This is a genomic window from Bordetella genomosp. 11 (assembly GCF_002261215.1).
Taxonomy (GTDB): Bacteria; Pseudomonadota; Gammaproteobacteria; order Burkholderiales; family Burkholderiaceae_B; genus Bordetella_C.
The window spans coordinates 1992565-2453937 of sequence record NZ_NEVS01000004.1 but is presented as its reverse complement, the minus strand read 5'-3'; the positions used below and the strand labels follow the sequence as shown (position 1 = coordinate 2453937).

General features: G+C 65.2%; 408 protein-coding genes, 5 tRNA genes and 6 pseudogenes (2 of these 419 cut by a window edge). 229 read left to right on the top strand and 190 right to left on the bottom strand.

Annotated features, from left to right (window positions below):
* A protein-coding gene (locus tag CAL28_RS18655) for an efflux transporter outer membrane subunit (RefSeq protein ID WP_094842759.1) crosses the window boundary here: on the bottom strand, positions 1–1008 show its 5' portion. The gene continues 432 nt to the left of window position 1, outside the view; 1008 of the gene's 1440 nt are visible here — the first part of the coding sequence; the start codon lies at positions 1006–1008; its stop codon lies beyond the left edge, outside the window.
* Positions 1009–1140: 132 nt separating this feature from the next.
* Complete coding sequence (locus tag CAL28_RS18650) at positions 1141–1641, bottom strand: MarR family winged helix-turn-helix transcriptional regulator (RefSeq protein WP_094842758.1); 501 nt, start codon at positions 1639–1641, stop codon at positions 1141–1143.
* Positions 1642–1794: 153 nt separating this feature from the next.
* Between CAL28_RS18650 and CAL28_RS18645 the strand changes: the two genes are divergently transcribed.
* The 3 genes from CAL28_RS18645 (at position 1795) to CAL28_RS18635 (ending at position 4191) form a co-directional block, all read left to right on the top strand.
* On the top strand, positions 1795–2742 hold the full coding sequence (locus CAL28_RS18645) for a DMT family transporter (protein ID WP_094842757.1): 948 nt from the start codon (positions 1795–1797) through the stop codon (positions 2740–2742).
* Positions 2743–2818: 76 nt separating this feature from the next.
* Positions 2819–3811 carry a quinone oxidoreductase family protein gene (locus CAL28_RS18640; protein WP_094842756.1) on the top strand — a complete coding sequence of 331 codons (993 nt, stop codon included), beginning with the start codon at positions 2819–2821 and terminating at the stop codon, positions 3809–3811.
* Between the two features lie 164 nt (positions 3812–3975).
* Positions 3976–4191 carry a YgdI/YgdR family lipoprotein gene (locus tag CAL28_RS18635; RefSeq protein WP_094842755.1) on the top strand — a complete coding sequence of 72 codons (216 nt, stop codon included), beginning with the start codon at positions 3976–3978 and terminating at the stop codon, positions 4189–4191.
* Between the two features lie 94 nt (positions 4192–4285).
* Here CAL28_RS18635 and CAL28_RS18630 read toward each other — a convergent pair whose 3' ends face one another.
* On the bottom strand, positions 4286–5314 hold the full coding sequence (locus tag CAL28_RS18630) for a class 1 fructose-bisphosphatase (RefSeq protein WP_094842754.1): 1029 nt from the start codon (positions 5312–5314) through the stop codon (positions 4286–4288).
* 24 nt (positions 5315–5338) lie between these two features.
* Positions 5339–8041 carry an aminopeptidase N gene (gene pepN / locus CAL28_RS18625; protein ID WP_094842753.1) on the bottom strand — a complete coding sequence of 901 codons (2703 nt, stop codon included), beginning with the start codon at positions 8039–8041 and terminating at the stop codon, positions 5339–5341.
* Between the two features lie 169 nt (positions 8042–8210).
* Between pepN and CAL28_RS18620 the strand changes: the two genes are divergently transcribed.
* Positions 8211–8846, top strand: coding sequence for a DUF4136 domain-containing protein (locus CAL28_RS18620; protein WP_254926168.1), 636 nt, complete (start codon positions 8211–8213; stop codon positions 8844–8846).
* Between the two features lie 130 nt (positions 8847–8976).
* On the opposite strand, the gene CAL28_RS18615 is transcribed toward CAL28_RS18620, so the two are convergent.
* Positions 8977–9345 (bottom strand): H-NS histone family protein, encoded by a 369-nt coding sequence (locus CAL28_RS18615; RefSeq protein ID WP_094842751.1) that lies wholly within the window; start codon positions 9343–9345, stop codon positions 8977–8979.
* A gap of 117 nt (positions 9346–9462) precedes the next feature.
* On the opposite strand from CAL28_RS18615, the gene CAL28_RS18610 reads away from it, so the two are divergent.
* From CAL28_RS18610 to glcF, 7 genes are all read left to right on the top strand, one after another.
* Positions 9463–10290, top strand: coding sequence for a carbon-nitrogen hydrolase family protein (locus tag CAL28_RS18610; protein ID WP_094842750.1), 828 nt, complete (start codon positions 9463–9465; stop codon positions 10288–10290).
* A gap of 19 nt (positions 10291–10309) precedes the next feature.
* The gene (gene tldD / locus CAL28_RS18605; protein ID WP_094842749.1) at positions 10310–11770 is read left to right on the top strand and encodes a metalloprotease TldD; all 1461 of its coding nucleotides are present in this window, start codon (positions 10310–10312) and stop codon (positions 11768–11770) included.
* A 394-nt stretch (positions 11771–12164) separates the two neighbouring features.
* Positions 12165–13235: a 3-deoxy-7-phosphoheptulonate synthase AroG gene (gene aroG, locus CAL28_RS18600; RefSeq protein WP_094842748.1), complete on the top strand. Its 1071-nt coding sequence runs from the start codon at positions 12165–12167 to the stop codon at positions 13233–13235.
* A gap of 79 nt (positions 13236–13314) precedes the next feature.
* Positions 13315–14724 (top strand): FAD-binding oxidoreductase, encoded by a 1410-nt coding sequence (locus CAL28_RS18595; protein WP_094842747.1) that lies wholly within the window; start codon positions 13315–13317, stop codon positions 14722–14724.
* Between the two features lie 76 nt (positions 14725–14800).
* Positions 14801–16303, top strand: a complete 1503-nt coding sequence (locus CAL28_RS18590) for an FAD-linked oxidase C-terminal domain-containing protein (RefSeq protein ID WP_094842746.1) — start codon at positions 14801–14803, stop codon at positions 16301–16303.
* Positions 16304–16319: 16 nt separating this feature from the next.
* The gene (glcE, locus tag CAL28_RS18585) at positions 16320–17429 is read left to right on the top strand and encodes a glycolate oxidase subunit GlcE (protein WP_094842745.1); all 1110 of its coding nucleotides are present in this window, start codon (positions 16320–16322) and stop codon (positions 17427–17429) included.
* Between the two features lie 7 nt (positions 17430–17436).
* Positions 17437–18669 carry a glycolate oxidase subunit GlcF gene (gene glcF / locus CAL28_RS18580; protein WP_094842744.1) on the top strand — a complete coding sequence of 411 codons (1233 nt, stop codon included), beginning with the start codon at positions 17437–17439 and terminating at the stop codon, positions 18667–18669.
* Here the strand turns inward: glcF and CAL28_RS18575 are convergent.
* The 3 genes from CAL28_RS18575 to CAL28_RS18565 are packed head-to-tail and all read right to left on the bottom strand — an operon-like array spanning position 18666 to position 21538.
* Positions 18666–20105, bottom strand: a complete 1440-nt coding sequence (locus tag CAL28_RS18575) for an NAD(P)(+) transhydrogenase (Re/Si-specific) subunit beta (RefSeq protein WP_094842743.1) — start codon at positions 20103–20105, stop codon at positions 18666–18668. The two genes, glcF and CAL28_RS18575, sit on opposite strands and share 4 nt — an antisense overlap.
* Positions 20102–20419, bottom strand: coding sequence for an NAD(P) transhydrogenase subunit alpha (locus tag CAL28_RS18570; RefSeq protein ID WP_094842742.1), 318 nt, complete (start codon positions 20417–20419; stop codon positions 20102–20104). The genes CAL28_RS18575 and CAL28_RS18570 overlap by 4 nt, the downstream gene beginning before the upstream one ends.
* A complete protein-coding gene (locus CAL28_RS18565; RefSeq protein ID WP_094842741.1) occupies positions 20420–21538 on the bottom strand; it encodes a Re/Si-specific NAD(P)(+) transhydrogenase subunit alpha in 1119 nt (372 codons plus the stop codon). It abuts the gene before it with no gap.
* 188 nt (positions 21539–21726) lie between these two features.
* On the opposite strand from CAL28_RS18565, the gene mnmA reads away from it, so the two are divergent.
* The gene (gene mnmA, locus CAL28_RS18560) at positions 21727–22848 is read left to right on the top strand and encodes a tRNA 2-thiouridine(34) synthase MnmA (protein WP_094842740.1); all 1122 of its coding nucleotides are present in this window, start codon (positions 21727–21729) and stop codon (positions 22846–22848) included.
* Between the two features lie 21 nt (positions 22849–22869).
* Positions 22870–23685, top strand: coding sequence for a sulfite exporter TauE/SafE family protein (locus CAL28_RS18555; protein ID WP_094842739.1), 816 nt, complete (start codon positions 22870–22872; stop codon positions 23683–23685).
* A gap of 15 nt (positions 23686–23700) precedes the next feature.
* Here CAL28_RS18555 and CAL28_RS18550 read toward each other — a convergent pair whose 3' ends face one another.
* Positions 23701–24315, bottom strand: coding sequence for a glutathione S-transferase (locus CAL28_RS18550; RefSeq protein ID WP_094842738.1), 615 nt, complete (start codon positions 24313–24315; stop codon positions 23701–23703).
* A 170-nt stretch (positions 24316–24485) separates the two neighbouring features.
* Between CAL28_RS18550 and purB the strand changes: the two genes are divergently transcribed.
* From purB to CAL28_RS18535, 3 genes are all read left to right on the top strand, one after another.
* The gene (gene purB / locus CAL28_RS18545) at positions 24486–25862 is read left to right on the top strand and encodes an adenylosuccinate lyase (protein ID WP_094842737.1); all 1377 of its coding nucleotides are present in this window, start codon (positions 24486–24488) and stop codon (positions 25860–25862) included.
* 252 nt (positions 25863–26114) lie between these two features.
* Complete coding sequence (locus CAL28_RS18540) at positions 26115–26345, top strand: hypothetical protein (RefSeq protein WP_094842736.1); 231 nt, start codon at positions 26115–26117, stop codon at positions 26343–26345.
* Between the two features lie 66 nt (positions 26346–26411).
* A complete protein-coding gene (locus CAL28_RS18535) occupies positions 26412–26732 on the top strand; it encodes a hypothetical protein (protein WP_254926167.1) in 321 nt (106 codons plus the stop codon).
* Between the two features lie 22 nt (positions 26733–26754).
* On the opposite strand, the gene CAL28_RS18530 is transcribed toward CAL28_RS18535, so the two are convergent.
* The gene (locus CAL28_RS18530) at positions 26755–27093 is read right to left on the bottom strand and encodes a hypothetical protein (RefSeq protein ID WP_094842735.1); all 339 of its coding nucleotides are present in this window, start codon (positions 27091–27093) and stop codon (positions 26755–26757) included.
* Between the two features lie 380 nt (positions 27094–27473).
* On the opposite strand from CAL28_RS18530, the gene CAL28_RS18525 reads away from it, so the two are divergent.
* Positions 27474–27677: a cold-shock protein gene (locus CAL28_RS18525; protein ID WP_094842734.1), complete on the top strand. Its 204-nt coding sequence runs from the start codon at positions 27474–27476 to the stop codon at positions 27675–27677.
* Positions 27678–27787: 110 nt separating this feature from the next.
* Here the strand turns inward: CAL28_RS18525 and CAL28_RS18520 are convergent, their stop codons facing one another.
* A complete protein-coding gene (locus CAL28_RS18520; RefSeq protein ID WP_094842733.1) occupies positions 27788–28315 on the bottom strand; it encodes a VirK family protein in 528 nt (175 codons plus the stop codon).
* A gap of 165 nt (positions 28316–28480) precedes the next feature.
* Here CAL28_RS18520 and CAL28_RS18515 point away from each other — a divergent pair, with 165 nt between their 5' ends.
* Positions 28481–28885 (top strand): DUF3597 domain-containing protein, encoded by a 405-nt coding sequence (locus CAL28_RS18515; RefSeq protein ID WP_094842732.1) that lies wholly within the window; start codon positions 28481–28483, stop codon positions 28883–28885.
* Positions 28886–29007: 122 nt separating this feature from the next.
* Here CAL28_RS18515 and CAL28_RS18510 read toward each other — a convergent pair whose 3' ends face one another.
* The 4 genes from CAL28_RS18510 to egtD all read right to left on the bottom strand — a co-directional run bounded on the left by CAL28_RS18510 (position 29008) and on the right by egtD (position 32286).
* The gene (locus CAL28_RS18510; protein WP_254926166.1) at positions 29008–29322 is read right to left on the bottom strand and encodes a TM2 domain-containing protein; all 315 of its coding nucleotides are present in this window, start codon (positions 29320–29322) and stop codon (positions 29008–29010) included.
* A gap of 277 nt (positions 29323–29599) precedes the next feature.
* A tRNA-Met gene (locus tag CAL28_RS18505) sits at positions 29600–29676 on the bottom strand.
* Between the two features lie 258 nt (positions 29677–29934).
* On the bottom strand, positions 29935–31233 hold the full coding sequence (gene egtB / locus CAL28_RS18500) for an ergothioneine biosynthesis protein EgtB (RefSeq protein ID WP_094842730.1): 1299 nt from the start codon (positions 31231–31233) through the stop codon (positions 29935–29937).
* 36 nt (positions 31234–31269) lie between these two features.
* Complete coding sequence (gene egtD / locus CAL28_RS18495; RefSeq protein WP_094842729.1) at positions 31270–32286, bottom strand: L-histidine N(alpha)-methyltransferase; 1017 nt, start codon at positions 32284–32286, stop codon at positions 31270–31272.
* Positions 32287–32507: 221 nt separating this feature from the next.
* Here egtD and CAL28_RS18490 point away from each other — a divergent pair, with 221 nt between their 5' ends.
* The 4 genes from CAL28_RS18490 to CAL28_RS18475 all read left to right on the top strand — a co-directional run bounded on the left by CAL28_RS18490 (position 32508) and on the right by CAL28_RS18475 (position 35285).
* Positions 32508–32846 carry a DUF883 family protein gene (locus CAL28_RS18490; protein WP_094842728.1) on the top strand — a complete coding sequence of 113 codons (339 nt, stop codon included), beginning with the start codon at positions 32508–32510 and terminating at the stop codon, positions 32844–32846.
* A gap of 36 nt (positions 32847–32882) precedes the next feature.
* Positions 32883–33407, top strand: a complete 525-nt coding sequence (locus tag CAL28_RS18485; RefSeq protein WP_094842727.1) for a hypothetical protein — start codon at positions 32883–32885, stop codon at positions 33405–33407.
* A 16-nt stretch (positions 33408–33423) separates the two neighbouring features.
* Positions 33424–33735, top strand: a complete 312-nt coding sequence (locus CAL28_RS18480) for a hypothetical protein (RefSeq protein WP_094842726.1) — start codon at positions 33424–33426, stop codon at positions 33733–33735.
* An 89-nt stretch (positions 33736–33824) separates the two neighbouring features.
* Complete coding sequence (locus CAL28_RS18475) at positions 33825–35285, top strand: phospholipase D-like domain-containing protein (protein ID WP_094842725.1); 1461 nt, start codon at positions 33825–33827, stop codon at positions 35283–35285.
* 63 nt (positions 35286–35348) lie between these two features.
* On the opposite strand, the gene CAL28_RS30055 is transcribed toward CAL28_RS18475, so the two are convergent.
* Complete coding sequence (locus CAL28_RS30055) at positions 35349–36158, bottom strand: hypothetical protein (RefSeq protein WP_254926165.1); 810 nt, start codon at positions 36156–36158, stop codon at positions 35349–35351.
* A gap of 122 nt (positions 36159–36280) precedes the next feature.
* Positions 36281–37759, bottom strand: coding sequence for an RNA polymerase factor sigma-54 (locus tag CAL28_RS18460; protein ID WP_440588397.1), 1479 nt, complete (start codon positions 37757–37759; stop codon positions 36281–36283).
* 285 nt (positions 37760–38044) lie between these two features.
* Here CAL28_RS18460 and CAL28_RS18455 point away from each other — a divergent pair, with 285 nt between their 5' ends.
* A complete protein-coding gene (locus CAL28_RS18455; RefSeq protein WP_094842722.1) occupies positions 38045–38497 on the top strand; it encodes a PRC-barrel domain-containing protein in 453 nt (150 codons plus the stop codon).
* A 19-nt stretch (positions 38498–38516) separates the two neighbouring features.
* On the opposite strand, the gene CAL28_RS18450 is transcribed toward CAL28_RS18455, so the two are convergent.
* On the bottom strand, positions 38517–39533 hold the full coding sequence (locus CAL28_RS18450) for a sigma-54 interaction domain-containing protein (RefSeq protein WP_094844707.1): 1017 nt from the start codon (positions 39531–39533) through the stop codon (positions 38517–38519).
* A gap of 335 nt (positions 39534–39868) precedes the next feature.
* Here CAL28_RS18450 and CAL28_RS18445 point away from each other — a divergent pair, with 335 nt between their 5' ends.
* Positions 39869–41260: a sigma-54-dependent transcriptional regulator gene (locus CAL28_RS18445; protein WP_094842721.1), complete on the top strand. Its 1392-nt coding sequence runs from the start codon at positions 39869–39871 to the stop codon at positions 41258–41260.
* Positions 41261–41263: 3 nt separating this feature from the next.
* Here the strand turns inward: CAL28_RS18445 and CAL28_RS18440 are convergent, their stop codons facing one another.
* The 5 genes from CAL28_RS18440 to CAL28_RS18420 all read right to left on the bottom strand — a co-directional run bounded on the left by CAL28_RS18440 (position 41264) and on the right by CAL28_RS18420 (position 47184).
* Positions 41264–41542, bottom strand: coding sequence for a hypothetical protein (locus CAL28_RS18440; protein WP_094842720.1), 279 nt, complete (start codon positions 41540–41542; stop codon positions 41264–41266).
* Between the two features lie 90 nt (positions 41543–41632).
* Positions 41633–43294 carry an FMN-binding glutamate synthase family protein gene (locus CAL28_RS18435; RefSeq protein WP_094842719.1) on the bottom strand — a complete coding sequence of 554 codons (1662 nt, stop codon included), beginning with the start codon at positions 43292–43294 and terminating at the stop codon, positions 41633–41635.
* Positions 43295–43556: 262 nt separating this feature from the next.
* Positions 43557–44783 carry a YeeE/YedE family protein gene (locus CAL28_RS18430; protein WP_094842718.1) on the bottom strand — a complete coding sequence of 409 codons (1227 nt, stop codon included), beginning with the start codon at positions 44781–44783 and terminating at the stop codon, positions 43557–43559.
* 118 nt (positions 44784–44901) lie between these two features.
* Entirely contained in the window at positions 44902–46179 is a 1278-nt protein-coding gene (locus CAL28_RS18425; RefSeq protein WP_094842717.1) for an arsenic transporter, read from the bottom strand.
* Between the two features lie 60 nt (positions 46180–46239).
* Positions 46240–47184, bottom strand: a complete 945-nt coding sequence (locus CAL28_RS18420) for an AEC family transporter (RefSeq protein WP_094842716.1) — start codon at positions 47182–47184, stop codon at positions 46240–46242.
* Positions 47185–47324: 140 nt separating this feature from the next.
* Here CAL28_RS18420 and CAL28_RS18415 point away from each other — a divergent pair, with 140 nt between their 5' ends.
* Positions 47325–47762, top strand: coding sequence for a GNAT family N-acetyltransferase (locus CAL28_RS18415; RefSeq protein ID WP_094842715.1), 438 nt, complete (start codon positions 47325–47327; stop codon positions 47760–47762).
* Positions 47763–47863: 101 nt separating this feature from the next.
* On the opposite strand, the gene CAL28_RS18410 is transcribed toward CAL28_RS18415, so the two are convergent.
* Positions 47864–47948, bottom strand: a tRNA-Leu gene (locus tag CAL28_RS18410).
* Positions 47949–48301: 353 nt separating this feature from the next.
* Positions 48302–48386 (bottom strand) — tRNA-Leu (locus CAL28_RS18400).
* 178 nt (positions 48387–48564) lie between these two features.
* Between CAL28_RS18400 and rnr the strand changes: the two genes are divergently transcribed.
* From rnr to CAL28_RS18370, 6 genes are all read left to right on the top strand, one after another.
* Positions 48565–50979 (top strand): ribonuclease R, encoded by a 2415-nt coding sequence (rnr, locus tag CAL28_RS18395; RefSeq protein ID WP_440588442.1) that lies wholly within the window; start codon positions 48565–48567, stop codon positions 50977–50979.
* Between the two features lie 48 nt (positions 50980–51027).
* A complete protein-coding gene (rlmB, locus tag CAL28_RS18390; protein ID WP_094842712.1) occupies positions 51028–51765 on the top strand; it encodes a 23S rRNA (guanosine(2251)-2'-O)-methyltransferase RlmB in 738 nt (245 codons plus the stop codon).
* Positions 51766–51803: 38 nt separating this feature from the next.
* Positions 51804–53048, top strand: a complete 1245-nt coding sequence (locus tag CAL28_RS18385; protein WP_094842711.1) for a cystathionine gamma-synthase family protein — start codon at positions 51804–51806, stop codon at positions 53046–53048.
* A gap of 16 nt (positions 53049–53064) precedes the next feature.
* Positions 53065–53745, top strand: coding sequence for a Fe2+-dependent dioxygenase (locus CAL28_RS18380; RefSeq protein ID WP_094842710.1), 681 nt, complete (start codon positions 53065–53067; stop codon positions 53743–53745).
* A 304-nt stretch (positions 53746–54049) separates the two neighbouring features.
* Positions 54050–54322 carry an HU family DNA-binding protein gene (locus tag CAL28_RS18375; RefSeq protein WP_066637942.1) on the top strand — a complete coding sequence of 91 codons (273 nt, stop codon included), beginning with the start codon at positions 54050–54052 and terminating at the stop codon, positions 54320–54322.
* 161 nt (positions 54323–54483) lie between these two features.
* Positions 54484–54559, top strand: a tRNA-Val gene (locus CAL28_RS18370).
* Positions 54560–54663: 104 nt separating this feature from the next.
* On the opposite strand, the gene CAL28_RS18365 is transcribed toward CAL28_RS18370, so the two are convergent.
* Entirely contained in the window at positions 54664–54855 is a 192-nt protein-coding gene (locus tag CAL28_RS18365; RefSeq protein ID WP_094842709.1) for a DUF3606 domain-containing protein, read from the bottom strand.
* A gap of 405 nt (positions 54856–55260) precedes the next feature.
* On the opposite strand from CAL28_RS18365, the gene CAL28_RS18360 reads away from it, so the two are divergent.
* From CAL28_RS18360 to CAL28_RS18335, 6 genes are all read left to right on the top strand, one after another.
* Positions 55261–56076: an energy transducer TonB gene (locus CAL28_RS18360; protein ID WP_094842708.1), complete on the top strand. Its 816-nt coding sequence runs from the start codon at positions 55261–55263 to the stop codon at positions 56074–56076.
* A gap of 1 nt (position 56077) precedes the next feature.
* Entirely contained in the window at positions 56078–56962 is an 885-nt protein-coding gene (locus tag CAL28_RS18355; RefSeq protein ID WP_094842707.1) for a MotA/TolQ/ExbB proton channel family protein, read from the top strand.
* The gene (locus CAL28_RS18350) at positions 56963–57436 is read left to right on the top strand and encodes an ExbD/TolR family protein (RefSeq protein WP_094842706.1); all 474 of its coding nucleotides are present in this window, start codon (positions 56963–56965) and stop codon (positions 57434–57436) included.
* Between the two features lie 71 nt (positions 57437–57507).
* Entirely contained in the window at positions 57508–58179 is a 672-nt protein-coding gene (locus CAL28_RS18345; RefSeq protein ID WP_094842705.1) for a response regulator transcription factor, read from the top strand.
* Between the two features lie 184 nt (positions 58180–58363).
* Positions 58364–59389: a sensor histidine kinase gene (locus CAL28_RS18340; RefSeq protein WP_254926298.1), complete on the top strand. Its 1026-nt coding sequence runs from the start codon at positions 58364–58366 to the stop codon at positions 59387–59389.
* Positions 59386–61299, top strand: a complete 1914-nt coding sequence (locus CAL28_RS18335; protein ID WP_094842703.1) for a potassium transporter Kup — start codon at positions 59386–59388, stop codon at positions 61297–61299. Before CAL28_RS18340 ends, CAL28_RS18335 begins: the two co-directional genes overlap by 4 nt.
* Before the next feature lie 94 nt (positions 61300–61393).
* On the opposite strand, the gene argG is transcribed toward CAL28_RS18335, so the two are convergent.
* The 3 genes from argG to CAL28_RS18320 all read right to left on the bottom strand — a co-directional run bounded on the left by argG (position 61394) and on the right by CAL28_RS18320 (position 65661).
* On the bottom strand, positions 61394–62728 hold the full coding sequence (argG, locus tag CAL28_RS18330; RefSeq protein WP_094842702.1) for an argininosuccinate synthase: 1335 nt from the start codon (positions 62726–62728) through the stop codon (positions 61394–61396).
* Positions 62729–62812: 84 nt separating this feature from the next.
* On the bottom strand, positions 62813–64126 hold the full coding sequence (locus CAL28_RS18325) for an MFS transporter (protein ID WP_094842701.1): 1314 nt from the start codon (positions 64124–64126) through the stop codon (positions 62813–62815).
* Positions 64127–64182: 56 nt separating this feature from the next.
* Positions 64183–65661, bottom strand: coding sequence for an amidase (locus CAL28_RS18320; RefSeq protein WP_440588396.1), 1479 nt, complete (start codon positions 65659–65661; stop codon positions 64183–64185).
* Positions 65662–65902: 241 nt separating this feature from the next.
* Here CAL28_RS18320 and CAL28_RS18315 point away from each other — a divergent pair, with 241 nt between their 5' ends.
* The gene (locus tag CAL28_RS18315) at positions 65903–66511 is read left to right on the top strand and encodes a DUF4286 family protein (RefSeq protein WP_094842699.1); all 609 of its coding nucleotides are present in this window, start codon (positions 65903–65905) and stop codon (positions 66509–66511) included.
* A gap of 81 nt (positions 66512–66592) precedes the next feature.
* Here the strand turns inward: CAL28_RS18315 and argF are convergent, their stop codons facing one another.
* Complete coding sequence (gene argF / locus CAL28_RS18310; protein WP_094842698.1) at positions 66593–67534, bottom strand: ornithine carbamoyltransferase; 942 nt, start codon at positions 67532–67534, stop codon at positions 66593–66595.
* Positions 67535–67751: 217 nt separating this feature from the next.
* Between argF and CAL28_RS18305 the strand changes: the two genes are divergently transcribed.
* Positions 67752–68102, top strand: coding sequence for a DUF3579 domain-containing protein (locus CAL28_RS18305; RefSeq protein ID WP_254926296.1), 351 nt, complete (start codon positions 67752–67754; stop codon positions 68100–68102).
* 23 nt (positions 68103–68125) lie between these two features.
* Here CAL28_RS18305 and CAL28_RS18300 read toward each other — a convergent pair whose 3' ends face one another.
* Positions 68126–69085, bottom strand: a complete 960-nt coding sequence (locus tag CAL28_RS18300; RefSeq protein ID WP_094842696.1) for a 2-hydroxyacid dehydrogenase — start codon at positions 69083–69085, stop codon at positions 68126–68128.
* 45 nt (positions 69086–69130) lie between these two features.
* Entirely contained in the window at positions 69131–70102 is a 972-nt protein-coding gene (locus CAL28_RS18295) for a Bug family tripartite tricarboxylate transporter substrate binding protein (RefSeq protein ID WP_094842695.1), read from the bottom strand.
* Between the two features lie 240 nt (positions 70103–70342).
* Here CAL28_RS18295 and CAL28_RS18290 point away from each other — a divergent pair, with 240 nt between their 5' ends.
* From CAL28_RS18290 to garL, 5 genes are all read left to right on the top strand, one after another.
* Entirely contained in the window at positions 70343–71272 is a 930-nt protein-coding gene (locus CAL28_RS18290; protein WP_094842694.1) for a dihydrodipicolinate synthase family protein, read from the top strand.
* A 58-nt stretch (positions 71273–71330) separates the two neighbouring features.
* Entirely contained in the window at positions 71331–72104 is a 774-nt protein-coding gene (locus CAL28_RS18285; RefSeq protein ID WP_440588395.1) for a FadR/GntR family transcriptional regulator, read from the top strand.
* A 48-nt stretch (positions 72105–72152) separates the two neighbouring features.
* Entirely contained in the window at positions 72153–73271 is a 1119-nt protein-coding gene (locus CAL28_RS18280; protein WP_254926164.1) for an Ldh family oxidoreductase, read from the top strand.
* Between the two features lie 10 nt (positions 73272–73281).
* Positions 73282–74277, top strand: a complete 996-nt coding sequence (locus CAL28_RS18275; RefSeq protein ID WP_094842692.1) for a Bug family tripartite tricarboxylate transporter substrate binding protein — start codon at positions 73282–73284, stop codon at positions 74275–74277.
* A gap of 117 nt (positions 74278–74394) precedes the next feature.
* Entirely contained in the window at positions 74395–75159 is a 765-nt protein-coding gene (gene garL, locus CAL28_RS18270) for a 2-dehydro-3-deoxyglucarate aldolase (RefSeq protein WP_440588394.1), read from the top strand.
* 273 nt (positions 75160–75432) lie between these two features.
* On the opposite strand, the gene rpsT is transcribed toward garL, so the two are convergent.
* The 10 genes from rpsT to CAL28_RS18220 form a co-directional block, all read right to left on the bottom strand.
* Complete coding sequence (gene rpsT, locus CAL28_RS18265; RefSeq protein WP_066352075.1) at positions 75433–75696, bottom strand: 30S ribosomal protein S20; 264 nt, start codon at positions 75694–75696, stop codon at positions 75433–75435.
* A gap of 75 nt (positions 75697–75771) precedes the next feature.
* Positions 75772–76809 (bottom strand): FecR family protein, encoded by a 1038-nt coding sequence (locus tag CAL28_RS18260; RefSeq protein ID WP_094842690.1) that lies wholly within the window; start codon positions 76807–76809, stop codon positions 75772–75774.
* A gap of 221 nt (positions 76810–77030) precedes the next feature.
* Positions 77031–78608 (bottom strand): murein biosynthesis integral membrane protein MurJ, encoded by a 1578-nt coding sequence (gene murJ / locus CAL28_RS18255; protein WP_094842689.1) that lies wholly within the window; start codon positions 78606–78608, stop codon positions 77031–77033.
* A 37-nt stretch (positions 78609–78645) separates the two neighbouring features.
* A complete protein-coding gene (locus CAL28_RS18250; protein ID WP_094842688.1) occupies positions 78646–79404 on the bottom strand; it encodes a 3-hydroxyacyl-CoA dehydrogenase in 759 nt (252 codons plus the stop codon).
* Positions 79405–79429: 25 nt separating this feature from the next.
* Positions 79430–80083, bottom strand: coding sequence for an adenylate kinase (adk, locus tag CAL28_RS18245; RefSeq protein WP_094842687.1), 654 nt, complete (start codon positions 80081–80083; stop codon positions 79430–79432).
* 93 nt (positions 80084–80176) lie between these two features.
* A complete protein-coding gene (gene kdsB / locus CAL28_RS18240) occupies positions 80177–80941 on the bottom strand; it encodes a 3-deoxy-manno-octulosonate cytidylyltransferase (RefSeq protein WP_094842686.1) in 765 nt (254 codons plus the stop codon).
* Between the two features lie 8 nt (positions 80942–80949).
* A complete protein-coding gene (locus tag CAL28_RS18235) occupies positions 80950–81138 on the bottom strand; it encodes a Trm112 family protein (protein ID WP_094842685.1) in 189 nt (62 codons plus the stop codon).
* Positions 81139–81176: 38 nt separating this feature from the next.
* Positions 81177–82202, bottom strand: coding sequence for a tetraacyldisaccharide 4'-kinase (lpxK, locus tag CAL28_RS18230; RefSeq protein WP_094842684.1), 1026 nt, complete (start codon positions 82200–82202; stop codon positions 81177–81179).
* 8 nt (positions 82203–82210) lie between these two features.
* Complete coding sequence (locus CAL28_RS18225; RefSeq protein WP_094842683.1) at positions 82211–82621, bottom strand: ExbD/TolR family protein; 411 nt, start codon at positions 82619–82621, stop codon at positions 82211–82213.
* On the bottom strand, positions 82618–83289 hold the full coding sequence (locus CAL28_RS18220) for a MotA/TolQ/ExbB proton channel family protein (RefSeq protein WP_094842682.1): 672 nt from the start codon (positions 83287–83289) through the stop codon (positions 82618–82620). Before CAL28_RS18220 ends, CAL28_RS18225 begins: the two co-directional genes overlap by 4 nt.
* Positions 83290–83633: 344 nt before the next feature.
* Between CAL28_RS18220 and xseA the strand changes: the two genes are divergently transcribed.
* The 4 genes from xseA (at position 83634) to pcaF (ending at position 88550) form a co-directional block, all read left to right on the top strand.
* Positions 83634–85007, top strand: a complete 1374-nt coding sequence (xseA, locus tag CAL28_RS18215; RefSeq protein WP_094842681.1) for an exodeoxyribonuclease VII large subunit — start codon at positions 83634–83636, stop codon at positions 85005–85007.
* Between the two features lie 92 nt (positions 85008–85099).
* Positions 85100–85678 (top strand): superoxide dismutase [Fe], encoded by a 579-nt coding sequence (gene sodB, locus CAL28_RS18210; RefSeq protein ID WP_094842680.1) that lies wholly within the window; start codon positions 85100–85102, stop codon positions 85676–85678.
* A 153-nt stretch (positions 85679–85831) separates the two neighbouring features.
* Positions 85832–87250 carry a chloride channel protein gene (locus CAL28_RS18205; RefSeq protein WP_094842679.1) on the top strand — a complete coding sequence of 473 codons (1419 nt, stop codon included), beginning with the start codon at positions 85832–85834 and terminating at the stop codon, positions 87248–87250.
* A gap of 94 nt (positions 87251–87344) precedes the next feature.
* Entirely contained in the window at positions 87345–88550 is a 1206-nt protein-coding gene (pcaF, locus tag CAL28_RS18200; RefSeq protein WP_094842678.1) for a 3-oxoadipyl-CoA thiolase, read from the top strand.
* Positions 88551–88686: 136 nt separating this feature from the next.
* On the opposite strand, the gene CAL28_RS18195 is transcribed toward pcaF, so the two are convergent.
* Positions 88687–89193 (bottom strand): DUF192 domain-containing protein, encoded by a 507-nt coding sequence (locus CAL28_RS18195; protein WP_094842677.1) that lies wholly within the window; start codon positions 89191–89193, stop codon positions 88687–88689.
* Positions 89194–89288: 95 nt separating this feature from the next.
* Positions 89289–89534 carry a cold-shock protein gene (locus tag CAL28_RS18190; RefSeq protein ID WP_006220277.1) on the bottom strand — a complete coding sequence of 82 codons (246 nt, stop codon included), beginning with the start codon at positions 89532–89534 and terminating at the stop codon, positions 89289–89291.
* A 223-nt stretch (positions 89535–89757) separates the two neighbouring features.
* Here CAL28_RS18190 and clpS point away from each other — a divergent pair, with 223 nt between their 5' ends.
* The 14 genes and pseudogenes from clpS (at position 89758) to CAL28_RS18125 (ending at position 112821) form a co-directional block, all read left to right on the top strand.
* The gene (clpS, locus tag CAL28_RS18185) at positions 89758–90072 is read left to right on the top strand and encodes an ATP-dependent Clp protease adapter ClpS (RefSeq protein WP_094842676.1); all 315 of its coding nucleotides are present in this window, start codon (positions 89758–89760) and stop codon (positions 90070–90072) included.
* A gap of 128 nt (positions 90073–90200) precedes the next feature.
* Positions 90201–95371: pseudogene (locus tag CAL28_RS18180) on the top strand (alpha-2-macroglobulin family protein).
* Between the two features lie 2 nt (positions 95372–95373).
* Positions 95374–97626 carry a penicillin-binding protein 1C gene (gene pbpC / locus CAL28_RS18175; protein ID WP_440588441.1) on the top strand — a complete coding sequence of 751 codons (2253 nt, stop codon included), beginning with the start codon at positions 95374–95376 and terminating at the stop codon, positions 97624–97626.
* A 55-nt stretch (positions 97627–97681) separates the two neighbouring features.
* Positions 97682–99985, top strand: a complete 2304-nt coding sequence (clpA, locus tag CAL28_RS18170) for an ATP-dependent Clp protease ATP-binding subunit ClpA (protein ID WP_176464035.1) — start codon at positions 97682–97684, stop codon at positions 99983–99985.
* Positions 99985–101331, top strand: coding sequence for a paraquat-inducible protein A (locus CAL28_RS18165; protein WP_094842673.1), 1347 nt, complete (start codon positions 99985–99987; stop codon positions 101329–101331). The genes clpA and CAL28_RS18165 overlap by 1 nt, the downstream gene beginning before the upstream one ends.
* A 12-nt stretch (positions 101332–101343) precedes the next feature.
* A complete protein-coding gene (locus tag CAL28_RS18160) occupies positions 101344–103041 on the top strand; it encodes a PqiB family protein (protein ID WP_094842672.1) in 1698 nt (565 codons plus the stop codon).
* Positions 103038–103700: a PqiC family protein gene (locus tag CAL28_RS18155; protein WP_094842671.1), complete on the top strand. Its 663-nt coding sequence runs from the start codon at positions 103038–103040 to the stop codon at positions 103698–103700. Before CAL28_RS18160 ends, CAL28_RS18155 begins: the two co-directional genes overlap by 4 nt.
* Before the next feature lie 174 nt (positions 103701–103874).
* Positions 103875–107379: pseudogene (gene putA, locus CAL28_RS18150) on the top strand (trifunctional transcriptional regulator/proline dehydrogenase/L-glutamate gamma-semialdehyde dehydrogenase); the annotation flags it as partial.
* Positions 107380–107453: 74 nt separating this feature from the next.
* A pseudogene (locus CAL28_RS30315) lies at positions 107454–107687 on the top strand (hypothetical protein); the annotation flags it as partial.
* 348 nt (positions 107688–108035) lie between these two features.
* On the top strand, positions 108036–109190 hold the full coding sequence (locus CAL28_RS18145; RefSeq protein ID WP_094842669.1) for a branched-chain amino acid ABC transporter substrate-binding protein: 1155 nt from the start codon (positions 108036–108038) through the stop codon (positions 109188–109190).
* A 103-nt stretch (positions 109191–109293) separates the two neighbouring features.
* The gene (locus CAL28_RS18140; protein WP_094842668.1) at positions 109294–110223 is read left to right on the top strand and encodes a branched-chain amino acid ABC transporter permease; all 930 of its coding nucleotides are present in this window, start codon (positions 109294–109296) and stop codon (positions 110221–110223) included.
* Entirely contained in the window at positions 110220–111311 is a 1092-nt protein-coding gene (locus tag CAL28_RS18135; RefSeq protein WP_254926162.1) for an ABC transporter permease subunit, read from the top strand. The genes CAL28_RS18140 and CAL28_RS18135 overlap by 4 nt, the downstream gene beginning before the upstream one ends.
* The gene (locus CAL28_RS18130) at positions 111308–112093 is read left to right on the top strand and encodes an ABC transporter ATP-binding protein (RefSeq protein WP_094842667.1); all 786 of its coding nucleotides are present in this window, start codon (positions 111308–111310) and stop codon (positions 112091–112093) included. Before CAL28_RS18135 ends, CAL28_RS18130 begins: the two co-directional genes overlap by 4 nt.
* A complete protein-coding gene (locus tag CAL28_RS18125; protein WP_094842666.1) occupies positions 112090–112821 on the top strand; it encodes an ABC transporter ATP-binding protein in 732 nt (243 codons plus the stop codon). Before CAL28_RS18130 ends, CAL28_RS18125 begins: the two co-directional genes overlap by 4 nt.
* A gap of 56 nt (positions 112822–112877) precedes the next feature.
* On the opposite strand, the gene CAL28_RS18120 is transcribed toward CAL28_RS18125, so the two are convergent.
* Together CAL28_RS18120 and CAL28_RS18115 are read right to left on the bottom strand one after the other, a co-directional pair.
* Entirely contained in the window at positions 112878–114170 is a 1293-nt protein-coding gene (locus CAL28_RS18120; protein WP_094842665.1) for an Nramp family divalent metal transporter, read from the bottom strand.
* A gap of 236 nt (positions 114171–114406) precedes the next feature.
* The gene (locus tag CAL28_RS18115) at positions 114407–114832 is read right to left on the bottom strand and encodes an OsmC family protein (RefSeq protein WP_094842664.1); all 426 of its coding nucleotides are present in this window, start codon (positions 114830–114832) and stop codon (positions 114407–114409) included.
* 161 nt (positions 114833–114993) lie between these two features.
* Between CAL28_RS18115 and CAL28_RS18110 the strand changes: the two genes are divergently transcribed.
* A complete protein-coding gene (locus tag CAL28_RS18110) occupies positions 114994–116106 on the top strand; it encodes an NADH:flavin oxidoreductase/NADH oxidase (protein ID WP_094842663.1) in 1113 nt (370 codons plus the stop codon).
* Between the two features lie 70 nt (positions 116107–116176).
* On the opposite strand, the gene dut is transcribed toward CAL28_RS18110, so the two are convergent.
* The 3 genes from dut to CAL28_RS18095 are packed head-to-tail and all read right to left on the bottom strand — an operon-like array spanning position 116177 to position 117868.
* Positions 116177–116626 (bottom strand): dUTP diphosphatase, encoded by a 450-nt coding sequence (dut, locus tag CAL28_RS18105; protein WP_094842662.1) that lies wholly within the window; start codon positions 116624–116626, stop codon positions 116177–116179.
* A 52-nt stretch (positions 116627–116678) separates the two neighbouring features.
* The gene (locus CAL28_RS18100; protein WP_094842661.1) at positions 116679–117218 is read right to left on the bottom strand and encodes a hypothetical protein; all 540 of its coding nucleotides are present in this window, start codon (positions 117216–117218) and stop codon (positions 116679–116681) included.
* An 8-nt stretch (positions 117219–117226) separates the two neighbouring features.
* On the bottom strand, positions 117227–117868 hold the full coding sequence (locus CAL28_RS18095) for a DedA family protein (RefSeq protein WP_094844704.1): 642 nt from the start codon (positions 117866–117868) through the stop codon (positions 117227–117229).
* 97 nt (positions 117869–117965) lie between these two features.
* On the opposite strand from CAL28_RS18095, the gene CAL28_RS18090 reads away from it, so the two are divergent.
* Positions 117966–119021 carry a metal-dependent hydrolase gene (locus tag CAL28_RS18090; RefSeq protein ID WP_094844703.1) on the top strand — a complete coding sequence of 352 codons (1056 nt, stop codon included), beginning with the start codon at positions 117966–117968 and terminating at the stop codon, positions 119019–119021.
* A 7-nt stretch (positions 119022–119028) separates the two neighbouring features.
* Here the strand turns inward: CAL28_RS18090 and coaBC are convergent, their stop codons facing one another.
* The 4 genes from coaBC to CAL28_RS18070 are packed head-to-tail and all read right to left on the bottom strand — an operon-like array spanning position 119029 to position 124637.
* Positions 119029–120225, bottom strand: a complete 1197-nt coding sequence (gene coaBC / locus CAL28_RS18085; RefSeq protein ID WP_094842660.1) for a bifunctional phosphopantothenoylcysteine decarboxylase/phosphopantothenate--cysteine ligase CoaBC — start codon at positions 120223–120225, stop codon at positions 119029–119031.
* 42 nt (positions 120226–120267) lie between these two features.
* A complete protein-coding gene (gene lspA, locus CAL28_RS18080) occupies positions 120268–120822 on the bottom strand; it encodes a signal peptidase II (protein WP_094842659.1) in 555 nt (184 codons plus the stop codon).
* Positions 120815–123679 carry an isoleucine--tRNA ligase gene (gene ileS, locus CAL28_RS18075; RefSeq protein ID WP_094842658.1) on the bottom strand — a complete coding sequence of 955 codons (2865 nt, stop codon included), beginning with the start codon at positions 123677–123679 and terminating at the stop codon, positions 120815–120817. The genes lspA and ileS overlap by 8 nt, the downstream gene beginning before the upstream one ends.
* Complete coding sequence (locus tag CAL28_RS18070; protein ID WP_094842657.1) at positions 123669–124637, bottom strand: bifunctional riboflavin kinase/FAD synthetase; 969 nt, start codon at positions 124635–124637, stop codon at positions 123669–123671. The genes ileS and CAL28_RS18070 overlap by 11 nt, the downstream gene beginning before the upstream one ends.
* Before the next feature lie 121 nt (positions 124638–124758).
* Between CAL28_RS18070 and purN the strand changes: the two genes are divergently transcribed.
* Positions 124759–125373: a phosphoribosylglycinamide formyltransferase gene (gene purN, locus CAL28_RS18065; protein WP_440588440.1), complete on the top strand. Its 615-nt coding sequence runs from the start codon at positions 124759–124761 to the stop codon at positions 125371–125373.
* A 163-nt stretch (positions 125374–125536) separates the two neighbouring features.
* Complete coding sequence (locus tag CAL28_RS18060; protein WP_440588439.1) at positions 125537–126898, top strand: RsmB/NOP family class I SAM-dependent RNA methyltransferase; 1362 nt, start codon at positions 125537–125539, stop codon at positions 126896–126898.
* Here the strand turns inward: CAL28_RS18060 and CAL28_RS18055 are convergent.
* Positions 126870–127193 carry a hypothetical protein gene (locus CAL28_RS18055; protein WP_141218211.1) on the bottom strand — a complete coding sequence of 108 codons (324 nt, stop codon included), beginning with the start codon at positions 127191–127193 and terminating at the stop codon, positions 126870–126872. The two genes, CAL28_RS18060 and CAL28_RS18055, sit on opposite strands and share 29 nt — an antisense overlap.
* A gap of 338 nt (positions 127194–127531) precedes the next feature.
* Between CAL28_RS18055 and CAL28_RS18050 the strand changes: the two genes are divergently transcribed.
* Positions 127532–128740, top strand: a complete 1209-nt coding sequence (locus CAL28_RS18050) for a DesA family fatty acid desaturase (RefSeq protein WP_094842654.1) — start codon at positions 127532–127534, stop codon at positions 128738–128740.
* Positions 128737–131022, top strand: coding sequence for a UvrD-helicase domain-containing protein (locus tag CAL28_RS18045; RefSeq protein WP_094842653.1), 2286 nt, complete (start codon positions 128737–128739; stop codon positions 131020–131022). The genes CAL28_RS18050 and CAL28_RS18045 overlap by 4 nt, the downstream gene beginning before the upstream one ends.
* A gap of 99 nt (positions 131023–131121) precedes the next feature.
* Here CAL28_RS18045 and CAL28_RS18040 read toward each other — a convergent pair whose 3' ends face one another.
* From CAL28_RS18040 to dapC, 5 genes are read right to left on the bottom strand one after another with little or no spacing between them, the layout of a single operon-like run.
* Positions 131122–133071, bottom strand: coding sequence for an ABC-F family ATP-binding cassette domain-containing protein (locus CAL28_RS18040; protein WP_094842652.1), 1950 nt, complete (start codon positions 133069–133071; stop codon positions 131122–131124).
* On the bottom strand, positions 133068–133964 hold the full coding sequence (gene prmB / locus CAL28_RS18035; protein ID WP_094842651.1) for a 50S ribosomal protein L3 N(5)-glutamine methyltransferase: 897 nt from the start codon (positions 133962–133964) through the stop codon (positions 133068–133070). The genes CAL28_RS18040 and prmB overlap by 4 nt, the downstream gene beginning before the upstream one ends.
* Before the next feature lie 7 nt (positions 133965–133971).
* The gene (dapE, locus tag CAL28_RS18030) at positions 133972–135111 is read right to left on the bottom strand and encodes a succinyl-diaminopimelate desuccinylase (protein WP_094842650.1); all 1140 of its coding nucleotides are present in this window, start codon (positions 135109–135111) and stop codon (positions 133972–133974) included.
* The gene (gene dapD / locus CAL28_RS18025; protein ID WP_094842649.1) at positions 135111–135932 is read right to left on the bottom strand and encodes a 2,3,4,5-tetrahydropyridine-2,6-dicarboxylate N-succinyltransferase; all 822 of its coding nucleotides are present in this window, start codon (positions 135930–135932) and stop codon (positions 135111–135113) included. Before dapD ends, dapE begins: the two co-directional genes overlap by 1 nt.
* A 20-nt stretch (positions 135933–135952) precedes the next feature.
* Positions 135953–137152: a succinyldiaminopimelate transaminase gene (gene dapC / locus CAL28_RS18020; RefSeq protein WP_094842648.1), complete on the bottom strand. Its 1200-nt coding sequence runs from the start codon at positions 137150–137152 to the stop codon at positions 135953–135955.
* 44 nt (positions 137153–137196) lie between these two features.
* Here dapC and CAL28_RS18015 point away from each other — a divergent pair.
* Together CAL28_RS18015 and CAL28_RS18010 are read left to right on the top strand one after the other, a co-directional pair.
* Positions 137197–137283: transfer RNA gene (locus tag CAL28_RS18015), tRNA-Leu, on the top strand.
* Between the two features lie 654 nt (positions 137284–137937).
* Entirely contained in the window at positions 137938–138144 is a 207-nt protein-coding gene (locus CAL28_RS18010) for a cold-shock protein (protein ID WP_086065757.1), read from the top strand.
* Between the two features lie 145 nt (positions 138145–138289).
* On the opposite strand, the gene CAL28_RS18005 is transcribed toward CAL28_RS18010, so the two are convergent.
* A complete protein-coding gene (locus tag CAL28_RS18005) occupies positions 138290–138862 on the bottom strand; it encodes a TIGR00645 family protein (RefSeq protein ID WP_176464158.1) in 573 nt (190 codons plus the stop codon).
* A gap of 225 nt (positions 138863–139087) precedes the next feature.
* On the opposite strand from CAL28_RS18005, the gene tig reads away from it, so the two are divergent.
* The 4 genes from tig (at position 139088) to lon (ending at position 145077) form a co-directional block, all read left to right on the top strand.
* A complete protein-coding gene (tig, locus tag CAL28_RS18000) occupies positions 139088–140398 on the top strand; it encodes a trigger factor (protein WP_094842646.1) in 1311 nt (436 codons plus the stop codon).
* The gene (clpP, locus tag CAL28_RS17995; protein ID WP_094842645.1) at positions 140398–141054 is read left to right on the top strand and encodes an ATP-dependent Clp endopeptidase proteolytic subunit ClpP; all 657 of its coding nucleotides are present in this window, start codon (positions 140398–140400) and stop codon (positions 141052–141054) included. Before tig ends, clpP begins: the two co-directional genes overlap by 1 nt.
* Positions 141055–141151: 97 nt before the next feature.
* Positions 141152–142450: an ATP-dependent Clp protease ATP-binding subunit ClpX gene (gene clpX / locus CAL28_RS17990; RefSeq protein ID WP_094842644.1), complete on the top strand. Its 1299-nt coding sequence runs from the start codon at positions 141152–141154 to the stop codon at positions 142448–142450.
* A 176-nt stretch (positions 142451–142626) separates the two neighbouring features.
* Positions 142627–145077, top strand: coding sequence for an endopeptidase La (gene lon / locus CAL28_RS17985; RefSeq protein WP_094842643.1), 2451 nt, complete (start codon positions 142627–142629; stop codon positions 145075–145077).
* A gap of 60 nt (positions 145078–145137) precedes the next feature.
* Here the strand turns inward: lon and lexA are convergent, their stop codons facing one another.
* Positions 145138–145788: a transcriptional repressor LexA gene (gene lexA / locus CAL28_RS17980; protein WP_094842642.1), complete on the bottom strand. Its 651-nt coding sequence runs from the start codon at positions 145786–145788 to the stop codon at positions 145138–145140.
* A gap of 152 nt (positions 145789–145940) precedes the next feature.
* Positions 145941–147146: an amino acid aminotransferase gene (locus CAL28_RS17975; RefSeq protein WP_094842641.1), complete on the bottom strand. Its 1206-nt coding sequence runs from the start codon at positions 147144–147146 to the stop codon at positions 145941–145943.
* Between the two features lie 77 nt (positions 147147–147223).
* Here CAL28_RS17975 and uvrB point away from each other — a divergent pair, with 77 nt between their 5' ends.
* The 11 genes from uvrB (at position 147224) to CAL28_RS17920 (ending at position 157058) form a co-directional block, all read left to right on the top strand.
* Positions 147224–149251 (top strand): excinuclease ABC subunit UvrB, encoded by a 2028-nt coding sequence (gene uvrB, locus CAL28_RS17970; RefSeq protein ID WP_094842640.1) that lies wholly within the window; start codon positions 147224–147226, stop codon positions 149249–149251.
* Between the two features lie 304 nt (positions 149252–149555).
* Positions 149556–150047: a low molecular weight protein-tyrosine-phosphatase gene (locus tag CAL28_RS17965; protein ID WP_066351875.1), complete on the top strand. Its 492-nt coding sequence runs from the start codon at positions 149556–149558 to the stop codon at positions 150045–150047.
* Between the two features lie 421 nt (positions 150048–150468).
* The gene (gene iscR / locus CAL28_RS17960; RefSeq protein ID WP_094842639.1) at positions 150469–151017 is read left to right on the top strand and encodes a Fe-S cluster assembly transcriptional regulator IscR; all 549 of its coding nucleotides are present in this window, start codon (positions 150469–150471) and stop codon (positions 151015–151017) included.
* 22 nt (positions 151018–151039) lie between these two features.
* A complete protein-coding gene (locus CAL28_RS17955; protein ID WP_094842638.1) occupies positions 151040–152251 on the top strand; it encodes an IscS subfamily cysteine desulfurase in 1212 nt (403 codons plus the stop codon).
* 78 nt (positions 152252–152329) lie between these two features.
* Positions 152330–152716: a Fe-S cluster assembly scaffold IscU gene (gene iscU, locus CAL28_RS17950; protein ID WP_094842637.1), complete on the top strand. Its 387-nt coding sequence runs from the start codon at positions 152330–152332 to the stop codon at positions 152714–152716.
* 1 nt (position 152717) lies between these two features.
* Complete coding sequence (gene iscA, locus CAL28_RS17945) at positions 152718–153041, top strand: iron-sulfur cluster assembly protein IscA (RefSeq protein ID WP_094842636.1); 324 nt, start codon at positions 152718–152720, stop codon at positions 153039–153041.
* A gap of 3 nt (positions 153042–153044) precedes the next feature.
* A complete protein-coding gene (gene hscB, locus CAL28_RS17940; protein ID WP_094842635.1) occupies positions 153045–153563 on the top strand; it encodes a Fe-S protein assembly co-chaperone HscB in 519 nt (172 codons plus the stop codon).
* A 67-nt stretch (positions 153564–153630) separates the two neighbouring features.
* Positions 153631–155496 (top strand): Fe-S protein assembly chaperone HscA, encoded by a 1866-nt coding sequence (gene hscA / locus CAL28_RS17935; RefSeq protein WP_094842634.1) that lies wholly within the window; start codon positions 153631–153633, stop codon positions 155494–155496.
* Between the two features lie 25 nt (positions 155497–155521).
* Positions 155522–155863, top strand: coding sequence for an ISC system 2Fe-2S type ferredoxin (gene fdx / locus CAL28_RS17930; protein ID WP_094842633.1), 342 nt, complete (start codon positions 155522–155524; stop codon positions 155861–155863).
* Positions 155863–156057, top strand: coding sequence for a Fe-S cluster assembly protein IscX (gene iscX, locus CAL28_RS17925; protein WP_094842632.1), 195 nt, complete (start codon positions 155863–155865; stop codon positions 156055–156057). Before fdx ends, iscX begins: the two co-directional genes overlap by 1 nt.
* A gap of 77 nt (positions 156058–156134) precedes the next feature.
* Positions 156135–157058 (top strand): methylglyoxal synthase, encoded by a 924-nt coding sequence (locus CAL28_RS17920; RefSeq protein ID WP_094842631.1) that lies wholly within the window; start codon positions 156135–156137, stop codon positions 157056–157058.
* Here CAL28_RS17920 and lysS read toward each other — a convergent pair.
* The 3 genes from lysS to prfB form a co-directional block, all read right to left on the bottom strand.
* Positions 157024–158544: a lysine--tRNA ligase gene (gene lysS / locus CAL28_RS17915; RefSeq protein WP_094842630.1), complete on the bottom strand. Its 1521-nt coding sequence runs from the start codon at positions 158542–158544 to the stop codon at positions 157024–157026. The two genes, CAL28_RS17920 and lysS, sit on opposite strands and share 35 nt — an antisense overlap.
* 8 nt (positions 158545–158552) lie before the next feature.
* A complete protein-coding gene (locus CAL28_RS17910) occupies positions 158553–159308 on the bottom strand; it encodes an SDR family oxidoreductase (RefSeq protein WP_094842629.1) in 756 nt (251 codons plus the stop codon).
* A 55-nt stretch (positions 159309–159363) separates the two neighbouring features.
* Positions 159364–160468, bottom strand: a protein-coding gene (gene prfB / locus CAL28_RS17905) for a peptide chain release factor 2 (RefSeq protein ID WP_141218210.1) whose coding sequence is annotated in 2 segments (ribosomal slippage) — positions 159364–160386 and positions 160388–160468 — 1104 coding nt in all. Because the reading frame shifts where the segments join, the coding sequence is not laid out codon by codon here.
* A 365-nt stretch (positions 160469–160833) separates the two neighbouring features.
* Between prfB and CAL28_RS17900 the strand changes: the two genes are divergently transcribed.
* Entirely contained in the window at positions 160834–162141 is a 1308-nt protein-coding gene (locus tag CAL28_RS17900; protein WP_094842628.1) for an MFS transporter, read from the top strand.
* Positions 162142–162246: 105 nt separating this feature from the next.
* Here CAL28_RS17900 and CAL28_RS17895 read toward each other — a convergent pair whose 3' ends face one another.
* The 5 genes from CAL28_RS17895 to CAL28_RS17875 all read right to left on the bottom strand — a co-directional run bounded on the left by CAL28_RS17895 (position 162247) and on the right by CAL28_RS17875 (position 168826).
* Positions 162247–163740, bottom strand: coding sequence for an energy transducer TonB (locus CAL28_RS17895; RefSeq protein ID WP_094842627.1), 1494 nt, complete (start codon positions 163738–163740; stop codon positions 162247–162249).
* 10 nt (positions 163741–163750) lie between these two features.
* Positions 163751–165472, bottom strand: a complete 1722-nt coding sequence (locus CAL28_RS17890) for an Hsp70 family protein (protein WP_094842626.1) — start codon at positions 165470–165472, stop codon at positions 163751–163753.
* A 154-nt stretch (positions 165473–165626) separates the two neighbouring features.
* Entirely contained in the window at positions 165627–166088 is a 462-nt protein-coding gene (locus CAL28_RS17885; protein ID WP_094842625.1) for an NUDIX domain-containing protein, read from the bottom strand.
* Positions 166089–166190: 102 nt separating this feature from the next.
* The gene (gene recJ, locus CAL28_RS17880; RefSeq protein WP_094842624.1) at positions 166191–167891 is read right to left on the bottom strand and encodes a single-stranded-DNA-specific exonuclease RecJ; all 1701 of its coding nucleotides are present in this window, start codon (positions 167889–167891) and stop codon (positions 166191–166193) included.
* Positions 167873–168826 (bottom strand): hypothetical protein, encoded by a 954-nt coding sequence (locus CAL28_RS17875; protein ID WP_094842623.1) that lies wholly within the window; start codon positions 168824–168826, stop codon positions 167873–167875. Before CAL28_RS17875 ends, recJ begins: the two co-directional genes overlap by 19 nt.
* A 163-nt stretch (positions 168827–168989) precedes the next feature.
* Between CAL28_RS17875 and CAL28_RS17870 the strand changes: the two genes are divergently transcribed.
* From CAL28_RS17870 to CAL28_RS17820, 11 genes are all read left to right on the top strand, one after another.
* A complete protein-coding gene (locus CAL28_RS17870) occupies positions 168990–170222 on the top strand; it encodes a lipoprotein-releasing ABC transporter permease subunit (RefSeq protein ID WP_254926161.1) in 1233 nt (410 codons plus the stop codon).
* On the top strand, positions 170215–170889 hold the full coding sequence (gene lolD / locus CAL28_RS17865) for a lipoprotein-releasing ABC transporter ATP-binding protein LolD (RefSeq protein WP_094842621.1): 675 nt from the start codon (positions 170215–170217) through the stop codon (positions 170887–170889). The genes CAL28_RS17870 and lolD overlap by 8 nt, the downstream gene beginning before the upstream one ends.
* 24 nt (positions 170890–170913) lie before the next feature.
* Entirely contained in the window at positions 170914–171723 is an 810-nt protein-coding gene (locus CAL28_RS17860) for a TatD family hydrolase (protein ID WP_094842620.1), read from the top strand.
* Positions 171724–171952: 229 nt separating this feature from the next.
* Positions 171953–172291, top strand: a complete 339-nt coding sequence (locus CAL28_RS17855) for a DUF4148 domain-containing protein (protein WP_094842619.1) — start codon at positions 171953–171955, stop codon at positions 172289–172291.
* Between the two features lie 337 nt (positions 172292–172628).
* Positions 172629–175196, top strand: coding sequence for a DNA internalization-related competence protein ComEC/Rec2 (locus CAL28_RS17850; protein WP_254926160.1), 2568 nt, complete (start codon positions 172629–172631; stop codon positions 175194–175196).
* Positions 175197–175311: 115 nt separating this feature from the next.
* Positions 175312–176244, top strand: a complete 933-nt coding sequence (locus CAL28_RS17845) for an alpha/beta fold hydrolase (protein ID WP_094842617.1) — start codon at positions 175312–175314, stop codon at positions 176242–176244.
* A 40-nt stretch (positions 176245–176284) separates the two neighbouring features.
* Positions 176285–177133, top strand: a complete 849-nt coding sequence (locus tag CAL28_RS17840; protein WP_094842616.1) for a 3',5'-nucleoside bisphosphate phosphatase — start codon at positions 176285–176287, stop codon at positions 177131–177133.
* A 96-nt stretch (positions 177134–177229) separates the two neighbouring features.
* Positions 177230–177787 (top strand): transcription elongation factor GreB, encoded by a 558-nt coding sequence (gene greB / locus CAL28_RS17835; protein WP_094842615.1) that lies wholly within the window; start codon positions 177230–177232, stop codon positions 177785–177787.
* Positions 177788–177876: 89 nt separating this feature from the next.
* Positions 177877–181914, top strand: a complete 4038-nt coding sequence (purL, locus tag CAL28_RS17830; protein ID WP_094842614.1) for a phosphoribosylformylglycinamidine synthase — start codon at positions 177877–177879, stop codon at positions 181912–181914.
* Positions 181915–181928: 14 nt separating this feature from the next.
* On the top strand, positions 181929–183401 hold the full coding sequence (locus CAL28_RS17825) for a M20 family metallopeptidase (protein WP_094842613.1): 1473 nt from the start codon (positions 181929–181931) through the stop codon (positions 183399–183401).
* Positions 183402–183492: 91 nt separating this feature from the next.
* Positions 183493–184050, top strand: a complete 558-nt coding sequence (locus CAL28_RS17820) for a DUF1415 domain-containing protein (protein WP_094842612.1) — start codon at positions 183493–183495, stop codon at positions 184048–184050.
* Between the two features lie 47 nt (positions 184051–184097).
* On the opposite strand, the gene CAL28_RS17815 is transcribed toward CAL28_RS17820, so the two are convergent.
* Positions 184098–184931: a class I SAM-dependent methyltransferase gene (locus CAL28_RS17815; RefSeq protein ID WP_094842611.1), complete on the bottom strand. Its 834-nt coding sequence runs from the start codon at positions 184929–184931 to the stop codon at positions 184098–184100.
* Between the two features lie 325 nt (positions 184932–185256).
* Here CAL28_RS17815 and fusA point away from each other — a divergent pair, with 325 nt between their 5' ends.
* From fusA to guaA, 3 genes are all read left to right on the top strand, one after another.
* A complete protein-coding gene (fusA, locus tag CAL28_RS17810) occupies positions 185257–187365 on the top strand; it encodes an elongation factor G (RefSeq protein WP_094842610.1) in 2109 nt (702 codons plus the stop codon).
* A 233-nt stretch (positions 187366–187598) separates the two neighbouring features.
* Complete coding sequence (guaB, locus tag CAL28_RS17805; RefSeq protein WP_094842609.1) at positions 187599–189059, top strand: IMP dehydrogenase; 1461 nt, start codon at positions 187599–187601, stop codon at positions 189057–189059.
* A 105-nt stretch (positions 189060–189164) separates the two neighbouring features.
* Positions 189165–190757: a glutamine-hydrolyzing GMP synthase gene (guaA, locus tag CAL28_RS17800; RefSeq protein WP_094842608.1), complete on the top strand. Its 1593-nt coding sequence runs from the start codon at positions 189165–189167 to the stop codon at positions 190755–190757.
* 181 nt (positions 190758–190938) lie between these two features.
* Here the strand turns inward: guaA and CAL28_RS17795 are convergent, their stop codons facing one another.
* Entirely contained in the window at positions 190939–191898 is a 960-nt protein-coding gene (locus CAL28_RS17795; protein WP_176464033.1) for a LysR family transcriptional regulator, read from the bottom strand.
* Between the two features lie 80 nt (positions 191899–191978).
* On the opposite strand from CAL28_RS17795, the gene CAL28_RS17790 reads away from it, so the two are divergent.
* The gene (locus tag CAL28_RS17790; protein WP_094842607.1) at positions 191979–192995 is read left to right on the top strand and encodes an NADP-dependent oxidoreductase; all 1017 of its coding nucleotides are present in this window, start codon (positions 191979–191981) and stop codon (positions 192993–192995) included.
* Between the two features lie 65 nt (positions 192996–193060).
* Positions 193061–193363: a putative quinol monooxygenase gene (locus tag CAL28_RS17785; RefSeq protein WP_094844700.1), complete on the top strand. Its 303-nt coding sequence runs from the start codon at positions 193061–193063 to the stop codon at positions 193361–193363.
* 52 nt (positions 193364–193415) lie between these two features.
* Here CAL28_RS17785 and CAL28_RS17780 read toward each other — a convergent pair whose 3' ends face one another.
* Positions 193416–194405 (bottom strand): MBL fold metallo-hydrolase, encoded by a 990-nt coding sequence (locus CAL28_RS17780; RefSeq protein ID WP_176464032.1) that lies wholly within the window; start codon positions 194403–194405, stop codon positions 193416–193418.
* 161 nt (positions 194406–194566) lie between these two features.
* Between CAL28_RS17780 and CAL28_RS17775 the strand changes: the two genes are divergently transcribed.
* Positions 194567–195178 carry a TetR/AcrR family transcriptional regulator gene (locus CAL28_RS17775; protein ID WP_254926159.1) on the top strand — a complete coding sequence of 204 codons (612 nt, stop codon included), beginning with the start codon at positions 194567–194569 and terminating at the stop codon, positions 195176–195178.
* Positions 195179–195438: 260 nt separating this feature from the next.
* Here CAL28_RS17775 and CAL28_RS17770 read toward each other — a convergent pair whose 3' ends face one another.
* Entirely contained in the window at positions 195439–195825 is a 387-nt protein-coding gene (locus CAL28_RS17770; RefSeq protein ID WP_094842604.1) for a nuclear transport factor 2 family protein, read from the bottom strand.
* 212 nt (positions 195826–196037) lie between these two features.
* Between CAL28_RS17770 and CAL28_RS17765 the strand changes: the two genes are divergently transcribed.
* Both CAL28_RS17765 and CAL28_RS17760 read left to right on the top strand, forming a co-directional pair.
* The gene (locus tag CAL28_RS17765; RefSeq protein WP_094842603.1) at positions 196038–196547 is read left to right on the top strand and encodes a MarR family winged helix-turn-helix transcriptional regulator; all 510 of its coding nucleotides are present in this window, start codon (positions 196038–196040) and stop codon (positions 196545–196547) included.
* Positions 196540–196836: pseudogene (locus tag CAL28_RS17760) on the top strand (LysR family transcriptional regulator); the annotation flags it as partial. The gene CAL28_RS17765 and the pseudogene CAL28_RS17760, both read left to right, overlap by 8 nt.
* A 147-nt stretch (positions 196837–196983) precedes the next feature.
* Here CAL28_RS17760 and CAL28_RS17755 read toward each other — a convergent pair.
* The 5 genes from CAL28_RS17755 to CAL28_RS17735 all read right to left on the bottom strand — a co-directional run bounded on the left by CAL28_RS17755 (position 196984) and on the right by CAL28_RS17735 (position 200625).
* Positions 196984–198246: an MFS transporter gene (locus CAL28_RS17755; RefSeq protein ID WP_094842602.1), complete on the bottom strand. Its 1263-nt coding sequence runs from the start codon at positions 198244–198246 to the stop codon at positions 196984–196986.
* On the bottom strand, positions 198243–198572 hold the full coding sequence (locus tag CAL28_RS17750; RefSeq protein WP_094842601.1) for a hypothetical protein: 330 nt from the start codon (positions 198570–198572) through the stop codon (positions 198243–198245). The genes CAL28_RS17755 and CAL28_RS17750 overlap by 4 nt, the downstream gene beginning before the upstream one ends.
* A gap of 2 nt (positions 198573–198574) precedes the next feature.
* Positions 198575–199138, bottom strand: a complete 564-nt coding sequence (locus CAL28_RS17745; protein WP_094842600.1) for a cysteine hydrolase family protein — start codon at positions 199136–199138, stop codon at positions 198575–198577.
* A gap of 29 nt (positions 199139–199167) precedes the next feature.
* Positions 199168–199620: a MarR family winged helix-turn-helix transcriptional regulator gene (locus CAL28_RS17740; protein WP_094842599.1), complete on the bottom strand. Its 453-nt coding sequence runs from the start codon at positions 199618–199620 to the stop codon at positions 199168–199170.
* Between the two features lie 174 nt (positions 199621–199794).
* A complete protein-coding gene (locus tag CAL28_RS17735; RefSeq protein ID WP_094842598.1) occupies positions 199795–200625 on the bottom strand; it encodes an NAD-dependent epimerase/dehydratase family protein in 831 nt (276 codons plus the stop codon).
* 157 nt (positions 200626–200782) lie between these two features.
* Here CAL28_RS17735 and CAL28_RS17730 point away from each other — a divergent pair, with 157 nt between their 5' ends.
* A complete protein-coding gene (locus tag CAL28_RS17730) occupies positions 200783–201526 on the top strand; it encodes a helix-turn-helix domain-containing protein (protein ID WP_094842597.1) in 744 nt (247 codons plus the stop codon).
* Between the two features lie 112 nt (positions 201527–201638).
* Here the strand turns inward: CAL28_RS17730 and CAL28_RS17725 are convergent, their stop codons facing one another.
* On the bottom strand, positions 201639–202250 hold the full coding sequence (locus CAL28_RS17725) for a TetR/AcrR family transcriptional regulator (RefSeq protein ID WP_094842596.1): 612 nt from the start codon (positions 202248–202250) through the stop codon (positions 201639–201641).
* 105 nt (positions 202251–202355) lie between these two features.
* Here CAL28_RS17725 and CAL28_RS17720 point away from each other — a divergent pair, with 105 nt between their 5' ends.
* Both CAL28_RS17720 and CAL28_RS17715 read left to right on the top strand, forming a co-directional pair.
* Positions 202356–203330, top strand: coding sequence for an oxidoreductase (locus CAL28_RS17720; RefSeq protein ID WP_094842595.1), 975 nt, complete (start codon positions 202356–202358; stop codon positions 203328–203330).
* 427 nt (positions 203331–203757) lie between these two features.
* Positions 203758–204615, top strand: a complete 858-nt coding sequence (locus tag CAL28_RS17715) for an MFS transporter (RefSeq protein ID WP_094842594.1) — start codon at positions 203758–203760, stop codon at positions 204613–204615.
* A gap of 108 nt (positions 204616–204723) precedes the next feature.
* On the opposite strand, the gene CAL28_RS17710 is transcribed toward CAL28_RS17715, so the two are convergent.
* Positions 204724–205593 carry a LysR family transcriptional regulator gene (locus tag CAL28_RS17710; RefSeq protein ID WP_094844699.1) on the bottom strand — a complete coding sequence of 290 codons (870 nt, stop codon included), beginning with the start codon at positions 205591–205593 and terminating at the stop codon, positions 204724–204726.
* A 154-nt stretch (positions 205594–205747) separates the two neighbouring features.
* Between CAL28_RS17710 and CAL28_RS17705 the strand changes: the two genes are divergently transcribed.
* The gene (locus CAL28_RS17705; protein ID WP_094842593.1) at positions 205748–206065 is read left to right on the top strand and encodes an EthD family reductase; all 318 of its coding nucleotides are present in this window, start codon (positions 205748–205750) and stop codon (positions 206063–206065) included.
* Between the two features lie 12 nt (positions 206066–206077).
* Positions 206078–207487 carry an MFS transporter gene (locus CAL28_RS17700; RefSeq protein WP_094842592.1) on the top strand — a complete coding sequence of 470 codons (1410 nt, stop codon included), beginning with the start codon at positions 206078–206080 and terminating at the stop codon, positions 207485–207487.
* Positions 207488–207499: 12 nt separating this feature from the next.
* On the opposite strand, the gene CAL28_RS17695 is transcribed toward CAL28_RS17700, so the two are convergent.
* Positions 207500–208438, bottom strand: a complete 939-nt coding sequence (locus CAL28_RS17695; protein WP_094842591.1) for a LysR family transcriptional regulator — start codon at positions 208436–208438, stop codon at positions 207500–207502.
* Between the two features lie 118 nt (positions 208439–208556).
* Between CAL28_RS17695 and CAL28_RS17690 the strand changes: the two genes are divergently transcribed.
* Positions 208557–209741 (top strand): MFS transporter, encoded by a 1185-nt coding sequence (locus tag CAL28_RS17690; protein ID WP_094842590.1) that lies wholly within the window; start codon positions 208557–208559, stop codon positions 209739–209741.
* 29 nt (positions 209742–209770) lie between these two features.
* Here the strand turns inward: CAL28_RS17690 and CAL28_RS17685 are convergent, their stop codons facing one another.
* Positions 209771–210463: an SDR family NAD(P)-dependent oxidoreductase gene (locus CAL28_RS17685; RefSeq protein WP_094842589.1), complete on the bottom strand. Its 693-nt coding sequence runs from the start codon at positions 210461–210463 to the stop codon at positions 209771–209773.
* Positions 210460–213183 (bottom strand): ATP-binding protein, encoded by a 2724-nt coding sequence (locus CAL28_RS17680; RefSeq protein ID WP_094842588.1) that lies wholly within the window; start codon positions 213181–213183, stop codon positions 210460–210462. Before CAL28_RS17680 ends, CAL28_RS17685 begins: the two co-directional genes overlap by 4 nt.
* Before the next feature lie 221 nt (positions 213184–213404).
* Between CAL28_RS17680 and CAL28_RS17675 the strand changes: the two genes are divergently transcribed.
* The gene (locus tag CAL28_RS17675; protein ID WP_254926293.1) at positions 213405–214577 is read left to right on the top strand and encodes an MFS transporter; all 1173 of its coding nucleotides are present in this window, start codon (positions 213405–213407) and stop codon (positions 214575–214577) included.
* Between the two features lie 58 nt (positions 214578–214635).
* Here CAL28_RS17675 and CAL28_RS30050 read toward each other — a convergent pair.
* Positions 214636–214809, bottom strand: a pseudogene (locus tag CAL28_RS30050) (short-chain dehydrogenase/reductase); the annotation flags it as partial.
* A gap of 1 nt (position 214810) precedes the next feature.
* Between CAL28_RS30050 and CAL28_RS17665 the strand changes: the two are divergent.
* Positions 214811–215275, top strand: a pseudogene (locus CAL28_RS17665) (AraC family transcriptional regulator); the annotation flags it as partial.
* Positions 215276–215296: 21 nt separating this feature from the next.
* Here CAL28_RS17665 and CAL28_RS17660 read toward each other — a convergent pair.
* Positions 215297–216217 (bottom strand): AraC family transcriptional regulator, encoded by a 921-nt coding sequence (locus CAL28_RS17660; RefSeq protein ID WP_094842585.1) that lies wholly within the window; start codon positions 216215–216217, stop codon positions 215297–215299.
* 103 nt (positions 216218–216320) lie between these two features.
* Here CAL28_RS17660 and CAL28_RS17655 point away from each other — a divergent pair, with 103 nt between their 5' ends.
* Positions 216321–217286, top strand: a complete 966-nt coding sequence (locus tag CAL28_RS17655; protein WP_094842584.1) for an SDR family oxidoreductase — start codon at positions 216321–216323, stop codon at positions 217284–217286.
* 37 nt (positions 217287–217323) lie between these two features.
* On the opposite strand, the gene CAL28_RS17650 is transcribed toward CAL28_RS17655, so the two are convergent.
* Positions 217324–218223, bottom strand: a complete 900-nt coding sequence (locus CAL28_RS17650; protein WP_094844698.1) for an AraC family transcriptional regulator — start codon at positions 218221–218223, stop codon at positions 217324–217326.
* A 173-nt stretch (positions 218224–218396) separates the two neighbouring features.
* Here CAL28_RS17650 and CAL28_RS17645 point away from each other — a divergent pair, with 173 nt between their 5' ends.
* Together CAL28_RS17645 and CAL28_RS17640 are read left to right on the top strand one after the other, a co-directional pair.
* Complete coding sequence (locus CAL28_RS17645; RefSeq protein ID WP_094842583.1) at positions 218397–219356, top strand: aldo/keto reductase; 960 nt, start codon at positions 218397–218399, stop codon at positions 219354–219356.
* Positions 219357–219671: 315 nt separating this feature from the next.
* Positions 219672–220361: an SDR family NAD(P)-dependent oxidoreductase gene (locus CAL28_RS17640; RefSeq protein ID WP_094842582.1), complete on the top strand. Its 690-nt coding sequence runs from the start codon at positions 219672–219674 to the stop codon at positions 220359–220361.
* A 21-nt stretch (positions 220362–220382) separates the two neighbouring features.
* Here CAL28_RS17640 and CAL28_RS17635 read toward each other — a convergent pair whose 3' ends face one another.
* The 5 genes from CAL28_RS17635 to CAL28_RS17615 all read right to left on the bottom strand — a co-directional run bounded on the left by CAL28_RS17635 (position 220383) and on the right by CAL28_RS17615 (position 224370).
* Positions 220383–221333 (bottom strand): LysR family transcriptional regulator, encoded by a 951-nt coding sequence (locus tag CAL28_RS17635; protein ID WP_094842581.1) that lies wholly within the window; start codon positions 221331–221333, stop codon positions 220383–220385.
* Between the two features lie 103 nt (positions 221334–221436).
* Entirely contained in the window at positions 221437–222153 is a 717-nt protein-coding gene (locus tag CAL28_RS17630; protein WP_094842580.1) for an SDR family oxidoreductase, read from the bottom strand.
* A gap of 47 nt (positions 222154–222200) precedes the next feature.
* Positions 222201–222866, bottom strand: coding sequence for a peroxiredoxin-like family protein (locus CAL28_RS17625; protein ID WP_094842579.1), 666 nt, complete (start codon positions 222864–222866; stop codon positions 222201–222203).
* 72 nt (positions 222867–222938) lie between these two features.
* Positions 222939–223709: an enoyl-CoA hydratase/isomerase family protein gene (locus CAL28_RS17620; RefSeq protein ID WP_094842578.1), complete on the bottom strand. Its 771-nt coding sequence runs from the start codon at positions 223707–223709 to the stop codon at positions 222939–222941.
* 25 nt (positions 223710–223734) lie between these two features.
* Positions 223735–224370 carry a glutathione S-transferase family protein gene (locus CAL28_RS17615; protein ID WP_094842577.1) on the bottom strand — a complete coding sequence of 212 codons (636 nt, stop codon included), beginning with the start codon at positions 224368–224370 and terminating at the stop codon, positions 223735–223737.
* A 118-nt stretch (positions 224371–224488) separates the two neighbouring features.
* Here CAL28_RS17615 and CAL28_RS17610 point away from each other — a divergent pair, with 118 nt between their 5' ends.
* Positions 224489–225373 carry a LysR family transcriptional regulator gene (locus CAL28_RS17610; RefSeq protein ID WP_094842576.1) on the top strand — a complete coding sequence of 295 codons (885 nt, stop codon included), beginning with the start codon at positions 224489–224491 and terminating at the stop codon, positions 225371–225373.
* A gap of 58 nt (positions 225374–225431) precedes the next feature.
* Here the strand turns inward: CAL28_RS17610 and CAL28_RS17605 are convergent, their stop codons facing one another.
* Entirely contained in the window at positions 225432–226022 is a 591-nt protein-coding gene (locus CAL28_RS17605; RefSeq protein ID WP_094842575.1) for a TetR/AcrR family transcriptional regulator, read from the bottom strand.
* A gap of 122 nt (positions 226023–226144) precedes the next feature.
* Here CAL28_RS17605 and CAL28_RS17600 point away from each other — a divergent pair, with 122 nt between their 5' ends.
* From CAL28_RS17600 to CAL28_RS17590, 3 genes are read left to right on the top strand one after another with little or no spacing between them, the layout of a single operon-like run.
* Positions 226145–226879: an SDR family NAD(P)-dependent oxidoreductase gene (locus CAL28_RS17600; protein ID WP_094842574.1), complete on the top strand. Its 735-nt coding sequence runs from the start codon at positions 226145–226147 to the stop codon at positions 226877–226879.
* A gap of 14 nt (positions 226880–226893) precedes the next feature.
* A complete protein-coding gene (locus tag CAL28_RS17595; RefSeq protein WP_094842573.1) occupies positions 226894–227661 on the top strand; it encodes an SDR family NAD(P)-dependent oxidoreductase in 768 nt (255 codons plus the stop codon).
* A gap of 26 nt (positions 227662–227687) precedes the next feature.
* Positions 227688–228281, top strand: a complete 594-nt coding sequence (locus CAL28_RS17590; RefSeq protein WP_094842572.1) for an NADPH-dependent F420 reductase — start codon at positions 227688–227690, stop codon at positions 228279–228281.
* Here CAL28_RS17590 and CAL28_RS17585 read toward each other — a convergent pair.
* A complete protein-coding gene (locus tag CAL28_RS17585; protein ID WP_094842571.1) occupies positions 228274–228771 on the bottom strand; it encodes a lipocalin-like domain-containing protein in 498 nt (165 codons plus the stop codon). The two genes, CAL28_RS17590 and CAL28_RS17585, sit on opposite strands and share 8 nt — an antisense overlap.
* A gap of 135 nt (positions 228772–228906) precedes the next feature.
* Between CAL28_RS17585 and CAL28_RS17580 the strand changes: the two genes are divergently transcribed.
* The 4 genes from CAL28_RS17580 (at position 228907) to CAL28_RS17565 (ending at position 232301) form a co-directional block, all read left to right on the top strand.
* Complete coding sequence (locus tag CAL28_RS17580) at positions 228907–229806, top strand: LysR family transcriptional regulator (protein WP_094842570.1); 900 nt, start codon at positions 228907–228909, stop codon at positions 229804–229806.
* Positions 229807–230147: 341 nt separating this feature from the next.
* On the top strand, positions 230148–230801 hold the full coding sequence (locus tag CAL28_RS17575; RefSeq protein WP_094842569.1) for a glutathione S-transferase: 654 nt from the start codon (positions 230148–230150) through the stop codon (positions 230799–230801).
* A gap of 83 nt (positions 230802–230884) precedes the next feature.
* Complete coding sequence (locus CAL28_RS17570; protein ID WP_176464031.1) at positions 230885–231460, top strand: TetR/AcrR family transcriptional regulator; 576 nt, start codon at positions 230885–230887, stop codon at positions 231458–231460.
* Positions 231461–231542: 82 nt separating this feature from the next.
* Complete coding sequence (locus CAL28_RS17565) at positions 231543–232301, top strand: DUF72 domain-containing protein (protein WP_094842567.1); 759 nt, start codon at positions 231543–231545, stop codon at positions 232299–232301.
* A 23-nt stretch (positions 232302–232324) separates the two neighbouring features.
* Here CAL28_RS17565 and CAL28_RS17560 read toward each other — a convergent pair whose 3' ends face one another.
* From CAL28_RS17560 to CAL28_RS17550, 3 genes are all read right to left on the bottom strand, one after another.
* Positions 232325–233335, bottom strand: a complete 1011-nt coding sequence (locus CAL28_RS17560; RefSeq protein ID WP_094844697.1) for a helix-turn-helix domain-containing protein — start codon at positions 233333–233335, stop codon at positions 232325–232327.
* A gap of 117 nt (positions 233336–233452) precedes the next feature.
* The gene (locus CAL28_RS17555; protein WP_094842566.1) at positions 233453–234244 is read right to left on the bottom strand and encodes an FkbM family methyltransferase; all 792 of its coding nucleotides are present in this window, start codon (positions 234242–234244) and stop codon (positions 233453–233455) included.
* A gap of 223 nt (positions 234245–234467) precedes the next feature.
* Positions 234468–235331, bottom strand: coding sequence for a hypothetical protein (locus CAL28_RS17550; RefSeq protein WP_094842565.1), 864 nt, complete (start codon positions 235329–235331; stop codon positions 234468–234470).
* Between the two features lie 217 nt (positions 235332–235548).
* Here CAL28_RS17550 and CAL28_RS17545 point away from each other — a divergent pair, with 217 nt between their 5' ends.
* Entirely contained in the window at positions 235549–236448 is a 900-nt protein-coding gene (locus CAL28_RS17545; RefSeq protein WP_094844696.1) for an MBL fold metallo-hydrolase, read from the top strand.
* A 12-nt stretch (positions 236449–236460) separates the two neighbouring features.
* Here CAL28_RS17545 and CAL28_RS17540 read toward each other — a convergent pair whose 3' ends face one another.
* The gene (locus CAL28_RS17540) at positions 236461–237096 is read right to left on the bottom strand and encodes a TetR/AcrR family transcriptional regulator (RefSeq protein ID WP_369597678.1); all 636 of its coding nucleotides are present in this window, start codon (positions 237094–237096) and stop codon (positions 236461–236463) included.
* Between the two features lie 111 nt (positions 237097–237207).
* On the opposite strand from CAL28_RS17540, the gene CAL28_RS17535 reads away from it, so the two are divergent.
* Positions 237208–238059 carry an NAD(P)-dependent oxidoreductase gene (locus tag CAL28_RS17535; RefSeq protein WP_094842563.1) on the top strand — a complete coding sequence of 284 codons (852 nt, stop codon included), beginning with the start codon at positions 237208–237210 and terminating at the stop codon, positions 238057–238059.
* A gap of 85 nt (positions 238060–238144) precedes the next feature.
* On the opposite strand, the gene CAL28_RS17530 is transcribed toward CAL28_RS17535, so the two are convergent.
* Entirely contained in the window at positions 238145–238978 is an 834-nt protein-coding gene (locus CAL28_RS17530; RefSeq protein WP_094844695.1) for an oxidoreductase, read from the bottom strand.
* A 93-nt stretch (positions 238979–239071) separates the two neighbouring features.
* Between CAL28_RS17530 and CAL28_RS17525 the strand changes: the two genes are divergently transcribed.
* The gene (locus CAL28_RS17525; RefSeq protein ID WP_440588393.1) at positions 239072–240043 is read left to right on the top strand and encodes an AraC family transcriptional regulator; all 972 of its coding nucleotides are present in this window, start codon (positions 239072–239074) and stop codon (positions 240041–240043) included.
* A gap of 43 nt (positions 240044–240086) precedes the next feature.
* Here CAL28_RS17525 and CAL28_RS17520 read toward each other — a convergent pair whose 3' ends face one another.
* Positions 240087–240980 (bottom strand): LysR family transcriptional regulator, encoded by an 894-nt coding sequence (locus CAL28_RS17520; protein WP_094842562.1) that lies wholly within the window; start codon positions 240978–240980, stop codon positions 240087–240089.
* A 120-nt stretch (positions 240981–241100) separates the two neighbouring features.
* On the opposite strand from CAL28_RS17520, the gene argC reads away from it, so the two are divergent.
* From argC to CAL28_RS17505, 3 genes are all read left to right on the top strand, one after another.
* The gene (gene argC / locus CAL28_RS17515) at positions 241101–242030 is read left to right on the top strand and encodes an N-acetyl-gamma-glutamyl-phosphate reductase (protein ID WP_094842561.1); all 930 of its coding nucleotides are present in this window, start codon (positions 241101–241103) and stop codon (positions 242028–242030) included.
* A 176-nt stretch (positions 242031–242206) separates the two neighbouring features.
* Complete coding sequence (locus CAL28_RS17510) at positions 242207–243130, top strand: alpha/beta fold hydrolase (protein ID WP_094842560.1); 924 nt, start codon at positions 242207–242209, stop codon at positions 243128–243130.
* Positions 243131–243274: 144 nt separating this feature from the next.
* Positions 243275–244447, top strand: coding sequence for an MFS transporter (locus tag CAL28_RS17505; RefSeq protein ID WP_254926156.1), 1173 nt, complete (start codon positions 243275–243277; stop codon positions 244445–244447).
* Positions 244448–244505: 58 nt separating this feature from the next.
* Here CAL28_RS17505 and CAL28_RS17500 read toward each other — a convergent pair whose 3' ends face one another.
* From CAL28_RS17500 to CAL28_RS17490, 3 genes are all read right to left on the bottom strand, one after another.
* Positions 244506–245978, bottom strand: coding sequence for a 3-deoxy-D-arabino-heptulosonate 7-phosphate synthase (locus CAL28_RS17500; RefSeq protein WP_094844693.1), 1473 nt, complete (start codon positions 245976–245978; stop codon positions 244506–244508).
* An 89-nt stretch (positions 245979–246067) separates the two neighbouring features.
* On the bottom strand, positions 246068–247276 hold the full coding sequence (locus CAL28_RS17495; RefSeq protein WP_094842558.1) for an MFS transporter: 1209 nt from the start codon (positions 247274–247276) through the stop codon (positions 246068–246070).
* A complete protein-coding gene (locus CAL28_RS17490) occupies positions 247273–248031 on the bottom strand; it encodes an SDR family oxidoreductase (RefSeq protein ID WP_094844692.1) in 759 nt (252 codons plus the stop codon). The genes CAL28_RS17495 and CAL28_RS17490 overlap by 4 nt, the downstream gene beginning before the upstream one ends.
* Positions 248032–248225: 194 nt before the next feature.
* Between CAL28_RS17490 and CAL28_RS17485 the strand changes: the two genes are divergently transcribed.
* A complete protein-coding gene (locus tag CAL28_RS17485) occupies positions 248226–249173 on the top strand; it encodes a GlxA family transcriptional regulator (RefSeq protein ID WP_094842557.1) in 948 nt (315 codons plus the stop codon).
* A 15-nt stretch (positions 249174–249188) separates the two neighbouring features.
* Here CAL28_RS17485 and CAL28_RS17480 read toward each other — a convergent pair whose 3' ends face one another.
* Both CAL28_RS17480 and CAL28_RS17475 read right to left on the bottom strand, forming a co-directional pair.
* Positions 249189–249659 carry an SRPBCC family protein gene (locus tag CAL28_RS17480; RefSeq protein WP_094842556.1) on the bottom strand — a complete coding sequence of 157 codons (471 nt, stop codon included), beginning with the start codon at positions 249657–249659 and terminating at the stop codon, positions 249189–249191.
* Positions 249652–249984 carry an ArsR/SmtB family transcription factor gene (locus CAL28_RS17475; RefSeq protein ID WP_094842555.1) on the bottom strand — a complete coding sequence of 111 codons (333 nt, stop codon included), beginning with the start codon at positions 249982–249984 and terminating at the stop codon, positions 249652–249654. The genes CAL28_RS17480 and CAL28_RS17475 overlap by 8 nt, the downstream gene beginning before the upstream one ends.
* 269 nt (positions 249985–250253) lie before the next feature.
* Between CAL28_RS17475 and CAL28_RS17470 the strand changes: the two genes are divergently transcribed.
* The 3 genes from CAL28_RS17470 to CAL28_RS17460 all read left to right on the top strand — a co-directional run bounded on the left by CAL28_RS17470 (position 250254) and on the right by CAL28_RS17460 (position 252787).
* Positions 250254–251120: an SDR family oxidoreductase gene (locus CAL28_RS17470; protein WP_094842554.1), complete on the top strand. Its 867-nt coding sequence runs from the start codon at positions 250254–250256 to the stop codon at positions 251118–251120.
* A gap of 110 nt (positions 251121–251230) precedes the next feature.
* A complete protein-coding gene (locus CAL28_RS17465; protein WP_094842553.1) occupies positions 251231–251809 on the top strand; it encodes a TetR/AcrR family transcriptional regulator in 579 nt (192 codons plus the stop codon).
* Positions 251810–251911: 102 nt separating this feature from the next.
* Positions 251912–252787 carry an SDR family NAD(P)-dependent oxidoreductase gene (locus tag CAL28_RS17460; RefSeq protein ID WP_094844691.1) on the top strand — a complete coding sequence of 292 codons (876 nt, stop codon included), beginning with the start codon at positions 251912–251914 and terminating at the stop codon, positions 252785–252787.
* Between the two features lie 94 nt (positions 252788–252881).
* Here CAL28_RS17460 and CAL28_RS17455 read toward each other — a convergent pair whose 3' ends face one another.
* Positions 252882–253751: an aldo/keto reductase family oxidoreductase gene (locus CAL28_RS17455; RefSeq protein ID WP_094844690.1), complete on the bottom strand. Its 870-nt coding sequence runs from the start codon at positions 253749–253751 to the stop codon at positions 252882–252884.
* A gap of 113 nt (positions 253752–253864) precedes the next feature.
* Here CAL28_RS17455 and CAL28_RS17450 point away from each other — a divergent pair, with 113 nt between their 5' ends.
* The gene (locus CAL28_RS17450) at positions 253865–254782 is read left to right on the top strand and encodes a LysR family transcriptional regulator (RefSeq protein ID WP_094842552.1); all 918 of its coding nucleotides are present in this window, start codon (positions 253865–253867) and stop codon (positions 254780–254782) included.
* A 36-nt stretch (positions 254783–254818) separates the two neighbouring features.
* On the opposite strand, the gene CAL28_RS17445 is transcribed toward CAL28_RS17450, so the two are convergent.
* Both CAL28_RS17445 and CAL28_RS17440 read right to left on the bottom strand, forming a co-directional pair.
* Positions 254819–255031, bottom strand: a complete 213-nt coding sequence (locus CAL28_RS17445; RefSeq protein ID WP_094842551.1) for a hypothetical protein — start codon at positions 255029–255031, stop codon at positions 254819–254821.
* A 183-nt stretch (positions 255032–255214) separates the two neighbouring features.
* Complete coding sequence (locus CAL28_RS17440) at positions 255215–256144, bottom strand: LysR family transcriptional regulator (RefSeq protein WP_094842550.1); 930 nt, start codon at positions 256142–256144, stop codon at positions 255215–255217.
* 150 nt (positions 256145–256294) lie between these two features.
* Between CAL28_RS17440 and CAL28_RS17435 the strand changes: the two genes are divergently transcribed.
* Positions 256295–257581, top strand: coding sequence for a YbfB/YjiJ family MFS transporter (locus tag CAL28_RS17435; protein ID WP_094842549.1), 1287 nt, complete (start codon positions 256295–256297; stop codon positions 257579–257581).
* A 56-nt stretch (positions 257582–257637) separates the two neighbouring features.
* Here CAL28_RS17435 and CAL28_RS17430 read toward each other — a convergent pair whose 3' ends face one another.
* Entirely contained in the window at positions 257638–258864 is a 1227-nt protein-coding gene (locus CAL28_RS17430; RefSeq protein ID WP_094844689.1) for an FAD-dependent monooxygenase, read from the bottom strand.
* A 128-nt stretch (positions 258865–258992) separates the two neighbouring features.
* Between CAL28_RS17430 and CAL28_RS17425 the strand changes: the two genes are divergently transcribed.
* Positions 258993–259895: a LysR family transcriptional regulator gene (locus CAL28_RS17425; protein ID WP_094842548.1), complete on the top strand. Its 903-nt coding sequence runs from the start codon at positions 258993–258995 to the stop codon at positions 259893–259895.
* Between the two features lie 88 nt (positions 259896–259983).
* Here CAL28_RS17425 and CAL28_RS17420 read toward each other — a convergent pair whose 3' ends face one another.
* Positions 259984–260766, bottom strand: a complete 783-nt coding sequence (locus CAL28_RS17420) for an AraC family transcriptional regulator (RefSeq protein ID WP_094842547.1) — start codon at positions 260764–260766, stop codon at positions 259984–259986.
* Between the two features lie 122 nt (positions 260767–260888).
* Between CAL28_RS17420 and CAL28_RS17415 the strand changes: the two genes are divergently transcribed.
* A complete protein-coding gene (locus tag CAL28_RS17415; RefSeq protein WP_176464029.1) occupies positions 260889–262094 on the top strand; it encodes an MFS transporter in 1206 nt (401 codons plus the stop codon).
* 18 nt (positions 262095–262112) lie between these two features.
* On the opposite strand, the gene msrA is transcribed toward CAL28_RS17415, so the two are convergent.
* Together msrA and msrB are read right to left on the bottom strand one after the other, a co-directional pair.
* Positions 262113–262631 (bottom strand): peptide-methionine (S)-S-oxide reductase MsrA, encoded by a 519-nt coding sequence (gene msrA / locus CAL28_RS17410; protein ID WP_094842546.1) that lies wholly within the window; start codon positions 262629–262631, stop codon positions 262113–262115.
* Positions 262628–263077, bottom strand: coding sequence for a peptide-methionine (R)-S-oxide reductase MsrB (gene msrB, locus CAL28_RS17405; protein ID WP_094842545.1), 450 nt, complete (start codon positions 263075–263077; stop codon positions 262628–262630). Before msrB ends, msrA begins: the two co-directional genes overlap by 4 nt.
* A 321-nt stretch (positions 263078–263398) precedes the next feature.
* Between msrB and CAL28_RS17400 the strand changes: the two genes are divergently transcribed.
* Positions 263399–264223, top strand: a complete 825-nt coding sequence (locus tag CAL28_RS17400) for an alpha/beta fold hydrolase (protein WP_094842544.1) — start codon at positions 263399–263401, stop codon at positions 264221–264223.
* A 56-nt stretch (positions 264224–264279) separates the two neighbouring features.
* Here the strand turns inward: CAL28_RS17400 and CAL28_RS17395 are convergent, their stop codons facing one another.
* Together CAL28_RS17395 and CAL28_RS17390 are read right to left on the bottom strand one after the other, a co-directional pair.
* Positions 264280–264855, bottom strand: a complete 576-nt coding sequence (locus CAL28_RS17395) for a DNA-3-methyladenine glycosylase I (protein WP_094842543.1) — start codon at positions 264853–264855, stop codon at positions 264280–264282.
* A gap of 71 nt (positions 264856–264926) precedes the next feature.
* Positions 264927–265169, bottom strand: a complete 243-nt coding sequence (locus tag CAL28_RS17390) for a hypothetical protein (protein ID WP_094842542.1) — start codon at positions 265167–265169, stop codon at positions 264927–264929.
* Between the two features lie 270 nt (positions 265170–265439).
* Here CAL28_RS17390 and CAL28_RS17385 point away from each other — a divergent pair, with 270 nt between their 5' ends.
* The 3 genes from CAL28_RS17385 to CAL28_RS17375 all read left to right on the top strand — a co-directional run bounded on the left by CAL28_RS17385 (position 265440) and on the right by CAL28_RS17375 (position 268739).
* Positions 265440–266885 (top strand): MFS transporter, encoded by a 1446-nt coding sequence (locus tag CAL28_RS17385; protein ID WP_094842541.1) that lies wholly within the window; start codon positions 265440–265442, stop codon positions 266883–266885.
* Positions 266886–267064: 179 nt separating this feature from the next.
* Complete coding sequence (locus CAL28_RS17380; RefSeq protein WP_094842540.1) at positions 267065–267622, top strand: DUF4232 domain-containing protein; 558 nt, start codon at positions 267065–267067, stop codon at positions 267620–267622.
* Positions 267623–267782: 160 nt separating this feature from the next.
* The gene (locus CAL28_RS17375) at positions 267783–268739 is read left to right on the top strand and encodes a tripartite tricarboxylate transporter substrate binding protein (protein WP_094842539.1); all 957 of its coding nucleotides are present in this window, start codon (positions 267783–267785) and stop codon (positions 268737–268739) included.
* A 139-nt stretch (positions 268740–268878) separates the two neighbouring features.
* On the opposite strand, the gene pdxR is transcribed toward CAL28_RS17375, so the two are convergent.
* Entirely contained in the window at positions 268879–270294 is a 1416-nt protein-coding gene (gene pdxR / locus CAL28_RS17370) for a MocR-like pyridoxine biosynthesis transcription factor PdxR (protein ID WP_094842538.1), read from the bottom strand.
* Between the two features lie 270 nt (positions 270295–270564).
* Between pdxR and CAL28_RS17365 the strand changes: the two genes are divergently transcribed.
* The 7 genes from CAL28_RS17365 (at position 270565) to CAL28_RS17335 (ending at position 277915) form a co-directional block, all read left to right on the top strand.
* On the top strand, positions 270565–271662 hold the full coding sequence (locus tag CAL28_RS17365) for an extracellular catalytic domain type 2 short-chain-length polyhydroxyalkanoate depolymerase (RefSeq protein ID WP_094842537.1): 1098 nt from the start codon (positions 270565–270567) through the stop codon (positions 271660–271662).
* Between the two features lie 210 nt (positions 271663–271872).
* Entirely contained in the window at positions 271873–272973 is a 1101-nt protein-coding gene (locus tag CAL28_RS17360; RefSeq protein ID WP_094842536.1) for an ABC transporter ATP-binding protein, read from the top strand.
* Complete coding sequence (locus tag CAL28_RS17355) at positions 272973–274061, top strand: ABC transporter ATP-binding protein (RefSeq protein WP_094842535.1); 1089 nt, start codon at positions 272973–272975, stop codon at positions 274059–274061. The genes CAL28_RS17360 and CAL28_RS17355 overlap by 1 nt, the downstream gene beginning before the upstream one ends.
* The gene (locus tag CAL28_RS17350; protein ID WP_094842534.1) at positions 274058–274948 is read left to right on the top strand and encodes a carbohydrate ABC transporter permease; all 891 of its coding nucleotides are present in this window, start codon (positions 274058–274060) and stop codon (positions 274946–274948) included. The genes CAL28_RS17355 and CAL28_RS17350 overlap by 4 nt, the downstream gene beginning before the upstream one ends.
* Positions 274941–275753, top strand: a complete 813-nt coding sequence (locus CAL28_RS17345; protein WP_094842533.1) for a carbohydrate ABC transporter permease — start codon at positions 274941–274943, stop codon at positions 275751–275753. Before CAL28_RS17350 ends, CAL28_RS17345 begins: the two co-directional genes overlap by 8 nt.
* 10 nt (positions 275754–275763) lie before the next feature.
* Complete coding sequence (locus CAL28_RS17340) at positions 275764–276072, top strand: DUF2160 domain-containing protein (RefSeq protein ID WP_094842532.1); 309 nt, start codon at positions 275764–275766, stop codon at positions 276070–276072.
* A gap of 112 nt (positions 276073–276184) precedes the next feature.
* On the top strand, positions 276185–277915 hold the full coding sequence (locus CAL28_RS17335; RefSeq protein ID WP_094842531.1) for an ABC transporter substrate-binding protein: 1731 nt from the start codon (positions 276185–276187) through the stop codon (positions 277913–277915).
* A 114-nt stretch (positions 277916–278029) separates the two neighbouring features.
* On the opposite strand, the gene CAL28_RS17330 is transcribed toward CAL28_RS17335, so the two are convergent.
* Both CAL28_RS17330 and CAL28_RS17325 read right to left on the bottom strand, forming a co-directional pair.
* Positions 278030–279478, bottom strand: coding sequence for a short-chain fatty acid transporter (locus CAL28_RS17330; protein WP_094842530.1), 1449 nt, complete (start codon positions 279476–279478; stop codon positions 278030–278032).
* A 58-nt stretch (positions 279479–279536) separates the two neighbouring features.
* On the bottom strand, positions 279537–283133 hold the full coding sequence (locus CAL28_RS17325; RefSeq protein WP_094842529.1) for a molybdopterin-dependent oxidoreductase: 3597 nt from the start codon (positions 283131–283133) through the stop codon (positions 279537–279539).
* A 127-nt stretch (positions 283134–283260) separates the two neighbouring features.
* Between CAL28_RS17325 and CAL28_RS17320 the strand changes: the two genes are divergently transcribed.
* On the top strand, positions 283261–284172 hold the full coding sequence (locus CAL28_RS17320; protein ID WP_094842528.1) for a LysR family transcriptional regulator: 912 nt from the start codon (positions 283261–283263) through the stop codon (positions 284170–284172).
* A 49-nt stretch (positions 284173–284221) separates the two neighbouring features.
* On the opposite strand, the gene CAL28_RS17315 is transcribed toward CAL28_RS17320, so the two are convergent.
* Positions 284222–285325, bottom strand: a complete 1104-nt coding sequence (locus tag CAL28_RS17315; protein ID WP_094842527.1) for a mandelate racemase/muconate lactonizing enzyme family protein — start codon at positions 285323–285325, stop codon at positions 284222–284224.
* A gap of 217 nt (positions 285326–285542) precedes the next feature.
* On the opposite strand from CAL28_RS17315, the gene CAL28_RS17310 reads away from it, so the two are divergent.
* The 4 genes from CAL28_RS17310 to CAL28_RS17295 are packed head-to-tail and all read left to right on the top strand — an operon-like array spanning position 285543 to position 290476.
* Positions 285543–286346, top strand: coding sequence for an SDR family NAD(P)-dependent oxidoreductase (locus CAL28_RS17310; RefSeq protein WP_094842526.1), 804 nt, complete (start codon positions 285543–285545; stop codon positions 286344–286346).
* Positions 286347–286359: 13 nt separating this feature from the next.
* Positions 286360–288549, top strand: coding sequence for an alpha-ketoacid dehydrogenase subunit alpha/beta (locus CAL28_RS17305; RefSeq protein WP_094842525.1), 2190 nt, complete (start codon positions 286360–286362; stop codon positions 288547–288549).
* Positions 288549–289724, top strand: coding sequence for a 2-oxo acid dehydrogenase subunit E2 (locus CAL28_RS17300; protein WP_094842524.1), 1176 nt, complete (start codon positions 288549–288551; stop codon positions 289722–289724). The genes CAL28_RS17305 and CAL28_RS17300 overlap by 1 nt, the downstream gene beginning before the upstream one ends.
* An 8-nt stretch (positions 289725–289732) precedes the next feature.
* Positions 289733–290476: a FadR/GntR family transcriptional regulator gene (locus tag CAL28_RS17295; RefSeq protein WP_176464028.1), complete on the top strand. Its 744-nt coding sequence runs from the start codon at positions 289733–289735 to the stop codon at positions 290474–290476.
* Between the two features lie 49 nt (positions 290477–290525).
* On the opposite strand, the gene CAL28_RS17290 is transcribed toward CAL28_RS17295, so the two are convergent.
* The 5 genes from CAL28_RS17290 to CAL28_RS17270 form a co-directional block, all read right to left on the bottom strand.
* Positions 290526–291347, bottom strand: coding sequence for an SDR family oxidoreductase (locus tag CAL28_RS17290; RefSeq protein ID WP_094842522.1), 822 nt, complete (start codon positions 291345–291347; stop codon positions 290526–290528).
* Positions 291348–291422: 75 nt separating this feature from the next.
* Positions 291423–292127 (bottom strand): ABC transporter ATP-binding protein, encoded by a 705-nt coding sequence (locus CAL28_RS17285; RefSeq protein WP_094842521.1) that lies wholly within the window; start codon positions 292125–292127, stop codon positions 291423–291425.
* Positions 292120–293907 (bottom strand): branched-chain amino acid ABC transporter ATP-binding protein/permease, encoded by a 1788-nt coding sequence (locus CAL28_RS17280; protein ID WP_094842520.1) that lies wholly within the window; start codon positions 293905–293907, stop codon positions 292120–292122. The genes CAL28_RS17285 and CAL28_RS17280 overlap by 8 nt, the downstream gene beginning before the upstream one ends.
* A gap of 13 nt (positions 293908–293920) precedes the next feature.
* Entirely contained in the window at positions 293921–294787 is an 867-nt protein-coding gene (locus CAL28_RS17275) for a branched-chain amino acid ABC transporter permease (protein WP_094842519.1), read from the bottom strand.
* A 132-nt stretch (positions 294788–294919) separates the two neighbouring features.
* On the bottom strand, positions 294920–296122 hold the full coding sequence (locus CAL28_RS17270) for an ABC transporter substrate-binding protein (protein WP_094842518.1): 1203 nt from the start codon (positions 296120–296122) through the stop codon (positions 294920–294922).
* Between the two features lie 287 nt (positions 296123–296409).
* Here CAL28_RS17270 and CAL28_RS17265 point away from each other — a divergent pair, with 287 nt between their 5' ends.
* Genes CAL28_RS17265 through CAL28_RS17255 form a run of 3 tightly spaced genes read left to right on the top strand, consistent with a single transcriptional unit; the run spans position 296410 to position 299114 of the window.
* Positions 296410–297192 (top strand): SDR family oxidoreductase, encoded by a 783-nt coding sequence (locus CAL28_RS17265; RefSeq protein ID WP_094842517.1) that lies wholly within the window; start codon positions 296410–296412, stop codon positions 297190–297192.
* A 55-nt stretch (positions 297193–297247) separates the two neighbouring features.
* On the top strand, positions 297248–298186 hold the full coding sequence (locus CAL28_RS17260; RefSeq protein WP_094842516.1) for a 3-hydroxyacyl-CoA dehydrogenase: 939 nt from the start codon (positions 297248–297250) through the stop codon (positions 298184–298186).
* The gene (locus tag CAL28_RS17255; RefSeq protein ID WP_094842515.1) at positions 298179–299114 is read left to right on the top strand and encodes a 3-keto-5-aminohexanoate cleavage protein; all 936 of its coding nucleotides are present in this window, start codon (positions 298179–298181) and stop codon (positions 299112–299114) included. The genes CAL28_RS17260 and CAL28_RS17255 overlap by 8 nt, the downstream gene beginning before the upstream one ends.
* A 102-nt stretch (positions 299115–299216) precedes the next feature.
* On the opposite strand, the gene CAL28_RS17250 is transcribed toward CAL28_RS17255, so the two are convergent.
* The gene (locus tag CAL28_RS17250) at positions 299217–299921 is read right to left on the bottom strand and encodes a GntR family transcriptional regulator (protein WP_094842514.1); all 705 of its coding nucleotides are present in this window, start codon (positions 299919–299921) and stop codon (positions 299217–299219) included.
* 227 nt (positions 299922–300148) lie between these two features.
* On the opposite strand from CAL28_RS17250, the gene CAL28_RS17245 reads away from it, so the two are divergent.
* From CAL28_RS17245 to CAL28_RS17230, 4 genes are read left to right on the top strand one after another with little or no spacing between them, the layout of a single operon-like run.
* The gene (locus CAL28_RS17245) at positions 300149–300964 is read left to right on the top strand and encodes a transketolase (protein ID WP_094844687.1); all 816 of its coding nucleotides are present in this window, start codon (positions 300149–300151) and stop codon (positions 300962–300964) included.
* A gap of 2 nt (positions 300965–300966) precedes the next feature.
* Positions 300967–301992, top strand: coding sequence for a transketolase family protein (locus CAL28_RS17240; protein ID WP_094842513.1), 1026 nt, complete (start codon positions 300967–300969; stop codon positions 301990–301992).
* Complete coding sequence (locus tag CAL28_RS17235) at positions 301989–302789, top strand: shikimate dehydrogenase family protein (RefSeq protein WP_094842512.1); 801 nt, start codon at positions 301989–301991, stop codon at positions 302787–302789. The genes CAL28_RS17240 and CAL28_RS17235 overlap by 4 nt, the downstream gene beginning before the upstream one ends.
* 9 nt (positions 302790–302798) lie before the next feature.
* Positions 302799–304400, top strand: a complete 1602-nt coding sequence (locus CAL28_RS17230) for a GMC family oxidoreductase (protein WP_094842511.1) — start codon at positions 302799–302801, stop codon at positions 304398–304400.
* Between the two features lie 59 nt (positions 304401–304459).
* On the opposite strand, the gene CAL28_RS17225 is transcribed toward CAL28_RS17230, so the two are convergent.
* Positions 304460–305083 (bottom strand): hypothetical protein, encoded by a 624-nt coding sequence (locus CAL28_RS17225; protein ID WP_094842510.1) that lies wholly within the window; start codon positions 305081–305083, stop codon positions 304460–304462.
* 162 nt (positions 305084–305245) lie between these two features.
* Between CAL28_RS17225 and CAL28_RS17220 the strand changes: the two genes are divergently transcribed.
* From CAL28_RS17220 to CAL28_RS17210, 3 genes are read left to right on the top strand one after another with little or no spacing between them, the layout of a single operon-like run.
* A complete protein-coding gene (locus CAL28_RS17220; RefSeq protein ID WP_094842509.1) occupies positions 305246–305971 on the top strand; it encodes an ABC transporter ATP-binding protein in 726 nt (241 codons plus the stop codon).
* Positions 305968–308442, top strand: coding sequence for an ABC transporter permease (locus tag CAL28_RS17215; RefSeq protein WP_094842508.1), 2475 nt, complete (start codon positions 305968–305970; stop codon positions 308440–308442). Before CAL28_RS17220 ends, CAL28_RS17215 begins: the two co-directional genes overlap by 4 nt.
* A 14-nt stretch (positions 308443–308456) precedes the next feature.
* Positions 308457–309533 (top strand): lipocalin-like domain-containing protein, encoded by a 1077-nt coding sequence (locus CAL28_RS17210; RefSeq protein WP_094842507.1) that lies wholly within the window; start codon positions 308457–308459, stop codon positions 309531–309533.
* A gap of 33 nt (positions 309534–309566) precedes the next feature.
* Here CAL28_RS17210 and CAL28_RS17205 read toward each other — a convergent pair whose 3' ends face one another.
* The 5 genes from CAL28_RS17205 to CAL28_RS17185 all read right to left on the bottom strand — a co-directional run bounded on the left by CAL28_RS17205 (position 309567) and on the right by CAL28_RS17185 (position 314621).
* Entirely contained in the window at positions 309567–310547 is a 981-nt protein-coding gene (locus CAL28_RS17205) for a Bug family tripartite tricarboxylate transporter substrate binding protein (RefSeq protein WP_176464027.1), read from the bottom strand.
* A gap of 40 nt (positions 310548–310587) precedes the next feature.
* Entirely contained in the window at positions 310588–311271 is a 684-nt protein-coding gene (locus tag CAL28_RS17200; protein ID WP_141218209.1) for a DUF4286 family protein, read from the bottom strand.
* Between the two features lie 72 nt (positions 311272–311343).
* Positions 311344–312318: a Bug family tripartite tricarboxylate transporter substrate binding protein gene (locus CAL28_RS17195; RefSeq protein ID WP_094842504.1), complete on the bottom strand. Its 975-nt coding sequence runs from the start codon at positions 312316–312318 to the stop codon at positions 311344–311346.
* 54 nt (positions 312319–312372) lie between these two features.
* Positions 312373–313845 (bottom strand): MmgE/PrpD family protein, encoded by a 1473-nt coding sequence (locus CAL28_RS17190; protein ID WP_094842503.1) that lies wholly within the window; start codon positions 313843–313845, stop codon positions 312373–312375.
* Between the two features lie 5 nt (positions 313846–313850).
* Positions 313851–314621, bottom strand: a complete 771-nt coding sequence (locus CAL28_RS17185; RefSeq protein WP_094842502.1) for an SDR family NAD(P)-dependent oxidoreductase — start codon at positions 314619–314621, stop codon at positions 313851–313853.
* Positions 314622–314841: 220 nt separating this feature from the next.
* Here CAL28_RS17185 and CAL28_RS29560 point away from each other — a divergent pair, with 220 nt between their 5' ends.
* The 3 genes from CAL28_RS29560 (at position 314842) to ypfH (ending at position 317706) form a co-directional block, all read left to right on the top strand.
* Positions 314842–315753 carry an IclR family transcriptional regulator gene (locus CAL28_RS29560; protein ID WP_176464026.1) on the top strand — a complete coding sequence of 304 codons (912 nt, stop codon included), beginning with the start codon at positions 314842–314844 and terminating at the stop codon, positions 315751–315753.
* 171 nt (positions 315754–315924) lie between these two features.
* Positions 315925–316938: a zinc-binding alcohol dehydrogenase family protein gene (locus CAL28_RS17170; RefSeq protein ID WP_094842501.1), complete on the top strand. Its 1014-nt coding sequence runs from the start codon at positions 315925–315927 to the stop codon at positions 316936–316938.
* A 66-nt stretch (positions 316939–317004) separates the two neighbouring features.
* Positions 317005–317706, top strand: coding sequence for an esterase (ypfH, locus tag CAL28_RS17165; RefSeq protein ID WP_094842500.1), 702 nt, complete (start codon positions 317005–317007; stop codon positions 317704–317706).
* Between the two features lie 43 nt (positions 317707–317749).
* Here the strand turns inward: ypfH and CAL28_RS17160 are convergent, their stop codons facing one another.
* The 13 genes from CAL28_RS17160 to glgA form a co-directional block, all read right to left on the bottom strand.
* Positions 317750–319204 (bottom strand): efflux transporter outer membrane subunit, encoded by a 1455-nt coding sequence (locus CAL28_RS17160; RefSeq protein ID WP_094844685.1) that lies wholly within the window; start codon positions 319202–319204, stop codon positions 317750–317752.
* Positions 319205–319217: 13 nt separating this feature from the next.
* On the bottom strand, positions 319218–320129 hold the full coding sequence (locus tag CAL28_RS17155) for an efflux RND transporter periplasmic adaptor subunit (RefSeq protein WP_094842499.1): 912 nt from the start codon (positions 320127–320129) through the stop codon (positions 319218–319220).
* A complete protein-coding gene (locus CAL28_RS17150; protein ID WP_094842498.1) occupies positions 320126–320344 on the bottom strand; it encodes a DUF1656 domain-containing protein in 219 nt (72 codons plus the stop codon). The genes CAL28_RS17155 and CAL28_RS17150 overlap by 4 nt, the downstream gene beginning before the upstream one ends.
* Positions 320341–322407, bottom strand: coding sequence for an FUSC family protein (locus CAL28_RS17145; protein ID WP_094842497.1), 2067 nt, complete (start codon positions 322405–322407; stop codon positions 320341–320343). Before CAL28_RS17145 ends, CAL28_RS17150 begins: the two co-directional genes overlap by 4 nt.
* The gene (locus CAL28_RS17140) at positions 322404–322889 is read right to left on the bottom strand and encodes a MarR family winged helix-turn-helix transcriptional regulator (protein ID WP_094842496.1); all 486 of its coding nucleotides are present in this window, start codon (positions 322887–322889) and stop codon (positions 322404–322406) included. The genes CAL28_RS17145 and CAL28_RS17140 overlap by 4 nt, the downstream gene beginning before the upstream one ends.
* 249 nt (positions 322890–323138) lie before the next feature.
* Positions 323139–325838, bottom strand: coding sequence for a malto-oligosyltrehalose synthase (treY, locus tag CAL28_RS17135; protein WP_094842495.1), 2700 nt, complete (start codon positions 325836–325838; stop codon positions 323139–323141).
* Complete coding sequence (malQ, locus tag CAL28_RS17130) at positions 325835–327967, bottom strand: 4-alpha-glucanotransferase (protein WP_217906587.1); 2133 nt, start codon at positions 327965–327967, stop codon at positions 325835–325837. The genes treY and malQ overlap by 4 nt, the downstream gene beginning before the upstream one ends.
* Entirely contained in the window at positions 327964–329802 is a 1839-nt protein-coding gene (gene treZ / locus CAL28_RS17125) for a malto-oligosyltrehalose trehalohydrolase (protein WP_094842494.1), read from the bottom strand. Before treZ ends, malQ begins: the two co-directional genes overlap by 4 nt.
* Positions 329799–331904 (bottom strand): glycogen debranching protein GlgX, encoded by a 2106-nt coding sequence (gene glgX, locus CAL28_RS17120; RefSeq protein ID WP_094842493.1) that lies wholly within the window; start codon positions 331902–331904, stop codon positions 329799–329801. Before glgX ends, treZ begins: the two co-directional genes overlap by 4 nt.
* Before the next feature lie 7 nt (positions 331905–331911).
* Entirely contained in the window at positions 331912–334125 is a 2214-nt protein-coding gene (gene glgB / locus CAL28_RS17115) for a 1,4-alpha-glucan branching protein GlgB (protein ID WP_094842492.1), read from the bottom strand.
* 13 nt (positions 334126–334138) lie between these two features.
* Positions 334139–337489: a maltose alpha-D-glucosyltransferase gene (gene treS / locus CAL28_RS17110; protein ID WP_094842491.1), complete on the bottom strand. Its 3351-nt coding sequence runs from the start codon at positions 337487–337489 to the stop codon at positions 334139–334141.
* A gap of 41 nt (positions 337490–337530) precedes the next feature.
* Entirely contained in the window at positions 337531–340977 is a 3447-nt protein-coding gene (locus tag CAL28_RS17105; RefSeq protein ID WP_094842490.1) for a maltotransferase domain-containing protein, read from the bottom strand.
* 203 nt (positions 340978–341180) lie between these two features.
* Positions 341181–342788 carry a glycogen synthase GlgA gene (gene glgA, locus CAL28_RS17100; RefSeq protein ID WP_440588438.1) on the bottom strand — a complete coding sequence of 536 codons (1608 nt, stop codon included), beginning with the start codon at positions 342786–342788 and terminating at the stop codon, positions 341181–341183.
* A 461-nt stretch (positions 342789–343249) separates the two neighbouring features.
* Here glgA and CAL28_RS17095 point away from each other — a divergent pair, with 461 nt between their 5' ends.
* The 4 genes from CAL28_RS17095 (at position 343250) to CAL28_RS17080 (ending at position 347567) form a co-directional block, all read left to right on the top strand.
* Positions 343250–344278, top strand: a complete 1029-nt coding sequence (locus CAL28_RS17095; protein ID WP_094842489.1) for a ligase-associated DNA damage response exonuclease — start codon at positions 343250–343252, stop codon at positions 344276–344278.
* The gene (locus CAL28_RS17090) at positions 344275–345951 is read left to right on the top strand and encodes an ATP-dependent DNA ligase (protein ID WP_094842488.1); all 1677 of its coding nucleotides are present in this window, start codon (positions 344275–344277) and stop codon (positions 345949–345951) included. The genes CAL28_RS17095 and CAL28_RS17090 overlap by 4 nt, the downstream gene beginning before the upstream one ends.
* Positions 345952–346131: 180 nt before the next feature.
* A complete protein-coding gene (locus tag CAL28_RS17085; RefSeq protein WP_094842487.1) occupies positions 346132–347115 on the top strand; it encodes a hypothetical protein in 984 nt (327 codons plus the stop codon).
* A 59-nt stretch (positions 347116–347174) separates the two neighbouring features.
* Complete coding sequence (locus CAL28_RS17080; protein WP_141218207.1) at positions 347175–347567, top strand: hypothetical protein; 393 nt, start codon at positions 347175–347177, stop codon at positions 347565–347567.
* A gap of 64 nt (positions 347568–347631) precedes the next feature.
* On the opposite strand, the gene CAL28_RS17075 is transcribed toward CAL28_RS17080, so the two are convergent.
* Positions 347632–348561 (bottom strand): LysR family transcriptional regulator, encoded by a 930-nt coding sequence (locus tag CAL28_RS17075; RefSeq protein WP_094842485.1) that lies wholly within the window; start codon positions 348559–348561, stop codon positions 347632–347634.
* A 123-nt stretch (positions 348562–348684) separates the two neighbouring features.
* On the opposite strand from CAL28_RS17075, the gene CAL28_RS17070 reads away from it, so the two are divergent.
* The 4 genes from CAL28_RS17070 to CAL28_RS17055 all read left to right on the top strand — a co-directional run bounded on the left by CAL28_RS17070 (position 348685) and on the right by CAL28_RS17055 (position 352710).
* Positions 348685–349830 carry a C45 family autoproteolytic acyltransferase/hydolase gene (locus CAL28_RS17070; RefSeq protein WP_094842484.1) on the top strand — a complete coding sequence of 382 codons (1146 nt, stop codon included), beginning with the start codon at positions 348685–348687 and terminating at the stop codon, positions 349828–349830.
* A gap of 59 nt (positions 349831–349889) precedes the next feature.
* Positions 349890–350918 (top strand): Bug family tripartite tricarboxylate transporter substrate binding protein, encoded by a 1029-nt coding sequence (locus CAL28_RS17065; RefSeq protein ID WP_176464024.1) that lies wholly within the window; start codon positions 349890–349892, stop codon positions 350916–350918.
* 86 nt (positions 350919–351004) lie between these two features.
* Complete coding sequence (locus CAL28_RS17060) at positions 351005–351832, top strand: polysaccharide deacetylase family protein (RefSeq protein ID WP_176464023.1); 828 nt, start codon at positions 351005–351007, stop codon at positions 351830–351832.
* A complete protein-coding gene (locus tag CAL28_RS17055) occupies positions 351829–352710 on the top strand; it encodes a polysaccharide deacetylase family protein (RefSeq protein ID WP_094842481.1) in 882 nt (293 codons plus the stop codon). Before CAL28_RS17060 ends, CAL28_RS17055 begins: the two co-directional genes overlap by 4 nt.
* 463 nt (positions 352711–353173) lie before the next feature.
* On the opposite strand, the gene CAL28_RS17050 is transcribed toward CAL28_RS17055, so the two are convergent.
* The 5 genes from CAL28_RS17050 to hutC form a co-directional block, all read right to left on the bottom strand.
* Entirely contained in the window at positions 353174–353995 is an 822-nt protein-coding gene (locus tag CAL28_RS17050; protein WP_094842480.1) for a phosphate/phosphite/phosphonate ABC transporter substrate-binding protein, read from the bottom strand.
* A gap of 5 nt (positions 353996–354000) precedes the next feature.
* A complete protein-coding gene (locus CAL28_RS17045; protein WP_094842479.1) occupies positions 354001–355005 on the bottom strand; it encodes an ornithine cyclodeaminase family protein in 1005 nt (334 codons plus the stop codon).
* A gap of 13 nt (positions 355006–355018) precedes the next feature.
* Entirely contained in the window at positions 355019–356011 is a 993-nt protein-coding gene (locus tag CAL28_RS17040) for a Bug family tripartite tricarboxylate transporter substrate binding protein (RefSeq protein ID WP_094842478.1), read from the bottom strand.
* A 158-nt stretch (positions 356012–356169) separates the two neighbouring features.
* The gene (hutU, locus tag CAL28_RS17035; protein ID WP_094842477.1) at positions 356170–357852 is read right to left on the bottom strand and encodes a urocanate hydratase; all 1683 of its coding nucleotides are present in this window, start codon (positions 357850–357852) and stop codon (positions 356170–356172) included.
* Positions 357849–358616: a histidine utilization repressor gene (gene hutC, locus CAL28_RS17030; RefSeq protein ID WP_094842476.1), complete on the bottom strand. Its 768-nt coding sequence runs from the start codon at positions 358614–358616 to the stop codon at positions 357849–357851. Before hutC ends, hutU begins: the two co-directional genes overlap by 4 nt.
* Positions 358617–358755: 139 nt before the next feature.
* Here hutC and hutI point away from each other — a divergent pair, with 139 nt between their 5' ends.
* Positions 358756–360033, top strand: coding sequence for an imidazolonepropionase (gene hutI / locus CAL28_RS17025; protein WP_094842475.1), 1278 nt, complete (start codon positions 358756–358758; stop codon positions 360031–360033).
* Here the strand turns inward: hutI and CAL28_RS17020 are convergent.
* Positions 360005–360985, bottom strand: a complete 981-nt coding sequence (locus CAL28_RS17020; protein WP_094842474.1) for a Bug family tripartite tricarboxylate transporter substrate binding protein — start codon at positions 360983–360985, stop codon at positions 360005–360007. The two genes, hutI and CAL28_RS17020, sit on opposite strands and share 29 nt — an antisense overlap.
* A 392-nt stretch (positions 360986–361377) precedes the next feature.
* On the opposite strand from CAL28_RS17020, the gene CAL28_RS17010 reads away from it, so the two are divergent.
* The gene (locus CAL28_RS17010) at positions 361378–362628 is read left to right on the top strand and encodes an MFS transporter (protein WP_094842472.1); all 1251 of its coding nucleotides are present in this window, start codon (positions 361378–361380) and stop codon (positions 362626–362628) included.
* A 281-nt stretch (positions 362629–362909) separates the two neighbouring features.
* Complete coding sequence (locus CAL28_RS17005) at positions 362910–363887, top strand: Bug family tripartite tricarboxylate transporter substrate binding protein (RefSeq protein ID WP_094842471.1); 978 nt, start codon at positions 362910–362912, stop codon at positions 363885–363887.
* A gap of 120 nt (positions 363888–364007) precedes the next feature.
* On the opposite strand, the gene CAL28_RS17000 is transcribed toward CAL28_RS17005, so the two are convergent.
* The gene (locus CAL28_RS17000; protein ID WP_094842470.1) at positions 364008–365459 is read right to left on the bottom strand and encodes an FAD-containing oxidoreductase; all 1452 of its coding nucleotides are present in this window, start codon (positions 365457–365459) and stop codon (positions 364008–364010) included.
* Between the two features lie 260 nt (positions 365460–365719).
* On the opposite strand from CAL28_RS17000, the gene CAL28_RS16995 reads away from it, so the two are divergent.
* The 3 genes from CAL28_RS16995 (at position 365720) to CAL28_RS16985 (ending at position 368922) form a co-directional block, all read left to right on the top strand.
* Complete coding sequence (locus CAL28_RS16995; protein WP_094842469.1) at positions 365720–367936, top strand: phosphocholine-specific phospholipase C; 2217 nt, start codon at positions 365720–365722, stop codon at positions 367934–367936.
* 149 nt (positions 367937–368085) lie between these two features.
* Positions 368086–368679, top strand: coding sequence for a DUF2975 domain-containing protein (locus CAL28_RS16990; RefSeq protein ID WP_440588392.1), 594 nt, complete (start codon positions 368086–368088; stop codon positions 368677–368679).
* A gap of 30 nt (positions 368680–368709) precedes the next feature.
* Complete coding sequence (locus CAL28_RS16985) at positions 368710–368922, top strand: helix-turn-helix domain-containing protein (protein WP_094842468.1); 213 nt, start codon at positions 368710–368712, stop codon at positions 368920–368922.
* Between the two features lie 57 nt (positions 368923–368979).
* On the opposite strand, the gene queD is transcribed toward CAL28_RS16985, so the two are convergent.
* From queD to CAL28_RS16970, 3 genes are all read right to left on the bottom strand, one after another.
* Positions 368980–369453: a 6-carboxytetrahydropterin synthase QueD gene (gene queD, locus CAL28_RS16980; protein WP_094842467.1), complete on the bottom strand. Its 474-nt coding sequence runs from the start codon at positions 369451–369453 to the stop codon at positions 368980–368982.
* Positions 369450–370082: a 7-carboxy-7-deazaguanine synthase gene (queE, locus tag CAL28_RS16975; protein WP_094842466.1), complete on the bottom strand. Its 633-nt coding sequence runs from the start codon at positions 370080–370082 to the stop codon at positions 369450–369452. The genes queD and queE overlap by 4 nt, the downstream gene beginning before the upstream one ends.
* Before the next feature lie 91 nt (positions 370083–370173).
* On the bottom strand, positions 370174–371466 hold the full coding sequence (locus tag CAL28_RS16970; RefSeq protein WP_094842465.1) for an NCS2 family permease: 1293 nt from the start codon (positions 371464–371466) through the stop codon (positions 370174–370176).
* A gap of 203 nt (positions 371467–371669) precedes the next feature.
* Between CAL28_RS16970 and tsaD the strand changes: the two genes are divergently transcribed.
* On the top strand, positions 371670–372716 hold the full coding sequence (tsaD, locus tag CAL28_RS16965) for a tRNA (adenosine(37)-N6)-threonylcarbamoyltransferase complex transferase subunit TsaD (RefSeq protein ID WP_094842464.1): 1047 nt from the start codon (positions 371670–371672) through the stop codon (positions 372714–372716).
* A 128-nt stretch (positions 372717–372844) separates the two neighbouring features.
* On the opposite strand, the gene plsY is transcribed toward tsaD, so the two are convergent.
* Positions 372845–373492, bottom strand: coding sequence for a glycerol-3-phosphate 1-O-acyltransferase PlsY (plsY, locus tag CAL28_RS16960; RefSeq protein WP_094842463.1), 648 nt, complete (start codon positions 373490–373492; stop codon positions 372845–372847).
* A 91-nt stretch (positions 373493–373583) separates the two neighbouring features.
* On the opposite strand from plsY, the gene surE reads away from it, so the two are divergent.
* The 7 genes from surE to rlmD all read left to right on the top strand — a co-directional run bounded on the left by surE (position 373584) and on the right by rlmD (position 380472).
* Positions 373584–374345, top strand: a complete 762-nt coding sequence (gene surE / locus CAL28_RS16955) for a 5'/3'-nucleotidase SurE (protein ID WP_094842462.1) — start codon at positions 373584–373586, stop codon at positions 374343–374345.
* Positions 374330–375160: a protein-L-isoaspartate(D-aspartate) O-methyltransferase gene (locus tag CAL28_RS16950; RefSeq protein ID WP_094842461.1), complete on the top strand. Its 831-nt coding sequence runs from the start codon at positions 374330–374332 to the stop codon at positions 375158–375160. The genes surE and CAL28_RS16950 overlap by 16 nt, the downstream gene beginning before the upstream one ends.
* Before the next feature lie 17 nt (positions 375161–375177).
* Positions 375178–376086, top strand: a complete 909-nt coding sequence (locus CAL28_RS16945) for a peptidoglycan DD-metalloendopeptidase family protein (RefSeq protein WP_094842460.1) — start codon at positions 375178–375180, stop codon at positions 376084–376086.
* A 2-nt stretch (positions 376087–376088) separates the two neighbouring features.
* Positions 376089–376868 (top strand): 3'-5' exonuclease, encoded by a 780-nt coding sequence (locus tag CAL28_RS16940; protein WP_094842459.1) that lies wholly within the window; start codon positions 376089–376091, stop codon positions 376866–376868.
* A 167-nt stretch (positions 376869–377035) separates the two neighbouring features.
* Positions 377036–377665, top strand: coding sequence for a hypothetical protein (locus CAL28_RS16935; RefSeq protein ID WP_254926154.1), 630 nt, complete (start codon positions 377036–377038; stop codon positions 377663–377665).
* 431 nt (positions 377666–378096) lie between these two features.
* Positions 378097–378849, top strand: a complete 753-nt coding sequence (locus CAL28_RS16930) for a TorF family putative porin (protein WP_094842458.1) — start codon at positions 378097–378099, stop codon at positions 378847–378849.
* Positions 378850–379044: 195 nt separating this feature from the next.
* A complete protein-coding gene (gene rlmD / locus CAL28_RS16925) occupies positions 379045–380472 on the top strand; it encodes a 23S rRNA (uracil(1939)-C(5))-methyltransferase RlmD (RefSeq protein WP_094842457.1) in 1428 nt (475 codons plus the stop codon).
* On the opposite strand, the gene argH is transcribed toward rlmD, so the two are convergent.
* Entirely contained in the window at positions 380457–381875 is a 1419-nt protein-coding gene (argH, locus tag CAL28_RS16920; protein ID WP_094842456.1) for an argininosuccinate lyase, read from the bottom strand. The genes rlmD and argH overlap by 16 nt on opposite strands.
* Before the next feature lie 160 nt (positions 381876–382035).
* On the opposite strand from argH, the gene CAL28_RS16915 reads away from it, so the two are divergent.
* From CAL28_RS16915 to CAL28_RS16905, 3 genes are all read left to right on the top strand, one after another.
* Positions 382036–383712, top strand: a complete 1677-nt coding sequence (locus CAL28_RS16915) for an NAD+ synthase (protein WP_094842455.1) — start codon at positions 382036–382038, stop codon at positions 383710–383712.
* A 97-nt stretch (positions 383713–383809) separates the two neighbouring features.
* Complete coding sequence (locus CAL28_RS16910; RefSeq protein ID WP_094842454.1) at positions 383810–384148, top strand: P-II family nitrogen regulator; 339 nt, start codon at positions 383810–383812, stop codon at positions 384146–384148.
* Between the two features lie 33 nt (positions 384149–384181).
* Positions 384182–384514 carry a 4a-hydroxytetrahydrobiopterin dehydratase gene (locus CAL28_RS16905; protein ID WP_440588391.1) on the top strand — a complete coding sequence of 111 codons (333 nt, stop codon included), beginning with the start codon at positions 384182–384184 and terminating at the stop codon, positions 384512–384514.
* Between the two features lie 60 nt (positions 384515–384574).
* Here CAL28_RS16905 and CAL28_RS16900 read toward each other — a convergent pair whose 3' ends face one another.
* On the bottom strand, positions 384575–385474 hold the full coding sequence (locus tag CAL28_RS16900) for a LysR family transcriptional regulator (RefSeq protein WP_094842452.1): 900 nt from the start codon (positions 385472–385474) through the stop codon (positions 384575–384577).
* 187 nt (positions 385475–385661) lie between these two features.
* Here CAL28_RS16900 and CAL28_RS16895 point away from each other — a divergent pair, with 187 nt between their 5' ends.
* The 5 genes from CAL28_RS16895 (at position 385662) to CAL28_RS16875 (ending at position 392630) form a co-directional block, all read left to right on the top strand.
* Positions 385662–387290 carry a gamma-glutamyltransferase family protein gene (locus CAL28_RS16895; protein WP_094842451.1) on the top strand — a complete coding sequence of 543 codons (1629 nt, stop codon included), beginning with the start codon at positions 385662–385664 and terminating at the stop codon, positions 387288–387290.
* A gap of 40 nt (positions 387291–387330) precedes the next feature.
* A complete protein-coding gene (locus CAL28_RS16890; RefSeq protein WP_094842450.1) occupies positions 387331–388842 on the top strand; it encodes an ABC transporter substrate-binding protein in 1512 nt (503 codons plus the stop codon).
* Positions 388843–388916: 74 nt separating this feature from the next.
* A complete protein-coding gene (locus CAL28_RS16885) occupies positions 388917–389861 on the top strand; it encodes an ABC transporter permease (RefSeq protein WP_094842449.1) in 945 nt (314 codons plus the stop codon).
* Positions 389858–390739 (top strand): ABC transporter permease, encoded by an 882-nt coding sequence (locus tag CAL28_RS16880; RefSeq protein WP_094842448.1) that lies wholly within the window; start codon positions 389858–389860, stop codon positions 390737–390739. Before CAL28_RS16885 ends, CAL28_RS16880 begins: the two co-directional genes overlap by 4 nt.
* A gap of 13 nt (positions 390740–390752) precedes the next feature.
* Positions 390753–392630 (top strand): dipeptide ABC transporter ATP-binding protein, encoded by a 1878-nt coding sequence (locus CAL28_RS16875; protein WP_254926292.1) that lies wholly within the window; start codon positions 390753–390755, stop codon positions 392628–392630.
* Between the two features lie 22 nt (positions 392631–392652).
* Here the strand turns inward: CAL28_RS16875 and CAL28_RS16870 are convergent, their stop codons facing one another.
* On the bottom strand, positions 392653–393897 hold the full coding sequence (locus CAL28_RS16870; RefSeq protein ID WP_094842446.1) for an MFS transporter: 1245 nt from the start codon (positions 393895–393897) through the stop codon (positions 392653–392655).
* Positions 393898–394277: 380 nt separating this feature from the next.
* Here CAL28_RS16870 and CAL28_RS16865 point away from each other — a divergent pair, with 380 nt between their 5' ends.
* Entirely contained in the window at positions 394278–394886 is a 609-nt protein-coding gene (locus CAL28_RS16865; RefSeq protein ID WP_141218206.1) for a hypothetical protein, read from the top strand.
* Between the two features lie 43 nt (positions 394887–394929).
* Here the strand turns inward: CAL28_RS16865 and CAL28_RS16860 are convergent, their stop codons facing one another.
* Positions 394930–395826: a LysR substrate-binding domain-containing protein gene (locus CAL28_RS16860; RefSeq protein ID WP_094842444.1), complete on the bottom strand. Its 897-nt coding sequence runs from the start codon at positions 395824–395826 to the stop codon at positions 394930–394932.
* Between the two features lie 87 nt (positions 395827–395913).
* Between CAL28_RS16860 and CAL28_RS16855 the strand changes: the two genes are divergently transcribed.
* On the top strand, positions 395914–396453 hold the full coding sequence (locus CAL28_RS16855) for a YaeQ family protein (RefSeq protein WP_094842443.1): 540 nt from the start codon (positions 395914–395916) through the stop codon (positions 396451–396453).
* Positions 396454–396615: 162 nt separating this feature from the next.
* Complete coding sequence (locus CAL28_RS16850; RefSeq protein ID WP_094842442.1) at positions 396616–397089, top strand: hypothetical protein; 474 nt, start codon at positions 396616–396618, stop codon at positions 397087–397089.
* Positions 397090–397100: 11 nt separating this feature from the next.
* On the opposite strand, the gene CAL28_RS16845 is transcribed toward CAL28_RS16850, so the two are convergent.
* Positions 397101–397760: a chorismate--pyruvate lyase family protein gene (locus tag CAL28_RS16845; RefSeq protein WP_094842441.1), complete on the bottom strand. Its 660-nt coding sequence runs from the start codon at positions 397758–397760 to the stop codon at positions 397101–397103.
* Positions 397761–397875: 115 nt separating this feature from the next.
* Here CAL28_RS16845 and CAL28_RS16840 point away from each other — a divergent pair, with 115 nt between their 5' ends.
* Positions 397876–398607, top strand: a complete 732-nt coding sequence (locus tag CAL28_RS16840) for a pseudouridine synthase (RefSeq protein WP_094844681.1) — start codon at positions 397876–397878, stop codon at positions 398605–398607.
* Between the two features lie 21 nt (positions 398608–398628).
* On the opposite strand, the gene CAL28_RS16835 is transcribed toward CAL28_RS16840, so the two are convergent.
* Complete coding sequence (locus tag CAL28_RS16835) at positions 398629–399111, bottom strand: Lrp/AsnC family transcriptional regulator (RefSeq protein WP_094842440.1); 483 nt, start codon at positions 399109–399111, stop codon at positions 398629–398631.
* Positions 399112–399387: 276 nt separating this feature from the next.
* On the opposite strand from CAL28_RS16835, the gene mdeB reads away from it, so the two are divergent.
* A complete protein-coding gene (mdeB, locus tag CAL28_RS16830) occupies positions 399388–402048 on the top strand; it encodes an alpha-ketoglutarate dehydrogenase (RefSeq protein WP_094844680.1) in 2661 nt (886 codons plus the stop codon).
* 419 nt (positions 402049–402467) lie between these two features.
* Here mdeB and CAL28_RS16825 read toward each other — a convergent pair whose 3' ends face one another.
* Complete coding sequence (locus CAL28_RS16825) at positions 402468–403358, bottom strand: LysR family transcriptional regulator (protein WP_094842439.1); 891 nt, start codon at positions 403356–403358, stop codon at positions 402468–402470.
* A 212-nt stretch (positions 403359–403570) separates the two neighbouring features.
* Here CAL28_RS16825 and CAL28_RS16820 point away from each other — a divergent pair, with 212 nt between their 5' ends.
* Genes CAL28_RS16820 through adeC form a run of 3 tightly spaced genes read left to right on the top strand, consistent with a single transcriptional unit; the run spans position 403571 to position 409572 of the window.
* Positions 403571–404761, top strand: coding sequence for an efflux RND transporter periplasmic adaptor subunit (locus tag CAL28_RS16820; protein ID WP_094842438.1), 1191 nt, complete (start codon positions 403571–403573; stop codon positions 404759–404761).
* Between the two features lie 21 nt (positions 404762–404782).
* Positions 404783–407974: an efflux RND transporter permease subunit gene (locus CAL28_RS16815; RefSeq protein WP_094842437.1), complete on the top strand. Its 3192-nt coding sequence runs from the start codon at positions 404783–404785 to the stop codon at positions 407972–407974.
* An 11-nt stretch (positions 407975–407985) separates the two neighbouring features.
* Positions 407986–409572 (top strand): AdeC/AdeK/OprM family multidrug efflux complex outer membrane factor, encoded by a 1587-nt coding sequence (gene adeC, locus CAL28_RS16810; protein ID WP_094842436.1) that lies wholly within the window; start codon positions 407986–407988, stop codon positions 409570–409572.
* Between the two features lie 76 nt (positions 409573–409648).
* On the opposite strand, the gene CAL28_RS16805 is transcribed toward adeC, so the two are convergent.
* Together CAL28_RS16805 and ugpQ are read right to left on the bottom strand one after the other, a co-directional pair.
* On the bottom strand, positions 409649–410503 hold the full coding sequence (locus CAL28_RS16805; protein WP_094842435.1) for a 23S rRNA (adenine(2030)-N(6))-methyltransferase RlmJ: 855 nt from the start codon (positions 410501–410503) through the stop codon (positions 409649–409651).
* A 25-nt stretch (positions 410504–410528) separates the two neighbouring features.
* Positions 410529–411278 (bottom strand): glycerophosphodiester phosphodiesterase, encoded by a 750-nt coding sequence (ugpQ, locus tag CAL28_RS16800; protein ID WP_094842434.1) that lies wholly within the window; start codon positions 411276–411278, stop codon positions 410529–410531.
* Between the two features lie 269 nt (positions 411279–411547).
* Between ugpQ and CAL28_RS16795 the strand changes: the two genes are divergently transcribed.
* Complete coding sequence (locus tag CAL28_RS16795) at positions 411548–413515, top strand: SurA N-terminal domain-containing protein (RefSeq protein ID WP_094842433.1); 1968 nt, start codon at positions 411548–411550, stop codon at positions 413513–413515.
* A 100-nt stretch (positions 413516–413615) separates the two neighbouring features.
* Here the strand turns inward: CAL28_RS16795 and CAL28_RS16790 are convergent, their stop codons facing one another.
* Complete coding sequence (locus CAL28_RS16790; protein ID WP_094842432.1) at positions 413616–414263, bottom strand: arylesterase; 648 nt, start codon at positions 414261–414263, stop codon at positions 413616–413618.
* Between CAL28_RS16790 and CAL28_RS16785 the strand changes: the two genes are divergently transcribed.
* Entirely contained in the window at positions 414262–414939 is a 678-nt protein-coding gene (locus CAL28_RS16785) for an ABC transporter ATP-binding protein (RefSeq protein ID WP_094842431.1), read from the top strand. The genes CAL28_RS16790 and CAL28_RS16785 overlap by 2 nt on opposite strands.
* A 52-nt stretch (positions 414940–414991) precedes the next feature.
* Here CAL28_RS16785 and CAL28_RS16780 read toward each other — a convergent pair whose 3' ends face one another.
* The 3 genes from CAL28_RS16780 to CAL28_RS16770 form a co-directional block, all read right to left on the bottom strand.
* Entirely contained in the window at positions 414992–416380 is a 1389-nt protein-coding gene (locus CAL28_RS16780) for an FAD-binding oxidoreductase (RefSeq protein ID WP_094842430.1), read from the bottom strand.
* 163 nt (positions 416381–416543) lie between these two features.
* The gene (locus CAL28_RS16775; RefSeq protein WP_094842429.1) at positions 416544–416756 is read right to left on the bottom strand and encodes a DUF1059 domain-containing protein; all 213 of its coding nucleotides are present in this window, start codon (positions 416754–416756) and stop codon (positions 416544–416546) included.
* Between the two features lie 159 nt (positions 416757–416915).
* Positions 416916–417869 (bottom strand): DMT family transporter, encoded by a 954-nt coding sequence (locus tag CAL28_RS16770; RefSeq protein WP_094842428.1) that lies wholly within the window; start codon positions 417867–417869, stop codon positions 416916–416918.
* A 125-nt stretch (positions 417870–417994) separates the two neighbouring features.
* Between CAL28_RS16770 and CAL28_RS16765 the strand changes: the two genes are divergently transcribed.
* The 10 genes from CAL28_RS16765 to CAL28_RS16720 all read left to right on the top strand — a co-directional run bounded on the left by CAL28_RS16765 (position 417995) and on the right by CAL28_RS16720 (position 428007).
* Positions 417995–418981, top strand: a complete 987-nt coding sequence (locus CAL28_RS16765) for a LysR family transcriptional regulator (RefSeq protein WP_094842427.1) — start codon at positions 417995–417997, stop codon at positions 418979–418981.
* 168 nt (positions 418982–419149) lie between these two features.
* Positions 419150–419962: a putative hydro-lyase gene (locus CAL28_RS16760; RefSeq protein ID WP_094842426.1), complete on the top strand. Its 813-nt coding sequence runs from the start codon at positions 419150–419152 to the stop codon at positions 419960–419962.
* A 213-nt stretch (positions 419963–420175) separates the two neighbouring features.
* Positions 420176–421426, top strand: a complete 1251-nt coding sequence (locus CAL28_RS16755; RefSeq protein ID WP_094842425.1) for an ABC transporter substrate-binding protein — start codon at positions 420176–420178, stop codon at positions 421424–421426.
* Positions 421427–421492: 66 nt separating this feature from the next.
* Positions 421493–422344, top strand: a complete 852-nt coding sequence (locus CAL28_RS16750) for a branched-chain amino acid ABC transporter permease (RefSeq protein WP_094842424.1) — start codon at positions 421493–421495, stop codon at positions 422342–422344.
* A gap of 25 nt (positions 422345–422369) precedes the next feature.
* Complete coding sequence (locus CAL28_RS16745; RefSeq protein ID WP_440588437.1) at positions 422370–423344, top strand: branched-chain amino acid ABC transporter permease; 975 nt, start codon at positions 422370–422372, stop codon at positions 423342–423344.
* A complete protein-coding gene (locus CAL28_RS16740) occupies positions 423331–424053 on the top strand; it encodes an ABC transporter ATP-binding protein (protein WP_094842422.1) in 723 nt (240 codons plus the stop codon). The genes CAL28_RS16745 and CAL28_RS16740 overlap by 14 nt, the downstream gene beginning before the upstream one ends.
* Before the next feature lie 4 nt (positions 424054–424057).
* Complete coding sequence (locus CAL28_RS16735; protein ID WP_094842421.1) at positions 424058–424765, top strand: ABC transporter ATP-binding protein; 708 nt, start codon at positions 424058–424060, stop codon at positions 424763–424765.
* A 166-nt stretch (positions 424766–424931) separates the two neighbouring features.
* Positions 424932–426221, top strand: coding sequence for a Glu/Leu/Phe/Val family dehydrogenase (locus CAL28_RS16730; RefSeq protein WP_094842420.1), 1290 nt, complete (start codon positions 424932–424934; stop codon positions 426219–426221).
* A gap of 425 nt (positions 426222–426646) precedes the next feature.
* A complete protein-coding gene (locus tag CAL28_RS16725) occupies positions 426647–427186 on the top strand; it encodes a cupin domain-containing protein (RefSeq protein ID WP_094842419.1) in 540 nt (179 codons plus the stop codon).
* Positions 427187–427305: 119 nt separating this feature from the next.
* Positions 427306–428007, top strand: coding sequence for a TetR/AcrR family transcriptional regulator (locus CAL28_RS16720; RefSeq protein ID WP_094842418.1), 702 nt, complete (start codon positions 427306–427308; stop codon positions 428005–428007).
* A gap of 13 nt (positions 428008–428020) precedes the next feature.
* Here CAL28_RS16720 and CAL28_RS16715 read toward each other — a convergent pair whose 3' ends face one another.
* Genes CAL28_RS16715 through CAL28_RS16700 form a run of 4 tightly spaced genes read right to left on the bottom strand, consistent with a single transcriptional unit; the run spans position 428021 to position 431516 of the window.
* Positions 428021–428845, bottom strand: coding sequence for an aspartate dehydrogenase (locus CAL28_RS16715; protein WP_254926153.1), 825 nt, complete (start codon positions 428843–428845; stop codon positions 428021–428023).
* Positions 428838–429671: an ABC transporter permease gene (locus CAL28_RS16710; protein ID WP_094842417.1), complete on the bottom strand. Its 834-nt coding sequence runs from the start codon at positions 429669–429671 to the stop codon at positions 428838–428840. The genes CAL28_RS16715 and CAL28_RS16710 overlap by 8 nt, the downstream gene beginning before the upstream one ends.
* Complete coding sequence (locus CAL28_RS16705) at positions 429668–430525, bottom strand: ABC transporter ATP-binding protein (protein WP_094842416.1); 858 nt, start codon at positions 430523–430525, stop codon at positions 429668–429670. Before CAL28_RS16705 ends, CAL28_RS16710 begins: the two co-directional genes overlap by 4 nt.
* Position 430526: 1 nt before the next feature.
* Entirely contained in the window at positions 430527–431516 is a 990-nt protein-coding gene (locus tag CAL28_RS16700) for an ABC transporter substrate-binding protein (protein WP_094842415.1), read from the bottom strand.
* Between the two features lie 427 nt (positions 431517–431943).
* Between CAL28_RS16700 and CAL28_RS16695 the strand changes: the two genes are divergently transcribed.
* Positions 431944–432621, top strand: coding sequence for a CoxG family protein (locus tag CAL28_RS16695; protein WP_094842414.1), 678 nt, complete (start codon positions 431944–431946; stop codon positions 432619–432621).
* Between the two features lie 87 nt (positions 432622–432708).
* Here CAL28_RS16695 and CAL28_RS16690 read toward each other — a convergent pair whose 3' ends face one another.
* From CAL28_RS16690 to CAL28_RS16645, 10 genes are all read right to left on the bottom strand, one after another.
* Entirely contained in the window at positions 432709–435144 is a 2436-nt protein-coding gene (locus tag CAL28_RS16690) for a xanthine dehydrogenase family protein molybdopterin-binding subunit (protein ID WP_254926152.1), read from the bottom strand.
* Positions 435141–435638, bottom strand: a complete 498-nt coding sequence (locus CAL28_RS16685) for a (2Fe-2S)-binding protein (protein WP_094842413.1) — start codon at positions 435636–435638, stop codon at positions 435141–435143. The genes CAL28_RS16690 and CAL28_RS16685 overlap by 4 nt, the downstream gene beginning before the upstream one ends.
* Positions 435635–436516, bottom strand: a complete 882-nt coding sequence (locus CAL28_RS16680) for an FAD binding domain-containing protein (RefSeq protein WP_094842412.1) — start codon at positions 436514–436516, stop codon at positions 435635–435637. Before CAL28_RS16680 ends, CAL28_RS16685 begins: the two co-directional genes overlap by 4 nt.
* 31 nt (positions 436517–436547) lie before the next feature.
* Positions 436548–437543: a 4,5-dihydroxyphthalate decarboxylase gene (locus CAL28_RS16675; protein WP_094842411.1), complete on the bottom strand. Its 996-nt coding sequence runs from the start codon at positions 437541–437543 to the stop codon at positions 436548–436550.
* Positions 437522–438505 carry an alpha/beta hydrolase gene (locus tag CAL28_RS16670; RefSeq protein WP_094842410.1) on the bottom strand — a complete coding sequence of 328 codons (984 nt, stop codon included), beginning with the start codon at positions 438503–438505 and terminating at the stop codon, positions 437522–437524. The genes CAL28_RS16675 and CAL28_RS16670 overlap by 22 nt, the downstream gene beginning before the upstream one ends.
* Before the next feature lie 3 nt (positions 438506–438508).
* Positions 438509–439936 carry an aldehyde dehydrogenase family protein gene (locus CAL28_RS16665; protein WP_094842409.1) on the bottom strand — a complete coding sequence of 476 codons (1428 nt, stop codon included), beginning with the start codon at positions 439934–439936 and terminating at the stop codon, positions 438509–438511.
* A 250-nt stretch (positions 439937–440186) separates the two neighbouring features.
* The gene (locus CAL28_RS16660; RefSeq protein ID WP_094844677.1) at positions 440187–440975 is read right to left on the bottom strand and encodes an RsiV family protein; all 789 of its coding nucleotides are present in this window, start codon (positions 440973–440975) and stop codon (positions 440187–440189) included.
* 160 nt (positions 440976–441135) lie between these two features.
* Complete coding sequence (locus CAL28_RS16655) at positions 441136–441912, bottom strand: lipoate--protein ligase family protein (protein WP_094842408.1); 777 nt, start codon at positions 441910–441912, stop codon at positions 441136–441138.
* Positions 441909–442184, bottom strand: a complete 276-nt coding sequence (locus CAL28_RS16650) for a biotin--protein ligase (RefSeq protein WP_094844676.1) — start codon at positions 442182–442184, stop codon at positions 441909–441911. Before CAL28_RS16650 ends, CAL28_RS16655 begins: the two co-directional genes overlap by 4 nt.
* Before the next feature lie 57 nt (positions 442185–442241).
* Positions 442242–443141 (bottom strand): DMT family transporter, encoded by a 900-nt coding sequence (locus CAL28_RS16645; RefSeq protein ID WP_094844675.1) that lies wholly within the window; start codon positions 443139–443141, stop codon positions 442242–442244.
* A 211-nt stretch (positions 443142–443352) separates the two neighbouring features.
* Between CAL28_RS16645 and CAL28_RS16640 the strand changes: the two genes are divergently transcribed.
* The 6 genes from CAL28_RS16640 (at position 443353) to CAL28_RS16615 (ending at position 449297) form a co-directional block, all read left to right on the top strand.
* Positions 443353–443820 (top strand): Lrp/AsnC family transcriptional regulator, encoded by a 468-nt coding sequence (locus tag CAL28_RS16640; RefSeq protein WP_094842407.1) that lies wholly within the window; start codon positions 443353–443355, stop codon positions 443818–443820.
* A 174-nt stretch (positions 443821–443994) separates the two neighbouring features.
* A complete protein-coding gene (locus CAL28_RS16635) occupies positions 443995–445212 on the top strand; it encodes a CaiB/BaiF CoA transferase family protein (RefSeq protein WP_094842406.1) in 1218 nt (405 codons plus the stop codon).
* Between the two features lie 104 nt (positions 445213–445316).
* A complete protein-coding gene (locus CAL28_RS16630) occupies positions 445317–446036 on the top strand; it encodes a cysteine hydrolase family protein (protein ID WP_094842405.1) in 720 nt (239 codons plus the stop codon).
* 83 nt (positions 446037–446119) lie between these two features.
* Positions 446120–447391: an MFS transporter gene (locus CAL28_RS16625; RefSeq protein WP_094842404.1), complete on the top strand. Its 1272-nt coding sequence runs from the start codon at positions 446120–446122 to the stop codon at positions 447389–447391.
* A gap of 40 nt (positions 447392–447431) precedes the next feature.
* Positions 447432–448406: a cyclase family protein gene (locus tag CAL28_RS16620; RefSeq protein ID WP_094842403.1), complete on the top strand. Its 975-nt coding sequence runs from the start codon at positions 447432–447434 to the stop codon at positions 448404–448406.
* Between the two features lie 21 nt (positions 448407–448427).
* Positions 448428–449297, top strand: coding sequence for an amidohydrolase family protein (locus CAL28_RS16615; RefSeq protein ID WP_094842402.1), 870 nt, complete (start codon positions 448428–448430; stop codon positions 449295–449297).
* On the opposite strand, the gene CAL28_RS16610 is transcribed toward CAL28_RS16615, so the two are convergent.
* From CAL28_RS16610 to CAL28_RS16600, 3 genes are read right to left on the bottom strand one after another with little or no spacing between them, the layout of a single operon-like run.
* The gene (locus CAL28_RS16610) at positions 449270–449956 is read right to left on the bottom strand and encodes a GntR family transcriptional regulator (RefSeq protein WP_094842401.1); all 687 of its coding nucleotides are present in this window, start codon (positions 449954–449956) and stop codon (positions 449270–449272) included. The genes CAL28_RS16615 and CAL28_RS16610 overlap by 28 nt on opposite strands.
* Positions 449953–451578 carry an amidase gene (locus tag CAL28_RS16605; protein WP_094842400.1) on the bottom strand — a complete coding sequence of 542 codons (1626 nt, stop codon included), beginning with the start codon at positions 451576–451578 and terminating at the stop codon, positions 449953–449955. The genes CAL28_RS16610 and CAL28_RS16605 overlap by 4 nt, the downstream gene beginning before the upstream one ends.
* Before the next feature lie 12 nt (positions 451579–451590).
* Positions 451591–452562, bottom strand: a complete 972-nt coding sequence (locus CAL28_RS16600; RefSeq protein ID WP_094842399.1) for a Bug family tripartite tricarboxylate transporter substrate binding protein — start codon at positions 452560–452562, stop codon at positions 451591–451593.
* Positions 452563–452700: 138 nt separating this feature from the next.
* Here CAL28_RS16600 and CAL28_RS16595 point away from each other — a divergent pair, with 138 nt between their 5' ends.
* Positions 452701–453567, top strand: coding sequence for an HpcH/HpaI aldolase/citrate lyase family protein (locus CAL28_RS16595; protein WP_094842398.1), 867 nt, complete (start codon positions 452701–452703; stop codon positions 453565–453567).
* A 121-nt stretch (positions 453568–453688) separates the two neighbouring features.
* Here CAL28_RS16595 and CAL28_RS16590 read toward each other — a convergent pair whose 3' ends face one another.
* A complete protein-coding gene (locus CAL28_RS16590) occupies positions 453689–454174 on the bottom strand; it encodes a glutathione peroxidase (protein WP_094844674.1) in 486 nt (161 codons plus the stop codon).
* 211 nt (positions 454175–454385) lie between these two features.
* Between CAL28_RS16590 and CAL28_RS16585 the strand changes: the two genes are divergently transcribed.
* The 3 genes from CAL28_RS16585 to arsC all read left to right on the top strand — a co-directional run bounded on the left by CAL28_RS16585 (position 454386) and on the right by arsC (position 457062).
* A complete protein-coding gene (locus tag CAL28_RS16585) occupies positions 454386–454691 on the top strand; it encodes a tetratricopeptide repeat protein (protein WP_254926151.1) in 306 nt (101 codons plus the stop codon).
* Between the two features lie 427 nt (positions 454692–455118).
* Positions 455119–456564 (top strand): CoA transferase, encoded by a 1446-nt coding sequence (locus CAL28_RS16580; RefSeq protein ID WP_094842396.1) that lies wholly within the window; start codon positions 455119–455121, stop codon positions 456562–456564.
* A gap of 144 nt (positions 456565–456708) precedes the next feature.
* Positions 456709–457062, top strand: coding sequence for an arsenate reductase (glutaredoxin) (gene arsC / locus CAL28_RS16575; RefSeq protein ID WP_094842395.1), 354 nt, complete (start codon positions 456709–456711; stop codon positions 457060–457062).
* A 105-nt stretch (positions 457063–457167) separates the two neighbouring features.
* Here arsC and CAL28_RS29800 read toward each other — a convergent pair whose 3' ends face one another.
* The 4 genes from CAL28_RS29800 to rocF all read right to left on the bottom strand — a co-directional run bounded on the left by CAL28_RS29800 (position 457168) and on the right by rocF (position 461059).
* Positions 457168–459198: a YXWGXW repeat-containing protein gene (locus tag CAL28_RS29800; RefSeq protein ID WP_254926150.1), complete on the bottom strand. Its 2031-nt coding sequence runs from the start codon at positions 459196–459198 to the stop codon at positions 457168–457170.
* 28 nt (positions 459199–459226) lie between these two features.
* Positions 459227–459364 (bottom strand): hypothetical protein, encoded by a 138-nt coding sequence (locus CAL28_RS29795; protein ID WP_176464022.1) that lies wholly within the window; start codon positions 459362–459364, stop codon positions 459227–459229.
* Positions 459365–459625: 261 nt separating this feature from the next.
* Entirely contained in the window at positions 459626–460030 is a 405-nt protein-coding gene (locus CAL28_RS16565) for a DoxX family protein (RefSeq protein WP_094842394.1), read from the bottom strand.
* Positions 460031–460141: 111 nt separating this feature from the next.
* The gene (rocF, locus tag CAL28_RS16560; protein ID WP_094842393.1) at positions 460142–461059 is read right to left on the bottom strand and encodes an arginase; all 918 of its coding nucleotides are present in this window, start codon (positions 461057–461059) and stop codon (positions 460142–460144) included.
* A 239-nt stretch (positions 461060–461298) separates the two neighbouring features.
* On the opposite strand from rocF, the gene kefF reads away from it, so the two are divergent.
* Positions 461299–461373: the beginning of a glutathione-regulated potassium-efflux system oxidoreductase KefF gene (gene kefF / locus CAL28_RS16555; protein WP_094844673.1), read on the top strand. The gene runs 504 nt beyond the window's last position; the window shows 75 of its 579 coding nt (coding positions 1–75); it begins with the start codon at positions 461299–461301; its stop codon lies beyond the right edge, outside the window.

The following is a 461373-nucleotide window of genomic DNA, read 5'->3' as shown; positions in this document are numbered from 1 at the left end:
CCCGATATTCGCGGCATGGCTGGCGGCCTGCAGCAGGTTGTTGGTGCCCAGCGCCTGGAAACCGATGAAGGCGGTGATATTGACGTTGGGGTAGAAATCCGCCTTCGCGACGTCGATGGTATGGCGCGCGGCCTCGGCGCGCCAGCGGGCGGCCACGACATCGGCCCGGTGTCCCAGCAGGTCCAGCGGAATCGAGGCCGGAACGCCGCCGGCCGGCGCGGTCAAGTGCGCTTCCTGCAAGGCTTGCCCACGTTGCGGGCCGGCACCGGCCAGGGCCGCCACCTGGTTGCGCAGTTGCGCCAGTGTCGTCTCGATCTGCGTCAGCTGCACCTTGGCCGAAGCCAGTTGGGACTCTGCCTGCTTGACTTCCACCTGGGTATCGAGCCCCGCGCTGAAACGCTGCCGCGTAATGGACAGGGCTTCGTCGCGTTGCTTGATGATGCGCTGTAGAACGTCGCGCTGCGCGAAGGCATTCTGCAGGTTCAGGTAGCTTTGCACCATGGCGCTGGACAACATCGTGCGCGCCGCCTGCTTATCGGCTTCCGCCGCCTGTTCGCTCGATAGCGCGGCCTGCAGGGCGGAGCGATTCTTGCCCCAGAAGTCCAGCTCGTAACTGAAATTCAGCCCCAGGCTGTTGTCGCTCTGGACCGAACCGCCGAGCGGATCGGGATAGATATAGGTTTTGGAGATATGTTCGCGCTGCAGCGAATAGTTCGCATCGACGCGCGGCAGCAGGGGCGCGCGGGCGCCTCCCACTGCCGCATTCGCTTGCGCCAACCGTGCCTGTGCGGCCGACATCGTGGGATTGTTCGCCAACGCCTCCTGCACGAGGGCGTCGAGTTGCGAGTCGCCATACCGTTCCCACCACTGCGTGGTGGGCCAGGCTGCGGCGCTCTCGGCCAAGCCCAGCTTTTGACCAGTAAGTTCGGCCACGGGCGCGGGCCCTTTTTCCATGAAGGCGCAACCGCTCAGGACGATTGCCAATAGCAAGATCGATAGGCGTTTCATACGAATCAGCGTGCGATAAGTGGCTTTAAGGGCGCCCCGTGGCGGCAGGGTAGGATTAAGCAGTTTGTCATTTTTATTGACCAGTTACTTATTGACTAGGCAGCTATTAAGGCGAAAAAAAGCGATCCTTGCTCAACCTTTGGCTGGCGGCACCGGCGCCGAACCGTTTGCCAGCATGCGACGCAGGAAGTGGGTCAACAGGTCCACTTCGTGTTCGGAGAACCCGCGCAGGTAGTGGTTGAGTGTGCGCGCGATGTTGGCCGGGATCTCCCGCACCATCGCTTCGCCTTCTTCGGTAAGTTCGATCTTCACGACACGGCGGTCCAGTTCGCTGCGCTTGCGGCGCAGCAACTTCTTGGCTTCCAGCCGGTCCAGCGTACGCGTCATCGCGCCGGTGTCCACCTCGTTCAGGCGGGCCAGCTCGGCAGCGGTATCGGCACGGCCCAGCGCCACCATCGCCACGGGGCGCCATTGGGTTGCGGTCAGCCCCAGCGGCGCCATCTCCTGGTCCAACGCCCGATTCAGGGAATTGAAGACCAGGCGGATGAGGTAGCCGGGGTTGTCCTCGACCCGGGTGCGGTCGCAGCGGTAAGGCGGGGACTCGCCTGACGTGACAGTGGATTCGTCGTTCATGTGACGAATATTAGTTGTTTAGACAGTTATTGTCAAGGAGCCTTTATCGCGGACAGCGTCGCGGCGGCGCCACGCCGCTTCTACCCCGGTCGCGCACGCGGGCCGAGAGAAAGGCCGTGCAAAGACCACCGCCCGGCACATAAAATCGCCGCCATGAATTCGACCGTCGCAACACCGGCCACCGGGGCTTATTCCAGCCGCGCCGTCGGTTTTTTCCTGGCCGCCCTGGGCGCCATCCTCTTCTCCGGCAAAGCCATCGTCGTCAAGTTCACCTACGAGTACGGGGTGGACGCGGTCACGCTTATCGCTTTTCGCATGCTTTTCTCGCTGCCTTTCTTTGCCTATATCGGATGGCGTCAATCGCGGCGTGCCGTGCGCGGCGAAATACCGGTCCTGACGCGCACGGAGTGCGCGAAGGTCGTGCTGCTCGGCCTGATCGGCTATTACCTGTCGAGCTTCCTGGATTTTCTCGGGCTGCGTTACATCAGCGTGGGCCTGGAGCGGCTGATTCTTTTCCTGGCACCGACCATGGTGCTATTGATCACGGCGTTCTGGCTGAAGCGGCCCATCGCCGCCCGCCAGTGGCTGGCGCTGTTGCTGTCCTATCTTGGTGTCGTCCTGGTGTTCGCGCACGACATGTCGCAAACGGACGGCGGCGCCGTCCTATTGGGATCCGCCTTCGTGTTCGCGTCGGCGTTCTCGTATGCGTTGTATCTGATCGGTTCGGGCGAACTCGTCAAGCGGGTCGGAGCCATGCGCCTGACCGCCTATGCGATGTCGGTTTCAAGCATCGCCTGCATCGTGCAGTTTTTCCTGCTGCATCCGGCCTCTGTCCTGATTCAGCCCGCGGGTTTCTATGGATTGTCACTGATCCATGCCACCGTCAATACCGTCTTGCCGGTGTTCATGATCATGAGTGCGGTGTCCCGCATCGGGCCGCCGCTGGCGGCTCAGCTGGGTATGCTGGGCCCGGTATCGGTGCTGTTTCTCGCCTTCTGGTTTCTTGGCGAGCCGGTGACCGCCTGGCAACTGGCCGGAACGGCATTTGTGCTGGCGGGCGTCTTCGTGCTCACCGCGCCGGCTTCGGCAAAACGGAATTGACCGGGCCGCCCGCTGCCCGGTTCCTGTCTGACGATTTACCCTCTTACCGCGACGAACGCAAAGAAAGGAGCGTTGTATGGCCAGCAACACAGTCAAGGCAATCCAACTGGAGGCCCATGGCGGCCCGGAAGTCCTGAAGTTGGTTGACGTGGAGGTGCCCCCGCCGGGCCCCAACGAGGTGACCGTGCGCCAGCATGCGGCCGGCTTGAATTTCATCGATATCTACTATCGCACGGGCCTGTATCCTCATCCGTTGCCGCACGGCCTGGGCTTCGAAGGCGCGGGCGTGGTGGAAGCGGTGGGCAGCGAAGTCGCCCATATCAAAAAGGGCGACCGCGTCGCGTACGGCCAGAGCCCCTTGGGCGCCTATGCCGAAATGCGCAACGTGCCGGCGATCAACGTCGTGAAATTACCCAAGGGAATCGGCTTCGACGAGGCCGCCGCGATGATGCTCAAGGGCCTCACCGTGCAATATCTGTTCCGCCAGACATATCGCCTGCAAGGCCACGAGACCATTCTCTTCCACGCGGCCGCGGGCGGCGTCGGCTTGATTGCTTGCCAGTGGGCCAGGGCCTTGGGCGTAAAACTGATCGGCACGGTCTCCAGTCCGGAAAAGGCCGAACTCGCGCGCGAGCATGGCGCATGGCAGACCATCGATTACTCGCGTGAAAACGTCGTCGAACGCATGCTGGAACTGACCGGTGGGAAAAAGGTGCCGGTGGTGTACGACGGCGTGGGCAAGGATACCTGGGAGATATCGCTGGACTGCATCGAGCCGCGTGGCTTGATGGTCAGTTTCGGCAATGCGTCGGGGCCGGTTACCGGCGTCAATGTGGGCATCCTGAACCAAAAGGGTTGCCTGTACCTGACGCGGCCATCCCTCGGCATACATGTAAATACGCCGGCCAAACTGAAAGCCGCCTCGGATGAGCTGTTCGATCTTGTGCTGAAAAAGAAAATCCGCATGCGCATCGACCAGCGCTATCCGCTCGAACAGGCGGGCGAGGCGCAGACCGCCCTGGCTTCCCGCAAAACAACCGGCGCGACCATCCTGACGCTGGGTAACTGATCGCAGCGTATTTCGGCTCTGGTTTGCAAGGCTGCCCCTGGGTGGCCTTTTTTCTTGTTATTTCAGGGACGGTTAACAGATACTCGCATTTTGCCGACATCCGGTCACCTCTGTGGCGCCCGCGCTTCGCTAAATTGGTTATGTCCTTAACGCAAGGAGATGACATGACCCTGAAGTTCACCGCGATGTCGCTAGCTACCGTTGCCATCCTGGCCGGCTGCTCTTCACCGTCCGTCGTGAATACACGGGATGGTTCCCAGATCGTGACACCCGACAAGCCCGACTACGACAAGAAGTCCGGGATGTACCAGTACGATCAAAATGGCAAGGAGGTCCAGATCAACAAGGACGATGTGAAGTCGATCGAACAGGTCAAATAAACGAAACGGCCGAAATGGCCGGATCCGCATCGTCCGGTAAAGACCGGCGCCGTCGTGCGAAGCGAGGCGCCGGTTTTTGTTTACCCGAGTGGTACTAGCTGGAGGCCTCGGCGTCGTGCTCGCGATGATAGCGGGCGACGGTTTCCACTTCGTTGCGTGATCCCAGTATGACGCTTACGCGCTCGTGCAGTTGGCTCGGTTCGATGTCCAGAATGCGTTGCTTGCCGTTGATGGAAGCACCGCCCGCCTGTTCGACGATGAAACTCATGGGATTTGCTTCATACATCAGGCGCAGCTTGCCCGGCTTGGAGGGTTCGCGTGCGTCCCAGGGATACATGAAGATGCCGCCGCGCGTCAGGATGCGGTGTACATCCGCCACCATCGACGCGACCCAGCGCATATTGAAGTCCTTGCCCCTCGGACCGGTCTTGCCGGCCAGGCAATCGTCTATATAGCGCTTCACGGGCGGCGCCCAGTGCCGCATATTCGACATATTGATGGCAAATTCCTTGGTGTCCGGCGGAATCTGCATGTTTTCATGTGTCAGCACCCAGGAACCCATCTCCCGATCCAGCGTAAAGCCCACGACGCCATTGCCGACGGTCAGGACCAGCATGGACTGCGGTCCATAGACCGCATAGCCGGCCGCCACCTGCTGTTTGCCGCACTGCAGGAAGTCCTTTTCCGTGACAGGCTGGCCATGGACCTCGTGCGGTGCGCGCAATACCGAGAAAATCGTGCCGATCGAGACATTGACGTCGATATTGGAAGAACCGTCCAGGGGATCGAATAGCAGCAGGTATTCGCCCTTGGGATAACGGTTCGGAATCAGATGGATGGTTTCCATCTCCTCGGAAGCCATTGCGGCCAGATGTCCGCCCCATTCGTTGGCCTCGAGAAGGACTTCGTTGGACATGACATCCAGTTTTTTCTGGACTTCGCCCTGCACATTTTCCGACTCCAGGCTGCCCAGCACGCCGCCCAGCGCGCCTTTGCTGACGGCATGGCTGATCGCCTTGCAGGCGCGGGCCACCACTTCGATAAGGAGGCGGACTTCCGGGCCGACCGCCTGCGCCTGGCGCTGCTGCTCGACCAGATACTGGGTCAGGGTTTTGCGTTTCAAAGGATTCTCCTAGAACAGATAATTTCAGGCAGCCAGTTCGAGTGCCTTGGATACGATTTCCATGACGTTGCGGGACAAACCCGCGTGGCCGCGCACGCGTTCCAGCGATGCCCGCATGGGGCCGCGCAGCGCCGGAACGAAGCGGGACCAGTTGTCCATTGCGCGTGCCAGACGCGCCGCGATTTCAGGGTTCAGGGCATCCAGCGCCAGAACCTGTTCTTCCCAGAAGACATAGCCGGAACCATCGGCGGCGTGCAAACCGCGTGCGTTATTCAGGCAGAACTGGAACACCAGGGCGCGCGCGCGATTCGGATTGCGCAGGGTGAAGGCGGGATGCGCCATCAAGCCCCGTACGGTCTCGACCGTGGTGGCGCGCGCGGTGGCCTGCAATGCGAACCACTTGTCGATGACCAGCGGGTCATGCTGCCATTGTTCGTAGAAGTGGCTCAAGGTCCGGGTCGCGACATCCTCGTCCCCGTGGTTGACCAGTGCCGTCAGGGCTCCCAGGCGGTCGGTCATGTTGCTGGCTCGTTCGTATTGGTCCAGCGCCGATTTCGCCGCATCGGCGTCAGCCCCCGCCATCAGGTGGCTTAATGCCATGTTCTTCAAGGCGCGCTTGCCCGCGGGTTCCGGCGCCGGGGTATAAGGCCCGGGCGTCTGGCAGGCCGCCACGGCTTGGCGCCATGACTCCGCCAATTGCCTGCCGAGTTCCGCCCGCAGGAAATCGCGCGCGAACGCCAGCGACGGAGGGTCTATCGCGGCCATGCGTTCGGCGAGGGTTTTCTCCGACGGCAGCGAGAGCGCGCGTGCCCGATAAGCGGCATCCAGGCGGGGATCTTCCAGCAGGGCACGCCAGGCGGCGACAAAGCCGGCGCTGACTTTCATTTCGGCGCCGGTCTGACGTGCTGCCGTCAGGCCGAGTATTTCGCGGGTTGCCAGTTCCTGTCCCGCTTCCCAGCGCGCGAAGGGGTCGGTATCGTGCGCGGACAGCAACGCCAGCTCGGCGTCGCTCCATGGGTATTCCACAATGACGGGCGCGGAGAAACCACGCAGCAGGGAAGGAATGGGCTTGCTGGGGATATCGTCGAAAACCCATTGCTGACGCTCTTCGGTAAGCTCCAGCAGCGCAGTCGCGGTTTCCTTGCCGTCCTGCCGTAGCGGGATGGGCGCGCCGTCGCGGTCCAGGAGACCCAGGGCGAAGGGGATATGGAAAGGCAGCTTGCCATCCGGGCTGGGATGGGTTTTTTCGACACCCACCGGCGCGCAACGCTGCGCCAGCGTGACGGTGCAGCGGCGTGCCGCCGCGTCGTAGTTCAATTCCACTGCCACCCGCGGCGTTCCCGCCTGGCTGTACCACCGCCGGAATACCTGCAGATCGCGGCCCGGATGCTGCCGCGCGTAAACGGATTCCATCGCGGCCACGAAGTCGTCGCAGGTGACTGCCTGCCCGTCGTGGCGCCGGAAATATTCGTCCATGCCGGCCCGGAAACCCGCTTCACCGAGCAGCGTATGCTGCATGCGGATAACTTCGGCGCCCTTTTCGTAAACCGTCGCGGTATAGAAGTTGCCGATTTCCTGGTAGCTTTCCGGGCGGATGGGATGAGCCATGGGGCCGGCGTCTTCCGGAAACTGAGCGGCCCGCAGGGTAACGACGTCGTCAATCCGTTTGACGGCCCGCGCGCTGGCCGCCGCTTGCGCATCCATGTCCCGGGCCATCATGTCGGCGCTGAATTCCTGGTCGCGGAATACGGTCAGCCCTTCCTTCAGGCTCAATTGGAACCAATCGCGGCAAGTGACGCGATTGCCGGTCCAGTTATGAAAGTATTCGTGCCCGATGACCGCCTCAATGGCTTCATAGTTGGCATCGGTGGCGGTATCGGGATCGGCCAGGACGTACGCGGCGTTGAAAATATTCAAGCCTTTGTTTTCCATGGCGCCCATATTGAAATCGCGTACGGCAACCACCATGAAGCGGTCCAGGTCCAGCTCCAGGCCGAACCGGCTTTCATCCCAGCGTAGCGAGCGGACCAAGGATTCAAGTGCCCATTCCGTCCTGGATTCGGCCCCCGGATCGCTGTATATCTGCAGCAGGACTTCCCGGCCGGAAGCGGTATTCACCCGGGTTTCGCGGTGCGTGAGGCGTCCGGCCACGAGGGCAAACAGATAGCACGGTTTCGGGAACGGATCTTCCCAAACGGCCTGGGCACGGCCGTCGGGCAGGGTCCGGTGCTCCAGCAGGTTCCCATTGCTGAGCAAGACGGGGTAATCGGGCGTCGCGCGCAGCGTGACGCGGTAGCGCGACATGACGTCCGGCCTGTCGGCAAACCAGGTAATGCGGCGAAATCCTTCGGCCTCGCATTGCGTGAAAAAGTTGCCGCCCGACACATAGAGGCCCATCAGCGTGGAATTGGCGGCCGGCCGGCAACGGCTGACGATCTCTATCGATGCGCTCGCCCCCAGGTTGGGCAACGTCAGCGCATGTTCGTCGACGGTATATTCGGCGGCCTCCAATGCCCGGCCGTCTACCGATACGGAGACGAGCTCCAGGTCGCTGCCATCGAGCTTCAGCGGCGCCGTATCGCCCGGGGTGCGTCGCCGAACCGTCAGGCGGGAGGTCACCGTCGTCGCTTCGGGGTCCAGGTCGAAGGCCAGCGCAACCTCCGGTATATCGAAGGGGTAGGGCTGGTAATCCTGGCGGTAGACGGTGACGGAAGTTTCTGTACGCATGGCCTTGCCTGTCGTGGTGAGCACGGAGCTTATTGTAGGGCGCCCCTTGGCGCGGCCCGCAAAACTTTGCTTCCGGTTTCCTGTCCAACGGGCGCGGGCTGCCATTATCATGCGTGCGTGAGCAGCGACGCCTCGTCGTTTTGCAGGAGTCTTTATGTATAGAGTCACCATGTCACGTTCCTGGCGCTGCGCGCAGGCTTTGGTCCTCGCGCTGATGGCCGGCTTGCTCGTCGGCTGCGCCACCACGCCCAGCGTATCGGCGCGCGTGACTTCCTTCCAGGAATGGCCCGCCGGCGCGACCGGGCAGCGGTATCGCTTCGTGCCCGCGGATCCCAGCCAGAATAACAATCTGGAATATCAGAATTTTCAGGACATGGTGCGCAGCGGGATAGGCGCGACCGGCCTGGTGGAGGCTCAAGCCGGCCAGCCGGCGCGTTTCGATGTGGCGTTCCGTTATGGCGTGACCCAGACGCAGGTGAACGTGCGGCGGCCCTATGATCCCTATTTCTACGGGGGGTATGGTCCGGGCTTTTATGGTGGACGGTATTGGGGCGGCCCGTGGGGGCCCGGCTTCTGGGGCCCGGACTGGGTCGATGTGCCGACGGTTGCTTACCGCAATGCGCTGACCGTGGAAATACGCGATGCCAGCCAGGGCGGCAAGGAGGTTTACCGGGCTACCGCATATAGCGTGTCGGATAACGACAGGCTTTTGAAAGTAATGCCCTACCTGGTTCGCGCCATTTTCGATAATTTTCCCGCGAACAATGGTTCGGAGCGGGAAGTCCGCTATACGATGGACAGGTAGCGGGCCGGAAGGCCGTGGCCAGATGCGGCCGGCACTTTCCGATACTGTGACGTTTCAAAAAGATCAGGCCCCGTGAAATCGCACGGGGCCCGTCTTGGGATCGGCATCGAGGCGGTGTTGACTGCCCCGATTACTGGATGAGAAAAGTCTCGCGGGATGCGCCCGCGGCTTCGGCGGCGGTAAGCCAGCGAGGTGCCTTGCCCCGGCCAGTCCAGGTTTCGCCGGTGTCGGGATGGCGGTATTTCGGTGCCACTGCACGCTTGGCGGACGCAGCGGCGGTCGCCCCGGCGGTCTTGCGGCCCGGGCCCCGGCGCGCGGCGGGCTTGCCGAACGCGGCGACGATCTCTTCAGGAGTGATATTGTATTCACGCATGGACCGGATGATGGAGGCCACCACGGGCTTGCGGCGCTTCATTTGCAGCGCTTCCGCTTTTTTACGGAGCTTATCGATCTCTTTTTCGATCCTGGCTTGCTGCGCGGAGTAGGTCTCTCTTGGCATGATATATCGATCCTTATTATGGAATTGATTTTCCGACCTGATTATAGTTATTTTGTCGACAATAGCACAAAACGAGTTGGGAATTATCCCTGGAATTCTTGAATCTATTTGTTTCCGATGAACGCTCCTTCCATCGCTTCCTCTCCCCCCGGCCGCGTGGCGGCTATCCAGATGGTCAGTACGCCCATTGTCAGGGAAAATCTGGATGTTGCGTCCCAGTTAATCGCAAAAGCGGCCGAATCCGGGGCACGATTGGTAGCCTTGCCGGAATATTTCTGCTTCATGGGACAAAAAGATCACGACAAGCTTGCCATTAGGGAAACGGAGGGCGACGGCCCCATTCAGGCGTTTCTGGCGGATCAGGCGCGCCGCCACAGCGTATATGTCGTGGGAGGTACTTTACCGCTTGCCAGCCCGGATGCAAGCCGGGTGTTCAACACCTCCCTGGTATATGGCCCGGATGGCAACCGTTTGGTGCGGTACGACAAAATACACTTGTTCAACTTCAAGCGTGGTACCGAATCCTACGACGAGTCGATCGCCATTCGCCCGGGGAACGACGTGCGTACCATCGATACCCCATTCGCGCGCGTGGGCCTGTCGGTATGCTACGACCTCCGGTTTCCGGAGTTATATCGGGCGCTGGGACAGGTGGACCTGATTCTGGTTCCGGCGGCATTTACCTATACGACCGGCAAGGCGCATTGGGAACTGCTGCTGCGCGCGCGAGCCGTCGAGAACCAATGCTATGTGCTGGCACCGGCGCAGGGCGGCTCGCATCCCAATGGCCGCCGTACCTGGGGTCATTCCATGTTGATCGATCCATGGGGGGATATCGTCGACGTGCTGCCGGAGGGGCCGGGCGTCGTAGCGGGTAACATAGAACCCGCACGGCTGTCGGAAGTGCGAACCGCCTTGCCCGCACTGCGCCACCGCGTCATGTGAATCCCACCGAGCTGCCGATATGAAACTAACCGATCCCGACATTCAAGCCCTGGCCACGGCCAAATCCCTGCTGCTCGATCCCTGGGGATTGAGCGAATCGGACATGGCGCGCGCGCTGGGCGAGATATTCACGCACAAGGTGGATTACGCCGATCTTTATTTCCAGTACACCCGTAGCGAGGGCTGGAGCCTGGAAGAGGGCATCGTCAAGACCGGCAGCTTCTCGATCGGCCAGGGCGTCGGTGTGCGGGCGATCAGCGGCGAGAAAACCGCGTTTGCGTACTCGGATACCCTTTCGCCCGACGCGCTCCTGTCTTCGGCCCGCGCGGTGCGCGGTATCGCCCGTCAAGGCGCCGGCAAGGCCAAAGTGCGTACGCAGGGCGGCCCGGAACAGGTGCGCGACCTGTACCCGGCCATCGACCCGCTGCTTACGCTCAGCGCGCCGGACAAAGTCGGCCTGCTCGAACGCATCGAGCGCATGGCCCGCGCGCGAGACCCTCACGTTATCCAGGTCATGGCCGGCCTGGGCGCGGAATACGACGTCATCCTGGTCGCGGGCAGCGACGGGCGGCTGGCCGCCGACGTGCGGCCGCTGGTAAGGCTGTCGCTGACAGTGATCGTCGAGCGCCAGGGCAGGCGGGAAATGGGGCATGCGGGAGGCGGCGGTCGTTCCGGCCTCGCTTATTTCACCGACGAGATCCTGCGCGGTTATGTCGAGCATGCCGTACACGAAGCGCTGGTGAATCTGGATGCAAGGCCGGCGCCCGCCGGCGAGATGACGGTAGTGCTCGGCTCCGGTTGGCCGGGCATCCTGCTGCACGAGGCTGTGGGACACGGGCTGGAAGGCGACTTCAATCGCAAGGGCTCCAGCGTTTTCGCCGGTCGTATCGGCGAACGCGTGGCGTCCAAGGGTGTTACCGTCATCGATGACGGCACTTTGCCGGATCGTCGCGGCTCCTTGAATGTGGACGACGAAGGCAATGCGACCCAGCGCAATGTCCTTATCGAGGACGGCATTTTGCGCGGCTACATGCAGGACACGATGAACGCGCGCCTGATGAAAACGGCCGCTACCGGCAATGGCCGACGCGAATCGTTCGCGCATCTGCCCATGCCGCGCATGACGAATACCTATATGTTGGGGGGCGACACGCCTCCCGAGGAAATCCTCGCGTCGGTCAAGCGCGGCCTCTACGCCGTGAATTTCGGCGGCGGGCAGGTGGATATCACCAGCGGCAAATTCGTATTCTCCGCGTCCGAAGCCTATATGATCGAAAACGGCAAGGTCACATACCCGGTGAAAGGCGCCACGCTGATCGGCAATGGTCCCGATGCGATGACCCGCGTAAGCCTTATCGGCAACGATATGCGGCTGGACTCCGGGGTCGGCACGTGCGGCAAGGAAGGGCAAAGCGTACCCGTCGGCGTCGGCATGCCGACTTTGCGCATGGACGGACTGACGGTGGGCGGTACGGCCTGAACGCCTGTCACGTCGGATATACCGCGGGTGCCACGCGTGTGGCGGCCCGGAACGTCCCGCCATGACCCCCGGTCTTTTTTGTGCTAGGATTTCGCGAGATGTAATTCGGCGTGATGTCGGACTGGGTCGTCCAGCCGGCAATCCGACCGGGCAATACGTCGGGCCGGGTGCTTTCTTGCATCCGGCAGATCAGAGTCCAATATGACGCGCGCAAGCAACCGCGGCCAGGCCGCCCGATTTTATTTTTATTTTTATGGCTTTCCGATGCCGCTGGCGGAGGAAGGGTTGCGCGCAAACTGAAGTCCGCGAAATCCCCCCAAAAAAGCCGCCAGCGATCTGGCGGCTTTTTTTGTGTCCGTCAGCCTGGCAAACGTACCCAGGAAGGAGCACCACCGTGTCACACAATACCGATGACTTGCGTATCCGAGAGATCAAGGAACTGACGCCCCCGGCGCACGTCATGCGCGAGTTTCCCTGCAGTCAATCGGTGTCGGACACCGTTTATTCGGCGCGCCAGGCCCTGCATCGGATATTGCATGGCATGGACGACCGGCTTGCGGTGGTGATAGGGCCGTGCTCCATCCATGACACGAAGGCCGCGCTGGAATACGCCCGCAAGCTCAAACCGGTACGCGACCGCCTGAAGGCGGATCTGGAAATCGTCATGCGGGTCTATTTCGAGAAGCCGCGTACGACGGTGGGTTGGAAAGGATTGATCAACGATCCGGACCTTGACGGCAGCTTCAATATCAACAAAGGCATACGCGTCGGGCGCGAACTGCTGCTTGAAATCAATACCCTGGGCTTGCCGGCCGGATGTGAATTCCTCGACATGATTACGCCGCAATATATCGCCGACCTGGTGTCGTGGGGCGCGATCGGCGCGCGCACCACCGAAAGCCAGGTTCATCGCGAGCTTGCTTCCGGCCTGTCGTGTCCCGTGGGCTTCAAAAATGGTACCGACGGGAACGTGAAAATCGCCGTCGACGCGATCAAGGCCGCATCGCAGCCGCATCACTTCCTGTCGGTGACCAAGGGCGGCCATTCCGCCATCGTTTCCACGGCGGGTAATGAGGACTGCCATGTGATCCTGCGGGGCGGCAAGGCGCCCAACTACGACGCCGCCAGCGTGGAGGCCGCCAGCCAGGACCTGGCCAAGGCGGGACTCGCGCAGCGGCTGATGATCGACACCAGCCATGCCAATAGCAGCAAGAATCCGCAGAACCAGCCCTTGGTCGCTCAGGATATAGGCCGCCAGATCGCGGCGGGTGATGCCCGAATCGTCGGCTTGATGGTGGAAAGCCACTTGCTGGGCGGACGGCAGGACCTGGTTCCGGGGAAACCGCTGACCTATGGGCAAAGCATCACCGACGGTTGCATCGATTGGGATGCGTCCGTCGAAGTGCTGGAAGGGCTGGCGAATGCCGTCAGGGAACGCAGGCGTGGGGCGGCGAGCGGAAAATAATGGGGCCGTAACGTCCTCGGGCGGCAGCCAGGAGGGCCGGCGTAGAATGTCTGGATGATTCCGGCTCGGATAAAACAACATGAATGACCTGACCGATCCTTCGCGGCTGCGCCGTCCGCTGCCCGCGTCCTGCCTGGAAGCCCTGCGTGCGGTGGTTGGCGATAGGCTATCCACCGCGCAGGCCGTGCGCGAGCATCATGGCCATGACGAGTCCCCGTACCCGGATGTACTGCCGGACGCGGTGATTTTCGCCGAGAGCACCGACGAGGTGGCCGCGGTCGCGCGGATATGCAATGACCATCGCGTTCCCCTGGTCGCTTATGGCGCCGGGTCTTCGCTGGAAGGCCATCTGCTTCCCATCCAGGGCGGCATCACGCTCGACCTCTCAGGCATGAATGCGGTCCTGGAAGTCCATGCGCAAGACTTCACCGCCACCGTACAGGCCGGCGTGACGCGCAAGCAGCTTAACGAGCATTTGCGCGACACGGGCTTATTTTTCCCGGTCGATCCCGGCGCCGATGCCAGCCTGGGCGGGATGGCGGCTACGCGCGCATCCGGCACCAACGCGGTCCGCTACGGGACCATGCGGGAAAACGTCGTTTCCTTGACGGTCGTGACCGCCGACGGCCGTGTGCTGCGCACCGCGCGCCGCGCGCCGAAATCGTCGGCCGGCTATGACCTGACGCGTATTTTCGTGGGCAGCGAAGGTACGCTGGGTATCATCACGGAAGTTACCGTCAAGCTGTATCCTCAGCCGGAAGCCGTGTCCGCTGCCGTGTGCAATTTCCCCACGCTGGGGGATGCCGTCGACAGCGTCATCGAAATCATGCAGGCGGGCATACCGGTCGCGCGTGTTGAATTCATGGACGAACATGCGGTGCGCTCCGTGAACCGGTACAGCAAACTGGATCTGCGCGAAACGCCACTGCTGCTTTTTGAATTTCACGGCAGCACGGCGGGCGTCCAGGAGCAGTCTGCATCCGTGCAGGCGATCGTCCACGAACATGGCGGCATGGATTTCGAGTGGGCGCATCGTCCCGAGGATCGCAGCCGGTTGTGGGCTGCGCGCCACAATGCTTATTTCGCCGGCCTGCAATTGCGGCCTGGCTGCCGTGCCAGCACGACGGATGTCTGCGTGCCCATATCGGCCCTGGCCGATTGTGTGCGGGACACCGCTCGCGACCTGGCCGATGCGCCATTTCCAACCACCATCGTCGGGCATGTCGGCGACGGCAATTTCCATGTGCTGATGTTGCTGGATCCGGACAGCCCGCGGGAGTGGGAAGCGTCGGAGCGCATCAATCACGCACTGGTCCGGCGCGCCATCGCGGCCGACGGCACCTGCACGGGCGAACATGGGGTCGGACTGCACAAAATGGATTTTCTCCTCGAGGAGCACGGGCAGGCGGCGCTGGATTTAATGCGTAGTCTCAAGCATGCCTTCGACCCGAACAACATCCTCAATCCCGGAAAAATCATCCGCTGGTAGCCTGCCGCGCAGGCACTCGCCGCGTTGGGGTAAATCCCTGACTGTGCGATTTGCCTGCCCGCGCTATCTTTGAACCATGAATACCCTGGTAGAGACCGATCTTACGGATGCGCAGGTGGCGCCGCCGGCGGTGCCCGAATTGGTTGCGGCGCTGCAGGCGGTGCTGCCGTCCCATTGCGTGTTGTATCGAGAGGAAGACACCCGGCCCTACGAATGCGACGGGCTGTCCTTGTACCGCGCCTTGCCCGCGGTGGTTTGCCTGCCCGAAACCGAAGCGCAGGTGCAACAGGTGATGCGCGTATGCAAGCGGCTTAGCGCGCCGGTCGTGCCGCGCGGCGCCGGGACCGGCTTGTCCGGCGGCGCGATGCCGCACAGCCAGGGCGTCCTGTTGGGGCTGTCGAAACTGAATCGCATCAAGCGCATCGATGCGGACAATACGCTGGCCGTGGTGGAACCCGGGGTGCGCAATCTGGCGATCTCGGAGGCCGCTGCCGCTTATGGGCTGTATTACGCGCCCGATCCCTCCAGCCAGATCGCCTGTTCCATCGGTGGCAACGTGGCCGAAAATTCAGGCGGCGTGCGCTGCATGAAGTACGGCCTGACAGTGCATAACATCCTGCGTGTCCGGGTGGTGACGATCGACGGTGATATCGTCGAACTCGGCAGCGAAGCCCCCGATTCACCCGGCCTGGATCTGCTCGCGGTATTCATCGGGTCCGAGGGCATGCTGGGGATCGTGACCGAGATCTCGGTCAAGCTGATGCCCAAGCCGGTTTGCGCACAGGTGGTGCTGGCCAGTTTCCCCAGCGTGGAAGCCGCGGGTAATGCCGTTACCCACATCATCGGCGCGGGCATTATTCCGGCCGGCCTGGAAATGATGGACAGGCAGGCGGTGCACATGGTCGAGCCTTTCGTGCAAGCCGGCTACGACATGGACGCGCAAGCCATTCTGCTATGCGAATCCGACGGTACGTCCGAGGAAGTCGCGCATGAAGTCGCTCGCATGGAGGCCGTCCTGCAGGATGCCGGAGCGACCCGTCTGCAGGTGTCCACGTCCGAGCCGGAGCGCCTGCGTTTCTGGGCCGGGCGCAAGAATGCCTTTCCCGCGGCGGGGCGCGTATCTCCCGACTATTACTGCATGGACGGCACGATTCCGCGGCGCCATCTGGCGCGCGTGCTCGGTGCCATCGAGCAGATGGAAGACGAGTTCGGCCTGCGTTGCGCGAATGTGTTCCATGCGGGTGACGGCAATCTGCATCCGCTCATTCTTTTCGATTCCAACAAGCCGGACGAGACAGAGCGCGCCGATAAATTCGGTGTGGCGATACTCGAGCTGTGCGTACAGGTGGGAGGCACCGTGACGGGAGAGCACGGTGTGGGTATGGAGAAAATCAATCAGATGTGCGTACAGTTCTCGCGCGAGGAGCTCGATACGTTCCTCGCCGTGAAGCGGGCTTTCGATCCACAGTGCCTGCTCAATCCGCAGAAGGTCATTCCAACCCTGGCGCGCTGTGCCGAGTACGGCAAGATGCACGTGCACGGCGGCGAGCTCCGATTCCCGGATCTATCCCGTTTCTGATATAGGGTTGGTTGTCATGGATTTTGTCCTGTCGGAATTGTGCGACCAGGTCATGACCGCGCGCGCCGCGCACAAGCCTTTGTTCATCCGCGGCGGGGGCAGCAAGGCCTTCTACGGCAACCATCGACCGCTGCGGCTGGAGGACGGCCACTGCCTGCTCGATGTGACGCCGTACCGGGGGATCGTCAACTACCAGCCTTCCGAACTTGTCGTGACGGCTCGCGCCGGCACGCCGCTGCGCGAGCTGGAAGCCGAGTTGGCCGGACAAGGCCAGATGCTGGCGTTCGAGCCGCCGCACTATGAGGCATCCGCCACGGTGGGCGGCTGCGTGGCATCGGGACTCGCGGGACCGCGCCGCATGGCCGCCGGCAGCGTGCGGGACTTCGTGCTGGGCGCGCGCCTGTTGGACGCCCATGGTCGTGCATTGAATTTCGGCGGAGAGGTCATGAAAAACGTGGCCGGCTACGACGTGTCGCGCCTGTTGGCCGGTTCCCTGGGCATCTTCGGCGTCTTGCTGGAGGTCTCGTTGAAAGTCCTGCCGCGGCCGGCCGATGAAGCGACGCTCAGCCTGCGGGGCACCGAACGCGAGGCGCTCGCTGCGTTCGCCACATGGCGTCGGCTGCCGATGCCGGTTTCGGCAGCGTGCTGGGTGCCCGACGCGCAGGGCGATGGCGGCACGATATGGGTGCGCCTGTCGGGCGCGCCGCCCGCCATCGACGCGGCACGCGTGCGTATCGGCGGCGACGCGGTGGATCCCGAACGGGCCGACGCCTTCTGGCTGTCGCTGCGCGAGCAAACGCACGAATTCTTCGATCGCACGCGGCCATTGTGGCGCATCGCGGTGCCGCCGGCGACGGCGCCGATGGGCCTGGGCGCCACGCTGATCGAATGGGGCGGCGGCCAGCGTTGGCTCAGCGGCCGGCACGAGGCCGCATCCGTGCGCGCCGCCGCGCAGGGCAGGGGTGGGCACGCAACCCTGTTCCGCGCCGCCCAGCGCGAGGACGTCCCCGAAGATGGTGTGTTCCACCCTTTGGCGCCGGGCGTCGCCACGCTCACGCGCCGGCTGAAGCAGGAACTCGATCCCTCCGGGCTGTTCAATCCCGGCAGGTTGGCACTGGAGCTATAGGGTCATCATGCAAACCCAAATCGCATCATGGGCGCGCGACACGGATTACGGCCGCGAAGCGGACGCCATCCTGCGGCGCTGCGTCCACTGTGGCTTTTGCACGGCGACGTGTCCGACATATCAGGTGCTGGGCGATGAGCTCGATAGCCCGCGCGGCCGCATCTACCTGATCAAGCAGATCCTCGAAGGCGCCGAGCCCACGCGCTCCACGCAGGCGCATCTGGACCGTTGCCTGACCTGCCGCAATTGCGAGACGACGTGTCCGTCCGGCGTCGAGTACGGACATCTCATCGACATCGGCCGTGGACTGGTGGAAAGCCGTGTCAGTCGACCCTGGGGCCAGCGCCTGAAGCGCGCGCTGCTGCGCAAGGGCCTGACGTCGCGCTGGTTCGCGCCCGCGATGCGACTGGGCCGGGCGCTGCGGCCGCTGCTACCGGCCGCGGTGCGTGCCAAGGTGCCGGAACCGCGCCCCACGGGCAGGCTTCCCGACGGGCGCGCGCATGCGCGTCAGGTGATTATGCTGTCGGGCTGTGTGCAACCGTCCATGATGCCTACCATCGACGCCGCGACGATACGGGTCCTCGACGCCCTGGGTATAGGCACGACGGTGGTGGCGGGAAGCGGATGCTGCGGCGCCATCAATCTGCATCTGGATGATGTACCGGCTTCCCTGGCGCAGATGCGCGCCAACGTCGATGCATGGTGGCCGCTGGTGGAAAGCGGCAAGGTGGAAGCCATCGTGATGAACGCCTCCGGCTGCGGCGCCATGGTCAAGGAATATGCGTATCACCTGCGTGGCGAGGCCGGCTACGCGGACCGCGCGGCGCGCATCGTATCGATGGTCCGGGATGTATCCGAGATCGTCGCGCCGCACGCCGGCCAACTTCGCGAGCGCTTGCCGGCGCCGGTACGCGCGGCGTTTCACCCGCCATGCACGCTGCAGCATTGGCAGGGCCTGCGGCCCCTGGCCGACACCCTGCTGGCCGACCTGGGTTTCGAGTTGCAGCCTTTCGCCGACCGGCATCTGTGCTGCGGTTCGGCCGGCGCCTACTCTGTCATGAACCCCGATATGGCGGGCACCCTGCGCGACCGCAAGCTGGCCGCGATTGCGCCGACGGCGCCGGATGTGATCCTGTCGGCGAATATCGGCTGCATCACGCACCTGCAGGGCGGCACGTCCACGCCGGTGCGGCACTGGATAGAGGCGCTGGACGAGCGCCTCCATCCCCACGGACGCTAGTCCACGGCCTTGACCATATCCTCGATGACTTTCTTCGCGTCGCCGAAGACCATCATCGTGCGGTCCATGTAGAACAGTTCGTTGTCCAGGCCGGCATAGCCGGCCGCCATCGACCGCTTGTTTACGATCACGGTGCGGGCCTTGTAGGCTTCCAGGATCGGCATGCCGGCGATCGGCGATTGCGGGTCGTTCTTGGCGGCGGGATTCACCACGTCGTTCGCGCCAAGCACCAGGACCACATCGGTCTGGCCGAATTCGCCATTGATGTCGTCCATCTCGAAGACCTGATCGTAGGGCACTTCCGCCTCGGCCAGCAGGACGTTCATGTGGCCCGGCATGCGGCCGGCTACCGGGTGGATGGCATACCGTACCGATACCCCTTTTGCCGTCAGCTTGGTCGCCAGCTCTTTCAGTGCATGCTGTGCCCGCGCGACGGCAAGTCCATAACCCGGGACGATGATCACCGTTTCGGCATTGGTCATGAGGAAGGCCACGTCGTCGGGGCTGCCCGACTTCACGTTGCGCTGCTCTGCCGTCGCCCCCGCGCCGGCGCTGCCGCCGCCGTTGCCGAAGCCGCCCAGCAATACATTGAAGAACGAACGGTTCATCGCCTTGCACATGATGTACGACAGGATGGCACCGGAAGACCCGACCAGCGATCCAGCGATGATCAGCATCGGATTGTTCAGCGAAAAACCGATGCCGGCCGCGGCCCACCCCGAATAGCTGTTCAACATGGAGACCACGACCGGCATGTCGGCGCCACCGATCGGGATGATGATCAGCACGCCGAGCACGAAGGCGATCACGGCCATGGCGATGAACGGGGTCCAGCCTTCCGTCAGCACGAAGGCCACGCCGCATGCCAGCATGATCAGCGCCAGCAGGAGATTGAAGATATGCTGGCCCGGAAACACCACCGGCGCGCCCTGGAACAGGCGGAACCGGTACTTACCGGAAAGCTTGCCGAATGCGATGACGGAACCGGAAAAGGTGATGGCGCCGACGAAGGTACCGATGAAGATCTCCACCCGGTTGCCCATCGGCAGCGCGGTACCCATGGGTGCGATGCCGAAGGCATGCGGTTCGGCCACCACGGCGACGGCGATTGCGACCGCGGCCAGGCCTATCATGCTGTGCATGAAAGCGACCAGCTCCGGCATTTTGGTCATCTCGACGCGCCTGGCCATGATGGTTCCGGCGGTACCGCCGATCAGCAGGCCCAGCAGCACCCACCCCAATCCCAGCCCGGCGATACCTGGCCCAGCCAGGGCCACGATCAGTGCGCCCGTGGTAAGGACGGCGATCGCCATGCCGGCCATGCCGAAGGCATTGCCGATGCGCGACGTAGTCGGATGCGAGAGTCCCTTCAGGGCCTGGATGAAGCAGATCGATGCCAGCAAGTAGAGCAGGGTGACGACGTTCAGCGAGATCATCGTGCGTCCTCCTTGGCGGGCTTGCGTTCTTTCTTCTTGAACATCTCCAGCATCCGCCGGGTAACCAGGAAGCCGCCGAATACATTCACCGCCGCCAGCGCCACGGCCAGCACGCCCATGCCGCGCGCCAGGCCACCCTCGGTGAGCGCCGCGGCCAGCATCGCGCCAACGATAATGATGGCGCTGATGGCGTTGGTCACCGCCATCAGCGGCGTGTGCAGTGCCGGCGTGACGTTCCATACGACGTGGTAACCGACGTAGATCGCCAGGACGAAAATGATCAGGTTGATCAGGGTAGGGCTGAGGGCTTCCATTCAGGACCTCCGAACCGCGTTGCCGGATTCGCAGACCAGGCAGGCTGCGACGATTTCATCCTCGCGCTGGATGGCCAGCGCGCCGTCCTTGTCCACGATAAGCTTCAGGAAGTCCGCCAGGTTGCGCGCGTAAAGCGCCGAAGCGTCCGTGGGTACGAGAGCCGGCAGGTTTGTCAGGCCGACCAGCGTCACGCCATGTTTTTCCACCACCTGTCCCTTCTCGGACAAGGGGCAGTTGCCGCCGCGCTCCACGGCCAGGTCCACCACTACCGACCCCGGCTTCATCGCCTGCACCGTCTCGGCCGAGACCAGCGTGGGAGCAGGGCGGCCCGGTATCAGCGCCGTGGTGATGACAATGTCGGCCTGCTTGCAGCGTTCCGAAACCAGTTCCGCCTGGCGCGCCATCCAGGCGGGCGGCATGGGCCGGGCATAGCCGCCTACGCCCTGCGCGATTTCGCGTTCTTCGTCCGTTTCGAACGGTACGTCGATGAACTTCGCGCCCAGCGACTCGACCTGTTCTTTCGCGGCCGGCCGTACATCGGATGCCTCTACCACGGCGCCCAGCCTGCGGGCGGTCGCGATCGCCTGCAGGCCGGCCACGCCCGCGCCCAACACGACCGCGCGCGCGGCTTTCAGGGTGCCGGCGGCCGTCATCATCATGGGGAATAGCCGCCCATAGTAGTGAGCCGCCAGCAGTACCGCCTTGTAACCCGCCAGGTTCGCCTGGGACGAGAGCACGTCCAGGCTTTGCGCGCGCGTGATGCGCGGCGCGGCTTCCAGCGCAAAGCCGGTGACTCCGGTCGCCGCCAGCCGCGCGATGCCTTCGGTATCGAAGGGATCCAGCATGCCTGCCAGGACGGCGCCGCGCTTGAGCGCCGCCAGGCCGGCCGCATCGGGCATCCGCACGCTCAGCACCAGATCCGCGCCCAGCGAGTCCGTCGCCGAGCCGAGCGTGGCACCCGCTGCTTCGTAGGCTTCATCCGTGTAGCGCGCGGCGCTGCCGGCGCCGCGTTCCACGATGACGGTATTGCCGCCCGCCACGTACTTCTTGACGGTCTCCGGTGTTGCCGCTACTCGCGTTTCCCCCTCCAGGGTCTCTCGCGGTATACCGATACGCATACGTTCTCCTTGTCGGATGTCCGGCCGGTGACACTTATACACGAGTTGCCGCGCCGTGGCTTCGGTAAAAGCACCGGGTAAAATACCGGTCCGGCTCTTCCGGGACGGGCGCCAGCCCTTCCGCGGGCCTTATCCGGCGGCGCGGGGATCCTCGTTGCCCTTGCGTGCCGCTTATCTTTCGGCTTTCCATGTCTTCCATTGCTCCTACCAAAGGCCGTGTCGTCGTCGGCATGTCCGGCGGCGTCGACTCATCCGTTACCGCGTGGCTGCTCAAACAGCAGGGCTACGAAGTCATCGGCCTGTTCATGAAAAACTGGGAGGACGATGACGATTCCGAATATTGTTCGACCCGGCAGGATTGGCTGGATGCCGCCAGCGTCGCCGATCTGGTCGGCGTGGACATCGAGGCCGTGAACTTCGCGGCCGAGTACAAGGATCGCGTTTTCGCCGAGTTCCTGCGCGAATATTCGGCCGGACGCACGCCCAATCCGGATGTCCTGTGCAATGCCGAAATCAAATTCAAGGCTTTCCTGGACCATGCCATGTCCCTGGGCGCGGACCTCATCGCGACCGGGCACTACGCCCGCGTGCGCGCGGTCTCTGCCGGTGGCGGCACCCGCTACGAATTGCTGAAGGCGCTGGATGCGACCAAGGACCAGAGCTACTTCCTGCACCGCCTGAACCAGCAGCAGTTGTCGCGCACCATGTTCCCGCTGGGAGAAATCCCCAAGACCCAGGTGCGCCGCATCGCTCACGATATCGGCCTGCACAATGCCGCGAAGAAAGACTCCACGGGGATATGCTTCATCGGCGAACGGCCTTTCCGCGAGTTCCTGAACCGCTATCTGCCTACCGCGCCCGGTCCCATCCTGACGCCTGAAGGGCAGCGTGTCGGCACCCATACCGGGCTCTCCTTCTATACCCTGGGGCAGCGCAAGGGCATAGGGATCGGCGGCATCAAGGGCAGGCAGCGCGACGACGGCACCGCCGAGGCCTGGTACGCTGCCCGCAAGGATCTGCCGGCCAACACGCTGTATGTCGTGCAGGGCCACGATCATCCCTGGCTCCTGTCGGACTCTCTCGGCGCCCAGGATGCCAGCTGGATCGCCGGGCATCCTCCCACCGCGGGTTCTTATGCGGCCAAAACGCGCTATCGGCAGTCCGATGCCGGCTGTGTCATGCACGATGGGGGTGGGGATACGTTCACGCTGGACTTCGATCAGTCGCAGTGGGCGGTGACGCCGGGCCAGTCGGCCGTGCTCTACGACGGCGAGATTTGCCTGGGTGGAGGTATCATCGCGTCCCAATGACCATAACAAAGGGAGTGGGGCGTGGATTTTCCTATCTTGATCTGCCTGTTGCTGCTGGGTGCGGGCGCGGGTTTCGCGGCGGGTTTGCTTGGCATCGGCGGCGGCATGGTGCTGGTGCCTTTCCTGACCATGATTTTCTCCTGGCAGGGCATGAACGATGATCTCATCGTCCATGCCGCGATCGCCACGTCGATGACCTCCATCCTGTTCACATCGCTATCCAGCGTACGGGCCCACCACGCCGCCGGCGCGGTGCTCTGGCGGATTGCCTTGGCGATGGCGCCGGGGCTGATCATCGGGGGGCTGCTGGCGGGAGGGGCGGTGTTCGCCGCGCTGCACACGGGCTGGCTGTCCGCATTCTTCGCCGCCTTCGTGCTGTACTCCGGCTATTCGATGTTGCGCAATACCAAACCCAAGCCTTCGCGCCAAATGCCCGGCGTGATCGGCACAACGGCCGCCGGCACCGGGATCGGCTTCATATCCGGCCTGGTGGGCGCGGGCGGCGGGTTCCTCTCCGTGCCTTTCATGATCTGGTGCAATGTTCCGCTGCGCAACGCGGTCGCGACATCGGCCGCGCTGGGCTTCCCCATCGCGCTGGCGAACAGCACCGGCTATGTGATTTCCGGCCTGCGGGAAGCGGGAACTACGCCCGGGATGCTGGGCTACATCTACTGGCCGGCGCTGCTGGCGCTGGTGTGCACCAGCGTACTGACCGCCCCGATGGGCGCCCGTGCCGCGCACAGGCTGCCGGTCGCGACGGTCAAGCGTATTTTCGCCTACCTGCTTTTCGCGCTGGCGATCTTCATGGCCTACAAGGCCTGGCGCGCCTTTTCCTGAGACAGCGTACGCCGTTCAGGCGTTTGCCGGCGGGGCGGTATCGATAAAGGACTGGCGCGTCGACAGCTTTTCGAACAGGCGCGCCAGATTCGGGTGTCCCGCGCGCCAGTCCAGGTCCGGAAAGCGCAGGACCAGGTAGCCGAGCGCGCAACCCACCGCCACGTCCGCCAGGCTGTGATTGATGCCCATACAATGGGCATGTTCGCCCAGGCTCTTGTTCATCGCGTCCAGGCTGGCGTGGATCTTGCCGTATTGGCGGGCGATCCATTCATCGTTGCGTAGTTCGGCGGGACGCTGCCTTTCCTTGACGATCCCTACCGCGGCATCCAGGACGCCATCGGCAATGGCTTCCCAGCACTTGACGGCAGCGCGCTCGCGGCCGGATTGGGGGATCAGCCTGGCAACCGGGGAGAGAGTATCCAGATACTCGACGATAACGCGCGAATCGAACAGCGCGCCGCCGTCTTCCATGACCAGGCAGGGCACCTTGCCCAGGGGGTTGTATTGCTGGATCCGGGTATCCGGAGACCACACGTTTTCGAGTTCAAAGCGGTAATCCAGCTTTTTTTCCGCCATGACGATCCGTACCTTACGTACGTACGGGCTAGTAAGGGAGCCTATCAGTTTCATGGATGCACGGTCATAGTCGGAAAGCGGGCGGCAGTATAGCAGGATGATGCCACGCCGGACGGCGGTTGACGCAGCCGATGGCGCGCGCCGGCTGACGAAGGGCGGTGGATGATAAAATCCCGGCGTTTTTTCGCGGTTTTCAATACTCGTTTCGGTCTATTTCCCTGCTCATGCATATCGCCCCCGCCCTCAGTCCGCTCAACGCGCTTTCCCCTCTTGATGGGCGATATGCCTCCCGTGGCGAGGCCCTGCGCGGGCTGTTGTCCGAAGCCGGCTTCATGGCGCATCGCGTCGAGGTGGAAGTCGCCTGGCTCTCCGCCCTGGCCGACGCGGGCCTGCCCGAGCTGCCGCGCTTCTCCGACGATGCGCGGGCACGCCTGAAGGCGATCGTCGAAGACTTCAGCGAAGCGGATGCCGCCCGCATCAAAGAGATCGAGCGCGTCACGAACCACGACGTCAAGGCCGTGGAGTACTGGCTGAAGGAAAAAGTGGCCGATCACGTCGAGCTCTCCCGCGCGGCGGAATTCATACATTTCGCCTGCACCTCGGAAGATATCAACAACACCTCGCATGCGCTTATGTTGTCGCGCGCTTGCAACGGTGTACTGGTCCCCACGCTGCAGAAACTGCACGCCAAGCTTGCCGCGATGGCGGCCGCCCACGCCGACCAGCCCATGCTGTCGCGCACCCATGGGCAGCCGGCCAGTCCCACCACCCTGGGCAAGGAATTCGCAAATGTGGCGGCGCGCCTGGGCCGTGCCCTGGATGCGATTCGCGCCGTGCAGCCGCTGGCCAAGCTCAACGGCGCCACGGGCAACTACAACGCACACCTTTCGGCCTATCCGGAGGTGGACTGGCCTGCATTCAGCGAGCGGGTGCTGCGCGGCCTGGGACTGACCCAAAACCGCCATACCATCCAAATCGAGCCGCACGACTGGATGGCAGCCCTGTTCGATGCCGTGGCGCGCGCCAACATCATCATCCTGGATCTGGACCGGGACGTCTGGGGCTATGTGTCGCTGGGATATTTCAAGCAGCGGCTGAAAGAAGGCGAGGTCGGCTCCTCCACGATGCCGCACAAGGTCAACCCCATCGATTTCGAGAATTCGGAGGGCAATATCGGCTTGGCCAATGCCATGTTGCGTCATCTCGCCGATAAATTGCCGGTATCTCGGTGGCAACGAGACCTGACCGATTCCACCGTCCTGCGCAATCTGGGCGTGGCGTTCGGCTATTGCATGGTTGCCTGGGATGCCTGCCTGCGCGGGCTGGACAAGCTTGAAGTGAACACGGCCGCCATCGACGCCGACATCGACGCCTGCTGGGAAGTCCTGGCTGAGCCGGTCCAGACGGTCATGCGGCGCTATGGACTGCCGCAACCCTACGAACAGCTCAAGGCCCTGACGCGCGGCAAGGGAATCACCGAAATCGCGCTGCGCGAATTCATCCAGGGACTGGGCCTGCCCGAGGACGCCAAGATGCGTCTTCTGCAGATGACGCCGCGATCCTATATTGGTCTGGCAGCGCAATTGGCGCGATCGTTGTAAAAAAGTCATCCAGCGGCACGAAGGCCGGCAGGCAACTGCCGGCCTTTTTTATTCGGGTCGGTATCCGGCCGGGTCGTAGCATTTGCTAATGCCTTTGTGTCCGGGGGATTCCAGGTTTGTACCCCGGCAGTTGCGTCCCTTTATTGGCTGCCAGCCGGGCGCACGGAGAATCCTCCTGTGTGGGAGGGGGGTGTCCCAGGCCGGGCACGGCGCTTGCGACAAGAGCTACAACAGTCCGCGAGGCGATACGCAATGGAAGTTTTCGCAAAGACCTTCAACGCATGGGGCGCCACCTTGACCGTCGACCCCGATGGCCGCGGCCGTTATAGCTGGAAGATCCTGGTCGAGGATCGCCGGCACGGCGAGCCGCGCATCCAGTGCATCGTCTCTCCGGTGGGCTTTCCTTCTGTCAGCGAAACCATCCTGGATGGCCGCGCCGCGCTGGAAGAGCTGGAGCCGGAGCCCTATTCCGCCCGGGGGTGAACCCTTGTCGCGGTACGTTGCGCACCGGAAAGACCGATTTCGATTTTCGTTTTCTTTATCGCTTGAATGTTGAACCTGGAGAAAAATATGAGCGCCATGATGTGCCTTCCCTGCCAGAGCATTGCCCTTGCCAGGCCCGGTCTGCAGGCCCACCAGAACCTTGTGCACGAAGGCTTCGTGCGGCCTACCGAAAAGCGCCGGGAAAATCACCGCGAAGACCGTTTCCGCTGCTCATGCTGCCATACCCAGTGGGTACGCGAAACCGATCGCTGGGGCATGGATCTCGGATTCAGGCTGGCACCTGTCCAGGGAGGCGCGCGTCCGCAATATGCGGCTCCGGAAAATACTCCGCGCGCGGGCGTCAGGGTTTATCAGGTACCCGCCTGAGCCCCACCGATTTGTATTGAACTTAATGCAATTCAGTATCGTGGCGCGCCGGATCGTAGCCCAAAAGCTGCAGGGCCGTTTCGTATGCGGCCGGGCTGGCGCACAGGAAAACGGCGATGTCTCCGGGATTGATATTGTCCAGCACGTCGCCGATTTGCTCCGCGGCCGAGATCGGGTCGCTGACGGCGGTGGCGTGGATTTGTCCCCCGGCTTCGACCTCGGCGGCCGGTACGATATCGGCAATCGCGTCCAGATCAGGTGGGCTCACGACGACATAGCTGCGTATGAATTCACCATCCAGCGTGGTTCGTAAGGCAATTCCGGATGTCAGGTCGACGGTGCGTGCGCTGATAATGCTCATGGTTACCTTCTTTCGCTTGGGTGCCGTGTGGGCCCGGCCCCTGATGACGAATATATAGGATATTCGTTGTGGCATCGGAACACGAATGCCCCGCCAATCCGAATCGTTCCCGGCTTCACAATGTTCATGTGCAACGCGGCGTAAGGCGCTGCGGGATTTATGCGCGGCGATGTAGCAATTCGTTTCAACTGGCGCCGCTTAGGGTAGAAAATGTTTTTGACTTAAATGAACGTCACGTTCATAGTGTCGTGGAGAATTCAAGCAGCGCGATCTTTGTACAGTTCAGGGTTCTTTCCGGTCTCCGTTATTGTTCTTGGCCCTAGCTTGAATATTCTCGTGTCCCGGGCTTGTGGCCCATTGTAAATGCAAGGAAAATCGGTATGGAAACCGGCGTCGTCAAGTGGTTCAACTCTGAAAAAGGTTATGGCTTTATCACCCCGGAATCGGGCGGTAAGGACCTGTTCGCGCACTTCTCCGAAATCCAAGGCAGCGGCTTCCGCTCCCTGGAAGAAAACCAGCGTGTGACGTTTGTCGTCGCCAACGGTCCCAAGGGCCCGCAGGCAACGAAGATCACGCCGGCGTAATGCCTCTGGCATGAATACGGTGCAAAAAGCCCCACTCCGGTGGGGCTTTTTGTTGCACGGCGCCGACGCTGCCGCGCATCCCTCCGTACGGCCGCTGAGCGCCGCGTCGCTCAGCGTAGCGCCGCGCGATCGGCGACGAATCGGATGCCGCGCGTGAAGCGACATTCGTATTGGCCGCCAGGCGTCGCTGCGCTGCCCGCGCCAGCCTGCCTGGCGAAGCGGACGATGACCTTGCCGTCGGCCATGGCACGATAGCGTATGTATTCGACGACCGGCCGATCCTCCGCGTCCAGGGTGTGGTGGGTGTCGGCAAAGGCGACGTATTGTCCGCCAGGGATCAGGAAGCGGGTGATGCGCGAACCGCCTTGCATCCTGGGCCCCGCGATGCCGCTGCCGTCCTTGGTGCATTGGGCCAGATCGAGCAGAACGGTGACCGATTCGCCCGCCGTCAAGGCCGCGACGAGGGAAGGGTAGCTTGCCAGCTCATGCGCGCGCGCAGGTGCGCAGGCCAGCGCGTACAGGGCACCACCGACAAGCGCGCGTACGAGCCAGGGGCGCCGCCGCCGTGGCGGACCGGCGTGCGCCATCCTGCGTACGGGCGCCTCCGGTGGCGTGTATAAGTGGATATCGATGCTCATGTCTGCTCCAAATGGCGCCCGCCGCCAAACCGGCGGGACAACGTCCGGTTTGCCCTGTTTGAAGGGCCGCGGTCAGTGAGGCATCGGCCAGACTTGGTTCCGGGTTAAAAGTCGTGAACGCGCCATCCGCGCGCAGCGCAATGCCGAGCCTCAATGGGAGACATCATGAGCATCTTCAAATCCATACTGGCCAGGATCTTTCCAAGCAGCCATCCCGCCAACACCGAGGCATCCTCGTCCCAGCCTGCTTCCACCGGCGAAGCCGCCACCACGTCCGCAGCCCCAGCCGCCACGCCATCGACCGCCATGCCCGAAGTCGATGTCCGCGCCGTGCTCGTGGAGATGCAAAGCGGCAATCCGCAGAAGCTCAATTGGGATACATCGATCGTCGATCTAATGAAGCTGCTGGGGCTGGACAGCAGCCTTGCCGCGCGTAAGAGCCTGGCTTCCGAGTTGGGTTACAGCGGCGACACGGAGGACTCCGCGTCCATGAATATCTGGCTGCACAAGCAGGTGATGATCAAGCTGGCCGAAAACGGCGGCAAGGTGCCCGACGAGCTGAAGCACTGAGGCATAGCCGCGGCGCGTGCTTGAAAAGAAAAACACCCCGGGGCCTGGATCGATGTCCTGTTTCCGGGGTGCCATTCACCGCCTGCGTTTACGCTCCGGGTCACGACCGTCGCGTCGTGGATTCACTGAAGCGGAACATTCCCGTTGGATAGCGTGGCTGCCAGGAGCATGTTCTTGTTGCGGATCCAGCCGGGGATAAGGAATGCATCCACCAGGGTCCAGATGCCGACCGCTATCAAGAGCACAAAGCCCACGCCGACAATGCTAAGGATGATGCCGAGGATCGTCAGCGCCAGCATCGCGATCGCGCTACCCGTCTTGCCGGCGTAGAACCTGTGCCCGCCGAAGCTCCCCAGGAACAGCCACAACAGATAGGCGACGCCCACGCTTTTCCGGTTGGCGTCATACATCATCGTTTGCATCGCAGAGGTGTTCACATCGCTCTCCTTAGGGTCGCCGGTCCATCGCCGGATTCATAATGAATCATTGTACGATTTAGATACAAAAATGGCGAGATAGGGTTCCGCAGTGCAATATCGTGATTGCAACCTCTGCCTGCACGCCGAAGAAGAAGGCCCCTTCGATTTGCCTTCTGGAAGTCCGAAAACGCAGGGCTGGGGTAGTGTGACCGGCGCCGTCGGACATGGCCGGCTGATGGGGTGGCGACGCTCCAAATGAAAAAGCCCCCACTTACGCGGAGGCCTTCGAATTCTTTGGTGGCGCATCCCTGATTCGAACAGGGGACCTGCGGATTATGATTCCGTCGCTCTAACCGGCTGAGCTAATGCGCCATATCCAGGTTCGGGTTCATCATCGGTGATCGTGTGACACACCGGATGCATCGCGTCCCAGGAAAGACCAAAATTCTAGCACGCTGCTTTGCAGTTTGCCAAATCGAAACGGTACCTCTTGAAGCCGCGCCGTGGCGCCACCCTGGTCCCCGTGCCCGGGTCGGGGGCGCCCGGCTTTCGGTCGAATACCGTGGCGCCCCGGAAGCTCGCGTCGCTACGGCCGACTCGCACCGGCCCTAAGCGCCAAGCGGACCGGGCTCAGGCATCGCAAGCCAGCCGGACGCCGGAAAACTGCCACCGCGCGTCGGGCGGAAAGAAATTGCGGTACGTCGCCCGGATATGCGTGCGGGGTGTCGCGCAGGAGCCGCCACGCAGCACGTATTGGCTGCACATGAACTTGCCGTTGTATTCGCCGACGGCGCCGGCAGCCGCTGCGAAGCCGGGGTAGGGCTCGTAGGGACTGGCCGTCCATTCCCAGACATCGCCGTACATCTGCAAAGGCGTCCGAGCGTTGCTTGCGGCGGCCGCACGGGGATGCAAGGCGCCGGATTCCAGGAGATTTGCATGCGAATCGGGATGCATGTCGCGCGCCATCTGCTCCCATTCGGATTCTTTGGGCAAACGGGCGCCCGCCCACCGCGCATACGCGTCGGCTTCGAAGTAACTGATGTGCGTGACCGGGGCATTCGGATCGATCGTTTCCATGCCGTGCAACGTGAATGCGTGCCACGTGCCGTCCGTGTTTTCCCAGTACAGCGGCGCTTCCCACCCATGGGTCCGCACGGCGTCCCAGCCCAATGAAAGCCAGAGCTCCGGACGCCGGTAGCCGCCATCGTCCATGAAAGCCAGGTACTCGCCCTGGGTCACGGGGCGCCGCGCCAGCCGGAAAGGCCGCAGCAATACCTGGTGGGCAGGGGTTTCGTTATCGAAGCAGAAGTCGTCGTCGTCGTGGCCGACCGAAACGATGCCGCCGGGATGATCCAGCCATTCCTGCGGCGGTGCCGCGACCACCGCGCGAGGGCGCGGCGTGCTGGCATAGGCCGGACGAAGCGCGTTGCACGACAGCAGATGCTTGACGTCCGTAAGGATCAGTTCCTGATGCTGCTGCTCGTGATGCAGGCCCAGGCGCACCAGCGCCTCGGCATCGCTGTCGCCGCCAATGGCGGGGATAAGACGCGCCATCGCCGCGTCGACATGCGCGCGGTACGCAAGGATGTCATGCAAAGGCGGCCTCGTCAGCAGGCCGCGCTGTGGGCGAGGATGCCTTTCGCCGATGGCGTTGTAGTAGGAATTGAACAGGAAGCCGTAGCGGGGATGGAAAACGGCATAGTCCGCAAGCCGTGGTTGCAGCAGGAAGGTCTCGAAGAACCACGTCGTATGGGCCAGGTGCCATTTCACCGGACTGGCGTCCGGCATGGATTGCGCCTGGCAGTCCTCCGGGCTAAGGGGGGCGGCCAGCGCCAGGCTGGTCTCGCGTACGGTTTCGTAGTGGGCCAGCAAGGAGGCCAGTGGCGCGTCCGGCACGATGGGACGGCTCGATGTGTGATGACTATCCATGGTCTTTATCTGCGTCTTGCATGGGGCTTGGGGTTCTTACGCTCGCGCACAGAACACCGCGAACCATTCGCGCTCGTCCGTCCAGTATCGGATCTGGCCGAAGCCGGCACGCGACAACATGGCCTTGAAGGCATGCGGACGGTACTTGTAGGAGTCCTCCGTATGGATTCTCTCGCCTTCCTTGAAGCTTCTTTCGCCTCCCGGCCACCGTACCGTGGTCGCGACGCGCGCGCGCAGATGCATTTCCATGCGCGAGCGCGCTTCGTTGAAGCAGGCCAGATGCTGCCATTGCGCCAGATTGAAATCCGAGCCGAGGATTTTGTTGACATGGCGCAGCATGTTCAGATTGAACGCGGCCGTCACACCCACGGCGTCATCGTAGGCCGGTTCGAGTATTTCGCGGGCTTTGACCAGGTCCACTCCGATGATCAACGCCCCGTCGGCGCATTGCCGGCGTATGTTCGCCAGCAGGTCTGCCGCCTGTTCCGGGGGGAGGTTACCGATGCTCGACCCGGGATAGAAGAAAGCGCGCCGCTCCGCGTGCACTTCGGCGGGCAGGCTGAGATCATTGAAGAAATCCATACCCAGCGCGGAGATCTCCAGGTCCGGATAATGATCCGCGATCCGCTTGACGGCGGCTTTCAGGTAGTCGACGGAAATGTCGATGGGAACATATTGGGCCGGCCGCACATGGGCCAGCAGGCGTTCCGCTTTGGCGCAATCGCCGGCGCCCAGATCGATCAAGGTATGCACCGGGCCTGCGTGGGCGACGATGTCGGCCGAATGCTTCGCGAATATCTCGTTCTCGCACCGCGTAGGATAGTACTCATCCAAAAGCGTAATGGCGGTGAACAGGCTGGATCCCAATTCATCGTAGAGAAACTTGGGGCTGATGTGAGCCTGCTCTTTGGCCAGGCCGTCCAGCAACTCTTTTCTTACCGTATCGGTGGTTTCGACGTGCCGCTGATGAAACCGCGGTTCGGGGGCGGGTGCCGCGGGCGCCACCGTTGGGATGGTGTCGACGGCGGAAGACGAATACGAGGGTACGCGCATGCGAAATCCTTGTGCAAAGGTGGCGGCGGCCAAACAGTTTAGTGGAGCAATCGCCGTTCCCGGCGGGGGCTTATAGGAGTTTGGCCGGTCTGCCGGCCTGAAATAGCGCTTTACCCATCGTTGCGAAAGAAAAGGGCGTCCGCCATCGTCAAGCTCGACAATGGGTCATACGGTACGCCGTCCCCTTTGTCACCTGCAAGGGTTTTTTCCAAGGAGAGAACATGAAGTCGAATTCCCATAGCGCAGAACTTCTGGCCGGAAAGGAGAAGGTGGCGACCAGCCTGCGGGAGCTGATGGCCGGTACCGAAGAACTGCTTCGTTCCACGGCGTCTTATACCGGCGAAGAAATCGAGCGGGCACGCCAGCGCCTGAAGACTCAGCTGGAAAACGCGCGCAGCATGGCCGGCTCGTGGGAGAGCACGGCGGCGGAGCGCTACCGCTATGTCGCGGACGCCACGGACGAGTATGTTCATGAGAACGCCTGGAAATCGATCGGTATCGCCGCGGTGCTCGGCTTGCTGCTGGGCGCGTGCCTGTCGTCCAGCAACGACCGGCGCTGATGCGGCGGCCCGATGCATCGGCCATGAGATGCCGTCATGCCTATGATTGTGGTCGCGCGATTTGATACCCTGCCGGACGCCGCCAGCGCGGCTCACGCGCTGGTGGGCGAGGGCTTTCGCGAAGACGCCGTGTGCGTTTTCCGTGCCGGCGAACCGGGCGAACGGTGGTCCGGCCGGCGCGTGCGTGCCGCCATCGCGAGAACCGCGGCCCTGGGCGCGGCGGGTGCGGCTGTCGGCGTTGCGACGACAACCGTGATGGCCATTCCAGACCCATATAGTGTGCTGATCGCGGCCGTTGGCGCCCTGGCCGGTTCGCTGGCCGCGGCCGTGGTAACGCATCTGGAGCGTCGCGGCGACTCGGACGGTGCCTTGCCGCCCCAGGCGGCCTTCGTGGCCGTCGTGACAGGGACGGGGCAGGAGGCCAAGGGAACGCAACTGCTGCACGACGCTGGCGGTCGCAGTATGGAGCGCCTCAGAGGAGGGCGGCAGATTCTGTCCGAACTGGTTCGAGGCCACGAGGGTATGGAGGGTCCGTTCCGTAGACGCTTTCCCATTTCATGATGTTAAGGAGATCGTAATGAAAGCCGGACGTACCGACGAACACGATAAGGCAGCGAGCGGCCACGGCCGATCGCCCGATAATTCCCAGGACAAGAGCAGGGAAGGGCCGGCACGCGTGTCCCACGAGTTGGACAAACAGCAGGAGTGGGACAAGGCGGCACAGGACCGCGGCTTCCAGAAGGGCGATCAGGGTGGCTATAAGGGCGACTACGACCAGGGCAAGTATGAGACACGCGACTTCGGCTTTCCGCGCAAGGAAGACTCCGAACGCGGCGTCGGCAACAGGCAGGCCGAGCCCTCCGCCACCAAAGGAGAGCGCAAAAGGTAGCGCCAGGCAATCGCGCCATTAACCCGCGGCTATCCGACGCCCACAAGAAGCAAAAGGCGGCCGCCCCTTCCTCCAGCCAAGAAGAAACAATGAAACGCTTATGGCGGGCCTGTTGGCTCGCGGCATTCGCCTGCCTGCTCGCGGCTTGTGCCACCGTGCCCGACGCTACGGAGGGCACATTGCCGCGCAGCCAGATACGTATCGCGACCGATTCCGGCTGGCTGAGCTATCAACGCAGCCAGGATGTCGTCAAGAAGCTCGATGCGCCCGGTCAGCCGGCGTCCGGGCCGCGCTTCAGCCTCGACGACATGGACCCCGCCACCGCGGGCTTCCTGCTGCGTCACCTGCAAGTCGAAGAGGCCATCAGCGGAGCGCCTCTGGAGGCCGGCAATCGCGTCGACCTGTTCTCCGACGGCCCCACGACTTATCACGCCATGCTGGAGGCCATCCGGGGCGCGCGCCAGTATGTGCATATGGAAAGCTATATTTTCGACGACGACGACGCGGGACGGAAGTTTGCGGACGCACTGATCGCGAAGAGAAAACAGGGCGTCCCTGTCGCCCTCATGGTCGATGGCGTGGGGACCTTGCATACGCCGAAGGCATTCTTCGACCGCCTGCGCGATGCGGGGGTACAGGTGGTGGTGTTCAATCCGGTGAACCCTGCCGAGGCCCGCGCGGGATGGTCTCCGAATAACCGCGATCATCGGAAACTGTTGGTCGTCGATGGCAAGACGGGCTTTCTCGGCGGAATCAATATCAGTTCGGTATATGAGTCGTCCGCATCGGGCGGATCCTCGGCATCGATCCTGCGCGGCAGCTCGTCGGATTCGGCCCAACCTCCGGATCCCAAGGAAGCCCCATGGCGCGACACGCAGATCCGGGTGCAGGGTCCGGCCGTGGCCGAGATTGAACGGGTGATGCAGGAAGGCTGGCAAGCTCAACACGGTCCGCCACTGGATCCGAGAGAGTTCTATCCGGCGAATCAGCGGATGGGAGATCTCTTTGTGCGTATCGTCTCCAATCGCCCGGGAGACCGCGATGGCTATACGCTGTATCTGACTTTTATGTCGGCCATACAAAGCGCGCAGCGATCGATACACATCACCATGGCGTACTTCGTGCCGGATCCCGCCTTCGTACAGGCCTTGGCGGACGCGGCCAGGCGCAACGTGGACGTGGTGCTGGTGCTGCCGGGCTTCAGCGATTCTTCCCTCGTGTTCCATGCCGGCCGGTCGCACTATACGGAGCTGCTGGAAGCCGGCGTGAAGATCTATGAGCGTCGGGATGCGTTTCTGCACGCGAAGACCGCGGTGATCGACGGAGTATGGTCCACCGTAGGCTCAAGCAATATGGACTGGCGCAGTTTCGCGCTGAACTATGAATTGAACGCCGTCGTGATCGGACCGCGCTTCGCCCGCCAAATGGAAACCTTGTTTGCCGAAGATGTGGCCCGGGGCCAGCGGATCGATGCCCAATCGTGGTCGGACCGGGGCGTGAAGGAAAGACTCATGGAGTCCTTCGGTCGGATGTTCGAGCGCTGGCTCTGAGACGGCCGCTGCCCGGAATCGTGAAAAGCCGACACATGCCGGCCGTTTCACGATCGGGTAGGACTACTTTCCGTAGCGCGTTTTCGCATCGGCCATGCAGGCATCCTTGGCGTTGCCCGACAGGGTGTCGCATTTCGCCTTCGCGACGTCGTACGCCGATTCGCGCTTTTCCTTGGTTGCATCGTGCCGCGCTTCGGCCTGTTCCTTGGCTTGCTTCGCGTCGGCCTTGGCGCTATCGCGCGTGGCCTTGGCTTCTTTTTGGCAAACGTCTTTTTCGTTGCCCTTCATGCCATCGCATTTCTTCTGGTCGGCGCGATACTGCGCATCGATTTCCTTGTTGGTCATCGGCGCCTGGGTCTGAGCATGCGCGGTGAAAGTCACCGCCGGGATACTCAATGCGATGGCGCTCAGAGATAGTTTGATGATGCTCATGACGCTACTCCTTGTTGTCGTCTGCAGGCCGATTGACCTGGCCCTCGATGGGCTGATTCTGTCGAGCAAGCTGCGTACCCAATCGGGATGCTCCTGAAGCATGCGTCGATAGGCATAGCCCTTGCTGTATGCGTAGTCCCAACTCGTCACACGAAAGGAGATCGGAATGAAGCTCAGTCGTCTCACCTCCATGTTGGTTCTCGCCGCGGCTTGCGGGTCCGGTGCCGCGTTGGCGCAGCAGAACGCACCTACCACGCCTTCCACCACGCCGAACGACTCTACCGCCACGCCGCCCAGAAATGACAAGGTACCGCCGGGCACGCCTGCGCCCGCGCCGTATGCGAGCCATCCTTCCGGCACCGCACCGGTCACGCGCGACAGTTCCGGCAGCGACCTCCGAAAGGAAAAGGAACCGCGTATGCCCTCGGATATGAAGAACACCAACGTCTCGCCGACGAAGGGCGGCGGCGCGCCCTATACGGATACGGGCAAGCGGTAAGGGCCTGCGCCGCGCGGAATGACGAAGGGGCGCCGCGGCGCCCCTTTTCGATATGCCTTTGCGGTCAGTACTGGCGGCGCATATCGGCGGGTGGGTACTTCAGCTGCCCACGGTACTTCGATACGGTGCGACGCGCCACCACCACACCTTGCTGGCCAAGCAGTTGCGCAAGGTCGACATCGGACAAGGGCGTGGATGCATCTTCGCCGTCGATCATTTCCTTGATCAACGCCCGCACGGCAGCGGCCGAGCAGCTTCCCCCCGTGTCGGTATAAAGCTCGCGGGAGAAGAAGTGCTTGAACTCGAAAATGCCGCGCGGCGTGGCCATGTACTTATTGCTCGTCGCGCGGGATACGGTGGACTCGTGGATTTCCAATTCATCGGCGATCTCGCGCAGCATCAACGGACGCAAGGCGATCTCTCCGTACTCGAAGAACGTTTGCTGGCGCAGAACGATTGCTTCCGCCACGCGCTGTATGGTGCTGTAGCGCTGTTCGACATTGCGGATCAGCCAGCGCGCTTCCTGCAGCTCTTGTGCCATCGGGGAGCGATCGCTATAGCGGGCATTACGGAACAGATCTGCGTAGGCCCGATGCAGGCGTGCGCGGGGCATCGCCGCCCGGTTGGGTGTGACGATCCATTGATTGTTGAACTTCTGTACGACGACATCCGGTACCACATAGCTGGAATCGGCTTGTGAATAACGCAGCCCGGGACGAGGGTCCAGGCGCCGTATCAGCGAGCACGCTTCGCGCATCGCGTCGTCGCTGCACTGGCACGCGCGGACCAGGCCGGAAAAATCGTGCTTGCCCAGGCGTTCCAGTTCGTGTTCGACGATGTGGATTGCCAGATCGCGTGACGGCGTTGTCTCGTCCATCGCGATGAGCTGCAGCTTCAGGCATTCCGCGAGGTTGCGAGCGCCCAGGCCGGGGGTGTCGAGCTGCTGAACCAGCTTAAGGGCGACTTCCCATTCCTCGCGTTCGGGTGGGGGATCGAATACCCCGTCTCCGGCGAGTTCGGTCAGATCGGTTCGCAGATAACCTTCTTCGTCCAGCCCTTCGATGATGTACTCGGCCATCAGGCGATCGCGGGGCGCCAGGCGGTAGCTGCACAGCTCGCCGCACAGCCGGTCGCGCAGGTCTTCGGTGCTGCGGGCCCACTGGCCGACGTCGCTATCGCCATCGCCCGAGGCGCGGGCCGCGGGGTAATCGCCGGAATACTCCGATTGCATGTCCGGCAGCTCGGGTAGCTCAACCACGACTTCCGGCGGGGCTTCCGTCAGCGCGGGGCCCTGCATATCGGACGCGCTGGACAGGTTTTCGTGGAGCGCCGTATCGGTGGCCGGCGTGCTGGCCGCGCCAGAGTCGGCCGGCGCGTTATCGTCCTCGCCTTCCTCGAGGAACGGGTTCGTCGCGAGTGCTTGCTCGATTTCGCGGGTAAATTCCAGCGCGGACATCTGCAGCAGTTTTACCGACTGCTGGAGCCGCGGCGTCAGGCTGGTCTGCTGACGCGCCCTGAGTTCGTACGTGGCTTGATGTGCCAATTGCTGTCTCCGTCTGACTGCAGGGATGAAAACGCCCATCCCATTCAAGACAAACATAAGCAAGGTGCATGCCAATTTTCAGGCGACGCCGTGCGAGGCTGACGGATTCCTGGCAAGCCCGCGTATTTATTGGCTTTTCAAGGCACGCCGCATGCTGGCGTAGTGATCGGTGGATCGCCGGATGCCGCCAGGCCCCCGACTTTGCCGGACGGATTTACCAGCTCATGTAATAACTGCCAGACGCCCCCAGGATCGCGGCGGCGGCGTCATTCCCAGGAGGTCGTTATGGACCATGGCCGAGATACCGTCGAACCCGGGCACATCGCCGCCGCCGGCTCGCCAGCCGAGACGCGGATCGTCGGGTCGGCAAAGAAGTCCGGCGCCGGACCCGGGCCGGAAGTCATGGCGGCGGCCACGCTGGAGGGGAACGACGTCCTGAACCTGTCCGGCGAAAAGTTGGGCGTTCTGCAGGACATCATGATCGACGTCGCCAGCGGCCGCATCGCTTATGCCGTGCTGGCGCGAGGCGGTGTCATGGGTATCGGCGACAAGCTGTTCGCGGTGCCGTGGAGCGCGTTGACGCTGGACACCGACCGCAAATGCTTTCTGCTGGATATCGACCTGGAGCGCCTGCGCAACGCCGCCGGCTTCGACAAGGACAATTGGCCGCGCATGGCGGACCCCGCTTGGGCCGCGGGGATCCACGAGTACTACGGACAGCCGCCGTATTGGTCGTGACTTTGCGGCCTGTCCGGGATTACCCGGAATGCGAAGTCGCGGATCCGTCGTAGGTGCCCAGCCGGTTGTATAGCGTCTTAAGGCTGATACCCAGCGTGCGGGCGGTCAGCCGTTTGTCGCCCTGGTGATGCGCCAGCGTCGCCAGGATCAATTCCCTTTGCGCCTGCAGCAGCGAGGTTCCCACGGACATCTTCAACGTGCCATGGGCCACCTGCGCCTTGGACTGTCGCCGCGACAGCGCCGGGGCGGCGATCTCGACCACGTTATCGGCCAGAATGTAGGCGCGATGGATCGTGTTCTTCAATTCGCGGACGTTCCCCGGCCAGTCGTACGCCAGCAGGGCGTCGGATGCGCGCTTGGAGAAGACCTTGTTGGTGCCCTCGGCGGCGTTGAAGCTGTCCAGGAAGCGTTGTGCCAGGTAAGGCACGTCTTCCAGTCTTTCGCGCAGGGGCGGCACGCGCAGCGGCACCACGGCCAGCCGGTAGAGCAGATCCTCGCGGAAGCGTCCCTCGTTGACGGCTGTGTATGGGTCGCGGTTGGTGGCGGCCACGATGCGGACGTTTACCCGGACCGGTTGTAGTCCGCCGACGCGATGAAACGTGCCGGTTTCCAGGACGCGCAGCAGTTGTACCTGCATGTCCAGCGGCATCTCCGTGACTTCGTCCAGAAACAGGGTGCCGCCGCTGGCGTGCTCGAAGTAGCCGATGTTCTGGGCGATCGCGCCGGTGAAGCTGCCTTTTTCGTGGCCGAACAGCTCGGCTTCGATCAAGGTCGCGGGGATCGCGCCGCAGTTGACGGGGACGAAAGGCTGGTCGGCGCGCTCGCTGCCGCCGTGGATGGCCCGGGCCACGAGCTCCTTGCCGGTACCGCTCTCGCCCACGATCAGCACGCTGGCGTCGGTGCCGGCCACTTTGTCTATCTGCTCAGCCAATCGGCGCATGGCTTCGCACTTCCCCATGGAGGAAGGCTTCGGAGACGCGGTCGGATCGAGGCGGCCGCTGGCGCGGGACGCCGCGGTGGCGTTGGGTATTCCCATTTTCGGGCTTGCTCTTTTGGCGGTAGGGCGCCTGGAATCGGCGTTCGCAATATTGTTGGGCTGCATATCTCGTGATCCTACTTTTCCAGAATACGCGTCGTTGCAAGCACTTGAAAGTAGATGAAAATCTTAGCTAACTGTACGAATTGATTACGTTTGCCGAAAACGTGGCACGATAAGCTTCGCTGCCTTGAATGGTCCGCATTATGCAACGGTCTCCGTCTTAAACGCGATGCGGGTCGCTGCCGGCGGAGGCTAGAATAAAGCCGAGAGGGGCGCCGCGCGCCCAGCGTTTTCTAAACCCCAGAAAGAACCGCGAACACACGGAACTGCGCATGCCACATGTTTTGATCGTCGATGACGAATCTCCAGTGCGAACCGCGCTGGCCGAGATCGTCAAGGACGAAGGGTTTACCGTTGCCCAAGCCAGCGATCTGCGCGAGGCGAAGATCCAGATCCTTCGCCAGTCGCCGGACCTGGTCTTGTCCGATCTGCAACTGCCGGATGGGAGCGGCCTGGATATCTTCCAGGCGTTGAGCTCGCCGAACGTCGATGTGGTGTTCATTACCGGCCACGCCAGTGTCGAAAGCGCGGTGGACGCCTTGCGTCTCGGGGCGATCGATTACCTGCTCAAGCCGGTCAATATCCAGCGCCTGAAAATGGTCCTGGGCCGCATGCCGCGCAACGCCGATCTGTCGCCGTGGGGCGGTCCCTTCGAGGACGAAGACCGCTTCGGCAAGATGCTGGGGCGTTCCGAGCCCATGAAGCGTCTCTACCGCCAGATCGCCAAGGTGGCGCCAACCGAAGCGACCGTATTCCTGATGGGAGACAGCGGCACGGGCAAGGAGCTCGCCGCGCAGGCCATCCACGAACTGAGCGGACGCCGCAAGGGTCCGTTCCTGCCGGTCAACTGCGGCGCCATTTCTCCCAACCTGATCGAAAGCGAAATGTTCGGCCACGAGCGCGGCAGCTTCACGGGCGCGGACCGGCAGCACAAGGGCTACTTCGAGCGGGCGGCGGGCGGCACTCTGTTCCTGGATGAAATCACGGAAATGCCCATAGACCTGCAGGTCAAGCTGCTGCGGGTCCTCGAAACAGGCCTGTTCATGCGGGTCGGGACGAACCGCGAGATCGCCAGCGACGTGCGGGTGGTCGCCGCGACCAACCGCAATCCAGAAGAGGCCGTCGCGGAAGGCAAGCTGCGTGAAGACCTGTATCACCGGCTCAACGTTTTTCCGGTCGAGCTGCCGCCGCTGCGCGAGCGTGGGGACGACGTGATCCTTATCGCCCAGCGCTACCTGGACATGCTTAACAAGGAGCGCGGGGCAGAGAAGAAATTCGCGGTCGATACGCTGGAAGCCCTGCGTAGCCATACCTGGCCGGGCAATGTGCGCGAGCTCAAGAACTACGTCCACCGCGCCTTTATCCTGGCCGACGATAACGAGATCCGCGCTGGCGTCGTGCCGCTGCAAATGTCGCCGGAGAAAACCGCAACCGGTTCGCAGATCACCGTGCCGGTCGGCGTGCCGCTGGCGGACGCGGACCGGCGGCTGATCTTCGCGACGCTGGAGCAATGCGGCGGCGTCAAAAAGCATGCCGCCGAGATCCTGGGCATCAGCCTGAAAACGCTCTATAACCGCCTCGAAGAGTACGCCGCGGCGGGGCATTTTCCCAAGGTGAATGGGGACACCGGCTCCAAGCCGGAGCCCCTCGGGCGGGCCAAGTAGGGCTTAGCCGCCGTTACGGGCCGGGTCTGGACGGGTATGCGCCAGGCCGGCCTGGTCCTCATCGACGATGCGATCGGACGCAACGTCATTGCCGACGGGGTCCGAATCGCCTTCGACGTCCGCTCTGTCGCCAGTGCCGCTGGCATCGGTATCGGTATCCGGCGTGCCGGGGCCGAGGTCGCTGCCCGAATCCGATGAGTCGCTCGGGCCCAGGGCGCGATTGCCGTGGCCGGGAAGTCCATCCGCCATGGGATCCGCGTCGGGGTTATATCGTGTTGCCATGTCAGCCTCCTGATGGGTTCTCGCGTGGCCCTTCGGTAGGGGCACGCGGCTGACGTCGGCTTCGCAAGCTGTGTGCCGCGCCAGGCCTGCTCAGGCTGGCACGGGCTCGGGTGGGCAGTCCGCGATCGCCTGGACGGAAGTGATGTCGTGGGCCGGCTGGAACGAATCGGCGCGCGCCATCGTCCAGCCTGTTTCGAACACGCGATGCCGGAACTTGCCTTCCAGCAATTCACCGGGCGCCAACTCGGGAAAGACCGCGGACAGCAGGCGCACTTCGGATGGCGAGATGCGCCGCGCGATGTGGTGGGGCCGCAGGGCGCCCGGATGCGTCAGTCCGGCCGCGCCCAGCAGCTCTGCCAGGGCGTGCAGCGTGTTGGCGTGGAAGTTCGCCACGCGTTGCGCCTTGTCGGGTACCACCAGGGCGCGCTGGCGCACCGGGTCCTGGGTCGCAACGCCGGTGGGGCATTTATCCGTGTGGCACGATTGGGCCTGTATACAGCCGATCGCGAACATGAAGCCGCGCGCGGCGTTGCACCAGTCCGCGCCGAGCGCCATGGTGCGCGTCATGTCGAAGGCGGTGATGATCTTGCCGGACGCACCGATGCGAATGCGATCGCGCAGGTTGACCCCGACAAGCGTGTTGTGCACCAGGCGCAGGCCCTCCCGCAGCGGGGTACCGACATGGTCGACGAATTCCAGTGGCGCCGCGCCGGTTCCGCCTTCGGCACCGTCGACGACGATGAAGTCGGGGGTGATGCCGGTTTCCAGCATCGCCTTGACGATGGCGAACCATTCCCAAGGATGGCCGACGCACAGCTTGAACCCGACCGGCTTGCCTTCGGACAGTTCGCGCAACTGGGCGACAAAGCGCATCAGCCCGATGGGCGTGTCGAACGCGCTGTGGCCCGCGGGCGAATTGCAGTCTTTCCATGGCGCCACGCCGCGCGTCGCGGCGATTTCCGGCGTGACCTTGGCGCCGGGCAGAATACCGCCGTGGCCGGGCTTGGCGCCCTGCGACAGCTTGATTTCTATCATCTTTACCTGCGGCGTGCGCGCGTTGCGCACGAACGCCTCGGGCGAAAAGTTGCCCTGCTCGTCCCGGCAACCGAAATAGCCGGACCCGATATTCCACACCAGGTCGCCTCCCGGCTTGCGGTGATACGGGCTGATGCCGCCTTCGCCGGTATCGTGGGCGAAATTGCCGATGCGCGCGCCTTCGTTAAGCGCGGTGATGGCGTTGCCCGATAGCGCGCCGAAGCTCATGGCCGAGACGTTCAGTGCCGACATCGAATAAGGTTGCTTGCAGTCCGGTCCGCCGACGGTGACGCGAAAATCGCTGTCGGCGACATGTGTCGGCGCAAGCGAGTGATTCATCCACTCATAGCGGTCGTTGTAGACCTCTTCCTGCGTGCCGAAAGGACGCTTGTCCACCTGCTTCTTGGCGCGTTGGTAAACGATGGAACGCTGCGCCCGTGAAAAGGGCGTCGCGTTCGTATCGTCTTCGAGGAAGTACTGGCGGATTTCCGGGCGTATGGCTTCGAACAGGAAGCGCAGGTTGCCCAGGATGGGATAGTTGCGGCGTATGGCGTGGTGCGGCTGGACCAGGTCATAGAGGCCCAGCACTGCCAGCGCGGCCAGCGGGATCGCCGCCCAGAGCCACACCGGCGACGACAGGACGGTTAACGTTGCCGTGCAGACGGTGCCTGCCAGAACGAGCGCCAAAGTTGAAAACCGGATGGCCAGCCAGGGCATATGTCTTTCCTTCTTGGCGGGCCGGGGCCCGCTGTCTCGAACGCGGCAAACCATAACAGAAAGCTGCGGCCACTACGGAGGAAAGCGCGAGCGGCGTTGAAATAAAAGCGTGAAAGGAAGCGCCGGGCGAGGCCGGGCGGAAAGCAGAACCGGAGCCATGTGGCCTGCTTCCCGAGGGGCGGACGCAGGTCCGGCCTTCGGGATGCGGCTCATAGTGCTCCGGTCCCGGATATCGCGTTGTCGTCGCCGTGCGGGCGCGTCTTCAGCAACTGGACGGCGGCGGCGATTTCTCCACGGACAAGCCGAAGATGGGGCGCAGGTGTACGCCGAGAGCGCTTCCGGCAAAAGCCGCGGGCAGCCACAGCCAGGCGTGCAGGCTGCCTGAAAGGATGCCGCTGAAATACGCGCCGATATTGCATCCGTAGGCCAGGCGCGCGCCGAAGCCGAGCAGCAGGCCACCGATTACGGCGCCGGCCAGCGAACGGGCCGGCACTTTCCAGACGGGCGCGAATTTGCCCGCGGCGGATGCGGCGACCAGGGCGCCCAGCATCAGGCCGATGTCCATGACCGTCGTGACGTCCTCGCGCAGCGGCGCGGCCAGCGACTTGGATTGCTTGACCCAGTAGGCCCAGCCGGCCACATCCCCACCCATCGCGTCGTAAGCCTTCGCGCCCCAAAGGGCGAAGGCGGACGTGATGCCCCACGGCCGTCCCGCCAGGGCCAGCGTCGCGAAGTTCAGAGCGACCAGGGCGACCCCGCCCCACACCAGCGGCCACGGGCCCCGCCACAGGCTTGCGGGGCGATCGGTGCGCGAGGCGAACGAAACGATGCGGCCGTGGCGGCGCCTTTCCATGCGGGTCGCGATCCAGGCGATCAGGGCGAACACCGCGAGGTTCGCGAAAATGGCGGGGAGGGGACCCCAGGCGAGGACGAAGGAGGTGGGCTTGATGGCCGGCAGCGCCGACCACCACGGAAACGTGTAGGTGCCCAGGACCGAACCGACGACGAAGAACAGCAGCGTCACCAGCATGCGCGTATTGCCGCCGCCCACGGCGAACAAGGTGCCGGAAGCGCAGCCTCCTCCCAATTGCATACCCACCCCGAACAGAAAGGCCCCCAGGAGAACCGAGGCCCCGGCCGGCGAAACCAGGCCGGCAACGGGATGGCCGAACAACGTGCCCTGCGCCAGGATGGGGAAGAACAGCACGACGCCCAGCGCCAGCATCAGCATCTGGCCGCGCAGGCCGGCGGCGCGGCGGTCGGACACGAACACGCGCCATGCCTGGGTGAAACCGAAGGACGCGTGGTAAAGGGTAATGCCCAGCAGGGCACCCGTTACCCACAAGCCTGCCTGCCGCCAGCCGACGGTGGCGTTCAGGTACCAGGCGCCCAGGGCCACCAATAGCAGGGCTATCCACAAGGGGCGGCTATTGAGCCGCAGCGTAGGCGCCGAGGGACGGAAATCGAGAGTGGATGCGTTCGAAGACATGGAGGCGAGTAATGTCGAGGCGGCCTATCGGGGCCGCAAACCTCGGACTGTAAACTCTCGCTCTTTATTTCATAAAATAATCAATATAAATTTATATATGAATTTTGGTAATTTGCGGTCAGCTCAGCCACCACGCCAATGCGGCGAGGGTGGCTAGCAAAACAGGAAGGGTCAGCACGATCCCGATCCGGAAGTAGTATCCCCAGCCTATGCGTATCCCCTTGCGCTCGAGCACATGCAGCCATAGCAGTGTCGCCAGGCTGCCGATGGGCGTGATCTTGGGGCCCAGGTCGCTGCCGATTACGTTCGCGTAGATCATGGCCTCGCGTGCGGCGCCGGTAACCGAGGCATCGGCTATCGATAGCGCGCCCACCAGCACGGCGGGCAGGTTATTCATCACGGAAGACAATGCAGCCGCGGCGATGCCCATGCCGAACGCGCCGCCCCATACGCCGCCCTGCGCGCACCACGACAGGAAGGCGCTGAGTTGCGCCGTCAGGCCGGCATTGCGCAGGCCATATACCACCAGGTACATGCCGAGCGAAAAGACGACGATGTGCCAGGGCGCGTTGCGCATGATCCGGCGGGTGCCGACGATGTGCGTCCGTCCGGCGACGGCAAGCAGTCCGAATGCCCCGGCAGCCGCGACGGCGCTTACCGGTACGCCGATGGGTTCGAGTATGAAGAACCCGGCGAGAAGCAGCGCCAACACGATCCAGCCGGCACGAAAGGTCGCGGGATCGCGTATCGCGCTGCGCGGCTCCGGCAGTCCTCCATCGTCGTAGCGGGCGGGAATGGCGCGCCGGAATACAAGCATCAGCATGGCCAGCGATGCGGCCACGGCGGCGACGTTGACCGGTGCCATGACGGCGGCGTAGCGCGCGAATCCGATCTGGAAAAAGTCCGCCGAGACAATGTTGACGAGATTGGAGACGATGAGCGGCAAGCTGCCGGTATCGGCAATGAAGCCGGCCGCCATGACGAACGCCAGCGATGCGGCAGGCCCGAAGCCCAGGGCCAGCAGGACCTCCATCACGATGGGCGTCAGGATGAGCGCCGCCCCGTCGTTGGCGAACAGGGCAGTGACCGTGGCCCCCAGCAGCACGATCAGGACGAAAAGCCGTTTGCCATGGCCCTGGCCCCAGCGCGCTACATGCAATGCGCACCATTTGAAGAAGCCGGCCTCGTCCAGGATGAGACTGGTGATGATGATGGCGATGAAAGTAGCCGTGGCATTCCATACGATGTGCCAGACTTCCGCGATGTCGCCAATGTGGACGACACCGGTGGCCAATGCGAGCAGGGCGCCGCCCGCGGCGCTCCAACCGACGCCCAGGCCGCGTGGCTGGATGATGACCAGCGCCAGGGTGAGTATGAAAATGCAAGCGGCTAGCATGGGTCGGGTAATCGATGAAGGTGGAAAAGAAGGAGGGAGGTCGAGTAGTGGTGGGGCGCGTCAGCGCACGCCATGCTGTTCTATCCACGCGACCAGCACCGAGATCGTCAATACCGAGACAAGGGTGGACAGCAGGATGGTGCGCGATGCGATCCGGGCATCGCGCCCGTACAGTTGCGCCAGGATGAAAGGGCCGGTGCCGATGGGCAGCGCGCTTAGCAGTACCGCGGTCCAGGCCCATACGGGCGGCATGGAGAACAAGCCGAAAGCGAGCAGGGCGGTGATGCCGGGCTGCACAAGCAGCTTGGCGGCGACCACGCGCGCCACCACGGCGCCGTCACCGCCGGCTTCCGTCTGGGCGAGGAACAGGCCGATGGCGATGAGCGCGCATGGGCTGGCCGCGTTACCCAGGAGGACCATGAAGCGGTCGATGGATTCCGGCAGGGGCACGCCGGTGGCCGCCCAGGCGAAACCCAGCATGGGGGATATGAGCAAAGGGTTGCGCAGCAAGGCTCCGCCGACCTTGGCGGCGGTCTTGCGGAAATCCTGGCCGTGCCGCTGGTCGGCTTCGATGAGCGCGATCGACACGCCGAACAGCACGCAGGCCGTCATGAGTGTCGCCACGACCGCCGGTGCGAGGCTCGGCTGGCCGAACAGCACCAGGCACAGCGGGATCCCCATGAAGCCCACGTTGGCGTAGGAGTTGCTCAGGGCTTCGATGCTGATGTCGGTGAGTGGGGTGGACTTGCCGCGATGCGCGACAAGGGCCACCGCGAAGGCCGCCGCGATGCCGCCGATGAAGGACAGTACATAGCCTGGATGTGCCAATTGTTCCCACGTCACCTGCGACATGGCGCGGAACAGCAACGCCGGCAGCGCCAGATAGACGACGAAGCGATTAAGGACGTCGCTTGCGGCCGGTCCCAGCAGGCGCCGTCGCGCCGCCAGCCATCCCACCAGAATCAACACGAATACCGGCAGGGCGGCGGTGACGACGGCATGCATGGGGAAAAAAGGATGCGGAAAGGGAGCCCATTCTAACTGTCTATGGGATTTTTCCGTGGCGTTGCGTACGGCGATTTGCCTGGCGAGTCCGCAGCCGCGAAAATCCGGGGTTTGACGTTCAACCGGGAAGGAATAGCAGCATGAATCAGCCATCCGTTACCGTGGTCGTTGGCGATTGGACCCGCTTGCGCGATGACGCTGCCGCGGTTCGCCACGCCGTTTTCGTCGTGGAGCAGCAGGTGCCGGCGGAAATCGAACTGGACGAGTTCGATGCGGTTTGTGTCCATGCGGTCGCCTACGATGCCGAAGGACAGGTGCTGGGTACGGGCAGGCTGCTTCCCGATGGCCACATCGGACGCATGGCGGTACACCGGCGGGCGCGAGGCCTGGGCGTGGGCGCCCGCCTGCTGCAGGCACTGGTGGAAGCGGGGCGCGCGGCCGGCCATCGCAAGCTGATGCTCAATGCCCAGACGCATGCACGCGGTTTTTACGAAGGGCAGGGCTTCGTCGTCGAGGGCGACAAATTCATGGAGGCCGGCATCGAACACGTTGCCATGGCGCGCGTATTGCAGGCGTGAGGCGGCGCCAAGCCAATAAAAAACCCCGCGAGACAAGTATCTTGCGGGGTTTCTGTCTTGATTTACCCACGGCATCTGCTGCCGTGGATATCGCTATCGGGTGGTGCCCAGGAGAGGACTCGAACCTCCACACCTTGCGGCACATGGACCTGAACCATGCGCGTCTACCAATTCCGCCACCTGGGCCCGCTTCGTTGCCGTTCAAACCTGCGACAGCGAAGAGGCGCGATTATGCAGGCTTTTTTTCCGGGCTGCAAGTGGCCGTTTGTTTTGCGCGGCGTTTTGAACGCCGGAGGCAAGGGCCGGGATTTCAAGAGCCGGAGGTTTGGCCGGGGGTTTTTCAGGGGCCGCGGGTAGCGCATGGATAAACCCGTTCAAAAGGCAACCCCGAAGGCAACCCCGAAGGCAACCCCGAAGGCAACCCCGAAGGCAACCCCGAAGGCAACCCCGCTCAAAGCCAAATCCCGCTCGAAGCCGAACTCCGACGCATAAAGACAAAACCCCCGATGCGTTTCCACATCGGGGGTTTTGCGAATTCTTGGTGCCCAGGAGAGGACTCGAACCTCCACACCTTGCGGCACATGGACCTGAACCATGCGCGTCTACCAATTCCGCCACCTGGGCACTGTATTTTCGTTAGAATACCGCTTTTGCTTTGTAGCAAACCGCCGGTTTAGAACCAGCGGCGCTTCCTGCGCAGCAATTTCCGCGAAAGCACAGAAGCTGCGCATTATAAACAGGAATTCCGACTTTGGCAAAACGATCGAGCGACGACGCCGCTAACAAGAACAGACCCACGGTCGTGCCTGAGGCGCCCCCCGATTTCGATCCCGACGTTCCCAGCCGCGAAGCCATCCTTCGCGCGCTGCGATCGGCCGGTGCGCCGTTGTCGCCAGCCGAGCTGGCAGACCGGATGGGCGTGGCTCGCCCGGATACCTCCGTGGGTTTCGAACGCCGCCTGGCCGCCATGGAACGGGATGGGCAACTGCTCCCCAACCGCAAGGGCGTGCTGCTGTTGGCCACCAAGCTGGACTTCGTGGCCGGCAGGGTGCAGGGCCATCGAGACGGCTTCGGATTCCTGGTCCGCGATGACGGCGGACCGGACATCTTCTTGTCGCCCCGCGAAATGCTGAAGGTGCTGCATGGCGATCGCGTGCTCGTCAAACCGGGCGGTGAATATCGTGGCAAGCCCGAAGGCAATATCGTCGAAGTCATCGAGCGCCGCACCAATAAATTGGTGGGACGTTTCCTGCATGAGCACGGTTTGTCCATCGTCGTGCCGGAAGACCAGCGTATCAAGCACGATATCCTGATTCCACCCAGCGACACGAACGGCGCGCAGCACGGGCAGGTCGTCTCGGTGGAAATCATCGAACAGCCCACGCGACACACCCAGCCCCTGGGACGCGTCTTCGAAGTACTCGGTGAAATCGACGACCCCGGCATGGAAATCGAAATTGCCGTGCGCAAGTTCGATGTGCCTGTGGAGTTTTCCGAGGCGGCGCTCAAGCAGGCAGCGCGCCTGCCGGATACCGTGCGCAAATCCGATCTGAAGGACCGCGTCGACTTGCGCGACGTACCGCTCATCACGATCGATGGCGAGGACGCGCGGGATTTCGACGATGCGGTGTATTGCGAGCCTATCGATCTTGGCACGGGGCAGCGCAAGCGGCCGGCGTGGCGCCTGCTCGTTGCGATTGCCGATGTCAGCCATTATGTGCGCCCCAACGACGCGCTGGATGACGATGCCGTCGAACGCGGTACCAGCGTATATTTTCCGCGGCGGGTCATTCCCATGCTGCCGGAGACGCTGTCGAACGGCCTCTGTTCGCTCAACCCGCACGTGGACCGGCTGGTGCTGGTCTGCGACATGGTGATACCCGCGAGTGGCGCCAAGGCGGGCACCGTGACGGCCTATCAGTTCTATAACGCCGTCATGCACTCGCATGCGCGCACTACCTATACGAATATCTGGGCGGCGCTGCAGCAGGCCGGCGGCCCGGCCGCGCAGGCCATGGCCGGCGTGATGCCGCAGGTCTGGAACCTGTACGAACTTTATCAACTGCTGTCGCAGGCGCGCCGCAAGCGCGGCGCCATCGATTTCGATACGGTGGAAACCAAGATCGTCTGCAACGAGCTGGGCCGCATCGAACAGATCGTTGGCGTGGTGCGCAACGACGCGCACAAGCTGATCGAAGAATGCATGCTGGCGGCCAACACCTGCGCGGCCGATTTCATGGAGCGCAGCAAGCATCCGGGCCTGTACCGCATCCACGAAGGGCCGACGCCGGATCGCCTGCAGTCCCTGCGCGAATTCCTGCGCACGCTGGGGCTGACATTGGGCGGCGGGGACGCCCCGACGGCCAAGGACTACGGCGACTTCCTGGACAGCGTGCGCGGCCGTCCGGACTATCCGCTGCTTCAAACCATGTGCCTGCGCTCGATGCAGCAGGCCATGTACAGCCCGGAGAACGTCGGCCATTTCGGCCTGCTGTATCCGGCGTATACGCATTTCACCTCTCCCATCCGGCGTTACCCGGACTTGCTGACGCACCGGGTCATCAAGGCCCTTCTGCAGGGACAGCGCTATGTCCCCTCGCAGGCGGACGAGCCGGTGGTGATCGGCCGCTCCCACAAGGAGCACGAGCATGCCATTTGGGAAAAGCTGGGGCTGTTGCTTTCCTCCAGCGAGCGCCGCGCCGACGATGCGTCGCGCGACGTGGAAGCCTGGCTGAAGTGCTGGTTCGTCAAAGAGCGCGTGGGCGAGGACTTCAGCGGCACGGTGACCGGCGTGGCGAGCTTCGGCATCTTCGTCACCCTGGATACGCTGCACGTCGAAGGACTGGTCCATGTTTCCGAACTGGGCGGCGAGTATTTCCAGTTCAACGATGCGCTGCATGAATTGCGGGGCGAACGTACGGGCATGCGCTATCGGTTGACCGACAAGGTCCAGGTCCAGGTGGCGCGGGTCGATCTGGAAGCTCGGCGCATCGAGTTCAGGCTGGTCAAGGGCACGAGTTTCGAATCGCTGCGCAAGGCCGCGCAACGAGGGCCGGACGAGCCGCCACGGCGCGTCAAGAAGGCCGCGGGCACCAAGCCCAAGGCTCTGAAAGGGCAAACGGCCAAGGTGCGACGCGCCGAAGCCAAGAAGGCGGATCGCGTTGCCGTGCGCCAGGCGCAGGCTGCCACCAAGTCCGCCGCGCGCAAGCGCCGCTAGCACGGTCCCGCCCGGAAAGGGCGGGTATGACAAGAGAGGTATGGTTTTATGGCGTCAACCCAGGTTCTCGCAGGGTTTCACGCGGTCGTGGCGCGCCTGCGCCATGCGCCGTCGTCCATCAAGGAAATTTACGTCGAGGCCTCGCGGCGCGACAAACGCATGGCCTCGCTGATCGAGCAGGCGGGACGGGCCGGCTGCAAGGTGCATCCGGTACCGACGGAACGCCTGGACGGGCTTGCCCGCGGCACACGCCACCAAGGGGTCGTCGCGTTGGCCGAGCCGGCCCAGTTGGCGGTCGATATCGACGACGTGCTGGACGTCATCGAGGAGCCGGCTTTCCTGTTGCTGCTGGATGGCGTGACCGATCCCCACAACCTGGGCGCCTGCCTGCGCACGGCGGACGCGGCGGGCGTGCATGCCGTCATCGCGCCGCGCGACCGCGCGGTCGGCCTGAACGCCACCGTGCAGCGCGTGGCATGCGGCGCGGCCGACACGGTGCCCTACATCATGGTCACGAATCTGGCTCGCACCATGCGCACGCTGAAAGAGCGGGACGTGTGGCTGGTCGGTACGGACGACCAGGCAGCGACGCCGATGCACGGCGTGGATGCGCGTCGCCCCATGGCCTGGGTGATGGGCGCGGAAGGCGAAGGGATGCGCCGGTTGACGCGCGATACGTGCGACGAGTTGGTGCATATCCCCATGCTGGGTTCGGTGGAAAGCCTTAATGTCAGCGTTGCCAGCGCGGTTTGCCTGTACGAAACCGTGCGCCAGCGCCAGGGGTAAAATCCCTGCTCATTCCCGTATCACCGGTGCGCGCGATCATGGATCAATTCGGCTTTACCACTACCATTCTTCATTCGGATCGCCGCGACGCGGTCGAGCATGGCGCCGTCCACAAGCCCATACATGTATCGTCCGAATACGGCTACGCCGACGCCCACGAATTGGCCGCGGTGTTCCAGGGCAAGGCCGGCTACTCGTATGCGCGGCAAGGCACACCCACCACGGCAGCCCTGGAAACCCGCATCACGCGGATGGAAAAAGGCGTCTCCACGGTCAGCTTCGCGACCGGCATGGCGGCCCTCGCGGCGGTTTTCACCACGCTGTTGCGCGCGGGGGACCACCTGGTGTCCAGCCAGTTCATCTTCGGCAATACCAATAGCCTGTTTGCCACGCTGGTCGAGCTGGGCGTGGAAATTACCTTTGTCGATGCCACCGACACCGAGCAGGTCAAGGCCGCGCTGCGGCCGAACACCCGTATGGTATTCGTCGAAACCATCGCCAATCCCGGTACGCAGGTGGCGGATCTGGCTGGGATCGGCACCCTGTGCCGCGAGCGCGGCCTAGTCTATCTGCTGGACAATACGCTGACCTCGCCGTGGATGCTGCGCGGCATCGATGTGCAGGCATCGCTGGTCATGAATTCCCTGTCCAAGTACATCGGCGGTCATGGCAATGCGCTGGGCGGGTCCATCACGGATACCGGCCTGTTCGACTGGTCGGGCTACAAGAATATTTTCGACTCCTACCGCAAAGGCCCGCCGGCTGGCTGGGGGATTTTGCAGATCAAGAAGAAAGGCCTCCGCGATATGGGCGGCACCCTGTCGGCGGATGCGGCCCACCGCATTGCGGTGGGGTCGGAAACGCTGGCTTTGCGCATGCGCAAGCACTGCGACAACGCATACGCGTTGGCGCGCATGCTGGACGCCCATCCCGGTGTTGCCAAGGTGTACTACCCCGGCCTGGCATCGCATCCCCAGCATGAACGCGCGGCCTCGTTGTTCGACGGGTGCTTCGGTGCGCTGCTGGGTGTTGAATTGGTCGACGGCATCGATTGCTTCGACTTTCTCAACCGCTTGAAAGTCGTCATCCTGGCCACGCACCTGGGCGACACGCGCACCCTGGCGCTGCCCGCCGCCCACACCATTTACTACGAAATGGGCGCACAGCGCCGCGCGCAAATGGGTATCGCCGACAGTTTCATTCGCGTGTCCGTCGGCATCGAGGACGAAGGCGACCTGCTGGGTGATTTCGATCAGGCGCTGCGCGCCTGTCTAAACACCTGAAGCCGGAGTACCCGCGATGTTGATCCAGATTGCCGATGTCCTTACGCCCGCCGAAGCCGCCGAGATGCGCGGCCGGCTCGAAGCAGCCGATTGGGTGGACGGCAAGGTAACCGCGGGCCACCAGTCCGCCCAGGTCAAGCAGAATCGGCAACTGGCCGAGGGCAGTCCGCTCGCGCAGGAGCTGGGCAACGCGATCCTTCAGCGATTGGCCCGCAACCCGCTCTTCATGGCTGCCGCGCTGCCTCGCAAGATCATTCCTCCTTTGTTCAACCGCTACGAAGGCGGTGAAAATTTCGGCTATCACGTCGATAACGCCGTCCGGCCCGTCACCGGCACAGCGGATCGCGTGCGCACGGATATGTCCGCGACACTGTTCCTTTCGGAGCCGGACAGCTACGACGGTGGCGAACTCGTGGTGGATGACCTGTATGGTCCGCGCAGCATCAAGTTGCCCGCGGGACATATGGTGCTCTATCCTGGAACCAGCCTGCATCGTGTCAACGCGGTAACGCGCGGCGCCCGCATCAGTTCGTTCTTCTGGATGCAAAGCCTGGTGCGCGAAGATGCACAGCGCACCTTGCTGCTGGAACTGGACGTCGCTATTCAAAGATTGACGCAGGATGTCAAAGAGCACCCTTCGCTGGTGCAGCTGACCGGCGTTTATCACAACCTGCTGCGCCGCTGGGTCGACGTGTAGCGACCTCGGCGGAGCGGGGCGGCCGCAGGCCTGCGCGCGGTGGCGCCCGCTGTCGCTTTCGCGCCGGAAAGCCAGTAACGGCGCGGGTTTCGCCGGTTTTTTTCTTGACAGCCTTGTGCCGTCAGTGCCTAATACGCCACTACGTCGCTCCTGGTTTGCCTGCCTCAACGCACGCGAAATCATGGGCGGCGTAGCAATTTAAGCGTCGCGGTTTGTCATGCAAACCGTTCAAGAAGAAGTCGTTCGATAGCCCTGCCGGCCGGGCAGGCCACCGGGGCACCATACCTGTGAGGGGTAATTCTGCATGAACAAAACTGAACTTATCGACCACATCGCCAGCAAAGCGGATATCTCGAAGGCGGCTGCCGGCCGTTCCCTCGACGCGTTGATCGGCGCCGTGAAGTCGACGCTGAAGAAAGGCGGGACCGTCACGCTGGTCGGTTTCGGCACGTTCGCCGTATCTTCCCGCGCAGCACGTACCGGTCGCAATCCGCGCACCGGCGAAAGCATCAAAATCAAAAAGGCCAAGGTGCCGAAGTTCCGCGCCGGCAAGGCCCTGAAGGACGCAGTCAACTGATCGATCATTCGATCGCGATCGCCCGGCAGAACGGGGGACGATGAGCGCGTCGCATCGCGCCGCTTCCATGCGCAGTCCCTGTACCCCTCGTTTGCGGCTTCACCGGGCGGTCGCTATAATCCGCACTCGCGGTTTGCATGAAGAGTGGCCCCACTCTATTGGGGTGCTTAGCTCAGCTGGTAGAGCGGCGCCCTTACAAGGCGTAGGTCGGGGGTTCGAACCCCTCAGCACCCACCACTCCATTCCCGTTTCCAATCATCAAACGCTCGGAAGCCTGTCCGTTCCAGGACAAGCGCCCGGAAGCCTCTCCGGTTTCGTAGGCGGGCTCGGTGTGCGCGATATCACGTGGCCTGGCGTCCTTTCCCGAGCTGCTCGCGCACCTTGTCTACGCTGCTACCCGCCTTTGCGACGGCCTCACGCAGTTGATCGGGCGTGCATCCCAGGGTCTTGCTCCAGTAATCGACTTCCCAGCGCTCGTTCAGGTTGATGCGGGAGCGGTCGGCGGGCCCGCGCTCTTGCAGATTGTCGCTCATGCTGGTCTCCTTAAATAACGCCGGATACGCAAACGGTGTGCCTCGTGGCCGTCGTCGTGGATCGCATTGCCTGTCTCACGCCGGGGCAGTTTTCACGGATGGGGACCGCGGGTCGTCGAAGCCAGGGGCGGGAGTCGTCACGTCGCTGCGGTGGTGCGGCTACCGCTATCCAGTCGCGAGGTACTCGGTTCCCGGCATCTGCTTCCCATGTCGCGCATCGCATGAGTTTTCGCTTGGTGGATGGGCATGTTCCCGCAGAATTCCGCCTGTCCGCCACCCCGTCGCGGCAAGGCCCAAATGCTTTTGCGAATAATTCCCATTTGAGATAGCATATCGGACTTATCCCGCGTCGCCGCATTCCGTCCGCGTCGCAGTCCAACTCAAGTCAGGGCATTGGGCTGGTTCATGCCTAGCAACAAAAAGCGTAATTGGTCCACGTCATCGAATGCTTCCCTGGGCGTCAGGCTCGTCGCGGGAATCGTCGTCGTCGCAGTGCATGCCATCGTGGCGGGAGCCATCCTGTCCAGCCGGGAAGTCGTGCCGCTCCCGCCGGAAAGCCAACCCATCATGGTGAGCGTGGTCGAAGCCCCTGTTCCGCAGGTGGCCAAGGCCGACGAAACCCCGGAGCCGCCCAAGCCCGAGGTGCAGCCTCCGTCGCCGCCACAGCCGCAGGTGACGCCAGAACCGGAACCGCAGCCGACCGAGAAGGCGGAGCCCGAACCCGAGCCCGAACCGGTCATCGAAAAGCCCGTCGTTCCGGCCCCCAAACCGAAGCCTAAGCCCAAGCCCCAGGCCAAGCCGAAGCCCCAGCCCGTCAAGGAAACGCCGCCGCCCAAAGCGGTCGAGCAGCCGCCCGCGCCTCCGTCGCCGCCGACGGGGGCACCTGACGGCGCCACCGCGACCCAGGCGCCGCGCCAGGGCCCGCCGCGGGACCAGCCCGAGACGGTGTCCAATATCGAATATCTGGGGCCAGGGCCCTCGGTGGTATATCCCCTGGCGTCCAAGCGGCGCCGGGAAGAGGGGCGCGTCACCGTGTTGGTGGTGGTCAATGCCCAGGGGGGCATCGAAAAGGCGACGGTCGTGGCTTCGTCCGGCTTCCCGCGTTTGGATGAAGCGGCGCTGGATGCCGTGCGCCGGGTGCGTTTCAAACCCTATACGCGCAATGGCGTCGCGTACACGGTCCAGGCAAGAATCCCGTTCGATTTCAATATAAGGAACTGACATGTCCATCGCACACCATATCGCCATGGTGCTGGCGCAGGCGGCGCCCGCCGCGACGGCCGATCCCGCCGCCGGAGCGACTGCCGGGGGTGCCCTCCAGGCACCGGCGGCCATGCCCGCGGCGCCGGCTCCGTTGCCGGTGCCAGATATGGGCGTCATGCATTTTGTCTCGCAAAGCGACGTTGTCGGCAAGACGCTGTTCGTCATCCTGGTCCTGATGTCCCTGGTGACCTGGTACCTGATCGTCGTCAAGGCGGTCAATAGCACCGTGGTCCGCAAGCGCTCGCGCGATTTCCTCAATAAATTCTGGAATGCGAGCTCGCTGGAGCAGGTCGAGCACGAAATCACTACGCATGGTGCGCGCGATCCGTTTTCGCATCTTGCGTCGCATGCCATGCATGCGCAGGCTCACCATGCCAAATACGGCGCGACGACGCTGTCCGAGGCCGGATCCAACAGCGAATTCGTGACGCGGACGATGCGCAAGGTTATCGATGAGGAGACCGCCAAGCTGGAAAACGGCCTGACCGTACTGGCGTCGGTAGGATCCACCGCGCCTTTCGTGGGGTTGTTCGGTACGGTGTGGGGCGTGTATCACGCCCTGGTCGGCATCGGCCTGGCGGACGGCGTTACCATCAACCGCATCGCCGGCCCGGTGGGCGAGGCCCTGATCATGACAGGGCTTGGACTGGCCGTGGCAATCCCCGCGGTGCTGGCCTACAACACCTTCGTGCGCAAGAATCGTGTCTTCCTTTCGCGGCTGGACGCATTCGCGCACGACCTCTTCGCGTTCCTGACGACCGGCCAGCAGGTGGCGATGTCCGACAGCAAAGTGCGCGCCATGCGGCGCACCGGCGGTGCGCAGGCGACGCGCGGGGGCGAATAAATGGCTTTCGGCGGCTTCGACAACAAAGGTTCCGGCGGCCACGCGATGTCGGAAATCAACATGGTGCCTCTGATCGACGTCATGTTGGTGCTCCTGGTCATTTTCATCATCACCGCGCCCCTGATGGCTCATTCGATCCGGATCAATATGCCGCAGGTCAGCGCGGAGCCGGTCAAGGAAGAGCCCAAGACCATCGACTTGGCGATCGACGCACACGGCCAGCTGTTCTGGGATGACAAGCCGGTGCTGGAAGCCGAGCTGCCGGACCGCTTTGCCGCGGCTGCCGGGAGCCAGCCGCAGCCCGAACTGCGCATCCGGGCCGATCTGGATACCCGTTACGAAACCTTGGCCAAGGTGATGGCGGCCGCCCGCCGTTCCGGCCTGGGGCGTATCGGCTTCGTCACCACGCCGGCCCCGTCCGTCCCCGGTACGCCGGGCGCCGGCGCGGGGGGCGTGGAGGCGCCGGCCAAATAGGCCACGAAATATTTCGCCACAGGTTCACGGGACGTAGCGCGCTGCCGTCCGGATCGCGCTAGAATCGCGCCATGCGAGTACTGGTAATCGAAGACGACACAACCCTGGGCCACGCGCTGCAGGAGTTTCTGGCCGACCAGGGGTATGCGGTCGATTGGCTCACCGAGGGCGACAAGGTGCTGGGCGCCTTGGCGGGCCAACCATACGATCTGCTTCTGCTCGATCTCAACCTTCCCGGCATGAGCGGGCTCGACGTTCTGCGGCAATTGCGCGCGGACGGCAATCAGGTGCCCGTGCTCATACTGACGGCCCGTGACGGTCTTGAAGACCGGGTGGCGGGGCTGGACGCGGGCGCGGATGACTATGTCACCAAGCCGTTCGAACTGCCCGAGCTCGCGGCACGCGTGCGGGCCTTCTTCCGCCGCCGCAGCGGACAAGCGCAACCCCTGATCGAAGTCGGGCCTCTCGTCTTCGACACGGTCGGCCGCGAAGTCCGCGTCCACGGCGAACGGCTGTCGCTGTCGGTGCGCGAACTATCCGTCCTCGAAATGCTGATGGCACGTGTCGGTCGCGTGGTGACCAAGCGCCAGATCGTCAACTCCCTGTCTGCCTGGGACGCCGATTTCAGCGAAAACGCGGTTGAAGTCTACGTATACCGCCTGCGCAAGCGCCTGGAAGGCACGGGCGCCAGTATCCAGACGGTGCGTGGCTTCGGCTACCTGCTGGATGTGGAAGCAGCCTGAAAGCTCGCTTGCGCGCGGGTGACCAAAGACCCGGACTCCGACTGTCCGGCCGGGTTGGCCTACGAACATGACCGTGGATATTCCGTCCGACCGTATCCGTAGCAACCAGCAAAGCCCGCGCACTCCCCGGTCCGGTCTGCTTCTGCCCAGAGGGTCGCTGGCCCGCTATCTGGTCGTGCGACTGCTGCCCGCCATCCTTCTGCTGGTCCTGCTGGACCTGGCGGCGACGTGGGTCATGACCCACAAGATCGACATGACGCTCTGGGAGCTGGAAGACTTTTTCCTGCTCATGGTGGTCGGCCAGATCATCCTGATGTCGCTGTTCGCCTGGGTCGTCGTCCATGGCGTGCGTTCCGGGCTGCGCTCGGTCAACCTGCTGTCGGAGGAAATTCGGCAGCGCTCCATCGACGACATGCAGCCGCTGGAAGTGGCGGGCGTGCCCGCCGAAATGGAACCCCTGGTTCTGCACACCAACGATTTGCTCGCCCGGCTGGACGCGTCGCTGGCCGCCCAACGCCGCTTTATCGGCCATGCGGCGCACCAATTGCGCACACCATTGAGCGGCTTGCGGCTGGAATCCGAGTTGATGCTGGCCCGTCCGCTTCCCGACGATGTACGCGCGCGCGCCGAACGCATCAAGGCGGTCAGCGACCGCATGATCCGCCTGGGACAGCAGTTGCTGGTGCTCGCCCGGGCCGATCCCAACGCGCGCCCGCAGGACAGCTTCGTGCGGATCGATCTGTGCGAGTGGGTGCGTGCCAGCGGCGCGGAATGGATACCGCGCGTGCGGGCCGCGCAGTTCGAGCTGGACCTGATCGCGCCGGACACCCCTGTTTGGGTCGACGCGGATCCGCTGCTGCTGGACGAACTGCTCGGTAATCTGCTGGACAATGCCCTGCGTTACGGCACGTCGGGCGGCCGGATTACCCTGACCGTGGGCAGCAATCCGCCCTGCCTGACCGTCATGGACGATGGGCCCGGCATCCCGGCGGAAGACCAGGACAGGGTATTCGAGGCCTTTTATCGATCCCCCGCGGCAACGGCCGGAGGCTCCGGCCTGGGCCTGGCCATCGTGCGCGAAATCGCGCATGCGCATGGCGCGTGGTGGAAACTCTCCAGCCGACCCGAATTCCCGGGCACGCGCCTGACCGTGGTATTCCCCGGTCCGCGCAAAGGCGCTCAATTGACCCGACACGATATACAGGTATGACGACCGGAACCGCGACAAGACCGTCCCCCGTGGCCACGGCGCATCATGCTCCTTCTTCCCGGGCCGCCCTGGTCATCGGCGCGCTCGGCGTCGTCTACGGCGACATCGGTACCAGTCCCCTGTACACGCTGCGCCAATGCCTGGTCGGTTATGGGGATCTGCGGCCGGAACACGTGCTGGGCGTGCTGTCCATCCTGTTCTGGATGCTGATGCTGGTGGTGTCTTTCAAGTACATCATGCTGGTGCTGCGCGCGGACAACCGGGGCGAGGGCGGCACGCTCGCGCTGTTGGAGCTCGCCATTCGGGGGCGCCAGGGCCGCGTCCGCATGCTGCTGATCGCGCTGGCGATTTTCGGGGCGGCGCTGTTCTACGGCGACAGCATGATCACACCGGCCATCTCGGTACTGTCGGCGCTGGAAGGTATCAGCGTCATATCGCACCGCTTCGAGCACTGGGTGGTGCCGCTGGCCCTTATCGTGCTGGTCGCGCTGTTCATGATCCAGTCGCATGGCACCGGGGTGATGGGGAAGCTTTTCGGTCCCATCATGGGGCTCTGGTTCGCCACGCTTGCCGTGCTGGGCGTCTGGCAGATCGTGCAGACGCCGGCGATCCTGCAGGCGCTCAATCCGATCTGGGGCGTGCACTTCGTGATCGAATCGCCGCGTGCCAGCTTCGTGTTGCTGGGTTCGGTCGTACTGGCCTTGACCGGCGCGGAAGCCCTCTACGCCGATATGGGCCATTTCGGCCGGGGTGCCATACGCCGCGCGTGGTTCTGGATGGTGGCGCCGGCGTTGACGCTCTGCTACTTCGGTCAGGGTGCGTTGCTGCTGCGCGATCCCCAGGCCATCGCCAACCCCTTCTTCCTGATGTCGCCGGAGTGGGGGCTGGTACCGCTGGTGTGCCTGGCGACGGTTGCCACCATCATCGCCTCGCAGGCGGTTATATCCGGCGCGTATTCGATGACCCGCCAGGCGGTGCAATTGGGATATTGGCCGCGCATGGAGATCCTGCACACCTCCGCGGTGGAAAAGGGCCAGATCTACCTGCCGCAGGTCAATGCGCTGCTGCTGGTCGCGGTGCTCGTCCTGGTGGTGGTGTTCCGCAGTTCCGATAACCTGGCCGCCGCATATGGGTTCGCGGTCACCGGCACCATGCTGACGACCTCGGTACTGCTGCTATCCCTGATGTCGCGCGCCGCCGTGAGCGGGCCGCGGCGCGCCATGTGGTGGGCCATATTGGGCTTTCTCCTGGTGTTCGACCTGCTGCTGTTTTCCGCGAACGCGCTCAAGGTGGAAGAGGGCGGCTGGTTGCCGCTGTCGGTGGGGATCGTGGTGTTCACCCTGATGTTGACCTGGCGGCGCGGCCGCCATCTGCTCAGCCTGCAGCAGCAGCGCGACCGCCAGCCCCTGGGCGAGTTCATGGAACAGCTGGAACAGTTTCCGCCGGCGCGCGTGCATGGCACCGCGATCTTCATGACGATGAACCCCGGCAACGTGCCGCCGGCGCTGCTGCACAACCTGAAGCACAACAAGGTGCTGCATGATCACGTGTTGTTCCTGACGATACGTAGTGCCGACGTGCCTTATGTGTCGCCGGACGAACGCTTTTCCCTGACCAAGCTCAGTGCGTCCAGCTGGCAGGCCGTACTGACTTACGGCTTCAAGGAAGAACCCGATGTGCCGGAGGCCTTACGCGAAGTCGCCGAGGCCTATCCCGAGGTGGATCTGGAGCCCATGCGCACGTCGTACTATCTGTCGCGCCAGACGGTCGTCGCGGCCAAGAGGCCGGCCATGCGGGGGTGGCGCCGCGCCGTGTTCGCCTTCATGGCCCGGAATTCCACGCGCAGCACGAAGTTCTTCAAGATCCCTCCCAACCGCGTGGTCGAAATGGGCATGCAAGTAGAGCTGTAGCCGCGCGAGCCGCTGTGGCCAGACAAAAAAAACGCCGCGTGCAGGAGCACGCGGCGTTTTGCTTTGCGCGGCGCATGTCACGCCGGCGAAGGCTTTACTTCTTTTCGTCCTTCAGCTGCGGAAGGGCGGCGCCGGCGGCGGGGGCCAGCAGGCCGGCCTTGACATAGGTGAACAGCTTTTCGCGCGTGTCGACGATGTCCAGGTTGCGCATGGTGAGCTGGCCGATCCGGTCCTGCGGCGAGAATACCGATTCTCCCTTTTCCATCGTCAGGCGTTCCGGCTTGTACGTCAGATTGGACGACTCGGTATTGACGATGGAATAATCGTTGCCGCGGCGCAGCTCGATGGTGACTTCACCGGTGACGGCGCGCGCGACCCAGCGCTGCGCGGTTTCGCGCAGCATGATGGCCTGGGGATCGAACCACCGGCCCTGGTACAACAGGCGGCCCAGCTTGCGGCCGTTTTCGCGATACTGCTCGATGGTGTCTTCGTTGTGGATGCCGGTGACCAGGCGTTCGTAGGCAATGAACAGCAGCGCCATGCCCGGCGCTTCGTAGATACCGCGGCTCTTGGCTTCGATGATGCGGTTCTCGATCTGATCGCTCATGCCCAGGCCATGGCGTCCGCCGATGCGGTTCGCTTCCAGCATCAGCGCCACGGGGTCGCTATATTCCACGCCGTTCAGTGCCACGGGCTGACCTTCGACAAAGCGCACGCTGACTTCCTCGCGCTTGACGTCGACGTCGTCGCGCCAGAAGGCCACGCCCATGATGGGTTGCACGATGCGAATGCCGGAATTCAGGTGTTCCAGGTCTTTTGCCTCGTGGGTGGCGCCCAGCATATTCGAGTCGGTCGAATAAGCCTTTTCCGCCGACATGCGATATTCGAAACCCGATTGCCGCATGTATTCCGACATCTCGGCGCGGCCGCCGAGTTCGTCGATAAAGGCCTGGTCCAGCCAGGGCTTGTAGATCTTGAGTTCCGGATTGGTCAACAGGCCGTAGCGGTAGAAACGCTCGATATCGTTGCCCTTGAAGGTACTGCCATCGCCCCAGATATTGACGTCGTCTTCCTTCATCGCGGCGACCAGCATGGTGCCGGTGACGGCGCGTCCGATCGGCGTCGTATTGAAGTAGGTGATACCCGCGGTGGAAATATGGAATGCGCCGCTTTGCAGGGCCGCAATGCCTTCGGCCACGAGCTGGCTGCGGCAATCCACCAGGCGCGCCTTTTCCGCGCCGTATTGCATGGCGCGACGGGGGATTTCGTCGTAGTCGGGCTCGTCGGGCTGGCCCAGATTGGCGGTATACGCATAGGGCACGGCGCCTTTTTCGCGCATCCAATGCAGCGCGGCGCTCGTGTCCAGACCGCCTGAGAACGCAATGCCGACCTTTTGGCCGGCGGGGATGTGCTGAAGGATGGTTGCCATGACGTTATCGCCTTGTGTCGCCTGGAGGTAGAAAACCGTGCATTTTACCGCGTTTGCGCGATCCTCCAGGCGAGCCCCCGGCACTCAGCCGGCGCGCGTGGCGCTGGCCCCTGGGGCGATGCCCAAGCCATCGGACGGCGCGGCGCCGTCTTCCTCGATGCGGGACAGGTCCAGCCCATTGGTCTCCGGCAGCAGCAGCGCGGATACGATCACCAGGGCGTAGCCGACGCCCGCGACCACCGCGATGGAGACGCCCAGCGCCAGGGTGCCGCCGCTCAGCCAGCCGACGCTGAGCGGAAACAGCGATCCGATGACGCGTCCCGCGTTATACGAGACGCCATAGCCGGTCGCGCGTACGCTGCTGGGATAGGATTCGGACAGGGTGGCGCCGATTCCGGAGAACATGCCCTGCATGAGGATGCCCATGGGAAATCCCAGGAACAGCATGGAGGTGTTCGAAATCGGAATCAGCATGTAGATCAGCGCCATGGCCATGGCGCCGATCGCGAACAGGATGTAGGTGGCGCGGCGCCCGAAGCGGTCCGTGGCATAGGCGCCCGCCACGTAGCCCAGGAAAGAGCCGAGAATCATGACCACCAGATAGGAACTGGTGCCGAACACCGACAGCCCGCGCTCCATCTTCAGATACGTGGGCAGCCACGTCGCGATCGCGTAGTAGCCGCCCAGCATGCCGCCGGACAGCAGGCTGCAGAGCACGGTCTTGATCAGCAGCGGAGACTTCACCACCCGCAACGGGTCCGGCTTATGCAGGTGTTTTCCGGAGGCGGACCGCGCCGCGAGGTAGATTTCCGGTTCAACCAGATTGCGCCGCAGATAGATGACGACCAGGGCCGGCAGGATGCCCAGGAAAAAACAGACGCGCCATGCATATTCGGGCGGCATCAAGGCGTACATGGCGGCATAGGCCAAGGCGGCGGCGCCCCAGCCGAATGAATAGCTGCTGGCGGTAAAGCCGGAGTATTTGCCACGGTGCGCCGGGTTGCGGATCATCTCCGTTACCAGCACCATGCATAGCGAGGATTCGCCGCCGAAGCCCAATCCCTGGATGATGCGGAAGATCATCAGTTGCTGCGGGTTCTGCGATAGTCCGCACAAAAAGCACGCGAAGGCGAAGACCACGATGGTCCAGCGCAGCACACGCACACGCCCATAACGATCGGCAAGCACCCCCGCCAATATCGCGCCGACCAGCGACGATACCAGGGTATAGGTGACGATGGCGCCGGCCTCGGCCTTGCTCATGTTCCATTGCGAAAGCAGGGTCGAGATCAGGAACGAGTAGATCATGAAGTCGAAGACATCGACCGCATGTCCCAGGAACGCGCCATAGAAGCCCTTGCGCTCCATGCGTGTCAACTCGGTGAACCAGGTGAACATGAGCTTTTCCCTTCGTATCGTGGGTGGATCGGTATGGGTATGCGGCGGCGGCAGGGTCAGGCGGCGTGCGTCATCGTGGGCGGCTGGAAAGCATGGCCATGCTGCTCCAGCCATTGCGCGAAACGCAGCGAAGTCAGGTCGTGCGAGCGTGCCGCGACGATCTGCACGCCTACCGGCAAGCCGGTGGGCGTGAGTCCGGCGGGGGCGACGGTAGACGGCAGGCCGCATAGCCCCGAATGTCCTGCCCAGAACAATTGGGTCGTCATGGGTTGAAGTTCCCCGTTGACGTTCAGGCTGCGCTGCCAGGGCTCTCCCTGCTCATTCAGCTCGAAGGCCGCCGTGGCGGCTGCAGGGCATAGCAGGACATCGTGATCGGCGAAAAAATCCGCCCACGCCTGCTCGATACCGCGCCGGATATCGGCCAGTTTGAGCCAGGTCCGGTGATCCAGCGTGGCCCCTACGTACTGCAGTGTCGCGTAGGACAGGTCGGCGGGATCCGCGTGCCCCGTTCGTTGGCGCGCCGCCTCGTAGGCGGAGTCGGTCATATAGGCGGACGTCGCCGCGCGCAGCATCAGGATATAAGTCCGCCAAAGCGTTTCGGCGTCGATGGCGGGCCTGGCATTCCAGGAGACCCGCATGCCCTGGCCTTGCAGTTGCCGGCCCAGGTCTTCGATGACGCGGGAAACCTCCGCATCGACGGGCGCGAAGGAATGCGTGGGCAATACCGCCACGCGAAACTCGCTCGGCGCACGGTCCGGCGCCGCCGCCAGCGTACGTGCCTGGCCCGCCTGTCCGGTATCCCCGGACAGTACTCGCAGCACGATTTCCAGATCCGCCGCGGACCGCGCGACAGGGCCGGCGACATTGATGTCGGGGGCGGGATCCGTATTGCGTATGCCGTGGCCGCGCAGCGATACCAGGCCGTGGCTGCTTTTGTGCGAAAAAACCCCGCAATAGTGGGCGGGGTTGCGCAAGGAAGATCCGATATCGGAACCCACGTCGAACACGCTCATGCCTGCGCAGACCGCCGCGGCGCTGCCGCCCGAGGAGCCCCCCGGCGTACGGGACAGATCGCGCGGGTTGCGTGTGGTGCCATAAAGCGCGTTGTAGCTTTGCCAGTCACGCAAGTGGAGCGGGACATTGGATTTGCCCACCAGGATCGCGCCGGCCGCCCGCAGGCGCCGCACCACCTCGGCGTCGCGCGGCGCCAACTGGCCGGCATGCGCGGGGTCGCCGCAGGTCGTCGGCCAGCCGGCGACATCGAAGCTTTCCTTGATGGAAAAGGGAATACCGTGCAGGGCGCCCGGCGGCTCGCCGCGCTGGCGCGCGGCATCGGCGCGACGGGCCTGGGCTTGCGCGGCCGCGTAGTCCTGGAGCGCCAGCGCATTGATCTGGGCGTGGCTGTCGGCAAATGCTTGCGCGCAGGCATCCACGAGCGATTCGGCGGTGATTTCGCCCTGCCTCAAGGCTTGCAGGCTTCGCGACAAGCTCCAGTAGCGCAGTTCATTCGAGGCCGGGTTAATGGCTGCGTCCAAAGCGCGCTCCGGGAGAAATTTCGATAACGTACTTTGTATACTATATTCACGATTGAGCGCATCGGGGTTCACCCCAGCTAGGGTTAGTCCGGGCCCCCAAGGCGGCGGGCGCCGCGCATTGGCGGGGCTCGCCGGGGGGAGGGGGCGAGGAAGTGCGCGTCCAGGCAGTGAGAAAGCACGCGGGTGCACATTGCCCACGTAGCGGCCTTGCGCGACCATGCCTGTTTTCCTGGAGGCACCGATGAGCGAGACACCGCAAGGCATAGCCGGACAATCCACCGACGTCCTTCTCTTGAAGATCCCTAGCGAACGCCTGTCCGCCGCGCGCTTGGCGGCGCTGGGCGAACAATTGCGCGCGGGATCGGCGCAGGCGGTCATCCAGGGGTATGCGGCGGTGGAGGCCGCGGAAACCTATGTCTATTGCCGGCTGCCGCGGGATGGCGCCGAGGCAGCGCTGTCTACCCTGCGGGAGCGGCTGGCAGGCCTGCATCCCGATGCCGGAATGCAGTGGCTGCGACGGCTGGCGGACCTGCCCGGGGCTTCACGGGGGCGCCCCGCGCCGTGGCATTACATCGTGGAGACGGATGTGCTGCCCGAGGCGGAGCAGGATATGAACGACTGGTACGACCAGGAACACTTGCCCGGCCTGGCCGGCGTGCCCGGTACGGTACGGGCGGAACGCTACGCTTGCGCGGAGTCGTCGCCACGCTATCACGCGTGTTATGACCTGGAGACTATCGAGACCTTTGGCAGCCCGCCCTGGCTGGCCGTGCGCGCCAGCGCCTGGAGCGATCGGGTGCGCCCGTCGTTTCGCAACACGAAGCGCACCATGTTCAAGGCCATCGGCTGAAAGTACGCGCTCGCGGTGAACGGATGGCGCCCGGATGCGGCCATCCGTTCAATGCCGGTCCATCACAAGCCCGGCCCGATACTACGACAAGCGGCCCAGCAACAGGAATTCCATCAAGGCTTTTTGCACGTGCAGGCGGTTCTCGGCTTCGTCCCAGACCACACTCTGCGGGCCATCGATGACTTCGCCCGTGACTTCCTCGCCGCGATGCGCGGGCAGGCAGTGCATGAACACGGCATCGCTCGCCGCCACGGCCATCATGTCGGCATCGACACACCAATCCGCGAAGGCGGCGCGGCGCTGTTCGTTTTCCGCTTCGTAGCCCATGCTGGTCCAGACGTCCGTCGTGACCAGGTGCGCGCCGCGGCAGGCTTCCATCGGGTCTTTGAACTGCCGCAGCACCGACGCCGGGGGCGTGCCGATGCGCGCAGGCTCCAGTTCATAGCCCGAGGGCGTCGATACATGCAGGGTGAATCCCAGCATTTCGGCGGCTTGCAGCCAGGTATAGGACATGTTGTTGGCGTCGCCGACCCAGGCCACGACCTTGCCCGCGATGGGGCCGCGATGCTCCACGTAGGTGAAGATGTCCGCCAGTATCTGGCAGGGATGGAATTCGTTGGTCAGGCCGTTGATGACCGGAACGCGGGAATGCGCGGCGAAACGCTCGATACGCGTCTGCTCGAAGGTGCGGATCATCACGATATCCACCATGCGTGAGATAACGCGCGCGGTGTCTTCGATAGGCTCGGCACGCCCCAACTGGGAATCGTTGGAGGTCAGGTTGATGACGGATCCGCCCAGTTGATACATCCCCGCCTCGAACGATACGCGCGTACGCGTGCTGGCCTTTTCGAAGACCATCGCCAACGTGCGGTCATGCAGCGTCATGTGCGGATCGTAGCGCTTGAACTTGTCCTTGATCAGGCGCGCGCGCTCCAGCACGTAGTGGATCTCGGCGGCGGAAAAATCGCGAAACTGCAGGAAATGGCGCAGGGGGCCGTTTTGGGTGCTTGCTGTTGTCATGGTCGATCTGCACATCGTTGGTCTCGCCCGCTGGCGGCGGGCGAGGCGCCTCATTATGCCCGTTCTTTTTTAAAAACGTCCGTTATGGCAGGGATGCGTGGAAAAGCACGCCAAAGCCGTATGGAAGCCAGCGGTTCGACCTTGAGGCAGTCGGCCGAATACAATGTGGGCAAGCTTCAATCATATACAATCGGCGTCGCGACCCACGTGTCGCGAGCTGCTCACTGACGGCGCGCCGCGCCCGTCGCCGACAGCAGAACCAACGGTATTCCGCGTGCGACAACTCGTTATCCTCGGTGTTACGGAAGAAGGCCAGCGATTTCGACCCAGCGATTGGGCCGAGCGGCTTGCCGGCGTCATGGCGCAATTCCGACCGCCGGGTAGCGCCCCCGCCAGTCCGCTTTATTACTCTCCCTACGTGCTTCCCGTGATCGTCGACGGCTATCGCAGCGTGGTGGTCGACGAACGCCTGCGCGAACTCGAGCCGCTGGCCTGGAAGTTCGTCATGGATTTCGCCACGGATAATCACCTGAAGACGGAAGAGCGCGAAATCGCCCATCCGTCCTAGGCAGGGGCGTACGGTCCGAAGCCTTAATCGGTGACCGGTGTGATCAGCCTGCCTGTCTGCAGGAATGACTCCAGGTTGCGCACCATCAGGTCTTCCATGTCGCGGCGCGTTTCGAGTGTGGCGCTGCCGATATGCGGCAAAAGCACGACATTGTCGTTGGCCTTCAACGCATCCGGCACTTTGGGTTCGTGCTCGAATACGTCCAGCGCGGCGTTGCCTAGCTTGCCGCTTTGCAGCGCCTGTACCAGCGCGGCCTCGTCGATGACAGGTCCGCGGGCGATGTTGATGATGGTCCCCTTCGGTCCCAGCGCTTCCAGTACTTCGCGCGAGATCAGATGGTGGGTGCCCGGGCCGCCCACCGTGGCGACTACCAGGAAATCCGCCCAGGCGGCCAGGTCGACGAGCGAAGCCTCGTAGCGGTAGTCGACGTCCTCGCGCTTGTTGCGGCTGTGATAGCGCACGTCCATGTCGAAGCCGATGCCCCGCCTGGCGATGGCCTGGCCGATGCGGCCCAGGCCCACGATACCCAGCTTTTTCCCGCTGACACGCGAGCCGAGCGGGATACTGCCGTGCACCTGTCCCCATCCGCCGTCGCGGACGAAGCGGTCACCATAGGCGATCCGCCGCGCCGCGGCGATCATCAGGCCCCACGCCAGGTCCGCCACGCAGTCGGTCAGGACATCCGGCGTATTGCTGACCTGCACCCCACGGCGCTGCGCCGCTTTGACGTCTATGGTCTCGTAGCCGACTCCCCAGCTGCAGATGGCCTTCAGGTCGGGCAAGGCATCGATCATTGCCGCCGTGCAGCCGAAGTTGGCGGAGGTCACCAGTACGTCGACGCCCTTGCCGTGTTCTGCCAGCGCGGCCTCGCGGTCGGGATATTTCCACAATTCGACGACGTCGTAGTCACGGGCGAGCCGTTCGTTCGCAGTGGGCGAGCCGGCATAGGAGCCGACCTGGATGATGCGGTGCTTGGCGGTCATTGGGCGCGTACCTGATCAATCGCGGAAAAAACGGTAGCGGGTAATTTACTCCAACTTGATATTGCTCTTGGCAATCACATCCTGCCAGCGCTTGACTTCGGCCTGCTGGAATTTCGTGAAGGCCTCCGGGCTATCGGCAACGACTTCGAAACCCAGGCCGTGCAATGTCTTTTCAACCGCGCTGTCGCGCAGGGTTTTGCGCAGTCCATCCGAAAGCGAGGTCACGATGTCGGCCGGCGTCGCCGCGGGGACGGCGAATCCCTGCCAGGAATACACGACCATATCGTTGATGCCGGCTTCCGCCATCGTCGGTACGTCGGGAAGATCGGGGATGCGTTTGTCTCCCGTCGTGGCCAGCGCCTTGAGCTTGCCGGCCTTGATATGGGAGAGGACCGCGCCGAGATTCTGGAAGGATACGTTGACCTGGCTACCCATCAGGTCGCTGATCGCCGCGGCGCCGCCCCGGTAGGGAACGTCTACACCGGTCGTGCCGCTCTTCTGGCGGAACAGTACGGCTGACAGATGATCCGAGGAACCGGTGCCCGACGAGGCGTAGGACACCGAGCCGGGATTCTTCTTCGCATAGGCCACCAGTTCCGCCACGGTCTTGGCGGGGAAGTTCGGCGCGGCGACGAGCACGTTCGGGTTGCGCACCGCCATCGTCAGGTATTTGAAATCTTTGCTGGGGTTGTACGATAAGTCCTTGTACAAGGCCTGATTGATGGCGAAGGTCCCGATGGATCCCACCATCATGGTGTAGCCGTCCGGGGTGGACCTGGCCAGTGCCTGGGCGCCGATGGAGCCATTGGCGCCGGGCTTGTTCTCCACCACGAAGGTCTGTCCGAAGATTTTGTTCATGCCGGGCAGGACGGCGCGCGCGGTGATGTCGGAGGATCCCCCGGGTACGAAGGGAACGATGACCGTGACCGGCTTGTCCGGGTACTTCGCGAGGGCGGGAGCCCCGGCTGTCAGCGTGAGGGCGGCGGCGAGCGCGATCGCGCGCGAGAACGTGGTCATGGAGGTCTCCTGTATGGTGAGGTCGCGCATCTCGGCATGAGAGCCACACGCCTCGTTTATTGTCAGTTGTCAGACTACGTGCTTGTAAAACAACTATATGTATTGAGCATTAATATGTCAACCAAGTATACTTTTAACCGAGATCGAGGACTCTTGTCCGACATTTGCCCATGAACGCGCCGACGTGGCAAAGCCATGCCCCGCGCGGGCTGCTTTCCTCCACGCATCAGGAGTCGATTCATGAAAACCACGGCCGTTACGGTGACCGATCTGCGCCGTTCCGTAATCGCGGTACCACCGCTCGCACGCAACGCCGATCTCAGCCTCAATGCGCAGGCAAACGCGGCCTTGCTGCGGCATCTAGAGCAGGGCGGGGTGCGTAGCGTGATGTACGGGGGCAACGCCAACTTCTATAACGTCGCCGTCAGCGAGTACGCGCGCATCGTCGATTTCCTGGCCGAGCAAGCCGGACCAGACACCTGGGTCTTGCCGTCCGCGGGGCCGGATTACGGCAAGTTGATGGACCAGGCCGCCATCCTGAAATCGCGGAGCTTTCCGACCGCGATGCTGCTGCCCATGTCGTTTCCGTTCACCGATGCGGGGCTCGCCGATGGTATACGGCGATTCAGCGACGCCATCGCGCGCCCTGTGGTCGTTTATATCAAGGCGTCCGACTATATCGCGCCATCGACCCTGGGCCGCCTGGTGGAAGAGGGCCGCATTGCAGCCGTGAAATACGCCGTTGTGCGGCATGATCCTGCCGTGGATCCTTATCTGTCCGCTTTGTTGAAGGCAGTCGATCCACGGCTGATGGTCAGCGGTATCGGAGAGCGGCCGGCGATCGTGCATTGCCGCGAATTCGGCCTGCAGAGTTTCACGTCTGGTTCCGTATGCGTCGCGCCGCGCGGCTCCATGCAATTGCTGCGCCTGCTGCAGGAAGGGCGGTTGCCGGAGGCCGAGCGCGTGCGCGCGGCGTACATGCCGCTGGAGGACTGCCGCGATGCCATTAGCCCGATCCGGGTCCTGCACGACGCGGTGACGCTGGCCGGTGTCGCGGATATGGGCCCCATGCTGCCGCTGCTGACCGGGCTGACCGACGCCGAGCGGGAGCGCGTGGCTCCCGTGGCCCGTGCGCTGCTGGCGCGCGATCGCGACGTGCTGGCCGCGTGACCGGATGGCGCGGGGCGTCGATGGCGTACGATTAGCGCTCGATTCAAAGGAGAGCAAGGTGTCTACCAGGCAACGCACGCAGGATGCGGACAGTGTCCGCGCCATCGAGGCAGGCGCGGAGGGTGTACGCACGCTCGATCGCGGCCAGCGTGTGCGGCTGGGTGACCAGCTTTACGGCCAGATATTCGATCGCATCGCATCGGGCGACCTGAACGTGGGCGATAAGCTTCCGTCCGAGCATGAAATCTGCGAGCAGTTCGGCGTCTCGCGGCCGGTGGTGCGCGAGGCACTGCTGCGCCTGCGCGCCGACGGGCTGGTCAGCGCGTACCAGGGCCTGGGCACCTTCGTTATCCATCAACCGGCACCGCGCCTGAAAACGTTCGGCGATGTCCAGAACGTCGGCGCTTATCTGAGAGCGCAGGAAGTGCGCGTGGCATTGGAGGGCGATGCGGCCCGGCTGGCGGCGCTGCGGCGTACCGACGAACAGCTCAAGAAAATCGTCGAGGCGCACGAGACCTTTGCCCACGGCCTGGCGCAGGGACAGGTATCCGCCGAGGCCGACCTGGCTTTCCATGCAAGTATCGCCGAGGCCAGCGGCAACGACTTTTTCCTGGGCGTCCTGGAAACGATCCACGAATCCATTCATGGCTTTATGCGTCTGTCCCTGAACCTGACTCGTACCGGTTCGCGCCAGCGTGCGGAACGTGTGATGGACGAGCACGCCAGCATTCTCGCGGCCATACGCGAACAGGATGGGGAACGGGCACGTACCGCCATGCAGTTCCATCTGGGGCAGGCGCGCTATCGGCTGGTCGACCGCGATCGCGACTAGAACCGTGGCAGCGCCATCGCCGCAATAAACGACTATAGGAGACAGGCAGTGGCAAGCGAACAGACACCGGGTTTCAATGCCTCGCCCGCATCGGTGCGCGAGCAAATCGTGCTGGTGCTGCGCGCCTGGGGCATGCAAGCCGATCTGGCCGACACCGCGGCGGACCTGATGGCGGAGACGGACGTGCTGGGCATCGATTCCCATGGCATCTCCATGCTGCCGAGCTATGAGGACAAGGTGCTGGCCGGCACGCTGGCGATCGGCGCGCGGCCGCGCGTGGTGCGCGACGGGCCGGCTTCGGCCTTGCTGGATGGCATGGGGGGCCTGGGTTATCCGGTTGCCGCGCAGGCCATGCACCTTGCCGTGGACAAGGCGCTGGCGCATGGCGTGGGGGCTGTGGCGGTGCGCAATTCCCACCACTTCGGCGCTGCCGGCGTGTATGCCCGCATTGCTGTGCGGCGTGGCGCCGTGGGGCTGGTTACCAGTAGCGCCAACGGTGTGATCATGGTGCCGACCGGCGGTGCGATGCCCATGCTGGGCACCAATCCGATTGCCTTCGCCGCGCCCGCCGCGCGCAACGAACCCTTCGTGCTGGATATGGCGACCACGACGGTGGCCGCCAACAAGGTCAAGGTATACGACTTTCACGGCAAGCCCTTGCCGCCGGGTTGGGCCGTGGATGGACGCGGCGAGGCCGTCACGGATGCGGCACAGGCCATGGCCTATATCTTCAAGCATCCGGAAGGTGGGCTGTCGCCGCTGGGCGGCACGCCGGCGATGAGCAGCCACAAAGGCTATGGTCTCGCGATGATGGCGCAGATCCTGGGGTCCACGCTTACCGGCAGCGGCTTCGGGGCGTTGCACGCCAAGCGCCGCGGGCCGGGCGACCCCGACAATATCGGGCATTTCTTCCTGGCGTTGAATCCCGACGCGTTCCGCGACACGGGCTCGTTCGAGGCGGATCTGGATGAAATGATCGACGCGATGCACGACACCCCGCGGGCGCGGGCCGATGTGCCGGTGCAGGTGGCCGGCGAACCCGAAGCCCGGACGCGCGAGCATCGGCAGCGCGAAGGCATACCGATCCCGCCGGCGCTCGACGCCCGCCTGCGTGACATCTGTGAACGCTGCAAGGCCCGTTATGTGTTGGAGCCGATATCATCATAAGGAGACAAGCATGTTCCCGCGTTTCATCAACGGCGCCCGGCGCCGCGCGCTTTCCATATTCGCGCTGGCGTTACTAGGCCTGCCCGCCGCCGCGCACGCCCAGGCGGGTGACTGGCCCTCTCATCCCATACGGCTGGTCGTGCCTTTCCCGCCTGGCGGCAGTACCGATGCGGTCGGACGCCTGGTCGCGGCGGAGCTCGGCAAGGCGCTGAACCAGACCGTGATCGTCGAGAACAAAGGGGGAGCCAACGGCAATATCGGTTCGGACGTCGTCGCCAAGGCGGCGCCGGATGGCTATACCCTGCTGTTGTCCGGCGTAGGTTCCAATGCCATCAATTACGCGCTGTACGCCAGCATGCCGTACAAGGACAGCGATTTCGAGCATATTTCCCTGCTGGCGACCGGGCCGAACGTGCTTGTGGCCAACCCCGACTTTCCGGCCAAGACCTTCAAGGATTTCATTGCGCTGGCCAAGGCGAATCCCGGCAAATACACGCATGCCAGCTCGGGCAACGGCTCGTCCGGCCACCTGGCCATGGAAATGCTGAAGCGCGCGGCCGGCATCGAGCTGGTCCATGTCCCTTACAAGGGCGGGGCGGCGGCTATCACCGACACCATCGCCGGCCGAGTATCGGTGCTGTTCCTGAACCAGGACAATGTGCTGCCGCAGGTCAGGGCCGGCAAGCTGCGGGCCCTGGCCGTCGCCAGCGAAAAGCGCAACCCGGCCTATCCGGATACGCCGACGATTGCCGAATCGGGCTATCCGGGTTTTGCCGCGGAGTCGTGGTTCGGTCTCTCCGCGCCGGCCAAAACGCCGCCCGCTGTCGTCCAGCGCCTGAGCGTCGCCACGCGAGCCGCGCTGGCTGACCCGGCGCTGCGCCAGAAGCTGGAGGCGGTGGGATTCGTGGTGGTCGGCGATAGCCCTCGGCAGTTCTCGGATTTCGTCACGGCCGAGATCGCGAAATGGGGCAAGGCCGCCAGGGATTCGGGCGCTCGCATGGATTGACACGGCTTCGCATTCGGGCATGCGCATGTGCCCCCGCAATGCTTTCGAGTTGCCGGCGGCATTGCCGGCAACCTCGCCGCGGTGCCTGCGCACCGCGTTACCTTCAGGATGGATAGGATGACTGCACCGATTCCCAATCGCTTTCGCCAGCGCATTCTCGCGCGTGAGACCTTGATCGGTTTCTGGATGAGTATGGCCAGCCACATCACCGCGGAATTGGCCGGGCTGGCCGGCTACGACTGGTTGCTGCTGGATGGCGAACATTCGCCTAATGACGTGCCGCTGTTCGTGCATCAGCTGCAGGCTCTGCAGGGCAGCGAATCGGCGGCGGTCGGGCGCCCGACCATCAACGATCCCGTGGAAATCAAGCGGCTGCTCGACATCGGGTTCTACAACCTGTTGATTCCCTTCATCGAGTCGGCGGACGAGGCGCGCCGCGCGGTCGCCGCAACGCGCTATCCTCCCGCCGGCATGCGGGGCGTGGCAGGTTTGCAGCGCAGTAACCGCTTCGGGACGGTGCCCGACTATCTGACGACCATCAACGACAACATCTGTGTACTGCTGCAGATCGAAAGCCGCCCGGGCATCGATGCGGTCGATGAAATCGCGGCGGTGGAGGGCGTGGACGGCATCTTTATCGGGCCATCCGATCTGGCGGCCGCGCTGGGGCATATTGGCAACCCGTCGCATCCCGACGTGCAGGCCGTCATTCGCCATCTGTACGAGCGCGCGAGCGCGCATGGCAAGGCGGTGGGGATTCTGGCGCCCGTTGCCGCGGATGCCAGGCGTTATCTGGACATGGGCATGCACTTCGTTGCCGTGGGCACCGATCTTGGCGTGTTCAAGCAGGCGACCTTTGCGCTGCGCGAGGCATTTCGCTAAGCGCGGCACGCGAAAAAAAGGACGCCAGGGCGTCCTTTTTTTATTTGCCGATGCGGAATGCCGCGACCTTGCTCGCTTCAAGCTTGCACGGGGCCACGCGCCCGCTGCCGATTGCATCGCGTTCGCGATCCATATCACGCGCATGCGTGATATGCACCAGGTCCGCTGCGCGGCAATCGGCCTTCAACCACGTCGGGCCGCCGACCCAGGGGCGGGGCGGCCTATACCGGATACGGCTGGAATACAGCCGAACCCAGACTCAGAACAGGCGTATTACGCCAGCGCCTTGACGGCAGCGGACAGGCGGCTCTTATGGCGAGCGGCCTTGTTCTTGTGAATGATGTTCTTGTCGGCGACGCGGTCAATCACGCTGGTCGCCTTTTGCAGCACAGCGGCGGCAGCCGCCTTGTCGCCAGCTTCCACGGCTTGGCGCACGCGCTTGATCGCGGTGCGCAGCATGGAACGCAGGCTGGAATTGTGCTTGTTACGCTCGACCGATTGGCGAGCGCGTTTGCGAGCTTGGGCAGTGTTGGCCATGTGCAGTTGAAAAATTAGAAATTCGGCAAAGCTCGACATTGTAGCAAGTTTGCCTCGGAAAGCAAGCTTGCCGCCTCAAGCCTGGGCTACGTCTATGCTGACCAGCCAGGGGGTATAGCGCCGGACCGTGACGGGCATGCTCTGCTCCAGCGTATCCAGGGTGGCGTCCGTATCGTCCAGGGGAAACTGGCCGGTCACCGGCAGGCCACCCGCGGCCATGGAAATGCGCAGGATGCCGCTACGGTAGGGACGCAGGGCGGCGATGACATCGGCCAGCGGCCGGTTGCGCACCGCAATCCAGCCGGTTTCCCAGGCCGCATCGGCGAGAAGTTCGGCCCGGGGAGGGTCCACTCGGGCATCGTCGAAGCGCGCGCCCATCCCGGCACCGATCACCCCGCGCGCTTTCTCGAGCGTCTGCACTTCGACTTCGTGCTCATGCACCACGACCAGGGAGCGGCGAGCCTGCTGGCGCACCATGAACCGGGTACCCAGGGCACGTACCGTCCCCTGTTCCGTGGTGACGATGAACGGCCGATTGGGGTCGTGCGCGACGGAAACCGTGATTGCCCCTTCCAACAAGCGGACATTGCGCTGCGGACCGGCAAAATCCAATTGGACCCGCGAGCGGGCATCCAGCAGCATCTGGCTGCCGTCGGACAGCCTGTACAGCCTGCGTTCGCCCGTGGCAGTGGCGGCGTCGGCCGTCAGGTTATGCAGGGGATAGATTTCGTTCAGCACTACGGATCCGACCACGACGGCCGTCACAGCCGCCGTGCCGCCCGCGATGAATCGACGCCGCGCCGGGTTCGCAGGCAAAGCGCGAGGAGGCGAAATGGGCGTGGACCGGTATGCCGCCAGGGCGGGTGTCAGGACCGGCCGGCTGTTGGAGGTGGAAAAGCCGATCGGATAAAAGTCGCTAAGCCGGCCAAAGGACGAACCGAGCGCCGAAGTCAATTGCTGCCATGCGCTCTCGTGCATGGGGTTCTCGGCCCGCCAGGCGAGAAAGTCCGCGTAATCGGATTGCGACGCACGGCCGGAACGCAGCAGCAGCAGCCAGTTTACGACCTGGTCTGCGACGGGCGTCGATTTGTCCGGGGTGGCGTCTTGATCCAAAGTGGCTTCCGAGTGGGCCGCAAGGGGTGTCGAATTGTAAATATTAAAGCGTTTTATCAAGAACAGGGGCAATTTGCCAGCGTGGTAAGCAAAAAATCCGGCAAGGGAGGGGTGTCGGTCCCTAAAAATTACAGGTTGAGGGGGGCCAGGCGGCGGATATCGCCCATCCGTCCCATCAGGTAAGCAATGCGGGAAAGTGTCTTGTGAATACAACAGGTGACTCAGGCCGCGCCTGGCGCCGGAGCAGGTGAGTGCCGCAGGAAGTCGCGGGGCCGGAATCCGCAGATGAGCAGCAAGCCAAAGTAGACCGCGACGCTGGCGCCCAGGACGGCCCCCAGCAAACCGACGCGGGCCCAGCTGTGGGCTTGCAGGGCGATCCAGTCCACGTGGCGATCGGCGTATAGCAGCACAGCGGCCAAAGCGGCCAGGGCGGGCACCAGGCGCAGCACGAATACCGGCCAGCCGGGGCTGGGACGGTAGACGCCGCGCTTATGGAGTACCGTCAACAATAGCAGCGCATTCAGGCACGCCCCGATCGCGATGGCCAGGGCGAGTCCGGCGTGGGCCAGCTGTGGGACCAGCACGATGTTCAGCGCCTGGGTGGCGATCAGGGCGACGATGGCGATCTTTACAGGTGTGCGGATGTCCTGCCGTGCATAGAAGCCGGGGGCGAGGATCTTTACCGACAGCAGGCCGATCAAGCCCACGGAATAGGCCATGACGGCCATGCGCGTTTGCATGACATCGCGCGCGGCGAACGCGCCGTAGTGGAACAAGGTGGCCACCAGTCCATCCGACAGCAATGCCAGGCCCAGCGCACTGGGCAGCCCCAGCAGCAGCGTCAGGCGCAGGCCCCAGTCCAGCAGGGCGCTGTAGCCCTCGGTGTCGGCGCGGGCGTTGGCCGCGGAAAGGCTGGGAAGCAGCACGGTGCCCAGCGCCACGCCGAGCAGCGCGGTCGGGAATTCCATCAGCCGGTCGGCATACGACAGCCAGGTCACGCTGCCGGGGGGCAGCCACGTGGCGATGTTGGTGTTGATCAACAGCGAGATCTGGCCCACCGAAACACCGACGATGGCCGGCAGCATTTGCCTGAGGATGCGGCGCACCAGGGGGTCGGACCACGCGGCACGCGCATGCAGGCTATAGCGGGGTACCAGGCCGAGGCGTGCCAGGGCGGCCCACTGTATAAGCAGTTGCAGGACTCCGCCCACCATGACGCCGATGGCCAGTGCATAAATGGGCGGATCGTAGCGCGGCGCCAGCCACAGGCAGGCCGCGATCATGGATAGGTTCAGCAGCACCGGCGTGAACGCCGGGACCGCGAATCGGCGCCAGGTATTCAGCACGCCGGAGGCGAACGCAACCAGCGACATGCAAAGGATGTACGGGAACATCATCCGCGTCATCCACACCGCCGAATCGAAAGCCTGCGTACCCGCTTCGCCGCGCAGTCCGCTGGCCATCGCCGTGACGACCCAGGGTGCGAGCGCGATGCCGACCAGGGTGATGAGCATCAGCGCGAGGGTCAGCAGGAGTGCGACCCGGTCCAGCAGGGTGCGTACCTGCTCTTCGCCCTGCTTGGTCCGCACCGTCCCCAGGATGGGGACGAAGGCCTGGGCGAACGCGCCTTCGGCGAATAACCGCCGCAGCAGGTTCGGAATGCGGAACGCGACCCAGAATGCGTCGGTCAGCGGCCCGGCGCCAAACGCGCGGGCCACCAGTATGTCGCGGATCAGGCCGGCGATGCGGGACAGCAAAGTGAAACCGCTGACCGTGGCGGCCGATCGCAGCAAACTCATGGCGAAGAGGGACGGGCGCGGCTGCTGGCGCGGGGATTCACTTGGGCGGCATGCGGATGGCGCCATCCAGCCGGATGGTTTCGCCGTTCAACATGTCGTTGGTGATGATGCTTTGTACCAGCTTGGCATAGTCTTCCGGCCGGCCCAGGCGCGCCGGAAACGGGATGCTGGCGGCCAGCGAATCCTGGACTTCCTGAGGCATGCCGAAAATCATGGGCGTGCCGAAAATGCCGGGCGCGATGGTCATGCAGCGTATGCCGACCTTGGCAAGATCGCGGGCGATAGGCAAGGTCATGCCGGCGACGCCGGCCTTGGAGGCCGCATACGCGGCCTGGCCGATCTGGCCGTCGAACGCGGCCACCGAAGCGGTGTTGATCAGGATGCCGCGCTCGCCGGTGGGCTCGGGCGCGTTCCCGCTCATGGCCTGGGCGCACAGGCGCATCATGTTGAAGCTGCCGATCAGGTTGATGGCGATGACTTTCTGGAACAGGTCCAGTGCGTGCGCGCCGTTCTTGCCGACGATACGGGCGGCGGGCGCGATGCCCGCGCAATTCACCAGCCCGAACAGGGCGCCGAGTTCCGTGGCGGCATGCACCGCAGCCTGGGCATCGGCTTCCTGGGTGACGTCGCAATGGACATAGCGCTGTCCGAGTTCGGCCGCCAACTCGCCGCCGGCCTGATCCTGCACGTCGGCAATGACAACGCGGGCACCGTTGGCGACCAGCATGCGCGCCGTGCCGGCCCCGAGACCGGAGGCGCCGCCTGTGACGATGAATACTTTGTTGGCGATTTCCATGGTTCGATAGGGCCGTCAGGCCTGGTCAGCTTTGAAGGGCGGCCATCAGCCGCGCGCGGATTTCGTCGACGGCGCCGACGCCCGAGATCTTTCGATAGCGCGGCGCTTGCGCATCGGACTTGGCCCAGTTGGCGTAGTAGTCCACCAGCGGCCGCGTCTGGTCGCGGTAGACGGCCAGGCGGTGACGTACCGTTTCCTCGCGATCGTCGTCGCGTTGTACCAGCGGTTCGCCGGTCAGGTCGTCCTTGCCCTCGGCCTTGGGCGGGTTGAACCGCACGTGATAGCTTCTGCCGCTGGCCGGATGCACGCGGCGGCCGCTCATCCGCTCGATGATATCTTCCTCGGGCACTTCGATTTCGACGACGTAGTCCAGCTTGACGCCGGCATCCTTGAGGGCATCCGCCTGCGGAATGGTGCGCGGGAAGCCGTCGAACAGATACCCCTTGGCGCAATCGGGCTGCCGCAGGCGGTCGCGCACCAGGCCGATGATGATTTCATCGGAGACCAGGCCGCCCGTATCCATGATTTTTTTTGCCTCCAGCCCCAGCGGCGTGCCTGCCTTGACGGCGGCCCTCAGCATATCGCCCGTGGAAATCTGGGGGATGCCGAATTGCTGGGTGATGAAGCCCGCTTGGGTACCTTTACCGGCGCCGGGAGGGCCGAGCAGGATGAGACGCATAAAAACTCCTGAGGAATGTAATTCTTGTACTGGGCCCGATTATGCCGCATCGACCGCGAGGCATGCCCGCGGGAGCGGCAAGGTGTCGATCTCTTATAACCGATTTGCGTATACGGCACGCACCCGTTCCAGATCGGCCGGCGTATCGACGCCGGCCGCGGGCGCCCTCGACACCTGGTGGATCAGAATGGTGTAGCCGTGTTCCAGGGCGCGCAGCTGCTCCAGCGATTCGAAGCGTTCAAGCACGCCTTGGGGGAGACGCGGAAAGCGGCGGAGGAATTCGGCCCGATACGCATAAAGGCCCACATGGTGCCATGCCGGTAGTCCATCCGCCATCCGCCGTTGGCCGTCGGCCAAGGCATCGCGCGCCCAGGGGATCGGCGCACGGGAAAAATACAGGGCGCGGCCGTCGGCCGCGCAGACGGCCTTGACGACACTGGGATTGAACAAGGCCTCGGCGTCGGCCACGGGCGACGCGCAGGTCGCGATCGCCGCGTCCGGCCGTTGCGCGAGCAGGTGCGCGACCGCGTCGATCAATTCGGGCTCGATGAGCGGTTCATCGCCTTGCACGTTCACCACGATCGCGTCGTCCGGCAAGGCGAGCAGATCCACGGCTTCGGCGAGGCGGTCGGTGCCGGTGGCGTGGTCGGCGCGGGTGATTACTGCCTCATGGCCGTGCTGCCGGACTGCCTGGGCGATGCGCGGGTCGTCGGTGGCGACCAACACCCGGCTGGCGCCGGAGAGCGCCGCGCGTTCGGCAGTGCGCACGACCATGGGCTTGCCCGCGATATCGGCAAGCGGTTTGTCGGGCAGTCGCGTGGAAGCCGCGCGTGCGGGAATGAGGGCGATGAAATCCACGGTCGTTGCTACGGCGCGTCGACACCGCGATCGGTGTCCAGGGATCGCGCCTCGCTTTCCAGCATGACGGGAATGCCGTCGCGCACAGGGAAGGCCAGACGGTCGGCCGCACAGACGAGTTCGGCGTTCTGGCGGTCGTACCGGAGGGGGCCCTTGCAAATCGGGCAGACGAGAATGTCGATCAGGCGGGATTCCATGGACGGATTTTAGTGGACTTTTCGCAGCGCCGGCGCCTTCACTGCCGTGCCGGCAGGCGGGCGGCCACGCGGTCGAAGAAGCCTGGGTCGGAGAAACGGGGCGTGACGGGGACCGCCCATAAGCGGTTGTCGCCCAGGCCGCTGCACTTGACGGCGTCCTTGGCGGTGACCAGGATGAGCGCGGTCTTGACCGATGCGAACGGAGACTTCGCGTAGCTGTAGTGATCGGGCAAGGGGACGGTGGTGTTCAGGGTCACGCCGGCCGTGCGCAGCGTGGCGAAGAATCTATCCGGGTTGCCGATGCCGGCGGCGGCGGCGATGCCGCCGGACTGGTAGGTTGCCTGCAATTCCCAGAGCGTGCGCAAGGTGCCGTCACGCAGATTCCAGGCCGCGCCCGGCTCCATCCACATGCTGACACGATAAGGCTCACCCGACGGGGCGGCCGCGACGGGCACGGGGCCATCGACATTGGTGACGATGGCGTGTACCTGCCCGAGGCGCGTCGGCGGCTCACGGAGCGGGCCCGCCGGAAGCAGTCGCCCATTGCCGATGCCGCGCCCATCCTGGACGACGATTTCGATGTCCCGCGCCAGGGCCAGATGCTGCAGCCCATCGTCGGATACCACGACGTCGACGCGTGGAAAGGCACTTAGCAGGGTGCGCACGGCACGCGGACGGTCCGGGTGGACACTGACGGGCGCGTCGGTCGCGTGCGCGATCAGCGCGGGTTCGTCGCCGAATCGCTCGGCGGCAAGTTCTCCCTGTCCGGTTCGCGCATGCTTGCCGATTTTTACCCCGTATCCCCGGCTGACCACCCCGGGCGTCCAGCCTCGCTCCCGCAGGGCCCGTACCAGCTCGATGACGACCGGCGTCTTGCCGGTGCCGCCGACATAGATGTTGCCGACAACGATGACGGGGACGGGCGGCCGGTAGGATTGCAGCCAGCCGCGCCGGTAGAGCGCGCGTTTGGCCGTGAGCGCCAGCAGGGTGAGGGCGGAAAGCGGTGTAAGGAGGGAGGACAGCCAGCCGCCGCGTTGCCACTGGGCCTGCAGTACGTTGCGCATGACGCGGCTCACCGGGCGAGCTGTGTGGCGAAGTTCACCCTGGCGATGCCGGCGAGGCGCGCCGCTTCCATGACGTTCACCACGGTCTGGTGGGTTGCCAGGGCATCGGCATTGATGACCAGCACCGGATCGGCCTGGCCCGCGGCGGCGCGGCGCAGCGCGTCCGCGATTTCGTCCGTGGACGTGGCTTCCAGCAGCGTGCCGTTCAGCGCGTAATGGCCATCCTGGCTGATCGCGACCTCGATGGGCGAGGCCAGCCGCTGTTCGGCGGTCGCCTGGGGCAGGGTGACCTTCAACTGGCTGAAGCGCGCGAAGGAGGTGGTGGCCGCCAGGAAGATCAGGATGACCAGCAGCACGTCGATCAACGGGATGAGGTTGATCTCCAGTTCGTCCTGCCTGCGATGATTGCCGAAATTCATGCCAGCGGGTCCTGCACCGCGGCCGCGCGCGCGCCGAAGAGCGTGTCTTCCTCGTCGCCGCGGCGGCGCGCGGGCGCGCCCAGGATACGCGCGGCGCGAGAGGCGGCGTTCTCCAGCTGGTGCATATAGTCATCCACCCGGCCGCGCAGGTAGCGATGGAAAATCATGGCCGGGATGGCGATCAGAATGCCGAAGCCGGTGTTGTACAGCGCCACCGAAATGCCGTGAGCCAACTGCGCCGGATCGCCGCCCGTGGGGGAGTACGAGCCGAATATGTCTATCATGCCGACCACGGTGCCGAACAGGCCCAGAAGGGGCGCGACGACCGCGATAGTGCCGATGGCGCCGATGTAGCGGTTCAGCTCATGCGCGACGGCGCGACCGGTGTCCTCGACGGCGCCGCGCATTTCCTCCCGCGGCAGGTGCCGCTGGCGCAGGACTTCCGCCAGGACACGCCCCAGCGGGGAATTGCGTTCCAGCCGGGCGATGGCTTCCGGAGAGTCCTGGCGGTTGCGCACCATGTCCAGCACCTGGGTCACGAGGCCGGCCGGCGCCACCTGGCTGCGGCGCAGGGAAAACAGCCGCTCGATGATCAGCGCCAGGCAAAGGACGGAAGTGGCAAGCAGGGGCCAGATGGGCCAGCCCGCATCACGAAGGACGGACAGCAAGAAGAAACTCCAGAGGGTCGCAGGCGACGGCCAGGGTAGGGGACGGAATCAGCGCACTGTAACGGCCCGGCACGGGCCCTGGCAATAGCCCAGGCGGCCGCAAGCTATCCACAATTTTTGTGGATAATTCTGTGCAAAACCCATGCGGATGGCCCATTTCAGCGGGGAATCTTCGGCAAGCCCTTGTTGAGGGCAACTGGGCTGTAAAGCTGTTTATTCTTATATATCAATGGCTTGCGAGCGTGTTTTAAAGCGGAAACCGACGCAGCGTAAGAAAAGGCCCTTGGAGGGGGCTTCCCCATGGATTTTCGCGCCCTGTGGACAGATTTCGCCCGGAAAGCCTTATGACAGTTGAATTTCAAGTTAAAGACGCCGTGTTTTCGGGCGATGTCGTCACGGTCGGACAGTTGAATCAGGCCGTTGGCCAGGTCCTGGAACGCAATATCCCGATGCTTTGGGTTCGCGGCGAAATCTCCAATTTCACCCAGGCGGCATCGGGGCATTGGTACTTCACGCTCAAGGACAGCCGGGCGGCCGTCCGCGCCGTGATGTTCCGCGGGCGCGCCATGGCGGTCGGTTTCGTGCCCCGGGCTGGCGACAGAGTCGAGGTGCGGGCGCGTGTCGGCCTGTACGAACCGCGCGGCGATTACCAGTTGCAGGTGGAGGCCATGCGGCGCGCCGGCCTGGGCGATCTCTTCGAAGCGTTTCTCCGCCTGAAGCAGAAGCTGGAATCCGAAGGGCTCTTCCTGCCGGACCGCAAGCGCGTCCCCGTGGCGCAGCCCCGGGCCATCGGGGTGGTGACTTCCCTGCGCGCGGCGGCGCTGCGCGATGTCCTGTCGGCCCTGGCACGGCGTGCGCCCCATGTACCGGTCATCCTCTATCCGGCGCCGGTACAGGGTGCCGACGCTGCCCCCCGGCTGATCGCGGCGATCGCGGCGGCGAACCGGCGTGCCGAGGTCGATACCTTGCTGCTGGTACGTGGCGGGGGCAGTATCGAGGACCTTTGGAGTTTCAACGACGAGGGACTGGCCCGTGCCGTGGCGGCAAGCGCGATTCCGGTCATCAGCGGCGTGGGCCACGAAACGGATTTCACCATCGTCGACTTCGTTTCCGACCTGCGCGCGCCCACGCCGACGGCTGCGGCCGAACTGGCGTGCGTGCCGCGCCTGGAACTCTACAACCGTGTCATGCAATTGGCCGGCTTCCTGGTGCGCGCGCAGGAACGGCGCCTGGAACGCCTGGCACAGCGACTGGACCGCGCCGCCGGCCAATTGGCCTCGCCCGGCCAGCGGTTGGCCCACCAGCGTGAGCGCCTGGTGACCTTGCGGCACCGGCTGGTCAATGCCTGGGCTGGGCCGCAGGCACGCCGGCGGGCGCGCATCGATCTGCTCCTGGCCAAAGTGCTGCACCGCGGTCCCGACCTGAATCGCGCGACGGACCGGGTGGAGGATCGCATCCGGCGCTTGCGGCGGGCGCAGATCCGCCTGCTGGAGCATCGCCGCGCGCGCCTGGACGCCCTGGCCTCGCAGTTGCGTGCCTTCGATCCGCAACACGTGCTCGCGCGTGGCTATGCGCTTGTCAGGGACGATCGCGGTCATGTGGTTCGCGACGCCGGGTCCCTGGCCGCCGGCCAGGTACTGGCCGTGCTGTTCAGCCAGGGCGGCGCGGACGTCTCCGTGCTCGCCGCGCGGCCCGCCGGTCGCGATGCGGCGTCTTAATCCCGTCTGACGGCAGGGGTTAATGCGTCCGCGAAGAAAGTGCCGATACAATGGTCGGCTCGATCGTGCTCTCAACAAAGAAGGAACCCGATATGGCACATACGCTACCCCCCCTGCCGTACCCGATGGATGCCCTGCAACCGCACATCTCCAAGGAAACGCTGGAGTTCCACTATGGCAAGCACCATCAGACTTACGTTACAAACCTGAATAACCTCATCCCGGGCACGGAGTTCGAGAACGCCTCGCTGGAAGACATCGTCAAGAAGTCCTCGGGCGGCATTTTCAATAACGCCGCGCAGGTGTGGAACCACACCTTCTACTGGAACAGCCTCAAGCCGCAAGGCGGCGGCGCGCCCAGCGGCAAGCTGGCCGATGCCATCAATGCCAAGTGGGGCAGCTTCGACGCTTTCAAGGAAGCGTTCAACAAGTCGGCCGCCGGCAACTTCGGTTCTGGCTGGACCTGGCTGGTGAAGAAGGGCGACGGCTCGGTCGACATCGTCAACACCAGCAATGCCGCCACCCCGCTCACGACCGCGGACAAGCCCTTGCTGACCTGTGACGTGTGGGAACACGCCTATTACATCGACTACCGCAATGCCCGTCCCAAGTACCTGGAAAACTTCTGGAGCCTGGTGAACTGGGATTTCGCGGCCAAGAATTTCGGCTGATCACCCGCTAGCCCGCAAAGGGCCGCCGCCATTGCGCGGCGGCCCTTTGTTTTTTGTTTAAACTCCTATCGGAATTCCCGTCGCCGCGTCTCGGAATAGCCCGGCGGATGGTGGTATGGTTACGCCCTTGTCCCGTCCCATCGCCCCGTTTCCATGTCCGAATCTTCGCCGTCGCCTCTGCGAGGCTGGTCCACGCATCTTCGTCGCATCGTTCGGCGCAAGCTGCACCAGGCTTCCAGGCTATCTCGCAAATCGGTGGAACTGGCCTTGTTGCTGGGCGGCGCTGCCCTGGTTTCGCTGGTCTCCCTGGGCTTCGCGCAGCTGGCCGACCTGGCGCTGAAATGGAATGCCGCCTGGATCGCCCGGTCGGCCTGGCTATCTTTCATCCTGCTGCCTTTCGGACTGGCGGCCATCCGCTGGCTGACCTTGCGCCTGGCGCCGAATGCTTCGGGCAGCGGGATTCCGCAGGTCATCGGCGCGCTTTCCTTACCGCCAGGTGCCGGGCAATACAGTCTCGTCTCGCTCCGCCAGACCGTCTGGAAGATCCCGTTGACGTTTCTCGGCTTGCTGACAGGAGCGTCCATTGGCCGCGAGGGGCCGTCGGTGCAGGTTGGGGCAGCGCTGATGCTGGCATGGGGGCGCTTCTGGAAGAACCGCCGGTTGCCATTGCGGTCCTTCCACAACAACGAGCTGATCGCGGCCGGTGCCGCGGGGGGGCTGGCCGCTGCCTTCAACGCGCCATTGGCCGGCGTTATCTTCGCCATCGAGGAATTGGGGCGCAGCACCGTGCTGCGCTGGGAGCGCTTGGTCCTGATAGGCGTTCTGGCATCGGGCTTCATGGTTGTCGCGCTGGCCGGCAACAACCCGTATTTCGGCGTATTTGGCGGCGGCACGCTGACGCACATGGTCGGCTGGGTATTGCTATGCGGTGTGGTCAACGGCGCGGTGGGCGGCATATTCGGACGCTTGCTCGGCAAGGGCCCAACCGTGCTGGTTCCTGCCCGCTGGCGTTCCACCGTCAGGTCGCATCCGATCGCGACGGCTTTCGTGTTGGGTATCGCCCTGGCGGCGTTGGGCCTCTTCATGGGCGGGACGACCTACGGCACAGGTTACGGCGCGGCCGCGCAATTGCTGGCGGGAGATCCGTTGGAGCAGCACGGCTTCGGACTGGCCAAGGTGGCGGCTACCCTGGCATCGTACTGGGCGGGTATTCCGGGGGGCATATTCACGCCGGCACTGACCGCCGGCGCCGGTATAGGGGAATCCGTTTGGCGCCTGATGGATGGCGCGGTGGACCAGCGGGTGCTGGTACTCATGTCCATGGCGGCTTTTCTGGCCGCCGCCACGCAGGCGCCACTCACTGCCAGCGTGGTGGTCATGGAAATGACCGGCAGCCAACCCATGCTCTTCTGGCTGCTCCTGGCCTCGCTCTCGGCATCTCTGGTGTCGCGCCAGTTCTGCCCCCAGGCGTTCTACCATCTGGCTGGGGGGCGATTCCGCCGTCAGGCCATCGTAGAGGCCGGACGGGCCGCCAAGGCCTCGTCGACGGCGAAAGGCGCGTCCGCGCCCTAGACGCCGTCCATGCCATGGACAAGCCTTGGCAATGGCGCCAAGGTCCAAAATGGACTGGGATACCATTCCGCTTCGCACTTTTCGAGAGCCAGCCATGACCGAGCACGCCTACATTTGTGACGCCATCCGTACTCCTTTCGGCCGCTATGGCGGTGCATTGTCATCCGTCCGCGCGGACGACCTGGCCGCCGTACCGATCAAGGCCTTGATGGCGCGCAATGCGGGCGTGCAGTGGCACGAGCTTGACGATGTCATTTTCGGCTGCGCCAACCAGGCGGGCGAGGATAACCGCAACGTGGCCCGGATGGGGCTTCTGCTGGCCGGGTTGCCTGTCGAAGTCCCCGGCGCCACGGTCAATCGCTTGTGCGGGTCCGGGCTCGATGCCCTGGGCAGCGCCGCGCGGGCGATACGCGCGGGCGAGGCCGGCCTGATGCTGGCGGGTGGCGTCGAAAGCATGAGCCGCGCGCCTTTCGTCATGGGCAAGGCCGAGACGGCATTCTCGCGCAACGCCGCGATCTACGACACCACCATAGGCTGGCGCTTCGTCAATAAGCTGATGAAGGCGCAGTACGGCGTGGACTCCATGCCGGAGACCGCTGAGAACGTGGCGACCGAATTCAAGGTCAACCGCGAGGACCAGGACCGCTTCGCTCTGGCCAGCCAGGAAAAGGCCGTGAAGGCGCAGCAATCCGGCTACTTCGATACCGAATTGACTCCCGTATCCGTGCCGCAGAAAAAGGGCGACCCCGTTCTGGTAGACAAGGACGAGCATCCCCGCGAAACCAGCATGGAAGCGCTGAGCCGCCTGAAAGGGGTGGTCCGCGAAGGCGGGACCGTGACGGCCGGCAACGCCTCGGGCGTCAATGACGGAGCAGCGGCGCTGCTGCTTGCCGGCGAAGGCGCATTGCGCCGGCACGGCCTGACACCGCGCGCGCGCGTCGTCGGTATGGCCACGGCCGGCGTGCCGCCGCGCATCATGGGAATCGGTCCGGTGCCCGCCACGCGCAAGGTGCTGGCGCTGACCGGCTTGAAGCTGGACCAGATCGATGTCATCGAACTGAACGAAGCCTTCGCCGCGCAGGGCATTGCCGTGCTGCGCGAATTGGGTATCGGCGAGGGCGATCCGCGGGTCAATCCGAACGGCGGTGCCATTGCCCTGGGGCACCCGTTGGGCGCCAGCGGCGCCCGTCTGGCCACCACGGCCGTCAACCAGTTGGAGCGCACCGGTGGCCGATACGCCCTGTGCACCATGTGCATCGGAGTCGGCCAGGGTATCGCCGTGATTCTGGAACGGGTCTGAAAGACGGGCGACGGTTATGTCCGCCGCCTGCCCTGTTTACCTTGCGGTATTATCCTTTCAGATTAACCGTGATTATCATTATCAATAAAGCGAGCATCGCCGCTCGCTTTTTTATTATGTATTCTTCTCCATACAATTAAGGCAGGCCGTCGATTTTCTTGCCCGTGGTGATTCCGTGGTCCGCAAACCAGCCCTGGGCCATTTCCAGCGCGTATCGGACGGGTTTGCGCGAGCAGTGGGTATCGTCCGTTTCGGGGGCCATGTCGTCGATATTGACGATCGTGCCGTCGTCGGCGATGAAGGCTATCGATAGCGGAAGGGGAGTGTTATGCATCCAGAAACACTGTTTATCGGGCCGCTCGAACACGAACAGCATGCCGTCGTTGCCTTCCAGCCGCTTGCGGAACATCAAGCCCCGTTCGCGGGTCTCGTCGGTATTGGCGACCTCGGCCTGGATGATGTGGATGCCAGCCGACAGCTGGGTTTTCGGCAGCGGGGGCTGCGCTTCGGTGAAACCCTGGGAGCGGGCCATCCCCGGCAGGACCGCGACGGCGAGGGTAGCGGCGGCGAGAAGGGTGCGCAGGGCCGCGCGGCTTCTCCTGGACTTGATTTGAGCTTGCAGCAAGACAGCACCGTTATGCATGATGAGTACGAAAGCAGTACACAAAAAAGGCGGGGCGTCAGCCGCCCCGCCTTCGTATGGTACTCGAAGACGCCTACAACGCCACGACTGATCGCTCAGGCCGCGGTAATGTTCAAAGCCTGCTTGCCCTTGGGTCCTTGGATGATCTCGAATGCCACCTTTTGGCCCTCTTTAAGGGTCTTGAACCCGTTCATCTGGATAGACGAGAAGTGCGCGAACAAGTCTTCACCGCCGTCGTCGGGAGTGATGAAACCGAATCCCTTGGCGTCGTTGAACCACTTCACGGTCCCCGTAGATTTTGGGTTGTCCCCTTGGACAGCGGTTGCGGTCGTATCAGACATGCGGACTGCCTCTTGAATCATATGTTGACAGAAGGGCTCCCCGGCCGTGCCGTCTCCCCCCCTTTTTTTCCAAGGCTAACAAGCAGTTGAAAGCACTCAGAATTCTTCGATAATGCGCCGTTTTTCTTTCGCGCGTCAAGTATGGAAACTACGCATTTCGACATGTAAAAATACGCCGATTTCCATACCCGGTTTTCTACCGTTAAATAAAATAGCCGCCGCTATGAGCACAAGCACGGATACTCAGCATGATCTTGTCGTGGAGAAGGAGAGCGCGCGAACCGCGCCGCCCCCCATGTACCAGGTCGTATTGCTGAATGATGATTACACCCCGATGGAATTCGTCGTCGCGGTGCTGCAGAAATTTTTCGGCAAAAGCGAAGAAGAGGCCACCAGAATCATGCTGCAGGTACACCACGAGGGCCGCGGCGTATGCGGGGTCTATCCGCGGGATATCGCGGCGACCCGCGTCGCACAGGTGGCGCAACACGCGCGTGCCAAGCAGCATCCCTTGCAGTGCGTGATGGAACCTCTTTGACGGCCTGCCTGGCCGGACTCGGCCGACAGGGCAATATGTAAAGCAATAAGCAATAAAGTTGGCAGGTCTGTACGTGCCCGTGGGGAAGCGGGCCGGGGCTGCTTCAGTCGGCATTTGGGAGAGGGGGTATCGTGGAGCAGCGCAAGCGCGCCGGCCGTTTGGCGGGCGTGGCCATCGTGGCCGTCGTAGTCGTTCTGATCGCCATATGGCTGGCGCATCGATTTTCCGTACCGCCGGATACCCCGGTCAACGCCGTTGCTTCGTCCGGCACAGCGCCCGCGCCGGCCAGCGCCGCGGTGGCCGCCTCCGACCCCTTCGCGGGACTGAGCTGCGGCGCCCGGCAATACCAAGGCAGTCTCGCCCTGGCCGTCACGCTTACCCAGCCGGTCGATCGCAAGGGCGACCTGGGACGCCACCTGCAGGTCATCGACGGCGGGGCGGCCAAGACGGCAGGTCAAGCGAGCGATGAAACCGCGGCCCAGGCCGCGTCCGCGGCCACCCATGCCGTCGAAGCGGGCGATGTCACCGCATCCGGCAAGCCGGTACAGGGCAATTGGGTGGTCGGCGACAACCCTCGCGTCATTTACTTTCCCTACATCTTGCCTCAGCGCCGCTATACCGTCAGGCTGGGTGCCGGACTGCCCGCCGGGGATGGATCCTCGTTGCGTGAGCCCGCCCATTGCCAGCTGGTTACCGATGCGATGCCGCCTGCGTTCTACTTTGCCAGCCGCGGGGTTGTGCTGCCAGCCGGGCAGAACGGTGGTTTGCCGGTGGCTACGGTCAATGTGCCGGAGGTCGACGTGCAATTCCTTCGAGTCGCTCCGGAACACGTGTCGGCGTTTTTCGATCTGCTGGCCGGCAATCGCGCAAGGTCCGGTGGCGACGCGGACGACGATGCGGAAAGTGGCGGCTACGTCGACTCGGTGTCGTTGAAGGGCGCGGTCGGTGCCTGGGATCTGGATCGTTTGAAATCCATCGCCGAAAGCGTGTACCAGGGCCGCTTCCTGACCGACGATAAGCCGAACCGCCGCCATGTCACTTTCCTTCCCGTCGAGAACATCAAGGAGTTGCAGGACGCGGGCATTTACGTCGCCGTTATGAGCGAGCCGGGGCGCTTCCGGACGGAATACCAGACCACCTACTTTTACGTCAGCGATATCGGCTTGCACGCCAGGCGCTATGAGGGGCGCATCGAAGCGTTTTCGGTGTCGCTGCGATCGGGGGAGCCCATTGCCGGCGATACCGTGGAATTGCTGGACGGCGGCGGCAGGACTCTGGCGAAGGCGACGGCCGACGCGCAGGGGCATGTACGCTTCGACGGGGACTATCAACGGGCCAGCGTGCTGCGCGCCATGCGCGGCAAGGAGATGACGGTTTTGTCGCTGGCCGATCCGGCGCTGGATTTATCCGAGTTCGATGTGGGCGGCCTGCCGGCCGTCAACAACAGCATATTCGTGTACGCCGGGCGGGACCTGTACCGGCCCGGGGAAACGCTGCAGGTGTCGGTGCTGCCGCGCGATGCGGATGGCCGTCCGCTGGCCGCTTCGCCGTTGACCGCGACATTGAAACGGCCCGACGGGCGCGTCGTCCAGAGTGCGTTATGGCGGCCCGATCCTTCGGTGCAAGGCTACGTCAGGCACGCCATTGATTTGCCCCCGATGCGCAGACCGGCACATGGATGCTGGAGCTGCGGGTCGATCCTTCGGTGCGTAATGCCGATGCGACCTGGGCTTTCCATCTGGAGGAATTCCTTCCCGAACGCATGAAGCTGCTGTTGAGCGCGCCGGAAGGCGTGATGCCCGCGGGCAAGTCCTTGCGGGTGGCGGTACAGGGAGACTATCTGTATGGCGCGCCTGCCGCGGGCAACCGGCTGCTTTCCAGTTTTACCGTTAAACGGGATCGTCAGGCGCTGCCGGCACAATGGCCCGGTTTCATTTTCGGCGACGTCGCCGACGATAGCCTGCGCCATTACGAGGAGCTTCCCGAGTCGCAACTGGATGACCAGGGCAAAGGCCGGATCGATGTCGATCTGTCGGGACAGAAGGCCGCCTCGCCGCTGCAAGTCCGCGTTCAGGCCAGCTTGCTGGAGTCCGGAGGGCGTCCGGTCGTCCGTTCCTTGACGCGGTCGATCTGGCCCGCGCCCATGCTGATCGCGGTCCGCCCGCTTTTCGACGGCGATGTGGCCCAGGAAAATACCCCTGCGGGCTTCGAGGCGGTGCGGGTCGATGCGGAGGGCAAGATCAGGCCCCTGGGCCAGGCGCAGGTTCGTTTGTACCGGGAAGAGCGACAGTACTACTGGCGCTACGACGAGCAGCGGGGCTGGAACAGCGGCTATACCGAAACCGAGGAGCTTGCGGACTCCCGCTCCTTGCCCCTGAGCGGACGCGAAACGTTCAATGTGCCCGTCGGCTATGGCCGGTATCGGCTGGAGATCTCCGATTCCGAAACCGGGCAGACCCTGCGCTACCGGTTCTACGCGGGCTGGGGCGCGCAGGGCGAAGAGGCCGCCGGGAACCGGCCGGACCGCGTGCGCATGAAGGTCGAAGGCCTGCCCGCCAAGCCGGGCGATACCGTCCGCCTGACGTTGACGCCGCCGCATGATGGTCATGCCCTGATTACCGTGGAAGGCGATCGCATGCTGTGGTCGAAGTGGATAGACGCGAAGGCCACCGGCACCGAAGTCGACATACCGGTGGACCCCGCCTGGAAGCGCCACGATCTTTACCTCGGTGCGGTGGTCTTTCGTCCGGGCAGCCAGGGCGATCGCGTGACGCCGGCGCGCGCGGTCGGGCTGGCGCCCTTGCCGTTGGATACCTCGGCTCGCAAGCTGGACGTACACCTGCAGGCGCCGTCGAAAGTCCGCCCGGAGGCACGCACTACCGTCAAGGTCAAGATCGACGGCGCCGCCGATACCAAGGCGACGGTAACGTTGTCCGCGGTCGACGTCGGCATCCTGAACATAGACCGCTATGCGACGCCGGACCCGTATGGCTTTTTCTTCGGCAAGCATCGTTATGCTCCCGACCTGCTCGACATGTACGGCAAACTGATCGAGAAGATGGATGGCACGAAAGGGCGCCTGAAATGGGGCGGCGATGCGGCGATGCGCGGAGATACGCGTCCGCTGCCCAAGAAGGTCAAATTGGTGGACCTGTTCTCCGGCCCCGTAACACTGGACGCCAAGGGCGAAGCCGAGATCCCATTGGATGTGCCGGATTTCAACGGAACCTTGCGTTTGATGGCGGTTGCCTTCACCGCGGACCGATATGGCAGCGCGGACGCCGAGATGGTGGTCGCCGCACCGGTGGTGGCCGAGCTCAGTACGCCACGTTTCATAACGCCGGGGGACCGCGCGGCGATCGCGCTTGACGTCACGAATCTTAGCGGCGCGACGCAAACGTTTTCCGTATCGCTGCAGGCGCGCGATCCCCTGTCGATTGCCGACGGAGAGCGCACGGTCACGCTGAAAAACCAGCAGCGCACGACTCTGCGCTACACCGCCACGACCACGGGATCGTATGGCCTGGGCTTGTTGCGTTTGTCCGTGTCCGGCCAGGGTGGCGCGGACGCCGTCCACATCGTGCGCGAATCGGTGCTCCAGGTCGAGCCCGCGCAGGCGCCCGAGCGTCAGGTGCGCCGCCTGCGGTTGATGCCGGGCGACAGCAGGCGCCTGGATGCCGCATGGGTAGCGGGGTATTACCCCGACTCCATCACCGCCAGCCTGACCGTGTCCGATCGTCCGCCGTTCAATGTGCAGCGGATCGTCGGCAACCTGCTGACATATCCCTATGGGTGCACGGAGCAGACCATCAGCGCGGCATTGCCTTGGCTGTTGATGGACGCGGATAGCGCGCGCCTGTATGGCGTGAAGGATTTCTCGCCGGCGGCACGCCAGGACAGGGTGGACAGGGCACTGCAGCGCTTGTCCGGCATGCGCGGTTCCAGCGGCGCCTATTCGCTATGGGGCGGACCGGCGGGGGCGCGCGACGTTTGGCTGACGGCGTATGCCGTCGGCTTTTTGCAGGACGTCCGCGACCGCGGGTTCAGCGTACCCGAGACCGTGCTGGATCGCTCGCGCGGCTGGCTGTTGGAGCAGGTGCAGCGAGCGCCTTCCGGCTTCGGCGTCTGGTCCGCGCAACTGCGCGCGGCGGTGCAGAACGGCCGTATCCCGGCGGACGCCCACAGCGTGCTGCGCGACGATCACCGTCGCTTCGCCGGCCTGGCCGCAGCATCGCTGGTGCTTGCTCGCGACGGCAAGGCGCCGCTGGCCACGGTACGCCAGTTATTCGACAACTACCAGGCGCGCGCGCGTTCGCCGCTGCCTTTGGTCCAGCTTGCCGCCGCCTTCAAACTGATGGGGGACGCCGACCGGGCGCGTGCGGCGCTGGACGCGGCCATGAGCCGTCCATACGGTTTCGGCACCATGTCCGGCGGCGTGGATGAGTGGATGGGTGACTATGGCAGCGCGGTACGCGACCTTGCCTTGTCCTATGCGCTGATGGGGCAATACGATCTGCAGCACCCGCGCCGGGAAGTCCTGATGACGGAACTCGCCGCGCGCCTGGGGGGGCGATCGTATTTCTCGACGCAGGAAGAAATGGCGCTGCTGATGGCCGCGCGCGCGGCCAAGGGCGGCGCGCCCGGAGCCTGGGAAGCCACCCTGTCCAGGGGCGCCGGCCGCACGGTACTGCAAGGAAGCGAGGACCGTACCGTAACCCTCCAGCCCGGCGATATCGATGGCATGCAGCTGTCCAATACCGGCGCGCGGCCTGTGTACGCGGAAATCGACATACAGGGGACGGCCGACCATCCGCCGGCACCGCGCGATGGCGTCATCCGTTTGCAGCGGCAATGGTATCGGCCGGACGGCAAGGCCTGGGACGGTGGCACGCTGCAGACCGGCGATATCCTGGTCGCGTGGATACGCGCGGACGCGAGCCAGGCCATTCCCGACGGCCTGATTACCGACCGCGTGCCGGCGGGCCTGGAGGTCGAGAACCTGAACCTGTCGCAGAATCCGGATATGAACGATTGGACCATCGCCCAACATCGCGTGGCCGACGCGTTGTCCGATCCCCGCATCAAGCACACGGAGTTCCGCGATGATCGCTACGTCGCCGCGGTGTCCCTGGGGCAGGGGCCGGTCGACATTTTCTATCTGCTGCGCGTGGTGACGCCCGGCCGGTACGCGGTGCCGTCGACCGTGGGCGAGGACATGTATCGTCCGGAGGTCCAGGGTGTCGGTGCGTCATGGGGCGATATCGAAATCCGCGATCGCGGCGCGCCGCCACAGCCATGACGATGGTCCCCGAAGCGAAGGTTCCGCGCGGAAGAAAAAACCGCCGCGCGCGTACCCTCGCTGCTGCGCTGGTGGCGGGTTTCGTCCTGCTGGCATGCGTGTGCGCACTCGTGTTGGATCGCCTGTATCCTCTGCCACCGCCTTATGCGGACGGTGCCGTTGTGGTCACCGCAGCCGACGGCACGCCGTTGCGCAACTACCCCAGCCGGGACGGGATCTGGCGCTATCCCGTTCAGCCGGGAGATGTTTCTCCCCTGTACCTGCAGACACTATTGACCTACGAGGACCGCTGGTTCCGCTGGCATCCCGGCATCAATCCCGTCGCGATGGCGCGCGCGGCGGCCCAGTGGCTGTTGTCCGGCCACATCGTGTCCGGCGGTTCGACGCTGACGATGCAGGTGGCGCGTCTGATCGATCCCGCGCTCGCCGGCCATCCATCCCGCACCCTGGGTGCCAAAGCCCGCCAGGCGCTGCGGGCCCTGCAGCTGGAACTCCACTACAGCAAGGACGAGATCCTTGCGATGTATCTCAGCCGGGCGCCCATGGGCGGCATCGTGCAGGGGGTCGAGATGGCTTCCCGGCTTTGGCTGGGCAAGTCCGCGCGCGATCTCAGCGCCGGCGAGTCCGCACTGTTGACGGCCTTGCCGCAGTCGCCGTCGCTGCTGCGTCCCGACCGCAACCCGGAACTGGCCCGCTCCGCCCGCGATAAGGTGCTGGATCGCATGGCGGCGCTGGGACGCTGGACCCCCGGCCAGGTGGCCGACGCCAAGATGGAACCGGTCATGGCGCCGCCATTGCGTGCGCATTGGCTGGCGCCGCTCGCGGCGCAGCGCCTGTTGCGCGAGGCGAAGGCCGGGTCCACCGTATCCTGCCCCACGTGCATGGGATCGGCCGCCGGATCTCCCGCCCGGCCGGGAACGCAGCGTATCGCGTCCACCATCGATGCCGAACTGCAGGCACGCGTGGAACAACTGCTGCTGGATCGCGTCGATGCGTTGCCGCCCAAGGTTTCCATGGCGGTGCTTGTCATGGATAACGATAGCCTCGCCATTCGTGCGTATGCCGGATCGGCCGACTATACCGACAATACCCGTTATGCCCACGTGGACATGGTCGCGGCGGTGCGCTCGCCCGGGTCTACACTGAAGCCGTTCCTGTATGGTTTGGCATTGGACGATGGCCTGATTCATTCGGAAAGCCTGCTGATGGACGTTCCGATTTCGTTCGGCGGTTATGCGCCGGGCAATTTCCAGGCGGCATTCTCGGGTCCGGTCAGCGTTGCGCAAGCATTGCAACGCTCGCTCAACGTACCGGCGGTGGACTTGCTGGATCGTGTCGGACCGGCGCATTTTGCTTCGGTTATGCTTAGCGGTGGCGTTCGTCTGCGCATGCCGGCGGGGGCTTCGCCGAATCTAAGCTTGATTTTGGGCGGTGGTGGCACCACCTTGGAAGAACTGGTGGGCGCATACCGTGCCCTGGCGCGCGACGGCCTGGCCGGCCATCCGCGGCTCGATCCGGCCGAACCCTTGCTGGAGTCCCGCATGATCAGCGCGGGCGCGGCATGGATAGTGCGCGATATCCTCGAAGGCGGAGGCCATCCGGACCGGCCGTTTCACCAAAGCGGTGCGCCAGGCAAGGCATTGGCCTGGAAGACGGGCACGAGTTTCGGGTTTCGTGACGCCTGGGCAGTCGGGGTGACGGACAATTGGACGATCGGCGTTTGGGTGGGCCGGCCCGATGGCACGCCGAATCCGGGGTTTTTTGGCGCCAACGTCGCCGCGCCATTATTGCGGGACGTGGTCGCCGCACTGCCCGACGGGCCGGCGCGTGCGCGTATCCGGCCGCCCAGCGTGCAATCCGTGGTCATCTGCTGGCCGCTGGGGGTGCGACGGGAAAGCGTGGAGGCCAAAATGTGTCCGGAACCGCGTGCGGCGTGGGCTTTGAACAACACTGTCCCACCCTCGTTCGCGGGTTATGCGGATCCGGGCCAGGCACCCTTGCGGGTGGTGGGCCTGGCGCAGGGCGCGGTTCTGAGGCCTTTGCCGGGACGGCGTCTTATCGCGTTCGACGTAGACGCGATGGGGGCGCAAGGTGAGGTATGGTGGATGCTGGACGGCCGGGTGCTGGGACAGGCGCGGGCGGATCATCCGTTTACGGTGTCGTTGGGGCGCGCCGGTCGGTATACGCTTACGGTAATGGACAGCCGGGGCCGTTACGACCGGATCGAATTTGAAATCGCTGGCGTTACGCCCTGATAGGCATAGAATATGAATTGTGTTTTTGTCCGCTTCGATGCGTTATGGAGGAAGCGTGATTTCCCAAGAGCTTGAAGTTAGCCTGCATATGGCATTCGTCGAGGCCCGTTCGGCCCGGCACGAATTTATTACAGTAGAGCATCTACTGTTATCGCTGCTCGACAACGCTTCCGCGGTGGAAGTGCTGCGCGCTTGCGCCGCCAATCTCGACGACCTGCGTCGCAATCTGCGTCAGTTCGTGAACGAGAACACGCCTGTCATTCCCAGCGGCGCCGAGGTGGACACCCAGCCGACGCTGGGCTTCCAGCGTGTCATTCAGCGCGCGATCATGCATGTTTCGGCCGGCGGCAGCGGCAAGAAGCCCGTGACCGGCGCGAATGTGCTGGTGGCGATTTTCGGCGAGAAGGATTCGCACGCGGTGTATTACCTGCAGCAGCAGGGGGTGACGCGCCTGGACGTGGTCAACTTCCTGTCGCACGGGATCACCAAGCAGCCGCAAGTCGAATCGGCCGCCTCGCAAAAGGAACAGCAGCCCAATCCCGAGGAACAGGGCGAGTCCCGCCAGTCGCCGTTGGACCAGTATGCGACGGACCTGAACGCCGCTGCCCTTGCGGGCCGCATCGATCCGCTGATTGGCCGCGAATCCGAAGTCGAACGCGTTATCCAGGTTCTCTGCCGGCGCCGCAAGAACAATCCTTTGCTGGTGGGCGAAGCGGGCGTGGGCAAGACCGCGATCGCGGAAGGCCTTGCCTGGCGCATCACCCGTGGCGAAGTGCCGGAAATTCTGCAGGCAGCCCAGGTTTATGCGTTGGATATGGGCGCGTTGCTGGCCGGGACCAAATACCGCGGCGATTTCGAACAGCGCCTGAAGGGCGTGCTCAAGCAATTGCGCGGCAATCCCGATGCGATTCTGTTCATCGACGAAATCCATACCCTGATCGGCGCGGGCTCCGCGTCGGGCGGGACGCTGGATGCCTCGAATCTGCTCAAGCCGGCGTTGTCGTCCGGCCAGCTCAAGTGCATCGGCGCGACCACCTACACGGAATATCGTGGGGTCTTCGAAAAAGACCACGCCTTGTCGCGCCGCTTCCAGAAGATCGATGTCAGCGAACCCAGCGTCGAACAAACTGTGCAGATTCTGCGTGGCTTGAAGACCCGTTTCGAAGAACACCATAATGTCCGCTATTCGGCCGCGGCGCTGTTGGCGGCCGCCGAGTTGTCGGCGCGCCATATCAACGATCGCCATCTGCCGGACAAGGCCATCGATGTGATCGACGAAGCGGGTGCCGCGCAGCGCCTGCTGCCTCGTTCGCGCCAGAAGAAGGTGATCGGCAAGGTCGATATCGAGAATATCGTCTCGAAGATCGCCCGCATTCCGCCGCAATCCGTATCCAACGACGATCGCAGCAAGCTGGCCACGCTGGATCGCGATCTGAAGACGGTAGTGTTCGGGCAGGACAACGCCATCGAGGCTCTTTCCGCCTCGATCAAAATGGCGCGTTCCGGTCTGGGCAAGCCCGAGAAACCGATCGGTGCTTTCCTGTTCTCCGGCCCGACCGGCGTGGGCAAGACCGAAGTAGCGCGCCAGCTGGCATTCACCATGGGTGTGGAGCTGCTGCGCTTCGATATGTCCGAATACATGGAACGGCACGCGGTGTCGCGCCTGATCGGCGCCCCGCCGGGATATGTCGGCTTCGACCAGGGCGGTCTCCTGACCGAAGCGATCACCAAGCAGCCGCACTGTGTGCTGCTGCTCGATGAAATCGAAAAGGCGCACCCGGACGTTTTCAACATCCTGCTGCAGGTCATGGACCACGGCACGTTGACGGACAACAACGGACGCAAGGCCGATTTCCGCAATGTCATCCTGATCATGACCACGAACGCCGGCGCGGAAACGTTGAACCGTCCGTCGATCGGCTTCAACAATGCGCGGGTGGTGGGCGACGAGATGGCGGAGATCCGCCGGATGTTCACTCCGGAATTCCGCAACCGTCTGGATGCCATCATCCCCTTCGCACCGCTTTCGCGCGAAATCATCCTGCGCGTGGTCGACAAGTTCCTGATGCAGCTGGAAGACCAGTTGCATGAGCGCCGCGTCGACGCCGTTTTCACGGAAGCCTTGCGCGATCATCTCGCGAAAGAGGGGTTCGATCCGCTCATGGGTGCACGTCCGATGCAGCGCCTGATCCAGGACACGATACGCCGCGCCCTGGCCGACGAGCTGTTGTTCGGCAAACTGGTCGATGGCGGCTCGGTCACGGTGGATCTCGATCAGGAGGGCAAGGTGTCACTTACCTTCGGTGATAAGCCGGCTTCGGACGCGCCGGATGCGCAGGAAGTCGCGCTGGCGGAGTAATGGCGTCGACATCGCCTCTTATCTCCTGCGAGCATTGCGGCACGATCTACCGCCGCCAGGAGCTGAGGCCAGGTGAACAGGCTTCCTGCAGTCGCTGCGGCTCGGTGCTGTGGCGCTACAGTGGCCTTCATCCCTCGGGGTGGCTTGCGCTTGCGCTCGCCGCCCTGATTGTTTTCATCATCGCCAATGCCTATCCTGTCGCCATCATGCGCGTGCAGGGTATGGTGCAGGCGGCCTCATTGCCGGAGGCGGTTCTCGTCACGTGGCGGCAGGGTCATGAGGTCGTTGCGGTCATGACCGGCCTGGCCGGGCTGGTCCTCCCATTGCTGCAACTGGTATTGCTGGTCTGGGTGCTTTACCCCCTCTCGACGGGCGCCCGTCCTCCCGCCTTCGCTTCCTCTACCCGTATGTTGCGCCTGCTCGCGCCGTGGAGCATGGTCCCGGTATTCGTGTTGGGCGTGCTTGTCGCTGTCGTAAAGCTGGCCGGGATGGCGTCGGTGTCGCCCGGGGTCGGGCTGGCCGGTTTTGCCCTGTTGACCATATTATTGACCACGCTGGGCCGTCTTTCTTCGCAATCGCTCTGGCATTATGCGGAGCGGGCAGGGGCCGTGGATCTGCATATTCCTCATACCCGCCCGGGCGATGCATTGGCCGGGTGCCATGTGTGCGGGCAGGTACAGGCTTTGCCTCGCGCGCATCCGGATTCGCCGCATCGCTGCGTTCGGTGCGACAGCCCGCTGCATCTGCGTAAACCGGATCACTTGGCCAGGACCTGGGCGTTGCTCATCGCGGCGGCGATTCTTTATATTCCGGCCAATGTCCTGCCCGTCATGAATATCGAGTCGATTTTCGGCGACAGCGGGCACACGATACTGGGCGGTGTGATCGAACTGTGGCAAACCGGCTCGTGGGATATCGCCTTGATTGTCTTCGTCGCCAGCGTGATGGTGCCGCTGACCAAGCTGCTGGCGCTTGCCGTGCTGGCATGGAAGGTGCAGCGGGGCAGCGCGACGGGGCTGCGTCAGCGCACGCGTTTGTACGGTATGGTGGAGTTCATCGGTCAATGGTCGATGCTGGACGTATTTGTCGTCATCCTGCTGGCCGCGCTCGCGCATTTCCAGGGCTTGATGACTATCAGCGCTGGGGCTGGGGCCGGCGCTTTTGGTACGGTTGTCATTTTGACCATGCTGGCCGCAATGAGCTTCGATCCGCGGTACGGTTGGGATATGGCCGCCGATGAGGCCGATCATGCGACGCCGTTGTCGCCCCGGGTTGCCCACCCGGCGGCCAATCCGCCGTCGGCCATGCAGGCCTTGGGCAATGCGATCCACAAACAAGAGGAATAAGGAAGCAGCTGTATGTCAGACCCAGCATCGTCCGGAGACAACCCAGGGATCCGGACTCCGGAGGTCACCCGGCGCAAGCGCCGTATTTCCTGGATCTGGCTAGTACCATTCGTCGCCGCGGTCGCCGGGCTCTCCCTGGTTGCCAAGACGTGGTGGGAATCCGGACCTACCGTCACCATCACCTTCAAGACGGCGGAGGGCCTGGAAGTCGGCAAGACCCAGGTCCGTTACAAGGACGTCAATATCGGCACGGTGCGCAGCATCCATCTCAGCGAAGACCGGTCCCAGGTGATCGTCAAGGCGGATCTGGTCAAGGAGGCTGCCAGCATCGCGCGGGAAGGCACGCAATTCTGGGTCGTGCGGCCGCGCCTGGGCCTTAGCGGCGTTTCCGGTCTCGGTACGTTGCTCTCCGGCGCTTATATCGGTGTGGATGCCAAGAATGGCAAGGACGCGACAAAGTCGGCGTCGGATGAAGAAAAAACGGAGTTCGTCGGACTGGAGACACCGCCTGAAGTCACCCACGACCGGCCGGGCAAGCGGTTCACGGTGCGGGCCATGGATCTGGGGTCCCTGGACGTGGGCTCGCCGGTCTATTACCGGCGCATCAGTGTGGGGCAGGTGATCGGATACCAATTGGACCCTACCGGCAAGTTCGTGAACATCCAGTTGTTCGTCGATGCGCCCAACGACAAGTTCGTGACTACCGATACGCACTTCTGGAATGCCAGCGGTGTGGATTTCACCCTTAACGCCGATGGCCTGAAGGTACGCACGCAGTCCCTGCTGTCCGTGGCCGTGGGCGGCATCGCCTTCGGCCAGCCGGATGATGACACGACGGAAACACCGGCCAAGGCGGATACGGTGTTTACGCTATACGGCACGGAGGCCGCCGCCCAGGCGAAGCAGGACGGGGAGCCGTTCCCCATCGTCATGCGCTTCGACCAATCGATACGCGGCCTGAGCGTGGGTGCGCCCATCGATTTCAATGGTGTGGTGCTGGGGCAGGTGGACTCCATCAGTATGGATTTCGACCGCGCGTCGAAGCGCTTCTTCGCGCTTGTCCATGCCAATCTGTACCCCCAGCGGCTCGGGGCTGTCTTTGATCGGGTGCGCGAATATTCCGAGCGAGAGGATAAAAAGGCCGGCGGGGAAGGCACCACACACCCGGGTGGCCGTCTGTTGGGCTCCATGGTGCAGCACGGATTGCGGGCACAGCTGCGCAGTTCGAATCTGTTGACCGGCCAGCTGTATGTCGCGCTGGATGTGTTTCCGAACGCCAAGCCGGTGGCATTCGAGATGTCCACACCGGCGAGGATTCCGACGCAGCCTGGGAACCTGGACCAATTGCAGCAACAGATCGCCAATGTCGCGGCCAAGCTGGACAAGATCCCGTTCGACAAAATAGGCACGGATTTGCAGCAGACGCTGGCGAATACCGCGCGCCTGACGGCACGCCTGGACAAGCAGCTCGCTCCGCAGGCGGAGGCATTGCTCAAACAAGCCAACAAATCCCTCGCCGATTTGGGTAATCTGTTGGCTCCGGATTCGCCCTTGCCGCTCAACGCGCAGAATGCGATGGACGAGCTATCGAGGGCGGCGCGCTCGCTGCGGGCGCTGGCTGACTATCTTCAGACCAATCCGGAGGCCCTGCTACGCGGTCGTGGGCCGGATCCGTTGCCCAACTACGGTAATACCAGGAGCCCACGATGAACTCGACGATTCGACGCGTGCTCACACCGGCGGTACTTGGGGCCGCGCTGGCCGGGTGCTCTACTTCTCCCCCGGTGCATTACTACACTCTGCTTAGGCCGGATGCCGGCCAGGAGTCGCGCGCGGCGGCCCCGTCGGATGGCGGCAAGCCGCCTTTCCTGCTGGATGTCCTGCCTGTCACCGTGCCGCCGCAGGCCGATCAGCCCCAGATCATGCTGCGCGAAGCCGACGGCGTGGTCGCGGCGTATTACTCCGATCGCTGGACGGCTCCCCTTTCCGACGAAATCCGTGGCGCCTTGTCCTATAACCTGGTGCGCGATCTGGGCGTGGTCGATGTGCAATCCATTAACGCGCCCGCCAACGCGGCTGTGTGGCGAGTCCAACTGGATGTGCAGCGCTTCGATGCGACGGCGCATGGCGAGGCGGTACTGGATGCGACCTGGCGGGTGCGGCCTTTGAACCTGCCGGGCCAGACGCTGCTGTGCCGCAGTGTGATTCACGTTCCCCTGGATGGCGCTACGCCCGCGCGTGCGGTGGCCGCGCAGCAGAGGGCGACCGCCGATTTGGCGGCGACCATCGCCAGCGGTATCCGGGCGGGAGGAGCCCGCGCCCAGGCCGGCAGCGAGGCGGTGCAACTCAAGGGCTGCGATGTCGGCTGAATGATCGCTGGAATGGAGGCTGGCCCGACGGTCTCCACTCGAGAGAAGTGCTGAGGAAACCTAGGGTTAACCTTAATACTCGGTTAGGTGTAACCCGCCTACTATCGCGGTGAACCTCCGCCTTGGGCGAGGTCTATCCAGCCCTTTTCAAGAAATAGCGAGTATCAAGCCAGCATGGGCACTACCACTCTTGGCGTCAAAGTCGACGAAACGTTGCGCGACCGTCTGAAGGACGCGGCATCCAAACTGAAGTGCACGCCGCATTGGCTGCACAAGCAAGCCATTGTGGCTTATCTCGACCGTATCGAGCGTGGTCAGTTGCCGGCTGAAATTGCGCACTTCACCGGGGGAGAGGGACCCGCCGAAGAGCCCGAGCTGCAACCGCAGGCCCAGGTGCCGCCTTTTTTCGAGTTCGGTCAGGACGTGCAGTCGCAATCCGTCTTGCGCGCGGCCATCACCGCGGCCTATCGGCGACCCGAGCCGGAATGCGTTCCGCTCCTGCTGGGACAGGCGCGGATGCCCAACCCGGAAAAAATCCACGCCATGGCGGCCAGCCTGGTGCGGGCCCTGCGGGAAAAACGTACCGGCGGCGGGGTGGAAGGGCTGATCCAGGAGTTTTCCCTGTCCAGCCAGGAGGGCGTGGCCCTGATGTGCCTGGCCGAAGCCCTGCTGCGCATCCCGGATCGTGCCACGCGCGATGCCCTGATCCGCGACAAGGTGGCGCGGGGAGACTGGCGCTCGCACGTCGGCGAATCGCCTTCGCTGTTCGTGAATGCCGCGACGTGGGGCCTGATGCTTACCGGCAAGCTGGTGGCGGTGAACAGCGAACAATCCCTTTCGCGCGCCTTGACACGTCTCATCGGCAAGGGCGGCGAGCCCCTGATCCGCAAGGGTGTGAACATCGCCATGCGCATGATGGGCGAGCAGTTCGTGTCCGGCCAGACCATATCGGAGGCCCTGGCCAATAATCGCAAAATGGAAGCCAAGGGCTTCAGCTATTCCTACGACATGCTGGGCGAGGCGGCGACCACATCGGCGGACGCCGACCGCTACTTTGCGTCGTACGAGCAGGCCATCCATGCCATCGGCAAGGCGGCCGCGGGACGGGGCATCTACCAGGGGCCCGGCATTTCCATCAAGCTCTCGGCCTTGCATCCGCGGTATTCGCGCGCACAGCGCGACCGTGTCATGGCGGAGCTGCTGCCGCGCGTGCAGTCGCTGACGCGCCTGGCGCGCGGCTACGACATCGGTCTGAACATCGATGCGGAAGAAGCGGACCGCCTCGAAATTTCACTGGATCTGCTGGAAGCGCTGTGCTTCGACCCGGAGCTGGAAGGCTGGAACGGTATCGGCTTCGTGATCCAGGCCTACCAGAAGCGCGCGCCGTTCGTTATCGACTACGTCATCGATCTGGCGCGCCGCAGCCGCCATCGCCTGATGATACGGCTGGTCAAGGGCGCGTATTGGGATAGCGAGATCAAGCGGGCGCAGGTGGACGGCCTGGAGGGTTACCCGGTCTATACGCGCAAGGTCTATACGGACGTGGCATACCTGGCCTGCGCGCGTAAGCTGCTGGGCGCGCCCGAAGCGGTCTTCCCGCAATTCGCCACCCATAATGCCTATACCCTTGCCGCGATCTACCAGCTGGCGGGGCAGAACTACTATCCGGGCCAGTACGAGTTCCAGTGCCTGCACGGCATGGGCGAGTCGCTGTACGAGGAAGTGGTGGGCCCCGTGGCGCAGGGCAAGCTGAATCGTCCCTGCCGCATTTATGCGCCCGTCGGCACCCACGAAACGCTGCTGGCTTATCTGGTTCGCCGGCTGCTGGAGAACGGCGCCAATACGTCCTTCGTGAACCGCATCGGCGACCACAGCATATCGATCGACGAATTGATCGAAGACCCGGTGGAAGCGGCGTCGGCGATCGTCCCGCTGGGGGCGCCTCACGAGAAAATCCCGCTGCCGCGCGAGCTTTACGGCAGCATTCGCTCGGGCGCGCGCGCCAATTCGCAAGGGCTCGACCTCAGCAACGAACACCGCCTGGCATCGCTGTCCGCCGCCTTGCTTTCCAGCACGGCGACGGCCTGGCGCGCCTATCCCACGGTCGGGCCGAATGCATGGGATGACGCGCGTGCCGTACCCGTGCGCAACCCCGCGGACCACCGCGATATCGTCGGCCATGTCGTCGAGGCCTCCGAAGCCGAGACGCAGGAGGCGCTGCGCCGTGCGGGGCAGGGCGCGTCGATCTGGCAGTCCACGCCGGTGACCGAGCGCGCGCTGTGCCTGCGCCGCGCCGCGCAGATGCTGGAAGAGCAGATGCAAACACTGCTCGGGCTCATTGTGCGGGAAGCGGGGAAATCCTTGCCGAACGCGATTGCCGAAGTGCGTGAAGCCGTCGATTTCCTGCGCTATTACGCCGAACAGGCCGAGCGCGAGTTCGATAATGCCACTCATCGCCCGCTGGGGCCGGTGCTGTGTATCAGTCCCTGGAATTTCCCCTTGGCCATTTTCACCGGCCAGGTGGCCGCGGCGCTGGCCGCGGGCAATGCGGTGATCGCCAAGCCGGCCGAACAGACCCCGCTGATCGCGGCACGGGCCGTCGACATCCTGCGTGCGGCGGGCGTGCCCGAGGACGCGGTGCAACTGCTTCCCGGCCGTGGCGAGACCGTCGGCGCGGCGCTGGTGGCCAGTCCCGATATCCGGGGCGTGCTATTCACCGGGTCCACCGATGTGGCGCGCCTGATTGCGCGCAGTCTGGCCGATCGCCTGGATGATGCCGGCCATACCATTCCGCTGATCGCCGAAACGGGCGGCCAGAACGCGATGGTGGTGGACTCTTCCGCGCTGACCGAGCAAGTCGTCTACGACGTACTGACTTCGGCTTTCGATTCCGCCGGTCAACGCTGTTCGGCGCTGCGCGTGCTGTGCGTCCAGCAGGACAGTGCCGACCGCGTGCTGGAAATGCTGCGTGGTGCCATGGCCGAGTTGCGGGTCGGCAATCCGGACCACCTGTCGACGGATGTCGGCCCGGTCATCGACAACGAGGCAAGGGAAGGCATACAACGCCATATCGAAGGCATGCGTACCGCCGGCAAGCCGGTCACGCAGATTCCGCTATCTCCGGCCTGCCGCAATGGCACTTTCGTCGCGCCCACCTTGATCGAAATCGGCAGCGTGCGCGAGCTCAAGCGTGAAGTGTTCGGACCGGTACTGCACGTCGTGCGCTACAAGCGGGATCAACTGGACAACCTGCTGGAAGACATCAATTCCACGGGATACGGCCTGACCTTCGGCGTCCACACGCGGATCGACGAAACCATCGGCCACGTCACGTCCCGGGTGCATGCCGGCAATATGTACGTCAATCGCAATATCGTCGGCGCGGTGGTGGGCGTGCAGCCCTTCGGCGGCGAGGGGCTGTCGGGCACCGGTCCCAAGGCCGGAGGGCCGCTGTATCTGTACAGGCTGTTGTCGCTGCGTCCTTCGCAGTTGCCGGTAGGTGGCGGGGCTTCCGCGATGCCCATTGTCCTGACATTGCCCGGCCCCACCGGTGAAGCCAATACCTACCGGCTGGAGCCCCGTGGCACGGTGCTTTGTGTGGCGTCCTCCGAACAAGGCGCGCGCGCACAGTGGGCGGCGGCCCAGGCGACGGGTAATCGGGTGCTGTTCGCCGATGGCGGCGTTTCCCGCCAATTCGTCCAGGGCCTGCCGCCCGCCCAGCGCGATGGCGTGGCCTTCACGCGCGACGAGGATGTGGAATCGGCCGATTTCCAGGCTGTCCTGTTCGAGGGCGACAGCGATGCGCTGCGGTTGCTGAGCGGACGCGTGGCCGCCCGCCCGGGACCGATCGTATCGGTGCAGGGGCTGTCGGTCGATGCATTGGCACAAGGGCAATCCTATGTGCTCGACCGTCTGGTGGCGGAACGCTCCATCAGCGTCAACACGGCGGCGGCTGGCGGCAATGCGAGCCTGATGACCATAGGCTAAGGCACTTTCCACGCCAGAGGCGTGCAAGCGTTGAAAAAGCGAAAACCCCGGTGTGCTTCAGTAGTCAGATACCGAAGCGCGCCGGGGATGACATGACATATCCTTCTGCCTGCCGTAGGGTCCGGGATGCCCGGCTTTATGGTGGGGAGGGTAATCGCCAATACCTGTCGCCCTTGGCGGCATCGAAAATTCCGTTGCCATGGCGCCGTTGGCGCCAAAGGCGCGCCTATCCGGCGCATGCATAAATTCACAATAGCACCGGTCCGCGTCACCCGCGGACTGTGCGGCAAGGACGGACGGGACCACCCTCCCGCAGATCTTACTTGGCTATCCTACAAGGAGGAATAGATGCGCTTCACGACAACGATACGATCGCTCGCCATGGCCGTCACCGCCGGCTTTTGCGTGGCAGGCGCCGCGCATGCGGCCGATACGGAAATCAAACTAGGCTATGCCGGTCCGCTGACCGGACCCCAGGCGCACTATGGCGAGGACATGCAGAAAGGCCTGATCCTGGCCATCGACGAAGCCAATAAGAAGGGAATCAAGCTGGACGGCAAAGCGGTCAAGTTCGTGCTGGTTTCCCGGGATGACCAGGCCGACCCTCGTACCGCGGTAACGGTGGCCCAGCAATTGGTCGATGACGATGTCAGCGGCATTCTGGGACATTTCAATTCCGGCACCACCATTCCCGCCTCGCGCGTCTATCACGATGCCGGCCTGGTGCAGATCGCCATGGGTACCGCGCCCGAATACACCAAGCAGGGTTATGACAACACCTTCCGGATGATGACCAGCGATACCCAGCAGGGCGCCGCGGTGGGAAGGTTCATGGTCGAGACCCTGCACAGCAAGAAGATCGCCATCATCGACGACCGCACTTCCTACGGCCAGGGCCTGGCCGACCAGGTCGAGAAAGCCGTGAAAGCGGCGGGTGGCCAGGTCGTCCGGCGCGAGTACACGACCGACAAGGCAAACGACTTCACGTCCATCCTGACCAATATCAAGGGGGCTGCTCCCGAAGCGATATTCTTCGGCGGCCTGGATGCGCAGTCCGGCCCGATGAAGCGTCAACTCGCGGCGCTGGGGCTGACGATGCCTTTCGTTTCCGGCGAAATGACGCGCAGCGACACCTTCCTGAAGCTTGCCGGAGACGCAGCCGAAGGCACGTATGCCTCGCTGGCCGGCGTGCCGCTGGACAAAATGGCCGCGGGCAAGGAGTTCGCCGCGGCCTACAAGGCGCGTTTCAAGGAAGAGCCGGGTGTCTATGCGCCGTACGCCTATGACGGTGCGTGGAACATGATTACGGCCATGGAAGAGGCCGGCTCCGCAGACTCGGCCAAGTATCTGCCTATGCTGCGCAAGCTGCATCGCAAGGGCGCGACCAGCGAAAGCATCGCCTACGACGCCAACGGCGACCTCAAGGAAGTGTCCGTAACCATCTACCAGGTCAAGAACGGCAAGTGGGAGATGGTCGAGACCATGGTGAGCCAGGCGCAATAAAGGCGCCGCGGCACGGCGCGACGCCGTGCCGCAACCCCATCTCCGGGGTTCATCGGTGCGCGGCATCGGCTGTCCGCGCGATTCACGTTTCACCTGGCATTCCATGGATATTTTCATTCAGCAACTTATCAACGGCCTGACCCAGGGCAGCATGTATGCCCTGGTCGCGCTGGGCTATACCATGGTGTATGGCATCGTCGGCCTGATCAACTTCGCGCATGGCGATGTGGTCATGGTGGGCGCCATGGTGGCGACCACGCTGGCGTTGACCCTCGTCGGCGCGGACCCGTCGGTTTCGCCATGGCTTGTCTTCGGGGTGGGCCTGCTTTGCGCCGCGCCCGTCTGCATGGCGCTGGGCTGGCTGGCGGAACGCGTCGCCTACCGTCCCTTGCGGCGAGCTCCCCGGCTGGCGGCGCTGATCACCGCCATCGGCGTTTCCATCATCCTGCAAAACCTCGCCATGATGATCTGGGGACGTGACTACGAACACTTCCCGCAGATCGTCAAGCTCCAGATGTTCTCGTTGGGCGGCGCAAAGATCAGTTCGCTGCAGATTGCCATCATCCTCATCGCCGCGCTGGTCATGGCCGCGCTGCTACTGTTGGTGCACAAGACCCGCCTGGGCACGGCCATGCGGGCGACCGCGCAGAACCGCGAGGTCGCGGGGCTGATGGGCGTGAATATCAATACGGTGATCTCCGCCGCCTTCCTGATCGGCTCGGCGCTGGCCGCCGTGGCCGGCATGATGGTGACTACCTATTACGGCGTGGCGCACTACACGATGGGCTTCATGCTGGGCCTGAAGGCCTTTACCGCCGCGGTGCTGGGCGGCATCGGCAATCTTGCCGGCGCCATGTTCGGCGGCATATTGCTGGGGGTGATCGAAGCCTTGGCAGCAGGGTACATCGGCGATCTGACCGGCGGTTTCATGGGCAGCAACTATCAGGATGTGTTCGCATTCCTCGTGTTGGTGCTTGTCCTGATCTTCCGTCCTTCCGGATTGCTCGGCGAACGTGTGGGGGATCGCGCATGATGACAAGTTTTGCTTCGCGCGGCCGCATTTCACCCGCCGCGTGGCTGGGTATAGGGCTCGTGGCGGCCGCATTGGCTGTCCTGCCTTTCATGTTGGGCATGGCTGGCCAAAGCTGGGTCCGCATCCTCAACTTCGCCCTGTTGTATGTGATGCTCTCCCTGGGCCTGAACATCGTGGTGGGCTTCGCCGGCCTGCTGGATCTGGGGTATATCGCTTTCTACGCCGTTGGCGCCTACACCTGGGCGTTGCTGGCGTCGCCGCATTTCAACCTGCACCTGCCGTTCTGGGCCATCCTGCCGATCAGCGTCGCGCTGGCCTGCCTGTTCGGCATCCTGCTGGGGGCGCCCACCCTGAAGCTGCGCGGCGATTACCTGGCCATCGTCACATTGGGCTTCGGCGAGATCATCCGGGTCTTCCTGAACAACCTGAACGCTCCCATCAATATCACCAACGGGCCGCAAGGGGTCAACCGCGTGGACCCTTTCCGCGTGGCGGACTTTGCCTTCAACCGCACCGAAACGCTGTTCGGGATACGCGTGACGGGGCCGGAGAAGTATTACTACCTCCTGCTCTTGTTGACCTTGCTGATCATGTTCGTGTGCCTGCGATTGCAGAATTCACGCATCGGGCGGGCGTGGGAAGCCATACGGGAAGACGAGGTCGCGGCCAAGGCCATGGGGATCAATACACGCAACATCAAGTTGCTGGCCTTCGCGATGGGCGCCTCGTTCGGCGGCGTGGCCGGTTCGTTGTTCGCGTCCATGCAGGGCTTCGTCAGTCCGGAAAGCTTCAGCCTTACCGAATCGATCTCCGTCCTGTGCATGGTGGTGCTGGGTGGAATGGGCCATATTCCGGGCGTGATCCTCGGGTCCATCGTCCTGGCGGTTTTTCCGGAATTCCTGCGCGCGGTTATCGTTCCGGCCCAGAAGGCCATTTTCGGCGCCGTCGTCGTCGATCCGGAAGCCATCCGCATGTTGTTGTTCGGCTTTGCCATGGTGTGTGTCATGCTGTTCCGGCCCGCCGGCTTGTGGCCCTCGTCGGTACGCAAGCGTGAGCTGAGCCGATCGTCCGAAGGAGGTCAGGCATGACTGCAACCTTGCTTGAAGCACGCGGGCTGGGCAAACGATTCGGTGGCCTGCAGGCGCTATCGGACGTCAGCTTCGATATCCAGAGCGGCGAAATCTATGGCTTGATCGGCCCGAACGGGGCGGGCAAGACCACATTGTTCAACGTGCTGACGGGGCTGTACGTACCGGAAGCGGGGCAATGCGTGTTCGCCGGCGAAAACCTGGTGGGCGCGAAACCGCATGAAATCGCTACGCTGGGCATGGCGCGCACGTTCCAGAACATCCGTCTGTTCGCGAATCTGACGGCGTTGGAAAACGTCATGATCGGCCGGCATGTACGCACGCGGGCGGGGCTGATCGGCGCGGTGCTGCGCAACCGCCGAACCCGCGCGGAAGAGGCCGCCATCGAAGCGCGCGCGCATGCTTTGCTGGAGTACACCGGTATCGCGGCGCGTGCCAACGACATCGCCAAGTCCCTGTCTTACGGAGATCAGCGGCGGCTGGAGATCGCCCGGGCGCTGGCGACCGAACCGCGCCTGCTGGCACTGGATGAACCGGCGGCCGGCATGAACGCCTCCGAAACCGTGGTCCTGCGCCGGCTGATCGAGAAAATCCGTTCCGATGGCGTTACCGTGCTTTTGATTGAACACGATATGAAACTGGTAATGGGTTTGTGCGATCGCGTACTCGTACTGGAATACGGCAAAGTCCTGGCCATGGGCAAGCCGGCCGATGTGCAGCGCGATCCCAAGGTAATCGAAGCGTATCTGGGTGCCGGCGCGGCACAGGAGGCGGCGGCATGAGCCAAACGCCTTTGCTCGAATTGCGTGACCTGCAGGTCGCCTATGGGGGGATTCGCGCGGTGCGTGGTGTCGACCTGGTGGTGAACCGCGGCGAACTGGTGTGCCTGATCGGCGCCAATGGCGCGGGCAAGAGTTCGACACTGCGCGCTATCTGCGGCCTCATCCCGGTCGCGGGTGGACAAGTCCTTTACCAGGGGGCGTCCATCCAGGGACGGCGGCCCCACGAATTGGTCCGTGAAGGACTCGTCATGGTCCCCGAAGGACGCGGCATCTTCGGCCAATTGACCATCGAGGAAAACCTGGCGATGGGCGCCTATGTGCGGCGCGACGGGGCCGGAATCCGCGCCGATATGGAAAGCGTCTTCGAGCAGTTCCCGCGCCTGGCGGAACGCCGCAAGCAGGCGGCGGGCACGCTGTCCGGCGGCGAGCAGCAGATGGTCGCCCTGGGGCGTGCCATGATCGCCCGTCCCACCTTGTTGCTGCTCGACGAACCGTCGATGGGACTCGCGCCGCTCATGGTGGAGAAGGTGTTCGAAGTGATATCGGGCATCGCCGCCGACGGCGTGACGATCCTGCTGATCGAGCAGAATGCGCGGCTCGCACTGGAATACAGCAAGCGTGGCTACGTGATGGAGTCGGGCGAACTGATTTTGTCCGGCGCTTCCAGGACCTTGCTGACAGACCCGAAGGTCCGGGCGGCGTATCTGGGCGAACTCGAAACCGCCTGATGCGTTGCACGATCACGGCCAGGCCTTTGCCTTCGGCGGTGGCCTGGCCGTGATCCTTAACCGGGCATTGCCTGGACGAGCAAAAGATAGCCGTCGAGCAGGATGATCGCCGTTGTGGCCGCGATCGCCAACGCGCGCCAGACCCCCCGCAACACGAAAGACCCCATCACCTCCCGCCGCACGGCCAGCATGACGAGCGGCACCAGGGCGAAGGGCAGTGCCAGGCTCAATATCACCTGGCTCAGCACCAGCAACTGATCGGGATCCTGTCCTCCGGTATAGGCCAGCATGCCCATGGCCGCGACACCGGCAACCGCCCGCGTCACCAAAGCGCGCCGGCGATCGGACCATCCTCCCGTGCTGAATCCTTTCGACAGCACCTTGCCAGCCAGTACGCCGGTGATGGTCGAGCTTTGCCCGGCCGCATACAGGGCCACGGCGAACACGATAGCCGCGCCGACGCCCAGGGTCTTGCCAATCGCGGCATGGGCCTGGTCCAGGCTGCTGACCGCTACTCCCGTTCCCGAGAGCGACGCGGCGGCGACGATCATGATGGCGGCATTGACCAGGGTCGCGATGCCCAGCGAGAACACCGTATCGCTACGGGCCACGCGCATCGCCATGCCTCGCATCGCGACGGGCAGGCCGTGCGCGCGCTGGGCCAGTTCGCCCGAATGCAGGTAGAGATTGTGCGGCATGAGCGTCGCGCCAATGATGCCCAGGGCAATCATGAACCCTTCAGGGGAACGCAGCGCGCGGGTGGGCTGCGCGGCGCCGCTGGCGACTTCGGTCCACGCCGGGTTCGCCTGGAAAAGCAGGTACACGAACGACACCGAAACGATCGCGAGCAGCAGGCCGATAATTCGCTCATGGCGCTCGGCATTGTTGCGCGCGAACAGAAGAACGGCATACGTGCCGGCACCCGTCATGGCGACGCCGGCCATCAACGGGATGCCGAAAAGCAGGCGCAGCGCAATCGCACCGCCGATCAGTTCCGCCAGGGCAGTGGCCAGGATGGCCGCTTCGCCTGCCAGCCATGCGGTCCTGGCCAAGGGGCGCGGAAGATGGCGCACCGTCAGCGTCGCCAGGTCCTGGCCCGTCGCCAGCGCCAACCTCGAGACCAGCACCTGGAATCCCAGCGCCAGGAAAGCAGCCAGGAAAACCACCATCAGAAGATGGTAGCCAAAGCGGCTGCCGCCGGCGATGTCGGTGGCCCAGTTGCCCGGATCGATGTATCCCACCGCGACGAGCAATCCCGAGCCGATCAGCCGGCGCAGGCCGGCGGGCATCTTGCCGCCGTCCTGGAGGGCAGCCTTGCCCCCCGAAATCGCGTAAATCAACTCGCTCATGGCGTCTTCCTTATGAGAATGGTTCTTATTGTCGGGGCGGATGAGCAATTGGTCAAATAAATTAAACTTAGGGTGGAATTAGGGTGGGCCTATTGAGGACGTTGCCTGAACGGGGACCGTGGCCGCCCCGGACGCAGGAGGTGTGCCCACGGGGCGCCGGCCTCATTCAGAAGGGGTGGGAAGGCGGCGAGGAGTTCGCTGCCGGGCACGTTGGCGGCGCCCGGCGTTACGGCGCGTCAGGAAGCCAGGCGCGCGTCCATGGTGATGGTGGCGTTCAGCACTTTGGAGACCGGGCAGCCGGCCTTGGCTTTATTCGCGGCTTCTTCGAAGGCATGAGGATCCGCCCCCGGTATCTTGGCCACGACGGTCAGATGCACCGCGGTAATGGCAAATCCGCCGTCGGCCTTGTCCAGCGTGACAACCGCTTCCGTCTGGATGCTATCGGCCGTCATGCCCGCCTCGCCAAGGATGTTCGAGAGTGCCATGGAGAAGCAGCCGGCGTGCGCTGCCCCAAGAAGCTCTTCCGGATTCGTACCCTTGGTATCGCCGAAACGTGTGTTGAAGCCATAGGGTGCGCTGGATAGCGCGCCACTGTCGGTAGAAATCGTCCCCGTGCCGGACTTGAGATCGCCTTTCCATACTGCCGATGCCTTTCGCTTCATGCTCGTACTCCTTGACGGGTGAGTGTCGGAAACGGGTCATGCGGAGCCGCATGACTTCTTGATCATAGACCCACCCGGCTGCCCGGACTCGAAGTAGGGTATTCAGGAAAATACGCCTATCCCTGCGGTATAACGGCAAGGTTTCCTGGCTCGGAGTTCGCATGGCATCGCTATTCTCTTCCATTTCGCTGGGGCGGATGTCGCTCCCCAACCGTATCGTCATCGCCCCTATGTGCGAATACTCTGCCGAAGACGGCAAGGCGACGGATTGGCACATGATTCATCTCGGGCATCTCGCGCTGTCGGGCGCGGGCCTGCTGTTTACCGAGGCTACCGCCGTCGAGCCGGGTGGCCGGATTACTCCCGCCGACCTCGGGTTATGGGATGACGCGACCGAGGCCTCCATCGCCAAGGTCATGCACGCGATCCGCCGCTATTCGACCATTCACATGGGAATGCAGCTGGCACACGCGGGCCGCAAGGCCTCCAGCCATACGCCGTGGGAAGGCGGGGACCAGATTCCCTCGGCCCAAGGGGGATGGATATGCGACGCGCCTTCCGCCGTCCCGTACAAGGACGGCGAGGAGCCGCCCCATGCGCTGGATGCCGCGGGATTGGAACGCGTCCGCGCCGCCTTTGTGCAAGCCGCCCGCCGTGCGGACCGTCTGGGTTTCGATACCGTCCAGGTGCATGCCGCGCATGGCTACCTGCTGCACCAGTTTCTGTCGCCGCTTGCCAATCGCCGCACCGATGAATATGGCGGCAGCCTGGAAAACCGCATGCGATTTCCGCTGGAAGTGTTCGATGCCGTCCGCGCGGCATTCGGCGCGGACAAGCCCGTCGGCATACGCGTGTCGGCGACCGACTGGGTGGATGGCGGGTGGGACCTGGAGCAAACCGTGGCCTTCGCCCACGCCTTGAAGGCGCGGGGATGCGACTATATCGATGTGTCCTCGGGCGGTATGTCGCCCGCGCAGAAGATCGCGCTGGGGCCGGGATACCAGGTGCCTTTCGCCGAACGCGTCAAGCACGAGACCGGCTTGCCGACAATGGCGGTCGGGTTGATCACGGAGCCCGAGCAGGCCAACGAGATCGTTGCCCAAGGCAAGGCGGACATGGTGTCGCTGGCGCGGGGCATGCTCTATAACCCGCGTTGGCCCTGGCATGCCGCGGCGCAGCTGGGCGAGCATGTACAGGCACCCAAGCAGTATTGGCGTTCGCAGCCCCGCGAGTTGAAAACGCTGTTCGTCGACGCCAGCTTCGGTCAACGATAGGCACGCGGGGGGCGGCTGGGCCGCTTTCCCGCAAAAGCCCCTGGCGGCCGCTGGCGCAGCAAAGCGCCAGCTAGCCGCGGCCCGTGCTGCCGAAGCCGCCGGCGCCGCGCTCCGACGCGTCGAAGTCCGTCACGACTTCGAAGGCCACCTGGGCCACGGGCACGATGACCATCTGCGCCAGGCGGTCCATGGGGTGCAACGTGAAGTCGGCACTGCCACGGTTCCACGTCGACACCATCAATTGCCCCTGGTAGTCGGAGTCGATCAGCCCGACCAGATTGCCCAGTACGATTCCGTGTTTGTGGCCCAGGCCCGAACGCGGCAGGATCATGGCGGCATATCCGGGATCGCCGATGTGGATGGCCAGCCCCGTGGGCACGAGCGCCGTCTCGCCCGGGGCAAGGGTCAGCGCGGTTTCCAGGCAGGCACGCAAGTCCAGGCCGGCGGCGCCGGGCGTGGCGTAGGCGGGCAGGAATTCGCGCATGCGTTCGTCGAGGATTTTCAGGGCTACGGATTTCATCGTTTCGGGATGGTAAGGCTGGAGCGTCCGCCGAACGCGGACGGCAAGGGATTCAGCGGGCCGGTTTACCGGGCTCGTGTTTGGCGATGGTGGTCAACGGAGGCAGGCGGGCGGGCGGCTGGCCGGCCCGTGTCCGCTGGCTGCGGGCAGCCCGCCAGAGCATGCCGGCGAAAATCAATAGAAAGGCGACGGGCACCAGGTCCTGTGGATCGAATTCCGGCTGGCGCAGCGCCTGGAACAGCATGCGAAGCGCTTGCCACGCGATGGCGAGGCCCACGATGGTGACTGCCAGAGCGCCACGGCGCTTGCCGGCGCGCGCGGCCAAAGTGTCCTGTGCGGGTGGCGCGGTGTCGCGTGACGGTGCGGAAGCGGGCGTGGCCGACGCGGCCCCGCGGCCCCACGCCGCGGCAGGCCGGCGGGCGGCAGGCGGCGCATCGCGAACCACTTCGCCGGGCGAGGGCGGTGGCAGCGGTGACGGCCCCGCGTGGCCCGCCTTGCCGAGGACCTGGCCCGGCGCGGCCTGGCCGCGGTTCACCAGTTTCTCGATATAGCGGACGTAATCGCCGTCCTTGGGCTCGCCATCGATCGCCATGCGAGCTCCTACCGGCGCGTCCGGCGCGCGGCGGAAGGGATACGCCGCTTGCGCAGCATCACGCACAACAGCCATACGCCAAGCAGGATCGAGATACCCGTGCCGATCAGCATGCCGATGTGGCTGGCGCCCGAGATGTCGTCCATGTTCCGCATGGTCAGGTAGCCGGGTGCAAGCATGGCCGGCATCCATAGGGCGGCCGACAAAACATTGGCCGCCTGGAAGCGGGCGTGGCTCATTCCCATCACCCCGGCAACCGTGGGGATCGTGCTGCGGATGGGGCCCATGAACCGCCCGGCCAGCACCGAAGCGAAGCCGTACCGCGAAAAGAACAGCCGCGCGCGCGCGACGGCGGGGCGATGATTGCTGAGCGGCCAGCGGCGCAGCACGCGCGGGCCGACGCCACGCCCCAGCCAATACGACAAGGCATCGCCCACGACAGCACCCGCGATGCCCCAAAGCAGGATGGTGCTGCCGTCCAGCGATCCGCTGCCGACCAGCCCGCCGGTGATCAGCATCAGCGCTGTGGCGGGCACGAACAGCCCGACGATCACAAGCGATTCCGCCATGGTCAGCAGGGCCGTGATGGGGCCAGCCCAATCCTGGTTGGCCTCGATAAAGCTTCGTACCTGGTCGACGAAATGGTCCATGTCGCGCCCCGCCATTCGGATGCGGTATCTTACCTTGTCGGCTGGGCGCCGCGCGGGGCGGCGCCGCGCACCGCTGGCAATGGAATACACGCAAAACATGGATTCGCTTACGCACGTTGCTATGGGGGGAGCCATTCAGGCGGCCCTGCTGGGTCGTTTTCAGGGACGCAAGGCCCTGCTGTACGGTGCCGTGCTCGCCACGCTGCCGGATCTGGATGTATTTGTGCCGTATCCCGATCCGGTTTCGCTGATGACCTATCACCGGGGTTTTTCCCATTCCCTCTTCGTCCTGACCGGCCTGGCCGCCTTGCTGGCCTGGCTGGTGCGCCGGCGCTGGCCGTCGGCACCGTATTCCGCGAGCCGCCTATTCCTAACCTTGTGGCTGGTGCTGATCACGCACCCGTTGCTGGATGCGATGACGACCTATGGAACCCAGCTGTTCTGGCCGTTGCCGGTGCAGCCTGCCAGCCTATCCAGCATCTTCATCATCGATCCGGTCTTCACGCTGCCTTTGCTGGCTGCATTCCTGGCCAACCTCGTCTGGGGCGAACGCATCAGCCGCCTGCGCGGCGGGGCGCTGGGGTTCGCGGCGGCCTACCTGGCCTGGACGCTGGTCGCGAAAACCCTGGTCGAGCAGCACGTGCGTACCGCATTGGCCGCGCGCGGCGAGCGCGCGTCGGCGATGTTTTCCGCGCCCATGCCCTTGAATAGCCTGCTTTGGCGGGTTGTCGCGCGCGGGCCCGACGACACGTACTACGAAACCGTGGCCAGCGTGTTCGATCGCGACGAACCGGAGCAATTGCGCCAGCCGCTGAACCGGGGATTGCTGCGGGGCCTGCCGCCCGATCAACTGCTGGCGCGTCTGGAGTGGTTCACGGGGGGCTGGCTGCGCTACGACGCGATCGGCGGCGACCTCGTGGTCACCGACCTGCGCATGGGCATGCCTGGGTATTACACCTTTCGATTCGTCATGGCGAGGGGCTCACCCTTGGCAGGTTGGCGGACCGTCCTGCCCAGCCGGTGGCCGAGCGATCGCGGCGGGTGGGCTGAACTGCGGCAGATATTGAATCGCATCGTCGCGCCGCAGCCGCCCCTGCCATTGGGAGCCTGGGCCAGCCGCACCACCCAGGCTGCTTCCGCGCAGGCGGACTAAGAGCAGGTCAGCCGGGCAGTCGCGCCGCGATTTCGGCGACAAGGCGCCGGGCCGCATCCAGCTTGGCGGCCGGCGGCAGCGGATGCATGCCGCTTTCATCGAAAAGCACGAGCTCGGTGTCGTCGAGGTCCATGACACGATGCGCCAGATTGCCGACCAGTAACGGGACACCCTTGCGCCGGCGCTTGGCTTCCGCGTGCGCGGCCAGGTCTTCGGTTTCCGCCGCGAAGCCCACGCACCATGGGCCGTCCGGCATTGCCGCTACCTCGGCCAGGATGTCGGGGTTGGGTTCGAACTCGAGCACCGGCGCGCCGCCCCCGGATTCGTCCTTCTTCATTTTCTGTGCGCTGGCGTTTTTCACGCGCCAGTCGGCGACGGCGGCAACGGCGATGAATATATCGGCTTGCCGCGCCTGCGCCATCACCGCGGCATGCATTTGCCGCGCCGTCTGCACGGGTTGGATATCCACCCCGCGCGGGGCGGGCAGGGATGTCGGACCGCTGACCAGCGTGACGCGGGCTCCCGCCTCTCGGGCGGCCCGCGCGATCGCATACCCGGTCTTGCCCGACGAACGGTTGCTGATGACGCGCACGGGGTCGATGGGTTCGACCGTCGGGCCGGCGGTCAACAGCACATGCTTGCCCGCAAGCGTCTTGGGCTGGAAGAAGGCGATGACGTCGGCCAGGATCTCATGCGGTTCCAGCATGCGGCCGTCGCCGATCTCTCCGCAGGCCTGGTCGCCTGCCGCCGGGCCCAGGATTTCGACGCCGTCCTCGCGCAATTGCGCGGCGTTGCGCTGTGTGGCGCGGTTGGCCCACATCTCGCGGTTCATGGCCGGCACGATCAGCAGGGGGCAGGTGCGTGCCAGGCACAGGGTGGACAACAGGTCGTCGGCCATGCCGTGCGCCAGCTTGGCGATGAAGTCGGCGCTGCAGGGGGCGATCAGCACGGCGTCGGCGCCCCGCGTCAGGTCGATATGCGCCATATTGTTATCGACGCGGGCATCCCATTCGCTGACATAGACGGGCCGCCCTGACAGCGCCTGCATGGTGACCGGCGTGATGAAGTGCGTCGCGGCGTCGGTCATGACGACGTCGATGACCGCCCCCTGTTCGGTAAGCCGGCGCACGAGCTCGGCGACTTTGTAGGCGGCGATGCCACCCGACATGCCTAGGACGATACGTTTGCGGGCGAGATCGAGCATGGAAGAATCGCGGATCGGGAAGACGTGCCCATTATGCGCCGATCATGGCCTGTTGACAGGGCCCGGATCGGGTTTGCGCATCCGCAGCAGTTCGTCCAGCACCAGCAGGATGGCGCCGCAGGTAATCGCGACGTCGGCCACATTGAACGCCGGGTAGTACCAGTCCTTCCAGTAGAAAAGCAGGAAATCGACCACGTGGCCGTAGACGACCCGATCGATCACGTTGCCCAGCGCCCCTCCCATGATCATCGCCAGGGCCAGCGAGAATCGGGGATGCGCGCGGCGTCCCTGGCGCCCGAGGATCACCGTGATGACGATGGCGGCGACGACGCCCAGCGCGGTGAAGAACCAGCGTTGCCAACCCGCTTCCGTGGCCAGGAAACTGAAGGCCGCGCCACGGTTGTACACCAGCGTGAAATCGAATATGGGCAGTACATTGACACGTTGGCCATAGGTGTAGCTGCCGTTGAAGTACAGCTTGGCCGCCTGGTCCAGAACGATCACGACCAGGGCCACCAAAAGCCAGAACGCCAGTCCGCGGCCGCGCGGCGCGGGCGCCGCGCCGGCGGCGGATAACCGATCGCCTGCCTCAAGCATGCTCGCGCGCCTCGCCAGTGCCGAACAGGTTGCTGACACAACGACCGCAGATTTCCGGATGGTCCGGGTCCACACCCACGTCGGCCCGCCAATGCCAGCAGCGTTCGCATTTCTTGTGCGAAGAGGGCGCGATCGCGATCTGCCGCTCGCCACCGGTGCCGGCATGTACCGTCGCCCGGGAAACGATCAGGACGAAGCGCAGGTCGTCGCCCAGACTGCGTAGCGCATCGAGGTCATCGCCGGATGCGGTGATGTCGATCTCGGCCTGCAGCGACGAACCGATGCCGCCGGCGCTGCGCACTTCCTCGAGCTTGCGCATCACCTCCGCGCGGATGGCCCGCAGGCGACTCCATTTGGCGGGCAGCGGGTCCCCCTCGGCCAGGGGCGGCAGGGCCTGGAAGACTTCCGCGAACACCGTGGCGCGCGCGACGTCGGCCTGATGCTTGAGCGCGGTGCCGGTCAATTCCTTCCATGCCTCTTCGGCGGTGAAGGACAGCACGGGAGCCATCAGCTTGACCAGCGTCTGCGTGATGTCGAGCAGCGTGCTTTGCGCGGATCGGCGCGCCACGCTGGCGGCGCCGGTCGTGTACAGGCGATCCTTCAGGATATCCAGGTAGAACGCGCCCAGGTCTTCGGAGCAGAAGGTCTGCAGGCGCGACATCGCGGGATGGAAGTCGTATTTTTCGTAGTGGCCCAGCACTTCCTGCTGCATTTGCGCGGTCATGGCGAGCGCATAGCGGTCGATCTCGAGGCGCTGCGCATAGGGCACCGTCATCGATACCGCGTCGAAGTCGGCCAGGTTGGCCAGCAGGAATCGCAAGGTATTGCGGATGCGGCGGTAGCTTTCGACCACCCGCTTGAGGATCTCGTCGGAGATGGACAATTCCCCGGAGTAGTCCGTGGACGCCACCCAAAGGCGCAGGATCTCCGCGCCGAGGGAGTCCGAGACCTTCTGCGGCGCGATGACGTTGCCCACCGATTTGCTCATTTTCCGGCCCTGGCCGTCGACGACGAAGCCGTGCGTGAGCAACGCGTTGTAGGGAGGGCGGCCGTAAAGCATGCAGCCCGTCAGCAGAGAGGAGTGGAACCAGCCGCGATGCTGGTCCGAGCCCTCGAGGTAGAGGTCGGCCGGCCAGGCCAGTTCTTCGCCATGCGAACCCGATTGCGTCGCGTCCTTGCCGCCCAGTACCGTGAAGTGCGTGGTGCCGGAGTCGAACCACACATCGAGCGTGTCGCGGCTTTTCTCGTACATGTCGGCTTCGTCGCCCAGCAATTCGCGCGGATCCAGCGACTGCCAGGTTTCGATGCCGCCCTGTTCGACGCGCTGCGCAATCTGCTCCAGCAGTTCGACGGTGCGGGGATGCAGCGTACCGGTTTCCTTGTGCACGAAGAACGCCATGGGCACGCCCCATTGGCGCTGGCGCGACAAGGTCCAGTCGGGACGGTTGGCGATCATGGCGTGCAGGCGCGCGCGGCCCCAGGCGGGATAGAAACGCGTCGCCTCGATACCGGCCAGCGCGGCTTCGCGCAGGGTGGGGCCGCCCTCGCGCGGCGTGATATCCATGCCGGCGAACCATTGATTGGTGGCGCGATAGATGATCGGTGTCTTGTGCCGCCAGCAGTGCATGTAGCTGTGCTTATGCTTTTCGCTGTGCAGCAGCGTACCGGCCTCGCGCAGGGTTTCGACGATCTTGGGGTTGGCGTCCCAGATGCTCAGGCCGCCGAATAGCGGCAGCGTGGAGGCGTACCGACCGTCGCCCATCACGGGACTGAGCATGTCCGCATCGGCCAGGCCGTGCGTCTTGCACGACACGAAATCCTCGATGCCGTAGGCGGGCGCCGAATGCACCACGCCCGTGCCGGTATCCAGGGTGACATAGTCGCCCAGGTAAACGGGTGACAGGCGGTTGTAGCCGGCATCGACCCGTGCAAGCGGGTGATGGAACGTCAGCCCGGCCAGCGCTTCGCCGCGCGTGGTGGCCACGATTTCACCTTGCAACCCCCAGTGCTCCAGACAGGTTTGCACGCGTTCAGTCGCCAGCAGCAGCAGCGGACCGGTGGGCAGGGCGGGGGATACCCGCACCAGCGCGTACTCGATTTCGGGATGCAGGTTCAGCGCCTGGTTGGAAGGAATCGTCCAGGGCGTGGTCGTCCAGATGACAATGGCGCCGTCGTCCACGGACGCCAACCCGAATGCGCGCGCCAGCCCTGCCTTGTCGGCGAAGGGGAAGGCTACGTCGACCGCCGGGTCCACCCGGTCGGCGTATTCGACTTCCGCCTCGGCCAGCGCCGAGCCGCAATCGAAGCACCAGTTCACCGGCTTCAGACCGCGGAACACATAGCCCTTATCCATGATGCGCGCCAAGGCGCGGATTTCGTTGGCCTCGTTGCGAAAGGCCATCGTCATGTAGGGCCGGTCCCACTGGCCCAGTACGCCCAGGCGCTTGAAGTCCTTCTTCTGCCGTTCGATCTGCTCGTGCGCATAGGCGCGCGCCTTGGATTGCATCTCCGCGACGGGAAGGTTCTTGCCGTACTTTTTCTCGATCTGGATTTCGATCGGCATGCCGTGGCAGTCCCAGCCCGGCACGTAATGCGCGTCGTAGCCGGCCATGTTCCGGCTCTTCAGGATGATGTCCTTCAGGATCTTGTTGACCGCGTGGCCGATGTGGATGTCGCCGTTGGCGTAGGGCGGCCCGTCATGCAGGACGAAGCGCGGCCGCCCTTTGCTGGCGGCACGGATGGCCTGGTAAACGTGGTTTTCCTCCCATTCGGCAATCCATGCGGGCTCGCGCTTCGCAAGGTCGCCCCGCATCGGAAAGGAGGTGTCGGGCAGGTTGAGCGTCTTTTTATAGTCCATGAACGGCAAAGTAGGCGCGCGCGTTTCGCGCGTCTTCGGCGATGGCGGCTGTCAGGGAAGGGAGATCCGGGAACTTTTCTTCGTCCCGCAGCTGTTGCAGGAATTCGATCCGCACGAGTTTACCGTATGCATCCAGGGCGGCGGCGTCCAGTACGTGGGCTTCCAGCAGCACCTGCCCGCCGTCCTCCACGGTGGGGCGCACGCCCAGGCTGGCAACGGCGGGCAGGGGCGTATCGCCCAGCCCGTGCACCCGTACCACGTAGATGCCCGAGCGGGCCGCGCAGCGCGGCGTCACCCGTACGTTGAGGGTGGGGAATCCAAGGGTGCGGCCCAGCTTGCGGCCATGCACGACGTGGCCGCTGAGGTGATAGGGGTGGCCCAGCAGATCCTGCGCGCGCGCCAGGTCGCCCACGGCCAGGGCGGTGCGGACCTCAGAGCTGGAAATGCGGTGCCCATGCGCATCGGTGACATCGGCCAGCGTTTCCACGTCGAAACCGTGGGTCCTGCCGGCGTCGCGCAGCAGCTCGATGTCCCCGCTGCGCTTGTGGCCAAAGCGGAAGTCCGGGCCGACGAGGATCCAGCGGGCGCCGAGGCCGCGCACCAGCAACCGATCGATGAAGGTCTCGGGCGACATTTCCGCCAGGCGGGCGTTGAATCGCTCGACGACCACCTGTTCGATGCCGAATCGCGCCAGGGCGTCCAGCTTGTCCCGCAGGCCGGTGATCCGCGTCGGCGCGAGTTCCGGGCGTTGATTCAACACGGCGAAATATTCGCGCGGATGCGGTTCGAAAGTCATGACGGCCGGCGTCAGGCCGCGTTCACGGGCCGCGGCGCGCACGCGCGCCAGCATGGCCTGGTGTCCCCGATGCACCCCGTCGAAGTTGCCGATCGTCAGGGCGCAGGGGCGGCGGGCGCCGGGCGGGGGAAGGGAGCGGAAGATGTGCAGCGCGGGTTTCACGAACGAGAGTTTACAATTTTGCCCGCGCTTGCTCTTTATTTCCTCTGGAACATACACCTTGGCAGCTTTATCTTCGGGTCGTCGGCGGCTCGTTATTCTGATTTCCGGCCGCGGCAGCAATATGCAGGCCCTGGTCCAGGCCTGCCGCCGCGAGAACTGGCCGGCCGATATTTCCGCGGTCATCGCCAGCCGGCCCGATGCGGCTGGCCTGCAATGGGCCCGCGAAGCCGGCATCCCGGCTGCATCCGTGTATCACCGCGATTTCCCCGGGCGCGAGGCGTTCGACGCCGCCCTGGCCGAGGAGATCGACCGCCATCGGCCCGATTACGTGATCCTGGCGGGATTCATGCGCGTGCTCACGCCCGGCTTCGTCAGCCGCTATGCGGGCCGCCTGGTCAATATCCATCCGTCCTTGCTGCCGGCGTTTCCCGGCCTGCACACCCATGGCCAGGCATTGGCTACGGGGGTACAGGTGCATGGCTGCACCGTCCATTTCGTCACGCCCCTGCTCGATCATGGGCCCATCATCGCGCAGGCCTGCGTGCCTGTGCTAAGCGGCGATACGCCGGAAAGCCTCGCCGAGCGCGTCCTGGGCATGGAGCACCAAATGTTTCCCGCGGCGGTGCGCTGGCTCGTGGAGGGGCGTGTCAGCCTGACGGCGGACCATCGCGTCCAGGTAGAGGGCGAGCCGTCGCGCCTGTTCATAGGGTCCGCCGGCGATACCGCCGGAACGTAAACCGATCTTTTATCGATGGGCGAACGCCCGTCAGGGAATAGACATGAAGAAACCGCATCGCGCCGGCGCAAGATCCATGGCGCCGCGCGCCGGCGAGGCGGATCGTCCGCGCCCGTCGTTTGCTGCCATCCGGCTGGGCCAGGTGCAGCAGGTTCTGGGCGAGATGCTGCAATGGGCGCATCCCGCGGACGGTGTCCTGACGCATTGGCTGCGCGCGCATCCCGCGCTGGGCGGGCGCGACCGCGCGCAAGTGGCGGAGGCGGCCTACGACGTCCTGCGCAATCTGCGGCGCTATCGGCGCTTCGCCGAAACCGGCGTCGGCGCCGCCGCGCGCCGGCTGGCCATCCAGGGCCTGGCCGCCACCCAGGGGCGGGAAGCCCTGCGCGACGCATTGACGCCCCAGGAAAATGATTGGCTGGACCACATCCTGCGGATCGATCCGGCCACGCTGCCGCGCGCCGTGCGCGCCAGCCTGCCGGACTGGCTCGATGAGCGCCTGGGGGCTTTCGAGAACGCCGACGCCCTGGTCGATGCCCTGAACCGCCCGGCGCCGCTCGATCTGCGCGTCAACCCCTTGAAGGCGGATCGGGACACCGTCCTGCGAGGCCTGAGCAACGGCCCGGCCGCGCGCTACCAGCCGCGCCCCATGCCTTTCTCTCCGTGGGGGATACGCCTGGACGGACATCCGCCTGTCAATCGGTGGCCCCAGTTCGAGGCCGGGGAAATCGAGGTCCAGGACGAGGGCAGCCAGCTTCTCGCCCTGCTGGTCGCGCCACGGCGTGGCGAAATGATCATCGATTTCTGCGCCGGCGCCGGCGGCAAGACTTTGCTGATCGGGGCGCTGATGCGGTCGACGGGCCGGCTGTACGCCTTCGATGTGTCGGCCGCGCGCCTGGCGCGCGCCAAACCCCGTTTCGCGCGCAGCGGCCTTTCCAATGTGGTGCCGGTCGTCATCGACAGCGAAAACGACACCCGGGTCAAACGCCTGGCCGGCAAGGCCCAGCGGGTGTTGGTGGATGCGCCCTGCAGCGGCATCGGCACCTTGCGGCGAAATCCTGACCTGAAATGGCGCCAGCACCCGGAGGCATTGCAGGAACTGGGCGTCCTGCAGACCCGCATCTTGTCCGCGGCGGCCCGCTGTGTCGCGCCGGGCGGGCGGCTGGTCTACGCCACCTGCAGCCTGCTGGTGGAGGAAAACGAGGCCCAGGCCGAGATTTTCCTCGCCACGCACCCCGAGTTCGAACGCCTGGACGCCGCCGCGCTCGTCGGCGCGCGCTGCGAAGGGCTGAACCTGCAAGGCCCTTACATGCAACTGCGGCCGGACGTGCACGGCACCGATGGCTTTTTCGCGGCCGTGTTCGAGCGGCGCAAGGGCGGCGCGGCGGCCGAGCAGGCTGCCGTCACGAGCGAACCTGTCGCCCTGGAGCCGCCCGCCGAAGCGGACGCGGCCGACCGGGCCGAGGCGGACCCGCAACCGCTGGCCGGGCAGGCGCCGGTCAGCGATCCGTCGGCCGGCCAGGCGTGACGGTCGCGCTTCCCTGGACCGCCCGCGTGCCCAGGTCCCGTGCCTGGAAGAAAATTTCCCAGGCGAAAGCGTCCTGTCCCGGCCTGTCGCCGGCGTGGTACAGGACGCGCGTTACCGGCACCTGGACGTGGCGGCACTTCGCCGAGCGGCTTGCTTGGCCTGTGGTCGTATTCACCACCAGCTTGCCCAGCGTCGGGCGCGTCTTGACAATGACCGGCGGGGCGCGCATGGCGCGGCAGCCGGATTCCTGGATTTCGTAGTATTCGGCCAGCACGACGGTTTTCCCGGCTGGCACGGACCACGCCAGGCGCTCGGGCGCATCCGCTGCGCGGACGCCGCCGGGTGGGAGGGCAAGGAAGAGCGCGATGGCTGTGGCGCAAAAGAAACGCCCGCGCGCCCGGGGGGCCGGCCTGGGCAGGTCGCCCCGGCCTCCGGGCGGGGCGTGAAAGGCGCCGGAAGGGTCCGGCGCCGGGCGGGGCGTTGAAAAAGCGGTCAAGATGAGCACAGTAGTGGGGGAAAACAACAATTTTGCCGGAATTTCAAGTGGGTTGCGTCAATGTTGAGTGCTGTCATAACGGCGCAAGGTAGGCTAAACTCCGAAGCTGGCTCTTAGCTGAGGTCTCTACGCCCTATATGGATCACATCCTTTCCTTCGCCGCCGGCGGTTTCTTGCACGCTTCCTGGTGGCAGATCGTCATTTTCACCTTGGTTGCAACGCACGTCACCATCGTCGGCGTCACGGTGTTCCTCCATCGCAGTCAGGCGCACCGCGGTCTGGACCTCCATCCGGCGGTCATGCACTTCTTCCGCTTCTGGCTCTGGATGACCACCGGCATGGTCACCAAGGAATGGGTCGCCATACACCGCAAGCACCACGCGAAATGTGAACGCGACGGCGATCCGCACTCGCCCATGCTGTTCGGCATCTGGAAAGTACTGTTCCGCGGCGCCGAGCTCTATCGCGAAGAAGCCACCAACGCAGAGACCATGGCGAAGTTCGGCCACGGCACCCCGGATGACTGGCTCGAGCGCAATGTCTATGCGCGCCACAGCCTGATGGGCGTGATGATCATGCTCGTCCTGGATATCGCCATGTTCGGCGCCGTCGGCGTGACGGTCTGGGCGGTGCAGATGGCCTGGATCCCGTTCTGGGCGGCGGGCGTCGTCAATGGCATCGGCCACTATTGGGGCTATCGCAACTACGCCAGTCCCGACACCAGCACCAATGTGTTCCCGTGGGGCATCGTCATCGGCGGGGAAGAGCTGCACAACAACCACCACGCCTACGGTACCTCGGCCAAGTTCTCCGCCAAGTGGTACGAGTTCGACATCGGTTGGGGCTATATCCGTATCCTGCAATTCGTCGGCCTGGCCAAGGTGAAGAAAGTCGCGCCCAAGCTCAAGCTGGAATCCAACAAACCGATGGTGGACCTCAGCACCCTGCAGGGCGTGATTACCCACCGCTACGAAGTGATGGCGCGCTACGGCGACATCATCAAGAGCGCTGCCCGCCAGGAACTGGCCAAGCTCAAGACCTCCCGCAACCCGGATGGCGCGGAATGCCGCTGGACGACCCTGCGCCGCGTTCGTCGCTGGCTTCATCGCTCGGAAGACGCCTTGCAGCCGGAGCAGGTCGCCCAGTTGGACCAGGCCATCGCCGGCAGCCAGTCCTTGTCGACGCTGGTACAGATGCGGCGCGAGCTGGGACGCCTGTGGGAAAGCTCCAGCGCGAGCAGCGAACAATTGCTGAGCCATCTGCAGGCCTGGTGCCAACGGGCCCAGCAGAGCGGCATTGAAGGGCTGGAGCAGTTCGCCGACCGACTCCGCCGCTACGCGGCATGATCGACAAGTTAAATCCGGAACAACGCGCCGCAGTCACGCTGGAACCGCAGCACGCCCTGGTCTTGGCCGGGGCGGGCAGCGGCAAGACGCGCGTCCTCACTACCCGCATGGCATGGCTGATCCAGAATGGATTGGCCAGCCCCTATGCGCTGCTCGCGGTCACGTTCACCAACAAGGCCGCGCGCGAAATGCTGGCACGCATTTCGGCCATCCTCCCCATCGATACGCGCGGCTTGTGGATTGGCACTTTCCACGGCCTGTGCAACCGGCTGCTGCGGGCTCACCACCGCGATGCCGGTCTGCCGCAAGCCTTCCAGATCCTCGATACCGCGGATCAATTGGCGGCGATCAAGCGGCTGCTCAAGGCCAACGGCATCGATGACGAGAAGTATCCGCCTCGCGATGTCCAGCGCTTCATCAATGGCGCCAAGGAAGAGGGCGAGCGACCGGGCGACCTCGAAGCCTGGGACAGCCACCGACGGCGCCTGATCGAAATCTATCAGCTGTATGAAGCGCAGTGCCAACGGGAAGGGGTAGTCGACTTTCCCGAATTGCTGTTGCGCGCGTACGAGCTTCTCTCGCGCAATGCGCCGGTACGCGAACATTACCAGCGCCGGTTCAGGCACATCCTGGTCGACGAGTTCCAGGACACGAATACGCTGCAGTACAAATGGCTAAAGCTGCTGGCGGGCGGCGGCGCGTACATTTTCGCGGTCGGAGACGATGACCAGTCCATCTATGCGTTTCGGGGCGCGAATGTCGGCAACATGTCCGACTTCGAACGCGACTACGCGAAGGGCACGGTCATCAGGCTGGAGCAGAACTACCGTTCCTACGGCCATATCCTGGATTCCGCCAACGCGCTGATCGACCATAACAGCGGCCGGCTGGGCAAGAATCTGTGGACCGAACAGGGCGAAGGCGAGCCGGTACGGGTCATCGAGCAACCGTCCGATGGCATGGAAGCGCAGTGGGTCGTCGACGAAATCCGCTCCCTCGTCAACGAGGGGCGGGCGCGCCGCGAGATCGCCGTGCTCTACCGCAGCAACGCGCAATCGCGCGTGCTGGAGCATGCCCTGTTTTCGGCCGGCATACCGTATAAGGTCTATGGCGGCCTGCGCTTTTTCGAACGCCAGGAAATCAAGCACGCCCTTGCGTACTTGCGGCTGATCTCCAATCCGCATGACGATACGTCGTGGATGCGCGTCGTCAACTTCCCCGCGCGGGGCATAGGCGCACGCACCCTGGAACAACTTGCCGACGCGGCTCGGGCCCATGACACCAGCCTCTACGGCGCCGTGGCCCGCGTCGCGGGAAAGGGCGGATCCAATCTGGCGCAGTTCGCGACATTGATCGGCCGCATGGCCGATGACACCCGTGAACTGCCCCTGCCTGAGATGGTCGAACATGTGCTCGAGGCCAGCGGGCTGATCGAACATTACCGTGGCGAAAAGGAAGGCACCGAGCGCATCGAGAACTTGAACGAACTCGTCACGGCCGCTGCGGTGTTTTCGACCGAGGAAAATTTCGACGGCCTGCCCGCGGGCGTGCCCGCCCAGCGCGATGCGATAGCGGATCCGGCGCTCGAGGCGAACATCAACCCCGTCCCGGACAACCTGACGCCGCTGGCCGCCTTCCTGTCCCATGCGGCATTGGAAGCTGGCGATAACCAGGCGCAGGCGGGGCAGGACGCCGTGCAGATGATGACGGTTCACGCCGCCAAAGGGCTGGAGTTCGACGCGGTCTTCATCACCGGCCTGGAAGAAGGCTTGTTCCCGCATGAAAACAGCGTGCTGGAACAGGCGGGCCTGGAAGAAGAGCGGCGCCTGATGTATGTCGCGATCACGCGTGCGCGCGAACGCCTGTACCTGAGCCTGGCCCAAAGCCGCATGCTGCATGGGCAGACGCGCTACGCCATGCGTTCACGTTTCCTGGCAGAGATCCCGGAACAGCATCTGAAGTGGCTGACGCCGCGCGCAGGCGCTGCGGACGACCATTTTGGCGGGGGATCGGCATGGAGTGCGGCGCCCCGGGATGCATTCGGGCGCAAACCCGTAAGCGCCATCGCACCGCGCCAGCCCCGTGGGGTGACTTCGGGTGTGACGGTCGGCGACCGGCATTACCGCATTGGCCAGGGGGTCCGGCATGCGCGTTTCGGCGATGGCACCATCATCGGCCTGAGCGGCACCGGCCAGGATGCGCAGGCCCAGATCCAGTTCCGGGATGTCGGCGCCAAAACTCTGGCGTTGGGTATCGCCAAGCTGGACGTCATCGCGGGCTGAGCCGACACGGGACGCGGGGCCGCCCGGCCGGATCGTTTCGTGCCTCAGGCTGTGCAATACCGGAAACAAGCGGGCGTCCATGGGAAAGCCCGCTTGCTTTCAGGAAGGCGAGGAAACCGAGGCGGTTTTCTCCGCCGCCTCGATGGCTTCGTGCAAACCCAGCCACTGTTCTTCCAGTGCCGCCATGCGTTTGCCCAGTTCGCCGTGTTCGCTCATGACTTTCTGGCGTTCCGCGCGGCGAGCGTCCGAGTACAGGTCGGCATCGGCAATCAATGCGTCCAGGGATTCCAGGCGCGTCCGCACGGTTTCCATTTCGGCGTCCACCTTGGCCAGCTTGGCCTCCAGCGGCTTGCGGGCCGCCGCCACGCGTTGCCGCTGTTCGGCCTCCAGGCGGCGCTGCTGCTTGCGGTCCGCGGGAGGCGGCGTATCGCTCGCGTTGGCACGCGCGGCTTCGGCTTTTTCCTCCGTGCCCCGCGCGGCCAGCCAATCCCGATAGTCTTCCAGGTCGCCTTCGAATTCACGTACCGTGCCATCGGCGACGATCCAGAAGCTGTCCACCGTGGTGCGCAACAGGTGGCGGTCGTGGGACACCAGCAGCATACTGCCGGCGAATTCCGCCAGCGCCGCGGCCAGCGCCTCGCGCGTTTCCACATCCAGGTGGTTGCTGGGTTCGTCGAGCAGAAGCAGGTTGGGCTTCTGCCAGACGATCAGCGACAACGCCAGACGCGCCTTTTCGCCGCCGGACATGGGACCCACCAGCCCCGTCACGGCGTCCCCGGAGAAGCCGAAACCGCCCAGGTAGTTGCGCAATTCCTGTTCGCGCGCGTTGGGTGCGATGCGGGCCAAATGCAGTAGCGGCGTGGCGTTCAGATCCAGCATATCCAGCTGGTGCTGCGCGAAGTAGCCGATCGACAGGCCACGCGAGGCCCGCCGTTCGCCCGATCGCACGGGCAGGGTCTCGGCCAAGGTCTTCACCAGCGTGCTCTTGCCCGCGCCGTTGGCGCCCAGGATGCCCACACGGCTGCCCGCGCGCACCATCAGCGTCACGTCGCGCAGGATATCGACCGGACGGCCGTTGTCATCCGTATACCCCGCCGATAGCTTCTCCAGGACCAGCAACGGATCCGGCATATGGTCCGGTGACGGAATGCGGATGTCGATGCCGGCTTCGGCGTGCAGCGGTGCCAGCGTCTGCATGCGCGCCAATGCCTTGACCCGGCTTTGCGCCTGCTTGGCCTTGGATGCCTTGGCCTTGAAGCGGTCGATGAATCCCTGCAAGCGGGCCGTTTCCCGGCTTTGCTTTTCCCAGGCAATGCGGGTTTGACGCAAGCGCTCGGCACGTTGCTCGAGGAAATCCTGGTAGCCGCCACGGTAGCGCACGAGCTTGCCGTGGTCGAAATGCAGGATGGCCTTGGCCGCTGCATCCAGGAATTCCGTGTCGTGGGAAATCAGCAATACCGTGCCGGGATACGCCGTCAGCCATTTTTCCAGCCACAGCATGGCGTCCAGATCCAGGTGGTTGGTCGGCTCGTCGAGCAGCAGCAGGTCGGACGGCGCCATCAGCGCGCGCGCCAGCGCCAGGCGCATGCGCCAGCCGCCGGAAAAGCTGGCAACCGGCTGGGTCCATTCCGCCGGCTTGAAGCCCAACCCGGCAAGCAGTTGTTCGGCGCGCGACGGCGCGCTCCAGGCGCCGGCTTCAATCAGCGCGGCTTCGGTTTCGGCGATTTCGGTACCCTGGTGATCGGCGAGCGTGGCACGCCGGGCCTGCAGCGCTCGCAGAGGCGTATCGCCATCGATGACGAACTCGCGCGCGGGACGGTCGTCGGCGTGCAGTTCCTGTTGAACGCTGGCGATGCGCCAATCGGGAGGCAGGGTAAGGCTGCCGGCATCGACGTCGAGCGCGCCCGTCAGCAACGCGAACAGGGACGATTTTCCCGCGCCATTCTTGCCGACGATGCCGACGCGTTCTCCCGGGTTGACGACGAAGTCGGCGTCGTCCAGCAGGACCTTCGTCCCGCGGCGCAGGGTGATTCCAGATCCGCGTATCACGGTGCCAGTTGCTCGCGGGTCAGCAGAATGATCTGGTCCGAGGCCTCGGACGAATCCAGCCAGACGGGTTCCAACTGAGGAAATGCGCTTTCGAAATGCGCGCGCTCGTGGCCGATTTCCAGTACCAGCAGCCCCTTGGGCGCCAGGTAGGCAGGGGACTCGGTCAGGATGCGCCGGACCAGGTCCATGCCGTCATCGCCGCCAGCCAGGGCCAGATGCGGCTCGTGCCGGTACTCCTGCGGCAAGGCATGCATGGAGTCCGCATTCACGTAGGGTGGGTTGCAAATGATCACGTCGTACTGGCGCGGCGCCAGTTTCTGGAACAGATCGCTGCAATGCAGGAAGACACGGTCATGCAGGTTGTAGGCGCCCACGTTATGCATCGCGACTTCCAGCGCGCTGGCTGAAATATCGACGCCGTCGACGTGCGCGAAGGGAAATGCCAGTGCGGACAGCACCGCCAGGCAGCCCGAGCCGGTGCACATGTCCAGGACATACTCGACCGTTTCGGGGTCCGCCACCCAGGGCGAGAGGCTGTCATCCAGCAGTTCGGCGATCGGCGAGCGGGGCACGATGACGCGGTTGTCGACATAGAAGCGGCGCCCGCGCAGCCATGCTTCGTTGGTCAGGTAAGGGGCCGGCACGCGCTCGCGCACGCGCTTGTCCAGCAGCGCCAGTACCTGTTCGCGTTCTTCAGCCAGAACGTGCGCGTCCAGGAAGGGATCCAACGTATCGAGGGGAAGGTGCAGCGTGTGCAGTACCAGATACACGGCTTCGTCCCAGGCATTGTCGCTGCCGTGGCCGAAACTGACCTGGCCCGCGTTCAGACGGGAAACGCCATAGCGGATAAGGTCGCGGACGGTGAGCAATTCGGGGCGATTGGATAAGGACATTGGACGGTCACACCGCGAGCAGCAGGTTTTCGACCGTGCGGCGATAAATGTTCTTCAGGGGAACGAGCGAGTCGAGTTCGATGCGTTCGTTGACTTTGTGGATGGTCGCGTTGCAGGGACCGAATTCGATGACCTGCGGGCAGACCTTGGCCAGGAAACGGCCATCGGACGTACCGCCGGTAGTGGACAGTTCCGTTTCCAGTCCCGTTTCCGCGCGGATGGCGTCGGTGAGCGCGGTGCTGAGCGTGCCTTTCGGAGTCAGGAAGGGTTCGCCGCCCAGCGCCCAATCGATGTGGTAGTCGACGCCGTGCTTGTCCAGCACGGTCGTGACACGGGCCTTCAGGCTGTCAGGCGTACTCGCGGTGGAAAAACGGAAGTTGAACACCAGGACCGCTTCGCCGGGCACGATATTGGTTGCGCCCGTGCCGGCGGACATATTGGAGACCTGGAATGTCGTCGGAGGAAAGTAGGCATTGCCCTGGTCCCATTCGATGGAGACCAGTTCGGCCAGTGCCGGCGCAACGTCGTGAACGGCATTGCGCGCCAGATGCGGATAGGCGACGTGGCCCTGCATGCCTTTGACCTTCAGGCGTCCCGTCAGGGAGCCGCGCCGGCCGTTCTTGCAAACGTCGCCCAGGCGATCGGTCGAGGTGGGTTCTCCCACAATGCAGTAGTCCAGCGTTTCTCCACGTTCTTGCAGCCATTCGCACACGCGCACGGTGCCGTCCACCGAAGGGCCTTCTTCATCGGAGGTCAGCAGCAGCGCGATGGAACCGGCATGCGAGGGGTGGGCTGCCACGAATTCCTCGACCGCCACCACGAACGCCGCGATGGAGCTTTTCATGTCGGCCGCGCCGCGTCCATACAGGAAACCGTCGCGCTCGACCGGTACGAAAGGATCGCTTTCCCATTTCTCCAGCGGGCCGGTGGGGACCACGTCGGTGTGTCCGGCGAATACCACCAGCGGGCCGGTCGTCCCGCGGCGCGCCCACAGATTGGTTACGCCGTTGCGAACGATGCTTTCGCAGCGAAAACCGCTCTGTTCCAGCCGCAGTGCCAGCATCCGCTGGCAGTCGAAGTCTGCCGGCGTGACCGAGGGGCGGGCGATCAGATCCTTGACCAGGTCGAGTACGGCGGTTGCAGCCATTACGCCCTCAGCAAATCATTGATGCTGGTCTTCGCACGGGTCTGGGCGTCCACGCGCTTGACGATCACGGCGCAATACAGGCTGTGCGAACCATCGGCCGCGGGCAGCGACCCCGGCACGACCACCGAACCCGACGGGATGCGACCATAGGTGATCTTGCCCGTGGCGCGATCGAAGATCTTGGTGCTTTGCGACAGGTAAACACCCATGGAGAGCACCGAGTTCTCTTCCACGATGACGCCTTCCACGATTTCGGAGCGCGCGCCGATGAAGCAGTTATCTTCGATGATGGTGGGATTGGCCTGCAGCGGCTCCAGCACGCCGCCGATGCCGACGCCGCCGGACAGATGGACGTTCTTGCCGATCTGCGCGCACGATCCGACGGTGGCCCAGGTATCGACCATGGTGCCTTCGTCCACATAGGCGCCCAGGTTCACGTACGACGGCATCAGGACCACGTTGCGGCCAATGAAGGCGCCACGGCGCGCCACGGCGGGCGGCACCACGCGGTAGCCGCCGTGCTGGAACGCGGCGTTGCCATATTCGGCGAACTTCAGCGGCACCTTGTCGTAGAACTGCAGCGGGGCTTCGCCCATGACGGCGTTCTCTTGCAGGCGGAACGACAGCAGGACCGCCTTCTTGATCCATTGATGCACCAGCCATTCACCCGTCGTTTTATCCGCCACGCGCAGGCGACCCGTGTCCAGGGCATCGATGGTGTGTTCGACGGCTTCGCGGATTTCCGCGCTGGCATCGGTGGGCGTCAGGGAGGCCCTGGCTTCCCAGGCGTATTCGATGGTTGTTTGAAGGTCGAGAGTCATGTTTTTCAACGGTTGAGGGGTTAGACAGCAGTCTTGGCGAAATTGGCGATGCGTTCGGCGGCGTCGACGCACTGCGCCAACGGGGCGACCAGCGCCATGCGGATGCGGTTCAGCCCGGGATTGCGGCCGTGGGCGTCGCGGGCGAGATAGCTGCCCGGAAGTACCGTTACCCCGGTGCTGGCGTACAGCTCGCGCGCGAAATCCGTATCGGGTGTCGGCGTGGCGGCCCATAGATAGAACGACGCGGCGGGCCGCGTGACGCTCATCGTGCGCTGCAGAATGGGCACGACCGCATCGAATTTCTCGCGGTAAAGCCTGCGATTCTCTCGCACATGGGTCTCATCGGTCCAGGCCGCGATGCTGGCGGCCGACACGACGGGGCTCATCGCGCTGCCGTGGTAGGTCCGGTAAAGGAGGAAGCGGGCGACAAGGCTGGCGTCGCCGGCAACGAAACCCGAGCGCATGCCCGGCACGTTGGATCGCTTGGACAGGCTGGAGAAGGCGAGCAGGTTGCGATAGTCGGTACGGCCCAGTGCGTGCGCGGCCTGCAATCCGCCCAGTGGAGGCTGGGTTTCGTTCAGGTAGATCTCCGAGTAGCACTCGTCGGAAGCCACGATGAAACCGTAGCGGTCGCTCAATTCGAGGATCTCGCGCCAATCGTCCATGGTCATGACGTTGCCCGCCGGGTTGCCGGGCGAGCATACGTACACCATGCGGGTCTTGCGCCACACCTCCTCGGGAACCTGGCTCCAGTCCGGCCCGAAGTTGCGGTCGGGATCGGCGTTGACGTAATAAGGTTGGGCACCGGCCAGCAGCGCGGCGCCTTCGTAGATTTGATAGAACGGATTCGGGCAGATCACCACGTCATCGCCCGTGGGGTCGATAACGGTTTGGGCGAAGGAGAACAGCGCCTCGCGCGAGCCGAGCACGGGCAGGACCTGGGTCTCGGGATCGGGCGCGGCAATGCCGTAGCGCTTGGCCAGCCATTGCGCGATGACCTCCCGCAGACGCGTCTCGCCCTTGGTCGTGGGATAGGATGCCAGCCCGCCGGGCAGGGCCTGTACCATGGCCTGGGCGACGCGGGCCGGCGTGTCGTGCTTGGGTTCGCCGATGGATAGGTTGATGGGCGCCAGCCCACTGGGCGGCGCGCCCGCATCAGCCATCAGGCGGCGGAGTTTTTCGAAGGGGTAGGGGTGCAGTGCATCGAGGCGGGGGTTCATGGGGCGCGATTTTAACAAGCAAGCTACAATATCGGGCTCCGCTTGCGAAGGTGGCGAAATTGGTAGACGCACCAGGTTTAGGTCCTGACGCCGTAACAGGTGTAGGGGTTCGAGTCCCCTCCTTCGCACCACTCTTTGAACCCGTTGATTCAGTGGGCCCATCCGATGGGCTTAAAGCCATAAGAATCAACGGGTTGCGGGCTGTTTCGGGCCGAGTGGCAGATCCGGGCCAAGGCCGGGATCCAAGTCCCGCAGGACTACGTTGCAGGTTCGACCACGTTGCAGGTCCCGACAACAGGGTCAGGTTGCAGGTCTCGGCCGCAATCGGCCGGCAGAAGCGTTGCAAGTGCGGGACGGCTTCTCGATCCTCATGGCCGGGCCGGGCCTGGCCGGCGCCGCCATACGGTTGATCGCGGGGTTGGTTCGCGGTCGATGCGGGCCGCCAGGATGCGTTCGGGTGACTGTGCTATATCCCGTTCCGCGAATCGCCGATATATGACATTCGTCAAGGTTCCACGATCGGACAAAGTCTAAAGTTGTGGCTATTAAGCCGGGCGTGCGCTTCGTTGCGACGTCGGTCCGCCGCAAGCCACGCCAACTGCTTATTTTCGGTGGGCCGTGGTTGACCCGGAAAAAAAATCCCGATTACACTCGATCAGCGAGATATCCAAGCGACGTGGTCTTAATTCTATCTGTCGCCGTCATAGGTACTGTAGTTGCCGGTTTCCCTTCCTTGATAATCTAGCGAAATCTTTTTCTATTCATCAGCTCAGGTGGTGGCAAATATGGCAACCGGCATCGTCAAGTGGTTCAACGCGGAAAAGGGATACGGCTTTATCGTTCCCGACGATGGCAGCAAGGATCTGTTCGTGCACTTCTCGCAGATTCGCACGGAAGGGTACAAGACGCTGCAGGAAAACCAGCGCGTCACTTACGAAGTAGGCCAGGGCGCCAAGGGTCCTGCCGCCATGAATATCCAGATTCTGAAGTAGGGCTGCGCGCCGCGCCAGCGGCGGCCGTGGTCCCTGCGGTGATCCCCGCGAATCCCCTCGTCTCGCGGTGGGCGGGTGGAGCAACTGAAAGGCGTGTCTGTCGGACACGCCTTTCTCTTTTTGCAGCCTGTGTCCGCATCCGAATTCAATGCGCGGCGTGGCCCTTGGTCGGCGACGGCGGCGCCAAAAGCCGGTCCACGTAGGCGATGCCGATGGCTGAAAGAATGAACACGCAGTGAATGATCGTCTGCCACATGACGCCGCTTTCCGTGTACTTGACGTCCGCGGTGCCCAGCGCGCCGGCCTCGATGAAGGTGCGTAGCAGGTGAATCGACGAAATGCCGATGATGGCCATTGCCAGTTTGACCTTGAGCACGCTGGCGTTCACATGGCTTAACCATTCCGGCTGATCCGGATGCCCTTCCAGCCTCAGGCGCGAGACGAAGGTCTCGTAACCGCCCACGATCACCATGACCAGCAGGTTTGAAATCATGACGACGTCGATCAGGCCGAGCACGATCAACATGATCTGCTGTTCGCCGAAGGACGTCGCATGGCTGACCAAGTGCCAGAGTTCCTTCAGGAACAGCAGCACGTAAACCCCTTGCGCGACAATCAGGCCGAGATACAAGGGCAACTGCAGCCAGCGGGAACTGAAGATAAGGGCCGCCATGGTGCTCAGGCGGGGAGGGGTGTCGCCAGGGGCGCGTGGTTGCATGGGCATGAAGACTCGCGATGCGGAACGGGAGCGAATTTTATCAAGCTGACAGCAGCCTTTCCGTGCCGCCGCGTCGGCGCCCGCACGCTTCTCCATCACGTGGAATCAACGCCCGAAGTTATCCGTCCCCCGCCGCGGCGGGTGCTTGAAAGAGGGCAAACGACTTTCCGGTAAAATGACCGGTTGATTCCCATCTTCCCTTCACTCGCAAAATAGGTCTTTTCAATGCAGCCTGTGGTTGAAACCCTCTCCGGCCTGAAGCGCCGCGTCGATCTGTCCGTGTCCGTGGCGGACGTCGAAAAAGAAGTCCAGGCGCAGCTGAAGCGCGTCGCGCGCACCGCCAAGGTGCCCGGCTTCCGTCCCGGCAAAGTGCCCATGGCCATGCTGGAGCGCAGCCACGGCCCCGGCATTCGCTACGACGTTATCAACACGCAGGTGGGCCGTGCGTTCGAACAGGCCGTGGATTCCGCCAAGTTGCGTATCGCCGGCGCTCCTTCCATCGAACCGAAGACCGAAGGCGTCGCGGAAGACGCGCTGGCGTTCTCCGCCACGTTCGAGGTCTATCCCGAAATTTCCGTGCCGGACCTGGCCAGCCTGTCGGTGACCCGCTATGACAGCCCGGTGACCGACGCCCAGGTGGACCAGACCATCGAGGTCCTGCGCAAGCAGCGCGCGACCTACGAGGCGCGCGAAGGCCGTGCCGCGCAGGACGGCGACCGCGTCACGCTGGACTTCGCCGGCACGATCGACGGCGTGCCGTTCGAAGGCGGCAAGGCCGAAGGGTTCCCGTTCGTGCTGGGCCAGGGCCGCATGCTGCCCGAGTTCGAAGCCGCGGCGAAGGGCCTGAAAGCGGGCGACACCAAGGTGTTTCCGCTGACGTTCCCGGCCGACTACCAGGGCAAGGAAGTCGCCGGCAAGACGGCGGAGTTCACCATCACGGTCAAGGAAGTGGCCGAAGCCGTGCTGCCGGCCGTGGACAGCGAATTCGCGAAGTCGCTTGGCCAGTCCGAAGGCGATGTGGAAAAGCTGAAAGCCGACATCCGCAAGAACATCGAGCGCGAAGCCAAGACCCGCTTGCTGGTGCGCACCAAGAACAGCGTCATGGATGCATTGGCCGAAGCAGCCAAGTTCGATGTGCCCACCGCGCTGGTGGACAGCGACGTCAGCAGCCGTGTGGCGGCTGCCCGTGAAGAACTCAAGCAGCGCGGTCTGCCGAACGCCGATTCCGTGCCGATTCCGCCCGAAGCCTTCAGCACCGAGTCCGAGCGCCGCGTGCGCCTGGGCCTGCTGGTGTCCGAGCTCGTCAAGGACGCCCAATTGCAGGCCAAGCCGGAGCAGGTCCGCGCGCGCATCGAGGAATTCGCCCAGAATTACGAGGAGCCGGCGCAGGTGGTCAGCTATTATTTGGCCGACCGGCAGCGCCGCGCTGAAATCGAAGCGCTCGTCGTGGAAGACAATGTCGTTTCCTATGTGCTGGAAAAAGCCAAGGTCACGGATGAGCAGGTGCCTTTCGATCAGTTGATGGGGATGGCTTGATGAACAGATTTACGGATTTCTACGCGTCGATGCACGGCGGCTCGTCCGTGACGCCGACCGCCCTGGGGTATATCCCCATGGTGATCGAGCAGTCCGGGCGCGGCGAACGGGCATACGACATTTATTCCAGGTTGTTGCGGGAACGCGTCGTATTCCTGGTGGGCCCGGTGAATGACAATTCGGCCAACCTTGTGGTGGCCCAGTTGCTGTTCCTGGAGTCGGAAAATCCGGACAAGGACATTTCCTTCTACATCAACTCGCCGGGCGGTTCCGTTTATGCGGGCATGGCCATCTACGACACGATGAATTTCATCAAGCCGGATGTGTCCACGCTATGCACGGGGCTGGCTGCCAGCATGGGCGCGTTCCTGCTGGCCGCGGGGAAGAAGGGCAAGCGTTATTCGCTGCCCAACTCCCGCATCATGATTCACCAGCCCTCGGGCGGCGCCCAGGGCCAGGCCAGCGATATCCAGATCCAGGCGCGCGAGATCCTGGACCTGCGTTCCCGCTTGAATCGCATCCTGGCGGACAACACGGGCCAGCCGGTAGAGCGCATCGAACAGGACACGGAGCGCGACAACTTCATGTCGGCGGAAGATGCGGTATCGTATGGCTTGGTGGACAAGGTACTGGCCTCGCGTTCCGAGGATCGCTAAGGCGTCCCCGGATCCGGTTCCTTCCCGCCGCTATTTCAAGCCAGCGTAGGATGGGTGGTGCGCGCAGGCGCGGCGCCCATCGTCACCAGAGATATATATGCCTGAAAAAAAGGGATCGGCAGACGCGAAGGTGCTGCATTGCTCTTTTTGCAACAAGAGCCAGCACGAAGTCCGCAAATTGATCGCGGGCCCTTCCGTGTTCATCTGCGACGAATGCATCGATCTTTGCAACGATATTATTCGGGAAGAGGCGCAGGCGACGGCGCGAGCCGCCATTCGCTCGGAATTGCCCACCCCGACTGAAATCAAGAAGTTCCTGGACCAGTACGTGATCGGCCAGGACACCCCCAAGCGCACGCTGGCAGTTGCTGTATACAACCACTACAAGCGCATCCGCCACGGCGAGCTCAAGGGCGACGAAGTCGAGCTCTCCAAGAGCAATATCCTCCTGGTGGGTCCGACCGGTTCGGGCAAGACATTGTTGGCGCAGACCTTGGCGCGCATGTTGAATGTGCCCTTTGTCATGGCTGACGCGACCACGCTGACCGAAGCCGGATATGTCGGCGAGGACGTGGAAAACATCATTCAGAAGCTGCTCCAGAACTGCAACTATGAAGTTGAAAAGGCGCAGCGTGCGATTATCTACATCGACGAAATCGACAAGATCTCTCGCAAATCGGACAACCCGTCCATCACCCGCGACGTATCGGGCGAGGGCGTCCAGCAGGCCTTGCTCAAGCTGATCGAAGGCACGGTCGCGTCCGTGCCCCCGCAGGGCGGCCGCAAGCATCCCAACCAGGATTTTGTCCAGGTCGATACGACCAATATCCTGTTCATCGTCGGGGGCGCCTTCGACGGGCTGGAAAAGGTCATCCGCGATCGTACGGAGAAATCCGGCATCGGCTTTTCCGCGTCGGTGCGCGCCAAGTCCGAACGCGGCGTGGGGGAATTGTTCCGCGAAGCGGAGCCGGAAGACCTCATCAAGTTCGGCCTGATCCCTGAACTCGTCGGCCGTTTGCCCGTGGTGGCGACGCTCGGCGAGCTGGATGAAGCGGCCCTGGTGCAAATCCTTACCGAACCCAAGAATGCGCTGGTCAAGCAGTTCCAGAAGCTGTTTGCCATGGAAGGCGCTGAATTGGACGTGCGTCCCGCCGCCTTGCGTGCCGTCGCCCGCAAGGCGCTCAAGCGCAAGACGGGGGCACGTGGATTGCGGTCCATCCTCGAGTCCGCGCTGCTGGATACGATGTACGAGCTGCCCTCGCTCGGCAATGTCAGTCGCGTCGTGCTCGACGAGAACGTCATCGATGGCGATGGTCAGCCTTTGCTCATCTATGCGGATGATGCCGCGCAGGCATCGAAGCCGGATCGGGGCGAAGTCAGGGACGCCGCGGCCTGATTCCGCGAAAACCCGCCTCGGGAGGCGGGTCTTTCGGGGTTTTCGCGGCCGACAGCCGGAAGCTTGATTTTTCGGCTATTGTTCCCATATCAGACGTAGCTGACGATTAGACGGGACCTCGCCACCGCATTTTCCGCCGCATCGCCGATACGTTGAGTCATCCCAAGGAATTCTTTATGTCTGGCACTCAGACCCTGCCTTCCGAACCCATCGACCTCCCGCTGTTGCCGCTGCGCGACGTCGTGGTGTTCCCGCACATGGTCATCCCGCTATTCGTCGGACGTCCCCGTTCCATACGCGCGCTTGAAGTGGCGATGGAAGCCGGCAAGAGCATCATGCTGGTCGCCCAGAAGTCCGCCGGCAAGGATGATCCCTCTCCGGAGGACGTCTACGAAATTGGCTGCGTGGCAGGCATCCTCCAGATGTTGAAGCTGCCCGACGGTACTGTAAAAGTGCTGGTCGAAGGCGCGCAGCGCGCTCGCATCACCCGGGTGGACGATGTCGAATCGCACTTCACGTGCGAAGTCGTACCCATCCAGCTCGACCCCATCCAGGGCTCGGAGACCGAGGCCCTGCGACGCGCCATCGTTGCGCAGTTCGAGCAGTATGTGAAGCTGAACAAAAAGATTCCGCCTGAGATCCTGACCTCCCTGGCCGGAATCGACGATGCCGGCCGGCTGGCCGACACCATTGCCGCGCATCTGCCGCTGAAGCTCGAGCAGAAGCAGAAGATGCTGGAAATCTTCGGCACGGCCGAGCGCCTGGAAGGGCTGCTCACGCAGCTGGAAACCGAAATCGACATCCTGCAAGTCGAGAAGCGGATTCGCGGCCGCGTCAAAAAGCAGATGGAAAAGAGCCAGCGCGACTATTACCTGAATGAACAGGTAAAGGCCATCCAGAAAGAACTGGGCGAAGGCGAAGAGGGCGCCGATATCGAGGAACTCGAGAAGAAAATCGTCGCCGCCCGCATGCCCAAGGAAGCGCGCAAAAAGGCCGATGCCGAGCTGAAGAAGCTCAAGCTGATGTCGCCGATGTCCGCCGAGGCAACGGTGGTGCGCAACTATATCGACACGCTGATCAATCTGCCGTGGCGCAAGAAGAGCAAGGTCAATAACTCTATCGGGAACGCCGAAACCGTACTCGATGACGATCACTACGGCTTGGACAAGGTCAAGGAACGCATCCTTGAATACCTTGCCGTCCAGCAACGCGTCGACAAGGTAAAAGCGCCCATCCTGTGCCTGGTCGGTCCTCCGGGCGTGGGCAAGACTTCGCTGGGGCAGTCCATCGCCAAGGCGACGAACCGCAAGTTCGTCCGCATGGCGTTGGGCGGCGTGCGCGACGAAGCCGAGATCCGTGGTCACCGTCGTACCTATATCGGCTCGATGCCCGGCAAGATCCTGCAAAACATGAGCAAGGTGGGTGTCCGCAACCCCTTGTTCCTGCTGGACGAGATCGACAAGCTGGGCATGGACTTCCGTGGCGATCCTTCGTCCGCCCTCCTGGAGGTGCTGGATCCGGAACAGAACCATACGTTCCAGGATCACTACGTCGAGGTGGACTTCGATCTGTCGGACGTGATGTTCGTGGCGACCAGCAATACGCTGAACATCCCCCCGGCACTGCTGGACCGGATGGAAGTCATCCGTCTGTCCGGCTATACCGAAGACGAGAAGGTTCACATCGCCAGCGACCACCTGATTCCCAAGCTGTTGAAGAACAACGGGCTGAAGGAAGCGGAACTGACGATCGACGAATCGGCTTTGCGCGATATCGTCCGCTACTACACGCGGGAAGCCGGTGTGCGAGCGCTGGAGCGCGAGGTCGGCAAGATCTGCCGCAAGGTGGTCAAGCAACTGCTGACGGAGCGTGATGCCAAGTCGAAGGCCGACGGCAAAGGCGAGGCGAAGCCTATCGCCGTGACGTCAGAGAACCTGAACGATTACCTGGGCGTGCGCCGCTATAACTTCGGCATGGCGGAGAAAGAAAACCAGGTTGGCCAAGTTACAGGCCTGGCCTGGACCGAGGTGGGCGGCGATCTGCTGACCATCGAAGTCGCCGATATGCCTGGTAAAGGCGCCATCCAGCGCACGGGTTCACTGGGCGACGTGATGAAGGAATCCGTCGAGGCGGCACGTACGGTCGTGCGGTCGCGCGCTCGCCGGCTGGGCTTTGCCGACAGCGTTTTCGAAAAGCGCGATATGCACGTCCACGTGCCGGAAGGCGCGACGCCCAAGGACGGTCCGTCCGCGGGTATCGCCATCACCACTGCCATGGTGTCGGCCTTGTCGGGCATCCCGGTGCGCGCGGACGTGGCCATGACAGGCGAAATCACGCTGCGTGGGGAAGTGCTGGCCATTGGCGGTTTGAAGGAAAAGTTGCTTGCCGCGCATCGGGGTGGCATCAAGACCGTGCTGATCCCCGAGGAAAACGTCAAGGATCTGGCTGAGATTCCCGACAACGTGAAGAATCAGCTGGAGGTCGTGCCGGTTCGCTGGATCGACAAGGTGCTGGAACGTGCGCTGGAACGCATGCCCGAGGCGATTTCGGAAGAGGAAGCCAAGGACAAGCCGCTGGTGACGCCGGCACCCGCGACGGAATCGGTCGACCCGGTCATCAAGCACTGACCTCGTCGCCGTGCCTTGTTCGCAAGGGCCTGCAGCGCAAGCTGTCAGGCCCTTTGCTTTTCAGTGCAGCGCCTGGATACGAATCAGTCCGACCGCGATGCCTTCCAGGGCGAATTCCTGACCGGGCTGGACAACGATGGGCTGGAAATCCGGGTTTTCCGGCAGGAGTTCGATGCGGCCGCCTTCGCGGTGCAGCCGTTTTACCGTGACGTCTTCATCGATCCGGGCTACCACGATCTGGCCTTCGCGGGCTTCGCTGGCTTTTTTGACGGCCAGCAGGTCGCCGTCGAGGATGCCGATATCGCGCATGCTCATTCCCCGCACTTTGAGCAGATAGTCCGGACGCTGCGTGAACAGGGCGGGGTCCACGCCCACGTCCCGTTCGACATGTTCGGCGGCCAGGATGGGGCTGCCCGCCGCTACCCGCCCTACGAGCGGCAGCATGAGCTGGGCAAGGGAAGGGATGGGCAGCATGGCTTGCCCGCCTTCATGGCGCGGATCCTTCAGGCGGATGCCGCGGGACGCACCGGCAGTCAGCTCGATCGCGCCTTTGCGGGCCAGGGCTTTCAGATGGTCTTCCGCCGCGTTCGGCGAGCGGAACCCCAATGCCTGGGCAATTTCCGCGCGAGTGGGCGGAAACCCCGTACTGGCGACCGCCTGGCGTATGAGGTCGAGGATTTGCTGTTGGCGTTCGGTAAGTTTGCTGGCCATTTGCGGGTTCCTGCTTCCCTGTATGGATATACAGCTCCGCATTTTGGGGGACGCAGCTTCAAAACGCAAGGGGCTATCGCGCTTTACGGGCTTGGCGCTCGTAAAAAGAATGGGGCCCTCAGGCCCCATTCCGTTTTCGCAAGCTGCGGGTCTTAGCCCTTCAGTACCGCCGCGATCGCCTTGGCGACGGCATCGATGTTCTGGCTGTTGAGCGCCGCCACGCAAATCCGCCCGCTGGAGATCGCATAGATGCCGTGTTCTTCGCGCAGGCGATCGACCTGGGCCGCGGTCAACCCCGAATACGAGAACATGCCGCGCTGCTGCAGGACGAAGCTGAAGTCCTGCTGCACACCCTGTTCCTTGATCTTTTCGACCAGTTGGCGCCGCATCAGTCGAATGCGCTCGCGCATGCTGCCCAGTTCCTGCTCCCACAGCGTGAAGAGTTCAGGCGTATTCAGCACGGTGGAGACGACGGTGCCGCCATGCGTGGGCGGATTCGAGTAGTTGGTACGGATGACGCGCTTGAGCTGGCTGAGCACGCGTGTCGCTTCGTCCTTGCTGCCGGAGATCACCGTCAGCGCGCCGACGCGTTCGCCATACAGCGAGAAGGACTTGGAAAATGACGAGCTGACGAACACCGTCATGTCCATGCCGGCGAAAAGACGTACGACCGCGGCATCTTCCTGCAGGCCTGCCCCGAACCCCTGGTAAGCGATGTCCAGGAAGGGAACCAGGTCGCGCTCCTTGACGACATTGGCGATCTGCTGCCATTGCTCCGGCGTGGGATCCACGCCGGTGGGGTTGTGGCAGCAGGCGTGCAGCACGACCACGCTGCGCGCCGGCATCGCCTTCAGACCGGCAAGCATGCCTTCGAAGTTCAGGCCGTGGGTTGCCGGGTCATAGTACGGGTAGGTTTCGACCTGGAAGCCGGCCCGTTCGAACAGTGCCCGGTGGTTTTCCCAGCTGGGATCGCTGATGTAGGCCTTCGACTGAGGCAGCAGCTGATGCAGGAAATCGGCGCCGATCTTCAGCGCGCCAGTGCCGCCCAGGGCTTGCGTGGTCAACACGCGGCCAGCCGCCGACAAGGGCGAATCCGCGCCCAGCAGCAGCGCCTGCGCGCCTTTGTTATACGCCGCGATGCCTTCGATCGGCAGGTAGCCGCGCGCGGCAGCTGCTTCGATGCGCGCGATTTCCGCCTTGCGCACCGCGGACAAAAGCGGAATACGCCCGTTATCGTCGTAGTACACCCCTACGCCCAGATTCACCTTGCCCGGCCGGGTATCTGCGTTGTACTGCTCATTCAGCCCAAGGATGGGATCGCGCGGGGCCAATTCGACGTTTTGGAAAAGGGAGGTCATCGGATCGTGAAGAAGGGTAGGTGGACGCGGCCGGACATGCGGCGGATAATGGGGGGTTTACCCTGAGACAGTCTAGCATGACCGCACCTGGATTCGTCGAATTTCCGGACAGCCCGTTCCAGCTCTACCAGCCCTATCCCCCGGCGGGCGACCAGCCCGGCGCGATCGGCGCGCTGGTGGACGGCGTGCGGGACGGCTTGATGTACCAGACCCTGCTCGGCGTGACCGGTTCGGGGAAGACGTACACGATGGCGAACATGATCGCCAGGCTGGGCCGTCCCGCGCTGGTTCTGGCGCCCAATAAAACCCTGGCCGCGCAGCTGTACGCCGAAATGCGCGAATTCTTTCCCAAGAATGCCGTCGAGTATTTCGTTTCCTACTACGACTACTACCAGCCCGAGGCCTATGTGCCGACGCGCGATCTGTTCATCGAGAAAGACTCGTCGATCAACGAGCATATCGAGCAGATGCGGCTGTCAGCCACCAAAAGCCTGCTCGAGCGGCGCGACACGGTCATCGTCGGGACGGTCTCGTGCATCTACGGTATCGGCAACCCGGGCGATTACCATGCCATGGTGCTCATTTTGCGCACCGGCGACCGCATCTCGCGACGCGAAATCCTGGCGCGCCTGGTGGCCATGCAGTACACGCGCAACGATGCGGACTTCACGCGCGGCGCATTCCGCGTCCGAGGCGAAACCATCGACATCTTCCCGGCGGAAAGCGCGGAACTTGCGCTGCGCCTGACGTTGTTCGACGACGAAGTCGAAACCCTGGAGCTGTTCGACCCCTTGACAGGCAAGGTGCGCCAGAAGGTCCCGCGGTTTACCGTTTATCCCGGGTCGCATTACGTCACGCCGCGCGATACGGTGCTGCGGGCCATCGAAACGATCAAGGAAGAGCTGCGCGAACGCGTGCAGTTCTTCACGTCGCAAAGCAAGCTCGTCGAGGCCCAGCGTCTGGAGCAACGCACACGTTTCGATCTGGAAATGCTCCAGGAACTCGGCTTTTGCAAGGGGATCGAAAATTATTCCCGGCACTTGTCCGGTGCCGCGCCGGGCGAGCCGCCGCCTACGCTGATCGACTACCTGCCGGGCGATGCGCTGATGTTCATCGACGAAAGCCACGTCACCATCGGCCAGTTGAGCGGGATGTACCGCGGCGACCGCTCGCGCAAGGAAACCCTGGTGCAGTACGGCTTCCGCTTGCCCTCCGCCTTGGATAATCGGCCGTTGCAACTGCAGGAATTCGAAGCGCGCATGCGGCAGTGCGTGTTCGTGTCCGCGACCCCGTCCGCCTACGAGAAGGAACACTCCGACAATGTCGTCGAGCAGGTGGTGCGCCCGACCGGTCTGGTGGACCCCATCGTGGAAGTGCGTCCCGCGCATACGCAGGTGGACGACCTGCTGGGCGAGATCAAGCTGCGCGTGGCGCAGTCCGACCGGGTGCTTGTCACGACGCTGACCAAGCGCATGGCCGAAGACCTGACCGACTTCCTGGCCGAACACGGCGTCCGGGTGCGTTATCTGCATTCGGATATCGATACCGTGGAGCGTGTCGAGATTATCCGGGACCTTCGGCTGGGCACGTTCGACGTACTGGTGGGCATCAACCTGTTGCGCGAAGGGCTGGATATCCCGGAGGTGTCGCTCGTTGCCATCCTGGATGCCGACAAAGAGGGTTTCCTGCGCTCGGAGCGCAGTCTGATCCAGACAATCGGACGGGCGGCACGGAACCTGAATGGCCGGGCCATTCTCTATGCGGACCGGATAACCGATTCCATGCATCGCGCCATCGGCGAAACCGAACGCCGGCGCAAAAAGCAGGAGGAGTTCAATCTGGAGCACGGGATTACCGCCAAGGGGGTGCAGAAGGCCGTCAGGGAGCTGATCGATGGCGTCGTGGCGCCTGTCCATCACTCGACGGTCGAGGACGCGCTGCCTGCGGAATTGTTGACCGACGAAAAAGCGCTGGCGCGGGAAATCCGCCGCCTGGAGAAGCTGATGATGGATCACGCCCGCAATCTCGAGTTCGAGCAGGCCGCGGCGGCCCGCGACGCGCTGAATGCCTTGAAGGAGCGGGTGCTGCTGGACGGTGCGCGCTAACCGTCCCTTTTTGTTGTCGATCGGAAGGCGGGCGCGCCGGAGCGGAAATCCGCATGCGGTACCGCTGTCGCAGCCGTGTCACGGCGGTGACATGGCGCCGACATGATTTCGTGTTGCAACGCCGCGTCGCCTACCATTGAATTGGTGCCGGAATTGATTTAGGGATGTTCAATAGCATTATTAGGTTTACCCTATAAGTCCCTAAATCGGCTGGATTTTTTAGTCGTTTGACTTTTGTCCGGATAGTGCCTTTGTACTGAAAAAAAGCTTGCCTCCTTGCGGGTTTTCCCGCAGACTATCAAGCATGATGACCAAGGTACTTTTCGTTTGCATGGGCAACATCTGCCGCTCGCCGAGCGCAGAAGGCGTGTTCCGCCGGCTGGTCAATGATGCCGGGCTGGGCGATGTCGTGCGGATAGATTCCGCCGGTACGCATGCCTTCCATATTGGCGAAGCCCCAGATGCCCGGGCTCAGGCCGCTGCCCGGAAGCGCGGCTATGAAATCACGCATTGCGAGGCGCGTCAGGTCACGCCCGACGATTTCCGTGAATTCGATCTCATTCTGGCGATGGACTGGGAAAACCTTTCTGCGCTGCAACAGCAGTGTCCGAAGGCTTACCAGCACAAGCTGATGTTACTGATGCGGTTCGCCAACGAGTTCGAGGAAGCCACGGTTCCCGATCCTTACTATGGCGGCCCCGAAGGTTTCGGCAAGGTACTCGACTACCTGGAAGACGCCTGTCAGGGCGTGCTGGAGTTGGTGCGCAAGCGCGCCACCCAATACCAGGCGGCTTGATTCACGGGGTTTGCGTCAGCTCTGGCTGGCGCCACCCCATGGTAGAGCGACTGCCCGCCTTTTCGGTGGGCAGTTGTACGTCTAGCCGGGGATTCGTGCGGTCGCCTTAGTGGCGTCCGGTGTCATTTTTGGGGTGCCAGCCTCGCTGGCGGGGCATGGACGATCGCGGTGCCTTGTCCGTGTTGTCGTTGTTACCGTTGTCCCCGTTGTCCCCGTTGTTTAAGCCGCCCCCGGGCGGTTTTTTAACGGTCCGTCCGGCAGGGCGTTCCGCCCGGGCCCGCCCTCGTGCCGGCCTGCTTCCCGGCCCTATCGGCCGCAGGGTTTCATAGCAAATTAGTCGGGAATAGGCTATACTTGAGGCAATTACTCAGGTATTGGATCCCGGCTTGCCGGGCCTACTGGCTAAACAGGAAACCTCGATATGCGGCTGACTACTAAAGGACGTTTCGCCGTGACCGCCATGATCGACCTCGCCATGCGTCAGCACAGCGGGCCGGTTACGCTGGCGGCCATCAGCCAGCGCCAAAACATCTCCCTTTCCTACCTGGAACAACTGTTCGGCAAGCTGCGGCGCCACGAACTGGTCGACAGCGTGCGTGGTCCGGGTGGCGGGTACTCCCTGGCGCGACTGGCCCGTAATGTTACGGTCGCCGACATCATTTTCGCCGTCGACGAGCCGCTGGACGCCACCAGTTGTGGCGGCAAGCAGGACTGTACGAGCGGCAAGGATGGCAAATCCGGAAAGTGCATGACGCACGAGCTCTGGGCCACCCTTAATCGCAAGATGGTCGACTACCTGGATTCCGTGTCCTTGCAGGACCTTGTGGACCAGCAGCGTGTCCGCCAGCTTCAGGAAGCGAATAACCAGGCGCAAAACGGCACGGTGCGAGTCAACCGCATGACCAACGGTGCCGGCGTTGTCAGCCCATGTACCAGCGCGGCGCAGCCGGGCGCGTCCGCCACCGTATAAGAAAACCAGGAGCTGTACGAACATGACCAACCGTCCCATTTACCTCGACTATTCCGCCACGACGCCCGTCGATCCGCGCGTGGTGGAAAAAATGGTGCCGTGGCTGTACGAAAACTTCGGCAACCCCGCTTCGCGCAGCCATTCGATAGGCTGGGAAGCGGAGGATGCGGTGGAACGCGCCCGCGAGGAAGTCGCCAAACTGGTGAATGCCGATCCCCGCGAGATTATCTGGACGTCGGGTGCCACCGAATCGGACAACCTGGCGATCAAGGGCGCCGCGAATTTCTATAAGGAACGCGGCAAGCACATCATTACGGTCAAGACAGAGCACAAGGCTGTTCTGGATACCACGCGTGAACTGGAGCGCCAGGGGTTCGAAGTCACGTACCTCGACGTGATGGATAACGGATTGATCGACCTGGACGTGTTCAAGGCGACCTTGCGGCCCGACACGGTGCTGGTGTCGGTGATGATGGTCAATAACGAAATCGGCGTCATCCAGGATATCGAAACCCTGGGCGAGATCTGCCGCGAACGCAATATCATTTTCCATGTCGACGCCGCGCAGGCGACCGGCAAGGTGGAAATCGACCTGCAAAAACTCAAGGTCGACCTGATGTCGTTCTCCGCCCACAAGACCTATGGTCCCAAGGGTATCGGCGCCTTGTATGTGCGGCGCAAGCCGCGGGTGCGGATCGAGGCGCAGATGCATGGCGGTGGCCACGAACGCGGTTTTCGCTCGGGCACGCTGCCCACGCACCAGATCGTCGGGATGGGTGAAGCCTTCCGGCTGGCGCGCGAAGAAATGGGCACGGAAAACGAACGCATCCGCATGTTGCGAGACCGCCTCTGGGCCGGCCTGTCGGAGATCGAAGAGGTCTATCTGAACGGCGACATGGACCGCCGCGTGCCGCACAACCTGAATGTCAGTTTCAATTACGTGGAAGGCGAGTCGCTGATCATGGCCGTGAAGGAATTGGCTGTGTCGAGCGGGTCGGCCTGTACGTCCGCCAGCCTGGAGCCGTCTTACGTGCTGCGCGCGCTGGGCCGCAACGATGAGTTGGCGCATAGCTCCATCCGCTTTACGATCGGCCGCTTCACGACCGAACAGGAAATCGACTTCACGGTCGATCTGCTGAAGAAACGGGTCGGCAAGTTGCGCGATATGTCGCCCTTGTGGGAAATGGCCAAGGAAGGCGTCGATTTGAATAGCGTGCAGTGGGCGGCGCACTGATAGACACACCGGCGGGACGCCGGCCGCACGGCGCCCTCCTGTTAGAAATACCTTCGCCTGGCGAAGTGGAGAAAAATCATGGCATATAGCGAAAAAGTTCTGGATCACTACGAAAACCCGCGTAACGTGGGCTCTTTCGAAAAGGGCGACGCTTCCGTCGGCACCGGCATGGTCGGTGCGCCGGCCTGTGGCGACGTGATGAAGCTGCAGATCAAGGTCAATGCCAGCGGCGTCATCGAAGACGCGCGGTTCAAGACCTACGGCTGCGGCTCGGCCATTGCTTCCAGTTCGCTCGTGACCGAATGGGTCAAGGGCAAGACGCTGGACGAGGCGATGAGTATCCGCAATACGCAGATCGCCGAAGAGCTGGCCCTGCCGCCCGTGAAGATCCACTGTTCCATCCTGGCGGAAGACGCGATCAAGGCGGCCGTCAAGGATTACAAAGAAAAGCACACGCGGAGCTGATATGGCCGTCACGCTGACTCCTCAAGCGGCGAACCACATCAGCCGATATCTGCAGCGCCGCGGCAAAGGGGTGGGCTTGCGCCTGGGCGTCAGGACCACCGGCTGTTCCGGTATGGCATACAAGCTGGAATACGTGGATGAGCCGGATGTCGCCGACCAGGTCTTCGAAAGCCATGGAGTGAAGGTGTTCGTCGACCCGAAAAGCCTGGCGTATATCGATGGAACCGAGCTCGACTATGCCCGCGAAGGGTTGAACGAAGGGTTCAAGTTCCACAATCCCAACGAGAAGGCGACCTGCGGCTGCGGCGAGTCTTTCACGGTGTAAGCCTTGGCAGCCGTCGACGATCATTTTTCGCTGTTCGGCCTGCCGGCGCGGTTCCAGATCGATGCCGGAGCGCTCGAACAGGCGTGGCGCGCCGTCGCGGCCCGGGTGCACCCCGATCGCTATGCGACAGCGTCCCCGGCCGAACGGCGGGTGGCGATGCAATGGTCGGCCCGCGCGAACGAGGCATACCGGCAATTGCGCGATCCTTTGCTGCGGGCGCGCTACCTGTGCGAACAGGCCGGGGTCGATCTGCAGACGGAAAGCAATACGTCCATGGACGCCGATTTCCTGATGCAGCAAATGACTTGGCGCGAGATGCTGGACGACGTGCGCGAGCAGGGCGGGGCGGGGACGGCCACCAGTACGCTGCGCGCCGAGCTGCAGGACGCGGAGGCGGCCTTTCAGCGAGAGGTGTCCCGCCTGCTGGACGATCAGAACGACCCGGCCGGCGCCGCCACGAAGATCCGCGAATGGATGTTCGTGCGCAAACTGCTCCAGGAACTGGCCCAGGCCACCGACTAGGTGTCCTCCACCGCCGGACGGGCCGGCAGCGGGTCTGCCGCCATTCACACACTTATAAATCCCAACCATGGCTTTACTGCAGATTTCTGAACCGGGTGAATCTCCCGCGCCGCACGAACGCAAGCTTGCGGTCGGGATAGACCTGGGCACGACGAACTCGCTGGTCGCCACGGTACGCAGCAGCGTGCCGGAGGTTCTGCGGGACGAGGATGGCCGCGCGCTGTTGCCTTCGGCGGTGCGGTATCTTGCGCACGGCGAACCCGTCGTCGGCCATGAGGCCCTGGCCGCCCAGGCCGAAGACCCCTCCAATACCATCGTGTCGGTGAAGCGCTTCATGGGGCGTACGGCCGACGAGGCACGTGCATCCGGTGCAGGCTACGATTTCGTCGATGCGCCGGGCATGGTGCGCCTGCGCACCGCGCAGGGCGATATCAGCCCGGTGGAAGCGTCGGCGCAGATCCTGGCGCGCCTGCGCGCCCAGGCACAGGCGGCGCTGGGCGACGAGCTGGTGGGCGCGGTGATCACGGTTCCCGCTTACTTCGACGATGCCCAGCGGCAAGCCACCCGCGACGCGGCGCGCCTGGCCGGGCTGAATGTACTCCGCTTGTTGAACGAACCCACGGCCGCCGCCATCGCCTACGGGTTGGAGAATGCCTCGGAAGGCGTATATGCGGTGTACGACCTGGGGGGCGGCACGTTCGACGTTTCCATACTGCGGCTGACCAAGGGCGTATTCGAAGTCGTTGCCACGGGCGGCGACACCGCCCTGGGTGGCGACGATTTCGATGCCTTGATCGCCCAGCGCGTCATGGCAGCCGTGGCGGATTCGGACCGCTGGTCCCGCCACGACCGGCGCGCCTTGTTGGTGGCCGCGCGAGCGGCCCGCGAACGCTTGTCCGACGCGACGGAAACCACGGTAAGTTTCCAGCTGCAGGATGGAACCGCGGTGGATGCGCCGCTGACGCGGGACCAGTTCGAGAGCCTTGCCGCGCCATTGATCGAGCGTACGTTGGCCTGTGCGCGCCGCGCGTTGCGCGATGCCGACCTGACGACCGCGCAGGTGCGAGGGGTGGTCATGGTGGGGGGCGCCACCCGTATGCCGGTGGTACGCCGCGCCGTGGGCGAGCTGTTCGGCCAACCGCCGCTTACCGATCTCGATCCCGATCAAGTGGTGGCGCTGGGTGCGGCGCTGCAGGCCAACCTGCTGGCGGGCAATCGCGCGCCGGGCGAGGACTGGCTGCTGCTGGACGTCATTCCGCTGTCCCTGGGGCTGGAAACGATGGGAGGGCTGGTCGAACGCATCATCCCGCGCAACAGCACCATCCCCGTTGCGCGTGCTCAGGAATTCACCACCTTCAAGGATGGCCAGGGCGCGATGAGCATCCACGTGGTGCAGGGCGAACGCGAGCTCGTATCCGCCTGCCGCTCGCTGGCGCGGTTCGAATTGCGCGGTATTCCCCCCATGGTGGCGGGTGCCGCGCGCATCCGCGTGACCTTCCAGGTCGACGCCGATGGCCTGCTTAGCGTGACCGCCCGCGAGCAGAGCACGGGCGTGGAATCCTCCGTGACGGTGAAACCCTCCTACGGGCTCTCCGACGATGAGATCACCCGGATGCTGGCCGACAGCATCGACCAGGCGGATGCCGATGCGCGGGCGCGCATGCTGCGCGAACAGCAGGTAGAGGCGCGCCAATTGGCGGAATCGGTACGCGCGGCGCTGGCCGTCGATGGCGATCTGCTGGAGCCGTCGGAGCGCGAGCGCGTGGATGCGGCATTGGAACGCGCCGAGGCCGCGCGCGACAGTGAGAACGTCGACGAGGTGCGCGCCGCGGTGCATGAATTATCCGAATCGACGGAGTCCTTCGCGGCGAACCGCATGGACCGCAGCATCCGCCGGGCGCTGTCTGGCCGCAAGCTCGATGAGTTGACCTGACGGGTCGTTTATATCTGTTGCCATCATGCCGAAACTGACCGTATTGCCGCATCCCGATGTTTGTCCCGAAGGTAAAGTCATCGAGGATGCCCCCAGTGGGGTGTCGATCTGCCGTGTCCTGCTGGATCACGAGGTCGAGATCGAACATGCCTGCGAGCTATCGTGTGCGTGTACCACCTGCCACGTGATTGTGCGCCAAGGGTACGAATCGCTGGGCGAGGCCAGCGATATGGAAGAGGATTTGCTCGACAAGGCCTGGGGCCTGACATCGACCTCGCGCCTGTCCTGCCAGGCCAAGCTTGCCGGCCAGGACGTCACGGTCGAGATCCCGCGCTACACCATCAATCACGCCAAGGAGAACCACTGATGAAGTGGACCGATATTCACGATATCGCGGCGGCGCTGGCCGATGGGCATCCGGATATCGATCCGGCCCAGGTCCGTTTCACGGCGCTGCGCGACCTGGTACTGGCACTGCCGGATTTTGACGACGATCCCAAGCACTGTGGCGAGAAAATCCTGGAAGCGATCCAGCAGGCCTGGATCGACGAAGCGGCCTGAAGTTCTACACGGCTGACACAGTAAGAGCGGGGCGGCGGCGGTATTATCCGTAGCTGCCCCGTTTTCCATTGTCCGCCATGTCCAATTCCATCCTGCATTTCGGCCTGGCCGCCAACAGGCTGCATCACGAGACCCCCGACGCCATACTCTTCGATTGGCTGCGCGCCTGTTCGGCCAGCATCCGCGAGCTGGGCATGCACCTGTATACCGTCGGGCGCACTCATGACGCGATCTCCCGCGAGGGTATGCTCCAGGGCTATGCCGGCCTGATCCGCTATCCCTACGGCCGCGAGGGCGGGCTGATGAAGCTGGTTGCCCGGGTAACGGAAGGCCGCGATGGAACCGTCCCTTTCGATGGGGCGATCTATCTTATCGATCCGGTCGACCCGTCTTCCGTGTTTCCGGAGGCACAAGCCCTGAAGCGCCAGTGCGTGACGCACGGCAAGCCTTTTATCTCCACGTTGGCCGGGGCGCGCGAGTGGGTGGAAGTGGAGCGGTTGCATGCGGGGCTGGCCCCGGATCCAGGCGCGTCCGAGCTATTCGACTTTGCGGCGCAGACCCTGGCATTGGTCGCGCACGATGCGCTGAAGGACGAGATGGTGGCCTTCGCGGACGAGCATTTCGATATCCTGTCACGCTTTCGCAGGCGGGTCGCCACGGGCACGACAGGTGGCCGCTTGAACGACCTGGCGTGGTCGCGCGGTTGGCCCAGGGACCGGCCGTGGACGCATCGCTACCTTAGCGGGCCTTTGGGCGGGGACGCGCAGATCGCGGAGCTCGTACTGGAGCGCCAGTGCCAGCGGGTGATTTTCTTCGAGGACCCGCACGTCGCACGCCAGCACGAGGCCGATATCCAGCTGCTCGAGCGGGCGGTGCGCGTGGTCACGCGGGTCGCCGCGTGCGCGACGTCCCCGGCGGTGGCGCGGCGCTGGGCGCAAGCCGTCGCGCTGCGCGATGCCGCCGGAATCAGTCTTCGCGCCGCAGGTGGGGGAACAGAATGACGTCGCGTATGCTCGGGCTGTCGGTCAGCAGCATGACCAGCCGGTCGATGCCGATGCCGCAACCGCCGGTCGGCGGCATGCCGTATTCGAGCGCGCGGATGTAGTCGGCGTCGTAGTACATCGCTTCCTCGTCGCCGGCGTCCTTGGCCTCGACCTGGGCGCGGAAGCGTTCGGCCTGGTCTTCCGGGTCGTTCAGTTCCGAGAAGCCGTTGGCGATTTCACGGCCCGTGATGAACAGTTCGAAGCGTTCCGTGATGCCGGGACGCGAGTCGGACGCCCGTGCCAGCGGCGAGACTTCCACCGGATAGTCGACGATGTAGGTGGGATTCCACAGCAGCGCTTCGGCCGTTTCCTCGAAAAGCGCGAGCTGCAGCGCTCCCAGCCCGGCGCGGGACAGCGGGGCGGAGTCCACGTCGACTTTCAGCTTCTTCAGTTCCGCGCGCAGGAAGGCCGCGTCGTCCAATTGCGCCTGGGTATAGTCCGGCGCGTACTTCAGGATGGCCTCGCAGATGGTCAGGCGATCGAACGGCTGGCCGAGATCCAGCTCGCGCCCCTGGTAGGTCAACACCGCGCTGCCCGTGGCGGCAACCGCCGCCTGGCGGATCAATTGCTCCGTGAAGTCCATGAGCCAGCGGTAATCGGTGTACGCGGCGTAGAACTCCATCATGGTGAATTCGGGGTTATGGCGCGGGCTGACCCCTTCGTTGCGGAAGTTGCGGTTGACTTCGAAGACGCGTTCGAAACCGCCGACGATCAAGCGCTTGAGATAGAGCTCGGGCGCGATGCGCAGGAACATTTCCATGTCCAGCGCGTTGTGGTGGGTCACGAAAGGCTTGGCCGCGGCGCCGCCCGGGATGGGGTGCAGCATCGGGGTTTCGACTTCCAGGAAGCCCGCATCCAGCATGTACTGGCGGATCGCGCCTATGGTCTTGCTGCGGGCCTCGAATGTGCGCCGCGTGTCCTCGGTCATGATGAGGTCGACATAGCGCTGGCGATAGCGCAGTTCCGTGTCCGCGACGCCGTGGAACTTGTCCGGCAGCGGGCGCAGGGACTTCGACAACAACCGAGCCTGCGTCGCGTGGATGGACAACTCGCCCTTGTTGGTCTTGAAAACCGTGCCTTCGACCGCGATCAGGTCGCCGATATCCCATTGCTTGAAGGCCGTATAGCTGTCTTCCCCGAGCACGCCGCGATCCAGGTAGATCTGGATGCGGCCGGTCGCGTCCTGCACCGTGGCGAAGCTTGCCTTGCCCATGACGCGCTTGAGCATCATGCGGCCGGCCACCTTGGCGACCTTGCCCAGGGCGGCCAGGGCGTCCTGGTCGGAACCATCGTATTGGGCGTGCAGGTCGGCGGCGCGGGCGTCAGGCGTGAAGTCGTTCGGGTAGGCGGGGCCGCTTTCGCGCAGCTTGGCCAGCTTGGTTCGCCGTTCGGCGATCAGCCGGTTTTCGTCCTGCGCGACGGGGGCGGTCGAAGTATCGGTCATGATGCGGGTCAGTTGTAATTGCGGATGTCGTCGATTTCGGTCGTGCCGAAGTCTTCGCGTTCGAGATAGGCGGCGATGCGCGCGGCCACATCGGCCGGCGCGGCCAGCTTGCCGCCGGCATGCAGGTCCTTGAAACGGGGCAGGGCGGGGAAGGCGGCGGGATCGCTGGAGCGGATCACACCCTGCATGTCGGTATCGACGACGCCGGGCGCCAGCGAAACGAACTTCGCACCGTGGGCATCCTCTTCCTGCCGGGCGACGCGCGTGTACATGTCCAGCGCCGCCTTGGTCGCGCAGTAAACGCCCCAGCCGGCGGTGGGATTGCGCCCGGCGCCGGAAGATATGTTCAGGACGCGCCGGTCGGCCGGCAGGCCGCGTGTCGCGGCCAGGAAGCGCGACGTCAGCAGCATGACCGCGATGACGTTCAGGTTGAGGGCCTGGGTGATGGCGGCGGCATCGTTCAGGTCGTCGACCGGCGAGACCGGGGCGACGGTGCCGGCGTTATTGATCAGCACGTAGCGCCTGGCGTCGCGCGGCAGGCCTTCGGCCACCCGCGCCGCTACCGCGGTGGCCGCCGCGGTGTCGGACAAGTCGACGGCAATCTGCTCCAGTTCCGCGCCCTGGGCCGAAGCATAAGCCGCCAGTTCGGCATCCTGGCGGCGCGCCAGGGTGATCAGGCGGGTGCCGGATTTCGCCAGTTGGCGGGCCAGGGCGGCGCCGATACCGCGGGAAGCGCCGGTCAGAACGACTACGGAATGGGTCATGGGATGGCCTTTTATACGCGTGCGTCAGTGGGTGGGAGAAGCGGAGCGGCAGGGGTCAGACGCCCTGTTTCAGGCTGGCCTGGATGAACGGGTCGAGGTCGCCGTCCAGGACCTTCTGGGTATTCGAGATTTCCACGTTGGTGCGCAGGTCCTTGATCCGGCTCTGGTCCAGCACGTAGGAGCGGATCTGGTGACCCCAGCCGACATCGGTCTTGGAGTCTTCCAGCTTTTGCTGCTCGGCCATCCGGTTGCGCATTTCCAGTTCGTACAGGCGCGACTTCAGCATCTGCATGGCTTCGGCGCGGTTGCGGTGCTGCGAACGGTCGTTCTGGCACTGCACGACGATGCCCGTCGGCATATGCGTGATACGAACCGCGGAGTCGGTCTTGTTGATGTGCTGGCCGCCGGCGCCGCTGGCCCGGTAGGTATCGACGCGCAGGTCCGCCGGGTTGATCTCGATTTCGAACGAGTCGTCGATCTCGGGATACACGAACACGCTGGCGAAGGAGGTGTGGCGGCCGCCCGAGGAGTCGAACGGACTCTTGCGCACCAGGCGGTGCACCCCGGTTTCCGTGCGCAGGTAGCCGAAGGCGTACTCGCCCTCGATCTTGATGGTGGCGGACTTGATGCCGGCGACTTCGCCTTCCGACTCTTCCAGGACTTCGGCCTTGAAGCCCTTGCGTTCGCAGTATTTCAGGTACTGCCGCAACAGCATCGATGCCCAGTCCTGAGCTTCGGTGCCGCCGGCGCCGGCCTGGATATCCAGGAAGCAGTTCAGCGGGTCGGCCGGATTCGAGAACATGCGGCGGAATTCCAGGCCTTCCAGCTTTTCCTGGAACGCGTCGGCATCCGCTTCGATGGAAAGCAGGGTGGCGTCGTCTTCATCGCCGGCCGCCAGTTCGAAGAGTTCGGCGGCGTCCGCCAGGCCGCTGCCCAGCGCGGACAGCGTTTCCACGACATCTTCCAGGCTTTTCTTTTCGCGGCCCAGGTCCTGGGCGTGCTTGGGATCGTTCCAGACGTCGGGGTTTTCAAGTTCCGCGTTTACGACTTGCAGGCGCTCGGACTTGGCATCGTAGTCAAAGATACCTCCGTAGCGCCTTTTCGCGCTCGGCGTAGTCGGCGAGTCGGGCGGCGATCTGGTTCTGACGTTCGGCTTCCATGGTGCTTCCTGGCTTGAATTTCGAAAACCTGACATTTTAGCCTGCCTGCCTCGGGACCACCCGCGGCAAGCGGAATGCACGGGGGCAGCCTGGACTTCAGGCGCCGTCCGCCCGTTTGGAACGGCGCCGGCGCGACGTGCCGGGGCCCGGAAGGAACGTGGCCGGGGGCAACGCCGGCCATGCGGCGAAGGATGCGTCCCCGTGCCTGGATTATGTTCAGGTTTAAGTCAGTTTGCGCCGTCTAGGCTGCGGGGTTTACAGAGCCGCGCAAGCCTTGCCGCGCGGCCACATAATGCCGGCGCGCGTCGCGACGACAAGCGCGGGCCGCCACCCGGCGGTACAACCATCCGATACGGAGGAGACGAATGGAAACGGTCATCAACCCCGGTGCTTCGGCACTACCCGCCAGCGCGGAAGACCCGCTTTACCGCAAGGTGACGCTGCGCATCGTGCCTTTTCTGGTGCTTTGCTACGTGGTCGCGTACCTGGATCGCGTGAACGTCGGCTTCGCAAAGCTGCAGATGCTGCAGGATCTGCAGTTCAGCGACACCGTCTACGGATTGGGCGCGGGGATTTTCTTCCTGGGCTATTTCATTTTCGAAGTGCCCAGCAACATCATCCTGCATCGCGTCGGCGCGCGCCGTTGGATCGCGCGCATCATGATCACCTGGGGCATCATCTCGTCGGCCATGATTTTCGTGACCACGCCCGGCATGTTCTACCTGCTGCGGTTCCTGCTGGGCCTGGCCGAGGCCGGCTTCTTCCCCGGCATTATCCTGTACCTGACGTACTGGTTTCCGCACGCGCGCCGCGGCCGGATCACCACGTTCTTCATGACCGCCGTGCCCTTGTCCGGCCTGATCGGCGGCCCGATTTCGGGTTGGATCATGCATACCTTCCATGGCGACCACGGCATGGCCGGCTGGCAGTGGCTGTTCATCCTGGAAGGCATCCCGTCGGTGATCATCGGCCTGATCGTGCTGGTGTTCCTGGACGACCGTGTCAGCCAGGCGAAATGGCTGACCGAAAGCGAACGCGCGACGCTGGCACGCAACATCGAGGCCGAGGAAAAAGAGAAGCAGGATCCGCCCATCCGCGAGGCCATGACCAAGCCGCGCGTCTGGGCCATGGCAAGCATCTATTTTTCCTTCGTGATGGGCTTGTACGGGGTCGGCTTCTGGATGCCTACGCTGGTTCGCAATACCGGCGTGCAGGATCCGTTGACCATAGGCTTGCTGACGGCAGTGCCGAACCTGTTCGCGGTGATCGGCATGGTCCTGATTTCACGCAGTTCGGACCGCAAGCATGAGCGCCGCTGGCATCTGGCGGTGCCGTCCCTGATCGGCGCGGCGGGGCTGGTGTTCTCCGCCTTGTACGCGGGCAATACCTGGATCGCGATCGCCGCGCTGACGGTTGCCAATGTGGGGATCTGCACGGTGCTGCCCCTGTTCTGGAGCCTGCCGACCGCCGTGCTGGGCGGTACGGCTGCCGCCGCCGGTATCGCGCTGATCAATTCCGTCAGCAATCTGGCCGGCTTTATCAGCCCGTATCTGGTGGGCTGGCTGAAGGACACGACGGGTTCGACCAATAGCGGCATCTATGTGCTCGCGGCATGCCTCTGCGTGGGCGCGCTGGTGGCATTGGCGCAGCCCGCCAAGCTGGTGAATCGTTAAGCGGCGGCCGGGGCCAGGGCCAGGTCCTGGCCTGGCGGCCTGCCGTCCCTTGCGGGCGCAAGCATCCGCGCGGACGCGCGGCAGGTCGGCCGTGCGGCGGTAATGCTAGCGCCGCAGGTTGAATGCGAACGGTATCACTGCGCTGATCCCCGTCGGCGGCGGCGCATCCCCGGTTACGCGTATGCCGCGCGCCGCCTGCAGCGCCGCCTGGTCCAGGTCGGCGTGGCCGGATGACCGCGCCAAGGTGGCGATCAGCTTTTTCTCGTGGTTGATCAGCACGCGGACGTGCACTTCCCCTTCCTCTTGCAGGCGACGAGCGATGGGTGGATATGCGGGGAAGGGAAAGGTAAGCGACAGGCGGCCAGGCGGTTTTCCATGGTCGCCCGGGATGTCGATCGTGTAGTGTGCGAGACCTGTGACTGCGGCGGCCGACCCATCGAAGGAGGGCTCCGGCGGCTGCCTGCCATCGGGTGCGATAGGTTCCTTTTTACTGAATGCGAGATTGGGCTGTTCCTTGTAGGGGGCAAGTACCGACGAGACGGCATGGCTGGGGTTCGGTCCACCGCGCGGACGCGAGCTGCCGCGCGTGTCCTCCTGCGTGAACAAGTGATAGACGAGGTTGCAGGCGACGAGCAGCATCCAGGCCCATGCCAACCGCCTTCGCATGGATCCCCAGAATCCGTAGCGTGGCGTCTCGGCGATCACCCGTTGCCAACTGCGCTGTACGCCTCGCGGCACCTGGAGCGTCAGCCAGGATTGCATGCGAACGCACATCGTCTGTACGTGCGGTCCAAACTTGCGCGCCTTGCGGCGACTCGGCTCCGGGCTGCGCAGCATCTCGGCGATCGCGCGTTCATGGGCCTTGTGCACGCGTGGGGTTTGCCGGCGCAGGATGCCGCCTTCGTGGATGACCTGCTGCAGCCATTGCCGCTCTGGCTTGTTGTCGTCACCCGGCCCGATCTGGGCCCAATCGAAGCGTTCCGCGGCCTCCCGGTACAGGCTCATTTTGCCCTCCGGATTCGCCGCCAGGGCCCGCAGCAATGCATCCGAGAACGCCCCCGTCGCTTCCAAATGCTGTAAATCCGGGTCGGCCATGGCGCGCCGCCATTGTTCCGGAATGTCCCGCGCGGGCGCGCGCATCAATTCGGCGACCCAGTGGTCGATCGCCTTCGCCCGCCGGCGCAGGGCATTGCGGCTTTCTTCCGCGGCGGCCTGGCGTAGCGCCATGGACTGCATGGGCGACCGCAAGGAAAAGTCGATGGGCGGGGGGCGCGTTCCCGACGCGTGCGCGGGGAGGTCCGTGGCGTCGTCAGCGAATGGCCGGGTATCGCCTGTCTCGGGGGGAACGACCGGGGCCGGCGGCGCGTTTGCCGCGGGCGACGGGAGTATTGTGTCGGCACCCGCGTCCTTTCCGTCCGCGGGACTGGCGGGCGTCGCGGAATGCCTTTCCGCCCACTTCAGCGCCCATTCGTAGGCGGCACGCAGCTGTTCGAACGCGTCGCGTTGGCTTTGCTGGTCGATCTGTTTAAGGGCGGCGGCATACGCGCGACGGATGGCTCGCGTGTCGGAGGTCGGGACGATGCCCAGCACATCGAACATGTCGGTTTCCTCAAGACGGTTCGGTGCCGCCCTCGAAGACCCCGGCGCGCTCGAAGTATTCGATGGCGTCCCGCAGGCGTTCGCGCGCGGACACGATCGAGCGTTCGTGCTGGTGTGCGAGCACCGCCTCGAACTCGCCGATTTCGGCGGCCATGCGCTCGCGGCTGGCGCCGCGCAGGAACTCATGGATGCGTTCCGCTTCCGCAATCAGGGTGCGGTTCTCCAGTTTGTCGCGCGGATGTACTTTCAATTCGGCCAGGGCCTGGAAACGCGCTTCGATTTGCTGTTCGGTCAGGTCGGTATCGTTGTTGCGGATCACCAGACGGTAGACCTGCTGCGTCTTCAGACGAGTCACTTCGACTTCCAACAGACCGTTTACGTCATAGGTAAAGCGGACTTCGACCGCGCCATCCCCGCGCGGGCCTCCTTCGAGCGGCACGGACAACTTGCCGATTTCGATATTGTCCCGGGCCAGCCGCGACTCGCCCTGGAAAATCCGCAGTTCCAGGACCTGCTGGCCATCCCGTTCCGGCGCGAAACCATGCACCCGGCTGACCGGCACGACGGTATTGCGTTCAATGATCGGAATGAACTGCCCGTGGGCCTTCTCGCCGCTGGGCAAGTCCCGATTGGCCTCCACGCCCAGGGAGTACGGGCAAACATCGGTCATGACGACTTCGCGCAGGCTCTCATCGCGTGCCTTCATGCCGGCCATGACGGCCGCTCCCATGGCGACAACTTCGTCCGGATTGAAGTGCGCGGATGGGAAACGGCCGAACATGCGCGTCACCAGATTGCGGATCATGGGAGCGCGGGTCGCGCCTCCGGCAAGGACCACTTCCTGCACGTCACCCGCGCGCAAGCCCGCATCGCGCAGGGCGCGTTCCAGCGGCAGGCGCAGCCGGGCCAGCAGCGGTTCGCAAAGGCGTCGATAGTGGTCCTCGGAAAGCGTGGCCGTGTAGTCCCGTCCTTGCCAATGCACGGCGAGTTCGGCTTGCGGCTCGGTGCTTAACGTGCATTTGAGCGCCTCTGCCCGTGCCGCCAGATGCTGCATGAAATGCCCGTCGCGCCGGGCCTTGTCGGGCAGGCCGCTGGCTTGCAGGAACCAATGGACGATTTCGTTGGAGAAGTCCTCGCCTCCGAGAAAATTGTCGCCGGCGGTGGCACGGACCTCCATGACACCCTCAAACAATTCGAGGATGGAGACATCGAAGGTGCCACCGCCCAGATCGAACACGAGGAATCGCGATTCGCTGCCCCGTTGATGCAGCCCATAGGCCAGCGCGGCCGCGGTAGGCTCGTTGACGAGGCGTTCCACATGCAGGCCGGCGAGCTGTGCCGCCGTGCGGGTCGCCTTGCGCTGCCCATCGGAAAAGTACGCGGGCACCGATATCACGGCTTCCGTCACCGCCTGGCCCATCGCGGCTTCCGCGTCTGCTTTCAAGGCGCGCAGCACCAGGGCGGACAGTTCCTCCGGCCGGAAGGAGCGGGAGCCCAGCCTGAACTCCTTATTGCCGCCCATATGCCGCTTGAACACGGCGATGCTGCGGTCGGGATGGCTTTGCAGGCGCTCGCGTGCCGCGCGGCCGACCAGGACGGTTCCGTCCTGGTCCAGGCTGATGCAGGATGGCGTGAGGACGCTGCCCAGGGCGTTCGGAATGAGATGCGGCGCGCCGTCCTTCCAGCAGGCGACCAGGCTGTGGGTGGTGCCCAGATCGATACCGACTATCATCGCGTATGTTTCTTAGTGAAATAAAACATTTCCAATATATAAACCAAAGCGGGGCGATGGGGAAGTGCGGGTGGCGCCCCGTCCCAACTGCGGCGGATAAACAACGAGGGGCCGCGCCTGGTTGCGAGACGCGGCGCATCCGCGCACGGAGGCGCTACGGGCGGGTCAGCCGCGCGAGCTGGTCCAGCAGGGGCTGCTGGCTTGGAATGATTTTGGCGGCGGCCTGGTCCAGGGACATCCAGGCGGCCCGGTCCACTTCCGGAAAGGCCTGCATCCGTCCGCTGCGGGGCGGCCATTCCATTTCGAATCTATTGCTGCTTAGCGTCGCCACGTCGAAATCGCCTTCCAGGGCATAGGCGATGACACGCTTGCCGGCGCGCTGGCGGATTTCGCCGAGCAGCCAGGGGTCTCCGCCGGGGTGGCTGCCAAGTTCTTCCGTGAATTCGCGCAGCGCCGCCGAGAGGGGTTCCTCGCCTGGGTCGAGCTCTCCCTTGGGTATCGTCCATGCGCCGGTGTCCCGGCTGGCCCAGAAAGGTCCGCCGGGATGCACCAGCAGGACGGACAGATCGGGCCCGGACCGGCGATACATCAGGATTCCTGCACTGGTTTTCGGCATGAGGGCGTCCGGCGGGGGAGCGTTGCTCGCGAGGTCAGAGCGATTGCGCGGCCATGGCCGGTCAGCGCGGGTGTTGTCCTGGCGGCGTGCGACGTCCCGGTCTTACGCGGCGTGTTCGACCACCAATTGCACCGAAACGCGGCCGTTCCAGAGATTCTGCTCCAGGCGGTAGGCGACGTCCACCGTGTCCGGCAGCAGGCGCGTCTGGCCGAACCAGATAGCGTCGAAGCGTTGATAGCCACGTTCCAGCGTCAACTTCAGATGCTTGTCGCCGAGCAGGCGTTGGGCACGGATCTGGAAGGTATCGAGGAACAGCGGGGCGGCGAAACCCGATCCCCAGACCTGTTGTTGCAGCAATCCGGCGACGTCGGCGTTGGCATAGCCGGATTCGAGCGAGCCGTCGGTTTCCAGGACCGGTTCGAAGTTGTCGCGGCCGGTGAGTTCGCGCACGGCGGCCTCGAAGGCCGGCGCGAAGCGCGGAAAGTCGGTGCGGCCGACGGTCAGGCCCGCGGCCATGGCGTGGCCGCCGAATTTGCGGATCAGCGTCGGATCGCGCTTGGATACCAGGTCCAGCGCGTCGCGCAAGTGGACGTCCGGGATGGACCGTCCGGATCCCCGCAGCTCGTCGTCGCCCGCGGGCGCGAACGCCAGGGTGGGGCGCCAGAACTGATCCTTCAGGCGCGACGCGACCAGGCCGACTACGCCCTGGTGCCACGTATCGTCGTAGACGCAGACGGTAGCGCCCGTGGCTGCTTCCGGCTCCTGCATCGCGGCCATGGCCTGTTCGCGCATGGCGGCTTCGATGCTGCGGCGATCGCGGTTGATGGCGTCCAGCTCGCGGGCGATTTCCAGCGCGCGCGCCTCGTCGTCGGTGGTCAGGCAGGCGATGCCCAGGCTCATGTCCGAAAGGCGGCCGGCCGCGTTGATGCGCGGGCCCAGCGCGAAGCCCAGGTCGAAGGCGCTTGCGGTGCGGGGCTCTCGCGCGGCCACCGCGTACAGCGCGCGCAGGCCGGCCTGCATACGCCCGCTGCGGATGCGTTGCAGGCCTTGCGTGACCAGCAGGCGATTGTTGGCATCGAGCTTGACGACGTCCGCGACGGTGCCCAGGGCGACCAGATCGGACAGCGCGTCAAGACGCGGCCCGCCGTCGGGCGGATAGACGCCGCGCCGCCGCAGTTCGGCGCGCAGGGCCAGCATTAGATAGAAGATGACGCCGACCCCCGCCAGGTTCTTGGATGGGAAACCGCATCCCGGCTGGTTGGGGTTGACGATGGCCAGGGCATCCGGAAGCCGGTCGCCGGGCAGATGGTGGTCGGTGATCAGGACGCCGATCCCGGCGGCGTTGGCACTGGCCACGCCATCCACGCTTGCAATGCCGTTGTCCACCGTGACGATCAGATCCGGCTTGCCCGCCGGATGGCGGCAGGCCAGATCGACCACCGCCGGCGACAGGCCGTAGCCGGTTTCGAAGCGGTTGGGCACCAGGAAGTCGACCACGGCGCCCATGGCCCGCAGCGCGCGCAGCCCCACGGCGCAGGCGGTGGCGCCGTCGCAGTCATAGTCGGCGACGATAAGCAGGCGCAGCCGCCGCTCGATGGCGTCCGCCAGGATGGCGGCGGCGTGATCGGCGCGGGTCAGGTGGGCCGGGGGCAGCATTGCGGGCCAGGCCAGGCGGGTCTGGTCCGGATGGATGACGCCGCGGGCGGCCCACAGGCGTGCCAGCAAGGGATGGATGCCGGCGGCTTCCAGCGCCCGGCAGGCGGCGGGATCGCCGTTGCGTACGGTCAGACGGGGGGAGACCACCAGGCCCTCCAGGATTGTTCGCGTGTGGGCAACCAGCGCAGAAGTGCGCCGCGCGGCTGCAAGGTGAGCGTCGCGCGCCGGTCGCGGCCCAGCAGGGTCAGCGTCACGGGGGTGGATGCGCCGCCGCGGACGTCGGCGTGCGGCTTCAGGACCTCCGCGTCCAGGCGTTCCAGCGCCTGCAGCCAGGCACCCCAGTCCTCCGCCTGGAAGGCGGAAAGCAGGTCGTCGGCGATGCGGGGCGGGGACGGCACGGCGGCGGGCCTGGCCCATGGCGCCGCGCCGCCGTACAGCCACAGGCCGTTCGCCGGCAATAGCCCACGGCCGGCACGCTGGACGTTGACGGGGTGCTCGTACCACGCCATTTGTATTTCGTTGACCAGGCGGCGCCAGGGGCGGGCCGCCGGATCCTGGGTCCACCAGGCGCTCAACGGCTGTCCCGTCACCACCGCGGGGCTGGCACTGGGCAGCGGCATGTCGCCGGGCACGCCGATACGCCAGCGAAAGGGCTGCAATGGCGCGACGTCGAAAGGCGTGTCGTCGAACAGCGGGCGCGCCGTCTCGAACAGCGCGGCGCCTTCGGCGCTGTCCAGATCCAGCGCTTCGGCCGGCACCAGGCTGGCGCGGTCGGTGCCCAGGGCGATGTGGGCCAAGTCGGCAATCCAGACGCGCCCTTCGGCCGGCGCGTCGACGCCCGCGCGCAGGGGGCCCAGGCCGGCGCCGATGGGCTGGCCGGGAGCGGGCCGGAAGCCCGCTTGCTCCAGCTGCCAGGCCTCGAATGGCGTACAGCCGTGGGTGTGCGGGTCGAAGGGCGACTGACGGCCCGTACCCTGGCGCATCCAGGTGTGCAGGGTGGGAGCCGCCGTGGGCAGCCGCTTGGCCAGCTCCGCGGCGATGGGCGCGCTGGGAGGCAGCGCGCCGGGAAGGACAATATGCATGGCGGGGATTGTAGTGCGGCGGGGCGGACCGGGCGCATATCGGCGTGGATGCCGGGCATGGGTACCGTCCTCCGGCGTCCGCATCGCCGCCGGCCGTTAATGCCATAATGCGCGGGTGCTGAAAATACCTTACGAACTCTGGATAGGCGCTCGCTACGCGGGCATGGCCCGTATCCGCCGGCGTCGCGGCCGTCGCGACAGGTTCATCTCCTTCATCGCCGCCAGCTCGATGGCCGGCATCGCCCTGGGCGTGGCCGCGCTCATCATCGTGCTTTCGGTGATGAACGGCTTCCAGAAGGATGTGCGCGATCGCATGTTGTCGGTGCTGCCTCACATCGAGCTGTACGTGCCGGGTGGCAACCCGGACCACATCCTGGCGCAATGGCAGGCGCTGGCGAAGGCGGCCGAGCGCAACAAGGAAGTGCGCGCGGCCGCGCCCTTCGTGGCTGCCCAAGGCATGCTGGTGCGGGGAGAGGCCCTGCGTGGCGTCCAGGTGCGGGGCATCGACCCGCAGACCGAGGGTCATGTATCGGATATCCCGCGGCAGATGGTGGAAGGCAAGCTCGACGACCTGAAGCCGGGCTCGTTCGGCGTGGTTCTGGGGCGCGACCTGGCATCGCAGTTGGGGGTACAGGTCGGCGACACCGTGTTGCTGCTCGCGCCGCAGGCCTCCATCAGCCCCGCCGGCTTCGCGCCCCGCATGCGCCAGTTCACCGTGGTCGGGGTGTTTTCCTCCGGACATTACGAATACGATTCGTCGCTGGCCTTCATCGACGACGAGGATGCCGCCAAGGTGTTCCGCGACAGCGGCACCGCCGGCGTGCGGCTGCGTATCGAGGATATGCAACGGGCGCCGCAGGTGGCGGCGCAGCTCTCCAAGGAATTGCCGCCGTATATCATGGCCAGCGACTGGACGCGCAACAACCGCACGTGGTTCGCGGCCGTGCAGACGGAGAAGCGCATGATGTTCCTGATCCTCGCGCTGATCGTCGCCGTCGCCGCCTTCAATCTGTTGTCGTCGCTGGTCATGGCGGTGAAGGACAAGCAATCGGATATCGCCATCCTGCGCACGCTGGGGGCCAACCCCGGCGAGGTCGCGCGCATCTTCCTGGTGCAGGGGGCGCTGATAGGCATCGTGGGGACCCTGCTGGGGGTCCTGGGCGGCATGCTGATCGCCTACAACATCGAGACCATCGTGCCGTTCATCGAACACCTGCTCGGCATCCATTTCCTGCCGCGCCAGATCTATTTCATCAGCGAACTGCCTTCGGATCCCGAGATGTCCGACATCGTGACGGTCGGCCTGACGTCCCTGGTGCTGTCGCTGCTGGCCACGCTGTATCCCAGCTGGCGCGCTTCGCGCCTGCAACCGGCCCAGGTGTTGCGACATGACTGAGTACGCGCTGCATGCGGAGAACCTTACCAAGGTATACGACGAGGGCCCCGCGCGCATCGATGTGCTGCGCGACGTCAGCGTTTCGATCCGGCGCGGCGAAATGCTGGCCATCGTCGGGGCGTCGGGATCGGGCAAGAGCACGCTGCTGCACATTCTGGGGCTGCTCGATGTGCCCACGCACGGCTCGGTCACCGTGGACGGCGTGAATGCCACCGGACTGGCGGAAAGCGCCAAGAGTACGCTGCGCAATCGCAGCCTGGGCTTCGTGTACCAGTTTCATCACCTGCTGGCCGAATTCTCCGCCCTGGACAACGTGGCCATGCCGCTGATCGTGCGGCGACTCGACAGGCAAAGCGCGCGCAAAGAGGCGCAGGCGGTGCTCGAACAGGTCGGCCTGGCGGCGCGGGCGCAGCATTTCCCCAGCCAATTATCCGGCGGCGAACGCCAGCGGGTAGCACTGGCGCGCGCGCTGGTGACGCGCCCGGTATGCGTACTGGCCGACGAACCCACGGGCAATCTCGATCGCAACACCGCCCATAGCATGTTCGAATTGCTGACGCGGGTAAACAAGGAATCGGGTACGGCCTTTGCTATCGTCACGCACGACCGCGAACTGGCCGGACGCGCCGATAGGCAACTCGCCATGGAGCAGGGCCGTCTGGTGTAGTGGCAGCGGTTCGCAGGAGCGCCCATGCTGATCGATACCCACTGCCATCTCGACGCCCAGGAATTCGACCACGATCGTAACCAGGTAATCGCCCAGGCCGCCGAGGCCGGCGTGCGTGCCGTGGTGATCCCCGCGATCGGGCGCGCCAACTTCCAGACCGTGCGCGATCTGGCGCATGCGATGCCGGGAGGCGCCTATGCGCTGGGCATCCATCCCTTGTACGTGGGCGCCGCCTGGGATGACGATCTTGCCTTCCTGCGGCATGCCGTCGAGGCGGCGATGGACGATCCGCGCTTCGTGGCCATCGGCGAAATCGGCCTGGATTTCTTCGTCAAGGACATCGCTAGCGGAGACCCGCGCGACAAGCAGGAGCGTTTCTACGCGGCGCAGCTCGACCTGGCCGTGGAGTTCGGGTTGCCGGTGTTGCTGCACGTCCGTCGTTCGCAGGACATCGTACTCAAGCATCTGCGCCGACATCCCAACCTGCGCGGCGGGATCGCGCATGCGTTCAACGGCAGCGAGCAGCAGGCGCAGGGGTTCATCGACCAGGGCTTCGCGCTGGGCATCGGCGGGGCCATGACCTTTCCTCGTGCCTTGCAGATCAGGCGCCACGCCCAGCACCTGGGGCTGGAGCATCTGGTGCTGGAAACCGATGCGCCGGATATTCCGCCCGCATGGCTGCATGAGCCGGACAGGCGCAATACCCCCGGGCAGGTCGCGGGGGTGGCGCAGGCCTTGGCGGAATTGCGCGGCACGAATGCGGCGGCGGTGGCTGCCGGGACCGCCGCCACCGCCTTGCGGGTGTTGCCCCGCCTGGTGCCGGTTGTCGGCTGATCTTCTTCATGGTGTGAAGAAAAGGAATCCGGTCGTAATGCAGCCATTCAACATTGAATTGCTGCGGTATTTGGAAAGATGATTTTCGCGTATCCGGGTTTATACCTATGTGTTGGCGGCGCAGAATGCAGCTCATGGGGGAAACAGCAACGGTTACCGCGAACCTCGGCCCATCGGTAGAGCGCGGTATCCGGCCCTTTCCAAACTATCCAGGACCAGGAGTACTGCCATGAAGATCAAGACTATTGCTACCGCGTTGATTCTCTCGTTTGCCGCCATCGGTGCCGCTCAGGCCCAGACCCCGCGCGGCGACTCGGACAACCAGCCCTTCCAGGGCACCTACGGACAGGACCAGGCCAGCGCGAGCCGCAGCCAGGTGCTGGCTGACCTGGCGCAAGCCCGCGCCGCCGGCCTGACCGGCAACAGCGACCCCGACAACGCGCCTTTCGTCGCCCAGCAAGACAGCGGCGTGACCCGCGCGCAAGTCGCCGCCGGCGTGGATCACCGTAGTAGCGCCACGGATATCGCCTTCGGCGACATCGATAACCAGCCCTTCCAAGGCGCCTGAGGCGCCCGGGTCGTGAACCGGTGGCGCCTGTGAATTTCGGCCCGCCGCTTCGGTCGACCCAACATCTGCTTTCGGGTCAGGCGCCCCAGCGTGCCTGACCAGGAAGTCCTGGCCATGCGGATTGCTGTCCGTGTGGTTCCCCGATGAGAGGCGGGGATGCTGTAAGGTCCTCTCGTGCAGTACCCGGCCCCGCGCAAGCGGGGCCGTCTGTATTGGTGCGAAGGAGGGCGCGGATCCGTGTTACGGGATGGCGGCATGGTGCTGTTTTGGTCCCGCCCATCCCATTCCGCGCCGCGGCGCCGGGTAGCATCTTGCCGTGCAGTTGCGGGAGATGCGGATGGAAGGCCGTCTGGCCATGCTGGCCTTCATCGCCGCGGTGGCGGGAGTGCAGACATTGCCGGCCCTGCCTCCGCCGCACGCCACATTGCCGCTGGCGGTGGCGATCGCGATGCTTGCCTGGTTTCGATATCGTGTCGCGGCCGCGACGTCCGGCGGGAATCCGCCTGCACGGCGCTGCGTCGGTGCGGTCCTGCTGTGTGCCTGCGCGGCTGGCGGCGGCGCCTTGTATGCGGTCGAGCGTGGACGTGCGCGTCTTGACGATGCACTCGCCGCGGACCACGAAAACCAGGTCGTCCGGGTAGCGTTCAGGGTGGTTTCGCTGGCCGAACTATCGGCCGACGCGGTCCGGTTCGACGCGCGTGTCCTGGACGCGGGCTCTGCGGCCATGCCGGGGCATATACGGGTTTCGTGGCCATTGCCCATGCGCGGGGCTACCGCGGAACAGCAATCCGTCATACCCGGCCAGCAGTGGCGCGCGGCTTTGATCATGAAGCGTCCGCACGCCGCGCTCAATCCCCACGCGGCCGATGGCGAGGCGCGAATGTTCCAGCGCAATGTGCGCGCCACGGCTACCGTGCGGGGCACCCCGCGATTGCTATCGGACGATGGCTGGCAGGTCGGCATGGTCGCGGTGCATCGCGCCCGGCATGTATTGCGCGAACGGATGCGGGCCGTTCTGGAAGATGCACGCTATGGGCCCGTCGTCGTCGCGTTGGCATTGGGCGATCAGGCCGGCGTCTCGCGCGAGGATTGGCGGGTGTTCAATGCGACGGGCATCACGCACCTGGTGTCGATCAGCGGCCTGCATGTGACTTTGGTGGCGGGACTGGCGGGCGGTAGCGTGGGTTGGTACTGGCGCCGGCTGCGGTGGCGCGGCGCGTACCTGGCGGACAGATGGCCATCGCAACTGGCGGGAATCGCGGCGGCGCTGATGGTGGCGTGGCTGTATTGCCTGCTGGCCGGGTGGGGCATCCCGGCGCGACGCACGTTTTTCATGCTGGCGGTAGCGGGGGCCTCCGCGCTGTTGCGGCTGCCGCTGTCGTGGGACGCGATGCTGCTGTCGGCCGCGTGCGCGGTGGTCGCGCTCGATCCCTGGGCGCCTATTGCACCGGGCTTCTGGCTCTCTTTCGGTGCCGTCGCTGCCGTGCTGGCCTGGGGGCAGGCTGCCCAGGCCCCATCGGCTGCGAGGGTTGAGGACGCGTCGAGCACCGGGGCATCGCGCTGGCGTGGGTGGTTGCGCGGCGGGGTGCTGGCCGGCCGCCTGCAATGCGTGGTGACGCTCAGCCTGACTCCCGTGTTGGCCTTCCTGACGCAGCAGGTCGCATTGGCTTCGCCGTTGGCCAACGCGGTCGCCATTCCGGCCGTGAGCTTGCTGGTGACGCCGCTGGCGCTGTTGTGCGCCGCCTTGTGCGCGATGCCCGGCGCGGAGGGCGTCGCAGCCTGGGCCGGCCACGCCGCGCACTGGGTGTTCGACATGGCGATGCGGTGGATAGCGTGGCTGGCGGGTCACGAATGGGCGGTGCTGGATGTCGCGGCGCCGCCCGCCGTACTGCTCGCGCTGGCCATATGGGGGATCGCATGGGCTTTGCTGCCCCCAGGCATGGCCTCGCGCCGCTGGGCCTGGCTGCTGCTTGTGCCCGCCCTTTGCTGGCGGCCCGCGCGTCCAGCCGAAGGCGAATGGCGCCTGACCGCGCTGGATGTGGGGCAGGGTGGGGCGATCGTGATCGAAACGGCACGGCGCACGCTGGTTTTCGACGCCGGCCCGCTGCATCGCAACGGTACCGACGGCGCGCAACGGGTCGTGTTGCCCTACTTGCGCGCGCGCGGGATCGATCGCGTCGATACGCTGGTGGTTTCCCATGGGGACCAGGATCATGCCGGCGGCCTGGATTCCCTGCTGCGCGCGGTGCCGGTACGCGAGGTTTATACGTCGTTCGATCTGGGCGCGCGCCTGCGCCGCGAGGCGCGTGTGCGCGGGACGGCCGCGGAAGCCCCCATGCCCGCGGACCGCCGTTTTTGCGAAGCAGGCCAGGCATGGGAGGCCGATGGTGTGCGCTTTTCGTTCTTGCATCCATTCGGCAAGGCAGAGGGCGGGAAAAGCGGCGGGCCGCCAGCGTCCACGGCCGCGGTTCCAGGGCCGCCGGCGCGCGGCGCGACACGCCGGCGATCCGGCAAGGGCTCCAACGCCGGGGGCTGCGTGCTGCTGGTGCAGGGACGGCACCATGCCGCGCTGCTTCCCGGGGATGTCGGTACAGCGCAGGAGCGTCGGTTTGCCTATACCGTGCCCCGCATCCATGTGCTGATGGCCCCCCATCACGGTTCGAGCACTTCGTCCGGCGTTGCGCTGGTCGAGGCGTCGCAGCCGGATCACGTTATCGCGCAGGTGGGCTACCTGAACCGCTTCCGCCATCCGGCGCCATCGGTCGAGCGTCGCTGGCGCCGCGCCGGGGCGACTTTCTGGCGCACGGATCGTCATGGCGCCGTCATCGCGGCTTCCCGTGAGCAGGGCCTGGCGGTGCATGGGCAACGCGAGGCGGCGGGTCGCTATTGGCACGCGGCAATGTAGATCCGGGTCGGGATGGCGCCAGGCCGGCACGCGCGCCTTGGGTGAAGAGGCCGCCAGGTCCTGGGATAACATAGTCGTGGCCGGCGGCCTGGCCCGGCTTCCCTCTGGAGCGCCCATGCAAGATCCGCGTCTCGATTTCGTCACCTGCGCCAGTCCGGCGGGCATGCATCGCATGGCGTACTGGGAATGGGGCGACCCTGCCAACGATAGGGTATTGCTGTGCGTGCATGGCTTGACGCGTACCGGGCGCGACTTCGACACCCTGGCGCGCCGCTTGTCCGGCGACTACCGTGTGGTGTGCCCGGACGTCGTGGGGCGGGGCGCCTCCGATTGGCTGCTCAACCCCACCTTTTATACCGTGCCCCAATACGTGGCCGACATGGTGACGCTGATCGCGCGCCTGCGCCCCGGGACGCTGCATTGGGTCGGCACATCGATGGGCGGGCTGATCGGCATGGTGCTGGCAGGCTCGGCCGCCGTTTCCACGCGGATGCGCGAGGCACGCCAAGGCGCCAGCGGCAACCGACTGGGCAAGGCCGGCTTGCGCGTGGACAAGATGGTATTGAACGACGTCGGCCCCCGACTGGCCGCCGATGCCCTGGCGCGAATCGGGCAATACGTGGGGGAAGAGCAGGAATTTGCCTCCTTCGACGATGCGGTGGCTTACCTTCGGCAGGTGTCGGCATCCTTCGGCAGCCACACGGATGAGCAGTGGCGCGAGCTGGCGCGCCACGTATTCCTGCAGCGAGGCAACCGCTGGATCAAGCATTACGACCTGGGCCTGGCCATGCCTTTCGCGGCACAGAACGACGCCGCCATGGCGGCCGGCGAACAGTTGCTCTGGCATTCCTACGAGGCCATCGACTGCCCCATCCTGGTCATGCGGGGGCAGCAATCGGATCTGCTCAGCGCCGAAACCGCGGCCGAGATGGTGCGGCGTAATCCCCGCGCCCGCGCAATCGAGGTATCCGGGGTCGGGCATGCGCCGACCCTGATGGACGACGCCCAGATCGACCTGCTGGCCGTTTTTCTGCGCGAACCGGGCTGATTCCCTGGAGTGGCCCGCGCCGGGCGCCTACAATAGCCCCATGCATCCCACTCCTGCTTACAACGTCGATCTGCACTGCCATTCCACCGTCTCGGACGGCGTCCTGTCGCCTCGCGATGTAGCGCTGCGCGCGCACGGCAACGGCGTGGACGTCTGGGCGCTGACCGATCACGATGAGGTCGGCGGCCAGGCCGAGGCGGCGGCCGCGGCGCGGGAGATCGGCATGCGGTTCATTACCGGCGTGGAGATATCCGTCACCTGGGCCAGCCAGACGGTCCATATCGTCGGCCTGGGATTCGACCCGGAACATCAAGGCTTGCGCGAAGGCTTGCGCCGTACCCGGGCCGGCCGCGCGGACCGCGCGCGCAGGATAGGCGAAAAACTGGCGGCGATGGGCATGCCCGGCGCCTTCGAGGGGGCCCTGCCGTTCGCCGGCAATCCGGAGCTGATCAGCCGCACGCACTTCGCGCGCTACCTGGTGGAAGCCGGCTTTTGCCCCGATGTCCAGACGGTCTTCAACAAATACCTGGGCGATGACTGCCCGGGCCAGGTGGCCATCCAGTGGGCAACCCTTTCCGAGGCGATCGGCTGGATCCACGACGCGGGCGGACGCGCGGTCGTCGCCCATCCCGGCCGCTACAAGTACACGCCGCTGCAGTTTGCCGCGTTTTTCGACGAATTCCAGGCACTGGGCGGCGAGGGCATCGAGGTCACCACCGGCAGCCATACCGCCGACGAATGCCGGCGGTATGCCGAGGTCGCCCGGGAGCGAGCATTGCTGGCGTCGCGTGGGTCGGACTTCCACAGTCCGCACGAAAGCCGGGTCGACCTGGGGCGCCTGCCGCCCCTGCCGGCCGACCTGAAGCCAGTCTGGCACGACTGGGTTTGATACACCGGCGTCCCAGCCAGGCGCTCCATCGCAATCGCCGTACGCCATATCGGTACACCGCGCATACCGTTTTGCGACCAGGCATCCGAGTCCGCCATGAATAAAGCCTTTGTGAAAGAGTCCGAACAGGACGAAGACGACGACATCCCGCATGCCCAGGCCCTGCCGCCCGGCACGCGAAACTACATCACGCCGCAGGGTTATGCCCGCCTGCGCGACGAGCTGGTGCATTTGATGAACGTGGAGCGCCCGTCGGTCGTGCAGGTGGTGTCGTGGGCGGCCTCGAACGGCGATCGTTCGGAAAACGGCGATTACCTGTATGGCAAAAAGCGCCTGCGTGAAATCGACCGCCGCATGCGTTTCCTGACGCGGCGCCTGGACATTGCCGAGGTGGTCGACCCGGCCGTGCAGCCCAACCGCGACCAGGTGTTCTTCGGCGCCACGGTCCTTTATATGGACAAGGCGGGCGACGAGCACGAGGTCACCATCGTCGGCGTGGACGAGGCCGAGCCGCTGGCCGGCAAGATCAGCTGGATTTCGCCGGTGGCCAGGGCCTTGCTGAAGGCCCGCGAGGGCGATACCGTGACGCTGCGCACACCTGGGGGCGTGGAGTCGCTGGAGATCCTGGAAGTGCGATATCCGGACGCCGCCTGAGGGCGCGAGACAAAACCGTCCTATCCGGCGAAAGCGGTGGCCGTAACGGGTAAAATCCTGGTTTTGCCCCTCCTTCTACGGCGCCCATCGTGTCCATCGTTCAGTACCTTCCCGGTTCGTCTGTCCTGTCCACATTTCGTCGCGAGCGCCTGCTCGCCCAACTGAAACAGGCCGGCTTGCCGGTGGCGGACATCGCGGCCCGCTACGAGCATTTCGTGCTGTGCGACACGGCGCTCGCCCCGGCGGACCAGCAAAGGCTGGCGGAACTGCTCGACTACGGCGATCCCTACGATGGGGCCGAGCCGGCCAAGGCCCTGGTGCTGCGGGTCATCCCCCGCCTGGGGACGATTTCGCCCTGGGCCAGCAAGGCCACCGATATCGCGCACAACTGCGGATTCGCCGGTGTCCGCCGCATTGAGCGGGGCGTGCGCTATATGCTGACGCCGGAACGCGGCCTGTTGGGGGCGAAGGCCTTCGACGACGCCATGCTGGCCCGCGCGGCCGACTGCCTGCACGACCGGATGATCGAAACCGTGGTGGACGCCCAGTTCGACGGCCAGGCTTTGTTCGCGCCGGTGGAAGGGCGTCCCATGCGCACCGTGCCGGTGCTTGCGCAGGGCCGCACCGCGCTGGAGCAGGCCAACACCACGCTCGGGCTGGCGCTTTCCGGCGATGAAATCGACTATCTTGCCGAGGCCTTCGCCCGGCTTGAACGCGATCCGACGGATGTAGAGCTGATGATGTTCGCACAGGCCAACAGCGAACATTGCCGGCACAAGATCTTCAACGCCCAGTGGGTCATCGACGGTCAGCCGCAGGACAAGACCTTGTTCGGCATGATCCGCGCCACGCATGCCGCCCAGCCGGGCGGCACCGTGGTGGCGTATTCCGATAACGCCGCCATCATGGAAGGGGGGACGGCGCAGCGCTTCCATGCGGGCGTCGCCGGTACGGCGGACGATGCGTTGACATACAAGCGCCGCGAAGCCCTCGTCCACACCTTGATGAAGGTCGAGACCCACAACCATCCCACCGCCATCGCCCCATTTCCGGGCGCATCGACGGGCGCGGGGGGCGAAATCCGCGACGAGGGCGCGACGGGCCGCGGCTCCAAGCCCAAGGCCGGACTGACGGGCTTTACCGTTTCCCATCTGCGTTTCGATGACGCGCCGCAGCCCTGGGAGGCCGACCATCATGGCTTGCCGGACCGCATCGCGTCCCCGCTCTCCATCATGATCGACGGCCCGCTTGGCGGCGCCGCGTTCAACAACGAATTCGGGCGGCCCAACCTGCTGGGCTATTTCCGTACCTTCGAACAAAGCGCCGGCGGCACGCGCTGGGGGTATCACAAGCCCATTATGATCGCCGGCGGCCTGGGCAGCATCGATGCGGGCCTGACGCACAAGGAAAGAATTCCCGGTGGCGCCTTGCTGATCCAGCTGGGCGGTCCGGGCCTGCGCATCGGCATGGGCGGCGGCGCCGCTTCCAGCATGGGGGTGGGCAGCAATAGCGCCGATCTGGATTTCGATTCCGTCCAGCGCGGCAATCCGGAAATCGAGCGCCGTGCGCAGGAAGTCATCGACCGCTGCTGGCAGCAGGGCGACCGCAACCCCATCCTGGCCATCCATGACGTCGGCGCGGGCGGCTTGTCCAATGCCTTCCCGGAACTGGTGAACGACGCCGGCCGTGGCGCCGTCTTCGATCTGAAGCGTGTTCCGGTGGAAGAATCCGGAATGTCGCCTGCCGAGATCTGGAGCAACGAATCCCAGGAGCGCTATGTCCTGGCGGTCATGCCGGAGGACCTGGCCCGTTTCGACGACATCGCGCGGCGCGAACGCTGCCCCTACGCCGTCGTCGGGGTGGCCACCGAAGAACGGCAACTGCGGGTGGTGCAGGGCGAAGGCTTGCCTGGCGTGGATCCGCAAGGCGAGGCGGCCGGCCCGGTGCGGCCGGTGGACGTGCCGATCGATGTCATCCTGGGCAAGCCGCCGCGCATGACCCGCGATGTCCAGCGCCTGCCCGGCGTTGGCGAGCCCATCGATCTTGCCGGTATCGACCTGACCGAAGCGGCCTATCGCGTGCTGCGCCATCCCACGGTGGCCAATAAAACCTTCCTGATCACCATTGGCGACCGCAATGTGGGCGGCTTGTCCGCGCGCGACCAGATGGTCGGCCCGTGGCAGGTACCGGTGGCCGACTGCGCGGTCACCCTCTCCGATTACGAGGGCTTCCGCGGCGAGGCCATGGCGATGGGCGAACGGACCCCCATCGCCATGATCAATGCCCCTGCCTCCGGCCGCATGGCCGTGGCCGAAGCCTTGACCAACCTGGCGGCGGCGGATGTGCGCCAGGTGGAACATATCAAGCTGTCCGCCAACTGGATGGCCGCCTGCGGCGTGCCGGGGCAGGATGCCGCCTTGTACGACACGGTGTCGGCGGTCAGCGAGCTGTGCCAGACGGTCGGGTTGTCGATCCCGGTTGGCAAGGATTCCCTGTCCATGAGGACCTCCTGGTCGCAGGATGGCGAGCAGCGCCAGGTCGTCTCGCCGGTCTCGCTGATCGTCACCGCGTTCGCCCCGGTGGCCGACGCGCGGGAAAGCCTGACGCCGCGCCTGCGCACCGACGCGGGCGACACGGTGTTGATCCTCATCGACCTGGGGCGCGGCCTGCATCGCATGGGCGGCTCCATCCTGACGCAGGTCTATAACCAGGTCGGAACCGAAACCCCGGACATCGACGTCCCGCAGGACCTGCGGGCCTTTTTCATCACCATTCGCACGCTGGCCGAGGCCGGCACTTTGCTGGCGTACCATGACCGCTCCGATGGCGGCCTGTTCGCGACGCTGTGCGAAATGGCATTCGCCGGCCACACCGGCGTATCGGTCAACCTGGACATGCTGACCTTCGACGCCAATTCGGCCGATTGGGGCGATTACAAGATCCGGCCCGAACAGGTCGCGGTACAGCGCGAGGAACTTACCCTGAAAGCCTTGTTTTCGGAAGAGGCGGGCGCGGTGATCCAGGTTCCGGCGGCGCAGCGCGATGCGGTGATGCAGGTGCTGCGCGGGGCGGGGCTGTCCAAATTCGCTCACGTCATCGGTGGCTTGAACGACAGCGACGAAGTCGAGTTCTTCCGCGATGGCCGCAAGATCTGGGCTCAGCCGCGCGCCGAACTCGGTCGTGCCTGGAGCGAAACCAGCTATCGCATCATGTCCCGTCGCGACAATCCCGCCTGCGCGCAGGCGGAATTCGACGTCTGGCAGGACAAGGAAGATCCGGGCTTTTCACCCTTGGTCGCGTTCGATCCGCAGGAAGATGTCGCCGCCCCATATATCTCCACGGGCCGGCGTCCGTGCGTGGCCATCCTGCGCGAACAGGGTTGCAATAGCCAGGTCGAGATGGCGTGGGCCTTCGATACCGCCGGGTTCGACGCGGTCGATGTCCATATGACGGACCTGCTGACCGGCCGTGTGGACCTGCGCGGCGTGAACGGGATGGTCGCGGTGGGTGGTTTCAGCTACGGCGACGTGCTGGGCGCCGGCGAAGGCTGGGCCCGCACCATACGCTTCAACAGCCAGCTGGCGGACCAATTCTCTGCGTTCTTCGGCCGGCAGGATACCTTCGGCCTGGGCGTATGCAATGGCGCCCAGATGTTTGCCGCGCTGGCCAGCATGATTCCCGGTGCGCAGGCGTGGCCGCGCTTCACGCGCAACCTGTCCGAAAAGTACGAGGCGCGCCTCGCCATGGTCGAGATCGCCGAGTCGCCGTCGATCTTCTTCGCCGGCATGGCCGGTACCCGCGTGCCGGTGGCGGTGGCGCATGGCGAAGGTTATGCGAACTTCGCGCGCCAGGGAGACCCGGCCGGGGTCATCGCCGCCGCGCGGTACATCGACAACCGTGGCGGCCATACCGAAGCCTATCCCTACAATCCCAATGGCAGTCCGGGCGGCATCACGTCGGTGACGACCGCGGACGGACGCTTCACCGCCATCATGCCGCACCCCGAACGCGTCACGCGCAACGTGATGATGTCCTGGGCGCCGGAAAAATGGGGCGCGCGCGATAGCGGCGGCGCCTTCAGTCCCTGGATGCGCGCGTTCCGCAATGCCCGTGTCTGGATGAAATAAGCCAAGGAGCTCCCATGAACGCCCGCGTTCCCGATTCCGCGCATTCCGGTCCCCTCGATCCCGGGGCCTTGCAAGCCTACGTCGACCAGAAATGGGACGGCGACATCGTGCCCGCCTTGACGGACTACATCGCCATTCCGGCCAAGAGTCCGGCCTTCGATGCCGATTGGGAGGCGAACGCTTATATCGAGCGCGTGGTGCGTGACGCGGCGCAATGGGTCGAGACGCAGAAGGTTCGCGGGTTGACTCTGGAAGTCGTGCGCCTGCCCGGGCGTACGCCGGTGATCTTTTTCGACGCGCCGGCGACGCGCACCGACAACGGCGATACGGTGTTGCTGTATGGCCACCTGGACAAGCAGCCGGAGTTCTCCGGCTGGCGGGCCGGACTGGGCCCCTGGACGCCCAAATACGAGGACGGCAAGCTCTATGGCCGCGGCGGCGCCGACGACGGCTATGCGATCTATGCATCGCTGACCGCCATCCTGGCGCTGGACAAGCAGGGCGTACCGCGCCCGCGCTGCGTCGGCATCGTCGAAACCTGTGAAGAGTCGGGCAGCTACGATCTGCTGCCTTATGTCGACGCGCTTCGTCCGCGCCTGGGCAACGTGGCGCTGGTGGTGTGCCTGGATTCCGGCGCCGGCAATTACGACCAGCTATGGATGACCACGTCCCTGCGCGGCATGGTGTCCGGTACGCTTGAGGTCCAGGTTCTGGACGAAGGTGTGCACTCGGGCGATTCCAGCGGTGTCGTGCCTTCCAGCTTCCGTATCCTGCGCCACTTGCTGGATCGACTGGAGGACAGCGCGACGGGGCGGCTGCTGCCGCAGAGCTTCCATTGTGAAATTCCCGCCGAACGCATCGAACAGGTGCACGCGACCGCCAAGATCCTGGGAGACGAAGTCTGGCGCCGGTTCCCCTGGAGCTGCGGGGCCGACGGCGGCTTCGTGCTGCCGATGACCACCGATCCGGAAGAAGCCCTATTGAGCCGCACCTGGCGGCCCACGCTGTCGGTCACGGGTGCGGATGGCCTGCCGCCCCTGTCCAGTGCCGGCAATGTCCTGCGGCCTCGTACCGCTTTCAAGCTGTCCTTGCGCCTGCCGCCCCTGGTCGACGCGGTCGCCGCCGCGCAGGAACTGAAATCGCTGCTGGAGCATGACGCCCCGTACAACGCGAAGGTGATTTTCAAGCCCAACGAAGGGCAGGCCACCGGCTGGAACGCGCCCGCGTCGCAGCCATGGCTGACCGCCGCGCTGGACGCCGCTTCCCGGCAATACTACGGCGCGCCCTGCGGCTATATCGGCCAGGGCGGGACCATTCCGCTGATGAATACCTTGCAGCAGGGCTTTCCCCGCGCGCAATTCATGGTCTGCGGGGTACTGGGCCCGAAATCGAACGCGCACGGCCCCAACGAATTCCTGCACGTGCCTTATGGCAAGAAGCTGACCGCGGCAGTGGCGCAGACCATCGCGGCGATGCCGGCCGCCTGAGCAGGCAGAAGGGCGCGCGGTCCTGTCGACGTCGCGCCCGTTTCCGCACCTCCATCGCCATCCGCCAATCTCTCTGCGGCAGTAGCCAGGCATGACCGATACGGAACCCCAGGCGCATGACGCCATCGCGGCCACCCAAGCGTGGCTGACCCGCGCGGTCATCGGCTTGAACCTGTGTCCTTTCGCCAAGGCCGTGCACGTGAAGGGCCAGATCCGGTATGTGGCCAGCGCGGCGACGGACGAAGAGGGCGTTGCGGCCGAGCTCGAACGTGAGCTGCAATTCCTGGCCGACAGCGATCCGGACGCCATCGATACGACGCTGATCATCCTGCCGCATGCCTTGCGGGATTTCGGCGACTATAACGACTTCCTTGGTAGGGGCGACCGGCTGCTCAAGCGCCTGCGCCTGCGCGGCGTCCTGCAGATCGCCAGCTTCCATCCCGACTACCAGTTCGCCGATGCCGAACCTGGCGACATCGAAAACTGCACCAACCGCGCGCCCTATCCCATCCTGCACCTGCTGCGCGAGGCCAGCGTGGCCAGGGCGGTGGACGCGTATCCCGATCCCGATAATATCTATCGGCGCAATCAGGAAACCCTGCGCCGCCTGGGATGGGAGGGCTGGCGCAAGGTGTTACGCGGGGAATAGCGCGGGCCTGCGGACAGGGCGGCTGGACGGCGGCGCCCCGGTACGCGTTAAGCCTCTGGGGCAAAGAAGCGCGTCTTCAGTTCCTGCAGCCCGATGCGATCGAGCATGGCGTTTAGCCGTTCGGCCGCGCGCCGTTGCGGTGCGTTCTTGTATTGCGCGATGATCAGCTCATTCTTCATCGAGTGCTCCCAGCCGACCAATTCCGTCACGCTGACCTGATATCCGTGCGCTTCCAGCTGCAGGCAACGCAGGACGTTGGTGACCTGGCTGCCGAACTCACGGGTGTGCAAGGGGTGGCGCCAGATTTCCGATAAGGGGTCGCCCATCGCCTGCTGCTTGTTGCGCCGGAGCGCCGCCGCGACTTCCGCCTGGCAGCAAGGCACCACGACGATGTAGCGCGCCTGCTTGCGCAGCGCGAAGCGGATCGCGTCGTCCGTCGCCGTATCGCAGGCATGCAGGGCGGTCACGATGTCGACCGTCGGCGGCAATTCCACGGATTCGGTGGCCTGCGCCACCGACAGGTTCAGGAAAGACATACCCCGCGCAAAGCCCAGCCGCTGCGCCAGTTCGCGCGTATGCAGCACCAGCTGTTCGCGCGTTTCGATGCCATAGATATGGGAACGGTCGCCCAGGTCCTTGAAGAACAGGTCGTACAGGATGAAGCCCAGGTATGACTTGCCCGCGCCGTGGTCGACCAGCGAGATATCGCGGCCGTCTTCCTTCAGGCTCTTGAGCAGGGGCTCGATGAACTGGAACAGGTGATAGACCTGCTTGAGCTTGCGGCGGCTGTCCTGGTTCATCTTGCCGTCGCGCGTCAGGATGTGCAGCTCCTTCAGCAGTTCGATGGACTGGCCGGGACGTATATCGTGGGTATTGGACATGGCTGGGAAAAACGGGCCCGGTGTCGTGGGCCGGGACGGCGTCATTCTACTTGCATGCGCGCCATGGATAATCCGGCGGCGCCCGCGCCCATGGCCGGCCGGGCCGCGCGGGTCGGCCGGCCCGGCTCCGATCCATGCATGAAAACAGGGACGCAATCTTGAAAACGAGCGCCGTAGCCCCAATTTACTGGGCCTCTCCGTCCTTGCGCTTTCCTTAGTGCAAGGCGAAGATACTGGTCGGAGTTCCCCGCGCGTCGCGTTGTCGCGCTGTCGCGGAAGCCCGTGCGGCGCGTATCGCCGGACGGCACCATCCTTGGAGAAAATCGTGCCTCGCAAGACCCCTATCGAGAATTACCGCAACATCGGTATCAGCGCGCATATCGACGCTGGGAAAACGACGACCACCGAGCGCATTCTTTTCTATACCGGGGTGAATCACAAAATCGGCGAGGTGCACGATGGCGCCGCCACCATGGACTGGATGGAGCAGGAGCAGGAACGCGGCATCACGATTACGTCGGCCGCTACCACGGCCTTCTGGCGCGGCATGGCGGGCAACTACCCCGAGCACCGCATCAACATTATCGACACCCCGGGCCACGTGGACTTCACCATCGAGGTCGAGCGTTCCATGCGCGTGCTGGACGGCGCCTGCATGGTGTACGACTCCGTGGGCGGCGTGCAGCCGCAGTCCGAGACCGTCTGGCGCCAGGCCAACAAATACAAGGTGCCCCGCATCGCGTTCGTCAACAAGATGGACCGCATCGGCGCGGATTTCTTCCGCGTGCAGCGCCAGATCGGCGAACGCCTGAAGGGCGTGGCCGTGCCCATCCAGATTCCGGTTGGCGCGGAAGACCACTTCCAGGGCGTCATCGACCTGGTGAAGATGCAGGCCATCATCTGGGACGACGAAAGCCAGGGTGTCAAATTCCAGTACGCCGAGATCCCGGCCGAACTGCGCGAACAGGCGCAGGAATGGCACGACAAGATGGTCGAGGCGGCCGCCGAGGCCAACGAAACCCTGCTCGATAAATACCTGGGTGGCGAAACCCTGACCGAAGCGGAGATCAAGCAGGGCTTGCGCTCGCGCACCATCGCCAACGAAATCGTGCCGATGCTGTGTGGCAGCGCCTTCAAGAACAAGGGCGTGCAGGCCATGCTGGATGCCGTCATCGACTACCTGCCGTCGCCGGTGGACGTGCCCGCCATCAAGGGCCACGACGAAAGCGACAAGGAAATCGAGCGCCATCCCGCCGACGACGAGAAATTCTCGGCGCTGGCCTTCAAGATCATGACCGATCCCTTCGTCGGCCAGCTGGTGTTCTTCCGGGTGTATTCGGGCGTGGTCAATTCCGGCGATACCGTGCTGGTTTCCAGCAAGGGCAAAAAGGAGCGCCTGGGCCGGCTGCTGCAGATGCACGCCAACGAGCGCAAGGAAATCAAGGAAGTCCGTGCCGGCGATATCGCCGCCGCGGTCGGCCTGAAAGACGTCACCACCGGCGACACGCTGTGCGACCCGGGGCAGGCCATCGTCTTGGAAAAAATGATCTTCCCCGAGCCGGTGATTTCGCAGGCCGTGGAGCCCAAGACCCAGGCCGACCAGGAGAAAATGGGCGTGGCACTGAACCGGCTGGCGCAGGAAGACCCGTCGTTCCGCGTCCATACCGACGAGGAATCCGGCCAGACGATCATCTCCGGCATGGGCGAACTGCACCTGGAGATCCTGATCGACCGGATGAAGCGCGAATTCGGCGTGGAAGCCACGGTAGGCAAGCCGCAGGTCGCGTACCGCGAAACGGTGCGCGCCACCGCCACGGACGTCGAAGGCAAGTTCGTCAAGCAATCCGGGGGGCGCGGCCAGTACGGCCATGCCGTCATCACGCTGGCGCCGAACGAGCCGGGCAAGGGCTATGAATTCGTCGACGCCATCAAGGGCGGCGTCATTCCGCGCGAATACATCCCTGCTGTCGACAAGGGTATTCAGGACACCCTGCGGTCAGGCATCCTGGCCGGTTATCCGGTCGTCGACGTGAAAGTCACGCTGACCTTCGGTTCGTACCATGACGTGGACTCCAACGAAAACGCCTTCCGCATGGCGGGCTCCATGGCCTTCAAGGAAGCCATGCGGCGCGCCAAGCCGGTGCTGCTGGAGCCCATGATGCACGTGGAGGTGGAAACCCCCGAGGACTTCATGGGCAATGTCATGGGCGACCTGTCGTCGCGGCGCGGCATGGTGCAGGGCATGGACGACATCGCGGGCGGCGGCGGCAAGCTGGTGCGCGCCGAGGTGCCCCTGTCCGAGATGTTCGGCTACTCCACCACGCTGCGTTCGCTGACCCAGGGCCGGGCGACGTACACCATGGAGTTCAAGCACTACGCCGAAGTACCGCGCCAGATCGCCGAAGAAGTCATGGCGGCCAAGGGCGGCAAGTAGGGGACGCCACAGGTGCTTTGCCGTTAAGGGCAGGGCGGTGGACGGTCCGGCGGGGGCCGGGCCGCCGCTGCGGCCGCGGGTGTCCGGACCATGCCGGTGCCCGTGGTCGGGGGCGGTTCGCCACGTGCGGCCGCCCGTCGGCGCGTATAACGGCATACCCCCGTACCCTAGGGCTTACACCTAGAAAATCCGGACGGAACGCGTATAATCTTGCTTTGCGCCCGGAGCTTCCCATGCGTCTCATCCAAACCGCGCTCACCTTCGACGACGTTCTGTTGGTGCCCGCGTTCTCCCAGGTGCTGCCACGCGACACCTCGCTGGCCACCCGCCTGACCCGCAACATCACCCTGAATATTCCGCTCGTGTCCGCCGCCATGGACACCGTGACCGAATCGAACCTGGCCATTGCCATGGCGCAGGAAGGCGGGATAGGCATCATTCACAAGAATTTGTCTGCGGATGAGCAGGCACGGGAAGTCGCCCGCGTAAAGCGGCATGAATTCGGCATCGTGATCGATCCGATCACCGTCACGCCGCAAATGAAGGTCCGCGATGCCATCGCGCTGCAGCGCCAGCACGGCATCTCCGGCCTGCCGGTCGTGGAAGGCCGCAAGGTCGTCGGCATCGTCACCAACCGCGACCTGCGATTCGAAGCCCGCCTGGACGAGTCCATCCGTACCATCATGACCCCGCAGGAACGCCTGGTCACGATGCGTGAAGGCGCCACCCTGGACGAAGCCCAGCACCTGATGCACAAGCACCGCCTGGAGCGCGTGCTGATCGTCAACGACGCCTTCGAACTGCGCGGCCTGGCCACCGTCAAGGACATCGTCAAGAACACCGCGCACCCGCAGGCCAACAAGGATGCCCATGGCCAGCTGCGCGTCGGCGCCGCCGTCGGCGTGGGCGCCGGCACGGAAGAACGGGTCGAAAAACTCGTCGCCGCGGGCGTCGATGTCATCGTCGTCGATACCGCGCACGGCCATTCGGCCGGTGTGCTCGAAGGCGTGCGCTGGGTCAAGAAGAATTACCCCAAGGTCGACGTCATCGGCGGCAACATCGCCACCGCCGAAGCGGCTCGCGCCCTGATGGAACACGGCGCCGACGGCGTCAAGGTGGGCATCGGCCCCGGGTCCATCTGCACCACCCGCGTCGTCGCCGGCGTCGGCGTGCCGCAGATCACCGCGATTTCCGACGTCGCCAAGGCACTGGAAGGCACGGGCGTGCCGCTGATCGCCGACGGCGGCATCCGCTATTCGGGCGACGTCGCCAAGGCCCTGGCGGCCGGCGCCTTCGCCTGCATGATGGGCGGCATGTTCGCCGGCACCGAAGAAGCCCCTGGCGAAGTCGTGCTGTTCCAGGGCCGTTCGTACAAGTCGTACCGTGGCATGGGCAGCCTGGGCGCGATGGCCGACGGGTCGGCCGACCGCTACTTCCAGGATCCCGCCAACAACGCCGACAAACTGGTTCCCGAAGGCATCGAAGGCCGCGTCCCCTACAAGGGCAGCGTCCTGGCCATCATTTACCAGCTGGCCGGCGGGGTGCGCGCCTCCATGGGCTATTGCGGCTGCGCCACTATCGACGACATGCGCACCAAGACCCAATTCGTGCAGATTACGTCGGCGGGCTTCCGCGAGTCGCATGTCCACGACGTGCAGATCACCAAGGAAGCGCCTAACTACCGCGCCGAGTAATAGCCCGGCGCCTCGCCATGCCGTATCCGCGCACCGGGGGAAGTCAGCTTCCCGCCGGTGCGCTTTTCTATTCAAAGGGCGCCGCGCCCGATACCAGAGCCAACCATGCACCAGCGCATTCTGATCCTCGATTACGGTTCACAGGTCACCCAGCTTATCGCCCGCCGCGTGCGTGAAACCGGCGTCTATTGCGAGATCCATCCCGGCGACGTCGGCGATGATTTCGTGCGGGAACAGAAAGCCCAGGGGCTGAAGGGCATCATCCTGTCCGGCAGCCATGCCTCGGCCTACGAAGAGGGCTCGCTGCGCGTGCCGCAGGCGGTGTTCGAGGTCGGCGTGCCCGTGCTGGGCATCTGCTATGGCATGCAAAGCATGGCGCAGCAGCTGGGCGGCAAGGTCGAATGGTCCGATCACCGCGAGTTCGGCTACGCGGAAGTGCGCGCGCATGGCCATACGCGCCTGCTGACGGGTATCGAAGACTTCACCACGCCGGAAGGCCACGGCATGCTCAAGGTCTGGATGAGCCATGGCGACAAGGTCACCCAGCTGCCGCCGGGCTTCAAGCTGATGGCCTCCACGCCGTCCTGCCCCATCGCCGGCATGGCGGACGAAGACCGCCATTTCTACGGCGTCCAGTTCCATCCCGAAGTCACCCACACCATCCAGGGCAAGGCGTTGCTGGAACGCTTCGTCCGCGACATCTGCGGCTGCGCTGGCGATTGGAACATGCCGGACTACGTGTCCGAGGCCGTGCAGCGCATCCGCGACCAGGTCGGCAGCGACGAGGTCATCCTTGGCCTGTCCGGCGGCGTGGATTCGTCCGTGGCGGCGGCCTTGATCCACAAGGCGATCGGCGACCAGCTGACCTGCGTGTTCGTGGATCACGGCCTGCTGCGCCTGGACGAGGGCAAGCAGGTCATGCAGACCTTCGCCGAAAACATGGGCGTGAAGATCCTGCACATCGACGCCAGTGCCCAGTTCATGGGCAAGCTGGCCGGCGTGTCCGACCCCGAAGCCAAGCGCAAGATCATCGGCCGCGAGTTCGTCGAAGTCTTCCAGGCCGAAGCCGCGAAGCTGAAGGCGGCCAAGTGGCTGGCGCAAGGCACCATCTACCCGGACGTCATCGAGTCGGCCGGCGCGAAGACGGGCAAGGCGGTGGCCATCAAGTCGCACCACAACGTCGGTGGCCTGCCGGAAACCCTTAACCTGAAGCTGCTGGAGCCGCTGCGCGAACTGTTCAAGGACGAAGTGCGCGAGCTGGGCGTGGCCCTGGGCCTGCCGCCCTCGATGGTGTATCGCCATCCCTTCCCGGGTCCGGGCCTGGGCGTGCGCATCCTGGGCGAAGTGAAGTCCGAATTCGCCGACCTGCTGCGCCGCGCCGACGCGATTTTCATCGACGAACTGCGCAGCACGCTGGACCCCGTCAGCGGGAAGTCTTGGTACGACCTGACGTCACAGGCTTTCGCGGTGTTCCTGCCGGTGAAGTCGGTAGGCGTGATGGGCGATGGCCGCACGTACGATTATGTCGTCGCCCTGCGCGCCGTGCAGACCTCGGATTTCATGACCGCGGACTGGGCACCGCTGCCGTATCCCTTGCTGGCGAAGGTCAGCTCGCGGATTATCAATGAAGTGCGCGGGATCAACCGGGTGGTATATGACGTGAGCAGCAAGCCGCCTGCGACGATCGAGTGGGAGTGACCGGTCGCAGGTTCGAATAGCGTCGGATACTGTGTCGTAGGGTCGCGATTTTGCTGTTCCGGGAGACCCTGAACGATCTCCGAACATCTGTCGCAGCCCGCCTGATCGACATGAAGATGTCCTGCCAGAGCCGTTGCGTTGGGCCAAGGCGCGCTTCTGGGAGCTCGACGCCGCATGGCCGTCATCGCGCCTGGCCATTACCGCGACCCGGTATGGCCAAGTCCGGCACGGTCACCCTGTGCTCGAAGGCCGGTTCGAGCATGTCCAGGAAGGCGCGGACCGCAGGATTGCTGCGTCGGCTCTCGGGCCATAGCGCGGTGACATTCCGCCGTTCGACCGCGAAGTCTACGAGCACCGGCGACAGCTCTCCGCGCGCGATATAGGGTGCGGCGGCGAACGACGCGCCGATGCCGATCCCGCCGCCGGCGACGAGCGCGGCCATCACCGCCTCGCTGGCGTCCACGACGATGTCGGACCGTGGCAGGATCTCGATTTCCTGGCCGCCGATCCTGAAGGGCCAGCGGAACATCTGTCCCGTGCTCTGGTAGCGCAGGTTGACCGTGTCGTGGCCCTCGAGGTCGTGCGGATGCGCGGGCGCACCGCGCTCGGCGAGGTAGGCCGGTGACGCAAGGCAGCAAAGCCGATACGGCGCCAGCTTGCGCGACAGCAGGCGGCTGTCCGGGAGGTCACCGATACGGACGGCGACGTCGATCCCTTCGTCGATCAGATCGGCCATCTGGTCCCCGAGCCGAAGATCGATCGTCACGCTAGGGAAGCGCCGCCGGAACGCGGGCAGGGCAGGTGCGATAACGTGCAGACCGATTGGCAGGGAGGCGGCCACCCGCAGCGCGCCGCGAGGCGCCGAGCGCGCCGTCAGCGCCATCTGCTCGATTTCCTCGGCCTGGCGGATCAGATTCAAGGCTCGCTCGTAGAGGTCGCGGCCTTCGGGCGTGAACGCCAGCGAGCGCGTCGTCCGCGTGAACAGGGAGACCCCCAGGCGCTGCTCGAGTCGCTGGATGCTCTTGCTGACCGCCGAGGGGGAAACCGACAGCGACCGCGCAGCCGCCGCGTAGCTGCCCAGCGCGCCGACGCGTGCGAACGCGATCAAACCGGTGAGGCGGTCTAGGCTTATTCGTTCCATGACGGAACTATAAAACTGATCTCGGGCCTCATTATCAACTTTATTGTTCGCCGCTACATTTCTCCGCAAGGAGAAAGATCATGAGCGAAACGATGAAAGCGGTTCGACTGCACGCCTTTGGCGGACCTGACGTGCTGACTTACGAAGACGCGCCCAAGCCCGACGTCCGGCCGGGCGAGGTCTTGGTCCGTGTCCGGGCCGTAGGCCTCAATCCGCCGGACTGGTATCTACGCGACGGCTATCGCGCCCTGCCGCCCGAATGGCGCCCGAACGCCGACTTCCCGCTGATCCTGGGCACCGACATTTCTGGCGTGGTCGAAGCGACCGCGGCCGACGTCGACAGTTTCAAGGTCGGCGACGAGGTTCACGGCATGGTGCGTTTCCCCGACGGTGTGATGACCGGCGGCGGCGCCTATGCCGAGTATGTCAGCGCGCCGGCGTCGCATCTGGCCCACAAGCCTGCCAGGCTGGATCATATCCACGCGGCCGCCGCGCCGATGTCCCTGCTGACGGCGTGGCAGTTCCTGGTCGAGCTTGGCCACGACGCGCCCAACCCCTTCCAGAACTTCCCGCATGAGCCGGTCGAGCTTGAAGGCCAGACGGTGTTGATCAACGGCGCGGGCGGAGGCGTCGGCCATCTGGCGGCTCAGTTGGCCAAGGCGCGGGGCGCGCGGGTGATCGCCGTGGCCTCAGCCAAGAACGCGGCGATGCTCGGCGAGTTCGGAGTCGATCAGTTCATCGATTACGGAAAAACCGCTGTCGAGACGGTCGTCCGGGATGTCGACCTGGTGCTCGATGCGGTGGGCGGTCCGCGGATGGAGCGCTTCCTGAGCATGATCAAGCCCGGCGGCGCCCTGTTCCTGGTCAACCCTCTGGGCTTCGAGGGCCATGACGCCGCAGCGCAGCGCGGGATCAGGGTCTCGTCGACCCAGGTTCGCTCGAACGGCGCGCAGTTGGCGCAGGCTGCGGCGCTATTTGACCGGCAGGCTGTCCGGGTCGTCGTCGACAGCGTCTTTCCGTTGTCCGAGGCCTCCCGCGCACACCAACGCGCCGCCGAAGGCGGCATCCAGGGCAAGATCGTCCTGACCGTCTCCTGACCGCGACGTGCTTGCTCGTCGCGGCGGGCTCCGCTTCCTTGTTCGAACTCCTGGAGTCGTTCGCCATGCTCATCGTCACCGGTTACGTGCAGGTTCCGCCCTCGGACTTGCCGCGCTTCACCCGCGACCTCGCCGAACTTGCCGAAGCCACGCGCGAGCGAGACGGCGCCCTGTCCTATGACGCCGCCGTGATTGACGCGTCTCGCGGGCGGCTGCTCGTGATGGAGCGCTGGCGAGACCAGGAGGCCCTGAGCGCCCACCTGGCGGCCGCCGACACCATCGCCTTTGTGGCGCGATGGGGACAGCGGCTCTCGGCGGATATCAGAAAGTACGACGCGACACGCGAGCGAGCCTTGGCGGACGCCTGAACCTTCCAGGCGACCCGCGCCGCGTTTGTATTCGCGGGAACGCGGCGCTCCTCTATCGAGCCGATGCGGGGAAGACCGGAATTGCGGCGAAGCTGCGCGAGTCATGCGCCGGGAGCAGATGTACTTGAGGAAATTTTTCGCGGATCGCTCTGACGAGAGCGATATCCTTGTGCACCGCGATGTCGTTTTCGCCTATCAGCCAGCGAAGCATCCAAGGCTTCTCCGCAGGGATATCGATGCCTTCCATTTGGAATACGAGGTCCCCGATCAGGGCGTATCGGACGCCCGTCGGCAGGCTCACGAAGACGACGACCGAGTCCGGCGTATGGGCGGGAGCCGGGACGATGACCACCGAGCCGTCTCCGAAGACATCGTGGCTTCTCGGAAAGCCGAGATAGGGGCCGCCGTCGAAGTCATACAGCTTGTAGTTGACGGCCTGAAAGCTGTTGATGACTTCCGTCCCTTCCGCTTTGGACGCGATCCAGCGTCTTCCTGCCGCGGTCTCCATGACCGGAACGCCGCGAAAGTCGTCGATGCCGCTGACATGGTCCCAATGACTGTGGGTGGGGATGATCGCGGCGATATCGCCGGGATGGACGCCGCCGGCCGCCAACTGATCCACGGCTGGAACACCCTTGGTTTGCGGCGTACGCTGGATCGGCGGGATCAGCTTGATGTGTGCGTCGATGTTCCGGCCGAAACCCGTGTCGATCAACAGGTTTCCCTTCGGATGCCGGACGAGGAGGGCCGTCGCCGCAAGGTGACGTGTCTCGAACCACGCGCCGCCGCGATAGGTCAGGGCGGCCGGACTGTCATAGGTTCCGGTTGGCAGTGCGCTGATCGACATGGTGGCCGGCGGTGATGCGGGCGGCAGGTCGCCTACGGCGACGGCCGGAAGCTCAAGCTTTGCAGGGGTGAATGTCAGCGCCAACGCGGCGATCGCGATCAGGGCCGCCGTGCCGAGGCCGGCGAAGGCCCAGAGGACGATCTTGCCGGCCCTGGTCTTCGCGACGCCTTTCAGCCTGTCCCAGATTCTGATCATGTTCGCTTCACCTTTCTCTTCGTGAGGCATCGGACCTCCCGAGCCTGTGACGTTACGATAATGGACGTTATCCTATCATTTGGATATACGATAATGATTGTTATCGTTGGAGTCAATGACCGGTGAAGGACTGGGCCTCAGATCATCCCAAGGCGAAACTGATGGCGCGCAAGCGCGCCGCGATCGTCGACGCGGCGCGCGACGCCTTCCTTCGAGACGGCTATGGCGGGGCGAGCATGGAGAGGATCGCCAAGGACGCCGGTGTCTCGATCATGACCCTCTACCGCCACGCCGAGGGAAAGGACGACCTATTTTCGGCCGTCATCGCCCAGGCTTGCCATCCAGCCGATCAAGCCGAGCAGGCGCGCATCGATGAGTCCCTGCAGAAACCGCTGTCGGAAATCCTGGTTTTCATCGGCGTGATGTTTCAGGAACGGACCGCCAGCCCAGCGACGACAAGCTTGTTTCGAACGGTCATGGTCGAGAGCCCGCGCTTTCCGCACCTCGCGGATATCGCCTATCGCGGCCTGATCGGCGCGCACGCGGACGCCCTGGATGCTTTTCTTGGACAGAGAGAGGAAACCGCGGCCCTCGATCCAAGGCAGCGCCAAAAGCTGAGCACCGCCTTCCTCGATCGTCTGGTGGGACTCGATAGCTTCCGCGTGCTCCTCGGGCTCGAGGGGGCGACGGACGTCGAACGGCTTGACCGCGCCAAGCAAGCCGCCGCCGAATTGATCTCCGCATTGTCCGCGCCGACAAGCGGCTCGGGCTGATCCAGAGAAGAGTGCGGGTCACAGCACTCCGCCAGCCGTCCGGGATCGGTGGGAAGCGAACGCGGCGGTCTCGGGCGGCTTCATCAGGTGCCAGACCAAGCCAACGCCGACGGTACTTTTCGCCGCAATCTGGGTTCAGGCGTCTGAGCTGAAAGGATTACGGAGGAGGTCACCCCCCCGTCAGATTTTATGGCTTGAACCTGCCCAGTTCGTGGGAGGAGGTCACCCGCAGGCGCCGCCTTCGAGGCGGCGCGGCTTCATTAGGAATATCGTTGAAATATCTTGGAGATGATCTTCCACTGACCGTCGATCTTGAGCAGAGAAAGAAAGTCGTGAAAGCTGGCCCCCATAACATCGTTCTCCATATCGACTCGGACAACTGCCGCCGTCGGGGCAATAGCCAGGATATCCAGGCGACTACGAACGTTCGGCGAAGCCCCCAGCGACTTGAAGAAGCTCGCAAATACCGGTGTGGCAGGGCCTTGAAGGAGATCATTGCCGCTGTAGCCCCACATCACTGAATTTTTGTGGAAGGCTCGCTCGATGCCGGAGATGTCTCCGGCGCGGTAGCCGTCGATATAGGCTTGTGCGGCCTCAATCACGGCGTCGTACTCACTTGTAGCGATTGGTTTGATGTGCGAAGTCATAGTCATTCCTTGGATATTTCTCGGTGAAGTCCGGGTTCGATGGGTGTCGCCGAACCGAGCAGCGCGACCACCTCAATGAGAGCGATGAAGGTCCTTTTCGGTGCTGGAGCAAGGTCGAGGGGCTCGTCGTTCCGCACGGCGCGATATTTATATGCGTCAAGCATACATCATCGGACCTTGATTTGCATGCGTGGCGCACATAAAATTTCGGCATGAAAGCACACAAGATCGAGAACGTTGTTGGTGCGCTGGCGTTGGCGCTATCCGACCCCTTGCACGTCGATACGCAGGCGCAGGCACCAGAACCCGGGCCAGCTGCGGCAGCCATCGCACTGATAGGTCATGAGCCGGGACTCGCTATCGAGCAGCTTCGCCGCGCTTTGCGCCTCTCACATCCTGGGACAGTTCGCCTGGTGGACCGTCTTGCTAACGACGGTCTTGTTGAGCGCCGGGCAAGCCTTGAGGACCGGCGCGCTGTGGCTTTGCATCTCACGCACGCCGGAGAGGCAAGCTTCGACGCCATACTGGCAGCGAGGCGGAAAAGCATCGCATGTGCGCTGAAGTCCCTAAGTGGTGAAGAGCGGGAAATCTTTGGTCGCTTGGCCGAGAAGCTATTGGGAAGCCTGATACGGGACGCGGATAAGGCATACCAAGTGTGCCGTCTGTGCGACCGGAAATCATGCGACGCCTGTCCAGTCGAGGAGGCGTTGGAGAATGACTGAGGCGCACCCTGGCAGCTTCGCGCGCGCAGCGGACGAGCTGGCAATAACCGAAGGTGCAATCAGCCGCCAGATAGGTCGGCTGGAGGCTCTCCTCGGTGTGACGCGGTTCGAGCGCGTCGGCAATCGCGTCAGGTTTCTGCCAAGCGGGGAGCGGTATGCCGCCCAGGTTCGCGAGTCTCTCGACCGGCTGGAGCGTGATAGCCAGTATCTTATGGGGTAGCCCAGCGATGGCACCGGCATCGATATCGCTACGATTCCGACTTTCGCCACGCGATGGTTCATTCCCCGCCCCCGACTATCGCCACGTCTGCATCGTCGCCGCAGCCGTTGGCAGGCTGTTTTCGATCATGCGATTCTCGTAACGATGCGCGCGGCCTCAACCAAAACTTCCGGTCGGCATACACGCCGCCTTGCGAGGCCGGTGAGGTCGTGTCGTTCAACATGATCGCGAGTTGTTCCCCTTGTGAAGTTCGTCCCGCTGCGGCCGATGAATTTGCCGTGTGATGGTGTAGACGGCCACGATGGCCGCGGCGATGCCCGATGCCGCGCCGACGCCGAGTGCCCATCGTGGACCCAGATGGTTTGCCACCCAACCCACGATCGGTGCACCGATCGGCGTACCTCCGAGCGCGATGGCCACGCGCAGTGCCATCACCCGTCCCCGCATGGCGGGCTCGGTCGTGAGCTGCATCAGGCTGTTGGTCGCGTTGGTGAAGGTTAAGGCGGCTATCCCGATGACAACCAATGCAGCGGCGAACAGCCAGTAGTTCGGGGCGATAGCGGCCAGCGTGCAACCGAATCCGAAAATCGCGGCACCGATCAGCAGCGAGGTAAATCGTGGCCGATCGCGGCCCGCGGCAAGCAGTGCTCCTGAGACCGTACCGATGGCCATGATCGACGACAGGAGGCCGTAGCCACGTGCATCTGCGTGGAAGACACTGACGGCCATGGTTGAGATGAAGATCGGGAAATTCAGTCCGAACGTACCGATCAGGAACAACATGACCAGGATCGCCTTGAGGTCTGGTCGGGACCATACGTAGCGCAATCCCTCTGTCAGACTCCCCTTGGTTCGGTGTGCCCGTGCGTTCGCATGCAGACCGGAGATACGGAGCAGAAACAGGGATGCCAGTACTGCGACGAAGCTGGCCCCGTTGAGCAGAAATGCCCAGCCGGTGCCAACCGAAGCGATGACCGCACCGGCTATCGCGGGCCCGATCATGCGCGCCGCGTTGAACGAGGTCGAGTTGAGCGCGACCGCGTTTGGCAGATCCGCATCGCCAACCAGTTCTGTCACAAAGGTTTGGCGAACGGGGGCATCAAAGGCCGAAGCGCAGCCGGACAGAAAGGCGAATACATAGACGTGCCAGAGCTGGACGCTATCCGTGACGGTGAGAAGCCCCAACACCAGGGCAAGAACCCCCATCGTCGCCTGGGTCGCTATCAGGAGCTTGCGCTGGTTGTAGTGATCGGCCGCGAAGCCAGTCCAGGGCAGCAGCAGGAGTTGTGGCCCGAACTGGAGCGCCATGACCGTGCCCACGGCCGACGCATCGTGATGGGTGAGTTGGGTGAGGACCAGCCAGTCCTGGGCGGTGCGCTGCATCCATGTCCCGATATTCGAGACCAGCGTTCCGGCCGCCCAGATCCGGTAGTTGAAGTTCCTCAGCGAACGGAAGACGCCCGTTGCTGCCGTGCTCACGAACGCTCTGGCCTATTGCCGCCGTGGAAGCGGCCAAATAGCCGTGCGGAAAGCAGTCCGATGGCCAGGATGCCAAGCCCGAATGCGATCGCATCGCTCGTGCGTTTCAGGTCGAAATCACCGACGCGGAAAATGAGCGTGTAGCCGATGACCAGATTGAGAAACCCCCAGAGCACATTCACCGTCGATGAGGATAACCCTTGCCCTGGCGGTTTCGCGAATGGACTCTGAAACGGTTCTCCCTTTACGCCGGCGACGAAGTGCGGCACAGCGTTTGTAAGAAAGGCACCGCCGAAGAAGTAAGAGATGAGATGAAGCCATATCATTTTCAGGCGCTCCTTGTCGACAGCAGGTCGATGACGTCTTGGGCCGTGCCCATTTCCCCCAGCTTCGGAAAAACGTTCTTGATGCTGTAGTCATGCGCCTCAGGACGTGCGTCCGTCATGGCGTCCAGGACCAGGGTGACATTGAAGCCATGCTCGTACGCCTGGCGCGCGGTCGACTCGACGCCAGTCCCGGTGGCGACACCAGTGATGACGACCTGGGTGACACCCAGCGTCTTTAGCTGGCTTTCGAGATCGGTGTTGGCGAACGCGCCCCAGGTGCGCTTCGTCACGACGATATCGCCGGGCTGCTGATCGAGTTCGGGGATGAAGTCAGTCCACCCAGCCGGGAATGATCCACTGTGACGCGGCCGCTCGGTACGGCCCGGCGCGACGCCGGCAACATTGACGAGAACGACCGGCAGGCCGCGTTCGCGAAACGCATCGAGCAGTGCGCGCGAACGATCGACGATCCCGTCAATGGGATGAACGAAAGGGGAGCCGACGATGCCTTTTTGCAGATCAACGACGATAAGGGCGGTATTCGGGTCGATCGTGGTGAGGGCCATGCTATCTCTTGAAACAGGGTGGTGTCGGTTCAGAAGTCGGCGAGGCGCTGCAGCAGCTTCACCGCAGCCCCGAGTTCGCCTTGTTCCTGGGGAGATAGTTGCGCCTGCAGGGCACGCACCAGCCAGTCTTCCTTGGCGGCCCGGCTTTCCTTTAGGGTCCTGCGAAAACCAGGTGTCAGGTCGACGAGGGTTTGCCGGCCATCGGTGGGATCGGGTTTGCCGCTGACGGCCTTCATCGCCTCCAGTCCGGCCACCGTGATACGCATGGACTGCGGACGGACGCTCTCCGCACGGGCCAGGGCGGACACGGTGGCGGGCCCGTCGCGGTCCAGGCGGAGAAGCACCGACTTCTGGGCGGACGTGAAGTCGCCAGGATGCGCCTGCTCCCGCACCCGTCGCACCAGTTTGCCTAGTGAAATGCGCAATTCGCCGGCTAGGGCGGCCGCCGATGGTGCCTTGGACGCGAGTGAGGACTTGGCCATGTCCAGACCATAACATGAATACAGAAAAACTGTACAGGTTAACTGTATTTATGGCCGCACTGTGTCGGCGCGGCTGATCGTTCGCAATGCAATTCCGTGGGAGGGCAAGGCCGAAGCGGCACTGCGTGTCGTTCTCCGAGAGATTGGCTACCGGCTCACGTCGTCACGAGGGTGCTAGAGGGCGCCCGCTGCAATCGCATCCGCGAGACGCGGGAACGTCGCCGTGAAGCCGAGATCGTCGCGAATACGGCGACCGTCAAGCAGCGCATCGAATGCCGCGCCGCGTTCTGCCGCAGATCCATCCGGCGGCGCGGCACCAACCGACGCCAGCAGTTCGGCGATCTCGGGCGCGTCGTCGTCGGCCACGTTATAGATGCGGTACGCCGGGTCCGGCTTGTCGAGCAGGCGCATCACGGCCTGAGCGATGTCCGCATGGTGGCCGATCGACATTCGCTGGGTTGGCCGCCATCCCAGCATGAGCGGCGCGATTTCCGCAATATGCGGATCGCCGTCGCCGTAGACGAACGGCAGACGCAGCACGCGTACATCCAGGTGTTCCAGGCCTAAAAGAAAGCCCTCGGCAGCCAGTTTGCTCATCGGGTAGGCGATAGTCGGTGCGCAAGCGTCGTCCTCGGATGCAGGGCGTCCGCCGGTCGATCCATAGACGAGGCCCGTGCTCAGGAAAACGAAACGCTTCACACCGGCGTCGCGCGCGGCGATGGCAAGCGACTGTGTGCCCAGCTCGTTGACGCTATGAGTCTGCTCCGGCGATGCGCCGCGAAAAAAAGCCGCACAGTGGACAATCGCATCCGCACCGCGCACGGCCGCACGTAGCGAATCGGGATCGAGAAGATCGCCTTCGACGAGTTCGAGCTTATCCGTGTTCAGTTGAGCCGCACGCGCACGGTCGCGTATCAGCGCGCGCACGCGATCGCCGCGCCGCGCCAGTCGTTTGATGAGGCGGCTACCGACTTTTCCGGTTGCGCCGGTCACGAGAATTGTCATGCGGGATCTCCAGCCGAGGAACGGGATACGAAAACTGTATCGCGCCATGGCCGGCGTGCATTGGAAAAAACGGACAGAGCGAACTCGCATCATGCGACGGCCGGGCGTCGTCTACTATACGGTCATGCATCCCGCTTCCATTTAACGCAGGCATCCCATGTCTATTATCGAATCGATGATCGTCGACGAATGCGTTGCGAACGAGCCGAGGGTTATGATTCCGCGCCCGGAGGTGCATCTCGTTGTCAGGATGGGGCAGTCGGTGCACCGGGGATTGGATATGCACGTGCTCGGCGCGCGCCGGTACGTCACGCGCAAGACGATTCGCAAGGGGCAATGGACCGTCGTCGCGCGTCTTCAACTGGGGACTGCCACCGCGGTGCTCGGGATGCCTGCATCCGCGGTCTCGGGCCATACCGTGCCGGTGGAAGACGTGTGGGGCGCGGGTGAATCGCAAGCGATATATGACCGGCTTGCGTCGGCGGCATGCGCCAACGATGCCGCGCGTATTCTCGAACGCGCGATTGCGGCCCGGTGCTCGCCTGACCGTCTACATGGCTATCACCCGCTGCTCGTGCGCGAAGCTGCGAAAAGATTGCTCGACGCGAACGTGTACGAGGTCGCTGCCGGCCTGGGCGTCAGCGAGCGACATCTGCGGCGCGTTTTTATCGAAACGGTTGGCATGAGCCCGAAGATGTTTTCCAGGCTCATGCGGTTTTCGCGTGCGACGGATCTGGCGCGCGCGGATTGCCGCGCGAACTGGGCGAGCATTGCCGCAGAAGCTGGCTTTTATGATCAGGCCCACCTTATCAAGGAATTTCTCAACTTCACGGGTGCGACGCCCGAGGCATTCGTTCATGAACTGAGTGGCGCTCGAGGCCGAGCGCGGGCCGAGAGTTAATCGATCGCGAAGACGATCCGCGCCCGCTGCCGCCAAGCTGGCCGAGGTTTACTTCATCCACCAAGCCGGCATGCCTGCAAAGACAGTGTCCAGGTAATGCGACGAGCTTTTGTCAAAGCTCGGTTTTCAGATTGTCGAAGGCGTCCCGTAGAAACTGGGCAGCGGGCTTTCGCCGGCCGGTCTGTTCTCTCCACGCCTGCAGCGCGACTCTCAGTGCGCCAATGGACACCATAGCCACCATTCGCAGCGCCGGACGGCGCTCGGGCTGCCGCCAGACCTCGCACAGCGCGTTAAAAAGCGCCTGCTCCTGTTCCGCGTAGTGCGTCTGCTTTCTCGCACGCAGCGACTCGCTCGACAGCATTAGATTGTCCACAGCGATCATCTGCTCGCTCGTGTAGCGCGCAACGTGCTGCACCATCACATCGCGGACCGCATCGATCGGCCGCACATCGGGCGATGTCTTGAGCAGGCTGGCTATCAGGCTGGCCCTGTCGGCTTCCACCCAGAAAAAGATGATGTCGTCCTTCGACTTGAAGTACGAGAAGAAGGTACGGCGAGAGATGCCGGCCTCGGCCGCGATGTCGTCCAATGTCGTGCCTTCATAACCCCTGGCGAGGAAAAGGCGCTGCCCGACCTCGGCAATCAGCTGCCGTGTTTCGCGACGTTTGCGTTCGCGCAAGCCTTCTGCGGGTGCCGTGCCCGCAAGACGTACGGTTTCTGTCATCTCAATAGCCCATTGCGTGTTTGCATCAAGTGCATTAAAGTATGCACTCGGTGCATATTTAAGTGCACTCAGTTTACCTTTTCATCGTCAAGCAGGGCCAGGCTCATGACCAATTGGACAGCATCCAGTATCCCTCCTCGGAAAGGCCGCACGGCCATTATCACAGGAACCAGAGGACTAGGTTTCGAGACGGCCCTCGCGCTTGCGCAGGCGGGCATCGAGGTCATCATTGCGGGCCGGAATCTTCCGAAAGGCGTCGAAGCGGTTGCCCGTATCCGAAAAGAAATCGCGTCGGCGAGTGTCCGATTCGAGCAGGTCGACCTGGCAAGCCTGAAGTCCATTGCCGAGTTCGCGCAGCGGCTGCGAGGGCAGAAGGAGAGCCTCGATCTCCTTATCAACAACGCGGGCGTGATGCGGCCGCCGAAACGGCTGGAAACCCTGGATGGTTTCGAACTGCAGCTCGGCACCAATTATCTCGGCCACTTTGCGCTCACCGCGCACCTCATGCCGCTGCTTCGAAATGGAAAAGATGCGCGCGTCGTAACGCTGTCAAGCATCGCCGCGCGAGGGGGCGAGATCAACTTCGACGATCTGCAATCGGAGCGGCGCTACGCCTCGATGCAAGCCTATAGTCAATCGAAGCTTGCCTGCCTGATGTTCGCCTTCGAGTTGCAGCGGCGGAGTGAGGCCGGTCACTGGGGCGTGGCAAGTATCGCCGCGCACCCCGGTCTGTCCCGCACCGATCTCCTGGCCAGCGCGCCAGGCCGCAACGGGCGCATCGGCATATTTCTTCGGATATTGCGCCTGATCATGATGCAACCCGCGTGGCGAGGCGCGTTGCCGACGCTGTTTGCCGCGTTGGCCCCGGAAGCAAGGGCGGGAGGCTACTACGGGCCGGATCGGGTCAGCGAAACACGCGGCTATCCCACCGAAGCCAAGGCACCCCCGCAGTCCCTGGACACACACGTCGCCGCACGCCTGTGGACCGAGTCCGAACGGCTGACGGGTACGGTCTTTCCCACTGACGAAGATCAGGGGCATTCAACATCGGCCCATGTCGTTCGATCGCTACGCGCATGAGGCATGCAAGGTATTGAACGGTCGGCCCCAGAATCCGTACGGCACGGGACACCCCATGAAGGCATTACCGCGAACGTTGGCGAATCTCGACCGATTTGATCGGCGGCTCCCTGTTGCAGCAATTGCACTATCCGCGTTGTTGGCTGCGTGCGCCGAGATTCCTAAGAGCACGATGGCAGAGTCGCAATTTGGAACACTGTCGTGCGCGGAATTGGCCCAGCAGGCAGATGAGGAAAATACAACCAAGGCCGCCGCGGATCAGGCCAAGAGCGATTCCTGGCATGCGGTTGTGCCGCTTATCGTGGCAGCCAGATACGGTCGAGCCGCCTCTGCCTCCAATGAGGCCGACAGGCGGTTGGCCTTGCTTAAGGAACGGTCCATCCGATTCGGAACCGTCCATCCGACTCGGTTGTGTTCGAGGTGATCAATGAAACCCACCTCGGTCAGACAATCACCGCCATTGCCAGCGCATACGCTGCTGCCCACTGACCTGGTATCCGGCGATTATCTTTCGGGGCGACGATTCTGGATGCTTCTGTCGGCCTTGCTTGGCGGTCTCTCCGCCACCTTTCTCTCCTTGACGGCCAGTCGCCTAGGCGTCGCGTTGGGTGAAGGCGGCACGATCCCATCGGCACACGCTCTCATGACGCGCAAGATCAAGCCCGAACGCCGGGGGCTGGGGATCGGTATTTTCTCCATGGGTATCCCGCTTGGGACGATGGTGGGATTCGCCGCCGGCGGAGCTATAGGCGACACGCTAGGTTGGCGGATCGCGTTCTTTGGCGGCGGGGCTATCGGCGGACTGCTCGCCTTGCTGACGATGTTCGTCGCGGGATCGACACCGTCCCTTGACCGTACGGAAGCCGAGCGCCCCCCGTTTTGGCAGTCAAGCCTGCAACTGCTTTCATCCCCGGCCTTCCGCTGGCTATTCATCGGCGCGATCGCCGTGGGCTTCGCGGCAACGCCGTTCTACGCTTTTGCCGCGCCGTTCCTCATTCGCAACTACGGTTTCACGGCCAGCGAGGTCCGACTGACGTTCGGACTGTTGGTTGCGGGACCGGGCAAACAGGCGATGGCATCTAGCCTTGTGCTGACCGGCTCTGGCTTGTTGGGGCCAGCACTCGGACCTGTGATCGTCGGCGCGGTGGGCGACGCCGCGACAGCCGCACAAGTGCCCAATGGCCTCGGTCTGGGGCTGCTAATTGTTCCGTTCGCAAGCGCCGCGACGGGTTTCGCCATGCTGGTCGCGAACCGGCGCATTGCAGCCTTGCTGCGAAGCCACTGAATCCACGATCGGGCTGTAAGTAGACGTCGTTCCCAAACGGTGGACGGAAGCAGGACTTGCGTGATGATTGAAGAAGGGCGACATCACCAGCGAAGCAGGGCACGCAGATCATTGCGCCGCAGTCGCGGAATCTGACAGCATCGTGTCGGCGATATCCAGCATCGCCCTCAAGCGATCCATGTGTCGCAGGTCGTGGTGATAGCCAACCCATATATCCCGCGTCGGAGGTTGATCCGGCGTGTCGATGCGTTGCAATCCGGAGACTGCATCGCCAAGTGACCTTGGCAGCACCGCGATGCCCATGCCCCTCAGGCACATCTGCGCCTGGACCGAACGGTTCGTGCTTGTGAAAGCACGTCGGGAGAGCGGAAATCTTTCCAGTACCCAAGCCACATCGGGGAAGTGCGATTGTGCGGTATTCATGAGAATGACGCCCACGGATGCGGGATCGTCCTGCAACGCCTGGACGGTTCCCGCCGATGCATATACCCCATATGTCATCCGCATCAGGCGGCGCTGGACAATATCCGGCTCGCTGAAAGGCACGATGCGAAAAGCCACGTCGGCCTCCCGACGGGAGAGATCGAGCAACCGATGGCTGGCAATCACTTCCGGCACGACAGCGGGATGACGGCGTGTCAACTCGACCAGGACCGGCGCCAGGACGTAGCCGGCGAACCAGTCCGCTGACGAAATCCGCAGGATGCCTTCGAGGCGTTGATCGTTGCCGGTCAGACGCCTTTCCATGGACAGCGCGGAATCCTCCATGGACTCCGCCAGTGCCCGCACGGTGTCACCGGCATCCGTGAGCACCAGTCCGTCCTTTGTTCTACGAAAGAGCGGCTGCTGGGCTTCGTCCTCAAGCGCCTTTATTCGGCGCCCCACTGTTGGATGGCTTACGTCAAGAGTCCGGGCGGCTTCGCCGAAGGACCCACCCCGAGCGACGGCGAGGAAGATACGAACGTCGTTCCATTCCATGTTAGGCATAACCGTACAAAAATGTACATCCAATGTACATGAATGACAGTGTTCGAACAATATTGTGGGTGTCATCATGCCGTTCCGCAGCGAATGTCTCTTGCTAGCTGTCGGAGTGCCCATCACGGGCCAGTCTCATCCGGAACGCCAAGACATGAATACCGAAGCTTCGCCCGTTGTTGTCTATGTGACCTATCGGGGACTGCCGCAAGATCGTTTTGATCGCGACTACTACGTTGAGGTCCACCTGCCACTGGTCATGAAGGCGTGGAGTCAGTACGGCCTGCTCAGCTTGAACGCATTCTTCCCCGCCACAGCCCAGGAGGGGACCCAGGCCATCTGTGAGTGTCTCTTCCGGGATGAAGGGGCGCTCGAAGCCGCGTTTGCGTCGCCGGAGGTCTCGGCCGTGATGGCCGATGTACCGCGTTTCACCGCCATTGCCCCGCAACGCGTCCGAGTGGCGGCACTTTAAGACCTGCACGCCATGACTACGTTGACTCGACCCACCGCGGCAGCAGCCGCTGACTCTCGCCGCTGGCTTGCCCTGGTTGTCTTGCTGACCGGCACGCTTTTGCCGCCCCTGGATTTCTTCATCGTCAACGTGGCTCTTCCTGCCATACGGACGGGCCTGCAAGCATCTTCGGATGTCTCGCAGTTGGTGATTTCCGTGTATGCCGCGGCCTATGCCGTCACCCTGATCCTGGGCGGTCGTTTAGGCGATCTCTATGGCCGAAAGCGCGTATTCGTACTCGGCATGCTGGGCTTTGGCGCCGCTTCCGCATTATGTGGCCTGGCGCCGTCACCGGGCATGCTCGTCGTCGGCCGGCTGTTCCAAGGGATATCGGCGGCGATCATGGCGCCACAAGCATTGGCATCGATACACGCGATCTTTCCGGCGAGCGAGAAGAACCGCGCGCTTAGTCTGTATGGCGCGACATTCGGCCTGGCTTCCGTGGGCGGCCAACTGCTGGGGGGCGTGCTGGTTTCGACCAGCCCGTGGGGGCTGGGGTGGCGCAGCGTCTTTCTGATCAACCTTCCCATCATCGTGTGTGCTGTTCCGGCTGCATTGGTCCTGCTGCGTGAAAGCCGAGCCGAGCGTTCGGCTCGCCTGGACGTGCCGGGGGCGTTTCTGCTGGCGGCTGGCTTGCTGGCCCTCGTGGTACCTCTTATCGAAGGGCCGGAGCATCACTGGCCGTGGTGGTGCCTGGCGCTGCTGGTTATGGGCATGCCGTTGTTGTGGGGCTTCTGGCAGTACGAAAAGCGGCAGGAGCGCGCCGGCAGGACGCCCTTGATGCTGCCCTCGCTATCGGACGTGCGTGGATTACGGCGCAGCCTGGTATCGACATTCCTCTTCTATTGGCTCGCCGCGTTCTTCCTGGTGTTCGCGGTGTACGAGCAGGCTGGCCTGGGCCACGATGCACTGGCCGCGGGCCTGGCCATCCTGCCGCTCGGCATCGGCTTCTTCCTTGGTCCGCTCTGCAGCCCGCACATCGCCCGGCGCATGGGGTCACGCACCGCCGCGTTCGGCATGATCCTGGAGGTGATCGGCCTGGTGATGGTCGGGGCACTGGCTTTCGTGGGGGCGCCGTCCTGGCTTGCGTTGCCCTTATTCCTGATCGGCGCCGGCCAAGGCATCGCGCTTCCCGCGTTGGTGCGCCTGAATGTGGACCATGTCGAAACCCGCTGGGCGGGACTGGCTTCGGGCCTGGTAACCGCTACCTTGCAGATCAGCGCCGCAGTCAGCGTTGCCCTGGTCGGTAGCCTGTTCATCGCCATCGCACCCGATGGTGCTAGCGCCCAGAGCGTCCGGCTTGGCTTTGCCGTGGCCTCATTGACCATAGCTATAGCACTGGCGTTGGCGGCCAGACTGAGCTGGAAGCGTCAGGCAACATGAAAGATCAGAAGATCACCGGCTGCTTTGGCGGCTTCGGTCGGCATCGCTGACACGCAACCCATCGGCCAGCCATGTCACGACCGCGGCTACCTTGGGCTGCAATTGCCGGCCTACCGGCCACACCAGATTCAGCGGCAAGCCATCGGTCGTCAGTTCGGGCAGGATGGCGGTCAGCTCGCCGCTCGCCAGCTTGTCCTCGACCAGCCAGGTCGCCAGTTGCGCGATGCCGCAGCCGGCTTGTACGGCCGCGACTTGGGCCTCTCCGCTGCCCACGACAATGCGGCCTTGCATCGTCCGGCGTTCCACTGTGCCGTCAGGATGTGCGATCCGCCACGGGCTGGTGCTGCCATCGGCACGGCCATAAAGCACCGCGGCGTGGGCGACCAGTTCATCCAACGAAGCGGGCACGCCATGCCGCGCCAGATACGATGGGCCGGCGCAGAAGATCAGCCGTTCGCGGCCCAGATAGCGATGCCCCAATGTTGCCGGCCAGTGCTCCGGGCCGCCGATGCGCACAGCCAGGTCGATGCCTTCTTCTATCAGATCGACGAAACGGTCAGTGAAGGACACATGCGGGTGCAGGTGTGGGTGGCTCTCGGCGAACTGCAAGAGCAGCGGCCAGACCTTCATTCGACCGAAGGCGGCGGGGGCGTCCAGCCGCAGCCGCCCCACCGGTTCGGCGCGTCCAGCCGCCAGCACCGATTCGGCTTCCGCCAAGTCGGCCAGCACGCGCACACAGGTCTGGTAGAAGGCTGCTCCGGCATCGGTCAGGGCCAGCTTGCGCGTGGTGCGGTCGAACAGGCGCACAGCCAACCGATCTTCCAGACGCGCCACGCTTTTGCTGACAGCCGAATTGGTCAGGCTGAGCCGCTGTGCAGCAGCGGTAAAGCTGCCAGCGTCCACGCTGGCTACGAAGGCTTCGATACCCTTCAGGCGTTCGGCGGGAAGCATTTTATGGCCCTTATTATGGAAATTTTTTCCATAATAGCGTGAATAAATACCGTGAATCGTATTTTCCTTCTTCAATAGAATGCCTCCAGCCTACCGATTAGTGCTGGAGTCTTTTCCGATGTCCGCTTTCGCAGTCCCCGCCGATGCGGGTTCGTCCAATCGCAGCACCTTTTCCATCTTCATCCTTGCGGTGGCGGCATTCGTCATCGTGACCACCGAATACCTGATCGTGGGCCTGCTGCCCGCATTGGCGCGTGACCTGGGGATCTCGATTTCCCTGGCCGGACAACTGGTGACGTTGTTCGCCTTCACGGTGATGCTGTTCGGCCCGGTCTTGACGGCGCTGCTATCGCATGTGGAGCGCAAGCGGCTGTTCGTGGCCATCCTGCTGGTGTTTACCGCGGCCAATGTGCTGGCAGCGCTGGCGCCCAATATCTGGGTGCTCGCGGTGGCGCGCTTCATCCCCGCGCTTGCGCTGCCGGTGTTCTGGGGTACGGCGAGCGAGACGGCAGGGCAGCTCGCCGGACCACAACGCGCGGGGCGTGCCGTTTCACAGGTGTACCTTGGAATTTCCGCCGCGTTGCTGTTCGGTATCCCGCTAGGCACGCTGGCGGCGGACGCCATCGGGTGGCGCGGCGCATTCTGGGGACTGGCGCTGCTGTCGCTGGCGATGGCGTTGCTGATCTTCGTTTTCATGCCAACGCTGGCCCGGCCGCGGCGGTTGCGGCTGACCGAGCAGGCCCGCATTCTGAAAGACCCGCACTTCGTCGCTCAGGTGGCGCTATCGGTCATGGTGTTCACCGCGATGTTCACCGCCTACACCTACCTGGCCGACACGCTGGAGCGCATCGCCGATGTCGCACCTGCGCACGTCGGCTGGTGGCTTATGGGCTTTGGCGCGATCGGCCTGGTGGGCAACTGGCTGGGCGGCTGGCTGGTTGACCGGCGACCGTTGGGGGCTACGCTGGTCTTCACCCTGATGCTGGGCTTGGGCATGGCCACGACTGTGCCGGTCGCGCATTCGCTGGGTTTGCTGGTCGTCGCGCTGGCGGTTTGGGGCATCGCCTATACCGCGCTGTTTCCAGTGTGCCAGGTCCGGGTGATGCAGGCGGCTACCCACGCCCAGGCACTGGCGGGCACCATGAACGTTTCGGCAGCCAATGCCGGCATCGGGCTGGGTGCGATCGTCGGCGGGCTGGTCATTGCGCAATGGGGATTGGGCCGTGTCGGTTATGTCTCCGCCGCCGTTGCCATCCTGGCAATGTTGATGGTGCCTGTGGTTTCGCGGCTGGCGTCGCGCTGACGAAAGTCGGCGCGCGAGCCGCGTTGAAGTCAGAACCGTTCGACCCACGGACGGACCTCGATCTCCCAAGACCATGCGCTACGGTGCTGGCGGAGGAGGTCGACGTAGGCCCGGGCGATGGCGTCTGGGTCAAGCGTCGCGTCAGAAGCGTCCGCGCGTTCGCTTGAGCGGACCGCGCCATCAATGACGAAGTGCGCGACATGGATACCCTTCGGCATTAATTCCCGCGCAGCGCTTTGCGCGAGTCCTCGCAATGCGAACTTTCCCATTGCGAAGGGAGCTGACAGGGCGAAGCCTTTTACGCCAGCCGTGGCACCGGTAAGCAGGATCGCACCCTTGCCAGCAGGTACCATCCGCCGTGCAGCTTCGCGTACGGTATAGAAGGCCCCTAGCGCGGTCACCGCGACGGCCTTTTCCACGTCGCCAGGATCGAGCTCGGCTATCGGCCCGCGTACTCTGCCGCTCGGATTGTAGACCACGATTTCGGGCGAGCCGATGCGCTGTTCCGTTTCGTCAAACAGCCGCTCAATTTGATGCGGATCAGCCGCGTCTACAGCCAAGGCGGTTGCACCCGTGTGCTCCAGCAGAGGGGTGAGCTTGTCGATATTTCTCGCCGCCACGACAACCGGAAGGCCCGCGGCGGATAGAAGTCGTGTAAGGGAGGAGCTGATCCCGGCGCCGGCGCCGATGATGAGTGCGTTGCGATAAGGAAAATCTGTCATGGCTGGATCCTCGGCCTTGCGTTGGCGTGCAGTCTGCGTTCCCATGCTTTGGCCCCTTGAGCGCGTGCCAGCGTCAGCGCTTGCTGCAGAATTTCCGATCTCAGTGCTCGCCGAGCCGACCTATTCGATAGTGTCCGCGACTTGACCCTCATGAGTTCGGGGGCGTTCCAAAGCTGCCCTGTGGCGGCGTCACCCGTCAGGCGCGCATCGATGAGTTTTGCCGCCTCTTCGGTACGCCCGTGATCGACCATCGCGCTTGCAAAGTCAGCCAAAAAGACAGAATACGCTGGATCGAATCCGTGCGCTTGGAGCGTCTCTATCGCTGATCGAAGTTCCAGGAAAGAGACCGCCCTGGGATCTTGGAAGACTTGCGCCCAAAGTGAAAAAGCCGATCCATAAAGTCCCCAAAACGCCAAACCGTGATCTCCAGCCAGTTGAACAAGCCGCTGCGATACGCGCGCGACTTCTTCTACGTCTCCGGAGAGCGCCGCCAGCGTACAGCTTCCTTCCGCGAGCGCGCAGCATAGGGTGCAGGCATGATCCAGTGCCATGGCCTCGTCAACCGCTATCTGGGCAGCTCGCCGAGCTTTGGTCGCATGCCCCATTAACCACAGAATGCGAGAAAGAAAAGCCCAGCCGGCCGCGCGCTGGTCCAATCCGAATCTGAAATTGGAGCCATGGCGTTCGTCGCGCGCATAACTGTCAAGCATGGATTCAATTTCAACCAAAGCCGTAGTGTGATTGCCCAGGAAATGATGAGCTGTCCCGATCAGGCGACGTGCTGTCAGAAGCGCAGCCCGATCGCTATGCCGCGAGGCTAAATCCGCCATGTTTTTTCCATGCCGGAGGGCCTGTGCGTAGCGGCCGCTACGGAGATGGAAAAGCCAGAGACCGTATTCAGCCTGCAACTGCGTTTCCTTGTCGTCGAGTCGCAGTGCGAGTTCGCCAGCCCTGGCCCAAGCCTGCCCGTTGGCAGGAATCGGCCCACGTGACCAGGTTAAGGAAGTGGCCAGTGCGGCCTGAATCATCATCTCGTGGCGTTCTTCAATGGCTGGGGCTTTGGTTTCTTCCAGTACATCCGTGATCCTCTGGCGGCACTCGTCATGGAGCGACAGTTGTATCCAGAACGGGGCTGAATTGGCCAGGATGCGCAGCCCCAGGGGATGGCGCCGATCGTCCGAGAATGCCCAGGCAAGGGCAGATCTGATGTCGTCAATGTGGTGTTCGTATTGTCTGCGCCATTGGGACGTGGGCAGGGACATCCAATCTTGTTGGGCTTCGGAAACCAATTGGCCAACAAAGCGCGCATGCGTTTCGCTCATGGCCGCCGTGCGGTCTGCAAGCTGTTCCAGGGCATATGCCCGCAGCATGGTCAGATAGCGATAGCGAGTCGGCCGGGTTCCGGCCTGCAGCGTGATCAGCGATTTTTCCACGAGGCCGTAAAGGATATCGACCAGTCTGGCGGAGCCGTCCAGCCTGGCGCATACGATCCGTTCTGCGCTGGCGATCGTGAAATCGCCAGGGAAAATGGCCAGTTCCTGAAATACCGTTCGCTCCACGGGGTCGAGCAACCGGTAACTCCACTCCAAGGCATCGCCAAGCGTACGGTGGCGACCCGAGGCCTGGCGCTTTCGAGCTGCGAGCAATCCAGATGAAAGGGCTAATTCCTCGGTGACCGCTGCGAGACCCAGCGATGGCACGCGAGCGGCGGCGATCTCCAACGCCAATGGAACCCCATCGAGCGCCCTGCATAAGGTCGTGATTTGCTCTACATTCTTTTCCGTGAGTTCGAAGTGATAGTCCGCGGAAGTTATACGGCGCACAAGCAGTTCAACCGCACTATAGTTTTGTGCGCTTGCCGCGTTGATGGCGTGCGGAGGTACGGCGAGAGGGCTGAGCCGGTAGACCTGCTCACCATCCAGCCCCAATGGCGTCCGGCTGGTGAGCAGCACGCTCAGTCGAGCATCAGATTGCAGATGCCGTTCAAGGGCTGCGGCACAGGCTGACGCAACGTGTTCGCAGTTATCAACGACCAGTAGCGCTCTTCCCGGGTGCGACGCTAACCGTGTACCTGTGCCCGCAAGCCCCGCCAACGCGCTGGAAATAGCTGATGCTACTGAGGCAACGCTGCCCAGTTGCGACAGGTCGGCGAAGTAAATCCCGTCGGGAAAACAAGGACTGGCTTCCGATGCGGCCTCTATCGCCAAACGGGTTTTACCTATGCCGGCAGGGCCGGTGAGGGTGCATAGCGTTTGGGTAGCCAGCAGCCGGTTTAATTCCAAGAGCTCCTTGGCACGACCGATCAAAGGGGACCGTGGGCGCGGCAGGCCGACCCGCGCCGGATGCGCTCCTATGGACGACGCTGCCGACCGGTGCGACCGCACTGAGCCTGTAAACCGATAGCCGCGGCCGAACTCCGTTGCAATAAGGTCCCGGTCATCTCCCAGTATCTTTCGCAATGACGAGATCTGCGCCTGCAAGCTGTTTTTCGACCAGATTCGGGAAAGAAGCGCATCTTTGGACACCACTTGGCCTGCCACACCTACAAGTTGTACCAGCACGTCAAGCGCACGGTCGCCCAACTCCAGGCGTACACCCTCTCTTAACAGGAGTCGGAGGCGCGGGAATAGTTGGTAGCGGCCGAAGGCAACCATATCGTCGTCGCGCGAGCCAGGGCTCTCCGACGGCGTTTCATTGGGGGATTCCGTGCCGGTAGGCATTGGTGTCACGTGGCAAGACCGCGGGAGTCGATGTGAATTTCAGACGTCTGAAATTGTAGGCCAAAGACTGCTGGGGTCGACGATGTCAACATGGGCTGGTCATCACTTCCGTGTGAGTCTGCCCCATGTCACAAAGAACGGCCGATAGCCAATCTCGGGCACTGTCTGCCGCCGCCCCAGGAGAGCCTGCATTCGCAGACCGACTTGACGCTTTGCTGCTGATGGTGATGGCGGTGGCCTGCGGCATCTGCGTCGCGAATGTTTACTACAATCAGCCAATACTGGAGCTGCTGCAGCGAGCATTCCCGGGATCGGTTGGCGTGGTCAATCTGGTTCCGACGGCTACCCAGCTGGGTTTCGCGTGCGGTCTGTTTTTTCTGGTTCCTTTGGGAGACCGGATCGACCGTAGAAAATTAATCCTGGGACAGGCGGCAGTGTTAGTCGTGGCGTTGGCATGCCTTGCTGCTGCTCCGAATGCGTGGTCGCTTGTGATCGCTTCAGCGGTAGTCGGTATTTCGGGATCGGTCGCTCAGCAAATCGTGCCGTTCGCGGCGGAGCTCGCCGCACCGGGTCGCCGCGGCCAAGTGGTCGGTACAGTGATGAGCGGTGTGCTTTGCGGACTTCTGTTGGGCAGGGCAGTCGGCGGATTCACCGGCGATCATTGGGGGTGGCGGGCCACGTTCTGGCTAGGAGCCTTGATGACCGCTATTGCCTGGTTGATGCTGCTCGTCAAGCTCCCGCACAGCCAACCCCAGACGCAGCACAGCTATTTCGGCCTTATGAAGTCGCTCATTGGGTTGTGGCGGGAAGAGCCGCTATTGCGCCGCGCGACGTGTATTCAGGCCGCGCTGTTCGGTTCCTTTATCGGGCTATGGACGATTCTGGCGTTGCGCCTGCACGAGGCATTCGGCTTGGGTGCCGATGTGGCGGGCCTGATGGGGGTCGTTGGCGCGGTCGGGATTTTGGTTGCTCCACTGGCTGGGCGCGTGGCCGATCGTCGTGGCCCGCATGTCGTGATCGGCATTGGTTGCCTGATCATGCTGCTGTCATACCCTATTCTGGGTCTCTGGGGCAGCCTTATAGGGCTGATCGTCGGCATTCTTTTGTTGGACATCGGTGAACAGCTGGCACTTATCTCCAACCAGCATGTGATGTACGCGCTCCGCCCGGAGGCCAGGAGTCGGCTCAATACGTTGTTCATGAGCGGCATGTTCGCCGGTGGCGCAACAGGCTCATGGGGAGCAGGCATTGGCTGGCGTCTGGGCGGGTGGCGTACCGCGTGCATCTTTGGCGGCATATTGGTGCTGATCGGTTTTGTTTTGCACTACACCGGTAGGCGGGGAGCCATCCGTGGCTCCTTGCACGGGGCATATCATGAGAGGCAAAAATCTTAGTTATGCCGAAATGCCGGGGAGGAAATCCATACGGTATCCCGACGTAGCGAACGTACGGTTACCTCGTCATCGCCCACGCCACCGCGTCGGCTCCTGCGGGAATCTGCGTGGGACTTGAGGGATCGGTTACGGCGCGCCACACGGCTTCGGCTACATCCCGCGAATGCGTGACCGGTCCCGGCGCATTCAATCCCGCCATGAAGCCCTGCACGAGTTGAGCATAGGCCTCGTGGGTAAGAGACGAGTTCCGCGACAGGCGCCCGGCGCGCGAGGTTATCCTTGCCCATCTGCTTGAGGTCCTGCTTATCGAAGCGCTCCGGGCGACGGCTGCGACCCCGGCCTCGGCCGGGTTGATGCGGGGACTCTCCGACGAACGCCTGGCCGCGCCGATCCGCCGGATGCACGAAAGTCCCACCGGGGCATGGACGATCGCACAGTTGGCGAAGGGGGCTGCCTTGTCTCGTTCGGCGTTCTTCGAACGTTTCAGCGGTACGGTCGGTCTCGCGCCTATGGAATACTTGACCCGCTGGCGCATGGCCTTGGCCAAGAACCTGCTCCGGCAGGGCGACCTGGGCATCGCCGACGTTGCGGAACGGGTCGGCTACGGTTCCGCCAGTGCGTTCAGCGTTGCCTTCACTCGACATGTCGGCTTGCCGCCGGCACGGTATGCGCGGGAGCTGATGGGTTCCGCAGTTTGACCAGGTTCTGCCCAACCATCTTCATATTGTCCCTATGCGTTGTCCGCGACCGTACTGGCGCGGCGAGCAACTCATGACCCGTTTGAATGCCGCGCTGAAGGATTTCTCCGAGTCATACCCAAGGGCGTGGCCTATCCTGGCAACCGATTCGTCAGAATGGGCCAGCCTATCCGCGGCTAGCCGCATTCGCCAACGCGTCAGGTAGTCCATCGGTGAGAGACCGACGAGTTCCTTGAAGCGAAGCGCGAAGGTCGTACGCGACATGGCGGCTTGCCCGGCGAGCATTTGCAAGGTCCATTTCGCGCCGGGCGCCTCGTGCATGGCATTGATCGCTGCGCGCATGCGCCTGTCCGCCAGGGCGAACAGCCAGCCGACACTATCGGCGCTCTTCTCGGAAAGTCGCATCCGCAAGGCCTGCACCAGCACCATGGTGGCTAATTGCTGGGCGATGAGGTCACCGCCAGGTTGCGGTTCGCGCAATTCCTGGGTCATGCGCTCGATACACCATCGCAACGTTGAAAGGCCAGGCTCGTCGCGGACGTGAACGATGGTGGGCAGCATGTTCACCAGCAGATCGGCCTGAGCATCTGCCAGGGCGAAGGATCCGCCGATACTCAGGAATTCGCCGCCTCCGTTGTACGTCACGATGCGTCCGTCCTGGACTTCTGGCAGCAGCGTACGGACATCGACCGGCTCGACTGCCATATCGCTCGCGATCAGAAAGGGCTTTCCTCTGGCGAGGAGGAAACATTCTCCCTCGTTGACCTGTACCGGCTCAGGCTCGCCTTCCACCGCGACCCAGCAATGCCCGCGGAGAATCGCATGAAATTTGATCCCTTCGGGGGGGCCGAATTGCACGGCCCAGTTCCCACCCGCGTCGAAGCCACCAGATACATAGCTGCGCAGTTTCACCAATGACAGGACATCCGACAGGGGATCCATATGAACAAGTCCGAACGAACGAATACCAAATTCGAACTATACGGCATAGATCGTACCGATCCCGCGGCGTAGCCTGTGGTGGAAATAGAACAGGAGTTTTGTCATGCGCGTTTTCATTACTGGCGGCACCGGCTTCATTGGATCGGCGATTGTTCAAGACCTTGTTGCCGCCGGCCATCAAGTGACGGGCCTCGCGCGCTCTGCGGATGCTGCCGCGTCGCTTCAGGCCCAGGGGGCGAAGGTGTGCCGCGGGACGATCGAGGAGTTGGAGGTCCTCCGCCGGGCGGTTGCCGAAGCGGATGGCGTTATTCACACCGCTTTCTTTCATGCGCTCTCGCAGATCAGTCCTCTTCGCCGCATACCGATACTGTTCGGCGGTCGGCCGACCCATATCGTCAGGCGATTCACGACCACGGCCGTCGAAGTGGAGCAGCGGGCGATCGAGACATTTGGTGGCGCACTCGGCGCAAAGCAGGGCTCGCTGGTCATCGCGTTTCCAACGATGGCCATGGCGCCGAAGCGTCCGGCGCTGGAAACCGATGCCCCCGATCCTGGCGCGGTGGGAGGTCTCAGGGCGCCATCCGAAAAGGCAGCATTCGATCTCGTCCACGCCGGCGTTAGAGCGACGGCCGTCAGGCTGCCGCCGTCGGTCCATGACGAGACCCGGCTCGGGCTCGTCACGCGGTTAATCGATATCGCGCGCAAGAAGCGGATGTCCGCGTATCCTGGGGATGGACGAAACCGCTGGGCCGCCGTGCACCGGCTCGATGCGTCCCGACTGTTTCGGCTCGCGCTTGAAAACGGCGAGGCGGGCGCCCGCTATCACGGCGTGGCCGAGGAAGGCATTCCGTTTCGCGACATCGCTGAGGCGATTGGGCGCCATCTCGACGTTCGGGTGGTCCCTTTGTCACCCGAAGACTCAGCAAGGCATTTCGGCTGGCTCGCCCCGTTTGTCGGCGCGGATAACCCGGTTTGCAGCCGGGCCACACGCGAGCGACTGCACTGGGAGCCCCGACATTTGTCGCTGATGAACGATCTCGCGGCAGCCTTGCACAACGCGCCGCGGTAAATGCCAGGGCGCCTCGTTCCGCGATCAAGGCCCGACCTCAAGCCACCATTGCCAGGCCCGGTGAAGCGCGTAAGCGGGCGATGTCGCGCGTCGGCGGTTCTCCAAAGTGGCGGCGATATTCGCGACTGAACTGGGAGGGGCTTTCGTAGCCAACGCGCAAGGCGGCAGTCGCGACGTCGATCCCATGGACCAGCATCAGGCTGCGCGCATCCTGAAGCCTGAGCTGCTTCTGAAATTGCAGCGGTGTCATCGCCGTGACAGCGCGAAAATGCTCGTGCAGGCTTGACGGGCTCATGCCTATTTCCGTGGCAAGCCGTTCGATGCTGAATCGTTCCCGGAAGTTCTTCCCGATCCAGGCGATTGCGCGGCCGACCTGGGCCACCCGACCCTGACTGGCGGTGATGTGGCGCATTCTGGCGCCGTCCGGACCGGCGAGCAGGCGATAGAGGATTTCCTGCTCGGTGAGCGGCCCGAGCACGGGCAATGCAGCTGGGTCGTCGAGCAGGCGCAGAAGGCGCAATGTCGCATCGAGCAGACCGGCGCTGGCGTCGGATACCGTCTTGCCTATGGGTGGGCGCGCCGCTCCCGGTGGCGGCGGCACGCGCGAGGCCAACTCGCCCAGCATGCTCGGATCGAAATCGAGATACAGGCAGAGATAGGGTCTGTCAGGCGTCGCTTCGACCACATGGCCTATGGCTGGAAGGTCGTAGGTCACGATCCCATAGCGTCCCGGCACATATCGGAACACGCGCTCGCCCAGCACAACCTCTTTCCGCCCCTGCGCGACGAGGCATAGTTGGGGCCGGTAGACGTTCGGCATCGGCATCGTCACCGTGGAGGATCGAACAAGCGTCAAGCGTTCGATAGGGGTAGCGTGGAACCCATCCTTCGAGACATGCCGGGCAATCACGCTGGCAATTTCGGTCAGTGTTTCCATCTGTCCGATCATCGCACGCGTATTAGTGGCGCCGCAACGCGAACTTGCAGGTTATGGAGGATCAGGCAGAAATCTCGGCGCATCGGGCTAGCGATTCGGCAGCACCACGCGGCACAGTACGGGCAGCGGCCGGATCGCAGCGAACCCGGTCGCGAAACGATTATGGAGCGAACATGAGCATCGATGATCTCAAAATTCCCAAGATCGCATTGGGAACCTGGGCTTGGGGTGACAGCGGCGAGGCGGGGAATGGCTACTTCGGCAGCCGTCTGACCAAGGCCGGCCTGCAAGAGGTCGCGGACAAGGCGCATGCGGCCGGGTTCACTTTCTGGGACACCGCCGTTGTGTACGGCATGGGACGCGCGGAGACCGTGCTCGGGGAGGTACTGAGGCGCTACGCCCGCCGCGACTACCAGCTTTCCACGAAGTTCACCCCGCAGGCCGCCGGGACCGGCGATGATCCGGTATCGGACATGCTGGACCAGAGTCTGGCACGGCTCGGCACCGACTATATCGACCTTTATTGGATTCACAATCCGGCCGATGTGGCGCGGTGGACACCGTACCTGATCCCTTTGCTGAAGCGCGGAAAGGTCAAGCATATTGGCGTCTCGAATCACAACCTGGAAGAAATAGCCCTCGCCAACCGGGTCCTCGGAGAAGCCGGGTTCCAGGTCGAAGCCATCCAGAACCATTACAGCTTGCTTTACCGCAGTTCCGAACATGCTGGCATCCTGGACCACTGCCGCAGCCAGGGTATCCCGTTCTTCGCCTACATGGTGCTTGAACAGGGCGCCCTGAGCGGCAAGTACAGTCAGCAGCATCCGCTGCCCGAAGGCAGCAGCCGGGCAGAGATTTACAACGCCATGCTGCCTCAGCTGAAGGCGCTGACCGACAAACTTGCGTCGATCGGCCAGAAGCACGGTGCGGCAGCTGCCGATGCGGCGACAGCGTGGGCCATCGCCAAGGGCGCCACGCCGATCATCGGCGTCACCAAGCCCGACCACATCGATGGCCTGGTTCGAGCCAGCGCCATTGCACTCTCTGGCGACGACATCGTCGAGCTGGAAGCTCTCGCCGACGCCACCAACGTGGATACCCGCGGCTGGTGGGAACGGGAGATGCAAGTCTGAACTGCCTTGCCGAGGAGATGCATCCGCCGACCTCGGGCTGCGCGCTGACCGCAGATGCAACGCGCTGTGCAGCGCGAAGTCGATCAAGAACGGTAAACGGACTTGTGCTGCACCTTGCAGCAGCCGCAATTGGACCATTGAGTGGCGCGGGATATTAGTGCTTCGAAGTCACATGTGATGTGACGTCGGGTCGCGTTGGTCATTCGAATTCTCACGCTACATTACTCACACCGGCTCGCGACGTGGTGCAAGTATCGAAACGCACCGGTTTCCCGCCGTGCCGGCATTCGTGAAGAATTTGATCTGGAGAAGTACATGGTGAACAAGCCGACTATTCTCATCGTCGGGGCCTCGCGGGGCCTGGGCTTGGCCCTGGCGGAACAGTTCTGTCATCGTAATTGGCACGTGATTGCCACGGTTCGCGGCAAGGCACCTGCGCTCGACGCCATGAAGGGGCGCTTTCCTGCCAGCCTTGAAGAAGAATCGGTGGACATTGCGGATGAAGCCAGTGTTAGAGCTCTGCGCGAGCGACTGGACGGCCGAATGCTGGATATGCTGTTCGTCAATGCGGGCATCGCGAAATCCATAACCGAAAGCGCCGCCACGGCTCCGGTTCAGGATTTTTTCGACATGATGCTGGTGAATGCGTTCAGCCCGATGCGGTTGATTGAGACCTTCGAGGACATCGTTTCTCCGAGCGGGACGATCGCCGCCATGTCATCGGAGTTGGGTAGTATCGGCGGCAACCCCGGGGCCTGGGATCTTTACGCGTCCAGCAAAGCAGCGCTCAACATGCTCATGAAGTGCTATTCAGCCCGTCGAGCCGAGGATAGACGCGCCAAGCTGGTCGTCGCACCCGGTTGGATTCAGACCGATATGGGCGGCCCGGATGCGAGTTTTACGGTGGAGGAGAGCATCCCGCTCGTTGTCGACATGCTGGAAAAAAATCACGGCAAACCGGGCCTTAGATTCGTCGACAGGTTCGACAAGACGTTGCCCTGGTGACTTCACGATTCGATCGCACGGTTACAGCGTGCGGCCAGAATCAATGAGAGTCCGGCCGCCGGTCGGTTGCCCGGTGATCGATAGAACGAAATCCAGAAACGCGCGGGTCTTTGCAGGTAGATGGCTGCGTGATGGATAAAAGGCATAAAGCGGGAAGCGTTCGTCAGACCAGTCGGGCAGGACGTTGACTAGCCGGCCCTCGGCCAGTAAATGTTCCACGCCGAGTTCCATGACCTGAGCGACGCCAAACCCGGCCAGGCAGGCGCCATGCATTGTTCCCACATCATTGACCAGCAATGGGCCATCCAGACGCAATGACACCTGCTTTCGTCCGCGCTTGAAATCCCAGTTGAAGGGTCGTGCTGTTTGCGGATCGCGATACTGGATACAGGTGTGCCCTTTCGATTGCAATTCTCGCGGCGTGGCGGGTTTGCCGTGTGCCTTGAGATAGGCGGGGGATGCCACCGTGAGGATGCGCGTTTCCAGCAGCCGCCGCGAGATCAGAGACGACGATATGGGTTCGCCGAAGCGGATGGACAGGTCGAAGCCCTCGGCCACCATGTCGCCAGGCTCTTCGCGGGTAATGAGATCCAGCCTGAGATCGGGGTGTTTGCGGAGGAAACTGCCTAGCATGGGGCCCAGGATCAGTCGTGAGAAGAACGGATCCACGTTGACCCGCAACCGTCCTCGTACAGACGTTCGACCTTCCGAAGCGGACCCTGCGGCTTCCTCCAAGCCAGCCAGCAGCGGAGCGATCTGCTCATAGAATCGCCGTCCCTCTTCGGTAAGTGATACCGAGCGCGTCGTTCGCTCGAACACACGTATATCCAATCTTCCTTCCAATCGTGCGATGGCGCGGCTTACGCCAGACGGGGTCATGTCCAGTGCTTCGGCTGCTGCGGCGAAGCTTCCACCTTTGACTACCGCAGCCAGTACGCCCATGCCGTTGAGCATGCGTTCGTCGAATGTCATGCCGGCCTCCGCCCATCGTTGACCATCGGGCGCTTTTGCCATGACGGAATTTTTCTGTCAATAGCGTGTGAATTAACGCGTGCCTACGGGCTGTTGCGTCCGATCAAAACGCGGTGCGTCCGAGGGACGCGCCGCCATCGACATGCAAGGTCTGCCCGGTCATGAATGCCGCATCTTCCGACAGCAGGAAAGCGATAATAGCGGCGATCTCCTCCGGCCTGCCGAAGCGTCCCATCGGTACGCCTGACAGATAGCGCCGCTCGCCTGCGCTGCCCGGCGGGTTATTGGCACGGAACAGTTCGGTTTCGGTAGGGCCAGGTGCCACGGCGTTAACCGTGATACCCGTATCGGCCAATTCCAATGCCCAACCGCGCGTGAAACTGACCAATGCGGCCTTCGCTGCGGCGTAAGCCGTGCGCTGCGGCATACCGAGAACGGTCAGGCTGGAGATGTTGACGATGCGCCCCCAGCCTCGCGCCTTCATGCCAGGTAGGGCCGCCTGCGTGGCTGCGAGCGCGGGATGCAGATTGACGCGCATGACTTCATCCAACGCGGGTAGCGTCACATCGGCCAACAAAGCGGGCCGAACAAGACCGACGTTGTTCACCACACCGTCCAACGCGAAGCGTTGGGTAACGCTGTCCAGGGCGATTCGCGTGGCATCGTCATCGCCGAGATCGACGGGAACGAACACGCCGGGAAAATCGCCTGGTGCGGTGCGTGCCAGGCCGACGACGTGATGACCGGCGGCGGCAAGCCGCGTCGAAAGCGCAAGTCCGATGCCCTTGCTGGCGCCGGTGATAAGAAAAGTGCGGGACATGCAGGCTCCTTTGCCGCTCGGATTGCTGCGAACGGCATTTCGGTGGTTCAGGCGGCGGCCTTGCGGATGGCCGGTAGCATTTCCGACGGATCGGGGCGGCGCGTGTAGTCGGGATTGACCTCGGCATAGACGATGGTTCCGTCCTGCGCGATCACGTAGCGCGCCGGCATCGGCAGCGTCCAGCTCGGATCTCCGTTGAACGCGGGCAGGTTGTTCTTCAACGACTTGTAGAGATCGACCAGGTAGTCCTGCAACTCGAAGCGCAGCCCGAACGCGGCAGCCACGTCGTTGTGCACATCGGACAGGATCGGGAATTCCAGCTCGTTCTGACGCACCGACTTGCGGCTGTTGGCGCCCACCTGCGGAGAGATAGCCACCAGGCGAGCGCCAGCGGCGCGGATTTCTGGCAGCGTGGCTTGCAGTGCCTGCAATTCCATATTGCAGTATGGGCACCAGACGCCGCGGTAGAACGTCACCACCAGCGGGCCTTGGCGCAGCAGATCGGCGGACGATACGGGATTGCCGTCCGGGTCGTTGAGCGTGAAGGTAGGGGCTTTGTCGCCCGCTTTCAAGGCTTTTTGCGCGGCGCCGGAGGCGATCAATTCGGCGGTGGCGCGGTGCATGGTTTCGATGACTGAGGGCGGCACGTTGTACGGCGGCTTGCCGGCCTGGAAGTCTGCCTTGAAGGCATCGAGTTTGTCTTGCAATGACATGGGAAAGTCCTCGGTGAAAGATGGAGTTGGGAAAAGCAAGTGGTCCGCAGCACGGACGACTGACCACGAAGATCAAGCGGACGGATTCATCGAACGCGCTACTTCTGCGGCGCTGATGCCTTCCAATGCCAAGCCGTAGCCGGCGCCTTCGTCGACGATCCGGCGCAGTTTCTGGGTCAGGGCGATGCGGGTGTAGCGGCTGGTCAGCGGCGGCAGCTTTGCCAATTCGCCGGCAATCTCGCGGGCGCGCGCCAGCAGGCGGTCGGCGGGTACGATTTCGTTGACTGCGCCCCAGTCCCTGGCGGTCTGCGCATCCAGCTGCTGGCGGGTCAGGATGAAGTAACGGCCGCGCACGCTGCCGATGACCTCCGGCCACAGCAGGTTGACGCCATCGCCGGGTACGATGCCGAAGTCGAAATGCGGCTTGTCCTGGAACACCGTTTCGGGTGTGGCCAGCACGATGTCAGCCAGCAATGCGTATTCGGAATGCAGCAGCACCGGACCGTTAAGCGCAGCGATCATGGGAACTTCGATGTCGAGCAGGTTCATCAGTACCTTCTTGCCCTCGCGGTAGATTTTGTCGTAGCCGCGCGGAGTGAAGAAGTCGAAGCCTTCGGGGCTGATCGCGTCCATAAAGGCATCGCCGGTGCCGGTGAGGATCACCACGCGATTGTCGGGATCGCTGCCGACGTCGTGGAACAGATCGACGAACTGCTCGTGCGTATAGCCGTTGAAGACGAGCTTGCCGCCGTCGGTGTGCAGGGCGATTTCGAGCACGCCTTCGGGCGAGCGGGTCAGGCGGGCGTTGGGATAGGCGTTCTGGTAATCGTTGAAGCGGGACATGATGTTCCTTCGAGTCGAGAGTGTTTCAGGCGATGGTCAGGGCATCGACGCGCGCGATGGCGCGTTGGACGGCGGGCCGTTGTTCGACGCTGGCGTACCAGCGGGAAAGGTTCGGATAGGCTTCCAGCGCTACACCCGCGAAGGCGCGCCGCCAGAACCAGCCGAAATGTGCGATGTCGGCGACGCTGTAGTCGTCGCCGGCCATGAAGATGCGCTGGGCGAGCAGTCCATCGAGCAGGGCGGTCACGCGCTCGGCTTCGGCGGAGAACCGCTGTTGCGCCAGAGGTTGCGGTTCGGCGGCGAGCCTGGTGAAGAAACCCGCGTTGCCGAAGGCCGGGCTGACGGCCGATGCATGGAAGAACAGTTGCTCGAACACGCGGGCGCGCTCGCTGCCGGCGGAGGGCAACAACTGCTGCTGCCGTTCGGCCAGGTACACCAGGATGGCCGCCGATTCGCTCAACACCAGTCGCTCACCGGTCTGCGGACGGGTGTCGACGAGCACCGGCACCTTGGCGTTCGGATTCAGAGTGCGAAAGCTCTCCTGCTTTTGCGCACCCTGTTTCACGTTGATGGGGTGCAGGGTGTAGTTCAACCCCAGTTCTTCGAGTGCGATAGGCACCTTGACGCTGTTGGGCGTGGCGTAGGCATAAACCTCGATCATGTTCTTTCCTTGTGGAGTCCGGGGACGGCCTCGAAAGCGTTGATCGAGATTCTGGATGGTCTCTCAATGGAATGGCAGTTATGATTTAGAGATAACTTTTATTCCTTCGAGGAATATCTTGGATCGTTTACTCGCGATGACCGTCTTCGTCCGTGTGGTGGAGGCTGGCTCTTTCTCCGGTGCTGCCCGCGTGTTGGAGGTCGGGCAGCCGGCGGTGTCCAAGACTGTCGCGCAACTGGAACACCGGTTGGGCGTAAAGCTGCTCTTGCGCTCCACGCACGGGCTGACGCCCACCGAAGCGGGCTTGCGCTTTTACGAGCGTGCGCGGGTCGCCATACAAGAAGCGGACGAGGCGGAACTAACCGCACGCGGCGCGGGTACGGGGCTGTCTGGCCGGCTGCGCATTTCTGCGGCGCCCACGTTCGCGCGCTTGCACGTCATCCCGCATCTGCCGCGCTTCCTTGCCTTGAACCCGGACCTTGAGGTGGACGTGGTACTGGACGATCGCACGATCGACTTGATCGCCGAAGGCATCGACGTCTCGTTGAGGATGGGGACATTGGCCGATTCGGGCATCGTGGCACGTAAGCTGGCGTCATCGCCGCGCTCGGTACTCGCCACCACTGGATACCTCGCCCGTGCCGGCGTGCCGAACGTACCCGCAGACCTGGCCGATCACGAAACAATCGTGTTCAGTCAATTGAGTAACGTTTGGAACTTCAGCCGCGACGGCACGGAAGTATCGGTGCTGGTGCGCGGCCGGACGCGTTTCAGCGCCGCCGAAGGCATACGCGCCGCCGTGCTCGCCGACATGGGGCTGGCCATCGCCTCGGACTGGATGTTTGCGCCTGAACTGGCCGACGGCAGGGTACTCCGTCTGCTGGAGAACTGGTCGCTTCCCGACATCGACCTATGGGCGGTGTTTCCGACGGGGCGACTTGCCACGACAAAGGCCCGCTCGTTTGCCGAGTTCGTTGAAGACGTGATGCAAAACGGTGGCTGACGCAGGTTGACGCTCGGCCGTTTGCCTCGTCAGTCCATCCCACGCGATGCACACAGCCCTACGTGGCGCCCCGTTTCTTTGCCTTCCTGGCATCGTTGCCAGATCGACTTGTCAGGATGGCGCTCGTGATGATGCGAACGAGATGATCCGCCCGCGACGCGAATGAGGGTTGGTCGACCGCCCAACCAAGCGCCGTTATCAAGGCGAACAGATCGTCCCCCGTCATATCGGCGCGTGCCGTCCCTTCGTCCTGCGCACGCCGCAATAGGCGCGCGCCTGCCGCGTGCACCGCGGCGCATGAAGCGTAAAGCGCGGAGTCCGGGTTGGTATGCGCGGCCGCCATCATGGCGACGACGCCCCGGTAGCTTTGGGTGAATACCACCAATTCCCGAAACCAGGCGAGCAGGGCTTCGTCAGCCGAAGCCGAGGTTTCCAGTTCAGCCGCCTTCCGGGTCAGTGTGTCCAGCTGGGTACACAGCAACGCCTCGAACAAGGCTTCCCGTGTCGGGAAATGACGTAGCAGTGTGGCCAAGCCTACACCGGCGCGGCGGGCGATATCGCGCATCGACGCTTCGGCGCCGTGCTCGGCGATGACGTCGCGCGCGACCGTGAGGATCTGGCTGCGATTTTTTTGGGCGTCGGCTCGCATGGGTTGTCTTGACAAGTGGATCAGTGATCCATATAGTGTTTATCTGGATCGGTGATCCACATAATACAGCGCCACGCGGCATTTCTCCAGTTCGCGGGCAACCCCAAGATAGAGCACATGACATGAACAGACTGAATGGAAAGACCGCTGTCGTCACCGGCGGCGCTACGGGCATCGGCCTGGCCGCGGCAAAACGCTTCGTCGATGAAGGCGCTTTCGTTTTTATCTTCGGCCGGCGGCAGGAGGCACTCGATGCCGCTGTGAACGTCCTCGGGCGCAATGCGCGCGCGGTGAAGGGCTCGGTCTCCGAACCGGCCGACCTGGACCGACTCTACGCGGCGGTGCAGGGGGAGCGCGGCACCCTCGACATCGTCTTCGCCAATGCCGGGGCGGGAAGCCCGCTTCCTCTCGGCCAGATCACCGCCGAGCACATTGACGAGATCTTCGGCACCAATGTGAAGGGGACGATCTTTACGGTCCAGAAAGCGTTGCCGCTGATGGGGCCGGGCGCTTCGATCATCCTGACCGGATCGAGCGCCGGCACCACGGGAGCCCCGGGATTCACGGCCTACAGCGCGAGCAAGGCAGCGGTGCGCAACCTGGCCCGGACCTGGGCGGCGGACCTGAAGGGCAGCGGCATCCGGGTGAACGTGCTGTCGCCCGGGGCGACGGCAACCGAACTCGCCAAGGAGGCGCTGGGCGAAGAGGGCCAGAAAGCCTACGGCGCGATGACGCCCCTCCAACGCATGGCCGATCCGGCGGAAATCGGGGCGGTGGCTGCGTTCCTCGCGTCGTCGGACAGCAGCTTCATGACTGCCAGCGAGGTCGCCGTTGACGGTGGCTTGGCACAACTCTAAGGAGAAAAAATCAAATGACGCAATCACTACAGGGCAAAACAGCGCTCGTGACCGGGGCATCGCGGGGCATTGGTCGTGCCATTGCCGAACGTCTCGCAAAAGACGGTGCGACAGTCGCGCTAACCTACAACGCCAGTAAATCCAGCGCGGACGAGGCGATCGCCGCCATCGAAAAAGCGGGGGGCACCGCGTTCGCGATCCATGCGGATCTCGTTGATCCGGCGACCGTCCCGGCTTTATTCGAGCGGCTCGATGACGAGTTCACCAAACGGAGCGGAAGCAGCGCCCTCGACATTCTGGTCAACAACGCCGGCAATTCCGGCTGGGTTGGCTTCAAGGACGCGACGCCGGAGAGTTGGGACACCCTGATGGCGGTCTACGCCCGCGCGCCTTTCTTCATCATTCAGGCCGCTCTCGATCGTCTCGCCGATGGTGGACGCATCATCAACATCTCTTCCGCTGCCGCTACGAAACCCGTGACGGCCGCGCCGGTCTACTCGATGGCAAAGGCGGCCATCAATACCCTTACCCATACGCTCGCGATCGAGCTTGGGCCGCGAGGCATCACCGCGAACGCTGTAGCGCCAGGCTATACGCGAACGGACGCGAATGCCGATTTTCGGCAAAACCCCGAGCTCGTCAAGGCGGTCGAGGCCCAAATCGCACTGGGGCGGTTTGGCGAGCCTTCGGAAATCGCCGCCGTCGTGGCGTTCCTGGCTTCCGATGAAGGCCATTGGGTAACCGGCCAAACGATAGAAGCGAGCGGCGGCTACAAGCTCTAAGCGCGTCAAGAAACGAAGGAGAACATATGCGTTACGCAATCATTGGCTTCGGCAGGATCGGTCATGCTCTGGCCAGGGCGTTCGCTCGCAAGGGCATCGAAGTGGCCGTCGCAACCACCCGCGACCCGGAAAGCTTTGCAGCCGATGCGGCCGCGATCGGGCCCACGATTATTCCCAAAACCCTGGCGGAAGCCGTCAAGGCGGACATCATCTTCCTGGCGGTCCGTTTCGAGTCGCACCCGCAGGTCGCTCAAGCGCTGCCCGACTGGAAGGGCAAGACCATTATCGACGCGATGAATACACAGGCCCCGCTTGAACAGCTGGGAGGTCTGCCGTCCTCTGCTTTCGTCGCGAAGGTATTCACCGGCGCCAGGCTGGTGAAAGGCTTCAATCATTTGGTCGCCGCCGTCCTTGACCAGGACCCTGCCGTACACGGCGGCAGGAGAGTGGTGTTCCTGGCGAGCGACGATGACGGCGCCGCGGCGGAGATCGGCGCGCTTGCGGAGAAGCTCGGTTTCGCGCCCATCCAACTCGGCGGGCTTTCCGAAGGCGGACTGCTTGTGCATGGACGCGGGAAAAGCTGGGGGCATCTGATCTTCAAGGACTTGGTTTTCATTTGATGCGCTGCCACTCGATCCGGATGTCGGTCCCCTCCGGTCGCCGAAAATTTTCGGTCATGCGGTCGCCAGTCACGACCAGCGTCAGATCGTCGCGGGTGCGGACGCTGCCAACCCAGTTCGGAAATGTCGCGCCTTCGACGCGGTTTCCGCTGAATTCGCCCTTCTCATCGACGGTATAGGTGCCGAAGAATCCGATATTGCGCGATATGGCCATGCGGTTTTCGTCGTCCGTTCCTTCACCGCGAGCATCGGAGGCGAAGCGCGGCGTATCGGCATCGGTGATGACCGCGGAAAAGTGCATGTCCGGCGTAAAGACAAGGAGACCGTTGGGGTTCTTGCCATAGGCCGGGATGTCTTGCCCGCCTGGGTCTATCGTCGCCGACACCAGCTTCCATGTGCCTATCACCTGGTTGTCTGCGACGGCCTGCGGAGCGGCAGGCGCAGACGAAACGCCAAGGGCGAGGGCCAATATTGCGGGTCGAATAGTCATGTGGTTGCCTTCGCGGTCCAAGGTGTCTGGGTTTGTGGGGCATTCCGCTGCTTGCGCCACGGCTCTACGAATGTAAGTCAGGTGATTTGGTGATATAAGATCTCCAATGTGAGACATGGTGAGGTCTGTTCACGAATGGTGCGTCCCAGCCTCAATGACCTGGCCGCCTTCGCGGCCGTGGCCAGCCACCGCAGTTTCCGCAGCGCTGCTGACGTCATGGGTGTCTCGCGCTCCGCGCTTAGCCACGCGATCATCGGACTGGAAGGAAAATTGGGCGTGCGGCTTTTCAACCGTACGACACGCAGCGTGTCACTCACCCAGGCTGGCGCACGCCTGCTCGCGCGACTCGATCCGGTTCTTCAGGATTTCGATCAGGCGCTCGATACCGTATCGGAGGAGCGCGGCACGCCAAGCGGCACACTGCGGATCAATGCGAACAAAAGCGGTGCCCGCATTCTCCTGAGTGCAGTGGTGCCGCGATTCCTGGATCTCTACCCCGACGTCGAGCTCGACCTAGTGTCGGAAGGTCGGCTCGTCGATATCGTGGAACTGGGTTTCGATGCCGGGGTACGCCTGCTGGACACTGTCCCGCGGGACATGGTGGCAGTGAGGTTCGGAGGCGACGTCCGTTTTATCGCCGTTGCCGCGCCTTCCTATATGGGCGGCAGAGCAACACCCAATACGCCGGATGAGCTCCACGCTCATCGTTGCATCCGCCAACGTCTGCCCAGCGGGAAGCGCTATCGCTGGGAGTTTTCCAGACGCGGTGCCGAGATCGTGGTCGACGTCCCAGGCAGTCTGACCCTCGATGACAATGATCTTCTCGTGCAGGCGGCCGTGGAGGGGCGCGGCATCGCCTATGTTCCCGAGCACTTTGCCCGACCGTTTCTCGACTCGGGCCAGCTTGTGACCGTTCTGGATGACTGGTGCCCGCGGACGCCGGGCCTGGCGCTGTATTACCCTCGCAGCCGGCACATGCCATCCCCGCTCCGTGTCTTCATCGACCTATTGAAGCAGGTGGACGGAACGCGATGACGAGCGCGCGGCATTGCTTGGCCAGTTGCGTCTGCTGGCTTGGCCTCCACGCCTCCCGGAGGGAGCCATCGTTGCCATTGCCGAAAGCCTGACGCGCCTGGGGTTGCTACGCGATACGGCGTAACGCAATGTGAAGCGTCAATCGCAAGCTTGGCACCACTGCTCGATGGAAACCGTCTCCAAACAATGTTGTTGACAACTGTCGGCGGTCAGCATATTGTTCGTCTAACTAACGTTTGTTAGGTAAACGAACAGGTCCGGTCCCATTCGTGCGACCAACCGTGGAGAGAACACCAATGAGTGCCCTTGTGAAGAGTGTCGGTGCAAACCAACCGTCGACGATGACGATCTATGATTTTCCGCAGGGACCGTATCCGACTCGGGTTCGCATCGCCCTTGCGGAGAAGGACTTGCAATCGCGGGCCCGGTTCGTGATGGTCGATTTGTACAAAGGGGAACACAAAAAGCCCGAGTTCATCGCGAACAAGAACTACTCGGGTACGTTGCCGGTGCTGGAACTCGAGGATGGGACTTGCATCGCGGAGTGCACGGCCATTACGGAGTATCTGGACGGGCTGGACGGCAGTCCCACGCTGACCGGCCGGACGCCACTGGAGAAAGGCCTGATTCACATGATGAGCAAGCGCGCCGAACTGGAGCTGCTCGACGCTATCAGCGTCTACTTCCACCATGGGACCCCCGGGCTGGGACCGCAGGTCGAGCTTTACCAGAACCCCGAATGGGGATTCCGGCAACGGGACAAGGCCGTGCGCGGCATGCACTACTTCGACGCGGTGCTGAAAGGCCGGCCCTATGTCGCCGGGGACGCATTCTCGATGGCCGATATCACGGTCATCGGCGGGCTGGTCTTCGCCGCGATCGTCGAGCTGCCGATACCTGAAGCATGCACGGCGCTATTGGCGTGGTACGAAAGAATGAAAAAGCGCCCAAGCGTGCGGAGCCAACCGGCATTTGCCGGCTGCGCAATCGCGTGATGTGCTCCTCCGGGAGCATCCCTGAGGCGGCCAGGCCGTCTCGCTATACTACGTGTCGCCAAGGCCTTACCCAGGGGAGATTCGTGGAGCATCGGGCAAGCACCAGTTCCAGCGACCGAATCCTATCGGTCGCAACAAAGATCGCGCAGGCGCACGGCTACGGCGGCTTGAACCTTCGCAGCCTGGCCGAAGAGGTCGGCATGAAGGCAGCAAGCCTCTATCACCATTTCCCGAGCAAGGCCGACCTTGCGGCCGCGGTCGCAAGGCGTTATTGGGAAGACTCGGCGATTGCATTGGAAGCGTTGTCCGCGAAGTTTCCGGATCCGGCCGATTGCCTGCGCAGATACCCCGAGACGTTCCGCAAGTCGTTGGAGAGCGACAATCGCATGTGCCTGTGCAGCTTTATGGCCGCCGAATACGACGATCTGCCGGACCCGGTGAAGAAAGAGGTCCAGGCATTTTCCGACGTCAATGTCGCCTGGCTTCAGAAGCATCTCGTCGCGGCCGGAATTGTCGGAAGCAGGGATGCCAAGAAACGAGCGTCCGCCATATTCGCCGCGATCGCCGGCGCCCAACTGATGGCGCGAGGCCGTTCCGACATAAAGCTCTTCGATGCGCTGATCGCCAGCTACAGGGCAGCGGGACTCTTGCCGGCGTAGGGCTCCGGCTTTTGCCAAGCGGACGCAATCATCGGGCCGGCCCGACGGGTCGAGCCGCCACGGAGCCGAATGGAACGCGCGAATGGCTACAAGACAAGGTTCTTCAATACGCGTCGGATGTGCCGGCTGGACGCTTCCCCCCGGCTGCGCGGAACGCTTCCCGGGGGAAGGCAGCCATTTGGAGCGGTATGCGCGGGTGTTTTCCTGTGTCGAGATCAATTCCTCGTTCTATCGCTCGCATCAAACCAAGACCTATGCGCGGTGGGCCGATAGCGTCCCGGATGCCTTCCGATTCAGCGTGAAGATGCCACGCGCCATTACCCACGAACGGCGTTTGCAGGCGTGCGAGGCGCCGGTGCGGGCTTTCCTGGAGGAAGTCGCGCCGCTGGGCGCCAAGCTGGGCTGCCTTCTGGTCCAGCTTCCGCCCAGCCTTGCGTTCGATGCGAAGGTCGCCGCGCGTTTTTTTTCGCTGCTGCGTCGCTGGACGCAGGTACAGGTGGTGTGCGAACCGCGGCATGCCAGCTGGTTCACGCCACGGTCGGACACCGTGTTCAGCAGGGCGGACGTTGCCTGCGTGCGCGCCCATCCTGTGCCTACCCTGAATATCGAGACGTTTCCTGAGTTGCCGGCGATGGACTATATCCGTTTGCACGGCGCGCCCGATATGTACTATTCGGCGTATGACGATAGATTTCTTGACGCCGTCGCGACCCAAATGCGTCTTGCGCACCAGCGGAGCAAGCAGGTGTGGTGCATCTTCGATAACACGGCTCGCGGTCAGGCGGTGCCCAACGCGTTGAACCTGATGGAGCGGCTGGGGCCGCCCGCGTCGTCAGGGTAACGATCGTGCCGAATCGACGCGTCTCAGGCCTGGCCGTCTGTGGCGCGGGGCGTATGGCGTGACGGCCCCGGGCGAGCGGGTTTGCACTCGTTGGACAGGAACTGCCTGCGATAGGCCGATGGCGAGATGCGCAGGGATGCGCGGAAATGTTGCCTGAGCGACAAGCCGGTGCCAAAGCCCGCTTCCTGTGCGACCCGCTCGATGGTGGCGTCGCTGCTTTCAAGCATGTGCTGGGCATGCGCCAGTCTTTGATTCAGTATCCACTGCTTGAAGGACGTGCCGGTCGCCTGCCGGAAATGGCGGGTGAAGTTGCGTCGGCTCATCGCGGCACGCTCGGCGAGCGATTCGATGGTGTGGGCTTGTTCGATATGTTCGTTCACCCATTGCAGGACGCGGGAAAGCCGGCCATCGCTGTCGGTGACCGGCAGCGGCCGTTCGATGAATTGCGCCTGTCCTCCTTGCCGATGCGGAGCGACCAGCAATCTTCTCGCGCGCCGGTTGGCCGCTTCGGCGCCGGAGATCTGGCGCAGTAGATGCAGGCAGCAATCGATGCCGGCGGCGACGCCCGCCGAGGTCACGACATCGCCGTCGTCGACATACATGACATCCGGATCCACTCTTATCTTCGGATATCGCTGCGCCAGTATGTCGGTACATTCCCAGTGCGTCGTGGCGGTTCTTCCGTCCAGCAAACCCGCTTCGGCGAGGGGAAACGCGCCCAGGCACAGTCCGACGACTCTTGCGCCCCTGCGGTGTGCCCGCCGGAGCGCTTCCAGCAGATCGGGCGGCGACTGGCGACAATCGTCGTGCCAGGACGGCATGATGACGAGGTCGGCGGCATCCACGGCGGTGAAGTTCGCCGGCGCGTCAATCGTAAAACCCGCCGTGGTGCGCAGCGGGCCTTCGTCCGCGGCGCAGACCGTCACATCGAATGCCGATACGCCGGGATCGCGGGCGTTGCCTTGGAAGATCAGGCAGGGCACCGACAAATGGAAGGGGATGATGCCATCGAAAGCGATGATGGCGATCTTCATGCGGCGAGGGGAGGGAACGCGCTTGCGCATGGCCCGATTATATCGAGTGTAGGCATACGGGACGGCGGGTTTATCCGCTACTACGCCACACGGTCGAGCGCTCCAATGGCCTTACGGTTACACAGCGTCCGTCTTGACGTACCAGTCATCGAAAAGGGACAAATCCTGGTATACGCGTTGGTAGCCTTGCCTGGCGAGCAGCTCCAATATCTTTTCCCGCATGGGCGTGTAGTTATGCTCGCAGGTGATGACCCGGAATGAATACTCCGAAAAATCGAAGTGGCTGATGATGTCGAATTCGCTGCCTTCGGTATCCATGGAAAGGTAGTCGATCTGCTTCGGCGCGCCGAACTTCCTGAGCATATCGTTGAGCGAGATCGTCTTCACGTCATAGGTCTTGCCGGTTTCCCGGTACTTCTTGTGAAGATCCTTGTCGCTATAGCTGTTTATCGTGGAAAACTCCGGCGATTCGACTTCATTGAATTGAAGGACCGAGGCGGAGTCTTTCCACACGCAGTCGGTTTCGATACTGCAATCCCGATTGTTCTTCAGGTCGTCATGCCAGATTCTCGCGGGCTCGGCCACGATTCCCGACCAGCCGAACTCCTTTTCCATAAGGTAGGTATTGGACAGGTCGACCCCGTTCGTCGCGCCGAACTCGACAAAGTAGCCGTTTGTTTTGAACCCCAGCGACGACAGGACGAACAGGTCCTGTCTTAATTGCGCCTTGGACTTGCGCAGATACTTCAGGCGTTGCAGCGCGGTTTCTTCCGGAAGCTGAAGCAGGATTTCCACATCGTGCGTGGCCGTGCTGTCTTTAATCAGCTTCTCTATGGTGCTGTAGCGACCGATGCCGATGTCGAATTTCCGCAGTGTCGATCTGAGGGCGTGTTTAAGGGCATAGGTCATAACCGCTCCCCCCCGGGGCAGTAGTCGATGACCCCATTCTAGATATGCGTCGGAGGGCAGCGAAGTGCTTTTGCCATTTGCCGCAATATCTGTAACCACGCGGCTAAAAAATTTAATGATTTATGCCGTGTTGTTGGTACCGTTACGAAACACGCATTGCCGTTCACAATGCCCCATCCGTTGGAACGGGGAGGGCGGATGTGGCGGATCGGCCGAATTGGGTTCAGCCGTTCAGCCAAAAGGCCACATTGCGAACATATTGCTGCGTCGAGCGCAGGGCTTCGGGAACCCGAATCATCCCGTCACCCGGCGGCTCGGTGACGAAAGAGGGGCACCCAGCCGCGGGATCCCAGTTGTAGTCGGCGAAATGATGGAAGGTCGACTGGGCGATGGCTCTTCCGCCGTCCTCGGAGCGTTCGAACGCCACGGCGATATTGAAGCGCCTTCCCGAGGCGGTGCTCTGTCCTTCCAGGATGACCCGGCTGCTTGCGTCGCCCGGCGGCGCGCTGACGGCGCCTTCATGCGGATGTGCCGGCAGGTACTGGAGCACGCCGTCAGGCGACGATTCGTCCCTTAGCACGGGATGGACGCTACCGACCGGATACGCGCGTTGGAAATCGCCGTTGGCGCCGGAGTGGTAGTTGGGCCAGGAAATCGTTCCCGAATCGGGGTTGTCGACGCAATGGCGGGCGCTGTCGGGCTCGCAGTTGCGGCTATGGAAGTGATGCGCGGCACCGATGCCGCCGAGAGCGCAGAGCGAACTGCCCAGGTCCATATGGTCGCGCGTGAGCAGGACACCGCCGCCGCGACGCCGGAATCGCCCGATCCCCTCGCAATCCTCGGGCGTCAGGCCATCCCCGGGGTCCACTGCGAATAGCCAGAGTTGGTCGAAATCGGAATCGTGCAGGGTCGACAGCACGGGATCCGGTGCCGCTCGCGAGGAACGGTCGCGCGCCGTTACCCGGAAGGCCGGCCGGCCGTCGTTATCCCGCTGTTCCGAGAGGAAGGATGCCAGGCGGCTGAAGCGCGCGATATTCCAATCGTCCGGGGCCGCTTCGATCGTGGTTTGGAGCAATAGGTTGAGCATGGTGCGAGGTCCGCCATAACGCCTGCCGCCCCGGGGGAGCGGCGCTGCAGGAATGCGAGCAGAGTAACAGTGGCGACGCCGGCTGGGTATGGATTCCGCATGGCCCGAATTTATCGAACGTTGGCCTTCGGGACCCTATCCCGCGGCGCGGGATATTCACACAATGGTCGGCATGGGGAGCGATGCCTTTTTCGTTCCGTCAATGTCGAGGCCATTCATGAAGATCCCACATCATTTGTCTATCGCCGCCGCCTGTTCCATTTTGCTGGCGGCCGGTATGGTTCATGCCGACACCGACACCGGCGCCGGCCAGGCGGGCGGCGCCGGCGCGCAAAGCGTGAAGTTCACCCAGATCCGCAATGCGACGATCAGGATCGAATATGCCGGCACGACTTTCCTGGTCGACCCCATGCTGGCCAGGAAAGGCGCATACCAGGGGTTCGAGGGCACCTACAACAGCCAGCTGCGCAATCCGCTGGTGGAGCTGCCCATGCCGTTGAGCGAAGCGATCAAGGCCGACGCCGTCATCGTCACGCATGCGCAGCACTACGACCATTGGGATGACGAGGCCAGGCGCAGCCTTCCGAAGAATATGCCCATCTTTGCGCAGAGCGAGGAGGATGCGCAGAGCATCCGCAAGTACGGATTCGAGAACGTGCGCGTCCTGACGGCCAATGTCGATTTCAACGGGACACGCCTGAGCAAGACGCAAGGCCAGCATGGCAGCGACGCGATGCTTGCCGGCCGGGGCAAACGCCTGGGCCAGTCGTCGGGCGTCGTGTTTGAACGGCCAGGGTATAAAACGGTGTACGTGGCGGGCGACACGGTGTGGAACCGGTATGTGGAGAACGCGATCGCGCAGTACCGTCCCGATGTGATGATCGTCAACGCCTGTTATGGACGATTGGTCGGTTACGACGGGTCTTTCATCATGGGCAAGGAAGACCTATACCGCGCTTACCAGGCCCTGCCCAACGCCAAGGTGGTCGCCAGCCACATGGAAGCGCTTGCCCACTGCACGCAATCGCGCCAGGAGTTGCGCGATTACATTGCCGAAAAAGGAATGAGCCCGAGCCGGGTGCTGGTTCCGCAGGATGGCGAGTCCTATCGCTTCTGATCGGCCTCTGCTTCAAGCGGCGCGGTTTGCCCGCGCCGCATCCCAGGCCGACATGACCTGCGTGATGGCGGCGTCCATGGCGCCGTGACGAACACCGTCGCGCGCCAGCGTGGACAGGCCCAGCAGGAAGGCATCGAATACGGTGGCCAGGGCGCGGACGTCGGTGTCGGCCCGCAGCTCGCCGTTATCGACCGCCCGTTGCACACAGTGGGTGATACCGGCTCGCGTGCGCGCCCGCGACTGCGTCAACCGCGACGTGACTTCCGAATGTTCCGGGGACGGCGCGCTCATGACACCGAGACCGATCATGCAGCCTTTGGGATGTCCGCGTTCGCACTGCATCCTTGCCGAATTGCGCAGCGTGGATTCGATGGCGTCGCGCGGCGCAAGGGCAGCGTCCCAAAGACCATCCGTGACCCGCGCATACGTCGATAGGTAGCGCTGTACGCATTCCTGGAACAGCGCTTCCTTGGAACCGAAGGCCGCATAAAAGCTTGGTGCGGAAATGCCGTTTCCGATGGCTGCCTTCAACTGGCTCAGCGACGTCGATTCGTAGCCGTTCTGCCAGAAGACCTGCATCGCTTCTTCAATTGCCTTGTCCCGGTCGAAGGTCCGGGGGCGTCCCATTACCGCCATGTCAGTGTCCACGAGAATTGTCGGGATAAATATACCAATTAATACATAAATCGTTGACACCTCCGTGCCGCGCAAGTAATGTACCGATCGATACATATATTGGCCATACACCAGGAGTCGCTTATGGAAATCGGAATCATCGGGCTCGGCGCAATGGGCAAGGAGATTGCCCGCAATCTCGCCGCCGCGGGCCACGCGGTCATCGCCTGGAATCGGTCGGGCGGGGATGTGGCTGGCGTGCGCGTCGCGCAGACGCCCGCGCGGGTCTTGCAGGCCGAGGTGGTTTTGACGATGCTGTCCGACGACGCGGCGATCCGCGGTGTCCTGCTCGACCCTGGCCTTCTGTCGCAAGCCCGGCCCGGCCTGGTGCATGTGGTGTGTTCGACGATTTCCCTGGAGTTCGCGCGCGAACTGGTGGAGTGCCACCGCGCCGCGGGGATCGATTATGTGGCCGCGCCCGTTCTTGGACGCCCGGATGTCGCGGCGAAAGGTGAACTCAATATCCTGGTGGCCGGCGCGCCGGCGGCGATCGGGAAGGCGAGACCCGCGCTGGAAGTCATCGGCAAGCGGATTTGGGACATGGGCGACCAGCCGCCCATGGCTCACGCAGCCAAGATCGCCTGCAACATGATGATCGCGATGGCGATCGAAGCGATGGCCGAAGCCGTGGTACTGACCGAATCCAACGGATTGGGACGGGAGCGCTTCTTCGATTTGATTCTGAACACGCTGTTCGGCAGCCGTTCCTATCAGGTCTATTCGTCCCACATCATCCAGGACCGGCACGAGGCCGGGTTCAAGGCCACGCTGGGATTGAAGGATTTGCGGCTTGCCAACGCGGCGGCGCAAGAGCAGGGGCGGCGGCTGCCGATGCTGGAGGCCGTGCATCGCCGGATGGCCGAAGCGGTCGAGGCCGGGGGCGGAAACAAGGATTGGTCCGTGATGGCCGACTACACCATCCGGTCGGAGGCTTGATCAGGTGAACGCCTGTTCAAGCGGCCGGCGCGCCTGAGCGCGCCACATGCCGCTTCGACCGCCGCCGTGCCGTGGTTGGGAGTGCTCAGCCATCCGTCGAACGCGTGATCGCTTCCCATGCATCGAGTTCGTCCGTCAACGCCGCGAGCTTCTGCCGCACCAGTTTTAGCGCGTCGCTGCCCAGCAGCAGATGCGCCGGCGGTGCGTCGCTTCCGATGACCGCCAGCATGGCATGGGCCGCCTTCTCCGGATCGCCCAGCTGCTTGCCGCTCTTTTCCTCGCGGGCTTTGCGGATCGGATCGAACAGCGCATCGTAGTCGGCAATCGAGCGCGGCGTGCGCGCCATGGAGCGACCGGCCCAATCCGTGCGGAACGAACCCGGCGCTACGGCCGTAACGTGGATGCCGAAAGGCTTCACCTCCTGGCCGAGCGCCTCGGAGATACCCTCCAGCGCGAACTTGCTGCCGCAGTAGTACGCGATGCCCGGCATGGTGATGTAGCCGCCCATCGAAGTGATGTTCAGGATGTGTCCGCGCCGGCGCGCGCGCATATAGGGCAGCACTGCCTTGGTCATGGCGACCGCGCCAAAGACGTTGACGTCGAACTGCCGGCGCATATCCGCCAGCGGGGATTCCTCCATGACGCCTTCGTGGCCGTAGCCCGCATTGTTGACGAGGACATCGATAGGTCCGACGGCCGCTTCGATGTCGGCCACCACGCCGGCGATGGAATCGAAGTCGGTGACGTCCAGCACGTAGCCTGTCGCGTTATCGGGGGCGAGACGTTCGAAGTCCTGCTTCGCCTGTTCGCTGCGCACCGTACCCACGACGCGATGGCCGGCCGCGACCGCCGCCTGGGCCAGGGCCCGGCCGAAGCCGCTGCTGACGCCGGTAATGAGCAGAATCCTGACGGATGACATGGGATAGCTCCGATGAATGTTGGAATGCTTGTACATTAATCTTTTGCAGATGCCCTTATCAGGGCAAAATTTCTTATTTCCTTGCCTATTCTTATGAGCGTGTGCGGAGATGAACAAAATCGCCAGGCCCGGCCGCGCGACGAGCAGCAGCGCATGGCCGCCTTGGTGCGCGCCTTGGCGCCCGACGAGGGATACAACCTGACGGCGCTGCCCGATGTGCGCATCCTGCGTTCGGATCGTCCCCTGTCGCGCGTCCCCGTCCTGTACGACCCTGGCATCGTCATCGTTTGCCAGGGACGCAAGCGGGGCTTCTTCGGCGGCGAGGTCTACCTGTACGACGAACAGCACTATCTGGCGGTGTCCGTGCCGGTGCCGTTTACGATGGAATCCGAGGGGACGCCGCAGCGGCCCCTGCTGGCCATCTACATGCATCTGGACTTCCGCCTTGCCGCCGAGTTGACGATGCAGATCGATCAGCAGCGGACGCCGGCGCCCGAAGAGGTTCCCCGGAGCATGATGTCCAGTCGCATGGACGCGCCGTTGCGGGTCTCGGTGATGCGCTTTCTGGACGCGATGAATCGGCCGCTCGACGCCGCGATCCTGGGGCCCGCCCTGGTGCGGGAACTGTACTTTCGCGTCCTGACAGGCGCGCAGGGCAAGGCGATGCGCTCCGCCTTGGCCATGCAGGGCCAGTTCGGGAAAATCGGCAAGGCGCTGCGTCGTATCCACAGCGCCTATGCGCAGCCGCTGGACCTTGGGCAACTGGCCCATGAGGCGGGCATGAGCGTGCCCACCTTCCACAGTCACTTCAAGATCATCACGCGCACGTCGCCCATGCAGTATGTGAAGTCCACCCGCCTGCACCAGGCACGTTTGTTGATGGTGCGCCAGGGAATGACCGCGGAGGCCGCCAGCCATGCCGTCGGATACGCGAGCCCTTCACAGTTCAATCGGGAGTTCAAGCGGCTCTTCGGGCTGACCCCCGCCGCCGAAACGAAGCGGATGCGGGAAGGGTTCGCCATGCCGCCGGAACCCGCCCGGTCGGATTATGTCTCGTCGCATTGATGCCGGCCGCACATCGGGCAAGCCGCCGGTCCGCCCGAGCCCGTCAGCCTTCGCCTCGTCCTTTCAACTCCCACAACGCGTCCAGTACATGTTGCGTCGCGCGTTCGGCGGGCCCGGCGCGATGGGCGATACCAAGTTCGCGCCAGAGGGCGGGACGCAGCGGGCGCAGGGCGACACGCGTATCCGGCTGCTGCGCGCCTGCCTCGTGCGGCAGCAGCGCGGCACCATAGCCCGCCGCGACGAGGCTTTTGATGGCGTCGTTGTAGTTCAGCTCGATGCGCGGCGCCGGCCGGTAGCCACCCACCGCGAACCATTCGGATGTCAGCCGCGACAGGCGGGTGCTGGCGTCGTTGAGAATCAGCGGCCGTAGCGCGAGCCACGCTGGCGTGACGCGGGCCGGGGCACGCCAGGCGGAGGGCAGGAATGCCATCACCGGATCGCGCCGCCACGGCCGGATGGACAGGCCGGCGACCGGCGCCTGGGGCAGGGCGACCAGGCCCACGTCCAGCTTGCCCTGCGCGAGGCGCGCCAGCGTTTCCTGCGATGTAAGCACGGCGATCTGCACTTCGATATCCGGATGGTGCTTGCGCAGCCGTTCCACCGCCTGCGGCAATAGATGGGCGATGGCGCCAGTGGAGGCGCCCAGCCGAACGCGTCCGGCCAGCCCTTGCACTTGACGGCTGACGTCGTCCAGCGTGGATTCGACTTCGGACAGCAGCCGGCGCGCCCGTTCCACCAGCATTTCCCCCGCCGCCGATGGCCGCACGTTGCCCCGCCGGCGGGACAGCAAAGCGGTGCCGATACGGCGCTCGAGCTCGGCGATATGCAGGCTGACCGTGGGGGGCGCCAGGTGCAGCAGCCGCGCGGCGGCGGCAAAGGACCCGTGGTCGGCAATCGCCACGAGCGTGCGCAGGCGGTCCAGGCTGATCTCGCGCATCGGGCATCCTTGTTCAGAATTCCTGCATCTGTCGATCAGGAAATTCAAGTTTTCCTATTCTCGGATTGAGGTGAATATACGGCAATCCCATCGGCACATACAACGCGAGGGCGCGAAGCCATGAATCTTCCAACCGTATTCATCGACGGCGACCAGGGCACGACCGGGTTGCAGATCCACGACCGCCTGCGGGACCGCGGCGACCTGCGGCTGATCACCTTGCCCGCGGCGGAACGCAAGGATGCCCGGCAGCGCGCGCAAGCGATCAACGATTGCGACATCGCGATCCTGTGCCTGCCTGACGCGGCCGCGCGCGAGGCGGTGGCCTTTATCGAGAATCCGAACGTGCGGGTCATCGACGCGAGCTCGGCGCACCGTACTCAGCCCGACTGGGTCTATGGATTTCCGGAGATGGCTGCGGGACAGGCGCGGCGCATCGCCGAGGCGGTACGTGTCACCAATCCGGGCTGCTATCCGACCGGGGCGATCGCCCTGCTGCGGCCGTTGGTGCAGGCCGGCCTGTTGCCCCGCGACTATCCGGTGGCCGTTTCGGCGATCTCCGGATACTCGGGCGGGGGAAGGGCGGCGATCGAGGCCCACGAGGCAGGCGCATCGCCGTCCGTGGCGCCTTCCCAGGTGTATGGACTGGCACTGGAGCACAAGCACACGCCAGAGATGCAACTGCATGCGGATCTGGAGCACCGGCCCTTCTTCGTGCCGGCCTATGGCGCGTATCGGCAGGGGATCGTGCTGACGGTACCCATCGAGTTGCGCCTGCTGCCGGCCGGCGTCGACGGCGAACGATTGCACGCCTGCCTGGCGAGCCGGTATTCCGGCGAGGCCCATGTCCAGGTGATGCCGCTGGCGCAGGCCGAAGCGACGACGCATCTCGATCCGCTGGCATTGAATGGAACCAACGACCTCAGGTTGGCCGTGTTCGTCAACGCCCGGCGCGGGCAGGTGCTGCTGGCCGCCGTCTTCGACAACCTGGGCAAGGGCGCATCCGGTGCCGCCGTGCAAAACCTGGATCTGATGCTGGGCGGCGCATGAGGGGGTCTTGAAGCGGCATCCATCGACGGGGTCGATCATGCATCGCGATATTTTTCATTTCCAGCCATCGTCATTCGTCTATAGCCTTACGTCGCCGCCCTTTCCGACGGCGATCGCCATAAGGCGATGCCGTGACGCTCGATGCGGCGCACTGGACAACGATAAAGGAGACAACGATGGCACTGGACAATCTGGCGCGCCGCCGCATGCTGAAGCAAGCCTGCGCCGCGCTGGCGGCGTGCGCGACCACGCCCGTCGCATGGGCGGGGCAGACAGGCGATAGCGCGCGACCGCGCATGATTCGCTCCGCGGCCAGCGACGGTGTCGCCCTTGCCGTGTTCGAGGCCGGCAATCGCGCCGGCCCGCCCATCGTATTCGTCCATGGATTCTCGCAAAGCCACGAAAGCTGGGACAGGCAATGGCATGATCCCCTATTGCTTCGCGATTTCCATCTCGTGGCGTATGACCTGCGCGGCCATGGGCAGTCGGATAAGCCGCTGGTACCGGAAGCCTACCGCGATCCGCGAAGATGGGCGGACGATCTGCATACCGTGATCCATGCAACATGCCGTGCCAAGCCATCGGTGGTGGCATGGTCCTATGGAGGACGGGTCATCAACGACTACCTGGGCGTCTACGGCGACGGAGAACTGCACGCGATCAACTACGTGGCGGCGACTTCCACCGGCGACCGCGCCACGCTGGGACGTTCCTATGCGCTGCTCATCGACATGCTGTCGGATGACCCCGCCACCGCGCAACGCGGCACGGAAGCCTTCCTGCGCGCGTGTTTCGAACATCAGCCCTCGGCGGCCGCGATGGCCGAGATGGTGCGCTTCAACAATGAGACGCCGGTTGCCGTGCGTAAGCTGCTGGGCGGCCGTCCGGCGCAATACGATGATGTCCTGCAGCAGGTCCGGATCCCTGTCCTGGTCACTCACGGCGAGCAGGACCAGATCTCCGCGGTTGCAATGAGCCGGCATACCGCCTCGAAAATCGCGCAGGCGCGGCTTTCGCTGTACCAGGGAGTGGGCCATGCCACTTTCTACGAGGATGCACCGCGCTTCAACGGCGAACTGGTCTCACTCGCGCGCGAGTAGCAAAACCGCATCCGCCATTCTGGTTGCAATTTAAAACCAATGCGTCTACGATCCATCTGGTTTTGTTTTGCAACTGGTATGGGGGTCATGAGCAGCGTGTCTTCATTACGGCGCGCCAGTGCCGCGTCCGCGCGGCAGGCAGGCATGTCGAACGGCCTTGTGCTGCTGTTCGCGGCGGCCAGCGGCCTGAGCGTGGCAAACGTCTACTATGCGCAGCCGTTGCTGGACGCGCTGTCTTCGGACTTCGGCATAAGCCATGCGGCAGTCGGGGGCGTGATCACCGCCACGCAGTTGGGCTGCGCCTTGGCCTTGCTGCTGCTGGTGCCGCTGGGAGATCGCCTGGATCGTCGCTGGCTCATGGCCGTGCAGCTATCGGGCCTGGTCTGCGCGCTTTGCCTCGTAGGGCTGGCGTCCGCCACCCCGGTACTGCTGGCCGGGATGCTGGCCGTCGGCCTGCTGGGTACCGCGATGACCCAGGGCCTGATCGCCTATGCCGCCAGTGCCGCAGGCCACGGGGAACAGGGCCGGGTGGTCGGGGCAGCGCAGAGCGGCGTGTTCGTCGGCCTACTGCTTGCCCGTGTATTTGCCGGGGCGGTGAGCGACCTGACGGGTTGGCGCGGCGTCTACTTCTGCTCGGCGGTATTGATGCTGGCGCTGGCCGTTCCGCTATGGCGGCGCCTGCCGGTGCTGGCGGTCGCGCCTGATGTGCCGGGATATGGAAGTTTGATCGCTTCGATGTTTACCTTGCTGCGCAAGGAGAGGGTGCTGCAGATCCGCGGCGTGCTGGCTTTGCTGATGTTCGCGGCTTTCAATATCTTCTGGAGCGCGCTGGTATTGCCCTTGAGCACGCCGCCATGGAGCTTTTCGCACACGACCATCGGCGCTTTCGGCCTGGTGGGCGCCGTCGGCGCGCTGGCCGCCGCGCGCGCGGGACGCTGGGCCGATCGGGGCCTGGGCCAGCGTGTCAGCGGGATGGCCCTGGCCGTTCTGCTGCTTGCCTGGTGGCCGCTTTCGCAAGTGGACCGGTCGTTGTGGGCGCTTCTGGTCGGAATCGTATTGCTCGACCTCGGCGGCCAGGCCTTGCACGTGACGAACCAGAGCATGATCCTGCGCGCGGGTCCGCGGGCCCATGGCCGGTTGATCGGGCTGTACATGCTTTTCTATGCGGTGGGCAGCGGCTTGGGGGCAATAGGCACGACGGTCACCTATGCCCATGCCGGCTGGCCGGGGGTATGTGCCTTGGGCGCCGCGGTGAGCCTGTCTGCCTTGCTGTTCTGGGCGGCGTCGCGTCGCGCGATGCCCGTGGATAGCCGGTGACGAGCCCTTGCTCCATCGCCGTGGGAAGCGTCGGCTTCCACGCGCGGAGGTGCCTGGTCTAGGGATCCACGGGCAGTGCGTCGATCGCCGCTGCCAGATCCGCGACATGGACCATCAATGCGCGGGCGCGGCGCAGAGTCTGGTACTGGTGCAGCACGGCGTGCCACCGGGGCGAGCTCAGCAATGCCTGCCAGACCGGCGCCAGTTGCAGTGCGTCCACCGGCTGGTTCCGTGCCAGCCGGCTGGCGTACTCCAGACTCGCCGGCGCGGACAGCAGTTGCATGCGGCTGGCGGCGCTGAGCAGCCGTGGCGCCGCATCCGCGGGTACGTCACAGCAATAGAGCACCGGCGTGCCGATATCGTCCGCATCCGCATCCGTGTCCGCATCGAGCGTTCGCAGCGAGGCGCCGCGCAGGCACACGACGCCTTGTTGCGTCGTGAAGGGATACAGGGTGTTGGCATCGGCCCCGGCCAGCAGGCGCAGGCCGCGCAACAGGCGGGGAAAGTCCGTGGCTGCGGCGTCGATGGACGCCTTCGCCTCTACCAGCAGGCATACGTCCCATTCTGCCCCAGCATCGGCGTTGCCGGCGGCGGATGCCGTGCCGCAACCGTCGGCGGTCTGCGCGACGGGTCCAGGCATCCGCGCGATAGGCGCCGCGCGCCGCAGCAGCACGGCGTCCCATTCCGTCTTGGCGCGATCGGCGCTGCCCGGAATCGATGCCGGCACGCACATGGACGTGACGACCCGGTAGGCGTCTGCGGCTTGTGCCGCGTTAAGGCGCCGGGCCAGCATATGTAGCGCTTGCGCGGCCGATGCCTCGACCGCCGCGCCGCGCTGTTGCGTGGTTCGGCCCTGTTCGACGGCCGCGGCGCTGCCCGCGCGCGGACCGTTGCGGTCCAGTAGCGCCCGATGCTGGCGCACCAGGTCGTCCGATGCCAGCGCTTCGAGGCGCTGCAAGCGTTGCAGCGCCGGATTGTCGAGCAGCCTGGCCAAGCCGCGTTGCAGGCGGGCATCCGGCACGGTGTCGGTCGCGAGCGTCAGTTGCCGGGCAGCGGCGGCCAGCGCTGTCCATGATGCCGAAGACGCGAACTCGTGCAGGCGCGCCAGTGGCGCGGGCAGCGGGGCTGTCTCTCGTCCTTTTCCCGGATGGGCGACGGCGTCGACGATGGAGCGTACCCGCCGGCGATCGCTGTCGGCGTGGGCCGACAGCGATGCGTATTCGCGCACGTGCGCAACGCGGTGGCGGAGCACCATGGCTTGAAAGGCCGGGTCGCCGCGCTCCGCGCGCATGGCATCGCGGATCAGGCGTGACAGCGCTTGCACGAAAAGGTGTTGCTGCGCCGTATCCGGCGCGTCACCTTGAGCCTGGGCCGCGCGGGCGCGATCGATCGCCACCGCCAGCATCGTCGCCGGATTGGCTTCCAGGGTCTCCGCCGAAGCCGTGGCCATCGCGGCCACACGGTAAGGCCGGGCAACGGTGCGCAGCACCTGCCCTAGCAAGGCGGGGCGGAGTGACGGAGGGCAGGACATATCGGCCGTGGCCCCGGCTTGCGGCATCGCGGGCGGCCGGGTAGGGGGTGGACGATATGCAGTGTAGCGGCGATCGGCGGCCGCCGATCCTACGGGACGTCCGCCAAAGGCCGCGGGGTATGGGCGGCGGCCCCGGCCCTGCGGTCCAAGGCCAGTGCCAAGAATTCCGCCGCGCCGGCGAATACGCCTATCGCCGCGATGACGCCGCGGTCCAGGATGGCCGCTCCCACGGCGCTGCCGATGGAGAATCCCAGATACATCGTCGACGTGTTCAAGGCCAAGGCAACCGATGCCTGCGAGGCATCTCCGGCGGCGATCAGGCGTGCCATCTGGGCCGGGAAGAAAGCCCAGACCGTGAAGCCCCATAGCACCACGCCAACCAGTACCGGAATGAGCGCCGCGTTCGGCGCGAGCACGGCTGCGAGCGCGAGCAGCCAGAACGAAAGGGCGAGCACGAGGAGCGACGCGCGCGCCACGCGCCTGGAGCCGTAGCGGTCGTTCAGCGTGCCGCCCGCCGTGACGCCGAGCGCGGCGGCCAGCCCCCACAGCGAGACGGTCGCATTAATGCCGGCCGCTTCGAATCCCAGGACATGCGTTAGATAAGGCGCGATATAAGGGTAGGCAGCGTAGGCGCCGATGGACCAGAACAGGCTGACGGCGAGCAGGCGCAGCACGGCCGGTTGTCGAACGACGGCCGCTCGCTGCGCCAGCGTCGCGACCGGGATCGCGGCGCCGGCGTCCCGCGCGACGCCCAGGCGGATGCCGGCCATGGCCGTCAGGCTCATGACCCCGACAGCCAGGAAGGTCGCGCGCCACCCGAAGGCATGGCCCACCACCGCGCCCAGGGGCAAGCCCAGGGCGATGGCCAGTGTCATGCCGCCGCTGACGATCGCCAGCGCTCGCCCACGCTTGTGCGGCGAGACGATGACCCCGGCGAGTGCATTCGCGTTGGGCACGTAAAGGCCGGAGGCCACCGCCATCAGGACGCGCGCGCCCATCAGTACGCCGAAATGCGGCGACCATGCCGCCACCAGGTTGCCCGCGGCGAACATCGCCATGGCGAAGAGCAGGGTATCGCGGCGCTTCAGGCGGGCGCTCAGCACCGTGGAAATCGGCGAACTGAGGGACATCGTCAGCGTAAAGACGATGACCAGCAACGCCACTTCCGGGACGCTCATGTAGAAATCCGCCGCCATGGTGGATAACAGCGGCGCGATCATGAACCCTTCGGTCCCGATGGCGAAGGTACCCAGCGCCAGGAACCAGGCTGGGGCCAGTGTTTCCGTGGCGGCTTTCATACCGGAATCGGGTTCTCGGCGATGCTTTGGTTGAACGCATGCACGAACGCGTGTTCGTTCACACCGGGGTTGTCGCGCATGCCACGAATGGCGTCGACGAAAATTTCCGGTTGGTCGCCTGCCAGACCCTTCATCGTTTCGGCGATGAAGGCCTCCAGCGGCATCGCGCGCGGATCGCCGCTCTTTTTGATGAGATCGGTATCGACCCATGGCGGCGCGATTTCCTGCACCGTCACATTGGTATCCCGCAGCATGAAGCGTTGGGACAGTGCGTAGGAATGCAGCGCCGCCTTGGATGCCGAGTACACCGCATTGGTGGCGATGGGGACGTACGCCAATACTGACGTGTTATGGATGATCGTCGCGCGCGGCTGCGCTTTCAGGTGCTCGATGAGCGCGGACGTCAGCCGGATCGGACCCAGCAGGTTGGTATCGAGGATGCCGCGGGAAACCGCGTCGTCGATCAGGCCGGCGGGGTTGTCGAACGGCATGATGCCCGCGTTGTTGATCAGGACATTCAGGGCCGGGTAGTCCGCGATCAGTCTGGCCGCCACGTGGAGGATGTCCTTCGGATCGGAAATATCCAGCTCCACGCCGTCGATTCCGGGATGGGCGGCACCGATTTCATCGAGCAGGGCTTTGCGCCGGCCGGCCACGATGACTTTATTGCCCAATGCGTGGAAGGCTTGCGCCAGGGCGCGGCCGATTCCGGAGGTGCCGCCGGTGATGAGGATAGTGTTGCCAGTGAGTTTCATGTCGGGTCGCGTCATCGATGGTGCAGGCGCGGGGGATATCCATGCGCCGGAGCTATTGCGCCACTTTGATGCAAAACCGACGTATCTCAAATGTCGTTTATCCGTCATTTACAGACATTGCGGCCGATATCGACGTTTGACCGCGGGGAGTGGCGTGCATACACTCATCCGACATTTCAAGACAAGAGGGGCTCATGCGCCAGATCGGCTTGGTCCTGGAGGATGGATTCCAGGTAATGGGGCTATCCGCGTTGTCGGCATTCGAAATGGCGAATGCGCGGCTGGGTCACGAGGGTTATCGCATGACCTTCCTGTCCGAAAAAGGCGGCATGGTGCGTTCCACCATGAACGCCGGTATCGAGACCGTCGCGCTCGGCGTCATGCCCGATACGCTGCTGGTGGCCGGAGAGCTGCTGCCGGGCCCGGTGACGCCCGCGCTAAAGGCCTATATCGTGCGCGCCGCCCGGGAAGCACGGCGGCTCGCGGGACTCTGTACGGGCGCATTCGTCCTTGCCGAGGCCGGGGTGCTGGACGGGCGCACGGCCACCACGCACTGGGCGCATGCCCGTCGCCTGCGGGAACGCTATCCGCGCGTGCAGGTCGACGAGGATCGTATCTTCGTCCAGGATGGCAACATCTGGACTTCGGCCGGCATGTCCGCGGCGATCGATCTGGCCTTGGCGCTGATCGAGGACGATCACGGCGCCCCCCTGGCACGCGAGGTGGCCCGCCGGCTGGTCGTCTATCACCGGCGTCCCGGAGGCCAATCGCAGTTTTCCGCCCTGTTGGAATTGGAGCCGCGCTCGGACCGGATCAGGCGCGCATTGATCCACGCCAAGGAAAACCTGCGCAATCCCCTGACTGTCGAAGAGCTGGCGGATGCGGCGAGGCTGTCGCCGCGCCAATTCAGCCGTGTCTTCCGCGAGGAAACGGGGCAGTCTCCCGCCAAGGCGGTCGAGACACTGCGGCTGGAGGCTGCGCGCGCCATGCTGGAAGACGGCCGTCATCCCATGGATATCGTGGCCCGCGATACCGGTTTCGCCGACCGCGACCGCATGCGGCGGGCGTTCATCAGGACATACGGACAAGCGCCAACCAGCTTCAAGCGCAGCTTGCGCCTGATGGGGGCCGACGCGGAGTGACCGAATCCATGTGCTTCACGCGCCGGCGGAAGTGGCGGGATAAGGGTCCGGCAGCACGATGGAGCCGGTTTCGAGCAGCGACTTGAGGTTGGACAGTATCTTGGGCCAACCGCCCGACACGGCTTCGATGAACTTCGAATGTTCGCGGTCGATGGTGTGGGTAATGGACAGCTTTACCGCGGCGCCATCGGCTTGCAACTCCATCGTGCACAGCGATTCGCCTTCCGCTTTCAGTTCGGGCCGCTCCTGATGTTGCCAGCGGATGACCAGGCGTCGCGGCGGGTCGGCCTCGATGATGCTGCCCGCGTCGTAAACCCGCATCCCATCGCCGGAAACCAGCTTCCATGAGGATCCGGGCGTCCACTGGCTTTCGCAATGCATGCCGAACCAGTATTGCTTCATGAATTCCGCGTCGGTGAGCGCAGCCCACAGTTTTTCCGGTGTGGTACGGATGTAGGTCACGTAGACAAAAGTGGATCTAGTCATCGGTTTTCTCCAGGCGTTGTTTCAGGTTTGAAAGCGCCTTCAGGCGCGGCTTCTCGAACTTGGCTATCCAGCGTTCGTAGATTTCCTGTAGCGGTACGGGGTTGAGGAAGTGCAGTTTTTCGCGGCCGCGCCGTACGGTGGCGACCAGATTGGCTGCCTCGAGCACGGCCAGATGCTGGGTCGCGCCCTGGCGGGTCATGTCCAGGTGTTCACATAGTTCCCCCAGCGTGCGGCCATCGTGCGCGTGCAGCAGGTCCAGCAGCTTGCGGCGGCTGGGATCGGCCAGGGCCTTGAACAGCAGGTCGGTATCGCGGCGTTCCGCCATGTGGATATGCAAGTGTTTGGTTGCATGAATAATAGGCAAGCAAATACTTGCGTGTCAAGACTTCCGGCTCATCCGGCCCGCGTGTCGGCCACGGCGCGGTGCGGGGAAAGGGCTGTCGCCGGGCCTTGCCGAAGCATTGCAAATTTTGCTGCCCGCGCCTGAGCGGGCTGGCGGCGCGCGGATGCCCGGCCATACCGGGTCTGCGGGTTGCTGGGAAGGCTTGGTCGGGAGCCCCCCACGAATCCGAATTCGCCGCTTTGGAGATAGCCATGACCGATACGAAACGTCCCGCCCCGCCTTTTTCCGCCCAGCAGCAGGACCACACCCCCGGGCGCACCGCCGAGATGGCGCCGCAGCCCGACCACGGCGAGAAAACCTATCGCGGCTCGGGACGCCTGTCCGGCAAGGCTACCGTCATCACCGGAGGCGACAGCGGCATTGGCAGGGCCGTGGCCATCGCCTATGCCCGCGAAGGCGCCGATGTGCTGATCGCGTATCTCACCGAAGACGACGACGCACGCGAGACCGCGCGCTGGGTGGAGGAAGCCGGGCGCAAGGCGGTGCTGGTGCGCGGGGACATTACGGACCCGGCGCATTGCAAGGAAATCGTCGAACGGGCCATGCGGGAGTTCGGCCGGCTCGATGTGCTGGTCAACAACGCGGCGTACCAGATGACCTATCCGTCGCTGGAAGCGATCAGCGACGAGGAATGGAACAAGACCTTCGATACGAACATCGGTGCCATGTTCAGGATCACGCGTGCGGCGGTCTCTTATATGAAGCCCGGTGCGGCGATCGTCAATACGACCTCGATCAACGCGGACCGCCCGAATCCCGGCCTGATCGCCTACGCCGCGACCAAGGGCGCGATCCAGAATTTCACCGCCGGCCTGGCCCAGTTGCTGGCGGAGAAGGGCATCCGGGCGAACTGCGTCGCCCCGGGACCCATCTGGACACCGTTGATTCCGTCGACGATGCCGCCGGAAAAGGTCAAGGACTTCGGCAAGCAGGTTCCGATGAAGCGTCCCGGGCAACCTGCCGAGCTGGCGGCCGCCTATGTGATGCTGGCCTCCGACGAGGCCAGCTACATCTCCGGCGCGACCATCGCGGTAACCGGCGGCGCGCCCATTATTTGAGATGGCGAGCGCCGCGGCCGCGGGATGCGTCCCGCACACGCCGTCCACGGGACTTGCCATCTCGTGCCCACCGGTTTATGATTGAGTGGTCACTCATTTATGGAAGGCATATGGCGCGCCCACGCAGCGAGGATAAGCGCGAGGCGATTCTGGCCGCGGCGGCAGAGGCCCTCGCGGTGGACGGCGTCGCCGCGACGACGGCGCGTATCGCCAAGCTGGCCGGCGTCGCGGAAGGAACCGTGTTTACCTATTTCGCCAACAAGGACGCCTTGCTGAACGAGCTGTACGTGTCCCTGAAGGCCGGGCTGCGGGAGGCGATGATGACGGACTTTCCGCGCCGCGCCTCGCTGGCGCGCAGGGTTCGCCATGCATGGGATGCCTACCTGGACTGGGGCCTGGCCCACCCGGATGGCCGCCGCGCCTTGCGGCAGCTTGACGTGAGCGGCCGTATCGATGCGCAGCATCGTGCGGCCGGCGCGGAGGGATTCAGCGAAATCAGGACGATGCTGAGCGAGCGGGCCGCCGGCGCGAAAGAGTCGCCGACCGAGGCGGCCAAGGTATTCACGGGAGCGCTTTTTACCTCGCTGGCGGAGACGGCGATGGAATTCATCGCGCGCGATGCCGCCAATATCGACGTCTACCGCGACCGCGGGTTCAAGGCCTTATGGGCCATATTGCAGGCGGACTGAAAAGGGCGGGATCGGCCCGCATAGCGTTGCGGGCGGATTTTGCGTCTATAAATGAGTGAGTACTTAACCAATTAAATGACGGAATCGATCAAGGAGTCCGATATGTCCAAAGTCTTTCTGGTTACCGGTGCCGCGCGCGGCCTGGGGCGTTCCATCAGCGAAGCGGTGCTGGCCGCCGGCGATTGCCTGGTCGCGGGTGCCCGCGACCCCGCAACGCTGTCCGACCTGGTGGAACGCCATCCGGATCGCATCCGCCCGGTTGCGCTCGATGTGAAGGACGCGCACGCCGCGCAGGCCGCGGTGGAGACTGCGCTTTCGGTCTACGGCCGACTCGATGTGCTGGTGAACAACGCGGGCTACGGCCACACTTTGCCCTTCGAGCAGATGACGGCGGAGGACTTTCGCGACCAGGTCGAAACGAACCTGTTCGGCGTGGTCAACCTGACCCGTGCGGCGCTACCTGCCATGCGGGCGCGGCGGCGTGGCCATATTTTCCAGGTGTCATCGGTGGGCGGGCGCACTTCGACGCCGGGGCTGTCGGCCTACCAGGCCGCGAAGTGGGCGGTCGGAGGGTTCAGCGACGTCGTGGCGAAGGAGGTTGCGCACCTGGGGATCAAGGTATGCACGCTGGAACCAGGCGGGATGCGCACGGAGTGGGGCCGTACCGCGAGGACGCCGGGGGACAATGTCTTGCCCGACTATGAACCATCGGTGGGCCGGGTGCTCGAACTGCTGGGCGGTTATATGGGGAAGGAACTGAGCGATCCGGCGAAGATCGCCGCTCTGTTGGTAGAGCTGTCCAACCGCGACGACTTGCCGCTGCGCCTGCTGTTGGGCGGGGATGCGTTGTATGTCTGCGAGCAGGCCGAGGCGGAGCGCGAGCAGGAACGGCGGGAATGGCGCGACACCACGCTATCCACGCATTTCCCGAATGCGAAGCTGCCGGAGGGCCTGGATGCGTTGAAGCGCCGCGCGTGATATGCGCGGTGCGCTTTGTGGGGCTCGCCTTCGGTTTTCGGCCGCGAACCACGCGGCCGCGAAATGACGCGGCCTGCCGGCGTTTCGACGGACGTCACCCCGCCGCGATGCCGTCGAGCGCGTGCATGGCATCGTCCGGCAGCCGTATGCCGCCGGCCGCCAGGTTTTCCTTCAGGTGTGCCGGCGACGATGTGCCGGGTATCAGGAGGATGTTCGGTGAACGCCGCAGCAGCCAGGCCAGGGCGACCTGGAAGGGCGTCAGGTCCAGCCGCCGCGCGACATCGGACAGCGTGGACGATTGCAAGGGGCTGAAGCCGCCGAGCGGGAAAAAGGGAACATAAGCGATGCCGGCGGCGTTCAAGTCGTCGATCAGGGCATCGTCATCCCGGTGCGCGACGTTGTAGTTGTTCTGGACGCAGACGATGTCGCAGATGCGGCGTCCTTCCTCGACCTGCGCGGCGGTGACATTGCTCAGCCCGATGTGGCGCACCAGTCCCTGCTGTTGCAGGGCCGCGAGCGGAGCGAGCATCGGTTCGATCGAACCTTCCGCGGGGCCATGCGTGTCGAACATAATGCGCAGATTGACGACGTCCAGTACGTCCAGTCCCAGGTTGCGCAGGTTGTCGTGCACCGCCTGGGTCAGCTCCTGGGGCGTGAAGGCAGGCAGCCAGGCGCCGTCGTCGCCCCGGCGCGCGCCGATCTTGGTGACGATAACCAGATCGTCGGGATAGGGCGCAAGCGCTTCGCGGATCAGCTGGTTGGTGATATGCGGGCCATAGAAATCGCTGGTGTCGATATGGTCGACGCCGGATGCGACGGCTTCGCGCAGAACGGCCAAGGCGGCCTGGCGGTCCTTGGGCGGGCCGAATACGCCCGGTCCGGCAAGTTGCATCGCGCCGTACCCGACCCGCTTTACCTGGCGATGGCCGAGTGCATGGGTGCCGGCTTGATCGATGGAGGGCATGGTGCAGTCCTTTTCGGTGAACGAGGCCTTTACGATAGCCAGCTTGAGGCCGCGCGATAATCCCATACAATCCGTACGGGCTGTGCGGAATATCGAACAATGGCGGGCGATCGATGAAAGTGGACCTGAACGATTTGAACGCCTTCGTCGCGGTGGCGCGTGCCGGCGGATTTCGCGATGCCGCCCGGTCGAGCGGCACGAGTCCGTCGGGACTGAGCGAGGCGGTGCGGCGCCTGGAGGCACAGGTCGGGGTGCGGCTGCTCAACCGGACGACACGCAGCGTGGCGCCGACCGAAGCCGGCGCGGGCTTGCTCGCGCGGCTGTCGCCGGCCTTGAACGAAGTCCAGGCGGCGCTCGATACGGTCAACGGGTTCCGCGACAGGCCCGCCGGTACGCTAAGGCTGAACGTGCCGGTCAGCGTGGCCAGGCTGGTCTTGCCTGCCATCGTTCCGCCTTTCCTGGCCGCGTACCCGGAGATCGTCCTCGATATCGTCGCCGAGGAAAGCTTCGTCGATGTATTGGCCGCGGGTTGCGATGCCGGCATACGCTACGAAGAACGCCTGGAACAGGACATGATCGCGGTCCCCATCGGCCCCCGCGTCCAACGCTTCGCGGCGGCCGCCTCGCCTGGCTATCTGGATCGACATGGCCGGCCCGCGCATCCGCGCGAGCTGGTGCATCACGCCTGTTTGCGCGGCCGCTTCCCGAGCGGCGCCATGCCGCCATGGGAATTCGAGCGGAATGGCGAAGTGGTGCGTGTCGAGCCCAACGGCCCCCTGGTCGTTCGGATAGGCGGCGGGGTCGACCTGGCGGTGGATGCCGCGCTTGCCGGGACCGGGATCGTTTATCTGTTCGAGGATTGGCTGCGGCCGCTTTTGGATAGCGGTGCGCTGAAACCCGTCCTGGCGTCCTGGTGGCCGCGCTTTTCCGGGCCATTTCTTTATTACCCCGGCCGGCGCCTGATCCCCGCGCCATTGAAGGCCTTCGTGGATTTCATCAAGAGGCCGGCGGTCGCGAGCGCCACGTCCTGATGTCTGCCGCGGGTGGAACGGCCCCGGACGGCCGGATCAGGGGCGCAGCTTGCGGCGTTCGTTTTCGTAGGCGTCGTAGCTCATGGTGCTTTCTTCCATGCAACGCTGCCGGTCCTGCATATCCGTTATCTGAACGCATTGGAATTGCCGCCGACCCTGGGCGACGTCGTACGCGTGCTTCCAGGTGCACGCGGTGGTCAGTATCAGGGCAATCAGGCCCATGGAAAACAATATCGAATTCAAACGCACGAGACTTCCTGAAGAGGGGAACCAAGCGAGGGCCGCTCACGGCGGAGGCCGGGCTGGCAGGGCGGGATGAGTCACCGCCGGTCGGCATGGGTTCACGCAGGACGGTCTTGCGCCGGGGATCGCCGGCGTTGAATCAATGGCGGGCTTCCCGTGCGGGCGTGGCGGCCGCGGGTCGAGGCGGTCCTAGGCGCGCTTCCTGGGCGCCAGCGTCGAGATCGGCACGGGGGCCCGATCCTTTTCCGGCACACGATGAAAGCGCCGTGCGATGTCCAGGAAGGCCGTTAAGGCGCTGGAGACGTAGCTGTCCGCGCGACGGATGAACAGGGTTTCGGCGCGTGCCTGATCGCGGGGCAGCCGGTGCATGGAAACGCGTCCGGCTTCGAACGCGGATTGCACCACGCCCCGGGGCAGCAGTGTCACGCCCACGCCCGCGCCCGCGCAGCTGACGATGGCATCCAGGGACCCGAATTCCAGCGGGCGGGCAACGACAATGCCCATGCCGGCCAGCAAGGTTTCCAGGCGCTGCCGATACGAGCAGCCGCGCTGGAAGACGATGGTTTTCAAATCCGCGACGTTGGCCAGATCCTTGATCGACCGTATGGCGGGGCTGGTGACCAGCACCAGCTCTTCCGTAAAGAGTCTTTCCTGGTGGACTTCCGGGTGATCGATCGGCCCGCTGACGAAGGCGCCGTCGAGCCGGCATTCCACGACGTCGCGCAGCAGCCCGGACGTGGTGCCGGTCCCCAGGGTCAGACGGACTTCCGGATAGGCGCGGGCGAACTCGGTCAGCAACGGGGCCAGTCGGAGTGCCGTGGTGGTTTCCAGGCCGCCGAGTACCAGCGCGCCGCCCGGGGCGCCGTCGTCCTTTGCCGCGGCCTGCGCTTCCGCGAGCAGCCTGGCGATGCGGCCGACGAAAGGCAGCATGCGCTGGCCTGCCGCGGTGATGGTGACCCCGCGCGCGTGGCGTTGAAACAAGGGGACGCCGATTTCGTCCTCCAGCGCGCGGATGCGCGCGGTGACGTTGGATTGAACGGTGTGCAGCTCGCCGGCCGCCTTGTTCATGCTGCCGTGCCTGGCCACGGCGGCCAGGGTTTTGAGATCGGCGACGTCCATGGAATTTCCCGGGTGTAAATACGTTGCCAAAGCGTAGCACCATATCATCAGGATCGATAGCCTATATCTGAATAAGTCGCTTCTGGAGATACCTGCCCACGCGTAAGCTCTTACCATCAGACGTGCGAGGACGACATCATGGACAGGGTCATGACGGACGGCGGCGAAATCACCGATATGCGCGCGGTGGGGGCCCGGTGGGCCACATTGGCGGGTTTTTGCGCCAGCCTGGTCGGTATCGGACTGGCGCGTTTCGCCTATACGCCCCTGTTGCCGGCCATCGTCGGCGCGCACTGGTTCGCCGCCTCGGTGGCTGCCTACCTGGGCGCGGCCAACCTGGCGGGTTATCTGGCCGGGGCATTGCTGGGCCGGCCGATCGCGGCGCGCGTGCCGATCGCGTTCACGCTACGGGCAATGATGCTGCTGGCAACCGCCGCTTTTTTCGCCTGTGCGTTCCCCATTTCGTTCGGGTGGTTCTTCGCGTGGCGCTTTCTTTCCGGACTGGCGGGCGGCGCGCTGATGGTGCTGGCGGCGCCCACGGTCCTGCCCCTGGTGCCCGCCGCGCGGCGCGGCCTGGCCGGCGGAGTCATTTTCATGGGGGTGGGCGTCGGCGTGGCGGCCTCGGGAACCCTGGTCCCGCTGCTGCTGCGCCAAAGCCTGCAGCACACCTGGCTGGGGTTGGGCGTGCTGTCGCTCGTCCTGACCGTCATTGCGTGGCGGGGTTGGCCCGACGGCGTCGAGGCCGAGCGGGTGGCCGGGCCTGCCCGAGACGGCGGCGCCCAGGCCCGGACTGCCTCCGCGCACGCCGATCCGCATGGTTCGGCCACCGTTGCCGCGGCGCCGCGGCCGCGGCAACACCGGGTGCCGCGCGTTCCGGCGCTGCGGGCCCTTTATGCGGAGTACGCGCTGAACGCCGCCGGTTGGGTGCCGCACATGATTTTCCTGGTGGATTACGTCGCGCGCGGACTGGGACAGGGCTTGCAGGTGGGCGCCCAGTACTGGGTGCTGTTCGGTATCGGCGCGACAGTCGGGCCCGTGCTGGCGGGCGCGCTGGCCGATCGTATCGGCTTCGGCCGCGCGCTGCGGCTGGCCTTCACGCTACAGGCCGTGGGCGTGGCGATTCCCGCGCTGGGACTGGGCATGGCCTGGTTGATGGCGTCCAGCGTGGTGGTCGGGGCATTCGTTACCGGGACGGTCCCGCTGGTGCTGGGCCGCGTGCATGAACTGCTGGCGCATCATCCTGCCCATCGCAATCCGGCCTGGCGCACGGCCACCGTGGCCTTCGCGCTGTTCCAGGCGGTCGCCGCCTACGCGCTGTCTTTCGTTTTCAACCACAGCGGCGGCGACTATGCCCTGCTTTTCACGATAGGCACGGCGTCCATGGTGCTGGCTTTGCTGATCGATCTGGTCTGGGCGAACCGGCGCCAGGATGCCTGAGTAGCCGGCCGGCCCGCGCCGGCATCCGCGCCTGCGTATCGCGAGCCGGTACGGTGCTAGCGGGCCGGCTCGCGCACGGCGACCGTGTCGACGTCGTAGGTGAACAACCATTCGTACCGTTCGCGCACCCGCTGCTCGTTCCACTCGCGTTCGACGTAGGCGGCGGCGCCCTCGGCATGGGCAAGCGCGGGATTGTGGAAGCGGCGGGCGTTCTCGGCCGAGCCGCGCACGACACGGGCCGTCCGTTCCTTGCGCAGATCTTCATAGCGGGCCAGCGCCAGGGCGGGGTCGCCCGGAATTTCGGCCAGGCAGCGTGCCAGGATGTACCCGTCCTCGATGGCCATCGCGGCCCCGGATGCGAGCATGGGCAGGGTGGGATGGCAGGCGTCTCCCAGGAGCGCGATACGGCCCTGGCGCCAGACGGGCAGCGGTTCGCGCAGCATCAGCGCCCATTTGAAGGGCTGGTCCAGCGCGCGAATCAGGGTATGGACATCGTCATGCCAGCGCGCGAAGTCGGCCAGGCATTCCTCGACGGAACCCTGTTGGGTCCAGGACTCCACCTGCCAGTCGTCGCGTTCCAGGATGCCGACGAAATTGACGAGTTCGCCGCGCCGCAGCGGATAGTGGATGACGTGGGCTCCCGGCCCCACCCAGTTCACCGCATAAGGTTCGCGCAGATGCGCCGGCAGCCTGTTGGCGGGGATAACGCCGCGCCAGGCCAGCGTCCCGGAAAATACCGCGTCGTCGGCACCGAAGAGTTGCGCGCGGATGCGCGAATGCACGCCGTCCGCGCCCACCAGGACATTGCCCCGGCGGGTCTCGCCGCCGGCCAGCGTGGCGGTCACCGCATTGCCGTCCTGCCGCACCGATTCGACGCGTGCGTTCAGTTCGATGGCATTCGGGTCCAGCGAGCGAACGGCGTCGACCAGGGCCGCGTGCAGATCGGCGCGATAGACCGTGAGATAAGGATAACCGTAGCGGGAGATCGATTCCGCTCCCAGGTCGAACAGCGGCCAGGTCTGTCCGCTGTTCCATAGCCGTATCCGCTTGCCCGCGGCGGTACTGGCCACGCTGCCCAGCGCTTGCGCCAACCCAAGCTGGAACAGCACACGATTGGCGTTGGCGCTGAGCTGGATACCGGCGCCCAGCTCGCGCAGCTGCGCGGCCTGTTCCAGCACGCGCACCTTGAATCCACGGCGCAGCAGTGCCAGGGCCGCCGTCAATCCGCCCAGGCCCGCCCCGGCGATCAGGATATCGGGATGGCTTGCACTATCGCTTTGCATGGGGAATTCCTTGTCCGGGTTGCACAGGCGGTATTTCAGCAAAACGGGTCTCAGAAGTGAATCTGCTTTATTCGTTCAGTTAACAACTAAAATTTGTTAATCGCCTTCGCGGCACTTCGGCCGATCCGATGAACTTCTCTTTGCGCCAGTTGCATGCCTTCGTGGCCGTGGCCCGCCACGCCAGTTTCACCAAAGCCGCGGAGCACTTGCACATTACCCAGTCCGGCTTGAGCGCCATGGTGCGCGAGCTGGAGGATCAACTGAACTGCCGCCTGTTCGAACGGACGACGCGCACCGTCCGCCTGACGCCGGCTGGCCGGCAGTTCATCCCGATTGTCGAGCGCACCCTGCGCGATCTGGACGCGGCTGCCGCCGAGATGGCCAGCCTGGAACGGCCCGGCCGGTACCGTGCCCGCATCGGCGTCACGCCGCTGATCGCCTGCAGCGTGATTCCGGAAGTACTGCGGCGCTTGCGGCGCGAGGCGCCGCAAGCCGATATCGACGTGGCCGACCTGGATCGTGCCCTGATACAAGGCCAGGTGGAAAGCGGCGAACTCGATGCGGGCTTCGGCGCTTTCTTCAATCGTGTGTCCGGCATCCGGAGACGGGCGCTGTTCCAATGGCATCCCATGCTTGCCGTGGCGCCCGGGATGCGGCGTTCCGCGGCCCCGATCGCCTGGGACGATATTCCCAGGCATGGCCTGGTTTCGCTGCCGCGCGGCAATCCGATCCAGGAACTGGTCGATCGGAAGCTGCGGACCGTCCCTGGCGACGGCGCGAGCGGGCGCACGGTAACGCACCTGGAAACGGCGATGGCGCTGGTAGAGGCCGGCCTGGGGCAGGCCGTCCTGCCCTCGTTCGCGGCGCTGGCGGGTTCGCGCTGGCGCGTGCGCTTCGTCCCGGTAACGCCGGGTGTCACGCTGGACTACTACTGCATTACGCGCGCCGGGCGACCGGCATCGTCCCTGGTGGACCGGTTCGCCGCCGTATTCGCCGAAGTCGCCCGCGGCCACATGGATGCGGGCTCCTGATGCATGTGCGGCCAAAGGGCGTGGGGCGCGTCGGTGTGCCGTATGGGCGCTTTCCGGGAACGAGGCGGGCGCCGCCGCGGCGACCGATTCAGCCGATGGACGCGAAGTATTTCGCCGGCGGTTTGCCCACGGCTTTCTTGAACATGGTGATAAACGCCGTCACCGACTCATAACCCAACTGTTCGGCCACCCGCTGGACGGTCTGGCCGGCGGCCAACTGGCGCAGGGCGATGATCAGGTGCAGTTGCTGGCGCCAGCGGCCGAAGGTCATGCCGGTTTCCTGGCGAACCAGCCTGGCCAGCGATCGCTCGCTCATGGCGACCAGCCTTGCCCAGTCCGCGAGCGTGCGGCGGTCGGCGGGGCGATCGGAAAGCATCGTCGCGATCCTGCGCATGCGCGGTTCGTCGGAGGTGGGCACGTGCAGATGCTCCACCGGCATGGTGGCCAGCTCTTCCAGCAGCACGACGGCCTTGCGGCCGGTGGGACTGTCCGCCGCGTAGTCCGCTGGCTGTCCGGCCATGTCCAGGATAAGCGCTTGTACCAGCGGCGAAATCGCCAGGGTGCAGCAATCGGAAGGCAGGCATCCGGCGCCGGGCTGGACGTACAGGTAGCAGATACGCGCATTGGCGGTGGCGCGTACCCTGTGGGGCATCATGCCGGGTACCCAAACGGCATACTGCGGGGGCACCATCCAGATGGCGCCGGCCACTTCGCACGTTACGCCGCCTTTCAACGCCAGAATCAGTTGGCCCTGGCGATGCCGATGCACGGGTATTTCGCTGCCGTAATCCGTGGTTTCCAGGCGTATGCCGATCACCGGGCCCGTGGCCCCATCCAGATTGAAGTCCTTGAACAGTGCTTCCAGCAGCATGGGGGCGGACCCGTAGTGGCGATTGGCAGATTTTAGAGATTTGTTGGCATAGTATCTAAATTCATGCGAACCCGGGAAGGGTAAGGTAGCGGGGTCTTGTTCATTGCCGTTGTTGATATTCCATGTCTTCGCAAACCATACGCCTTCCCGTCGCCAGGCCGATGCTGCTTCTCGCCGGTCTGCTGCTGATCGCCTGCGTCCTGCGCGCGCCGGTCACGGGCGTCGCTCCCGTTCTGGACCTTATCCAGGCCACTTATGGCCTGACACGCGCCCAGGCCGGCCTGTTGACCACGCTGCCCCTGGTGGCCTTCGGCGTTATTTCGCCGTTCGCGGCCTTGCTGGCCCGCGCTTACGGGCTGGAACGCGCGCTGTTCGGCGCCTTGGTGCTTATGGTCGCCGGCATGGGGGTGCGCTGGGCGGGACCCTTGTGGGCCCTGTACGTGGGCACGGCGCTGATCGGTGCCGGTATCGCGGTTGCGAACGTACTCGTTCCCAGCCTGGTCAAGCGCGATTTTCCGGCCAGGGTGCCGACGGTCACGGGCATGTGTGCGCTGATGATGGGCGCGGTCGCTGCCGGCGCTTCGGCGATCGCGGTGCCGCTTGCCGATGCCTATGGCTGGCGCACCGCGCTGGGCGGCTTCATCGTGCTGCCGCTGCTCGCGCTGGCGATATGGCGCTCGCAGCTGGGCGCGCATACCGCGCCGGCCAAGGGCACCGCGGCCATGCCGCACGGCGGGCGTATCTGGCATTCGGCGATTGCCTGGCAGGTGACGCTATACATGGGGATCAACTCGCTGCTGTATTACGTGCTGGCGGGATGGCTGCCGGTCATCCTGACGGAACAGGGCTTTACCGCCGCCGAGGCGGGCTCGATGCACGGCCTGATGCAGCTCTCGTGCGCCTTGCCCGGCCTGGTGCTGGGCGCGGTCGTCAGCCGCATGAAGAACCAAGTATGGATTTCCGCCGCGATGGCCCTGGTCATTGGCGTCTCGTTGCTGGGATTCATGTACGCGCCGGGCTGGTCGACGGTGTGGGCGGCTCTGTTCGGCGCCGGTTCCGGCAGCGCGATCATCCTGTCGCTGATGTTCATGAGCCTGCGCGTGGCCAGCGTGCAGCAGGCCGCCGGATTGTCGGGCATGGCCCAGGGGATAGGCTACCTGCTGGCCGCCTGCGGTCCCACGCTGGCCGGCAAGGCGCATGACGTGGCCGGCAACTGGCATACGGTGATGATCGGCGGCGTGGTGCTGGCCATGGTGATGGCGGTGTTCGGGGCGCTGGCCGGCCGCGCGCGCCAAATGCCGGCCAGTCTCGCGCCAGCCCGGCACTAAGCCGGGCTGGGCGCCGCGTCAGCCGGCGTTGGCGGCTTGCGGGCGCCGGGGCAGCTTCCAGTTCGGCCGCACGAAATGACAGGTATAGCCGTTCGGTATCCGTTCCAGATAGTCCTGGTGTTCCGGCTCGGCTTCCCAGAACGGGCCGGCCTCGGCCAATTCCGTCACCACTTTGCCGGGCCACAGCCCCGATGCGTCGACGTCCGCGATCGTGTCTTCGGCGATGCGCTTCTGTTCGGCATTGGTGTAGTAGATCGCCGAACGATAGCTCGTGCCGACGTCGTTGCCCTGGCGGTTGCGCGTGGTGGGATCGTGGATCTGGAAAAAGAATTCCAGCAGCTGCCGATAGCTGGTCTTTTCCGGATCGAAGACGATCTCGATCGCCTCGGCATGCGTGCCGTGATTGCGGTAGGTGGCGTTCGGCACATCGCCGCCGGTGTATCCGACCCGGGTGGAAATCACGCCGTCGAAGCGGCGGATGAGATCCTGCATCCCCCAGAAGCAACCCCCAGCGAGTACTGCGCGTTCGTGGTTCATCGAATGTCCTCCACTTGATCGAGATAGGCGCCATAGCCTTCCGCTTCCATCCGCTCTCGGGGAATGAAGCGCAGCGATGCCGAATTGATGCAGTAGCGCAAGCCGCCGCGGTCGCGCGGCCCGTCCGGGAATACGTGGCCGAGGTGGCTGTCGCCATGGGTGGAACGGACTTCGGTCCGGATCATCCCATGCGTGGTGTCGCGCAATTCGTTGATGTTGGCCGGTTCGATGGGCTTGGTGAAACTGGGCCAGCCGCAACCGGATTCGTATTTGTCCGACGACGCGAACAGCGGTTCGCCGGAGACGATATCGACGTAGATGCCCGGTTCCTTGTTGTCCAGGTATTCGCCTGTGCCCGGCCGTTCGGTGGCGCTTTCCTGGGTAACCCGATATTGCTCGGGTGTGAGCCGGGAGATGGCTTCCGGATCTTTGCGATAGTCGGGCATGGTTCGCTCCTTGGAAACAGGGAAGGTCGATTAAATGGGGCGATTCGCGCCGTATTCAAGGTATGCCATGCAGCGGTGTCCATGGCAGCGGACGGCGTCGGCCGGGACCAAGTATAAGAGGCGCAAGCGCCGCAACCCCGCCGGCGGGGTTGCCGCCGGCGCGGCGGCGCCACCCGATCGCCCGGCGCTATCCCGATGATTGACGTCACCGTTCGGCGATAGACGCTCGGCGCGTTCGCGGTATACCCTTCAAGCGCCGGTCAGCGGGGCCGGCTTGCCCACGCTGCGGCATTTTGACCTGACTCTTCGAAAGGATGCGCCATGAGCAAAATCAAGACGAAAGACGGCACCGAAATTTTCTACAAGGATTGGGGGACGGGACAGCCCATCGTTTTCCATCATGGTTGGCCGCTGAGCGCGGACGATTGGGACGCCCAGATGCTGTTCTTTCTGCACAAGGGCTATCGTGTGATCGCCCACGACCGTCGCGGCCATGGCCGTTCGTCGCAAACCGCGACCGGCCACGAGATGGACACATATGCCGCCGACGTCGCCGAGTTGGCCGCCGCGCTGGACCTGCGCGATGCCGTGCACATCGGTCACTCCACCGGTGGCGGCGAAGTGACCCGCTACGTGGCCCGCCATGGGAAGGGGCGGGTGGCCAAGGCGGTACTGATAGGCGCGGTGCCGCCCGTCATGGTCAAAAGCGAGAAGAACCCCGGCGGCCTGCCGCTGGAAGTCTTCGACGGCTTTCGCGCGGCGCTGGCGGCGAATCGCGCGCAGTTTTTCCTGGATGTGCCGAGCGGGCCGTTCTATGGGTTCAACCGCGAGGGCGCCAAGGTCTCTGAAGGGGTGATCCGCAACTGGTGGCGCCAGGGCATGATGGGCGCCGCCAACGCCCACTTCGACTGCATCAAGGCTTTTTCGGAAACCGATTTCACCGAGGACCTCAAGCAGATCGATGTGCCCGTCCTGATCATGCACGGCGATGACGACCAGATCGTGCCCATCGCGGATTCGGCGCTGCTGTCCGCCAAGCTGGTCAAGCACGGTACGCTGAAAGTCTACAAGGGCTATCCGCATGGCATGTGCACCACGCATGCCGATGTGATCAACGCGGACCTGCTTGCCTTCATCCAGGGGTGATGAAGCGGGCGCGCCCTTGAGGGCGCGCCTCGTTCGGCGCGCAGGCGACAGCCGGGCTAGCGCGATCGCGCTCCCGGCGAACGCCGGAAGCAATCGATGGCGTGATCGTTGACGATTCCCACGGCCTGCATCCATGCATAGACGATGGTCGGCCCGACGAACTTGAAGCCGCGTTGCTTCAGTTCCCTGGAGATCCGTTCGGAAAGCGGCGAGGTGGCAACCCAGGTCTTGCCGTCGTTCAGGATGGGTTGGCCATCGGTGAAGGACCAGCAGAAGTCGCTGAAGCTCAGGCCCTTGTCCTGCATGTCCAGATAGATGCGCGCGCCGCCGATGGTGGCCTGGATCTTCGCGCGGGCCCGGATGATGCCCGGGTTGCCCATGAGCCGTTCGATATCGCGCTCGTCGTAGCGCGCGACGATGGCAGGTTCGAAGCCGGCGAACGCCTCGCGGAAGGCGTCGCGCTTGCGCAGCACGGTGATCCACGACAGGCCGGCCTGGAAGCCTTCGAGCATCAGCATTTCCCAGAGCATGCGGCTGTCGCGTTGCGGCACGCCCCATTCTTTGTCGTGGTAGTCGCGCATCAGCGGATCGTCTTCGGCCCAGGCGCAGCGGTGCCGTCGGGTGGTGGTCATGGGGCAGGTCCGGTAACCGAATTGCGGCATTGTAGTGGTGGCCGTCCGAACCTGCCCGACGCGAGAGACGATCAGGCTTCTGCGGGCGGGCGCTGCGCCAGGATGGCGTTGTCGCGCCCGTTGATCATGAGGTCGCCGACCTGGGCCACGTCGGACGTGGCGACCTTGGTCAGTAGGTAAGCGACGATCCCGGCGGCGGAGGATGGCATCCAGTCCATGATTCCGTCCTGGGCAATCGGAGGGTGCAGGGGTTCCTGCTGCGCCGGCAGGGTTTGCGCATTGAGGGGGGTCTGTGCGGTAAGGGATAGGGTCACGGGAAAACTCCTAGGGTGAACGAGCGAGGTCCCTGAGTACGGTCCTCGCCATGAAGGTTCCGCCGCATCCGGCGCGCGCGGTACCGGTGCGCGGATGCGTGCGGAAGGCCCGATATGCACCTGACATTCCGCTGACAGCGATGCGCGACCCTGTCCCCAGCAGGGGCATGGCGTGCCCTTACTGCACCGCAAAATATACTTCCGGCCTTGCATCTTTCACGGCAAGGCGGCGCGCCGGTGCGCTGTCCGATCCGTCGTGTCGACCGTCTAATGACCGCTTCCACTTCCCACGCACGGCTTGGCCGGGCGGGCCTGTACCTGTTGCTGGCGGGCCAATTGCTGCCCATGATCGATTTTTCCATCGTCAATGTCGCGCTGGACGCGATGGCGCGGTCGCTGCATGCCAGCGAGATGGAACTTGAGCTGATCGTCGCCGTTTATGGCGTCGCTTTCGCGGTCTGCCTGGCGATGGGCGGCCGCCTGGGCGATAACTATGGCCGCCGGCGTGTGTTCTGGTGGGGCGTGATGCTGTTCACGGTGGCTTCGCTGCTGTGCGGATTGGCGGGACAGGTGTGGGTGCTGCTGGCCGCACGGGCGCTGCAGGGGGTGGCCGCGGCGCTTGCGGTGCCGCAGATCCTCGCAACCATCCACGTCAGCCTGCGCGGCCCGGAGCACTCGCGGGCCCTGGGTCTATATGGGGCGATAGGCGGGCTGGCCTTCGTGGTGGGCCAGGTGCTGGGCGGCCTGCTGGTGTCGCTGGATCTGGGCGGCCTGGGCTGGCGCAGCGTGTTCCTGATAAACCTGCCGATAGGGCTGCTGGTGATGGCCTATACCGGCCGCTGGCTGCCCGAAACGCGGTCCTCGCATCCTGCCCGCATCGACTGGCCGGGAACCGGGCTGCTGGCGGTGCTCATCCTTTGCCTGCTGATACCCGTGGCGCTGGGGCCGGTACTGCATTGGCCCTGGCAGTGCCTGGCGATGCTGGCCGCGGTGCCTTTCCTGCTGTATGCGCTCTGGATTACCGAATTGCGGCAAGAGCGCCGCAAGGCTTTCCCCTTGTTGCCGCCTTCCTTGTTGCGCCTGTCCAGCGTACGGTTCGGCGTTTATATCGCCGTGCTGTTTTTCTCGAGCTGGAGCGGCTTCATGTTCGCGATGGCGCTGACGCTGCAGGCGGGCGCGGGCATGTCGCCATTGTCGTCGGGCAATACCTTCATCGCCATGGGAACCGCGTATTTCGTCGGCTCGCTGATGACCAGTCGCGCGGTCTCGCGCTTCGATAAGGCCCCGGTGCTGATCTTCGGCTGCCTGGTGCAGATGGCCGGCGTCCTGGCGCTCATGTTTACGTTGCGCGCGGTGTGGCCGGAACCCACCGTCATCAACCTGATGGCCGCGACGATACCCATCGGTTTCGGCCAGGCTTTCATCGTCGGATGCTTCTTCCGCATCGGTTTGTCGGAGGTCCCGTCCGAGCATGCGGGGGCGGGCAGTGCCACGTTGTCGACCGTGCAGCAAAGCGCGCTGGGCCTGGGACCGGCCATTTCGGGTTCTGTGTTGACGCATTTCCTGGCCGGGCCGCAAGGGAATTATCTGCGTGGGGCCAGCGGCGTCCTTACCATGGAATTCATCGTGGTGGGTGTGCTGGTACTGGCCACGATGGCCTATGAGTGGCGCCGCCGTGCGCGCCGGACAGCGCTGGCCGGCGCGGCCGGCGAGTAGGCCGTCAGGGGTCGCGGCTGCGGCGCCATCCCCGCGCATCGGTGCGTCTGGCGTTGCGCGCCAGGCGATACGTGTAATTTCCGAAAACAGAACGTATCCTGGCGGCGGCCGCCGCGCGCCCGTAGGCATAATGCCGGTTGATCACGCGTCCGCGAACCGCGGCATGGAGCCATCGACCCATGAAACCGGCATCTTCGTTTCGTAAAGGCCTTGCGGCGTCTTGCCTGGTGCTATGCGCCACCTTGGCGACGGCTGCCGCGCGAGCGGCCGAGCCCACCTGCGACCCGGCCCAGCTATCCTTCGCCGCGGACAGGGAAGGCGGGCAGTTCGACGGTACTTCGCATTCCGGTACGCTGGTCGTGCTGCGCAATCTGGGGCCGAACACCTGCACGGTTCCGATGCGTCCGGAAGTGGGTTTCCTGGACGGCGCGAACAAGCCGCTGCGGGTTGCCGCGCAGTCGTCCATCGGCATGCATCCGGGCCCCGTCATGCCGCAAGTCGCCATACCCGTCGGAGCGGAATTGACCAGCGAAGTACGCTGGGTGTCCGGCGACGTGTACGGCGATCCCAAGCAGCCCGGCAATTGCGTGTCGCCGGCCTTTATCACGCTGACGCTGGGCGTCCGCGTGTTCGTGGCCCCGTTCACGACCCGATTGTGCGGTCCCGCGGGTAAACCTCCTTCCTATTCCGCCACGCCGCTGCATCGCGATCCGCCCTACGTTCCCGCGGCGCGTTGATCCGGCGCGGTTCGGTCCGATCGCCGGCCGCACCGTCACGGGCATCGCGCATCGCGCGCGGCTCGACGCGCGCAGTGCGGCGGCTGCCGTCCGTCGGGGCGGGCGTGTGCGATCGGCCATAATGCGACCTCCAAGAGCCGATACACAGGAGGGGATTTCCATGTTCAAGCACTTGATCGCCGGCGCCACGCTGGCCACGGCCGCGTTGGCCGCCCACGCGCAGTATCCCGATCATGCCATCCGCATGATCGTGCCGTTTCCGCCCGGACAGGCGACCGACATCTTCGCCCGCGCCCTGGCGGAAAAGCTGGGCGCGGAACTGAAGCAGTCCATCATCGTCGACAACCGGGCGGGCGCCGGCAGCAATATCGGCATGGCCCAGGCCGCGCGCGCGCCCGCCGATGGCTACACCCTGGTCATCGCCGGCAGCGCGGCAGCGGTCAACCAGACGCTATACAAGAAGCTGGACTACAGCCTGAGCAAGGATTTCGCGCCGGTGACGGGGGTGTTCTCGGTACCGTTGATGTTCCTGTCCAATCCGCAATCGGGCATCAAGACGATGCGCCAACTGGTGGAGCGGGCCAAGGCACATCCCGGTGAGCTGGCCTACGCCAGCGCCGGCATCGGCGGCACCCAGCATTTGTCGGCCGAAATGTTCAAATCGGCGGCGGGGATCGACATCCGCCACATCCCGTACAAGGGCAGCGGGCCCGCGCAGGCGGACTTCCTGGGCAATCAGGTGCCGCTGATGGTGGATTCGGTCACCGCCGGGCTGCCGCATGTACAAAGCGGCAAGGCGATCGCACTGGCCGTTACGACGGCCAAGCGCTTGCCGCAGCTGCCGAACGTGCCGACGATCGCGGAATCCGGCTATCCGGGTTTCGAGGCCATCGGCTGGGCGGCGGTCCTGGCGCCCAAGGACACGCCGGCTCCCATCGTGGACTTCCTCAGCCAGCGCATCGGCGCCATCCTGAGCTCGCCGGCCATGCAAGGTTATCTGCGCGAGCGCGGCGCCGAACCGATGGCGATGACCCCGGCCCAGACCGGGACCTTCATCCAGGGCGAGATCGCCAAATGGGGTGCCGCGGTGAAGTCGTCGGGGGCGGAGGTGGATTGACGCGGGGCACGACGCCGCGCGCCGCGGTGGGATGCGCGGCGTGCGAGTGGAGCGTCCCCGGCGCGGTCCTTGCCGCGCAGCGCGCCGGGGCCGGGGCCGGGCAAGCAGGCTTCGTCCATCGCCGGGCTTCGCCCCTGGATCAGCGCGCTTCATCGATCAATCGCAGCAGCGTGCGGCAGTCGGTTTCCAGGGTGGCTTCGGCGACGTTGCTGACGGCAAGCATCAGTCCTGGCCGGGGCGGTAGCGACACATACCAGTTGGATAGCGCGCCTGGCGCCAGGCCGTGGTCCAGCGCGCGCCGGGCGATCTCCATGTCGTCGGTGCCGTCCGGCAGCGCCAGCCGCACGGCCAGGCCGGCCATGGCGGCGGTCGCGTCCAGCGGCAAGCGCGCCAGGCAGGCACTCAAGGCGTCGCGGCGGGCGGCATAGAGCCGCTTCATGCGGCGCAGATGCCGCAGGTAGTGGCCCTGGCCGATAAATTCGGCCAGCGCGAGCTGCGGCGCCGAGGCCGGGGCCGGCGCCAGGCAGGCGGCCACTTCGGTGAAATGCCGGGCCTTTTCGGTGGGGACGACGATGAACCCCAGCCGCAGTACCGGGCTGAGCGTCTTGCTGAACGTACCGATATGCAGGACGCGGCCGGCGCCGTCCAGTGCCGCCAGCGCTGGCGCGGCGCGGCCGCGCAGCTGCAGTTCGCTGAGGAAATCGTCTTCGACCACCCACGCGCCTTGCCGCGCGGCCCAATCCAGCAGGGCGCGCCGGCGCGCCGGCGCCATGGTGACGCCCAGCGGCGCCTGCTGGCCGGGGGTGACGACCGCCAGGGCGGCGTCCGGCGCGCTGCGCAGGCCCGCCTCGACGTCCAGGCCTTGCGCATCGACCGGCACATGGGCCAGCCGCATGCCGGCCAGCGTCAGCGCCCGCCGCGTCAGAGGAAAGCCCGGGTCTTCCATCCAGGCGGTCCGGCCTTCCAGGCCGAGCGCGCGGATGACCAGGTTGAGCGCGCCACTGTAGCCGGCAGTGATCAGAACCTGCGCCGGCGAACACGACACGCCGCGCGTCAGCGCGAGATAGGCAGCGATCTGTTCGCGCAGGCGCGCTTCGCCCCGGGGATCGGGATAGCCCATCGGGCCCGATGCCATCTCGCGCGCGGCCTGGGCGAACAGGCGCGACCAGACAGCCACCGGAAATGTGTCCTGACCCGGAACGCCCATCTGGAACGTCAGGGGCCGGGCCGAGAACCGCTGGATCAGATCCGGCACGGGCGCCGTGTCGCCAGGCGGAGGCGGCGGCGGTGCGGGTATGCCATGGCGTGAAACGAAGGTGCCGGCCGCGCCCGCGGGAACCAGCAATTGTTCGTCGATCAGCCGCTCATAGGCCGCGCGCACGGTGCCGCGCGCGACGCCCAGCTGTGAAGCGAGATCCCGCCAGGAAGGCAGGCGCGCACCGGGCGCCAATCGGCCATCGCGGATGGCCTGGCCGATGGCGTGGTGGATCTGTCCGGCCAGCGGCATGCGCGCCTGCCTGTCGATGGCGATTTGAAAATTGTCGGGGGTCTCCATCGTCTCGATCAGGTTGTTATCGGCAGTCCGAATGCTTCGGGAGCCCGACGGCCCGGGAAGTTCGCGTCCGCCGATCGTACATAAATTCCGGCCGGCCCAGGGGACCGAAACCTTGTGTATCGGTGAATGAAAACGTATCGGCCGCCACCCGCAGCGGCATAGACTATGCCTTCGTCGAAATGATGTAGCGTCTGCTCATTCACCGGCCGGACTACCCGTGGCGGCAGTCCGGGCATACAGGACATAGATTTTCTTCAAGGTGAAAGTCCAATGAAAACCGCGACCTACGGGCTCGGCGTGTTGTTTCTGGCCGTCAGCCTGCTGCTACCGTGCTCGTATTCGAATGTCGCATGGGGCCAGCCAGCCGCCGGGCCGCGTGACGCCGCTGCATCGGCGCCCGCGCCGATCAACGTGGACACCTCGCGCATTGCCGTGGCGGGCTTCTCGTCCGGCGCCTATATGGCGGTCCAGGCGCAAATCGCTTTCCCGGAAATGTTCCGGCGGGCGGGGATACTGGCGGGCGGCCCCTACCAGTGCGCCGAGGGCAGTGTGACCAACATGATCGAGCGTTGCATGGAGGGCGCGCCATCGCAGGCGGACGTCAAGCGCTTCGTTCAAACCACGATACGGCGCTCCAACAACGGCGAGGTCGGTCCCTTGACCGAGCTGAGCAACGGCATCGTTTACCTGCTGCACGGTACGGCTGATGCGATCGTGAAACCGCCCGTGGCGGAAGCGGGCATGGCGTATTACACCGCGCTCAAGCAGCAGGCCGGGCTGGCGAACTTGACCATTATCGACGATAACCGCCGCGATTTCGGGCATACGTTCCCGACCGATCTGCCACCCGCGCCAGTCCGGGGACAACCCTATTCGAAGGATGACTGCAAGACATCCGCGCCGCCTTATATCGGGCACTGCAAGTTCGATGGCGCGAAATTGATGCTCACGCATCTATACCCCGAAATCGATTCGAGTCGGGTAGTGCAGACCGGGGCGATCGGCAAGCTTCAGCAGGTTCCCGTCTCCGGTGCGGCCGGCTCGGCCTATATGGAGGACTGGGCGTTTTTGTACACGCCGGCTTCCTGCCTGGACGGCCAGCGTTGCGGGCTGCTTGTCGCCCTGCACGGGTGCAGCCAGAACTACACGGCAGTCGGCGATAACTTTGTCCGATTGGCCGGCTTCAATCGCTGGGCCGATGCTTTCCATGTCGCCGTCCTGTATCCCCAGACCAAGACTTTCGCCGGGAACTACGGCGGCTGCTGGGACTGGTGGGGATATACGGACGCGAACTATGACGTACGCAAAAGCCAGCAACTGCAGCGGATTACGGGCACCGTGATGGACTGGATTCTCCACCGCAAATAGCGCATGCGACCGCCCGCCGGGTGGCTATGCGGCGTCCGATCCTGGCACCCCGCCGTCGCCGCGTCCCGGCATCGCGCAAGTCCGCACCGGCGCACCGTAGATAAATTCCAGCCGGCCGACGCAGGCCGCCGTTGTCTTTCTTCCGCGCTTTCTGTACAAACGCAGAAAACAAGATGAAAGCTAACAGGCAGCTTTTCGCCAGGAGACGCGATGCGGCTGACGCTGGAAGGCATACAACTACAGGCGGGATCACAAGTCCTGCTGCATCCGATGAGCCTGGCCCCGGAACCCGGCGCCATGACGGTCCTGCTGGGCGTGACCCAGGCGGGCAAGACATCGCTGATGCGCATCATGGCCGGCCTGGACCGGCCCAGCCAGGGCGCCGTGCGGGTCGACGGCGTGGATGTGACGCGGGTTCCCGTGCGCGAGCGCAACGTCGCCATGGTGTACCAGCAGTTCATCAACTATCCGTCGATGACCGTCTTCGACAATATCGCCTCGCCGCTGCGGCTGCGCCGCGAGCAGGGCGTGGGCGAACGCGTCAGGGCGATGGCCGGACGCCTGCATATCGAACATCTGCTGGCCCGGTATCCCGCCGAGTTGTCCGGCGGCCAGCAGCAGCGCATCGCGCTGGCGCGCGCGCTGGTCAAGGACGCGCCGCTCGTCCTGCTGGACGAGCCCCTGGTCAACCTGGACTACAAGCTGCGAGAAGAGTTGCGCGACGAACTGGGCGAGCTGTTCGAGGAAGGGCGCTCCACTGTCGTCTACGCCACCACCGAGCCTGGCGAAGCCTTGCTGCTGGGCGGCCATACCGCGGTGCTGGATGCGGGCGAACTCCTGCAATACGGGCCCACCGCCGAGGTCTTCCATCGCCCGCGCTCCATCCGCGTGGCGCGCGTGTTCAGCGACCCGCCGATGAACCTGTTACGCGCGCGGCGCGACAGCCTGGGATTCATGCTGGAAGACGGCCTGCGCGTGCCCAGGGAGCTGCCCGCCGGCGCCGCCGGCGCCGATATCACGGCCGGCCTGCGAGCCGGCGCGCTGTACCTGGATGAGCGGCCCGGATGCGTGGCGGTGCAAGGCTCGGTCAAGTTGGCGGAGATTTCCGGATCCGATACCTTCGTGCATACGGCCACGGCGGCGGGACACCTGGTGGCGCAATTGACCGGCGTCCATCGTTTCGCGCTGGGCGAAGCGATACGCCTGTACTTCGATCCCGGCCAGACCTACGCCTTCGATGCCGCGGGCGAGTTGCTGGCGGCGCCTGCCTACCGTCGTGCGCCGGTCGGCGCGAAGGTGGAGGCGAACTGATGGCGAGCATCGAGCTGGATCTCTCGCATTCCTATGTTCCCCATCCCGCCAGGGAAGAAGACTACGCCCTGCTGCCCCTGCAATACACCTTCGTCGACGGCGGCGCCTATGCCTTGCTGGGGCCGTCGGGGTGCGGCAAGACGACGCTGCTGAACTGCGTGTCGGGCCTGCTGCGTCCTTCGTCCGGCCATATCCGCTTCGACGGCCGCGATGTAACGGGGCAGACGCCCCAGCAGCGCAATATCGCGCAGGTTTTCCAGTTTCCGGTCGTCTACGACACCATGACCGTGGCCCAGAACCTGGCGTTTCCGTTGCGCAACCGCGGCGTGCCGGAAGACCGGGTGCGGGAAAGAGTGGGGCGCATCGCCGAGATGCTGGAACTATCGCCGGTGCTGGACCGGCGCGCGCGCGGCCTGGCCGCGGACGCCAAGCAGAAGATATCGCTGGGCCGCGGACTGGTGCGCAGCGATGTGTCGGCCGTGTTGTTCGACGAGCCGCTGACCGTTATCGATCCGCACTTGAAATGGGCCTTGCGGCGCAAACTGAAGGAGATCCACCAGGAGTTCAAGCTGACGCTGGTCTACGTGACCCACGACCAGACCGAGGCGCTGACCTTCGCCGACCAGGTAGTAGTGATGTCGCGCGGCAAGGTCATGCAGGTGGGCACGGCCGACGATCTGTTCCTGCGTCCCGCCCATACCTTCGTCGGGCACTTCATCGGGTCGCCGGGGATGAATTTCCTGCCGGCGCGCTGGGACGAAGGCGGGGTGCGTATCGGTACGCGCGTGCTGCGCCAGGCGCCGCCGGATCTCGCCGCGACCCTGGCCGCGACGGGCGCGTTCACCTTGGGCATACGGCCGGAATTCGTGCGCCTGTGCGCGGCGGACGCGCAAGACGCCTTGCCGGTGGCGGTGACGCGCATCCAGGACATCGGCACCTATCTGCTGTTGACCGGCACCTTCGAGGGCCGGACGGTGCGGGCCCGCCTGCCCCTGGACAGTGGCGTGGCCGCGCCCGGCGCCATCGCCTGGCTTTCCGTGCTCAATCCGCACAGCTGTTTTTACCGCGACGAGGAACTGATCCGATGAAGCCGATCAACCAGAAAGCCTGGCTGCTGGTGCTGCCCGTGGTGGTGTGCGTGGCCTTTTCCGCGATCCTGCCGCTGATGACCATCGTGAATTACTCCGTCCAGGACATTATTGCGCCCGACCGCCGGGTTTTCGTCGGCACGGAATGGTTCGCGTCGGTGCTGCAGGATCCGGAACTGCACAACGCGCTCTGGCGCCAGATCGGTTTTTCGCTGGCCGTCCTGCTGGTGGAAATCCCCCTGGGCATCCTGGTGGCGCTGTGCATGCCGGCCTTCGGCTGGCAGGCGTCGGCGGTGCTGGTCATCGTTGCGCTGTCGCTGCTCATTCCCTGGAACGTGGTCGGCACGATATGGCAGGTATTCGGCCGGACGGATATCGGCCTGCTGGGTGCCACGCTGTCATGGCTGGGGTTCAACTACAACTACACAGGCGACGACCTGGACGCCTGGGTCACCGTGCTGGTGATGGATGTCTGGCATTGGACGCCGCTGGTGGCGCTGCTGTGCTATGCCGGCCTGCGGGCGATCCCGCAGGCGTATTACCAGGCCGCCCGCATCGACGGGGCATCGCGCCTGGCGGTGTTTCGCTATATCGAATTGCCCAAGATGCGCGGCGTGCTGATGATCGCGGTATTGCTGCGTTTCATGGACAGCTTCATGATCTACACGGAGCCTTTCGTCCTGACCGGCGGCGGCCCGGGCAATGCCACTACCTTCCTGTCGCAGTACCTGACGCAGAAAGCCGTGGGGCAGTTCGACCTGGGCCCGGCGGCGGCCTTTTCCATTGTGTACTTCCTGATTATCTTGCTGCTGTGCTTCATCCTGTACAACTGGATCCAGCGCGCCGGCACGTCCGGCACCATGGAAGAGGAGAACGCCAATGCGTGACAAGCCCGTTTTCTGGCGCAGCGCCTTCCTGATCCTGTACCTGCTGTTCGCCATCCTGCCGCTGTACTGGATGCTGAACATGTCGTTCAAGCCGAATAGCGAAATCGTCGGCGCATTGACACTGTGGCCGCGCGAATTCACGCTGCGGCACTATCACACCATCTTCACCGATCCGGCATGGTATTCGGGCTACATCAATTCGCTGATCTACGTCGCCATCAATACCGTCATCTCGCTGGCGGTCGCCTTGCCCGCGGCCTACGCGTTTTCGCGCTACAGCTTCATCGGCGATAAGCATGTGTTCTTCTGGCTGCTGACCAATCGGATGACGCCGCCGGCCGTCTTCCTGCTGCCCTTCTTCCAGCTGTATACGTCGCTGGGACTGATGGACACGCATATCGCCGTGGCGCTCGCGCACCTTGTGTTCAACGTGCCGCTGGCAGTGTGGATACTGGAGGGCTTCATGTCCGGCGTGCCGCGCGAGATCGACGAGACCGCCTACGTGGATGGCTATTCCTTTCCGCGTTTCTTCCTGACGATATTCCTGCCGCTGATCAAGGCGGGCGTGGGCGTGACGGCTTTCTTCTGCTTCATGTTCAGCTGGGTGGAACTGCTGCTGGCCCGCACGCTGACTTCGGTCAACGCCAAGCCCATCGTGGCCACCATGACGCGCACCGTTTCGGCCGCGGGCATGGACTGGGGCGTGCTGGCCGCCGCGGGCGTGCTGACCATCGTGCCGGGCGGCATCGTGATCTGGTTCGTGCGCCGGTACATCGCCAAGGGTTTCGCGATGGGCCGGGTATAGGGAGGCGACGATGTTCGACTGGATGGTGTGGACGACCCCGGTCGCCGTGTTCTTCGGCTGCGTCGTCCTGATGCTGGCCGGCATGACGGTGTGGGAACTGCGTAGCCCGACGCGCTTGCGCAAGGGATTCCTGCCCATCGCGACCACGCGGGGCGACCGATTGTTCATCGGCCTGATGTGCGCCGCCTGGGTAAACCTGCTTTTCGTGGGAATGGGGGAACGCTTCATGACCTGGTGGTCGCTGGACGAGCCGCCGTCGGTATGGATCGGTTTCGCGGTCTCGATGCTGGTGTTGGCGCTGGTCATGCGCAAGGGATAAATAAAGTCCGGCCCGCCATGTCCGGGCCGCGACGAATTCATGGATCACGGCCTTCGCCTTCCCCGGCCGCGTCCGCAGCATCCCGAGGGAGGGCTTATCGAGGAGACAGCTCATGAAATTGCGCATGCATGCCGTGGCAGCCGCCATCGCCCTGATCGGATCGTCCGGTGCCTGGGCCGGGGCGCCCGAGGCGCAGAAGTGGATCGATACGGAGTTCCAGCCCTCGACGCTGTCCAAGGACCAGCAGATGGCCGAAATGAAGTGGTTTATCGATGCCGCGGCCAAGCTGAAGGCGAAAGGCGTCAACGAAGTGAACGTGGTGTCCGAGACCATTACGACGCATGAATACGAGTCCAAGACACTGGCCCGGGCCTTCACGGAGATCACGGGCATCAAGGTAAACCACGACATCATCCAGGAAGGGGATGTGGTCGAGAAGCTGCAAACGTCGATGCAGTCGGGCAAGTCGATCTATGACGGGTGGATATCCGATTCGGACCTGATCGGCACGCATTACCGCTACGGCGCGATCCTGCCGCTATCGGATTACATGAACGGTTCGGGCAAGGAATACACCAATCCGGGCCTGGATCTGAAGGACTTCATCGGCGCGCGCTTTACCACCGCCCCGGACGGCAAGCTGTACCAGTTGCCGGACCAGCAGTTTGCCAACCTGTACTGGTTCCGGGCGGACTGGTTCGCCCGCAAGGACCTGCAGGACCGCTTCAAGGCAAAGTACGGCTATGACCTGGGGGTACCCACCAACTGGTCGGCGTACGAGGACATCGCGGATTTCTTCACCAATGACGTCAAGGAAGTGGACGGCAAGCGCGTGTACGGCCACATGGACTACGGCAAGAAGGATCCGTCGCTGGGCTGGCGGTTTACCGATGCCTGGTTGTCCATGGCCGGGACGGCGGACAAGGGCCTGCCCAACGGCATGCCGGTGGATGAATGGGGCATACGGGTGGCGGACGACAAATGCACGCCGGTCGGCGCGTCGGTGGAGCGTGGCGGCGCCACCAACAGCCCGGCGGCGGTGTATGCGTTGACCAAGTACATCGACTGGATGAAGAAGTACGCGCCGCAGCAGGCAACCGGCATGACGTTCTCGGAGGCGGGGCCCGTGCCCGCCCAGGGCCAGGTCGCGCAGCAGATCTTCTGGTACACGGCCTTCACGGCGGATATGACGAAGAAAGGGCTGCCGGTGGTCAACGCGGACGGTACGCCGAAATGGCGCATGGCGCCTTCGCCGTATGGCCCGTACTGGAAGGACGGCATGCAGAACGGCTACCAGGATGTGGGTTCATGGACCTTCTTCAAGTCCACCAATCCCGACCGCATGGCCGCCGCCTGGCTGTACGCGCAATTCGTCACGTCCAAGACCGTGTCGCTGAAGAAGTCCATCACCGGGCTGACCTTCATCCGGGACAGCGACATCCACAGCGACTTCTTTACCAAGAACGCCGATAACTACGGCGGCCTGATCGAGTTCTACCGCAGCCCGGCACGGGTGGCCTGGACCCCGACCGGTACCAACGTACCGGATTATCCCAAGCTGGCGCAGCTTTGGTGGAACAACATCGCCACCGCCGTAACCGGGGAAAAAACGCCGCAGCAAGCCATGGATAGCCTGGCCAACGAAATGGACCAGGTCATGGCGCGACTGCAGCGCGCCGGCATGGCGCACTGCGCGCCCAAGCTGAACCCGCGCAGCGATCCGTCGAAGTGGCTGTCGGACCAGCATGCGCCCTGGAAGAAGCTGGCCAACGAGAAGCCCAAGGGCGAGACCATCGCCTACGACAAGCTGCTGCAGGCGTGGAAGGAGGGTAAGGTGCGCTAGCCGGCTTTCGTCCGGCGGGAGGGGCCGGCCCCGACAGGCATCTCCCCGCCGGACGCCGGTGTGCCTTGATCTTTGGCGCCGGGCCGGTCGGGGGCTGTCTTTATGGCGCGGCGGTCACGGCATGACCGGCGGCTTGTACTCCAGCGTGGCGGCCAGCGTCCACAGCATGATCAGGACGATGGGCGCATGCACGATCAGTTGCGTGAAGGTGAAGCCCACGACGTCGCGCGCGCGCACGCCCAGCACGCCCAGAAGCGGCAGCATCCAGAACGGGTTGATCAGGTTGGGCAGCGCTTCGGCGGCGTTGTAGACGGTGACCGCCCAACCCAGGTGGACGTGCAGGTCGTTGGCGGCCTGCATGACATAGGGCGCCTCGATGATCCACTTGCCGCCGCCGGACGGCACGAAGAAGCCCAGCACGGCGGAATAGATGCCCATCAGCGCGGGGAACGATGCGTGCGAGGACACCGACACGAAGAAGGCGGACAACATATGGGCCAGCGTGTGGCCGTCCGTGCCGGCCGCCTTGGTCAGGATGTAGGCGACGCCGCCGTACAGCGGAAATTGGATCAGCACCCCGCCGACCGACGGCACCGATTTGGCGATGGCGTTCAGGAAACTGCGAGGCCGCCAATGCAGCAGCATGCCCAGCATCAGGAACACGAAGTTGTACGTGTTCAGGTTGGAGATCGCCAGGATGGCGTCCTTGGTGGCGAATTCGTTGACGATCCAGGTCGCGCCCAGGGCCACGAGCAGGATGGTCAGCACGGGGCTGTATTCCAGCCAATCGCCGGGACGCGACGGCGGGTCGACTTTCTCGATGGACGCACCCAGGTCCACGCCCAGGTCTTCGGCCGTTACGGCCTTGTCGCCGCGCGGCGCGGAATAGAAGGCGACGATCATGGACGCGATGGTCAGCACGACCGCGATGGCGAAGGACTGCCACAGGAAAATCGTTTCCGTGAAGGGAATGACGCCGGTGATCTTCAATAGCGCCGGCGGCAGGCTGGCGGGGTTGGCTTGCAGCTGGGCGGCCGACGAACTCAAGCCCAAGGCCCAGGTGGCGCCCATGCCCAGGTAGGCGGCGGCGCCGGCCGCGCGGTAGTCCATGCGCAGTTCCTTGCGGCGCGCCAGCGCGCGCACCAGCAGGCCGCTGAAGATCAGGCTGATGGCCCAATTGAGCAGGGATGCCAGGATGCTGATCAGGGCCACATAGCAGATGGCGCCGCGCCCCGTTTTGGGATGGCCGGCCAGCCACGCGATGAGCCGGGCCGCGGGTGGCGAGGCCGCCACGACGTAGCCCGAAATGGCCACGATGGCCATTTGCATGGTGAAGGGAATCAGCGTCCAGAAGCCGTCGCCGAAGGCCAGGCCCACGCTCTTGGCGGGCGCGCCGTTGGCCATGGCGCCTAGCGCGACGACCACCACGGCGATGACCGCGAAAATGTAGGCGTCCGGGAACCACTTCTCGGACCAGCGCGTGACCGATGCGGCCATGCGTTCCAGGGCGCCGCCGTCCTGCCCGGGCGCGGCGCCGTTCTTGATGACAGATTCTGCTTTCATGATTTCCCCTTGTGCATTCGTGGCAAAAAGACTTTCGTAAACACTTCCGTAAAAAGAATCAGGCGTCCAGGACCAGATCCGTCGTGGGCACCGCCTGGCAGGTCAGGCACACCTCGGGGTCCTCCGGTTCCGCGCCATGCAGGTGGCGCACCTGGCCCTGGACGATTCTTACCGCGCAGCTTTCGCATTGACCCACGCGGCACCCGCTGGGCAAGGACAAGCCCAGGCCTTCGGCAAAACCCAGCAGGACGCCGCGCGCCGCCGACCATGCGGCTTCGGTGTCCGAGCGGGCGAAGCGAACCGCATACCGGCGCGCTGGATCCACGTCGACACGCGCCGGCGAGCGGAAGATTTCGTTGAAGATATCGAAAGCGGGCACGCCGCGCGCCACCAGGCCTGCCGTGATCGCCTGCATCATGGGCGCGGGTCCGCACAGGTAGAAGCGCGCCCGCGCCTGGATCGCGGCGTCGTCGACGGCGTCGGCTGTCGCGAAGCGGCCTGCCGCGCCAGGCAGGTCCGGCGCATCGCTGTAGTAGCGGCGCACCGTCAGGCGGGGTAGCCGGGCAGCCAGCTCCGCGATGTCGCCGGCGTAGGCTTCGCTGTCCGGTGTGCGGTTCGCATAGTGCAGCCAGACGGCCGGCATGCGGTCGCGTTCCTCCGCGGGCTGCGCCGCCAGGGAACGCAGGTAGGCCATGAAAGGCGTGATCCCGATGCCGCCCGCGAACAGCACCACCGGCTGCGGTGACCGCAGCGGCAGGATGAAGCTGCCGGAAGGCGCGCCCAGTTCGACGCGGTCGCCCACGCACAGGCGGGTATGCAGGTGCCCCGACATATGGCCGTGCCATGGGGTGCCGGCACCGGTGATGCCTTGCTGGCGGCGTACCGCGATGGTGTAGCGGTCGCGCGCCGCATCCTGTGCCGCGTCGACCAGGGAATAGGCGCGCGTGATCGTCTCGGGCGACGCGTTCGCGCTGTCTTGCGGCGGTGCGGCCAGCCGCAGCGTGATGTGCTGTCCGGGTTGGGGGTCGGGCAGGCCTTTGCCGTCGACCGGCGCGAAGGCGATTTCCAGGACATCGGGGCTGCGTCGCGTCAGCGCGGTCACCCGGAACGCGCGCAGACCGGCCCAGGGGCGGCGATCGGGATCGCTGGCCGGGTCGCGCGCGATGTCGCAGGCAAAGGCGCGCATGGGCACCGATCCGCTGATCGGGTCGGCGGCATCGGCGCGGATCAGCGCGTTGTAGTTGCTGCTGTATTGGCCTTGCACGGGATAGCCGTCCCGGCCCAGTTCGGGGCAGGCCTGCCACCAGCCGTAGTCGGCCACCGCGACGTTTTCCTGGAGGTCGGGCTGCAGCTGGGCGACGAAACGGGCTTGGCCGGCCCGTGTACGCACGCGCACCCAGTCGCCCGCCGCGATGCCGCGGCGCGCGGCCAGTGCGGGATGCAGGCCGATGCGCGGCAAGGTGTCGCGCTTGCGCAGGGACACCAGCGAACGATGCTGGCTGTGGCAGTAATAGCCGCTTTTGGCGGTGGTCAGGACGACGGGATAGTCGGCGTCGCCGCCGCTGGGCGCCTCCGCCGGTTCGCGGTGGACGGGCAGGGGGTCGTAGCCGTGCCGCAGGAGGCGTTCGGAATAGAGTTCGACCCGCCGCGTTTCCGTGGCGAAGCCGGCGACCGCCGCGGGCCCGGCGCCGGGCGGCGTGTTTTCAGGCGGGGTGCCCGGAAGGTCGTCGGCACGGCTGTGTTCCGGTGCGTGCTCGCCGCCGGACGCGGCGGCATACTTGCGGTCATGGTGTGCGAGCGGCAGGCGCATGCCGCCATCGGCGGCGCGCAGGTCCGCCGCCGTGATGCCCAGCGGGGCCAGCATGTGGTTCCAGCCTTGCTCCAGGCTGCCGCCGAAGAACAGGTCGGCCATGCCGAGCCGGCACGCCAGGTCGAAGACGATGTCGTTGTCCGACCGCGATTCGCCGCGCGGCGATACCATGCGCGGCCGCAACTGGATGCGTTCCTGGGCCTGTGGCGTGATCTCGAAACCGACGCGCAGGCCTTCCCGTTCCCACGGGGTGTTGATGGGCAGCAGGATATCGGCATAGCGTGCCGACGGCGTTTCGAACAGATCGCAGTGCACGTGGAATTCCAGTGCCTGCAGGGCCTGCCTGCCCATGTCCACGTCGGCCTGGGACACCAGGGGATTGGTGCCGAACGCCATCATGGCGCGGACGCGGTACGGTTTTGCGTCCAGGATCGCCTGGTACATGTCGCGTGCGGTGATCCAGCCCTGGGCTGGCGGTCCCAACGGACGGTGGGCCAGGCCCAGCGCCTTGGCGCGCTGTTCCGGCGCGATCAGGTCCATGCCGTTCACCGTCGCCACGGGTTGCGCGGGGTAGACCCGGTTGCCGCCCGGGACATCGAAACTGCCGGTCAGCGCATAGAGCACCGCGACGGCACGCTCGGTCTGCGTGGCATTGCCCTGCTGGCCGATGCCGGTCCACGCGTAATAGGCCACGCTGGGCGCGTCCGCGATGAGTCGCGCGGCCGTTCGCAATTGGTCCGCCGGTACGCCGGTGACGCGCGCGACATGGTCGGGCGTGTAGGACGCGCAATGCGCGGCCAGCAGGTCGAAGACCGGCCGGCAGCGAATGCTGCCGCCGTCGCGCAGGGGGATTTCGTATGCTCCGCGCAGGGCGTGGCGCGCGCCGCCTTGCGCGGCGGCCGCAAAGCGGGTGTCGTAGGCCACGGGGCTTCCGGCCTGCCCGTCCCAGGCGACGAAGGCGTCCTCGTCACCCGCTTCGCTGGCGCCGTTCCGACGGCCGGAACCGTGCCGGCCCGACGAGCCGGCGTTCGCGGGCCGTACCGCCAGGTCGCTCACGCGCAGGAATCCGCCCGTGTCGCCGCGGACCAGCAGCGGTGCGTTCGTCCAGTCGCGTACGAACGCGGCGTCATAGTCCTGGCCTTCGATCAGCAAATGCGCCAGCCCCAAGGCCAGGGCGGCATCGGTGCCGGGACGTACCTGCAGCCAGGCATCCGCCTGCGCGGCCAGCGCGGTGCACTGGGGGTCCACCACGAGCAGCCGCGCACCGGCCGCGCGGCCCACGCCCACCGCATGCGCCTGGGCCAGCCAGGTGTTGGCCGGGTTGTGGCCCCACAGCAGGATAAGGCCGCTGTTGGCATAGTCGGGGACCGGCATGCCGCAGCCGAAGGTAAAGGCGTGGGCGTAGTCCTTGTGCCAGTTGCAGACTTCGGTGGCGTAGCAAATGTTGGGGCTGCCGAACCCGCGCACGAAGCGCTCGATCCAGTCGATGCTGTCCGACAGCGGCGTGCCGCTGGGCGTGGTGACGCCGAACGCCACCGCTTCGGGGCCGCTTTCGCGCCGGACCGCATCCAGCCGCGCGGCCGTTTCGCGCAGGGCTTCTTCCCAGCCTATGCGTTGCCAGCCGGGGTCGCCGCCGTCCTTGGGCCGCGTGCGGCGCATGGGGTACAGGATGCGATGCGGACTGTGCACCAGTTCGGGCGCCGCGCGGCCCTTCATGCACATCGCCTGGCCGGTGGGATGGTCGGTATCGGGCACGACGCGTACCAGTGCGTCGTCCCGAACGATGTTGCGCGTGCCGCAGCGCGAGCGGCAGAGCGTGCAATAGCCGCGCTTCTCCGTAAGCACCTGCCTTACCCCGATTGTGTTTTCTGTATGTCGAACGCGGTGATACTAGGGCGAGGCGCGCAATATTGCTAATATAAATTTTTGAAATCGCAATATATACAGCATCAATATCATAGGATGCGCCGCCATGCAGATCACGCTCCGGCAGTTCGAATACTTTCTGGCGCTGGCCGAAACCGGCCAGGTATCCAAAGCGGCGCTACGGTGCAATGTGTCGCAGTCGTCGGTGACCATCGCCTTGCGCAATCTGGAGCAGAGCGTGGGAACGCCTCTATTCGTGCGCCATGCCAAGGGGCTGCATCTGACGGACGCCGGCGAACGTTTCGCCCGCCACGCGCAGAACGTGACGGGGGCTTTCGCGCGGGCGATGGAGGACATGCGGGCCGAACCCGATGAACTGAGCGGCTGCCTGCGCCTGGGCGTGACGGAGACCATCTCTGCCTACCTGATGCCGGCGGTCATTGCCGCCGTGGGGCAGCGCTTTCCCAATCTGCGGCTGGAGGTGGTGGAGCGGGATCGCGCCGAGGTGGAACAGGGCCTGCTGGCGGGAAAGCTCGATCTGGCGCTGGCCATCGTCTCGAACCTGACCCGCTTCGACAAGCTGCAATACGACACGATGCTGAAGTCGCCGCGGCGCTTGTGGACGCATCCGGATCATCCATTCCAGCATGCGGACAAAGTGCGCCTGGCCGATGTGGCGCGGGCCGATTACGTGATGCTGGACATGGACGAACACATCGAGACGGTGGGCAAGTACTGGGGGCGCCAGGGCCTGCATCCGCGCGTCCGTTTCCAGAGCCGCTCGCCCGAGGCAGTGCGCAGCCTGGTCGCGCTGCAGCAGGGCGTGACCATTCTGTCGGACCTGGTCTATCGGCCCTGGTCGCTGGAAGGGCGGCGCATCCTGCGCCGCGATCTGAGCGACGAGGTCCCCACCATGGACATCGGCGGGGTGTGGCGCAAGCGCGGCGGACTGGGCAAGGGTGGCGAGGCCCTGATGGGCTTCCTGCATGCTTCCATCAAGGGGCTCGCCCACGTTTAAGGGATCGCCGCGCCGCGGCCGAGCATCCATCGGGCGGTATCGGGACGGCTTAGCGGTGCTCGCTGCGATGCACCTGATACCGCGCCAGCTTGTCCCAGTCCCAATCGATACCCAGGCCCGGTTCGGCCGACGGAATGGCCCGCCCGCCTTCGACGCGCATGCCGGTGCCGGTCACCATATCGAGCTGCGGAATGTATTCGAGCCACCGGCTGTTCGGAACCGCGCAGCAGAGCGCAAGATGCAATTCCATCAGGAAGTGCGGGCAGACCGGTACGTTGTACGCTTCGGCCATATGCGCCACTTTCAGCCACGGCGTGATCCCGCCGATGCGGCCGACGTCGACCTGCACGATGGTGCAGGCGCCGGCCTGCAGGTAATCCTTGAACTGCGTCAGGCTGTACAGGGATTCGCCGACGGCGATCGGTACGGTCGTCGACGCGCAGAGACGGCGATGGGCATCGACGTCGTCCGCGTGGATGGGTTCCTCGAACCAGGCGACGTCCAGCGCCTCGAAGCAGCGCGCGCGCCGGATGGCTTCGGACAGGCTCAGGCCCTGGTTCGCGTCGGTCATCACTTCCCAGCCGGGGCCGACGGCATCGCGTACCGCCGACAGGCGTTGCACATCCTCGGCCACGTGCGGGCGGCCGACCTTGATCTTGGTGCCGCCGAAGCCTGCCGCCTGCGCGCGCAGCGCCTCTTCGACCAGTTGCGCCTCGTCCAGATGCAGCCAACCGCCTTCGGTGTAGTACATCTCGATGCCGTCCTTGGCGCCGCCCGCCAGCCGGTGCAGGGGCAGGGCGGCCCGGCGCGCCCGCAGGTCCCACAAGGCAGTGTCGATTGCCGCCAGCGCGATGGAAGTCAGCGCGCCCACCGTGGTCGCGTGCACGCGAAAGAACAGGTCCCGCCATAGCTTTTCGATGTCGTCGGCTTCGCGGCCGATCAGCATGGGGGCGAGATGGTCGTCGATCAGGCGGGCCACCGACGAGCCGCCGGTACCGATGGTGTAGCTGTATCCCGTGCCGACCATGCCATCGGCATCGCGGATACGCACCATCGGTGTTTCCTGGCATTCGAAACTCTGGACGGCATCCGTGCGTTTGACCTTGGGCGGCAGATTGACGAGCAATACCTCGGCGGAAGCGATGGCGGCCATGCGTGCTCCTGGTGGGAATGGGACGGACAGCGGAACAGCGGACAGGGTCATTATGCGGCAGGCCCTCCATTCCGCGACGGCGCGGCCGACGGTAGCGGCATTGAAGATCAGGGTTTATACGTAGTTGTAAGGCAAGTTGATAAGCAGATAGGATGCCCTGAAAGCGCTGCCGCGACGAACGGCATGCCGCCTATAACGATGCCCGGAGACAACAGCCATGCCCGACCCCGATGCGCCGCGATTGGCCCATTACCCAGACCTGCGCGGCAAAGTCGTGGTGTGTACCGGTGCCGCCCACGGCATCGGGCGCGCCATGCTGGACGCTTTTGCGCGGCACGGCTGCCGCCTGGCGCTGATGGACCTGGACGCCGGCGGGATGGCAACGGCGGCCTCGCAATTGGGCGAACGCCATCACGATGTCCAGACGCTGTGCCTGCCGGTTTCGGTACGCGACGATGCCGCGGTCGAACGGGCGTATGCGGCGGCGCGGACGCATTTCGGGAGGATCGACATTGCGCTGAACAACGCCGGTATTTCGATGAACAAACCGACGCTGGAATTGAGCGGGGAGGAATGGCGGCGCGCCATCGATATCGACCTGACCGGTGTGTTCTATTGCTGCCAGGCGGCCGGCCGCATCATGGTGGACCAAGGCGGCGGCGTCATCGTGAATACGGCCTCGATGTACGGCGTCGTGGCCGCGCCGGAACGCGCCGCCTATTGCGCGGCGAAGGCAGGCGTCATCGCACTGACCAAGTCCCTGGCCGTCGAATGGGCGTGCCATGGCCTGCGTGTCAATGCGCTGTGCCCGGGCTATATCCGCACGGCCCTGGTGGACGACCTGATCGCGCGCGGCGCGCTGGACGCCGGCCGTATCGAGGGCCGCGCTCCCATGGGACGGTTGGGCTCGCCCCAGGAGATGGCCGAGGTCGCGCTTTTCCTGGCATCGGATGCGGCGCGCTACACCACCGGCCATGCCATGCTGTCGGACGGCGGATGGACCGCCAACGGCTATCTTTGAGGACGCCGCTCCCATGCCGGATTTGCAGACCCTGACCCCGCGCGCGCCCTGGATGGCGCTGTCCAGCACCGAACAGGATTGGGCGCAGGCCGATCCCGTCCTGCTGGGCACGCTGCTGGCGCATTGCCACCTGATCCGTGGCTTCGAGGAAACCGTGCTGGCGTTGGCCGGCGAAGGGCTGGTGCACGGCCCCGCGCATTCCAGCATCGGCCAGGAGGGCGGGGCGGCCGGATCCATCGTGGGACTGCGCGCGGACGACGGCGTCAGCGGTTCGCATCGCGGCCATCACCAGTTCCTGGCGAAATCGCTGGCGTATCTGTGTCCGGACGGCATCGATCCCACGGCCGATATCGCGCCCGCCGTGCAGGCCTTGCTGCAGCGGACACTGGCGGAAATCCTGGGGCTGGCGCAGGGCTTCTGCAAGGGGCGCGGCGGTTCCATGCACCTGCGCTGGCCCGAGGCCGGCGCGCTGGGCACGAATGCCATCGTCGGCGGCGGCGTGCCCATGGCCGCCGGCCAGGCCTGGGCCAATCGCCGGGCAGGTAGCGATGCCGTCATGGTGACCTACTTCGGCGACGGGGCCATCAACATCGGCTCGGTGCTGGAAACCATGAATCTGGCGGCGGCATGGAAGCTGCCGCTGTGCTTTTTCATCGAGAACAATCGTTATGCGGTCGCCACCGGCGTGGACGAGACAACCGCCGAGCCGCGCCTGTCGGCGCGCGGCATGGCATTCAACATCCCCAGCTGGCATGTCGACGGCATGGATCCGCTGGCGGTGCATCTGGCCATGCGAGCCGCGCTGGCGTATATGCGTGCCGGCGACGGCCCCACCGTGATCGAAGCGGATGTCTATCGCTATTTCCACCAGAACGGTCCCTTTCCGGGCAGCGCGTTCGGCTACCGCGACCGCGAGGAAGAAAAAGCCTGGCGCACGCGCGATCCCCTGGATCTGCTGGCGCGGCGGATGGTGGCACGCGAGCTGATCGCGCCGGCGCAGATCGACGCGCTGCGCGGACGCGTCGCGCTGGCGATGCGTGCCGCGGTGGATGCGCTGCTGGAGGCGGACCCGGAAGCCGGCGAAGGCAAGCGCCGTATACGCCCCCGGCTATGGCCCTCCGCGGATTTCCGCGACGTGGGGATACTGGGCGATCTGTCCGAGATGCCGGCCCGCCGCGACGCCACCGACGACGAATTCCGGGGCGAGACGGTGCCGCGCAAGTTCGTCGATGTGGTGGCCGACGTCATGGACCGACGCATGGCTTGCGACGATACCGTCGTGGTCATGGGAGAAGACGTGCATCGTTTGAAGGGCGGCACCAATGGCGCCACGCGGGGACTGGCGCAGCGCTATCCGGACCGTTGCCTGGGCACGCCCATCAGCGAAAACGCCTTCGTCGGACTGGCCGGCGGTATCGCCCTGGACGGCCGCTACAAGCCGGTGGTGGAGTTCATGTACCCCGATTTCATGTGGGTGGCGGCCGATCAGGTCTTCAACCAGATCGGCAAGGTACGCCACATGTTCGGCGGCGACGATCCTGTGCCGCTGGTATTGCGCACCAAGGTCGCGATGGGCACCGGCTATGGATCGCAGCATTCCATGGATCCCGCCGGCATTTTCGCGACCTGTCCCGGATGGCGCATCGTCGCGCCTTCCAATCCCTGCGATTACGTGGGACTGATGAACGCGGCTTTGCGCTGCAAGGACCCGGTGCTGGTGATCGAGCACGTGGATCTGTACAACGCCATGGCGCCGGCGCCGCGCGACGACCTGGATTTCGTGCTGCCGGTGGGGCGTGCCGCCCTGCGGCGCACGGGACCCGCGGTAACGGTGATCGCCTACCTGTCGATGGTCGACCACGCCATGGAGGCCCTGGACAGCCTGGGGATGGAAGCGGACCTGATCGACCTGCGCTGGCTGGACCGCGCCAGCTTGGATTGGGAGACCGTGGGCGCCAGCGTGCGCAAGACCAACAATGTGCTCATCGTGGAGCAGGGCGCGCGCGGGACCTCGTATGGAGGCTGGCTGGCCGACGAGATCCAGCGGCGCTATTTCGATTGGCTGGACCAGCCGGTCCAGCGCGTGACCGGCGGCCTGGCCGCGCCCAGTATCTCCCGGGTGCTGGAGCGGGCGGCGGCGGCACGCACCGAGGAAGTGATCGAGGGACTGCGCGACATCCTGCGCAATAAGGGGGAAGGCTGATGGCGACGATGGTATGCATGCCGGCCGTGTCGGCCAACGCGCCGGACGCCGTGCTGGCCGAATGGATCGTGAAGGAAGGCGATAGCGTGCGCGCGGGCGATAGCCTGGGCGGGATAGAAACCGACAAGGCAGTGGTGGACCTGGAGGCCGAACACGACGGCGTGGTCGGGAAGCTGCTGGTGGCACAGGGCACCCGCGTGGCGGTAGGCGCCCCGGTTGCCTTGCTGTTGCGGGAGGGCGAAACGCCGCGCGATATCGCGCAAGCCGGGGAACAGGTGGAGGCGGCCGAGCCCGCCGCCCCGTCGCCGGGCCCGGCGGATCCGTCGCGCATCTTCGCCAGCCCGGTCGCGCGGCGCACGGCCGCCGCGGCGGGGCTGGCGCTGTCCGGCCTGGCGGGGTCCGGTCCGCAAGGGCGCATCGTCAAGCGGGACGTCGAACAGGCGCTGGCCGGCGATGGCACGCGTCCGGCACCGGCCGGGGGGCACACCGATGCGGCCGGTTTCGACCTGATTCCCCATGGTTCCATGCGCAAGGCGATCGCGCGCCGGTTGACCGAAAGCAAAAGCACGATCCCGCATTTCTATTTGCGCGGACTGTGCCGGGCCGACGCGCTGCTGGGGCTGCGCGAGCAATTGAAGGCTGTCGTGCCGGGCCGCGTGTCCATCAACGACCTGGTGATACGCGGTGCCGCCTGCGCCTTGCGCGATGTGCCGGACATGAACGTCACCTGGACGGCCGACGCGCTGCGGCGGCACCGCCATGCGGACATCTCGGTGGCCGTTGCCACGCCCAACGGCCTGGTGACGCCCATCGTCAAGGCCGCGGACGGGCTTGGCGTGCCGGCGATCAGCGAGGCCATGACGGCGCTGATCGAACGCGCGCGGGCGGGCCGGCTGGCCCCGGCCGAATACGAGGGAGGCAGCTTCGGCATCAGCAATCTGGGCATGCTGGGCGTCCCGGATTTTGCCGCCATCATCAATCCGCCGCAGTCGGCCATGCTGGCGGTCGGGGCGATCGTCAGGGAAGCGGTGGTCGATGAGGATACGATACGGGTCGGCTCGGTCATGCGCTATACCCTGGCCGTGGACCACCGCGCCATCGACGGCGAACTGGCCGCGCGGTGGCTGGCGCGCCTGACCTGGTACCTGGAGCATCCTGTCGCGATGCTCGTATGAGAACCGTGATGCAGCATTCTTCCTTTCCTCCTTGCATCGATGCGCTGGACGAGCAGCCCATCGCGCGCGGCGAAGGCCTGGCGGCCGGCGTGGCGCAGCGCCTGCGCCGGGCGATCGAACGGCGCGATCTGGCGGCCGCCGGCAACCGGTTGCCGTCCGAGACCGCGCTGGCCAAGGCCTATGGGGTCAGCCGGCCGGTGATCCGCGAAGCGATATCGCTGCTGAAGTCCGACGGGCTGGTCATTTCGCACCAGGGCCGGGGCCAGTTCGTCAATCCGCAAGGCAGCAATGTATTCCGGCTGGAGCCCCCGGGGGATACGGAAACCGGCTTGAGCGAGCTGTTCGAGTTCCTGCTCGCCGTCGAAGTCCCCGCGACGCGATTGGCGGCCCAGCGTCGCGGCGCGGCCGAACTGGAAGCCATACGCACCGCCTACCAGCGCCTGTACCAGACCACGCGCGATCTGGGCGACGGCACGGAGGAAGACGAAGCCTTCCACCGGGCCATCGTGCAGGCCAGCCATAACCCGTATTTCATCGCGTTCGCGAGTTTTCTGGATACCCGCGTGCGCGGGCTGATCCGCACGGCGCGCAAGAACACCCGCAATCGCTCGATGGAGCTGGTGTGGCAGGTGCAGCGCGAGCACGAGGCGATACTGCGCGCCATCGAGGATGGCGATCCGGAGCGCGCCGGCGCGGCCGCCACGGCGCACCTGACCAACGCCGCGGCCCGGCTGGTCCTGTACAAAGGCTAGCCGCTGTCGGCACGGCCAGGGAACCGGCACGGGCGGTTCCGGCGCGGCATCAGGTCATCAGCCAGCCTCCCGCCACGTCTATCGTTTGTCCCGTGATGAAGCGGGCCTGCTCGGACGCCAGGAACAGGCAGGCATCGGCGACTTCCTCCGGCGTGCCCAGGCGCCGCATGGCCGTGACGCGGCTGACCGCATCATTGATCTCCTGGGGCACGGTCTTCAGCAGCGGGGTCGCGATGCGCCCGGGCGCCAGCGCGTTGACGGTGATCCCGTGTTCGCCCAGTTCCCCCGCCCAATGGCGGGTCAGGCCGATCAGGCCGGCCTTGGTGGCGGCGTAGTGGCCGGCGACGATATCGCAGTAGGCCTTGCCGGCGACGGAGGACATATTGACGATGCGGCCCCAGCGTTGGCCAATCATGTGCGGGACCGTCAGGCGCGCCAGGTAGAAAGCCGCGTTCAGGTTGACGCGCATGACGGTGTCCCACTCGCCGGGCGGCATTTCCCACACCTTCAATGCGCGGCCGCCCGTCTTGGGCGAAATGCCGGCGTTGTTGATCAGGATGTCCGCGGGCCCGAGCGCCCGCGCCAATGCATCGCATGCGGTTTCGCAGGCGGCGAAGTCCTGGATATCCGCCTGGACGAAGCGCGCCGGATGCCCGGCGCCGGCCAGGCGCGCTTCCAGCGCGGCACCCGCTTGCGCGTCGCGGTCGATCAGGCCTACCTTGGCCCCATGGTCCAGCAGTGCCTGCACGATGGCCGAGCCGATGCCGCCGACGGCGCCCGTGACGATGGCCGTCCTGCCATCCAGCCGGCCGCCGGTGCCAGTGAAGCTGGACGGGGCCGTGGCGGCGGGGTGGGAAGACGATGCAAGCATGGCGCGTTTCCTGTTCCGTGGTTCCTGCAGTGCGTTCGCGTAGCCGCGCTAGCGTGGCGGGGATCGCGGCGCGGTTCAATGGCCCAGGTAGGCCTTCTTTACGTGCGGATTGTTCAGCAGTTCCTCGCCGGTCCCGGCCAGCACGATGGCGCCGTTCTCCAGCACATAGCCGCGATCGGCCAGGCGCAGCGTGCGGAAGACGTTCTGCTCCACCAGCAGCACCGTGACGCCATGCGCGGTAATGCGGCGGATGATGTCGAACATCTGCTGCACCAGCAGGGGTGACAGGCCCAGCGACGGTTCATCGAACATCAGCAGCCTGGGATCGGCCATCAGGCCGCGCGCGATGGCCACCATCTGCTGCTCGCCGCCCGACAGCGACCCCGCGTACTGGGCCAGCCGCTGCTTCACGCGCGGAAAGGTTTCCAGCACTTCGTCCAGCTTGCGCCGCACCTGTGCCCGCGCGGCGCGCTTGTAGGATCCCATCAGCAGATTGTCGCGAACCGTGAAGTGCGGGAACAGCTGGCGGCCTTCCGGGATCATGGTGATGCCGGCGTCGACGATGTCGTAGGGGGTACGGTTGGTCAGCATCCGTCCTTCGAATTCGACGCTGCCGCCCTGGCAGGGGATGATGCCGCACAGGGTCTTCAAGGTGGTCGTCTTGCCGGCGCCGTTGGCGCCGATCAAGGTAACGATTTCACCGGCGCGCACCTCGAAATCCAGACCGTTCAGGACCTGGGTCTTGCCGTAGCCCGCCCGCAGACCAGATACCTTAAGCATCCTGGTACTCCTTGCCCAGATAGGCTTCGATGACCGCCGGATCTTCCACGACCTCGCGCGGCGCCCCGCTGACCAGGACGCTGCCTTCGTTGATCACGATGATGCGATCCGACAGGGCCATGGTGGCGCGCATCATATGTTCGATCAGCAGGATGGAAACGCCGCTGTCGCGGATGTCGCGGATCAGCTGGATCGCGACCGCGATGTCCGTGGGGTTCAGGCCGGCCATGACTTCGTCCAGCAGCAGGATGCGTGGCCGCGTCGCCAGCGCCCGGGCGACTTCCAGCCGCTTCATGCCGCCCACCGTCAGGTTGCGCGCCTCGGTGTCGAGGAAGCGCGTAAGGTGCGTGCGCTCGGCGATCTCGCGCGCCAGGTGTTCGGCCTCGTCGTGGTCGCGCGTATGGATATAGGCGCCCAGCATGATGTTTTCCAGGACGCTCAGGCCGGTGAAGGGTTGGGCGATCTGGAAGGTACGGCCCAGCCCATGGTGGGCGAAAGCGTCCGGCGTGTCGCAACTGATCCATGCGCCGCCGGGGTCGCGCAGGCGCACGGTGCCCTGGTCCGGCGGCAGGAAGCCCGAGAGCAGATTGAAGACGGTGGTCTTGCCCGCGCCGTTCGGGCCGATGATGCCCAGGATCTCGTTTTCGTGCAGCGTCAGCGACACATCGTTCGTGGCGCGCAGCCCGCCGAAGCTCTTGGACAGGTTTTCGGCCTTCAGCACGGGTTGACCGAGCGGCTTCGGATTGGCGGCCGCCGCGCGGGTGCCGTCCACGGCGACGCGCTTTTCCGGCGTGCTGCCCAGATAGGGCAGCCGCTCCAGAAGGCGCTCGATGCGCGGGCCGAACGCCCCGGCCAGGCCGCGCGGGATGGTAAGCACCACGGCCACCAGGATCAGGCCGTAGATCAGCCCGTGCATGCCATTGCCGACCGCGCTCAGCCAGCCGCGCGCCAGTTCCGCGATGGGCAGCACCAGCACCGTGCCGGCGACCGGGCCGGCGACGGTGCCCAGGCCGCCGATCAGCGCGAACATCGCGATCTGCACCGACAGGTCCAGCGAGAATGCCGAGGCCGGGTCGATGAAGGTCAGGTAGGTGATATGGAAGGTGCCGATGACGCTGGTGAGCACGGCGGAGATGACCGCCGCCTGGATCTTCACCCGCGTGGTGTGTATGCCCACCGCCCGGGCGGCGTCCTCGCGTTCGCGGATGGCGATCAGGTAATGCCCCAGGCGCGACCTGCGCACCAGCCAGGACACCCACAGGACCCCCACGAACAGCGCGAAGGCGATGATGACGTAGTTCACTTTTTCGCGGAATACGATCCAGGTCCAGCCGATGTTCAGCGGCAGGCTGATACCGCTGGAGCCGCCGGTCCAGCTTTCCTCGTGGATGACCAGCAGGCGGAACACTTCGAGGATGGCGATGCTGGCCAGGGCGAAGAAAGGTCCGCGCAGGCGCAGCGTCGGGTAGCTGACGACAACCGCGACGATGCCGGACAGCAGGGCGCCAACGACCATGCCTATCCACGGCGAGATCGCGAAGTTCTGCGTCAGCAGGGTCGCGGTGTAGCCGCCGATGCCGTAGAACACCGCATGGCCCAGGGACAGCTTGCCGGCATAGCCGCCGACGATGTTCCAGGCCACCGCCATGGCCGCGAATACGAAGATCAGGATAAAGAGATTGGTCCAGAACGGCGTGCCCAGGACCACCGGAAGCACGAACATGACGGCCAGCAGGATCGCGCTGACGTACGCTTTGGGGCTGCGGAAATCGGGAAACACGTCTTGCTCCTTGTTATTCCGTGCCGACGCCGAACAATCCGGCCGGCCGCAAGACGAGAATCAGCAGGAAGATGCCGAAATAAACGACTTCCTTCAGATCGGGCGCGATGTAATAGCCCGCCAGCGCGTCCACCACGCCGATGATCATGGACCCCGCCACCGCGCCGTACAGGCTGCCCATGCCGCCCAGGACCACGATGACGAAGGCGGTCAGGACGAAATAAGTGCCGACCGTCGGGAACACCGGATACTGCGGCGCCAGCAGGCCGGCCGCGACCCCGACGAAGGCGGTGCCCAGGCCGAAGGCGATCACGTAGACCATCTTGACGTTGACGCCCATCAGCATCGCGGCATAGCGATGCTGGGCCACGGCGCGTAGTGCCCGTCCCAGGTAAGTGCGGTGCATGAAGACGTGCAGCAGGAAGGCCAGCGCGAGGGCGACCGCGAAGGTGACCAGCTGTCCGCTGACCATGGAATACTTGCCCAGCGCGACGGCGCCCGTGCCCACTTCCGCCGGTGCGCGGAATACGTTGGCGCCGAACACCACCAGGGCCAGGTTCAGCAGGATCGTCGACACGCCCACCGTGGCGAAGATCTGGATGTGTTCATCGGCATTGAGCAGCGGCTGGATGATGGCGCGCTGCGTAAAGGCGCCCAGCGCGAACATGATCACCGCCACTGGCGCCAGGCCGATGTAGGGATGGATGCCGAAGTAGCTGGCCGCCAGGTAGACCAGGTACATGCCCACCATCAGGAATTCGCCGTGGGCGAAGTTCACCACCCGCACGACGCCGAAGATCAGTGTCAGGCCCAGGCTGATGATGGTGTATGCGCCGCCCAGCAGCAGCCCGTTGATGATCAGCTGTACGAAGATATCCATTGTGCAATCCCGCGAAGGCGCAGGACCGGCCGCGCGCCTGCGGCCGGCCTGCTGTCCGGTTCCGAGCCTGCCAGCCCTGGGGCTGGTTCGACGATGCCAGGCTCTTGCCGGTATCGATAGCCCGGGTCGGGACTACTTGTTGAAGACCGGCTTGCCCAGCGCGAGATTGGGCGGAGCGATGGTGACCAGCTTGCCGTTGTCCTGCCATTGCATGACGTAGAACTCCGACGCGTTGTTCTGGCCGTCCTCGCCGAAGTCGAAGCCCCAGCCGTTGGCGGTTTCGCCGGGCTTCTTCTTGTACGCCAGCACGGCGGCGCGGATCTTGTCCTTGTCGGTGGATTTGGCGTTGGCCATCGCTTCCAGGAATGCCTTGGCGCCCACGTAGTTGGCCAGGCTGTGGCCCGATTGGGGATCGCTCTTGTAGGCGGTCTTGTAGGCCTGCAGGAACTTGTCCAGTCCGGGCGCGCCCTGCGGATTGATCGAGGCCTGCGGGAAATCCAGGTCGAACACGCCGTTGATGCCCGGGCCCACGGCCTTCGCGGTATCGGCCAGCGAATAGCCGCCGCCGGCGCCGATGACCACCTTGGGCGCGAAGCCGGCGGATTTCGCCTGGTTGAAGTACAGGATGGCGTCGTTCTGGTAGGCGGTCTGCAGGACCACATTCACATTGGCGCCTTTCAGCCGCAGGATCAGCGAGGACAGATCCACGGTCTTGGCCGAATAGGGCAGGACTTCCGCGACCTTGTAGCCGAGTTCCTTCGCGCGCTGTTGTTCCGTGGCGGCGACGTCGGTGCCGTAGGGACCGTCTTCATGGATGATGCCGATGACGATGTCCTTCGCGTTCATGCCCATGCCCGGCGCGACCAGGTTATGCAGCGCATTGACGACCGCGTAGCCGTACTTGCCCGTGTTGGGGTTGCTGCGGAACAGGTACTTGTAGCCGCGTTGCGTGATCTTGTGCGCCGTCGCGCCCAGTTCGAAGTACGGAATGCCGGCCAGTTCCGTGACCGGTGTCGCCGCGTAGGAAATGCCGGAAGCATAGCTGCCGAAGACCGCGACGACGCCCGAGGACGTCAGGCGCTTGGTTTCGGAAACGGCCTGATTGGGATCGACGGCGTCGGCCTTGAGGATCTGGATTTTTTCGCCGTTGATACCGCCCGCGGCATTGACTTCGTTCACCGCGATTTCCAGCCCGCGATAGCTTTCCTGTCCGAGCAGGGCCAGCGCGCCGCTGAAGGGGTAGACGGCCCCGACCTTGATGTCCGCCGACGCGCCGGCGCTGAACATCATCCCGCATGTACCGACTGCCAACGCGAACCTGGTGATTGTGTGCATGTCTCGCTCCGTTATGTCGTTGTAGGGGATCGCTGCATAAGGCCGGGCGCGTTTAGCATATATGATATATTTTCCGCGCGGACGATCGAAAGCTGCCCAATTCTGTCGTGGCGCCGGAAGCACGGTAAATGAGGGATTACCCGGCCCGGCTGGAGGCGGCCTGACGGATCGCGTACAGCCAGTCGGAAAGGCGCGCGGCTGCAGTGGGACGATGCCGTGCGCGGGACAGGAAAGGCCATGAACGCGGCGCGCACGGATGCGCCGCGCATGTTAAAGGAGACAAGCGCATGTTCGACGAAGTCGATTTCCGCGGCAGGAAAGTACTGATTACGGCGGGCGCGGACGGCCTGGGATGGGAGATGACCCGGCTGTTCCACCGGGCGGGCGCGGATGTGATGATCTGCGACGTCAACGAGGCGCGGCTGGCCGAGGCGGCCGGCGAACTACCGGGGCTGCGTGCGGTGCGGGCCGATGTCGCCGACGAGGCCAGCGTGGCCGCGCTGTTCCAGGCGGTGGCCGGCGAATTGGGCGGCCTGGACGTCCTGGTCAACAACGCCGGCATCGCCGGCCCCACGGGTGCCGTCGAAACGCTCTCCAAGGCCGATTGGGATCGCACGCTCGCCGTCAACATCACCGGGCAATTCCTTTGCGCCCGCCTGGCCGTGCCCTTGCTGAAGCAGTCCCGGGCGGGCGTCATGATCAATCTGTCGTCGGCGGCGGGACATCTGGCGTTTCCCGGACGGTCCGCGTACGCGGCGTCCAAATGGGCGGTCGTGGGCTTTACCAAGACGCTGGCGCTGGAACTGGGCCCCTACGGCATCCGCGTCAATGCGATTCTGCCCGGCGCGGTGGAAGGCCCGCGTATCCGCGCCGTGATCGATGCGAAGGCGCGCGCGCTGGGACGGCCCGTGGCGGAGATTGCCGGCCAGTACGAAAGCCAGGCGGCGCTGGGCCGCATGGTCACGGCGCGGGACGTGGCGAATATGGTGTTGTTCAACGCCAGCGAGGCGGCGGGCAGTATCTCCGGCCAGGCCATCGCGGTCGACGGCTTCACGCAAAAGCTTTACTAGAGCCGGTTAACAAAGCCGGTTGAACAAGCTGGTTAACGCTGAAAGGAGACGCTCCATGCCTACCGCTGCCATCGTCGGCGCGGGACTGGTCGGGCAAGGCTGGGCCATCGTATTCGCGCGGGCGGGCTGGCAGGTCCGCCTGTACGACGTGGCCGCCGACCGCCTGGCCGAAGCCCGCGAATTGGTCGAACAGCAATTGCATGCGCTGCAGGCGCACGGACTGCTGCGGGATGCGGCCGGCATCGCCGTGCGCGTGCGGACGGCGGACACGCTGGATGCGGCGCTCGCCGACGCGAGCTATGTGCAGGAGAACTCGCCGGAACGGCTGGACGTCAAGCGCGCCTTGTTCGGCGAGCTGGATGCGTTGGCTGCGCCCGAAACCATCCTCGCCAGTTCCACATCCAGCATTCCCGCCAGCCTGTTTACGGAGCATCTGGCGCATCGTCACCGCTGCCTGGTGGCGCACCCCGTGAATCCGCCGCATGTCATTCCGGTGGTGGAAATCAGCGGCGCGCCATGGACCAGCAGCGAGGCCGTCGCGCGAACGCGGGAGATCCTCGATGCGGTAGGCCAGCGGCCCGTGGTGGTGCGCAAGGAAATCGAAGGATTTATCCTGAATCGCCTGCAGGGTGCCTTGCTGCAGGAGGCCTTTCGCCTGGTCCGCGACGGTATTGCCAGCGTCGAGGATATCGATACGACGATCAAGGATGGGCTGGGACTGCGCTGGTCGTTCATGGGCCCGCTGGAAACCATAGACCTGAATGCCCCCGGCGGGATCGCCGACTATTGCGAGCGCTACGGCCCGATGTACGCTTCCATAGGCGCGACGCAGGCCGATTGCCCGGCCTGGGACGGCGCGCTGGTCGAGACGCTGTCGCGCGAACGGCGCGATGCGCTTGCGGCCGCCGATCTGGCATCGCGCCGTTTCTGGCGCGACGAACAACTGATGCGCTTGATGCGCCATAAACAGCGGAATGGAGAGACGGATGGCTAAAGCCAAGCAGAAGGTAATCATTACCTGCGCCGTGACCGGCGCGATCCACACGCCCAGCATGTCGCCGCATCTGCCCGTGACGGCCGATGAGATTGCCGAAGCGGCGATCGGCGCGGCTCGCGCCGGCGCGGCCGTGCTGCATCTGCACGCGCGCGATCCCGGGAACGGCAAGCCTTCGCAGGATCCGGCGCTGTTCGAGCCTTTCCTCAAGCGCATCAAGCAGGAAACCGATGCCGTCATCAATATCACGACGGGTGGCAGCCCCCATATGACGGTGGAGGAGCGCATGCGCCCCGCGGCCACATTCAAGCCGGAGGTCGCTTCGCTGAATATGGGCTCGATGAACTTCGGCCTGTTTCCCATGCTGGATCGCTTCAAGGAGTTCCAGCACGACTGGGAGCGCGAGCACCTGGAGAACAGCCGGTCGCTGATCTTTCGCAATACCTACCAGGACATCGAAACCATCCTGTCGATCGGCAACGCCAACGGCACGCGCTTCGAGTTCGAGTGCTATGACATCAGCCACCTGTACAACCTGAAGCACTTCGTCGACCGCGGCCTGGTGAAATCGCCGCCGTTCATCCAGTCGGTGTTCGGCATCCTGGGCGGCATCGGGCCGCACCCGGAAGACCTGATGCACATGAAGCGCACGGCCGACCGCCTGTTCGGCAGCGATTATGAATGGTCCATCCTGGGGGCCGGACGCAACCAGATTCCGCTGGCCACGATAGGGGCGGCGATGGGCTCGAATGTGCGTGTCGGGCTGGAGGATTCGCTTTGGATCGGCCCGGGCCGCTTGGCGGAGTCCAACCGGATGCAGGTAGAGCGCATCCGCACCATTCTGGAGGCGCTGAACCTGGAGATCGCGACGCCGGATGACGCGCGCGAGAAGCTGGGGTTGAAGGGCAGGGAGAACGTCGCCTTTTAGGCGGGGCAGCGCGCCATCCGCCGGTAACCGGCGCGATGGCGTTCTGGGCAATGGCGGTCGCGCGGAACGTGTGCCGCCGGAACGGAATGCCGCCGGTAGCGCTTAGCGGCCGCGCGCGGCGGCGGCCGCTTCCTGTTCCTGTTCTTTTTCGACCAGCCAGTCGATCATGATTTTGCCGCCCCAGACCAGGTCGGCCTGGATGGCCTTGGCGGCCGCATCCGGATTGCGCGCTTTCAGCGCCGCCAGCACCGCTTCGTGCCGATGCTGGCCGCCGGAATAATCCAGTCCGGCCGTCTTCACGTGGAAGACCTTCAGGATGGGGCCGGTGATGACCCAGAACGATTCCACCGTATTGCGCAGGATCGGCATCCGGCTGGCTTCCAGGATGGCGAAGTGGAATTTGCGGTTCAGGTAGCTGGCGCGCTTGGGATCGCTGGAGGTGCAGGCGATGAACTGCTGCTGCAGGGCGACGAGATTATCCAACTGCGCACGGGTGATTTTGGTCGCCGCCTCGGCGGCCCCCATGCCTTCCAGATGAAAGCGGATTTGCTGGATTTCGCGCAGCTTTTCCGAATTGACGTAGGGCACATAGACCGCCGTCGCAGCCTGCATTTCCAGGCCCTGTTCGCTGATCAAACGGAAGATCGCTTCACGCACCGGCGTGATGGAGACGCCCAGTTCCTGGGCCAGTTCGCCGATGATGAGCCGCTCTCCCGGCTCGTACTGGCCGTTGATGAGCGCTTCCCGTATTTCGGTATAGACCCGGACCGACAGGTTCTCTTTTTTGACGGGCTTGAGGTTGGTCATGGCGCGAACTGCGAGCCGCTGGTGAAGAAGGACGGAATTCTAGCGCGCGGTGGTGCTTTTCCCGACGGGTGGCTATATTATATATCATATATCACGTACCCAACGATAATCGGAGGCAGGCCATGGTCGACGCTGTTCCCTCTGGCGGGCAAAACCCGGGCGAGCCGCGCGGGCCTTCCGGCGCCGTCGATGCGGCCGCGCAAGGCGTCGATCCAACCCTGATCGCCATGCTGCGGGAAAAGGCCCGCTTCATCCGGCTGGAGACGATCCGGCTGATCGAAATCGCCAAGGTGGGGCACTACAGTTCGGTCTTCTCCTGCGCGGAGATCTTCGCGGCCTTGTACTACGGCGTCATGCGGCTGCGCCATGGGGAGCCGCGCTGGGCAGGGCGCGACCGTTTCCTTATGGGAAAAGGCCATGCGGCGGTGGGACTGTTCCCCGTGCTGGTCGACCACGGCTTTATTGCGCGGGAATTGCTGGACGGCTATACCCGGCTGGGCAGTCCGCTGGGAGACCATCCCGATATGACCAAGGTGCCCGGCATCGATTTCAGTTCGGGGTCGATCGGCCATGCCTTGTCCAACGGCGCGGGCATCGCCCTGGGCGGGCGCCTGCGCGACGAGGATTTCAATGTTTTCGTGATGCTCGGGGACGGCGAAATGCAGGAAGGGCAGGTGTGGGAGGCCGCGCTGTTCGCGGCCCATCACAAGCTGTCGCGCCTGATCGCCATCGTCGATCGCAATGGGTATCAGCTGGATGGCAAGGTGGATGACGTCATCGGCATCGAATCGCTGAAGGACAAATGGTCGGCCTTCGGATGGCGGGTGCATGAAGTCGATGGACACGACCTCGGTGCGCTGACCGCGCTGCTGCGCCGGCTGAAGGCCGACACGGCGCGGTCCGGCCCTGCCTGCGTGATCGCCCATACCGTGAAGGGCAAGGGCGTCGGCTTCATGGAAACCGAACCGGGATGGCACCTGGGTTATCTGGCGCCGGCCGATGCCAGGGCCGCCATGGACGAAATCCTGGCGCGGGAGATCTGAACATGACCGATGCAATCCCGCAACCGCCGCGAGCCGGGCATCCCTTGTCGCCCGAGTCCTGGCAGTATCGCGCCCTGAACGCCGTGACGCCCGGCCTGGCCTGGCTGGCCGACGCCCTGATCGAGCTGACCCGCGACGGCCATCCCGTCGTTGCCGGGTCGGCGGACCTGCAGCACTCCAATGGGCTGGCGCGCTATGCCGAGGCCTATCCGGACCGCTATATACAGTTCGGCATTTCGGAGCAGAACATGGTGTCCGTCGCGGCGGGGCTGGCCGCCACGGGCCATATGCCTTTCGTCGCGACCTTCGCATCCTTCCTGGGACTGCTGTGCTGCGAACAGATCCGCATGGACGTGGCCTACACGCGCCTGCCGGTGCGGCTGATCGGCCATCACACGGGCATCAGCCTCGGGTTCTACGGAACCTCGCATCACGCCACGGAAGATATCTCCACCATGCGGGCCATCGCCGGGCTGACGGTGGTATCGCCGGCCGACGGCCCCCAGCTGGCGGCCGCCATCAAGGCGTCGGTCGACTGGCCCGAACCCATCTATTTTCGTATCGGCCGCGGCCGCGACCCGCAGGTCTACGACGCGAATGCGCCTTTCGTCTTCGGCAAGGCCATTGTGCACGAGGTCGGCAGCGACGCGACGCTGGTGGCTTGCGGTATCACCGTCAGGGCGGCGCTCGACGCCGCGGCGTCCTTGCGGCGGGAAGGATATTCCGTGGGCGTGATCGATATGCCGACGATCAAGCCGCTGGATCGCGAGGCCGTCCTGGCCGCGTGCGCGCGGGCCCCGTTGATGATGACTGTCGAAGAACACAACGTGCTCGGGGGATTGGGCTCGGCCGTGGCGGAGGTATTGGCCGAAGCCGGCGGCGGTACGCGGCTGGTGCGGCATGGGATCTATGATGAGTACAGCCTGATCGCGCCGCCGGCGACGCTTTATGCGCATTACAAGCTGGACGCCGACGGTATCCGCGAGACGGTCCTGAGCCACATACAAAAGAACGGAGACAAACGATGACGCCCATCAGCGGCAAGACGCGGGTCTACGGCATCCTGGCCGATCCCATCCACCACGTGCAGGCGCCCCAGCGCTTGAACGAGTATTTCGCCTCTATCGGCTTCGATGGCGTGATGATCCCGATCCACGTGCGCCCGGATAATCTTCCCGCGGTGGTGGCCGGCCTGCGCGGCATGGAAAACCTGGGCGGCCTGGTGGTGACGGTACCGCACAAGACGGCCATTCTCGCGTTGTGCGACGAGGCCTCGGAGGTGACGCGCAAGATTGGCGCGGCCAATGTGGTGCGCCGCGATGCCGGCGGTCGCCTCGTGGCCACCATGCTCGATGGCGAAGGATTCGTGGGCGGCCTGCGGGCCGAGGGCAAGGCGGTGGAAGGCAAGACGGCCTACCTGGCCGGTGCCGGCGGCGCCGCCAACGCCATTGCGTTCGCGCTGGTCGGGGCCGGGGTGACGCGGCTGACCGTGGCCAATCGCACGCGCGCGAAGGCGGAGGACCTGCGCCAGCGCATCCTGGCGCTCCATCCCGCGGCGGACGTTCGCGTCGGCTCGGAGGACCCCGGCGACCACGACCTGGTGGTCAACGCCACGTCGCTGGGCATGCGCCAGGGCGACGCGCTGCCCCTGGATGTATCGAGGCTGGCGCCGCGGCAGCTGGTCTGCGAGGTGATCATGCAGCCGCGCGAAACCCCGCTGCTGCTGGCCGCGCGCGAACGCGGCTGCGCGATCCAGTATGGCGCGCCCATGCTGGCGGCGCAGGTCGCGCTGATGGCGGACTTCATGGGCGCGCGGGCGGCCTAGCGACGCGCGATGGAAACCTACGATTTCATCATCGCGGGCGGCGGTACGGCCGGCTGCATTCTTGCCAACCGGCTGACGGCCGATGGCCGCTACCGGGTACTGATGCTGGAAGCCGGCCGCGACGGCGCGAATATGTGGGTGTCCATACCGGCGGGCTTCAGCAAGCTGTTGGTCGACCCCGTCTACAACTGGCGTTTCCAGACCGAGCCGGAAGAAAACGTCTGCAACCGCGTTATCTCCGTGCCGCGCGGCCGCGGTGTGGGCGGTTCCACATTGATCAACGGCGGCATCTATGTGCGCGGGCAGCCCGGCGATTACGACGGCTGGGAGCGCGCCGGCGCGACGGGGTGGTCATATCGCGATGTCGAGCCGTATTTCCGCAAGCTCGAAGACTTCCCCCGGGGCGAAGCGTCGCGGGGGAAGGGCGGCCCGATGCATGTGTCGCGGGTGCGCGAACGTTTTCCCGTGGCCGATGCCTTCCTGGCCGCCGCGCGGCAGGACGGCCAGCGCATCAATCCCGACTACAACGCCGACGACCAGGAAGGCTTCGGCTACTACCAGGTCCTGCAGCACCGCGGGCGCCGCTGGACGGTGGTGGACGGCTATCTGCAGCCGGCGCGCCGGCGCCCGAACCTGCATATCGTCGCGGGCGCCCATGTAACGCGGCTTTTGTTCGAAGGCGGGCGCTGCGTCGGCGTGCAGTATCGCAAGGGCGTTGGCGAAGTCGTGGCGCGGGCGGGCATCGAGACGCTGCTCTGCATGGGCGCGGTGCAATCGCCGCAGATGCTGGAGCTCTCGGGTATCGGCGATCCGCAACGCCTGCGGGCGCTGGGGATACCCATGGTGCACGCGCTGCCCGAGGTGGGCGAGAACTACCGCGAGCACTATGCGACACGCATGAATTGGCGCGTCAAGGGCACGGTGACCTTGAACGAAATGTCGCGTGGCTGGCGGCTGGTGCATCAACTGGGAAAATACTACGCCGCGCGGCGCGGCATCCTGACCTTGGGCACGGGCCTGGTGCACGGTTTCATCAAGACCCTGCCCGACATGCCGTCGCCGGATGCGCAATTCTTCTTCGTGCACGCCAGCTATGCCAATGCGGCGGAACGCATCCTGGACCGCCATCCGGGCATGACTTTGGGGGTGGCGCAGCTGCGTCCCCGCTCGGTCGGAAGTATCCATATCAGGGCGGCCAGTCCCTACGAGCCGCCCGCCATACGGCCGAATTTCCTGAGCGCGGAAGTGGACCGGACCTGCCTGATCGAGGCCATGCGGATTGGCCGGCGCATCGTTGGACAGGCCGCGCTGCGCGAGTACGTGGCCGAGGAAACCAGCCCGGGCGCGGCGGTGGAGAGCGATGACGAGTGGCTGGAGTTTGCGCGCCGGAATGGCCAGACCATCTATCACCCGGTCGGTACCTGCCGCATGGGTTCGGACGAAGGTGCCGTGACCGATCCGCGCCTGCGCGTCCGCGGGTTGGCGGGCTTGCGCGTGGTGGATGCTTCGGTGATGCCGGCCATGGTATCGGGTAATACCCAGGCGGCGGTGATGATGGTGGCGGAGAAGGGTGCCGATATGATCCTGGAGGACGCCCGCCGTGCGCAGTGAGCGGTTCCGCGACGCGGGGAAGTGGCGGGCGCCACGCGCAGGATCGCCGCGGCCGCGGCTTATGCCGAGGCGCTCATCGCCCACGCTTGCAGGTAGCGTTCGTAGTTGACGACATCGTCGTCCGGGTCTTGCGCGCCATTGCCGTCGGTCGGGCATGCCTGGCGGCCGGAGGCGGCGGCGCCTTTGGCCGGCTCGTCATTTGCCAGGCTCACGACCAAGCCGCCGAGGAATTCCGCGAAGGCATTCAGCACACGGTGCCATACGCCGATGGTTTGGCAGACGCCGGTGCCGGTGCTTTCCCCGGCGCTTTGCGTTGGGGATTGCGCGGGAGCTTGGGGGGCGGATTGCGCGATCTGGCGTCGCGAGCGCGGCGCGGCGGTATTGTCCGATAGGACGCCGCCGGCGGGTAGGCTGCGGTCGGCGGCGGTATGGCCCTGGTGGCAGGGCGCCAGCAGTATGGTGCCGGCTTTTATTTTCATCCCGTCCACCGCGTCTCGTGCTTCGCGGCTTTGCAGAGGAGCTGCCGGTGACGGGTTGCCGTCTTGGCTGAGAATCTCCACAAGCCGTTCATAACCGCGCGTGTTCCGCAGATTGTCGCCCGTGACATGGCCCGAGGTATCGATTTTCGATTTGTCCGTGGGCGTCAGGGGGTAATAGCAGGTAGGGGTGCCAGATATGTTCACGTGTTTCTCCTTGCGATGAGGATCGCGTCGGCTGAGTGCGGCACCCTATGCGAAAGTTCCTGGCATGCGCCCCGGTTACGATAGGAGCGCGGCGCGCCATCGCCCGGCCCTTCGATGCCTGGCGAACGTGCCGCCGCAGGGCGTGCTGTCCAGGAGTCTCGCTTGCTTATCGTCGAAGACCTGCATAAGTCGTTTGGCACCGCGCAGGGCAGCCTGCCCGTGTTGCGCGGCGTGAATCTGCGCCTGCGCGCCGGCGAAAGCCTTGCCTTGATGGGGGAATCGGGGAGCGGCAAGAGCACGCTGTTGCATGTGATCGCCGGCCTGGAGCGTCCCGACGGCGGACGCGTCGTGGTGGACGGCACGGCTTTGCATGGGCGCGGGGAAGCCGGCCTGGCGCGCTGGCGCAGGACCGGCATCGGCCTGGTTTTCCAGCAGTACAACCTTTTGGGCAGCCTGGACGTCGCGGCCAACCTGGGCTTCCAGGCCAGGCTGGCGGGGCGCCACGATGCCGCATGGCTCGCGCACCTGACCGATCGGCTCGGCCTGTCGGCGCTGCTGTCGCGCTACCCCGAACAATTGTCCGGCGGTCAGCAGCAGCGCGTGGCCATCGGGCGCGCCCTGGCTCATCGTCCCGCCTTCCTGCTGGCCGACGAGCCCACGGGCAGCCTGGACGAAGCCAGTAGCGATGCCGTGCTGGATCTTTTGCTGGAACTGGTGCGCGACGCGGGCAGCGCGCTCCTGATGGTGACGCACAGCGCGCGGCTGGCGGCGCGTTTGTCGCGTCGGCTGACGCTGCATCTGGGCCGGGTATGCGCGGACGATGGCGATGAGGCCGATGCCGACGGCGATCGTGCCGGGCCGGGCACGATAACCGGCGATCAACGATGAACGTCTTCCTGTCCTGCCTGCGCGCCCTGGCCGGGCACTGGCGGCGCCACCCGCTTCAATGCGCCAGCATCCTCTGCGGCCTGTGGCTGGCCACGGCCCTGTGGAGCGGCGTCCAGGCCCTGAACGCCCAGGCCAGGGAGGATTACGCCCGTGCCAGCGCCGTGCTGGCCGCGCCTGCCCAGGCGCAATGGCTGCCCCGCCGGGGCGGGCTGCTGGACCAGGACGTATACGTGCGGCTGCGCCTGGCCGGTCACGCGGTTTCGCCGGTGCTGCAGGGGCGGCTGCGCTTTCCCGGCGATCCGCCGTTGACGCTGCGGGTGCTGGGCATCGAACCCCTGAGCCTGCCGGCCGGAACCGCGATCGCCGGCCGCGCGGTGTCGTCCTTCGACCTTGCCGCGTTCATCGGCGCGCCGGGGCAGGCCTGGGTGGGACCGGATACCTTGCAACGCTTGCGCATGCGGGATGGCGATATACCGGTCACGATCGACGGCGAACGCTTGCCGCCGCTGCGACTGCAGGCGAGCCTGGCGCCCGGCGTCATCGTGATGGATATCGGCCATGCCCAAGCGTTGCTGCACGAGAACGGCAGGATTTCGCGCCTGCTCGTGGCGGACGATGCGGCGCGCGACCCGCCCGCGCCCTGGTCGGATGTGCTGGTCGCGGCGCGTCCGGAGGACCGCCAGGACCTGGACCGGCTGACCGCCAGCTTTCACCTGAACCTGGCGGCCCTTGGCATGCTGGCCTTCATCGTCGGCCTGTTCATCGTGCACGCCTCCATCGGGTTGGCGCTGGAGCAGCGGCGCGGCTTGCTGCGTACCCTTCGGGCCCTGGGTGTCGGCGTACCGGCGCTGGTGTCCGCGCTGGCGCTGGAGCTCGGTCTGTTCGCGCTGGCCGGCGGCCTGGCCGGCGTGGCCAGCGGCTACGTGCTGGCGGGATTGCTGCTGGGCGATATGGCTGCCAGCCTGCGCGGGCTGTATGGCGCGGAGGTGGCCGGGCATTTGAGCCTGCCGGCGTGGTGGTGGGTGGCGGGTATCGGCATGACCTTGCTGGGTGTCCTTGCCGCGGGCACCGACAGCCTGGTGCGCGCCGCGCGCCTGCCCTTGCTGGCGGTGGCGCGTCCGCAGGCCTGGCGCGGGGCGCAGGCCATCTCGCAGCGGCGGCAGGCCATCGCCGCCGGTGTGCTGGCCCTGGTCGCGGCGGGATGCGCGGCCTGGGGCGATAACCTCGCAAGCGCTTTCGCGATGCAGGCAGCCATCCTGCTGGCATCGGCCTTGTTGCTGCCGTCGCTGCTGGACGGTGTGCTGGCCTGGAGCGCACGGCACGTGCGCGGTCCGCTGGGGACCTGGTTCATTGCCGACAGCCGGCAGCAATTGCCGGCCTTGAGCCTGGCGTTGATGGCATTGCTGCTCGCGCTGGGCGCCAGCGTCGGCGTGGGCAGCATGACGGACGGTTTTCGCCGGACCTTCGTGACCTGGCTGGACCAGCGCCTGTCGGCGGATATCTACCTGAATCCCCGCGACAGCGCGCAGGGGTTGGATGCCGCGGACTGGCTGTCGTCGCAGCCGGGCGTGCGCGCGGTGCTGCCGCAGTGGCGCGCGATGACGGCGGTGCGTGGCTGGCCGCTCGAATTGCAGGGTGTCATCGATCATCCGGAAACGCGGCGGCAATGGCCCTTGCTGCAGCGGACGCCGGACGCGTGGCAGCTGATGGCGGCCGGACGCGGCGTGATGGTCAGCGAGCAGTTGGCGCGCCGGCTGCATCTGCGTCTGATGGATAAGCTTGCGCTGTTCGAAACCGTGCCCGATGCGCCGCCGGCCTTTGTCGTAACGGCGATCTACGCGGACTACGGCAATCCGCGCGGCCACGTGCTGATGGATGCCGGCGTGCTGCGCCGATACGATCCGCAGGCGACGCTGCGCAGCGTGAACGTGTATGCCGATACCGGCCAGCTCCCGGTGCTGCGCGCGGCGCTGGAGGCGCGCTATGGCGGCGATGGCATGCAGGTGGTGGACCAGGCGTCCATCAAACTGTGGTCGACGCAGGTGTTCGAGCGGACCTTCGCCGCGACCGGTGCCTTGAATGCCCTGACGCTGGCCGTGGCGGGCATTGCCTTGTTCATCAGCCTGCTGACCTTAAGCCAGGGGCGGCTGGCACAGCTGGCGCCGTTGTGGGCCCTGGGCGTGCCGCGCGCGCGGCTGGCCTGGCTGGCGCTCGGCCAGGTGCTGACCTTATCGCTGATGACGGTGCTGTTCGCCATACCGCTGGGCGTGCTGCTGGCCTGGACGCTGGTGGCGGTGGTGAATGTGCAGGCATTCGGCTGGCGGCTGCCGTTGTATGTGTTTCCCGGCCAGCTGCTGGCGCTTGCGGGTTTGGGACTGGCGACCAGTGTGCTGGCTGCCGCGTGGCCGGTGTGGCAGCTGCGCCGGCGGCAGCCGGCGGAATTGCTGAGGCGGTTCGCCGATGAAACCTAGATCGCTCCTTGCCGATGAAACGTAGATCGCTCGTGCTCGCGCCCATGGCGCTTTTGCTGCTGGCCTCGTGCGACGACCGCAAGGCGCGCCAGCCGCGCGCGGGCTATGCCGGGCTGGGGCAGGATGCCTCGGCATATGCACAAGTGGAGCGGGGGCGTTCGCTGCGTTTTCCGGCGGACCATGGTCCGCATGACGGCTATCGCATCGAATGGTGGTACGTGACGGCCGATCTGACGGACGAAGACGGGCATGACTGGGGCGTGCAATGGACGCTGTTCCGCTCGGCGTTGCGGCCAGGTCCCGACCGGCCGGATTGGGAGAGCGCCAATGTCTGGATGGCCCACGCGGCGTTGACCGATGCGCGGGAGCACCAGTTCGCCGAGAAATTGGCGCGCGGCGGCATCGGCCAGGCAGGCGTGCAAGCGCAACCCTTTCACGCCTGGATAGACGACTGGTCGTTGGCAGGCGCGGACATCGACCATGTGACGATGCGGGCCAACGGCAAGGATTTTTCGTATGAACTGACGCTGGACAGCCAGGGCCCGCTGGTGCTGCATGGGGACGCCGGGTACAGCGAAAAGTCGGGGCAGGGCCAGGCATCCTATTACTACAGCCAGCCGTTCTATCTGGTCAGCGGTGAAATCGAACGGGCCGGCAAGCGCCATCGTGTGCAGGGCCGGGCCTGGCTGGACCGCGAGTGGAGCAGCCAGCCCTTGTCGGCCAATCAGCAGGGATGGGACTGGTTTTCCCTGCATCTGGCGTCGGGCGCGAAGCTGATGCTGTTCCAGGTGCGGCAGACGGATGAGCCGCCGTATCGGGCGGGAACGTGGATCGCCGCCGACGGCCGCACCGTCGCGCTGCGGCCAGGGCAAATCCAGTTGGATCCGCTGGACTGGACCCGGCAGGACGATGGCCGACGGGTGCCGACGCGCTGGCGCGTGAGGGTGGCAGGCGTGCCGGGGGCCGATGTGGACGTGACGGTGGACGCCCTGCAGCCACGGGCGTGGATGGGGACGTCCTTTCCGTATTGGGAGGGACCGGTGCGTCTCGCCCCCGCCGGGAGCGGCTACCTGGAAATGACCGGATATTGATACGGGAGCGGCACGCGCACGTGCTCGCCGCCGTTATTCCGGCTTGATCCCCGCCTCCTGCACGACGCGCTTCCAGCGCGCCGCTTCTTCCGTGACCAGCTTCGCGTAGCCCGCGCTGTCGCGGTAGGCGGTCTCCGCGCCCTGGCCCTTCAGGCGTTCCCCCAGGCCCGGTTCCCGCAGCGCCTTGCGGGCTGCCGCTTCCAGCGTCTGGATCGCCTGGGGCGGCGTGCCGGCCGGCGCATGCAGGCCCACCCAGCCGAACACCGTGGCCTTGGGATAGCCGAGCTCGCCGACCGTGGGCACATCGGGCAGCAGCGCGATGCGCTGCGGGCTGGTGACGGCCAGCGCGCGCAGCTTGCCGGCCTGCACTTGCGGCAGCGCGGCCGGCAGCGATGGGGTGGCTACCTGCGCCTCGCCGCTGACCGCGGCCATCAGGGCCGGCCCCGCGCCTTTGTACGGGATATGCGTCCACTTCAGGCCCGTTTCCAGCCGCAGCGCTTCGCCTGCCAGATGCAACGGAGAACCGATGCCGCCGGAACTGAAGTTGATCTTGCCCGGTTCCTTTTCGGTCAGTGCGATCAGCTCTTTCAGCGTATGCGCCTTCAGTGCCGGATTCACGACCAGCAGGTGCGGTACCGTGACGAACAGCGTGACGGCCTTCAGGTCCTTGGCCGGGTCGAAAGGCATGCTGGGGTACAGGCTGGGCGCGGTGGCCACGCTGGCATCGCTGACGAGCAGCGTGTAGCCGTCCGGCGTGGCGCGCGCCACATAGGCCATGGCGGTCTGCCCGCCCGCGCCGGCCTTGTTTTCCACCACGATGGATTGGCCCAGGAGCGGTCCCATGGCCTGCGCGAGGTTTCGCGCGATCACGTCGGTCGTGCCGCCTGGCGGATAAGGCACGACCCATGTAATGGCGCGATCGGGATAGCCGGCGGCGTGGCCCGCCTGCATGACGGCCAGCAGGGCCAGCGCGGCGAACCAGCGCGCGGGGATGAAAGTGGCAGCGTGCATCATGTATGTCTCCTTATTGTTGTGTACCGGTAATGATGCCGTATCAACGGCCGGGTTCCGATACTTCGTAAAGCAGGGCATAAACCCCGTAGGCTTCTTCCGACCATCCTCCTTGCGCCAGCGCGCGGGTGGCGAACAGATCGTCGCGCAAGGCGCGCAGGTCTTCGGGGCGGGTGGCCTCGATCAGCACCAGGTGATCCACCCTGGCGTCGCCGACGCCGGTCACTCGCACGGCATCCATGCGCTCGCGCACTTCGGGCGCGGCTTGCAGGCTGTGCGCGCCGACCACGGCATGCCGCGCCATGGCGCCGCGCAGGCGCTCCTCCAGCCAGGCATGCGCGGCAGCCGGGTCCTTGCCGTCATCCGGCCGCAGCCGCAGGCTGGCCGCCACCGCTCCCAGGCCGCGCCCGTGCGTGGCGCGGACGCGGAAGGTGTTGCGCGCGACATTGGAAAAGCCGGCGCGAATGCGCTTGGATTGCTCGCTGATCTTGCCCACCAGCCGCAGATATCCCTCGCTGGCCAAGGCGTCGGGCGTATCCGCCTCGAACAGCGTCAGGTAGCGTGGCGTTCCCTCCAGTGCCTGGTAGCGGCGGGCGCGCCGATAGCCGCCGATGTCGATACGCTCGGGCATGTGTTCCTCGATGTACCAGGCATCGGTTTCCCGGTCCAGGGCCGGATCGACGTCTATCCACAGCGCCAGCGCGCCGGTTCCCATCATTGCTGCCATTGCGATTCCTCGTCACGTGATGCGGTCGATTGCGCGGGACGCCGATCCGACGCCGCCTGTCCGCAAGTCGATTCAATCCACCTTGATGCCGGCTTTCTTGATCAGCGCCGACCAGCGTGCGTAATCGTCGCGGACGATGCCGGCAAAGGCCTGGGGCGGCGTGTACATGGGCTCGGCGCCGACGGCGGCCAGTTTCTGCTGGATGCCGGGGTCTTCCACGGCCTGCTTCAATGCCTGGGCCAGCTTGTCGATGACGGCGGGGGGCGTGCCGGCCGGCGCGATCACGCCATTCCAGGTGGTGACGAATACGCCGGGCAGGCCCGATTCCTTCATCGTCGGGACATCCGGCAAGGCCGCCGAGCGCTTGTCGCCGGTAACGGCCAGGGCGTGCAGCTTGCCCGCCTTGATCAGCGTGACCGCCGAGGGCAGCGTGGCGAACATCGCGTCGACATGGCCGCCCGTGAGGTCGACCAGCGCCGGGCCGCCGCCCTTGTACGGAATATGCGTGACCTTTACACCGGCCTCGGTCTGGTAGAGCTCCGCCGTCAGGTGATTGGTGCTGCCCTGGCCCGACGAGGCGAAGGTCAGTCCCTTGGGTTTCGTCTTGGCCTGCGCCGTCAGGTCCGCCAGCGTGGCGGCCTTGACGCTGGGGCCGACGACGAGCACGTTGGGGAATTGCGCAACGATGGATACCGGCGTGAAATCCTTGGTCGGGTCGTAGGGCAGGGTGCCGTACAACGTGGGGCTCATGGCGATCTCATTCGTCGTGCCGAGCAGCAAGGTATAGCCGTCCGGCGCCGAATGGGCGACGAAGGACGCGCCTATGGTGCCGGTGGCGCCGCCGCGGTTTTCCACGATGACGGGCTGGCCCAGGGAGACCGATAGTTTCTCGGCGATGGGACGGGCGATGATGTCGGCCACGCCGCCAGGCGGGAAGGGCACGATAAGGTGTATGGGCTTGTCCGGGTAGGTCTGCGCCGCCGCCGCCAGCGGGAAGATCAGCGCCGCGGCGAGCCATGCGGCCCGTTTGAGGGTAAGTCCTGTCATGTCAGTCTCCTGGTCGGCGATGTCGCCGTATCCGTGTAGTTATCGTTGTCGGGATCAATCGCGCGCCAGCAGCGGCGTGAAGTCGCGTATGTCCTTGTAGTTGTCCAACCGCAGTACCGCATCGCGCAGTGCGTATGCGCGCTTGTGCCCCAGCACCGGCTCGGCATAGGCCAGGAACTTGTGGGACAGTTCTTCGTCGCTCAAGGCCAGCCGGGGATGTCCGGGCGGATAAGGGCACATGCGCTGCAGCGTCGTGCCGTCGCGCAGGTGCAGCTCGATGCCGCCGCCTGCCGCCTGCGGCCAGCGCGTGTCCAGTTCCGGATCGGCTTGCAGGACGACTTTGCCCAGCAGATCGCGCAGCGCAGGGTCCGTCAGCACCTGCGCCTGGAATTGCGCCTCGCCGCAGGCGCCGTCGCGCAACGCGATCGCGGCGCAGAAATAGAAGCTGTGCTGGGCGCTTTCGATGCCGGTCGGATAGCGGCGATCCGGATGGGCCGAGGGCGTGCGCAGCGCGAAGCCGGGCAGGCGCACAACGATGCGCTCGATGGCATCGGGCGCGGGCAATCCCTGGCGATGCAGGTCGATGGCGGCACGCACCGGTGCCGAGGCGGTGGCGACCACCGGATAGGGTTTGACGCTGGTCTCGAGCAACCGATAGCGCCCATCGAAGGGGGCGGTCAAGGCTGCCGCATCGAATTCACCGGCGGTCTGGCCCGCGACGGTTTCCACCCAACCGTTGGGCCCTTCCAGCAGTCCCAGCGGCCCCGTCATGCCATGGCCCGCCAGCAGCGCGGCTTCGACGCCGGCCTTGGCGACCCAGGCTTCCGCCGTGGCCTTGATCATGGAAATGGCGCCGCTCTGCAATTGCGCCAGCGTGTTCTGGTGGCTGCCCGCGATCGCCATGGCGTGCGCCGTCCGGTCCGGGTCCAGGCCGGCCAGCCGCGCGGCCAGGGCCGCGCTGGAAAACTGCGCATTGGTGCCGTGATGCCAGCCGCGCCGCCACAGCGAGGGCTCGCCGGCATGATCGGCCAGCCGCAGGTGCACTTCATAGGCGCCCACCAGCGCCGCGATCAGCGTCTTGCCGTCACGCCCCTGGCGTTCGGCCATGGCCAGGGCCGGCGCGAGGTTGCCGCTGGGATGCGCGGGGTCGCGCCCGAAGTAGTAGTCGTTGCTGTCCAGGTAGCGCAGCAGGCCGCCGTTGACCAGCGTGGCCAGCGCGACCGACGTTTTCAGTCCGCTGCCGATCAGCGTGGCCTGAGGCGCGCCGCCGATGTCATCGGCGAAACGGCGCAGCGCTGCCGCGACATCGCTTTCCATGGCCCCGAAGGCGCAACCCAGCGTGTCCAGGATCAGGCGCTTGGCGTAGTGGACCACTTCTGGCGGCAGGGCCTCGTAGTGCACGTCGTGGACGAAGGCCGCCAGGCGTTGCAGTACGGTGCAAGCCGGACGGTCGCCGGGCTCGTTGGCGGAGGGCGCCTGCGGCCGTGGGGAAATGGCGGCCCCGGTCGGGGCGGACGGCGTGGCCATGGCGGTCAGAACGCGAAGCGGCTGGAACCGCCATCCACGGGGATCACAGTGCCGGTGACGTAGCTGGCCAGCGGCGAGGCCAGGAAGAGGGCGACGGCCGCGATTTCCTCCGGCTCGCCGAAGCGGCCGACGGGAATTTCCGCCTGGGCGTATTCGCGCTCGCTTTCGGCGGTGGGGTAGCGCTTGGCGATCTGCTCGCTGCGGATACGGCCGGGTTGCAGGCAGTTCATCGTGATGCCGAAGGGTGCGACTTCCCGGGACAGTCCCTTGGACCACACATGCACGGCGGCCTTGGCGGTGAAGGCGGCGTTCAGCATGCGGGGTTCCGACGTGCCCGTGAAGGTGACGATACGGCCCCAGCCATGCTGCTTCATGCCCGGCACGACGGCGTGGGTAAGCTCGCGGATACGGAAGAAGTTCAGCAGCATGCCTTCGTGCCATTGGTCCCGCGTGGCTTCGAAGGGTACCGGGCGGCTGGCGCCGGCCGCGTTCATCAGAATGTCGACGCGGCCGAGCAGGCGCTGCGCTTCGGCGGCCACGCGCTCGGGCGCGTCTTCGTCGTAGAAGTCGGCCTGCAGCGGGATGATCTTGCCGCCCTTGCCCTGGCTGGCCACCTGCTCGGCGATTTCGGCGGCGCTTTTCTCCACGAGTTCGACGCGGCGCGCCACGGCCACCACGTTCGCGCCGGACAGCGCCAGCAGGCGTGCGGTGGTGCGGCCTATGCCTTGGCTGGCACCCGTGACCAGGGCGGTGCGTCCTTCGAAGTTCAATTCCATCGTGTCTCTCTACGGGAAAGTTGGCCGGCCCGAAGGGCCGGCGATGCCGGGCGTTGCGTGGGCCGCCGCCCGCTGTTATTCTGGAGATGTCTCACTGAATGAGACATCAGTCCGATTAATGATAATTCTGCGGCTGGCGTGGCACGCTTGTCAACGTCGGGTTTTCGCCAGCGCGGCTTTTACAATCCGGCCGGACCGATACAGGCAGACTTGGAACGCGATGAAACAGACCAGGAACGAGGGCTCCGCCGTGCGGCCGGCACAAGGCGGCCGGGACGGGGAAAAGAAAAGCGCCGGGCGCCCGCCGCGGGCAAAGGCCGCGGATGCGCCGGAAGCGGAACGCGGCGGGGAGCCTGCCGGCGAAGGCAAGGAAACCAGTACGGTCAAGCGCATCCTGCTGTTGCTGCAATGCCTGGTCGACCATCCGGGCGAATCCGCGCAGGCGCTGGCGCAGCGGCTGAACCTGCCGCGCAGCACCGTCCATCGCCTGTTGGCCACGCTGCGCGACAACGACTACGCCGGGCATGAACCCGGCGGCACGTTCGGTCCCGGCCTGGAGATCTACCGCATGGCGGCCAAACTGGGCGGCCACATGCCTTACCGGCGCCTGGCCGAGCCCTATCTGCAGGCCCTGTCCGAGCGCTTCCACGAGACCTCGCTGCTGACGCTGCTGGAGCGCCGGCAACTGAAGATGTTCCATGCGGCAAGCGGATCTCCTGACGATCCCATGCGCTACAACATCGGGCTGAATGTGCTGGAACCGCTGGTCTGGGGCGCCACCGCGCGGGTAATACTGGCCTATCTCAGCCCGGCGGAAATCGACGCCGCGATCGCGGCGAGCGGCCCGTCGCCGGTGCAGGGACTGACGCCGGATGAAGCGGACATCAAGGCGGCGCTGGCTCGCATCCGGCAGGATGGGCACGCAGTCACGAATTCGCACCGCACGCCGAACACGGTAGGGGTGGGGGCCCCGTTCTTCGATGCCGAAGGCCAGGTGGTGGGCAGCCTGGGCTTCCTGATCCCGACCTTTCGCTGGGAGCAGTCGGACGCGCAGCATATTGTCGGCGCCTTGCGGCATGCCGCGGATGCCCTGTCGGCGCAACTGGGATACCGGGCGACAGCGGCGCGCTGACCGCGCCGCGCCGGGACGCTATGCCGCCGGCCCGCCCACGCGGCACGCGGGCCGCGGATGCCGATCGGGGATTATCCTGGATACAGTGCAGCTCTTGTCGCGCCACGGCGCTTTTTCCCTCCGCGCCCACCCGACATAATCGCCGCCATCCATCCCGATGCAGAGGTAATCATGAAAGCCATCGTCTACGACCAGGCCGGCCTGGAGCCGGAAGATCCCCGCGCGCTCTACGACACCGACATCGCGGTGCCCAAGCCGGGGCCGCGCGACCTGCTGGTACGCATCCATGCCATCGCCGTGAATCCGGTCGACACCAAGGTCCGGCGCGGGGTCGCGCCGGACGGGCCGCGCGTCCTGGGCTGGGACGCGGCGGGCGTGGTGACGGAGGTCGGCGAAGACGTATCGCTGTTCAAGCCAGGCGACGAGGTCTTCTACGCGGGTTCCTTCCTGCGGCCCGGATGCAACGCCGAATACGGCCTCGTCGACGAACGTATCGCCGGCCACAAGCCCGCCACGCTGGATTTCGCCAACGCGGCCGCGCTGCCGCTGACTTCGCTGACCGCCTGGGAATTGCTATTCGATCGGCTGGGGGTACCGGAAGGCGGCGGGGACGGCCAGACCCTGCTGATCATGGGCGGCGCCGGCGGCGTGGGATCCATCCTGACGCAGATCGCCAGCAAACTGACGCGGATGACCGTTATCGCCACCGCGTCGCGTCCCGAAACCCAGGATTGGGTGCGGCGCCTGGGCGCGCACCACGTTATCGATCACCATCGCGGTCTTATCGATGAGTTGAAGCGGGTGGGCGTGCCGTCGGTCTCGCATGTCGCAAGCCTGACGCACACCGATTCCCACTATCCGCAGCTGGTGGAGGCCCTGGCCCCGCAGGGACGGCTGGCGGTCATCGACGACCCGGCGACGCTGGACGTCATGCCGTTGAAGTGGAAGTGCATATCGCTGCATTGGGAGCTGATGTTCACCCGGTCGTACTACCAGACGCCCGATATGATTCGCCAGCATGAGTACCTGGAGCGCGTGGCGCGCTTGGTGGACCAGGGCGTGCTGCAATCGACCCTGGGCGAACGCTACGGCCGTATCGACGCGGCCAACCTGCGGCGTGCCCATGCGTTGCAGGAAAGCGGCAAGGCGCGCGGCAAGATCGTGCTGGAGGGCTTTGCTGCCTGACGGCAGAACAGGCCTAGAATGTCACTCATGGGCGGCCCGGCCGCCGCTGCCGAACCGGAGCAGCCTATGAGTTTTTCCAGCGACATCGAATACGTGCCCGTGGATGGCGAGGTGCGCCAATTGTTCATCCTGCTGCACGGCGTGGGCGGTACGCCCGCCGATATGCGGGACCTCGCCGCGGGGGTGCGGCACGCCTTTCCGCAATCGGCCATCGTGGTGCCCGCGGGCTTTGAACCTTTCGACGGGGCGGGCGACGGCCGCCAATGGTTTTCGGCGCGCGGCATCGGCGAGGACAACCTTTCCGCGCGGGTGGCCGGCGCCCTGCCTGCCCTGGTGGCGTATGTGCGCGCCGCGCAGCTGCGCTTTCATCTTCTGCAAAGCGACACGGCATTGGCCGGGTTTTCGCAGGGCGCCATCATGGCGCTGGAAGCCACCGCCGCGCACGACGGATTGGCGGGGCGCGTGCTGGCCTTTTCCGGCCGCTATGCGTCCATGCCCAACAGCCCGCCGCAATACACCACCATCCATTTGCTGCATGGGGCCGACGATAGCGTCATCCCGGTCGACCATGCGCGCCAGGCGCAGGCGCGCCTGGATGCCTTGCATGGCGATTCCACGATAGACATCGCCACGCGCGTGGGCCATGAGCTGCATCCTGCCTTGATCGAGCGCGCCGTCGTGCGCTTGCAGACCTGCGTCCCGCTGCGCAGCTGGGAGGCCGCGCTGGGCCTGAACCAGTCCGCGCCGCCCGGGACGATGCTGCACTAGGCAGTTTGAATGCGCGGCTTCGATGCGCGGCCAGCCGGGCGGATCAGCGCGCCGCCGTCCGGCCGTCGGCGTCCGGCGTCTGCCAGCCGCCGCCCAGCGCCAGGAATAGCGTGATCTGGTCGTTGGCCAGGTCGGCCCGCGATGCGGCCAGGGCGCTTTCGTTGCTGGCCAACGTGCGTTCGGCATCGAGGACCGTCAGGTAGTCCGTCTTGCCGTACTGGTACAGCGTGCGCGCCTGTCGCGCCGCCTCGGCGCTTTGGTCGCGCGCAGCGCGCAGGGAAGCATCGCGATCCAGCTGCCGCGCGTAGATCTCCAGCGCGCTTTCGGTTTCGCGCAGCGCGTTCAGCACGGTGGCGTCGAAGCGCGCGTAGGCCGCCCGGGTATTGGCCTGAGCTTCGGCGATGCGGGCCTGTACCGCGCCGGTGTTGGGGATGGTCCAGGAAATCAGCGGTCCCATGCTCCAGCTGAAGGTGCTGGCATCGCCGAAGAATTTGGCCGGTCCCGCGGATCCAGCGGACAGCCCCAGCGTGATCTTCGGGTAGAGATCGCCCGTGGCCACGCCGATGCGGGCGTTGGCGGCGGCCAGGCTGCGTTCGGCCTGACGGATATCCGCGCGGCGGCGCAGCAGCGCGGCCCCGTCGCCGACCGGGATGGGCTGGCGCAGCGCGGGAACGGTGGCGCAGTTCGTCAGTTCCGGCGGAAACCGGGCAGGCGTATCGCCCGTCAACGTGGCCAGCTGGAACAGCGCGGTGCGCCGTTGTGCCTCCAGGGGCGGCAGGTTGGCGCGCAGTTGCTCCAGCTGGCTGCGGGCGCGCGTGACGTCCAGCGTCGTGCCGCGCCCCAGGCGTTGCAGCCGTTCGGTGGCCTGCAGCGATTGATCCTGTACGTCGACGGAATGCCGGGCCGACTCCAGCTGCATTCCCGCGGCGCAGGCCGTCGTGTAGGCACGGGTGGTCTGCGCGGCGACGGCGGCGCGCGTGGCGTCGTAGGCGGCCTGTGCCGCCTCGCGGTCGTCGCCCGCGGCCTCGATCGCGCGCCGTATCTGCCCGACCAGGTCGACCTGATACGAGATGCCGGCGCTGCCGCTGTAGGACCAGGCGTTCGGCGGGCGGTAGTCCGGCGCCAGTTCCTGGATGCCGGACACGTGGCCGTAGGTGGGCGATGCGCTGACGGTGGCGCCGGGCCGGGTTTGCGCCTGCGCTTCGCGCAGGATCGCGTCGGCGTGTTCCAGGTTGGCCGCCGCCACGCGCAGATCCGTGTTGGCATCCAGCGCCTTGGCGACTTGCGCGTTCAAGGCCGGGTCATCGTAAAGCTGCCACCAGTCTCCGGGCACCGCCCGGGCCAGGAATGCCGCGTTGCCTTGGGCGCCCATAAAGGGCGCGGAGGAAGCGGGCCGGTTGACGACCGCGGAATCCGGTATGCGGTAATCGGGACCGACCGTGGCGCAGGCTGCCAGCGTGGCCGTGGCCGCCGCGGCGAGTGCATGGCGTATGAACATCATGATGCCAACCTCAGTCCGATATCCGCGCGGTCCTGGCCGGCGCATCGGCGTCGGCCACCGACACCGTGGCGGTCTGTCCGGCCACCAGCCGTACCCCATCGGGCACCTCGTCGATGTGCACCCGCACGGGAATGCGCTGCGCCAGCCGTACCCAGTTGAAGTTGGGATTGACATTCGGCAGCATGTTGGCCGCGCTGGTGCGGTCACGGTCGGCGATGCCCAGCGCGATGCTTTCCACATGGCCGCGCAGTACATGCGGCTCGCCCATCAGCGCAACGGTGACGCGGTCGCCTTCGTGGATGCGCGGCAGTTTCGTTTCTTCGAAGTAGCCTTCCACATAGAAGCTGCCGCCGTCCACCAACGCCATGACGGGACGGCCGGCCGCGGCGTAGGCGCCGACCCGCAGATCCAGGTTGGTGACACGGCCGTCCGTGGCCGCCACGATGCGGCTGCGCTGCAGATTCAGGCTGGCGACCTCCAGGGACACCTTGGCCTGCGCGAGCTCGGCTTGCGCCTGTTCCACGCGGGTCTGGCTTTGTTCGCGCGCTTCGGCGGATACGAGCTGTCCCAGTTCCCGGTTGCGCCGCGCGTCGCGCGTGGCCTGCTGCAGCGCCACCGTCTGCGCGGCGACGGCCGCCTTGGCCTGGTCATAGGCCAGCTGGAAACGGGCGCGGTCGATTTCGAACAGGACATCGCCGGCCTTGACGTCCTGGTTGTCCCGCACCGGGACGGCGGTGACCAGGCCCGACACATCGGGGGCCACCTGGACGACATAGGCTTTGACCCGGCCGTCGCGCGTCCAGGGCTCCAGCTCGTAGTGCGCCCATAGATGCCGGCCGGCAACGATGGCGGCGACCACCAGCAAGGCCGTGAACGCGAACCGGATCCAGGCGAGGGGGCCGGGCAAGGCAGGAAGCTTCATGAAATTCTCGAAGAAACGTACGGTGAAATCCAGACCACGCCGTACAGCAACAGGACGTACAAGGCCAGATCGAACAGGGCGGGATGCCATACCAGGCGATAGACGCCGGTCAGCGCCAGCAGGCGGCGCACGAACCACGACAGGCCGAGTGTCAGGATGGCCAGGATCAGCAGCCAGGGCATGTAGATGCCGTAGAGACTGACTTCGCCGATCATGACGAGGCTCCCGGCTGCAAGCGGGGCGCGGCGGCCGTTGCCGCAAGCGCCGGTACGTAGTCGGACGCCTGAGGGATCAGTCCGCGCCGCAGGCCGACCAGCGCAACGATGGCGCGTTCGCGGGCCGAGCCGGCCGGCGTGGCATTCACGCGCGACAGGGCCTGGTCCAGGCGCGGGAGGAATGCATCGGGGATCGCCTCGCGCCCATGGATGCGGCCGCGGAACCAATCGCCCAGGCACGACAGCACCGGCCGGATCGTGGCGTCGGCGATGGGCAGGTCGCGGCGGGCGCGCTGCAGTTCGGCGATCTCGTTGCCGACCCGCAGGTCGAGCAAGGTGTCCTCCGCCACGGAGGAGTCGTTCGGGCCGCCCGCCGCCAGGCGGGTGTAGAGCAGGCCGATGCGATCCAGCATGCGGACCGTATGGCTGTTGCCGGTGGGCGGGCGATCCGCCGTCGCCATATGGGCCAGTTCGCGCCAGTTCGCCGCCTGGATGCGCCGCGCACTGTATTCGGTGCTGATCCTGCGCAGCAGCGCGGCCACCAGCGCCGCGCTGCCCACGCCTACGATCTGCGCGATCATCGTGTCCAGGAAGGACACCACGTCGGCGGTGTTGGTGTCGTGCAGGGCAAGCGTGCCGGAAATGCCGAAAAACACCGCCATGGCCTTGCCCGTGCTGGCCGGCCGCGCGAGGTAAACACCGCACACGAAACATACCGGAAACATCGTCAGCGCCACCATCTCGAAGGAGTGCACGGCGGGCAGGACGCACAGCAGGTAGACGGCGGAGATCGGGATCGACACCACCGTGTAGAGCAGGAACTGCCTGATGCCCGGGACGGGGTCGTCCTGCGACGCGAAAAAGCAGCTGAAGACGGCCGCCATCAGCGCCGCCGTGGCGCCGTTGGTCCACGCCGTGCCGATCCAGAACGCACACACCGCGCCGATCGCCACCGCCGCCGAGACGGACGACAGCAAGGCGATGCCATGGTCGTGATGCAGGGCGCGATTGGACGTCGCGGCCTGGCGCCGGATGCGCACCGGCGCGCCCGCGAGACCGTCCTGGATATCGCGGCGCAGGGCGAAGCCGCGTTCGCAGTGGCCGATCAGCTCGCGCAGGCGTGCCGCCAGGCTGACCAGCAACAGATCGTGCCAGTCGCTGTCCGCGTGGATTTCCGGCGCCACGTTGGCCGCGCGCTCGCGCAGCGCGGCGGCCGCGGCCTGGTCGCCGCGCGGACCCGCCTGCACCCAGGCCGATATATCGTCCAGCAGCGCGGGCAAGTCCGCCGGCAGCGGACGCCCCGAGGCCCGCAGCGCGCGCAGGCGGTCTTCCAGCGAGGATATGGTGGGCGTCAGGGCCGCCATGCGATCCTGCATGGCCATCACGGAACGCGCGGTCCAGCGTATGTTGCCGGTGTCGTAAGGCACATGCGTGGCGAGCAGGCGCAGCTGGGTAATATCGTTGGCAAGCGCCCGGCGATCGCGCGCGCTTTGGGACACCGTGTCGCCCCGCAGCGCGTCCTGTATCCATATGCGGGCGTCGCGCAAGGCCTGGTCGAGCTTGCCGACCACCGCGCCGCCGATGCCGCGCGGCAGGATCAGGCTGTGGGCGAGCATGGCGCACAGGATGCCGGCGGCGATTTCCTCCACCCTGGCCAGCCCGGTATCGAAGACGGTCTCGGGCGCGGTCACGCTGGGCAGTCCGATCATGGCCGCCGTATAGCCGGCCAGCATGAACAGGTAGGAGCGCGGCGTGCGGTCGAGCACGGCGAGATACAGGCACACGCCTACCCACAGCGACAGGGCCAGTACCATGAGCACCGGATAGTCGGCCAGCCTGGGCACCAGGTACACGACTGCCGCGCAGCCGAAGAACGTGCCGACCAGCCGGAACAGGGCCTTGGAGCGCACGGCTCCCGCCCAAGGCTGCGAAACGATATACGCGGTGGTAACTGCCCAGAAAGGACGGGGCAGGTCGAGCCGCATGGACAGGTAAAGCGCCGCCATCGCGCCGATATAGGCCTTGATGGAGAACAGCGATTCTTCCGCCGTCGGCAGTTTCATTGCTTGCGCTCCTGCCGGGCGCCCGTTACCGGAATCGGTTCGATGTGGGCCAGCGATGCCTTGACCTGTTCGAAGACGCGGATGCAGGCCTCGGCATCGGCTGCATCCACCCCGCGAAACACCTGCCGCCGCAGGTGCACCAGCATTTGTTCCACACGTTCGCGCAGCGCATGCCCGGCGGGTGTCAGATGCAGCGTCTTGGCGCGGCGGTCCAGCGCGTCCTCGCGGCGTTCGATCAGGCCGGCGGTTTCCAGCTGGTCCACCACGCGGACCAGCGAAGGTCCTTCCACGCCCATGGCTTCGGCCAGGACGCCCTGGCGCACGCCGTCGCCCAGGCGTCCGACCCAGATAACGGGCCAGGCAGTGGCCTGCGACAGGCCGTAGTCAGCCAGGGCCTTGTCCGCCGCGGCGCGATAGGCGCGATGTATCACCAGCATGTGGGCGGTCAGGACCGCTAGTCGGGTGTCGGAGGGCTTTTTCATGAAAAAGATTTTAAGCTAACTAATAGGATCCTATCTATTTCAGGAAGATGGAAAACTGTTTTTCACCAGGGCGATTGCTACGCGCGCGATGGCGTGAAAGCGGCTGGGCATGGGAGGTCCCACATGAGCACGGCACGGGACCGCCAGGCGCGCAAGGGCGCGCCGGTCCGCATGCGGCCCTGTCCGGGCTGCATGCGGCATGCCGCCGGGCGGCGGCGAAATCCGGTCGCGTGGCCGCCGGGCGGCGGATCAGTCAGGTATCAGCAGCGCTACCGGAAAATCCGCCAGGGCTTCGCCCAGCGGCAGGATGCTGTCGGCGCCCACGCGGCGCTCGCGGCCGCTGAGCGCATCGCGCAGCATCACACCGGCATAGCGGTGCGGTAGGACGACCGCCGTCGTATCCCAGAAATCGCTGTCGATTCGCGGCAGGGCGGTGGGCGCAGCCGAGGGATCGTCGCCCGCTTCCGTGCGCAGGGCCTGGCCGCACAGCCGCGGCGCCAGGACGAAGACGCACCTGTCCTCCACGCACCGCACGAAAGCCAGGACATGGGCGCCGCGCGGCCCCAGGATGGGCAGGGGAACGTAGCCGCCCCGCGCGAAGATGTCGGCGTGATCGTGCCGTGCGCGCAGGGCGCCGCGCACGATCGCCTGTTTGATGCGGCCATCGCGCCAGTTGGCCAGCAGCGCGTCGGGGTCGGCGGCATCGGATGCATCCAGCGCCGCCATGCGTGCGTCGTAGTCGACGGGGGTGCGGTTGTCGGGATCGACCAGGCTGAAATCCCAGAACTCCGTGCCTTGATACAGGTCGGGCACGCCCGGGACGGTCATGCGCAAGAGTGTCTGCGACAGGCTGTTGACGATACCCGCCGGTGCAATGCGCGCCGCGAAGGCCGCCAGTTCCAGGGCCGGGGCATCCGGCTCCTGGGCGGGTTCCAGCAGCTTGCGCAGTACGTCTTCGCAGGCGGTTTCATAGGTCGCGTCCGGCACCACCCAGCTGGTGCGCAGCTTGGCTTCGCGCAGGGATTTCTGCTGCCAGGCCGACACCCGGTCGCCGAAGGCGCGCAGGCCGGCCGCATCGTCCGGGCGCAGCGTCAGGGGCCAGGCGCCCACCAGGGTCTGCAGCAGCATGTACACGTCCGCCGGATGCGGCGATACGGTGCCGGCGCCGCTGTACGTGGCCGGCACATGCCGGTTCATCCAGTCCATGACGGTATCGGACCACAGCGCCGATACCTCGCTCAATGCGGCCAGGCGGGCACGCGTGTCCTCGCCGCGCTTATGGTCGTGGGTGGCGGTGGCCACCATGGCGTCCGGGAAATGCCGTCCGCGCGCCGCGCAGCGGCGGTGGAAGACGTCGGGCGCCATGCTGAACAGCGCGGGATCGGCGCCGACTTCGTTGCGCGACAGCAGCCGTCCGTAGCGGTAGAACGCCGTGTCCTCCAGCGACTTCGCCGTCAACGGAGGCGTAAGCTGCTGGAAGCGGCGTATGGCCTCGCGCCGCGCGAGGCATTCCTCCGGCGGGAAGTTTTCCGGGGGTTCGCCGCCCAGCCAGCCCGACATCAATTGCAGCAGCGGGCCATCGTCGCCGTCGCGGTCCAGCCGTATGCGGGCATGCGCCTGCGTGGCGGCGTGCTCGAACCGCACGCGGTCCATGTGATGCCAGCCGCGCTCGTCCGCGTAGATGCGGTACACCGGGAACACCGACAACAGATCCCACAGGACGCGCAGAATGGCGGATTCGCCCCAGTCGCGCGTACGCAGGTCCAGGCGCGCCACACGATGCAGCGCGCGCGCGGCGGCCAGCCGTTCCGCCGGGAAGTGGCGCAACAGCATCAGGTCGCGCGCCTCGTTCGCCACGGCGGAAAACGGCCGCGGATCGCCGGACAGGCGGTCCCACAGGTCGGTCAGCGTCTGTTCTCCGGCGGGGTCGTGCAGCACCGCGCCTGCCTGGCTCATGAAGTCATAGCCGGTCGTGCCGTCGACCTGCCAGCGATCGTCCAGCGTTTCGTCGTCGGCCAGGATTTTTTCGATGACCAGATAGGGCTCGTGCGCACGCAGGGACTCCGGCCGTCGCGCCACGCGTTCGGCCAGCGCCGCCCGCAGGCGGCCGCAGTAGCCGATGGGGTCGCTTAGCCCATCCACGTGATCCACGCGCACGCCGTCGATCAGCCCTTCCTCGTAGAAGCGCAGCGTCATCGCATGCACGGCATCGAATACGTCGGGCCTATCCACGCGTACACCGATCAGATCGCTGATCTCGAAGAAGCGCCGCCAGTTGATTTCTTCGGGCGCGGCGCGCCACCACGCCAACCGGTAATGCTGGCATTCGAGCAAGGCATGCAGGCGTTCGCGACCCGCTTCCGTGGCGGGATCGAAGTCGGCCAGGCCGCCGGCATCGCGGGGTCCGTGCGTCCGCAGGCTGTCGGCGTTCAAGGGATAGGGGGTACCGTGGACATCCAGCTCGAAACGGCCGGCGGCGGCATCGTGACGCAGCGTGATATCGCCCGCGGCCAGCGCCTCGCCGTAGGGCTTGCCCAGGAACGGCGCCAGTACTTTGCCCTGCAGTTCCTTGTCGACACCGTCCCATGCGATATCGAACCATTCCGCATGCGGACTGGCGCGGCCATGTTCGAGAATACTGTGCCACCACGGATTGTCGGTACTGGTCGCCATGTGGTTGGGCACGATATCGACGATCAGGCCGAGCCCGGCCGTGCGCGCGGTGGCGGCCAGCTCGCGCAGCGCCGCTTCGCCGCCCAGTTCGGGATTGACCTGTGCATGATCGACCACGTCGTAGCCGTGCTGGGACCCGGCGCGGGCGCGCGTGATGGGCGACAGGTACAGGTGGCTTACCCCCAGTCGGGCGAAGTAGGGCACCCGGTCGCGGGCATCGGACAGCGTGAAATCCTTGTGCAACTGCAGGCGGACGGTGGCGCGCGGGGGGCTCATGGGGTACTCCGTGTGTGGGCGACCGCGTCGGCGCGCCGGCGGGTGGCTTCGCTGTCGAAGAGCCTGGCGGCATCGGCGCCCAACCGGCGGCGCCAGTTCGGGTGCTGGTCCGTCGTGCCCGGCAGGTTCGGCTGTTCGTTCAGCCCGAGCAAATCCTCGGCGGGCACCAGCATCAGGGGCGAGGGCGTCTGCGAGACGAACCGCAGGACGTCTTCGATGGGGGCTTCCGGCGGCGGCTCGTGAGGGGCGTCGTGCGCGACGCATCCGGCCTGGCGCAGCGCGTGCCAGAGGGCGCCGCGATCGCGCGCGCGCTGCTCGTGCATGCCGTTCTCGTGCTCGTCGTCGCCCAGCAGGCCCAGGCGGGCGCGCCAGCCGATGTCGGTACCGGTCCACCACCCGGCCACGGTGGGCAGATCGTGCGTGGTGGTCAGGGCGACGGAGGACGCGGGCCAGGACGGCGGCGGCATAAAAGGCGTGGGATCGCTCCAGCCTTCGCGCTGGAACCAGAGCACGCTCATGCCCATCATGCCGGCGCGCTCGATGCGGTCGTTGAATCCCTCCGGCACGGTACCGAGGTTTTCGCCGACGACGATGGCGCGGTGGCGCCACGCCTCCAGCGCGACCAGGCGCAGCATGTCTTCGAGCGGGTAGCGCAGATAGGCGCCGTCCTTCGGCGATGCGTCGCGCGGCACCAGCCACATGCGCGCCAGGCCCAGTACATGGTCGATGCGCACGCCGCCCGTATGCGCCAGCGAAGCGCGCAGCATTTCGCGGAAGGCCGCATAGTGGTTCAGGCGCAAGGACCGCGGCGAAAACGCGGTCAGGCCCCAGCTTTGCCCCAGCGGGTTGTAGACGTCCGGCGGCGCGCCGGGCGACAGGTCGGACAGGATGTCGGCCTGCCGGCTCCATGCATGGCTGCCGCCGGGGTCGGTACCCACCGCCAGGTCGCTGATCAGGCCGATGGCCATGCCGGCATCGCGGGCGGCATGTTGCGCGTGGGCGAGCCCGCGCGCCGCCAGCCATTGCAGGAAGATGTGATACGCGACTTCCTTGTCGTGCGCATGCGCCCATGCCCTGACACCGGCCCCCGTGGGATCGCGCAGGTCGGCGGGCCAGTGGCGCCAGTCCGTCGCATCGCCCAGCGGCGGAAGGTGCCGCGCATGCAGCGCCTCGAAGCGCGCGTGGCTTTCCAGCGGCTCGCCGCCCGCCCTGCGGAAGGTATCGAAATCGGCATGCAGGGCAGGGCTGCCGTCGGCGCGGAATTCCTCGTAGAGGCGCCGCAGCAGTTTCATGCGCAGGCGCGCCACGGCGGGCCAATCGATCAGGGGCAGGTCGTCCAGGCGCAGGATCTCGTCGCCAAGGCTCAGGGCGTCCAGCGCGGCGCCGACGGCCGGCTCTCCCAGCAGGTGGCAGGGATCGGCGTAAAGGCTGTTCAGGAACAGCCGGCTGGATGGGGCATAGGGGCTGTAGCGGCCGGGATCGGCGGCGAACATGGCATGCACCGGACTGATCGCGAGTGCCTGCGCGCCGCGGGCCGCGGCCGCGCCGGCCAATTGCGCCAGGGCGGTGAAATCGCCCAGTCCGGACGCGCGGGCCGGCCTGGCGTCGTGCGCCCGGCGCAGGCTGTATAGCTGCACCGCCACGCCCCAGGCGCGGGGCGTCGCGGTTTCCATGGCATCGCCGACGCCGGGACAGCGATGCGGCGCGACCGCCAACGTCCATTCGCGGCCATCGCCGCGCAGGCGGTAATAGCCGGGGGTATCGAGAGGAGGCAGGTGAGCGGTGTCGTCCTCCACGCCATGGGCGGTCAGCTCGCGTACCTGGCCCGTTTCGTCGGCCAGTTCGAAGCGCATGTCGCGCACGCCGCGCAGCACAATGGGCGCGCCGGCGTCGATGATGACGAAGTCCTCGTGTCCTTCGCGTTCATGGGCCAGCCGGCCGAAGCTGTCGCGTATCTGTTCGGCGCTGCCCGCAGGCAGCTCCAGCGCCTGGAGCAGGGCGCGCATGGCGTCGTCGCCCACCCGCTGCGGCCGGCCGCGGGCGTCGGTCCAGTGGACGGCGATGCCCGCCCGTTCGGCCAGCATCGCCAGCGCCTGATGTTCGTCCTGCGGAATCGCGAGCCCGCTCATGCCAGCTCCTTCAACAAAGCCACCGTTGCGCCGTGCTGCAGCAGGCCATCGTACAGCGCGCGGCCGGCGCCTGTCTCGCTTTCGAAGAGCAGAACTTCCTCTCCGCGGTCCTCCTGCAGCCAGTCGGGGCGCAGGTCCACCGAGCCCAGGTTCACGTACAACGACAGCACGGCGCCGTCGCCCAGCAGCCATTGCGCCACGACCGCGCGCAGGCCCAGGACGTGGGCGCCGAGGGAGTGGGCGTCTTCCAGCCGCGGCACGATCACGCGTTGCCGCAGTTGCAGCAGGTTCTGGTAGTAGTCCATCCATTCCGGGTCCGCCGGCGCGAGGTAAGGGTTGGACCGGTTATAGGTCTCCGGGTCGTTGGGGTCCGGAATGCGGTCGCGTGTGTCGGCATGGGCGAAGGCGCGGAATTGCTCGAACTCCTTGCGCCTGCCGTCGCGCACCGCCTGCGCCAGCTGCGGATCGGTGTGGCTGGTGAAGTACAGGAAGGGCGTCGTGGAACCGCGTTCTTCCCCCATGTAGATCAAGGGAATCTGCGGCGCGAGCAGCAAGAGCGCGACAGCCGCGCGCAAAGGCCGGGTGTCGCCGCGCAACAGCGAGATCAGTCGTTCTCCCATGGCGCGGTTGCCGGCCTGGTCGTGGTTCTGCAGGAACAGCACGAAGGAGGTAGGCGGCAAATGGGCGCTCGGTTCGCCGCGCGGCGCGCCGCCACGATGCTGCGAGGCTTCGCCCTGGTAGATGAAGCCGTCGGTCAAGGCACGGGTCAGCCGCTGCGCGGGATGCATGGCGTAGTCGGCGTAATAGCCTTCGCTTTCGCCCGTCAGCAACTGATGCAGCACGTGGTGGCCGTCGTCGTTCCACTGTGCCTGATAGCCGTGTTCCAGCGGATGGACCTGGTTGTCGTCGTTCTCCAGCACCAGGTGAACCAGCCGGTCGGCGGGCAGATGCGCGCGCACGAAGCCGGCCATTTCCTCCAGCCAGCCCGTATCGCGGATGGCGTGCACCGCGTCCAGGCGCAGGCCGTCGAAACGGTATTCGTCAAGCCAGTACAGCGCGTTTTCGGCGAAGAACTGCCGCACCGCGCGGCGGCGGAAGTCGATGGCCACGCCCCAGGGCGTATGCAGATCGGTGCGGAAGAAATCGGCGGCATAGGCCGACAGGTAATTGCCATCCGGCCCGAAGTGGTTGTAGACCACGTCCAGGAACACCATCAATCCCAGCCCGTGCGCCGTATCGATCATGCGCTTCAGTTCGTCGGGGGTGCCGTAGGCGCAGTCCGGCGCATAAGGCAGTACCCCGTCGTAGCCCCAGTTGCGCGGCCCGGGAAAGTCCGCGATGGGCATCAGCTCGATCGCCGTGATGCCCAGCTCGGCGAGCTCGGGCAGGCGCTGTTCGATACCGGCGTAGCCGCCGGCCAGCCCGGCGTGGACTTCATAGATGACCGTTTCGTGCCAGGGGCGCCCGCGCCAGCCGGTGTTGCACCAGGGGTAGGAATCGGGGGCGATGACGACGCTGTCGTCGTGGACATCGCCGGCCTGCAGGCGCGAGGCGGGGTCGGGCACGCTGAGGTCCGGGGCCACGCGGTAGCGGTAGCGCGTGCCGGGCGGGCAGGGGGTCTGGATCTCGTAGAAGCCGTCGCCGACGTCGGACATCGGCAGCGGGTCGCGCCCGGCGATCTCCAGGCGGACGCCGTCTTTGGCGTTGGGCGCCCAGATGCGGAACCGGGTCAGTCCGCTGGGCAAATGCCAGGCGCCGAAAGCGGGCAGGGACGCGGCACGGGCGCCGCCGTCCCGGGGTTTGTCCGTCTCTGCGGATGTGTCGATGCTAGTCATGCATGCTCCCTGCGCGGATACCCGCTCAATAGCGCAATCCCGTGCGCGTGCATCGTCACGTGATGGCCATGAATGTTGTGTTCCGGCACCTCCGGCCGCGTCGAATCGGCCAGCATGCGCCACGTCATATCGTTCGGCAGCGCGAAGGACACGTCGCTGCCGCTGCCATTGATCAATGTCAGCGTGACGTCCAGCCCGTCGCGCGTGCCGATCGCCCTCCGCAAGCCCAGGGCCCGGCCCTCGGGATCGTGCCAGGCTTCTTCCGTCATGGGATGGCCGTTCACGTCGAACCAGGTGACACCGGCCATGCCCGGCGCGGTCTCCTGATGCGCGTGCATGTAGCGCGTGCTGCGCAGGCTGGCGTGCTCGCGCCGGCAGGCGGCAATGCGGGCCACGAAGGCGGTCAGGTCGCGCCCGTCCTGGCTCCCGGCCTGCTCCCAGTCCAGCCAGGACAGGGCGTTATCCTGGCAATAGGCATTGTTGTTGCCGTCCTGGCTGTTGCCGAACTCGTCGCCCGACAGCAGCATGGGCGTGCCGTAGGAGAGCAGTACCGTGGCCAGCAGGGCGCGCTGGATGCGGCGTCGCACGTGCTGGATCTGCGGGTCGTCGGTCGGCCCTTCGGCACCCCAGTTGCGGCTGCAATTCTCGTTATGGCCGTCGCGGCCGCCTTCCAGGTTGGCCTCGTTGTGCTTTTCGTTGTAGCTGACCACGTCGCGTACCGTGAAGCCATCGTGCGCCGCGACGAAGTTGATCGAGGCCCACGGCCGCCGGTGGCGCCGGTCGAAGACGTCGCTGGAACCGGCCATGCGCTCGGCCAGGCTGCCGCGCTGGCCGGGATCGCCGCGCCAGAAGCGCCGCACCGTATCGCGGAACTTGTCGTTCCATTCGGCGAAGCCGGGTGGATGCTGGCCCAGCTGGTAGCCATCCGGCCCGATGTCCCAGGGTTCGGAAATCAGTTTCAGGCGCGAGAGCACCGGGTCCTGCAGGATGGCATCGAAGAAGCCCGATCCGGGATCGAAACCGGTGCCTTCCCGGCCCAGCGTCACCCCAAGATCGAAACGGAAGCCGTCCACGCGATATGACGTGGCCCAGTGGCGCAGCGAATCCAGCACCATCTGCAGCACGCGCGGATGCGACAGGTTCACCGTATTGCCGCAGCCGGTATCGTTGATGTAGTAGCGCTCGTCGCCGGGGATCAGCCGGTAGTAGCTGGCATTGTCCAGGCCGCGCCAGGAAAAGGTGGGCCCCAGTTCGTTGCCTTCGCAGGTATGGTTGTAGACCACGTCCAGGATGACTTCGATACCCGCGGCCTGCAGGCGGCGGATCGCCATGCGCAGCTCGTTCGGGTCGCCCTGCGGAAGGTAGGCCGGCTCGGGCGCGAAGTACGACAGCGTGCTATAGCCCCAATAGTTGCTTAGCCCTTTTTCCACCAGGAACTTATCCTGCAGGAAGGCATGGACCGGCAGCAGCTCGATGGCTGTCGCGCCGATCTTGCACAAATGGTCGATGAAGCGCGGATTCGACAGCGCGCTGACGGTGCCGCGCATGTGCGGCCAGATATCGTCGCGGCGCATCGAGACACCGCGCACGTGGGCCTCGTAGATAACCGTGTTTTCCCACGGCGTATGCGGCCGCCTGCTTTCGCTCCAGTTGAAGGTTTCGTCGGTCACGACCCCTTTGGGCATGGCGGGGGCGCTGTCGCGGCGATCCGGCATCAGGTCGCCGCGCGCGTGGCCGACGCGATACCCGAACAGGGCGTCGGTCCAGCGCAGCGGGCCGACCAGCTGCCGCGCGTAGGGGTCCAGCAGCAGCTTGTGCGGATTGAAGCGATGGCCGTGGCGGGGATCGTAGGGGCCGTAGGCACGGTAGCCGTACACCAGCCCGGGGGCGGCGTCCGGCAGGTAGCCGTGCCAGATCTCGTCGGTGCACTCGGGCAGCGGCATGCGGCGGATCTCCTTGCGGCCGCGTGCATCGAAGATGCACAGGTCGATCCGGCTCGCGTTGGCGGAGAAGACCGCGAAGTTGACACCCAGCCCATCGCTGGACGCCCCCAAAGGATAGGGCAGTCCCGGCAAGAGCCGGTCGGGAAGCGGACCAGGCATGGGCGGTCTATCCTTGCAGCTCGAATATCACCGTGGCCAGGGGCGGAAGCGTCAGGGATAGCGACTGCGCCTGCCCATGTCCGCCGACCTCGTCGGTATGCCGGCCGCCGCCGTTGCCGACGCCGGATCCACCGTAATCCGCCGCATCGGTATTCAGCCGCTCGCGCCACCAGCCCGCGCGCGGCACGCCGATGCGATAGTCATGGCGCGGCACGGGCGTCATGTTGCTGACGGCCAGCACCAGCCGGTCGCCATCCTTGCGCAGATAGGCAAAGACGCTGTTGGCGCTGTCGTCGCCCACCACCCAGTCGAAGCCGCTGGGATCGGTGTCGTGCCGGTGCAGCGCGGGCAGGTCCCGGTACAGACGATTCAGGTCGCGCACCAGATGCTGGACGCCACGGTGCAGCGTGTCGTCCAGCGCGGGCCAATCGAGGCTGGAATCGTGGTCCCATTCCCGCGCCTGCGCGATTTCGCCGCCCATGAACAGCAGCTTGCGGCCGGGATGGGTCCACATGAAACCGTAATAGGCACGCAGGTTGGCGAAGCGCTGCCAGCGGTCGCCCGGCATTTTGTTCAGCAGCGATCCCTTGCCGTGCACGACCTCGTCGTGCGACAGCGGCAGGATGAAGCGCTCCGAATACGCGTAGACCATGCCGAAGGTCATGTCGTGATGGTGATAACGGCGATGGATAGGGTCATGGTGCAGGTAGCGCAGCGTGTCGTGCATCCACCCCATGTTCCACTTGTACGTGAAGCCCAGGCCGCCGTCTTCGGGGCGCGCGGTGACGCCGGGCCAGGCCGTCGATTCCTCCGCCACGGTGATGGCGCCGGGACACAGCCGCATGACGGTGGCGTTCATGTCGCGCAGGAACTCGACGGCCTCCAGGTTCTCGCGCCCGCCGTAGCGATTCGGTATCCACTGGCCCGCTTCGCGACTGTAGTCGCGGTACAGCATGGAAGCCACCGCGTCCACGCGCAGGGCATCCACATGGTAGCGGCGTACCCATTCCAGCGCGCTGGCGACCATGAAGTTGCGGACCTCCGTGCGGCCCAGGTTGTAGATCAGCGTGTTCCAGTCGGGATGGAAGCCCTCGCGGGGATCGCTGTATTCGTAGAGCGCCGTGCCGTCGAATTGCGCCAGGCCGTGGGTATCGGTGGGGAAGTGGGCCGGCACCCAGTCCAGGATCACGCCCAGGCCGGCCGCGTGGCAGCGGTCGACGAAGCGGGCGAAGTCGGCCGGCGTGCCATAGCGCGCCGTGGGCGCGAAGACGCCCAGCGGCTGGTAGCCCCAGGATCCGCCGAAGGGATGCTCCATGATGGGCATCAGTTCGAGGTGCGTGAACCCCATATCGGTCGCGTAGGGCACCAGCCTGTCGCCCAATTGCTCCCAGACGCTGACATCCTGGGCGCCGTCGCGTGGCAGCCAGGATCCCGCATGCACCTCGTAGACCGAGATCGGCGCGTCCGGCGCATGGCGCGCGGCGCGGCTCGCCATCCATTCTTCGTCGGTCCATGAGAAGTCTCCGGGCGGCGGAACCACGGACGCCGTCGCGGGCGGCATCTCCGTCTGCCGCGCCAGGGGGTCGGCCTTCAGCGGAAGGACGTCGCCGCCCACGCCGACGACTTCATATTTGTAGCGTTCACCGGCGCGCAGGCGGGGGATGAACAGCTCCCAGACACCGGCGCTATGGCGCAGGCGCATGGGATGGCGCCGGCCGTCCCAGGAATTGAAATCGCCCACCACCGATACGCGGCGCGCGTTCGGTGCCCACACCGCGAAGCGCACGCCTTGCACGCCCTGCTCGGTGAGGATGTGCGAGCCCAGGCAGTCGGCCAGCGATTCGTGGCGGCCCTCGCGGATCAGGTGCAGGTCCAGGTCGCCCAGCAAGGTGCCGAAGGCGTAGGGGTCTTCCGTTTCCTGCACGGAGCCTCCCCAATCGATGCGCAAGCGGTAGGCGTCCGGCTGGCCGGCGGGTAGCCCGGCGGCCCGGGCCATGAAAAAACCATCGCGGATAGGCTGCATTTCGATGGCGGTGTCCGTGCCGGCGGGCAGCAGCGAGACACCGCGCGCGTTCGGCGCAAACACACGGACCACCGTGCTGTCGCCATCCGGATGGGCGCCAAGTGTGCCGAAGGGGTCGACATGCCGCCCCGTGAGCAGCATGTCGATATCCCCTTGCAAGGCATCGGGAGGCGTGGCGAAGGTGAAGGCGGGCGTCATAAAGCCGGTATTCCTATTCAGCATTGGCGGGCCCGGAGGCGGTTTCGGCGGACAGCAGGCGATCGGCCAGCGCGGCAAGCCCGTTCAGCGGGATGCTGACCCAGTCCGGCCGATGGGCCGCCTCATAGGCGATTTCGTAAGCGGCTTTCTCGATAAGGGCGAGGTCGATCAGCGGGTTCTCCTGGCTTTCATCCATCCACTGTGGCTTGGCATTGCGGGCGACCTCGCGATACGCAGACAGGAAGGCTTCGTTGGCCACCTCGCGGAAGCGGACGATCAGGTCGCGGCGGCGGTGGCGCAGCACGGTCTCGGCCGGCTGTACCTCCACGTTGGCGGCTTCCACATCGCCGAAACCGTTGGCGACCGTCGCGGCGGCGTAGTCGAAGGAACGCAGCAACCCGGCGACATCGCGCGACGCGCTGCTCTTGGCGCGGCGCTCTTCCAGCGTGCGCGCCGGTTCGCCCTCGAAGTCGATGATGTAGGCGTCGCTTTGCGCCACCAGCACCTGCCCCAGATGGAAATCGCCGTGGATACGGATGTGCAGGCTGCCGGTCTCGTGCTGCGCCAAAGTCTTGACGGCGTCCACCAACTGGTCGCGCTGGGAGATCAGGCGCCGTGCCTTCTCGGCGCAGCCGGCCTCCAGCCGGCCCATGTTGTCCGTCAATAGCTTCAGCCCGCGATCCAGCATCGCGGTGACGTCGGCAGCGCGGCGGCGCGCGTCGGCGGCGCTAGCCCTCTGAGGCTCGAAGGCCGGATCGTCGGTGGGCTGGGCCAGGGTCGCGTGCAGCTCTCCCAGTCGCCGGCCGATGGCGCAGGCAAAGGCGGTATAGCCCTTCAGGTCTTCGTCGTAGTCCTCGACGCTTTCGGCGGTCAGGGCGGCTGCTTCGAGCGTGCGTTTCAGGTATTCCAGCGTCCAGCTCCACGCATCGCCCTGGTTGTTGATGATGGCATGCATCAGCGCCAGGGTGTGCGGCGTCCCGTCCTCGTTCACCCGGACGATTTCGCCGAGCAGCTGCGCGCTGTTGGTGTAGCCCGCCTGCGTCAGGCGGCGTGTCATCTCGGCTTCCGGATGCACGCCCGGCACGATGTGGCGGATCAGCTTGAGCATGGCCACGCCACCGATGGTCATGGAGCTGTTCGATTGCTCCCCGGTGAACCACGTGACCTCGGCGTCGGGCGGCAGATCGAGCTCGTCCAGCCCCGGCTCTCCCTTGAAGTGCAGTACGCAGGGCGGATTGGCGCGCATCACGGGCAGTTCCAGCCGCTGCCGCATGCCGCGCACCAGCGCGTGGATGAAAGAGGGCAGCGTATAGGCGTCGGTCAGCATGCCCATTTCCGCCGCGCGCCGCACGCGCGCCAGCGCGTATTGCTGGGCCATGGGCGGCAGCGTCTCGCTCCAGATCAATGCCACCGGCAGCAGGAAGCGGGCGGGCTTGCCGTCGAAGTCCATCTCCAGTTCGGCGATGAAGCATTCGTATTCCGTGTCCTTCAGTTGGACGGCGTAGGCGGCCTGCGCGAAATTGACCTTGCGATCCTTGGGGAACCAGCGCTGGCGCGTCAGGTACAGCGGCAGCACGTCGTGCCGCAGCGAACGTACCGCGCCTTCGGTCAGGTCGTATCCGGTGCGGCCGCGCAGGACCAGGGTGTAGTACTCCGGCATTTGCTCGGGATGCGTGGCGTGCCAGGACGGGGGCGAGGCCACGGCGCTCAGTTCGAACCAGTAAAAGCCATAGGGCGGCAGGGTCAGCAGGTAAGGCAGTTCGCCGATGGCGGGGAAGGGCGTGCCGCCCAGCAGCTCCACCGGTACGCGGCCGTTCAGGCTGGACAGGTCCAGTTCCACCGGCTGCGGCGCGCGCGACAGGTTGGCCACGCACAGGATGGTGGTGTCCTCGTACTCGCGCAGATAGGCCAATATCTTGCGATTGCCGGGAAACAGGAAACGCAGCGTGCCGCGGCCGAAGGCGCGGGTCTGGCGCCGCGTGGCCAGCATGCGGCGCGTCCAGTTCAACAGCGAATGCGGGTCGCGCTGCTGGGCCTCGACGTTGACGGCTTCGTAGCCGTACAAGGGGCCCATCAAGGCCGGCAGCGGCAGGCGTTCGGGGTCCGCCCGCGAAAAACCGCCGTTGCGGTCCGGCGACCATTGCATGGGCGTGCGCACGCCGTCGCGGTCGCCCAGATGCACGTTATCGCCCATGCCCAGTTCGTCGCCGTAGTAGATCACCGGCGTGCCGGGCATGGAGAACAGCAGGCTGTTCATCAGCTCGATGCGGCGGCGGTCGCGCTCCATCAGCGGCGCCAGCCGGCGGCGGATGCCCAGGTTCAGCCGCGCGCGCCGGTCGGCCGCGTAGACGTCCCACAGGTAATCGCGCTCGCTGCTGGTGACCATCTCCAGCGTCAATTCGTCGTGATTGCGCAGGAAGATGGCCCACTGGCAGTTTTCCGGTATGTCCGGCGTCTGCCGCATGATATCCGTGATCGGGAAACGGTCTTCACGCGCGATGGCCATGTACATGCGCGGCATCAGCGGGAAGTGGAACGACATGTGGCATTCGTCGCCGTTGCCGAAGTATTCCTGCGCGTCCTCCGGCCATTGGTTGGCCTCGGCCAGCAGCATGCGGCCGGGGTATTCCGCGTCCAGCTCGGCGCGGATCTTTTTCAGGACGGCGTGCGTTTCCGGCAGGTTCTCGTTGTTGGTGCCTTCGCGCTCCACCAGGTACGGCACCGCGTCCAGGCGCAGCCCGTCCACGCCCATCTCCAGCCAATAGCGCATTACCGCCAGGACTTCCTTCAAGACGTGCGGATTGTCGTAGTTCAGGTCGGGCTGGTGCGAATAGAAGCGATGCCAGAAATACGCGCCCGCCACCGGGTCCCAGGTCCAGTTGGACTTTTCCGTGTCCAGGAAAATGATGCGGGTGCCGGCGTAGGCCTGGTCGTTGTCCGACCATACGTAGTAATTGCGCGCCGCCGAGCCCGGCTTGGCGTGCCGCGCACGCTGGAACCACGGATGCTGGTCCGATGTGTGGTTGACCACGAGTTCCGTGATGACGCGCAGCCCGCGGGCATGCGCGGCCCGGATGAACTTGCGCACGTCGGGCAGGGTGCCGTAGTCGGGATGCACGCCGCGATAGTCGGCGATGTCGTAGCCATCGTCGCGCCGCGGCGAAGGATAGAAAGGCAGCAACCAGATGGTGTTGACCCCCAGCTGCGAGATGTAGTCCAGCTTCTCGATCAGCCCGGCGAAGTCGCCGATGCCATCGTTGTTGGCATCGAAGAACGACTTGAGGTGCAGCTGATAGATCACCGCGTCCTTGTACCAGAGCGGATCGTCGCGGTCGGGGGTGTTGACGGTGCTGTTTTCTGCCATGGTCTGCTTCGCTTATGTGTCTCTGTAGTTTTCGCGGGCGGTCAAGCCAAGCCCGCGACCCGCCAGATCCGGTAGGGCTGCCCCGGATGCAGATGGATGGTTTGCTGCTTGCCTTGCCACGCCTGGCGGCTACCGTCGATCAGATCGTCGGCATAAAGCGTGCCGTGATCCGGCAGGCCGAACTCCCATAGCGGCACCTCCACTTGCGCGGTCTGCGCATCGAAAGGGTCTACGCTGATCGCGACCAGCAGTACGTTGTCGCGTTCCGCCGTGGCCTTGGAGAAGAACAGCACCTTGTCGTTGTACGCCGTATGGAAGCGCAATCCAAGATGGCTGTGCAGCGCGGGGTTGGCGCGCCGTATCTCGTTCAGCTGCGTGATCTCGCGCACGATATTGCCGGGCCGCTGGTGGTCCCAGATACGGATCTGGTATTTTTCCGAATCCAGGTACTCTTCCTTGCCGGGCACCGGCGTTGCCTCGCAAAGCTCGAAGCCGTTATAGACACCCCACAGCCCGGACAAGGTTGCGGCCAGGGCCGCGCGGATCAGGAAACCCGCGCGCCCGGACGTCTGCAGGAAGCGCGGATTGATGTCCGGCGTGTTCACGAAAAAGTGCGGCCTGAAGAAATCGGCCGGCGGCGGCGCGTTCAGTTCCGTCAGGTACTCCGTCAGTTCCTGTTTGGTCTCGCGCCACGTGAAGTAGGTATAGGACTGCGTGAATCCCACCTTGGCCAGCCTGTACATCATTTTCGGCCGGGTAAAGGCCTCGGACAGGAAGATGGTTTCAGGGTGGCGGCTTTGCACGTCCGCGATCATCCATTGCCAGAAGGTCAGCGGCTTTGTGTGCGGATTATCGACACGGAATACGCGGACGCCCTGCGCTACCCAGAACAGCACGACATCGCGCAGCGCCCGCCACAGCGGGGCCTGGCGCGAGGCGCCGGGTTGCTGTCCGTAGAAATCCACGTTGACGATGTCCTCGTACTTTTTAGGCGGATTTTCGGCGTACTTCAACGAGCCGTCCGGGCGCCAGTCGAACCATTCCGGATGCTCCTTCAGCCAGGGGTGGTCGGGCGAGCATTGAATGGCGAAATCGAGCGCGATCTCCAGTTCATGCCGGTGCGCCGCCTCCACCAGGCGCTTGAAGTCGTCCAGCGTGCCCAGTTGCGGATGCACGGCATCGTGGCCGCCTTCCGGGGCGCCGATGGCGTAGGGGCTGCCGGGGTCGCCGGGCTCCGGATGCAGGGAGTTGTTGCGCCCCTTGCGGTTGCGGCGGCCGATGGGATGGATGGGGGGGAAGTACAGCGTGTCGAAGCCCATCGCCCGTATCCGCGGCAATTCCCGGATGACATCATTGAAGGTGCCGTGGCGTTGCGGATCGTCGGTCTGCGAGCGCGGGAAAATCTCGTACCAGCTTGAGAAACGGGCGGCCAGGCGGTCCACGGTGACGCCGTACTCGACGGGCGTGGTGTATTCGAAGGGTCTGGCGTCCGCCTGCCGCATGGCCTGCGTGGTTTCATCGGCCAGCAGCACGGCGACCTGCTCCGGTGTGGGCGAAGCGAAGACCTCCGGCGGCGGCGCGTCCGTCTTGCGGCGGCTGCGACGCGGCTTGTTCTGTTCGGGCTCGTGGCCCAGAACGCGCAGCGCATGTTGCAGCACCGCCGCCGCGGGGGCGTCGGCAGGCAGCCGTTCCAGCGCGGCGGCAATGGCCTGCCTGCCTTCGGCGGTCTCCAGGGCCAGGTCCACGCCCGCCTGGTGCTTCTTGGCGTAGCCCTCGGTGAACGAATGCCAGGTATCGGCCCAGGCCTGGATCGCGAAGTAATGGCGGCCGTTGCGGCGCGGCACGAAGCGTCCCTGCCAGCGGTCGTTGTTCAGCAATGCCATCGGCTCGCGTTGCCATTCCCGTTCGTCGGCGGCCTTCCACAGCAGGGCCACCGCGATGTGTTCGTGGCCGTCCATGAAGACATCGGCCTCGACCTGCACGGGTTCATCCACCACACGCTTCACCGGAAACGCACCGTCATCCACCGAGGGGGACACCCGCTCGATGACCACGCGCGGCGCGCGCATGGCCGCGGTGACGGAGGTGCGGCCCTCGTCGGAAGCCGGCACGCGCACCGGCGGAAGGCGGCTTGCGCCCAGTTGCACGATGGCGCCCGGCCCCAGGCGGTCGGGCAGTTCGCGCGCCGGCTGGTCGGCTTCCCAGGTATCCAGCCGGGCGTAGTTATCCGGCAGGCGGCCGCCCAGCGTCTCCCAATCGATCGCCGCGTCGCGGTGGTCGTCCGGGTTCAACACCACCAGCCGCGCCGGGGTACGTCCGTTGCCGGTCAGCGCGTACGGCCGGCCGTCGCCCCGGAACAGCGCCGTTACCGGCGACAGCGGGCCCAGCAGGCTGTGCAGCGTCCCGACCGCTTCCGCGGTGCGCGCCAGCCACTGGTTCGCCCGCGCGACATCGCCGTGCAAGGGCGGATGGATCGGCTCCATTTCCTGCGCCTCGCCGTCGCGTTTCCTGGCAGGCCGGCGCGGCGCCGCGTCGCCAGAAGGCGGAGTGCTGCCATACCAGTCCTGGGGCTTGCCCTCGCCCCCGTGGTATTCGATCGGTTCCACGGCGCCGTCCTCGAACCCCATCGGCACGAATATTCCGCTGTCGCCGACGACCGCCGCCGTCCAGATGGCGCGCGCGGCGTTCAGGTAGCGCCCCGCGTCGTTGTCCCGCCAGGCGGCGACACGCTTGGCGTAGGGCGCTTCAGCCGCCGCGATCACCGGCGCGACCTTGCGCAGGCGCGCATACTCTTCCACCAGCCATGGCGCGCGATAGTCCCACCATGGCAGCGACGAGAAGACCGCGTCGAAGCCCACGCCTTCCAGCGCGGCCAACTGCGCGGGGCCCAGGCCCGGCGTCCATGCCAGGAAGCGGCAGTCCGGCCGTACCGCGCGCAGTCCGTCCATCAGATCGCGCCATTCCGCGGCGTCCAAATGCTGCGGCGACATGCAACGGAAACCCGCCACGCCGTTTTGCAGCCATAGGCCCAGGCGTTCGATCCAGTCCGCGACCAAGCCGTCCGGCGCCCGCCCGCCGTCGCGGCGCAAGGGCAGGGCATGGCGCTCTTCCAGCGGCTTGCGCGGGTCCAGTACCGCGTCCACGCCTTCCGGCGCGGCATACCAATCCGGATGGGCCTGGGCCATCGCGCCATGCGCGGCCACGCGGTCCAGCACGATATCGACCATCAGGGCGAGCCGGTACTTGCCGCACAGGCTGGACAGGGTCGCCAGGGCCTCGTCCAGGGCCAGGTCCCCCAGCGCCGGGTTAAGCCGTCCGGGGTCGGCGGGCACGTAGGGATTGCCGGCGGGATCGGGCAGCCAGAGCGGGGCGACCATCAAGGTGTCGAAGCCCAGCGCCTTGGCGCGTGCGCAGATCGCCGGCCAGCGCCCGTCGGCATGGTTGGACAGAGGGCCGGCGAGCACGGGATGGACGTAATAGATGCGCATTGATTAGGCTCGTTGGATGTCTTGTTGAACGGTAGGGGCACAAAACGCCCAGGATGCCTCTGCCTCGCAAGTGGAGGGCCCGGCCTGGCCGGTCGATACCGCGATGGCGGCGATCCCGGCCGGCCGCGCCGGGACGCGCGTTCCCACGACAGAAGCCGGCGGGGTCGAGCCGCCGGCCGCTTGCATTTCGTGGGGCGCGCGCGTCAGGCCGCGCCCGCGGTCAGCACACCGGAGGCCGGCTCCTTGCCGGTTCGCGATCCGACCAGCGGCCGCGCCGCGGCGGTCATCTGATCGAGCAGGGATGGCCGCGCGGCCTGGGCGGGGGCAGCCGCCTGCTGCGGGACCTCGCCCGGCATCAGCGAGCGATACAGGCTGTCGTAGCCGGGAACGGCACGTTCCCAGCTGAAGTCCGCCGTCATGGCGCGATGGCGCATGGCCTGCCAGATTTGGGGACGGCGATACAGGCACATGGCCCGGTAGATCGCGCCCACCATCGCATCCACCGTTTCGCCGTCGAACAACACCCCCGTGGCGTTGCGCATGGCTTCGCGTCCGGCACGCACGCCGGGGTCGGTGATCGTGTCGGCCATGCCGCCCACGCGCGAACCGATCGGGATGGTGCCGTAGCGCATGGCATACAAAGGCGTCAGCCCGAAGGGTTCGAAACGGCTGCCGTGCAGCAGCATGTCGCCGCCCGCGTGCAGCATATGGGCGGTGGCCTCGTCGAAGCCGATGCGGGCGGCGCAGCGGCCCGGATAGCAGCGTTGCAGTTGGCGCAAGGCGGCTTCGATCCCCTTGTCGCCCTGGCCCAGCACGGCCACCTGCAAATCGGGGTAGTCGTCCAGCACCCGCGGCAGGGCCTGCACGGCCAGATCGGCCATCTTCTGGCTGGTCAGCCGGCTGCCCATGACCAGCACCGGCGCGCGCGGGTTTTCGGTCAGGCCGAAATGCTGCTGCAGGCGCTGTTTGCAGCGCGGCTTGTTCTCCATATCGCCGGCGCTGAAGGTATGGCCGCCCAGGTGCGGATCCGCCGCCGGGTTCCATTCCTCCGGATCAATGCCGTTGGGTACGGCCAGCAGGTCGTGTAGGCGTGTCGCCAGCACACCTTCCAGGCCGCAGCCGAAGCGTTCGGTAAGGATTTCGCGCGCGTACGTCTGGCTGACGGTAGTGATGCGGTCCGCATAACGGATGCCGGCTTTCATGAAGCTGATCTTGCCCCAGTACTCGACGCCCTCGACGTTCAGATGCTGCGGCTGCAGGCCGATGGCACCGGCCATTTCCATGGGGTAGACGCCCTGGAACGCCATATTGTGCACGGTCAGCACCGTCCGCACGTCGATGTTCTTCTCGCGCACCAGCAATGGCACCAAGGCGGTGTGCCAGTCGTGCGCATGCACGATGTCGGGGCGCGGAATGCGCGTCGTGCCTGCGGCGACACGGGTCGCCGCGTGGGCGAGCGCGGCGAAGCGGATGGCGTTGTCCTGGTATTCGCGGCCATCCGTGTCGACGTACAGCGCGTCGCGGTCGTACAGCTTGTCGTTTTGCAGCAGCAGGACGGGAACGCCGCCCAGCGCGGGGCACAGTCCGTGCAGCAGGCGCGCCTCGCCGCCCGGCAGGCGGCGCAGGCGGGCGATTTCCCGCACCTGGGTCAGCTTTTCGATGGTGCCGCGATAGGCGGGCAGCATCAGCGTAATGGCCGTGCCGCTTTCGTGAAGGGCGCGCGCCATGCCGCTGACGGCGTCACCCAGGCCCCCGGTCTTTGCCAGGGGAAACGCTTCCGACGTAACAGCCAGGATTTTTAGCGACACGATACCTACTCCAATGAAAGCGCGTCCGAAAAAGGTGGACGCGCCGGGGGCAAGGAAAGCCGGGAGGCCGGACGGCGGCGGCGGGGTAACGTCTGCTACGGTCTCTCGCGTAGGAAATGACACGCAAAGTAATTTCTATACGCGATGCTCTGCTGCTATCCGCAACCGGCCGTCGTCCGGTTGTTTCTATCTTGGCAAGCGGCGTGCCTGATGGCCAGGCAACCATCGTCAACAGCCATTTTGCGCAGGGATCGCCTGCCGTGATGTGTGGATTGGTAACCTGCGGGGGAGGACGCCGGCTTGCCGCTTGCTCGGCCCGCTTCCGGCCTGCATCGACGTACCGTGCCATGCGGCTTGGGCGCGGTATTCCGGGGCGCGTGGCATGCGCATCCATCCCTATGCCACTTTCCACCCCTGTCGATGACTTCGATTTGCGTTTGATCAAATAACCCGTCTTCCACCGCCTGCCGTCCATGGATCTCATCGTTGCCCGACCCGAAGGCTTGTACTGCCCCCCCGGCGACTTCTATATCGACCCCTGGCGGCCGGTGGACCGGGCGGTCATCACCCATGCGCATTCCGACCATGCACGCGCCGGCCATCGTCATTATCTGGCCGCCGCCCCCGGCGCGGGGGTCCTGCGCGCCCGGGTGGGCGATGTCGACCTGGACGCCGTCGCCTATGGGGAAGCACGCGTGCACAACGGCGTTCGCCTCAGCCTGCATCCGGCGGGGCATGTACTGGGCTCGGCCCAGGTAAGGCTGGAGTACGGCGGGCAGGTATGGGTGGCTTCGGGCGACTACAAACTGCAGGCGGATGGAACCTGCGATCCATTTGAGCCCGTACCGTGTGACGTCTTTATTACCGAATCCACCTTTGGCCTACCTATTTATAGATGGGACGACGTAGAGGCGGTACGCGCGGATATCAATGGATGGTGGGCCGCCAATGCGGCTCAGGGGCGGCCGTCCGTCGTGTATTGCTATGCCTTCGGCAAGGCGCAGCGCATCCTGCACGGCCTGGATGCCTCCATCGGGCCCATCGTGACGCACGGGGCGGTCGAAACGCTCAACCGCGTCTATCGCGCATCGGGGGTGGCCTTGCCGCCGACCGTCACCGCCACCGCGATGGGCGATGACGATGCGCTGCGGCGCGCCCTGGTGCTGGCGCCGCCTTCGGCGCGCGGCACGCCCTGGATGCGCCGTTTCGGCGACCATGCCGACGCCTTCGCCAGCGGCTGGATGCGCCTGCGCGGCGCGCGGCGCAGGCGCGGCGTCGATCGCGGATTCGTGATGTCGGACCATGCGGATTGGCCCGGACTGGGGCGCGCCATCTCCGCGACCGGCGCGCAACGGGTGATCGTCACCCATGGCAGCACGGCCGTGCTGGTGCGTTGGCTGAACGAGCAGGGCCTGCGTGCGGAGTCCTTCACCACCGAGTATGGCGCGGAAGAAGACGAAGGCGGGGCCCAGGCAGGCGAGGGCACGCCGTGAAAGCCTTCGCCGACCTCTACACGCGCCTGGACGCGACCACCTCCAGCAACGCCAAACTGGCCGCCATGCGGGATTATTTCCGTGACGCGCCGCCGGCCGATGGTGCGTGGGCAGCTTACTTCCTGGCGGGCGGCAAGCCGCGCCAGCTGGTACCGACCAAGATCCTGCGCCAGTTCATCACCGAAGCGGCCGGGGTCCCGGAATGGCTGTTCGAGGAAAGCTACCAGGCCGTCGGCGATCTGGCGGAAACGCTATCGCTGTTGCTGCCGGATCCCGGCGTATCGGACACGGCCGGCCTGGCGGAATGGGTGGAAGAAAGGCTGCTGCCGCTGCGCGGCCTGCCGCCCGCGGAAATCCTGTATCGCTTGACCGATCTCTTCGGCAAACTGGACCAGCACGGGCGCTTCGTCTGCGCCAAGCTGATGACGGGCGCGATGCGGGTCGGCGTCTCCAAACTGCTGCTGACCCGCGCGCTGGCGGAAGTCGCGGGCGTGGAAACCCGCCAGATGGCGCAGCGCTTGATTGGCTATACCGACATCGGCGCGCGTCCCCACGCGGATCTCTTCGCCCGGCTGCTGGAGCCGGTAACCCATGAGGGCCAAGCCCGCGTGGATGGCCAGCCTTACCCTTTCTTCCTGGCCCATCCCCTGAACGCCGACCCCGCGTCCTTCGACGCACTGCTCGGGCCGCCGTCCCGCTGGCAGGTCGAATGGAAGTGGGACGGCATCCGCGCCCAGGTGGTGCGGCGCGCCGAGCAGACCTGGATCTGGTCGCGCGGCGAGGAGCTGGTCACAGAGCGCTTCCCGGAACTGATGCGCCTGGGCAATCGGTTGCCGGAGGGCACCGTCCTGGACGGCGAAATCGTCGTCTGGCGCGAAGACAAGGTACAGCCCTTCGCCCATCTGCAGCAGCGGCTGGGGCGCAAGACGGTCGGCGCCAAGCTGCTGGCCGACGCGCCCGTCGTCCTGCTGGCCTACGACCTGCTGGAACTGGATGGCGAGGACTGGCGCGGCCGTGCGCAGGCGGAACGGCGCGCCGCGCTGGAGCGCCTGGCGGGCGGGATCCAGGACCCGGCCCTGGTCCTGTCGCCGCTGTTGCAAGGCCAGGATTGGAAGGACCTGGCGCGCCAACGGGAAGCCTCGCGGGCGCTGGGCGTGGAGGGCATGATGCTGAAGGCCGTCGATGCGGCCTACGGTGTCGGGCGCACCAAGGAGAGCGGTGTCTGGTGGAAATGGAAAGTCGATCCGTTTTCCGTCGACGCGGTATTGATCTACGCCCAACGCGGCCATGGACGCCGCGCCAGCCTCTACACCGACTACACCTTCGCGGTCTGGGACGCGCCGCCGGGCACGCCGGATCGCCGGCTGGTGCCGTTCGCCAAGGCCTATTCCGGGCTGACCGACCAGGAGATCCGGCAAGTCGACGCCATCGTGCGTAAAACCACCGTCGAAAAGTTCGGCCCCGTACGCAGCCTGGAGCCCACGCAGGTATTCGAGCTGGGATTCGAAGGAATCGCGCGCAGCACCCGCCACAAAAGCGGCATCGCCGTGCGGTTCCCCCGGATGCTGCGCTGGCGCCAGGACAAGGCGCCGGAAGATGCCGACACGCTGGAGACCCTGGCCGCGCTGCTGCCGGAGGGAACGCATACGGCCCGGGCAACGGGCTCGGGATAACGGCGCTGCGAGATCCATCATCAGGTGGGGTTCAGCGGGCGGTGACGGAGCGGACGGGACCGAGCGGACGAGGGTTGCGGGCGGGATAACGTCGGCAACCGCGGAACCGGCAAGGCGATCGGTCTACCAAAGCGCTTCTTCGCCATTGCTGGCGAGACGAATCCAATACAGGTTCCAGGGATGCAGCTCACCTCCGCCTCAAGCCATGCACGATTCGCGCGTAACGTTTCGGATGGCGCGCCAAACGACACTGACGGCGCGCATCGCGGCGCCGTCCACGGACCACAGCGCGATGCCGCCGACGTGGCGCACCGCGATACCGGCCTTGCCCCGCAAACCGAATTCGCCGCCCGACTGGCCGCCGTCCCATCGACTGGCGGCCCCTTGCGTTCGTCCGAAAGCCTATTCGACGATACGGTGGACGAGGACAGCAGCCCTATGGATTGGGGCGTGCCGACGCCCCCGCCGGTGCGTATCGCCTGGATACGGGAAGAGGAGCGGCCCAGGACCACCATCACGGATGTGGACAAGCTCGTGCGATTCGAAGGCCCGTATGCCGAGGTGCTGTGTATACGCATGGTGATGGGCATTTGGCAAACGACCGGGCCCTACGAGACGGCTCGACCGCATTACGAGCTATGGCAGGTGGACCCCAACGATCCCGATCGGGAAGAACATTTCTACGACGCGCTTTTCCAGCAGCTCCGCGCGGGCGGCACGTACATCGATCTGATCGACGACACCATGCTGGACTGGCGGGAAACCGGCAGGTTCGAACGCCAGGTCGGACATCGCATGATCCTGCACGGCGACCTCGGCCGGACCTGGTCGGAGGAGGACATGCGAAACGGCTTTCTGGCATGGCATATCCAAGGCCGCCCGCTGGAGCGCTGGAGCGGCTGGCATTTGGCGCACGAAGCCGATGCCGAGTCGCGGCGCCTCGCGTCCAAGACGCGCTTACCCCTTCCGGTAAGCCTGGCCATCGTTATCGGCCAGTGGGATTCCTGGCATGCCGAAGACCGCTTTCGCCACCGCGTCGCAAGACAACAGCACCGCCGGGACGAGAACGACGAAGCGCGCGTCCTTCATAAGAAGCTCATATTGAAGCAGCTATTGGACACGCAACTGGCGGTCGGGATGCGGTACACGCCGCGTGCGAGATAGCTCGAAATGAAATATTTTGAAATATAATCTTTTTTTTCAATAACAATGAGAGCAAGCGCGTGTACTACAGAACTACGTTGACGGCATTTACGATCGCCGTCCTGCTGGCAGGCTGCACGACCGGTAAAACAACGCGGGCCCCGGATGCGCCGGAGGTGAGCAGCCACCAGGGTCCCGTATGCTTCCTATCCTCGGCACTGCCCGCTGACGTGAAGGCCAAAAAAATCGGCGATCTCGAAAGCAAGAAGGAGTCGTACGGCGGCATGGCGAAAGTGATTCAGGCGGCTGCGGACGAAGCGCGACGTTCGGGCGCTGACGTTGTGGCGAATTTCCAGACGGGCCATCGCGTGGGGTTCGGTGCATGGTCCATTCCGGTCGCCTCTGGCGAGAGCTACAAGCTGGACGACGGCGTCACCATCGACTGCGGAAAACTCGGCGGCACGTTGCGATAGGCGGCGCGCCGCCGTCATCGAGGCCTATGCAGCCACGGCAATTCCTGGCGTTTTTGGCTTGCACTTAGGTGTGAATCCGGCTGCCCGTCATCAGTTGTTCCACCGCCCCCCGCATCCACTTGTGCGAAGGCACATCATCCCACCGTGCATGCCACACCATGTTGTAGTGTGACTTCGCCAGCTTGAACCCCAACTCAAGCACATGCAGCGGGTGGAACTGGGCGATATACATCGCCAGTTTGCGGGGCATGGTGACGGCCAGGTCGGTCTGCAGCAGGATCAACGGCACATGGCTCATGCTGGACACGTATAAATCGAATTGCCGTTGGAACCCAGCCTTGTGCAGCCACGTGTCCACTTCGTTGTCCTTGCCGAACATATCGGTGGTGGTGACGAACCGCAGTTTGCAGAAGTTCGCCGGCGTCAGTTTCGTGCGCGCAGCCGGATGCCCGCGCCGCAGCAGGCACACGCGGTCGTCATCGAACAGGGCCAGGGTGCGAAACCGCCCGCCGACGTCTTCGAAACGGCCCAGCGCGATGTCGATGGAGTGGTCCTCCAGCTGCTTCTCCGGCAGCGCGACCCCCTGCATATTGACGAAGCTGAAACGCACCATGGGCGCGTGGCTGTCGCAATAGCTGCGCAGCCCCGGCGCCAGCATCCATTCGATCGTATGGCGTGCCGCGATGCGGAAGGTTCGCGCGGACTTCAGGGGGTCGAAGGCGTCGCCGTCTTCCAGGATGCCGCCGATGGTCGCCAGGGCTTCGCGGACGATGGGGCGGATCTCCAGGGCGCGCGGGGTAGGGACCAACTGCCGGCGCACCAGGACGAATAGCGGATCCGCGAGCAGCCGCCGCAGCTCCGCCAGCTTGCGGCTGATGCCCGGTTGCGTGGTGTGCAGCCGCGCGGCGGTTTCGGTGGCGCTGCGCGTTTCCATCAATAGCTCGAAGACGGTCAACAGGTTCAGGTTGACCTTGCGCAGCGTATCCAGTTCCACGGCGGTCCGATATCCATATCAAAAATGGCATTATAGATTTCGTATAAATAATTTGATGTTATGAGTGTGCCCGCTTAGGATCATCCTCCTCCCCGCGTTCAGGGGATGTGATGGAGAGAATTGATGAGCAGGCAGCCTATAACGCCATTCCCGCTATACGAGATCGCCGGTGCGCCGCTGGAGCGCGGCAGGTCCTACGGGGAGCAGGCCAGGACGCGCATTGCCCGTTCGATCGAGCACTACAGCGAGCAGGCTGCCCGCCTGAAGCTGGAACGGGCCGAGATCGACAAGATCATCCACAGCTATATTCCCGCGGTGCGCAAGTTCGACGAGAACTACCTGACGGAGATGCAAGGCATCGCCGAAGGGGCGGGCGTGCGGTTCGAAGAGATCTTCCTGCTGAATGCCCGCACCGAAGTGATGAAGCTGGCTGCCAAGCCGGAGCTGCGCGCGCGGCTGCTGGGAGAGACCAATGACGGCTGCACTTCGGTCAAGGTGACGCGCGACGCGACCGCGGACGGGGAGCTGATCCACGCGCAGAATTGGGATTGGAAGGAAGAATGCTCGGAAACGGGCGTGGTGCTGCGCATCCTGCGCGAAGACGGGCCGGACATCCTGACCTTTACCGAAGCCGGCATGCTGGCCCGCTCCGGCTTCAATTCGGCCGGAATTTCGATCACCGGTAACAACCTGGAGTCGGACCGCGATTACCGGCAGATCGGTGTGCCGCTGCCGATGATCCGCCGCAAGGCGCTGGAAAGCCCGTATCTGGCCTGGGCGCTGCATGCGGTCTACGCCACGCCCAAGACCGGGTCGAACAACATGGCCGTGTGCCATCGCGAAGGTATCGCGATCAATTTCGAGTGCGCGCCGGACGAGACCTTCCAGGTATTGCCGCAGAACGGCCTGCTGGTGCATTCCAATCACTGGCTCAGCCCGGTGGCCTTGTCCAAGCTGAAGGACACCGGCATCGCGTTTTCGCCGTGCACGTTGTATCGCGAGCAGCGCGTGCGCGATTTGCTGGCGCCGGATGTCGGCCGTATTACGGTGGAATCGGTGAAGCAGGCGCTGTTGGATGATTTCCAATCGCCGTGGTCGGTGTGCCGGCCGCCGCGGGGCGATTTCGGGCGAGATACGCGCAGCGCGACGGTCTCCACGGTGGTGATGCAGCCGGCGCGGGGCGTCATGGAAGTGGCGAACCTGCCGGCGCTGGATCCGACATTTACCAGGTATGAGCTTGCGCAGAGAAAGGATCGGCGCGCGGCATGAACCGAGAACCGCCATGCGGTACGAAACGAGTTTTTCAGAACATCACAGGGGAACTATCCATGAACCAAGTATTTAGAATCGCCCAGCCGCGCCGCGGCATTGTCGCCCGCATCGCGGCGGCCCTGGCGGTCGCGGCGGCCGGCGTCGCCATCGCCGTACCGGGGAGCGCGTCCGCCCAGGAAGGCGATAAGTATCCTTCGCACCCGATCCGCCTGATCGTCCCCTTCGCCGCGGGCGGCGGCACGGACATCCAGGCGCGTATCGTCGCGCAGGAGGTCGGCAAGGTACTGGGCCAGACGATCGTGGTAGAGAACCGGCCGGGCGCGGGCGGCGGTATCGGCGCGGCCTTCGTGGGCCAGGCCAAGCCGGACGGCTATACCTTGCTGGTGGGATCGACCGGCACGCACGGCGCGAACCAGTTCCTGTATTCCAAGCTGCCGTACGACCCGGTCAAGGACTTCACGCCGATCACGGTGCTGGCGACGTTCGACAATGTCGTGGTCGTGCCGGAGTCTTCCAGGATCCACACCTTGAAAGAGCTGGTGGATACGGCCAAGGCCAACCCGGGCAAACTCAATTACGGCGTGACGACCGTGGGCAGCTCGGCTCACCTGGCCGTGGAGAAGTTCAACCGCGACGCCGGCATCAAGGCCAGCGGCGTGCCGTACAACGGCGCGGGCCAGGCCACGACGGACCTGTTGGCCGGCCGCCTGGACTATATGCTGGACCTGGTGGGCACGCAGATCGGCAACATCAAGGCGGGCAAGTTGCGGCCCATCGCCACGACGGCGCTCAAGCGCAATGCGGTGCTGCCGGAGGTCCCGACCATCGCGGAATCGGGCTATCCTGGTTTCAGCGCGGTGGGCTGGGTAGGCCTGTTCGGGCCGGCGGGCATGCCGCAGTCGACGGTGGATACGCTGTACAAGGCCATCGAGAAAGTCTACGCATCGCCGGATTTCCAGGCCACCATGCGCGCCCGCTCTTTCGATATCGCCTACATGCCGCCCGCGGAGTTCTCCAGGTTCCTGGATAGCGAACGCCAGAAGTGGGGCACGGTGGTGCGCGAATCGAACATCAAGCTGGATTGATTGCCATGGACCGGACCGGCGATCGCCACGGCGATGGCCGGTCCGGATCACCGCTGCAATCGACAACCGATCATCGAGGATCAAGGATGAGGCAAACGACATTTCCGGAAGCGATGCGCTGCGTCGTGCTGATCGGCATCGACTTCGACGGCCCCAGCCACGAAGTCGGGCGCGGCATCGCCCCGCTGGGCAAGCACTCCTGGGGCAATTACTCCGCCCGCTGCGGCGTGCCGCGGCATATGGAGATGCTGGACCGCCATAACATCAAGGGCACGTTCTTCGTCCCGGGCTATGACGCCGAGCGTCATCCCACGACGATCGAGGATATCGATCGCAACGGCTTCGAGGTCGCCGCGCACGGCTACCTGCACGAGGCCTGGGAGCTGAAGGCCGAGGAAGAAGAAGCCCTGTTGCGCAAGACGGACGGCATCCTGCGCGACATCATCAAGAAGCCCGTTCTTGGCTGGCGTTCGCCTTCGGGGCGCAAGAGCGACAAGACGATGAAGGTGCTGAAGTCGCTGGGCTACATCTACGACTCCAGCGACAAGGACTACGACCGGCCCTACCGCCTGCGTTTCGGCAAGGGCCAGGACGACGTCATCGTGGAGTTGCCGAACAATACCTACAGCCTGGACGACTTCCCGTTCTACAAGTTCAGCTATACGCCGCCGTCGGAAGTCCTGGCGCAATGGAAGTCGGAATTCGACGCCATCTACCGCAATGACCGGTTCTTCGTCATGTCGCTGCATCCGCGCGCGGGCTGGGGCTCCGGTACGCCGTCGCGCACCAAGGCCCTGTCCGACCTGATCGCCTACATGAAGACGCACGATGGCGTGCAATTCATGGAGTCGCGGACGTTCGCGCAATGGTGCCGGGACAATAGCAACAATCTCGAAGAGGTGTCGTTCGCATGAGCACGTATACCTGGCCCCATGGTGCCCGCGCGGTGGTCCTGCTGACCGTGAATTTCGACGCGGAATCCTTCGATCTGAAGGAAGTCCCCACCGAACGCATGTTCGGCCGCTATTCCTATGGCCGTTATGCCGTGCGCGCCGGCTTTCCGCGCATGGTCGAGCTGTTCGCCAAACACGGCGTGCCGGCGACTTTCTTCGTCCCCGGCATGGACGCGCGCCGGCATCCGGAGCTGATCCGCGAACTGGTGGCCCATGGGCACGAGATCGCGGCGCGCGGCGTGGACCTGGAGAACTTCGCCACCCTGGGCGATAAGGAAACGCAGGTACTGAAGGCGTCGCGCGATATCCTGGCGGACATCGCCGGTGTGGCGCCGCAGGGCTTTCGCGCGCCGGGCGGAGAGCTGTCGTCCAGGACGCTGGATCACCTGGCCGACCTGGGGTTCATTTACGACGCCAGCTTCCAGGATGCCGATTATCCGTATGTGTTCGGCCTGGCGGGCGACAAGAAAGTGGTCGAGCTGCCTTCGACATTCGCGCTGGAAGACGCTCCGGTCTATTCCGCCCGCCACACGCATGCGCGCCTGCAGACGATCTGGCGCGACGAGATCGCGGCGATGCATGCGGAAGGCACGCTGATTCCCATCACCCTGAATTTGCGTGGCGATTTCGGTTCGACTCGGGCGGCCCGCATCGCGGTGCTCGATACCCTGTTGACGGAATTGAAGCAGCTGGGCGATGTGCGCTTCATGACCTGCCAGCAGTTGGCCGAGCATACGTTGTCGCTGAACCTGACGCCCGAGCCGGACCCGCACCGCGCGCACGCCGAGACCCTGGCGAACACGGTCTACCGCGGGGACCTGGCGATCCGCCCGCTATAAGGCGGATTGCCGCCCCGATGGGATCACGGCCCGGCGCGAGCGCGCCGGGGCTGCCAGGCATGTGCCGCCGCCGTTGCCGCCGATGCCAGCGGCGGCTGGCGCCATCGTTCTCCAGTCCGGGCACGCCCCTTGCTTGAGGGTAGCCCGAAGCCCGCCATACGTAGCGGGCAACCGAGAAAGGAGAGCGCCATGCGCGGCATTCTGCTATGGCTGTTGGGGATCCCCATCCCGGTCATCATCCTGCTGTGGTTGTTCCACGTTATCTAGGGGACCACCGCAACGTTATCCACGGATAACGCCGATACCAAGAAGAAGCGTATCCCGTTGGCTCGCGCGAGCGAACCGGGTGACAGCTTTGACTCCTACGCGAAGGTATGGCCGCCCGATCCAGGGCGGCCATTTTTTTTCACGCGGTTGTCATCCGGATCATCGTCGCTGCCTGGCGGAGGGCGCTCCGGCGCGTCTACGCGATTTCCGGGTAATGGCCGGCTTCGCCATCATCCAGCAGGACGTCATAGCCGCGCGGGTCCACGGGCAGGAACCGGGCGACGTGCGCGTCATGCAGCAGCCGTGCGCCCGACGTATCCTGGTGCATCGCGAGCAGCGCGCCCGACAGCCGCGCGGACACATCGGCATCGACGTCGGGGCCGCTGACCAGCAGCGGATTCGGCGTCCATGGCGTGCAGGCGACCGTGCATAGCCCCTGCAGGACGGAGGGATCGTGGGCGCGCAGCAGATCCAGGTACCAGCCGTCCACCGCGGTGATATCGATGTCGTTCTCCCGCAATGCCTGCAACAGGCCGCGGGGGTTGCCGTAGGGGCCCTTGCTTTCCCGGAAGAGCGATCCGCCGCGTTCGCGCACCAGCGATGCCAGCATCCGGCGGGGGGCATTCCATCCCGATTGCGAGTCGCGCACCATCCAGCCGTAGCGGCTGCCCAAAGCGTCCTCCAGGCGCGACCATCCCGCATCGTCGCGCACCAGGAACTCGCTGCGATAGCGGGCCTGGCCGCCGTAGGCGGGCCAGTCGGGCGCCACTGCGGCAATGGGGGTGTAGGCTTGCCCCGCGCGCCGCGCCTGCGCGTAAGGCCAGCCGCACATAAAGGCGCCGCATAGCCCGGGACGTGTCCACAGCTCGCCGATCGGCGTGGGCCAGCCATGCTCGACGAACGCGATCTGCAGGCCGGCGCGCCGGTGCGCCTCGCGCAGCAGCGCGTGCCAGGCGGCGCGTGCGGCCGGCGCGACGTCATACATCCGGGTAGAGGCGATCAGCGGCGCGGCCGGCATGGCGATCAGGCGAACTTCAGGGTTTGGCCGATACCCATGCGGCGTGCCTTGTCCAGCATGGCCTGGCCCAGGGCGATATCCGTGGTGGACAGGCCGCGATGCCAGAACAGGATGGTTTCGTCTTCGCGCTCGCGACCGGGCTTCAGGCCGGCGACGATCTGGCCGATTTCCGCGTGCAGGTTTTCCTGGGTGATGCGGTCGCTGTCCACGTGCGCGCGCAGCGCGCCGAAGGGCAGGCCCTTGCGGCACTGGCCCCAGTCGTCGACCACCACCTTGCTCATGATGTCGGTCAGCGACAGTTCGACGGCGCTCATGGTGCCGTAAGGCATGACCAGCGCGCCCGGCTTGATCCATTCCGTCTTCAGCAGCGGCGTGGGCTCCGGCAGGCGCGAGGCTTCGACCACGATATCGGCGTCGCGCACGCAGGATTCCCAATCGTCCACTACCTTCACCGGCTTGCCCAGGTCGCGCGACAGGCGGTCGCCGAAGGCCTGGCGGCTTTCCGGGCGGCGCGAATGGACGCGGATCTCGTCGAAGTCGAAAAGGCTGTCCAGCAGGCGCACGTTCCAGTACGACGTGCCGCGCGCGCCGATGTGCCCCAGCACCTTGCTGCCGCGGCGGGCCAGGTGCCTGGCGCCCAGCGCGGTGACCGCGCCGGTGCGCATATCGGTGATGGCCGTCGCATCGACGATGGCCAGCGGCTTGCCGGTGACCGGATCGAACAGGTTCAGCAGCGCCATTTCCGACGGCAGGCCGACCTTGTAGTTATCGACGAAGTCGCTGACGACCTTCACCCCGGCCACGTGCAGCGGTTCGATATAGCCGCGCAGCACATTGAAATGTCCCTTGTCCGAGGATTCCGGGATCAGGTGCACGCGCGGCTCGATCACGGTCTTGCCCTGGCCCTGCGCGCGCAGGGCGCCTTCCACCGCGGCCAGGATCTCCGCGTCGGTGATGTCCAGGGCTTTGACGTCCGGCCCGTTCAGATAGGTAATGTCGATGGACTGCATGATGTCTCCAGGCTCATTGGATAGGCTTGATGCCGGCCGTCTTGACGATCTCCGCCCATTTGCGGGATTCGTTCTGGATCATGGCGGCGAATTCTGGGGTGGTGGTGTTGGCGGGATCCACGCCCTGGTCTTCGAATTTCTTGCGCACGGCGGGATCCTTCAGCACGGTGGCGATGTCGCGCTGCAGCTTCTCCAGGACGGCGGGCGGGGTCTTGGCCGGCGCGACCAGTCCGTACCACGACGTCACATCGAAGCCCGGATAGCCGCTTTCGGCGACGGTGGGAACATCCGGCAATTGCGGCAGGCGCTGCGGGCCGGCAATGGCCAGCGCGCGCAGTTTGCCGCCGCGGATGAAGGGCAGCACGCTGGAGACGCCCGCGAACATCATGTCGACGTTGCCGGCGACGACGTCGGTGACCGCCGGCGCCATGCCGTTGTAGGGGATGTGCATGGTGTTGATGCCGGCGGATTGGTTAAGCAGCTCGCCGGCCAGATGCGCGCCGCTGCCCGCGCCCGGGGAGGCAAAGTTCAGCTTGCCCGGCCTTTCCTTGGCGTAGGCGATGAAAGACTTGAAGTCCTTGGCCGGCATGGCGGGGTTGACCACCAGGATATTGGGCGAGGTCGCCAGCAGGGTGATCGGGGCGAAGGCGTGCGCCGTATCGAAGTTCAGGTTCGTATAGAGCAGGGGGTTGACGGTCAGGTTGCCGGCCGGCGCCAGGCCCAGCGTGTAGCCGTCGGGCGCGGCCCGCGCCACCTGTCCCATGCCCAGGTTGCCGGAGGCGCCAGGGCGGTTCTCGATGATGACCGGTACGCCCCACATCTCGTTCAGCTTCTGTCCGACGATGCGCGGAATCGCGTCGGCCACGCCACCGGCGCCGAAAGGCACGATGATCGTGACGGGCTTGGATGGATAGGCCGCGTCGGCGGCGTGCACGGTGGCGGATGCCGCCGCGACGAGGGCGCCCGCGGCGGCCGCCGCCAGGCGCAGGGTCAGAGACAATTTCATGGTATTCCCCTTGTATGTGTGTCTACTGCTGCGTTGTGCCGCTCCGGCAAGGAGCGGCGTGAAGATGTCGTCCGCCGGTAGCCGACCGCCCGCCGCACCGGATGCGCGACGGTCGCCGCGCGGGCCGTGCGGCCGCGATCGGGCGGCAGCCCGCGCGGTCAGCGTCCCAGCATGGGCAGGTCCAGCCCGGCGTCGCGCGCGCAGGCGATCGCTTCGTCATAGCCCGCATCCGCGTGCCGCATGACGCCGGTGGCCGGGTCGTTATGCAGGACGCGGCCGATGCGGCGCGCGGCTTCTTCGGTGCCGTCGCAGACGATGACCACGCCCGCGTGCTGCGAGAACCCCATGCCGACGCCGCCGCCGTGGTGCAGCGATACCCAGGTCGCGCCGCCCGCGGTGTTGAGCAGGGCATTGAGCAGCGGCCAGTCCGAGACCGCGTCCGAACCGTCGCGCATGGATTCGGTCTCGCGGTTCGGGCTGGCGACCGATCCCGAATCCAGGTGATCGCGGCCGATCACGATGGGCGCGCTCAGCTCGCCCGTGCGGACCATCTCGTTGAAGGCCAGGCCCAGGCGCGCGCGGTCGCGCACGCCGACCCAGCAAATGCGCGCCGGCAGGCCCTGGAAGGCGATGCGCTCGCGCGCCATGTCCAGCCAGTTGTGCAGGTGCTTGTCGTGCGGAATCAATTCCTTGACCTTGGCGTCGGTCTTGTAGATGTCCTCCGGGTCGCCGGACAGCGCCACCCAGCGGAACGGGCCGATGCCTTCGCAGAAGAGCGGCCGGATGTAGGCGGGCACGAAACCCGGGAAATCGAAGGCGTTCCCGACGCCCATCTCCAGGGCCATCTGGCGGATATTGTTGCCGTAGTCCAGCGTCGCGGCGCCGCGCTCCTGCAGGGTCAGCATGGCGCGGACGTGGCCGGCCATGGACTGCTTGGCGGCGCGCACCACGGCTTCGGGTTCGGCCGTGCGGCGGGCCTGCCATTCCTCCATGGTCCAGCCTTGCGGCAGGTAGCCGTTAAGGGGATCGTGGGCCGAGGTCTGGTCGGTCACGCAATCCGGCGTGATGCCGCGCCGGACCATCTCCGCCAGCACGTCGGCGGCATTGCCGAGCAGGCCGATCGACAGCGCGCGACCCTTCTGGCGTGCGTCTTCCAGCAGGCCCAGCGCTTCGTCCAGGGTTTTCGCCTTGACGTCGATGTAGCGGGTGCGCAGGCGGAAATCGATGCGCGATTCGTCGCATTCCACCGCGATCATGCTGAACCCGGCCATCGTGGCGGCCAACGGCTGCGCGCCGCCCATGCCGCCCAGGCCGGCGGTCAGGATCCAGCGTCCCTTGGGGTCGCCATTGAAATGCCGGTTGGCCACGGCATAGAACGTTTCGTACGTGCCCTGCACGATGCCCTGGGAACCGATATAGATCCAGCTGCCGGCCGTCATCTGGCCGTACATCATCAGGCCCTTGCGGTCCAGTTCATGGAAGTGTTCCCAGGTGGCCCAATGCGGCACCAGGTTGGAGTTGGCCAGCAGCACGCGCGGCGCGTCGGCATGCGTCCTGAAGACGCCGACCGGCTTGCCGGACTGGATCAGCAGCGTCTCGTCCGGCTGCAGGCGGCGCAGGACTTCCAGGATCCGATCGTAAGAGGGCCAGTCGCGCGCGGCGCGGCCGATGCCGCCATACACCACCAATTGCTCCGGGTGTTCGGCGACTTCCGCGTCCAGATTGTTCTGGATCATGCGGTAGGCGGCTTCGATCAGCCAGTTCTTGCAGGTCAGCGCGGTGCCGCGCGGCGCGCGGATCGAACGCGACGGGTCCAGGCGGGAGGTGGGGGTCGAGGTCATGATGCTTGGTCTCCGGGAATCTTGGCGGGGGCGGGGCGCGTGGACATGACGGCGTGTCCCGTCAGGCGGTAGCGGTCCCCGGGATGGATCAGGCGGGCGAAGGTAACGACATCCTCGCCGGACCAGGTGCGGCGCAGCACCTGCAGGCAGGCCTGCGGGGTTTTCAGTTCGAGCCAGCCCGCCACGCGCGCATCGGGCAGGATCGCTTCGATGGTGTGTTCGACGGCCGTCAGCGGGGCGACGCGGCTCAGGTAGGCATTCGGGGTTTCGCGGCTGAAGTCCTGTTCGATGTAGTCCGGCGCCACGCGCGGGTTGACGTAGCGGTCTTCCAGCTGCACCGGCACGTCGTTGTCCAGGTGCAGGATCAAGGAGTGATAGACCGACTTGTCGATCGACAGGGCCAGCGCGGTGGCGATGCCTTCCGGCGCGGTGATGCGTTCGAGCTGCAGCACGCGGTTCGAGTAGCGGTGGCCGCGCTGGGCGATTTCCTCTGCGATGTTGCGGACTTCCAGGACCGGCAGGGCGGGCTTCTGTTCCGCCACGAAGGTGCCCAGCCCCTGGCTGCGCACCAGGATGCCGTCCTGGGCCAGCTCCAGGATCGCGCGGCGCGCCGTCATGCGCGATACGTCGAACTGCGCGGCCAGCTGGTTTTCCGACGGGACCTGGTCGTTCACCGTCCAGTGGCCGGCCTCGATCTGGTCGACGATGTGTTGCTTGATCCTGGCGTAGGGAGGAAGCGGCAATTCGCGGGCAGCGGTGGGCATGGTGTCCTGGTGAAACCCGCATGGCGGGCAGAGGGAACATGGGGCAAACTCTAGCTTGAATATACAAGTATAGGCAAGTACGATGCGGCTATGGAAAACCCGGGTACGAACCCGAACGCCAACGGATGGACGCGCTGCCATGGACGATGAATTGCGGGACGCCGATGCCCTGATCGTGAACGCCCGGATCGCCACCTTCGATCCCGCCGCGGGCACGCCGTACGGCGTTGCCGACGACGCGGATGCGATTGCGGTGCGGGGCGGCCGCATCGTCTGGATAGGCCGGGCGGCGCAAGCGCCTGACGCTGCCTCGTGCGACGGCCGAGGGCGGCCGGCCCGGGTGATCGACGCCGAGGGTGCCTGGGTCATGCCCGGGCTGATCGACTGCCATACCCATCTGGTCTACGCCGGATCGCGCGCCACGGAGTTCGAGATGCGCCTGAACGGGGCTTCCTACGAGGACATCGCGCGCGCGGGCGGCGGCATCGTGTCCACCGTCCGGGCCACGCGCGAGGCGGCACAGGCGGGGCTGGTCGCGCAGGCGCTGCCGCGTCTGCGCGCGCTGCTGCGCGAAGGCGTCACCACGGTGGAAATCAAGTCAGGCTATGGACTGGATCGCGACACGGAGCTGGCCATGCTGCGCGCCGCGCGCGCGTTGGGGGATGCGCTGCCCGTCACGGTGCGCACCACCTTCCTGGGTGCCCATGCGCTGCCACCCGAATACGCCGGCCGCCCCGACGACTACATCGAATTCGTCTGCAGCGAGGTACTGCCCGAGGCCGCACGCCAGGGCCTGGCCGACGCCGTCGACGTCTTCCACGAAAGCATCGGGTTCGATGCCGCGCAAGCCGAGCGCGTCTACCGTGCCGCCGCCGCGCTGGGCCTGCCCGTAAAGGTACATGCCGAACAGTTGAACCTGTGCGGCGCGGCGGCGCTGGGCGCGCGCTACCGCGCATTGTCGGCCGACCACCTCGAACATCTGGATGAAGCGGGCGCGCGCGCCATGGCGGCGGCCGGCACGGTCGCCGTGCTGCTGCCCGGTGCCTTTTATTTCCTGCGCGACACGCGGGTGCCGCCGGTGGATCTGCTGCGCCGGCACGGCGTACCCATCGCCGTGGCCACCGATTGCAACCCCGGCACGTCGCCTTTCGCATCCCTGCTTTTGATGCTGAACATGGCGTGCACGCTATTCCGGCTGACGCCGGCCGAGGCGCTGAACGGCGTCACGCATGCCGCGGCGCGCGCGCTCGGCCTGCAGGATGAGGCGGGCAGCCTGGCGCCGGGCAAATGGGCGGACCTGGTTTTCTGGCAGGTGCCCGCGCTTGCCGAGCTGTGCTACAGCCACGGCATGCATCTGCCCGCGCGCATCCTGCGCCGCGGGGTCGAGGTCAATCCGCCTGCATATGGCCGGTCTTGACGATCTGCCCCAGGCGGGCGCGTTCGTCCTTGGTGAACGTCGCGAACGACGCGCGCGTGCCGCCGCCCGCGTCCTGGCTGCTGCGCTCCAATGCCTGCCGCACTTCCGGTGTTTTCAATGCGGCGTTGACCGCGGCGTTCATCCTGTCCAGGATGGCCGCCGGCGTACCGGTGGGCGCCAGTAGGCCCGCCCAGTGCACGATACGCAGGGTGGGAAGGCCTTCTTCCGCCGTGGTCGGGATATCGGGCGCGCTGGCCATGCGCTTGTCGCCGGTGATCGCCAGCGCCTTGAGCTTGCCGCCTTTGATCAGGGGCAGGGTGGCGACACTGGCCTCCGAGGTCGCGTCCACTTGTCCGGCCACCACGGCCGTGACACCTTCGCCGCCGCTCTTGTAGGTGATCGGTTCGACGTCCAGCCCGGTGGCTTCGCGCAGCATTTCCGCGACGAACTGCGGCGCGCTGCCATTGCCGGCCGTCGAAAACGTGACGCGGCCCTTATGGTTCTTTTTGGCGTTGGCCAGGAATTCCTTCAGGTCGTTGGCCGGGTTGGCCGCGCTGGTCACGATGACCGACGGGGTGACCGTCATCAGCACAACGGGCGTGAGCTCTTCGTCCTTGTAAGGCTGGTTGGGCCGGATCAGGCTATTGGTGATGACGCTGTTGCCGCCTACCAGGAAGGTGTACCCATCCGGCGTGCTGTGCGCGACGTGGGCCGCGCCGATGGCGCCGCCCGCGCCGGGCCGGTTTTCGACGATGACCGGCTGGTGCAGCTGCTCGCTGACCGCCTTGGCGACCAGGCGCGCGGCCAGGTCGATACCGCCGCCGGGACTGAAGGGCGCGACGAAGGTAATGGGATGGTCGGGCCAGTCCGCGGCGGTGGCCGGCCCTCCCGACAGGCAGGCCGACAAGGCCAGGGCGAGGCAAGCGCCGTAGCGCGGCAATGCGTGTTTCATGATCGTCTCTCTGTCTTTTCTTTATGCGGGCGTGCCGGCAGCCTGGGCAGGTTCGCTGCGTGTCGCGGTTTGTCGTAGCCCGCGCTTGGCGTCCCTGCGTTGCTTGTCCTGCCGGGCCGGCCGCACCCGTTTGCGGTAAACGATCCCCTGGGCGGGATTGTGCCTCTTTCGAGACATAAGGGAAATCGCCTTGGCGCGGCCGGCGGCGGGGACGGCAGGCGCGCGCGGCGACCGCGGCAACCGCGGCATCATCCTGGTGTTATCCATTCCAGTATCCGCCATCCCAGTGCCGTCCATCCGGGTACGGGCTATCGGCTGGTAGCGGGTTTTCGGCGGCCGTATAGTACGCAGCTCTTGCCCGCGGCCCTTCATCGAGCAGTGTGTCCCCGATCATGACTACCTCCAGCGCCACGCCCGCCCACGCCGATACCGCGATCCTGGAACAGGGCTCCACGCATTGGGCGCGCAACCTCGCCGTATGCGTGTTCGGTTCGTTCACCACCATCATCGGGATGACGCTGCTGCTGCCTTTCCTGCCGCTGTACGTCGAACAATTGGGCGTGAAGGAGCACGCGGCCATCGTGCAGTGGTCCGGGGTGGCCTTCGGCGCGACTTTTTTTACGGCGGCCTTGACCGCGCCGCTGTGGGGCAGGCTGGCGGACCGCTACGGCCGCAAGCTGATGCTGATCCGCGCCAGCCTGGGCATGTCTATCGCCATGTCGCTGATCGGCATGGCCGAAAACGTCTACCAATTGGTGGGGCTGCGGTTGCTGGCGGGCCTGCTGGGCGGCTATGCGTCCGGGTCCATGGTATTGGTCGCCACGCAAACGCCCAGGCACCGCACGGGCTGGGCGCTGGGCGTGCTGTCCTCCGGCATCATGGCGGGCAACCTGGCCGGGCCCCTGATCGGCGGCGTCCTGCCGCCGCTGATCGGCATACGCGCGACCTTCCTGGCATCGGGCGCGCTGATCTTCGTGGCTTTCCTCGTGACGAGTTTCCTGATCAAGGAAGAGCGCCGTCCGAAACCGGGCAAGTCCGCCGACAAGCCCAAGGGAGGACTGGCGGCGGTACCCGATAAGGGACCCTTGCTGGCGATGCTATGCACCGGTGCGCTGCTGATGCTGGCGAATATGTCGATCGAGCCCATCATCACGGTCTATGTGGCGCAGTTCGCCGAAGCGCGCAACGTCACCATGGTTGCGGGGCTGGTGATGTCGGCCACGGCGCTGGGCAGCATCCTGTCCGCATCGCGCCTGGGGCGGCTTGCGGATCGCGTGGGCCATTGGAACGTGATCATCGGCTGTCTGCTGGTGTCGGCCGTGCTGCTGATTCCCCAGGCCTTCATCACCGCGAGCTGGCAACTGGTCGTGCTGCGTTTCCTGATGGGCTTGTCGCTGGGCGGCCTGCTGCCCTGTATCGCCACGGTCATTCGCCACAACGTGCCTGAACGCGTGGCGGGCGGCATGCTGGGCTATTCGACGTCGGCGCAGTACGTGGGGCAGGTCGTCGGCCCGTTGGCCGGGGGTTTCGCCGGCGGCCATTTCGGCATGCGCTCGGTGTTCCTCGGTACCAGCCTGCTGATGGCGTTGGGCGCGCTGTATAACCGCGCCGTGCGCGTGAGACGCGCCAGGCGCCAGGGCTGACGCGGCGCTGGCGCGGACGCCGGCCGTCGCGCTCGTCGACGGCTTGATTGTTCCGCCGCAGCGCCGGCCGATCAGCTTCCCGTCAGCCTGCGGCGCGAAATGTGGCGGGTTTGGCTCGACCTTCGTTCAAAGTCGTCCCGCATGTACGCGTTCGTCCGGGAAAACATGGACGTCCCGACCGGTCCGCGAGCGGCGGGCATGGCTTATCCTGCGGGTTCGACACTTCGATCCGAACGGTATCGGCGTGATCGCATGATTACAAAATCCCAGGAGACAAATTCATGAGCCGTGCTTTGAACCGTTGCTTCGCCGCGCTATTTGCCGTCGCGGCAGTGACCGCCGCGTCTTCCGCCCGTTCCGCGGACGCCTGGCCGGACAAGGCCATCACGCTGGTGTCGCCGTACGCGCCCGGCGGCACCACGGACGTACTCGCGCGCTTGCTCGCCACCCGCCTGCACGACAAGCTGGGCCAGAACGTCATCGTCGAGAACCGGGCCGGCGCGGGCGGCAATATCGGCACGGCCTACGTGGCCAAGGCGAAGCCGGACGGCTACACCTTCCTGCTGGCCGCCAGCGGTCCCATCGTGATCGCCGGCACGCTGTACAAGAAGCTGCCCTACGATCCCGCGAAGGACTTCACGGAAGTCGTGCCGCTGGCCCGCACCAGCTTCGTCGTGGCCGTCAACGCCAAATCCGGTTTGAACTCCATTCAGGACATCATCGCCAAGGGCAAGACGGGCGACCTGGTGTTCGGCTCGGCCGGTTCCGGCACGCCGCAGCACATCATCGGCGAAATGTTCAATACCGCCGCGGGCACCAGACTCCGTCACATCCCGTACAAGGGATCCGGTCCCTTGCTGACCGACCTGGTTGGCGGACAGGTGCCGCTGGCATTCGAGAACCCGCTGGTCATCATGCCGCAGGTCAAGGCCGGCAACCTGAAGGTACTGGCGGTGACCGGCGCCCAGCGTTCGGCGGCCTTGCCCGACGTCCCGACGTTGGCGGAAGCCGGCATCAAGGGCGTCGACGCGCAGCCCTGGTATGGGCTGCTCGGCCCGGCGGGGATCCCGCCCGCGATCACCCAGCGCATGAACCGGGAAGTGCAGGCCATTCTGGATGCGCCCGACGTCAAGCAGCAGCTTGCCGGGCTGGGCGTAGAGGCCATGCATATGAGCCCGGCCGAATTCCACACCTACGTGGTCAAGGAAATCGGGGTGTGGGGCAAGGCGGTGAAGGCCTCGGGCGCGACGGTGGATTGACGACGGAGCTGGGTCGACAGCGTCGCGCAAATTCTCGCCGCCCTGGATAAGGAACCGGCGTTGTCCTCGGCTCGATTGCCGGCCTCGCCCCGGGGGGCCCAGGCACCCCGTTCCTTCAATTCAGTCCAGCGGTTTCAGCTCGCCCAGCACCGTGGGTATCAGTTCCGACACCGTCGGATGAATATGCACGGTGCGTTGCAGTGTCGTATACGGCGCTTTGCTGGACATCACGTCCAGTATTCCATGGATGGCTTCGTCGCCGCCGGTGCCCAGGATCGCGGCGCCCAGGATGGCCTTGCTTTCCGCGTCGATCACCACTTTCATGAAGCCGTCGGTTTCGCCTTTCTCGACGGCGCGTCCGACGCGCGTCATGGGCCGGATGCCGACCAGCGCGGGCTTGCCCGTGGCGCGCACGGCGGCTTCCGTCATGCCGACGCGGCCCAGCGGCGGATCGATGTACAGCGCATAGCAGGGCAGGCGGTCGCTGACGCGGCGCGGGTCGTCGTCCAGCAGGTTTGCCGCGACGATCTCGAAATCGTTGTACGACGTATGCGTGAAGGCGCCGCGTCCGTTGCAGTCGCCCATGGCCCAGATATGCGGGACGCTGGTGCGCAATGCATCGTCGACCACGATATAGCCGCGTTCGTCGGTCTTCACCCCGGCCGCGTCCAGCCCCAGGTCTTCCGTGTTGGGCCGGCGTCCCACCGCCATCAGCACGTGCGAACCGATGATGGGTCCCGGATCCTGGTCGCAGGATACGCCTACCGCGGCGCCGTCGGGATGCGCTTCGAAGCGTATGCATTCGGCGTTCAGATGCACGCGTATGCCTTCCTTTTCCAGGATCTTCAGGATGGCATCGGAGACATCCGGATCTTCCCGTGAAATCAGGCGCGGGCCTTTTTCGACGACGGTGACGTCGGCGCCGAAGCGGCGATACATCTGGGCGAACTCCAGGCCGATATAGCTGCCGCCGATCACCACCATGTGCCGGGGCACGATGTCCAGGTCCAGCAGGCTGGTGTTCGTCAGCAGGGGAACGTCGCCCACGCCGGGCATGTCGGGAATGTTGGCGCGCCCGCCGACGTTGATGTAGATGCGGTCGGCCGAAATTCGATGCCCGTTCACATCGATTTCATGGGGGCCGACGAAACGGGCATGGCCTTTGAGCACCGTGCAGTTGTCCATGCCCCGCAGCCATTTTTCGACGTTGCCGCGGGCGCGCAGGACCACTTCGTCCTTGCGGGCCTTCAGCCGCTTGGCATCGATGCCGACGCCTCCTTGCAAGGCGACGCCGAAGTCCGCGGAGCGGCGGGCCAGATGGGCGGCGTAGGCGCTGGCGACCAGCGTCTTGGTGGGCATGCAGCCGGTGTTGACGCAAGTCCCCCCGAAATCCTTGCGCTCGATCACCGCGACGCGCTGCCCGGCTTGCGTCAGTCGGCCGGCCAGCGGCGGCCCGGCCTGGCCGGCACCGATGACGATGGCGTCGAAGTGGTCGGTGCCGGCCGCTCCGGACGACCGCGCCGCGCGCGTGGATGCTTTTCCGGAAGGGGCTTGCACGGGATGCGTACTCATGAAACACCTCTCTTGCGCGTCGAGCGGCGCGGTGATTGGCTGGGAGGGCGATGGAGGCTTCCACTGTAAACGGTCGCTGGCGAATCGCGAAGCGGGAAGGTCCGGTGCGAGACGGAAGGCAAGGCATGTCATCCGAAACCGGCGGCGGGCGCTGCACGGCATCCCGGACGGGCAGCGGTCGGCAGTCGGCTTGGTGTGGCGTGGGGGAAGGCATACTGTGCAGTGCTGCATCCCACCGCCAACGCGTTCGCCATCCCGACATGACCGCCGATATCCGCCGCCGCGAATTTTTCCGCAGATCCGCCCGTACCGCCGGCGCCGCCGCCGCGCTATCGATGTTTCCGCCGGCGATCCGCAAGGCGCTGGCTATCGGCGCGGACCGGCGCGCCGGCACGCTGGAGGACGTCGCCCACATCGTGGTGCTGACGCAGGAGAACCGCTCTTTCGATCATTATTTCGGCACCCTGGCCGGCGTGCGCGGCTTCGGCGACCGCTTTCCCATCCCCGTGCCCGATGCGCCGGGGATGACAGGCAAGACTGTCTGGTACCAGCGCCATGATGGTCAGCCCGCCGGCCTGCCGTCCATCCTGGCGCCGCAGCACAACGACACGGCGGTCGATTTTCGCCTGATGCGCACGGCCGGTACTCCGCATCTATACCCGGACGCGCAGGACGCCTGGGACGGCGGCCGCATGAGCCATTGGCCGCAGTTCAAGAAGAACGCCTCGATGGTGTACTACACCGAGGCCGACATGCCTTTCCAGTTCGCGCTGGCCAATGCGTTTACGCTGTGCGACGCCTATCATTGTTCGCTGACCGGCGGCACGAATCCGAACCGCTGCTTCATCTACACCGGCACCAACCACGGCAAGGACGATCCCGCGAAGCCCGGTATCTACAACGGCCCCGCGCTGGACAACAGCTATAACAAGCTGGGCAACGGCCCGCACCGGGACGGCTATACCTGGATGACCTACGCGGAACGCCTGGAGGATGCCGGCGTCAGCTGGCAGGTCTATCAGGACAACGAGTTCGAGTTCTATGCGCTGAACCCGCTGTTCGGCTTCAAGGCATTTCGCCAGGCGCACGCGCGCAGCGTCCCGACGGTGTCGCCGGAACGCACCGCGCGCGAACGTGCCCTGTACGAGAAAGGCATACGCACACGCAATGTCGCCATGCTGAAGGCGGACGTGATGGCGGATCGCTTGCCGCAGGTATCGTGGATCTGCGCGCCGTCATCGGCGTCGGAACATCCGCAGCCGTCCAGCCCGGCCCAGGGCGCGGCTTTCACGGCCCAGGTGCTGGATGCCTTGACATCGAATCCGCGGGTGTGGAGCCGCACGGTGCTGATCCTGAACTTCGACGAGAACGACGGGTTCTTCGATCACATGCCGCCACCCGCGCCGCCGTCGTACGCCCGTACGGATGGCGGCGCGGCGGCGCGCGATCCGCAGGGCGCGAGCACGGTCGATGCCGCCGACGACTATCTGGGCGACGACGTGGGCGGTATCGACGCCACGCTGCCGTATCGGCATCACCCCTACGGCATGGGGCCGCGCGTGCCCATGTACGCGATTTCGCCGTGGAGCCGCGGCGGCTGGGTCAATTCCGAGGTCTTCGATCACACGTCGGTGCTGCGTTTCATCGCCAGGCGCTTCGGGGTCGACGAATCCAACATCAGCCCATGGCGCCGGGCGGTGGCCGGCGACCTGATGTCCTGCTTCGATTTCGCCACGCCCAATGGCAGCGGCGCGCGGATTCATCTGCCGGACACCGTGGCGCTGGACCGGCGCAGCCGCGCCTTGCCCGGCACGACGGCGCCCGAGGCGCCCGCGGCCCCGGGCTTGCCGGTACAGGCCCGGGGCGCGCGGCGTTCGCGCGCCTTGCCGTATGAACTGCACGTCGACGACGAGCCGGATAGCGGCGACCCCCATGGGGGGGTGCGCCTGATCTTTTCCAATACGGGCCGGCGCGCCGCGGTCTTCCACGTTTACGACATCCATCGCCTGGACGCGTTGCCCCGGCGGTTTACGGTCGAGCCGGGCAAAGTCCTGGAGGACAGCTGGACGGCCGCGCCGGATGGCGGCAATGACCTGTGGATCCTGGGACCGAATGGTTTTCATCGCCGCTTCACGTATGCGGCCGGCCCGCGCGGGCTTATGCCCGTTGTGCGGGCGCGGTACGCCCCGGAGGAAGGCGCGCTGGTGCTGACGCTGCGCAATCCCGGGCAGAAGGCCATGGCCGCCACCGTGAGCGACAACGCCTATTTCGCCAAGGCGGACTGGCGCCGCGAGGTGCCCGCCGGCCAGCAGGCCGAATGGCGCTGGACACTGGCCGATTCACACCAGTGGTATGACTTCACGCTGGGGCTGGACGATCGGCCCGGCTATGCGCTGCGATGCGCCGGCCGTGTGGAAACGGGCGCCGACGGCTGGTCGGATCCGGCGCTGGGCGGGGTGGCGATCGGCAGCCGGTAGCTCGGCCTGCGGGGGTTCTGTCATCGCTGTATAGCAAGAAATTATTGTTTTACGATAATTTCCTTGCTAAGATGCCTGCACGTTGCCGCTCGGCGGCGTGCTTTCGAACCGCCAGTGGACAATACCCACGGCTTTCGCACGAGGTCCTTATGCCCCTTTCCTATCCTTCCGCTTCCAGGCGCGCGGTGCCGGCCGATCGCCTTGCCAATTTCAGCCAGCGCATGGCGACCGTCACGTTGTTGGTGATGGTCGCCTTGCTGGGACTCAATATCGTGAACTGGATCTATCCGCCTTACGGCGCGCAGGGCTACGGATTCAGTTTCGGCCTGACCAACCGTTGGATGCAGCACGACGGCGTGGATGTCGCCGCGTTTCCCGCATGGCAGACGCTGGGGGCGATCCTGATCTCCAGCGTGCCGCTGCTCGTCCTGATGCGCGGATTGACGCATCTGCGCGCGCTGTTCCGTGCCTATGCGCGCGGGGCGTATTTCTCGATGGAAGCCGCGCGCAGGCTGGGTACGGTCGGCTTCTCGATCGCTCTTTGGGTCGTGGTGGAATTTTTGACCGAGCCCGTATTAAGCCTATGGGTGACGCTGCGCAACGGGCCAGGCAAGCATTTGATCAGCCTGTCCCTCGATACGCCCGCGCTGGTGGCGCTGTTCGTCGCGGCATGTATCGCCGTGATCGGGCGGATACTGCAGCGGGCCTGCGAGGTCTATCAGGAAAACCAGCTATTCGTTTAGTACCGAACTTCCAACGCGACAGGACCCGGGATGCCCATCGTAGTGACGCTGGACGTAATGCTCAGCAAGCGCAAAATGAAATCGAAGGATCTGGCCGCGATGGTCGGGATCACCGAGCAGAACCTATCGCTGTTGAAGTCGGGCAAGGTCAGGGGCGTTCGGTTCGACACGCTGGAAGCGATCTGCCGCGCCCTGGAATGCCAACCCGGCGATCTGCTGGAATATCGCGAGGCGGATGCATGAAGGTATCCGCGCGGCGGCCGGGATGGGGCCGGAGATGCCGCGCAGCCGCCGTCTGAATCAGCCTTCGCAGTCCGCCCAGCAATTGGGCGTTTCATACAGCCGCACGCGCGCCAGCCGCAGATCGCCGCCGAACTGGCGATGATAGTGCGGACGCAGGACCTCGAAGGCGATGCGTGCCAGGTTCTCGACCGTGGGAATGCGGTCCAGCACGATGGTCTTGTGGCCCGGCAGGCTTTCCAGGAATCCGCGCACGGCGGTATCTCCCGCATACACCAGGAAAGCGTGGTCCCATTGGTCCACCAGGTGCTCGCTGGCGATCGCCTTGATGTCGGAGAAGTCCATCACCATGCCGTTATCCGAGGCGCCGGGCGCATCGATGATCTCGCCTTCCAGCGTGACTTCCAGCACATAGCGATGGCCGTGCAGGTTGCGGCACTGGCTGCGATGATCGGGAATGCGGTGGCCGGCGTCGAATTCCAGCCTGCGTGTGACGGAAATCGTGCCCGGCTGCGCGCGGGAGGGGGTGCTCATGGAATGCCTATGTATTTGTGGGTTTGCAGGCTCAACCGCCATTGCGGATGGCGCATGCAGTATTCGACGATGGCCTGGGTGTTGGCCGCGCGCGCCGGCCCGTCCATCGGTTGCAGGAAAAAGTGGTCGAATGCCAGCCCGGCGAAAGCCTCGGGCCGGGCCTCGGCCTGCGGGTAGACGAGCTTCAACTCATTGCCGGCGCGCACCACGACCGGCGCCTTGCCCTTGGGGCTGACGCAGATCCAGTCGATACCCTGCGGCGGCTCGATGGTGCCGTTGGTTTCGATCGCGATGGTGAAGCCGCGCGCGTGCACGGCATCCACCAGTGCGCGATCGAGTTGCAGCAGGGGTTCGCCACCGGTGAATACCACGTAGCGTCCGGCGGTATCGGGGCCCCATTCCGCGGCGAGCGCGTCGGCCAGCAGTTCCGCGGTGGCGAACTTGCCGCCGCCGGGGCCATCGGTGCCGACGAAATCCGTGTCGCAAAAGGTACAGGCGGCGGTGGCGCGGTCGCTTTCGCGGCCGGACCACAGGTTGCAGCCGGCAAAGCGGCAAAACACCGCGGCGCGCCCTGCCTGCGCCCCTTCGCCCTGCAGGGTTTTGAAAATTTCCTTGGCGGCGTAGGTCATACGGCTCTGTAAAACACCAGCAGCGGGTCTGTAAAACCCGCTATTTTACCGCGCGGGGATATTGCCCTCCCGTGGGCTCGCCGCGCGGCTGTCATCCGGCGAAAAACGCGAAGCGGATGACGAACAGCGCGGCCACCAGCCAGGTTGCCGCATGCACCTCGCGGGCCTTGCCGGTCAGCGTCTTCAGGACCACGTAGCTGATGAAGCCGAAGGCCAGGCCGTTGGCCACGGAATAGGTGAAGGGCATGACCAGCGCCGTCAGGGCGGCCGGGGTGGCCTCGGACACGTCGTTCCAGTCGACTTCTATCAGTTCGCGCATCATCAGCCCGGCCACGTAGAGCAGGGCAGGGGCCGTGGCGTAGGCGGGTACCGATCCCGCCAGCGGCGAGATGAACAGCGCCGCCAGGAAGAGCAGCCCCACCACGACGGCGGTCAGCCCGGTGCGCCCGCCGGCCTGCACACCCGAGGCGCTTTCGACATAGGCGGTGGTGCTGCTGGTGCCCAGGGCCGAGCCGGCCACGATGGCGGCGCTGTCCGCGAACAGCGCGCGGCCCAGATTGTTGGGCTTGCCTTCCGGGATCAGGCCGGCCCGCTTCGCCACGCCGATCAGCGTGCCTGTGGCGTCGAACACTTCCACCAGCACGAAGACCAGGATCACGTGGAAGAAGCCGCTGTGCAGGGCGCCGGCGATATCCAGCTGCAGGAAGGTCGGCGCCAGGCTGGGCGGCGAGGAGAAGAGTCCGTGGAAACTGTTGTAGCCCAGTGCCATCGACAGCACCGTCACCACCAGGATGCCTATCAGGATGGCGCCGCGCACGCGCAGCGCGTCCAGCGCGGCGATGATGAAAAAGCCCAGGATGGCGAACAGCGGCCCATGCGTGCGCAGGTCGCCCAGGCTGACCTTGGTGGCCGGGTTGGCGACGACGATGCCGGCGTTCGACAGCGCGATGATGGCCAGGAACAGGCCGATGCCGGCGGCGATCGCGCTGCGCAGCGATTGCGGAATGCCCTTGATCAGCCAGCCGCGCACGCCGGTGACCGTCAGCAGCAGGAAGATCACGCCCGAAATGAAGACCGCGCCCAGCGCCTGTTGCCAGGAATAGCCCATGGCCTTGACCACGGTGAAGGCGAAGAAGGCATTCAGGCCCATGCCGGGCGCCATGCCGATGGGCCAGTTGGCCAGCAGCCCCATGACCAGCGAACCCAGCGCCGCGGCCAGGCAGGTCGCCACGAACACCGCATCGCGGTCCATACCCGTCGTCGACAGAATGTCCGGATTCACGAAGATGATGTAGGACATCGTCAGGAAGGTCGTCAGTCCGGCGATGACTTCCCCGCGGGTGGTGGTGCCGTGTTCGTTCAGTCGAAATAGTCGTTGCAGCATGCGCCTCTCCCAGGCATCTCCCGTCGTTGTCGCGGGTGTTATTGGCCAAGGCGGGAAAATACCATTTCCCGTGGCCGGAAGCCGTCCGTACCGGCGAAAGCGTGCCGGCGGCGGCAAGCGGCGCGCCCGGGGGCGGAGCAGGGCGCCGCGCGAGCCGGCGAAACTGCCCAGGCCCGCGTACCCATCGCAGTAAACTGGCGCCCATGATCATCCTCGGCTTTGAAAGTTCCTGCGACGAGACCGGCGTCGCGGCCGTATGCACCGAACGTGGCCTGCTCGCGCACGCCTTGCATACGCAGATCGCCATGCACCAGGAGTACGGCGGCGTCGTGCCCGAACTGGCGTCGCGCGACCATGTCCGGCGCGTGGTGCCCTTGACCCGGCAGGTATTGCGGGAAGCCGGCCTGTCCGTGGCCGATATCGACGCGGTCGCCTATACCGCCGGCCCCGGCCTGGCCGGCGCGCTGCTGGTGGGCGCCAGCGTGGCGCAGGCATTCGCCTGGGCGCGCGATCTGCCGGCCATCGCGGTTCATCACCTGGAAGGCCACCTGCTATCGCCGATGCTGGCGGATCCGCGCCCGGAATTTCCCTTCGTGGCCTTGCTTGTTTCCGGCGGGCACACGCAATTGATGCGTGTGGATGGGGTCGGGCGCTATACCTTATTGGGCGAAACCCTGGACGATGCGGCCGGCGAAGCCTTCGACAAGTCGGCCAAGCTGCTGGGCCTGGGGTATCCGGGCGGGCCGGCGCTGGCCAGGGTGGCCGAGCAGGGCGATCCGACCCGCTTCGAGTTGCCTCGCCCGATGCTGCACAGCGGCGATCTGGATTTCAGTTTCAGCGGCCTGAAAACCGCAGTGCTGACGCGGGTCAAGGCCATCGAGCGGGCAGAGGGCGCGCCGGATGCCGCGACGATCGCGGATCTTGCCGCCGCCACGCAGGCGGCCATCGTGGACGTGCTGGCCGCCAAGGCGACGCGTGCCTTGAAGGAAACCGGGCTGCGGCGCCTGGTGGTCGCGGGCGGCGTGGGCGCCAACAAGGCGCTGCGCGAACGGCTGGCGGCATCCTTGCCCCGGATGAAGGCCCAGGCCTATTTCCCGCCCCTGTCGCTGTGCACGGACAACGGCGCCATGATCGCCTTTGCGGCGGGCGAGCGGGTAAAGGCCGGCCTGGCGGTGCTGGACCGCGACAATCACGCCTTCACCGTGCGGCCTCGCTGGGATCTCGAGGAGTTGTCAGGGGCGCCCGCTTGAGGGGCCGTTCGCGGCGCGCAACGCGCCGCCCCGGCGTCGATGGCGCTGGCGCGCCATCCGCCGTCGCCATGCCACGGGCGATCGGGGGATCTGGCGGCGTGTCCTGCCGGGACGACGTTCTTTTTCCGTCAGTCTTTCTTTTTCTGGCCGATGCGCGATTCCGTGCCCTTGAGCAGCCGCCCGATGTTTGCGTGGTGGCGCAGGATCAACAGCACGCTGATGACGGTAATGGCGGCCAGCAAGGGCGGCTGGGCGAACCATGCAAGGCGGGAGCCGAACAGGTAGTACAGCGGCGCGAAGATCGCCGCCACCACGGCGGCCAGCGAAGAATAGCGAAAGAAGACGGCGATGATGACCCACGTGGCCGCCGTTGCCAGCGCGAGCCAGGGCGATATCGCGAACAGCACGCCCAAGGCGGTCGCCACGCCCTTGCCGCCGCGGAATTTCAAAAAGACCGGGTACAAATGGCCCAGGAAGACCGCCAGGGCCGAAAGGGCAACCACATTCCACGTCACGCCGTCCGGGCCGCCGATGCGCTGGACCAGCCACACCGCGAACCAGCCCTTGGCCGCGTCGCCCAGCAGCGTCAGGGCCGCGGCGCTTTTGTTGCCGGAACGCAGCACGTTGGTCGCACCCGGATTGCCGGATCCGTAGGTCCGCGGATCCTGTATGCCCATCAGCTTGCTGACCACCACCGCGAACGGAATCGACCCTATCAGGTAGGACAGGACGATCAGGCCGACGTTCAAGGCGATGGCGGGGGTGGCGTGCAGCATTGGACCTTTCCACGGGATGGAATCAGCGGCGGATTCTACCGTGGCGTACAATTCGACGCGACCCGCGCCATAATTTTCTTTTCGATGCAGAATGCGGATTCTGGTTTCCAACGATGATGGCTATTCGGCGCCCGGCTTGCAGGCGCTGGTCGATGCCCTGCGCGGATTGGGCGACCTGACGGTCGTCGCGCCCGAGGTCAATCACAGCGGCGCGTCCAATTCGTTGACGCTCAGCCGGCCGTTGTCCGTGCGCGAGGCCGCCAATGGCTTTCTCTATGTCAACGGAACGCCTTCCGATTGCGTGCACGTCGCGCTGACGGGTGGGCTGGTCGACGGCCGTCCCGACCTCGTCGTGTCGGGTATCAATAACGGCGCCAACATGGGCGACGACACACTGTATTCCGGTACGGTCGCGGCCGCGATCGAAGGCTATCTGTTCGGCATTCCGTCCATCGCTTTTTCGCTGCATGAAAAAGGATGGGCGCACCTGGACGCCGCCGCCGCCATGGCGCGGCGCGTGGTCGAACACCAGATTGCCAGTCCGCTGCCCGCGCCGGTGCTGCTGAATGTGAATATTCCCAATCGCGCGCTGCAGACCATGCGCGGCATGCGCGTGACGCGCCTGGGCAAGCGCCACCCTTCGGAACCGGTCGTGCGGACGACCACGCCCTACGGCGATACGGTGTACTGGATCGGTCCGGCCGGCCTGGCCGCGGATGCCGGCCCGGATACCGATTTCCATGCGGTGGCGGACGGCGCGGTATCGATCACGCCGCTGCGGCTGGACCTGACGCACCAGGGCCGGCTCGATGAAGTGCGTTCGTGGGCGGGGCCTCTATGCGCAAACGGGTAGGCCCGGCGCCGATACCGCCGGCGAGTCCGCCCGTGCGGTCGCGCGGCCCCTCGTACCACACTGGTACCCTCGGGCCGGGCTATACGCCGGCGAACAGCAATACGCGCATTTCGGCGGCCACCCTCCAACGCAACGCGCCCGCACCGGCGGCGCGGGACGCCGCCAGCAATCTCGGCCTGAATTCCGAACGCCTGCGGCGCGCGATGGTGCAGCGGCTACGCGCGCAGGGTATTACCGACGACCGCGTGCTGAACGCCATGGAAGCCGTCCCGCGGCATCTTTTCGTCGATCAGGCGCTCGCCAGCCGCGCCTACGAAGACGCGGCGCTGCCGATCGGGCATTCGCAGACCATTTCGCAACCATGGGTGGTGGCACGCATGATCGCCGCCGTTTGCGAAGGCCGCGAACCCACGCGGGTCATGGAGGTCGGCGCGGGCTGCGGCTACCAGTCCGCGGTGCTGGCGCAGTTCGTTCGCGATGTGTACGCGATCGAACGCATACGCGGCTTGTACGAACTGGCCCGGGACCACCTGCGCCAGTTGCGGCTTACTACCCGTGTGCGCCTGAGCTTCGGCGACGGCATGCTGGGATTGCCGAACACGGCGCCGTTCGATGCTATCGTTGTGGCCGCCGCCGGCGCGGCGATCCCGCAGGCTTTGCTGTCGCAGCTGGCCCCGGGCGGCCGGCTGATCGCGCCCGAAGGGGGCTCCAACCAGCGCCTGGTGCTGGTGGAGCGGACCGGGGCGTCCAGCTGGAAACGCGTGGAACTCGAAGCCGTTCGCTTTGTCCCGCTAAGGGCCGGCATACAATCGTGAGCAACCAGGAGAATCATATGCTCGACGGGCAGTTGCAGCTGACCGGAACCGAATTCATGGGCGCGCGTACCGCGCGTTCGTCCCGCGCCATGCTTTGCGTGGGACTTCTATGCCTCGTCCTGGCGGGCTGCGCATCGCGCACGACGCGCGCGCCCGTCGTCGATCTGAATACCTCGACCGCGCCCACGGCGCCCGCCGCTGCGGGCGCGACCTACGTGGTCAAGCCCGGCGATACGCTGTATGGGATCTCGCGCGCCAATGGCGTCGATATCGAAAGCCTGAAGCGTTGGAACAACATCGCGGATTCCAACCATCTGGCAGTCGGCCAGGTCCTGAAGCTGTCGGCCCCGTCCGGTGGCGCGGCTGGCGGCGCGGCGGGGACCAAAACCCCGCCCACCACGCCGGCCAAGCCGTCCGACACCCGCATCGAACCCACGCCGCTGCCGCCGCCCGGCGAGCAACCCGCCCAGCCGACGCAGCAGCCGCCCGCCAACAATCCGCCGGCGACGTCCACGCCGACGCCGGTCGAAACGCCCAAACCGGCGCGCGCCGCGGATGCCGGGGTGATCAACTGGGGCTGGCCCGCCCAGGGGCAGATCATCGCCACGTTCAGCAACAGCACCAAGGGCATCGATATCGCCGGCAACGCGGGCGATCCGGTGGTGGCGGCGGCGGACGGCAAGGTCATGTACAGCGGCAACGGCGTGCGCGGGCTGGGCAACCTGATCATCGTGCAGCACACCAACGGCTTCATCACCGCCTATGCGCACAACCGCGCTTTGCTGGTCAAGAGCGGGGCGGAAGTGAAGAAGGGCGCGAAGATCGCGGAAATCGGCCAGACCGATGCGCCGTCGCCGCGGCTGCACTTCGAGGTCCGGCGGCAGGGTACGCCGGTCGACCCGCTGCAATATCTGCCCCCGCGCTGATCATGACCCCCACCCTGGTCTTCGATCTGGAAACCCTGCCCGACGTGGCGGGCCTGCGCCGCCTGAACGGGTGGGGCGCCGACCTGTCCGACAGCGAGGTCGCCGAACGCGCCTTCGCCGCGCGGCGCGAAGCCACCGGCGGCGATTTCCTGCCGCTGCACCTGCATCGCGTGGCGGTGATCGGCTGCGTGTTTCGCGACGACCAGGGCTTCCGGGTAAAGACGCTGGGCAATCCCGACGATCCCGAACCCGCCTTGCTGGCGGGCTTTTTCAAGACGATCGAGCGCTATACGCCCAAGCTGGTCAGCTGGAACGGCTCCGGCTTCGACCTGCCGGTATTGCATTACCGCAGCCTGATCCATGGCGTGACCGCGCCCCGCTATTGGGACCTGGGCGAGGATGACCGGGAATTCAAGTACAACAACTACATCGGCCGCTACCACACCCGCCACATCGACCTGATGGACGTGCTGGCGAAGTACAACGGTCGCGCCAATGCGCCGCTGGACCAATTGGCCAAGCTGTGCGGGTTTCCCGGCAAGTTGGGCATGGACGGCGGCAAGGTCTGGGACGCCTGGAACCAGGGCAAGGCCGACGAAGTCCGCGCCTATTGCGAAACGGATGTGGTCAACACGTGGCTGGTGTATTGCCGCTGGCGTTTCCTGCGCGGCGAACTGGACGCGGCCTCTTATCAAGAGGAAATCGACCTGGTGCGCGAAACGCTGGCCGCCAGTCCGGCGCCGCACTGGAAGGAATACCTGGCCGCGTGGGACCAGGATTGATCGTACCCGGCCGCCTGGCGCCGGGTCCGCGCCGCCGGAACGTCGAAATCCCGGCTCTTCGCGCGGTCGCGCAATCGACTGAAACAGGCAGGGCACCGCGCGAAACCGGCGCGTAATCGGCCCCCCATGACAATGGTCTCGCACTCTCACCCCACAGGAGACCTCACATGTCCCGATTCGCCATTCGCCCCATCGTTGCCAGCCTGACCGTTGCACTCGCGGCCGGGACGTTCGCCGGGGCCGTTTCGGCCGCGCCGGACGCCTCTGCCGCCGCCCCAACCGGGGCGGCTCACGCGGGCAGGGATGCCGGCGGCCACCGTTTCCATCACATGCAGGAAATGCGCGACGCCATCTGGCTGCCCGGCGTCGGCCCCATTGGCAAAAAGGAGATCGCGGCCCTGAAGCTGGATGCCAACCAGCAATCCCTGTTGAGCGCCGCCCAGCAGGCACAGCAGGCTTTCCACCAGTCCATGCGGGAGAATGCCCGGACCCGCCGCACGACGCTGGACGAGCAACTGAAGGCCGGCAAGCTGGATCCGCACGCGCTGGCCGACGCCCAGACCCAGGCCAGGCAGCAAATGCAGTCCCAGGGCGACCAGGTCCGGCAGAAATCGCTGGCCGTGTGGGATAGCCTGAACGACGGCCAACGCCAGCAGGTTACCCAGTTCGTGAAGGAGCGCCAGGACCGCATGCAGGCGCGCATGCAGGAACGCATGCAGGAGCATCGCAAGGACGGCCGTCCCGGCGCCGGCCGCGGCCCCGCTCCGGCCCCGGAGGCTCCCGCTACATCGAGCTGATGCACCTCCAGCGCGCGCCGGACCGGCCGCGCTGACGCTCCCACGGCGCCCCCTGGCGCCTTACGCCCGGATTCGTCATTGTCATTTGACGGACCCGGGCGTTTCGTTTGCGCCCCAATCCGGGGCCTGTCGGTGCAGTGTGCGCCTCGCCCAGGCACCGCGATGGTGCGGCCCGCCGGATCCCGCTCCTTGCGAGGGGCCGCATTTGTGCGGGCTCCTTCATGACTGTTTACCTATTCTCCATGGTGTGAAAACTTGGCACGGATTTCGCTTTTAAGCGGATGAAGCCGGGGAGGTGCGGTTATCCGTCATGCGAATGGCGGATCGCCGCGGCGGCTTCGAAACCTGTCATTTCCTGCTGCGCCATGACCGGCGGCTTCGGCCGCCGGCCATGTCCACATACACGCATCATAGACATCAGGATCCTTGCCATGAAGAAGACGTTGCGCGCAGTCCCCCTCGTTCTTGCCACGTGTTTCGCCGCCGCTGCCAACGCCGACCCGACCGATCTGGGCGGCGGATTTTCGCTCAGCGGCAACGGCACCATCACCAATGACTACCGCTTCCGTGGCTACTCGCAGACCGATTTCCGGCCCGCGGCGCAATTGGGATTGGATTTGACGCACTCATCGGGTTTCTACCTGGGCAACTGGAACTCGAATGTCTCCAGCACGCTATACACCGAGGGCAACCTGGAAATGGACTTCTACGGCGGTTGGCGTGGCGAGGTCTACAAAGGCTTCGGCATCGACGTCGGCGTGCTGCACTATTACTACCCCGGTTCGAACTCGCCCAAGGGCGGCAACTACAACAACACCGATCTCTATATCGCCGGCACCTACGGCAACTATTCCTTGAAGTACTCGTACACCCCCGGCGATTTCTTCAGCACGCCGAATTCCAAAGGTACCTGGTACCTGGACGGATCGGCGACCTTCGACCTGGGTGACGGCTGGGGCGTGGTCGGCCACGTCGGCTACCAGAAGCTGAAGAACCAGGTCGATACCAATGGCGACGACCTGGGCCACTACGTGGACTACAAGCTGGGCGTCACCAAAGACATCAAGGGCTGGGTCTTCGGCCTTGCCGCCGTCGGGGCCTCCAAGGACAACTGGTACAACACGAAGTACGACCATCCCGCCGGCCGGCTGGGCCTGGTGGCGTCGATTTCGCGCACTTTCTGAAGCGGCCGTATCGCTTCCGCATGACCGTTTTACCGGGTCCGGCCGTATACCCACCGCTACGTCGCGGTGCCGCCGATCCCGGCTCTTCCATACCAAAAGCGGCTTGACCGCGCTCCCAAGGGGAACGTCCGCCATCCGGCGGACGTTTTTTTTCCAGAACTTCTACAATGCCGGGCTGTTCTCTCGAGATTGCCGATGGCTGAAGTTCTGAATATCGAATCCCTGGACCTGGAAGCCAGGGGAATTGCCCGCCGCGAGGGCAAGGTGGTTTTCGTCGAGGGCGCGCTGCCCGGCGAACGCGTGGCGGCCGACACCGTGCGGCGCAAGCCGTCCTATGAAATCGCCCGCACTGTCGAGGTACTGCGGCCGTCGTCGCAGCGTGTGCAGCCCCGCTGCGCGCATTTCGGCGTATGCGGCGGCTGTGCGATGCAGCACCTGGAGCCCGCCGCGCAGGTGGCGATCAAGCAGCGCTCCTTGGAAGACACCTTCTGGCACGTGGGCAAGCTGCGCCCGCAACGCATCCTGCCGCCGCTGCACGGGCCGACCTGGGGCTACCGCTTCCGCGCCCGGCTTTCCGTGCGCGTCGTGCCGAAGAAAGGCGGCGTGCTGGTGGGCTTTCACGAGCGCAAGAGCAGCTATGTCGCCGATATGCGCGAATGCCATGTCCTGCCGCCGCACGTTGCCCGGCTGTTGCTGCCGCTGCGGGCGATGATCGGCGCCATGTCGGCGCCCGATCGCTTGCCGCAGATCGAGGTGGCGGTGGGCGATGTCGCCACGGTACTGGTCCTGCGCCATCTGTTGCCGCTGACGCAGGACGATATCGGCATCCTGCGCGCCTTCGCCGCGGATAACGGCGTGCAATGGTGGTTGCAGCCCAAGGGGCCGGACACCTGTCACCCGCTGGAACGCGAACATGCCGAAACGCTGGCCTACACCTTGCCGGAATTCGGATTGCGCATGCCGTTCAAGCCGACCGATTTCACGCAGGTGAATCACGCCATCAATCGCACGCTGGTCTCCCGTGCCTTGTCCCTGCTGGAAGCGCAAGCGGACGAGCGCGTGGCCGATCTGTTCTGCGGGCTGGGCAATTTCACGCTTCCGCTGGCGACGCGCGCGCGCGAAGTCGTGGGCGTGGAAGGAAGCAAAGCGCTGACCGACCGTGCGCACGAGGCGGCCACGCGCAACGGGCTGGGCGAACGCGCATCGTTCGCCACGCTGAATCTGTTCGAGGTCGATGTGGGCTGGCTGCGCGGCCTGGGTTACTTCGATCGCATGCTGATCGATCCGCCGCGCGAGGGCGCGCAGGCGGTCGCGCAGGCGCTGGCCCTGCTGTCAGCCGCGGAGCGGCCGCGCCGCATCGTTTATGTGTCGTGCAATCCCGCTACGCTGGCGCGCGATGCCGCCATCCTGGTGCACGAAGGCGGCTACGAGCTGCTCAGCGCGGGCGTGATCAACATGTTTCCGCATACCGGGCACGTGGAGTCGATTGCCGTCTTCGAATCCGGGAATGCCGCCGCCATCGAAGAGGCGCAGCGCCAAGCGGCCGAAAAGCGGCGCGAAGCGATGGAGCGGGCGGCTGCCTCGCCTGGCGGCGAGGCCGGTGTGTCTCAGGCCGAGGTCTGAGCCAATATCCGCTGGGCTTCCTCGCGCACGCGGGCGGGCGCCGTGCCACCGATATGGTCGCGCGCCGCCACCGAGCCTTCCAGGGTCAGCACCTGGTGCACGTCATCCCCAATGGATGGGTGATAGGCCTTCAATTCGTCCAGCGTCAGGTCGGCCAGGTCGCAACCGCGCTGTTCGCAATCGCGCACGGCGTGCGCGACGACTTCATGGGCATCGCGGAACGGCAGGCCGCGCTTGACCAGGTAGTCCGCCAGGTCGGTCGCGGTGGCGTAGCCCTGCAGGGCGGCGGCGCGCATGTTGTCGGCCTTGACCTTGATCCCGCCCACCATGTCGGCAAAGATGGTCAGCGTGTCGCGCAGCGTGTCCGCGGTGTCGAACAGGCCTTCCTTGTCTTCCTGGTTGTCTTTGTTGTAGGCCAGCGGCTGGCCTTTCATCAGCGTCAGCAGGGCCACCAGGTGGCCGTTGACGCGGCCGGTCTTGCCCCGGGCCAGTTCCGGGACATCGGGGTTTTTCTTCTGCGGCATGATGGAGCTGCCGGTGCAGAAGCGGTCCGCCAGGTCGATGAAGCCGACGCGCGGGCTCATCCACAGGACAAGCTCTTCCGACAGGCGCGACACGTGCGTCATGACCAGCGCCGCGGCGGCGCAGAACTCGATGGCGAAGTCCCGATCGGATACGGCGTCCAGGGAATTCCGGCATACACCCTCGAACCCCAGCGTCGCGGCCACGCGTTCGCGGTCGATGGGGAAGCTGGTGCCGGCCAGGGCGGCGGCGCCCAGCGGCAGCCGGTTCACGCGGCGGCGGCAATCCTGCAGCCGTTCGGCGTCGCGCCCGAACATTTCGGCATAGGCCAGCAGATGGTGGCCGAAAGTAACGGGCTGGGCGACCTGCAGGTGCGTGAAGCCCGGCATGATGGTATCGGCATGTTCCGCGGCGACCGTGGCCAGCGCGCGGCGCAACTGGCGCAGCAGGTCCAGCGTGAGGTCGATTTCCCCGCGCAGCCACAGGCGGATATCCGTGGCGACCTGGTCGTTGCGCGACCGGCCGGTGTGCAGCCGCTTGCCGGCATCGCCCACCAGTTCCACCAGCCGCTTTTCGATGTTCAGGTGCACGTCTTCAAGGTCGAGCAGCCACTGGAAGGTGCCGGCGTCGATTTCCGCCAGGATCTGTGCCATGCCGCGTTCGATATCGGCCTTGTCCTGGTCGGAGATGATGCCCTGGGCGGCCAGCATGTCCGCATGGGCGAGGGACCCCTGGATATCGTGGCGCGCGAGACGGCGGTCGAAATCCACGGAGGCCGTGTAGCGCTTGACCAGGTCGGAGACGGGTTCGGAAAAGCGGGCGGACCAGGCTTGGGCCTTGTTGGCGAACTGGTTCTGCGAGGGGGAGGAGGGCGTCGACATAGTGGTGGGGATTATAGAGCCCGTCGTGAAGGGCGGTGAGATAATCGAACCGGCAATGCCTCGCCGGCGGTGAGATAATCGGGTCATCTTCAAACGGTCCTGCCGGCTGTCCCGACAGTCTCGCCGGCGTGTCTGTTACCCCCTATACGGAAGTATTCCCATGAGCGCACCCCGTGTCGCAATCGCCCAGATCAATTCTTGTGTCGGAGACCTGTGCGGCAATGCCGAGCGCGTGCTGCAGGCGGCCCGCCAGGCCCACGATATGGGCGCCGACATACTGCTCACGCCGGAACTCGTGCTGACCGGCTATCCGCCGGAAGACCTGCTGCTGCGGCCGCAGTTCGTCTGCGAACAACAGCAGCAGCTGGACGAATTGCGGCGCGATCTCGCGCAGTTCAAGGGCCTGCACGTGGTGGTGGGGCACGTCGACGGCGATACCTGCGGCGCCAAGGCGTACGCCTTCGCCGACCGCAACGGCCGGCATGTGCTGTACAACGCGGCCTCGGTGCTGTTCGAGGGGCGGGTACTCGGCACCTACCACAAGCGCGAGCTGCCCAATTATTCGGTATTCGACGAGCAGCGCTATTTCACCTCCGGCGGCAAGCCGTTTACTTTCGAGGTCAAGGGCACGCGCTTCGGCGTGGCGATCTGCGAGGACATCTGGTTCGAGCATCCCCCCAAGGCCGCGCGCGAGGCCGGCAGCCAGGTCCTCCTGGTGCCCAACGCCTCGCCCTACAACACGGGCAAGCAGGCCCAGCGCCTGGAAGTGGCCGCCGAATGCGCCCGCCTGAGCGGCGGGCCGGTGATCTACGCGAACATGGTGGGGGGCCAGGACGAACTGGTGTTCGATGGCGCCTCTTTCGTGGTCGATGCGGACGGGCGCGCCTGCGCGCGCCTGCCGGAATTCCAGGCCTGCGTGCACGCGGTCGATGTCGGGCCGGACGGCGCTATCACCCCGGTCGATGCGCGGGCCGACATGCCGGTCAGCGAAACGGAAGAGCAGGTATGGAAGGCGCTGGTGCTGGGCGTGCGCGACTATCTTGGCAAGAACCGCTTCCCGGGCGCCATCATCGGGCTGTCCGGCGGCATCGACTCGGCCGTGGTGCTGGCCATCGCGGTCGATGCCCTGGGCGCGGACAACGTGCGCGCCGTAATGATGCCTTCCCGCTACACGGCCGATATTTCGCAGACGGACGCGGCGGACATGGCCCGGCGACTGGGTGTGCGCTACGACGTGATCGCCATCGGCCCGGTGGTGGATAGCTTCGAATCGGCGCTCGCGCCGCATTTCGCGGGCATGGCGCCGGATGCCACCGAGGAAAACATCCAGGCGCGCGCGCGCGGCACGCTGCTGATGGCCCTGTCCAACAAAACCGGCCGGCTGGTGCTGACTACCGGCAACAAGTCGGAAATGACCACCGGCTACTGCACGCTCTACGGTGACATGGCCGGCGGCTTCGCGGTCATCAAGGATGTGCCCAAGACCCTGGTTTACCGCTTGGCCACCTGGCGCAACCGCCAGCAGGAAGTCATTCCCGAGCGCATCATCACCCGGCCGCCGTCGGCCGAGCTGCGGCCCGACCAGAAAGACCAGGACAGCCTGCCGCCTTACGACATCCTGGACGGCATCATGGAACGCTACATGGAACGCAACCAATCGGCGGCCGATATCGTCGCGGCGGGTTTCCCGCAAGACGCGGTCGAGCAGGTGGTGCGCCTGATCCGGATCAACGAATACAAGCGCCGCCAGGCGCCGCCGGGACCTCGTATTACCCCTCGGGCGTTCGGCAGGGATTGGCGCTATCCTGTCACGAACGGCTTCCGCGAAACGACTTGATCCCGTCGTCGCTGCCGCCCTTTGCCCGCCTGGCGCGGGCCTGGCCGCTTCCGAATTGCTCGAACCCTTCCGATATAAATAGAACTGAGGACTGCACGTGAAACAAGTCACCGCCATCATCAAACCGTTCAAGCTGGACGAGGTCCGCGAAGCCCTGGCCGAAGTCGGCGTCAGCGGCCTGACCGTGACCGAGGTCAAGGGCTTCGGTCGCCAGAAGGGACACACCGAGCTGTATCGCGGCGCGGAATATGTTGTCGATTTCCTGCCCAAGATCCGCGTCGAAGTCGTCCTGCCCGAAGAGATGGTAGACAATGCCATCGAAGCCATCGTCAAGGCTTCGCGCACCGGAAAGATCGGCGACGGCAAGATTTTCGTGACGCCGGTCGAGCAGGCCATCCGGATCCGCACCGGCGAATCGGATAACGAAGCGTTGTGATCGCCGGCCGGACTCGTACGCGCGGCGCTGGCCGTGGCGGGGTGGGCCGGCCCCCTATCCCCACGGAGAACACCCATGCGTGACCTCGATAGAATCGGCGCCGGGCGCGCCGTGCGCGAATTGTCCGGCTGGACGGCCGTCCCGGACCGCGACGCGATCGCCAAGACTTTCGTATTCGCCGATTTCAACGCGGCGTTCGGCTTCATGGCTCGAGTCAGCCTGATGGCCGAAAAAATGGACCATCACCCGGAATGGTTCAACCTCTACAACCGGGTCGAGGTGACGCTGTCCACGCATGACACGGGCGGCGTGACCTCGCTGGATGTGCAGATGGCGCGGTTCATGGACCTGGTGGTGGGCGCCTAGCGCGACCCATCCGGTGCGCGGGCGCGGCCACGGGCGCATCCGGCGCGCGCCATTCCCGTCCTAGCGTTTCCCGTCGCGGGTTTCGTACAGGGCCGTGTATTCCTTGAAGATCGAGGCCGTGATGTGCTGTCGCGCATGCTCGCGGCGTTCGATCATGCCCACCGCGCGCACCACCGGCCCGATATCGTCGGGCAGGGACAATACGCGCAGATCCGGCGCCGTGCGCCACTGTGCCCACATCAATAGCGGCAGCAGGCTGACGCCGACCTCCTGGCGCACCAGCTCCACCACGGTTTCGATGGCGTTCAGTTCCAGGAAATCGTGCACATGGACGTTCATGCGACGCAGCAGCCGGTCGATCTGCAGGCCGGTGCGCTGCGTGCGGTCGAAGCGCAGGAAGGGATTGTGCTCCAGCACCTCGCGCACCGTCTTGCCGGTGGCGGTGGGGGATGCCAGCACCACCAGGGGTTCTTCGTGCAGCGGCGTCCAGCGCATGCTGGCCATGCGCCGGCCGGACTCCACGACCAATGCCGCGTCCAGTTCGCCGCTTTCCACCTTGCTGGCCAGTTCGCCCGACTTGCCGGTGAATAGCCGCACGTCCAGGCTGTCATGCTGCCGCTTCAACTGCGACACCACCTTGGAAAGCGCTCCCATGCACGACACAATGGCGCCGAACGCCACCGATCCCGCCAATTCGCCCGGGCCGGGCTTTTGCGGCAGCCGCATGCGGTCATACATGTCCAGCAGTTGCTTGACCTCCGGCAGCAGTTCGCGGCCGGCGGCATTCAGCAGGGCCAGGCGGCCGCTGCGGTCGAACAGCTCGCGGCCGAGCTCCTCTTCCAGGGCCCGCATCTGGAAGCTGACAGCAGCCTGGGTCAGGGCGACGCGTTCGGCGGCCTCCGAAAAGGAGCCGTAGCGGGCGACCGCCAGGAAAGTTCGCAGGAAACGGACGGTGCTCACATCGATAACCTAGGGAATGTCCGGATGGCGGCACGCGGTGCCGGGCGGGCCTCGCGCGGCCAAGCGCCATCCATAAAAAATTCTTTTGTGACGAGAAAAAAATTCAAATTGATCTAATTAAACCACGCGTGTACCTTCCACGATTTGGCCTCAGCGCCGCCTTGCTGTCCTCTTCGAGCCCGACACCATGAAGACATTCGACTGGGAAAATCCCTATCCCACCATCCGCGCGCCGCAGTTCGCCCGCAACTTCGTCTCCACCTCCCATCCGCTGGCCGCCCAGGCCGGGCTGCGCATGCTGCTCAAGGGTGGCAGCGCGGTGGATGCCGCCATCGCGGCGGCGGCGACGATTACGTTGACCGAACCGGTATCCTGCGGCCTGGGCAGCGACTGCTTCGCCATCGTGTGGGACGGCAAACAGCTGCACGGCCTGAACTCTTCCGGCGTGGCGCCGGCCGCCTGGAGCGTCGAGTACTTCAAGAAAAAGTACGGCACGGGCACCGACGGCCTGGCCAAGCAGCCCAAGCGCGGCTGGGACAGCGTTACCGTGCCCGGCGCGGTGGCGGGCTGGGCGGCGCTGCACGAGAAATTCGGCAAGCTGCCCTTCGAGCAATTGTTCGACCCGGCGATCGAAATCGCCGAACGCGGCTATGCCGTGCCGCCCATTGTCGGGCGCAAGTGGAACGCGGCCGTGGCGGACCTGAAGGACCAGCCCGGCTTTGCCCAGGCCTTCATGCCCAACGGGCGCGCGCCCCAGGTGGGCGAGCACTTCCGCATCCCGGAAGCCGCCTGGACGCTGCGCCGGATCGCCGCCAGCAAGGGCCGCGACTACTACGAAGGCGACATCGCCGAGAAAATCGCCGCCTTCAGCAAGGAATGCGGCGGCGCGATGACCCTCGACGACCTGCGCAACTACAAGCCCGATTGGGTGAAGCCGATCTCGCGTTCCTATCGCGGCTACGACGTGCACGAGATCCCGCCCAACGGTCAGGGCATCGCAGCGCTGATCGCGCTGGGCATCCTGGACAAGTTCGACGTCGCCGGCCTGCCGCTGGACTCGGTGCGGTCGCAGCACCTGCAGATCGAGGCCATGAAGCTGGCTTTCGCCGACCTGTACAAGTATGTGGGCGATCCGCGCAGCATGGACGTCACGCCGGAACAGATGCTGGACGATGCCTACCTGGCCTCGCGCGCCAAGCTTATCGATATGGACAAGGCCACGGCCTTCGCGGCCGGGCGTCCCCATGCGGGCGGCACCATCTATATGTCGGCCGCCGACGAAAGCGGCATGATGATTTCCTTCATCATGTCCAACTACATGGGCTTCGGCTCGGGCGTCGTGGTTCCCGGCACGGGTATCAGCCTGCAGAACCGCGGTGTCGGCTTCTCGATGGACCCGAAGGCGGTCAACGTGGTCAAGGGTGGCTACCGGCCGTTCCATACCATCATCCCGGGCTTCCTGACCCGCGGCGGCAAGCCGGTCATGAGCTTCGGCGTGATGGGCGGCGATATGCAGCCCCAGGGCCATTTGCAGACCGTCGTGCGCATGTTGGACTATCATCAGAACCCGCAGGCGGCGTGCGACGCACCGCGCTGGAAGGTCAACCGCGATTTCACGGTCGATCTGGAATCCACCATGCCCGCCAGCACCGTCGAAGGCCTGAAGAACCTGGGCCATACCCTGAAAAGTGTCAACGATCCCTATATGGATTTCGGTTCGGGGCAATTCATATGGCGCATGTCCGAAAACGACAACGAACTGGGCTATGTGGCGGCCAGCGACAGCCGTCGCGACGGCCAGGCGGTCGGCTTCTGATCCAACATCGCGTACAAGCGCAACTGACAAGGGGAATGCAATGAAGAAACTTGGTTCCGCGATCGGCGCCGCCTTGCTGGCGCTGGCCGCCGGCTCGGCCGTGGCGCAGGAACTGCGCGTCGGGCTGCAGGAAGACCCGGACGTGCTGGACCCGGCGCGTGCCCGTACCTACGTGGGCCGCATCGTTTTCACGTCGCTGTGCGACAAGCTGGTGGACATCGATCCCAAGCTGCACGTCGTACCCCAGCTGGCCACGTCCTGGAGCTGGAATGCCGATAACACCGTGTTGACCATGAAGCTGCGCGGCGATGCGCTGTTCCATGACGGCACGAAGTTCGATGCCGCCGCCGCCAAGGCCAACCTGGACCGTGCCCGCACGCTGCCGGACAGCTTCCGCAAAGGCGAACTGGCATCCGTGAAGGACGTGCAGGCGCCGGACGCGCAGACGCTGGTCCTGACGCTGAAGCAGCCGGATGCGACGCTGCTGTACCAGCTGACCGATCGCGCCGGGATGATGCTGTCGCCGGCCATCTTCAATGACAAGGATACGAACGCGGTCGGCCGCAATCCGGTCTGTTCGGGGCCCTACAAGTTTGTCGAACGCGTGCAGAACGATCGGATCGTGCTGCAGAAGTTCGACAAATACTACGACGCCAAGGACTACCACTTCAGCAAGATCACCTTCCTGCCGATTCCCGATACGACGGTGCGCCTGCAGAACCTGCGTTCCGGCGGACTGGATATTCTGGAACGCCTGAATCCTTCGGACGCGCCGGACGTCAAGAAAGACCCCAACCTGCATTTCACGTCCATCGCCGGCCTGGGTTTCCAGGAAATCGTGTTCAACCAGAACAACGGCGATCGCGCCAAGTCCAATCCGTTCCGCGACGAGCGCGTGCGCCAGGCGCTGAGCCTGTCGATCGATCGCGACGCGATCAACGAAGTGATCGGCGGCGGTATCTACGAGCCGGCCAACCAGGCGTTCCCGCCGGCCAGCCCCTATCACAGCGACAAGTTTCCCGTGCCCAAGCGCGACGTGGCCAAGGCCAAGGCGCTGCTGAAGGAAGCCGGCCTGACGCAGGTGAAGGCGGAGCTGGCATTCGGCAATAACACCACGACGGCCGCTATTGCCGAGATGATGCAGGCCATGGCGCGCGAGGCGGGTATCGAACTGAGCCTGCGTCCGACCGACTATGCGGCATTGCTCACGCAGATGCGCGGCGGCAACTTCGAGGTTGCCCTGCGTGGCTGGTCGGGCCGCCCGGATCCGGACGGCAACGTCTATCCCTTCATTACCTGCAAGGGCGCGCTGAACGACGGCGAGTACTGCAACCCGAAGGTGGACGAGTTCCTGAACGAAGCCCGCAGGGTGCCGGACGAAGCCAAGCGCAAGGCGTTGTACGAGCAGGCCGAGGCCATTATCCAGAAGGAAATGCCCGACGCCTTCCTGTACTTCCAGCCGTGGCCCTTCGCGATGCAGAAGAAGGTCAAGGGGTTCCTGCCGTATCCTGACGGGATGATCCGCCTGAAGGGCGTCGCATTCTCGAATTAGGCGCATTCGGCCGAGCGGGGCGTCCGGGATGCGGTCCCGGCGCTTCGCTCTTTATGTTTTAGCGGTATTTCTCCATGTTCAAACTCATCCTGCGTCGCGTTCTCGTGGCGATCCCGACATTGATACTGGTGTCGATGATCGTCTTCTCGCTGCAGAAAGTGCTGCCGGGCGACCCGGTATTGACGCTGGCGGGCGAAGAGCGCGATCCCGCCGTGCTGGACTACCTGCGCCAGAAGTATCATCTGGACGATCCTTTGCCCGTACAGTACCTGGCCTGGGTCAGGCAGGTCGCTACCGGAGACCTGGGCAAGTCGCTGCGCACCGACGTACCCGTCACGTCGCTGATTTCCCAGAAATTGCCCGTCACGCTGCAACTGGCGGCCATGGCCATGATCATCGCGTTGCTGGTGGGCATACCGACCGGCATCCTGGCGGCGGTGCGCAAGGGCAAGCTGATGGAATACGGGGCAAATGTGGCGGCGCTGTCCGGTATGTCCATTCCCAACTTCTGGCTGGGCATCATCCTGATCATGATCGTCTCCGTGCAGCTGCGCTGGCTGCCCGCATCGGGCTACGTCTCGCCGTTCGAAGACTTCTGGCTGTCGATGAAGACCATGATCATGCCGGCCATCGTGCTGTCCACGTCGCTGGCGGCCTATCTTATGCGCCACACCCGGTCGGCCATGCTGGAAGCCCTGGGCGCGGACTACGTTCGCACCGCGCGGGCCAAGGGCGTGTCGCCGCGCGTGGTCGTGCTGCGCCACGCCTTGCGCAACGCGCTGATGCCCATCGTGACGCTGGTGACCCTGTTGTTCGGCGAATTGCTGGCCGGCGCCGTGCTGACCGAACAGGTCTTCACGATCCCGGGCTTCGGCAAGCTGGTGGTCGACGCGGTATTCAACCGCGATTACGCGGTGGTGCAGGGCGTCGTGCTGTGCGTCGCCGTGGGCTTCATCGTGATGAACCTGCTGGCCGACATTCTCTATATCGTTGTCAATCCCCGACTGAGGCATTCATGAGCGCTACACCATCCGCCGTGGCTCCCGGCGGCGCGATGCCCCGGCGCACCAATCGGGCCTGGGGCAAGTTCCGCCGCAACCGTATCGCGATGATCGGCGCGGCCATCGTGCTGTTCTTCGTCATCGTGGCGATCTTCGCGCCGCTGCTGGCCAACCACGATCCCTTCCAGACCAGCTTCACCACCATCCGCAAGCCGCCGTCGGCGAACTTCTGGCTGGGCACCGACGAACTGGGCCGGGACATCTATACCCGCATGCTGTTCGGCGCGCGCGCCTCGCTGATGGCGGGTTTGGCGTCCGTCCTCATCGCCATGATCGTCGGCGTGCCGTTCGGCCTGTTGTCCGGCTACTTCGGCGGCTGGGTGGACAGTTCGATTTCGCGCGTTACCGAAGCGCTGCTGGCGATACCCTTCCTGATCCTGGCGATCGCGCTGGCGGCCTTCCTGGGACCCAGCCTGATCAATGCCATGATCGCCATCGGCGTATCGGCCGCGCCCAAGTTCGTGCGGCTGACGCGCGGCCAGGTGCTGGCGGTCAAGAACGAGGACTACGTCGCCAGCGCCAGGGCGCTGGGCGCGTCGGATACCCGCATCATCGTGCGGCATATCCTGCCCAACATCATGCCGCCGCTGATCGTCCAGGCCACCATCACCATCGCCACGGCGATCATCGCCGAGGCCAGCCTGTCCTTCCTGGGCCTGGGCCTGCAGCCGCCCAATCCGTCCTGGGGCTCCATGCTGAACACGGCCAAGAACTTCATGACGCAGGCACCGTGGATGTCGATTTTCCCGGGTTCCGCCATTTTCCTGGCGGTGCTCGGTTTCAACCTGCTGGGCGACGGTCTGCGCGACGCCCTCGATCCGCGCCAGGAGAAGTAGCGTAATGGAAGCGATGGAACCCAACCGCGTCGTTGACGTCAACGACCTGACCGTGCGCTTCAAGACGCACGATCGCACCGTCGAAGCCGTGCGCAATGTGTCTTTCCACGTTGACCGCGGCGAAACGCTGGCCATCGTCGGCGAGTCCGGGTCCGGCAAGTCGGTGACGTCGCTGGCGCTGATGCGCCTGGTCGAATACGGCGGCGGCAAAATCGTCAACGGTACGATCCGCCTGCGTCGCCGCGGCGGCGACGTGCTGGACATGACGGCCGCCGACGAGGGCACGCTGCAACGCGTGCGCGGTGCCGATGTGGCCATGATCTTCCAGGAACCGATGACGTCGCTGAACCCCAGCTTTACGGCAGGGGTGCAGATCGCCGAAGCCTTGCGGCTGCATCAGGGGCTGGACGCCGCGGGCGCGCGCGCGGAAACGCTGCGCATGTTGGAACGGGTCCGCATTCCGGAAGCCAAATCCGTGCTGGACCGCTATCCGCACCAGCTGTCCGGGGGCATGCGCCAACGCGTCATGATCGCCATGGCGCTGTCGTGCAAGCCGCAATTGCTGATCGCCGACGAGCCGACCACGGCGCTGGACGTGACCATCCAGGCGCAGATCCTGCAACTGATCCGCCAGCTGCAGGAAGAAATGAACATGGGCGTGATCTTCATCACGCACGACATGGGCGTGGTGGCCGAAGTCGCCGACCGCGTGCTCGTCATGTACCGCGGCGACAAGGTGGAAGAGGGTGGCTCCGACGAGGTCTTCGCCGAGCCGCGCCACGCCTACACGCGCGCACTGCTATCGGCGGTGCCGCGCCTGGGTGCCATGCATGGCACCGACGAACCGGCGCCGTTCCCCTTGCTGACCGTAAGCGATGCGCAGCACGGGCAGGCCAAGCCGTTGCCCGATGTCCGCGTCACGGAGAGCACGGTGCGCCGGGAAAACGGGCCGGTGCTGAAGGTGCGCGACCTGATCACGCGCTATGACATCGCCGGCGGAATCCTGGGTCGCGTGCAACGGCGCGTGCACGCGGTGGAGAAGGTCAGTTTCGATCTCTATCCCGGCGAAACCTTGTCGCTGGTGGGCGAATCGGGATGCGGCAAGACCACCACCGGGCGTTCGCTGCTGCAGCTGGTGCACAGCCAGGGCGGCACGATCGAGTTCGACGGACGCAATATCGGCGCGCTGCGCGGCGCGGCGATGCAGACCCTGCGGCGGCACATCCAGTTCATCTTCCAGGATCCCTTCGGGTCGCTGGACCCGCGCATGACGGTGGGTGATTCCATTATGGAACCGCTGCTGATCCATGGGGTCGCCAAGGGCGCGCAGGCGCAGGAACGCGTACGCTGGTTGATGGACAAGTGCGGCCTGGTGCCGGAGATGATCAGCCGCTATCCGCACGAGTTTTCCGGCGGACAGCGGCAGCGCGTCTGCATCGCGCGGGCGCTGGCGCTGAACCCCAAGGTGGTGATCGCGGACGAATCGGTGTCGGCGCTGGATGTATCCATCCAGGCGCAGATCGTCAATCTGCTGCTGGACCTGCAGCGCGAGCTGGGTGTGTCCTTCCTGTTCATCTCCCACGACATGGCGGTGGTCGAACGCGTCAGCCATCGCGTGGCGGTGATGTACCTGGGCCAGATCGTCGAGATCGGCCCGCGCCGGGCGATCTTCGAAAATCCCCAGCATCCGTACACCAGGAAGCTGATGGCGGCCGTGCCTATCGCCGATCCGCAGCGCCGGCACCGGCAGCGTTCGCTGCTGGTGGACGAGATCCCCAGCCCGGTGCGCAAGGTCGGCGACGAGCCGGTGGTCGCGCCCCTGGTCGAAGTGTCCAGCGGCCACTTCGTGGCCCGGCATGCGATCGGCGCGTATCCGGCGATGGCGTCGTAGTCCGCGGCCCGGCCCGCGTCCGCTAGGCGCGGGCCAGGGCGGCGGCGGGCGCTTCGGCCACCGTTTTGTCGTCGATCGGAAAGTGCAGCAGGGCCGCGAAGACTCCAGCGGCGGCAGTCAATTGCCACAGCAGCGCGTAGGATCCCGTCAGGTCGAAGACCAGGCCACCCAGCCACGCGCCCAGGAAGGATCCCAGCTGGTGGCTCAGGAAGCAGATGCCGAAGAGCGTGCCCAGGTGGCGCGTGCCGAACACCTTGGCGACCAGCCCGCTGGTCAACGGCACCGTCCCCAGCCAGGTCAATCCCATGACCGCGGCGAAACACACCACCGATACGGTGCTTTTGGGCAATAGGAAAAACGCCAGGATGGCCGCGCCGCGTACCAGGTACAGCCAGCCCAGCACGTGGTGCTGCCGATAGCGTCCGCCCAGCCAGCCGCAGGCCCAGCTGCCCACCATATTGAACAGGCCGATCAGGGCCAGCGCGGTGGCGCCCAGGCCCACCGGCATATGGCACAGGAACAGATACTGCGGCAGGTGCGTCGCGATGAAGGCAAGCTGGAAGCCGCAGGTGAAAAAGCCCAGGGTCAGAAGCTGGTAGCCGCGATGACGCGTCGCCAGCGCCACGACCTTGCGCAAGGGCGGGGCCGGCGTCCCCGATGGCATCGGCCCCGCGCCGGGGCGCCGGTCAAGCACGATGCCCAGCGGCGCGGCCAGCAGCATCAGGAACGCCAGCGCGTATAGCGCCATCGACAGCCCCGACCATTCCCGCACTGCCTGGGCCAGGGGCACCATCAACACCTGCCCTAGGGATCCGCCCGCGCTTACCCATCCCAACGCCACGCTGCGCTTTTCCGGGGAAGCGATGCGGCCGACGGCGGGCAATACAACGCCGAAGGCCGTGCAACTGATACCGATGCCGACCAGCAAGCCCATGCCCACCATCAGCCAGGGGCCCGACGGCGCCATGGCGGACAAGGCCAATCCGGCAGCCATCACCACGCTGCCGAATGCCACCACGCGGGCGGCGCCGTGACGGTCCGCCACGGCGCCGGCGATGGGTTGCGCGAAGCCCCACACCAGGTTGTGCATGGCGATCGCCAGCGCGACCAGCGTGATGGGCAGGCCGCGATCGTAGGAAAACGGCCCGATGAACAGGCCGAAAGTCTGCCGCGTGCCCATTGCCGCGCTCAGGATAAGCGCGCCGGCGGCGATGGTGAATAGCGCTGCATGGCGGGACGGGGCGGATGATGCGTGGGTGGCTTGCATGACGATGGCTCTCCTCGGCGCCCATCATGGCGAGGAGCCTTGCCCGCCGCAACCGAAAAAATCTCGCCGGCCGATGAAGGGAATTCACCCGTGCCATGGCGCTGCGGCACTGCAATGTTCCTCGCCGTTTCTTGCATAACTGTGCGCCACACGCAGAAGCGGAAGGCAAGTACTATCCGTTCCGCCAAAGTTCGGAAGCCGGACGAGCGGCCCCGACATGGCCTAGAGAAGCACTATCTCAACCTATCGGAACAGTAATAATGTCGACAATGAGATCGCCTGTTCTGTGGAGCCTCCTGGCCGCTTCCGTACTGAGCGGCTGCGCGACAGGGCTGCCACCGGCCACGCTGCAACATCCCGCCGCGCTAAGCTGCATCTCGGTGCCCGAGGGCCTGGAGGGCCATGACACCAGAGGCATTTTCGATATCGAATGGACGACGAAAGTCGCCGCCGGGCCTTATATTTCCGAGTTCGAAGATGCTGGCGGAACGTACTATCGGGCCCCTCCGGGGGGCCTGTATTTCGCCATGACGAACAATAGCCCCGTCGATCCGACAACGTATGACGGCGGCATCTGGGTTCCGCGCGATCACGCCACGCCGCCCGTTTTCTACACGTACTATTCCACGGCGAATGCGGTCGTGGCGCCTCTACCGACGGGCGCAAGCTGCGCGAATGCCGTGCTGGTACCGAGTCCGCAAGGGACAGGTGCCGATACGGTGGCGTTCGCGACGGGCGGCGCGATTGGAGGCGCGGCAGGCGGCGCGATCGGACGGGGCATCGCGCACAGCGCTTCCATGAGCTATGGCCAGGCCGCGGGTGCGGGCGCCGCGGGCGGCGCCATAGGAGGACTGATCGTCGCGGCATTGATCAACATGGATGTGGGAAAGATTTTCTACCGGCCGATGCCGAATGATCCCGCCTTCATTCAGAAGTTGACCCAGCTTACAAAGGAGGCGAAACCGATTCCCTCCGCGCAAGGCAACTGAGGCAAGCCGCGTTGCGGCGGTTCCGCAATCCATCCCGGCGGCGTCATGTTCTGACGCTTCCGGACATCTCGTCGAGCAGCCATAGTCGAAAGCCGGCCAGCGCGGGCTCCTGGTCGGCGCCATCGCGCGCGACCAGCCAATAGGCCGTTTCGGCATCGATGGTAGGCCCTGCCGCTACCAGCGTACCGGCCGCGATTTCGTCATCCACGAGCGGCCGCCTGCCCAGTGCCACGCCCAGGCCCGCCACCGCCGCTTCGAAGGCCAGATCCAGCCGGTCGACCCGCATTGTGCCGGCTGGCTCCATGTTTTCGAGTCCCGTGGCCTGCAACCAGTCCTGCCATTCCTCGCTGGCCGCGGGGACGTGGATCAGGACGGCTCGCCGCAGATCGGCGTCGCCGCCGGGTCCGCACAGGCTGTCCCGGTAGGCCGGACTGCACAGCGGTACCAGGCGTTCCGCGAAAAGCCGCGTCCACGCCGGGCCGGCCGCCGCGGTGCGGCTCATGCGTATGGCGAAATCGAAGCCATCGGTGGGAAAGCCTGCCTGGCGCGGCGAGGTATCCAGCGACACGTCGACATCCGGCCAGCGCGCGCGGAACGCCGCCAGGCGCGGCACCAGCCAGCGCGAAGCGAACGTGGGCGCGCACGTCAGGGACAAGCCTGGTCTGGCGCGTGGCGCCGGCAGCCGCCGCGTGCCGACCGCGAGCACCGCGAGGGCCTCGGAGACGTAGGCCAGGTAATCCGCGCCGGCCGGTGTCAGCGAGAGTCCGCGCGGGCCGCGGTCGAAGAGCTGTACCCCCAGGTATTCCTCCAGGCCGGCGATGCCGTGGCTGACGGCGCTGGGCGTGACCTTCAGTTCGGCGGCGGCAAGCCTGAAGCTCTGCAGCCGTCCGGCGGCTTCGAAAAAGCGCAGCGGCGACAAAGGCGGAAGACGCAATGGCATGGCGGGACGGATGCGAACGGTGTAGGAAAAGCGGGAGCCGCTTCATGGCGGTATGATGCCTGGCTTTGGCGGCGACGACGAACACCCATGGCATTACGCGCGACAATCTACAAAGCCGACCTGAATGTAGCGGATAACGACCGCCGCTATTACGGCAGCCATGCCGTCACCGTGGCCAGGCATCCGTCGGAGACCGACGAGCGCATGATGGTGCGCATCCTGGCCTATGCCCTGAACGCAGACGAGGCGCTGGCTTTCACGAAAGGCTTGAGCGACACCGACGAGCCCGACGTATGGCGCAAGGACCTGACCGGCGCCATCGAACTGTGGATCGAAGTCGGCCAGCCCGACGAACGCCGCATCCTGAAGGCCTGCGGCCGTGCGGAACAGGTGCTGATCTACTGCTACGGCGGCCATGCCAGCCAGATATGGTGGGAAGGCGTGCGCGACCGCGTCGCGCGAGCGCGCAACCTGAAAGTGATCAATTTGCCGGCGCAGGAAGCGCAGGCCTTGGGCGCGCTGGCCGAACGCACCATGTCGCTGGACCTGAACGTGCAGGACGGCGAAGTCTTCGTCACGTCGGACGCGGGCAGCGTCGTCGTCGTGCCGGAGACCTGGCGCGAATAATCGCGGCAGGGCAGTGCCCGAAATAGCCGGGATATCTTCCTTTTTTCCAGGCCTTGGGGCGCTTGCGCGCACGGCTATGATCCTGGCCATTGCACAGCATGCCGACGGCCGCCATCCGCAGGGATCGGCTCCGCCGCCGTCGACCGCCACGAGGAGATGGGAATGAGCGATATCGGAGTGCTCGGCACGGGAAATACCGCCGCGAATCCGCTGGACGCGCGTCGACAGGCCGCGGCGAATGCGAATGCCGCCGACGGGCAGTTCGACGATGTTCTTGGCCGGGCTGCGGGCGGATCGGGCAACGCCGCTGCCACGGCTGCGGCGCCGGGCGTATCGGCGCGCCATGGCATGGCCGATCCGGCGCGATGGGCCGCCGCGCATGGCGCCCCCGCCGGCAGCCCGGCCGTCAAGTCCGAAGCGGCCGAGCAGCTGTCCGACTACCTGTCCATGCCGCTGGGCAAGCGCATGTTCTACATGATGCTGGCCAGCATGGGCATCAGCAAAGAGCAGTACGACGCGATGTCGCCGGAAGACAAGGCAAAGGTGGCGCAGCAGATCGCGCAGCGCCTGAAAGACAACGCGGAATCGCAGAAGCAGGTCGCCGCGCACAAGGACGAGCCAGCCGTCGCGATCTGAGGCCGGCTCGTTCAGGCCGGCCGGCGATGGCCGGCCTTTTGCCAGAACGTCGCCAGGAATCCCTCGGCCACCAGCAGGGGCTGGTCATGGCGCCAGAACACCGACCGGCGCGCGAGTATGCGCGCATCCCGGTTGACGGCGTCGCGGCTGTTCGTCGCGTTGCGGCCATGCAGGGCGTGGCGGATATCCACCACCTTGCCGTCGCTACGATTCCACGGTCCCGGCGCCTCGGCCACGACCGTGCGCGCCGTGGCGTAGAAGGGTACGCCGGCCGCCAGCCGCCGGCATTCGAACGCCGACCGCGACACGGTGCGATCGTGGTACAGCATATCGGCCAAAGGCCGGCTGCGCAGCCGGCGCATGCCTTGCCAGGTGCCGCGCGAGGCGGCCAGCGGCGTCAGGCTGCGGGCGACCACGCCATCCACGCCATCGACGGACATCAGGACTTCGCGAACCCAGACCGGCGATCCTGGACGCAGCCGCATGGCGCGCGCTTCGTCGACCGGTGCGGCCTGGGCGTATTCGGCCAGCACACGCAGGCGGAATTCGCCCAGTTGGCGCAGGCCTGCGGTCAGGGCGCCGGGGCGGAAAAGCCAGAATTTCTGGGTGACGGTGCAGGAGGGCGGGGGCAGGGGCATCCAGCCTAGGCTGCCGGGATGGAGCATTTTCATGGCGACGTATTATCCCGCAAGTGTGCGGTACGCGATGGATAACGCGGGCAGCGGGCTTGCGCATGGGGCCGGGCGGGCCAAAGCCGCTAGAATGTCGGCTTTCGCGACGCGCGCCATGGAAAAAGTACGTATCTCCAAGCTCATGTCGGAACGCGGCCTGTGTTCCCGGCGCGAGGCCGACAGCTATATCGAGCGCGGCTGGGTGCGCGTGGACGGCGAAGTGGTGTCCGAACTCGGCGCCAAGGCGTATCCCGACCAGACCATTACGCTGGAGCGCGCGGCGCAGGCGCAGCAGCGCGAGCGCGTCACCATCCTCATCCACAAGCCCATGGGCTATGTGTCCGGGCAGGCCGAAGACGGCTACCAGCCCGCGGCCGCCCTGATCGATGCCCGTTCGCGCGCGGCCAACGATCGTTCCCCGGTGCGCTTCGACCGCGCCCATCTGCGCGGCCTCGCGGTGGCGGGACGGCTCGACATCGATTCGACCGGCCTGCTGGTGCTGACACAGGATGGCCGTATCGCCAAGCAATTGATCGGCGAGGATTCCGGCATCGAAAAGGAATACCTCGTGCGCGTCCAGGGGCGCCTGGACGACCGCGGGCTGGCGCTGCTCAATCACGGCCTGTCGCTGGACGGCAAGGCGCTGCGCCCCGCCAAGGTGGCCTGGCAGAACGACGACCAGTTGCGCTTCATCCTGAAGGAAGGCAAGAAGCGGCAGATCCGCCGCATGTGCGAACTGGTCGGGCTGAAGGTGGTGGGGCTGAAGCGGGTGCGTATCGGCCGTGTGATGCTGGGCGACCTGAAGCCAGGCCAATGGCGTTATCTGCGCCCGGACGAGCGGTTCTAGGCGCCTTGCCGGGCGGCCGCGTCAGGCGCCGGGTTCGGGCAGCGGCAGCGCGGTCTGGTACTTGACCTGCTTCAGCGCGAAACCGGAGCGGATGTTCTTGACCCCGGGTATCCGCGACAGGTGGCTGACGATGAAGCGCTCCAGTCCCCGCATATCGGGCACCACGACACGCAGCAGGTAATCGGCGTCGCCCGTCATCAGATAGCACTCCATGACTTCCGGATAGGCCGCCATCGCCTGCTGGAAGCGTTCGAGTTCCGCTTCGACCTGCTTTTCCAGGCTGACCTGGATGAATACGTTCAGGCTCAGCCCCAGCATCAGCGGGTCGGCCAGGGCGACGTAACGGCGGATCACGCCGGCGGCTTCCAGCGCTTTCACGCGGGCCAGGCAGGGGGAAGGCGACAAATGCACGCGGCGCGCCAGCTCCACGTTGGTGATGTTCGCGTCGGTCTGCAGCACTTCCAGAATGCGGCGGTCTATGGTGTCCAGGGGCGAGGTCGGCATGGCGTGCCTGGTGGGATGCGGATAGCAGCATTTTATGCTGTATCAACAGTTTATAAATGGATATTTCAAACGCCTATGCCGGCCGGTGAGGCCTAGGATGAGCGTCAGCGGCGGCCTATGCCCGCGCGCCCCGACGCCATTCTGGAGAGCCCCATGTTCGATACCGATACCGTGCAGTCCCGCCATACCCTCGAGCAGGGACGGGACGTCTCGACTACCGGCCCGGCGGTCTTGAGCGGAATGCCCGCCGCCGGGATGGGGACGCCCGCGCCCGCGATGGCTGCGGACGGTGCCGGCCAGGACATCGATCCCCAGGAAACCGCCGAATGGCGCGACGCGCTGGCGTCGTTGGTCGCGGCCGAGGGGCCGGGCCGCGCGGCCTTCGTGCTGGAATCGTTGCTGGCTCACGCCGCGCGGCTGGGCGTGCGTGGTCACGGTCCGGTTGCGTCGGCCTATCTGAATACCATTCCGGCCGGGCAGGAACCGCCGTTCCCCGGCGACCTGCGCATCGAGGAGCGCATCGCGTCCATCAATCGCTGGAACGCGCTGGCCATGGTGGTGCGGGCCAACCAGGCGCACGGCGAACTGGGCGGCCACATTGCCAGCTATGCATCGGCCGCGGATCTGTTCGAGGTCGGCTTCAACCATTTCTGGCGCGCGCCCGTCGCGGGCCACGGCGGGGACCTGGTCTACATGCAGCCGCATTCCGCGCCCGGCGTCTATGCACGCGCCTTCCTGGAGGGTTTCCTGGGCGAGGCGGACCTGGCGCATTTCCGCCGGGAAATCACCGCCGCCGAACATGGCCTGCGAGGGCTGTCTTCGTACCCGCATCCCTGGCTGATGCCGGATTTCTGGCAGTTCCCGACTGGGTCCATGGGCATCGGTCCGATCAATGCGATCTACCAGGCGCGCTTCATGCGCTATCTGGAACACCGGGGCCTGGCCGCCCCATCCGACCGCAAGGTGTGGGGCATCTTCGGGGACGGCGAAATGGACGAGCCCGAATCGGTTGCCGCGCTGACGCTGGCCGCGCGCGAGCGATTGGATAACCTGGTCTTCGTCGTCAACTGCAACCTGCAGCGCCTGGACGGACCGGTGCGCGGCAACGGCCGCATCATCGACGAGCTGGAAACGCTGTACGCGGGCGCGGGATGGAACGTCATCAAGCTGCTGTGGGGCGGCGATTGGGATCCGCTGCTGCGCCGCGATACCTCCGGCGCCCTGGCACGTGCTTTCGCGCATACCGTCGACGGCCAATTCCAGACGTTCGCCGCCAAGGACGGTGCCTACAACCGGCGTCAGTTCTTCGGCCGCGATCCGGCACTTGCCGCGCTGGTAGCCGATTGGTCGGACGAGGCGATCGACCGCCTGAGCCGCGGCGGCCACGATATCTTCAAGATCCATGCCGCCTACCATCGCGCGGTGCGGCATGCGGGGCAGCCCACCGTGATCCTGGCGCAAACGAAAAAGGGCTATGGCATGGGGGAGGCGGGCCAGGGCAGGATGACGACGCACCAGCAGAAGAAACTGGACGTCGACGCCTTGCTGGCGTTCCGCGATCGCTTCGCGCTGCCGATCGGCGATGCCGATTGCGCCGCCTTGGCCTTTTACCGGCCGGCCGAGGACAGCGCCGAAATGCGCTACCTGCGCGAACGCCGCGCGGCACTGGGCGGCTGCGTGCCACGCCGTCGGGCCACGGCGCCATCGCTTGATACGCCGCGCGTCGAACAGTGGGGCGCCTTCGCGCTGGCCCCAGGTGGCAAGGAGATGTCCAGCACCATGGCCATCGTCCGCATGCTGACTGCCTTGCTGAAAGACCCGGGCATCGGCGCGCGCATCGTGCCCATCGTGGCGGACGAGGCCCGTACCTTCGGCATGGCGAACCTGTTCCGGCAGGTCGGGATCTATTCCTCGCAAGGCCAGCTGTACGAGCCGGAAGACATCGGTTCCGTGCTGCATTACCGCGAGGTGCGCGACGGGCAGATCCTGGAAGAAGGCATCACCGAAGCCGGCGCCTTGTCGTCGTGGATCGCGGCCGGCACCAGCTATTCCGTCAACGGCCTGCCCATGCTGCCGTTCTATATCTACTACTCGATGTTCGGTTTCCAGCGCGTCGGCGACCTGATCTGGGCGGCTGCCGACCAGCGGACCCGGGGCTTCCTGGTCGGCGCCACGTCCGGGCGCACGACGCTGGGCGGGGAAGGGTTGCAACACCAGGATGGCAGCAGCCACATCGTGGCGGCGACCATTCCCAACTGCCGTGCCTACGATCCGGCCTATGCGTATGAAGTCGCGGTCATCGTCGAAGCCGGCCTGCGGCGCATGCTGGGCGAGCAACGTGACGAGTTCTACTACCTGACCGTCACCAACGAAAACCTGCCGCAGCCCGATATGCCGGCCGATCCGTCGGCCCGCGAAGGCATCCTGCGGGGGATGTATCGCATGCATGCGGCCGACGGTACGCCGGTCATCCGCCTCGTTGCCGCGGGTGCCATCGTGGCCGAGGCGGCCGTGGCCGCGCGCCGCCTGCGCGACGAATACGGTATCGCCGCCGAGGTCTGGAGCGCCACGAGCTTCTCGGAGCTGGCCCGCGAGGCGCGCGCCGTGGAGCGCGCGCGCCTGCTCGGCGGCGATGCCGCGCCTTCGTGGATCGAGAGTCAATGGGGCGCGACCCCGCTGCCCGTGGTGGCGGCCAGCGACTACGTGCGCGCCGTGCCCGAACAGATACGCGCCTGGGTCGGCGCGCCCTACAGGACGCTGGGCACGGACGGCTTCGGCCGCAGCGATACCCGCGCCCGCCTGCGCGATTTCTTCGAGGTCAGCGCGGACTGGCAGGTCTTGACCGCCCTGGACCTGCTGGGCCACGCCGACGCCGCCCGCACGCTGCGCGCGCGCCTGGTCGACGACCACCGCGCCGTTCCGCCCTGGGAACGCTGACCCACGCCGCCAACGCCCACCAACCCGCGCCAATTCCAGGCGCGCACCACCCCGTCGCGCCCCGAACCGAACGATCCACCGCTTTCACCGTTGCTCCACAGTCCTACACAACCATACAAATGCACCCGACCCAGGCCGCGCCAAGAACACAGGCGCATCCGACCCGGGACGCGAAGAACACAGGTGTGCATCCGACCCAGGACGCGTCAAGAACACAGATGCCTCCGACCGGGGACGCGCGGATCCGGCTCCGCCATTCCGACCACGCGCCGAAACGGCCGATTCCCCGCCTCCATCGTTGCACCACCGCCCTACACAAGAACACAGGCGTATCCGACCCGGGACGCGCGGATCCGGCTCCGCCGGTCCGCTGCGTCGCCCCCCTGGGGGGGAAGCGCGCAGCGCTTCGGGGGGGGCCTTCACCCCCCTCTAGACCACTCGCGGTGCAGGCGCTCGGTCAGGAACTCCACGAAAATGCGGGTCTTGACGGGTAGCAAACGGGTTTCGGTGACCGCGTACACTGGGAAAGGCCCGACCTCCCAATCCGGCAGCACGCGCTGCAAGCGGCCCGCGGCTACCTCCTGAGAGGCGCTGACGTCGCTCAGCACCGCGATTCCGGCACCCAGCGTGGCCAGACGCCGTATCATGCCAGCAGAGTTCAGCGAAAATCGTTTTCCCGGATGAAACTCGATATGCTCGCCGTTCCGGTGTAGCGGCCACGGGGTAACGCGGGTACTGAGCGTCGCGCGGAACTCCATGCATTCGTGCGCGGCCAGGTCATCCGGATGACGCGGCATGCCGCATGCCGCCAGGTACGCCGGCGATGCATACAGGTAGGCCGAGATCGATCCGAGCTGGCGCGCGATGCGGGTGGCCGAGTGAAGTTCGCCGATTTCGATGGCCACGTCGCACGATTGGAAGACCTTGCCCGCGTGTTCGGGCGCGGCCATGTCCAGGTGAAAGGTGACGTCCGGGTAGCGGCGGGAAAACGCCATCAGGGACTCGGCAAGAAAATCCGTGCCGAAATCCACGGGCATATTGACTCGCAGCGGGCCGGCCAGGGTGCTGGCCAGGCCCTGGATTTCCTCGTCGGCGACCCGCGCTTCGGCGACGATGTGCTGGCAGCGTTCGAAGTAGCGGGACCCCGCGTCGGTCAGTTCGACCTTGCGGGTAGTGCGGCTGAGCAATTGCACGCCCAGGGAGCTTTCGAGTTCCGCCACCTGGCGCGACAGCGTGGACTTGGGCATGCCTAGCGTCAAGGCCGCGCGGCTGAAACTTTTGGCGCGCGCGACCTCGACAAACAGCTCCATAGTGAGCAGGCGTTTTGTCATGACGTTATTGTCTCATCAATGGAACTATGTTTTCCCAAACCTGGTCTTTGTTACGCGGATGGAATAGTGCAAAATCTGGGCTTTTGCAATGCAGCAACGCGTCGCGCCCGCCGGGCCCCGCGTGTTGTCGTGATGGTGACGACGGTCGGTGTTCGCCGGCCGGCTCTAGTTGGAATCAGGAAATGCACCGTATGAATAAGAAGACTGCCGGGCGCGTGGCCGCGGTGGCCGCTATCGGCTTGCTCGCGTTCACGCTCGCCGCCTGCGGAAAGAAGGACAACGCGGCCGCTGCCCCCGCCAAGCCGACCGTCGGGGTGGTTACCCTCAAGACGGAGCCCGTCTCGCTGACGACGGAACTGCCGGGCCGCACCTCGCCGTTCCGGGTGGCCGAGGTCCGGCCGCAGGTCAACGGTATCGTGCTCAAGCGGCTGTTCATCGAGGGCGGCACGGTCAAGGCGGGGCAGCAGCTTTACCAGATCGACCCGGCCTTGTACCAGGCCACGCTGGACAGCCAGCGCGCCGCGCTGGCTCGCGCCGAAGCCCAGGTCAAGACCGCGACGCTGCTGGCCGAACGCTACAAGCCGCTGACGGAAACCCGCGCGATCAGCCGCCAGACCTACGACGACGCCGTCGCCGCGCGCGACCAGGCCAAGGCCGATGTACTGTCCGCCAAGGCGGCGGTCGATACCGCGCGCATCAACCTGGTCTATACCAAGGTGCTGTCGCCCATCGACGGCATCATCGGTCGTTCCGCCGTCACGGAAGGCGCGTTGGTCACCGCCAACCAGACCACTGCCCTGGCCGCCGTCCAGCAGATCGATCCGATCTACGTGGACGTCGTGCAATCCAGCGTGCAATTGCTGCGCCTGCAGGACGAACTGGCCAAGGGGCAGATCAAGCGCGCAGCCGGCGAGCAGGCGGCCCAGGTCACGCTGACGCTGGAAGACGGTACGCAGTACAACCACGACGGCAAGCTGCAGTTTTCCGAGGTGACGGTGGACCAGAGCACCGGCTCGGTCACGCTGCGCGCGGTCTTCCCGAATCCCGAGCACCGGCTGCTGCCTGGCATGTTCGTGCGCGCCAAGCTGGTGGACGGCGTCGCCACCCAGGGGTTGCTGGTGCCCCAGCGCGGCGTCTCGCGCAACCAGCGCGGCACGCCCATCGCCTACGTGGTGGACGAGCAGGGCAAGATCCAGGTCCGCGACCTGACCACGGACCGCGCCATCGGTTCGGACTGGCTCGTCACCAGCGGCCTGAAGGCCGGCGACAAGGTCGTGGTAGAGGGCCTGCAGACGATACGCCCCGGCATGGAGGTGGCGCCTCATGAGGTCGCCGCACAGCCGGCGACCACCGCGGCGGCCCCGGCCACCCCGGCGCAATAAGGCCGGGAAGGAGTTCCAAGCATGGCTAAGTTTTTTATCGAAAGGCCGGTGTTCGCCTGGGTGATCGCGATCGTCATGATGCTGGCGGGCGCGTTGTCCATCCTGCGCCTGCCGGTGTCCCAGTATCCGGCCATCGCCCCGCCGTCGATCAGCATCCAGGTGAACTATCCGGGCGCGTCGGCCCAGACCGTGCAGGACACGGTCGTGCAGGTCATCGAACAGCAGATGAACGGGCTGGACAACCTGGAATACCTCAGCTCGGAAAGCGCCGCCGATGGCAGCGTGACGATCACGCTGACTTTCGCGCAGGGCACCAATCCCGACACCGCCCAGGTCCAGGTCCAGAACAAATTGTCGCTGGCCCAGCCGCTGCTGCCGCAGGAAGTGCAGCAGCAGGGTATCCGCGTGACCAAGGCCACCAAGAACTTCCTCATGGTGGCGGCGTTCATTTCCACCGACGGCAGCATGAACCGCGCCGACCTGGCGGACTACGTGGCGTCCTATGTGCAGGATCCGATCAGCCGGACGAACGGCGTGGGCGACTTCCAGCTGTTCGGCTCGCAGTACGCCATGCGCATCTGGCTGGATCCCGCCAAGCTGCTGAACTACAACCTGACCACCATCGACGTGGTCAACGCGGTTTCGCAGCAGAACGTGCAGGTCTCCACCGGCCAGCTGGGCGGGCTGCCCGCCGTACGCGGGCAGGACCTGACGGCCACCATCATCGGCCCGAGCCGCCTGCAGACAGCCGAACAGTTCGGCAACATCCTGCTCAAGGTCAACCCGGACGGCTCGCAGGTGCGGTTGCGCGATGTCGGCAGTGTCGCCCTGGGCGCGCAGTCGTACACCATCGACAGCCTGTACAACGGCAAGCCGGCGGCCGGCCTGGCCATCAAGCTGGCCAGCGGCGCCAACGCGCTGGACACTGCCGATGCGGTCCGCCGCACCATCGACGGCCTGAAGCCTTTCTTCCCGCCGGGCATGGAGGTGGTGTATCCGTATGACACCACGCCGTTCGTCAAGCTTTCCATCGAGGACGTGTTCAAGACCCTGGGCGAAGCCATCGTGCTGGTATTCCTGGTCATGTACCTGTTCCTGCAGAACCTGCGGGCCACGCTGATTCCCACGCTGGCGGTGCCGGTGGTGCTGTTGGGCACCTTCGGTGTGCTGGCGGCATTCGGGTATTCGATCAATACACTGACCATGTTCGGCATGGTGCTGGCCATCGGCCTGCTGGTGGACGATGCCATCGTGGTGGTGGAAAACGTCGAGCGGGTGATGGCCGAGGAGGGGCTGACGCCGCGGCAGGCCACCCGCAAGTCCATGGAGCAGATCACCGGCGCGCTGGTCGGCATCGCGATGGTGCTGGCTGCCGTGTTCATCCCGATGGCCTTCTTCGGCGGCTCCACGGGCGTGATCTATCGGCAGTTCTCCATCACCATCGTGTCGTCGATGGCCTTGTCGGTGCTGGTCGCGCTGGTCTTCACGCCGGCGTTGTGCGCGACGCTGCTCAAACCTGTCGACAAGGACCATCACGAGGCCAAGACCGGCTTTTTCGGCTGGTTCAACCGGACGTTCCATCGCGGCAGCCACGGCTATGCCAATACCGTGGCACGCGTGCTGAACCGCACGCCGCGGCTGATGCTGATCTACGCGCTGATCGTGGCCGGCATGGTCGTCATGTTCACCCGCATTCCCACGTCCTTCCTGCCGGATGAAGACCAGGGTATTTTGTTCGTCCAGATCGCCACGCCCTCGGGCGCGACGGCCGAACGCACCCAGGCCGTCATCGACCAGGCCACCAAGTATTTCCTCGACAACGAGAAGGATACGGTGGCGTCGGTGTTCTCGATCAACGGCTTCAACTTCGGCGGTCGTGGCCAGAACGCGGCGCTGATGTTCGTCAAGCTGAAAGACTGGGGTGACCGACCGCTGGCGAAACAGAAAGTGGCGGCCTTGGCGCAGCGGGCTTCCGGCCATTTCGCGCAATCGATCCGCGACGCCATGGTGGTGGCCTTCGCGCCGCCCGCCGTGCTGGAGCTGGGCAACGCCACCGGTTTCGACCTGATGCTGATGGATCGCGCGGGCCTGGGCCACGATGCCTTGCTGAACGCGCGCAACAAGCTGCTGGCCGAGGCCGCGAAAAGCCCCATCCTGGCCGGCGTGCGGCCGAACAGCGTCGAGGACGCCCCGCAGTACCGGCTGAACATCGACCGGGAAAAGGCGCGCGTGCTGGGCGTCTCCATCCAGGACCTGAACAGCGTGCTGACGACGGCCTGGGGTTCGACCTACGTCAACGACTTCATCGACCGGGGCCGCGTCAAGAAGGTGTACGTCCAGGGCATACCCACGTCGCGCATGCTGCCAGACGATTTGAACAAATGGTACGTGCGCAACGCGCAGGGCGATATGGTGCCGTTCTCGGCCTTCGCTTCGGCGGAGTGGAGCTACGGACCGCAGAAGCTGAACCGCTACAACGGCGTGCCGGCCTATGAAATCCTGGGCCAGCCCGCGCCCGGACGCAGTACCGGCGAGGCCATGGCGGAAATGGAGCGCCTGGCCGCCACCATGCCTACCGGCATCGGCTACGAATGGACCGGGCTGTCGTACGAAGAACGCCTGTCGGGTTCGCAGGCGCCCGCGCTGTACGCGATTTCGCTGATCGTCGTGTTCCTGTGCCTGGCGGCGCTGTACGAAAGCTGGTCCATTCCGACGGCGGTGATGATGGTGGTCCCGCTGGGGATCATCGGCGCGCTGGCGGCCACACTGCTGCGTGGCTTGTCCAACGACGTGTACTTCCAGGTCGGACTGTTGACCACGGTGGGGCTGGCGGCAAAGAACGCCATCCTGATCGTGGAGTTCGCCAAAGAGCACTATGAATCCGGGGCCAGCCTGACGGAGGCGGCCATCCATGCGGCGCGCCAGCGCCTGCGACCCATCCTGATGACATCGATGGCCTTCATCCTGGGCGTCGTGCCGTTGGCCATCGCCAACGGCGCCGGGTCGGGCAGCCAGAATGCCATCGGCACGGGCGTGATCGGCGGCATGCTGACCGCGACCTTCCTGGCCATTTTCTTCGTGCCGACCTTCTTCGTGGCGATGCTGCGCCTGTTCAGGGTCAAGCGCCAGAGCGAGCGCGGCGATCCGCACGATCCCAACGACGAGAAGCACCAACCGGCACCGTCTTCCCCGGCAGGGGGGCATGCCGAATGACCACCAGAACAATGAGAACTCCGCTGCGCATTTCCCTCTCGGCCGCGTTTATCGCGGCGCTGGCGGGCTGCTCCCTGATGCCCGACTATGAGCGGCCTGCCGCGCCGATCGATGCCGCCTACCCCAGCGGACCGGCCTATCGTTCCGCCAACCAGGCCACTGTCCCCCCGGGCGGCCTGGCCACCGCCGACGTGGGGTGGCGCGATTTCTTTACGGATCCGCTGCTGCAGGAATTGATCTCGCTTTCGCTGCAGAACAACCGCGACCTGCGCGTGGCGGCGTTGAACGTCGAGGCGGCGCGCGCGCAGTACCGTATCCAGCGTTCGGAGCTCTTCCCCACGGTGGGCGTGGGCGCGCAGGAAACGGCGCAGCGCACCCCGGGCGACTTGTCCCGCAGCGGCAGCGCGACGACCACCCGCACCTATCAGGTGGGCGCCAGCGTGGCGTCCTGGGAACTGGACTTCTTCGGGCGCATCCGCAGCCTGAACGAACAGGCGCTGCAGCTCTATCTGGCGCAGGACGAGACGCGCACGGCCACGCAGCTTTCGCTGGTGTCCGAGGTCGCGACGGCCTACCTGACCTTGCGCAGCGACCAGGAACTCTTGCAGCTCACGCGCGATACGCTGACGAGCCAGCGGGATTCCTATAACCTGACCAAGCAGAGTTACGACAACGATATCGCGACCGCGCTGGACCTCAGCCAGGCCGAAGTATCGGTGCGCACCGCCGAACGCAACCAGTCGCAGTTCGAACGGCAGGTCGCGCAGGACATGAACGCGCTGGTGCTGCTGCTGGGCAATCCGCTGCCGCAGGATGTGCGCGCCAGGCTGGAAACGCCGGCTTCGTTGAACGATGCCATGATGCCCACGGGCTTGCCCGCCGGGCTGCCTTCGGATCTGCTGGAACGGCGGCCGGACATCCGCGCGGCCGAGCATCAGCTCGAGGCGGCCAATGCCAATATCGGCGCGGCCCGGGCGGCGTTCTTTCCCACCATCTCGCTGACGGCCAGCGCCGGCACGGCCAGCGCCAGCCTGGGACGCCTTTTCAAGGGCGGGCAGGGCGCCTGGAGTTTCGCGCCGGAGATCTCCGTGCCGATCTTCGCCGGCGGCTCGCTGCAGGCGAACCTGGATCTGTCCAAGGTGCAGAAGCGCATCGAGATCGCGAACTACGAGAAGTCCATACAGTCTGCGTTCCGGGACGTGGCCGATGCGCTGGCGGGCCGTGGCACGATCGATGACCAGATCCGCGCGCAGCAGTTGCTGGTACAGGCCAACCAGCGCGCCTACGACCTGTCGCAGCAACGGTTCCGCCAGGGCGTGGACAGCTATCTGAACGTGCTGGATTCGCAACGTTCGCTGTACGACTCGCAGCAGATCCTGGTGCAGACCCGCCTGGCGCGCCTGACCAACCTGGTCGACCTGTACAAGGCGCTGGGCGGCGGCTGGACGGAACATACCGCGCAGGCATCGCCGGGCGCGCCCGGGCAGGCCGCGCCGCAGCAGACCTCGCAGCAGATGCCGCAGCAGACCTCGCAACAGACGACGCCGCAACAGAACGCCATGCAGGCGGAGTCGGCGGGGATGCGGGCGGCGCGCTAAGCGGCGGCTACCGGCCAGGCCGCGCCGCGCGCCTGGCCGGACAGCACGGCGCGCGCGACCGGCCGGCCTACAAGCCTTAATCCGTGCTCGCGTCCAGCGTGTAGCGGGCCCGGTCGTCCTGGGCCAGCACTTCCTTCAGCCAAGGCAGCGCTTCCTTCAGCTGGGCGGCCAGCGTCCAGGGGGGATTGACCAGGAACATGCCGCTGCCGTGCAGGCCGAAACCGTCGGTCGCGGGCTTTTTGACCGATAGCGAAACGTGCAGCCAGCGCCTGCCGGCTTTTTCCAGCTGGCGCGGCATTTCCAGCGATTCGCGCCGCTGCACCTGCGGGTACCACACGGCATACATGCCGGTGGCGAAGCGCTTCAGTCCTTCCTTCACGGCCAGTGCCACGCGCCGATAGTCCTGTTTGTCTTCATACGAGGGATCGATGAGGACCAGCCCGCGGCGCGGCGGCGGCGGCAGCAGGGCCTTCATGCCTTCGAATCCATCGGTGTCGAAAATGGTGGTCTGGCGCAGCGCCACGCCCCCGCGTTTTTCCAGGTTGCCCACCAGCACCTCGGCTTCCGTCGGGTGCGCCTCGAATAGGCGCAAACGGTCGTGCTCGCGCATGGCGTCCAGGGCCAGCCAGGGAGAGCCGGGATAGAGGCGCGGCTGGCCGTCCGGGTTGTAGTCGCGTACGCGCTCGAGGTAGCGCGCCAGCAGGGGCGGCACGTCCGCGCGCTCCCATAGCCGGCCGATGCCGTCAGCGAACTCGGCGTTCTTGCTGGCCCAGTCGCTGTCCAGCCGGTACAGGCCGGCGCCGGCATGCGTGTCGATCACCCAGTAAGGCGTGTCTTTCTGGCCCAGGTAGTCCAGTACATGGATCAGGATGGCATGCTTGAGCACATCGGCATGGTTGCCGGCGTGGAAGGCGTGGCGATAACTGAACAAGGTGTGCTCTCTGTTCCTGCGTGATTCAGGCGTCGGGCCGGATGGTGGCCAGTTCGTCGGTGAAAATGGCATCGACGCCCCAGTCCAGCAGGTCGCGCGCGCGCGCCGGGTCGTTCACCGTCCAGGCCGACAGGCGATAGCCCGCGCCGTGCACGGCCTTGACCAGTTCCGGGGTGACGTCTTTCTGGTTGACGTTGAAGGCGATGCAATCGTGCTGCACCAGACGGTCGCGCCAGTCCATGGGTATTTTCTCGACAAGCAGCGCGCGCGGCAGCCTGGGCGCGGCGACGTGGGCGGCCGCCAGCGCTTCCTCGGAAAACGACGACAGCAGGGGCGGCACCGCCGCGTCGCGCCAGAGCTCGCGCACGGCCAGCGCGACGGCGGTGCCGGTCTCGGTTTCGCGGCCCGGGCAGGGCTTGATCTCGACGTTGCTGGCGATGCCCTGTTCCAGCGTATAGCGCGCGACTTCCTCCAGGGTGGGGATGCGCGCTCCGGCGAAACGCGCGGAATGCCAGGATCCGGCATCCAGTTCGGCCAGTTCGGCATAGGTCTTGGCGCGCGCGGGGCCTTGCCCGCTGGTCGTGCGGTCGACATCGTCGTCGTGCAGCAGGATCAGGACATTGTCCAGGCTGAGCTTGACGTCGTATTCGAACATGCGAAAGCCGTGCTCGGCGCCGACGCGCATGCCGGCCATGGTGTTTTCGGGGGCCAGCCTGCCGCCGCCGCGATGGGCGATCAGGCGAGGATAGGGCCAGGCGGGAAGGGGAGTGTCCATAGCGGAATCGGGCATTGGGGACGAACCCGTCAGCATACCGGAACCTTGGCATTGCCACGCTGCGCGCCGATCGCGGCGGCGCCCCCGCGGCGAGAGACGGCTCCGTCCCCCAATGCCTGCCGCCAGCGTCCGAAGGTGTTAAACTCCTCTGCCCGCTGATCCGGCATTACAGCAAGAAGCGAGGCGGATACAGTTCGCTTTTTTTGGCGCCGGGCCGTTCGAAGCCGGAATCCCCTCCAGGGGGAAAGGCGCGCCGCAACAGGGATCTCATGTTCGATTTCATCCGCAACCATCAGCGTTGGATGCAGCTTATCCTGCTGATCCTCATCGTTCCGACATTCGCTTTCTTCGGCGTGCAAAGCTATAGCAGCTTCATGTCCGAGGAACCCAAGATGGCGACCGTGAACGGCAAGCCCATCACGCAGCGCGAATACGACCAGGCCCGGCGCGACCAGCTGGACCAGTATCGCCAGATGATGGGCGCGCAGTTCGATCCCGCGCTGGTGGACACGCCGGCCATGCGGCAGCGGCTGCTGGACCAGCTGATCAACCAGCGCCTGCTCGCGGCCGCCGCGGCCGATAACCACTTCTCGGTATCGGACGAGACGCTGCGCAATACCATCGCGTCGAATCCGGCCGTGCAGGACAACGGCAAGTTCTCGCCCGAACGCTATCGCGCCGTGCTCGCCGCGCAGGGGCTGACCCCGGCGACGTTCGAAGCGGGCCTGCGTCGCGACCTGGCCGTCGGCCGGGTCCTGGATCCGATCTCGCAATCGGCCCGCCTGCCGGCCACGGTGGCGGGGTCCATCGAACACGCGCTGACCGAAACCCGCCATGTGCTGACGCGGCGCTTCGCCGCCGCCGATTACAAGGGCAAGGTCCAGGTCAGCGACGCGGATATCCAAAGCTGGTACGACGCCAACAAGCAGCAATACCAGGTGCCGGACCAGGTCCAGGCGCAATACCTGGTGCTGGACGAAGCCGCCGCCAGTGCCGGCATCAAGGTCAGCGACGACGACATCGCCAAGTACTACGAACAGAATAAAAGCCGCTTCGGCCAGCCCGAGCGCCGCCGCGCCAGCCATATCATGATCAAGCTGGCGGCAGACGCGACGGACGCGCAGCGCAAGGCCGCCCGCGCCAAGGCCGAGGACATCGCCCGGCAGGCCGCGGCCAATCCCGGCGCATTCGCGGAGCTGGCCAAGAAGTATTCCGAGGATGCCGGTTCCAGCAGCCGCGGGGGCGACCTCGGGTGGATCGGTCCCGGCATGCTGACGCCGGCGCTGCAAAAGGCCGTCGACGGGTTGAACAAAGGGCAGGTGTCCGGCGTGGTCGAAAGCCCGTTCGGCCTGCACGTGGTGCAGCTGACCGATCTGCAGCCGGCGCAAACCAAGCCGCTGGCCGAGGTACGGGACCAGATCGTTGAAGAAATCCGCAAGCAGATCGCCTCGTCGCGTTTTTCCGATATGGCGACCAAGCTCACCTCGCTGGTGTATGACCAGCGCGACAGCCTGCAGCCAGCTGCCGATGCCCTGGGCCTGAAGCTGCGCCAGGCCGGCGGCATCACGCGTAGCGGTCTGCTGCCGCAGGACCAGGCCGGCCCCGGCGCCGCCTCGGCCAGCCCCGATTCCGCGCTGCTGGACAACCCGCGTGTGCGCCAGGCCCTGTTCAGCCCGGAGGTCCTGCGCGACAAGCAGAACTCCGGCGTCATCGAACTGACGCCCGATACCATGCTGGTGGTCCGCGTGGCGGCCAGTACGCCGGCCCATGTGCCGCCCCTGGATCAGTTGAAAGACAAGATCCGCGCGCGCCTGATCGAAACCCGCGCCGCCGATGCGGCCGACCAGGCTGGCCAGCAGGCGTTGGAAGCCTTGCGCAAGAATCCCTCGGCCGCGGCCGACGGTTTTGGCGGCGCGATGGACGTATCGCGCCAGAATCCGCAGAGCCTGTCGCGCCCGGTGCTCGATGCCGTCATGCGGGCGCCCGCGACGCCGCTTCCTTCCTACACCGGCGCGCGCGATGGCGACGACTATGTCATCGCGCGGATCGACAAGGTCGAGCCCGGCAAGAGCGATCCCGATGCCTTGGCGGCTTTGAACCAGCAATTGTCCGGTGCCTGGGCCCAGGCGGAGGACGAGGCCGTATTGAAGATGCTGCGCCAGCAGTACAAGGTCGAGATCGCGCCGGCGGCGGCGCGTGTGCTGCAGGGCGGCGATACCGAACAGCAGACAGGCTGACGCGGCGACGGCGCGGGGCGCGCAACTGGCGCGCATCAAGCCCGCGCCACGCCCATGCCGCGGCGCATAGGGCATAGGCCGGGTGCGCGCCGCGTGGGCGTCAGTTCAGCATCGGCCGCAAGCCGGCCCAGACGTTGTCCAGCAGTTTCGGTTGCCCGCGTTCGTTCGGATGCAGGCCGTCGGGCTGGAACAGGTCCCGGTCGGTGGCGATGCCTTCCATCAGAAAGGGCACCAGGCGGGCGTTTTCCGCCTGCGCGACCTTCTCGAACAACTCCCGGAACTGCTCGGTATAGGCGCGGCCGTAGTTTGGGGGGATCTGCATGCCCACCAGCAGTACCGCGGCGCCGGCCTGCCGGGCTTGCCTGGCCATGGCGGTGAGGTTCTGTTGCGTCATGGACAAGGGCAGGCCGCGCAGCGCGTCATTCGAGCCCAGCTCCAGAATCACGATGGCCGGATGATGCTGCCGCAGCAAGGCGGGCAAGCGCGTCAGCCCGCCGCTGGTAGTATCGCCGCTGATGCTGGCGTTGATGACCGTCCATGCGGGTTGCTCCTGGGCCAGGCGGCGTCCCAGCAGGGGCACCCAGCCGGTTCCACGCGCGATGCCATATTCGGCGGATAGACTATCGCCGACCACAAGGATGGTTTTGCGGGCCGAGGAACCGGCGGCGGCGGTGGCGGTCTGAGCATGGGCGGCGGTCGCCAGCAAGGCCAGGGCGGCGGCAAACAACAAACGGATGAGCGGGCGCATGGATACGGGTAACGCGATAGAGGTGCGGGGGTTGGGCAAGCGGGTCGCCGACGCGGGCGGGACGTTGGCCATACTGGATGCCGTCGATTTTACGGTGCCCGCCGGGACGGCCCTGGCCATCACCGGCAGCTCCGGTTCCGGCAAGTCGACATTGTTGGGACTGCTGGCCGGGCTGGATGTTCCCAGCAGCGGCTCGGTAACGCTGGCGGGCCGGCAACTGTTCGACCTGGACGAGGACGGCCGCGCCCAGTTGCGGGCGCGTCACGTGGGCTTCGTCTTCCAGTCCTTCCAGCTGCTGCCCAACCTGACCGCGCTGGAGAACGTCATGCTGCCGCTGGAGTTGGCGGGCCTGCCCGCGCGCGATGCCGCGCGCGGCATGCTGGAACGCGTCGGCCTGGGCGACCGGCTGCACCACTACCCACGCACGCTATCGGGCGGCGAACAGCAGCGGGTATCGCTGGCGCGCGCCTTCGTCGTCAAGCCGGATTTGCTGTTCGCCGACGAGCCCACCGGCAGCCTGGATGCGGCCACCGGCGCGCGCATCATCGATCTGATCTTCGAGTTGCACCGCGAACACGGTGCCACGCTGGTGCTGGTGACGCATGACGCCGGGCTGGCGGCGCGCTGCGAGCGGCAACTGGTGCTGGCGGCCGGGAAAGTGGTGTCCGGGGCCTGACGGCGGGTCAGGCGCCGGACGCTTCCGCTTGCCGCGGCCCGTTATGCCGCCGTCATCGGGAAGGCTGGATGTTCTGGTTGTGGCGAAACAGGTTATGCGGGTCGTAGCGGCCCTTGATGGTGGCAAGCCGCGCATAGTTGGGTCCATAGGCCGCATTGACGCGCGCGGACTCTTCCTCCGTCATGAAGTTCACATACACGCTGCCCAGTGAAAACGGGGCTGCCGCGTCGAAGAACTCGCGCGCCCAGCCGATGCAGGCCGCATCGTCGGCGGCGGCATCCCAGCGCGCATGCACGTTGACGATGTACTTCGCATTGCGGTTGGGATAGGCCATGGCGTCGGACGGCATGCGCCCGGCCTGCCCGCCTAGCTGCCCCAGGAAGATCTCACATTGCGGCGATGGCAGGCGCGATGCCGAATTGATCAGCGTGTCGAACAGCCCGTCCGACAGTTCGGCGAAATCATGCGATTTCCAGTAGTTGCGCGCCCCCGGTGTCAGTAGCGGGTCGAAGGCTTTCTGCCAGGCCGTATACGGCATGACGCCCAGGTGCTCGCCATACGGCGTGCCGAATTGCCGCACCGGCTCGACCACCACCGGGCCGTTTTCCACCGGTCCGCTATAGCAGATCGCGAAGACCGCGACCGGTTTCCCATGCACCTCGGTGGGCAGAAAGGGAAGCGGCGGCGCCTTCCGCAGCACCGCCCATACCGTCAGGTCTTCCGGCATGGATTTGGCGGCCTGGCGGTAGGCGTGCAGGGCGTCTCGTGCCTGGTCCATCGGCAGCACCACCAGTCCGCCGTAGATCTGCGGGCCGACCGCATGCAGCTGGAACTCGAACATCGTGACGGCGCCGAAGTTGCCGCCGCCGCCGCGAATGGCCCAGAACAGATCCTCGTGCGCTCCCGGGCCGGCATGGACCAGTTCGCCGTCCGCCGTGATGACGTCGGCCGCCCGCAGATTGTCGACCGTCATGCCGAAGCGGCGGCTCAGCCACCCGAAGCCGCCGCCCAGCGTCAGGCCGGCGATGCCGGTCGTCGAGTTGATGCCCAACGGCGTGGCCAGGCCGAAAGCCTGGGCCTCATGGTCGAAATCGGCCAGCGTGGCACCCGGTTCGACCCAGGCGCGCTGCGCCGCCGGATCGATGCGCACGGACCGCATCGTCGACAGGTCCGCCATGATGCCGCCATCGCAAATCGCGCTGCCGGCGATGTTGTGGCCGGCGCCGCGGATGGTCAGCGGCACGCCATGTTCGCGCGCGAACAGGATCACGCAACGCACGTCGGCAACGCCGGCGCAGCGCGCGATGGCCGCCGGACGACGGTCGATCATGGCGTTCCACACTTTGCGTACTTCGTCGTAGTCAGGGTCGTCGGGTAGCACGACACGGCCCCGCATATTGGCCTTCAGGTCGTCGATGGCGGTGCTGGAAAGCGTGAACATGGAAATCCCCCTCGGCGGGGGACAGGTACAGGTCCGTCCCGCCGGCAATGGATGGCCGGTGCGTGCGGACGCGCGGGCGACAGCAGTCCCGGTGCCCAAGGCCTTGCGCGGCCGCGCCGGCACGGCCGCGTCAGGTATGTCGCGGAAGACCCGGACGGGGTGTTCAGGTGCGGCGGGGCGCTTCGGCGGGCGGCGTGCCGTCGTGGAAGAGCGTGCGGATCTGCTGCCGCAACTCGGGTGTGTCGGTATGGCGGTGAACCGCGCAGGCGTGCTGCACGGCGGCTTCCAGCAATTCGTCTTCGCTGTCCGCCGAAAGAGCGACCGAGCAGTTGATGTCGCTGGGGAATTCCCGGCAATCGATGTATTTGCGTGGCATGATCGTCTCCTTCCCGCCCGCAAGCGTTTTGTGTGCAAGGCAGTATAGGACGACATCCGCCGAGCTCATCGGCGCGCGGCCGCGCCTACGGCAAACGGCATAAACCGGTTGTGTCCCTGGTCCGAAGCGGCGGGGACGGCCGGCCGGCTGCCCGGGCCATCAAACCGGTACCCGCGCGCGCCGCCATTCCAGGATCCCTATCGTGATTCCGCTGCCGCAGATGATGGCGATACCCACCCACGTCAGCGCATCGGGGAAATGGCCCCAGATGAGCCAGCCGGTGGTCGTGGAGCTGACGATCTGAAGATACGTGAAGGGCGCCAATGTCGATGCCGCGGCCTTGCGGTAGGCGGCGATCTGGAGCAGATGGCCGAAGCAGCCCGTGACGCCCGTCGATATCAGGACGCACCAGTGCAGCGGATCCAATTCGCGCAGTATCGGCAGCGCGGTGGGCACGACATAGGGCAGGGCGATCGATAGCACCACGGTGCCGACGCCGCCGCTCCAGATGACGGAAGTCAGCGGATCGTCCGCGGCCACGCGCCGGCTCGCGATGTATTGCGCGGAAAAACAGAAGGCGCCGGCAAGCCCGAACAGGGTGCCCGTCGGATCCAGGCCGCCACCGGGCCGGATGACCACCAGCACGCCCAGGAAGGCCACCCCCGCCGCGATCCAGCGTGACAGGCGCGGCGGTTCGCGCAGAATCCATGGCGCGAGCAGCAGTACGAGCAGCGGCGCCAGGAAATTGATCGCGGTGGCTTCGGCCTGCGGCAGATAGCGCAGGGTCGTGAAGAACAGAAGGGTGGCACCCAGCATGGCGCCGCCGCGCAGCATTTGTTCGCGCGGCTTGCGGCTGACCAGGATGCCCCATCCTTTGGCCGGCACGATCAGGGCCAGCGCCACGGCGAAGTGCGCGGCATAGCGCACCCAGGAAAGCAGCAGCATCGGCACGCCGGCGGCCATGACCCACTTGCCGCTGGCATCCAGGCTGGACAGCGCCCACATGGAAACCAGCAGCAGCGCGATGCCGGCCAGCGGTTGCGTGGAAATCCCCGTCGTGCCGGCCGCTGTCGCGCCGCGCCCCACATGGGCTTGTTGCGCCCGTGTAGCCATAAGCCTGCTCTCCTCGGTGGCCATGGACCGGTGACCGGTCCGGCCGATGTGCTGTTTTTGGCGCCCGCCATGATACGCTCAGAGCGATCAATTTTACTGATGGCCCCCGGCCCGCCCCCTGTTTCATGATCGACCTGCGCAATATCGAGACTTTCTTCTGGGTCGCCCGCCTGGGGGGCTTTCGCGCAGCCGCGGAAAAGCTCAACGCGACGCAGCCCGCGATTTCGCAGCGCATCGCCTCGCTGGAGTCGACGCTGGGCGTGCGGCTGTTCGAGCGGGATTCGCGCGGTATTACCCTGACCGCCAAGGGCTACGAGCTGCTGTCGCATGCGGAGCGCATGCTGCAGATGCGCACGGACATGCAGCGGGCCGCGGCCGCGCAGAACGTCATGAGCGGTACTTTGCGCCTGGGCGTATCGGAAACGATCGTGCATACCTGGCTGCCGAGCCTGATGGAATACATGCACGAGGCCTATCCGGCACTGATGGTGGACATCCAGGTCGATACCAGTACGGCGCTGCGCACGCAGCTGGCCTCGCACCAGATCGACCTGGCCTTCCTGCTGGGGCCGATGGACGAGCCCCGCGTCGAAAGCATTCATTTGTGCCGTTATCCGCTGGCCTGGATCGCCAGCCCGCAGCTGCGCCTGGGCCGGCCGCCGATTTCACTGAAGCGCCTGGGGCGCTGGCCGGTCATCACGTACACGTCCAATACCGACCCGCATCGGTCGGTACGTCGCATCCTGATCGAAAGCGGGGTGCAGACGCCACGCATGTACGGCAGTTCCGCCCTGAGCGTGATCGTGCGCATGACGCTGGACGGCATCGGCACCGCTGTCATCGCGCCGGTCATCCTGGGCCGCGAGCTGGCCCAGGGCCTGCTGCAGATCCTGGACGTGCAGGCGCCCGAGCTGCCGCCGCTCAATTACACGGCGTGCTGGATGCAGGGACCGGACAGCCACGTGGCGCGCACGGTGGCCCAGGCCGCGCAGTACATCGCCCGCGAGGACGCGGCGCGCACCGCGGGTAATCCGGTCACCCTGGATCCCGCCCCGCTGGCGGTACCGGGATTAGGGATTACCCCGCGTCCGGCCGCCAAAACCGAAAAGTAGAGCAGGCGCCCGGGGTGCGGTTTGCCCCGGCAAAACAGGGCCTGGCGCCATGCGCGATAAGAAATTGTTATCACGGTTCATCGGAACATGTGATTGGACAGCGCCGCGGCCGGTACGGTGCAATGCGCTTCTGATAAGAATTCATGAGATTCACACGGGGAATTCACGATGTCCGCTAACCCGCAGTATTCCATGGCCGCCACGCCATCGGCGTCCCTCCAGGCCCGCCTGGATGCACGATCCGGCGCAATGACCGGTCCGACCGCCAACGTGGCGCCCGGTTACGTGCAGGCCAACCTGGCGATCCTGCCCAAGGAAATGGCCGACGATTTCCTGCGCTTCTGCCTGCGCAATCCCAAGCCTTGCCCCATCCTGGCGGTATCCGAACCCGGCGACCCTTCGCTGCCGGAGCTCGGCGTGGATATCGATATCCGTACCGACATCCCGCGCTACCGCGTGTGGAAGGACGGCGTGCTGGTCGAAGAACCGTCGGATGTCCGCCATGTCTGGCGTGACGACCTGGTGTCCTTCCTGATCGGTTGCTCGTTCTCTTTCGAAGAAGCCATGCTGGACAACGGCCTGCCGGTTCGCCACATCGAGCAGGGCTGCAACGTGCCGATGTACCGCACCAATGTTCCGACCGCGCCCGCCGGCCGTTTCTCGGGTCCGCTCGTGGTGTCGATGCGGCCGCTCAAGCCCGCCGACGCCATCCGCGCCATCCAGGTAACGTCGCGCTTTCCGTCCGTCCATGGGGCGCCGGTTCACTTCGGCGATCCCGCGGCCATCGGCATTGCCGACATCGATCGTCCCGACTACGGCGACCCGGTCGATATCCGCCCTGGCGAGGTCCCGGTGTTCTGGGCTTGCGGCGTCACGCCGCAGTCGGTCGTCGCGGCGGTCAAGCCGTCGTTCTGCATCACCCACGCGCCCGGCCATATGCTGGTCACGGACCTGATCAATAGCCGCGTCGCGGCCTTGTGAGCACCCGGCGCAAGCTTTCTTGATCGACCCTGCCGGGCACGCGCGGTCGCGCGCGATGCGCCCGCCGCCGTCGATGCCGAAGACGGCGCGCATTCCGGTATGGGCCCGGCGTTGTGTCAGGGTTTGTTCGGGCGGTTTCGCGGCGGTGCAGCGGATAAGCTTGCTGTCGGCAGTTTCCCTCTTTGAAGTGGTCGTTCCCCAGGAGCCAAAAAAATGAAATTCAAACTCATCGCGGGCGTAGCCGCGTGTCTCGCGCTGACGTTCGGGCAGCCCGCCGCTGCCCAGACCAAGACGGTGCGTATCGGTGCCATCTATCCGCTCAGCGGCGCGCTGGCCTCGACCGGTGCGGAAATCAAGGCCGCCATCGAGCTGGCGGAGGACATCATCAACAATCCGCATCCGGAACTCAAAGGCCTGCCGCTGGCCGAAGGCGCCGGTCTGCCCAAGCTGGGCGGCGCGAAGATCGAAGTGGTGTTCGGCGATTCGCAGGGCAAGCCGGAAGTCGGCCTGGCCGACGCGCAGCGCCTGATCCAGCAGGAAAAAGTGGTCGCGCTGACGGGTGCCTATCAATCCGCGGTCACCAAAACGGCCAGCCGCGTCGCCGAGCAGGCCGGCATTCCCTATCTGAACGGCGAATCGAGCAGCCCCGATCTGACGGACCGCGGCTACAAGTGGTTCTTCCGCACCTCGCCGACCGACGATACCTTCATCGAAAACATGATGCAGTTCCTGGACGGCGTGAAGAACCAGCCGACCAAGCGTATCGCGGTGGTATATGAAAACACCGACTTCGGCGTCAACACCTACAAGGCGCTGGAACGCTTCGCCAAGCAGTACAAGCGCGAAATCGTCGCCAACATCGCGTATACGGCGGGTTCCGCCTCGGTGACCTCCGAAGTGCAGAAGCTGGCCGCCGCCAAGCCCGATGTGGCGATCTTCGCCAGCTACACCTCGGACGCCATGCTGTTCGTGCGGACGATGCGCGAAGCCAAGTACGCGCCGCCCATCTTCCTGGCCAACGACGCCGGCTTCATCGACTCGCGCTTCGTGCAGGAAGTCGGTTCGCAGGTGCAGGGCGTGCTGACGCGCGACGTGTGGAGCAACGACATCGCCGCCACGGTGCCGATCCTGAAGAAGGTCAACGAAATGTACAAGGCCAAGACGGGCAAGGAGCTGAACGGCAACAACGCGCGCTCGATGCAGGGCGTGCTGGTGCTGGCCGACGCCATCAATCGCGCCGGATCCACGGATCCCGAAGCCATCCGCAAGGCCCTGGCCGCCACCGACCTGGGCGCCGACCAGATCGCCATGCCGTGGTCCGGCGTCAAGTTCGACGACAAGGGCCAGAACAGCAAGGGCGCGGGCCTGATCCTGCAGATGAAGGGACCGGGCTACCAGACGGTGTGGCCGGCCAACTTCAATACCGACAAGTCCCTGCCCGCGCTTCCCTTTACCTGGAAGTAAGCGGCCGGCACGCTGGCGCAACGCAAGAAACGACGGGCCCCCTGGGGCTCGTCGCAGGAGTCCCGCATGTTTGAAGCGCTTTACGCCGGGCTGTTCAATGGCCTGATCTATGCCGCCGTGGCGGTGGGCCTTGCCCTGATCTGGGGCATCACGGACGTCATCAACTTCGCCCATGGCGAGTTCCTGATGCTCGCCATGTATGCCGCCTATTGGTTGTTTACCCTGGGCCACGTCGACCCTACGCTGTCGGCGCCGCTGGTGGCCATTCTGCTGGGTTTCGTCGGTTTCCTGACGTATGCGCTGATCATCAAGCGCTTGCAGAAGGGGCCGCCGATGGCCGTCATCCTGGCTACCTTCGGGCTGGGCCTGGTGCTGCGGCAACTGGCTTTCATCGCCTTCACCCCCGACTATCGCAACCTGCCCGACACCCTGGTGTCCGGCAGCGTGACGCTGGCCGGCGTCTCCATCGGACGCCCGCAGGTCGTGACGGGGCTGGTCGCGCTGGTTGTCGTGATCGCGCTGTTCGTGCTGGTGTATCGCACACGCTGGGGGCACGCGCTGCAGGCCGTCGCGGAAGACCGCGAGGTGGCCGCGCTGGTCGGTATTTCGCCGGACCGCGTCAACGCCCAGGTGTGGATGCTGGGCAGCGCCGCGGTGGGCCTGGCGGGCGCGCTGCTGACCACGTTCTTCTACGTGTTCCCGTCGGTCGGCGCGGTGTTCGGATTGCTGGCCTTCGTGGCGGTCTGCATGGGCGGTTTCGGCTCGCTGCCGGGCGCCTTCATCGCCGGGATCCTGATCGGCATCATCGAGGCGATGACGGGCTATTTCGCGGCCCCGGCCTTGAAGACGGTGTCGGTCTTCATCCTGTTCATCCTGGTTCTCTGGTACCGGCCGCGCGGCCTGTTCGGGCGGTGGTGATATGACTCCTGTCAAACAATTGGATATGACCGCGGCCATGCCGGCCAAGGCGCGGCATTCGCGCGCACCGCTGGTGGGCGCGTTCGTGGCGGCCGCGCTGTTCGCCTCGGCCCCGCTCTTCGTCACCGACCAATTCACCATCCAGGTGCTGTTGCTGGTGCTGATGTTCGGGGCGCTGGGCGCCGCCTGGAATCTGGTCGGCGGTTTCCTGGGCCGCATCTCCTTCGGCCACGGTGTCTTCGTCGGGGTGGGCGCGTACACGACCATCCTGCTGCTGCATCATCTGAAGGTGACCCCTTTGCTGGGCATCCCGGCCGGGGCGCTGGTGTCGGCGGTCCTGGCATGGATCGTCGGCGGGCCGACGCTGCGTCTGTCGGGGCATTATTTCGCCATGGCGACCATCGCGCTGCTGCAGATCGGCCTGCTGCTGATGATCAACTGGGATTGGGCCGGCGGGGCGGTGGGCATCGAAGCGCCGATCGGCGATGCCGCCTGGATGCTGCTGTTCCGCACCAAGACGCCGTACTACCTGATCGCGGTGGCCCTGGCCCTGCTGACCTTCCTGCTGACGTATTTCCTGGTCCATTCGCGTACCGGCTTCTACTGGCGGGCGATCAACGGCGACGAGGCGGCCGCGCGCAGCCTGGGCGTGCCGGCCGATCGCTACAAGATGCTGGCCTTCGTGCTGTCGGCGGCCCTGACCGGCGCCTGGGGCGGGTTCTTCGCGATGTACGTCGGATTCATCGATCCGGAATCGACCTTCAGCCTGACGATGTCGGTACAGGTCGTACTGGTGGCCATCCTGGGCGGCGTCGGTACGCTGGTGGGGCCCTGGATAGGCGCGGCGGTACTGCTGCCTTTGTCCGAAGGCACGCGCGTCATGTGGGGCAGCTCCGGCCTGGGCCTGGATCTGCTGGTATTCGGCCTGGCCATATTGCTGGTAACCATGTTCCTGCCCGGCGGCCTGATCACCTTGAGGGGGCGCCGTGGCTCTGCTTGAAGTCAAACAACTGACCAAACGCTTCGGCGGCCTGGTGGCCAACAAGGACATCGACCTGGATGTCGAGGCTGGCGAAATCGTTGCCATCATCGGCCCGAACGGTGCCGGCAAGAGCACCTTGTTCAACGGGCTGGTCGGCCATCACGCGCCCACTTCCGGCAGCGTGACCTTCAACGGGCGGTCCATGCTGGGCTGCAAGCCCGAGCAGGTGGCGGCCATGGGCCTGGTGCGCACGTACCAGATCCCGCGCAACTTCGGCCAGATGACGGTGCTGGAAAACACCATGGTGGGTGCTTTGCTGCGCCATCGCAGGCTGAACGACGCCCGCGAGGCGGCGCAGAAAGTGCTGGAACTGGTCGGGCTGGCCGACCGCGCCGATGTGAAGGCGGCCGGCTTGAACGTGGCGGGGCAGAAACGCGTGGAGCTGGCCCGCGCGCTGGCGACGGAGCCGCGCATGATGCTGCTGGACGAAGTCGCGGGCGGCCTGAACCCTACCGAAGCGATCGCGCTGTCGGAGATCCTGCGCCGCATCCATGCCGCGGGCGTCACGCTGGTCATCGTCGAACACGTGCTGGAAGTTGTGATGCGGCTGGCGCAACGGGTTTTGGTGTTGAACTTCGGCCAAACCATCGCGGAGGGGCCGCCGCAGGAAATCGTGCGCAATCCCGCTGTCATCGAGGCCTATCTGGGGAGAAAGCACCGTGCCTGAGGCGATGCTGAAAGTCGACAACCTGCATGTGGCCTATGGCGGCGTGCAAGCCGTGCGCGGGATCTCGCTGGAGGTCCGCCCGGGCGAGATCACCGCGCTGCTTGGCGCCAACGGCGCCGGCAAATCGAGCACGCTGGCGGCGATCGTCGGCACGGTGCGTCCGGCGTCGGGGCAGGTGTTTTTCGAAAACGGGGAAATTACCGGCACGCCGCCGGAGAAGCTCGTCAAACGGGGCATCGCATTGATCCCGGAAGGCGCCCGTGTATTTGCCCGCCAGCCGGTCGAGCAGAATCTTCGCCTGGGCGCCTACACCGTCCCCAGCGAGGCGGTTTACCGGGAACGCCTGGACCATGTCTATCAAGTCTTTCCGCGCCTGAAGGAAAGGCGGGCACAGCTCGCCGGCACCATGTCGGGCGGCGAGCGGCAAATGCTGGCGATCGGCCGCGCGCTGATGAGCGGCCCCCGGCTGCTGCTGGTGGACGAACCCAGCCTGGGCCTGTCGCCGCTCCTGGTAGAGCAGGTTTTCGATGCGCTGGCCGCGTTGAACAAGCAGGCGGGTCTTTCTGTCCTGCTGGTCGAGCAGAACATGAACGCGGCGCTCGATGTCGCGACGCGGGCGTATGTCATGCAAAGCGGGGCGATCGCGCTATCGGGGGATGCCGCGGAACTTGCGGCTTCCGACGAGGTACGGCGCGCGTACCTGGGAATGTAGGGGCGGGCGGGACGCCGGAATACCGGCGTCCCGGCGTCCGTTGAATGGGTATTGTCCGTAGGAATCGTTCCAATCCGTCCCCTTTATGTTTGTTTATTAATTAAACGGGGACGTCGATCTGTGTTGGGTCTACAATGTGCGCGACCACACGTGAGGAGCAGTTCGAATGCAACAAACGCCTACCCATGCCTTGCCGTCGTACCTGAATCCCGAAAATCTCGGCCCTTGGGGTATCTATCTGCAACAGATCGACCGCGTCACGCCCTATCTCGGGGCGCTGGGCCGCTGGGTCGAAACCCTGAAGCGCCCCAAGCGGGCCTTGATCGTCGATGTGCCGATCGAGCTGGATAATGGCCGCATCGCGCATTTCGAGGGCTACCGTGTTCAGCACAACACGTCGCGCGGACCGGGCAAGGGCGGGGTGCGTTTCCACCAGGACGTGACGCTGTCGGAAGTCATGGCCCTGGCGGCGTGGATGTCCATCAAGAATGCCGCGGTCAACCTGCCTTATGGCGGCGCCAAGGGCGGCGTCCGCGTCGACCCGCGCGGACTGTCCCAGGCGGAACTCGAACGCATCACGCGGCGCTATACCAGCGAGATCGGCGTCATCATCGGCCCGTCCAAGGACATTCCGGCGCCCGATGTGAACACCAACGCCCAGATCATGGCCTGGATGATGGATACCTATTCCATGAACGAGGGCTCCACGGCCACCGGGGTCGTTACCGGCAAGCCGGTATCCCTGGGCGGTAGCCTGGGCCGCGTCGAGGCCACCGGACGCGGCGTGTTCGTCGTGGGCTGCGAGGCGGCGCGCGACCTGGGCTTCGATGTGAATGGCGCACGCGTCATCATCCAGGGCTTCGGCAACGTGGGCGGTACCGCGGCGCGGCTGTTCCATGGCGTCGGCGCGAAGATCATCGCGGTGCAGGACCATACCGGCACGATCTATAACGAGTTCGGGCTGGATGTGCCGGAACTGCTGGTACACGTCTCGCAGAACGGCGGCGTCGGCGGCTACGAAAAGGCGCAGTCGCTCGATCCGGCGGAATTCTGGAAGCTCGAAACCGAATTCCTGATCCCCGCGGCGCTCGAAGGGCAGATCAACGCGGCGAATGCCGCGGGAATCCGGGCCAAGGTGGTGGTGGAGGGCGCCAACGGCCCGACCACGCCGGATGCCGACGACATCCTTTTCGACAAGGGCATCCTGGTCGTCCCGGACGTCGTGGCCAACGCCGGCGGCGTGACGGTCAGCTACTTCGAGTGGGTGCAGGATTTCTCCAGCTTCTTCTGGACCGAAGAAGAAATCAATCACCGCCTCGAGCGCATCATGCGCGATGCCTACTCCGCCGTGTCTCAGGTATCGCGCGAGCACAAGGTGACGCTGCGTACCGCGGCCTTCATCGTGGCGTGCACCCGCATCCTGCAGGCCCGCCAGGTGCGCGGCCTGTATCCCTGACGCGAATCTGGCGCGGCGCCCGCGCCATAAGCGCCGCGCCGGCGTTCGGGTTCCCATCCTTGGCGGCGCGTGCGCATCGCCGGCCGCCGCCGATCCCGCTGATCCTCGTTTCCCTTTCCTGGCCCGCCACGCCCAGCGTGTTCGCGGGCCAGGGTCCAATGGGCGCCTGGCCGGCCTGCGCCTCGCTGTCCATGCGCCGGGGACGATGCGGCCTGGATTCTGTTTTTCCTGTCTAACTGGTCTAGGTTTTTCCGAAGGCCGGAATCGATGTCGCTTTTTCCGTAGGGGATTTCCCGTAACGGCGCGACGTTTCCCGCAAGTCACGCTTCGAAAATTGACTATTTAGTCAATTTTTATTAATCTGGACGACATGCTGGTGCCGCTCCCGGGCGGCGACCGGAACCCCTCACCATGGAGTCCATGTAATGGCTATCGCCCGTCATCCGCGGCCCCCCGAATTGGCCAACGCCACTCTGGAAGAAATCGAACAAAAGTACGTCGCGCGATTCTCCAACCGCGTGCCCGATTGGAACGCGTTCGAGGACGCCAGGATCGAAGGTTTCAAGCGCGCCCAGCATCGCTTCATCGGCGCGGGCGGCTCGGGCAAGGTCGGCGACACCACCGTCATCCCGGCGCGCGGCTTCACGCTAAGCATCATGTTCGTCAACCCGGGGCAGGGCAACGCGGCCCATACCCACGAGGTGGAGGAAGTGTTCTTCGTGCTCCAGGGCTTTCTGGACGTTTTCATCCAGGACGAAGGCGGCGCTCCGCGCTGGACGCGTCTCGGCCCCTGGGAGTGCATCGCGTGCCCGCCCGGGGTCATCCATGGCTACGAAAACCGCAGCCTCGAGCCGGTGTATTTCCAGGTCATGCTGGGACGTGCCCGCCCCGAGACCATGGGATATGCCGACGAGGATCTGTACAAGCGCCGTTCGGCGCACCTGGATCCCACGCATCTTTCATAACGTGTCTTGGCTGCGCGCAATCTCGTCTAGAATGGCGGCAGGGCGATGCTCCGGCGTCGCCGCCTTCCTTCCGGCCGCATGTCGCCGGGCCCTCAAGCACGATCAAGAAAAGCGTCGACATGACTTCCCATGAAGCCCAGACCGAGGCACGCCCGCCGCGCGATAAAGCGCGGCCGGTGGTCCGCCGCGAAAGCTCCCGCAAGACGCGAGAGACGATTATCCAGGCAGCCTTGGCGGAGTTTTCGAGCAAGGGCTATGACGGCGGGCGGGTCGACGAGATCGCGCTGCGTGCCGGCATCAACAAGAACGTGCTGTATCACCACTTCGGGAACAAGGACGATCTGTTCACCGCGGTGCTGGAATACACCTATGACGCGATCCGCTCGCGCCAGAAGGACCTGCAGATCCGCGGCATGGACCCGGTCGACGGCATGCGGCGGCTGGTGGTGTTCACGGGGCAGGTCTGGGTGCGGTTCCCCGAATTCCAGCGCATCCTGTCCAGCGAAAACCTAAACCAGGGCAAGCATATCGTCACGTCGGCGGCGATACGGGAAATGTACAACCCTTTGCTGGAGACCATCCGCAGCCTGCTGCAGCGTGGCCAGGAGGAAGGGTTGTTCCGCGAGAACATCGATGCGGTGGACCTGTACATATCGATCACCTCGTTGACGGCGCATTACGTCAGCAACCGCTACACCTTCGAGGCGATCTTCGGCCAGCGCCTGATGACCGCGCAACGCATCAAGCAGCGCCTGGATCACGCCGCCGAGATGGTGCTGCGCTACCTGCGGGCGGACAATGCGCCGTCCCCGGCGCACTGAAGAAAACCGGGCATCAGATGACGATGCCCGCCACGCGGTTGCGTACCGCGCGCACGATGGATAGCGCCGCCAGCATCGATGTCTTGGGATTGTCCGGCAGCGTCGCGCCGGCGGTCCGTACGTCGAGCTCGCCAAATTCGCCGCGCGCCACGATCCTGTGGTTGTTGTGCGTGGCCCGCGGGTCGGCGACGAGCGTTACGAGGGTGCGGTCCAGGCCGATGCCGGCCAGCCCGACCATGGCCGCCACATTGGCATTCTTGGGGTAGAGCGCCGCGGCTTCGCGCGCGCTGCCCTCGAAGAAGGGCGTGGCGACGCTCAATGCATCCAGGTCCAGCGCGTTTTCCGCGGGCGTGCCGCGCCAGCCGGCCGGTGATTTGCGGCCCGTGTACTCCACCGACTGCAGACCCTGCTGTCGCGCCGCGGCCAGCGCGTCGATGCCGGCGACGGCGCCGGGCACCAGCGTCAATTGGGCGCCGCCGCGCAGGGCGGCCGCTTCCAGGGATTCCGCCAGGCCCTCCTGGCTGAGGGCGCCGACGGAGGCGATGATGACGTCCACGCCGCGCGCCAGCAATCGGGGTACCGTCTGCGCGACTGCCTCGTGTCCGGCGCACTCCAGCGCGAAATCCACCGGTTCTTCCATGTCGTCGATGTCGGCGGCCACCGCGGCCCTGCCGTTCAGCCTGGCCCGGGTGGCCTCCACGTGTCCGGAGGGGACGACGACATGGGTAATGCGCACCTGATCGTCGCCTTCGAGCGCGCGATGGACGTGCCCGCCCATCGCGCCGTAGCCGATCAGGGCGACGCGTTGCGGCTCGCGCGGAACGCCACGCTCAGCCACGGTCCTGCTCCAGCTTGCGCCAGCGCGAGAAGCGGCGCTCGACGAATTGGACCAGTTCGGTCAGGGCCACGCCGAGCACGCCGATCACGATGATGGGTACGAACAGCTTGGCGGTGGCGAACAGATTGGCGTAGTAGACGATCATGCCGCCCAGGCCCGTTTGCGCCGTCAGGAATTCGGCCACGATGATGCCGATGATGGCCTGTCCGACGGTCAGCCGGATTCCCGTCATGATGAACGGCACCGCCGACGGGAGCAGTATCTTGAAGAAGATCTGCTGGCGCGTGGCGCCATACGCCTTGCCTACCTCGAGTATGGACCCGCGGACGTCACGGATGCCGGCGTAGGTGTTGATGATGACCGGGAAAATCGCATTGGACACCAGGATCACGATCTTGCCGGTCGTATCCAGGCCCGCCCATAGCATGATGAGCGGCACTAGCGCGATACGCGGTATCGCGTAGAAGGCGTTGACGAAGGGGTCGATGATGTACTCGAACAGGCGCGACTGCGCCATGGCGATGCCCAGCACCACGCCCGCGATGACGCTGATGACCATGCCGATGACGAACGGGTACAGCGTCGCCATCAAGGCCCTGCCCAATTCGCCGTTGTTCGTCAGTTCGACGGCGGCCGCGAAGATGCGGCTGGGCGGAGCGAGGAATAGCGGGTCGATGCGGCGGCCGAAGTACTCCCACAGCAGCAGGAAAACCGCAACGGACAGGGCGCGGACGATATTCGGATGCGCGACCCACCATTTGGGTCCGGCCGGCCGGCCGTCGGTCGCGGCGCGCTGCTTGGAAGCGCTAGCGGTGGAACTGATCATTGCGGACTCTCCATCAACATGCGGCGCAATTCGTGGCGTGCCTCGCCATAGGCGCGGTGCTCGCGGGGGTCGCCGCCGAGCCGTTCGTCTTTCAAAGGGGAGTCCACGATGGCTTTCAGGCGCCCGGGGCTGGGCGTAAAAACGAAAATACGGTCCGACAGGACCAGGGCTTCGTCGATACTGTGCGTGACGAACAGCACGGTCGTGCCGATATTCGCCCAGATTTTCAGGAAGTCTTCCTGCAGCTTTTCGCGCGTTTGCGCGTCCAGTGCGCCGAAAGGTTCGTCCATGAAAAGCACTTTCGGACTGCGCATCAGCGCGCGCGCGATCGCGACGCGCTGTTGCATGCCGCCGGACAATTCATGCGGGTAGTGCGAGGCATACTTGGTCAATCCGACCAGCCGCAGCAGTTCCATGCCGCGATCGTGGCGTTCCTTGGCCGAGACCCCGTCGAGCTCCAGCGGAAAGCCCACATTCGCGATGACGCTGCGCCACGGGAGCAGGCCGAAGTGCTGGAACACCATGCAGGCATCCTTGCGGGGGCCGTTTACCGGTTGGCCTCCGATAGAGATGGAACCCTCGGCCCATTGGGTCAGTCCCGCGGCGATACGTAGCAAGGTCGTCTTGCCGCACCCGCTGGGGCCCAGCAGGGAAATGAATTCGCCGCGCGCGATCGTGGCGTCGACTTTCTCCAGCGCAACGATGCGGCGGGGCGCGCCACCGTTGTCCGCGTCGCGCACGAAGTAATGCTTGCTCAGGCCGCGGATGTCCACCATCGGCGCATCCGCGCCGCTCATGGCGCTCGAAACGGCCGTCGCGGCATCTTCGGCCCTTAGCACCGACAGGCTTCCCATCTTACTTTCCTCCAAGTTCTTTCAGCGCGACGTCGATAAAGCGGTAGTCGAAGAGCTGGCCGGGATCGACATTCGCCTTCAGCATGCCGGTGCTCTTGAAAATATCCAGCGTGGCGCCGACCTGTTCCTTGGAGATTCCGCCGTTCACGCCCCACACCTTGTTGCGGTTCAGCTCCTGGACAACGTCGGTGGCCAGGGCCTTGTCCAGGTCGGGATAGCGTTCGAGCAGGATCTGCACCGCTTCGTCGGGGTGATCCATGATGTACCGCGACGCCTTGATGCCGGCGGTCGTCAATTGCTGCAGCTTCGGCTTGAGCTGGGGATCATCGATGCGATCGTTGCGGACGAGGTTATAGACGTACCCGATCTGCGGATAGGCGGACGCCATGCTGACCAGGATCTTTACCTTGCCGGTTCTTACGCCGGTCACGGCGCTCAGGGTGTTGACCATGCCCGCCGAGGCCCGGCCGGCCAGCAGGGCTTGCACAATGTTCGCGTGTCCGCCGGATACCGCGATGAACCGTACCTTCGAGGCATCGACACCGTTCTTGCGGAACAGCAGCTTGCTGAATTCCTCCGGCGGTCCGCCGGGACCGGTACCGGCGAAGATCTTGCCTTCGATGTCCTTCATGCCGCCGATGTCGCTGGCGACGATCAGTTCGTAGTCGTTGATGCCTTGCCAGGTGCCGATGGCCTTGAACTTCGCGCCTTCGCCCGCGGCGGCGAAGGCGTTGAACGCGCCGACGATGGCCACATCGCCCGTGCCCGCGAGCAGGGCGCGCACGGCATTGGAATCGCCGCTGACCTGGATGGCTTCGGCATCCAGCCAGCCTTTCTTCTGTGCCACCAGATAGGGCAGGGCGAGCGTGGCGGACGATGTCGGGAAGACGAGTTTGAGTTTTTCGGCAGCCGTGGCGGTAGCCCCGGACGCCACGCCCACGCAGAGCGCCGCGCACAGGATGGCGCGCTGCAGGAAGGTTGCGGTTTTCATAAGCCCCTCGTGATATCGATTGAAGTCTTGTCGCCAGGCCAATGCGGCGGTATGGAAATTATTGACTACATGGTTAATTAGCACAAGAAAAAAGGGAGAGGCGAGATGCAGTGTTTACCCTGATTTCCGACGGCTTTTACGGCATTTCGGAATGGGGGGCGAGGGTAGTCTCCCGGTATCGCAGTCAAATGTACGAGAGCGATAAAGTTGTTGAAATACGAACGTTTACAGCGAATTCTGCGGTCCGGAATCCAGGATGCCGGCGGCGCGGCGGGCGCGAGGATGGGAACCGCCGCACCATCCCGGCGCGGCATGCACCCGCGCAGCGACGGCAGGCACCAAGGCTGGGATAGCTTGCAAGTTTATTGACTATATAGTCAAGATAACCTAGAGTGCCGGTTTCTACGACCACCCCGGAGACGCGGCAATGGAGATAACCGGCGAACAGTGCATTCCTGCCTCGCAGGATGCGGTTTGGGCTGCACTGAACGATCCCGCGGTATTGAAGGCTTGCATCCCGGGTTGCGATTCGATCGAAAGGCAGTCCGACAATGAGTACCGTATCAGTATGCTTGCCGCGGTCGGCCCGGTGAAGGCCCGTTTCCATGGCCGGCTGGCCATTCGCGATGCCGATCCGCCGCGCGGCTACTCCCTGGCCTTCGAAGGTTCGGGTGGCGCCGCCGGCTTCGGCAAAGGCGGCGCTTCCGTCACTTTGGCCCCGGACGACGCCGGCACCCGGCTGGCCTACGCCGCCAACGCGGAAGTGACCGGCAAGCTCGCCCAGGTGGGGTCGCGGCTGATGGATGGCGTGGCGAAAAAAATGGCGGCGGAATTCTTCCAGCGCTTCAAGGCGAGCTTCGCGTCGCCCGGCCAGTCCGCGCCGGCGGATGGACATCCCGTATCGGCCGCGGCGATGGCGACCGCGCCAAAGCCTCTACCCGGCAGGGTGGCCGCCACGCCGGGCGCCCATCCCGTACCGAACGACGATCGGGGATTGGCGCGGGGCCGGGACATTGTTGCGGAATTGCGGGTATGGCAAGCGATCGCGGTGGTCGCCATCGCATCGGCCTGCCTGGCCATCGGCTACATCATCGGAACGCATTGATCCATAGCGCCGGCCCGAACGGCCGGCCTGGAACACCGGATCGGCCTGCCGGCGTCGCGCTGGCAGGCCGATCCCCTGTGGGCCGCTTCAGGCGGCCTGCGCCATTTGGCGCACCAGCTGTACCGGATCCACGGGGATGGCGCTTACGTGCACGTTGAAGTCCGACAGCGCGTCGTCGATGGCCGAGGCGATGGCGGCGGTGACCGGTATCGTGCCCACTTCGCCGACCCCCTTCACACCCAGCGGATTGGCGGCCGTGGGGCTTTGGGTGAAGAGCAGTTCGAGATGCGGGATTTCCGTGGAGGTGGGCAGCAGATAGTCGGCGAAGGTCGTTGTCAGCGGCTGCGCGTTCTGGTCGTAGCGCATGTATTCGAATAGCGCGTTGCCGATCCCGTGGACGATGCCGCCGTGTATCTGGCCCTCGACGATCAGCGGATTGATGAGCCGGCCGCAATCCTGCAAGGCGACGTAGCGCAGGATGGCCACGTTGCCCGTATCGATGTCGACCTCCACTTCGCAGGCATGGCAGGCATTGGCGTAGGTCATTGCATCCGGCTCCCAGCACACCGTGGCCTCCAGCCCCGCGCCGGCGCCGGGCGGAAGGTCGTAGCCGGGGATGCCTCGCAGGGCACGCGCGATCTGTGCCAGCGTGATGGCGTTTTCCGGGCTGTTGCGCACCCGCACGACGCCGTCGCGGACCTCCAGGGCGTCTTCCTCGACCTTCAGTACGTGCGCGGCGACCTTGCGCGCCTTCGCTTCGACCTGGCGCGCGGCCAGCAGCATGGAAGAGCCGCCGGTAACGGTCTGGCGGCTGGCGAAACCGCCGATACCCATGGAAATGGACGATGTGTCGCCGGAAACCACCTGTACGTCGTTGACCCGCACGCCCAGCACGTCGGCGACGATCTGGGCCATGGCGGTGCGCATGCCCTGGCCCATGGCCATGGCGCCGGTCGCGGCGCTGATATGGCCCGTGGCGGATATCCTGACCGACGCCGATTCGAATGGGCCACGGCCGGTTCCCTTCACCGCATTGGCAAGGCCGATGCCGATGTGGCGTCCTCGCGCGCGCGCCTGCGCCTTGCGTTGGGCGAAACCGGCGTAGTCGATCGTGTGCAGGACGGTTTCCTGGCTTTGCAGATAGTCGCCGGTATCCAGGGTGATGGGCTTGCCCGAACGTTGCTTCAGTGGCTTGACGTAGGGAAGCTTATCGACCGTCACCAGGTTGCGGCGCCGCACCTCGGCGCGGTCCAGCCCCATTCCCCGCGCGACGCGGTCGAGCAGGCGTTCCATCACAAAGGCGCCTTCGGGATAGCCGGCGCCGCGCACCGGAATGGTGTAGATCTTGTTGGTCTGCGCGACGACGGCATCGATGCTGAAGGCCGGCACGATATAGGGCCCCGTGACGCCGGTTACCGCGTTGTAGGGGCAATTGATGCCCTGGGGGGTATACGCCCCCTGGTCGTGGATCATGCTGCCGCGTATGCCGAGCACCCGGGCCTGCGCGTCGACGGCGATTTCGACATCCCAGAATTGATCCCGCTCCTGGATGGAAGAGAGAAAGTGCTCCACGCGGTCTTCGATCCATTTGATCGGCTGGCGCAAATGGAATGCCGCGGCCGCTATCGCGATTTCCTCGGGATAGATAAGGAACTTGGCGCCGAAGCCGCCGCCGACGTCGGGCGCGATCACGCGGATGCGCGTCTCGGGCAAACCCAGCAGTTCGGCCAGCGTGAACTGCAGCTCATGCGCCATCTGCGTGGAGGACCATACGGTCAGCGTATCGCGCAATTCGTCGTATTCGGCCACCACGCCGCGTCCTTCCATCGGGTGGGCGCCGCCGCGATGCTGGTGCAATGAATCCTTGAAGACATGCGCGGCCTGTGCGAATGCCTGCTCGCACTCGCCGTAGGCGACCGTAAAGCGGGTAAGCGCGTTGTCCGGGAAGTCGGTGCGCACGCGCGGGGCCTGTGGCTCGAGCGCCTGCCGGCAGTCGGAAACGGCGGGCAGGGGGGCATAGTCGACCTGTACATCGGCGGCGCCGTCCTCCGCGGCATAGCGGCTGTTGGCGATGACCATCGCCACCGCCTCGCCCACGAAGCAGACTTCCTGGGGCGTCAGGACGAAGGGCGTGATGCCGGCCGGCAGGGCGGTGGTGGGAAAACCCAGCGGCATGCGCAGATTCGTCAGGTAGCGCGACATATCGGCTGCGGTCAGGACAGCGACCACGCCCTCTGTTTGCAGGGCCGCGGCCGTATCGATGCCCAGGATGGTCGCATGCGCGTGCGGGCTGCGCACGAAAGCGGCATGCAGGCCTCCTGGCACCTCCACATCGCCGACGTACTTGCCTTTGCCGCGCAGCAGCGGCCCGTCCTCGATGCGTTCGATCCGGCGGCCGATCATGCTTTCGTCCCGCGTGGCGGCAGGCGCCGACGGGGACGCAGGCGCATCCTTGGCATCCTTCGCGGCATGGATGCCGCCGGCACCGCCGGATTGCTGCTCGAAGCGATACATCGGGTTCATGCTGCCTTACCTCGTTGGCGGCGCAGGGCTTCCATGGCCGCCGCGACAATGTTCTGGTATCCCGTGCAGCGGCACAAATGGCCCGACAGCGCGTCGCGGACCGCCGCTTCGTCGGCGTCCGGCTGGTCGCGCAGCAGTTCCGTCAGCGTCATGAGGATGCCCGGTGTACAAAAGCCGCATTGCAGGCCGTGCAGGTCCTGGAAGGCCTGCTGCAGGGTATTGAGGCGGCCTTGCTGTTCCAGAGCCTCGACCGTCTGTACGTCGTGGCGTTCCGCCTGCCGTGCGAGCATCAGGCAACTGCGCGCGCTATGTCCGTCCAGCAGAACCGTACAGGCACCGCAGACGCCATGTTCGCAGCCCAGGTGGGTGCCCGTCAGGCCCAGTTCGTTGCGCAGGCAGTCCGCCAGGGTCGTGCGCGACTCGACGATGGCACGCCTTTCGGACCCGTTGACGTGAAGCACGATGGCGTGCAGCGCATTCTTGTCTTGGTTCATTGCATGCTCCCACGCGGTGCGCCGGCGCCCGCCAGGGCGTGTTCCATGGCCCGGTGCAGCAGGCGGCCGGCCAGACGCTGGCGATACCACGCGGGATAGGCAGGATCCTCCAGGGCCTCGCATTGGCACGCCTGCTCGGCGGCGGCGCGCAGTGCCTCCGGCGCGCCGTTGCCGTCGACCAGGAGCCGTTCGGCGTCGGCCAGTCGCACCGGCGTCGGGCACACGCCACCCAGCGCGAGAGCGGCCCGCGCCAGCTTGCCCGACGCGTCCCGTTCCACCAGGGCGGAAGCCGACGCAACCGCGAAATCGCCATGGCGCCGGGCGTATTCGACGAAGTGCCAGCCATGTCCGGGCACCCAGGGGCGTATCCGGATCTCCGTCAGGATTTCGTCGGCGGCCAGGCAGGTCGACATCAGGCCCGAGCCGAACGCGGCGGCGGGTACCTCGCGGCGTCCGCGCGCGCCGTGCACGACCATGCGGGCACCCAGCAGCACGCACATGGTGGGGAGCTCGGCCGATGGATCCATATGGCATACGCTGCCGCCGATGGTGCCGCGATTGCGGGTCTGCCGGTGGCCGACATTCAGGATGGCGGCGCGCAGGATAGGCAGGCGATCGGCGATCAGCGCGGAGAACTCCAGGTCCCGCTGGCGGGTCATGGCGCCGATGGCGATCTCGCCGTCCTCTTCGCGGATATAGCTCAGGCCCTCCACGCCATTGAGGTCGATGACGTCGTCCGGCATGGCCAGGCGCAGGTTGAGCATCGGCATGAGCGACTGCCCGCCCGCGATGACGCGCGCGTTCGGCGCCCCGGCGAGCAGGCGCAAGGCCTCTTCCAGCGTGCCGGGCAAATGCAGATTGAATGGCGCGGGTTTCACTTCGGTCCCCGGGATGGCATGTGCGGCGCGGCTAGATCTTGGTAAGGTCGAGCGACGATTCGGCGAATAGTTCCTCCGGCGCGACCTTGCGCGCCGACAGGCCCTGCTCGTGATGGTAGCGGGTAAAGGTTTCGAGTACGTGCTTGTTGGCTTCGTAGCCATAGCTCCAGTAATCGTCGCCCATCAGCTTGCGGGCATCCTCGAATTCGGCGACGCCCCATGGCAGGCTGTTGAACAGATGGCCGATCTGTCCCAGTTCGTACATCGCGAACTCCTTGGCCTTGATGAAGGCCTTGAAGATGCTTACCGGCAGCCAGGGATGCTGGTCGACGAGCGCTTTGCGGATGCCGATGACGTGCATGGTGGGGAAGATGCCGGTGCGCCGGAAGTAGTCCGCCTCGGTTTCGCGGTAGTTGGGGAACAGCCGGTCGACATTGGGTGCGCCCCGCAGGAAACAGGAAGGTGCGCGCGCGCTGATCAGTCCATCCAGTTCCCCGGATTCCAGCATGCCCGACAGCGTCTTGTCGTCCGGAATCTGCTGCAGGTCGATATCGGCGGGAAGCTTGATCGGCGCGCGTTCGCCGCGGCCCGCGTCCTCCAGGCCGCCGCGCCGCCAGTGCACCGAAGCCGGACGCAGGCCGAAATCGTCCTGCAGGATCCCGCGTATCCAGACATTCGCCGTGATCTGGTATTCCGGCAGGCCGATCTTCTTGCCCGCCAGGTCCGCGCCGCTGCGAATGCCGCGGTCGGTGCGGACATACACGCCGGAATGGCGAAACAGCCGCGAGACGAAGGCGGGGATGGCCACGTAATCGTTCTGTCCGCGCGAGGTCATCATGGTGTGGCTGCTCAGGGACATTTCGGTAATGTCGAACTCCTGGAAGCGGAAAGCCCGATGGAAGGCCTCTTCGGGCTCGACCGCCACGCCGATGATGTCGCAACCCTCGACGGGCGCGCGCCCGTCCAGCACCGCGCGCGTGCGGTCGTAGTCGCACACTCCCAGACTCAACTGCAATTTGGCCACGATGGATCTCCAGATTCAGAGCGGATGGTAGAAGGCTGCGCGTCCTGGGGCACTGCCCGGCGCGCGCAGTCGTGAATGAATTCCATGATTTCCCTGCCCAGCCAGTCCTCGGCCGTATTGAAGTGGGCGATGATGGACGTGTGGTTGTGGCCGCGGGCATAGGCCAGGCGCGGCGCCCGGCGCCTGGCCGCGGCGAGCCGGCCGGCCAGTTCCAGGCAATACAGGTCGATGAGCGGGTTTTCGTACTCCGCGAAGGCCACCATTGTCGGCGGGCTCTGCGCATCCACGTGCGTCACGGGCGATACGTCGTCGTAGCGCGCCGGGTCGGCGCCGTAATAGGCCTCGACCTTGCGGGCATTCGGATTTTCGGCGATGTTTTCGGCGCGAACCCGCCCGCTGACAACGATCAGGCCGGCCAGGCCGTGCCCGTCGTCAGGCTGGTGGCGTTTGTCGTAGGCGTACGAGGCGGCATGCGCGGCACCCGCGGAATGTCCCATCAGGTATATCCGCGTCGGGTCGCCGCCGTAGCGGGCGATATGCTCGCGTACCCAGGCCACGGCGGCCGCGACATCCTGGGTGCCGCTGGGATAGGTATGCGCGGGTGCCAGCCTGTATTCCATGTTGACGCCGACGCAACCCTGGCGCGCGAAGTAGTACAGCACATTGGCATAGATTTCCGGACTCCGGTCCCGATGTCCGTCCACGAAGGCGCCGCCATGCACGAACAGGACCACCGGGCGGCGCCCGTCGCGCCCTGGTGTGTAGACGTCCAGGCGCTGGCGTTCGTCGTCGCCGTAAGGCAGGTCGCGGGCCGCTTCTATATCGTCCTTGGGCGCGCGTGCCAGGATGGGCGTATAGGCGTCGACGATGCGGCGCACATTATTGGCGACATCCCGGCCCCAGGTGGGACCGATGTCGGCCAATAGGTGGCGCAGGGATGCAGGGATCTCGGGCGGCGTGTCCATGGCTCAGGCCACCGGCCGGATGCCGACGAATTTCAGTTGCGACAGCTCCTCCATCGCATAGCGCACGCCCTCCCGGCCGAATCCGGACTGCTTGACGCCGCCGAAGGGGTAGGTATCCAGCCGGAAACGGCTGGCCTCGTTGATCCACATGGAACCCACGTCGAATTCGTCGGCGAAGCGCAGGGCCCGCGCGATATCCCGCGTAAACACGGCGCCTTGCAGCCCGAAAGGAGAATCGTTGGCCAGCCGCAGCGCCTCGTCGACGTCGGCCGCCCGTTCGACCAGCACCAGCGGGCCGAAGACCTCGTCGCACCACAGGCTGGCGCTGCGCGGCACATCGACCAGGATGCCCGGCGTCACCATGCATTTGTCCTGGCGCGGCTCGAGGGCATACCGGCCGCCGCTGGCGACCGCGCCGCGCGCCATCGCCATGACGCGCTCGGCCTGCGCCAGCGACACCATGGGGCCCAGGTCCATCTGCGGATCGTTGGGGTCGCCGGCACGCAAAGCGCTGGCGGCCTTGACGAAGTGCGCCAGGAATTCCTCATAAACGCCCGTCGCGACGATCACGCGCTGGGCCGATACGCATTGCTGTCCGCTGGCTTCGAAACCCGCGGCGGCGATCCGCGTGGCCGCGTCGCGCAGGTCGGCATCGTCCAGGACGATGTTGGCGGCATTCGAGCCGAGCTCGGCGACGAACTTGCGGGCGCCGGCGGCGCGGATCAACGCTTCGCCCGCCTTCGTCCCGCCGGTAAAGGTGACCACCGCCACTTCCGGAGCGCCAGCCAGTGCCAGCGCCGGGCCGCGGTCGCCCGTCACGACGTTGAACATACCCGCGGGCAGGCCGGCCTTCACGAAGAGCTCGGCAACCTTGAGCGCCACCCGGGTGCCGGCTGGATGCGGCTTGACCACCACGGTATTGCCTACGGCCAGCGCGGGGGCGACCTTCTGGATAAGCAGGTTGATCGGCGCGTTGAAGGGCGTGATCGCGGCGACCACGCCGTATGGAACATGCCGGGTGATACCGATGCGGCCGGCGCCCGGCTGGGTGACGTCGAGCGGCAGGCATTCGCCGCCGAAAGTCTGTGCCTGCGCGGCGGTGGCGCGTATGAATTGCGCGGCCCGGCCGACTTCGAAGGTGGCGGCCCGGCGCGGTTTGCCGATGTCGCGGATGATCAATTCCACCAGCTCGGCCGCATGGGCCTCGATGGCATCGGCCGCCTTCAGCAGCCAGCCGATACGATCGGCTGCCGGCAGCTTGCGGGCCGTCCGAAATGCCTGTTCGGCATCCTGGACGGCCCGCGCCACGACTTCATCGGGGGCGTCGACGAGATCGCCGACAGGGGAAGCATCGACGGGCGAAACGCAGCAAAAAATCTTGCCCGCATGGTCGACCGTCTCGCCATGGATGTAACTCTGGATCTTGCCCACCGCAACCCCTTGCTGAGTGTTTCGATGCCGGTGCCGGCGTCTGTTCGTGGCCTTGAATGTTTAACTAGTTGGTCAACAATGTCAAGACAGCCACGGGATTACCCTAGCTGAAGCGCGATTCTTTCTGGGGAGTGGTGTGAGGAAGGTGGGTCGTCTGAAATTTAGATGACCAATTGGTCAATAAAAGAAGGGGCAGCCCGGGCCGCGTCGCGGCCGGCCATGGGCCAGCGGCGACGGCGCGGCGCATCCCTCAGTGACGGGTGGGAATGAATTCCGGCCGCAGGATGCCCACCAGGTCCTTGTAGGGAATCTGCAGTTCGGGTTCGCCGTAGAAATAGGGCGCGATGGAGTAGGCCTCGTACTTCACCGTCATGCCTTCGCGGGTCAGCGCGAAATTGTCCGAGGGCTCGTAGGGCCACAGCTTGTCATAGGCGGCGGGGTCGCGCTTGTAGTCGTCGTTGGTTTTCAGCCAGCGGGCATGCGCCGCCTTCAGGGCCTCCACGTATTGCGGCCCGCGGCCCGGCAGGATGGCTTCGCCCAGGGCAAGCACACGGCCTTTGCTGCGTTCCCAATTCATGTATTGCGTGGCCGGGATGGGGTGCGCCGCGCCGGTCACGTACTGATCCGTATGCAACTCGATGGCGATGATGTCGCCCACCGTATCCTTGACGCTGGCCTTGAACCAGGTCTGGTCGCGCGGCTGCGCGGTCTGGAAAAAGAACTGGGCATACTCGTTCAGCGTTTCGTACGGTCCGCGCCGGTTGCGGTCCACGCCGGTCATATAGGCCAGCACGTGGTCGATCAGGGCGGTCAGTCTGGGGATCCCGGGAAAGGCGATGGAGTCCACTTCGATGCGCGGACATTCGCCCTTGCAGCCCGGCTTGGTGCGGGTCCATTTGACGCTATCGACCTTGACGTCACCGGCGTCGGCCGCCGGCGCGGTCCGCGACGCCAGGCTGATGTCGGCGGGCGGCGAACTGCCGCAGGCGGCCAGCAGCGCCAGCAGGCAGGCCAGCATGCCGCGCGCCGCAGGGCGCATGGCCGTGGCGCGCAAGCCGCGCCGCGGTATCGCGGCGTCGATCGCTACGGGATGGGCGGGCGCAGGGGGGGATACGGGCATCGTGCCTCCGGGGGGTGTTCGAGTGCGGTATGCGGTATGTGGCCGCGCGATGACGGGCAGGGCAGGGCTGGCCGGGCCGTCACGGCACTTGCGTCAGCCAGGCTTCGGTGGCGAAACGTTCGCGCGCCTGGCGATCCGCCTCGGCCAGTTCCGCTTCGGCGATGACGCCCGGCCGCAGCCCATGCGTGTCACGGAAGACTTCGATCATGCGATCGATAATCCGTTCCCGCGGCATCCCCGTCTGGGTAAGCAGCGGATCAACGCGCTTCTTCGCGCTGGTCGTGCCCTTGTCGGAAAGCTTTTCCCGGCCGATCCGCAACACCTGCACCATCTTGTCGGCGTCGATATCGTAGGCCATGGTGACGTGATGCAGCACGGCCTTGCCGCGCCGTGCCTGCGCCGCGCCGCCGATCTTGCCGCCTTCGGATGTAATGTCGTTCAAGGGCTGGTACCAGGCCTTGATGCCGAGCGACTGCAGGGCCTGCAGCGTCCATTGGTCCAGGAAGGCATAGGATTCCTGGAAGCTCATGCCTTCCACCAGCGACAACGGTGCATAGATGGAGTAGGTGATGGTGTTGCCGGGCTCGACGAACATCGCGCCGCCGCCGCTGACGCGACGCACCACTTCGACACCGTGGCGGCGCGCGCCGTCCGGATCGACCTCGTTCTTCAGCGACTGGAATCGCCCGATGACCACGGCGGGCGTGGCCCATTCCCAGAAACGCAGGGTAGGAGGGCGGCGTCCCGCCGCCACTTCGTCGCAGAGCACGGCGTCCAGGGCCATGTGCTGCAAGGGCGTGCGCGCGTCTTCGCGGATCAACTGCCAATCGTGGTCGCGCCATGCGGTGCGTGTCATGCGAGCGCCCTCCGCACTGCGACCGCCACGGCTTCCGGCGAGAATCCGAACATCTCCGTGCCGCGCGGCAGGGCCAGGGCGACGGCCAGGGCGATTTCGGCCTCCGTCGCCTGCGCCGGCAGGCCGGTCAGGGCCCGGTCGATTTCCGCCAGTGCCTCCGGCGGTTCGAGAAAAAAATCGCCGCTGATGCTGACCTGGGCCAGCGCACCGCCGTCGACCTGCAGGTCCGCCACGACCAGCTTGCCGCCGGGCACCTTGTATTCGCCATGCATGGGAACATCCTCGAGCAAGCGCGCCGTCCGCCAGGCCGGCATGCGCGTGCGTCGATGTTAAGCCATGCGGGTGATTTTCGCCGGCCACAGCCGCCAGTTCAGCGTCACGCCCGCCACGGCCAGGAGGATCAGCGCGATGCCCAGCGCCTGGGCAAGGTCCAGGTGCTGCCCGAAGAAGGCATAGTCGACCAGGATGGCGACCGCGGGATAGATGAACGACAAGGCGGCCAGCATGGGCGTGGCCAGCTTCTGGATGGCGGAGTAGAGCAGGATGTACATCAGGCAGGTATGCACCACGCCCAGCACGACCAGGCAACCCCATTGCGACGGCAGCGTGGGCAATGCCGAGAAATCCGCCATGGGCGCGAGCATGACGATGCCCACTGCCGCCTGCACCAGCGCCAACAGGTGCGGCGGAATGTGTGCCAGGCGCTTGACGATGATCGCGGTGACGGCGTAGAGCGCGCCCGCGCCCAGGCCCAGGGCCAGGCCCAACAGGTGGCTGTCGTGCCAGGATAGCTGCGCGGCCTTCAGTTGCAGCAGCAGCAACAGTCCGCCGAACGCGACGACCGCCCAGGCGATCTTCGTGATACTGGGCCGCTCGCCCAGGAAGAGCGCGCCCAGCGCCATCAGGAAGAAGGGTTGGAAGTTGTAGACCGCCGTCGACAGGGAAATCGAGGCCAGCCGGTACGCCGAGAACAGCAGTACCCAGTTCATGACCAGCGCCGCGCCGGCCGCCACCGCCATCAGCAGGCTGGCGCCCGTGAAGTAGCGGCGCGACAGCAGGCCGCGCGCATGGCAATAGACCAGCAGCGCCAGCGCGCCGAAGACACAGCGGAAGAACACGACATTCAACGGTGTCTGCCCCGACTGCAGCACGAAGTAGCCCAAGGTCCCGGACATCGCCATCGCGCTGCTCATTTGCACGACGCCGGTGCGTTCATTCGATGTCGCCATGACGGCCATCCTTTCGATGTGAAGTTGCCCACGGCTGCCGAGCGCAAGGCTTTGCCATGCCGGCGAACCGATGGATTCGTGAAAACGCGGACTTGCGCGGCTGGGCCTCGTCGAAGTAGCGTACAGGTGGAATTATCCCAGGCCGATTGACGGGTTTACATGGTGAAAGAATGCAATTTTCTCTGGTAGACCTTTTCTTGGAAGGAAAATTATGGGAGATACCCTTAAAAATCATGAAAGCCCCCTGGATGCGGTCGACCGGCGCCTGATCACGCTGCTCACCGCCAACGCCCGGGCCCCTGTCGCCGAGCTGGCCAGGACGGTTGGCATGTCCTCGCCCAGCGTGGCCGACCGCCTGCGGCGCCTGGAGGAGTCGGGTGTCATCCGCGGCTATACGGTGGATATCGATCCGGCCGCCCTTGGGTACACGCTGGAAGCGATCGTGCGCGTGCGGCCCATGCCGGGGCAATTGCGCCATGTGGAGACGCTGCTGAAGGAAATTCCGGAATTCATCGAGTGCGACAAGGTGACGGGAGAAGACTGCTTCGTCGCGCGCGTGGTGCTGCGCGGCATCGGCCACCTGGACCGGATCCTGGACCGTGTCACCGAGTACGCGGAAACCAATACCGCCATCATCAAGGATGCAACCCTGCGCCGTCGCTTGCCGCCCCTGGGGTGATCGCGGGACGAGCGGCCGCGGTAGATGGGCCGTATCGCTACCTTCGCCCTGATTTGTTTTTTGTAAATTGTAGACAATCTGAGGTGGGGTCGCTAGAATTTTCCCAGGCAAATACAGCGGCGAGCCGCGCCGGTCGCGGCCGTCACCAGATTCACAGATATCCAAGGTGTCCGATTGACTCCAACTGATCCCGGATCACATCCTCCCGCGGGCGACGCCGCCGATCGCGGCCCGCTCGCCGGCGTCAAGGTGCTTGACCTCAGCGGCTATATCGCCGGACCGTATGGCTGCACGCTGCTGGCCGACCAGGGCGCGGAAGTCATCAAGGTGGAACCGCCGCAGGGCGACAACCTGCGCAACTATCCTTCCACGCTGGCCGCCGAGGGCCGCGCCTTCCTGGGCGTGAACCGCGGCAAGCTGGGCGTGCAGCTGGACCTGAAAAACCCCGCCGCCCACGAGGTCCTGCTACGGCTGGTAGAGCAGGCCGACGTCCTGGTGCATAACTTCCGTCCCACCGTCCCGCCCCGGCTGGGCATCGACTACGACACCCTGCGCGCGCGCAATCCGCGCCTGATCTATTGCGCGCTTACCGGCTATGGCGATAGCGGCCCGCTGAAGGACAGCGCCGGCTACGACCAGGTGCTGCAGACCATGACCGGCATCTGCACCTTCCAGGGCGCGCCCGGCGATGCCGAGATCGTGTATGGGTCCGTGGTGGACTACTACGCGGCGGCGCTGCTGGCCGGCAGTGTCTCCTCCGCCCTGTACCAGCGCGAACGCACGGGGCAGGGCTCGTACGTCGGGGTATCGCTTCTGGGCAGCGCGTTGGCCATGCAATCGGCGCGTTTTATCTGGGCCGAAAACGAACCGCGCGAGGTCTGGCGCGACATGCGTTCCGGCGGCATCACCGGCCTGCATCCCACCCGCGAAGGCAGCATCTATCTCTCGGCCAACACGCCTCATTTCTGGGAGGCGCTATGCGAGCTTGTCGGCCTGCCCGACATGGCGGCGGACCCGCGCTACGACAGCGTGCGCAAGCGCGCCGAGCATGCGGACGAGATCGTGCCCAGGCTGCGCCAGGCCCTGCGCGCCCATACCGCGCTGGAATGGGAGGAAATTTTCGGCGTACGCGTACCGTGCGCCCCGGCGCGTCCCATCGAGGACATGTTCGACCATCCGCAGGTGGCGGCGCAGGACATGGTGCATACCTACCGGCATCCCGTCGTCGGCAGCTATCGGGGCTTGGCGCGTCCGGTACGCTTCGGCGAAGGGCCGGTCGCGGCGCCGCGCGCCGCGCCCACGCTGGGCCAGCATACCGAACAGGTGCTGCGCGACGGCGGGTGGACCGATGCCGAACTGGACCGCCTGCGTGCCGCGGGCGTCCTCGGCTGACGTTCCTTCATTCCACAGGACTTACGACGCGCTTGCCGGCAGGCGGACTGACCGGCGGCGCTTGCATCCCGATCCACATCGCGACTCAAGCAAAGGCGGGCAGTATGACGGCTCTCTGGGAATCCTATCTGTCGGAGCAGGACGCGGCGGTCCTGCGGCGCGGCGGCTTCGGCAAGCGCATGGGCTTCGGCCAGTGCCCGGCGCTGGTCGTTATCGACGCGCAGAAGTACATGGTGGGCGCGCTGGGGGAGGACGCCGATTGGCCCTCCAGCTGCGGCGATGTGGGCCGCGCGTCGGTCGCCGCCATCGCGCAGGTCGTCAGCGCGGCGCAGCAGGCCCAGGTGCCGTGCTTCTTCACGCGCTTCGAGGTGGAGCGCGACGGCAGCGATATCGGCGGCTACCGCCGCAAGCGTGGGCTGCTGGACAGCGAGCGCTGGTGCCTGGCCGGCACGCTGGGCGCCGAACTGGTGGACGCCCTGCATCCCGCGGCGGGCGACGTCGTATTCGTGAAGAAGAAGCCCAGCGGCTTTCACGGCACGCCTTTGCTGGGCTATCTGATCGACCGCGGCGTGGATACCGTCATCGTCATGGGCGGCGCGACCAGCAATTGCATCCGCGCCACGGTCTTCGATTCCGCTTCGTACAACTTCCGCACCATCGTGCCGCAGGAGTGCGTGTTCGATCGGATTCCGATTTCGCATGCCATCAGCCTGTTCGACATGAACCGGCAGTTCGCGGACGTCGTGCCGATGGCGCAGGTGCTGGAGTACCTGCGCTTGCCGCGCGAGCGCCGCATGGACTTCGGCGCGGAAGACAACCGCTGACCGGATTTCCGCGCCCGTCGACGAGCCGCCGGGCGGCCGGGCGATGGCCGCGTGGGTAAAACGAAGTAAAGGAGAGCGCGCTCATGTCGGATCACTCATCACCGCCCGCCGGCTCCGCCGCGGCCGCGGGGCCCTGGTATCGGGACGTTTCGCGCGACGCATGGCGCGTGCTCACGCTCTCGGGACTGGGCTGGTTGTTCGAGGTCTACGAGATCTTCATCCTGTCGTTGACCGTCCCGGCTTTCATCGCTTATTTCGACCTGACCAAGGCGCAGGCGGGCCTGATCGGCAGCCTCTCCGCGCTGGGACAGATCGTGGGCGGCATCGCCTTCGGCTGGGTCGCGGACCGCTACGGCCGCGTCAGGACCTTGATCCTGACCATCCTGGTCTATTCGGTGTTTTCGGGCGCCACGGCGCTGGCGACGGGTGCCGTCATGGTGGCGGCCACGCGCGTGCTGGCGGGGCTGGGCATGGGCGGGGCATGGACGGCGGGGGCGGCGCTGGTGGCCGAAACCTGGAAACCGGAACATCGCGGCAAGGGCGGGGCGCTGATGCAGCTCGGCCTGCCCCTGGGGTCGCTGCTGGCCATCGGCGTCGTCGCCTTGGTGGGCAATGCCACCGGCGGGCTGGACGGCGGCGGCTGGCGCTGGGTGTATGCCATCGGTTTGCTGCCCATTGTGATCCTGTACCCGGTGGCGCGCCGCACGCCGGAATCGCCGGTCTGGCTGGCGCGCGTCAAGACCGGCGCGCCGCGCGGCAGTCTTGCCGATCTGCGCCACCCGGATAATGCCAAGGGGCTGGCCAAGGCCTTCGGCTTCATCTTCTTCGTGCAGTACGTGTATTGGGCCGTGTTCACCTGGACGCCGACCTTCCTGGTGACGGTCAAGCATTTCGACTTCGTGCACAGCCTGGGCTTTACGCTGGCCCAGCAGTTGGGATCGCTGGTCGGGTTCCTGATCTTCGCATCGCTGGTGGACCGCATCGGCCGCAAGAAGACGTTCTCCATCTATCTGCTGATCGGCGCCATCGCCGTCATCGGTTTTGTCACGGTGCAACAGCAGCCCGTGCTGCTCGTCGCCAGTTTCTTTACCGGCATGGGCATCACCGGCCTGTTCGCCGGCATGGGGCCGTTCGCGGCCGAGCTGGTGCCCAAGACCGCGGCGCGCGGCTTCGCCATGGGCCTGGCCTATAACGGTGGACGCATCGGCGGCATGATCGCGCCTTTTCTGATCGGCGCGCTGGCCACATCCGCCGCCGGTTTCAAGACCGGCATGCTGACCACCGTGGTGGCGTTCTTCCTTGCCTGGACGGTGGTGCTTATTTCGCCCGAAACCAAAGGGCAGCGCATCAGCTGAGGCTGTCGCGACGCTCGATCCCGTGCGCACAGGTTCCCGCATGACCGATACTCCGTTTCCCGCCTATGCCGACCTGCCGCGGCCCGATGCGTCGGGCCTCCCCTTGTGCTGGGGCGTCTGGGGCATGGGCGACCAGCTCGGTACGCTGAACAACATCGCGCCCGACACCGTGGCCGCCGCGGCCGGGCTGATTCGGACGGGATTGCGCTTCAACCTGAACCTGCCCATGCATATGCCGCTGGGCATGATCGGACAGGCCAGCCACAAGCTGCGCCGCGCGCCCCGGCAGACCTTGTTCAAGCTGGATTACGCCGGGCTGGTCGTGCGCGACGACAAGGTCGACGATTTCTACCTTCAGTCCTCCACGCAGTGGGACGGCCTGACGCATATCGCCGATCCCCTGCGCGGCTTTTACAACGGGGCGCAGGACGGCGATGTGACCCAGCGCGAAGGCACGCGAAATGGCATCGAGCACCTGGCGCGCTTCGGTATCGCCACGCGCGCGGTATTGGTGGACCTGCCACGCCATTTCGCCAGGATGGGGCGGCCGTGGGAAGCGTGCGGCAGCCTGGCGGCCAGCGCGGACGACCTTCATGCCTGCCTGCGGGAACAGGGGACGCCGTTGCGGCGCGGCGACTTGCTGCTGGTCCGCACCGGCTGGGTACAGGCCTTTCGCGAGGCGAAAGACGATAACCGACGCGCGGCGTTGTTTGCCGGCCGCGATTACTCCGGCCTTTCCGGCGATGTCGACATGTGGGCCTTCCTGTGGGATCACCGCGTGGCCGGCGTCGCATCCGATGGCGTTACGGTCGAACGCTGGCCGCTGGCGGCCGGCCGCCCCAGCCTGCACCTCGCGATCGCCCGGCTGGGCCTGTTGCTGGGAGAAATGTTCGATCTCGATGCCTTGGCGGAGGACGCGCACCGCCATGGCCGGCACGAGTACTTCTTCGTTTCATCGCCGCTGAACCTGCGCGGCGGCGTCGGCTCGCCAGCCAACGCCATGGCGCTCCGCTGACATTTCCGCGAGAAAGACACCATGCATCCGCTCTTCGATATCCCACCCGACGCCTGCGACAGCCACCTGCATATCTTCGACCCGCGCTTTGCCGAGCAGCCCGGCAACGGCGCGCCATTCGAGGGCGGCACGGTCAGCGAATACCGCGCCGTTGCCCATCGCATGGGAACCCGGCGCGCGGTCATCGTCCAGGCCAAGCGCTACGGTACCGACAATGCCTGCCTGCTCGATGCGGTGGCGCAATTCGCCGGCCAGGCGCGCGGCATCGCCGTGGTGCCGCCGGATGTGGATGGCGCGACGCTGCGCGCTTTGGATGACGGTGGCGTGCGCGGCCTGCGCTTCAGCGTCTGGAATCCGGCCGACACCGTGATGACGGTCGATATGATCGAAACCCTGGCCCGTCGCATCGCCGACCTGGGCTGGCACGCGCAACTGCATATGTCCGGCGACCAGATCGCCGCGCACGCGGCCCTGCTGTCGAGGCTTCCCTGTCCCATCGTGTTCGACCATATGGCGCGCCTGCCGCCCGGCCTGGGCGTGCGCCATCCGGCGTGGGGCATCGTGCGCGGCCTGATCGACCGCGGCAATTGCTGGGTGAAATTGTCCGGTGCGTATCTGAACACGTTGCAGGGCGGACCGGACTATCCCGATGCGACGGCGGTGGCGCAAGCCTTCGTGCGCGCGGCGCCGCAACGGCTGGTCTGGGGCAGCGACTGGCCGCACGTGACCGAGCGCGCGCATACGCCTCCGGATACCGTGCAGCTGCTGGCCTTGCTGGCGCGGTGGGCGCCCGAGGAAACCGTGCGCCAGCGCATCCTCGTCGACAGCCCGCGCGAGCTCTACGGCTTCGACGGGGCCGCGCCTCAGGCCGCCGCTGCCTTGCGCTCCTGATAGCGCGCCGCGGCATACGCTTCGACTATGCTGGGCAGGTTCATCAGTACATGTTCGCGCTTGAGCGCGGCCGCTTCGTCGAAACGGCCCGCTTCCAGCGCCTGGATGATCTTCAGCATGTACTGCCGCGTGCGGCTTTCCTCGAGCCGCCTCGACAGCAGGTTGTAGCGCAGCGGTTCGGCCGTTTCGTTCAAGCGCGCCAGCGCGTTGCACAAGGGACGGTTGCCGGTATAGGCCGCGATGGCGTCATAGAACCGGCGTATCTCCGTCAGGTATGCGCGCGGGTCGCGCGCCTTGTAGGCGGCTTCGAGCTGCGCGCGGCATGCCTTCAGGCTTTGCAGCAGCGGCCCCAGGTCGCCCGCGTCGGCCAATTGCCGGATGGCATAGGCTTCCAGTTCGGCGCGCAGCAGGTACTGGTCGCGGATTTCCCTGTCGTCATAGAGTGTCACGCGAAACCCGCGCCGCTGCATGTGGGTCACCAATCCGGTCTGCTCCAGCAGGCGCAGCGCTTCGCGGATGGGGCCGCGGCTGGAGCCGAAGCGGCGTTCCAGGTCCTGCTCGCGCAGCGGCTGGCCGGGCTGGAAGGTGCCGTCGACGATCAGCGCGCGTATTTTTTCGCGCAGGAAATAGGGAATGGTTTCCGGTGTCCGCTCCGTCATGCTTGACCTCCCTGCAACGCATGGGCCACGGCCAGCAGCCGGGCCTCCGACAAGGGTCTGCCGATCAGTTGGGCGCCGATGGGCATGCCGTTTTCGTCCCTGCCGATCGGCACGCTCAACACCGGCAATCCCAGATAGTTGAAAGCCCGCGTCAGGCGGGTAATGGCCGCCACCACGCCGAACACGCGTCCCTTGCCCTCCATATCCGCCTCGGCGCGCGTCGGTACCTGGATGGGTACGGTCGGGCACACCACGACATCGGACTGCGCCATCGGTCCGGCCAGCCAGGCTTGCAGCAGGCCGGCGCGGGCGAGCAGCGCTTCCGCGTAGCGCACCGCCGGAATGTGCAGGCCCGGTTCGGTGCGCGAATAAACGGCCTGGGAATAGCGCTCGGGGGTGCGGCGCATCCATTCGCCGTGCGTGGCCGCGCCTTCAACCTTGGCGATGACGTCGCCCATCGCGTAGCAGGCCGGCAGATCGTCGAAGCGGACATGGGCGATGGGGCCGAAGACCTCCGTGGCGCGCGCCGCGTAGGCATGCAGGGCGGCCGCAATGGCGTCGTCGTAAGGGTCCAGTCCTTCCAGCAGCGCCACACGCGTGTCGGGGGCGCCGCCGGCCACGGACGCGGCATAGCCAGGCACTTCGGCGTGCAGGCTGGAGGGATCGCCTTCGTCATGCCCGGCCACCGCCTGCAGTATCAGGGCGCAATCCAATGGGGTGCGCGCCAGCGGCCCGATGCAGTCCAGCGACCACGCGCGCGGAAAGCAGCCGCGCCGCGACACCAGCCCATACGTCGTCTTGAGGCCGTATACGCCGTTCATCGACGCGGGCAGGCGGATCGATCCGCCGGTGTCCGATCCCAGCGATCCGAATACCGCGCCGGCAGCCACGGCCACGGCCGAACCGCTGGAGGAGCCACCGGCCACCCGAGAGGGATCGTGCGCGTTGCAGCAATCTCCCCAATGGGGATTCTGCCCTGTCGGGCCGGAGACCATCTCGCTCAGATTGAGGGGGCCCAGGTCTATTGCCCCCGCGTCCCGCAGGCGTTGCAGTACGGCCGCATCGGCATCGCCCGGCCTGTCCGGGAAGACCTTGGAGCCTACCGTCATGGGCAGGCCGGTGCGTGTGAAGCAGTCCTTGTGCGCGAGGGGGATGCCGTGCAGCGGGCCGCGCCAGCGGCCTTGCGCCAGTTCGCGGTCGTACTCGCGCGCCTGCTCCAGCGCACGTTCGCCCCAGATGGCGATGAAGGGATTCAGCGCCGGCTGTACTTCGGCGGCACGCGCCAATGCCTGCCTTGTCAGCGCTTCCGCGCTGGTCGCGCCTGCCCGCACCATGGCCGACGCCTGCGCGAGCGAACCTTCAGGCAGGGTCGGTGCCGGGCCACCCGCGGGCAGCGCATCCCGCGCGCACGCCATCAGCGTCGGATGGTCCTGGGGATGGCTGCCCGGGATGATGCGTCCCTGCACGCCGGCCCGCACGGCATCGTTCAATCGCAGCACCTCGGCGGCGATCTGGCCGGCGTCCGTGCGCGACACCATGCCGTGCAGGCGCGGTGTCATGGCTTGCACGGCGGATCGCAGTTCGGGCAGGCCGTCGCCGGCAGGTTCGTCTTGTGGCTTCATCGGGATAGGGATTCAGTTCGGGCGTATGCCGGCGCGCCGGGCGGTATCGGTCCAGCGCGCCAGGTCGCGCGCCAGCGTTTCCTGCAACGCCTCGGGCGAGGACGGCGTGGATTGCGCGCCGGAAGTCTTGAGGAATGCCGCGAAGGCGGGCTCCGCGGCGACCTGCGCGATGGCGCCGTTCATTCGCGTGAGTATAGTGGGGGGCAGGTCGCGTGGCGCGAATACGCCCCACCAGACGTCGACCACATAATCCAGGCCGGCCTCCCTGGCCGTCGGTATATCGGGGAATTCCGGATCGCGCTGCGCGGTGGTGAAGGCGAGTTTCGGCAGTTTTTCCGAGGCGGTGCCGCGGATCGCGGCGATGGTGGTAATGATCAGGTCCAGGCGGCCGGCCAGCAGGTCCAGCTGCGCGGGCGCGATGCCGTTGTATCCCACGGCCTGCATTTTGATGCCCGCGATATTGCTTAGCAGCTCGGTGGCCAGTTGCGTGCTGTCGCCCAGGCCGGCGCTGCCATAGTTGATCTGGCCGGGATTGGCCTTCGCATACGCGATCAGCTGGGGCAGGGTGGTGGCCGGAAAGCCCGTGCGCGTCAGTATCACGAACGGCGCGGTGGCCACGCGCGAGACCGCCGTGAAGGCGGTCAGCGGATCGTAGGGCGTGTTCTGCACCGCCGCGGTAGTGGCCAGCGAACCGGACACGAACAGGAAGGTGTAGCCATCGGGGGCCGCCGTCGCCACGGCGTTCGACCCGATCACGCCGCCCGCGCCGCCGCGGTTTTCCACCACCACGGACTGGCCGAGCAGCGCCGTGAGCCGTTCGGACAGTTTGCGGGCAATGACGTCGTTGCTGCCGCCCGGCGCGAACGGCACGATCATGCGTATCGGGCGCGACGGCCATGCGTCCGCCGCGTGCGCCGGTGCGGCGCACAGCGCCACCCATAGCGCCATGAACGTGAACAGGGATTTCAGCGTGCGGTGGATCATATCTGGCGCTCCCAAATGAGACGACGTGCGTTCGCTGGCGCTTGCGGGCAAAGGCAGTCTATGCTGGAGATTGTGAATTGTCTACAATTCGCAAAGTTGGTATTTACCCAGGGTTCCCCCAGGCAAGGAGACGGTTTCATGCGCAGCAAACTTTTCGTCCCGGCATCGCGTCCGGAGCTTTATGCCAAGGCGCTGGCCAGCGCCGCCGATGCAATCTCGCTGGATCTGGAGGACGCGGTGGAAGAGGGCCGCAAGGCCGAGGCGCGCGCGACCCTGTCCGCCTGGCTGCAATCCGCGCCCCCGGCGCTGGAGGGCAAGGTCGCTGTCGTGCGCTGCAATGGCATCGACACGCCGCATTTCCGCGCCGATGTGGAGGCCGTCGCCTGGCCGGCGCTGCGCGTCCTGAATCTGCCGATGGTGGAGGATCCCGATACGGTGGTGGCGGCCGCCGAGCTGCTGCAGCGCCTGGAGGCCGAACGCGGCATCCAGCGGCCGATCGGCATTCTGGCGAATATCGAATCCCCGCGCGGCCTGCGCCGCGCCGCGGAGATCGCATGCGCGCATGCCCGCGTGTCCGGCTTGCAGATCGGCTTTGGAGATCTGCTCGCGCCCCTGGGAATACGCCAGGGCCATCCCGCCATGGTGCAGCATGTGCGCATGCAGGTGCGCCTGGCGGCCGCGGAGGCGGGTGTCGATGCCTATGACGGCGCTTTCGTGAATATCGCGGATCCGGACGGCTATCGCGCCGACGCGGCGGCGGCGCGTGACCTGGGCTTCGCCGGCAAGAGCTGCATCCATCCGACCCAGGTGCCGCTGGCCAATGAAGTCTTCATGCCCAACGAACAGGACGTGGCGCACGCGCTGCGCGTCGTGCAGGCAGCACGCGAGCAGCTGGCCAAAGGGACGGGCGCGTTCGTGGTGGACGGCAAGCTGGTGGACGGGCCTTTCATTGCCGGCGCGGAGCGCCTGGTGGAAACGGCCCGCCGGGCCGGCATGATTTCATGAGCGGCGGCGGGCGACGCGAAACCCCGCGGACGGCAGCGGCCCGGACCATGCCGGGCAGTTCCGGACCGCGTTCCGCGGGACCGCGTCGACGTTCCGCTTGCCGGCGGGGCCCGGGCAGGCCCTAGCCGGCGCAGGCCGCCACGACCGCCGGGGCGATTGCCCCGGGCTTGTCGGCGGGGCCGTACCGCCTGATCGGTTGTCCATCGCGCCCCACCAGGAACTTGGTGAAATTCCATTTGATGGATTGCGTACCCAGCAGCCCCGGCCGTTCCCGTTTCAGCCATCGATACAAGGGATGGGCGTTATCGCCGTTGACCTCGATCTTGGCAAACATGGGAAACGTCACGTCATAGTGCAGCGCGCAGAAGCGCTTGATTTCCGCTTCGTCACCGGGCTCCTGGTGGCGGAACTGATCGCAGGGAAAGCCCAATATCGTAAAGCCCGCGTCGCAATGCGCGCGGTACAGGGCTTCGAGCCCGGCGTACTGTGGCGTGAAGCCGCAGCGCGAAGCCACGTTGACGATCAGCACCACGCTGCCCGCGAACTCGCTTAACGGGCGCTGCTTGCCGTCGATGTCGACGGCCGAAAAATCGGCTAGGGAAGTCATGGCGCGCGTGCCTTCTATCGTCATGCGGGTAAGGCCTGCATTGTAGACGGCGCCGTTGCCGCAGCCCGGAACATCCTCGACGTTCCTCTCCGCGGTGCATCGCCAACGTCGCTCCGCGCGGCACGGCGTCGAAGCCGGACTGTGCGGGCGCGGGTCGGAAAGAGGTATCGTTCCATCAAAGCAAGAGGAGGATGCGATGACGGCGGGATCGATGACCGAACGCCTCGAGGCCATGCTGGCCTCGGGCCGCGACGACAAACTATTGCGATATACGCTGGGCAAGGCCTACGCGGAGGCCGGCAATTTCGACAAGGCGTGCGAGCACCTGGAGACCTCTGTGGCCTACGACCCCGACTATTCGGTTGCATGGAAATGGCTGGGCAAGGCACGCCTGGGCAGGCAGGACAGCGATGGCGCGCGAGAGGCATGGCAACGCGCGACGGCCGTCGCGCAAGCGCACGGCGACGCGCAGGTCGTCAAGGAAGTCGCGGTGTTCCTGCGGCGGCTGGAGCGCTGATCCGCCGCCATCCGCCCGTCGCATCATCACGTTTGCGAGGCCCGGGCCGTGGCGCCCGGGAATGCCTGGAAGACAGCCTGCCGATCCTGGCCGGCGCCGCGCGGCCCTGTCCCGTCACGCGCGTCAGGCCTATTGCGTTTTTTTTCACTCTATTTCCCTGAGGTGCCGAAGGCCTTGCAATGCCTCACGCATACGCGCTCGAAGTGTTGGAAGCGCGTCACAGGCGTCGTGCTGGCGGCGTAGGTTTGAGATGCAAAACGAAAATAGATGTGACCGCTCAATGGCTGCGAACAATCGCCATCCCTCGCTGGCGGCGGCCACCTTGCCCCAGGGCGGTCAAACCGTGAAACACGCGCCTGCCCGTACTATGTTGACGCTCTCCTTGTCGAAGATTTGTAATGCGCTGGGATAAGTACGGCCAGCCGCAATGGGATATTTGATGGATCTACGTCCGCCCTTCTTCAGAGGGGCTTCCTCCAGCCGTAAGTCGGCGCATGGCGCGCTGAGCGCCTTATGGCAGGTGGTCGATATGCCGGAAGAGGCGCTTGGCTATATCGATCTGCCAGGCGCGGATCCCGTTCTTCCATCTTCCTTTTCCGTCGGTATGGCCGCGCAGTGCAGCATGGGCGCCGCGGCCCTCGCCGCGGGTGAAATCTGGCATATGCGCGGCGGCCGGCGCCAGCGCGTTTCCGTCGATATGCGGCATGCGGCGCAGGAAACGCGCGGGTATTTCACCGTCGACGGCGTGCAGCCGAACAGCTGGGACAAGATCACCGGGGTCTACCGCTGCGGCGACGGCAACTGGGTTCGCATACACGCGAATTTCGCGCACCATCGCGACGGCGCGCTTGCGTTGCTCGGTTGCCCGACCGGCGCAACCGTCGAACGGCGCGCGGTCGAGCGTGCGCTGTCGCGATGGAAAGCGCTGGAATTCGAACAGGCCGCCGCCGATGCGGGCCTGGTCGTCGCGGCCTTGCGTACCTTCGACGAATGGGACCGCCATCCGCAGGGCATCGCCGTGTCGCAGCTGCCGCTGGTCTGCCTGGAGCGCATTGGCGATGCGCCGGCGCGTCCCTTGCCGCGCTATGGCCAGGACCGTCCGCTGCAGGACATACGCGTGCTGGATTTGACCCGCATCATCGCGGGACCCGTGTGCGGGCGCACGCTCGCCGCCTACGGCGCGGACGTGATGCTCCTGAATTCTCCCAACCTGCCGAATATCAACGCCATCGCGGAAACCAGCCGTGGCAAGCTTTCGGTGCTGGCGGATCTGGATACGGCAAGCGGCCGCATCACCTTGGGCAATCTGCTGCGCAGCGCCCATGTGTTCGTGCAGGGCTATCGTCCGGGCGCGCTGGAGGCGCAGGGCTTCGGTCCGGAAGACGTCGCGCGTTTGCGCCCCGGCATCGTCTATGTCTCTTTGTCCGCCTATGGCCATGTCGGGCCCTGGGCGCGGCGTCGCGGTTTCGATTCGCTGGTGCAGACCGCCAGCGGCTTCAACCACGCGGAAGCGCAGGCCGCGGGCCAGGAAGCGCCGCGGCCGTTGCCGGTTCAGATATTGGACTACGCCAGCGGCTACTTGATGGCCTTCGGCGCGCAAGCGGCCCTGGCGCGGCAAGCGACCGAAGGCGGTAGTTGGCATGTCCGCGTATCGCTGGCGCAGACGGCGCGCTGGCTCAGGAGCCTGCCGCGCGTGCCGAACGGACTGACCTGCCCGATGCCGGCGCTGGACGGCTACCTGGAGGAAAGCGCATCGGGCTTCGGCAAGCTTGCCGCCGTCCGCCATGCCGCGCGGTTTTCGGCGACACCTTCCAGTTGGCTTAGGCCATCGGTACCACCCGGTACCAACCCTACTGTCTGGCCATTCAACTAGGCGCTATCCAGGGCCCATGCCGCGTCGGGCGCGAGCCGGGGCGAGGCTGCTTCCCGTGCCGGCTGCCCCCTGGCAGCGGCCGCAAGCGCGGAGTAGACTTTGCGCCCCGCGCCACGGCGCGCATTCGTATGTACAGGTCCCGCCATGCCTACCACCATCTATCACAATCCGCGCTGCGGCACGTCCCGAACCGTGCTGGAAGCGCTGCATGAAGCCGGCGTCACGCCTACCGTCATCGAATACCTGAAAACACCCCCATCGCGCGATACCTTGAAGGGCTTGATCGCGCAGGCGGGCTTGAGCGTGCGGGATGCCGTTCGCGCCAAAGAACCGATCTACCAGGAACTGGGGCTGGATGCGGCCGATGTCGACGACGAGCGCCTGCTGGACGCCATGGTCGAGCATCCCATCCTGATCAACCGGCCTTTCGTCGTTACGTCCAAAGGGGCGCGCCTGTGCCGCCCCGCCGAACTGGTCCACGAGATTCTGCCCGAATAGCGGGCATCGCGCCGCGTCGTGTTCCCATCCGATGTGCCGGATGAGGGCATGTAAGGTATTCCCTTGCCTGCAAGGTCGAAATCAGACCGTGCGGGGTACGACGCTTCAGCGCTGCGACGGGCGTGCCTGTCGAGGGTAACTCCGATCCGGCGCCTGCCGCGCCGGATTGCCGCGTATCTCGCGACGCTGCGCGTTGTCGTGCCGTGCGATATCGCGCTGCACCTGCTGGCGCTGCGTTTGCCACTGCTGTTGCGACTGGTGCTGTTCGCGTTGACGCAAGCGCTCCTGCTGCTGGAGTTCGCGATGCTGCAGTGTCAGCTGTTGGGATACCGCCTGTTGGCGTCGATAGTATTCCTGGCGCACCATCTGTTGCCGCGCGTCGCCTTCGCGCTGATTGGTGCGCTGCAGTTGCTGGCGATACTGCTGCTGTTGTTGCTGCTGCTGCAGCTGTTGCTGGCGGAACTGCTGCTGTTGCCGTTCCTGTTGCAATTGCTGCTGACGGAACTGCTGTTGCTGGAATTGCTGCCGTTGCTGCAATTGGTCCTGCTGTTGCTGTCGATACTGGTCGCGTTGCAGTTGTTGGCGCTGGTCGAATTGCTGCTGCTGCCGCTGCTGGAACTGCTGTTGCTGCAATTGCTGCCGTTGTTGCGACTGCTGCTGTTCCAGCTGCTGTTGTTGGCGCTGTTGTTGCTGCCGCAGTTGCTGCTGGTATTGCGGGTCGGGAAGCGGTTGTCCGGACCGAGGGGCCAGCGGCGGTTGTTGAAGCTGGCGCTGTTGCAGTTGCTGTTGTTCGCCACGCTGCTGCAACTGCTGCTGTTGGAGCTGCTGCTGCAGCCGAAGCTGTTGTTGCTGCGACTGCTGTTGTTGCTGCAGTTGCCGCGGGAATGCCGGCCCGCTTTGCGCCATGTGCTCGGGCTGGGATGCGCCGGGCTGGGGCGGTCGCTGTCCGCCGTCGACGCCAGGCCGCTGGTCGACGCGCTGCCGCAATTGCCGGCGCTGTTCGCCCGCTTGCTGCGTCTGGCTTTGCAGGCGCTGGTCCAGTTGCCGTTGCTGCGTTTCCATTTGACGGGCCTGGTCTTTCCTGCCCGGCCACCCGTCGACCGGCCGACGGCCGCTTGCAGCTTGATCCCGGTTCGCCCTGGCATGGTCCCAATGGTTTTCCGCGCTGCCGGCGGGATGGGCCAGCGCCGCCCTGGGCGGCCGGCCCTGGTTCATGGACGCGTACTGTTGCCTGTCCCGCCCCGCATTGCGCGCCAGGTCGGTCTGCAGGCGCAGCGGCGGCGAATGCCGTTCGTGTAGCGCGGCCTGTTCGCGCGCATCGGGTCCGCGCCGCAGTCCGCCCGGCCCGCCGTAGTAGCTCACGCGCGGCCCCCCCGGCTTGTCTACTGCCACGGGGTGGCTGTAGACGTAGCGCGAGCGGCCGGAGATGACGCGCGTGACGTCGCGGTTGTAATAGAAATGCCGGTCGCGCCAATAGCCGCCGACGTAACCCCGGCCGACATAGCCGAAGCCGTAGTTGATGCCGCCGTAGTAGCCGACGTGCGGCCCCCAGTAGCCGCTTCGCCAGCGGTAGACGGGCGCGACGTATACCCAGTAGCCCGGCGTCCACAGGGCGCCGACGTAGGGAGCGAGCATCCATGCGCCGGGAATCCAATAGAAGCCGTATGCGTTGCGCGCCCAGTAGCCGGGCACCCAGATGTAGCCGTCGCCGGGAGCCGGCGGCTGGTCATATTCCGGTAGCGGCGGCGGCGCCTGGGACGACGTATCCAGCGTTGCCAGATTGGCATCGGCCGGGTCCGCGCCGGCGTCATCGGCGGGCTCGGCCTGGGCCTGCGAAGGATCGGGGGCGGCCGCCATGTCCTGCGTGGGGACGTCCTGGCCGGGAAAGTTCTGCGGATAGGCCACGCCGGCCTGGCCGGCCGGATACGCGCCGCTATCCGGATATGCCGGTGCCTGTTGCTGGTACACGGGCGCCTGCGGCGCCTGCGGCGGAGCCGGAATCGTCGAGCCGGTCGACGGCACCGACGGCGGATAGCTGGTTTGCGCGCGCAACGGCGTCATGCCTGACATGCCGGCCGCAACCAGCAACGCTCCGATTGTCAGACGGCCGATGCGCGAAGGGTAGATCGCGTCCATAAGGCCTCCACATCGCTCACGCGTCCTGTCAATAGTGGTAGTAGTAGGGCGCGGGGTAGTAATACACCGGCGCCGGCCGGGGATGGTAATAGGCCGGGCGCGCCGGCACCACCACGCAGCCGCTCAACGTACTGGTTACCGCCAAGACCGCAAAGAGCTTCTTCATGCCTGACTCCTGTAATGCGCCGTGTTTCGGTGCATGCAGCCAGTGTAGGCATGCTGTCGTGGACTGGGGACTTCTGAAATCGTTTTGAAACGCCTGCGGGGTTACCAATTCCTACCCGCGGTACAGGCTGTGTCGCAACCGCGCGGATTTGCTTCCATGCGTGAGGCGGATGACAGGAATGGCAACGGCCGGGGTGGCCCGGCCGTTGCGTACGTCAATGCGAGGGGTGCCGCTGAGCGGCTGTTGCCGTGCTCGCGAGACTTAGTTGAAGCGGCCCCCCGCGCCGCCGACGCTGAAGCGGCCAGCGCCCAGCAATGCGACGGCAATCGCGGTGAAGAAGTACATGCCTTGCAGTTCCAATTGCCAACCGCCCTGGTCATTGAGCATGAACAATTGCGAGTGATGCACCAGCAGGAATGCCACCAGCATATTGATGGCGATCAACAGGCCGCCCAGGCGGGTGAAGATGCCGGCGATAAGCAGGATGGGCGCCACGACCTCGCCGATATAGACGAAGTAGGCCGTAAAACCGGGCCATCCGTGTGCGTGGACCATGCTGACGATGCCACCGACACCGTGCGTCATTTTCGAGATGCCGTGCAGCAGGATAAGGATGCCAAGCGAAAGTCGCAGGATCAGTTTGGCTGCGTCGTCGTGTCGGTTCATCGATTTCTTCTCTATGTTCGGTGTAGGGAAAGGGCGGGAGGCTGTGCCTGTGGCGATATCCCGGGGAAATCCGCAGGGTACCGCAACGGGCCTTGCAATTATGACAAATCTTTATGGACGGATCAGTGTGGATTTTCCAAAAAGGCTTTCCACCAGATCGACCACGACTTCCGCCGTCTGATTGCGCATATCCTTGGCCGGATTCAACTCCATCAGGTCCAGCGACGACAAGCGGCCGGTGTCCGCGATCATTTCCATGCACAATTGCGCCTCGCGGTAGGTCGGGCCGCCCAGCACCGGCGTACCCACGCCCGGGGCCACCGCGGGGTCCAGGAAGTCGGCGTCGAAGCTGACGTGCAGATGCGTGTCTTCGGTGATGCCGGCCAATGCCATTTCCATGGTATGCCGCATGCCGTTCTCGTCGATATAGCGCATATCGAACACCTTGATGCCCATGGCACGCAGCTGGCGCTTTTCTTCGGCATCCACGCTGCGGATGCCGATCTGCCTGATGGTGGAGGGATCGGCAACCGCGGGATAGGCATCTCCCAGCCGGGTCAGCGTATCGGGGCCGTCGCCGCACAGGCATGCGATAGGCATGCCGTGGATATTGCCCGTCGGGCTGATGATGTGCGTGTTGGCGTCCGCGTGCGCATCCAGCCATAGCACCATGAGGGGCCGGCCGGTTTCGCGGCAATGCTGCGCGACCGCGCTGATCGAGCCGATGGCCAGGCAGTGGTCGCCGCCCATCAGGATGGGAAAGTGTTGCCTGCGTTGCGAGGCCAGCACCGCCTGGTAGACTTCGCGGTTCCATTGGACGACCTCGTCAAGGTGCCGGAGCCCGGCCAGCGCCGCGCTGGAGGGGTTGGGCGGTCCACCCAGGTTTGCCGCATCCTGCACGGCCAGGCCGTGCCGCTGCAGCGCTTGCTGCAGGCCGGCCACACGTAACGCTTCCGGCCCCATCGAGGCACCCCGTATGCTGGCGCCGACGTCGGTTGGCGCCCCGATAAGATCGATCCCTTCCTTCATCCTTTGCTCCTGAATCAAGGGGGGGTTAGCCCACCCCCGAAGCGCTGCGCGCTCCCCCTCAAGGGGGCGACGCTGGCGGACCGGCGTAGCCGGATCCGAGGCGTCCTCGGTCCGTTACCCCCTTTTTGCGTAGCGCTGCGGTGCTTTCTCCGTTTCATGATTCGCCGGTGGCGTCTCGCGCTGCGGATCACTAAGATGCGAAGGATAAACCTCCGTTGCCGCCTCGGCAGGACATCTTCATGATCGTAATCGTATACGCCCATCCTTATCCGCGGCATTCCCGCACCAATCGCGCCATGCTGCAGGCATTGGAC

Coding starts and splice junctions, on each gene's coding strand:
- CAL28_RS18650 (WP_094842758.1), bottom strand. CDS start 1,641: ATGAACGACGAATCCACTGTCACGTCAGGCGAGTCCCCGCCTTACCGC.
- CAL28_RS18645 (WP_094842757.1), top strand. CDS start 1,795: ATGAATTCGACCGTCGCAACACCGGCCACCGGGGCTTATTCCAGCCGC.
- CAL28_RS18640 (WP_094842756.1), top strand. CDS start 2,819: ATGGCCAGCAACACAGTCAAGGCAATCCAACTGGAGGCCCATGGCGGC.
- CAL28_RS18635 (WP_094842755.1), top strand. CDS start 3,976: ATGACCCTGAAGTTCACCGCGATGTCGCTAGCTACCGTTGCCATCCTG.
- pepN (WP_094842753.1), bottom strand. CDS start 8,041: ATGCGTACAGAAACTTCCGTCACCGTCTACCGCCAGGATTACCAGCCC.
- CAL28_RS18620 (WP_254926168.1), top strand. CDS start 8,211: ATGTCACGTTCCTGGCGCTGCGCGCAGGCTTTGGTCCTCGCGCTGATG.
- CAL28_RS18615 (WP_094842751.1), bottom strand. CDS start 9,345: ATGCCAAGAGAGACCTACTCCGCGCAGCAAGCCAGGATCGAAAAAGAG.
- CAL28_RS18610 (WP_094842750.1), top strand. CDS start 9,463: ATGAACGCTCCTTCCATCGCTTCCTCTCCCCCCGGCCGCGTGGCGGCT.
- tldD (WP_094842749.1), top strand. CDS start 10,310: ATGAAACTAACCGATCCCGACATTCAAGCCCTGGCCACGGCCAAATCC.
- CAL28_RS18595 (WP_094842747.1), top strand. CDS start 13,315: ATGAATGACCTGACCGATCCTTCGCGGCTGCGCCGTCCGCTGCCCGCG.
- CAL28_RS18590 (WP_094842746.1), top strand. CDS start 14,801: ATGAATACCCTGGTAGAGACCGATCTTACGGATGCGCAGGTGGCGCCG.
- glcE (WP_094842745.1), top strand. CDS start 16,320: ATGGATTTTGTCCTGTCGGAATTGTGCGACCAGGTCATGACCGCGCGC.
- glcF (WP_094842744.1), top strand. CDS start 17,437: ATGCAAACCCAAATCGCATCATGGGCGCGCGACACGGATTACGGCCGC.
- CAL28_RS18575 (WP_094842743.1), bottom strand. CDS start 20,105: ATGATCTCGCTGAACGTCGTCACCCTGCTCTACTTGCTGGCATCGATC.
- CAL28_RS18570 (WP_094842742.1), bottom strand. CDS start 20,419: ATGGAAGCCCTCAGCCCTACCCTGATCAACCTGATCATTTTCGTCCTG.
- CAL28_RS18565 (WP_094842741.1), bottom strand. CDS start 21,538: ATGCGTATCGGTATACCGCGAGAGACCCTGGAGGGGGAAACGCGAGTA.
- mnmA (WP_094842740.1), top strand. CDS start 21,727: ATGTCTTCCATTGCTCCTACCAAAGGCCGTGTCGTCGTCGGCATGTCC.
- CAL28_RS18550 (WP_094842738.1), bottom strand. CDS start 24,315: ATGAAACTGATAGGCTCCCTTACTAGCCCGTACGTACGTAAGGTACGG.
- purB (WP_094842737.1), top strand. CDS start 24,486: ATGCATATCGCCCCCGCCCTCAGTCCGCTCAACGCGCTTTCCCCTCTT.
- CAL28_RS18540 (WP_094842736.1), top strand. CDS start 26,115: ATGGAAGTTTTCGCAAAGACCTTCAACGCATGGGGCGCCACCTTGACC.
- CAL28_RS18535 (WP_254926167.1), top strand. CDS start 26,412: ATGTTGAACCTGGAGAAAAATATGAGCGCCATGATGTGCCTTCCCTGC.
- CAL28_RS18530 (WP_094842735.1), bottom strand. CDS start 27,093: ATGAGCATTATCAGCGCACGCACCGTCGACCTGACATCCGGAATTGCC.
- CAL28_RS18525 (WP_094842734.1), top strand. CDS start 27,474: ATGGAAACCGGCGTCGTCAAGTGGTTCAACTCTGAAAAAGGTTATGGC.
- CAL28_RS18520 (WP_094842733.1), bottom strand. CDS start 28,315: ATGAGCATCGATATCCACTTATACACGCCACCGGAGGCGCCCGTACGC.
- CAL28_RS18515 (WP_094842732.1), top strand. CDS start 28,481: ATGAGCATCTTCAAATCCATACTGGCCAGGATCTTTCCAAGCAGCCAT.
- egtB (WP_094842730.1), bottom strand. CDS start 31,233: ATGGATAGTCATCACACATCGAGCCGTCCCATCGTGCCGGACGCGCCA.
- egtD (WP_094842729.1), bottom strand. CDS start 32,286: ATGCGCGTACCCTCGTATTCGTCTTCCGCCGTCGACACCATCCCAACG.
- CAL28_RS18490 (WP_094842728.1), top strand. CDS start 32,508: ATGAAGTCGAATTCCCATAGCGCAGAACTTCTGGCCGGAAAGGAGAAG.
- CAL28_RS18485 (WP_094842727.1), top strand. CDS start 32,883: ATGCCTATGATTGTGGTCGCGCGATTTGATACCCTGCCGGACGCCGCC.
- CAL28_RS18480 (WP_094842726.1), top strand. CDS start 33,424: ATGAAAGCCGGACGTACCGACGAACACGATAAGGCAGCGAGCGGCCAC.
- CAL28_RS18475 (WP_094842725.1), top strand. CDS start 33,825: ATGAAACGCTTATGGCGGGCCTGTTGGCTCGCGGCATTCGCCTGCCTG.
- CAL28_RS18455 (WP_094842722.1), top strand. CDS start 38,045: ATGGACCATGGCCGAGATACCGTCGAACCCGGGCACATCGCCGCCGCC.
- CAL28_RS18450 (WP_094844707.1), bottom strand. CDS start 39,533: ATGGGAATACCCAACGCCACCGCGGCGTCCCGCGCCAGCGGCCGCCTC.
- CAL28_RS18445 (WP_094842721.1), top strand. CDS start 39,869: ATGCCACATGTTTTGATCGTCGATGACGAATCTCCAGTGCGAACCGCG.
- CAL28_RS18440 (WP_094842720.1), bottom strand. CDS start 41,542: ATGGCAACACGATATAACCCCGACGCGGATCCCATGGCGGATGGACTT.
- CAL28_RS18435 (WP_094842719.1), bottom strand. CDS start 43,294: ATGCCCTGGCTGGCCATCCGGTTTTCAACTTTGGCGCTCGTTCTGGCA.
- CAL28_RS18430 (WP_094842718.1), bottom strand. CDS start 44,783: ATGTCTTCGAACGCATCCACTCTCGATTTCCGTCCCTCGGCGCCTACG.
- CAL28_RS18425 (WP_094842717.1), bottom strand. CDS start 46,179: ATGCTAGCCGCTTGCATTTTCATACTCACCCTGGCGCTGGTCATCATC.
- CAL28_RS18420 (WP_094842716.1), bottom strand. CDS start 47,184: ATGCATGCCGTCGTCACCGCCGCCCTGCCGGTATTCGTGTTGATTCTG.
- CAL28_RS18415 (WP_094842715.1), top strand. CDS start 47,325: ATGAATCAGCCATCCGTTACCGTGGTCGTTGGCGATTGGACCCGCTTG.
- rlmB (WP_094842712.1), top strand. CDS start 51,028: ATGGCGTCAACCCAGGTTCTCGCAGGGTTTCACGCGGTCGTGGCGCGC.
- CAL28_RS18385 (WP_094842711.1), top strand. CDS start 51,804: ATGGATCAATTCGGCTTTACCACTACCATTCTTCATTCGGATCGCCGC.
- CAL28_RS18380 (WP_094842710.1), top strand. CDS start 53,065: ATGTTGATCCAGATTGCCGATGTCCTTACGCCCGCCGAAGCCGCCGAG.
- CAL28_RS18375 (WP_066637942.1), top strand. CDS start 54,050: ATGAACAAAACTGAACTTATCGACCACATCGCCAGCAAAGCGGATATC.
- CAL28_RS18365 (WP_094842709.1), bottom strand. CDS start 54,855: ATGAGCGACAATCTGCAAGAGCGCGGGCCCGCCGACCGCTCCCGCATC.
- CAL28_RS18360 (WP_094842708.1), top strand. CDS start 55,261: ATGCCTAGCAACAAAAAGCGTAATTGGTCCACGTCATCGAATGCTTCC.
- CAL28_RS18355 (WP_094842707.1), top strand. CDS start 56,078: ATGTCCATCGCACACCATATCGCCATGGTGCTGGCGCAGGCGGCGCCC.
- CAL28_RS18350 (WP_094842706.1), top strand. CDS start 56,963: ATGGCTTTCGGCGGCTTCGACAACAAAGGTTCCGGCGGCCACGCGATG.
- CAL28_RS18345 (WP_094842705.1), top strand. CDS start 57,508: ATGCGAGTACTGGTAATCGAAGACGACACAACCCTGGGCCACGCGCTG.
- CAL28_RS18335 (WP_094842703.1), top strand. CDS start 59,386: ATGACGACCGGAACCGCGACAAGACCGTCCCCCGTGGCCACGGCGCAT.
- argG (WP_094842702.1), bottom strand. CDS start 62,728: ATGGCAACCATCCTTCAGCACATCCCCGCCGGCCAAAAGGTCGGCATT.
- CAL28_RS18325 (WP_094842701.1), bottom strand. CDS start 64,126: ATGTTCACCTGGTTCACCGAGTTGACACGCATGGAGCGCAAGGGCTTC.
- CAL28_RS18315 (WP_094842699.1), top strand. CDS start 65,903: ATGAGCGAGACACCGCAAGGCATAGCCGGACAATCCACCGACGTCCTT.
- argF (WP_094842698.1), bottom strand. CDS start 67,534: ATGACAACAGCAAGCACCCAAAACGGCCCCCTGCGCCATTTCCTGCAG.
- CAL28_RS18300 (WP_094842696.1), bottom strand. CDS start 69,085: ATGACCGCCAAGCACCGCATCATCCAGGTCGGCTCCTATGCCGGCTCG.
- CAL28_RS18295 (WP_094842695.1), bottom strand. CDS start 70,102: ATGACCACGTTCTCGCGCGCGATCGCGCTCGCCGCCGCCCTCACGCTG.
- CAL28_RS18290 (WP_094842694.1), top strand. CDS start 70,343: ATGAAAACCACGGCCGTTACGGTGACCGATCTGCGCCGTTCCGTAATC.
- CAL28_RS18275 (WP_094842692.1), top strand. CDS start 73,282: ATGTTCCCGCGTTTCATCAACGGCGCCCGGCGCCGCGCGCTTTCCATA.
- garL (WP_440588394.1), top strand. CDS start 74,395: ATGACTGCACCGATTCCCAATCGCTTTCGCCAGCGCATTCTCGCGCGT.
- rpsT (WP_066352075.1), bottom strand. CDS start 75,696: ATGGCCAACACTGCCCAAGCTCGCAAACGCGCTCGCCAATCGGTCGAG.
- murJ (WP_094842689.1), bottom strand. CDS start 78,608: ATGAGTTTGCTGCGATCGGCCGCCACGGTCAGCGGTTTCACTTTGCTG.
- CAL28_RS18250 (WP_094842688.1), bottom strand. CDS start 79,404: ATGGAAATCGCCAACAAAGTATTCATCGTCACAGGCGGCGCCTCCGGT.
- adk (WP_094842687.1), bottom strand. CDS start 80,083: ATGCGTCTCATCCTGCTCGGCCCTCCCGGCGCCGGTAAAGGTACCCAA.
- CAL28_RS18235 (WP_094842685.1), bottom strand. CDS start 81,138: ATGGAATCCCGCCTGATCGACATTCTCGTCTGCCCGATTTGCAAGGGC.
- lpxK (WP_094842684.1), bottom strand. CDS start 82,202: ATGCGCAACGTACTGCAGGCCCAGTGGCAACGCGGCGGCTGGCTGTCC.
- CAL28_RS18225 (WP_094842683.1), bottom strand. CDS start 82,621: ATGAATTTCGGCAATCATCGCAGGCAGGACGAACTGGAGATCAACCTC.
- xseA (WP_094842681.1), top strand. CDS start 83,634: ATGACAGTTGAATTTCAAGTTAAAGACGCCGTGTTTTCGGGCGATGTC.
- sodB (WP_094842680.1), top strand. CDS start 85,100: ATGGCACATACGCTACCCCCCCTGCCGTACCCGATGGATGCCCTGCAA.
- CAL28_RS18205 (WP_094842679.1), top strand. CDS start 85,832: ATGTCCGAATCTTCGCCGTCGCCTCTGCGAGGCTGGTCCACGCATCTT.
- pcaF (WP_094842678.1), top strand. CDS start 87,345: ATGACCGAGCACGCCTACATTTGTGACGCCATCCGTACTCCTTTCGGC.
- CAL28_RS18195 (WP_094842677.1), bottom strand. CDS start 89,193: ATGCATAACGGTGCTGTCTTGCTGCAAGCTCAAATCAAGTCCAGGAGA.
- CAL28_RS18190 (WP_006220277.1), bottom strand. CDS start 89,534: ATGTCTGATACGACCGCAACCGCTGTCCAAGGGGACAACCCAAAATCT.
- clpS (WP_094842676.1), top strand. CDS start 89,758: ATGAGCACAAGCACGGATACTCAGCATGATCTTGTCGTGGAGAAGGAG.
- pbpC (WP_440588441.1), top strand. CDS start 95,374: ATGGTCCCCGAAGCGAAGGTTCCGCGCGGAAGAAAAAACCGCCGCGCG.
- CAL28_RS18165 (WP_094842673.1), top strand. CDS start 99,985: ATGGCGTCGACATCGCCTCTTATCTCCTGCGAGCATTGCGGCACGATC.
- CAL28_RS18160 (WP_094842672.1), top strand. CDS start 101,344: ATGTCAGACCCAGCATCGTCCGGAGACAACCCAGGGATCCGGACTCCG.
- CAL28_RS18155 (WP_094842671.1), top strand. CDS start 103,038: ATGAACTCGACGATTCGACGCGTGCTCACACCGGCGGTACTTGGGGCC.
- CAL28_RS18145 (WP_094842669.1), top strand. CDS start 108,036: ATGCGCTTCACGACAACGATACGATCGCTCGCCATGGCCGTCACCGCC.
- CAL28_RS18140 (WP_094842668.1), top strand. CDS start 109,294: ATGGATATTTTCATTCAGCAACTTATCAACGGCCTGACCCAGGGCAGC.
- CAL28_RS18135 (WP_254926162.1), top strand. CDS start 110,220: ATGATGACAAGTTTTGCTTCGCGCGGCCGCATTTCACCCGCCGCGTGG.
- CAL28_RS18130 (WP_094842667.1), top strand. CDS start 111,308: ATGACTGCAACCTTGCTTGAAGCACGCGGGCTGGGCAAACGATTCGGT.
- CAL28_RS18125 (WP_094842666.1), top strand. CDS start 112,090: ATGAGCCAAACGCCTTTGCTCGAATTGCGTGACCTGCAGGTCGCCTAT.
- CAL28_RS18120 (WP_094842665.1), bottom strand. CDS start 114,170: ATGAGCGAGTTGATTTACGCGATTTCGGGGGGCAAGGCTGCCCTCCAG.
- CAL28_RS18115 (WP_094842664.1), bottom strand. CDS start 114,832: ATGAAGCGAAAGGCATCGGCAGTATGGAAAGGCGATCTCAAGTCCGGC.
- CAL28_RS18110 (WP_094842663.1), top strand. CDS start 114,994: ATGGCATCGCTATTCTCTTCCATTTCGCTGGGGCGGATGTCGCTCCCC.
- dut (WP_094842662.1), bottom strand. CDS start 116,626: ATGAAATCCGTAGCCCTGAAAATCCTCGACGAACGCATGCGCGAATTC.
- CAL28_RS18100 (WP_094842661.1), bottom strand. CDS start 117,218: ATGGCGATCGATGGCGAGCCCAAGGACGGCGATTACGTCCGCTATATC.
- CAL28_RS18095 (WP_094844704.1), bottom strand. CDS start 117,868: ATGGACCATTTCGTCGACCAGGTACGAAGCTTTATCGAGGCCAACCAG.
- CAL28_RS18090 (WP_094844703.1), top strand. CDS start 117,966: ATGGATTCGCTTACGCACGTTGCTATGGGGGGAGCCATTCAGGCGGCC.
- coaBC (WP_094842660.1), bottom strand. CDS start 120,225: ATGCTCGATCTCGCCCGCAAACGTATCGTCCTAGGCATGTCGGGTGGC.
- lspA (WP_094842659.1), bottom strand. CDS start 120,822: ATGCTTGAGGCAGGCGATCGGTTATCCGCCGCCGGCGCGGCGCCCGCG.
- ileS (WP_094842658.1), bottom strand. CDS start 123,679: ATGGACTATAAAAAGACGCTCAACCTGCCCGACACCTCCTTTCCGATG.
- purN (WP_440588440.1), top strand. CDS start 124,759: ATGCAGGCCCTGGTCCAGGCCTGCCGCCGCGAGAACTGGCCGGCCGAT.
- CAL28_RS18060 (WP_440588439.1), top strand. CDS start 125,537: ATGCTGCAATGGGCGCATCCCGCGGACGGTGTCCTGACGCATTGGCTG.
- CAL28_RS18050 (WP_094842654.1), top strand. CDS start 127,532: ATGGATCACATCCTTTCCTTCGCCGCCGGCGGTTTCTTGCACGCTTCC.
- CAL28_RS18045 (WP_094842653.1), top strand. CDS start 128,737: ATGATCGACAAGTTAAATCCGGAACAACGCGCCGCAGTCACGCTGGAA.
- prmB (WP_094842651.1), bottom strand. CDS start 133,964: ATGTCCTTATCCAATCGCCCCGAATTGCTCACCGTCCGCGACCTTATC.
- dapE (WP_094842650.1), bottom strand. CDS start 135,111: ATGGCTGCAACCGCCGTACTCGACCTGGTCAAGGATCTGATCGCCCGC.
- dapD (WP_094842649.1), bottom strand. CDS start 135,932: ATGACTCTCGACCTTCAAACAACCATCGAATACGCCTGGGAAGCCAGG.
- dapC (WP_094842648.1), bottom strand. CDS start 137,152: ATGAACCCCCGCCTCGATGCACTGCACCCCTACCCCTTCGAAAAACTC.
- CAL28_RS18010 (WP_086065757.1), top strand. CDS start 137,938: ATGGCAACCGGCATCGTCAAGTGGTTCAACGCGGAAAAGGGATACGGC.
- CAL28_RS18005 (WP_176464158.1), bottom strand. CDS start 138,862: ATGCAACCACGCGCCCCTGGCGACACCCCTCCCCGCCTGAGCACCATG.
- tig (WP_094842646.1), top strand. CDS start 139,088: ATGCAGCCTGTGGTTGAAACCCTCTCCGGCCTGAAGCGCCGCGTCGAT.
- clpP (WP_094842645.1), top strand. CDS start 140,398: ATGAACAGATTTACGGATTTCTACGCGTCGATGCACGGCGGCTCGTCC.
- clpX (WP_094842644.1), top strand. CDS start 141,152: ATGCCTGAAAAAAAGGGATCGGCAGACGCGAAGGTGCTGCATTGCTCT.
- lon (WP_094842643.1), top strand. CDS start 142,627: ATGTCTGGCACTCAGACCCTGCCTTCCGAACCCATCGACCTCCCGCTG.
- lexA (WP_094842642.1), bottom strand. CDS start 145,788: ATGGCCAGCAAACTTACCGAACGCCAACAGCAAATCCTCGACCTCATA.
- CAL28_RS17975 (WP_094842641.1), bottom strand. CDS start 147,146: ATGACCTCCCTTTTCCAAAACGTCGAATTGGCCCCGCGCGATCCCATC.
- uvrB (WP_094842640.1), top strand. CDS start 147,224: ATGACCGCACCTGGATTCGTCGAATTTCCGGACAGCCCGTTCCAGCTC.
- CAL28_RS17965 (WP_066351875.1), top strand. CDS start 149,556: ATGATGACCAAGGTACTTTTCGTTTGCATGGGCAACATCTGCCGCTCG.
- iscR (WP_094842639.1), top strand. CDS start 150,469: ATGCGGCTGACTACTAAAGGACGTTTCGCCGTGACCGCCATGATCGAC.
- CAL28_RS17955 (WP_094842638.1), top strand. CDS start 151,040: ATGACCAACCGTCCCATTTACCTCGACTATTCCGCCACGACGCCCGTC.
- iscU (WP_094842637.1), top strand. CDS start 152,330: ATGGCATATAGCGAAAAAGTTCTGGATCACTACGAAAACCCGCGTAAC.
- iscA (WP_094842636.1), top strand. CDS start 152,718: ATGGCCGTCACGCTGACTCCTCAAGCGGCGAACCACATCAGCCGATAT.
- hscA (WP_094842634.1), top strand. CDS start 153,631: ATGGCTTTACTGCAGATTTCTGAACCGGGTGAATCTCCCGCGCCGCAC.
- fdx (WP_094842633.1), top strand. CDS start 155,522: ATGCCGAAACTGACCGTATTGCCGCATCCCGATGTTTGTCCCGAAGGT.
- iscX (WP_094842632.1), top strand. CDS start 155,863: ATGAAGTGGACCGATATTCACGATATCGCGGCGGCGCTGGCCGATGGG.
- CAL28_RS17920 (WP_094842631.1), top strand. CDS start 156,135: ATGTCCAATTCCATCCTGCATTTCGGCCTGGCCGCCAACAGGCTGCAT.
- lysS (WP_094842630.1), bottom strand. CDS start 158,544: ATGACCGATACTTCGACCGCCCCCGTCGCGCAGGACGAAAACCGGCTG.
- CAL28_RS17910 (WP_094842629.1), bottom strand. CDS start 159,308: ATGACCCATTCCGTAGTCGTTCTGACCGGCGCTTCCCGCGGTATCGGC.
- CAL28_RS17900 (WP_094842628.1), top strand. CDS start 160,834: ATGGAAACGGTCATCAACCCCGGTGCTTCGGCACTACCCGCCAGCGCG.
- CAL28_RS17895 (WP_094842627.1), bottom strand. CDS start 163,740: ATGTTCGATGTGCTGGGCATCGTCCCGACCTCCGACACGCGAGCCATC.
- CAL28_RS17890 (WP_094842626.1), bottom strand. CDS start 165,472: ATGATAGTCGGTATCGATCTGGGCACCACCCACAGCCTGGTCGCCTGC.
- CAL28_RS17885 (WP_094842625.1), bottom strand. CDS start 166,088: ATGCCGAAAACCAGTGCAGGAATCCTGATGTATCGCCGGTCCGGGCCC.
- CAL28_RS17875 (WP_094842623.1), bottom strand. CDS start 168,826: ATGCATATTGTCCTTCCCGGCGCGCTGCCTCCCAGCGCGCCCATCGCC.
- CAL28_RS17870 (WP_254926161.1), top strand. CDS start 168,990: ATGGCCCGTATCCGCCGGCGTCGCGGCCGTCGCGACAGGTTCATCTCC.
- lolD (WP_094842621.1), top strand. CDS start 170,215: ATGACTGAGTACGCGCTGCATGCGGAGAACCTTACCAAGGTATACGAC.
- CAL28_RS17860 (WP_094842620.1), top strand. CDS start 170,914: ATGCTGATCGATACCCACTGCCATCTCGACGCCCAGGAATTCGACCAC.
- CAL28_RS17855 (WP_094842619.1), top strand. CDS start 171,953: ATGAAGATCAAGACTATTGCTACCGCGTTGATTCTCTCGTTTGCCGCC.
- CAL28_RS17850 (WP_254926160.1), top strand. CDS start 172,629: ATGGAAGGCCGTCTGGCCATGCTGGCCTTCATCGCCGCGGTGGCGGGA.
- CAL28_RS17845 (WP_094842617.1), top strand. CDS start 175,312: ATGCAAGATCCGCGTCTCGATTTCGTCACCTGCGCCAGTCCGGCGGGC.
- CAL28_RS17840 (WP_094842616.1), top strand. CDS start 176,285: ATGCATCCCACTCCTGCTTACAACGTCGATCTGCACTGCCATTCCACC.
- greB (WP_094842615.1), top strand. CDS start 177,230: ATGAATAAAGCCTTTGTGAAAGAGTCCGAACAGGACGAAGACGACGAC.
- CAL28_RS17825 (WP_094842613.1), top strand. CDS start 181,929: ATGAACGCCCGCGTTCCCGATTCCGCGCATTCCGGTCCCCTCGATCCC.
- CAL28_RS17820 (WP_094842612.1), top strand. CDS start 183,493: ATGACCGATACGGAACCCCAGGCGCATGACGCCATCGCGGCCACCCAA.
- CAL28_RS17815 (WP_094842611.1), bottom strand. CDS start 184,931: ATGTCCAATACCCACGATATACGTCCCGGCCAGTCCATCGAACTGCTG.
- guaB (WP_094842609.1), top strand. CDS start 187,599: ATGCGTCTCATCCAAACCGCGCTCACCTTCGACGACGTTCTGTTGGTG.
- guaA (WP_094842608.1), top strand. CDS start 189,165: ATGCACCAGCGCATTCTGATCCTCGATTACGGTTCACAGGTCACCCAG.
- CAL28_RS17795 (WP_176464033.1), bottom strand. CDS start 191,898: ATGGAACGAATAAGCCTAGACCGCCTCACCGGTTTGATCGCGTTCGCA.
- CAL28_RS17790 (WP_094842607.1), top strand. CDS start 191,979: ATGAGCGAAACGATGAAAGCGGTTCGACTGCACGCCTTTGGCGGACCT.
- CAL28_RS17785 (WP_094844700.1), top strand. CDS start 193,061: ATGCTCATCGTCACCGGTTACGTGCAGGTTCCGCCCTCGGACTTGCCG.
- CAL28_RS17780 (WP_176464032.1), bottom strand. CDS start 194,405: ATGATCAGAATCTGGGACAGGCTGAAAGGCGTCGCGAAGACCAGGGCC.
- CAL28_RS17775 (WP_254926159.1), top strand. CDS start 194,567: ATGGCGCGCAAGCGCGCCGCGATCGTCGACGCGGCGCGCGACGCCTTC.
- CAL28_RS17770 (WP_094842604.1), bottom strand. CDS start 195,825: ATGACTTCGCACATCAAACCAATCGCTACAAGTGAGTACGACGCCGTG.
- CAL28_RS17765 (WP_094842603.1), top strand. CDS start 196,038: ATGAAAGCACACAAGATCGAGAACGTTGTTGGTGCGCTGGCGTTGGCG.
- CAL28_RS17750 (WP_094842601.1), bottom strand. CDS start 198,572: ATGATATGGCTTCATCTCATCTCTTACTTCTTCGGCGGTGCCTTTCTT.
- CAL28_RS17745 (WP_094842600.1), bottom strand. CDS start 199,138: ATGGCCCTCACCACGATCGACCCGAATACCGCCCTTATCGTCGTTGAT.
- CAL28_RS17740 (WP_094842599.1), bottom strand. CDS start 199,620: ATGGCCAAGTCCTCACTCGCGTCCAAGGCACCATCGGCGGCCGCCCTA.
- CAL28_RS17735 (WP_094842598.1), bottom strand. CDS start 200,625: ATGACAATTCTCGTGACCGGCGCAACCGGAAAAGTCGGTAGCCGCCTC.
- CAL28_RS17730 (WP_094842597.1), top strand. CDS start 200,783: ATGTCTATTATCGAATCGATGATCGTCGACGAATGCGTTGCGAACGAG.
- CAL28_RS17725 (WP_094842596.1), bottom strand. CDS start 202,250: ATGACAGAAACCGTACGTCTTGCGGGCACGGCACCCGCAGAAGGCTTG.
- CAL28_RS17720 (WP_094842595.1), top strand. CDS start 202,356: ATGACCAATTGGACAGCATCCAGTATCCCTCCTCGGAAAGGCCGCACG.
- CAL28_RS17715 (WP_094842594.1), top strand. CDS start 203,758: ATGAAACCCACCTCGGTCAGACAATCACCGCCATTGCCAGCGCATACG.
- CAL28_RS17710 (WP_094844699.1), bottom strand. CDS start 205,593: ATGGAATGGAACGACGTTCGTATCTTCCTCGCCGTCGCTCGGGGTGGG.
- CAL28_RS17705 (WP_094842593.1), top strand. CDS start 205,748: ATGAATACCGAAGCTTCGCCCGTTGTTGTCTATGTGACCTATCGGGGA.
- CAL28_RS17700 (WP_094842592.1), top strand. CDS start 206,078: ATGACTACGTTGACTCGACCCACCGCGGCAGCAGCCGCTGACTCTCGC.
- CAL28_RS17695 (WP_094842591.1), bottom strand. CDS start 208,438: ATGCTTCCCGCCGAACGCCTGAAGGGTATCGAAGCCTTCGTAGCCAGC.
- CAL28_RS17690 (WP_094842590.1), top strand. CDS start 208,557: ATGTCCGCTTTCGCAGTCCCCGCCGATGCGGGTTCGTCCAATCGCAGC.
- CAL28_RS17685 (WP_094842589.1), bottom strand. CDS start 210,463: ATGACAGATTTTCCTTATCGCAACGCACTCATCATCGGCGCCGGCGCC.
- CAL28_RS17680 (WP_094842588.1), bottom strand. CDS start 213,183: ATGCCTACCGGCACGGAATCCCCCAATGAAACGCCGTCGGAGAGCCCT.
- CAL28_RS17675 (WP_254926293.1), top strand. CDS start 213,405: ATGGTGATGGCGGTGGCCTGCGGCATCTGCGTCGCGAATGTTTACTAC.
- CAL28_RS17660 (WP_094842585.1), bottom strand. CDS start 216,217: ATGGATCCCCTGTCGGATGTCCTGTCATTGGTGAAACTGCGCAGCTAT.
- CAL28_RS17655 (WP_094842584.1), top strand. CDS start 216,321: ATGCGCGTTTTCATTACTGGCGGCACCGGCTTCATTGGATCGGCGATT.
- CAL28_RS17650 (WP_094844698.1), bottom strand. CDS start 218,223: ATGGAAACACTGACCGAAATTGCCAGCGTGATTGCCCGGCATGTCTCG.
- CAL28_RS17645 (WP_094842583.1), top strand. CDS start 218,397: ATGAGCATCGATGATCTCAAAATTCCCAAGATCGCATTGGGAACCTGG.
- CAL28_RS17640 (WP_094842582.1), top strand. CDS start 219,672: ATGGTGAACAAGCCGACTATTCTCATCGTCGGGGCCTCGCGGGGCCTG.
- CAL28_RS17635 (WP_094842581.1), bottom strand. CDS start 221,333: ATGACATTCGACGAACGCATGCTCAACGGCATGGGCGTACTGGCTGCG.
- CAL28_RS17630 (WP_094842580.1), bottom strand. CDS start 222,153: ATGTCCCGCACTTTTCTTATCACCGGCGCCAGCAAGGGCATCGGACTT.
- CAL28_RS17625 (WP_094842579.1), bottom strand. CDS start 222,866: ATGTCATTGCAAGACAAACTCGATGCCTTCAAGGCAGACTTCCAGGCC.
- CAL28_RS17620 (WP_094842578.1), bottom strand. CDS start 223,709: ATGTCCCGCTTCAACGATTACCAGAACGCCTATCCCAACGCCCGCCTG.
- CAL28_RS17615 (WP_094842577.1), bottom strand. CDS start 224,370: ATGATCGAGGTTTATGCCTACGCCACGCCCAACAGCGTCAAGGTGCCT.
- CAL28_RS17605 (WP_094842575.1), bottom strand. CDS start 226,022: ATGCGAGCCGACGCCCAAAAAAATCGCAGCCAGATCCTCACGGTCGCG.
- CAL28_RS17600 (WP_094842574.1), top strand. CDS start 226,145: ATGAACAGACTGAATGGAAAGACCGCTGTCGTCACCGGCGGCGCTACG.
- CAL28_RS17595 (WP_094842573.1), top strand. CDS start 226,894: ATGACGCAATCACTACAGGGCAAAACAGCGCTCGTGACCGGGGCATCG.
- CAL28_RS17590 (WP_094842572.1), top strand. CDS start 227,688: ATGCGTTACGCAATCATTGGCTTCGGCAGGATCGGTCATGCTCTGGCC.
- CAL28_RS17585 (WP_094842571.1), bottom strand. CDS start 228,771: ATGACTATTCGACCCGCAATATTGGCCCTCGCCCTTGGCGTTTCGTCT.
- CAL28_RS17580 (WP_094842570.1), top strand. CDS start 228,907: ATGGTGCGTCCCAGCCTCAATGACCTGGCCGCCTTCGCGGCCGTGGCC.
- CAL28_RS17575 (WP_094842569.1), top strand. CDS start 230,148: ATGACGATCTATGATTTTCCGCAGGGACCGTATCCGACTCGGGTTCGC.
- CAL28_RS17565 (WP_094842567.1), top strand. CDS start 231,543: ATGGCTACAAGACAAGGTTCTTCAATACGCGTCGGATGTGCCGGCTGG.
- CAL28_RS17560 (WP_094844697.1), bottom strand. CDS start 233,335: ATGAAGATCGCCATCATCGCTTTCGATGGCATCATCCCCTTCCATTTG.
- CAL28_RS17555 (WP_094842566.1), bottom strand. CDS start 234,244: ATGACCTATGCCCTTAAACACGCCCTCAGATCGACACTGCGGAAATTC.
- CAL28_RS17550 (WP_094842565.1), bottom strand. CDS start 235,331: ATGCTCAACCTATTGCTCCAAACCACGATCGAAGCGGCCCCGGACGAT.
- CAL28_RS17545 (WP_094844696.1), top strand. CDS start 235,549: ATGAAGATCCCACATCATTTGTCTATCGCCGCCGCCTGTTCCATTTTG.
- CAL28_RS17535 (WP_094842563.1), top strand. CDS start 237,208: ATGGAAATCGGAATCATCGGGCTCGGCGCAATGGGCAAGGAGATTGCC.
- CAL28_RS17530 (WP_094844695.1), bottom strand. CDS start 238,978: ATGTCATCCGTCAGGATTCTGCTCATTACCGGCGTCAGCAGCGGCTTC.
- CAL28_RS17525 (WP_440588393.1), top strand. CDS start 239,072: ATGAGCGTGTGCGGAGATGAACAAAATCGCCAGGCCCGGCCGCGCGAC.
- CAL28_RS17520 (WP_094842562.1), bottom strand. CDS start 240,980: ATGCGCGAGATCAGCCTGGACCGCCTGCGCACGCTCGTGGCGATTGCC.
- argC (WP_094842561.1), top strand. CDS start 241,101: ATGAATCTTCCAACCGTATTCATCGACGGCGACCAGGGCACGACCGGG.
- CAL28_RS17510 (WP_094842560.1), top strand. CDS start 242,207: ATGGCACTGGACAATCTGGCGCGCCGCCGCATGCTGAAGCAAGCCTGC.
- CAL28_RS17505 (WP_254926156.1), top strand. CDS start 243,275: ATGTCGAACGGCCTTGTGCTGCTGTTCGCGGCGGCCAGCGGCCTGAGC.
- CAL28_RS17500 (WP_094844693.1), bottom strand. CDS start 245,978: ATGTCCTGCCCTCCGTCACTCCGCCCCGCCTTGCTAGGGCAGGTGCTG.
- CAL28_RS17495 (WP_094842558.1), bottom strand. CDS start 247,276: ATGAAAGCCGCCACGGAAACACTGGCCCCAGCCTGGTTCCTGGCGCTG.
- CAL28_RS17490 (WP_094844692.1), bottom strand. CDS start 248,031: ATGAAACTCACTGGCAACACTATCCTCATCACCGGCGGCACCTCCGGA.
- CAL28_RS17485 (WP_094842557.1), top strand. CDS start 248,226: ATGCGCCAGATCGGCTTGGTCCTGGAGGATGGATTCCAGGTAATGGGG.
- CAL28_RS17480 (WP_094842556.1), bottom strand. CDS start 249,659: ATGACTAGATCCACTTTTGTCTACGTGACCTACATCCGTACCACACCG.
- CAL28_RS17475 (WP_094842555.1), bottom strand. CDS start 249,984: ATGGCGGAACGCCGCGATACCGACCTGCTGTTCAAGGCCCTGGCCGAT.
- CAL28_RS17470 (WP_094842554.1), top strand. CDS start 250,254: ATGACCGATACGAAACGTCCCGCCCCGCCTTTTTCCGCCCAGCAGCAG.
- CAL28_RS17465 (WP_094842553.1), top strand. CDS start 251,231: ATGGCGCGCCCACGCAGCGAGGATAAGCGCGAGGCGATTCTGGCCGCG.
- CAL28_RS17460 (WP_094844691.1), top strand. CDS start 251,912: ATGTCCAAAGTCTTTCTGGTTACCGGTGCCGCGCGCGGCCTGGGGCGT.
- CAL28_RS17455 (WP_094844690.1), bottom strand. CDS start 253,751: ATGCCCTCCATCGATCAAGCCGGCACCCATGCACTCGGCCATCGCCAG.
- CAL28_RS17450 (WP_094842552.1), top strand. CDS start 253,865: ATGAAAGTGGACCTGAACGATTTGAACGCCTTCGTCGCGGTGGCGCGT.
- CAL28_RS17440 (WP_094842550.1), bottom strand. CDS start 256,144: ATGGACGTCGCCGATCTCAAAACCCTGGCCGCCGTGGCCAGGCACGGC.
- CAL28_RS17435 (WP_094842549.1), top strand. CDS start 256,295: ATGACGGACGGCGGCGAAATCACCGATATGCGCGCGGTGGGGGCCCGG.
- CAL28_RS17430 (WP_094844689.1), bottom strand. CDS start 258,864: ATGCAAAGCGATAGTGCAAGCCATCCCGATATCCTGATCGCCGGGGCG.
- CAL28_RS17425 (WP_094842548.1), top strand. CDS start 258,993: ATGAACTTCTCTTTGCGCCAGTTGCATGCCTTCGTGGCCGTGGCCCGC.
- CAL28_RS17420 (WP_094842547.1), bottom strand. CDS start 260,766: ATGCTGCTGGAAGCACTGTTCAAGGACTTCAATCTGGATGGGGCCACG.
- CAL28_RS17415 (WP_176464029.1), top strand. CDS start 260,889: ATGTCTTCGCAAACCATACGCCTTCCCGTCGCCAGGCCGATGCTGCTT.
- msrA (WP_094842546.1), bottom strand. CDS start 262,631: ATGAACCACGAACGCGCAGTACTCGCTGGGGGTTGCTTCTGGGGGATG.
- msrB (WP_094842545.1), bottom strand. CDS start 263,077: ATGCCCGACTATCGCAAAGATCCGGAAGCCATCTCCCGGCTCACACCC.
- CAL28_RS17400 (WP_094842544.1), top strand. CDS start 263,399: ATGAGCAAAATCAAGACGAAAGACGGCACCGAAATTTTCTACAAGGAT.
- CAL28_RS17395 (WP_094842543.1), bottom strand. CDS start 264,855: ATGACCACCACCCGACGGCACCGCTGCGCCTGGGCCGAAGACGATCCG.
- CAL28_RS17385 (WP_094842541.1), top strand. CDS start 265,440: ATGACCGCTTCCACTTCCCACGCACGGCTTGGCCGGGCGGGCCTGTAC.
- CAL28_RS17380 (WP_094842540.1), top strand. CDS start 267,065: ATGAAACCGGCATCTTCGTTTCGTAAAGGCCTTGCGGCGTCTTGCCTG.
- CAL28_RS17375 (WP_094842539.1), top strand. CDS start 267,783: ATGTTCAAGCACTTGATCGCCGGCGCCACGCTGGCCACGGCCGCGTTG.
- pdxR (WP_094842538.1), bottom strand. CDS start 270,294: ATGGAGACCCCCGACAATTTTCAAATCGCCATCGACAGGCAGGCGCGC.
- CAL28_RS17365 (WP_094842537.1), top strand. CDS start 270,565: ATGAAAACCGCGACCTACGGGCTCGGCGTGTTGTTTCTGGCCGTCAGC.
- CAL28_RS17360 (WP_094842536.1), top strand. CDS start 271,873: ATGCGGCTGACGCTGGAAGGCATACAACTACAGGCGGGATCACAAGTC.
- CAL28_RS17355 (WP_094842535.1), top strand. CDS start 272,973: ATGGCGAGCATCGAGCTGGATCTCTCGCATTCCTATGTTCCCCATCCC.
- CAL28_RS17350 (WP_094842534.1), top strand. CDS start 274,058: ATGAAGCCGATCAACCAGAAAGCCTGGCTGCTGGTGCTGCCCGTGGTG.
- CAL28_RS17345 (WP_094842533.1), top strand. CDS start 274,941: ATGCGTGACAAGCCCGTTTTCTGGCGCAGCGCCTTCCTGATCCTGTAC.
- CAL28_RS17340 (WP_094842532.1), top strand. CDS start 275,764: ATGTTCGACTGGATGGTGTGGACGACCCCGGTCGCCGTGTTCTTCGGC.
- CAL28_RS17335 (WP_094842531.1), top strand. CDS start 276,185: ATGAAATTGCGCATGCATGCCGTGGCAGCCGCCATCGCCCTGATCGGA.
- CAL28_RS17330 (WP_094842530.1), bottom strand. CDS start 279,478: ATGAAAGCAGAATCTGTCATCAAGAACGGCGCCGCGCCCGGGCAGGAC.
- CAL28_RS17320 (WP_094842528.1), top strand. CDS start 283,261: ATGCAGATCACGCTCCGGCAGTTCGAATACTTTCTGGCGCTGGCCGAA.
- CAL28_RS17315 (WP_094842527.1), bottom strand. CDS start 285,325: ATGGCCGCCATCGCTTCCGCCGAGGTATTGCTCGTCAATCTGCCGCCC.
- CAL28_RS17310 (WP_094842526.1), top strand. CDS start 285,543: ATGCCCGACCCCGATGCGCCGCGATTGGCCCATTACCCAGACCTGCGC.
- CAL28_RS17305 (WP_094842525.1), top strand. CDS start 286,360: ATGCCGGATTTGCAGACCCTGACCCCGCGCGCGCCCTGGATGGCGCTG.
- CAL28_RS17300 (WP_094842524.1), top strand. CDS start 288,549: ATGGCGACGATGGTATGCATGCCGGCCGTGTCGGCCAACGCGCCGGAC.
- CAL28_RS17295 (WP_176464028.1), top strand. CDS start 289,733: ATGCAGCATTCTTCCTTTCCTCCTTGCATCGATGCGCTGGACGAGCAG.
- CAL28_RS17290 (WP_094842522.1), bottom strand. CDS start 291,347: ATGCTTGCATCGTCTTCCCACCCCGCCGCCACGGCCCCGTCCAGCTTC.
- CAL28_RS17285 (WP_094842521.1), bottom strand. CDS start 292,127: ATGCTTAAGGTATCTGGTCTGCGGGCGGGCTACGGCAAGACCCAGGTC.
- CAL28_RS17275 (WP_094842519.1), bottom strand. CDS start 294,787: ATGGATATCTTCGTACAGCTGATCATCAACGGGCTGCTGCTGGGCGGC.
- CAL28_RS17270 (WP_094842518.1), bottom strand. CDS start 296,122: ATGCACACAATCACCAGGTTCGCGTTGGCAGTCGGTACATGCGGGATG.
- CAL28_RS17265 (WP_094842517.1), top strand. CDS start 296,410: ATGTTCGACGAAGTCGATTTCCGCGGCAGGAAAGTACTGATTACGGCG.
- CAL28_RS17260 (WP_094842516.1), top strand. CDS start 297,248: ATGCCTACCGCTGCCATCGTCGGCGCGGGACTGGTCGGGCAAGGCTGG.
- CAL28_RS17255 (WP_094842515.1), top strand. CDS start 298,179: ATGGCTAAAGCCAAGCAGAAGGTAATCATTACCTGCGCCGTGACCGGC.
- CAL28_RS17250 (WP_094842514.1), bottom strand. CDS start 299,921: ATGACCAACCTCAAGCCCGTCAAAAAAGAGAACCTGTCGGTCCGGGTC.
- CAL28_RS17245 (WP_094844687.1), top strand. CDS start 300,149: ATGCTGCGGGAAAAGGCCCGCTTCATCCGGCTGGAGACGATCCGGCTG.
- CAL28_RS17240 (WP_094842513.1), top strand. CDS start 300,967: ATGACCGATGCAATCCCGCAACCGCCGCGAGCCGGGCATCCCTTGTCG.
- CAL28_RS17235 (WP_094842512.1), top strand. CDS start 301,989: ATGACGCCCATCAGCGGCAAGACGCGGGTCTACGGCATCCTGGCCGAT.
- CAL28_RS17230 (WP_094842511.1), top strand. CDS start 302,799: ATGGAAACCTACGATTTCATCATCGCGGGCGGCGGTACGGCCGGCTGC.
- CAL28_RS17215 (WP_094842508.1), top strand. CDS start 305,968: ATGAACGTCTTCCTGTCCTGCCTGCGCGCCCTGGCCGGGCACTGGCGG.
- CAL28_RS17210 (WP_094842507.1), top strand. CDS start 308,457: ATGAAACGTAGATCGCTCGTGCTCGCGCCCATGGCGCTTTTGCTGCTG.
- CAL28_RS17205 (WP_176464027.1), bottom strand. CDS start 310,547: ATGATGCACGCTGCCACTTTCATCCCCGCGCGCTGGTTCGCCGCGCTG.
- CAL28_RS17200 (WP_141218209.1), bottom strand. CDS start 311,271: ATGGCAGCAATGATGGGAACCGGCGCGCTGGCGCTGTGGATAGACGTC.
- CAL28_RS17195 (WP_094842504.1), bottom strand. CDS start 312,318: ATGACAGGACTTACCCTCAAACGGGCCGCATGGCTCGCCGCGGCGCTG.
- CAL28_RS17190 (WP_094842503.1), bottom strand. CDS start 313,845: ATGGCCACGCCGTCCGCCCCGACCGGGGCCGCCATTTCCCCACGGCCG.
- CAL28_RS17185 (WP_094842502.1), bottom strand. CDS start 314,621: ATGGAATTGAACTTCGAAGGACGCACCGCCCTGGTCACGGGTGCCAGC.
- CAL28_RS29560 (WP_176464026.1), top strand. CDS start 314,842: ATGAAACAGACCAGGAACGAGGGCTCCGCCGTGCGGCCGGCACAAGGC.
- CAL28_RS17170 (WP_094842501.1), top strand. CDS start 315,925: ATGAAAGCCATCGTCTACGACCAGGCCGGCCTGGAGCCGGAAGATCCC.
- ypfH (WP_094842500.1), top strand. CDS start 317,005: ATGAGTTTTTCCAGCGACATCGAATACGTGCCCGTGGATGGCGAGGTG.
- CAL28_RS17160 (WP_094844685.1), bottom strand. CDS start 319,204: ATGTTCATACGCCATGCACTCGCCGCGGCGGCCACGGCCACGCTGGCA.
- CAL28_RS17155 (WP_094842499.1), bottom strand. CDS start 320,129: ATGAAGCTTCCTGCCTTGCCCGGCCCCCTCGCCTGGATCCGGTTCGCG.
- CAL28_RS17150 (WP_094842498.1), bottom strand. CDS start 320,344: ATGATCGGCGAAGTCAGTCTCTACGGCATCTACATGCCCTGGCTGCTG.
- CAL28_RS17145 (WP_094842497.1), bottom strand. CDS start 322,407: ATGAAACTGCCGACGGCGGAAGAATCGCTGTTCTCCATCAAGGCCTAT.
- CAL28_RS17140 (WP_094842496.1), bottom strand. CDS start 322,889: ATGAAAAAGCCCTCCGACACCCGACTAGCGGTCCTGACCGCCCACATG.
- treY (WP_094842495.1), bottom strand. CDS start 325,838: ATGAGCCCCCCGCGCGCCACCGTCCGCCTGCAGTTGCACAAGGATTTC.
- malQ (WP_217906587.1), bottom strand. CDS start 327,967: ATGAGCGGGCTCGCGATTCCGCAGGACGAACATCAGGCGCTGGCGATG.
- treZ (WP_094842494.1), bottom strand. CDS start 329,802: ATGACTAGCATCGACACATCCGCAGAGACGGACAAACCCCGGGACGGC.
- glgX (WP_094842493.1), bottom strand. CDS start 331,904: ATGCCTGGTCCGCTTCCCGACCGGCTCTTGCCGGGACTGCCCTATCCT.
- glgB (WP_094842492.1), bottom strand. CDS start 334,125: ATGACGCCCGCCTTCACCTTCGCCACGCCTCCCGATGCCTTGCAAGGG.
- treS (WP_094842491.1), bottom strand. CDS start 337,489: ATGGCAGAAAACAGCACCGTCAACACCCCCGACCGCGACGATCCGCTC.
- CAL28_RS17105 (WP_094842490.1), bottom strand. CDS start 340,977: ATGCGCATCTATTACGTCCATCCCGTGCTCGCCGGCCCTCTGTCCAAC.
- CAL28_RS17085 (WP_094842487.1), top strand. CDS start 346,132: ATGCAGCTCACCTCCGCCTCAAGCCATGCACGATTCGCGCGTAACGTT.
- CAL28_RS17070 (WP_094842484.1), top strand. CDS start 348,685: ATGAGCAGGCAGCCTATAACGCCATTCCCGCTATACGAGATCGCCGGT.
- CAL28_RS17065 (WP_176464024.1), top strand. CDS start 349,890: ATGAACCAAGTATTTAGAATCGCCCAGCCGCGCCGCGGCATTGTCGCC.
- CAL28_RS17060 (WP_176464023.1), top strand. CDS start 351,005: ATGAGGCAAACGACATTTCCGGAAGCGATGCGCTGCGTCGTGCTGATC.
- CAL28_RS17055 (WP_094842481.1), top strand. CDS start 351,829: ATGAGCACGTATACCTGGCCCCATGGTGCCCGCGCGGTGGTCCTGCTG.
- CAL28_RS17050 (WP_094842480.1), bottom strand. CDS start 353,995: ATGCCGGCCGCGCCGCTGATCGCCTCTACCCGGATGTATGACGTCGCG.
- CAL28_RS17045 (WP_094842479.1), bottom strand. CDS start 355,005: ATGCAGTCCATCGACATTACCTATCTGAACGGGCCGGACGTCAAAGCC.
- CAL28_RS17040 (WP_094842478.1), bottom strand. CDS start 356,011: ATGAAATTGTCTCTGACCCTGCGCCTGGCGGCGGCCGCCGCGGGCGCC.
- hutU (WP_094842477.1), bottom strand. CDS start 357,852: ATGACCTCGACCCCCACCTCCCGCCTGGACCCGTCGCGTTCGATCCGC.
- hutC (WP_094842476.1), bottom strand. CDS start 358,616: ATGCCCACCGCTGCCCGCGAATTGCCGCTTCCTCCCTACGCCAGGATC.
- hutI (WP_094842475.1), top strand. CDS start 358,756: ATGGACGATGAATTGCGGGACGCCGATGCCCTGATCGTGAACGCCCGG.
- CAL28_RS17020 (WP_094842474.1), bottom strand. CDS start 360,985: ATGAAACACGCATTGCCGCGCTACGGCGCTTGCCTCGCCCTGGCCTTG.
- CAL28_RS17010 (WP_094842472.1), top strand. CDS start 361,378: ATGACTACCTCCAGCGCCACGCCCGCCCACGCCGATACCGCGATCCTG.
- CAL28_RS17005 (WP_094842471.1), top strand. CDS start 362,910: ATGAGCCGTGCTTTGAACCGTTGCTTCGCCGCGCTATTTGCCGTCGCG.
- CAL28_RS17000 (WP_094842470.1), bottom strand. CDS start 365,459: ATGAGTACGCATCCCGTGCAAGCCCCTTCCGGAAAAGCATCCACGCGC.
- CAL28_RS16995 (WP_094842469.1), top strand. CDS start 365,720: ATGACCGCCGATATCCGCCGCCGCGAATTTTTCCGCAGATCCGCCCGT.
- CAL28_RS16990 (WP_440588392.1), top strand. CDS start 368,086: ATGCCCCTTTCCTATCCTTCCGCTTCCAGGCGCGCGGTGCCGGCCGAT.
- CAL28_RS16985 (WP_094842468.1), top strand. CDS start 368,710: ATGCCCATCGTAGTGACGCTGGACGTAATGCTCAGCAAGCGCAAAATG.
- queD (WP_094842467.1), bottom strand. CDS start 369,453: ATGAGCACCCCCTCCCGCGCGCAGCCGGGCACGATTTCCGTCACACGC.
- queE (WP_094842466.1), bottom strand. CDS start 370,082: ATGACCTACGCCGCCAAGGAAATTTTCAAAACCCTGCAGGGCGAAGGG.
- CAL28_RS16970 (WP_094842465.1), bottom strand. CDS start 371,466: ATGCTGCAACGACTATTTCGACTGAACGAACACGGCACCACCACCCGC.
- tsaD (WP_094842464.1), top strand. CDS start 371,670: ATGATCATCCTCGGCTTTGAAAGTTCCTGCGACGAGACCGGCGTCGCG.
- plsY (WP_094842463.1), bottom strand. CDS start 373,492: ATGCTGCACGCCACCCCCGCCATCGCCTTGAACGTCGGCCTGATCGTC.
- surE (WP_094842462.1), top strand. CDS start 373,584: ATGCGGATTCTGGTTTCCAACGATGATGGCTATTCGGCGCCCGGCTTG.
- CAL28_RS16950 (WP_094842461.1), top strand. CDS start 374,330: ATGCGCAAACGGGTAGGCCCGGCGCCGATACCGCCGGCGAGTCCGCCC.
- CAL28_RS16945 (WP_094842460.1), top strand. CDS start 375,178: ATGCTCGACGGGCAGTTGCAGCTGACCGGAACCGAATTCATGGGCGCG.
- CAL28_RS16940 (WP_094842459.1), top strand. CDS start 376,089: ATGACCCCCACCCTGGTCTTCGATCTGGAAACCCTGCCCGACGTGGCG.
- CAL28_RS16935 (WP_254926154.1), top strand. CDS start 377,036: ATGTCCCGATTCGCCATTCGCCCCATCGTTGCCAGCCTGACCGTTGCA.
- CAL28_RS16930 (WP_094842458.1), top strand. CDS start 378,097: ATGAAGAAGACGTTGCGCGCAGTCCCCCTCGTTCTTGCCACGTGTTTC.
- rlmD (WP_094842457.1), top strand. CDS start 379,045: ATGGCTGAAGTTCTGAATATCGAATCCCTGGACCTGGAAGCCAGGGGA.
- argH (WP_094842456.1), bottom strand. CDS start 381,875: ATGTCGACGCCCTCCTCCCCCTCGCAGAACCAGTTCGCCAACAAGGCC.
- CAL28_RS16915 (WP_094842455.1), top strand. CDS start 382,036: ATGAGCGCACCCCGTGTCGCAATCGCCCAGATCAATTCTTGTGTCGGA.
- CAL28_RS16895 (WP_094842451.1), top strand. CDS start 385,662: ATGAAGACATTCGACTGGGAAAATCCCTATCCCACCATCCGCGCGCCG.
- CAL28_RS16890 (WP_094842450.1), top strand. CDS start 387,331: ATGAAGAAACTTGGTTCCGCGATCGGCGCCGCCTTGCTGGCGCTGGCC.
- CAL28_RS16885 (WP_094842449.1), top strand. CDS start 388,917: ATGTTCAAACTCATCCTGCGTCGCGTTCTCGTGGCGATCCCGACATTG.
- CAL28_RS16880 (WP_094842448.1), top strand. CDS start 389,858: ATGAGCGCTACACCATCCGCCGTGGCTCCCGGCGGCGCGATGCCCCGG.
- CAL28_RS16875 (WP_254926292.1), top strand. CDS start 390,753: ATGGAACCCAACCGCGTCGTTGACGTCAACGACCTGACCGTGCGCTTC.
- CAL28_RS16870 (WP_094842446.1), bottom strand. CDS start 393,897: ATGCAAGCCACCCACGCATCATCCGCCCCGTCCCGCCATGCAGCGCTA.
- CAL28_RS16860 (WP_094842444.1), bottom strand. CDS start 395,826: ATGCCATTGCGTCTTCCGCCTTTGTCGCCGCTGCGCTTTTTCGAAGCC.
- CAL28_RS16855 (WP_094842443.1), top strand. CDS start 395,914: ATGGCATTACGCGCGACAATCTACAAAGCCGACCTGAATGTAGCGGAT.
- CAL28_RS16850 (WP_094842442.1), top strand. CDS start 396,616: ATGAGCGATATCGGAGTGCTCGGCACGGGAAATACCGCCGCGAATCCG.
- CAL28_RS16845 (WP_094842441.1), bottom strand. CDS start 397,760: ATGAAAATGCTCCATCCCGGCAGCCTAGGCTGGATGCCCCTGCCCCCG.
- CAL28_RS16840 (WP_094844681.1), top strand. CDS start 397,876: ATGGAAAAAGTACGTATCTCCAAGCTCATGTCGGAACGCGGCCTGTGT.
- CAL28_RS16835 (WP_094842440.1), bottom strand. CDS start 399,111: ATGCCGACCTCGCCCCTGGACACCATAGACCGCCGCATTCTGGAAGTG.
- mdeB (WP_094844680.1), top strand. CDS start 399,388: ATGGCTGCGGACGGTGCCGGCCAGGACATCGATCCCCAGGAAACCGCC.
- CAL28_RS16825 (WP_094842439.1), bottom strand. CDS start 403,358: ATGGAGCTGTTTGTCGAGGTCGCGCGCGCCAAAAGTTTCAGCCGCGCG.
- CAL28_RS16820 (WP_094842438.1), top strand. CDS start 403,571: ATGAATAAGAAGACTGCCGGGCGCGTGGCCGCGGTGGCCGCTATCGGC.
- CAL28_RS16815 (WP_094842437.1), top strand. CDS start 404,783: ATGGCTAAGTTTTTTATCGAAAGGCCGGTGTTCGCCTGGGTGATCGCG.
- adeC (WP_094842436.1), top strand. CDS start 407,986: ATGAGAACTCCGCTGCGCATTTCCCTCTCGGCCGCGTTTATCGCGGCG.
- ugpQ (WP_094842434.1), bottom strand. CDS start 411,278: ATGGACACTCCCCTTCCCGCCTGGCCCTATCCTCGCCTGATCGCCCAT.
- CAL28_RS16795 (WP_094842433.1), top strand. CDS start 411,548: ATGTTCGATTTCATCCGCAACCATCAGCGTTGGATGCAGCTTATCCTG.
- CAL28_RS16785 (WP_094842431.1), top strand. CDS start 414,262: ATGGATACGGGTAACGCGATAGAGGTGCGGGGGTTGGGCAAGCGGGTC.
- CAL28_RS16790 (WP_094842432.1), bottom strand. CDS start 414,263: ATGCGCCCGCTCATCCGTTTGTTGTTTGCCGCCGCCCTGGCCTTGCTG.
- CAL28_RS16780 (WP_094842430.1), bottom strand. CDS start 416,380: ATGTTCACGCTTTCCAGCACCGCCATCGACGACCTGAAGGCCAATATG.
- CAL28_RS16775 (WP_094842429.1), bottom strand. CDS start 416,756: ATGCCACGCAAATACATCGATTGCCGGGAATTCCCCAGCGACATCAAC.
- CAL28_RS16770 (WP_094842428.1), bottom strand. CDS start 417,869: ATGGCTACACGGGCGCAACAAGCCCATGTGGGGCGCGGCGCGACAGCG.
- CAL28_RS16765 (WP_094842427.1), top strand. CDS start 417,995: ATGATCGACCTGCGCAATATCGAGACTTTCTTCTGGGTCGCCCGCCTG.
- CAL28_RS16760 (WP_094842426.1), top strand. CDS start 419,150: ATGTCCGCTAACCCGCAGTATTCCATGGCCGCCACGCCATCGGCGTCC.
- CAL28_RS16755 (WP_094842425.1), top strand. CDS start 420,176: ATGAAATTCAAACTCATCGCGGGCGTAGCCGCGTGTCTCGCGCTGACG.
- CAL28_RS16750 (WP_094842424.1), top strand. CDS start 421,493: ATGTTTGAAGCGCTTTACGCCGGGCTGTTCAATGGCCTGATCTATGCC.
- CAL28_RS16745 (WP_440588437.1), top strand. CDS start 422,370: ATGACCGCGGCCATGCCGGCCAAGGCGCGGCATTCGCGCGCACCGCTG.
- CAL28_RS16735 (WP_094842421.1), top strand. CDS start 424,058: ATGCTGAAAGTCGACAACCTGCATGTGGCCTATGGCGGCGTGCAAGCC.
- CAL28_RS16730 (WP_094842420.1), top strand. CDS start 424,932: ATGCAACAAACGCCTACCCATGCCTTGCCGTCGTACCTGAATCCCGAA.
- CAL28_RS16725 (WP_094842419.1), top strand. CDS start 426,647: ATGGCTATCGCCCGTCATCCGCGGCCCCCCGAATTGGCCAACGCCACT.
- CAL28_RS16720 (WP_094842418.1), top strand. CDS start 427,306: ATGACTTCCCATGAAGCCCAGACCGAGGCACGCCCGCCGCGCGATAAA.
- CAL28_RS16710 (WP_094842417.1), bottom strand. CDS start 429,671: ATGATCAGTTCCACCGCTAGCGCTTCCAAGCAGCGCGCCGCGACCGAC.
- CAL28_RS16705 (WP_094842416.1), bottom strand. CDS start 430,525: ATGGGAAGCCTGTCGGTGCTAAGGGCCGAAGATGCCGCGACGGCCGTT.
- CAL28_RS16700 (WP_094842415.1), bottom strand. CDS start 431,516: ATGAAAACCGCAACCTTCCTGCAGCGCGCCATCCTGTGCGCGGCGCTC.
- CAL28_RS16695 (WP_094842414.1), top strand. CDS start 431,944: ATGGAGATAACCGGCGAACAGTGCATTCCTGCCTCGCAGGATGCGGTT.
- CAL28_RS16690 (WP_254926152.1), bottom strand. CDS start 435,144: ATGAACCCGATGTATCGCTTCGAGCAGCAATCCGGCGGTGCCGGCGGC.
- CAL28_RS16685 (WP_094842413.1), bottom strand. CDS start 435,638: ATGAACCAAGACAAGAATGCGCTGCACGCCATCGTGCTTCACGTCAAC.
- CAL28_RS16670 (WP_094842410.1), bottom strand. CDS start 438,505: ATGGACACGCCGCCCGAGATCCCTGCATCCCTGCGCCACCTATTGGCC.
- CAL28_RS16660 (WP_094844677.1), bottom strand. CDS start 440,975: ATGCGCCCTGCGGCGCGCGGCATGCTGGCCTGCCTGCTGGCGCTGCTG.
- CAL28_RS16655 (WP_094842408.1), bottom strand. CDS start 441,912: ATGACACGCACCGCATGGCGCGACCACGATTGGCAGTTGATCCGCGAA.
- CAL28_RS16650 (WP_094844676.1), bottom strand. CDS start 442,184: ATGCATGGCGAATACAAGGTGCCCGGCGGCAAGCTGGTCGTGGCGGAC.
- CAL28_RS16645 (WP_094844675.1), bottom strand. CDS start 443,141: ATGGCGACATCGAATGAACGCACCGGCGTCGTGCAAATGAGCAGCGCG.
- CAL28_RS16640 (WP_094842407.1), top strand. CDS start 443,353: ATGGGAGATACCCTTAAAAATCATGAAAGCCCCCTGGATGCGGTCGAC.
- CAL28_RS16630 (WP_094842405.1), top strand. CDS start 445,317: ATGACGGCTCTCTGGGAATCCTATCTGTCGGAGCAGGACGCGGCGGTC.
- CAL28_RS16625 (WP_094842404.1), top strand. CDS start 446,120: ATGTCGGATCACTCATCACCGCCCGCCGGCTCCGCCGCGGCCGCGGGG.
- CAL28_RS16620 (WP_094842403.1), top strand. CDS start 447,432: ATGACCGATACTCCGTTTCCCGCCTATGCCGACCTGCCGCGGCCCGAT.
- CAL28_RS16615 (WP_094842402.1), top strand. CDS start 448,428: ATGCATCCGCTCTTCGATATCCCACCCGACGCCTGCGACAGCCACCTG.
- CAL28_RS16610 (WP_094842401.1), bottom strand. CDS start 449,956: ATGACGGAGCGGACACCGGAAACCATTCCCTATTTCCTGCGCGAAAAA.
- CAL28_RS16605 (WP_094842400.1), bottom strand. CDS start 451,578: ATGAAGCCACAAGACGAACCTGCCGGCGACGGCCTGCCCGAACTGCGA.
- CAL28_RS16600 (WP_094842399.1), bottom strand. CDS start 452,562: ATGATCCACCGCACGCTGAAATCCCTGTTCACGTTCATGGCGCTATGG.
- CAL28_RS16595 (WP_094842398.1), top strand. CDS start 452,701: ATGCGCAGCAAACTTTTCGTCCCGGCATCGCGTCCGGAGCTTTATGCC.
- CAL28_RS16590 (WP_094844674.1), bottom strand. CDS start 454,174: ATGACTTCCCTAGCCGATTTTTCGGCCGTCGACATCGACGGCAAGCAG.
- CAL28_RS16585 (WP_254926151.1), top strand. CDS start 454,386: ATGACCGAACGCCTCGAGGCCATGCTGGCCTCGGGCCGCGACGACAAA.
- CAL28_RS16580 (WP_094842396.1), top strand. CDS start 455,119: ATGGGATATTTGATGGATCTACGTCCGCCCTTCTTCAGAGGGGCTTCC.
- arsC (WP_094842395.1), top strand. CDS start 456,709: ATGCCTACCACCATCTATCACAATCCGCGCTGCGGCACGTCCCGAACC.
- CAL28_RS29800 (WP_254926150.1), bottom strand. CDS start 459,198: ATGGACGCGATCTACCCTTCGCGCATCGGCCGTCTGACAATCGGAGCG.
- CAL28_RS29795 (WP_176464022.1), bottom strand. CDS start 459,364: ATGAAGAAGCTCTTTGCGGTCTTGGCGGTAACCAGTACGTTGAGCGGC.
- CAL28_RS16565 (WP_094842394.1), bottom strand. CDS start 460,030: ATGAACCGACACGACGACGCAGCCAAACTGATCCTGCGACTTTCGCTT.
- rocF (WP_094842393.1), bottom strand. CDS start 461,059: ATGAAGGAAGGGATCGATCTTATCGGGGCGCCAACCGACGTCGGCGCC.